Genomic DNA, 461,373 nt, shown 5'->3' with positions numbered 1-461,373 from the left:
GGTACCTTCCGCTTGACCGGCGTGGTGGAAAACATGCGCCAGCAAATCATCGCCCTGGGCGGTGAAGTGCGTTTCGAACAGCGCGTCACCGATGTGCTGATCGAAGACGGCCAGTTGAATGGCGTGGTGATCGACGGCGGCGAGCAGATCCTCTCCAAGCACGTGATCCTGGCCCTGGGCCACAGCGCCCGCGACACGTTCCGCATGCTGCACGGGCGTGGCGTGTACATGGAGGCCAAGCCGTTCTCGGTGGGTTTCCGTATCGAACACCCGCAGTCGCTGATCGACGCCGCGCGACTGGGCAAATACGCCGGGCACCCGAAACTCGGCGCGGCCGACTACAAACTGGTGCACCACGCCAAGAATGGCCGCTCGGTCTACAGCTTCTGCATGTGCCCGGGCGGCACGGTGGTGGCGGCCACGTCCGAGCCGAACCGCGTGGTGACCAACGGCATGAGCCAGTACTCGCGTAATGAGCGCAATGCCAACTCCGGCATCGTGGTCGGCATCACGCCTGAAGTGGATTACCCAGGTGGCCCGCTGGCGGGTATCGAGTTGCAGGAGCGCCTGGAGTCCCACGCCTACATCCTCGGTGGCAGCAACTACGAGGCACCGGCGCAACTGGTAGGTGACTTCATTGCTGGCAAGCCGTCCACGGCTATCGGCAGTGTGGAACCGTCCTACAAACCTGGCGTGTCCATGGGTGACTTGGCCTTGGCTCTGCCGGATTTTGCCATCGAAGCGATTCGTGAAGCGTTGCCGGCGTTCGAGAAGCAGATCAAGGGCTACTCGCTGCATGACGCGGTGCTGACCGGTATCGAAACGCGCACTTCGTCGCCGCTGCGGATTACCCGTGACGAATCGATGCAAAGCTTGAACGTGAAAGGCCTGTTCCCAGCCGGTGAAGGCGCCGGTTACGCCGGTGGGATTCTGTCGGCGGGCGTTGACGGGATTCGGATTGCCGAGGCGTTGGCGCGGGATATGCTCGGCATCGAAGCCTGACGCAAAAGCTGAAAATGCCGCAGCTCCAGTGTGGGAGCGGGCTTGCTCGCGAAAGCGCAGTGAAGTGCGCCCCAGAAGTTGTGCCATTCGCGAGCAAGCCCGCTCCCACATTTGTTTTTGTGTTGGGTCAGATATTGGCGCGCAGGATGGTATCCGGCAACGGCTCACCCCGTTCAACACTGGCCGCTACGGCCGCAATCAAACCACCCAGCTCATACCCTTGCCCTGTGAGCCACGCCTGATCGTAGTAAGTGGTGGCATACCGCTCACCGCCGTCACACAAGATCGCCACGATCGAACCCGTCTCCCCCGCCGCTTTCATCTGCTGCGCCGCCACCAGGGCGCCAATCAGGTTAGTCCCGCTGGAACCCCCAACCTTGCGCCCCAACCGCTCGGCGAGGTAATGCATGGCCGCCAATGACAGCGCATCCGGCACCTTGACCATCGCATCAATGACCTTGGGCAAAAACGACGCCTCGACCCGTGGCCGACCGATCCCTTCGATTCTCGAGCCGCAATCGAGGCGCAGACTGGCGTCGCCGCTCTGGTAATAGTCAAAGAACACCGAGCGCTCGGCATCAGCACACAGCACGCGGGTGCAATGCTGGCGATAGCGCACGTAGCGCCCCAGAGTCGCGGTGGTACCGCCGGTGCCGGGGCTGGAAATCAACCAGCTCGGCTCGGGGTAATGCTCAAAACGCATTTGCTGGAAGATCGACTCGGCGATGTTGTTGTTCGCCCGCCAGTCCGTGGCGCGCTCGGCATAGGTGAATTGGTCCATGAAGTGGCCGCCACTTTCCTTCGCCAAGCGTTCGGACTCGGCGTAGATCTGCGTCGGATCCTTCACCAGATGGCTCTTGCCACCGTAGAAGGCGATCTGGGCGATCTTCTCCTGGGACGTGGTCGCCGGCATCACCGCAATAAACGGCAGGCCGAGCAAACGCGCAAAGTACGCTTCCGAAATCGCCGTGGAACCGCTGGACGCCTCGATCACCGGCGCGCCGGGCTTGAGCCAGCCATTACACAGCGCATACAGGAACAGCGAACGGGCCAGGCGATGCTTGAGGCTGCCGGTGGGGTGGCTGGACTCATCCTTGAAATACAACTCGATACCCGGCAACCCCGGCAATGGCAGAGGGATCAGGTGCGTGTCGGCGCTGCGTTGAAAGTCCGCTTCAATAATACGGATGGCTTCGCGGGCCCAGGTACGGTGGTCACTCATAGGGTGCGTCTCTAAAGATTTCAGCCCTGATTTTAGGGGGTTTCCTACACTGCACACAGATACAGTGACGTCTCAATTAGTCACACAATTGCTAGGCTTTGACGCAACATCAACTCTGTCCGCCCCTTATAACAAATAAGAATATAACTTTTGTTTTAACAACTAACCGTACGGGTTAGGGTACCCACCTATTGAACCTTGATTGGAGAGCATCCCTTGCCTCTGCGTAGCACTTTCACCCGTTTCTTCCAGCTGGAAGCCGCCAGCGGTCTGTTGTTGATCGCCGCTGCCGCCTTGGCGCTGATCATCAACAACTCACCGTTGTCGCACCTGTACAGCGCCTTCCTTGACGTACCGGTGGTGGCACAAATTGGCGCGCTGAAAATCGCTAAGCCCGCTCTGCTGTGGATTAACGACGGCCTGATGGCTCTGTTCTTCCTGCTGATCGGCCTGGAGGTGAAGCGCGAGTTGCTCGACGGCCACCTGTCCAAGCCATCGCAAGTGGTCTTGCCCGGCGCTGCGGCCATTGGCGGCATGGTGGTGCCGGCACTGATCTACTGGGCAATCAACAAGGACTACCCTGCCGCGCTTTCCGGCTGGGCGATCCCGATGGCCACCGATATTGCCTTCGCACTCGGCGTGCTGGCCCTGCTGGGCAAGCGTGTGCCGGTGTCGCTGAAACTGTTCCTGATGACCCTGGCCATCATTGATGACCTCGGTGCGATCATCGTCATCGCCGTGTTCTATTCCGCCGACCTGTCGGGTGCTGCCTTGGCGGGTGCAGGCGCCTGTTTGATTGCCTTGATTGCGATGAACCGCCTGGGCGTGATCAAACTTGGGCCGTACTTGATCATCGGTCTGATCCTGTGGGTGTGTGTGCTCAAAAGTGGTGTACACGCCACCTTGGCCGGTGTGACCTTGGCGTTCTGTATTCCGCTGCGCACCAAGAACGCCGAAACGTCGCCATTGCTGACCCTGGAACACGCCCTGCACCCGTGGGTGGCTTACGCCATCCTGCCGCTGTTCGCGTTTGCCAATGCTGGCGTGTCCCTCACCGGGGTCAGCGTGGAGAGCTTCACCCATCACGTGCCTCTGGGCATCGCGGCCGGCCTGCTGATCGGCAAGACCGTCGGCGTGTTCGGCCTCACCTGGCTCGCCATCAAGACCGGCCTTGCGGCCCTGCCCAGCGGCGCGAACTGGGGCCAGGTGTTTGGGGTGGCGATCCTGTGCGGTATCGGCTTTACCATGAGCCTATTTGTCGGCTCCCTGGCGTTTGTGCCGGGCGCCAGTGAATTCGCCGGGGAGGATCGAATGGGGATTCTGACCGGGTCGATCCTGGCAGCGTGTGTAGGTTATGCGGTGACGGCGATGGCGAGTCGCAAGAAAGCCTGAGCGTTCTGAAAGCACTACCAAAAACCCCAACCGGTCACCCGGTTGGGGTTTTTCTTTTTCCGCAGATGACACTTTTCTCAAACGCCTAAAGACTTCGCGCTCGCCGCCGACTAGTGATTGTGGCGCTCCAACTGTCCCCGCCCGGGACACACGCCCGAGAATGCTCCCCAACGCGTTTCCAGCCCGAGCGAAAACCCCATGTTCCTGAGAAATATGAGAATCGCCGCCAGAGCCTTTATCGGCTTCGCGGCTATTGCGTCGCTGAGTGTGTTTCTCGGTCTGTTCGCCCTCAAGCAGATAGGCGAAGTCCAGTCACAGGCTGCCGACATTCAGAACAATTGGATGCAGCGCGTCAGGCTCCTGGCCCTGGCCAATGCCTCGCTCGACCGTTTTCGCCTGGGAGAAATGGCGCACATCCTGTCGTCTGGCGATGCGGACATGCAGACCTATGAAGACAAATCCGCCGGCCGCCTGAAAAGCGTCAAGGAACAGCTCGCGCAATATGCAGCGCTGCTGCGCACGCCTGAGGAACAATCACGGCTGGAGGTGTTCAACCAAAGCCTTGATGCCTACGCGAAGAACCACACCGAAATGCTCAAACGCTCACGCTCAGGCGATAAGGCCGGCGCCCGCGACTTTCTCAACAGCATTCGAGAAAGCTATGAGCAGATGACCAAGAACTTCGATCAACTGATAGACCTCGCCAACAAAGGCGCCGAACAAGCCGGGCAGACCTCTGTAGGCGCCTACCAGCATGCGGTGAGCGGCATCACGATCGTCATTCTGCTGGTGAGTGGCGGCACAGTGCTGGTCGCCTGGCTGCTGACCCGAAGCATAACCGGGCCGATCATTGAAGCCGTGCAGGTGGCCGAAACCATCGCCAAGGGCGATCTCACCCAGCCCATCAACCCGACAGGCAACGATGAGGCCACTCGCCTGCTCAGGGCTCAAGAGACCATGCGTAACAACCTGGTGCAGACCCTGCGGCAAATCACCGGCTCATCCAGCCAACTGGCCGCTGCAGCCGAGGAGCTTAACGCCGTGACGGCCGAGGGCAGCCGCGACCTACAGCAGCAACATGGGGAGATCGAGCAAGCGGCCACGGCCGTCACCGAGATGACCACCGCGATTGAAGAGGTGGCGCGCAATGCCGCCTCGACCTCCGACCTTTCCCAAGAGTCGCGAAGCATCGCCTTGAAAGGCCAGCAGCGCATGGTCGAGGCGTTGAATGCTATCCAGGCGCTGACCCGTGGTGTTGAGGTCAGCTCCGGGCAAGTCGGTGGCCTGGCTGAGCAAGCCAAAGGTATCGGCAAAGTACTTGATGTGATCCGCACCATTGCCGAGCAAACCAACCTGTTGGCCCTGAACGCGGCCATCGAAGCGGCGCGTGCCGGTGAGGCCGGGCGTGGTTTTGCGGTGGTCGCCGATGAAGTGCGCGCCCTAGCCCACCGAACGGCCCAATCGACCCAGGAAATCGAACAAATGATCGGCAGTATTCAGACCAATACCGCCAGCACCGTCCACACCATGCTCGACAGCAGCACCATGACCCAGCAGACCCTGGCGTTGGCCGAGCTGGCTCAGCAAGCGCTGGCGGATATCCTGGCGGCTAACGATGAGATCAACGACCGTAACCTGGTGATTACCACGGCGGCGGCAGAGCAGGCCGACGTTGCACGGGCGGTTGATCGCAACTTGCTGAATATTCAACAGCTGTCGATTCAGTCGGCGCAAGGCTCGACCCAAACGACGGCCGCCTCGCAATCCCTCGCCAGCCTGGCGCATGAATTGAACACGATGGTGAAGCACTTTCAGGTTTGAAGTGAGGCTTTAAAACTCACTGCCGCGGCGTCGCGGCCTGTTAACTTGATGCATAATTGCCATCGTTTTTCGTCAGCCACTCCTATGGCTGACGCTTCGTGTTATGGCAGCTGTGCGCGGGATACCTTCGGGTATGCCGAGTTCCAAGTTCTCGGTCCGCGAACCTGCGTACAGTTGCCACCTTCCATCGCGTCGCGGCGATCAGGGGCGGCTCCACCCATGTACAAGGTCACACCGACCCCCGCGAACCACTGTTTTCGATTAACTCAGCCGCCGACACAGAGGCCTTATTGGTAAATGCATACGAAACCCTGATAGGCGCAGGCGGGCTGACCTCTGATTTAGCAGAAACAACGGACGGAAAACTACGCAGCCAATTGTTAGCAATTGGGCAGCTACTCGGACTGGCGGGACTGTTAGTAGATCGTGCAATGGAGCAGCGGTGCCCGACATAACAGAGCTAGAAATGTTATCGGCAATCCCAGCCCACAAAACCAAAAAACCCCAACCGGTTACCCGGTTGGGGTTTTGTGTTGCTACGGCCGACGCTTAACGCGTAACGCGGCTGGTACCGTCAACGGTCATGATGCGTACGCGATCGCCGATGCGGAAGATTTCATTTTCCTGCACGGCCTGTACGTAGGCGCGCATGCTGCCGTCGTCTTCGCGAACAGTGATTTCCACGCCCTGGGTACGGGTCAGGCCTTCTTCGGTGGCCGAGCCCAGCAGGCCGCCGGCTACGGCGCCGATCACCGCGGTGACGATACTGCCACGGCCGCCGCCAATGGCGCTGCCGCCAACGCCGCCGATGACTGCGCCAGCAGCGCCGCCGATTGGGGTCTTGGTGCCTTCGATTTTCACCGGACGCAGGGATTCAATGGTGCCCATGCGAACGGTTTGTACACGGCGCGCCTCGTCACGGGAGTACGAGTCGCCGGTCAGACTCGAGGCGCAGCCACCCAACAACAACGACAGGGTGGTAAAGCAGGCAACTAGTAAAACGGACTTACGCATAGCTTCAACTCCAAAGGACAGGTATTCATTAGACGCCGCAGCTTGGCGCCTGTCACGGCAAGCACGTCAGAAAATTGCTTTCATTCAGCCTCAGTACAGACTGCCAGTACCAGAAAAATAGACGAACGGTAGCTCTCACCCTTGTTCCAAAGACGGCCATGGGCCCGTTCATTGTAGTCGTGCAGCAGCACACGCGAAGCCTCTAGGAGAGAGACTTCGGTGTGGTAGGCAACATTCGGGGGATGTGACGAGAGGTGCAGCTCAGGGCGCCAGGCGCTCGCGCGTCCACTCGCCGGCTTGCAGACGATAGTTCAGGCGGTCATGCAGGCGGCTGGCGCGGCCCTGCCAGAACTCGATGCGCTCGGGCAGCAGGCGATAGCCACCCCAATGCTCAGGACAGTCGGGTTGGGTGTCGCTGAAACGCTGCTCGGTAGCCTTGAGCAAATCCTGCAGCTCTTCACGGTCACGAATGACTTGGCTCTGCGGCGAGGCCCAAGCACCAAGTCGGCTGCCCAACGGGCGGACCTGATAATAAGCATCCGACTCTTCAGGCGTGACCTTGACCACCCGCCCTTCGATACGCACCTGGCGCTCCAAGGTGGGCCAGAAGAACGTCATGGCCGCAAAAGGCCGCGCCGCAAGCTGTTCGCCCTTGGCGCTCTGATAATTGGTGAAGAAGGTAAAGCCCTGTGCATCCAACCCCTTGAGCAACAGGATGCGACAGTGCGGGCGACCGTCCTGGTCGACCGTGGCCAGGGTCATGGCATTGGCCTCCACCGGTGGCTGCTCGGTTTTCACCGCGTCGCCAAACCACTGGTGGAACAACGCAAACGGCTCGCCCGGGGCCTGGGCCTCGCTCAAACCATCGCGTGTGTAGTCACGGCGCATATCGGCCAGTGCCTGGGTCATGCGGCTTTATCCTTATGGTTCAGCAGATCAGTTTTTCGCCTGGTCGTTGGCAGCCGGTGTCGCGGCCTTGGCTTTGGCTGGGGCTGGCTTCTTGGCAGCTGGCTTAGCCGGGGCTTTTTTAGCGGCGGGCTTGGCAGCGGCTTTCTTCGCTGGAGCCTTTTTCGCCGGAGCTTTTGCAGCAGGCGCCGGAGCAGGCACATTCTGCACAGCCACCATTTCGGCTACAGGCGGTGTCTTGCCCGAGTTGTACTTGCTCAGCAGGGCCAACATAGTTGTACGCTGAGTGAACATGATTTCCATGCGACGGTTCAGCGCACGCCCCTGATTGCTGTCGTTGGCAGCACGCGGCATAAGGTCGCCCATGCCGCGCAGCATCAGGCGGTCTTGCTTGAGGCCGCTGAGGCTGAAAATCGAGGCGATCGATTGCGCGCGCTCTTTGGTCAAGGCCTGGCTCGCCGGGGCGGCGCCGGTGGCATCAACGTGGCCCAGGACCAGTACGGCGGTCTTTGGGTCAGCTTCAACAGCCTTGGCAACACGGGTGAACGGGCCCAGGGTAACCGGCAGCAGCATCGCCGGGCGTTTCGGGTTGTAGGAACCGTCTACCGGGGCAATCACCACCAGTACGTTGTCGCGACGTTCCAATTGCAGGTTGCTGTCCTTGATAGCAGCGCGCAAGCGCGGCTCATAGTCATCCAGCCAGGCTTGGGTGATTTTCGGGTCGGGCATCGGCACGTTGGTCACGTCGACCTTGGCCAGTGGCTTTGGCTTGCTCTCGAACGGCCACCACCAGCGTGGCTCGCTGTCAGTCTTGGCGACTGCAGGCGTCGCCGGGTCGGCGGCCTTAAGGTCGGCTTTCAGGTCAGCCTTGGCATCGGCGGCCTTTTCGTCGGCGCTTTTGGAAGAGAACGGCCACCAGCTAGAGCCGTCGGCATCAGCCTTGGCTACCGGGGCAGCAGCGGGCGCAGGAGCAGCAGCAGCCACCGGCGCGGCAGGCTTGGCGCCAGCGGCTGGTTTTGCATCCGGCTTGGCGTCGGTCTGGGTTACTGCGTCCTTGGTAGCAGCCTTGTCAGATCCAAATGACCACCAATGCCCGCCTTCGGCATCATTTTGTGGAGTTTGTGCGCAGCCAGTAATAGTGAGGCACAGCGCCAGTGCCAAGGACTTGTTCGATAACATGAGATATCCACAAAATGAGAAAAAACCGGGGGGTCTGGTTGACCCGTTAAACAGACGCTTACAGAACATTAAAGTTACAAAATTTCGTTCAGCGCCTTCTTATAGTTGCCTTTGTAACAAAAAAACGTGAAACAGCAAGCTCTTTACAGACAACCGGCCAATATTCCGACCAACTTCTGTGCACGCGGGTCCATAAGTACGTAAGGCCCCAGTGTATTAGTCACGAAACCGAACGCTACATCATGTTCCGGGTCGGCAAACCCCACCGAACCCCCAGCCCCAGGATGGCCAAACGCACGTGGGCCAAGGCCGAACGTGGCATTGGGCAAGTGCGGTTGATCCAACATGCAACCCAAACCGAAACGGGTTTGGGTCAATAAGGTTTTATCCGGCCCGACACTGTGTTCGCGGGTCAATTGTTCGAGCATGTCGCTTTCCAGCAAACTACCGTCCAACAATCCGCTATAAAAACCCGCCAGGCTGCGCGCATTACCGTGACCATTTGCCGCTGGCTGCTGCATGCGCCGCCATTCGGGCTTATTAGTGCTGGTCAGAATAGACGGTGGGTTGGCAAATGCACGCGTAGTCATGGCCGCAGGTTCGCGCATCATTACTTGCAGTAATCGTTGCGCGGCCTCATCGCCCATATTGCCTTTGCTGCGCGCTATATGGGCAACACGATAAAACTCTTCATCCGCCAAACCCACGTGGAAGTCCAGGCCCAATGGCCGCGCAACCCGCGCGACGATCGACTCACCCGGCCCACGCCCGTCGGCACGGCGCAGCAATTCACCGACCAGCCAGCCGTAAGTGATGGCCTCATAGCCATGCCCTTCGCCCGGCGTCCACCACGGAGCTTCGGCCGCCAGGGTGTCGACCATCAGTTGCCAGTCGTACAAGGCTTGGGCCGGCAGCATCTCGCGGATCGCCGGCAGCCCGGCCTGATGGCAGAGCAGCTGGCGCAGCGTGATGGTTTCTTTACCGGCCGCCGCAAACTCGGGCCAATAGTCAGCCACGGGCGCATCGAGTTTCAACTTGCCCTCGGCCACCAATTGCAGGGCGGTGACGGCGGTGAAGGTCTTGGTGCAGGAGAACAGGTTGACCAGGGTGTCGCTGTGCCAGGCTTCAGCACCGTCTTTGTCGGCGGTGCCGGCCCACAGGTCGACGACGGTTTCGCCGCCGATCTGGATACACAGCCCAGCACCACGCTCCTGCGGGTCATCGAACAACGCGGCGAACGCTTCACGTACCGCTTCGAACTGAAGTTCGTAATGACCCTGAATCTGCACCTGACCCGCCTCGGAAAACCGTGTAAGAAGTGGCCGTCATTGTTCCAGTCATTAGGGGTTTTGTGAACCCGTCATCGATGAATCAATGGCCGTTTCCAGAGTGACCGCCGGCGTGCCCGGCGCCCTGCCCCGCGCCTTTGCCTGCACTCCCCGACCTGCCGCCTTCGCTCTCACGAACCGCGCTGGCGGCCTTGGCCTTTTGCGCCTCTTTACCCAACTGGTCGACCGCCGCCAGGTTGCTTTTACGCACGCTGTCGACAAAGCCCTGGAACGGCACATCGGTGATGCCGACAAGACCGAAGTGGCCGTTTTCACCGTCCAGCAGACGCCCGGTCACCGGTTGGTCCAAGTACTGGAACCAGTGCACACCGACAATCGACGGCTCAGCCATGGCCTGCTTGAGGAAGTTGTTGTAGGCCACGCCACGGTCTTCTTCCTTGGCCAACTGCGTCACGCCGCCCCAGAACGGGCCACGGTCCGCCGAGCCGAAGTTGAACTCGGTGATCAGCACCGGCTTATCCAAGGCTCGCAGAGCGGCAAAGTCATAACCATCCTGCGGCTTGAGGGTGTACATGTTGAAGCTCAGCACATCGCAATACTGCGCGCAGGACGCCACGGCCTCCGGGGTGCTCACGGCATAACGGCCGCCCAGCAGCAACTGGTTGGGCGCGTGCCATTTCAGCGAATCGGAGATGGTCTTGAAATACGCATCGGCGAAGGTCTTCTGGAAGTATTTAAAGTCAGCTTCGATCTCCGGATGCTCAGGGTTTGGCATCGGCGGCTCGAAGCCTGGGTCTTCCATCAGCTCCCAGCCCGCCAGGTGAATGCCCCAAGCCTTCGACAGGCCGTCTTCATTGCGGTACTTGTCGCGCAGTTGCTTGAGGAATGCGCGCTTGGCCGGTACGTCGGTGGTCATGCGCAGCGTGCCGTAGGCCAAGGCGTACCGGGATTTTGCATCGTCGCCGGGGCCGGCCCAGGCCAGCTCGTTGTCGGCAAAGAAGCCGATCAGCCACGGGTCGTCGCGGTGATCGCGAGCAGCAATGGCCACCGCACGTTCAGTGGCCATGGCAAAACGCGGGTCGAACGGGTCGGGCATGCCGCCCCACCAGTCGGTGCCGGTGCTGATGCTGGCGTAGTCACCGACAATCGACAGCGGCAAGGTGTACGGCACGCGGTCGGCGCGGGCCAAATCCTCGTCGCTCCAGTTGCCCACAGTATTGAAACCCCAGGCTTGCAGGCGGTCTAGGGTGTGCGTGACCCAGCGCTTCTGATCAAAACCGTCGGTGCCGTAAGCACGCTGCAGGTTGGCGCCGTAGAAATCGTACCAACGCCCCACATTGAAGCCCCGGCCTTGGTCGGCGCCGTTGCCGCCGCGGTTATCACCACTGCCGTAGTACGTGTCGAACGGCTCGCCGGCCTTGGGCAGCGCGGCAAACATCCACTCGCGACCGGCCACATAGGTCTGGTTGTTGTCCGGCGCCACGGTGTTGACGCCCAAGGAGTAGAACGGATGGCCTTCCGGCGTCACCAAGAACCAGCGACCGTCGCGTTTCTCGGTGCGGAAAAAACCGCTGGCTTCAAACGCCGGGCCTTTGTTCCAGCCGCCGTATTGGTCCAGGAAAGACTTGTCGCGCTCAGCCAGCCAGCCCTTGAGTTGTAGCTGCTCTTTGGCTGCTGCGGCCTTGAGTTGTTCATCGTTGCTGACCTTTTCGGGCCAGCGCGCGCGGGTGGACTGGCCATACGCATCCACCAGTTCGCTGTAGGCCACCTTCAGCACCGGCTCGCTGTCCTGAACCCCGAAGCGTTCCAACAGGATGCTTTGCGCGGCGTTGGGCTTGACCATCGACAGGGTGACCGACGCCACCTGGCTGCGGTCGATTTCCCCGGCGCTGCCCGCCAGCAATACACGCTGGCCGTCCACGGTGATCGGCATCGGCGGGCCGGCTTTCATGCCTTGGCTCAGCGGGGTGTTGGCTTGCAGCGGTATCAGCAGGGTCTGCGCTGGCCCGGCTGGCAGGTCGATGCGGCTGACCAAGGTTTTACCGTCGGTGCTTTGCACTTTGACGTAGAGGGTCAGCGCCCAGTCCATCGCGCTCTGGATACGCAGGCTCATGGCGCCGGACTGCGACCAGTCCCACACGCCGGTCTGCGGGCTGAGCACCAGGCTCGGCTCAGCCGCTGGGTTGAAGGTGATGCGGCGCAGCACTTCACCTTCAGCAGTTTGTTCGGCGTTGTATTGCGGCAGGCTGGCGTCCAGGGTCGCCACCTTGACCACATCGGCAGGCCGGACGAAATTGAACAGCGTTTGTTGCCCGGCAGGCGCGGCCATCAGGGGCGCAGCGAACAACAAGGCAAAAAGAGCGGGCAGCGTGCGAATCATACGAACAAGGTTCTCCCAAACGGCCGGTGACTGGCCTGATGACATACATCGATAGCAGTGAGATAGACCACGAAGTGGGCGAATTCGCCCACGGCGGCTTAAGAAATTTCGCGCCTGAACGGCGGCAAAGCATTGAGGATGGCTTTGCCATAGCGCTGCGTGACCAAACGGCGGTCGAGCAAGGTGATGGTGCCCCGGTCTTCCTCGGTACGCAGCAAGCGCCCGCAGGCCTGAACCAGCTTCAAGGAAGCATCCGGCACCGAGATCTCCATGAACGGGTTACCGCCACGGGCTTCGATCCATTCGGCCAAAGCCGCCTCGACCGGATCATCCGGCACCGAGAACGGGATCTTGGCGATCACCACGTGCTCACAGTAGGCACCGGGCAAGTCCACGCCTTCGGCGAAACTGGCCAGGCCGAACAGCACGCTGGAATCGCCACCATCGACGCGCGCCTTGTGCTTGTTCAGGGTTTCCTGCTTGGACAGGTTGCCCTGGATAAACACCTGCTTGCGCCAGTCGCGGTCGAGGCCGTCGAACACGTCCTGCATCTGTTTGCGCGAGGAGAACAGCACCAGGGTGCCCCGCGAGCCTTCAACCAACGCCGGCAGGTCGCGGATGATCGCCGCCGTGTGCGCCGGCGCGTCCCGTGGGTCGGCCTTGAGGTCCGGCACCCGCAGCACACCCGCATCGGCGTGGTGGAACGGGCTCGGCACCACGGCGGTGACGGCTTTTTTCGGCAGGCCGGCACGCATGCGGAAGCGGTCGAAGGTGCCCAGGGCCGTCAGCGTGGCCGAGGTCACCAGGCAACCGTAGGCCACGTTCCACAAGTTGCGGCGCAACATTTCGGCGGCAAGGATCGGGCTGGCGTTAACCTCGATATCAAACAGCGCGCCGCTTTCTGACAAGGTCAGCCAACGCGCCATTGGCGGGTTGTCTTCCGGGTCTTCGACGGTGAAGGCGGTCCACAACTCCCAGTTGCCCTGGGAACGCGACAACAGGCTACCGAACAGCGGATACCATTCTTCAGCCTGGTTGCTGGCGATGCCGATGTTGACCTCGCCGTCCATGCCTTCCTTGAGCAAGTCGGTCAGGCGGGTGAACAGGTCGGTCAGGCGCGAAAAGCCCTTCTTCAGCTCGATGCCCATTTCACGCATGTGCTCGGGGATCAACCCGCCGACAAAGCGGTGACGCGGCCGCTCGCGGCCCTCCACGTCTTCGCCGGGCTTGAAGTCGGCGACCTGTTCGCAGGCGCTGAACATGAACTGCTGCTGGGTCTTGATCTCGCGCGCCAGCTCCGGCACCTGCTCGATCAGCTTGCCCAGGTCGCCGGGCAGCGGGTGCTGGGCCAGCAACTTGGTGAGATTCTTGGCGGTGGTTTCCAGCCAGTCGGCAGTGGAGCGCAAGCGCGTGTAGTGGGCGAAGTGGCCGATAGCCTTGTCGGGCAGGTGATGGCCTTCGTCGAATACGTAAAGGGTGTCGCGCGGGTCCGGCAGCACGGCGCCGCCGCCCAGGGCCAGGTCAGCCAGGACCATGTCGTGGTTGGTGACGATCACGTCGACCTTGCCCATGCCTTCGCGGGCCTTGTAGAAGGCGCACTGGCCGAAGTTGGGGCAATGGCGGTTGGTGCACTGACTGTGGTCGGTGGTCAGGCGTGCCCAGTCGGCATCTTCCAGGGCGGTGGGCCAACTGTCGCGGTCGCCGTCCCATTTATTGCCGGCGAGCTTTTCGATCATGCTGGTAAACAGCTTCTGGCTGACTTCATCAACCTCGATCTTGAAGCCTTCTTCTTCGAACAGCGACGCCGTGGCGGTTTGCGCGTGACCTTCCTGCAGCAATACATCGAGCTTGGACAGGCACATGTAGCGGCCACGCCCCTTGGCCAGGGCGAAGGTGAAATTCAAGCCGCTGTTGCGCATCAGGTCAGGCAGGTCTTTGTAGACAATCTGCTCTTGCAGGGCGACGGTGGCGGTGGCGATCACCAGGCGCTTGCCGGCGGCCTTGGCAGTCGGGATCGCGGCCAAGCTGTAGGCCACGGTCTTGCCGGTGCCGGTGCCGGCCTCGACGGCCACGATCGCGGGGTCGCCACTGCGCCGACCTTCGTCGTCGGTGTCGATATCCCCGAGGACTTTGGCGACTTCGGCGATCATCAGGCGTTGGCCGTAGCGCGGTTTCAAGCTCTTGGCTTCGAGAAAACGCGAATAGGCGCCCTGGATCGTGGTTTTAAGTTCAGTGCTGATCATGGATAGTCGGGCGCAAAAAACGCTGGATAAATTTTCAGTGGTTCGGATCGGCCGCTATCATACCCCGCTAATTAATCCCGCGCAGAACGGAGTACCACAATGACCGCGTTTAGCCTCGCTTACACCCTGCATGTATTGGCCGCCCTGGTTTGGGTCGGCGGTATGTTTTTTGCCTGGATGATCCTGCGCCCCGCCGCCATGGCGGCACTTGAGGGCCCTGCCCGGCTCAAGCTGTGGGCGAATGTGTTTCAACGTTTTTTCGTGTGGGTCTGGGTCGCGGTGGCGGTTTTGCCGATCAGCGGCATCGGCCTGCTGCAACTGCGCTTCAGCGGGTTTGAGACCGCGCCGCGCTATGTGCAAGTGATGATGGGCTTGTATCTGGTGATGACGGCGCTGTTTATCCGTATCCAGGCGTTGAAGTTCCCGGAACTGCGCAAGGCGGTGGCGGCTGAGGATTGGCCGACAGGTGCGGCTGTGCTGGGGCAGATTCGCAAGTTGGTGGGGATTAATCTGATTGTTGGGTTGGTGGTGGTGGCGATTGCTTCGGCTCGGCCGATGTTCTGAGGCGATCTTTATTCCGCCATTGCGGGCAAGCCCGGCTCCCACAGGTAATCGCATTTCAATGTGGGAGTCGGGCTTGCCCGCGATGGCGTCAGACCAGGCGACTCAGAGCCGCTGAATAGTCACAGCCCCCGCAGGCCCTGCCGGCCCCGGTTGCCCTTCCAAGCCAGGTCGGCCCTTGTCGCCACCATCGGCGCGATACACCACGCAGCCTTTGGATTGCCCACCTTTACCCGGCTTACCCGCCGTGCCGGCCAAACCGCCGGCCCCGCCATCCACCCAGACTTTGATCTGCTCCGCCGGGAAGCTCTGCGGCAGCTCGACACGCACGGTCGCGCCCGCCGCGCCTGGCAGGCCATCGCCACCGTTATCGCCATTGGCGCCGCGCCCGGCCGAACCCCAGGTGCAACCCGGGTCCACGCCGTTGGCGCCATCCAGGCCCGCATAACCTTGGGCACCGGCGCCGCCACGGGCATCCACCGACAGCTCTTCGGCGCTCAGGGCATTGATGCGCAAGACCAAATCACGCCCGGCCTTGGCCGGCCGTTCGTGGGTCCCGGGAGCGCCGCGCGAGGTGATCTGGCTGCCATGTTCCAGCTGCGCATTGCGCACCTGCAATTGCAGCGCGGTATTGCCGGGGGCGATGGCGATACGCGCCTCACGCCCCAAATGCAGCTCATCCACCGTGACTTGGCTGATGGTGGCCGGCACCAGCAACGTGCCGTAGTCCGCCACATCCAGGCGTTCGAGCTGCAACACGCTGGTACTGCTGGGCAGGCGCATCAGCGAGTTGGTTTCGACACTGACGCTCTGGGCCAGGGCAATGGGGCTGACCAACAGGGCCAACAGAAAAACCTTACGCATGATTGGCCTCCTTGTTCGTTTCATCAATTGCGGCAGGCGCCGACAGGCCCCGCACATGGAACATCCCCACCAGCAGAATCTGCAAGCGGTCACGCCAAGGGTGGGCACGGTGTTTCAAGCTGCTGTTGAACAACAGCAGTTCCAACAGATGGGTCAGGAACAACAGACTGCCGGCCAGGCTGACCAACAGGTGGAACGGATTGGCGAGCGGCCGGAACAGATTGACCACTACCACGACCCAGAACAGCAACGTCAGAAACTTTCCCAACCCCCAAAACACCTTCATCCCGCATGCCCCTGCCTATTATTCTTTGGGCGCACAGTACCGACTTCTGCAGGCGATTTGCCAGTGAAGGTTGTGAAGCGCCAGCAATGCCCCTGTGGCTCCCACAGGGGCAAAGGCCGTCAGCGGCTGATTTTGATTTCCACACGGCGGTTCAACGCGCGCCCGTCAGCGGCATTGTTATCGGCTACCGGCTGGCTTTCGCCCGCACCGACCACCGATACAAAGTTGCTGCGCGGCACGCCCGCGCTAACCAGGTAATCCGTCACCGAGTGCGCGCGTTTTTCCGAGAGTTTCTGGTTATAGGCGTCTTTGCCGACGCTGTCGGTGTGCCCACTGACCCGCAGCTGCGCACTCGGGGCTTCCTGTTTCAGGCGCGTGGCGATGGTGTCGAGCTTGGTTTTGTCCGCCGCCGTGAGCTTGGCCGAGTCGAACTGGAAGTGCACATCGCGGATCACGATGGTTTCTTCCTTGACTACCACCACCTCCTCAACCACGGCCGCCACCGGCACCGGAGGGCAACCGTTCACATCCACCTGCATGCCTTTCGGTGTGCCCGGGCACTTGTCACGGCTGTCCGGTACGCCATCGCCATCTTCGTCGCCATCGCCGTGCACCCAGCAATAGGCGCCAGCCATGCCGCCGATCAGCAGCGCGCCAGCGCCGGCGTACGCCGAACTTTCAGTGGCGCCAATCGCAGCGCCCGTCACACCACCGACTGCGGCACAGGTGGGCCAATCGGTTTTTTGCAAACCTGCGCAACCTGTCAATACTCCGGTTAGCAGAACCAAGGGTAGAGCTGTCCGCATGATGCTCATTTGATTTCTCCTGAGGGGGTCGGCGAGGGCCGACAGGTGGAGTAAAGACGGCTCTTTTCATCTGCGCCACTGCGCCGCACCCCCGTATTTATTGAGGTTGGCCGTTCACGCAGGACTTTTCGCCGCCGCCCGCTCTAGGCCCGCAGGCTCAGCCGCGCTAGTCTCTAGGGTCCTGATGTGAGGATCTCTGATGATCGCTGGTATTTCTTCCCGTACGCCACAGCAAGCGCTGGCCGCTTTGCTGGATCTGCACCAGCCCAAACGCCTGTTGCTGTTGGGCGCCAGCCAGTTTCCGGCGCTGGAGGCGTTTCAAGCCGAGCACCCGGGCACCGTTGTCGCCATCGCTGCGCCCGGGCCATTGCCGGCAGAGCTGGCGGCGCAGCGTTTTGACTTGGCGCTGGTGGTCGATTGCCTGGAGCACCTGTCAAAACCGCAAGGCCTGACCTTGCTCGGCGGCATTCGCAACCTCAATGCCAGCCGCATTGCGGTGCTGGCCGATCTGGGCGCCTGCGGCTGGAAGGACACCGACTTCTTCTCCCTGGCCCTGCAGGCCGGCGAACGGTTCCAGCGCGATGATCAGGTTCTGACGCTGTTTACCTATGATCTGCTTGACTATAAACAGGTGCCGGACTGGCTCAACGCCCGCTTTTGGGCCAACCCGGAAAACTTCGGAAAGTATTGGTGGTAACCATGAGTACATCCATTTGCCCCTGTGGCAGCGGCAATCTGCTGGAGGCCTGCTGCGGCCATTATCACGCCGGCCACCCGGCGCCCTGCGCCACCGCGCTGATGCGCTCGCGCTACAGTGCCTATGTGCTGGGGCTGGTGGACTATCTGGTCGCCACCACGTTGCCCGCGCAACAAGCCGGCCTGGACCGCGTCGCCATCGGCACCTGGAGTGCCCAGAGCACCTGGCTCGGCCTTGAAGTGGAAAGCTCCGAGGTGTTTGGCGGCCAGCCGGAGCATGCCTTTGTGACCTTTACCGCGCGCTGGCACGACAGCACCGGCGAACACAGCCACCGTGAGCAGTCGTCTTTCGTACAGAATGAGGGGCGCTGGTACTTCATCGACCCGACGGTGGAGGTGAAGGCCGGGCGCAATGATGTATGTTTGTGTGGCAGTGGGCAGAAATTCAAGAAGTGCTGCTCCAGCTACCTCTAACCACCAGAGGACTCACGCCATGCTTCGGATTTACAGCTTGATGCTGGCGTTAACCCTGGGCCTGAGCGGTTGCGCCTCGTGGTTCGCAGACGATGCGCCCGCGCCCCATGTATCGCTGGTGAAAGTCGAAGTGGTGCGGGCCAAGTTACTGGAGCAGAAATTCAAGCTGTACTTTCGCGTCGACAACCGCGACGACGCCGACCTCACAGTGCGCGGCCTGATCTACAAGGTCAGCCTGGACGATTTTGTGCTGACCGAAGGCGAGTCCAACGAATGGCTGACCGTGCCACCGCGCGGCCACGCTTTTTTCAGGGTGACGGTGCGCACCAACCTTTGGCCGCAGATACGCGATGTAGTGCAGATGCTGAAGAATCCGAGCAAGCCCGTGCCCTATCGCCTGGAGGGCGAGCTGAAAACCGGATTATTCATCGGTAATGACGTGCAGGTGGCCCACAATGGCGAGATAATCCCCGGCGATTTTATTCCGGAGCGACATCGATGACTCAGCAACCCCATGTCCATGGTCCTGACTGCAACCACGATCACGATCATCATGATCACGACCACGGCCATGTCCACGGCCCGAACTGCGGCCACGCTCACCAAGAGCCGGTGCGCAATGCGTTGAAGGACGTTGGCCGCAACGATCCTTGCCCGTGCGGCAGTGAAAAGAAATTCAAGAAGTGCCACGGGGCATAAGCCGCGCTGAAGATCCAAATGTGGGAGCGCCGCTCCCACATTGATTTGCGCAAGACTTAAGTTCTCACGCTTAACCCAAAACTCCTGCTTGCGTCGTTTCGCCGCCCGTGCGGCAGTGAAAAGAAATTCAAGAAGTGCCACGGGGCATAAGCCGCGCTGAAGATCCAAATGTGGGAGCGCCGCTCCCACATTGATTTGCGCAAGACTTAAGTTCTCACGCTTAACCCAAAACTCCTGCTTGCGTCGTTTCGCCGCGCTCACTAACGTAGCGCCTTTAATGACGCTACCCCCCGCAGGAGCTTTGCCATGGCCTCGCCAGCCCTCTCACATTTTCTTCCCCGGTTCGGCGTTGCCGCGGCAGTGGCCAGTGCATTAAGCCTGGCCGGTTGCCAGCTCCAGAGCACCCAGGACACCCTGCCGCCCGTTGCCGGCGTGCAGCCGATCAAAGGCCTGGCCCAGAATGTATCGGTACGCCGCAATGCCCAGGGCATGCCACTGATCGAAAGCAACACCTTCCATGACGCGCTGTTCAGCCTCGGTTATGTACACGCCAGCGACCGCATCACGCAGATGGTCACCTTGCGCCTCTTGGCCCAGGGCCGTCTGGCGGAAATGTCCGGGCCGCAAGTGCTGGACGTCGACCGCTTCATGCGTGCCGTCAACCTGAAAAAAAGCGCCGGCGAGCTGTATAACGCCTCGTCGCCGCGCCTCAAGCGCTTCTTTGAAGTGTATGCCCGTGGCGTCAACGCCTACCTGTTCCGCTACCGCGACAAGCTGCCGCCGGACCTGGCCCAGACCGGCTACAAGCCTGAGTACTGGAAGCCGGAAGATTCGGCGCTGTTGTTCTGCCTGCTGAATTTCAGCGAGTCGAGCAACCTGCAGGAAGAACTCTCGTCGCTGGTGCTGGCGCAGAAAGTCGGGGTCGACAAGCTCGCCTGGCTCACCCCTAGCGCGCCGGATGAGCCGATCCCACTGGCCGAAACCGACAAGCTCAAGGGCGTGAACCTGGGGCAGATCACCGGCCTCGCCGGGTTGGACGCCGTCGGCCAGCAACTCAACAGCCTTAATGCACTGGCGGTGACTACCTCGAGTAACTGGGCGATCGGCCCACAACGCAGCCGCAGCGGCAAAAGCCTGCTGGCCAGCGACCTTGCCGCCCAGCCGCAAGCGCCGTCGCCGTGGAGCTACGTGCAGATTCGCGCACCGAAATACCAAGCGGTCGGCGCCTCGATTGCCGGCCTGCCGACCCTGTTGTCCGGCTTCAACGGCAAAGTGGCGTGGAGCATGAGTGCGGTCAAAGGCGACACCCAGGACCTGTTCCTGGAAAAGGTCAAACGCCAAGGCAGCGCGTTGTACTACGAGAACAACGGCAAATGGCTACCGGCCACCGTGCGTAACGAAACCTTCTTCGCCAAGGGCCAGCGGCCACTGCGCGAAGTGGTATACGAAACCCGCCACGGCGCCCTGCTCAACAGCAGCCAGGCCCTGAACACCGGTTTCGGCCTGGCCCTGCAAACCGCCGATTTCAAAGACGACAAGAGCCTGGATGCGTTCTTCGACCTGTCCCGTGCGCAAAACGCCGGCAAGGCCTCGGACGCAACCCGGGAAATCCGCGCGATTGCCCTGAACATGATCTTCGCCGACGCCAGCAACATCGGCTGGCAAGTCACCGGCCGCTTCCCCAACCGCCGCGAAGGCGAAGGCCTGCTGCCCTCGCCGGGCTGGGACACACGCTTTGACTGGGACGGTTACGCCGACGCGATGCTGCACCCGTATGATCAGGACCCGGCCCAAGGCTGGATCGGCACCGCCAACCAGCGCACCGCGCCGCGCGGCTATGGCATGCAGTTGTCCAACTCCTGGGATGCGCCGGAGCGCAGCGAGCGCCTGGCGCAACTGGCCAATGCCGGCAAGCATGACAGCCGCAGCATGATCGCCATGCAATACGACCAGACCACCACGTTCGCCGCCAAGCTCAAGACTATGTTCCAGGCGCCGGGTATGGCTCAGCCGTTGAAACAGGCGATTGATGCACTGCCGGCGGCCGACGCGACCAAGGCCCGCGAGGCGCTGAACCGCCTGATGGCGTTTGATGGGCGCCTGGCGCCGACTTCCGCCGACGCGGCGATCTACGAGCTGTTCCTACAGGAAAGCACGAAGCAGATCTTCCTCGACGAACTCGGCCCGGAAAACAGCGCCAGCTGGAAAGCCTTTATCAGCAACGCCAACCTGTCCTACTCCGCCAACGCCGACCACCTGCTGGGCCGCGAAGACAGCCCGTTCTGGGACGACGCGCGCACCGCGCAGAAAGAAGACAAACCGGCGATCCTGGCCCGCAGCCTGGCTGCCGCAATCACAGCTGGCGGCAGTCAGTTAGGTGGCGACCACAAGGCCTGGCAGTGGGGCAAACTGCACAGCACCACCTGGAAAAACACCAACGGCCAGGTGATTCGCGGCCCGCTGGCCAGTGGCGGCGACCACAACACCTTGAACCCGGCGCCGTACAGTTGGGGCCAGGACTTCAACACCACCCAGGTGCCGGCGCTGCGCATGATTGTCGACTTCGGCCAGGTGGAACCGATGATAGGCCAGGGCGGCATCGGCCAATCCGGCAACCCGGCCAGCCCGAACTATGCGAACGGCATCGATGCGTCGCTCAAGGCGCAATACCTGAGCTTCCCGATGCAGCCGCAGAACTTTGAGAAGGTGTATGGGAAGACTCGGTTGACCCTCACTCCCGGCAAGTAATGATCGTTCCCACGCTCTGCGTGGCAATGCCTCCTGTGACGCTCCGCGTCACGCCATAAAAAAGCGGACGCAGAGCGTCCAGGGCTGCATTCCCACGCTCTGCGTGGGAACGATCCCACTGCATGCATTCCGATAGAACTTCTGCGCTGCGCCTCTCCTCCTATTTGATAAGCCCATTGCCCCGGCACGCCCATGGACCTTGTCATTGCCCGGCCCGAAGGCCTCTACTGCCCCGCGGGAGATTTTTACATCGACCCCTGGCGCCCGGTGGAACGCTCAGTCATTACCCACGCCCACGGCGACCACGCCCGCACCGGCAACCAGCATTACCTGGCCGCCGCGCCCGGCGAAGGCATCCTGCGCTCGCGCCTGGGCCAGGACATCAACCTGCAAACCCTGGCCTATGGCGAAAAACTCGTGCACCACGGCGTGACCCTGAGTTTTCACCCTGCCGGGCATGTACTGGGCTCAGCCCAGGTGCGCCTGGAATATCAGGGCGAAGTCTGGGTCGCGTCCGGCGACTACAAGGTCGAACCCGACGGCACCTGCGCGCCGTTCGAACCCGTGCGTTGCCACACCTTTATCACCGAATCCACCTTTGGCCTGCCGATCTACCGCTGGCAGCCCCAAGCGCAGATCTTCGCCGGGATCAATGACTGGTGGCAGGCCAATAGTGCCGCCGGCAAGGCCAGCGTGTTGTTCTGTTATTCGTTCGGCAAAGCCCAGCGCATCCTGCATGGTATCGACGCCAGCATCGGCCCGATCCTCAGCCATGGCGCGGTCGAACCCTTGAACCGTGTGTACCGCGAGGCCGGGGTGTATATCCCCGAAACTCTCTACGCCGGCGACTTCAAAAAGACCGACCCGTTACTGCGCCAAGCGCTGATCATCGCCCCGCCGTCCGCGGGCGGAAGCAGTTGGATCAAGCGCTTCGGCGACTACAGCGACGCCTTCGCCAGTGGCTGGATGCGCCTGCGCGGCACACGGCGGCGGCGCGGTGTGGACCGCGGCTTTGTGCTATCGGACCACGCCGACTGGCCGGGGCTACTGTGGGCCATCGAACACACCGGCGCCGAACGGGTGATGGTCACCCACGGGTCTGTCGGCGTATTGGTGCGCCACCTGCGGGAAAAAGGCCTGGATGCCCAGGGCTTCAGCACCGAATACGGCGATGACGAAGAAGAGGCCACGGCATGAAAGCCTTCGCCGAGTTGTATGCCAACCTCGACGCCACCACGTCCAGCAATGCCAAGCTCGCGGCGCTGCAAGCCTACTTTCGCCAAGCCCCGCCTGAGGATGCCGCATGGGCGGTGTACTTTCTGTCCGGCGGGCGGCCTCGGCAACTGGTGCCCACGCGCCTGCTTCGGGACATGGCCACCGAAGCATCGGGCATCGAACCGTGGTTGTTCGAAGAGAGCTACCAGTCGGTGGGTGACCTGGCCGAAACCATTTCCTTGCTGCTGCCGGAATCCACTTACACCTCGCAGGACGGCCTGGCGGTGTGGCTGGAAGAAAAACTCCTGCCCCTGCGTGGTTTGCCGCCGCTGGAATTGGCCGAGCGCCTACCCGCGTTATGGGCACAATTGGATCAGCCGAGCCTGATGGTGTGCATCAAGTTGATCACCGGCAGCTTTCGCGTGGGCGTGTCCAAACTGCTGGTGACCCGCGCCCTCGCGGCCATGGCTGACCTGGACAGTAAACGCGTTGCCCAGCGGCTGGTGGGCTACACCGACTTGTCCAATCGTCCTACGGCAGAGGGCTACCTCAAGCTGATCGCCGCCGAATCGTCCGACGAGCATGCGCAACGCGGCGGGCAGCCTTATCCGTTTTTTCTCGCCCATGGCCTGTCGCAACCGGTGGAGCAATTCGACGCCCTGCTCGGTTCGCCCGCCGACTGGCAGGTGGAATGGAAGTGGGATGGCATTCGCGCGCAACTGGTCAAGCGTGAGGGCCGGCTGTGGGTTTGGTCCCGGGGTGAAGAGCTGGTTACTGAACGTTTCCCGGAACTGCACAGCCTGGTCAGCGGCTTGCCGGACGGCACAGTCATCGACGGCGAAATCGTGGTGTGGAAGGCGTCGGTGCAACCCTTCGCCCTGCTACAGCAGCGGATTGGCCGTAAGACCCTGAGCAAAAAAATCCTCGAGGACGCGCCCGTCGCCGTCCTGGCCTACGACCTGTTGGAACATCAGGGCGCCGACTGGCGCAACCGCACCCAGGCCGAGCGCCGCGCCCAGCTTGAGCAGGTGATTGCTCAGTGCAAGCAGCCGGTGCTGCTGCCATCACCGTTGCTGACGGGCACGAGTTGGGCCGACCTGGCCCAGCAACGTGAAGACTCTCGCCGCCTCGGCGTGGAAGGCATGATGCTCAAGGCCAAGGATGGCCTGTACGGCGTGGGCCGCACCAAGGACATGGGCGTGTGGTGGAAATGGAAAGTCGAGCCGTTCAGCGTCGATGCGGTGTTGATCTACGCCCAGCGCGGCCATGGTCGCCGCGCCAGCTTATATAGCGACTACACCTTTGCGGTGTGGGACGGCCCGCCAGGCACGGAGCGCACGTTAGTGCCATTCGCCAAGGCCTATTCAGGGCTGACCGACGAGGAAATGCGCAAGGTTGACGCTATCGTGCGCAAAACCACGGTAGAGAAATTCGGCCCGGTCAGCAGCGTGACGCCGAGCATGGTGTTTGAACTGGGGTTTGAAGGGATTGCCCTGTCCAAGCGGCATAAGAGCGGAATTGCGGTGCGGTTTCCCAGGATGTTGCGGTGGCGGCAGGATAAGGCGGTGGATGACGCTGACAACCTAGGAACTTTGCAAGATCTATTGGCCTGACTGGTCACTTACAAACCATGCAAAACCATGTGGGAGCCGGGCTTGCCCGCGATGGCGGTGGGTCAGGTAAATAGATTGGGCCTGACCCACCACCATCGCAGGCAAGCCAGCTCCCACATTTTGAGCTGCGTCAGATCCAAAATGGTGCACTGAAAAATCAACGCCCATTTTCGGGCATCTCCTACACTCAGATCTCCCTTATCCCACCTTTTAAAAAGCTCATTCGGAACTAAATTCGGAACTATGGTGCAGAAATTGCTACTTGTGATCCGTCTGACACCGTTCAGTAACAGTCCTAAACGCGCCACAAGCGCTTATCTTGGTTTCCAGGGATTACATAATGAAAAAAGCATTGCTGACCCTTTCTGCACTGGCTCTGTGCATGGCTGCTGGTGTTGCGACAGCCAAGGAATACAAGGAGTTGCGTTTTGGTGTCGATCCTTCCTACGCGCCGTTCGAATCCAAGGCCGCCGATGGCAGCCTGGTGGGCTTCGATATCGACCTGGGCAATGCGATCTGCGCCGAGCTGAAGGTTAAGTGCAAGTGGGTTGAAAGTGACTTCGACGGCATGATTCCAGGCCTCAACGCCAACAAGTTCGACGGCGTGATTTCCTCGATGACAGTGACCGAAGCCCGTGAAAAGGCGATCGACTTCTCCAGCGAGCTGTTCTCCGGCCCAACTTCCCTGGTGTTCAAAAAAGGCGCGAACTACTCCACGCCTGAGTCCCTCAAGGGCAAATCGGTAGGCTACGAGCAAGGCACTATTCAGGAAGCCTACGCCAAGGCGGTACTGGACAAGGCCGGTGTGACCACCAAGGCCTACGCCAACCAGGATCAGGTGTATGCCGATCTGACGTCCGGCCGTCTCGACGCTTCGGTGCAGGACATGCTGCAAGCCGAACTGGGCTTTTTGAAGTCGCCGGCAGGCGCTGACTACGAAGTCAGCAAGGCCATCGACGACCCATTGCTGCCGTCCAAAACGGCGGTCGGTATCAAACAAGGTAACAAAGACCTCAAGGCCTTACTCGATAAAGGTATCAAAGCGTTACACGATGATGGCACCTACGCCACTATCCAGAAGAAACACTTCGGCGATCTGAACCTGTACAGCGGTAAATAACACCCTGGCGCCCACCTGTTTCAGGTGGGCGCTTTTTTATCGCCATAGGTCCTGAATTCATGTTTGAAGATCTTTTGCAAACCCTGGGGCTGAGTGCCTTCAGTTTGAAGGGGTTCGGCCCGCTGTTGCTGCAAGGTACGTGGATGACCGTGAAACTGTCGGTCGCCTCCCTGGCCGTCAGCGTCCTGCTGGGCCTGATCGGCGCCAGCGCGAAACTGTCCAGCGTCAGCCTGATCCGCATCCCCGCCCAGCTCTACACCACCTTGATTCGCGGCGTGCCCGACCTGGTGCTGATGTTGCTGATTTTCTACAGCCTGCAAATCTGGTTGACCGGTTTTACCGACTTTATGGAATGGGACTACATCGAGATCGACCCATTCAGCGCCGGGGTCATCACCCTGGGCTTCATTTACGGTGCCTACTTCACCGAGACCTTTCGCGGCGCGATCCTCGCGGTGCCGCGTGGCCAGTTGGAAGCGGCGACCGCCTACGGGCTCAAGCGCGGGCAACGGTTTCGCTACGTGACCTTCCCGCAGATGATGCGCTTTGCCCTGCCGGGCATCGGCAATAACTGGATGGTGATGCTCAAGGCCACGGCGCTGGTGTCGATCATCGGTCTCGCGGACCTGGTCAAGGCGGCTCAGGATGCCGGCAAGAGCACCTATCAACTGTTCTATTTCCTGGTCATCGCAGCGTTTATCTACCTGCTGATCACCAGCGCCTCCAACTTCGTCCTGCGTCGGCTTGAACGTCGCTACTCCGCTGGGTCCCGGGAGGCCGTGCGATGATCGTACTTGTGCAGCAATACTGGCGCCCCTTCCTTTATAGCGACGGCCAAAACATCACCGGGCTGGCGATGACCCTGTGGCTGCTCAGCGCCTCGCTGGTGATTGGTTTTCTGGTGTCGATCCCGCTGTCCATCGCCCGCGTTTCGCGCAAGCGCTACATACGCTGGCCGGTGCAGTTTTACACCTACCTGTTTCGGGGTACGCCGCTGTATATCCAACTGCTGATCTGCTACACCGGGATCTACAGCATTGCGGCCGTGCGTGCGCAACCGGTGCTGGATACGTTCTTTCGTGATGCGATGAACTGCACCATCCTCGCCTTCGCCCTGAACACCTGCGCCTACACCACCGAGATTTTTGCCGGCTCGATCCGCAGCATGGCCCACGGTGAAGTCGAAGCGGCCAAGGCCTACGGCTTAAGCGGCTGGAAGCTGTACGCCTATGTGATCATGCCGTCGGCCCTGCGCCGCTCGTTGCCGTACTACAGCAATGAAGTGATCCTGATGCTGCACTCGACCACCGTGGCGTTTACCGCGACGGTGCCGGACATTCTCAAGGTAGCGCGGGATGCTAACTCGGCTACCTACATGACCTTTCAATCATTCGGCATCGCTGCGCTGATCTACCTGACTGTGACCTTTGCCCTGGTGGGGCTGTTTCGTCTGGCGGAGCGCCGTTGGCTGGCCTTTCTCGGGCCGAGCCACTAAGGAGTCGTTATGCGTCATCAGGTACATGAGCTGATCGCGCCGGTGCCCGGCACGGCGCGGCAGATTCACAGTTTCCACTTCGGCCCGGAACAGGCTGAAGGCAAGATCTACATCCAGTCATCGCTGCATGCCGACGAACTGCCGGGCATGCTGGTGGCCTGGCACCTCAAGGTGCGCCTGGCTGAGTTGGCGGCGGCCGGAAGGCTGCTGAGCGAAATCGTGTTGGTGCCCATTGCCAACCCGGTGGGCTTGGAACAGGTGTTGATGGACATTGCGCTGGGCCGCTACGAGCTGGAAAGCGGGCAGAACTTCAATCGCCTGTTTGTCGACCTCAGTGAGCAAGTCGGTGACCAAGTCGAATATTTGCTGGGCAATGATCCCCAGCACAACGCGCGTCTGATTCGCGCCGCCTTGGCCACGGCCTTGGCCGCGCAAACCGCCGACACCCAGCTGCAATCCCAGCGCCTGGTACTGCAACGCCTGGCCTGCGACGCCGACATGGTGCTGGACCTGCATTGCGACTTCGAAGCCGTGGCGCACCTGTACACCACGCCCCAGGCGTGGCCACAGGTGGAGCCGCTGGCGCGCTATATCGGCTCGGAAGCCAACTTGCTCGCCACCGATTCCGGCGGGCAGTCCTTCGATGAGTGTTTCACCCTGGTGTGGTGGCAGTTGCAGCAACGCTTCGGCGAGCGCTTCCCGATTCCCCTGGGCAGCTTTTCGGTGACCGTCGAACTGCGTGGCCAGGGCGACGTCAATCACGGCCTCGCCAGCCTCGACTGCCAGGCGATCATCGACTACCTGATCCACTTCGGCGCGATTGCCGGCGACGTCGCGCCACTGCCCGAGCTGCCCTACCCGGCCACCCCGTTGGCAGGCGTGGAACCTGTGACCACGCCAGTCGGCGGTTTGCTGGTGTTCAGCGCCCTGCCGGGGGAATACTTGGAAGCCGGGCAATTGATCGCCGAAATCATCGACCCCATTACCGACCGCGTAACGCCCGTGCACTGTAAAAACGCCGGCCTACTTTACGCCCGTTCGCTGCGCCGCATGGCCACTGCCGGGATGGTCATCAGCCATGTCGCCGGTACTGAAGCCTACCGCAGCGGCTACCTACTTTCGCCTTGAGGATGCACGCCCCATGTACAAATTGACCGTTGAAGGCCTGCATAAAAGCTATGGCGACAATGAAGTGCTCAAAGGTGTCTCGCTCAAGGCCAAGACCGGCGACGTGATCAGCCTGATCGGCGCCAGCGGCTCGGGCAAAAGCACCTTTTTGCGCTGCATCAACTTCCTGGAAACCCCCAACGACGGCGCAATGACCCTCGACGGCCAGCAGATCCGTATGGTCAGCGACCGCCACGGCATGCGCGTGGCCGACGACGCCGAGTTGCAACGCCTGCGCACACGGTTGGCGATGGTGTTCCAGCATTTCAACCTGTGGAGCCACATGAACGTGCTGGAAAACATCACCATGGCCCCGCGCCGGGTGCTGGGTTGCAGCAAGAAAGACGCCGAAGACCGCGCCCGTCGCTACCTGGACAAGGTAGGTTTGCCGGCACGCGTGGCCGATCAGTACCCGGCATTCCTCTCCGGTGGCCAGCAGCAACGGGTGGCTATCGCCCGCGCCCTGGCCATGGAACCGGAGGTGATGCTGTTCGACGAACCGACCTCGGCCCTCGACCCGGAGCTGGTCGGTGAGGTGTTGAAGGTGATCCAGGGGCTGGCCGAGGAAGGCCGCACCATGATCATGGTCACCCACGAAATGAGCTTTGCGCGCAAGGTGTCGAGCCAGGTGCTGTTCCTGCACAAAGGCCTGGTGGAAGAGCAAGGTGCGCCTGCCGATGTGCTGGGCAATCCAAAGAGCGAGCGCCTGCAGCAGTTCTTGAGCGGCAATTTGAAGTAAACCTTTGCGGCGCCTGGAGGGTCTCTGGAAGAGAGCCTCCAGAGCGTCAGACTCCGCATGGCAAAACCCTTCGACTTCGCCAAACACTGGTTTGCCGCCAAAGGCTGGAAACCGTTCGCCTTTCAGAAAGACGTGTGGGCGGCGGTCAAGCAGGGCCAGTCAGGCTTGCTGCATGCCAGCACTGGCGCGGGTAAAACCTATGCACTGTGGTTTGCTGCCCTCAATCGCTTCGCCATCACCCGCCCACCCACCACCGGTAAACGTAAAGCGCCGGCTGCGCCGCTGACGGTGTTGTGGATCACGCCGATGCGTGCGCTGGCCGCCGACACCGCACGCGCCCTTGAAGCGCCGCTGGCGGCCTTGCAGATTCCCTGGAGCGTCGGCCTGCGCACCGGCGACACCAGCAGCAGCGAACGCGCACGCCAAACCCGCCGCCAGCCCACTGCGCTGGTCACCACGCCGGAAAGTCTTACGTTGATGCTGGCGCGGGCCGACAGCGAGACGAGCCTGGCGCACCTGCGCATGGTGATCGTGGATGAATGGCATGAACTGATCGGCAATAAACGTGGCGTCCAACTGCAGCTGGCGCTGGCGCGACTGCGGCGTTGGCATCCGGAGCTGATGGTGTGGGGGATTTCCGCGACGCTGGGCAATCAATCCCACGCCTTGGAGGTTTTGGTCCCACAAGGCGGCGGGATCAATGTGCAGGGGCAAACAGCCAAAAAGTTGCAAGTAGATACGTTGTTGCCGCCCGCCACCGAGCGCTTTCCTTGGGCCGGGCACATCGGTTTAAAAATGTTGCCGCAGGTGGTGGCCGAAGTGGATGCCAGCAGCAGTTGCCTGGTGTTTACCAATACGCGGGCGCAGTCGGAGATTTGGTATCAGGCGTTGCTCGAAGCCCGTCCGGACTGGGCGGGGTTGATTGCTTTGCATCATGGCTCACTCTCGCGGGAGACGCGCGACTGGGTGGAGCGGGCCCTGAAAGACGGTCAGCTAAAAGCCGTGGTGTGCACCTCCAGCCTGGATCTGGGTGTGGACTTCCTGCCGGTGGAGCGCGTCTTGCAGATTGGCTCGGCGAAAGGTGTGGCGCGCCTGATGCAGCGCGCCGGGCGCTCCGGCCATGCGCCGGGGCGGCCGTCGCGGGTGACGCTGGTGCCCACCCACAGTCTGGAGTTGGTGGAGGCCGCCGCCGCCCAGGATGCGATTGCGCAGCGACGCATCGAAACCCGTGAATCGCCTTACAAACCGCTGGATGTGCTCGTACAGCACTTGGTGAGCATGGCGCTGGGCGGCGGTTTCACGCCGGATGCGCTGCTGGCGGAAGTGCGCGGCGCCTGGGCGTATCGCGACCTCACACAGGCGGATTGGGCCTGGGCGCTAGGGTTTGTGCGCCATGGCGGGCTGTCGCTGACGGCTTACCCGGATTATCGCCGGGTAGAGCCCGATGAGCAGGGCATCTGGCGCGTGCCGGATGCGCGGTTGGCCCGCCGCCATCGCATGAGCGTGGGCACTATCGTCAGTGATGCGAGTATTGCGCTGAAATTCTGGAGCAAGGGCGGCGGCGGCAAGAACTTGGGCAGCGTCGAGGAAGGCTTTATCGCACGGCTCAAACCCGGCGATGGCTTCCTGTTTGCCGGGCGTTTGCTGGAGCTGGTGCGCGTGGAAAACATGACCGCTTATGTGCGCCGCAGCACCGCGAAGAAAGCCGCTGTGCCGCGCTGGAATGGCGGGCGCATGCCGCTTTCCAACGAGCTGGCCCAGGCCGTAGTCGAGCGCTTTGACGCGGCGGCACACGGGCACTTCGATGGCCCGGAGATGCGGGCGGTGCAACCCTTGCTGCAAACCCAGCTGCGCTGGTCCGGCTTGCCGACGCGTGCGCATCTGCTGGCCGAAGCCCTCAAGTCGCGGGAGGGCTGGCACCTGTTTCTTTACCCGTTCGCCGGGCGCCAGGTGCATCTGGGGTTGGCGAGCCTGCTGGCGTGGCGGGTCAGCCAACAGCAGCCGGTGACCTTTTCAATTGCCGTGAATGATTACGGGCTGGAACTGTTGAGCGCCACGCCGGTGGATTGGCCACTGTTGCTGAACGCGGCGTTGCTGAGCCCGCAAAATTTGCTGACCGACGTCGCGGCCAGCCTGAACGCCGGAGAACTGGCCCTGCGCCGCTTTCGCGAAATCGCCCGCATCGCCGGGTTGGTGTTCGCCGGCTACCCCGGCGCGCCGAAAAGCACGCGGCAGGTGCAGGCTTCCAGCGGTTTGTTCTTCGAAGTGTTCAAACAATATGACCCGCAGAACCTGTTGCTGACCCAAGCCGGGGAAGAAGTCCTGCGTGATGAGTTGGACATTCGTCGGCTGGAACAGACATTGCACCATCTGGCGGTGCTGCAATTGGACCTGCATGTGATCGAACGGCCTACACCGCTGGCCTTCCCGCTGCTGGTCGAGCGGATGCGCGAGAGCATGAGTTCGGAAAAACTCTCGGAGCGCATTGCGCGGATGGTCAAGGACCTGGAAAAAGTCGCGGATAACGGGAAACGCTGATGCATTGTTCAGTGACGCTTGAGGGAGAAGAGCTTTGGCTGCTGGCGGATAAGGCTATGTTCTGGCCCGCTCGCCAGTGCCTGCTGATTGCCGACGCGCACTTTGGCAAAGCGTCTGCCTATCGCAGCCTGGGGCAACCGGTGCCACAAGGCACCACCACTGAAAACCTGCTGCGCCTGGACCGGCTGTTATCGGCCTTACCGTGCGCGCAGGTGATTTTTCTCGGCGACTTCCTGCATGGCCCGGGATCGCACGCCAGCGGCACCCTGAGCGCCTTGAGGGGCTGGCGTGAGCGCAATCCCAAGGTAGCCATGACGTTGATTCGCGGCAATCACGATAAACGCGCAGGCGACCCGCCTGCCGACTTGAGGATTGAGGTGCTCCCCGAGCCGCTGCTGATGGGGCCGTTTGCCCTGCAGCACGAACCGGATGCCCATGCCAGCCACCACGTGCTGGCGGGGCATGTGCACCCGGTGTTTCGCTTGCGCGGCAAGGGCCGCCAGAGTTTGCGCCTGCCGTGCTTTCAGCTGGGTCGCGGATCAGCCTGTTGCCGGCATTTGGCGCGTTTACCGGGGGGTATTCAGTGGAGCAGAGCGACGATCGGCGGATCTTTGTGATCGGCGACGAGCAAGTATGGCCGGTGCGCTGAAAAGCCGGCCATGTCTCTTGCCCTGACTGATCAGGCGACAGGCGCGGGTGGCGGCTCATCCGGAAGGGTTGGCTCACCGGGCTCGGTGGGCTGTTGGGGCCAATCTTCGTCAGGCTGGCCGGGAATGCCACCTGCAAAGGCCGGATCAGCCATCAGGGACCAGGCCAGAACACCAATCTGGTTGGGTTCAAGCCGGGCGAGTTCGGCGCTGATTCGCGGGTCGATCTTCATAAAGTACTCCTCAAGCGTGGCTCGGTGCGTTTTGCACGCACCGAGGCAGTACACCCAATAGAGTCACTTCCCGCAGACTAATTCCCTTTACGTGTAAGACCTTTCGATCAAGCGCGTGGGAGTGTGACGCCGCGCTGGCCCTGGTACTTGCCGGCGCGGTCTTTATAGGACACTTCACAGGCCTCGTCGGACTGCAGGAACAGCATCTGTGCCACGCCTTCGTTGGCGTAGATCTTCGCCGGCAACGTGGTGGTGTTGGAGAACTCCAGGGTCACGTGGCCTTCCCACTCCGGCTCAAGCGGCGTCACGTTGACGATGATGCCGCAGCGCGCGTAGGTGCTTTTACCCAGGCAGATGGTCAGCACATCGCGGGGAATGCGGAAGAACTCCACGGTGCGCGCCAGGGCGAAGGAGTTTGGCGGAATAATGCACACGTCGCTCTTAACGTCGACGAAGCTCTTTTCGTCAAAGTTTTTAGGATCGACGATCGCCGAATTTATGTTGGTGAACACCTTGAATTCATCGGCGCAACGCACGTCGTAGCCGTAGCTGGAAACGCCGTAGGAAATCACGCGCTCATCGCCTTCGCCACGAATCTGGCGTTCAACGAACGGTTCGATCATGCCGTGCTCTTGCGCCATGCGGCGAATCCACTTGTCCGATTTGATGCTCATGGCGGGTGTCCTGAATAGCGAGGTGGAAAAATTCTGTTGGGCATCTTACCGGGGCCGGCGTTGGGGTTCAAAGGGCGCCGGGGTTTTCTTGACGAATGCACTGCCTGCTATAGGCCGTAGCCAGTGGGGCCGGGGCTCACATAGCAGCCATCAGGGACTGTAAATACCACCGCCAGTCACGAATTTAGAGAAACCTTGGGAAATACCATTGGCACGTTCCGGAAAAAGGGTTAAGGTGGCGCCACTGTGCTGCTTGTGTCACTGAGAATCTCTACACGATATGTTGAATTTCGATCCAACCATCTCCAAGAATTTTTCCTGCTCTTTGCACTCAGTCTCGGCCAGGGCTTTTCCTGAGTCGCAGTTAACTTTGTCCAAGGAGATACACCATGTCTAATCGCCAAACTGGTACCGTTAAGTGGTTCAACGATGAAAAAGGCTTCGGCTTCATCACTCCACAATCCGGTGACGACCTGTTCGTTCACTTCAAAGCTATCCAATCCGACGGCTTCAAAAGCCTGAAAGAAGGCCAACAGGTTTCTTTCATCGCTACCCGCGGTCAGAAAGGCATGCAAGCTGAAGAAGTTCAAGTTATCTAACTTGTACTGACTTAGTCGAAAAAACCCCGCCCTTAAAAGCGGGGTTTTTTTATGCCTGGGATTTAGCGCTACGCCAAGGGAATAGGCGATCGCTCCTACGCTCTGCGTGGGAACTCAGCCAAGGACGCTCTACGCCCCAAAGCGTGACGCAGAGCGTCACAGCCACGCAACGCCCGGTGCATTCCCATGCACCGGGCGTTTTGTCGTAACGGCCTTATTAATCGTTACTGGAACAACGACTCACTCGACAAGCCGTTCTTCTCGAGGATCTCACGCAAGCGCTTGAGGCCCTCTACCTGGATCTGCCGCACACGCTCACGGGTCAGGCCGATCTCCAGGCCTACGTCCTCCAAGGTGCTGCTCTCATGGCCACGCAGACCGAAGCGGCGAATCACCACTTCACGCTGCTTGTCCGTAAGCTCTGACAGCCACTGGTCAATGCTTTGGGAAAGATCATCGTCCTGCAACAGCTCGCAAGGATCCGTCGGACGATCATCCGTCAGGGTGTCCAGCAGGGTTTTATCCGAATCCGGACCCAGCGAGACATCGACTGAAGACACGCGCTCGTTCAGGCCGAGCATGCGTTTAACCTCGCCTACCGGTTTCTCCAACAGGTTGGCGATTTCTTCAGGCGAGGGTTCATGATCGAGTTTTTGTGTCAGCTCACGCGCCGCCCGCAGGTAGACGTTAAGCTCCTTGACCACGTGGATCGGCAACCGGATCGTGCGGGTTTGATTCATGATCGCCCGTTCGATGGTCTGGCGGATCCACCAGGTGGCATAGGTTGAAAAGCGGAAGCCTCGCTCAGGGTCGAACTTCTCCACCGCCCGGATCAAGCCCAGGTTACCTTCCTCGATCAGGTCCAACAGGGACAGCCCACGATTGACGTAGCGTCGGGCGATTTTCACCACCAGCCGCAGGTTGCTTTCAATCATGCGCTTGCGCCCAGCCGGATCGCCTTTTTGCGACAAGCGCGCAAAATGGACTTCTTCTTCGGGAGTGAGCAGAGGGGAAAAGCCGATTTCATTGAGATACAGCTGCGTTGCGTCGAGCGCCCGCGTGTAGTCAATGTACTTGTGCTGCTTTAACGCAGTGGAGTTCTTGGATTTGGTGCGAACTGAAGGCGTTGCAGGCCCTTCATCATTTGACATCGAATCCGTAGCGATGCCGGTCTCCATAAGGAGAACCTCATCGTCGATGTCAAACTCCGGCGCTTCTTTACTGAGAGCCATTGTTATAGTCCTTTGGTGAGTTCGACCTCAAGCTCAAGCGACGCCTTTATCCTTGGCAACGCTGGAGCCTGTTCCTTCTACGTGAGGGAACAGGCTGTGCAACCTATCAACGACGGGGTAGGAATTGCAGCGGATCTACAGGCTTCCCTTGACGGCGAATCTCAAAGTGCAGTTTCACCCGGTCTGTGCCAGTTGATCCCATTTCGGCAATTGTCTGTCCGACTTTGACCTGCTGCCCCTCCCGAACCAACAGCCTACGGTTGTGGCCGTAAGCACTGACGTAGGTATCGCTGTGTTTGATGATGACCAGTTCGCCGTAGCCCCGCAAACCACTCCCGGCGTACACCACTGTCCCATCAGACGCAGCTAAAACAGGCCGTCCCAAATCCCCGGCGATATCAATGCCTTTATTCAAACTACCGTTTGAAGAGAATTTTCCAATTAATACCCCGTTGGAAGGCCATCCCCAACCGGTCGGTGCAGGCCCTGCAGGCGGCAACGGCGCGGCTGCCGGCTTGCTCGCAGCCGTAGACGCGGCGGTGCCTGCAGGCCGGGTGATGATGGTGGTTCTGCTCGAAGACGAGGGCGAAGATCCGGACTTTGTCACAACTGCCGTAGGCGCCGAACCGCTGCGCCCATCGAAACGAATGGTCTGCCCCGGATGTATCGTATAGGGCACAGGAATGTTGTTACGCGCTGCGAGTGCCTTGTAATCCCAGCCGTAACGGAAGGCGATCGAGAACATCGTGTCCCCCTTTCGCACTACATACTGCCCGGTGGTGACCGTCGGTTTTTGCGGCACTGCATTATTACGGTCAACTACCCGCGCCCCCCCGGAAGGCGTGCTCGAACAAGCAGCCAATAAGGAACTCAAGACAAGGCCAAGCACCAGTCGCTGAAAGCTTGTTTTACTCATACGCTGCGCAAGACCTGTGAGACTCACCCGCCGCTCCCTTTGTGGTGGCTGAACATGAACGCCTGTATCAGGCTTGAAATATGACGCAAGTATAACTGGGCATTGAATTTTTACCGGCACACGACTGAAACGAAAAATTCATCATGTTTAAACCCGGCTTCCAATCATGTTGACTCTACAAGCCCCGCCGTAAGACACATCCCCACTCACAGAATTCACTGCTAGCGAATAAATGATCAAGCCAGCGGGCCGTTGAGCAACGGCACGAAGCGCACAGCCCCCAGCACGTGCCGGGAAAAGCCTTCGTCCTCGCGGATAATGAGCATCAATTGTTGCACTTCGCCGGAGCCCACGGGGATCACCAATCGGCCACCAGGCGCCAACTGATCGAGCAACGCCTGCGGCACATCGGTGGCAACAGCCGTGACAATGATGCCGTTATACGGCGCCAGCGCCGGCCAACCTTCCCAACCATCGCCCCAGCGGAACACCACGTTGCGCAGGTTCAGTTCCACCAGGCGCTCCTTGGCACGGTCCTGCAGGACCTTGATGCGCTCCACCGAGAACACACGCTCCACCAGTTGTGACAGCACGGCGGTCTGGTAACCCGAACCGGTGCCGATTTCCAGCACCTTGTCCAACGGCCCCGCCGCCAGCAACAGCTCACTCATGCGCGCAACCATATAAGGCTGCGAGATGGTCTGGTTGTGGCCGATGGGCAATGCGGTGTCTTCATAGGCGCGGTGCGCCAGCGCTTCATCGACAAACAGGTGGCGTGGTGTACGCCGGATCACTTCCAGCACCTGAGCGTTTGACAGCCCCTCTTCGTACAGACGTTGGATCAAACGCTCGCGAGTACGCTGGGAGGTCATCCCGATGCCACGGCGCAACAGGTCGTCTTGTTCACGCGCCATCAACGCAGCCCCTCGAGCCAGCCATCGAGACTACTGAAGGCATCACTGAAGGTGCGATCAAGCTGCAACGGGGTAATCGAAACATAACCTTGCATCACCGCATGAAAGTCCGTGCCCGGGCCACCGTCCTCGGCGTCGCCCGCTGCCGCGATCCAATAACCTTCCTTGCCACGCGGGTCGACCACCTTCAATGGCGCCGCCGCGCGGGCGCGATGGCCCAGGCGCGTCAGCTGGATGCCGCGAATATGGTCGAGGGGCAAGTTGGGGATATTGACGTTGAGCACGGTGCGCGGCGGCAAGTCCAGGGAGCCGTGGGCTTGCACCAGCTTGCGCGCGAAATACGCCGCCGTCGCCAGGTTATCCAGTTGCCGTGAGGCAAACGAAAAAGCGAACGAAGTTCGCCCCAGGAAACGCCCTTCAAGGGCCGCCGCCACGGTGCCGGAATACAACACGTCGTCGCCCAGGTTGGCGCCGAGGTTGATGCCCGACACCACCAGGTCCGGCTCATGGTCCAACAAGCTGTTGATCGCCAGGTGCACGCAGTCGGTGGGGGTACCGTTTACGCTGATAAAGCCATTGGCCAGAACCTGCGGGTGCAACGGACGGTCGAGCGTCAGCGAACTGCTGGCGCCGCTCTTGTCCTGGTCCGGGGCAACCACCACACACTCGGCATAATCTTGCAGCGCAGCATAAAGCGCGGCAAGGCCAGGTGCGGTGGCACCGTCATCGTTTGATATCAGAATACGCATGGGCTGTCCGTCTGCCCCACCGGCACCAGATCAACAAGCTCGCGCACCAACACAGTGGCGAAGCATCCGGCCGGCAGGACGAATTCCAATTGCAGAATGTCAGGACCGGGATAATGCCACGTCAACCCGCCAATGGGCAGTCGAAGAATGCGCCGTTCCTGGCTCATGCCGGCATTCACCAGCCAATCGCGCAGGTCGGCTTCGCTGGCGGCAATCGTTTGCTCAAGCTCATGGGTGATGCCGCTGGCCGGCGAATCGCCCTCGCCCCACTGCGGCCCGGTCGGGTGCAGGTCCAGGATCGCCAGGCGCGGGTCGCTGCATTCCGCTTCCCCGGCCGGGAAAAAACTGCGGCTGTCGGTAAAGGCCAGCAGGTCGCCGACTTGGGCGCGCTGCCAGGAACCGTCTGCGACACGTGCCGCCAAGACTTTGTTGAACAGGAAACTGCGCGCCGTGGACAACAGCCGCGAACGCACATTGCGCTGCTCCGGCAAAGCCTTGCGCGCCGCCCATTCACGCGCATCCACTACGTTGCCGCCGTTGTGGCCAAAGCGTTGGGCGCCGAAGTAGTTGGGGATGCCGTGCTGGGCAATCAGTTGCAGACGCGCATCGATGGCGGCGGTATCGCCGGCCAACTGGGTCAGGCGCAAGGTAAAACCGTTGGCCGCATGCGCACCGCGCTGCAGCTTGCGCTTGTGGCGGGTCATTTTAAGGATCTTGAGGGTGTCGTTTTCCGCACCGCTCATGTCCGGGTCGGCCTTGCCCGGCAGTTGCACGCTGAACCACTGGCGGGTCAACGCCTGGCGGTCCTTGAGCCCGGCATAGCTGACGGTGCGCAACGGCACGCCGGCAGCCTTGGCGATACGCCGCGCAGCCTCTTCAGTATTCAGACCACGCTTTTCGACCCACAGCCACAGGTGCTCACCGTCGCCGGTCAGCGGGATATCCAGGACTTCGTCGACCTGAAAATCTTCAGCCGTCGCCTTCAGGACCGCGCTGCCCAAGGCCTCGCCATAGGCACGCGGGCCCAGCAATTCCAAGTCATTCATGCGCGCAGCAACAAGGCAACGGAGTGCACCGCGATGCCTTCTTCCCGGCCGGTAAACCCGAGCTTTTCGGTGGTGGTGGCTTTCACGTTGACTTGATCCAATTCAATTTGCAGGTCCGCGGCAATCAATGCGCGCATCGATTCGATATGCGGGGCCATTTTCGGGGCCTGGGCGACGATGGTGTTGTCGACGTTGCCAACCTTCCAGCCTTTGGCGTGGATCAGGCCGACCACGTGGCGCAACAGCGCGCGGCTGTCCGCGCCCTTGAAGGTTGGGTCGGTGTCCGGAAAGTGTTTGCCGATATCGCCCAACGCCGCCGCGCCGAGCAAGGCATCGCTCAAGGCATGCAACACAACGTCGCCGTCAGAATGAGCCAGCAACCCATGGTGGTGTGCAATGCGCACGCCGCCCAAGGTGATGAAATCGCCTTCAGCGAAACGGTGCACATCATAGCCGTGGCCAATACGCATAAAAAAACGCCCCGATTTAATTCAGGGCGTGATTCTACCTACTTTTGCCTCACATTAACCGAGCAAAGCACGACCATGATGTCGCAAATGATCTTCGATGAAGCTGGCGATAAAGAAGTAGCTGTGGTCGTAGCCAGGTTGCAGGCGCAGTTCGAGCGGATGGTTGGCCGCCTTGGCTGCTTGCTGCAGCGCCTCTGGCTTGAGCTGCACGGCGAGAAAATCGTCGCGGTCGCCTTGGTCCACCAGCAATGGCAGTTTTTCCGAGGCTTCGCTGATCAGCACGCAGGCATCCCATTCACGCCACTTCGAGCGTTCTTCACCCAAGTAACGGGAGAAGGCTTTCTGGCCCCACGGGCAATCCATCGGGTTGTTGATCGGCGAAAACGCCGACACTGACTGGTAACGCCCCGGGTTGCGCAAGGCACACACCAACGCACCGTGGCCGCCCATGGAGTGGCCGCTGATGCCGCGTTTATCCGAGGCCGGGAAGTGCGCTTCAACCAACGCTGGCAATTCCTGCACCACGTAGTCATGCATCCGATAGTGCTTGGCCCAAGGTTCCTGGGTGGCATTCAGATAAAAGCCCGCGCCGAGGCCGAAATCCCAGGCGTTGTCCGGGTCGCCCGGCACACCCGGCCCACGCGGGCTGGTGTCCGGTGCGACGATGATCAGCCCCAGCTCAGCGGCCATGCGCTGGGCGCCGGCTTTTTGCATGAAGTTCTCGTCGGTGCAGGTCAGGCCGGACAGCCAGTACAACACCGGCAACTTGCCACCCTGCTCCGCTTGCGGCGGCAGGTACACGGCAAAGGTCATGTCGCAACCGAGCACATCGGAATGATGCTTGTAGCGTTTATGCCAGCCGCCGAAGCTCTTCTGGCAGGACAGGTTTTCCAGACTCATGGCCGACCTCAGAAGTGGATGACGGTACGAATGTTGCCCGCCGAAGCTCTTCTGGCAGGACAGGTTTTCCAGACTCATGGCCGACCTCAGAAGTGGATGACGGTACGAATGCTCTTGCCTTCATGCATCAGGTCAAATGCTTTGTTGATGTCTTCCAGGCCCATGGTATGGGTGATAAACGTGTCTAACGGGATCTCGCCGGTCTGGGCCATTTCCACGTAGCTTGGCAATTCGGTACGACCACGCACGCCGCCGAACGCCGAACCGCGCCAGACGCGACCGGTGACCAGTTGGAACGGACGGGTGGCGATTTCCTGGCCGGCACCGGCCACGCCGATGATCACCGACTCGCCCCAGCCTTTATGGCAGCACTCAAGGGCGGCGCGCATCAGTTGTACATTGCCGATGCATTCGAAGGAAAAGTCCACGCCGCCGTCGGTCAGGTCGACGATCACGTCCTGGATTGGGCGGTCGTAGTCTTTCGGGTTGATGCAGTCGGTAGCACCTAGTTGTTTGGCGATTTCGAACTTGGCCGGGTTAATGTCGATGGCAATGATGCGACCGGCCTTGGCCTTGACCGCGCCGATGATGGCCGACAGGCCAATACCGCCGAGGCCGAAGATCGCCACGGTGTCGCCCGGTTTGACCTTGGCCGTGTTGATCACCGCACCGATGCCGGTGGTAACGCCACAACCCAGCAAGCAGACTTTTTCCAGCGGTGCTTCTTTAGGAATCTTGGCTACGGAGATTTCCGGCAGCACGGTGTACTCGGAGAACGTCGAAGTACCCATGTAGTGGAAAATCGGCTGGCCTTTGTAGGAGAAACGCGTGGTGCCATCGGGCATCAGGCCTTTGCCCTGGGTGGCGCGAATGGCCTGGCACAGGTTGGTCTTGCCCGACAGGCAGAATTTGCACTTGCCGCATTCCGGGGTGTACAGCGGGATCACGTGGTCGCCAACGGCCACCGAGGTCACGCCCTCGCCGATCGCTTCAACCACCGCGCCGCCTTCATGGCCGAGGATCGACGGGAAGATGCCTTCTGGGTCGGCGCCCGACAAGGTGTAGGCGTCGGTATGGCACACGCCGGATGCGACCACCCGCAACAGCACCTCGCCGGCCTTGGGCATGGCGACATCCACTTCAACGATCTCAAGGGGCTTTTTCGCTTCGAAGGCTACGGCGGCGCGGGACTTGATCATCCGGGTTTCTCCATGGAATTAAAAACTGAGGCGGTGAGTGTAAAACATGGCCCAGTGATTAATAATCAGGGCGAAAGCAAAACTTTATTGCTGTACAGGGATAATCGACATGCTGGAGAACCGCTGGGAAGGCATCGATGAGTTTGTTGCGGTGGCCGAATGCAGCCAATTCACGGCAGCGGCCGAGCGGCTTGGGGTGTCGTCGTCACATATCAGCCGGCAGGTGGCACGCCTGGAGGAGCGCCTGCAAACGCGGTTGCTGTACCGCAGTACGCGCAAGGTGACCCTGACCGAAGCCGGCCAGACCTTCCTGCAACACTGCCAGCGTCTGCAGGACGGTCGCGAAGAAGCGCTGCGCGCCGTCGGCGACCTCACCAGCGAACCCAAGGGCATGTTGCGCATGACCTGCGCGGTGGCGTACGGCGAGCGCTTTATCGTGCCGCTGGTCACGCGGTTTATGGGGCTCTACCCGCAATTGCGTGTGGATATCGAGTTGAGCAATCGCCAGTTGGACCTGGTGCATGAAGGCCTCGACCTGGCAATCCGCCTGGGCCGTTTGCAGGATTCGCGCATGGTCGCCAGCCGCTTGGCCCCTCGGCGCATGTACCTGTGCGCGTCGCCGTCCTACCTGGCACGGTATGGCCGACCACATAGTTTGTCGGAGTTGAGTCGGCATAACTGCCTGATCGGCAGCTCGGATATTTGGCAACTGGCCCAGGACGGGCGCGAATTTTCTCAACGGGTGCAGGGAAACTGGCGCTGCAACAGTGGGCAAGCGGTATTGGATGCGGCGTTGCAAGGGGTTGGGTTGTGCCAGTTGCCGGACTATTACGTGCTGGAACACCTTCACACTGGCGCGTTGGTGTCGCTGCTGGAAGCGCATCAGCCGCCGAACACGGCGGTGTGGGCGCTGTATCCGCAGCAGCGGCATTTATCGCCCAAGGTCAGGAAACTGGTGGATTTTCTCAAACAGGGCTTGGGTGAACATCCGGTCTATCGGCAATAAACAGCTACCACTTGTTCATGGCCTGGTTGCCGGTAAATAGCCGCACCCAGCGCTGAAAACCCAGCCCGGGTTGGAGGAAGTCAGTGCTTGAAGGTCAGGACGCTTGATAAGCCCGGCGCTGGCGCAGCCACTCGAGGTCTTCGGGGCGGGTGACCTTGATATTGTCCGCGCGCCCTTCGATCAGGCGTGGCGCCTGGCCGGCCCATTCCATGGCCGAGGCTTCGTCGGTGATCACGGCGTCAGCCACCAGGCTGTCGGCCAAGGCCCGGTGCAAGGCGCCCAGGCGGAACATCTGCGGTGTATAGGCTTGCCAGATCAGGCTGCGGTCCACGGTTTCGACCACGCGCCCGTGCTTGTCGGCGCGCTTGAGGGTGTCGCGTGCGGGGACGGCCAGCAAGCCGCCAACTGGGTCGTGCGCCAGTTCAGCCAGGAGTTTGTCCAAGTCATCACGGCCCAGGTTCGGCCGCGCCGCATCGTGCACCAACACCCAGTCGTCGTCATCGGCGCCCAGGGCATTCAGGTGCAGCAGCGCATTGAGTACCGAACCCGAGCGCTCTGACCCACCGTCGGCACGTTGGATACGTGGGTCGGTGGCGCACGCCAGCGTGGGCCAATAAGGGTCATCAGACGCCAGACTGACCACCAGACCCTTAAGCGCTGGATGGTCGAGGAAACAGCCGAGGCTGTGTTCGAGAATAGTGCGCCCGCCCAGTTGCAGGTACTGCTTGGGACGGTCCGCGGCCATACGGGCACCGACGCCCGCGGCAGGAATCACGGCCCAGAAGGCCGGCAAAGGGTGATTCATTGGGCCAACTGGTAGAGGGTTTCGCCCTCCTTGACCATGCCCAATTCATGACGGGCCCGCTCTTCAACGGTCTCCGTACCTTTTTTCAGCTCAAGCACTTCGGCATCGAGGACGCGGTTGCGCTCCAGCAGACGTTCGTTTTCGGCGTGCTGGTCGGCAATTTGCTGGGTCAACTCTTCCACCTGCGCAAAGCTGCCATTACCCACCCATAGGCGGTACTGCAAGCCAGCCAGCAACAAGAGCAAGACGAGGAACAACCAATTGGGACTGCGCATCGAAATCCGGGTATCCAGTAAAAAAAGACAGCCATGCAAAACTTGTTAAGCAACTGATAGCACGAAGCCTGGAAGAACCAGGCTTGTGCTTGGTAGCCATGAGATTAGCGCCGAAAACTACTCTATCGAGATTTTTCGGCTGCGACCTGTCGACTTTTTACCACTTAACAATCAGCCGCGAAACTCGCTGCGACCGTTGTACTTGGCTTTACCTGCCAGTTGCTCTTCGATACGCAGCAATTGGTTGTACTTGGAAACGCGGTCGGAACGGCACAGGGAACCGGTCTTGATCTGCCCAGCCGAAGTGCCCACGGCCAGGTCGGCGATGGTCGAATCTTCGGTTTCGCCGGAGCGGTGGGAGATCACGGCGGTGTAGCCCGCAGCCTTGGCCATCTGGATGGCTTCCAGGGTTTCGGTCAGGGTGCCGATCTGGTTGAACTTGATCAGGATCGAGTTGGCGATCTTCTTGTCGATGCCTTCTTTCAGGATCTTGGTGTTGGTCACGAACAAGTCGTCGCCAACCAGTTGGATTTTCTCGCCGATCTTGTCGGTGAGAACTTTCCAGCCCGCCCAGTCGGACTCGTCCAGGCCATCTTCGATCGAGATGATCGGGTAGCGCTCGGTCAGGCCTTTGAGGTAGTCGGCAAAACCTTCGGAGGTGAACACGTGGCCTTCGCCGGCCAGGTTGTACTTGCCATCTTCGTAGAACTCGCTGGCAGCGCAGTCCAGAGCCAGGGTCACGTCGGTACCCAGCGTGTAGCCAGCATTGGCAACAGCTTCGGAGATCACTTTCAGTGCATCTTCGTTGGACGCCAGGTTCGGTGCGAAACCACCTTCGTCACCCACGGCGGTGCTCAGGCCACGAGCCTTCAGCACAGCTTTGAGGTGATGGAAAATCTCGGTGCCCATGCGCAGGCCTTCGGAGAAGGTCTTGGCGCCAACCGGCTGCACCATGAATTCCTGGATGTCGACGTTGTTATCGGCGTGCTCGCCACCGTTGATGATGTTCATCATCGGCACCGGCATCGAGTAAACACCCGGAGTGCCGTTCAGGTTGGCGATGTGTGCGTACAACGGCAGGTCCTGGTCCTGGGCAGCGGCCTTGGCAGCAGCCAGGGACACAGCGAGGATGGCGTTGGCGCCCAAGCTGCCTTTGTTTTCGGTGTTGTCGAGCTTGATCATCGCGTGGTCCAGGGCTTTCTGGTCCAGCGGGTCCTTGCCCAGCAACAGGTCACGGATCGGGCCGTTAATGTTGGCTACAGCCTTGAGTACACCTTTGCCCAGGTAACGGCTCTTGTCGCCATCACGCAGTTCCAGCGCTTCGCGCGAACCCGTGGAAGCACCGGACGGCGCGCACGCGCTGCCGATGATGCCGTTATCGAGAAGCACGTCGGCTTCGACGGTGGGGTTGCCACGGGAGTCGAGAACTTCACGACCTTTGATGTCGACGATTTTTGCCATTGTTGTAAACACTCCAAAGTTGACGAAAACGACGCAGCTGAAGGAAATCTTTTGACCGACCGCAAGGGTGGAACAACGGGCAGGCTTGCAGGCGACAAGGCTCAGGCCCGCAGGCCCGCAGGCCTGAGCGTAAAGCGAGGGAAAGTCTACCGGAGAAATGGCGCTTACGCGGTCTCTACTGTCGGAAAACTCTTGACCAGTTCGTCCAACTGCTTGAGCTGGGCCAGAAACGGCTCCAGCTTGTCCAGGCGCAGAGCGCATGGGCCGTCGCATTTGGCATTGTCCGGGTCCGGGTGGGCTTCCAGGAACAGGCCCGCCAGCGACTGGCTGATGCCTGCCTTGGCCAGGTCCAGCACTTGGGCACGCCGCCCGCCGGCGGAGTCGGCGCGACCACCGGGCATTTGCAGCGCGTGGGTCACGTCGAAGAAAACCGGATATTCGAACTGTTTCATGATGCCGAAACCGAGCATGTCCACCACGAGGTTGTTGTAGCCGAAGCTCGAACCACGCTCGCAGAGGATCAACTGGTCGTTACCCGCTTCCACGCATTTGCTCAGGATGTGCTTCATTTCCTGGGGCGCGAGGAACTGGGCTTTCTTGATATTGATCACAGCGCCGGTCTTGGCCATGGCGACCACGAGGTCGGTCTGGCGCGACAGGAAGGCTGGCAGCTGGATGATGTCGCACACCTCGGCGACCACGGCAGCCTGCTCAGGCTCGTGGACGTCGGTGATGATCGGCACGCCGAAGGCTTGCTTGATGTCCTGGAAGATCCGCATGCCTTCTTCAAGGCCCGGGCCGCGATAAGAGGTCACGGACGAACGGTTGGCCTTGTCAAAGCTGGCCTTGAACACGTAAGGGATACCGAGTTTCTCGGTCACCTTTACGTACTCTTCACAGACCTGCATCGCCATGTCGCGGCTTTCCAGCACGTTCATGCCGCCGAACAGCACCATGGGCTTGTCGTTGGCAATCTCGATGTCGCCTACGCGAATGATCTTCTGGGCCATCAGGTTTACGCCTTCTTCTGATGTTGCGTCAGTGCAGCTTTAACGAAACCGCTGAACAATGGGTGACCGTCGCGCGGGGTCGAGGTGAACTCAGGGTGGAACTGGCAGGCCACGAACCACGGATGATCCGGAGCCTCGACCACTTCAACCAGCTTGCCATCACCGGAGCGACCGGAGACTTTCAGGCCGGCTTCTTTGATTTGCGGCAGCAGGTTGTTGTTCACTTCGTAACGGTGACGGTGACGCTCGACGATCACGTCCTTGCCATAGCAATCGTGAACCAGCGAGCCAGACTCCAGCAGGCAATCCTGCGCGCCAAGGCGCATGGTGCCGCCCAGGTCGGAGCTTTCGGTGCGGGTTTCAACGGCGCCGGTAGCGTCTTCCCACTCGGTGATCAAGCCCACGACCGGGTGGCCGCTGGTGTGATCGAACTCGGTGGAGTTGGCGTCTTTCCAGCCCAGCACGTTACGGGCAAACTCGATAACGGCCACTTGCATGCCCAGGCAGATACCCAGGTACGGCACTTTGTTTTCACGGGCGAACTGCACGGCGGTGATCTTGCCTTCCACGCCACGCAGGCCGAAACCGCCGGGCACGAGGATCGCGTCAACACCTTCGAGCAGCGCGGTGCCCTGGTTCTCGATGTCTTCGGAGTCGATGTAGCGCAGGTTGACCTTGGTGCGGTTGCTGATACCGGCGTGGCTCATCGCTTCGATCAGCGACTTGTACGCATCCAGCAGCTCCATGTACTTGCCGACCATGGCGATGGTGACTTCATGCTCAGGGTTGAGCTTGGCGTCGACCACGGCTTCCCACTCGGACAGGTCCGCACCGTTGCACTGCAGGCCGAAACGCTCGACCACAAAATCATCCAGGCCTTGCGAGTGCAGGATGCCCGGGATCTTGTAGATGGTGTCGGCGTCTTCCAGGGCAATCACCGCACGCTCTTCAACGTTGGTGAATTGCGCGATCTTGCGACGCGAGGAAATGTCGATCGGGTGATCGGAGCGGCACACCAGCACGTCCGGCTGCAGGCCGATGGAACGCAGTTCCTTGACCGAGTGCTGGGTAGGCTTGGTTTTGGTTTCGCCAGCGGTGGCGATGTACGGTACCAGTGTCAGGTGCATCAGCATCGCGCGCTTGGCGCCGACTTCGAAACGCAACTGGCGGATAGCTTCGAGGAACGGTTGGGATTCGATGTCACCCACGGTGCCACCGATCTCGACCATCGCCACGTCAGCATCGCCTGCACCCTTGATGATGCGGCGCTTGATTTCGTCGGTGATGTGCGGGATCACCTGAATGGTTGCACCCAGGTAGTCACCACGGCGCTCTTTGCGCAGCACGTGCTCGTAGACGCGGCCGGTGGTGAAGTTGTTGTTCTGGGTCATGGTCGTGCGGATGAACCGCTCGTAGTGGCCCAGGTCCAGGTCGGTTTCGGCGCCGTCGTGTGTGACGAACACTTCACCGTGCTGGAACGGGCTCATGGTGCCCGGGTCAACGTTGATGTACGGGTCCAGCTTGAGCATGGTGACCTTAAGTCCCCGCGCCTCCAGGATGGCCGCCAATGAAGCGGAGGCAATGCCTTTCCCCAATGAAGAAACAACACCGCCCGTGACGAATATGTAGCGCGTCATGAAAAACCCTAGAAGTCTGCGTTAAAGCGGTCCGAGCCGCCGGGGAAAGCGAAGGAAGGCCGAAGCCCCCGATCACCTGCATTAATCACAGTGCACCTTTCAAAAAAACCGCCGCGTTGTGACAGACCAGCAATGAAACACCGGTACGTTGATCGCTACACATTTTTTGGAATCGCCCAGCAAAGACTGCTTGGTAATCGGCAACTGCTGCGATTCAGTCGAATCCACAGAAGTTGTATCAAGAAGGGAGCGTAGTCTACCGGAAAGGCTCTATCAGCTCAAACCTTGATCGCAAGTCTGTGGCATCCAATCCAATTGCCAGTCACGCGGCGGCATGGCCCATAGCCCCGCAAGGCTTGGGACAGCCAGCAATTGCTCACCCTGATAGAGCAGCGGCAATCTGCCACGCACGAAGCCCGGCAACCCACATTCGTTAAGCAGACGCTTCAAGTCACGCCGGCCCCGACCTGGCACTTCAATGATTTCGCCGCCCTGGCGGTAACGGACCGCAAACGGGCCTTCGGGGGCCTTGCCGATAAATTTCAGCTGGCCATTGCCGGGTAACTCTAGTGGGTTTTGCGGGCAGGGCCAGCTCACCGATGCGTCGGAAAATTCCGACCAAGTGGTGGGCAACCACCAAAGGCGTTCGCCGCAACGATGCAACTGACCATCGGCCAGGCGCCACAGCGGCTGTGCGTCGCCCTTGGCGTCACGCAAGGAATACCAGCCGGCCCAGTGGTCGCTGTCGGGTAAACGGGTCAGCGGTATCAGCCAGTGGCGCAGGACGTTGCGTTGACGGGCGTCGGAAAGCTCGCGCAATGGCGCAAGCACCAGCGACGGCAAAGCCAGCCAGGGAAACGGCGAAGGTTGATCGGCGGCTTGCAGGTCCATGCGCGCCAACTCGTCGAGCAGGCCTTGGGCTTCGCTCAGATGCTCAGCAGTGCGAGCCAGGCTGGAAACTGCTTGGGGCCAACGCTGCGTCAGCGCGGGGAAAACACGGTGACGCAGGTAATTACGCGAGAAGCGTGGATCAGCATTGGAGGGATCTTCGATCCAGGCCAACTGATGCTCACGGGCGTAGGCTTCCAATTCAGCACGCGAGGCTTTCAGCAGCGGCCGCACCAAGTGGCCACCCGCCAAAGGGCGATGTGCGGGCATTGCCGCCAACCCGCGCACGCCGGCCCCACGCAGCAGGCGAAACAACAAGGTTTCAGCCTGATCGTCGCGATGCTGCCCGGTGAGCAACACCTCCCCTGCCCCGGTGGCCTCACTAAACGCCTGATAACGCGCGTCACGCGCTGCACGCTCAAGGCTGGCGCCGGGCTGGACGTGCACGCGCATCACCCGCAAGGGCACGCCCAGGCGGTCACATACTGCTTGGCAATGACTGGGCCAGGCGTCGGCGGCAGCTTGCAGGCCATGGTGGACATGGATTGCGCTGAGTGGTGGAAGAGTGTCGGTGTTTGCCAGGGTGGCCAGGAGGTGCAGCAGAACGGTGGAGTCCAGACCACCCGAGAATGCGATATGCCAGGCCGAGGCGCTGCGCCAGGGAGCCAGGGTTTGCAGAAGTTTGGCAGATAGGACCGATGTCATCGAAGCACCCCGAGCATGATCGTCCGGCCCTGTAAACCCAATCAAAAATGTGAGAGCTGGCTTGTGTGGCAGCCGGCGGTTCGGCGCTTCGACTTGCCCGCGATGCAGGCACCTCGGTGCATCAGTGAGACCGAGGCGATGCTATCGCAGGCAAGCCAGCGCCCACACAAGCCTGCCCCCACATAGAGGGGTGTGGTAGCGTCGACTTTAGAGACCGTAGCTCATCAGGCGCTCGTAACGACGGGCCAGCAGCGCCTCGTTATCGAACTTCTTGAGCATCGCCAGTTGCGAGCCCAGCTCCGCGCGGATGGTCGCGGCCGCGGCGGCCGGGTCGCGGTGGGCGCCGCCCAATGGCTCGGCGATGACTTTATCAACGATACCCAAGCCCTTGAGGCGATCAGCCGTGATGCCCATGGCTTCAGCAGCGTCCGGCGCTTTTTCGGCGGTTTTCCACAGGATCGAGGCGCAACCTTCCGGCGAGATCACCGCGTAGGTCGAATATTGCAGCATGTTCAGTTGATCGCAGACGCCAATGGCCAGTGCACCGCCGGAACCACCCTCACCAATCACGGTGGCGATGATCGGGGTTTTCAGGCGCGCCATGACACGCAGGTTCCAGGCAATCGCTTCGCTCTGGTTGCGCTCTTCGGCGTCGATGCCTGGGTAAGCACCCGGGGTGTCGATGAAGGTCAGGATCGGCATCTTGAAGCGCTCGGCCATTTCCATCAGGCGGCACGCCTTACGGTAGCCTTCAGGGCGCGGCATGCCGAAGTTGCGACGAACTTTCTCGCGCACTTCACGGCCTTTCTGGTGACCGATCACCATCACCGGCTGGTCGTCCAGGCGAGCGATACCGCCCACGATGGCCGCGTCGTCGGAGAAGTGGCGGTCGCCGTGCAGCTCGTCGAACTCGGTGAAGATGTGCTGAATGTAGTCCAGGGTGTACGGACGGCGCGGGTGGCGAGCCAGGCGCGCGATCTGCCAACTGGTCAGCTTGCCGAAGATGTCTTCGGTGAGCGTGCTGCTCTTGTCTTGCAGGCGAGCGATCTCATCGCCGATATTCAGCGAATTGTCATTGCCGACCAGGCGCAATTCTTCAATCTTGGCTTGCAGGTCAGCGATCGGCTGTTCGAAATCAAGAAAATTCGGGTTCATAAGCGTCCGTCTTGGGTCGACGGCCAAGGAGTGCCTGGCCAGCCGGTTGTCTATTCGCGCCCTACCTTAAGGGAGAGGCGTGTTTAGGTCGAGATTAAATGTTCAGTCGAGATCAGACATATCTGACCGTCAACGGTATTGGAGGAAGACGTTGTCTCGCCCGAACTGGTCACGCAAAGCTTGAATCAAGCCATCAGCGGGATCAATTCGCCACGTCTCCCCGAACTGCAACATCGCCTTGGCGTCATTGCCGGTGTACTCCATGGTCACCGGGCACGCGCCACGGTGGCGCTTGAGCAGGTCACCCAACCAGCGTAGCTGATCGCCCTTAAGGGCTTCGGTCTTGACCTTCAAACGCAGGCTTTCGGCGAGGTTGGTGCGCGCATCTTCCATGCTCATCACCCGCTTGATTCGCAGGCGCAGGCCGCCGGAGAAGTCGTCGTTGCTGACCTCCCCTTCCACCACCACCATCGCATCAGTCTGCAGCAACGACTGTGCGGAATGGAAGGCGTCGGCAAACAGCGAGGCCTCGATCCGGCCCGAGCGGTCGTCGAGGGTGATAAAGCCCATCTTGTCGCCCTTCTTATTTTTCATCACCCGCAGGGCGATGATCATGCCAGCGACGGTCTGAGTGTCTCGCGCCGGTTTCAGGTCGATGATGCGCTGACGGGCGAAACGGCGGATTTCGCCTTCATATTCGTCAATCGGGTGACCGGTAAGGTACAGGCCCAGGGTGTCTTTCTCGCCCTTGAGCCGTTCCTTGAGGGTCAGCTCCTTGGCCTTGCGGTGGTTGGCGTACACATCCGCGTCTTCTTCAACGAATAACCCGCCAAACAGGTCGGCGTGACCGCTGTCGTGGGTGCGGGCAGTCTGCTCGGCGGCCTTGATCGCTTCTTCCATGGCGGTCAGCAGCACTGCACGGTTGCGGTCGATATTCGCTTGGTAAGCCTTCGGCTCATCATGGAAATACGGGCCGAGACGGTCGAGTGCGCCGCTGCGGATCAAACCATCGAGGGTGCGTTTGTTGATGCGTTTAAGGTCAACCCGCGCACAGAAGTCGAACAGGTCCGTGAACGGCCCATTCTGGCGCGCTTCGGTAATGGCTTCCACTGGGCCTTCGCCCACCCCTTTGATCGCGCCCAGGCCATAAATGATGCGGCCTTCGTCGTTCACCGTGAACTTGAACTCAGAGGCGTTCACGTCCGGCGCGTCGAGGCGCAGCTTCATGGTGCGCACTTCCTCGATCAAGGTCACGACCTTGTCGGTGTTGTGCATATCCGCCGAGAGTACCGCGGCCATGAACGGCGCCGGGTAGTGGGCTTTCAGCCAAGCGGTCTGGTACGACACCAGGCCGTAGGCGGCGGAGTGAGATTTGTTGAAGCCATAACCGGCGAATTTTTCTACCAGGTCGAAGATGTTACCGGCCAGGTCCGCGTCGATATTGTTGGTGGCGCAACCTTCAATGAAACCGCCGCGCTGCTTGGCCATTTCCTCGGGCTTTTTCTTACCCATGGCGCGACGCAGCATGTCTGCACCGCCGAGGGTGTAACCGGCCATGACCTGGGCGATCTGCATCACCTGTTCTTGATACAGGATGATGCCGTAAGTCGGCGCCAGTACCGGCTTGAGGCCTTCGTATTGGTAGTCGGAGTGCGGGTACGCCAGTTCGGCGCGACCGTGCTTACGGTTGATGAAGTCATCCACCATGCCCGATTGCAGCGGGCCGGGACGAAACAGTGCCACCAGTGCGATCAAGTCTTCCAGGCAGTCGGGCTTGAGCTTTTTGATCAGCTCCTTCATGCCGCGCGACTCGAGCTGGAACACCGCCGTGGTTTCGGCTTTTTGCAGCAACTGGTAGGTCGGTTTGTCGTCCAGCGGGATAAAGGCGATATCCAGCGGCTCTTCGTTGACCTTAGCGCGCTCGCGGTTAATCGTCTTCAGCGCCCAGTCGATGATGGTCAGGGTCCGCAGGCCGAGGAAGTCGAACTTCACCAGGCCGGCGGCCTCAACGTCGTCTTTGTCGAACTGGGTAACCAGGCCGCCGCCTTCTTCATCGCAATAAATCGGCGAGAAGTCGGTGAGCTTGGTCGGCGCAATAACTACACCGCCGGCGTGTTTACCGACGTTACGCACCACACCTTCGAGCTTACGCGCCATGTCCCAGATTTCGGCAGCTTCTTCATCAACCTTGATGAAGTCACGCAGGATTTCTTCCTGCTCATAGGCCTTTTCCAGGGTCATGCCGACTTCGAACGGGATCATCTTCGACAAGCGGTCCGCCAGGCCGTAGGACTTGCCCTGCACCCGCGCCACGTCACGAATTACCGCCTTGGCCGCCATGGAACCGAACGTGATGATCTGGCTGACCGCGTTGCGGCCGTATTTCTCGGCCACGTACTCAATCACGCGGTCGCGACCGTCCATGCAGAAGTCGACGTCGAAGTCGGGCATGGAAACCCGTTCCGGGTTCAGGAACCGTTCGAACAGCAGGTCATATTCCAGCGGGTCGAGGTCGGTGATCTTCTGCACGTAGGCCACCAGCGAACCGGCACCTGACCCCCGGCCCGGACCTACCGGCACGCCGTTGCTCTTGGCCCACTGGATAAAGTCCATCACGATCAGGAAGTAACCGGGGAACCCCATCTGGATAATGATATCCAGCTCGAAATTCAGCCGGTCAACGTAGACCTGGCGTTTGGCCTCGTAATCTTCAGTGGTGTCCTTGGGCAGCAGAACGCTGAGGCGATCTTCCAGACCATCGAAGGACACTTTGCGGAAATACTCGTCGATGGTCATGCCATCGGGAATCGGGAAGTTGGGCAGGAAGTGCTTGCCCAGCTTCACTTCGATGTTGCAGCGCTTGGCGATTTCGACGGAGTTTTCCAGGGCCTCGGGCAGGTCGCTGAACAGCTCGGCCATCTCGTCGGCGCTTTTGAGGTACTGCTCTTCGCTGTAGTTCTTCGAGCGGCGCGGGTCATCCAGGGCCCGGCCTTCGCCGATGCACACGCGGGTTTCGTGGGCCTCGAAATCTTCCTTCTTGATAAAGCGCACATCGTTGGTCGCGACCAGCGGCGCACCCAGCTTGTCAGCCAGGCCCACGGCGGCGTGCAGATGCTCTTCATCATTGGGGCGGTTGGTACGTTGGACTTCCAGGTAGAAACGGTCGGGGAAAACCGCCATCCACTCGCGGGCCAGCACTTCGGCTTCCTGCGGGTTGCCGCCGAGCAGCGCGATACCGATCTCGCCCTCTTTGGCCGCCGAGAGCATGATCAAGCCCTCGCTCGCTTCGGCCACCCACTCGCGCTCGATGATGATCGAGCCGTTACGCTGGCCGTCGATAAAACCGCGGGAAATCAGTTCGGTGAGGTTGCGATAACCCACGCCGTTCATCGCCAACAGGCTGATGCGGCTCAGGGGGTTATCCGGGTCTTTGTTGGACAGCCACAGGTCGGCGCCACAAATCGGCTTGATGCCGGCGCCCATGGCGTTCTTGTAGAACTTGACCAGGGAACACATGTTGTTCTGATCGGTCACCGCTACCGCAGGCATGTTCATGCCCACCAGGGTTTTGACCAGCGGTTTGATCCGTACCAGGCCGTCGACCAGGGAGTATTCAGTGTGCAGGCGCAGGTGAACGAATGAAGCCGGCATAGTGATCCTGTCTTAAACTTAGAAACAACAAAACCCGGAAATCCGGCATTTAAAGCTACTGCGCTTGGAAGCGTTGACGGGCCTTGAGCAAAACATCAGCCTCGCGACTAAACCTCGCCGAGGCTCTCACGCAACTCGTAAGCCTGACGCACCGGGGCGAACGAACGGCGGTGGATCGGTGTAGGGCCGAGGCGAGCCAAGGCTTCCAGATGAACGGGCGTCGGGTAGCCTTTATGGCCGCCGATGCCATAGCCGGGGTAGATCAATTCGAACGCGGCCATTTCACGATCACGGCTGACCTTGGCCAAGATCGAGGCCGCGGCAATGGCTGGAACCTTGCTATCGCCCTTGACTACCGCCTCTGAGGGCATTGCCAATTTCGGGCAACGGTTGCCGTCGATCATTGCCATTTTTGGCGTGATGTGCAGGCCTTCCACCGCGCGCTGCATGGCCAGCATGGTGGCGTGGAGAATATTCAGCTCGTCGATTTCTTCGACTTCGGCCCGAGCGATATGCCAGCTCAGGGCTTTTTCGCAGATCTCGTCGTACAGTTTTTCACGACGGGCTTCGGTGAGTTTTTTCGAATCGTTGAGGCCGAGGATCGGGCGGTTCGGATCAAGAATCACCGCCGCCGTAACGACTGCGCCACACAACGGGCCACGCCCTACTTCGTCAACACCCGCCACCAGTTCGTGGGCTTGGGCAACCAGGCTGAAATCCAGGCCCATTTGCTTCGTCATAAGGCTTCCTGTTTATGGCCGATCAAGGTCAGCACAGCATCTGCCGCCTGGTTCGACGCATCACGGCGCAGGGTACGGTGAATGTCGTCGAAACCACGGGTCTGCTCTTCGCCGCCATCGATCAAGGGTAGTAGAGTTTGCGCAAGCGCCTCAGGCGTTGCATCGTCCTGCAACAACTCCGGCACCAGCAGACGCTGAGCCAGCAGGTTGGGCAAGGAGATGTAAGGACTTTTGACCATACGCTTGAGAATCCAGAAGGTCAGCGGCGCCAGGCGATAAGCCACAACCATTGGGCGCTTGTAGAGCAAGGCCTCCAGTGTGGCGGTGCCCGATGCGATCAGTACCGCATCGCAAGCCGCCAGGGCCAGGTGCGATTGACCCTCCAGCAAGGTCACCGGCAGGTTGCGTGCTTCAAGCAGCGTTTCGATTTGTGCACGGCGTTGCGGGCTGGCACACGGCAACACGAAACGTATGCCAGGCTTCAACGTCTGCAGGCGCTCGGCGGCATCAAAAAACAGCGCCCCCAGACGGCCCACTTCACCACCACGACTGCCCGGCATCAGCGCGACGAGAGGACCGTCGGCCAGGCCTAGCTCAGCACGGGCGGCGGCGCGGTCGGCCTGCAAGGGAATGGTGTCGGCCAGGGTGTGGCCGACAAATCGGACCGGCACGCCCTTCTCTTCGTAAAACTTGGCTTCGAACGGCAGCAAAGTCAGCATCAAGTCGCAGCCTTCACGGATCTTCAGCACCCGCTTCTGACGCCACGCCCATACCGATGGGCTGACGTAGTGCACGGTCTTGATCCCGGCCTGACGCAACTTGAGTTCGATATTGAGGGTGAAATCCGGCGCATCGATTCCGATAAAAACGTCAGGCTTTTCTTCGATCAGGGTCTGAATCAGCAGCTTGCGGCGAGCCAGAAGCTCACGCAGACGGCCCAACACTTCGACCAGCCCCATGACCGACAGACGCTCCATGGGAAAGTAAGACGTGAGACCTTCGGCCTGCATGAGCGGGCCACCCACGCCGATAAACTCCACCGCAGGGTGCTGGGCCTTGAGGGCCCGCATCAAACCGGCGCCCAGAATATCGCCTGAAGCTTCTCCGGCGACCAGCGCGATACGCAGACTAGCCATGATTAGCGAGTGATGCCGCGAGTCGAAGCCTGGATCGAGTCACGGAATATCGCGACTTCCGGGAACAACGCGGCAGGCTCGGTCAGTTCGGTCAGCGCTTGGTCAACCGTCAGCCCCTGGCGGTAAACCACTTTATAGGCCCGACGCAGCGCGTGAATCGCCTCTTCGCTGAAACCGCGACGGCGCATGCCTTCGAAGTTCATGCTGCGCGCCTCGGCCGGGTTGCCGAACACGGTGACGAATGCAGGAACGTCCTTGCCGATCGCAGTGCCCATGCCGGAAAAGCTGTGGGCGCCGATATGGCAATACTGGTGCACCAGGGTGAAGCCGGACAGGATCGCCCAGTCGTCAACGTGCACATGGCCTGCCAGCGCAGTGTTGTTGACCAGGATGCAATGGTTGCCGATCACGCTGTCATGGCCGATGTGCGCATAGGCCATGATCAGGTTGTGATCACCCAAGGTAGTTTCTGCACGATCCTGCACCGTGCCACGGTGAATGGTCACGCCTTCTCGGATGATGTTGTGGTCACCGATTACCAGGCGCGTTTCTTCACCTTTGTACTTCATGTCCGGAGTGTCTTCACCTACCGAGGAAAACTGGTAGATGCGATTGTGTTTGCCAATCCGGGTCGGACCTTTAAGGATCACGTGTGGCCCGATGACAGTCCCCTCGCCGATTTCAACACCTGCGCCGACGATCGACCAAGGGCCGACCTCAACGTCGGCGGCCAGAACGGCCGACGGATCGATGATTGCGCGAGGGTCAATCAAACTCATAGTTTGCGTTCCGCACAGATGATCTCAGCGGAGCACACCGGCTTGCCGTCCACCGAGGCCTGGCATTCGAACTTCCAGATCTGGCGCTTGCAGCTGATGAACTTGGCTTCCAGGATCAACTGGTCACCCGGGGTGACCGGGTTGCGAAAGCGCAATTTGTCGGAGCCCACGAAATAGTAAAGCGTGCCATCGGCAGGCTTGAGGTCGAGCATTTTAAAACCAAGGATGCCGGCAGCCTGGGCCATCGCTTCGATGATCAACACGCCCGGCATGATTGGATGCGCAGGGAAGTGACCGTTGAAGAATGGTTCGTTGATGCTGACATTCTTGTAGGCACGAATGCGCTTTTCCTCGACGTTGAGGTCCACTACACGGTCCACCAGCAGGAACGGGTAACGGTGAGGCAGGTATTCGCGAATCTCGTTGATGTCCATCATTTCGGGGGGAAGCCTGTAATAAAGATTGGGGGCGGGCGGACTAAACGCACGCCCCGCTAGCAAATCAAGGAGGCAGTCTAGCGGCTGTGCACACTTGATATGGAAATGGTATCAGCCTTCTGATGAAGCATTACCGCCAGGGGTCACGTCCCCAACACGCTTTTCCAGCTGTTTAAGGCGTCTAGCCATGTCGTCAAGCTGCCTCAAGCGCGCTGCACTCTTGCGCCATTCAGCCGCAGGCTGCATGGCGGTACCGGATGAGTAGGCGCCTGGCTCGGTAATCGAGTGGGTCACCATGGTCATGCCGGTAATGAAGACGTTGTCGCAAATATCGATATGCCCCACCAGCCCAACGCCACCGGCGAGCATGCAATGCTTGCCGATTTTGGTGCTGCCGGAGATCCCTACGCAGGCGGCCATGGCGGTGTGATCGCCAATCTGCACGTTATGGGCGATCTGGATCTGGTTGTCGAGCTTCACACCGTTACCGATCACGGTATCGGCCAAGGCCCCGCGATCCACAGCAGTGTTGACGCCGATTTCCACGTCATCGCCGATCAATACGCCGCCGACCTGAGCAATCTTGTGCCAGACACCTTTGGAGTTGGCAAAGCCAAAACCTTCGCCACCGATCACAGCGCCGGACTGAATGACCACCCGCTCACCGATACGCACGTCGTGGTACAGGGTGACGCGAGGCGCCAGCCAACCATCAGCACCGATTTCGCAGCGCGCGCCGATAAAGCAATGCGCACCCACGGTGACGCCGGCAGCAATGCGGGCACCACTCTCGATCACCGCAAATGCGCCAATGCTGGCCGCAGGGTCAACCTCGGCATCATCGGCGATGACGGCCGATGGATGAATACCACCCGCGGCTTTGGGCTTTGGATCGAACAGGTGCGACGCCCGGGCGTAAGCCAGGTAAGGATCGGCCACCACCAGCGCATCCCCGGTAAACCCTTCAGCATCGGCGGCCTTCAGCAAAACGGCTGCGGCTTGGCTGTCGACCAGGTATTTACGGTATTGGGGATTTGCGAGGAAGCTCAACTGAGCTGGGCCAGCCTCCTGCAAGGTGGCTAGCCCAGTGATTTCTTTCTCCGGGGAGCCATTCAAGGTGGCCCCCAGGAACTCGGCCAACTCGCCGAGTTTGATAGTCGCGGTCATGGCTTACTTCAGCTGGTTCATGCGCTCGATCACCTGGCGGGTGATGTCGTATTGAGGCTTGACGTCAATGACGGCGCCGCGCTCGAACACCAAGTCAAAGGCACCTTTCTTGATGACTTCTTCCACAGCGCTGTCGAGTTTCGGCTTGAGCTGCTTGAGCATTTCACGGTCAGCAACGGCTTTGGCTTCGTTCAGCTCCTTGGACTGGAACTGATAGTCACGGGCCTTTTGCTTGAATTCAAGCTCCAGACGCTCACGCTCGCCTTGCTGCATTTTGTCGCCACCGGCTACCAGACGGTCCTGAATGCCTTTGGCGCTGCTTTCCAGCGTCTTGAGCTTGGTCAGTTGCGGACCAAACTTCTTCTCGGCATCCACGGCGTATTTCTTGGCCGCGTCAGATTCCAGCAGAGCCATCTGATAGTTCAGGACGGCGATTTTCATTTCGGCGAAGGCCGGGGTGGTTACCAGCACGGTGGCCAGCAGAACCAATTGAGTCAACTTACGCACGATGTACTCCTACAGAATCCGTTGTCGTTATCTTGGGTCAGACGCTTAGAACGTCTGGCCGAGGGAGAATTGGAAAATCTGGGTTTCAGCGTTATCCGGTTTCTTGATCGGCATGGCCAGAGCAAAGCTCAGCGGGCCAAGCGCGGTCACCCAGGTCACACCAACACCCACAGAGCTGGCCAAGTTACTCAGGCTGACGTCGTTGCACTGAGTCTGGGACTTCACGCCGCTCGGGTTGGTGACCTGCTGACACTTGGAATCGAACACGTTACCCACGTCCCAGAACAGCGAAGTCCGCAACGAACGCTGATCCTTGACGAATGGCAGTGGGAACAGAAGCTCCGCACCACCCTGGATCAACACGTTACCACCGAACGCCAGAGGGTCATTGTTGGAGTCAACGGTGGTGCCCTGGTTACCGGTTACAGCCTGACCACGGCTTGGGGTACCACGTGGGCCCAAGGTGCTGTCTTTGAAGCCACGCACCGAGTTGAAGCCACCGGCATAGTAGTTCTCGTAGAACGGCAGCCCATTGGTCGAACCATAACCGTCGCCATAACCCAGCTCAGTGTGCAGGCGCATGGTGTAGTTATCGCTCAGCGGCTGGAACAACTGGCCACGGTAGTCGAGTTTGAAGAACGACAGGTCGCTGCCCGGCGTAGTGGCTTCCGCAGTCAAGCTTTGGGAATGACCACGGGTTGCCAGCACACCTTTGTTCAGGGTGGATTCCGACCAACCGACCGAAGCCTTGAAGTTCAGGAACTGATCACCCTCGCGACGCGTGAAGTCGAAAATCTCGTCCGTGGTGTAAACACCAGTCTTGATTTTGTCCTGCTGTGCAGTAAAGCCGAAGGTCAGGCGCGAAGTTTCGCTGATCGGGTAACCGATGTTGACACCGGCACCAAGACTGTCGATCGCATAGCTCGCAACGTCAACGTTAAGGTCTTTGTAGTCAGTGGTTCGGTAAAAGGCGTTGTAGCCCAGGCTCACACCGTCAGCAGTCCAGTAGGGGTCCACATAACCGAAGTTATAGCGGCTCTGGTATTCGCTTCGGGTCAGGCCGATGGAAACTTTGTTACCGGTACCGAGGAAGTTGTTCTGGGTGATCGAGCCACCGAGGATCAGGCCGGCACTCTGTGCGAAGCCGACGCTGGCGGTGATCGAGCCCGACGCTTGTTCTTCAACGGCGTAGTTCACGTCGACCTGGTCATCCACACCCGGTACGGCCGGGGTTTCAACGTTGACTTCTTTAAAGAAGCCCAGGCGTTCAAGACGGGTCTTGGACTGGTCGATCAGGTAAGTCGACGCCCAGCCACCTTCCATCTGGCGCATTTCACGACGCAGCACTTCGTCCGCAGACTTGGTGTTGCCACGGAAGTTGATGCGGTTCACGTAGGCACGCTTGCCTGGGTCGACGACGAAGGTGATGTCCACAGTGTGGTCATCATCGTGCGGAGTCGGAACGCCGTTGACGTTGGCGAAGGTATAGCCTTCGTTACCCAGACGACGGGTGATCAGCTCGGAAGTAGTGGTCATCAGCTTGCGCGAGAACACTTGGTTCTTCTGCACCAGCAACAGCGCCTTGACCTGGTCTTCAGGTACTTTCAGGTCGCCGCTGAGCTTCACGTCACGAACGGTGTATTTCTCGCCTTCGTTGACGTTCACAGTAATGTAGACGTGCTTCTTGTCCGGGGTGATGGACACCTGGGTCGAAGCGATATCCATGTTGATATAGCCACGGTCCAGGTAGTACGAACGCAGACGCTCCAAGTCACCAGAGAGCTTTTCACGGGCGTACTTGTCATCGTTCTTGAAGAACGACAGCCAGTTGGTGGTCTTGAGCTCGAACAGGTCGATCAGGTCGTCATCAGCGAACTTGGTGTTGCCCACCACGTTGATGTGCTGAATTGCCGCCACGGTGCCTTCGTTGATGTTGACCTTCAGGCCGACACGGTTACGAGGCTGGGGGACCACTTCAGTTTCCACGGACGCTGAGTAGCGACCCTGGGCAACGTACTGACGTTGCAGTTCGTTACGCACACCTTCAAGGGTGGCGCGCTGGAAGATCTCACCCTCGGCAAGGCCGGATTGCTTGAGACCCTTCATCAAGTCTTCAGTGGAGATCGCCTTGTTACCCTCGATCTCGATACTGGCGACGGAAGGTCGCTCGACGACAGTGATGACCAGGACGTTGCCTTCGCGACCCAGTTGGATATCTTGAAAGAACCCGGTTTTGAACAGCGCACGAGTGGATTCCACCAGGCGACGATCATCCGCCTGTTCCCCGACGTTCAACGGCAAGGCACCAAACACGCTACCGGCGGAAACCCGCTGGAGGCCGTTGACGCGAATATCGGAGATAGTGAAGGACTCGGCGTGAACTTCGGCGATCATCAATACGGTGAGAACCGCAGTTAGCAGCAGACGTTTCATGAAGTCCTTTCTTATTCCAACTGGCAATAAACAAACTGCCGCAAAATGCGGCAGATTCGCAATTCAGCGAAGCGTTACAGTCGTCCCAGATCGTTGACCAGAGCTAACAACATCACTCCGACCACCAAACTGATACCGATCTGTATCCCCCAACCCTGCACCCGATCCGACAAGGGGCGCCCACGCACCCACTCGACCAGATAAAACAACAGATGCCCCCCATCCAATACTGGGATGGGCAGCAAATTCAGAACTCCAAGGCTAATACTCAGATAAGCCAGGAAATTCAGGAAATCCGCGACACCCGACTGGGCAGAAGCGCCCGCCACTTTAGCAATGGTTATCGGTCCACTCAAGTTTTTTACCGAGAGCTCGCCGAACAACATTTTCTTGAGCGATTCGAGGGTCAGCACACTCATTGTCCAAGTGCGCTTTGCACCCTCACCAATCGCCGCCAAAGGCCCGAAACTGACCTCGCGCACCATCGACGGTGGCCACTCGACACCTTTCACCCCTGCACCGAGATACCCCCCGGCTGCCTTGGCTTCCCCACGAACCGACAAGGTCACGGGGACGTCGATTTGAGCACCATCGCGCTCAACTTTCAGCACAATTTTGGTATCAGGGCGTACACGCACCAGATCGACCACTTGCTGCCAGTCACCCAGCGCCTGACCATCAAGGGCCAACAGACGGTCGCCGGTTTTCAGGCCGGCAGCCTGCGCCGGGCCCTTCGGATCCAGCTCGGCGAGCACCGGCGGCAACGCCGGGCGCCAAGGACGAATACCCAGGGACTTGATCGGATCAGGTTCGTCCGCCCCTTTAAGCCAATGGTCCAGAGCCAATTCGCGCGGCGTCTCGGCAGTGGAATCCTGTTCGCGCACCACTACATTGATGGTGCCGCTTTCACCCATGCGGCGCACCAACTGCAAATTGACAGCGCCCCACCCGGTGGTCGGCTCGCCATCAATAGAAACAATTTCTTGCCCGGCGACCAGGCCAGCCTTGGCCGCCATGCTGTCCGACTCGACTGCGCCGATGACCGGGCGCACCTGCTGGCTGCCCATCATGGCCAAGACCCAGAAAAACACTATCGCCAACAAGAAGTTGGCGATCGGGCCGGCCGCAACAATAGCGATACGCTGACGAACGGTCTTGCGGTTGAAGGATTGGTCCAGCTGATCAGCAGGCACTTCGCCTTCGCGCTCATCGAGCATCTTGACGTAGCCACCCAACGGGATGGCCGCAATCACGAACTCAGTACCACGCCGGTCGTGCCAACGTAGCAACGGCATGCCGAAACCGACGGAAAAGCGCAGTACCTTGACGCCGCAACGACGCGCCACCCAAAAGTGGCCGAATTCGTGGAAGGTAACCAGCACACCCAGAGCAACCAGGGTGCCGACGATCATGTAGAGCGCACTCATCTAATTTCTCCGCATTCCAATCCAATGCCTGAGGGCTCAAACCTGCCCACAGACTAACGCGCGTTGCGGTTCAACCACTGCTCAGCCAGCGCACGGGCCTTGGTATCCGCCTCGAACACTGCGCCCAAATCATCCACTGCTACCACCGGCTCAAGACTCAGAACGTCCTCGATGATACTCGCGATCTGCGGAAAGCGAATACGCTGCTCGAGAAACGCCGCCACCGCTACCTCATTGGCCGCATTGAGCATCGCCGGCGCGCTGTTACCCGCCTCGGCCGCCTGACGCGCCAGGCGCAGGCATGGAAAGCGCTGCTCGTCCGGCGCTTCGAAGTCCAGGCGTGCAATGGCGAACAAATCCAACGGTGCCACGCCGGAGTCAATCCGTTCCGGCCACGCCAGGGCGTTGGCGATTGGCGTACGCATGTCGGGGTTGCCCAACTGAGCCAACACCGAACCATCCACGTAGTCGACCAGGGAATGAATCACACTTTGTGGATGGATTACCACCTCGACCTGATCAGGCCGCGCGTCGAACAGCCAGCACGCCTCGATCAACTCCAGGCCTTTGTTCATCATGCTCGCCGAATCCACGGAGATTTTTCGCCCCATGGACCAGTTCGGGTGTGCACAGGCTTGATCTGGCGACACATGTTCAAGATCAGCCAGCGGAGTCTGCCGGAACGGGCCACCGGAAGCCGTAAGAAGAATCCGCCGCACACCCACCTGGCTCAGACCACGGGCAAAATCACCGGGCATGCATTGGAAGATCGCGTTGTGCTCGCTATCCAGAGGCAGCAGAACGGCACCGCTTTTGCGTACCGCCTGCATAAAGAGTGTGCCGGACATGACCAGCGCTTCTTTATTCGCCAGCAGGATCTTCTTGCCCGCGTCGACTGCCGCCAGCGTCGGGCGCAAACCTGCCGCCCCGACAATGGCCGCCACAACGGTGTCGACTTCGGAGTCCGCCGAGACCTGGCACAAGCCCTCCTCGCCCACCAACACCTGCGTGGCAAGGCCGGCGGCGCGCAGATCATCCTGCAAACCACGTGCGCCAGCTGCTTGCGGCACGACCGCAAAGCGTGGCGCATGGCGCACGCACAGAGCCAGCAACTCACTTAAACGCGTGAAGCCGGTCAGGGCGAACACTTGGTAACGATCCGGATGACGAGCAATCACATCCAGCGTGCTCAGCCCGACCGAGCCGGTCGCACCTAGCACGGTTACCTGCTGCAGGCGGCTCACGAAGCGGTCATCCACAACAGCACGGCAAAGACCGGGATCGCCGCGGTAAGGCTGTCGATACGATCCAGCACGCCGCCATGGCCCGGCAGCAGGTTGCTGCTGTCCTTGATCCCGGCCTGGCGCTTGAACATGCTTTCAGTGAGGTCGCCCACCACCGAGATAAACACCACGACAGCCGTACCCAACAGGGCCAGGAGTATTTCCTTCACCGACCAGTCGCGCACAACCCCCACAACCAGCGTGATCACCAATGTGAATGCCAGGCCGCCGTAAACACCTTCCCAGCTCTTGCCCGGACTGACTGACGGCGCCAGCTTGCGCTTGCCGAAAGCCCGGCCCGAGAAATAGGCACCGATATCAGCCCCCCAGACCAGCACCATCACCGCCATGATCAGCCAGTTACCCATTGGCGAATTCTTGATTTCCACCAACCCTTGCCAGGCCGGCAGCAGAATCAACAAACCAATCACTAACTTGCTGGCCACACTCGACCATTGGCTACTCGTACGCGGGTAGGTCAGCACCAGGAAGGTCGCCAGCGCCCACCACAGTACCGCCGCGCCCAACACCCAAGGCACGACAATGCTTGAGAGCGTATGCATGAGAAACAGCAGCAGCGCCACCACAGCGGCGTACACCACACGCGGCAACTGCTCGCTGAAGCCCGCCAGGCGCGCCCATTCCCAGGCACCCAGGGTCACGACCAGGCCGATAAACAGCGCAAAGCCGGAACCGTCGAGCAGAAAAAAACCGCACAAGGCAATCGGCAGCAGGATCAGTGCTGTGATGATTCGTTGTTTAAGCATTTAAACCCGGGCTCCAGCTTCGATCTGCTCGCTCGTTTTACCGAAGCGACGCTGACGGGAAGCGAAATCGGCCAGCGCATTGCGCATGGCATCGTGTTTGAAGTCCGGCCAGAACAGGTCGGAGAAGTACAGCTCGGTGTAGGCCAGTTGCCACAACAGGAAGTTGCTGATGCGGTGCTCGCCACCGGTACGGATGCACAAGTCCGGCAACGGCAGGTCGCCGGTTACCAGGCAGGTTTGCAACAGTTCGGGCGTGATGTCGTCGGGCCGCAGGTGCCCGGCCTGCACTTCGCGGGCAAGCCGCTGCGCTGCCTGGGCGATATCCCACTGGCCACCGTAGTTGGCTGCAATCTGCAGCACAAAACGGTTGGCACCCGCGGTAATGGCCTCGGCTTCGCGCATGGCCGCTTGCAGCTCCGGATGGAACCGCGAGCGATCACCAATGATGCGCAGGCTGATGTTGTTGTCGTTGAGGCGCTTGGCCTCACGACGCAGCGCCTTGAAGAACAGGTCCATCAAGGCACTGACTTCTTCGGCGGGCCGCTGCCAGTTCTCGCTGGAGAAGGCAAACAGGGTCAACACTTCAACCTTGGCCTCGGCGCACACCTCAATCACGGCGCGCACCGCATCGACACCCGCTTTATGCCCGGCAACGCCCGGCATAAAGCGTTTCTTCGCCCAGCGATTATTCCCATCCATGATGATCGCGACATGGCGCGGCACCACGGAGGGCACAGTCTGCTTGGTCTTTTCCATGAAGGCGTCCTGACCCCTTATACGGCCATCAGGTCCTTTTCTTTTTCTTCCGTGGCCTTGGTGATCTGGGCCTCAGCGTCTTTGGTCAGCTTGTCGATATCAGCGACGGCACGACGCTCTTCGTCTTCGCTGATTTCTTTATCCTTGACCAGTTTCTTCAGGTCACCCAACGCATCGCGGCGGATGTTACGCACAGCAACACGAGCATCTTCGGCTGCGCTGCGCGCCTGCTTGGTGAAGCCCTTACGGGTTTCTTCGGTCAAGGCTGGCATGGAGATCAGCAACAACTCGCCCAGGTTGGTCGGGTTGAGGTTCAGACCGGCGCTCTGGATCGCTTTGTCGACAGCGCCGAGCATGTTGCGCTCGAAGGCGACGACTTGCAGGGTGCGCGAGTCTTTTACGGTGATGTTGGCCACTTGGGTGATCGAAGTGTCTGCGCCGTAGTACGGCACCATCACGCTACCCAGGATGCTTGGGTGGGCCTTGCCGGTACGAATCTGACCAAATGCGTGGTTCAGAGAGTCCAGGGATTTCTGCATACGCTCTTGAGCGTCTTTCTTGATTTCGTTGATCATTGTTGGCCTTCCTCGATCAGAGTCCCTTCCGCGCCGCCGTGTACGATGTTCAGCAGGGCGCCGGACTTGTTCATGTTAAATACGCGCAGCGGCATCTTGTGGTCGCGGCACAGGCAGATAGCCGTCAGGTCCATCACGCCCAGCTTGCGATCCAGCACTTCATCATAAGTCAGATGATCGAACTTCTCGGCATGCGGGTCTTTGAATGGGTCTGCAGTGTAAACACCGTCAACCTTGGTGGCCTTGAGCACCACGTCCGCGTTGATCTCGATACCACGCAGGCACGCAGCCGAGTCGGTGGTGAAGAACGGGTTGCCGGTACCGGCAGCAAAAATCACCACCTCTTTGGCATCCAGGTGACGCATGGCTTTGCGCCGATCATAGTGATCCGTTACGCCAACCATGGAAATAGCCGACATGACGATAGCGGTGATATTGGCGCGCTCGAGGGCGTCACGCATGGCCAGGGCGTTCATCACAGTGGCCAGCATGCCCATGTGGTCGCCTGTTACCCGATCCATCCCGGCAGCGCTCAGCGCCGCACCGCGGAACAGGTTGCCGCCGCCGATCACCAGGCCCACCTGAACACCGATACCGACCAACTGGCCGACTTCCAGTGCCATGCGGTCGAGTACCTTGGGATCGATCCCGAACTCTTCCGAGCCCATCAGGGCCTCGCCGCTAAGCTTGAGTAGAATGCGTTTATAGCGAGCCTGATAACCACTGCCCTGCTGAGCCATTGCGAATCTCTCCTGCGGCGTATTTTTTAAAAATTCTTGGCGAGCCGTTTACGGCTTGCGTTCACTCTAGCTGGACGCTATCACAGCGCCATCGGAACACGGCTTTGTAAGCCAGTTCCGAAAGGAAACCAAATAAAAATTGGCCTTCCCATTTGAAAAGAGGCTGCGCGCGTGAGCGGGCAGCCTCTTTCGGCGACAGTTAAAAACTGTCTTATTGCTTGGCGGCAGCCAGCTGGGCAGCAACTTCTTCAGCGAAGTTGTCGACCGGCTTCTCGATGCCGTCGCCTACTTTGTAGTAGGTGAAGGAAACGATTTCAGCACCGGCTTTCTTAGCCAGCTCGCCAACCTTGATTTCAGGGTTCTTGACGAACGCCTGCTCAACCAGGCTCGCTTCAGCCAGGAACTTGCTGATACGGCCTTTGATCATGTTTTCAACGATGTTTTCTGGCTTGCCGGCGATCTTGTCGGCGTTCAGGCTCAGGAACACAGCTTTTTCGCGCTCGATTGCGTCAGCAGACACTTCCGATGGCAGCAGGAACTCAGGGTTGCTGGCTGCTACGTGCATAGCGATGTCTTTAGCCAGCTCAACGTCGCCGCCTTTGAGGGCAACCACAACGCCGATTTTGTTGCCGTGCAGGTAGCCACCAACCACATCACCTTCGATGCGCGCCAGACGACGGATGTTGACGTTTTCGCCAACCTTGCCGACCAGTACCAGGCGAGCAGCTTCTTGAGCTTCGATCAACGGCTCGACGGTGGTCAGCTTGTCGTCGAATGCTTTCTTGACGCTGGCAGCAACGAACGCTTTGAAGTCGTCCTGCAGAGCCAGGAAGTCGGTCTGCGAGTTCACTTCCAGCAGAACTGCGGCTTTACCGTCTTCAACCAGAGCGATAGCGCCTTCAGCAGCTACGTTGCCTGCTTTTTTGGCAGCCTTGATGGCGCCGGAAGCACGCATGTCATCAATGGCTTTTTCGATGTCGCCGCCGGCCTTGGTCAAGGCCTTTTTGCAATCCATCATGCCTTCGCCGGTACGCTCACGCAGTTCTTTAACCAACGCTGCAGTAATCTCTGCCATTTCAAAATCCTCTTGGATAGGTTTTCAACCATTCCACCCGATCAAACGGGCGATCAATTCTTCCCGAATCACCCTTGTAGGCCGCTGCACGTTACAGAAGTTGTAGCTGCGCTGCCGACAAATGGTTTTCGAGGTGGCAAAAAGGGGGCCAAGCCCCCTTTTTGCTTACTGAGTCAACGCCAGGGCGTCAGTTACTCAGCGGCAGCTACCGGAGCTTCTTCAACGAACTGCTCGGTACCACCAGCAACGTGGTTGCGACCACGGATTACAGCGTCAGCCATCGAACCCATGTACAGCTGGATAGCGCGGATTGCGTCATCGTTGCCTGGGATGATGTAGTCAACGCCTTCCGGGCTGCTGTTGGTATCGACTACGCCGATAACCGGGATGCCCAGCTTGTTGGCTTCGGTGATCGCGATGCGCTCGTGATCAACGTCGATAACGAACAGTGCGTCAGGCAGACCGCCCATGTCCTTGATACCACCCAGGGAACGATCGAGCTTTTCCAGGTCGCGAGTGCGCATCAGCGCCTCTTTCTTGGTCAGCTTGGCGAAAGTACCGTCTTCGGCTTGCACTTCAAGGTCACGCAGACGCTTGATGGAAGCACGGATGGTTTTGAAGTTGGTCAGCATGCCGCCCAACCAGCGGTGATCGACGTACGGCGAACCGCAACGTGCTGCTTCTTCAGCAACGATCTTGCCAGCGGAACGCTTGGTGCCGACGAACAGAATCTTGTTTTTGCCCTGGGCCAGACGCTCTACGAAAGTCAGAGCTTCGTTGAACATTGGCAGGGTTTTTTCAAGGTTGATGATGTGGATCTTGTTACGCGCGCCGAAAATGTATTTACCCATTTTCGGGTTCCAGTAACGGGTCTGGTGACCGAAGTGCACACCGGCCTTCAGCATATCGCGCATATTGACTTGGGACATGATAGTTCCTTAATAAGTCGGGTTTGGCCTCCACGTATCCCAATGACCAACCAGCGGCATTCGCCTCCGGCACCCAGGTCATCGTGTCGACACGTGTGTGGATTTAAGCTCTGCGGGGCATCCCCGGAAAGCGGCGCATTTTATACCACACGAAGGACAAAAACGAAACCCGCAATCACATTTGCCGTGTTCGGCTTTTGTGTAAGCCTTTGAATAGAGCCAACATGCCCCCATCTTATAGAGAGAAGCGATCGTCAGACGCTCATGATTTGCCGCCAGCGTCTGGTAGAATCACGTTTTTTTGGGGCTTGTGCGAATTCTGCAACCTTTTGTCGCACACCCGTAAACCGTATTGATTTCAGCGCCTCGCGCTAGAGAGAGTCTGTATGACCGTTACTTTGAAAACCGCCGAAGACATCGCCGGCATGCGCGTTGCCGGCAAACTGGCTGCCGACGTGCTGGAAATGATTGCCGAACACGTCAAGCCAGGCGTCACCACCGAAGCCCTGGACCGCATCTGCCACGACTATATAGTCGACGTGCAAAAGGCCATCCCTGCGCCGCTGAACTACAAAGGCTTCCCCAAGTCGATCTGCACCTCGATCAACCACGTGGTCTGCCACGGCATTCCGGGCGACAAGCCGTTGAAAGACGGTGACACCCTGAACATCGACGTCACCGTGATCAAAGATGGCTACCACGGCGACACCAGCCGCATGTTCCACGTCGGCAGCGTGCCGGTCTGGGCTGAGCGCCTGTCCCAGGTCACCCAGGAATGCATGTACAAGGCCATCGAGATCGTAAAACCCGGCTGCCGCCTGGGCGATATCGGTGAAGTGATCCAGAAGCACGCTGAAAAGAACGGCTTCTCGGTAGTCCGCGAATTCTGCGGCCACGGCATCGGCAAGGTGTTCCACGAAGAGCCGCAGATCCTGCACTACGGCCGCGCCGGCACCGGCATGGAACTCAAAGCCGGTATGACCTTCACTATCGAGCCGATGATCAACCAGGGCAAGGCTGACACCAAGGTGCTGGGCGACGGTTGGACTGCTATCACCAAGGACCGCAAGTTGTCGGCCCAGTGGGAACACACCTTGCTGGTCACCGAGACCGGCTACGAGATCTTCACATTGCGCGCCGACGACACGATCCCACGTATTTCGGCCTAATGTTTGCCTCGGTTTTCCCCCGTAACCCTGTGACCGCTTATAGATAGAAAGGAAAGCCGATCAATGCCCCAGGTGGATCCCGAACTCTTCGACCGTGGCCAGTTCCAGGCTGAACTGGCATTGAAGGCAAGCCCCATCGGCGCCTTCAAGAAGGCTATCCGCCAGGCCCGCGAGGTGCTCGATGCGCGCTTTCGCAGTGGCCGGGACATTCGTCGGCTGATCGAAGACCGTGCCTGGTTCGTCGACAACATCCTGCAAAAGGCCTGGGAACAGTTCAGCTGGAGCGAAGATGCCGATATCGCCTTGGTGGCGGTCGGCGGCTACGGCCGCGGCGAACTGCACCCCTACTCCGACATCGACCTGCTGATCCTGCTGGACAGCGCCGATCATGAGATCTTTCGCGATTCCATCGAGCGTTTTCTGACGCTGTTGTGGGACATCGGCCTGGAAGTCGGCCAAAGCGTACGCTCGGTGGACGAATGCGCCCAAGAAGCCCGCGCCGATCTCACCGTGATCACCAACTTGATGGAAAGCCGCACCATCGCCGGCCCCGAACGCCTGCGTCAGCGCATGCTGGAAGTCACCAGCACCGCACACATGTGGCCAAGCAAGGATTTCTTCCTGGCCAAGCGCGCCGAGCAGAAAGCTCGGCACCACAAGTACAACGACACCGAATACAACCTGGAGCCCAACGTCAAAGGTTCCCCGGGCGGGCTGCGGGATATCCAGACGATCCTGTGGGTCGCGCGTCGCCAATACGGCACCCTGAACCTGCGCGCCCTGGCCGGCGAAGGCTTTCTGGTAGAAAGCGAAAACGCTCTGCTGGCCTCGTCCCAGGAGTTTCTGTGGAAGGTACGTTACGCCCTGCACATGCTCGCCGGGCGCTCCGAAGACCGCCTGCTGTTCGACCATCAGCGCTCCATCGCCACCCTATTGGGGTTTGAAGGCGAGGATGCGAAGACCAGTATCGAAAGCTTCATGCAGCAGTACTACCGGGTGGTCATGAGCATTGCCCAGCTCAGCGACCTGATCATCCAGCATTTCGAAGAAGTGATCCTGGCCCCCGAAGACGAAGCGCCACCACAGCCGATCAACTCGCGCTTTCAACTGCACGACGGCTACATCGAAGCGCGCAACGACAACGTGTTCCACCGCACGCCGTTCGCCATGCTGGAAATCTTTGTGCTGATGGCCCAGCAGCCGGAAATCAAAGGCGTACGCGCCGATACCATCCGCCTGCTGCGCGAATACCGTCACCTGATCGACGATGACTTTCGCAACGACATCCGCAACACCAGCCTGTTTATCGAGCTGTTCAAGTGCAAGATCGGCATCCACCGCAACCTGCGGCGCATGAACCGTTACGGCATCCTCGGGCGTTACCTGCCCGAGTTCGGCTTTATCGTCGGCCAGATGCAGCACGACCTGTTCCACATCTACACCGTGGACGCCCACACCCTGAACTTAATCAAACACCTGCGTAAGTTGCAGTACACCCAGGTGTCAGAGAAATTCCCGCTGGCCAGCAAGCTCATGGCCAAGCTGCCCAAGCCGGAGTTGATCTACCTGGCTGGCCTGTACCACGACATCGGCAAGGGCCGGCATGGCGATCACTCGGAAATCGGCGCGGTCGATGCCGAGGCCTTCTGCCAGCGCCATCAACTGCCGTTGTGGGACAGCCGCCTGATTGTGTGGCTGGTGCAGAACCACCTGGTGATGTCGACCACCGCCCAGCGCAAGGACTTGTCCGACCCGCAGGTGATCCACGACTTCGCCGGGATCGTCGGTGATGAGACACGCCTGGACTACCTCTACGTGCTCACCGTCTCCGACATCAACGCCACCAACCCGACGTTGTGGAACTCGTGGCGCGCCAGCCTGCTGCGCCAGCTCTATACCGAGACCAAGCGCGCGCTGCGCCGTGGCCTGGAAAACCCGGTGGACCGCGAAGAGCAGATCCGCCGCACTCAAAGCGCGGCCCTGGATATCCTGGTGCGTGGCGGCAATGACCCGGACGATGTCGAGCAATTGTGGTCGCAACTGGGTGACGATTACTTCCTGCGCCACACCGCCGGCGATGTGGCCTGGCACAGTGACGCGATCCTGCAGCAGCCGGCCGATGGCGGCCCACTGGTACTGATCAAGGAAACCACCCAGCGCGAGTTCGAGGGCGGCACGCAGATCTTCATCTACGCGCCCGACCAGCACGACTTCTTCGCCGTGACCGTGGCCGCCATGGACCAGCTCAACCTGAACATTCATGACGCGCGGGTCATCACCTCGAGCAGCCAGTTCACCCTCGACACCTACATCGTGCTCGATACCGAAGGCGACTCCATCGGCGATAACCCGGTGCGCGTGAAAAAGATCCGCGAAGGCCTGACTGAAGCCCTGCGCAACCCGGACGACTACCCGACGATCATCCAGCGTCGGGTACCGCGCCAGCTCAAGCATTTTGCCTTTGCGCCCCAGGTGACCATTTCCAATGACGCCCAGCGCCCGGTGACCGTGCTGGAACTCAGCGCCCCGGATCGTCCGGGTTTGCTCGCGCGCATCGGTGGGATCTTCCTGGAGTTCGACCTGTCGTTGCAGAATGCGAAGATTGCGACCCTCGGCGAGCGCGTGGAAGACGTGTTCTTCATTACCGACGCCGACAACCAGCCGCTGTCCGACCCGGAACTGTGCCGACGCTTGCAGGATGCCATCGTGCAGCAATTGAGCGTGAGCCAGGAGCCCGGCGTCGAGCTGTCCAGACTGACTATATGAATTGATTTAACTTCCCAGTGCGCACGACCCCTGTGGGAGCTGGCTTGCCTGCCATAGCGTCGACCCGGCATGGCTTATACACCGAGGTGCCCGCGTCGCAGACCGCGTCGCAGGCAAGCCAGCGCCCACAAAAAGGCCGTACTCATCTTGATCGAGGCTTACATGAACAACGCCCTGAACCAGCTGCAGCCCTACCCGTTCGAGAAACTCCGTGCCCTGCTCGGCAGCGTCACGCCGAACCCGGACAAACGCCCGATCGCGCTGTCCATCGGCGAGCCCAAGCACAAGTCACCGGCCTTCGTGGCCCAAGCGCTGAGCAACAACCTCGACCAGATGGCCGTGTACCCGACCACCCTGGGCATCCCGGCATTGCGCGAGGCCATCGGCGCTTGGTGTGAACGCCGTTTCAACGTGCCCAAGGGGTGGCTGGACCCGGCGCGCAATATCCTGCCGGTCAACGGCACCCGCGAGGCACTGTTCGCCTTCACCCAGACCGTGGTCAACCGCAGTGACGATGCACTGGTAGTCAGCCCGAACCCGTTCTACCAGATCTACGAAGGCGCCGCGTTCCTGGCTGGGGCCACGCCGCATTACCTGCCGTGCCTGGACGCCAACGGCTTCAACCCAGACTTCGACGCTGTGTCGCCAGACACCTGGAAACGCTGCCAGATCCTGTTCCTGTGTTCCCCAGGCAACCCGACCGGCGCGCTGATCCCGGTCGACACCCTGAAAAAACTCATCGCCTTGGCCGACGAATACGATTTCGTCATTGCCGCTGACGAGTGCTACAGCGAGCTGTACTTCGACGAACAAACCCCGCCGCCGGGCCTGCTCAGCGCCTGCGTCGAACTCGGCCGCCAGGATTTCAAACGTTGCGTGGTGTTCCACAGCCTGTCCAAGCGTTCCAACCTGCCAGGCCTGCGCTCCGGTTTCGTCGCCGGCGATGCCGATATCCTCAAGGCCTTCCTGCTGTACCGCACCTACCACGGCTGCGCGATGCCGGTGCAAACCCAACTAGCAAGCATCGCAGCCTGGCAGGACGAAGCCCACGTGCTGGCCAACCGTGACCTGTACCGCGAGAAATTCGACGCTGTGCTGGCGATTCTCAAGCCGGTATTAGACGTGCAAAGCCCGGACGGCGGATTTTACTTATGGCCGAATGTGAACGGCGACGATGCCGCATTCTGCCGGGACTTGTTCGTGGAAGAACACGTAACCGTGGTGCCGGGCTCATACCTGTCGCGGGAAGTGGATGGCGTGAACCCGGGGGCCGGGCGTGTGCGCATGGCACTGGTTGCGCCGTTGGCGGAGTGTGTGGAAGCGGCTGAGCGGATTCGGGATTTTATCCAGCGCAAGCGCTAACTCAGTGCCCGCTCCTGACTGGCAGGAGTGGGCCCCACCTGGCAAACCCAGGTACATATTTCATGGAACGCCTCTGCATAAGTTCCCACCAAGGATTACTGATTCTTCCTTGGTGAAAATATGACTATCAGCAACCTCTCCACTCTCTCGCCGCCTCTCGACCCACACTTATATACGGGTAGCCCTTCTGATGCTGTAACACCCCACGAAAACCGCTCGAGCCACCAAGCACACCTTTGCCAAGGCGCTAGGTTTCACCAACATTATCCTTCCCAAAAAAGCTGCCTAACAATTCAACTCTGTGTATCCGTACAAGAATGCCATAACGCTCGTTACCCTTGGCAGGGTGTCATCTTGGGCATGAGCATTAAAACCCCATCATTAATGGACTGAGCCCAAATTCGCTTCGCTCATGTCCAAGTCCGCCAGCACCTCGCGCAACACGTCATCACCAATCTGGTGATGACGGCTCAAGCTGTACAACTCCAAGCGTTGCGCGCGCAGGGCTTTGAGCCGAAGTTTGCGTTCAAGTGTCCATCTGCCCGCCTGGGCTTCGGCCGAGTCATTAAACACTTCCAAACCCCATCATTAATGGACTGAGCCCAAATTCGCTTCGCTCATGTCCAAGTCCGCCAGCACCTCGCGCAACACGTCATCACCAATCTGGTGATGACGGCTCAAGCTGTACAACTCCAAGCGTTGCGCGCGCAGGGCTTTGAGCCGAAGTTTGCGTTCAAGCTGGTCCATCTGCTGCGCCAACGCCTGGGCTTCGGCCGAGTCATTAAACACTTCCAATTGATGGCGATATTCCGACATCAGCCGCGCCTTGAGCTCAGCGGCCAGGGCCGCTTGGGCGGCGTCCGGGGTTTCGCTTCCTGCGGGTTCTTCCGCCTCAAGGGCATGGATGGCAGCCACGGCGGTTTTCTTCCAGGCCTCGCGCACTTCGTTATGACGCTTTTCGTCCGGACTCTTTTCGATGCCGCGCAATAGCAACGGCAAGGCGATGCAGGCGGCGATCAATGACAGCAGGATCACGCCCGCAGCGATAAAGATCAGCAGGTCTCGCTCTGGAAAGTCCTGCCCCGGCGCCAACAGCAACGGCACCGACATCACGCCCGCCAGGGTCACCGCGCCGCGCACGCCCCCGACGGTCAGCAGCCAGCAGGAACGGGCCGTCGGCACCAGAGTCAGTTCGCTTTTCCCGCGCAGCCGTCGCAGCAGGCCTGACAGCCGCCAGATGCTCTGCACCCAGATAAACCGCAACACCACCAGCACCAGAAAGATCGCGATCACATCCAGGCAGCGATACAACAGGGTTGGCCACAGTGTCGTCTCATGGCTCACCACCGCCTTGATGATGTCCGGCAGTTGCAGGCCCAACAGCAAAAAGATCAAGCCATTGAACGCGAACTCCAGCAGCGACCAGACACTGCGATTGAGCAGCCGGGTGCTGGTCTGGCGCGGCAACAGGTCGAGCCAGCTTTGCATCATGCCCGCCGCGACCGCCGAGAGAATGCCCGATGCGCCCAGGCGTTCAGCCAGCACATACGCGGCAAACGGCAGCAGCAACATGAACACCACGTGGGTGGCCGGGTCGTCCCAGCCCCGTGCGATCATCCAGGCACGCAAACGCCCGACCAGCCAGCTCAGCGCCACGCCCACCGCCAGGCCACCCACGGCCACCAGCACAAAGGTCAGGCTGGCGTCCGCCAGGGAAAACACCCCGGTCAACGCCGCCGCCAGGGCGAACTTGAAGGTCACCAGGCCCGAGGCATCATTCATCAACGCTTCGCCCTGAAGCATGTGCATCAGCGGCTTGGGCAACCGATTTTGGGAAATGGCCGACACCGCCACGGCATCCGTCGGTGATAAAACAGCCGCCAGGGCGAAGGCCACCGGCAACGGGATCGTAGGCAGTAGCCAATGAATGAAGTAGCCGGCCCCGACCACGGTGAACAACACCAGGCCCACCGCCAACGTCAGGATGGGCCCGCGCAGGCGCCACAACTCACGCTTGGGCATGCGCCAGCCATCGGAGAACAGCAGCGGCGGCAGGAACAGAAACAGGAACAACTCAGGGTCCAGGGCCACGTGCAGCCCCAGCGTCGGCCACGCCAGCAAGGCGCCGGCGGCGATCTGCACCAAGGGTAACGGCAGAGGAATGATGCGCCCGACCAGGCGCGAAACGCTGACCAACATCAGCAGGATAAGAACGGTGTAGGCGGTTTGCATAACACGGGTTTCCCGGACAAGCGACTTGCAACGACACATATCAGGCAACAACTGGCCGTTGAAGTGCCATATTACCCGTCTATGTTACTCGCCTATGCTGTGCGATGGCTTTTGCACAAAAGTCGCACTGAGCCATAAGCAGGCATGACGAGCGGCACCCAAACCCGCTGGTCGTGGCATAATCCGTGACCTTTAGTTTCTATTTGTCCAAAGGGGGGCAATTCCTTGACCGCTTCAAGCAAAACGTTGCACCTTTTCGGCATCAAAGCCTGCGACACCATGAAAAAAGCCCGTACCTGGCTCGATGAGCACGGCGTGAGCTATGAATTCCACGACTAGAGCCGCCAGCTTCTTGAACTTGAAGCCGAGTATCTTGCGTCTGAAAGCAATTAGTCCGCCGCTCGTTTTTAGCTTATTCATCAAACCCATCAACGGGTGACAGCCCTGACGTATGCCTGACACGCCCGCAGCGCTATTACGGCGTTATCCCCATCGTCGGTGATGGCGACAATTCATTGCGCATGCGCTGGGTCAAGTTGGGCTCGACGGGCTGCATGAACCACACCGACGGCGCCGGAGCGGAAGGCACACTGCAGCCACTGGTTGTATCGGTTGCGGCGAGAAGGACTGACAGCCGCACATCATCAGTGGCAAGGTCATCGCACAGAGCAGCCTGCGCTTCATACACCTGGTCATCCGGTGCTTTGTGGATCGTCGAGCGCCACCGGTACCGGGTGGATTCCGGTTTGCCGTCGTTATCCCAATTGGTGATGTCGTACCAGCGAGACACCTGGCGGTCGAACATCAAGTTGCCGGTGTTGGTGATCATGACGGCAGCCTCGCAATCAGATCAGCCAGTAGCTGGGCGTTGGAGTTGCCGCCGCCCTTCTCTATTAGTTTGAGCTCAGCCTTACGCTTCTCGATCTCAAGCCGCTTCAGCTCGCCATCCAGATCGATATGGTCTTTCTCGTTGAACTTGTTTCTGCCCTTTCACACTTGGGCTCCTCTGGTCATCCCAGTTCCTGGTAAACCCGCTTAACCCGCCCTCCGCAGCCGACCCCATCACGGCATATCTTGTTAGGCCCGGCAAAGATGCAGGCATCTTTCGGTGTAAAAATAGAATGGCTGCAGCATGCATCTGGTGATGGTCCCGACTCATCAGTCAGCCCAGCATCCCCTGAGCGTACGTCCACTTCCTCCGACAAAGTCCGCGAAATGCTTGCTGGTAAAGGGCTGCCTGACGAACTTCGGCGAAAGCTTTTGGCAGTCGCAGAGGGCGACGAGGTTGAAGCCGTTGGCGGCATTCTAGTGAATGACGCCTACAGACCTGGAAAGGTCGGCGACGAAGTATGGATTGCTCACTATGACGTGCGCGGAGCCTTGGGCGGCGGCGAAATCGCTCATGACTTCCCTGAGATGCTCCAAGACGTGCGCGTTAGTCCTTCCCAACTCCGCGCCATGGGCGTCGAATTCAAAGAGCACTTCCATCTGAAGATGATCACCGGCTGGGGGCAGTCCATGACGCCAACCATCAAGCATGGCGATCCGCTGCTGGTCGATGTCAGCATTAAAGAGTTTATTGGCGACGGGATCTACTTCTTCTCGTACCAGGGCTTTCAGTACATCAAGCGCCTGCAAATGAAGGGCAAAGATAAATTCAAGATGCTGTCAGACAATCGGAAGCACAAGGCCGAGGACATCTTCCTTGATGAGACCTACATCCAGGCCCGCGTGCTGCTCGTCTGGAACGCCAACTTGGTGTAGCCCATGTCCCTAACGAAGCCCAACCAGCAACTGCGCCGCGACCTGAAAGAGGCTGCGGCCCTGCTCAAATGGTCAGGTGTCGATCTGATGCAGGCTGCCGTGAAGCTTTCAGAAGCCGGGCATGAGGATGATGCCCAAGAGCTGATCAAGATAGCGACCAGGTTTCAGGCGGTCGAGGATCTGATGGCTGTGGTTAAGGCGGGAAGGATTGTTCGGGGTTCTGGAATGGGGTCACCGATCATCTGCGGCTACTTTGAATCAAGACCTGATGCTGACGCGCTATGCAAGCGACTGTATGCCGAGTGCGAAATAGAATCCCAGACCAAGTATATTTCCGCGCCCAGCAGTCCTGCTGATTAGCATTAGCGCGCATTAGGTATCAATCGGCCCGCCACTGAGCGGGCTTTTTTATGTCCGTCAGAACGGCGCCGGTTCCTCTTCTGGCTCAAACTCAAGCTCTCCCCTTCCCGCCGCCTCCACTTCCTGCTGCTCCCACCTCACGGTCACGCTGCCGTCGTCATTGAGCGTCAACTCAAGCTCGTCCGTCTCCGCGATCACGCCCAGCACCTCTTCCCACTCCCGGTCCCCGTCCGTGTCCAGGCGATGAATTGTCACCTCGCGCCGCTCCTGAGCGATCGGGTGATTGATCATCGATGATACGCGCAGCCCCAGGCGCGCCATGCCGCTCATTTCCTGCCGTGCTGCCGGTACCGCCTGCTTCTTCGCCATGAAATCCCCCCCAGCCAATTACTGTACATACATCCAGCATATAAGGGGTGAATATAGCGAACCTTTGGTTCGTCGTAAATCCCCTTCAGGGCAACGTTGTATGAGCTCGAAATTGAACCAGCAAAAAATTATGTACTTTTGGTACTTGACTAAATGTGAACCTGTAGTTCATATTTGCCCCGTCGAGTAACCCAACATGGGCTCGCCGGGGCCTCACCGCCCGCTGCTCTTTAACAGCTAGCGCAACAAACAACAGACCGCATTGCCTCTACCGGGCGACCAATGGCCGCCCTGGCTCGGGCCAATGACCCGTGGCGCGCCGAGCAACGCCAATCACGCGCAGCGTAACTCCCCCACTCCACCGCCCGGGCATGGCCCGGCAAGGAAATAACTGTGTCCGAAGTAAAGCGCTACCACGTAACCGAGGCCGGCCTCGTTGAGGGCCAATCCCTGGGCCGAATCAACGTAGTTCTGGGCGCCGATCACGACCGCGTAACCGCCGAGCGTGACGCCCTGCAACTGCTGCTCAACCAGCGCGACGAACAGGTCGAAAGCCTGGAGCAGCAGCGCGAGGCAGAATTGCGCAACGGGCAGGATATGCAACAGCGCCTGACCGCAGCGGATGAGCTGGTTTGTGAGCGCACAGCCAGCCTTTTGGAATGTGGAACTCGTCGCAAGGCCTTGGAGCGGCGGGTGGATGTGCTGGAGGGGTTGTTGCGTGAAGTTAAGCAACTGAGCCACATGCGGGAACATGCGAATAAGAACGCCCCATCCTGTTCTCGGCGCCGATGGTGCGCGCCATTCTGGAAGGCCGGAAGACGTCACGCGGCGGGTAATGAAGTCGCAGCCCGATGTCGATGCCACCATCACTGCCGAGTCGTACAACGTAGCTGTAACGAATCGTCAGGGATACCAAGAGGCCGGCCCAGAGATCTTTGGCGCCTGGTGGCGCGATGGCGAGGCTGGGTGCAAGTGTCCTTTCGGCCAGCCCGGCGACCGGCTTTGGGTGCGCGAGACCTTCATTGATCTGCGCGGCACCGGTGTTGAGCATCGCCCAGACCCGGACGGCCCGCTCCAGCGTACGCCTACGCTGCTGACTGCCGCCCTGGGTCACACAGCGACGAGGCAAGGAAAGACTTCGGCCTGAAGTACAAACCCAGCATTCAATGCCCGTGCCGCCTGCCGCATCCTGCTGGAGATCACCGACGTGCGCGTCGAGCGGTTGCAGGACATCAGCGAAGAACAGGCCAAGGCCGAGGGTGTGCGGCTCTACACCGATCATGCTGAACTGGGTGACTGGTGGCACGCCGAGGGGATCGAGACCTACAGGCTGATCCTCGAAAGTCTTTCGAACTGCTCTGGTCATCCGTCGGTGGCAACTGGAACGCCAACCCGTGGGTCTGGGTGGTCGAGTTCAAGCGGGTGACACCATTACCCCAGTAGCCCCCCTCTTATTCACAAACCAAACTCAAACCTTCCCTGCCCTAATGCTGCCGCTTGAACTCTTCTACAGGCATCTCTATCACGCGCATGCATGTTGTCGATGCTTGGATTGCCAGTTTTTTCCATATCGCGCAGGCGGTCTGCCAGGGTGATTGAGCGCCTCTAGGCCTTCGAGGCATGACGAGCGGCACCCAAACCCGCTGGTCGTGGCATAATCCGTGACCTTTAGTTTCTATTTGTCCAAAGGGGGGCAATTCCTTGACCGCTTCAAGCAAAACGTTGCACCTTTTCGGCATCAAAGCCTGCGACACCATGAAAAAAGCCCGTACCTGGCTCGATGAGCACGGCGTGAGCTATGAATTCCACGACTACAAAACGGCCGGTATCGACCGCGAACACTTGACCCAATGGTGCAACGAGCACGGTTGGCAGGTGGTTTTGAACCGTGCGGGCACCACCTTTCGCAAACTCGAAGACGAACGCAAAGCCGATCTCGATCAGTCGAAAGCCATTGAATTGATGCTCGCACAACCCTCGATGATCAAGCGCCCCGTGCTCGATCTCGGTGACAGAACCCTGATTGGCTTCAAGCCAGATAGTTATTCGGCGGCCCTCAAGTAGGCCAGCCCTTTCCATTTTTGTAGAGGTAACAGCATGTCCAATTCCCTGTTCAGCCTGGGCTTCGGCGTCGGCACTCAGAACCGCCAAGGTGCTTGGCTGGAAGTGTTTTACGCACAACCCTTGCTCAACCCGTCGGATGAAATCATTGCCGCCATTGCACCGATCCTCGGTTACACCGAAGGCAACCAGGCCATCACCTTCACCGTCTCCCAGGCCCTGCAACTGGCTGACGCGCTCAAAGGCGTCGACGCAACCCAAGCCGCCCTGCTGAGCCGCCTGGCTGAAAGCCACACCCCGCTGGTCGCCACCCTGCTGGCCGAAGACGCTGCACTGACCTCCACGCCTGAGGCCTACCTCAAGCTGCACCTGCTGTCCCATCGCCTGGTTAAGCCGCATGGCCTGAGCCTGGCCGGTGTGTTCCCACAGCTGCCGAACGTGGCCTGGACCAGCCAGGGCGCGATCGACATCAGCGAACTGGCTGAACGCCAACTGGAAGCGCGCCTGCGTGGCGATCTGCTGGAAGTGTTCTCGGTGGACAAGTTCCCGAAAATGACCGACTACGTGGTCCCAGCCGGCGTGCGCATCGCGGACGCCGCGCGTATCCGCCTGGGCGCCTACGTGGGCGAAGGCACCACCGTGATGCACGAAGGTTTCATCAACTTCAACGCCGGCACTGAAGGTCCGGGCATGATCGAAGGCCGCGTGTCGGCTGGCGTGTTCGTGGGCAAGAATTCGGACCTGGGCGGCGGTTGCTCCACCATGGGCACCCTGTCGGGCGGCGGCAACATCGTGATCAAAGTCGGCGAAGAGTGCCTGATCGGCGCCAACGCCGGTATCGGCATCCCGTTGGGCGACCGTAACAAGGTGGAATCGGGCCTGTACGTCACCGCTGGGACCAAGGTTGCGCTGCTCGACGAGCAGAACCAACTGGTCAAAGTGGTCAAGGCGCGCGAGCTGGCCGGCCAGCCGGACCTGCTGTTCCGCCGTAACTCCGAGACCGGTGCCGTGGAGTGCAAAACCCACAAATCGGCCATCGAACTGAACGAAGCGCTGCACGCTCACAACTAAGCAGCCACTCGATGCCACTAGCGGGCCCCGCTCCTGGGGCTCGCTTATACGAGTCTTGAACACCATGCTTGTGCCCTCTCCCTGGCGCGCCGATTTCCCGGCCATCGCCACCCTGCAACGGCAAGACCAGACCTACCTGGACAACGCCGCCACCACGCAAAAACCCCAAGCCCTGTTGGATGCCATCAGCCATTACTACGCCAATGGCGCAGCCAATGTGCACCGTGCCCAGCATTTGCCGGGCGCCCATGCGACCCAGGCCTTTGAAGACAGTCGCAGCAAGGTCGCGCAGTGGTTGAACGCGGGGGACAGCGGGCAAATCATCTTTACCCACGGCGCAACCTCTGCGCTGAACCTCCTGGCCTATGGCCTGGAGCACTTATTCAATGCGGGCGATGAGATTGTCATCAGCGCCCTGGAACACCACGCCAACCTGCTGCCTTGGCAGCAACTGGCCAAGCGTCGCGCGCTCACGCTGGTGGTAGTGCCGCTGAGCGATGACGGCGTGATTGACCTGCGCGCCGCCGCCGAACTGATCGGGCCGCGCACGCGCCTGCTGGCGGTGAGCCAGTTATCCAACGTGCTCGGCGCCTGGCAGCCACTGGAGGCCTTACTGGCGATGGCCAAGGCTCACGGCGCGCTGACCGTGGTCGATGGCGCCCAGGGCATCGTGCACGGCCGCCACGACGTGCAGGCGCTGGGTTGCGACTTTTACGTATTTTCCAGCCACAAACTCTACGGCCCGGATGGCGTTGGCGTGCTGTATGGCCGCAACGAAGCCCTGCATCACCTGCGTCACTGGCAGTTTGGTGGCGAGATGGTGCAACTGGCGGACTACCACAGCGCCAGCTTTCGCCCCGCGCCATTGGGTTTTGAAGCGGGCACACCGCCGATTGCCAGCGTGATCGGCCTGGGCGCCAGCCTGGATTACCTCAGCTCGCTGGATCAAACCGCCGTGGTCGCCCATGAAGCGGCGCTGCATGACTACCTGCTACGCGGGTTGACCGCGCGCAAAGGCGTTCGCGTATTGGGCTCGCCGCAGGTGGCGCTGGCAAGCTTTGTGGTGGAAGGCGTGCACAACGCCGACCTTGCGCACCTGCTGACCGAGCAAGGCATCGCCGTGCGTGCCGGCCATCACTGTGCAATGCCATTGCTCAAGGCGATGCATTTGACCGGGGCGATCCGTGTGTCCCTGGCGCTGTACAACGACTCCGATGACCTGGAACGCTTCTTTGAAGCGCTGGACCAGGCGTTGGATATGTTGCGATGAGCCTGCCGGTGGAAGCAGTGGCCGCGCTGGAGGCTTTTCAGGCGGTAGGCAGCTGGGAGCAACGTGCGCGCATGCTGATGCAATGGGGCGAGCGGCTGCCGGCTTTGGCGGATGAGGACAAGGTTGAAGCCAACCTGGTGCAGGGCTGCGAAAGCCTGGTGTGGTTGGTGGGCCGTTTGCAGGACGGCCATTGGCAGTTCGCAGCGAGCAGCGATGCGCGCATGATTCGAGGGCTGGTGGCGTTGTTGCTGGCGCGGGTTAATGGGCTGTCGGCGGCCGAGTTGCAGGCGGTCGATTTGCCGGGTTGGTTCACTCAGTTGGGGCTTTCCCGCCAGTTGTCACCTTCGCGCAGCAATGGCCTCAATGCAGTCCTGCTGCGCATGCGCGAATTAAGCCTCATATAAAACTAAATGTGGGAGCTGGCTTGCCTGCTCCCACATTTAAGTGAAATTAGCTAAAACTAAATGTGGGAGCTGGCTTGCCTGCTCCCACATTTAAGTGAAATTCAGGCGGGCTTGACCCGCTCTGAAGGCCTGCGCACCCCCGCCACGATCTTGTCCACCGCCTTGGTCGCCGCCACCATGCCGAAGGTGGCTGTCACCATCATCACCGCGCCAAACCCACCGGCGCAGTCCAGCTTCACCCCATCGCCGACAAAACTCTTCTGCAAACAGATGCTGCCGTCCGGCTTCGGGTAGCGCAGTTGCTCGGTGGAAAACACACACGGCACGCTGTAATGGCGGGTCACGGTGCGCGAGAAACCGTAGTCACGGCGCAGCGTAGAACGCACTTTCGAGGCCAATGGGTCGTTGAAGGTGCGGTTCAGGTCGCAGACCTGGATCAGCGTCGGGTCGATCTGCCCGCCCGCGCCGCCGGTGGTGATGATCTGGATCTTGCGGCGCTTGCACCAGGCAATCAGCGCGGCCTTGGCGTTGACGGCGTCGATGCAGTCGATCACGCAATCAATGTTCGGGGTGATGTACTCGGCCATGGTGTCTCGCGTGACGAAGTCCGCCACCGCATGCACGGTGCAATCCGGGTTGATGCTGCGCAGGCGTTCGGCCATCACTTCGACCTTGGGCTTGCCCACCGTGCTGTCCAGGGCGTGCAACTGGCGGTTGCTGTTGCTGACGCACACATCGTCCAGGTCAAACAGCGAAATCTCGCCTACCCCGCAACGGGCCATGGCTTCCGCCGCCCACGAGCCCACGCCGCCGACGCCGACGATCGCCACATGGGCCGCCTTCAAGCGTTCCAGGCCTTCAATGCCATATAAGCGGGCAACGCCTGCAAACCGCGGATCTTCTGTGCTCATGACCATTACCCCAAAAACCGGCGCGCATTATGGACTACACGGCGACAAGATCGAAGCGACAAGCTACAAGTAAAGAACTTCGATGGTCTTTCGCTGACTAACGTCCGGCTTTTCTCTGTCTGCTGTACGCTCAGGGAAAGGCCGGTGTAGGATGCGCGCCGTTCGGTGTAGGCCGACACCTCTTTTCGTTCCACACCTTTTGGAACCCGAAATAGCCATGTCATCGCGTAAATTTGGACTCAACCTGGTAGTGGTGCTGGCAATTGCCGCGCTGTTCACCGGCTTCTGGGCGCTGATCAACCGCCCGGTCACTGCCCCCAACTGGCCTGAACAAATCTCCGGGTTCTCCTACTCGCCGTTCCAGCAAGGCCAGTTCCCGCAGAAAGACCAGTACCCAAGCGACGAAGAAATGCGTCGCGACCTCGAAATCATGAGCAAGCTGACGGACAACATCCGTACCTACTCGGTCGACGGCACCCTGGGGGACATCCCTAAGCTGGCGGAAGAGTTCGGCCTGCGCGTGACCCTCGGTATCTGGATCAGCCCGGACCTGGAACGTAACGAGCGCGAGATCCAACGCGCCATCGAACTGGCCAACAGCTCGCGCAGCGTGGTGCGGGTGGTAGTCGGTAACGAAGCCTTGTTCCGTGAAGAAATCACCCCTGAAGCGCTGATTGTGCTGCTGGACCGCGTGCGCGGCGCCGTGAAAGTGCCGGTGACGACGTCCGAGCAATGGCACATCTGGGAAAAGAACCCACAGCTGGCCAAGCATGTCGACCTGATCGCCGCGCACATCCTGCCGTTCTGGGAATTTATTCCGATGGACAAGGCCGGCCAGTACGTACTCGACCGCGCCCGGGATCTGAAGAAATTGTTCCCGAAAAAGCCGCTGCTGCTGTCGGAAGTTGGCTGGCCGAGTAACGGCCGTATGCGCGGGGGTAATGAAACGTCCCCGGCAGACCAGGCGATTTACCTGCGTACGCTGGTCAACAAGCTGAACCGCCAGGGCTACAACTACTTCGTGATCGAAGCATTCGACCAGCCGTGGAAAGTCAGCGACGAAGGCTCGGCGGGCGCTTATTGGGGCGTGTACAACGCCGCGCGCCAGCAGAAATTCAACTTTGAAGGCCCAGTAGTCGCTATCCCGCAGTGGCGGGTGCTGGCCATCGGCTCGGTGGTGCTTGCGCTGCTGTCGCTGACCCTGCTGATGATCGACGGCTCGTCGCTGCGCCAGCGTGGCCGTACGTTCCTGACTTTTATCGCGTTCCTGTGTGGATCGGTACTGGTGTGGATCGGCTACGACTACAGCCAGCAATACAGCACCTGGTTCAGCGTGACCGTCGGTATCTTGCTGGCACTCGGCGCCCTCGGCGTGTTTATCGTGTTGCTGACCGAGGCCCACGAACTGGCAGAAGCCGTGTGGACCCACAAACGCCGGCGTGAATTTCTGCCGGTGGAAGGCGATTCGGACTACCGTCCGAAAGTGTCGATCCATGTGCCGTGCTACAACGAGCCGCCGGAGATGGTCAAACAGACCCTCGACGCCCTGGCTGCCCTTGATTACCCGGACTACGAAGTCCTGATCATCGACAACAACACCAAGGACCCTGCGGTGTGGGAACCGGTGCGCGACTACTGCGAAACCCTCGGCCCGCGCTTCAAGTTCTTCCACGTCTCGCCCCTGGCCGGTTTCAAGGGCGGCGCACTGAACTACCTGATCCCGCACACCGCCAAGGATGCCGAAGTGATCGCGGTGATCGACTCGGACTACTGCGTGTCGCCAAACTGGCTCAAGCACATGGTGCCGCACTTCGCCGACCCGAAAATCGCCGTGGTGCAGTCGCCGCAGGATTACCGCGACCAGAACGAAAGTACCTTCAAGAAGCTCTGCTACGCGGAATACAAAGGCTTCTTCCATATCGGCATGGTCACCCGTAACGACCGCGACGCGATCATCCAGCACGGCACCATGACCATGACCCGGCGCTCGGTGCTCGAAGAACTCGGCTGGGCCGACTGGTGCATCTGTGAAGACGCCGAACTGGGCCTGCGTGTGTTCGAGAAAGGCCTGTCGGCGGCGTATTACCACGACAGCTACGGCAAAGGCTTAATGCCGGATACCTTTATCGACTTCAAGAAACAGCGTTTCCGCTGGGCCTACGGTGCGATCCAGATCATCAAGCGCCACACCGCCAGCCTATTGCGCGGCAAAGACACCGAGCTGACCCGTGGCCAGCGCTACCACTTCCTCGCGGGCTGGTTGCCGTGGGTGGCGGACGGCATGAACATCTTCTTCACCGTCGGCGCGCTGTTGTGGTCGGCGGCGATGATCATCGTGCCGACCCGTGTCGACCCGCCGTTGCTGATTTTCGCGATCCCGCCATTGGCGCTGTTCGTGTTCAAGGTTGGCAAGATCGTTTTCCTCTACCGCCGTGCGGTGGGTGTGAACTTGAAAGATGCGTTCTGCGCGGCGCTGGCCGGTTTGGCGTTGTCCCACACCATCGCCAAGGCGGTGCTGTATGGCTTCTTCACCACCAGCATTCCGTTCTTTCGTACACCGAAAAACGCGGATAACCACGGCTTCTGGGTAGCGATCTCCGAAGCCCGCGAAGAAATGTTCATCATGCTGCTGTTGTGGGGCGCGGCGCTGGGGATCTACCTGGTGCAGGGCCTGCCGAGCAATGACATACGCTTCTGGGTGGTGATGCTGCTGGTGCAATCGCTGCCGTACGTCGCGGCGCTGATCATGGCGTTCCTGTCGTCGCTGCCAAAACCTGCGCCAGCGGGTGAGCCGGCAACGGCTGAGTAAAAACTTGCGCAATGCACTAAACGGCGGCCTCTGGCCGCCGTTTTGCTATAAGATAACGGCCGTTTTGTGAGACTTGGCCTAGCCCTGCTTTCTACGGGAACTGGCTTGCCTGCGATGCAGACGCCGCGGTCTAGCAGGTACGCCGCGGCGATGCTATCGCAGGCAAGCCAGCTCCCACATTGAACCTGCGCCGATTCAGGTTCTGTATTCCACATTCGCCCAGCGCCCATTACACGCTTCCCGGAGTTTTCCCATGACGGCCCACGCCGACCTTTCGCCGACCCTTCAACTCGCTATCGACCTGATCCGTCGCCCCTCGGTGACGCCGATCGACGCCGACTGCCAGAAGCTGATGATGCAGCGCCTGGGCGACGCCGGCTTTGCGCTGGAGCCGATGCGCATCGAAGATGTGGACAACTTCTGGGCCACCCATGGCAAGCATGACGGCCCGGTGCTGTGCTTTGCCGGCCACACCGACGTGGTGCCGACGGGCCCGGTGCAGGCCTGGCAAAACGACCCGTTCGACGCGTTGATCGATGAAAATGGCATGCTCTGCGGCCGTGGCGCGGCGGACATGAAAGGCAGCCTGGCCGCCATGCTGGTGGCGGCCGAGCGTTTCGTCAGCGACTACCCGGACCACAAAGGCTCGGTGGCCTTTTTGATCACCAGCGATGAAGAAGGCCCGGCGCACCACGGCACCAAAGCCGTGATCGAGCGCCTGGCCACCCGCAAGGAGCGCCTGGACTGGTGCATCGTCGGCGAGCCGTCGAGCACCACGCTGGTGGGCGATGTGGTCAAGAACGGCCGTCGCGGCTCCCTCGGCGCGACCCTGACCGTTCGCGGCGTGCAAGGCCATGTGGCCTACCCACATCTGGCGAAGAATCCGATCCACCTGGCCGCCCCGGCCTTGGCGGAACTCGCCGCCGAGCATTGGGATGACGGCAACACCTTCTTCCCGCCGACCAGCTTCCAGATTTCCAACCTCAATTCCGGCACCGGCGCCACCAACGTGATCCCCGGTGACCTGACGGCGGTGTTCAACTTCCGCTTCTCCACCGAATCCACCGTCGAAGGCCTGCAACAGCGCGTTGCGGCGATTCTCGACAAACATGGCCTGGACTGGCACGTGGAGTGGGCGCTGTCGGGCCTGCCGTTCCTCACCGAACCGGGCGCTCTGCTGGATGCGGTTTCCGCCAGCATCAAGGCGATTACCGGTCGTGAGACCAAGGCATCCACCAGCGGCGGCACGTCCGATGGGCGCTTCATTGCCACCCTCGGCACTCAGGTCGTTGAACTGGGCCCGGTCAACGCGACGATTCACCAGGTCAACGAACGTATCCTGGCCAGTGACCTTGATGTGCTGACCGAAATCTACTACCAGACCCTGATCAAGTTGCTCGCCTGATGCTCGCTTGCCCCATTTGCAGCGCACCGCTCAACGCGGTGGACAATGGCGTGGCCTGCCCGGTCGGGCACCGTTTCGACCGTGCGCGCCAGGGTTACCTGAACCTGTTGCCGGTGCAGCACAAGAACAGCCGCGACCCCGGCGATAACCTGGCCATGGTCGAGGCGCGCCGCGACTTCCTCAACGCCGGGCACTACGCGCCGGTGGCCAAGCGCCTTGCGGAACTGGCCGCCGAACGCGCGCCGCAGCGCTGGGTCGACATCGGTTGTGGCGAGGGTTACTACACCGCGCAGATCGCCGAGGCCCTGCCCCATGCCGACGGCTATGCGCTGGATATCTCCAAGGAAGCGGTCAAACGTGCCTGCAAGCGCAACCCGGCGCTGACCTGGTTGATCGCCAGCATGGCGCGTGTGCCACTGGCCTCGGGCAGTTGCCAATTTCTCGCCAGCGTTTTCAGCCCCCTGGATTGGGAAGAGGCCAAGCGCCTGCTCAGCCCCGGCGGCGGCCTGATGAAGGTCGGCCCGACCGCCGGCCACCTGATGGAGTTGCGCGAGCGTTTGTACGACGAGGTACGCGAATACACCGACGACAAGCATTTGGCCCTGGTGCCGGACGGCATGAGCCTGGCGCATAGCGAAACCCTTGAGTTCACCCTGAGCCTGGCCGAACCCAAGGACCGCGCCAACCTGCTGGCGATGACGCCCCACGGCTGGCGCGCAAGTGCCGAGCGCCGCACCGAAGTGATCGAGGCTGCCGAGCCGCTGCAGGTCACGGTGTCGATGCGCTACGATTATTTCGTGCTTCAATAACCCACTTTTAAGTATCCGCGAATGGATTTTCGAATCCCGCAACGAGGAACATCCATGCGCCAACCTGATATCGAGATTTACCTGAAGGACGCCGACGTCGACCACAAGGCCATCGCCGCCTGGCTGGGCGCCGCCCTGGGCCCGTGCACCGACTGGGTCCAGAAAGGCCAAACCTACAAGTGTATAGCCGGCAGCGTGCCGGTTACCTGGCTGCCTAAGGCAGTAGGCAAGTGGAACAGCCTGTACCTGGAAAGCGACCAGACCCCGTGGGACGACGACATCGCCTGCGCCCGCGCTGCGTTTGCCGCGCTGAACGTAGAAGTGCGCTGCGCGCCGGGTACGTGGGTTGAGGAAGAAGGTGAAGAAAGCGCCGATCGCTGGATGCGTATCAGCGTGGACGGTGAAGAAGAGATCACCTGGAAAACCGCCTGATCTAAACCTGCAAACCCAATCAATGTGGGGGGTTATCAAGGCAGGATGTGGTCTGCCTTACAGCCCCACTACATCCTCCGCCTGCAACCCCTTCTCGCCGGTCACCACGGCGTATTCCACCTGCTGGCCTTCGGCCAACGAGCGGTGGCCGTCACCGCGAATGGCGCGGTAGTGTACAAACACATCCTTGCCGTCCTCACGCTGAATAAAGCCGTAGCCTTTTGCATCGTTGAACCACTTCACATTGCCGGTTTCGCGCGTTGCCATCTGTTTTACTCCCACATGCTTTTATTGTTGAGTCGCTCGCATTGAACTGCCGAGTATAAGACAGGCTCAAAAACGATCAACTCAAGTTTACATCGCTGCTTTTTTGCCGATTTTCGGCGAATACGGCACACTACCCGCCCGAGCACCTGCTCGGTTTTTTCCACTTGAAGCAGCACGCCTATGACCCGCTCCCCGTTCCGCCGTCTAGTGTTTGGCACCTTGCGCCGACTGTTGTACCTCTGGGTTCGCTCCGAGACGATCAACCAGTCGTCCCTAACCCTTAACCTGGACCGCAGCCGGCCGGTGTTCTACGTCCTGCAATCGCCCTCCCTCACCGAATTGGCCGTGGTCGATACCGAGTGCACCAAGGCCGGCCTGCCGCGCCCGGTGCTGCCGGTATCGGTAGGCCCGCTGATCGAACCGGCGGCGTTCTTCTACCTCACGCCGGAGCCCGACTGGCTCGGCCGTCAGGACAAGCGCGGCGCGCCGCCGACCCTGAACCGGCTGGTCAACACCCTGAGCGAACACGCCGAAGAGAATGCACAAATCATTCCCGTCAGCGTGTTCTGGGGGCAGTCGCCCGAGAGCGAGTCCAGCCCGTGGAAACTGCTGTTTGCCGACAGCTGGGCCGTCACCGGGCGCCTGCGCCGGTTGTTGAGCATCCTGATCCTGGGGCGCAAGACTCGTGTGCAATTCTCCGCGCCTATCAACCTGCGTGAATTGATCGAGCACAATAAAGGTCACGAACGCACCGTGCGGATGGCCCAACGCATCCTGCGGGTGCACTTTCGTAACCTGAAAACTGCGGTAATCGGCCCGGACCTGTCGCACCGCCGCAATCTGGTGAAAGGCCTGGTGAACATGCCACTGGTGCGCCAAGCCATCCTGGATGAAGCCGAACGCGAAAAGATTTCCCCGGAAAAAGCCAAGGCCCTGGCACTGCGATACGGCAACGAGATCGCCTCGGACTACACCTACACCGCGATTCGCTTCCTCGAAGTGGTGCTGAGCTGGTTCTGGAACAAGATCTACGACGGCATCAAGGTTAATAACATCGAAGGTGTGCAAAAGGTTGCCCAAGGTTATGAGGTGATCTACGTGCCTTGCCACCGCAGCCATATCGACTACCTGCTGCTCTCCTACCTGCTGTTCAAAAACGGTTTGACCCCGCCGCACATCGCCGCGGGTATCAACTTGAACATGCCGGTGATCGGCAGCCTGCTGCGTCGTGGCGGCGCGTTTTTCATGCGCCGCACCTTCAAGGGCAACCCGCTGTACACCTCGGTGTTCAACGAATACCTGCACACCCTGTTCACCAAGGGGTTCCCGGTGGAGTACTTCGTGGAAGGCGGGCGCTCGCGCACCGGGCGCATGCTGCAACCGAAAACCGGGATGCTGGCGATCACCCTGCGCAGTTTCTTGCGCTCCTCGCGCATGCCGATCGTGTTTGTGCCGGTGTATATCGGTTATGAACGTGTGCTGGAAGGCCGCACCTACCTTGGCGAGCTGCGCGGCGCGAGCAAGAAGAAAGAGTCGATCTTCGATATTTTCAAGGTGGTCGGCGCGCTCAAGCAGCGCTTTGGCCAGGTCGCGGTCAACTTCGGCGAGCCGATCAAACTGGCCGAGTTCCTCGACGCCGAGCAACCCGACTGGCGCGCCCAGGAGCTGGGCCCGAACTACAAACCGGCATGGCTCAACGAAACCACCAACCGCCTCGGCGAACAGGTGGCCCGCCACTTGAACGAAGCCGCTGCGGTGAACCCGGTGAACCTGGTGGCCTTGGCGCTGCTCTCCACCACGCGCCTGGCCTTGGATGAACAGGCCATGGCGCGCCAGTTGGACCTGTACCTGGCGCTGCTGCGCCGCGTGCCCTACTCGCCCCATACCACCTTGCCGGAAGGCGATGGCCTGGCCCTGATCAAGCACGTCAAGGACATGGACCTGCTGTCGGAACAGAGCGACGCACTGGGTAAGATTTTGTACTTGGACGAGCAGAACGCCGTCCTGATGACCTATTACCGCAACAATGTGCTGCACATCTTCGCCCTGCCGGCGTTGCTGGCGAGCTTCTTCCAGAGCAGCTCGCGCATGAGCCGCGAACAGATCCTGCGCTACACCCGCGCGCTCTACCCGTACCTGCAATCGGAGCTGTTTATCCGCTGGTCACTGGACGAGTTGGACGCGGTGGTCGACCAATGGCTTGAGGCATTCGTTGAACAAGGCCTGCTGCGCTTCGAGAATGACGTGTACCTTCGCCCAGCCCCGAGCTCACGGCATTTTGTGCTGCTGACGCTGCTGTCCAAGAGCATCGCCCAAACGCTGCAACGCTTCTACATGGCGATCTCGCTGCTGCTCAACAGCGGCCAGAACAGCATCAGCGCCGAAGAGCTGGAAGACCTGTGCACGATCATGGCCCAGCGCCTGTCGATCCTGCACGGTCTCAACGCCCCAGAGTTCTTCGACAAGAGCCTTTTCCGACATTTTATCCAGACGTTGCTGGAGCAAGATGTGTTGCGCCGCGATGAGGCGGGCAAGTTGAGCTACCACGACCTGCTCGGTGAATTGGCCGAAGGTGCTGCCAAACGCGTGCTGCCGGCCGATATTCGCCTGTCGATCCGCCAAGTGGCCTTGCATCGCGTGGATGGCGCCAGCCGAAGCTCAAGCTGTCAAACCTGAAGAAAGCCGCTAGATTGAATGAGGCGTCGGGCGGTTTCCGGCGCCGTTGAAAAGGAGCTGTACCATGAAAAAGATCATCCTCCTGGGCCTGACCGCCCTGCTCGGAGCCTGCCAATCTATGACCCCAGCCCCAAAGGCCAGTCTCGACGGCGAAGTGTTTTACCTGCAACGCATCGCGCTGCCGCCCGCCGCCACCCTGAGCGTCAGCCTGCAAGACGTGTCCTTGATGGACGCCCCGGCCGTGACCCTCGCCGAACAGAAAGGCCCGGTCAAAGGCCAAGTGCCGCTGGCGTTTCACCTGAGCTACGACCCGGCCCAGATCAAGCCCGGCCACACTTACTCGGTGAGCGCTCGCATCGAGCTGGATGGCAAGCTACTGTTTATCACCACCGAACGGCACGCGGTGCAGCTCAACGGCCAAGACCCACAACCGCTGCGCCTGCGGGTTGATGCGGTCGCACACTGATCAGTCCATTTTTAAAGGAAGCGCTCATGCTCCGTAACTCCCTTCGCCTCACTGCCCTGTGCGCCGGCCTGTTGTTCGGTGCCAACGCCATGGCCCTGGACCTTGGCAGCCTGTCCCAAGGTGACGCCAGCGGCGGCCTCAAGGATGCACTGACCCAAGGCGCACAGATCGCCGTGAAACAACTGGGCAAACCCGGTGGATTCAGCAGCAACCCCGAAGTGAAGATCGGCCTGCCCGGCAAGCTGGGCAAAGTCGCCGACAAACTGAAAATGTTCGGCATGGGTGATCAGGTCACGCAACTGGAAACCAGCATGAACAAAGCGGCAGAAACCGCCGTGACCCAGGCTCAACCGATCCTGGTCAATGCTGTGAAGAACATGAGCGTGACCGACGCCAAGGGCATTCTCACTGGAGGTCAGGACTCGGCCACGCAATACCTGAACAAAAGCAGCCGTGAAGAGATCCGGGCCAAGTTCCTGCCGATCGTCAAGGCCGCCACCGACAAGGTCGGCGTCGCCCAGCAGTACAACGCTTTGGCCGGCAAGGCGGCAGCGTTTGGCGCAGTTGATGCCAAAAGTGCCAACGTCGAAAGCTACGTGACCGAACAGGCGCTGGACGGCTTGTTCAAGATGATCGCGCAGCAGGAAGAAACCATTCGCAAGAACCCGGCGGCGGCGGCCACCAGCCTGGCGAAGAAGGTGTTTGGCGCGCTGTAAACCTCAACACTGTGCATCAATCACTGCGCCAAGGCCGCTTATCACGGGCCTTGGCGCAGTTGTTTCAGGCTAAGCCTCTTAGCGGTTCAGCGAAAAAAGCGGGGACAAAGGCTGGTAGGGCAACTGATGCTCACTGACCGCAAACGGGTGCAGGTGCGGCGTGTGGTGATGCGGTTTGGCAGGGTGGGTATGACCGACGGCTGGCTGGGATGGATGAGTGTGGCCAATGTTGGGTTGCCCAGACACTGGCGTGCGCGGCCTTGCCGGCTCAGACCCTCGAGGGGACACAGTATTGCCCAACAAAGCCCCAAGAAACGCACCTTTGAAAGCAGCAATCGCATTAAAAAAAGACATGTAACACTCCATTAACTCATTGAAATAGCCTCGACCGCCAACAGGCAAAGTCGAAACCTGTGCCTGTCCATCAGGCATTTCTGAGTGGAGTAAAAAAGGTGAGCGTTCCACATGACTCGATGCCGCTTTGCATCGGCATGTAAATCAATGAATAACCGAGTCCGCCAACCGCCCCATCATGAGCGTGGCAAAACAGCCGATCGCCACGGACGTCGCGCGGTTGATCTTCAACGGCGTCAGCCACGCCTGCTGCCCCCCTTCGAAGCGACTGCCCAGCACGATCCAGGCAGACCCTACGGGTATCACCACCAGCGCGAGCGTGGCCATGAACCCGACATAGCCTTGCAACGAGATAAAGGCGCTAAGCGGTGCGATAAACGAAACGATCAGCAAGCCTTTTGGGTTCATCACGGTGAGCCAGAAGAAGTACAGGCCGGAGAAACGGTCACGGCTCGAATCGACGGCGCTGTTGTGACGTTGCCACAACGTGTAAGAAAGCTTGAGCAAGTAGCAGACAGCCACTAATTGCGTGGCTTTTACGGCCCATGGAGACCAGGCCGAAAGGTAGAACAACGCCGCCCCCCAGGCAGAGACCTGAAGCAGATAAGCCAGGCATTCGATAAATGCAATGCGCCAACGGAACTTCAGGCATTAACGGCAGCTATCGGATTTCAGGCTTTTCCCACGCCCCTCCTCCTCAACCGAAAAGCCTTCACGCCTCCCCCCAGGAAACTAGTGTGCGTCCTTCTTGACGCGGAACCATGCCGCGTAAAGTGCCGGCAGGAACAATAGCGTCAACGCCGTCGCCACAATCAACCCGCCCATGATCGCCACGGCCATTGGCCCGAAGAACACGCTGCGTGACAACGGAATCATCGCCAGCACCGCCGCCAGGGCCGTCAGCACAATCGGGCGGAAGCGTCGCACGGTGGCTTCGATGATCGCTTGCCACGGCGCCAGGCCAGCCTTGATGTCTTGTTCGATCTGGTCGACCAGGATCACCGAGTTACGCATGATCATCCCCGACAAGGCGATGGTCCCGAGCATGGCGACAAAGCCGAAGGGTTGGCGGAATACCAGCAGGAACAACGTCACGCCGATCAAGCCCAGCGGCGCCGTCAGAAACACCATGGCGGTGCGTGAGAAACTGCGCAGCTGCAGCATCAGCAACGTCAGTACCACCACGATAAACAGCGGCACCCCGGCCTTGACCGAGTTCTGGCCACGGGCAGAGTCTTCGACGGTACCGCCGACTTGCAGCAGATAGCCATCCGGCAGTTCGGCGCGCACACCTTCAAGGGTCGGCAGGATTTGCTGGACCAGGGTTGCCGGTTGCTCCTTGCCATAGATATCGGCGCGCACGGTCACCGTCGGCAGGCGATTGCGGTGCCAGATAACGCCTTCTTCGAAGCCATATTCGAGGGTGGCGATCTGCGACAGCGCCACGCTTTTGCCGTTGTCGGTCGGCACGGCCAGGCTCGGCAACAACGACAGCTCGGTGCGCTCGTGCACGGTGCCGCGCAGGAGGATCTCGATCAACTCGTTGTCCTCGCGGTACTGGCTAACGCTGGAACCGGTGAGTGAACTCTGCAGGAATTTCGACAGGTTGGCGGTGCTCACACCCAGTGCGCGCGCACGGTCCTGGTCGATATTGAGGTAGACGATCTTGCTCGGTTCTTCCCAATCCAGGTGCACGTTGACCACGTGGGTATTTTCGCGAACTTTGGCCGCGACTTTGCGCGCCAGGGCGCGGACTTCTTCAATGTGTTCGCCGGTCACACGGAACTGCACCGGGTAACCCACGGGCGGGCCGTTCTCCAGGCGTGTGACCCGCGAACGCAGCTCGGGGAATTGTTCGTTGAGGGTTTCGATCAACCAGGTGCGCAGGCTTTCGCGCTCCTCGATGGTCTTCGCCAGCACCACAAATTGCGCGAAGCTGGCGGCTGGCAGCTGCTGGTCCAATGGCAGGTAAAAGCGCGGTGAACCAGTGCCGACATAGGCCACATAGTTGTCGATGCCGGCGTGTTCCTTGAGCAAGGCTTCCAAGCGTTTGACCTGGTCAGCGGTGTTGCTCAGGGAGGCGCCTTCAGCCAGTTTGAGGTCGACCATCAACTCCAGGCGACCAGAGGCGGGGAAGAACTGTTGCGGCACAAAACGGAACAGCGCGACCGAGCCGATAAACAGCAGCAGGGTCAGCACGATCACGGTTTTGCGCCGACGCACACACCATTCAACCAGACGTCTTACACGCTGATAGAACGGTGTGCCGTAGGGATCTGGCCCATCGGTGCCGTGTTTGGCGGCATGAATTTTTGCCAAATCCGGTAAGAGCTTTTCTCCGAGGTAGGGCACAAACACCACGGCGGCAACCCATGAAGCCAGCAACGCAATGGTCACCACTTGGAAGATCGAGCGTGTGTATTCACCGGTGCTCGATTGCGCAGTGGCAATCGGTAGGAAGCCCGCCGCGGTGATCAACGTACCGGTGAGCATCGGGAACGCGGTGCTGGTCCAGGCGAAGCTCGCGGCCTTGAGCCGGTCGTAACCCTGTTCCATTTTGATCGCCATCATTTCAACGGCGATGATCGCGTCGTCGACCAGCAAGCCCAGGGCCAATACCAATGCGCCAAGGGAGATCTTGTGCAAGCCGATGCCGAGGTAATACATGCTCGCAAAGGTCATCGCCAACACCAGCGGAATCGCCAGAGCCACGACCATGCCGGTGCGCACGCCAAGGGAGAAGAAGCTCACCAGCAAGACGATGGCCAATGCTTCAGCCAGCACTTGGACGAACTCGCCGACGCTGGTTTTCACCGCTGCCGGTTGGTCCGACACCTTGCGCAGCTCCATACCTGCCGGAAGGTTCTTTTGCAGGCGTGCGAATTCGCCTTCGAGGGCTTTGCCCAATACCAGGATGTCGCCGCCGTCACGCATGGCCACGGCCAGGCCGATGGCGTCCGCGCCCATGTAGCGCATGCGCGGTGCCGGTGGGTCGTTGAAGCCACGGTGGATGTCGGCCACGTCGCCGATACGGAAGGTGCGGTCACCCACACGAATCGGGAAATTGCGAATCTCCTCCACCGTCTTGAAGTTGCCCGACACGCGCAGTTGCACGCGCTCGGTCGGGGTTTCGAAGAAGCCGGCGGTCGAGACCGCGTTCTGCTCCTGCAGGGCCTGCTGCACGGCGGCCAACGGCAGGCCGAGGGTGGCGAGCTTGAGGTTGGACAGCTCGATCCAGATCTTCTCATCCTGCAGGCCAAGCAACTCGACCTTGCCCACATCCGGCACGCGTTGCAGTTGAATCTGGATGCGGTCGGCGTAGTCCTTGAGCACGGCGTAGTCGAAGCCGTCGCCGGTCAACGCGTAGATATTGCCGAAGGTAGTGCCGAATTCATCGTTGAAAAACGGCCCTTGGATGTCCGGCGGCAAGGTCTGGCGAATGTCGCTGATCTTCTTGCGCACCTGGTACCACAAGTCAGGAATCTGCGCCGAATGCATCGAGTCGCGGGCGATAAAGGTGACCTGGGATTCACCGGGCCGCGAGAAGGAGACGATGCGCTCATATTCGCCGGTCTCCATGAGTTTTTTCTCGATGCGCTCGGTAACCTGGCGCGAGACTTCCTGAGCCGTGGCCCCGGGCCAGTTGGTCTTGATCACCATGGCCTTGAAGGTGAACGGCGGGTCTTCGCTTTGCCCAAGCTTGGTGTAGGACAGCGTGCCGACCACCGCCAGCAGGATCATCAGGAACAGTACGATCTGGCGATTACGCAACGCCCATTCGGAAAGATTGAAACCCATCGGGGACTACTCCTTGTTGGCCGCCAGATTCACCACACGGTTGGAGCGATCCACCGGGCGCACTTGCTGGCCCTCATGGAGCACATGCACGCCCGCTGCGATCACCCAATCAGTGGCGGTCAGGCCTTCCAATACCGGCACAGTTTTTTCACCGAAAGCACCGATGCGCACCGGGGTGCGTTTGAGCGTGTTGTCCGGTTGCACCAACCAGACGTAGGACGCGCCGTTCTCCGCACTCAGGGCCGACAGCGGCACCGACAGCGCAATCACGCCATCGGCCTGTATGAATACGCGGGCACTCTGGCCCAGTTCGGCCGGGACTTTACCGCCGGTGAACGCGACGCGGGCGGCAAAGGTGCGCGATTTCGGATCGGCAGCGGGTGACAGCTCACGAATGCGCCCGGCAAAACGTTGGTCGGGCTGGCTCCACAATTCCACCGACACCGGCTGGCCGATCTTGAACCGGCCAAAGCCTTGTTCCGGCAGGCTGATCAGGACTTCACGCTCGCCATCGGTGGCCAGGGTGAACACGGTCTGGCCGGCCGCTACCACTTGGCCGACTTCCACCGCGCGCTTGGCAACCACGCCGTCCTGGGGCGCACGCAACACAGCGTAACCGGCCTGGTTGCTGGACACGTCGAACTCGGCCTTGATCTGCTTCAGGCGTGCTTCGCCTGCCCGGTAGAGGTTTTCGGAATTGTCGTACTGGGAACGGCTGACCATCTGACGGTCCATCAGGGTCTTGTAGCGATCGCGCTCGGCGCGCACCAGGCTCAGGTTGGCCTCGGCGGCAGCGACCTGGGCACGGGTGGCTTCCAGTTGCAGGCGCACGTCCTGTGGGTCGAGTTCGGCCAGCGGTTGGTTGGCCTTGACCCGCTCACCCTCCTCCACCAGGCGTTTGCTGACTTTGCCGCCAATGCGAAAGGCCAGGTCCGGCTCATAACGGGCACGCACCTCGCCAGGGAAACTGTCCATCGCCTGCGCCGAGGGCTGCGGCTGCACCACCATAGCGGGGCGGATGGTGGTTTGGGCCGCTTCTTCATGGCCGCAAGCGGCCAACAGGAAGACCAGGCTGACAGGCAACGCAAGGGGCAGGAAAGTGCTGCGCATGCTGAAGGACCTTTCGCAAATGGAGCTAGGAATAATTATACTTGCCGGTATGTTATTAATACCAAACTCGCCAGTCCAGTATTAAAGGTGAAAATGTCCGACAATCCTGTAAACACCAATAGCCCCGGGCGTCCCAAGGACATGGCAAAACGCCAGGCAATTCTCGAAGCAGCGAAAATCCTGTTTTTGAGCAATGGCTACGCCAGCACCAGCATGGATGCCGTGGCCCTTGAGGCCGGCGTGTCAAAACTGACCGTCTACAGCCACTTCACCGACAAAGAGACCTTGTTCACCGCCGCCGTTGTGGCGAAATGCGAGGAACAGTTGCCGGTGATGTATTTCGAGCTGCCCGCAGGCATGCCCGTGGACACCGTGCTGCTGAACATCGCACGCGGCTTTCATCGGCTGATCAACAGCGAGGAGTCGGTAAACCTGCACCGCCTGATGATGACCACCGGCAATCAGGACGTGAAACTCTCACAGATCTTCTTTGAAGCCGGCCCCATGCGCATGCTGCAAGGCATGGAGCGCCTGCTCAGCCGCATCGACCAGAGCGGCGCCCTGAGCATCGATAAACCGTTTACGGCGGCCGAGCACTTCTTTTGCCTGCTCAAGGGCACGGCGAATTTCTGTTTGCTGTATGGCTGTGGTGGGCAACTGAGTGAAGAAGCCGCCGAAGCGCATGTGCAGGAGGTGGTGGGGTTGTTTATGCGGGCCTATAGGGCCTGACGCCGGGTTGTTGAGGGGCTGCTGGGTGAATATCCGTTATTTCGATAACGGCTGATATGGCGCTCGCCTGCCCTGCTTTTGCTTCAACCACTCAGGTCGGCTACTAGGCCGCCGTGCTCTTGCTTTTGATCTTGATCTTGATCTTGATCTGAGGCGCCCCGTTAACCACGTGGCCGAACGCAGGCTTGAATCCGTGGGTAACCCGGCAGGACGCCGGGTTAGCCGCGCTGGGCCAAGGATGGCCCATCGCGGCGGCCCACGGATTCAAGCCGGTGAGGGCACACCGAGCCTAAGCGAGGTGCCGAGTGGTGGGGCGAGGACTTTTGGTTACTTTTGGGTCCTTCCAAAAGTGACCCGCTGTAAGAGCGGAACCCTAGAGCCGTTACCGCAGCAACGGATATGTACTCATATCTACCTAAAAACCCCGTCAAAAGCTTAGCGCAACACAAAAAGTTGCGTAGATACCCATTCATCGGCTTGAGCGCTTTCTTCGGATAAATGTCATACCGGCTCGACTTCCCATCCAACGCATGGCTCGGCTTGGGCCCCTCAATGCACGGCGCCTTGCGCGGGCGCTTGACCACCACACGGTGGCTGGCCAACGCCAAGGCAGCAGCGAGCAACGCCGGCGCATCCGGATCATCGCCAACCAGTGGCCGGAACAGCCGCATCTCCTTCTTCACCAACGCAGTTTTCTCACGATGAGGGAACATCGGGTCCAGGTAGATCACCTGCGGCGGCTCACCTTCCCAGTTGAGCATCACCTCGATGGAGTTGCCCTTGAGCAGCTTCATGCGCGCCACAATGGGTGCCACCTCAAAGTCATCCGCACCCCGGGCCAGGCCGTCTTCAAGCAAGGCGCCAATCAACGGCTGACGCTCGATCAGGCTCATCTCACACCCCAGACTGGCCAGCACAAACGCGTCCTTACCCAAACCCGCCGTGGCATCCAGCACCCGTGGACGCACGCCTTGAGCAATACCCACAGCCTTGGCGATCATCTGCCCACTGCCACCACCGTACAAACGCCGGTGCGCCGCGCCACCCTCGACAAAATCCACACGCACCGGCCCCGGCGCATCAGGCCCGAGCTGTTGCAACTGCAGGCCGTGCTCGCCGACTTGCAGGGAAAAATCCGCCTTTTCCAGCTGCAAAGGCAGGCCAAGCTGCGACGCCCAGTGCTCGGCACGCGCCTGGAAACCTTCGGCCAAAGCCTCGACCCGAATGCGGCTGGCCGCTGGTTGTTCGCTCATCAATCGCTACGCTCAAAAATATTAAGGATCGGCAAACAGCGGCCGATAAAAACAACAGTCAGGTATTTTGCCAGAGCTGAGCGTCGACCGAGAAAAATGTCAGACATTCTTCCCCTAACCATCGGTGTACTGCCGACCCACAACCACTACGGCCTGCGCAATACTCAAGCGCTGGCCGGGGTGAGTCATGTGTGGCAGGACTTCTTTGCCCGTGCGTTGGCCGAACAGCTCGGCGATACGCCGGATGCGCTCGCCGCCAAAGCACCGGCGCCGAAGGACCCGGCGGTAGAGCCCAGCGAAGGCGCCGACCTGCTGTCGCAGATCCTCACCCAGCGTGAATGCGACGTGAAAGACACCGAAATCGCCCCGCCGGAGCCGTTGTTCCTGCCAATCGCCGAATTTGAAACCGAATTACTGCCGCCGCCCGCCACGCCATTCCCAGATGAAGAAATTGTCGCCCAACAGCGCCAGCAGAACTTCGACAGTGGCTGGGTACGCCCGATCGTACTGAGCGCCGGTCAACCGCTGCCTAAGCCGGGCCCCGCGCCAGAACCCCAGCCGTTGCACCTGCCGATTGCCGAGTTCGAACTGGACCTGTTGCCACCGCCTGCCACGCCGTACCCGACCGAAGCACTGGTGGCGCAACAGAAAGCGTTGGACTTCGACTACCACTGGGCGCGCCCTCTGATCCTCAACAACCTGCGCCTGGCCGCCTGAGCCTCAGCGACACACCCACCAACGGCCCATGTCCAGATGGAAATGGTTGCGATGGGCGGCGTTGTAGTCCGGGCTCAACACCACATTGAAATCATCGCAGGCACCGTCGCGTACCTGTCGCAAAAAGCGCGCGCTGTCGCCCTCCCCCGGCCAATCCTTAAGCACACTGATGCTGCGCCCATCCGCCAGACGAAAGCCGGCGATGTCCAGGGCATTGGCCGAAGCATGTTGACTGAGCCGCCCGCCTGCGCGGTTATACATGTTGCGACAGGCAAAGCTGCCGAGGTGGTCGACCCGCGTCACCGCCTGGCCAAACACCGCCTGGGCCGCCGGTTGCAGGCTATGGCGCTCGAACAGGGCAAACGCCACGGCCAGCGGGCAACTGGCGAGAAAGCTGCTGCTCAAGGCCACGTCGGCGCCCTGCACGCGCAAGACGTTGCGCAATGGGCACGCAGCGTCAGCAGGACTATCTGCCTGATGGCTGACGCGCAAGCCGGAGGTGTTCAGCACGTGGTCGCACAGCGCCGGATCATCCTGCAGCCGGCCGAGCTTGAAGCGCGTCAGCAGGTTCGGGTTGGCGCGCACATCCAGCGGCGCCCAGGGGTTCCACTCAGCAGGCAACGGCACCCAGCCTCGCCACACACCCACTGCGAACACACCCGCCAGCAACAGCAGCGCACCGATCACGTTGAAAAAGCGCACGGCTTAGCCCTTGAAGAATTGGTTGGCCTGACTGAACGGCATCTTGCGCTCGGTGAAGGTAAAGGTGCCCAACTCATACACTTCCTGTGCGGCGCGGTAGAACTCGCCATACGCGGCCAGCGCCATAGCCGAGCCGACACTGATACGGCGTACGCCCAGCTCGCTCAACTGCGCGACGCTGAGGTTCAAGCCACCGGACATCAACACGTTGACCGGTTTGGGCGCGACGGCCTTGACCACTGCCAGTATTTCCTCGGCGCTGCGTAGCGCTGGGGCATACAGCACGTCGGCACCGGCTTCGGCGTAGGCCTGCAAGCGGCGGATGGTGTCAGGCAAATCCAGGCGGCCATGCAGGAGGTTTTCTGCGCGGGCCGTCAGGGTGAAAGGGAATGGCAGACTGCGGGCAGCGGCAACCGCCGCTTCTACGCGCTCAACAGACAAATCAAAAGGGTAGATGGGGTCGACGGCGATACCCGTGGCGTCTTCGATGGAGCCGCCGACGATGCCCGTGGCCGCCGCGCGCAGGATGGTTTGGGCGCAGCCCTCAGGGGTATCACTGAAGCCGTTTTCCAGATCAGCCGCCACCGGCAGCGCGGTCGCCCGAACAATCGCTGAAGCATTGCCCAATGTGTCCTCCAGCGACAACGCACCTTCTGCATCCGGCCGCCCCAGGCTGAACGCATAACCTGCACTGGTGGTGGCCAAGGCTTCAAAGCCGAGGCTGGCAAGCATGATGGCTGAGCCTGCATCCCACGGGTTGGGCATCACGAACGCGCGATCACGCGCGTGCAAGGCTTTGAAGGTTTCGGCGCGAAGGGTTTGGGCATCCATGTCTGACTCCTGGCGGAAAAAGGAGCCTTAGAGTAACCCCAGTTGCTCCGCTGCGGGTTCTCGATGCAAGGTCGGCAGCGGCGGCAGGCCCGGCAAACGCGCCATCAGTTTTTCATGAAAGCGCAGCGCCAGTTGCGCAGCCAGGCGGTTATCCGAGGTGTGCAGGAACACGTAGGGCGTGCGGCCTTCCTCGATCCAGCCGGCGACTTTTTCTACCCACGGCAGCAGAAACGGGTCGTTGGCTTCCAGTTCCGGATGACCGATAAAGCGCACTTGGGGAAACAGCGTCAGCGCGGCCGGGCGCGGCGGCACCTTGGGCTTTTTCGATTGGGCGTGCAGCACGGCGGCTGAGGTTGAGGTGCAACTGAACAGCGCGCGCGGGTCCAGGCAGATTCGCTCGACACCACGGTCACGCAGCAAGCGGTTGAGCATGCGCTCGGCATCGCCCTTGGCGAAGAATTCCGGGTGGCGCACTTCCACGGCCAGCGGGCGCTCCAGGCCATCAATAAAACCTGCCAGCTCACCGAGGCGTTGTGGCGAAAAGCTCGCCGGCAGTTGCAGCCACAGCGGCGTAACACGCTCACCCAATGGGCTCATCAAACCGACAAAACTTTCTGCCGCCGGCAACTGCTCGCGCAAGTCGCCACCGTGGCTGATGTCGCCTGGGAATTTGGCGGTGAAGCGAAAATCCTCAGGCATGATTTCGGCCCAGCGCTGCACGGTGGCGGCCGAGGGTCGGGCATAAAACGTGGTGTTGCCTTCAACGGCGTTGAAGACCTGGGAATACAAGGCGAGGTAATCGCCGGAGCGCGCATCAGCCGGGTACAGGTACTCGCGCCAGGCGTTTTCACTCCAGGACGGGCAACCAATAAAGTAAGGCAGACGCATCAGATATGGATGTCGAGACCCAGCACTTCCATATCCCATTCGACAAAGCCGGCGGTGGTCAGGTAGCTGGCCAGGGCGGTGGCGACGCTTTTGCTCATGGAGCGGGGGAAGACCATGTCTTGCTGACGGGCGGGAAGACCACTGATACGTGCACCGGCGGAACCTTGGGCGCTGGAATGCGTGTTGGCATGCGACTCGGACTGGACTTCGATGAAGTCCGGCGAATCCTCGACGGAATCGTCTACCGTCACGTTAGCCTTACGCGGCTTACGCTTGAGTGGGTAGGACTGTGAGGAAAAGCCGTCTATGCGCATACATGCAGACTCGGTATCAATGATGGCAATTTAGCGGCACTTTCCGTAGTGCGCAAATGCTCTGGTGATAACTAGAACACATAATTTGTAAAAGGTTTAGAAACAGGGGCAAATTCTGACGATTGGAGATTTTTGCCTCAAAATGCCAGCATTTTTGACGTCAAATAATCCCGCGTTCAGCCTTGGTTTGCGCAACTTTATCGCGCAGGTAAACCGGTGCAGCCTGGTCAGCCGGAATCGCTTCGCCGCGTTCAAAAGCGAAGCGCGCCAAGGTCAGTAAATCTTCAGCATGGGGCAACATCGCGGCGTCCTGGCCGACCAGCTTCACACCGATGCGTTCGGCATAACCCCAGCCGGTGCCGGCGCCGAACCAATCACCGCTGGCATCTGCGGGCAATACAGACGCCTGCGGCGGCTGCACCGCTTCCACGCCTACCAGGCGCATCTCGCCGGCGGTCTCGCGGTAGCAACCCCAATACACTTCATCCATACGCGCATCGATAGCCGCTGCGACTTGCGAGGCACCGTGCTCGCGCAGGGCGCGCTGGGCCAGCACTGCCAGGTTGGAAACCGGCAACACCGGGCGTTCCAACGCAAACGCCAGGCCCTGCACCACGCCGATGGCAATACGCACACCGGTAAACGCACCGGGGCCGCGGCCAAAGGCAATGGCGTCGACAGCAGAAAGCGTGGTGCCCGCGTCTTCAAGCAGTTGCTTGATCATCGGCAACAGCTTCTGCGCATGCAGGCGCGGGATCACCTCGTAGTGGCTCGTTACCTTGCCATCGTGCAGCAAGGCAACGGAGCAAGCTTCAGTCGCGGTGTCCAGGGCCAGCAGGGTGCTCATGGGTGCAGGTGTCCAAATCGAAAAAAAGTGCGCCAGTATAAACAACAACGGCCCGCAAGCGGGCCGTTGTGCGTGCAGCTAATCGTTTGATCAGCTCAGCACTTGCAACACCTTGGCGGTGATGGCTTCTACCGAACCAACGCCTGGGATGTGGCTGTACTTCGGCTTGCCATGGGCAGCGGACAGCTTCTGGTAGAAATCCACCAGTGGCTTGGTCTGCGAATGGTAGACCGACAGGCGATGACGTACGGTTTCTTCGGTGTCGTCTTTACGCTGCACCAGGTCGTCGCCGGTGACATCGTCTTTGCCGGCCACTTTAGGCGGGTTGTAGACGATGTGGTAAACGCGGCCCGACGCTTCGTGAACGCGACGGCCAGCGATACGCTGGACGATTTCTTCGTCTTCAACCGCGATTTCAACCACCGCATCCAGCTCTACGCCGGCTTTCACCAGGGCTTCAGCCTGGGGAATGGTGCGTGGGAAACCGTCAAACAGAAAACCGTTCTTGCAGTCGTCCTGGCTGATGCGTTCCTTGACCAGGTTGATGATCAGGTCATCAGAGACCAGACCGCCGCTGTCCATCACGCTTTTTGCGATCAGGCCCAGCTCGGTGCCGGCCTTGACCGCAGCGCGCAGCATGTCACCGGTGGAGATTTGTGGAATGCCGAATTTTTCAGTGATGAACTTTGCCTGAGTACCTTTACCGGCCCCGGGAGCTCCCAGCAGAATGACGCGCATCGATGTGCTCCTCAATTTTTTATAGAGATGACGCTCGGATTCGCCGCGTGGGGCCAATCTCGTAGAAATGTGGGTCTAGCCGATCAAACGGCCAAAGGCTGATCAAGATACACAGCAGGCTCTATCCATACAAGCCGCCGAAAGTCGCAAGAACCCGCGCCGCGCATGCGTCACAGGTCGGGTGTGACTGAGTGCAACCCTACCCCTTGAACGCCGACCGCCCGTTTCAGGGCGGCCGTCATGGTTTATCTGCAAGCCGTTGAGAACACGCAAGAAACCTTAGCCGGTATTGCGCAAACCGGCGGCAATACCGGCCACGGACACCAGCAGCGCCTGTTCCAGAGGGCTGTCCTGCGCCGCCTCTTGCTGACGCGAGCGCGCCAGCAACTCGGCCTGCAGCAAGTGCAAAGGGTCGAGGTAGGTGTTGCGCAAGCGGATGAACTCAAGTGTGTCTGGGCTATGGGCCAACAGTTGCGACTGGCCAGTCAGGCCAAGCACCACGCTGCACGCCTGCGACAATAGGTCGCGTAAGTGCGCGCCCAATGGCAGCAGGTCAGGCTGCACCAGACGCTCGTCATACAGGCGCGCGATATCGGCATCCGCCTTGGCCAGCACCATTTCCAGCATGTCGATGCGGGTGCGGAAGAACGGCCACTGCTCACGCATCTGCCCCAGCAGCTCGCCTTCACCGCGCTCCAGCGCCTTGCTTAATGCCGCTTCCCAGCCGAGCCAGGCGGGCAGCATCAGGCGGGTCTGGGTCCAGCCGAAGATCCACGGGATCGCCCGCAGGCTTTCGATACCGCCAGCGCGGCGCTTGGCCGGGCGGCTGCCCAGGGGCAAGCGACCCAGCTCCTGCTCTGGGGTGGACTGGCGGAAGTACTCGACGAACTGCGGATTTTCCCGCACCACGGCGCGGTAAGCGCTGACACCGTCTGCTGCCAATTCGTCCATCAAATGGCGCCAGGCAGGTTCGGGTGGTGGCGGTGGCAACAGCGTGGCTTCCAGCACTGCGGCCAGGTAGAGGTTGAGGTTCTGCTCGGCGATGTCCGGCAGGCCGAACTTGAAGCGGATCATCTCGCCTTGTTCGGTGGTGCGAAAACGCCCCGCCACCGAGCCCGGTGGCTGCGACAGGATCGCCGCGTGCGCCGGGCCGCCGCCACGGCCGACAGTGCCGCCACGACCGTGGAACAACAGCAATTGCACCTGTTGTTCGCGGCAGATGTCCACCAACCGCTCTTGCGCCCGGTACTGCGCCCAGGCGGCGGCGGTGGTGCCGGCATCCTTGGCCGAGTCCGAGTAACCAATCATCACTTCCTGCGGGCCTTGCAAGCGTGCGCGGTAGCCTGGCAATTGCAGCAGGGTTTCCATGACCGGCCCGGCGTTATCCAGGTCGGCCAGGGTTTCGAACAGCGGCACCACCCGCATCGGCCGTTGCACGCCCGACTCTTTAAGCAGCAGTTGCACGGCCAGCACGTCCGAGGCGGCGCCGGCCATCGAGATGACATACGAGCCAAGCGACGCGGCGGGCGCAGCGGCGATTTCCTTGCAGGTGTTCAACACCTCGGCAGTCTCCGCCGACGGCTTGAAATAACCCGGCAGCAGCGGCCGGCGATTGGCCAACTCCTTGGTCAGGAAGCTGATGCGTGCCTCTTCGTCCCAGTCTTCATAACGACCCAGGCCCAGGTAATCGGTGATTTCGGTCATGGCCGATGAATGCCGGCTGGAATCCTGGCGCACATCCAGGCGCACTAGGAACAGGCCAAAGGTCACGGCACGGCGCAAGCAATCGAGCAGCGGGCCATCGGCGATCACGCCCATGCCGCACTCGTGCAGCGACTGGTAGCACAGCTCCAGCGGGTCGAGCAGGTCGCGGTTGTTCTGCAACACGTCAGCCGGCGCCGGGGTGTTGGCGGTCAACGCTGTGTGCGCCCATTGGCGCGTAGCACGCAGGCGTTCACGCAGTTGCTTGAGCAAGGCGCGATACGGCTCGACGCTGTCGCCGACCTTGGCTTGCAACGCCGGGCTGGCCTGCTGCATCGACAGCTCGGATGCCAGGTGGTCGATATCGCGCAGGTACAAATCCGCCGCCATCCAGCGCGCCAGCAGCAGCACTTCGCGGGTCACCGGCGCGGTCACATTCGGGTTGCCGTCACGGTCGCCACCCATCCACGAGGCAAAGCGAATCGGCGCTGCCTCCAGGGGCAAATGCAGGCCGGTGGCCGCGTGCAAGGCCTGGTCGGCCTTGCGCAGGTAATTGGGGATGGCATGCCACAACGAATGCTCGATCACCGCAAAGCCCCATTTGGCTTCGTCGACAGGCGTCGGGCGCACGCGGCGGATTTCTTCAGTGTGCCAGGCTTCGGCGATCAGCCGTTGCAGGCGCTCGCGGATCTGCTCGCGTTCAGCGGTGGTGAGGTCACGGTGATCCTGCAGCGCCAGTTGCGCGGCAATCGCATCGTATTTCTGGATCAGGGTGCGACGCGCCACTTCGGTGGGGTGCGCGGTGAGGACCAGTTCAATCTCCAGCCGCGCCAACTGGCGAGCCAGGGATTCGTTGCTGTGGCCTTCGCGTTGCAGGCGGGCGAGCAACTCCGGCAATACGCGGGCTTCGAAAGGTGCCGGTTGCGACTCATCGCGCCGGTGGATCAACTGGTATTGCTCGGCGATGTTGGCCAGGTTGAGGAACTGGTTGAAGGCCCGCGCCACAGGCAGCAGTTCACTTTCCTGCAACTGGTTCAAGCTGGCGCTGAGTTCCTCGCCGGCGGCTTGCTCGGCTACGGCACCCCGGCGGTCAGCCTTGGCGCCTTTGCGGATCTGCTCGATCTTGTCGAGAAAATCATCGCCGTACTGCTCTCGAATGGTGTTGCCCAACAGCTCACCCAGCAGGTGAACATCCTCACGCAAGCGTGCATCGATATCACTCATCAGCCAATCTCCAGCCAGAAATCCGGGACGCGCAGGGGTTCCAGAGTGCCGCCCGCGCCGGTTTCTGACAAGACACTTTAAACCTTGTGACTTGCAGCTAGTCTCAACTGTGAGTCACCGCGTTATCCACGCAGCTGACTGGACACTCATCACCGCCTGCCATCGCGGGCCTACTGAGGTTGCCATGAAAATCCGAGAACTGGCCCAGCATTGGGAAGAGAACGCCAAGGGTCGCTTGACCAAAACCGAGTACGCGATCCATCTGGACGTGGAGTCGGCCGCAAGGCTGGCCGCCATCGCCGAGATGTACCCCAAGCGCCACACCGAAGAACTGCTCGGCGAGCTGATCGGCGCCGCCCTCGAAGAGCTGGAAGCCAGCTTTCCTTACATCAAGGGCCAGCATGTGATCGCCACCGATGAAGAGGGTGACCCGCTGTATGAAGACGTCGGCCCTACGCCACGCTTTCTGACGCTGTCACGCCGCTATCTGCATGATTTGTCGGCCAGTGCTGACGAACAGAAGCACTGATAAACATCCGTAAAAACCGACATAACCCCTTTATTCCGGGCCTCCTAGAGGCCCGGAATACCTCTACGCGTTGCAAAAGTTCCAACTATTAGGCGCTGACCACTCAGTCAGATATTTTTTAGGCAAATCGCCATCTTCTCTGAACTTTTGAAAAAAGCCTCCGGTCACAGCCAGTAAGCCATCACTTGGAACGGCCGTTTGAAAAGGTAGTTCGAGCTTTACCCGCCCGACCTAAAACCGCTGACCAGTGACATGGATTTTGATGTTTTTCAGGAGTTACCCAATGGAGTTGAAGACGATGAAGACCAGCACTGCCAAATCCTCGTTTAACCACCTGCGCGGGCTGAAATTGGCCGCGCTGGCAATCGGCACCAGCTTCGTTCTGGCGGGCTGCGCCGGTAACCCGCCGACCGAGCAATACGCTGTGACCCAATCTGCGGTGAACAGCGCGGTCAGCGCCGGCGGCACCGAGTTCGCAGCAGTGGAAATGAAGTCGGCTCAGGACAAGCTCAAAGAAGCCGAAATCGCCATGCACGACAAGAACTACGACAAGGCTCGCCAACTGGCTGAACAAGCCGAGTGGGACGCTCGCGTCGCTGAGCGTAAGTCCCAGGCTGCCAAGGCTCAACAGGCAGTGAAGGATTCCCAGAAGGCCGTTGACGAGCTGCGCAAGGAAGGCATGCGCCCTGCTCTTATCCAGCAGAAGTAAGCCACTGCCTCTTGACTGCATCGCACCTGATATCGAATTGAAAGGACGACACGACTATGCGTAAACAATTGATGATCCCTGCTCTGCTGGCGATGAGCGTTGCCCTGGCGGCCTGCTCCACCCCGCCGAACGCGAACCTGGAAAACGCACGGACCAACTTCTCGGCCCTGCAAACCAACCCACAAGCCACCAAGCTTGCGGCGCTGGAAACCAAAGACGCCAGCGAGTGGCTGGACAAGGCTGACAAAGCCTACCGTGACAAGGAAGACGAGAAGAAGGTCGACCAACTGGCCTACCTGACCAACCAGCGCGTTGAAGTGGCTAAAGACACCATCTCCCTGCGCGAATCCGAAGCCAAGCTGAAAAACGCTGGCGACGAACGTGCCCGTGCCCTGCTGGACGCCCGTGACGCGCAGATCAAGCAACTGCAAAACAGCTTGAACGCCAAGCAGACCGAGCGCGGTACTCTGGTGACATTCGGTGATGTGCTGTTTGCCACCAACAAGTCCGACCTGAAATCCAGCGGCCTGGTTAACATCACCAAGCTGGCGCAGTTCCTGCGTGATAACCCGGACCGTAAAGTGATCGTCGAAGGCTACACCGACAGCACCGGTTCCGACTCGTACAACCAGAGCCTGTCCGAGCGTCGTGCAGCTTCGGTACAACGTGCACTGGCGCAACAGGGCGTGGATATCTCGCGCATCGTGACCCAGGGTTACGGCAAGGAATACCCGGTTGCCGACAACGGCAGCGTTTCGGGCCGTGCCATGAACCGCCGCGTTGAAGTGACCATCTCCAACGACAACCAGCCGGTCAAGCCACGGTCTTCCGTTGCTAACTGATTGATTGGCGCTGCATAAAAAAACCCACCTTACGGTGGGTTTTTTTATCTATCAGACTTCTATTTTACGGTTGGTGTCATCGGCAGGCATCCTAGCTTCCATGCCTTGGCGACCCCTCATCATTTTCTCAAGTTGCTCTGGATCCATCTGCTCATCAGCGCCCCCAGAGCCTGAGGAACCCCCGCCCTGGGCACCACCCGCCGCCTCGTAAGTTAACTATCAGCAACACTGACAAACCAATCAGTGGCGTCTTACGCAATACGGTTCCAGATATTTCCGTAATCAGGCGATTTAATAACCAGCGAGCTACTCTTGCAGCTGCGGCGTCTCTTGGCCCATGCAGCGCACCGCCTGCTTCTTGTTGTTCACCAGCACACCGCTCAAGCCTTTCTGTTCGGTATCAAACATCACCAGCACGCCATCGACGCACTGCGCCACTTGCGCAGCCGGGGTCAGGGAGATCTTGTAGTCCTCACCCGGAACGGTCTTGAGCATGGTGAAATCACTGAGCAGCAACGCATCCTCCGGCTTGGCGAAGTGCAGGTAGCCGTAAAACCACAGGCAGCCGACGGTGCCGATGATGGTGCCGATGCCGGTGAGGATCAGTGGGATCATGTTGCGTTCTTGGCTCATTGCGGGCTCTCTGATGAATCAACTGTAGGGTTGGGGTAGTTGGGGATTTCCCCCAGTCGGCGCAGACCATTGAAGTGCTGCGGGTCGTCCAGATAACGCAGCATCACGGTTTGCCAGGTCTTGTCGGCAAAGGTCTGCACATGGCCGCCACGGATCAACTGCAGCACCCTGGGCGGCGGCGCGGCCTGGTACAGGCGAATGCCATTGGCCAGCGGCACGATCGGGTCATCCAGGCTATGAAACAGCAGTTTCGGCACGCCGGTCAGCTGAGGCATGGCATTGATCGCACTGTCGCCGTCGGGCACCAGCCAAGACAGGGGCACTTGAAACGGCCATGTTAACCAGGAGGTGCTGAGGGCGAATTGTCCCACGTCACGATAACTGGCGGGCACGCCGTCCAGTACCAGGGCCTTGAGCTTCGGCTGACGCTGCGGGTGCGCCGCCAGGTAATGCACCGCCAGTGCGCCACCCAGGCTTTGGCCCAAAACAACCAGCGGTTGGCCCTGGGTTTCGGGCGCCGTGTCGATCCAGTTGAAGGCCGCATCGATGTCTTGATAGACCGCCGGCAATGACGGTTTGCCTTCCGACAGGCCATAACCGCGATAGTCCAGCAGCAGCACTTGATAGCCCTGTTCCGGCAGCCACCAACTGCCGCCCAGGTGCCACGCCAGGTTGCCGCCGTTGCCATGCAGGTGCAGCACCGTGCCTTTGACGGGCACGCCGGGTTTGGCCGGCAGCCACCAGGCGTGAAGTTTTACCCCGTCAGCGGTGGTGATCGTCACGTCACGGTATTGCAGGTGGGCTTTTTCCGGTGTGAACGGCAGGCCGGGCTCGGGGTAGAACAGCAATGAGCTGCAGCCGTTCAATGTGAGTAGCAGGCAAAGAATGCCGAGGATTCTCATCCGTTGAAGCCTCGTGAGCAGGTTGGAAAACAGTTCTTGAAACCCACATTTTTGATTCGGTTGTGCCGGTCATATCCTCTACAGGATATTCGAGTAATCCGCCTCGATCCGGTCCAGGCTCAAGTGGTTGAGGAAGTTGGAGAAGCACATCCACGCCGCCAACGCGTTCATGTCGCGAAACTGCTCGGGCAGGTATTTGGGCGGCACCACCAGGCCTTCATCCACCAATTGGCGCAGGGTACGCATGTCTTCCAGGGTGGTCTTGCCGCAAAACAGCAGCGGCACTTGTTCCAGCTTGCCTTTACGCACAGCCAGCTGGATGTAGTTGTAGACCATGATGAAGCCCTTGAGGTAGGACAAATCTTTGGTAAACGGCAGACCGGTCGGTGTTGAGCCACGGAAAACCCGGCTGGCGTTGCCGTAGCTTTCGGCCATTTCAAAGCCTTGCTCACGGAAGAACTCGAACACCTGCAAGAAGTCAGCGCCCTCCTCCACCATATGGATGGCGCGGGTGCGGTTGGTCAACTTGCGCAAGCGGCTGGGGTAGGAGGCAAAGGTGATGATCTCCATCAGAATCGCCAGGCCTTCCTGGGTCACGGTCGACGACGGCGGCCCCTTGGACAGGAAGGTGCAGATCGGCTGGTTCTGGCCATTGAGCGTGGTGCCGACGTGCACCAGGCCTTCATGCACTTCCAGCGCGCGCACATCCCGGTCGTTGAACATCGCGTCGGCGCGGATCTTGATGTAGTCGGCGCCCGCCGCCGCATCGGCGACGATACCGTCGGACTCAAATACCCGAATGGTTTCTTCCGCCTCGCCAAACACTTTGTTCAGACGGGTTTGCAGCAACGCAACGGCATCCTTGGCGGTCAGGGTCTTGGCTTCGTCTTTGAGGTCGCCACGGCCGTCGATGTTGTTGAGGTAGTCGGACAGCATTAGGCCGAGGTCAGCCAGGGTCGGGTCGCCGGCGTGAAACGCATCGGAGGCGGCGCCGTAGAGTTCCTGGGAGATCAGGCCGAAGTCCTCGGTGCCGCGCGCCTCAAGCATGCGCACCACCATGCGGTACTCCTTGCACATCCGCCGCATGATCTGCCCGACCGGGTTGAATTGGCCAAGCTGGCGGGTGATGTCGCGCTCGATGTTCTGGAACTCCAGCTTAACCGCGCTGGAGTCGAACGACAGTGGCCGGCTCAGGTAATAATCACGGTCTACGGCGGGCATGGCCTTGCCCTTGGCCTTGAGGAAACCCTGACGAATGTTCTCGTCCCATTTCACGGCGTCGAGGACGCGAATCGGTGTTTGCGCCAGCACAATGCGATCAGACAAGGTGCGTATCGTCTGCTGGTAATCGTCCACCCGGTGCTTCCTCTTTAAACGTTATTTGCCCGCGCGCTGGTAGCGCACGGCTTCAACGAACACGTCGGCATTGGCCGGGTCATCCAGGTAGGCAAACACCTGGTCCATAGGGCTGTCCACCAAAACACCGGCGCCTTCGACGGTGTCCACGGTGCTGCCGTGTAAAAGCTTTTGGCCGATGGCTTGATGGATCTGCTCAACGTCGAGGTTGTAGACCACCAATTCAGGCGTTTTGTCGCTCTCACCTTCAAAGTCAAAGCCTGTGAGGATGAAATGCCCGCCGAGCGTGTCCGGCAACGGCGCCGACAAATACCAACGGCTACCATGGCGAGAGACAGTAAACAGGTACTCATCGCGCTGGCCCGGCTTGGCTTTAGGGTAGCTCACGGCTTTATAACGGTGCTCACCCGCGCGAGTGATCTGCAAGTTGAGCGGCTCGCCCCAGGCATTCTTGCTCGACCAGTGGCCGAGCAAGGCATCCGGCGCTGATTCGCGCGCCGGCAACGGGTCCTTGAAGGTCACCAGGCAACCGCTGAGCAATAGGAACGACAAGGCGATTAGCGCGACACGCCAGGCTTTCATTGCGTACTCCATCAAGTGTGGGAGCTGGCTCCTGCGGCTTGCCAGCGATAGCATCACCTCGGATTACCTGTTGCACCGAGGCGCCTGTATCGCAGGCAAGCCAGCTCCCACATAAAGCGGATCGCACATTGGGCTAGACCGAGGCCAACACCAAATGCATATAACGCTTGAGAATCTCAAGCATCTCTTCACCGGTCAGAGGCTCTGGGCCGCCAAGCAGGCCCTGATATTCCATCCGACTGATAATCGCCGTCAACACTTTGGCATCCTGTTGCGGCTCCCGGGAGCCCAGCACCTGGAAAAACTGCTCGGTGCCCTGCAACAGAATCTGCTGATGGGAACGCACCAGCTCAGCCAGGCGCGGGTTGAGCAAGGCCTCCTGGTGAAAAGCTTGTTCGGCCATCAAGTGTTCGCGGCGGTTGGTCAGTTGGCGCAATACATAGTCGGCGGTCAGCCGTGCGATGTCATCGGCCAATTGCGCGCGCGACTGCGGGCTGCCATCACCATAGGCGACCATCTCGCGCAGCAGGCTTTCGTTGCGCACCCACAGTTTGCCCATGAAGGCGGCGCTGCGTTCGACGTATTGGGCAAAGGTATCGGTAAGCAGGTCATCGATATCCTTGAAGTAGTAAGTGGTGGCCGACAACGGCACGCCGGCCTCTGCCGCCACCGCGCGATGGCGCACACCACGTACGCCATCGCGCACCACGATGCGCATGGCTGCATCAAGAATGTCTTGCCGGCGCTGCTAGCTGCCCCGGCGGCTGGCCTTGCGGCCCTGGTACTGGACGCTTTCAGCCACGGCAGCAGCAATGCCGGCGGCACCTTCTTGAGCCATTACGCGGTTCACGGTCCTTACTTGTGACGCAGAGCGTCACGGGATGCCTTCCCACGCAGAGCGTGGGAACGATCACCGATTACCTGGCGCCGTTCTCTTGACGGCTGAATACGCCACATAAAAAAGCCGCCTTATAAAAGGCGGCTTCGGGTTTCGCTACGGTTACGCTTGTGGCCGCATGTGCGGGAACAAGATCACGTCGCGGATCGACGGCGAGTTGGTCAAGAGCATCACCAACCGGTCGATGCCGATCCCTTCACCGGCAGTCGGCGGCATGCCGTATTCCAAGGCGCGAACGAAGTCGGCGTCGTAGTGCATGGCTTCGTCGTCGCCGGCATCCTTGTCGGCCACCTGGGCCATGAAGCGCTCGGCCTGATCTTCCGCGTCGTTAAGCTCGGAGTAAGCGTTGGCGATTTCGCGCCCGCCGATGAACAGCTCGAAACGGTCAGTGACGTTCGGGTTGTCGTCGTTGCGACGGGCCAGCGGCGACACTTCGAACGGGTACTGGGTAATGAAGTGCGGCTGTTCCAGCTTATGCTCCACCAGTTCTTCGAAAATCATCACCTGCAGTTTGCCCAGGCCTTCGAAGCCCAGCACCTTGGCGCCGGCTTTCTTGGCGATGGCGCGGGCCTTGTCGATGTCGGTCAGGTCGTCAGCGGTCAACTCAGGGTTGTACTTGAGGATCGAATCAAACACCGACAGACGCACGAACGGCTCGCCGAAGTGGAACACCTTGTCGCCGTACGGCACGTCGGTGCTGCCCAGAACCAGCTGCGCCAGTTCGCGGAACAGTTCTTCGGTCAGGTCCATGTTGTCTTCGTAGTCGGCGTAAGCCTGGTAGAACTCCAACATGGTGAATTCTGGGTTGTGACGGGTCGAGACGCCTTCGTTACGGAAGTTGCGGTTGATCTCGAAGACCTTTTCGAAGCCGCCAACAACGAGGCGCTTGAGATATAGCTCAGGCGCGATACGCAGGAACATTTCCATGTCCAGCGCGTTATGGTGGGTTTCGAATGGCTTGGCTGCGGCACCACCGGGGATGGTTTGCAGCATCGGGGTTTCCACTTCCAGGAAGTCACGCTGCATCAGGAAGCTGCGGATGTGCGCGATAACCTGCGAACGCACACGGAAGGTCTGACGCACTTCTTCGTTGACGATCAGGTCAACGTAGCGCTGGCGATAGCGCTGTTCGGTGTCGGTCAGGCCGTGGTGCTTGTCCGGCAGCGGGCGCAGCGACTTGGTCAGCAAGCGTACGGTGGTCATTTCAACATACAGGTCGCCCTTGCCGGAACGCGCCAGGGTGCCTTCGGCTGCAATGATGTCGCCCATGTCCCAGGTTTTCACCGAGGCCAGGGTTTCTTCAGACAGGGTTTTACGGTTGACGTAAACCTGAATGCGACCGGTCATGTCCTGGATCACCATGAACGAGCCACGGTTGAGCATGATGCGACCTGCCACCTTGACCGGGATTGCAGCCTCTGCCAGCTCTTCCTTGGTCTTGTCCGCGTACTGTTTCTGCAAGGCATCGCAGTAGTTGTCACGGCGGAAGTCGTTCGGGAAGGCATTGCCCTTGGCGCGCTCGGCGGCAAGCTTTTCCTTGCGCAGGGCGATCAGGGAGTTTTCTTCCTGTTGCAGGGCTTGCGGGTCGAGTTGTTGGTCGCTCATGTCTTTTGAAATTCCATCACAGGTTCGTTGCCCCAGGCGTAGGCCGGGGATCGCCGGCAAGCCGGCTCTACACAGTCTTTAAAGCCCCGATTTCAGGCTGGCTTCCAGGTATTCGTCGATATCACCGTCGAGCACCTTGTCGCAGTCGCTGCGTTCGATGTTAGTGCGCAGATCCTTGATCCGCGACGCATCGAGCACATACGAACGGATCTGGTGACCCCAGCCGATATCCGACTTGGTGTCTTCCAGCGCCTGGGAAGCGGCATTGCGCTTCTGCATTTCCTGCTCGTACAACTTGGCCCGCAGCATTTTCATGGCGGTGTCCTTGTTCGCGTGCTGGGAACGTTCGTTCTGGCAGCTGACCACGGTGTTGGTCGGTACGTGGGTAATACGTACGGCCGAGTCGGTGGTGTTTACGTGCTGGCCACCGGCACCGGAGGAGCGGTAGGTGTCGATCCGCAGGTCAGCCGGGTTGATCTCGATTTCCACCTTATCGTCGATCTCGGGCGAGACGAACACGGCGCAGAATGAGGTGTGGCGACGGTTGCCGGAGTCGAACGGGCTCTTGCGCACCAGGCGGTGCACGCCGATCTCGGTCCGCAACCAACCAAAGGCGTATTCACCCTTGATGTGCACGGTGGCGCCTTTGATACCGGCGACTTCACCGGCCGACAGCTCCATGATGGTAGCGTCAAAGCCGCGTTTGTCAGCCCAGCGCAGGTACATGCGCAACAGAATGTTGGCCCAGTCCTGGGCTTCGGTACCGCCGGAGCCGGCCTGGATGTCCAGGTAGGCGTTGTTCGGGTCCATTTCGTGGCTGAACATGCGGCGGAATTCAAGCTTGGCGAGGTTTTCCTCGAGACGGGCCAGCTCGGCGACGACATCGCCCACTGCGCCTTCGTCATCTTCTTCGACGGCCATGTCCAGCAGGTCGCGGCAATCGCCCAGACCGGTGTTCAACTCGTCGAGGGTATCGACGATCTGCGCCAGCGCAGCGCGCTCGCGGCCCAGTTCCTGGGCGTATTCAGGTTTGTTCCAGACAGCCGGATCTTCAAGCTCGCGATTGACTTCGGTCAGACGCTCATGCTTTTGATCGTAGTCAAAGATACCCCCGAATAGTTTCGGAGCGCTCGGACAGGTCCTTGATGGTGTTAAGGATCGGGTTGATTTCCATGGCGGGCAGCACTCGTTGGCGAACTTTTGAAAGCCGACGAGTATAACGACAAACCGGGGCTAACGGCAGCCCGCTTGGCGAAAAGGCGGGTATATGCCCGATCTCAAGAACGATTGCGATCAAATGTGGGAGCTGGCTTGCCTGCGATTGCGGTGTATCAGATACGGAGGTGATAACTGACAGGCCGCTATCGCAGGCAAGCCAGCTCCCACAGAGGATCAGCGTCGTTCTGAATCACTCGATACCGACCTGATTGCGCCCATTATGCTTAGCCGTGTACAAGCCCTTATCTGCCGCCATGATCAACAGCCGGCAATCGCTGCTCTGCTGCGGCGTCATCGTCGACAAACCGATGCTGATGGTCAGGCTCGCGCCTTCTGCCGGGGCAATGTGCGGGATTTTCAGCGCCGCCACCGCCATGCGCAGCTTTTCGGCCACCAGCCGCGCACCGCCCGGCGAGGTATTGGGCAACACCAGCGCAAACTCTTCACCGCCGTAACGCGCCGGTAAATCCGAGGGGCGACTGCTGGCTTCGCGAATGGTCGCCGCGACTTTACGCAGGGCTTCATCGCCCTCGACATGGCCGAAGCTGTCGTTGTAGGTCTTGAAGAAGTCCACATCGATCATCAGCAACGACAGTTGGGTCTGGTCACGCATGGCACGGCGCCATTCCAGCTCCAGGTATTCGTCGAAGTGGCGGCGGTTGGACAACCCAGTAAGGCCGTCGGAGTTCATCAACCGTTGCAGCACCAAGTTGGTGTCCAACAGCTGCTGCTGGCTGACCCGCAGCGCCCGATACGCCGCGTCCCGCTGCAACAGGGTCATGTAGGAGCGCGAGTGATAGCGAATGCGCGCGACCAGCTCGATGTTGTCCGGCAGTTTGACCAAGTAATCATTGGCGCCCGCCGAGAACGCCGCGCTCTTGATCAGCGGGTCCTCCTTGGTCGAAAGCACGATGATTGGGATATTCGCCGTGGCCGGATGGTTGCGGTATTCACGCACCAGCGTCAGGCCGTCGAGCCCGGGCATGACCAAGTCTTGCAGGATCACCGTGGGCTTGATGCGAATCGCCTGGGCAATCGCCTGATGGGGGTCGGCGCAGAAGTGGAAGTCGATGTTTTCTTCATGGGCCAGGCCACGCCGCACGGCTTCACCGATCATGGCTTGGTCGTCGACCAGCAACACCATGGCGGCATTTTCGTCGGTTTTGATGCCGTCGATCTGTAAATCACTCATGTGCAGTCACCTGAATTACTTTCCTGCAAGCCGGCACTGCGGGAGGTTTTGATCATTTTGCAAAGACCTCCAGCAATCGGGGCGCAATTCTGTCCAGTGGGCGAATTTCAACAGCGGCATCAATTGCCGCCGCCGCTTTGGGCATGCCATACACCGCCGAGCTCTGCTGATCTTGGGCGATGGTCAAATATCCTTGTTCACGCAGCAATTTGAGCCCCTGGGCACCGTCGCGCCCCATGCCGGTCAGCAATACGCCGACAGCATCGCCGTTCCAATGGCTGGCGACGCTTTCAAAAAATACATCAATGGAAGGCCGGTAAATCTCGTTCACCGGCTCTGCGGTATAGGCTAGCGTGCCGTTTTTCAACAAGCGAATGTGGTGGTTGGTGCCGGCCAGCAGGACCACGCCACTTTGTGGCGGTTCGCCCTCCCGCGCCAGGCGCACCGGCAGGCCTGACGCGCTGCTCAGCCATTCAGCCATGCCGGCGGCGAACACCTGGTCCACATGTTGCACCAGCACGATGGCCGCGCAAAAGTCCCGGGGCAACCCCTTGAGCAGGGTTTCCAGGGCAGCCGGCCCGCCGGCCGACGAACCAATCGCCACCAGGCTTTGGCGCTTGCCGGTGCTGCGCTGCGGCGCGGTTTCGGTGCGTACCCGGCTGCCACGCTGGCCGACCAGCCAGCCAATATTGAGGATCTTGCGCAGCAACGGCGCCGCCGCATCCTTGGCATTGCCCACGCCCAGCGCCGGCGTATCCACCACGTCCAGGGCGCCATGGCCCATGGCTTCGAACACCCGGCTGACATTGGCCTGGCGGTCCACGGTGACGATCACAATCGGGCACGGGGTCTGCGCCATGATCTGCCGGGTGGCTTCCACGCCATCCATCACCGGCATGATCAGGTCCATCAGGATCAAGTCCGGGGTCAGCTCGGCGCAACGCTGCACCGCTTCCTGGCCATTGCCGGCCACCCACACCACTTGGTGCGCGGGCTCGAAACTCAAGGCACGGCGCAACGCCTCCACCGCCATGGGCATGTCATTGACGATCGCAATCCTCATGCCCGGGCGCCTCCGATCAGTTCCACCACGGCGTCCAGCAAGGCGTCGTCATGGAAACTGGCTTTAGCTAAATAATAGTCGGCCCCAGCGTCCAGTCCACGACGTCGGTCTTCTTCGCGATCCTTGTACGACACCACCATCACCGGCAACGATTGCAGGCGACTATCACGACGCAAGAGTGTGACCAATTCAATACCGTCCATACGAGGCATATCAATGTCAGTGATGAGCAGGTCGAAGTCTTCGGAGCGCAAGGCGTTCCAGCCATCCATGCCATCGACAGCGACGGCCACTTCGTAACCACGGTTAAGTAACAATTTGCGCTGCAACTCACGCACGGTGAGCGAATCATCCACCACCAACACGCGTTTGCGCGGCGCTTCGGCGGCCTGCTGGCTGCGCCGGGCGATGCGCTCAAGGCGGCCGGTATTGAGTAGTTTGTCCACCGAGCGCAGCATGTCTTCGACATCGACGATCAATACCACCGAGCCGTCGTCGAGCAACGCACCGGCGGAAATATCCTGGACCTTGCCCAGGCGATCATCCAGCGGCAACACCACCAAGGTGCGCTCGCCGATAAACCGCTCCACCGCAATGCCATAGATCGCATCGCGCTCGCGGATCACCACAACTTTCAGGGTTTCTTCGTTGCTCTGCCCGGCCGGGCGCTGCAACAACTGGCTGGCGGCGACCAGGCCGACGTGGCGGCCTTCGTGCCAGAAATGCTGGCGCCCCTCCAACTGCACAATGTCATCGGGCGCCAGGTCGCACATGCGTTCGATGTGCGCCAACGGGAACGCGTAGGCTTCTTCGCCGACTTCCACCACCAGGCTGCGCACCACCGAGAGGGTCAACGGCACCTCGAGGTGGAAGCGGCTGCCCTGCCCCGCCGTCTGCTCCAGCACCACCGCGCCGCGCAGTTGGCGGACCATATGTTGCACCGCGTCCAGGCCAACACCACGGCCGGACACTTCGGTGACCTTGTCGCGCAGGCTGAAACCCGGCAGGAACAGGAACGTCAGCAGCTCCTCTTCGCTCAGGCGCAGGGCGGTTTCCAGCGGTGACAAATGCCGGTCGACGATGGTGCCGCGCAGGCGCTCCAGGTCGACGCCATTGCCGTCATCGCTCAATTCCAGCACCAGCAAACCCGCCTGGTGCGAGGCGCGCAGGCGGATCAAGCCTTCGGCCGGCTTGCCCGCCAGCAGGCGCTGCTCAGGCATTTCGATGCCGTGGTCGACGGCATTACGCAGCAAGTGGGTGAGCGGCGCTTCGAGTTTTTCCAGCACATCGCGGTCGACCTGGGTCTTTTCGCCCTCGATCTCCAGGCGCACCCGCTTGCCCAGGCTGCGGCCCAGATCGCGGACCATACGCACCTGCCCGGCCAACACATCGGCAAACGGGCGCATGCGGCAGGCCAGCGCGGTGTCGTACAGCACTTGGGCGCGCTGCCCGGCCTGCCAGCCGAACTCGTCCAGCTCGGCGGTTTTTTCCGCCAGCAACGCCTGGGCTTCGCTGAGCAGGCGACGGGTGTCAGCCAGGGCTTCCTGGGCTTCGAGGTTCAACACCACAGCCTTGAGGTGGCCATCGAGGGTGTCCAAGGCGCGGGCGCTGTTGTTTTGAATACGCTTGAGGCGCTGCATGCTCGCCAGGTACGGCTTGAGCCGCTGGGTTTCGACCAGGGATTTACTCGACAGGTCGAGCAGGCTGTTCAAGCGCTCGGCGGTGACGCGCAGCACGCGCTCGCCGCCTTCGGTCATGTGTTTGTTCTGGCGCGGCGGCTCGCTGGTGACCGGCGGCTCGGGCTCGGGCGGCAGCGCTTCGACCATAGGCGCCGCAGCCGGCGGGGGCAGCGCAGGTGAAGCGACGGTGGCGGACGGATCGAGCAGGCGCTCCATCAGCGCTACATACGCCTCGATATTCGCCGGGCCCACGTCATTGCCCGGCGTGGCGATGCGCATCAGCAGGTCGGTGCCTTGCAGCAAGGCGTCGATATGTTCGGGTTGCAGGTACAGGCGGCCTTCCTGGGCAGTGACCAGGCAGTCCTCCATGACGTGGGCCACGCTGACCCCGGCATCCACCCCGACGATCCGCGCCGCGCCCTTGAGCGAGTGCGCGGCGCGCATGCACGCCTCCAACTGGTCGGCCTGGGTCGGGTTGCGTTCCAAGGCCAGCAAACCGGCGCTCAATACCTGGGTCTGCGCATCGGCTTCCAGGCTGAACAGTTCCAGCAGCGAGGCATCGCGCATCTGGTCGGGGGTCATGTGAGGCTCCGGGTCACGGCGGACAACAATTGCGCCTCGTCCAGCCAGCGCAGGCTGCGGCCCTTCCACTGCAAAACGCCCTGGGTAAAGCGCGCACTGGCCTGGGTGCCGGAGGCCGATGCCGCCTTCAAGGTGCGCTCATCAATGGCATGGATGCCGTCGACTTCATCGACCGGCACCACCACCGGGCCGTCCTGCGCGGCGATGATCAACATGCGCGGCATGACGCGCCCACCACTGGCCCCGCCGGTGGTGGCGTCCAGCCCCAGCAACTCGACCAGCGACAGGCACGCCACCAGCGCGCCCCGCACATTGGCCACGCCGAGCAGCGCGCGCGAGCGTTGGTGCGGCAGCGAGTGAATCGGTTGCAATGGCGCCACTTCCACCAGGCAGCGGGTGGCAATGCCCAGCCATTCCTCGCCCAGACGAAACATCAACAGGGAGCGCGTGACCACATCGCCGTGGTCCTCGGTTGCCGCCTGTGGCCGCCGGTCGTCTTGCTGCAAGGCATAGCGGTCGAGCAAACGCGTGGCGGCGGCGGAATACACCGAGCAGTTACGGCAATGGATATGCTCCGCCAGTAACGGGCAGGACTTGTCGCCATGGATGCCGATGCGGTTCCAGCAGTCGTCGATGGCTTGGGTGTCGGTCAGGGTCAGGTCCAGGCCCGCAGTATCGAGCGCGTCGTTGCTACTCATCGTTTGGACTCACTGTCAGCTCGCTCGCTACGCGCGGCCCGCGCTTGCAAGCGGCGCGCCCCCGCACTGTCGCCCTGGGATTGGAGCAACGCGGCCAAATGCATCAAGGCCTGCGGGTGCTGCGGTTCCAGGTACAAGGCTTTTCGATAATAACCCTGGGCTTCCAGGGCGCTGCCGGCCACATCGCTGAGCAGCCCCAGCCAGTAAAACACCTGGGCGGCCGGCGGGTGGTTACTCAAATACTGCTCACACGCGGCACGGGCTTCAGCACTTTTGCCTTCGTTGGCAAGCGTGGCGATGCGGCTGAGCAGGTCGCCTGCATCGGTCTGCGTCACCTTGATCGGCGTCACGTGGCTGCTGAGCGTGCTGAACGGGCGTGGCTTGAGAGGCATCGGCACCGCACTGCGCGGCACGGGAATCGATACAGGCATCAGTACAGGCACCGGCTCGGGCTTGACCGGTTCTACATACCGGCTGAAGGCAAAGGACTGCGGCACACCAATCGAACGCATGCCATGGCGCCCCAGCAGGCTGCCCTCGGCCGGGCCGATAAACAGCACGCCATCCTCGTGGGTCAGGCCCTTGAGCACGTCGAACACTTGCTTCTGGGTCGGCTGGTCAAAGTAGATCAGCAGGTTGCGGCAGAACACAAAGTCGTAGCTTGGCTCATTCGCCAACAGGCCTGGGTCGAGCAGGTTGCCGACTTGCAGGCGCACTTGCTCGCGCACGCGGTCGGCGATGCGATAACCCTCCACCTCTTCGGTGAAGTGGCGCTCGCGAAACTCGATATCACTGCCGCGAAACGAATTCTTGCCATACACCCCGCGCCGCGCGCGTTCCACCGACAGCGGGCTGACATCCAGGCCCAGCACCTTGAATTGGTGCGGCGCCAACCCGGCATCAAGCAAGGCCATGGCAATCGAGTAGGGCTCTTCGCCGGTGGAACACGGCAGGCTGAGGATACGCAGCGCGCGCATCTGCTTGATCTCGGCCAGGCGCGCCTTGGCTAGGCGCGCCAGGGTCGCAAAGGATTCGGGGTAACGAAAAAACCAAGTTTCGGGGACGATGACAGCTTCGATCAACGCTTGCTGCTCATCCTGGGAGCTTTGCAAGTGCTGCCAGTAAGCCTCTGGCGTCTGCGCCTGCGTGGCCTGGCTGCGTTGGCGTACCGCGCGCTCAATGATCGCCTCGCCCACCGAGGCGACGTCCAGACCAATGCGTTCCTTTAAGAAGGCAAAGAAGCGCGGATCATTACTCATAGGTTCAGCTCGGCGCAAAACAGCAAGGCGCGCACGGGCTCGGTGAGCAACTCGTTGACGCCAATCCACTGCATCAAGCCCAAGGCATCTTCACGCACCAGCCCCAAGTACGGCGCCTCGCGATTGTCCAGCCCATACGGCTGGAACTCCTCAAGGCTGCACCGCAGGGTGTCGGTGGCTTGTTCCAGGATCAGCCCCAGCCAGCGTGCTTCAACCCAGGGTTGCGGCTGGTAATTGACCAACACCAGCCTCGTGCTGGTGCGGGCCTGGGCCGGCGTGCCAAAGGTCAGCGCGCTCAGGTCGATCACCGGCACCAGCGCGCCACGGTGGGCAAAGATCCCCGCCACCCAGACCGGTGCATGGGCGATGGGCTTGAGCGGCAGGCGCGGCAGCACCTCAGCCACTTCCGTGGCCCTGAGGGCATACCGTTCGCCGCCGATGTGAAACACCAGGAACAACGCCTTTTTCGCTGCCGGGACGGCGCCGCGTTTAGCGGCAAGCTCGCTCATCAGACTTTGAAACGCGAGACGCCGCTGCGCAGGCCGACCGCAACCTGGCTCAGCTCATCAATGGCAAAGCTGGCCTGGCGCAGGGATTCCACGGTCTGGCTGCTGGCATCACCCAGTTGCACCAGCGCGTGGTTGATCTGCTCGGCGCCAGTGGCCTGAGCCTGCATGCCTTCGTTGACCATCAACACACGCGGCGCCAACGCCTGCACTTGGTGGATGATCTGCGACAGTTGCTCGCCCACTTGCTGCACTTCAAACATGCCGCGGCGCACTTCTTCGGAGAACTTGTCCATGCCCATCACGCCCGCCGACACCGCCGACTGAATCTCACGCACCATCTGCTCGATGTCGTAGGTGGCCACGGCGGTCTGGTCCGCCAAACGCCGCACTTCTGTGGCGACCACGGCAAAACCGCGCCCGTATTCACCGGCCTTTTCAGCTTCGATGGCGGCGTTGAGCGACAACAGGTTGGTCTGGTCGGCGACCTTGACGATGGTCACCACCACTTGGTTGATGTTGCCAGCTTTCTCATTGAGGATCGCAAGCTTAGCGTTGACCAAGTCGGCGGCGCCCATCACCGAGTGCATGGTTTCTTCCATGCGCGCCAAGCCTTGCTGGCCAGAACCGGCGGCGACCGATGCCTGGTCAGCGGCGGTGGACACTTCGGTCATGGTGCGGACCAAATCCTTGGAAGTGGCGGCGATCTCCCGCGAAGTGGCGCCGATCTCAGTGGTGGTCGCGGCAGTTTCGGTGGCCGTGGCCTGTTGCTGCTTGGAGGTGGCGGCAATCTCGGTGACCGAGGTGGTGACCTGTACCGAAGAACGTTGGGCCTGGGATACCAGGGCCGTCAGCTCGGTCATCATGTCGTTGAAGCCGGTTTCGACGGCGCCGAACTCATCCTTGCGTTCCAGGTTCAGGCGCTTGCTCAAGTCACCCGTTCGCATGATGTCGAGGATCTCGACGATGCGATTCATCGGCGCCATGATCGCGCGCATCAGCAAAAGGCCGCAGAGGCCCGCGGCAAGAATGGCCAGCAGCAGCGAAACGCCCATGCTGATTTTGGCAGCCGAGACGGCTTCGTCGATAGCGGCGGTGGCGTTATCGGCAACCTGCTTGTTCTCATTGATGATGTCATTGAGCTTCGCGCGGCCTGCGGTCCAGGCGGGCGTCAGTTGCTCGTCGAAGAGCTTTTGCGCCTCGACGGGGTTGTTGGCCTGATGGGCGTCCAGGACTTGGGCGAGAATCTTGTTGTAGTTCTGATGGAGTTTTTCGAAGGCATCGAATTCGCTGCGATTCTGGCCAATATTGATGGTGCTGGCGTAACTGGCCATGTGCTGTTCAAGACGCGCCTCGAAGGACTTGTAGTCCTGCTTGTCGGCCTCTGAGATGCCCTGGCTTTGGTGCGCGCCGACCAATTCCTGGGTTTGCAAATAGCTGTCGACCCAGGCGCTGCGAATCATCGAACTGAAAAACACCCCGGGCACGGCGTCGTCGCGAACGGAGGTTTCGCTGACTTCGATTTTCAGCAAGCGCGAATACGAGACCACGACCATCAGCAGCATGATCGCGATAATTACCGCAAAGCTCGCCAAAATCCTTTGGCGCAAGGTCCAGTTCTTCACAGTAATTCCTCGAAGGGCCATTCAAATGGAGGGGAGTATAGCTGAGCAGATGGCCTCACTTATCAATGGCTTTTGATGCAGTGCACACAGAATGCAAAAACACCTGTGGGAGGGCTGGCTGGGGCGGTCAGGTCAGAGGGTGGCTTGGCGTACTTGTTTTTCCAGTTCGAGCTTCAAGCCAGGCTCCAGTTTGAGCTGGCGGGCCAATTCGTCCAGATAGGCCTTTTCCATGAAGTTCTCTTCATCCACCAGCATCACGCTGGCGATGTACATTTCGGCGGCCATTTCCGGAGTGCCGGCTGCGCGGGCCACGTCGGCAGGGTCGAGGGGTTTGTTCAGTTCGGCGTGCAGCCAGCCTTGCAGCTCGCGGTCGTTGTCGAGCTTGGTGAACTCGCCTTCGATCAGCGCGCGTTCGCGTTCGTCCACATGCCCATCGGCTTTGGCGGCCGCGACCAGCGCTTTAAGAATGCCCTGGCTGTGCTGCTCGACCTGGGCCGGCGGCAAGCGGTCGATGGTCTGCGGCTCGCCCTGGGGTGCATTGGCCTGTTGCGCCTGCCAATTGCCATAAGCCTTGTAGGCAATCACGCCCAAGGCCGCCAAGCCACCGTAGGTCAGGGCTTTACCGCCAAATTTGCGCGCCTTCTTGTTGCCCAGCAGCAAGCCCATGGCACCTGCCGCTAGGGCTCCACCGCCCGCACCGCCAAGCAAACTGCCGAGCCCGCCACCGCCGAGCAGCCCGCCGAGGGCGCCTTTATCATTCGGTTTGCGCGGGTCGCCGGCCTTCTTCTGCAACATGTCCTGGCCAGACTTGAGTAACTGATCGAGCAATCCACGGGTATTCATATATAGCCTCCAGACACTTGGGTTCGTAGGACCAATAGGCCCCCAGCGTAAAACTAAGTGCCAAAAAACCCAGATCTAGAGTGCTTCGAGTTGTAACGTCACCTGCTAATCATTTCACCTGCTAATACCGGAAACGTCTTGTTTCATATGCGACGCCATCATCCCGCTATCAATCAATTTTCCTTCCTCATCGAACCGCTTAAGCTAACCGGCGTCTGTTTATAGTCCGTTGCGTTTGGCCGAAGGCATGTCCGAACCGTTATTTCTGATCCAGCACGTGCCAGGAACGGCGCGGGATTTGCTCACGACAGGTTGTCTCTATGCACCGCAGGAATTTGCTCAAAGCGTCCATGGCCATTGCGGCTTACACCGGTTTGTCGGCCAGCGGCCTACTCGCCGCGCAGGCCTGGGCTGGGAACCGTGCCGCCGATGGCAAGGCCGTGGCGTTTGATTTTGAAACGCTTAAAGCCCAGGCCAAACAGCTCGCCGGCACCGCCTATAAAGACACCAAACAGGTGCTGCCGCCGACCCTGGCGACCATGACGCCGCAGAATTTCAATGCCATCGGCTACGACGGCAACCACTCGCTGTGGAAGGAATTGAACGGCCAGCTCGACGTGCAATTCTTCCACGTCGGCATGGGTTTCAAGACGCCGGTGCGCATGCACAGCGTCGACCCCAAGACCCGCGAAGCACGCGAGGTGCATTTCCGCCCCTCGCTGTTCAACTATGAAAAGACCACAGTCGACACCAAGCAGCTGACCGGCGACCTGGGTTTCTCCGGCTTCAAGCTGTTCAAGGCGCCGGAACTGGATCGCCATGACGTGCTGTCATTCCTCGGCGCGAGCTACTTTCGCGCGGTGGATTCCACCGGCCAGTACGGCCTGTCCGCACGCGGCCTGGCGATTGATACCTACGCAAAAAAACGCGAAGAATTCCCCGACTTCACACAGTTCTGGTTCGAAACCCCGACCAAGGACGCCACGCGTTTTGTGGTCTACGCCCTGCTCGACTCGCCGAGCGCCACCGGCGCCTACCGCTTCGACATCGACTGCCAGGCCAACCAGGTGGTGATGGCCATCGACGCGAATATCAACGCACGCACCACCATCGAGCAACTCGGCATCGCGCCGATGACCAGTATGTTCAGCTGCGGCACCCATGAGCGCCGTATGTGCGACACCATCCACCCGCAAATCCATGACTCGGACCGCCTGGCGATGTGGCGCGGCAACGGCGAGTGGATCTGCCGCCCGCTGAACAACCCGGCCAAGCTGCAATTCAACGCATTCGCCGACACCGACCCGAAAGGCTTCGGCCTGGTGCAGACCGACCATGAGTTTGCTAGCTACCAGGACACCGTGGACTGGTACAGCAAGCGCCCAAGCCTATGGGTCGAACCCACCACGGCATGGGGCGAAGGCTCGATCGACCTGCTGGAAATCCCCACGACCGGCGAAACCCTGGACAACATCGTGGCCTTCTGGACCCCGAAAAAGCCCGTGGCCGCCGGCGATTCGCTCAACTACGGCTACAAGCTGTACTGGAGCGCGCTACCACCGGTGAGCACACCGCTGGCGCAAGTCGACGCCACCCGCTCCGGCATGGGCGGCTTTACCGAAGGTTGGGCACCGGGCGAGCACTACCCCGAAGTATGGGCACGCCGCTTTGCGGTGGACTTCAAAGGGGGCGGCCTCGATCGCCTGCCCGCGGGCACCGGCATTGAGCCGGTGGTGACCTGTTCCCACGGTGAAGTGAAAGATTTCAGCGTGCTGGTGCTCGACAACATCAAGGGCTATCGCATTCTGTTCGATTGGTACCCGACCAGCGACAGCGTGGAGCCGGTGGAACTGCGTCTGTTTATCCGCACCCAGGACCGCACCTTGAGTGAAACCTGGCTGTACCAGTACTTCCCGCCGGCGCCGGACAAGCGCAAGTACACCTGATACCCATTGTGGGAGCGGGCTTGCCCGCGATAGCGTGGGGTCAGTCCCTGGACACCTTTTCATCGCCCCAATCAAGTACCGCATCGCCACCTGATCGTTCTCGGTCAGCGCGCGGTACTGCTCCAGTAATTGCACCTCATCCGAGCTCAACCTTCGACCACGCAAAGACATTTTGCCGGTCAGAAAACTCACCACCGCACCCGCAACATCATAGGACTTGGCCATGGACTGTTTCTCCTGATATCAAACTAAGACGCTTGGCGCCCATCACCTGCCTTCCCTGAGACGCGATGCCTTCACGAACAAGCTGACTGACTCCCTGGGCCAGAAATCAGACTTACCCTAAGCGTAGAAACAATCGGCTCCCGTGTGGGATTTTTTTAGAGTATTAACTTAAATAAATCGCCAAAGTAACAAAGACCTACAGCACTTTCCCACGCAGCGGCCGGCCCAGGTGAGGCCGCAAAAAACAACAGCAAGAAAAAACCCACCGGGTCAGGGTGGGTTTTGGTGGATCAGGTTTAACTTAAATAAATCGCCAAAGTAACAAAGACCTACAGCACTTTCCCACGCAGCGGCCGGCCCAGGTGAGGCCGCAAAAAACAACAGCAAGAAAAAACCCACCGGGTCAGGGTGGGTTTTGGTGGATCAGGTGTGGGATCAATCCCTCAGATCAGACTCATGGATCGGCTGATCGCGATGGGTCGCCCGTTGGTACTGCGCCGGCCAGATCGCCTTGCGCCCACCCAAGTCATCATCGGCATGCAGCGGCCAGTACGGGTCACGCAACAGCTCACGGGCCAGGAAGATGATGTCGGCCTGGCACGTGCGCAGGATGTGCTCGGCTTGGGCCGGCTCGGTAATCATGCCGACGGTGCCGGTGGCGATGCCCGACTCTTTGCGTACACGCTCGGCAAAGCGCGTCTGGTAACCGGGGCCGGTGGGGATCTCGGCGTTGGCGGCGGTGCCGCCGGAGGACACGTCGACCAGGTCCACGCCCAAGTCTTTGAGGCGGCGTGCCAGCTCCACGGTTTCATCCGGGTTCCAGCCGTCTTCCACCCAGTCGGTGGCCGATACCCGTACAAACAGCGGCAGCTCCTGAGGCCAGACTTCACGCACAGCCTTAGTGACTTCGAGCACCAGGCGGATACGGTTTTCAAACGAGCCACCGTAGTGGTCCTGACGCTGGTTGCTGATGGGCGAGAGGAATTGATGCAGCAGGTAACCGTGAGCAGCGTGGATTTCCACCACTTCAAAACCGGCAGTCAGCGCGCGTTTGGCGGCGGCCACAAAGTCGGCGATCACGTGTTGGATCTGCGCTTCGTCCAGTTGCTGGGGTTGCGTGTGATTGGGGTCGAAAGCAATCGGCGATGGGCCTACCGGCACCCAGCCGCCCTCTTGCGGCTTGACGCTGCCGTGCTTGCCGATCCACGGCCGATGCGTGCTGGCCTTACGCCCGGCATGTGCCAGTTGAATGCCCGCCACCGCGCCTTGGGCGGCAATAAACCGCGTGATGCGTTGCAGCGGTTCGATCTGTTCATCCTTCCACAGGCCCAGGTCCTGGGCGGTGATGCGGCCATCGGCGGTCACGGCGGTGGCTTCGGTGAAAATCAGCCCGGCGCCGCCGACGGCGCGGCTGCCAAGGTGCACCAGGTGCCAGTCATTGGCCAAGCCGTCCTCGGAGGAGTACTGGCACATTGGCGAGACGGCGATCCGGTTGAGCAGGGTCAATTGACGGAGGGTGTAGGGTTCGAGCAGCTGACTCATGGCGCACCTCTTCAGGGTTCTGTGGGCACTATTCAAACAGTGCTTAGAGCCTAGTCGACAACGGTGGCTTGCATAGGGTTCAGAAGGAAAACGGGAGCCGATTGCCGGCCCCCGTGTCGCAGCAGCTTACATTTCGACCTGGGTGCCCAGTTCGATCACGCGGTTTACCGGGAGCTTGAAGAAGCGCAGGTTGCCGTTGGCGTTCTTCAACATGAACGCAAACAGGCTTTCACGCCAACGGGCCATGCCCTTGATGCGCGAGGCGATCACCGTTTCGCGGCTGAGGAAGTAAGTGGTGCGCATCGGGCTGAAATCCAGGTCGTCCAGATGGCACAACTTCAGTGCCTCGGGCACGTCCGGCTCATCGGTAAACCCGAAGTGCAGGATCACCCGGAAGAAGCCTTCCCCGTAGGCGTCCACCTCAAAGCGTCGTGAGGCAGGCACGCGCGGAATGTCTTCGTAGACCACCGTCAGCATCACCACCTGCTCATGCAACACCTGGTTATGCAGCAGGTTGTGCAACAGCGCGTGAGGCACGGCGTCGGGCCGCGCGGTGAGGAACACGGCGGTGCCCTGCACGCGATGCGGCGGCTGCACGCGGATGCTGCTGATAAAGATCGGCAAGGGCAGCCCGCCCTCGTCGAGGCGGTCCATCAACAGTTCTTTGCCGCGCTTCCAGGTGGTCATCAGTATAAACAGCACAATCCCCGCCAACACCGGGAAGGCACCGCCCTGCACGATCTTCGGCACGTTGGCGGCGAAGAACAGGCCGTCCACCAACAGGAAGCCGATCAACACCGGAATCGCCAACACCGGTGGCCATTTCCATAGCAGCAACATCACCGCCGACACCAGGATGCTGGTGATCAGCATGGTGCCGGTCACTGCCACGCCGTACGCCGAGGCCAAGGCGTTCGAAGATTCGAAGCCCAGCACCAGCAGGATCACGCCGACCATCAGCGCCCAGTTCACCGCACCGATGTAGATCTGGCCTTGCTCGGCGCTGGAGGTGTGCTGGATATGCATGCGCGGGATGTAACCCAACTGGATCGCCTGGCGGGTCAGGGAGAACGCACCAGAAATCACCGCCTGGGAGGCAATCACCGTGGCCAGCGTCGACAGTGCCACCAGCGGGATCAACGCCCACTCCGGCGCCAGCAAGTAGAACGGGTTACGCGCCGCTTCCGGGTTTTCCAGCAGCAAGGCGCCCTGGCCGAAGTAGTTGAGCACCAGCGCCGGCAGCACCAGGGCGAACCATGCGCGAGCAATCGGCTTGCGGCCGAAGTGGCCCATGTCGGCATACAGCGCTTCGGCACCGGTCAACGCCAGCACCACCGCGCCGAGAATCGCCACGCCCATGCCGGGGTGGACGATAAAGAAACGCACGCCCCACACGGGGTTCAGCGCGTTGAGCACCTCGGGGTGTCGCAGGATGCCGTGCACGCCGAGGCCGCCCAGCACCAGGAACCACACCACCATCACCGGCCCGAACAGCTTGCCGATGCGATCGGTGCCGTGTTTCTGGATCAGAAACAGGCCCACCAGCACCACCAGCGACAGCGGCACCACCCAGCGCTCCAGGCCATCAAAGGCCAGTTCCAGGCCCTCGACCGCCGACAACACCGAGATCGCCGGGGTGATCATGCTGTCGCCGTAGAACAGCGCGGCACCGATCAGGCCGAGGATCACCAGCACCGAACGTAATTTGGGGTACGGCGCCGCCGCCCGCCGTGCCAGTGCCGTCAGGGCCATGATGCCGCCCTCGCCCTGGTTGTCCGCACGCAGGATAAACAGCACGTACTTGATCGACACGACCCACACCAGCGACCAGAAAATCAGCGCCAGAATGCCGAAGACCCCGTCATGGTTGACCTGAACCCCGTAACCACCAGAAAACACTTCTTTAAGGGTATAGAGCGGGCTGGTACCGATATCGCCGTACACCACCCCGACTGCTGCCACTAGCATGCCAATCGGCTTTGCATTGGAATGCTCGGCACCTGCCGCCTGACTATTTGCCTGACCCATCAACCACTCCTGCCCTTTGACCCAAGGTCTTTTATAAACAACGCGTCTAAGCTGACCGTAGCATGCGCTGTTTTACTTCTCGTAACAGACGTTTTATTGACCCAAGGGTTTTACCCGTGCGCAACGGCGCGAAGCATAGCGCAGCACTCGTCGCATTTCCCTGCATAAAGCTGGTCAAGTGCGTTGCCCGTCGCTAGAATTGGGCACTTTTTGATCAGAGGCACACCAAGTGCCCCATCCGCTGCCCTGCTTTACCCGTGCGCAACGGCGCGAAGCATAGCGCAGCACTCGTCGCATTTCCCTGCATAAAGCTGGTCAAGTGCGTTGCCCGTCGCTAGAATTGGGCACTTTTTGATCAGAGGCACACCAAGTGCCCATCCGCTGCCCTGCCCTTCTAGCCGGCGGCGTCATTCAATACCGAGGTTAGACATGTCCACCACCATCGCAAAAGCCAACCCCAAGGTCGGCTTTGTATCTCTGGGTTGCCCTATTGATACTCAAAATAAACAGAACACGTAACTGGTAATTTTTTGGCAAAAAAAAGCCCACCGATTGGCGGGCTTTCGTGTAAGCAAAGCTCAAGCAAAAACGACTTCAACTCGCCCTTCTCGGCGGGACCGAGGGGCTGCCTTTACGACGATCTGCACGTCGCGACCTAGTCGCGAAAGACAGTCCATCATCTTGGCTTGAGTATCTACGGCACTTCACGAGACTCTATAAAAGACGCAAGGCAAAACTATCGCTAACTTACTGACTCTACCAACATTAGCGTAATAGGCTTTAATTTGGCGTTCAATTGATGCGCTGTTGTCGCTCTCGCGGCGAACACCGCAGCATCAGCAGGTGCTGGCACCGGCCCTGGCTGATGTGTATGCGCGGCTAGTTGCGTGTTCATCTGCTGCACCAGGTCAGCAAATCGCAAGCACCTGAGCACGTTACCCTTCGATCCCAACCAAGTCTTGGGCGCGACCAGTCGCTGGCTGACCGCCGCCACGCTCTTCGCAGCCCCTGAATCCTTTCCTCCATATCGCCACCCACCGTGGCGTTGTGCTTCTGCCCCACCACCAGGTTCAAGTCCCGCCCGGTCGCCTGGTGCAGATCATCCACCGCCGCCAGGCTCGCAGATCCGCCTGAAGCAGCTTGAGCGCGCCCAGGGCTTCAAGCGTCTTGATGCCCCCTACCGACTCGTTGAATGGTCGTCCACGGTCCTGGTGTGGCTCTGGAACCGCTCGGTGTTGCCCATCGCCTCCACTTCCCGCTCGATCGCCTTGTCCAGGATCTTGCCGTCAGTTGGCGCAGCCAGTTGCCGTCGCGTCACACGCTGCTGACAGGCCTCGCTGTGCTGCCACACCTGGTCGCCCTTCGGGACGCTGGGCATGCTCAGGCCGTGGGGCAGAATGGTTTGGATATAGGGCTTGTGCGGCAGGCCGTAGGCAAAGCACACCACACTTGGGTGCCTTCCTCGGGGAACGCATAGATGCCCATTTCCTCGCCACCGGTGGGCAGCGGCAAAGGCACGCCGGCCAGGATCGGCAGCTTGGTATCTGGCTCGCCGTCCGGCCCCATGACCTCGATGTCGACCGCATAGCGCGGGCGGAAGTCGTCGCAGATCCCGGCGCCGGCGGGCGCATCGGCCACGGCGACAACCCGGGCAAAGCGTGGCAGGTGGTAACCACCGGTAGTTCGGGAAATTGTCGTTCTACGCTGCGGCGGATTGCGTCGTCCATCGGATGGCCATCTGGTTGTCGATGAGCGCCACACTGGTGATGCGCTCGCCGTGGTTGATCGTTGCACCTGGTCGCAACCCGGGAAGGGCTGCAATCATCGCGCTTTGGTTGCCCTGGTAATCGTCGAACAGTTCCACCGGCAGCTGCAGCGGCGAGCGAACGCCAAAGAAGCTGTCAGCCCAACTGCCCACGAACACTTCACCGTCACCCTGCTGCTGCCAGATGAAGTCGGGATATTGAAAACCCGGGCCAGGCTGTCCATGGCTTGATAGCCGGCGGCCAGGCTGTAGAAAAATGGCGCCTTAACGCTGGCATACGGCTGCTCCGGGACGCGAAAGCGCAAGCCGGTGTGCTGGCCGATCTCGACCAGGACGGCGCGCAGGTCGACGTGACGCAGGTTCAGCGGCAGCGGGTTGGCCAGGATCGCGGCCAGCTCGCGAAACTGCTGGGGGCGAAGCATAGCGCAGCACTCGTCGCATTTCCCTGCATAAAGCTGGTCAAGTGCGTTGCCCGTCGCTAGAATTGGGCACTTTTTGATCAGAGGCACACCAAGTGCCCATCCGCTGCCCTGCCCTTCTAGCCGGCGGCGTCATTCAATAAGGGCGAACCCTGCAGGCTGTGAGTATATGAGTAATAATCCGCGTGTAGGGTTTGTATCGCTAGGGTGCCCAAAGGCTCTGGTCGACTCCGAGCGCATCCTCACGCAATTGCGTATGGAAGGCTATGACGTCGTGTCCACGTACCAGGACGCCGACGTGGTGGTGGTCAACACCTGTGGCTTCATCGACTCGGCCAAGGCTGAGTCGCTGGAAGTGATTGGCGAAGCCATCAAGGAAAACGGCAAGGTCATCGTCACCGGCTGCATGGGCGTGGAAGAAGGCGCTATCCGCAACGTGCACCCAAGCGTACTGGCCGTGACCGGCCCGCAGCAGTACGAGCAGGTGGTCAATGCCGTGCATCAAGTGGTGCCGCCGCGCCAGGACCACAACCCGCTGATCGACCTGGTGCCGCCGCAAGGCATCAAGCTGACGCCGCGCCACTACGCGTACCTGAAAATTTCCGAAGGCTGCAACCACAGCTGCAGCTTCTGCATCATCCCGTCGATGCGCGGCAAGCTGGTCAGCCGCCCGGTGGGTGATGTGCTGGACGAGGCTCAGCGCCTGGTTAAATCCGGCGTGAAAGAGCTGTTGGTGATCTCCCAGGACACCAGCGCCTATGGCGTCGACGTGAAGTACCGCACCGGTTTCTGGAACGGCGCGCCGGTGAAAACCCGCATGACCGAACTCTGCGAAGCCTTGAGCAGCCTGGGCGTGTGGGTGCGCCTGCACTACGTTTACCCGTACCCGCACGTGGACGAGCTGATCCCGTTGATGGCCGCCGGCAAGATCCTGCCGTACTTGGACATCCCGTTCCAGCACGCTAGCCCGAAAATCCTCAAGGCCATGAAACGCCCGGCCTTCGAAGACAAGACCCTGGCGCGTATCAAGAACTGGCGCGAGATCTGCCCGGACCTGATCATCCGCTCCACCTTCATCGTCGGCTTCCCTGGCGAGACCGAAGAAGACTTCCAGTACCTGCTGGACTGGCTGACCGAAGCGCAACTGGACCGTGTCGGTTGCTTCCAGTACTCGCCGGTGGAAGGCGCTCCGGCTAACCTGCTGGACGCTGCCGTCGTTGCGGACGACGTCAAGCAAGACCGTTGGGAGCGTTTCATGGCGCACCAACAGGCCATCAGCTCGGCACGCCTGCAACTGCGCATTGGTCGGGAGATCGAAGTGCTGATCGACGAAGTCGACGAGCAAGGCGCCGTAGGCCGCTGCTTCTTCGATGCGCCGGAGATCGACGGTAACGTGTTTATCGACGATGCCAGTGGTCTGAAGCCGGGCGACAAGGTCTGGTGCACGGTAACTGACGCCGACGAATACGACCTGTGGGCGCAAAAGCGCGACTGATCGTCACTGGCGTGTAAAAAAAATACAAAAGCCCCGCCTCTGGACAAGATGCGGGGCTTTTTTAGGTCTATCGTTTGCCCATTGGCGAAGATCTAGGCAAGGGGCAGCGGGCATGCGTCAGCTTTCGGTCATCCACACACCCAAAATCAGCGACTTCGCGCACTTGGCGCAACTCTGGGAAGACTCGGTGCGGGCAACCCACGATTTCTTGCCGGACAGCTACATCGTCCTGCTCAAAGAGCTGGTGCTGACGCGTTACCTGGATTCGGTGATGCTGATCTGCACCAAGGACGCACGCCAACGCATCACCGGGTTTGCCGGGGTGGCAGCGGGCAAAGTCGAAATGCTGTTTATCGACCCGCAGCACCGCGGCCAGGGCCTGGGCCAGCAACTGCTGCGTTATGCGATCGAGCACATGAACGCCGACCAGCTGGACGTTAATGAACAGAACCCGCAGGCCCTGGGCTTTTACTTCAAGCAGGGCTTCGAGGTAATCGGCCGCGCGGAGCATGACGGCCTGGGCCAGCCGTACCCGCTGCTGCATATGCGTTTGCGCACATCTGTGGGAGCTGGCTTGCCTGCGATGCGGGCGACGCGGTAGCTCAGGTAGACCGAGGTGATGCCATCGCGGCGGCGTGCGGGCGACGCGGTAGCTCAGGTAGACCGAGGTGATGCCATCGCAGGCAAGCCAGCGCCCACAAAAAGCCACCCTGCTGAAATAGGGCCGGGATTAACCGGCGCCAGGCAGGTACAATAGCCGCCCCCTTTTGTTACGGCCCTTGTCATGACTGACCCCATACGCCTCTCCAAACGCCTTATCGAACTGGTCGGTTGCTCCCGTCGGGAGGCTGAGCTGTTTATCGAAGGCGGCTGGGTCTCGGTGGACGGAGAAGTGATCGACGAGCCGCAGTTCAAGGTCACCACCCAGAAGGTCGAGCTGGACCCAGAGGCGAAAGCCACTGCGCCGGAGTCGGTAACCATTCTGCTGCACGCGCCGGTGGGTGTGGATGCCGAAACGGCGATGGCCTCGATCAGCGCAGAAACCTTGTCCGAAGAACACCGCTTCAGCAAACGCCCGCTTAAAGGCCACTTCCTGCGCCTGACCGCCAGTGCCGACCTGCAAGCCAAGGCCAGCGGCCTGCTGGTGTTCACCCAGGACTGGAAGATTCTGCGCAAGTTGACCGCCGATGCCGCCAAGATCGAGCAGGAATACGTGGTGGAGGTTGAAGGCGACATGGTTGCCCACGGCCTCAATCGCCTGAACCACGGCCTGACCTACAAAGGTAAGGAGCTGCCGGCCGTAAAGGCTAGCTGGCAGAACGAAAACCGCCTGCGCTTTGCGATGAAGAACCCGCAACCGGGCGTGATTGCCCTGTTCTGCGAAGCCGTCGGCTTGAAAGTCATCGCCATCCGCCGCATCCGCATTGGCGGGGTGTCCATCGGCAAAGTGCCGGTCGGCCAATGGCGTTACCTGTCCGGCAAAGAGAAGTTCTAAGCCGTTCCCCTTTTCTCGACACCGCCTGATTAGGCGGTGTCTTCAGTTGAATACCAGGATTGCCCACCATGATTCACAACGACGTACTGCGTAGCGTGCGCTACATGCTCGACATCAGCGACAACAAGATGGTCGAGATCATCAAGCTCGGCGGCATGGACGTGACCAAGGAAGACCTGCTGACTTACCTCAAGAAAGACGAGGAAGAAGGCTTTGTGTTCTGCCCGGATGACGTCATGGCCCACTTCCTCGATGGCCTGGTGATCTTCAAGCGCGGCAAAGACGAAAGCCGTGCGCCACAGCCGATCGAAACCCCGGTGACCAACAACATCATCCTCAAGAAGCTGCGCGTGGCCTTCGAACTGAAGGAAGACGACATGCACGCGATCCTCAAGGCTGCCGAGTTCCCAGTGTCCAAGCCTGAGCTGAGCGCACTGTTCCGCAAGTTCGGCCACACCAACTACCGCACCTGTGGCGACCAGTTGCTGCGTAACTTCCTCAAGGGCCTGACCCTGCGGGTTCGTGCGTAAGCCATGAGTTACCACGTCTCGCCCGTCGGTTTCGTGCGCTCCTGCTTCAAGGAGAAGTTCGCCATCCCACGCCAGCCCCAACTGGCACCGGCCGCCCGTGGCGTGCTGGAACTGGTGGCGCCGTTCGACCAAGGTGAGGCGGTGCAGGGCCTGGAGCAGGTCAGCCATGTGTGGTTGCTGTTTCTGTTCCACCAGGCCTTGGAAGACAAACCACGCTTGAAAGTGCGGCCGCCACGGTTAGGCGGCAACACGTCCATGGGCGTGTTTGCCACCCGCGCCACTCATCGGCCCAACGGCATTGGCCAGTCAGTGGTCAAGCTGGACAAGGTCGAACCGGGGCGGCTGTGGATTTCCGGGATTGACCTGCTGGATGGCACGCCAGTGCTGGATATCAAGCCGTATGTGCCGTACGCAGACATCATTGACACCGCCACCAACAGCATCGCCAACAGTGCGCCACAGCTGATTCCTGTGCAGTGGCTGAAGACCGCCCTGCAACAGGCACAGGGCCATGCGCAGCGCCTTGACGAACCATTGGTGGCGTTGATCGAACAGTGTCTGGCGCAGGATCCACGGCCGGCGTATCAAACGCCGGGGCCGGAGCGTGAATATGGTGCGCAGTTCTGGGATGTGGATGTGCGGTGGCACTATCCGGAAGCCGGGATGATTTGCGTGCTGGAAGTCATTCCGGCCAAGTAAACGTCGAAAACAAATGTGGGAGCTGCTTGTCTGGGAGCTGGCTTGCCTACGATGCAGACACCTCGGTCATTCAGTAGAACCGAGGTGACGCTATCGCAGGCAAGCCAGCTCCCACACAAGCCAGCTCCCACATTCATTTGGATCGGCGGTTATTTCTCGACGAACGCACGCTCGATCAGATAATCACCCGGCTCACGCATACGGGGCGAAACTTTCAGGCCGAAGCTGTTCAACACTTCGCTGGTTTCGTCCAACATGCTTGGGCTGCCGCACAGCATGGCGCGGTCGTCCTCGGGGTTGATCGGTGGCAGGCCAATGTCGCTGAACAGCTTGCCGCTGCGCATCAGGTCGGTCAGGCGGCCTTCGTTTTCGAACGGCTCGCGGGTCACGGTCGGGTAGTAGATCAACTTGTCACGCAGGGCCTCGCCGAAGAACTCGTTCTGCGGCAGGTGCTCGGTGATGAATTCGCGGTAGGCGACTTCGTTGACGTAACGCACGCCATGGCACAGGATCACTTTTTCGAAACGCTCGTAGGTTTCCGGGTCCTGGATCACGCTCATGAATGGAGCGAGGCCAGTACCCGTGCTGAGCAGGTACAGGTGTTTGCCCGGCTTCAAATCGTCAAGCACCAAGGTGCCTGTCGGTTTTTTGCTGATGATGATCTCGTCGCCTTCCTTCAAGTGCTGCAATTGGGAAGTCAGCGGGCCATCGGGCACCTTGATGCTGAAGAACTCCAGATGCTCTTCCCAGTTCGGGCTGGCAATGGAGTAAGCGCGCATGAGAGGGCGGCCATTAGGCTGTTGCAGGCCGATCATCACGAACTGACCGTTCTCGAAGCGCAAGCCCGGGTCGCGGGTGCACTTGAAGCTGAACAGAGTGTCGTTCCAGTGATGAACACTGAGGACACGCTCGTGGTTCATGTTGCTCATGTACGGGGAACTCCTGGAAATGGGTCTGCGCCAAAATTGAAGTGCGCAATTGCACAGCATTCTAATGGCGGCGACAATATCTGTTAACTGGATTATTAAGATAAGGGTTATCGGTTATATCGATATGCGATTTACTCTCCGTCAACTGCAAGTCTTCGTCGCCGTCGCCCAGCAGGAAAGCGTCTCCCGCGCTGCTGGCCTTCTGGCCTTATCTCAATCCGCCGCCAGCACCTCGATTACCGAGCTGGAGCGTCAATCCAGCTGCCAATTATTCGACCGCGCGGGCAAACGCCTTAGCCTCAACGCCCTCGGCCATCAGCTGTTGCCCCAGGCCGTGGCGCTGCTGGACCAGGCCAAGGAGATCGAAGACCTGCTTAACGGCAAGTCCGGCTTCGGTTCCCTGGCGGTCGGCGCCACCCTGACCATCGGCAATTACTTGGCGACGCTGCTGATCGGCAGCTTTATGCAGCAGCACCCCGAAAGCCAGGTGAAGCTGCATGTGCAGAACACTGCACATATCGTGCACCAAGTGGCGCACTACGAAATTGACTTGGGTCTAATCGAAGGCGACTGCAGCCACCCGGACATCGAGGTGCAAACCTGGGTGGAAGACGAACTGGTGGTGTTTTGCGCACCGCAGCATCACTTGGCCAAGCGCGGCGTGGCGACCATGGAAGAGCTGACCCACGAAGCGTGGATCCTGCGCGAGCAAGGTTCCGGCACGCGCCTGACCTTTGACCAGGCCATGCGGCATCACCGCAGCGCGCTGAATATCCGCCTCGAGCTGGAGCACACCGAGGCGATCAAACGTGCCGTGGAATCGGGGTTGGGGATTGGCTGTATTTCCAGGCTAGCGCTGCGCGATGCGTTCCGCCGTGGCAGCTTGGTACCGGTGGAAACCCCGGACCTGGACCTGGCGCGACAGTTCTACTTCATCTGGCATAAGCAGAAGTACCAGACCTCGGCGATGCGCGAGTTTCTGGAGCTGTGCCGCGCCTTCACCGCCGGGGTTCAGCGCAGCGACGAGATCGTGCTGCCGAGCATCGCCTGATCCTCAGATCAGAATCACGGCCCACACCAGGGTGATCATGGTCAGCGCGACGAATTGCGCGGCGCTGCCCATGTCCTTGGCGTTTTTCGACAGTGGGTGCAGGTCGAGGGAAATCCGGTCGATGGCCGCTTCCACCGCCGAATTGAGCAACTCGACGATCAAGGCCAACAGGCACACCGCGATCAGCAAAGCGCGCTCGACCCGGCTGACGTGCAGGAAAAAGCTCAGCGGGATCAGGATCACGTTGAGCAACACCAACTGACGGAAAGCCGCCTCGCCAGTGAAAGCCGCACGCAGGCCATCCAGGGAATAGCCCCCTGCATTGAAGATACGTTTGATACCGGTTTGACCCTTGAAAGGCGACATAGATGTAGGCAACTGAACCAAAGGAGTGGGGAAACTAGATCACGCAAAGTCAAAAAAGCGTGAATCAGTAACAACTTAATGCTGCGAAATTGACTCAAGTTGTTGCAAGAGCAGCGCCGCCTGAGTGCGCGTCCGTACGCCCAGCTTGCGGAAGATCGCTGTTACGTGGGCCTTGATGGTCGCTTCTGACACGCTCAGTTCGTAGGCAATCTGCTTGTTCAGCAAGCCTTCGCAGACCATGGTCAGCACCCGAAACTGCTGGGGCGTCAGGCTGGCGAGGCCATCACGGGCGGCCTTGGCTTCGTCGGACACGTTGATTTCTTCAAACGCCTGCGGCGGCCAGGACACGTCGCCATCCAGCACGGTACGCACGGCGTTCTGGATCGCTTCCATTGAGCTGGACTTGGGAATAAACCCGCTGGCGCCAAACTCCTTGGAGCGCACCACCACGTCAGCGTCTTCCTGGGCCGAGACCATCACCACCGGGATCTGCGGGTATTGCCCGCGCAACAGCACCAGCCCGGAAAAACCGTAGGCGCCGGGCATGTTCAGGTCGAGCAGCACCAGGTCCCAGTCGGATTTTTCGGTGAGGCGGGTTTCCAGCTCGGCAATGCTGGCCACTTCGACCAGGCGCACGTCCGGCCCAAGGCCCAGGGTTACGGCCTGATGCAGCGCGCTGCGAAACAGCGGGTGGTCATCGGCTATCAGGATTTCGTATGTGGCCATTGATTAAATGATCCTGTTTTTTATGGCAGCCCTGATGGGTTCAGGGTTCGCCAGTACACAAGGTAACGGCCAGGCAGCCATCACCACAGGGCATGCTCAACGTCAAAAACACCTGCAACGACGCTGAAAATTCACGGTTACGCCCCAATCGGCGCCCAGCATGCCCAGCGTAGCCTAGAGGGTCAAGCACTACGCCCGTGGGCATTTTAGCGGCGCGCGGGTTTACGGTGCCATCATGCAAACGTCGTGTGGTTATAGCACCGGGATATAGGGTGCAAGGCGAGTATGGACGACGTCCGTCGGGTCCAGCGGTAACTGGAACTTAGCAGCCAGGTAATGGGTGCTGAAGACGTCGAGGTAGGCATCCAGCACTTCACTGGCGGCTTGGTCACTGGCCAGCTCCAGGCACAGCGCCGCGACTTCGGCGGTGCAGAAATGGTCATCACGTTTGGAGCGGCGCAGCTTATAGCGCGACAGCTGCTCGGGCGCCAGGCTCAACACCGGCAAGTGTTCCAGGTAGGGGCTTTTGCGGAACATCTTGCGCGCTTCGCTCCAAGTGCCGTCCAGCAGGATAAACAGTGGGCGCTTGCCCGCCGCCACCGTGACTTCGCCGACGACCCGCTCAGGCGCGACGAATTCGCCGGGGAACACGATATAGGGCTGCCATTGCGGGTCGGCCAGCAAGGTCAACAGTTCGGGGTCGACCTCGGTGCGCGACCAGGCGAACGCGGTGGTGTCTTCGATCACATCGGCGATCAGCCAGCCGGTATTGCTCGGTTTCATCGGCTCAACATCGTGCATCAGCAGGCACATGGCCGAGCGCGCCTCTACCTTCGGCCGCCAGGCACACAGGCAGTACTCGGGAATCACCCGACAGCCGGGGCAGCGTTCGGCGCGCGAACCACGGTTGAGAAAAGGCCGCACGGCCCGCGCCAGGCGCTGAGTACGCAAACGGGAGACGGCGTGGCTCATCGGGTGCAACCCGTGAAAGGGGAAATCGACACTGAGGAAACTCGAGGCAGGCTTTAAGTGGCCGCAGTTTACCAGAGCCATCCGCACTTCCGAGCGATACGCCTGGCTGTAGTGGCAACGGCTCACCTATAATTGCGCGCCACTGAACGCACAGCGCAGTGGCTGGTCTATGCACCAGTAACCGAATCAGGAGAGTTTCATGCTGCGTTCCATGCTGCGCGTTGTTGCCCCATCCGTCGCCCTTGCGTTGGTATTGCCTATGGGCGCCCACGCGGCCTCGCTGCTGGAGGCCCAAATGAACCGCAAGCTGCAAAGCGTCGCGGCTGAAAGCAACAAGGACCTGCCCCGGGAAATCGACGAAAAAACCCTGGAAGTGGCCTACACCGTTGAAGGCATGCAACTGATCGACCACCTCAGCGTACAGCCCGACCGCGCTGAACAGATGCGCGCCAACCCCAAGGCCGTGTACTTCCAACTGGGTCAAAGCGTGTGCCTGAACAAGGGTTACCGCGAATTGATGGCCAAGGGCGCAGTGATGCGCTACGAAATCACCGAGAACAAGACCAACCGCCCGGTGGCGTCGGTCAAGTTTGTAGAAGCGGATTGCCCGGCACCTGCGGCAGCCAAGAAGAAAAAGTAACGTTTGCTCGACCGTCGCGCGCTGCTGTCCAGTGGCGCGCACTTCCCTCGCTGCCTCTGCCTGCCAACAACTAAACTGCCTGATGTGTTGCCAATAACCGGTTGCCAGCCAAGGGTTTTTCGGCTCATGATCACGTTATCTCGGCAGCCCTTCCACCGCGTTTTCCACGCCGTTCTGTAACATTTTCAGGGCAAAAGAGGGTTGCCCTCCTGCGACTTGCAGTGCAAAGGTTTCCAAATCACAAGGAACATACAGAGCCCGCTTTGCCGCTCGGCGAACACCGTGCAAGCCTTCGGCATGCAGCGACACACGCAGTGTCGCGGCCGCAGACGAATTCTCGTCGATGGCCCTGGCTCTGTGAAGAAGGAGAAGTTGAATGCCTTACGAATCGAATGACCACCTGCTCCGTCATTTTGAAGAACACGGGGCCGACCTCACACAGCAGGTCGATGCGCAACTCCAGCTGATCGCTCCCAACAGCTCGAATATCCCCCTTTATCGCGACATGATCCTCACCGTTCTGCGCATGGCCCAGGACGACCGCAACCGCTGGAACGCGAAAATCACCTTGCAGGCGATCCGCGAACTGGACAATGCCTTCCGCGTACTGGAACAGTTCAAGGACCGCCGCAAGGTGACGGTATTCGGCTCGGCGCGAACGCCGGTCGAAAGCCCGCTGTACGCCCTGGCCCGGGAAGTCGGCGCCAAGTTGGCGCAATCAGAGCTGATGGTGATCACCGGCGGTGGCGGCGGCATCATGGCGGCAGCCCACGAAGGCGCAGGCCTGGAACACAGCCTGGGGTTCAACATCACCCTGCCGTTTGAACAGCACGCCAACCCGACCATTGATGGCACTGAGAACCTGCTGTCCTTCCACTTCTTCTTCACCCGCAAGCTGTTCTTCGTCAAGGAAGCCGATGCATTGGTGCTGTGCCCGGGCGGTTTTGGCACGCTGGATGAAGCGCTGGAAGTCCTCACCTTGATCCAGACCGGCAAAAGCCCGCTGGTGCCGGTGGTACTGCTGGATGCTCCGGGCGGCGGTTTCTGGCAAGGCGCTTTGGACTTTATCCGCAGCCAGCTGGAAGCCAATCGCTACATCCTGCCCACCGACCTCAAGCTGGTCCGCCTGGTGTACAGCGCTGAAGAGGCGGTGGACGAGATCAACCAGTTCTACGCCAACTTCCACTCCACCCGCTGGTTGAAGCGCGAGTTTGTGGTGCGCATGAATCACCCGCTCAGCGAGCGTGCCCTGGCCCACTTGCAGAGCGAGTTTGCCAGCCTGCGCCTGAGTGGGGAGTTCCAACAGCAGGCGTATACGGGCGAAGAACATGATGAGCCGAGGTTCGGCCATTTGACGCGCTTGGTGTTCAACTTCAATGGGCGTGATCAGGGCCGTCTGCGGGAATTGGTGGATTACATCAACTTGCCGGAGAACTGGGCGCAGGCTCAAGGGAAGACCCAGCAGCGAGTGACGCCCGAGCCAGCGTGACTTTTTGAAGGCAAAAAAAAAGGCCCACTATTTTCATAGTGGGCCTTTTTTGTGGTGTTTCAGGTGACCTTACAGTGAAGCGAATGGGGCTGCTACGCAGCCCAGCGGGAGCAGCGAAATGGGGCTGCTACGCAGCCCAGCGGGAGCAAGCTCCCTCGCCACAAAAGCTCGCCTATCGTCCCGGTCAGTCGTCCATGTCTCGGCCACTTAATAGGCGGCTGATCATCTCCATCGAAAACCCGCGATAACTCAGAAAGCGACCTTGCTTCGCACGCTCCCTGGCATCAATCGGCAGATGGCCGGCAAACTTGCGGCGCCAAGTGTCTTCGAGCTGCGACTGCCAACTGATACCGCACTCACGCAGGGCGAGATCAATATCGACGCGTTGCAGGCCGCGCTGGCTCAGCTCTTCGCGAATTCGCGCCGGGCCATAGCCGGAGCGCGCTCGGTAGGAAACAAAGCTTTCGAGGTAACGGGCTTCCGACAGCAGCCCTTCTTCCGTCAAGCGGTCGAGGGCAGTGTCGATCATCTCGGGCTCTGCGCCGCGCTGACACAGTTTACGCGTCAGCTCGACTCGACCATGCTCGCGTCGAGCGAGCAGGTCCATTGCAGTGCGCCGGACGGCGACGAGTGTATCCAGTACAACAGTCATCGTTTGCTTCAGATGTCAGTGTCGGCTTCTGCTACTTCTTCAACCGGCTCGCGGTTGGCTGCAGCTTTCACGTCAGGCGCTGGGGTCAACAGCTTGTCGCGGATCTGCTTCTCAAGCGTGGCAGCGATATCCGGGTTATCCGCCAGGAACTTGGCCGAGTTGGCCTTGCCCTGACCGATCTTGCTACCGTTGTAGGCATACCAGGCACCGGACTTCTCGACGAAACCGTGCAGCACGCCAAGGTCGATCATCTCGCCGTTCAGGTAAATACCCTTGCCGTAGAGAATCTGGAACTCAGCCTGACGGAATGGCGGGGCCACTTTGTTCTTCACGACTTTAACGCGGGTTTCGCTACCAACAACCTCGTCACCTTCTTTAACCGCGCCAGTACGGCGGATGTCCAGACGGACCGAAGCGTAGAACTTCAGCGCGTTACCACCGGTGGTGGTTTCCGGGCTGCCGAACATCACGCCGATCTTCATACGGATCTGGTTAATGAAGATCACCAGGCAGTTGGCGTTCTTGATGTTACCGGTGATTTTACGCAGCGCTTGGGACATCAGACGGGCTTGCAGGCCCACGTGCATGTCACCCATTTCGCCTTCGATTTCAGCCTTGGGTACCAGGGCGGCCACGGAGTCGACCACGATCACGTCGATGGCGTTGGAGCGCACCAGCATGTCGGTGATTTCCAGGGCTTGCTCGCCGGTGTCCGGCTGGGAAACCAGCAGGTCGTCAACGTTGACGCCCAGCTTGCCGGCGTATTCAGGGTCGAGGGCGTGCTCGGCGTCGACGAACGCGCAGGTGGCGCCCATTTTTTGAGCCTGGGCAATCACCGACAGGGTCAGGGTGGTTTTACCGGAAGATTCAGGGCCGTAGATTTCAACGATACGGCCTTTTGGCAGGCCGCCAATGCCGAGCGCAATGTCCAGACCCAGAGAGCCAGTGGAAATAGCCGGGATCGCCTGACGGTCGTGATCGCCCATACGCATTACGGCACCCTTGCCGAATTGACGTTCGATCTGACCCAGGGCCGCAGCCAAGGCTTTCTTCTTGTTGTCGTCCATTAAAGTCCTCACGTAATCAATAAGGCCTGACGGCCAACACCTGTATAAGTAGACAGTATTGTTCCACAAAGATCGAAGATCGCCTACCCCTGATTTTCTATTTCTGCTGCAGCTCGTCGCAACAAGCCCTCTAACGCGGCTTTTACCGTTTGTCGGCGGACCTCGTCACGGTTGCCGGGGAAGTGCGCCAGCTCCGCCGTCACTTCCTCGCCCACACCAAAGGCCAGCCACACGGTGCCGACCGGTTTGTCCGGCGAACCCCCATCGGGCCCCGCCACGCCGCTGACCGCCACGGCATAGCGCGACAGGCTTTTTTCCTGCGCGCCCCGCACCATCGCCTCGACCACTTCCTGGCTGACGGCGCCGACTTTGGGGAATAACGCCTCCGGCACATTCAATTGCCGGGTCTTCTGCCGATTGGAGTAAGTGACATACCCCGCCTCGAACCAGGCCGAACTGCCCGGTATCCGCGTGATGGCTTCAGCGATACCGCCCCCGGTGCAAGACTCGGCGGTGGTGACGTGGGCATTGAGCACCTGCAAGCGGCGCCCCAATTCAGCGGCCAGTTGAGTGATTTCCTTCACAGTCGTCTCCAGAAGTCGGCGGGGGATTTGCCTACCCTACAGGAGCAAATCGCGCGCGCAAGCCACAGACTGGATCAAGATGCTAACGCCCGACGGCGCGTACATACGCCTGGCAGGCACGCAAGGCGATCAGGGCGCTATCACCGTCGTCGGTGATGGCGAGAATTTGCGTTGCAGGCTGAGTGCCTGGGCATGTTCAACCGATTGCAGCTCAAGCTGCGCGCCATAACGCCAAGCCTGCACCTCTAGGACGCGCATACTCGTTGCAGGCTGAGTGCCTGGGCATGTTCAACCGATTGCAGCTCAAGCTGCGCGCCATAACGCCAAGCCTGCACCTCTAGGACGCGCATAACACCGCTTTCACACGTGCACACAATTGCAAACGATCCTCCAGGCCATTGAGCCCGCCGTTGATGCGCCGGGTAATGGTGGTGAACTCGTCTTGGTCAGCGAGTTCATTCAAACCATTGCTCTGCCAGAACCACGCGGCCGACTCACACGCCCACTGCGGTTGCTCCAGCAGCTCGGGCTGGCGCAGCAAACGATCATCACCAAACAGCGCTTGGCTGCAGGCCAGGTAGTTACGCCGCCCGGTGATTTGGATAAGCCCCCTGCCCCGATACTTCGCGCCATCGCCATCCGCCTCGGGGGTGTTACCGAGGCGCTCGGCCAAGGCGCCGGTGTCGTATTTACTCAGGTATTGATCGCTGCCCAGTTCGCGAACGTAGCGCAGTTCGCCGGATTCGTGACCGACCTGGGCAAGGAAGGCAGCAGTGCGTTGAGGCGTGTTAATTTGCCGGTTCAGCATGGCTGCATTGAGCGCAGATAGGAAAACGCCCGCTAAGGAGCGGGCGTGCGGGAACACTTGCTGAAGCTGCTCAAGCGTCACGGGATGACCTTTGCGCGAGCCGTCGCCCGCGCCGCAAGAACCGCTTCGGGCACCGGCGTCTGCTCCTCGATGAACCGCACGTTGAGCGCCACTTGGCCGTCGGTTTGGGTTTGCAGGGCGGCGATCAAACGGTTGATCGCGGCCAATTCTTCGTCAGTCATAGGCATCTGGGTTCCTGTGTAAAGCCTTCATACAAGCGGCGATCACGCCGTATCATTTTTTGCGAGTGCTCACTGTTTATCCGAGCGCGAGGCTTCCTCGACGCCGATGCGCTTGGCCGCCCACCGCTCATAAAGGCCGATGGCTACATCCGCACCGGCCATGGCGGTCAGGCAACCAATGGCGCCGGCCGTCCAGATCGACATGCCGGCGGCGTAACACAGCATCAGGGCTGACACCCCGCAGACCATGCACGCCCCGGACCTCAAGGCCAGGCGCCGAATCAGCGACCAACCCCGCGCGCCCTCCTTGTCGGCGCGCCACATTTCGCCGGATACACCGCCGATCACGGCCAGTGCGATCACCAGCCAGATAGGCATTTCCGCTAACGCTTGCTGCTCGTTTGTCATGTCACGCCTCCTGGCTGAGCATTACCGGCGCGGTGCCGGCTTTGTTGGGGTAAATCCATTTATCGGTAGGCATTCCAAAAAGCCCGGTTGCCCGGGCTTTTCAGTAATGATGTCCTCGAACCTTCGGCGCTACTGGCGCGGTACGGTTCTTTCCTCAATGTTTTTCCGACCACGATCCCTGTCTGCCGGATAACTGCTTCTGGTGCTTTACGCTGCACACCCGGGTCAGTTGCCAACCCTCTGAACCGTTAAGGCCGGTTCATCGCTGCCTGTTTTTTGAAGCGGTGAAACTAAAGAGCGTCGGCATCCTTGCCGGTGTTGCCTGGCATCCCTGCCATCGCTTCGATGGCGTCCTTGCCGATGTTGCGTGCCTTCCTTGTCTTCCTTGGCAGCATCCTTGCCGCCGCCACCAAGCCTTGTTGGCTGGCTTGAGATGAAGAATATGCATGTATGCATATACAGTCAATGCACAAATGCATTTATTTTTCCCAGTCAAATGCATCAATGCATTTACAGCCTTGTGGGGTAAGGGTTTGACGGTTTTCTACAGGCGAAAAAAAGCCCGCTCGTTGGCGGGCTTGGTCTTACGGCAGAAGGTTAACGAGCGTACATGCCCCACCAGAACACATGACCGAGGATGCTGATCTGCTCATCCTGGATATCCTGGAAGCTGTAGTCCTCGTCCGGGTGCTCATCGCGATTAAAACTGCGCAGGCGAATCCCGGAAGGCAGACGGTAGAGCTGTTTCACCCGCAACTGGCCATTGTGGTTAATGGCATACAAGTCGCCATCAACGATGTCGCCAATGCCGCTTTTGCCGGCATTCACGCCCACCGTGGCGCCGTCGCGCAGTACCGGCAACATACTGTTGCCGCGCACCGTCACACACTTGGCCTGGTCGAACTGCACACCGTTATGCCGCAGGCTGCGCTTGCCGAAACGCAGGCTAGCCTTCTCGCTTTCCTCGATGACGAATCTTCCTGATCCAGCAGCCAATTCAACCTCGCGCAGAAAGGGGATCGACACCTCGTCATCATTAACGGGCGTGTCGTCGTCCCACAGGCTTATGTCCTTGAGTTCCGAATGCATCGGGTCGCGCCCGTCATCGCGCAAAGCGCCCACCGCCGCGCGCCCGCGCAAGTGGTCGGTGCTGACGCGGAAGTACTCGGCGATGCGTGAGATGTGCTTGTCCGACGGGTCAACGATCTTGCCGCTGAGGATCCGCGAGAGTGTGGATTGAGGCACGCCGGTACGCCGGTGAAGCTCCGTGGGGGAGATCCGGTCGCGGTCGAGGAGTTCTCTTAAGACGGTTGAAACGTTGCGTTTTTGCATAAAGGGGATGATGACGGGGGATTTTGGGGTTGGCAAATGCTAATTTGCATAATTTATGCAAATTTAGAAACCGTTAACCAACGCGTCAGTAAGCTATGGGGGCCTGGGCACTCGTCAATTTCAAAATCTGAGAGGCTGCTATCGACCAGAAGTACTCATTCAATGTGTCTATGAAAACTCAGGTCAATTCACCGGACGAGTCAAGTGCGTACCAACTCTGGGTCAAGCTTCCCTGAATACGCTGACCCAATATATACCCATTTAGGTATACATTCAACGCTTAGAAACCCATGAGATTACTCGACCTAAGCCTTAATTTGCGTGACTCGTCGTGATCAGAACAACCCGCCCAAAGCCGCTGGCTCCCAGTTCATTACCACAAGCTCACCGCTGACCTCAGCCTTCCCCTGCCGCTGGTTGGAAGTGCTGTACCTAATGTCTATGGTTTCAAAATGGAAGCCCTCAAACACCCGGCGAATGTCAGGGTGGTCGTTGATACTGACCATGACCTTCCCTTGCAGCGCCGCAAATCGCCATGCGCTCGTAGTTCTCAAATGGAAGTCCACTCCGTAACCTGCGGTCTGCCAGTAAGGTGGGTCCATGTAATGAAAGGTGTGGGCTCGGTCGTAGCGCTCAGCACAATCCAACCAGGACAGGTTCTCCACGTAGGTGCCAGATAGGCGTTGCCACGCGGCGGATAGGTTCTCCTCGATCCGCAGCAGGTTAATCGCTGGGGCTGTGGTGGCGGTGCCGAACGACTGACCGGAAACCTTGCCCGCAAAGGCGTGATGTTGCAGGTAGAAAAAACGGGCGGCACGCTGGATGTCAGTGAGGGTTTCGGGGCGGGTCATCTTTTGCCACTCAAACACCTGACGCGAGCTGATCGCCCACTTGAACTGGCGCACGAACTCTTCCAGGTGGTTCTGAACAACTCGGTACAGCGTGACCAGATCACCGTTTATGTCGTTGAGAACTTCAACCGGCGCGGCTTGCGGACGCATGAAGTAGAGCGCGGCACCGCCGGCAAAAACTTGCAATAGGAGGAGGGAATATACTTTGGGGTTCCGGCCAAGCGCATAAAGAACAGGAGCCGCCAGCTTCTTGAACTTGAAGCCGAGTATCTTGCGTCTGAAAGCAATTAGTCCGCCGCTCGTTTTTAGCTTATTCATCAAACCCATCAACGGGTGACAGCCCTGACGTATGCCTGACACGCCCGCAGCGCTATTACGGCGTTATCCCCATCGTCGGTGATGGCGACAATTCATTGCGCATGCGCTGGGTCAAGTTGGGCTCGACGGGCTGCATGAACCACACCGACGGCGCCGGAGCGGAAGGCACACTGCAGCCACTGGTTGTATCGGTTGCGGCGAGAAGGACTGACAGCCGCACATCATCAGTGGCAAGGTCATCGCACAGAGCAGCCTGCTTACGTTTTTCATCCGAAAGCTCCAGGGAGTGTTTTTGATCAGCGGAGGACGCTCTCTGCTCGGCGGCTAGGCGCTTATCCTGCTCGGCTATCTGTTGTAATTGAATCCAGAGCTTTCTGGTGTGCAATGCCCCGCTCCGAGAGCTGCTCTGCGAGCTGCTTGCCCATTCGCCAGTCTTGAACCTGACAAGCGCCGCCAAAGCCGATAGCAACTGCCAGCAGGATGGCGACCAGGATCTGCCCGGGTGTCATGCCAGCGCCCGCGACACGCCTTCGGACCACACCATCGGGGTAGGCATAACGATGTTGAGCTTTCGAACTTCAGCGATGCAGGGGCTGCGGTCTGCCAGGCTCGACAGCTCCCACATCCAACCTGCGTCGTTTGGAAGCCCGCGCTGCGCAACTGATCGACACTGGACCACGCGCCCCCTTTGCCCCATCACTTTCAACGAATTTGCCTACTATCCAATGAGTAAAAACACCTCCGATCTGTCCTCCCACACGCCGATGATGCAGCAGTACTGGCGCCTGAAAAACCAGCACCCTGATCAGTTGATGTTCTATCGCATGGGCGACTTCTACGAGATCTTCTACGAAGACGCGAAGAAGGCCGCCAAGTTGCTGGACATCACCTTGACCGCGCGCGGGCAGTCGGCGGGGCAGTCGATTCCGATGTGTGGGATTCCTTACCATTCGTTGGAAGGCTACTTGGTCAAGCTGGTGAAGCTGGGCGAGTCGGTGGTGATCTGTGAGCAGATCGGCGACCCGGCGACCAGCAAGGGGCCGGTGGAACGTCAGGTGGTGCGCATTATTACGCCGGGCACGGTGAGTGATGAGGCGTTGCTGGATGAGCGTCGTGACAACTTGATCGCGGCGGTGTTGGGCGATGAGCGTTTGTTCGGCCTGTCGGTGCTGGACATCACCAGTGGCAATTTCAGCGTGCTGGAGATCAAGGGCTGGGAGAACTTGCTGGCGGAGCTGGAGCGCATCAACCCGGTGGAGTTGTTGATTCCGGATGATTGGCCTAAGGACTTGCCAGCGGAGAAGCGTCGTGGGACCAAGCGTCGTGCGCCGTGGGACTTTGAGCGTGATTCGGCACTGAAGAGTCTGTGCCAGCAATTCTCGGTGCAAGACCTTAAAGGTTTCGGTTGCGAAAACCTGACCCTGGCCATCGGCGCCGCCGGTTGTTTGCTCGGCTATGCCAAGGAAACCCAGCGCACCGCCCTGCCGCATTTGCGCAGCCTGCGCCATGAGCGCCTGGACGATACCGTGGTGCTCGATGGCGCCAGCCGTCGCAACCTGGAGTTGGACACCAACCTGGCCGGTGGCCGCGATAACACGCTGCAATCGGTGGTCGACCGTTGCCAGACCGCCATGGGCAGCCGCTTGCTGACCCGTTGGTTGAACCGCCCACTGCGCGACCTGACTGTGCTGCAAGCGCGCCAGACGTCTATTACCTGCCTGCTGGATGGCTATCGCTTTGAAATGCTGCAGCCGCAGCTGAAAGAAATCGGTGATATCGAGCGCATCCTGGCGCGGATCGGTCTGCGTAATGCGCGGCCGCGTGACTTGGCACGCCTGCGCGATGCCTTGAGCGCGCTGCCGCAACTGCAAGTGGCGATGACTGAACTGGACACGCCGCACCTGCAACAACTCGCCGTGACGGCCGGCACTTACCCGGACCTCGCGGCGCTGTTGGAAAAAGCCATTATCGACAACCCGCCGGCGATCATCCGTGACGGCGGCGTGCTGAAAACCGGTTACGACACCGAACTGGATGAGCTGCAATCGCTGAGCGAGAACGCCGGGCAGTTCCTGATTGACCTGGAAGCCCGCGAAAAAGCTCGCACGGGCTTGGCCAACTTGAAAGTCGGTTACAACCGCGTGCACGGCTACTTTATTGAGTTGCCGAGCAAGCAGGCCGAGTCGGCGCCGATCGACTATCAGCGGCGTCAAACCCTTAAAGGTGCCGAGCGCTTCATCACGCCTGAGCTCAAAGAGTTTGAAGACAAGGCACTGTCGGCCAAGAGCCGCGCTCTGGCGCGGGAAAAGATGCTGTATGAAGCCTTGCTCGAAGACTTGATCAGCCGTTTGGCGCCACTGCAAGACACCGCCGCCGCCCTGGCGGAACTGGATGTGTTGAGCAACCTCGCTGAGCGCGCGCTGAACCTCGACCTGAACTGCCCGCGCTTTGTCAGTGAGCCGTGCATGCGCATCGTGCAGGGGCGCCACCCGGTGGTGGAGCAGGTGTTGACTACGCCATTCGTTGCCAACGACCTGTCGCTGGATGACGATACCCGCATGCTGGTGATCACCGGTCCCAACATGGGCGGTAAATCCACCTACATGCGCCAGACCGCGCTGATCGTGTTGCTGGCGCATATCGGCAGCTTTGTACCGGCGGCCAGTTGCGAGCTGTCGCTGGTGGACCGCATTTTCACCCGGATCGGTTCCAGCGATGACCTGGCTGGTGGCCGTTCGACCTTTATGGTGGAAATGAGCGAAACCGCCAACATCCTGCACAACGCCACCGAACGCAGCTTGGTGTTGATGGATGAAGTGGGGCGCGGCACCAGCACCTTTGATGGTCTGTCCCTGGCATGGGCGGCGGCCGAGCGCTTGGCGCATCTGCGCGCTTATACGCTGTTTGCCACGCACTATTTCGAGCTGACCGTACTGCCGGAAAACGAGCCGCTGGTGGCTAACGTGCATCTCAATGCCACCGAGCACAACGAGCGCATCGTGTTCCTGCACCACGTGCTGCCGGGGCCGGCGAGCCAGAGCTACGGCCTGGCCGTGGCGCAACTGGCCGGTGTGCCGAGCGAGGTGATCACCCGTGCCCGCGAGCACCTGAGCCGCCTGGAAGAAACCGCCTTGCCCCACGAGATGCCCGTGGCAAGCCCAGCTAAAGCCAGCAATAAACCGAGCGCGCCGCACCAGAGCGACATGTTCGCCAGTTTGCCGCATCCGGTGCTGGATGAGTTGGCTAAGCTTGACTTGGACGGCTTGACGCCGCGCAAAGCGCTAGAAATGTTATATGCACTGCAGACTCGGATATAACGCAGACGCTTGCAAGCTGGTAGACTCTCGCGCGGTTTGGGATGCTGCAGGCTTTTAGCCTGGTCTGCAGACTATCGCTCCCGAACCTCGCGAACCCCACCACAAGGGGTTTCGCTGCCGCCGCCTGAGGAGAGAATTAGAAATGACCTTCGTCGTTACCGACAACTGCATCAAGTGCAAGTACACCGACTGCGTCGAAGTGTGTCCGGTGGACTGCTTCTACGAAGGCCCGAACTTCCTGGTTATCCACCCGGATGAGTGCATCGACTGCGCCCTGTGTGAACCAGAGTGCCCGGCCGTCGCTATTTTCTCCGAGGACGAAGTCCCGGCAGAGATGCAGGAATTTATTCAGTTGAACGTTGATTTGGCGGAAATCTGGCCGAATATCACTGAGCGTAAAGATCCGATGCCTGATGCAGCGGAGTGGGATGGCAAGAAAGGTAAGATTGCAAACCTCGAGCGCTAAACGCGCCGCCGCCCAATAAAAAGGCCCTTTGCGGGCCTTTTTGCGTTTCTGCAGGGTGAGTTTCACTTTTCTACAGGCAAAAAAAAGGGGCGGTATGACCCGCCCACATTTTTTCCCTAGTCCCTGTATTCCTTTTCATCGTCCTGATGAATCGCATCCTGCGACGTTCCTTCAACCATCGTTCCTTGATGGCTGTGTCAATCCGTGGACACAGGGCTGATGTTAGAGACTTCCAAGGGAAGTTCAACGGGATCCAACCGCTGAGCTGACAGACTTCAGCACTCGAATTGAAATAAATAATTGTTTAATTTCAATAAGATAGAAAAGTCTTTCGCCGATTCAAGACGTACACGCGCGGTAAAAAAACCAAACACTTACCCAAAAGTAGGCGAATGCTTACACGCGCCATTGCGTAAATGCGTATTTGGAAACCGTTGACGAATCCTCAGGCATGAAAAAGCCCCGACACAGTCGAGGCTTGTTTTCCTTCAAACCGATCAGTCGTCGCTGACCGTAATCGTCGGCATTGCCGGCGCTGCTGCTTCTTGCAAGACGATCCGCGCGCCCACATGACGGGCCAACTCTTGGTAGATCATTGCAAGCTGCCCGTCGGGCTCGGCCGCCACAGTGGGCTTGCCGCCGTCAGCCTGCTCACGAATTTCCATCGCCAGCGGCAACGAGGCCAGCAGTTCGACGCCGTATTGGGTTGCCAGCTTCTCGCCGCCGCCCTCGCCAAACAGATGCTCGGCATGCCCGCAGTTGGAGCAGATGTGTACCGCCATGTTTTCCACAACACCCAGCACCGGGATGTTGACCTTGCGGAACATCTCCACGCCTTTTCTGGCGTCGAGCAGCGCCAGGTCCTGGGGCGTGGTCACGATCACCGAGCCGGCCACCGGGACTTTCTGCGCCAGGGTCAGCTGGATATCGCCGGTGCCTGGCGGCATGTCGATCACCAAGTAATCCAGGTCGCCCCAGGCGGTCTGGGTGACCAGTTGCAGCAGCGCGCCGGAGACCATCGGCCCGCGCCAGACCATCGGCGTGTTGTCATCGGTGAGAAAAGCCATGGACATGACCTCAACGCCCATCGACTCAATCGGTACGAACCACTTCTGGTCCTTGACCTTGGGTCGGGTGCCTTCGGCAATGCCGAACATCACGCCTTGGCTGGGGCCGTAGATGTCGGCGTCGAGAATACCCACGCGGGCACCTTCGCGGGCCAGCGCCAGCGCCAGGTTGGCGGCCGTGGTGGATTTACCCACGCCGCCCTTGCCGGACGCCACGGCGACCACGTTCTTGACGTTGGCCAGGCCTGGGATCTGCGCCTGGGCCTTGTGCGCGGCGATCACGCACTGGATGTCGACCTTGGCCGAACGCACGCCGTCCAAGCCCTCAATGGCCATTTGCAGCATCTGCGCCCAACCGCTCTTGAACAGACCGGCGGCATAACCCAGTTCCAACTGGACTGAAACCTGGTCGCCCTGGACCTCGATGGCGCGTACACAGCCGGCGCTGACCGGGTCCTGGTTCAAATAGGGGTCGGTGTATTGGCGAAGAACGGCTTCCACCGCTGCGCGATTGACGGCGCTCATGGGCTACTCCCGAAAAAAGACTGACTGAAACAGGCGGCTATCCTAACCGTTCCAGGCGCCCAACGGCATGCTTTCCAGACTTGGGAATATTCAGAAACCGCGTCACGGGGTGAAATATATTTCCCGGCGCTTTATAGTGGCCGACCTCCGTTTCATCAAGTAGCCGAGCCCCATGTCAGAGCCACGCAAGATCCTCGTCACCAGCGCCCTGCCCTATGCCAATGGTTCTATCCATCTTGGCCATATGCTTGAGTACATCCAGACCGATATGTGGGTGCGCTTCCAGAAGCATCGCGGCAATCAATGCATTTATGTCTGCGCAGACGACGCCCACGGATCGGCCATCATGTTGCGCGCCGAAAAGGAAGGGATCACCCCGGAACAACTGATCGCCAATGTGCAGGCTGAACACAGCGCCGACTTTGCCGAGTTCCTGGTGGATTTCGACAATTTCCACTCGACCCACTCCGACGAAAACCGCGAGCTGTCGAGCCAGATCTACACGCGCCTGCGCGACGCCGGGCACATTGCCACGCGCTCGATCACGCAGTATTTCGACCCGGAAAAGAAAATGTTCCTGGCCGACCGCTTCATCAAGGGCACCTGCCCGAAATGCGGCACCGAAGACCAATACGGCGACAACTGCGAGAAGTGCGGTGCCACTTACGCACCTACCGACCTGAAAAACCCAAGGTCGGCCATCTCCGGCGCCATTCCGGTGCTCAAGGACTCCCAGCACTTCTTCTTCAAGCTCCCGGATTTCCAGCAGATGCTGCAAACCTGGACCCGCAGCGGCACCCTGCAGGACGCCGTGGCCAACAAGATCGCCGAGTGGCTGGATGCCGGCCTGCAACAGTGGGACATCTCCCGCGATGCGCCGTACTTCGGTTTCGAGATCCCGGACGAGCCGGGCAAGTACTTCTATGTGTGGCTGGACGCGCCGATCGGCTACATGGCCAGCTTCAAGAACCTCTGCGACCGCACTCCGGAGCTGGATTTCGACGCGTTCTGGGCCAAGGACTCCACCGCCGAGCTGTACCACTTCATCGGCAAGGACATCGTCAACTTCCACGCGCTGTTCTGGCCGGCGATGCTCGAAGGTTCGGGTTACCGCAAGCCAACCGGCATTGCCGTGCACGGCTACCTGACGGTCAACGGCCAGAAGATGTCCAAGTCGCGTGGCACCTTTATCAAGGCGCGCACCTACCTCGACCATCTGTCGCCGGAATACCTGCGCTACTACTACGCGTCCAAGCTGGGCCGTGGCGTCGACGACCTCGACCTGAACCTGGAAGACTTCGTACAAAAGGTCAACTCGGACCTGGTGGGCAAAGTCGTCAACATCGCCAGCCGTTGCGCCGGGTTTATCCACAAGGGCAATGCCGGCCTGCTGGTGGCCGAAAACGCTGCGCCGGAACTGACCGAAGCGTTCCTGGCCGCCGCGCCAAACATTGCCGACGCCTATGAAGCCCGCGACTTCGCCCGTGCCATGCGCGAGATCATGGGCCTGGCCGACCGTGCCAACGCCTGGATCGCCGACAAGGCACCATGGTCGCTGAACAAGCAGGAAGGCAAGCAGGCTGAAGTCCAGGCGATCTGCGCCACGGGCGTCAACCTGTTCCGCCAGTTGGTGATCTTCCTCAAGCCGGTGCTGCCATTGCTGGCTGCCGACGCCGAGGCGTTCCTCAACGTCGCGCCGCTGACTTGGAACGACCACACCACCTTGCTCAGCAACCACCCGTTGAATGAGTTCAAGCCGCTGATGACCCGTATCGACCCGATCAAGGTGCAGGCGATGACCGATGCTTCGAAAGAAGACCTGGTCGCCAGCCAGACCGACACCGGCGAATCTGCACCTGCCGGCAACGGCGAACTGGCCAAAGACCCGCTCTCCCCGGAAATCGACTTCGACGCCTTTGCCGCCGTGGACCTGCGCGTCGCGCTGATCATCAAGGCCGAAGCCGTGGAGGGTGCCGACAAGCTGCTGCGCCTGACACTGGACATCGGTGATGAGCAACGCAACGTGTTCTCCGGGATCAAGAGCGCTTACCCGGACCCGTCCAAGCTCGATGGTCGGCTGACCATGATGATCGCCAACCTCAAGCCACGGAAAATGAAGTTCGGCATTTCCGAAGGCATGGTGATGGCGGCTGGCCCTGGTGGTGAAGAAATCTACCTGCTGAGCCCGGACAGCGGCGCGAAGCCGGGGCAACGGATCAAGTAAAACTAGGTGGCGAGCGGGCTTGCCCCGTATTGGGCTGCGCAGCGGCCCTAAACCAGGCACCTTGTTCCTGCAGATAGAACGCCCGCTCCCACGACAGCCCCGCTCGCCACAGTAAGCGGGCTCGCCACAACAAGCCCATCTGCCACAACCAGCGGGCTCACCCCAACCGGCCCTGTTTGTTCAACCGGCATGCCAATGATCACCCCATGACGCTGATTCAACGTATCGACGCGCTGCTGCCGCAGACCCAATGCGGCAAGTGCGGGCACCCTGGCTGCAAGCCTTACGCCGAGGGCATCGCGCTTGGCGAGGCGATCAACAAGTGCCCGCCCGGTGGGCAGGAAACCATCGCGGGCCTTGCGCAATTACTGCGTGTGCCAGTGCTGGAACTGGACACCAGCCGAGGTGAAGCCCCAGCCCTGGTCGCCTATATCCGCGAGGCCGAGTGCATCGGCTGCACCAAATGCATCCAGGCCTGCCCGGTGGATGCGATTGTTGGCGCCGCCAAATTGATGCACACCGTCATCATGGATGAGTGCACCGGTTGCGACCTGTGCGTCGCGCCCTGCCCTGTCGATTGCATTGAGATGCGCCCAGCGGCCAGCGTGCTGCCGATTGTGGGCGACCTGGCGGCCAGTGATCACCAGCGCCACGAGCGTGGCCTCAAGCGCGATCGTGCGCGGCGACGCTTTGAGCAACGCAATACGCGGCTGCAACGGGAAGAAGCACACAGGCTCGCCGAACGCCTTGCACGCGCCAAGCGCTCACTGCCTGTTGCGCCCGTGCACGCTGACACCGCTCAGGCGGCCAGGGATGCAGCCGTCAAGAAAGCCAAAATCACGGTCGCGATGAGTCGGGCCCAACTGCATAAGTCACTGAAGGCGTTTGGTCACCCGCCGACCTCTGAGCAACAGTCGCAGCTGATTGTTCTGCAGCAACAGTTCGAAGCAGCGGAGCAGGCGCTCAGTGCACTGGAGGTGGGCAATCCGCCGCCACCGCCAACCCTGAAAGACCCTGAACTCAAGCGTGCGAAAATCCAGCTAGCCATGCGCCGCGCCGCGTTAAAAAAGGCTCAGGACCAGAACGCTGACGAACAGCAACTGGCCACCTTGAATGCTGCACTGGCCACTGCCGAGCAAACCTTGCATGACGCAGAAGCTGCCAGCGAGCAGCCACGACCCGACTTGCAGCGTGTTGAAAAGCGCCCCATCGACGCCAGACTGCGCCAACTCAAAACCGCCCTGGCTTATGCACGGGCCGATGTGAGCAAGTTGCAACGCCAACCGGGCGCCAGCGTGGATGAGCTGAATGCCGCACAACACAAGCTGGATGAAGCGCAGCGCCAAGTGGACGCCCACACCGGCGGTTGATCCACCACAGGCGCTGCCGGGCGTGGTGGCGATGGTTTATCCTGCCAAGCCTGCACTCACTTTTGAAACCACGTTGACCGTCTGCAAGGAAATGCCTGCCCCATGAACGCCGCAAAACGCCTGGAAATTTTCCGCAGGTTTCACGAAGACAATCCAGAACCCAAGACCGAGCTGGCTTACTCCTCGCCGTTCGAGTTGCTGATTGCGGTGATTCTGTCGGCCCAATCCACGGACGTTGGCGTCAACAAGGCCACGGCCAAACTGTATCCAGTAGCCAATACGCCAGAGGCCATCTATGCCTTGGGCGTGGCCGGGTTGTCCGAATACATCAAGACCATCGGCCTATACAACAGCAAGGCCAAGAATGTCATCGAGACCTGCCGCCTGCTCGTGGAGTTGCACGGCAGCGAGGTGCCACAAACCCGCGAAGCCCTGGAAGCCCTCCCCGGCGTAGGCCGTAAAACCGCTAACGTGGTGCTCAACACCGCGTTTCGGCAGCTGACCATGGCGGTGGACACGCATATTTTCCGCGTCAGCAACCGAACCGGTATTGCTCGCGGCAAAAACGTGGTGGAGGTGGAAAAGCAGCTGATGAAATTCGTGCCCAAGCCGTATTTGCTCGATTCCCACCATTGGCTGATTCTTCACGGGCGCTACGTTTGCCAGGCGCGCAAACCTCGCTGCGGGAGCTGCCGCATCGAAGACCTGTGCGAATACAAGGACAAGACATCCGACGATTGAGGGTTCATTGGTTTTCTCGATCAGTCGATTGAAAAAATCTTTTTTACCCTTTCATGGATTATCGTTATAAGGAGCGCCAACGGCAGTCTTAGCCTGGAGTTAACCTTATGAGCACTGGCAAAGAACAACTGGATGTAGAAGACGACCTCGTTGAAGCGGATGACGACGGGGAAGCCCCCGTTGCAGAGGTGGCCAAGACCAATTTAAGCAAACGCCGCACCATCGATAACCTTCTGGAAGAGCGACGCTTGCAAAAACAGCTGGCCGATTACGACTTCGATCTCTGATCGAGCCGTTGGCGACCGGAAGCCTCCCTGACGGAGGCTTTTTTTTGCCGGTTGTACGAGCTCGTCTGGGACGACGCCCTCCTTATACGAGGCCGTTGCGCTGGGCCAGCTCGATAAGATCCACGAGCGAACGTGCATTGAGCTTGAGTAGCAGACGCGTCTTATAGGTACTGACCGTCTTGTTGCTCAGGAACATGCCGTCGGCGATCTCCTTGTTGGTTTTGCCACGCGCCAGTTGCTGCAACACCATCATCTCTCGACCCGACAAGCGCTCGACCATATCCGCTTCACTGGCGTTACCCATGGTGGAGCGCACGGAGTTGAGTGCCTGGTTAGGGAAATAGCTGTAGCCGGAGAGCACCGCCTTGATGGCGCTCAACAACTCAGTCAGGTCCTGCTGCTTGCACACGTACCCAGCCGCCCCCGCCTGCATGCAGCGCATGGAAAAATGCCCGGGCGCCTGCGACGTCAGCACCAACACCTTGACAGGCGTGGCCTGCTTGGTAGAGGCCAGGCGGCAAATAACTTCCAGGCCATCGAGTTTGGGGATACCGATATCCAGTATGACAATATCAGGCACATGCTCGCGCGCAAGTTGCAACGCATCGACGCCGTTATCAGTCTCGGCAACGACTTCATAACCATGACGCTCCATTAGCATGCGCACAGCAAGACGAATGACGGGATGATCATCCACGATCAGCACTTTATTCATGAGAAAGTCCAATTTCGCTGTTCGAATTATTTAGAGTAAGCACAATAGCCTAGTCGTTTCCTAGTTGGCATACCGTTCCACCCCAAGCAACAGCAAGCAGAGACCCAACCCACAACGATATAGGAATTGGCCTACAAAAAAACACTAACTCAGACGTGTCCGCTTTTACGGAGACTTTCAGACCTTTCCGGCGGCATACATATTCTGAGTGAAATATCCGCAGCCGTTGAGACGCAAGGTAAACGTAACGCACATGACTTTCAGGAAATACCCATTGCGTGCCGCTGCCAGGCGAATGAACAGGTGAGAAAACTCCTACTCTTTTAGTTCCATCCAACATATTTTCTAACATCCTTAATTCCTACAGAATTTTCATCATCTTGCATACCATTCTCAGGTACATAGTGAATCTTCTGTAAGACATAGTTCCTATGTCAGGTGTTAAAAATTCATTCATGCACGTAAAACAAAATTCCAAAACAAAAATACAATCCAATAACTTCCAATCTGAACTCCGATAAACATTTGCCAAACAACTTTTAAACACTGCGTTGTAGTGCGGCTAGCGCGTTGAATATGCAGGCAAAAAAAATGGCCCCTTAAACAAGGGGCCACTTTTTACAACGAGAGGTCACTCAGAACAGCTTACGACCCTTGTTGGCAGCGATGCGCATACGCAAGGCATTCAACTTGATGAAGCCTGCTGCGTCCGCCTGATTGTAAGCGCCGCCATCTTCTTCGAAGGTGGCGATGTTGGCGTCGAACAGCGACTCATCGGACTTGCGACCGGTAACGATCACGTTACCCTTGTACAGTTTCAGGCGCACAACGCCGTTCACGTGGGCCTGGGAGGCATCGATCATCTGTTGCAGCATCAGACGCTCAGGGCTCCACCAGTAGCCGGTGTAGATCAGGCTGGCGTACTTAGGCATCAGCTCGTCTTTGAGGTGAGCCACTTCGCGGTCCAGGGTGATGGACTCGATGGCGCGGTGAGCGCGCAGCATGATGGTGCCGCCCGGGGTTTCGTAGCAGCCACGGGACTTCATGCCCACGTAACGGTTCTCAACGATGTCGAGACGGCCGATACCGTGTTCACCACCGATGCGGTTCAGGGTCGCCAGCACGGTGGCCGGGGTCATTTCGACGCCGTCCAGCGCGACGATGTCGCCGTTGCGGTAGGTCAGTTCCAGGTACTGTGGTTTGTCGGGCGCGTTCTCCGGGGAGACGGTCCATTTCCACATGTCTTCTTCGTGCTCGGTCCAGGTGTCTTCCAGCACGCCGCCTTCATAGGAGATGTGCAGCAAGTTGGCGTCCATCGAGTACGGGGACTTCTTCTTGCCGTGACGCTCGATCGGGATTGCGTGCTTTTCAGCGTAATCCATCAGCTTTTCACGGGACAGCAGGTCCCATTCGCGCCAAGGGGCAATCACTTTCACGCCGGGTTTGAGTGCGTAGGCACCCAGCTCGAAACGCACCTGGTCGTTACCCTTGCCGGTAGCGCCATGGGAAATGGCGTCGGCGCCGGTTTCGTTGGCGATTTCGATCAAGCGTTTGGCGATCAGCGGACGCGCGATGGAAGTACCCAGCAGGTACTCGCCTTCGTAGACGGTGTTGGCGCGAAACATCGGGAAGACGAAATCGCGGACGAATTCTTCGCGCAGGTCGTCAATGTAGATCTCTTTCACGCCCATGGCTTGCGCCTTGGCACGTGCAGGTTCGACCTCTTCGCCCTGACCCAGGTCAGCGGTGAAGGTCACCACTTCACAGTTATAAGTATCCTGCAGCCACTTGAGGATCACCGAAGTGTCCAGGCCGCCGGAATACGCGAGAACGACCTTGTTTACGTCGGCCATGCCATCACTCCACGGGGTTGTACGGAAAGCCGTCGATTCTACCGACCAAAACCGTGAATTTACAGAGGCGCGACAGCAAATGAAGATAAAGCGACAGATTATGTCGAACGGGCGACCGATGGTCGCACCTTATGGCTGCACTTTATGACGTGTGTGCGGGGTTACTCGGGCCTGTGGCCTGCGGCGCCGGTTTCTCGGGGGCTGCCACGCGTTCGAGCTGAATATTCACGCGACGGTTGCGCGCGCGGTTGGCGGCATTGGTGTTGGGCGCCAGTGGGTAACTTTCACCGTGGAACCGCATCGTGATCTGCGATTCCTGGATGCCGTTGGCCTTGAAGTAGTCCATGACCGCCAGCGCACGACGCCTTGAAACATCACGGTTAGTCAGGCGGTTGCCGCTGTTGTCCGAATGGCCATTCAACTCGACGTGGTTGACCGTGGGGTCGGCTTTCATGAACGCAAGAATCACGTCCAGCCTCTTTTTGGCGGCCGCGTCCAGCTCAATTCCACCGCCGGGGAAGCCGACTTCGGTCTGTTTGACCTGGTCGTAATTCATCGGCAACAGCTTGGTGGTACACACTTGATAGTCGTTGTAAGCCTTGTTGAATTTTACCGGCAACAGACGGATTTCCGAGTAGCCGCCTTCACGCCCGTAATGCCGCACGGTGGGGCTGCGCCCTTCCAGCAACCCCGTGAACAACCGCCCGGCCTGGGCCTGGGAGCTGTTGAAGAGTACATCGCCACTGCCGGCACGCACGGCGCCGAGGTTGATATCACCGCGGCCCGGCTGCCAGGGCGCAGCGGCAGCCAATAAGGTTGCCGAGCCCGCGCCCAGGGAGCCGTTGTAGGCTTTCAGGCGAAAGGTCGCCTGCTCGCCGGCCCGACGCACGAACTCACCCGAGCCGAAATCGGTGATCGGCTGGGTCAGGCGGCACTCGAATTGGTCACCTTCCACCTTCCACTCAATGTTCTCCAGGCGTGTCTGGAATGTGAGTGCCATCGCAGGCAGGCTGGCGAACACACTGAGCAGGGCTAGATAATGCTGGCGCACGGGCGGCTCCACTGGTTTCTACAACACTTCAAAGCGTCATACGTCGTTAAGGCATACCCAGGGATATCGGACACCTGCTGCAAAACTTGATAGCGAGTGCCTGCAAGAGTCTTTTCCGGTAGCATTCCCACCAGATTGACCCGCCTGGAATCCCCAATGTCCGACCGCCTGACCCTGCTGCGTCCCGACGACTGGCATATTCATCTTCGCGATGGTGCTGCGTTACCCCAAACCGTGGCCGATGTAGCGCGCACGTTTGGCCGCGCGATTATCATGCCTAACCTGGTACCTCCGGTGCGTAATGCCGCTGAGGCCGACGCCTATCGCCAGCGCATCCTCGCTGCACGGCCGGCCGGCAGCCGCTTCGAACCGTTGATGGTGCTCTACCTCACCGACCGCACCCAGCCTGAAGAAATTCGCCAGGCCAAGGCCACCGGTTTCGTGCACGCCGCCAAGCTGTACCCGGCGGGCGCGACCACCAACTCCGACTCCGGCGTGACCAGTATCGACAAGATCCTGCCGGCGATCGAAGCCATGGCTGAAGTCGGCATGCCGCTGCTGATCCACGGGGAAGTCACCCGTGGCGATGTGGACGTGTTTGATCGCGAAAAAATCTTCATCGACGAGCACATGCGCCGTGTGGTCGAACTGTTCCCGACGCTCAAAGTGGTGTTCGAACACATCACCACCGCTGACGCCGTGCAGTTTGTCACCGAGGCTTCGGCCAACGTCGGTGCGACCATCACCGCGCATCATTTGCTCTACAACCGCAACCACATGCTGGTGGGCGGGATTCGGCCGCACTTCTATTGCCTGCCGATCCTCAAGCGCAACACCCACCAAGTGGCCTTGCTGGATGCCGCCACCAGCGGCAGCCCGAAATTCTTCCTCGGCACCGATTCCGCGCCCCACGCCCAACACGCCAAAGAAGCCGCGTGTGGCTGTGCCGGTTGCTACACCGCTTATGCGGCGATCGAGCTGTACGCCGAAGCGTTCGAGGCGCGCAATGCCCTGGACAAACTCGAAGGCTTCGCCAGCCTCAATGGCCCGCGTTTCTACGGCCTGCCGGCGAATACCGACCGCATTACCCTGGTTCGTGAAGACTGGACCGCCCCTGCCAGCCTGCCGTTTGGCGAGCTGACTGTTATCCCGCTGCGCGCCGGTGAAACACTGCGCTGGCGCCTGCTGGAGGAAAGCAAGTGAGTGAAGACCATTACGATGACGAACACGAGCACAGTGGTGGCGGTTCCCGTCACCCAATGGCCGAGCGGTTTCGCGGCTATCTGCCGGTTGTCATCGACGTAGAAACCGGTGGTTTCAACTGCGCCACCGACGCCTTGCTGGAAATTGCCGCGACCACCATCGGCATGGATGAACAGGGTTTTGTGTTCCCGGAGCACACCCACTTCTTCCGCGTCGAGCCGTTTGAAGGCGCGAACATCGAAGCAGCCGCTTTGGAATTCACCGGTATCAAGCTCGATCACCCGCTGCGTATGGCGGTGAGTGAAGAAGCGGCGCTGACCGATATCTTCCGTGGCGTGCGCAAGGCGTTGAAGGCCAATGGCTGCAAACGCGCGATCCTGGTCGGCCACAACAGCAGCTTCGACCTGGGCTTCCTGAATGCCGCCGTGACGCGGCTGGACATGAAGCGTAACCCGTTTCACCCGTTCTCCAGCTTCGACACGGCGACCCTCGCAGGCTTGGCGTATGGCCAGACCGTGTTGGCGAAAGCCTGCCAGGCAGCCGGTATCGACTTTGACGGCCGTGAGGCTCACTCGGCTCGCTACGACACCGAGAAGACTGCCGAGCTGTTCTGCGGCATCGTCAACCGGTGGAAGCAGATGGGCGGCTGGGAAGATTTCCACGGGTTCCCACGCAAAAAAAAACCGGCCATTTCAGGCCGGTTTTTTTTGCTTCGAACGTGGCTTACAGCTTGCCAGCGTTCTCGGTCAGGTAAGCCGCAACGCCTTCTGGCGAAGCGTTCATGCCTTTGTCGCCTTTTTTCCAGTTGGCAGGGCAGACTTCGCCGTGCTCTTCGTGGAATTGCAGGGCGTCAACCAGACGGATCAGCTCTTCCATGTTACGGCCCAGCGGCAGGTCGTTGATGATCTGCGAGCGCACAACGCCCTTGTCGTCGATCAGGAACGCGCCACGGAAGGCCACGCCGCCTTCGGACTCAACGTCGTAGGCCTTGGCGATGTCGTGCTTCATGTCGGCAGCCATGGTGTATTTGACTTTGCCGATGCCGCCATCATTGATGGCGGTGTTGCGCCAGGCGTTGTGGGTGAAATGGGAGTCGATAGAAACGGCTACCACTTCAACGTTGCGCGCCTTGAAATCGTCCATGCGGTGGTCCAGAGCGATCAGCTCCGAAGGGCAGACGAAGGTGAAGTCCAGCGGGTAGAAAAACACCAGGCCGTATTTGCCTTTGATGGCTTCAGACAGTTTGAAGCTGTCTACGATTTCGCCATTGCCAAGGACAGCTGGTACGTCGAAATCCGGGGCTTGTTTGCCGACGAGTACGCTCATTGGTTATCTCCTGATGTAGGGGGTGACGATTGAAGTAAAAGGACCGGCCCAAGTCTGGCGCAGATAAGCGACAGCCCTGTGACGCAGTCACGCTTCGTGAAGACCGACCATCATACACTGAAAAAACCGTTCGTCAGCGCGCCGGCAGCACCCAGCAATACCCTACGAATCTACTTTGACAATCATTCTCGTTAACATTAAGATCCATCGCACTTAAGCCTTAAACCCGCGATGGTTCTCCCTTATGTATGTCTGCCTCTGCACTGGCGTCACCGACGGACAAATCCGCGAAGCAATCTATGAAGGTTGCTGCAGCTACAAGGAAGTACGTGAAACCACCGGCGTTGCCAGCCAGTGTGGTAAATGTGCTTGCCTCGCCAAGCAAGTGGTACGGGAAACCCTGACGCAGCTGCAAACAGCCCAGGCCGCGCTCCCCTACTCAGCAGAATTTACGCACGCTTAAATAGGCGTGTTTTGAAGAACCGGACTTAGCGTCCGGTTTTTTTATGCCTGCAATTCAATTAGTTAGCGCCAAGACGCGGAACACAAACATTCTTATTCCGATTAATTTTCATTTATTATTCAATAACTTAGGTTTGACACTAGCGTTTTCGCCGCTCAAACTCCGCCCTATACGCAGCTATTACAGGGCAGGACCCCAGTCATGAAAGGCGACATCTCAGTCATCCAGCAACTCAACAAAATCCTTGCCAATGAACTGGTCGCGATCAATCAGTACTTTCTGCATGCACGCATGTATGACGATTGGGGCCTGGAAAAGCTCGGTAAGCGTGAGTACAAAGAATCGATCAAGGCGATGAAGGACGCAGACGCGCTGATCAAGCGCATCCTGTTCCTGGAAGGCCTGCCGAACGTGCAGGACCTGGGCAAGCTGAACATCGGCGAGCACACCCAGGAAATGATCAGCAGCGACCTGAAGTTCGAACAGAAGAGCCACAGCGACCTCAAGGCCGCCATTGCTCACTGCGAAACCAAGGGCGACTTCGGCAGCCGTGAACTGCTGGAAGATATCCTGGAAGACCAGGAAGAACACATCGACTGGCTGGAAACCCAGCTGGGCCTGATCGACAAAGTCAGCCTGGAAAACTACCTGCAATCGCAGATGGGTGAATAACCCGTAGTTCTACCGGCTACAAAAAAGCCCCGCTCTCTTTCGAGAAGCGGGGCTTTTTATTGCAGGCCGACTCTACACAGGATCAAGCGTCAGTCTTAGCTGCCGCGTTTACCGCTGCTTCTTTGATCAACGCTTGCAACGAACCATCCGCAGCCATCTCAGTGATGATGTCGCTGCCGCCGACCAGCTCACCCGCTACCCACAGTTGTGGGAAGGTTGGCCAGTTGGCGTACTTCGGCAGGTTGGCGCGGATTTCAGGGTTTTGCAGGATATCCACGTAAGCGAACTTCTCGCCACACGCCATGATGGCCTGGGAAGCCTTCGCGGAGAAACCGCACTGAGGAGCGTTTGGCGCGCCCTTCATGTAAAGCAGAATGGTGTTGTTGGCAATCTGCTCTTTGATCGTTTCGATGATATCCATGGAACACCTCGGCTGGAACTTTGCGACTCACAGGTCGGCACGGTGGCGCATTGTAACGCAAAATTCCAGCCCGGTGGTCGGGCTCCTTAGGCAGCGGCTACCTGCACCGGCACGCCGTTCAACGCGGCGTTGCCGGATAACTCGTCCAACTGCCGCTCGTCGGTGAGGTCATTGGCACTCGCCCCCGGCTGCCCGCTGGCAATCGTCATCTGCACGCCCGGGCGCCCGTGGCCCCAGCCATGAGGCAGGCTGACCACGCCGCGCATCATGTCCAGGCTGGCCACCACTTCCACTTCGATCATGCCGATGCGCGAGCTCACGCGCACGCGCTGCCCATCACTCAACTGCCGGCTGGCCAGGTCATCGGGGTGCATATGCAGCTGATGGCGCGGCTTGCCCTTCACCAGGCGGTGATAGTTATGCATCCACGAGTTGTTGCTGCGCACATGGCGGCGGCCGATCAGCAGCAGCTCATCCACCTCAGGCCCAGGTTGCGAGGCGAAGCGCGCCAAGTCAGCGAGTATGACTGCAGGCGCCGCCTGCACCTGGCCGCTGACGGTTTTCATGCGCGCGGCAAGGTTGGGCTTAAGCGGGCCCAAGTCCACGCCATGGGGATGATCCGCCAGCATTGCCACCGACAATTTGTGATCAGAGGCATCACCGTAAGCCCCCGCGCGCAACCCGAAGTCGATCATCTGCGCCGGTGCCATGGTCGGTTTAAGCGCCACGCCCGTCTGCGCCGCAAAGGCCTTGGCCAGGCCGACAAAGATCTCCCAGTCGTGCAGCGCGCCCGCAGGCTTAGGCAGGATCGCGCGGTTGAAGCGGGTGACGTTACGCACGGCGAACATATTGAAGGTGGTGTCGTAGTGGTCGTTTTCCAGCGCCGACGTGGACGGCAGGATCAGGTCGGCGTAGCGCGTGGTCTCGTTGATATAGAGGTCGATGCTGACCATGAACTCCAATCCGTCCAAGGCTTGTTCCAACTGCCGACCATTAGGCGTCGACAACACCGGGTTGCCGGCCACAGTCACCAAGGCGCGGATCTGCCCTTCGCCTTCGGTGAGCATTTCTTCCGCCAAGGCTGACACCGGCAACTCGCCGCCATATTCCGGGCGCCCGGACACACGACTCTGCCAGCGATTGAAATGCCCGCCTCCGGTGGAGGCCACCAGATCCACCGCCGGGCTGGTGCACAGTGCACCGCCCACTCGGTCGAGGTTACCCGTCACCAGGTTGATCAGTTGCACCAGCCAATGACACAAGGTGCCAAACGCCTGGGTCGATACGCCCATGCGCCCGTAACACACGGCCTTGTCCGCCGCAGCAAAGTCCCGCGCCAACTGGCGGATCTGCTCGGCAGGCACTGCACATTGGCGGCTCATGGCCTCAGCGGTGAACCCGGCGATCGCGCGGCGCACGTCCTCAAGGCCTTCAACCGGCAAATGGCTCTCACGCGTCAGGTTCTCGGTAAACAAGGTGTTGAGCAGCCCGAACAGCAGCGCCGCATCGCCACCGGGCCGCACGAACAGATGCTGATCAGCTATCGCCGCCGTTTCGCTGCGCCGTGGATCGACCACCACCACTTTGCCGCCCCGCGCCTGGATGGCCTTGAGGCGCTTCTCCACATCGGGCACGGTCATGATGCTGCCGTTGGACGCCAGCGGGTTGCCGCCCAGGATCAGCATGAAGTCGGTGTGATCGATATCCGGGATCGGCAGCAACAGGCCGTGGCCGTACATCAAGTGGCTGGTGAGGTGATGGGGCAACTGGTCCACCGAGGTCGCGGAAAACCGATTGCGTGTCTTGAGCTGGCCAAGGAAGTAATTGCTGTGGGTCATCAGCCCATAGTTGTGCACACTGGGATTGCCTTGGTACACCGCCACCGCGTTTTGCCCATGGCGGGCCTGAATGCCCGCCAGCCGCTCGGCGACCAGCGTGAAAGCCTCATCCCACGGGATCGGCTGCCATTCACTGCCCACCCGCAACATGGGCTGGTGCAGGCGGTCCGGGTCATTCTGGATATCCTGCAGCGCCACGGCCTTGGGGCAGATGTGCCCACGGCTGAAGGTATCCAATGGGTCGCCCTTGATCGAGGTGATCGCCAGGCTGCCGTCGTCGGCCTGAGTGGTTTCCAGGGTCAGGCCGCAGATGGCTTCACACAGATGGCAGGCACGGTGGTGGAGAGTCTTGGTCATGGCCAGTCTCTTTATTGGGCTTTGGCATCACTATGGGCCGCGACCGATGCGGGTGCCAGCAACGTCAGTGCTGTGAATCGACAAGCATCAGGCCAGGACATGGCTAAGCGTGAGCAAATGTTTCAGAAACCTTCGAACAGCCGCTGAAACCGACGTAGCCTGGCCTGAGCCCGCCTCCACAGATTGCAAAAGGTCTCGGCGCCAGTGTACAAATGGGCCGCTGCTGTCAGGAATCAGTCTTCAAAAGCGCTCTCGCGCCCTGCATGAACACCCTTAAAAACCGTAGCCCTATTGGTAAGACGCGACATTTAATTATAAGATCGCGCCTTCCCCTATTTCGTCGCCCCGTGCGGCTTTCGCCGCAGGTCTCGCCCGTTGTCACAATAAACAAGGCTTTGAGTATCTGCGGTCTGTTGCAAAAAGGTAGTTAATGATGAGCGCAAGGCACTTTCTCTCCCTGATGGATTGCACGCCCGAAGAGCTGGTCAGCGTGATCCGTCGAGGCATTGAGCTTAAAGACCTGCGTAACCGCGGCGTACTGTTTGAGCCTTTGAAAAACCGTGTACTCGGGATGATTTTCGAGAAGTCGTCGACGCGCACCCGCGTGTCGTTCGAAGCCGGCATGATCCAGCTGGGTGGCCAAGCCATCTTCCTGTCCTCGCGCGACACCCAACTGGGCCGTGGCGAGCCGATCGCAGACAGCGCCCGCGTAATGTCGCGCATGCTCGATGCGGTCATGATCCGTACCTTTGCCCACAGCACCGTGACCGAATTTTCCGAGAACTCCCGGGTTCCGGTGATCAACGGCCTGTCCGATGACCTGCACCCCTGCCAGTTGCTGGCCGACATGCAAACCTTTCTTGAGCACCGTGGCTCGATCCAAGGCAAGACCGTGGCCTGGATCGGCGACGGCAACAACATGTGCAACAGCTATATAGAAGCGGCGATCCAGTTCGACTTCCACCTGCGCGTTGCGTGCCCGGAAGGCTACGAGCCTGATGCGCGCTTCCTGGAACAGGCCGGCGACCGAGTCACCGTGGTGCGCGACCCGCGTGACGCGGTGGTCGGCGCGCACCTGGTGAGCACCGACGTCTGGACCTCCATGGGCCAGGAAGAAGAAACCGCCAAGCGCCTGGCCTTGTTCGCGCCATTCCAAGTGACCCGCACCCTGCTCGACCTGGCCGCGCCGGACGTGCTGTTCATGCACTGCCTGCCCGCACACCGTGGCGAGGAAATCAGCCTCGACCTGCTCGACGATAAGCGCTCGGTGGCCTGGGACCAAGCCGAAAACCGCCTGCACGCGCAAAAGGCACTGCTCGAATTCCTCGTCCCGCCGTCGTACCACCACGCATGAGCCAGCCATTACTGCTGAACCTGCGCAATCTGGCATGCGGCTATCAAGATCAACGCGTGGTGCAGAACCTCAACCTGCACCTCAACGCTGGCGACATCGGCTGCCTGCTCGGCTCCTCAGGTTGCGGTAAAACCACCACTTTGCGCGCGATTGCCGGGTTTGAACCGGTGCACGAAGGTGAAATCAGCCTGGCCGGGGAAGTGATCTCCAGCGCTGGGTTCACGCTCGCGCCGGAGAAACGCCGGATCGGCATGGTGTTCCAGGACTACGCGCTGTTCCCGCACCTGAGCGTGGCCGACAACATCGCTTTCGGCATTCGCAAGCACCCGCAAAAAGACCGCGTGGTCGCCGAGTTGCTGGAGTTGGTCAACCTGAAGAACCTGGGCAAGCGTTTCCCCCACGAGCTTTCCGGTGGTCAGCAACAACGCGTCGCCCTCGCCCGCGCCCTGGCGCCGGAGCCGCAACTGTTGTTGCTGGATGAGCCGTTCTCCAACCTCGACGGTGAACTGCGGCGCAAACTCAGCCACGAGGTGCGCGACATTCTCAAGGCGCGCGGCACCAGTGCGATTCTGGTCACCCACGACCAGGAAGAAGCCTTCGCTGTGAGTGACCACGTAGGGGTGTTCAAAGAAGGCCGTCTTGAGCAATGGGACACGCCCTACAACCTCTATCACGAACCGCAAACGCCGTACGTCGCCAGCTTTATCGGCCAGGGTTATTTCATCCGTGGCCAACTGAGTTCGCCGGAGTCGGTCAGCACCGAACTGGGCGACCTGCGCGGCAATCGTGCCTACACCTGGCCCACCGGTGGCGCGGTGGATGTGCTGCTGCGCCCGGATGACATCGTGTATGCGCCGGACAGCGCACTGAAAGCGCGGATCGTCGGCAAGACCTTCCTCGGCGCCTCGACCTTGTACCGCCTGCAACTGCCGACCGGTGCACAGCTGGAGTCGATTTTCCCCAGCCATGCTGATCATCAGGTCGGTGCCGATGTGGGGATTCGTGTGGCGGCTGAACACTTGGTGTTGTTTCAGGCCTCGGGCAGCGTTGCGGCGCAGGTTTCTAAATCCGACTCCGGCGTACGCCGTTACAGCCCCGCTAGCTGAGTCACTGACGAAACCAGATCAAAATGTGGGAGCGGGCTTGCGCGAATGCGGCGGTGTATCAGGCATAACCAGGTGATGCCATCGCAGGCAAGCCAGCTCCCACATTAGATCTCGTCGCATTCAAAATGCGAGTTTCACACCCGACCAATCGGCGCAAATTTAGCCTGCGTATGCTCAGCCAGCACCGCCGCCGGCAGTTCAACTTCCAACCCCCTCCTCCCGGCACTCACAAAAATGGTCGCGAACGGTTGCGCCGTCTCGTCGATAAACGTGCGCAAACGCTTCTTTTGCCCCAGCGGGCTGATACCGCCCAACAGGTAACCGGTGGAGCGCTGCGCCGCTGCGGGATCAGCCATCTCGACTTTTTTCACCCCGGCCGCATGGGCCAGCGCTTTTAAATCCAGACTTCCGACGACCGGCACCACTGCCACCAACAATTCGCCCTTCTCACTGCTGGCCAGCAAGGTCTTGAACACCTGCGCTGGGTCGAGCCCCAACTTTTCCGCGGCCTCCAAGCCATAGGACGCTGCCTTGGGGTCATGTTCGTAACTGTGGATATGATGTTCGGCGCGAACTTTTTTCAACAGGTCCAGTGCGGGGGTCATGGCTACTCCGGGCGTGGCAAACAGAGGGCCAATTCTAGGCCAAGCCCAAGCAAAACGCTCTAGTGCGCGCCTCGCGCAACGCGTGCAGGTTGAGGCAAGCGTGATCATTCATGAGACTAATAGTTTGAAAATGACCGCCGGTTCACTTTCGACCTTTGACAGCCGTCATTCTTGTCTATATTTTTTCGTTTCCGAATACTGTAGGAATAGCACCTGCGGTACTCCAGCAGTAAGCCGTGTCTTGGATGGGGATCCACGCCACGGTGAAAATCGCGCAACAGCCCGTTGAGGCTGCGCGCCAAACAAGAACAACAATCGAGGTTTTCCATGACAACTGCTCTTCAACAGCCTTCACTTTCGAGCCAATGCATGGCCGAATTCCTGGGGACTGCGCTTCTGATCTTCTTCGGTACAGGATGTGTCGCTGCGCTCAAGGTCGCGGGTGCCAGCTTTGGGCTGTGGGAAATCAGTATCATCTGGGGGATCGGCGTGAGCATGGCGATCTACCTGAGCGCCGGTATTTCCGGGGCTCACCTCAACCCGGCGGTGAGTATCGCCCTGTGCATCTTTGCCGATTTCGACAAGCGCAAACTGCCGTTCTATATCCTCGCCCAAGTCGCCGGCGCTTTCTGCTCCGCCGCGTTGGTGTACACGCTGTACAGCAACCTCTTTTTCGATTACGAACAAACCCACCATATGGTGCGCGGCTCCCAGGCCAGCCTGGAGTTAGCGTCGGTGTTCTCCACCTACCCCCATGCCCTGCTGAGCACAGCCCAGGCGTTCTTGGTGGAAATGGTCATCACCGCCATCTTGATGGGCGTGATCATGGCCCTCACCGACGATAACAATGGCCTGCCACGCGGCCCGTTGGCCCCGCTGCTGATTGGCCTGTTGATCGCCGTGATCGGCAGCGCCATGGGCCCGCTGACCGGCTTTGCGATGAACCCGGCACGGGATTTTGGACCCAAGCTGATGACCTTTTTCGCTGGCTGGGGTGAAATGGCCTTTACCGGCGGTCGCGATATTCCTTACTTCCTGATTCCGATTTTCGCGCCGATTGTCGGTGCGTGCCTTGGTGCCGCGGCCTATCGCGGGCTGATTGCCCGTCATCTGCCGAGCGCAGCACCTGCTATAGATGAAACACCTGACACGGCTGTCAACGGCAAGACGCGTATTTCCTGATAGCGCCGGCCTGGTCCGCACTGCCCCTTTGCGGCCCAGGCTGATTCCTTACTTCCTTATTTTTCGTCTAAGGCAATCGACATGACCGACATTCAGAATAAGAACTACATCATTGCCCTTGATCAGGGCACCACCAGTTCGCGGGCGATCATTTTTGACCGTGACGCCAACGTGGTCTGCACCGCGCAGCGCGAATTCACCCAGCATTACCCGCAAGCCGGCTGGGTCGAACATGACCCGATGGAAATTTTCGCCACCCAGAGCGCGGTGATGGTCGAGGCCCTGGCACAAGCCGGCCTGCACCATGACCAGGTCGCCGCCATCGGTATCACCAACCAGCGTGAAACCACCGTGGTTTGGGACAAAATCACCGGCCGCCCGATCTACAACGCGATCGTCTGGCAGTGCCGCCGCAGCACCGAGATCTGCCAGCAGCTCAAGCGCGACGGCCACGAGCAATACATCAACGACACCACCGGCCTGGTCACCGACCCGTACTTCTCTGGCACCAAGCTCAAGTGGATCCTCGACAACGTCGAAGGCAGCCGCGAGCGTGCACGCAATGGCGAGCTGCTGTTCGGCACCATCGACAGCTGGCTGATCTGGAAATTTACCGGCGGCAAAACCCACGTCACCGACTACACCAATGCCTCGCGCACCATGCTCTTCAACATCCACACGCTGGAGTGGGATGCGAAGATGCTGGAGATTCTCGACGTACCGCGCGAAATGCTGCCAGAAGTGAAGTCCTCCTCGGAAATCTACGGCCGCACCAAAAGCGGCATCGCTATCGGCGGCATCGCCGGTGACCAGCAGGCGGCGCTGTTCGGCCAAATGTGCGTAGAAGCCGGTCAGGCCAAGAACACTTACGGCACCGGCTGCTTCCTGCTGATGAACACCGGCGACAAAGCGGTCAAATCCAAACACGGCATGCTGACGACCATCGCTTGCGGCCCACGCGGCGAAGTGGCCTACGCCCTGGAAGGCGCCGTGTTCAACGGTGGCTCCACTGTGCAGTGGCTGCGTGACGAGCTGAAGATCATCGCCGACGCCACCGACACTGAATACTTCGCCGGCAAGGTCAAGGACAGCAACGGTGTGTACCTGGTGCCCGCCTTCACCGGCCTGGGCGCTCCGTATTGGGACCCGTATGCCCGTGGCGCGCTGTTCGGCCTGACCCGTGGCGTACGAGTGGATCACATTATTCGTGCAGCCCTGGAGTCGATTGCCTTCCAGACTCGCGACGTATTGGACGCCATGCAACAGGACTCGGGCGAACGCCTCAAAGCCCTGCGCGTGGACGGCGGCGCGGTCGCCAACAACTTCCTGATGCAGTTCCAGGCCGACATCCTCGGCACCCAGGTCGAGCGCCCGCAAATGCGCGAGACCACCGCACTCGGCGCGGCTTACCTGGCAGGCCTGGCCTGTGGTTTCTGGGGCAGCCTGGACGAATTGCGCGGCAAGGCGGTGATCGAGCGCGAATTCGAACCTACGCTGGATGAAGCCACCAAAGAGAAACTCTATGCCGGCTGGCAGAAAGCGGTGAGCCGCACCCGAGATTGGGAACCGCACGAAGGCGCTGAATAAGCCAAGCGCCGGACCCACATAGGGTTGTAACTGGCGGGGAGCCGCTTGCTGCGTCATCATGGGCCACTTTTGTACGGCAGCCCAAAGGACGCCCCATGAATCTGCCTCCCCGCCAGCAACAAATCCTCGAACTGGTCCGCGAACGCGGCTACGTCAGTATCGAGGAGATGGCGCAGCTATTCGTTGTCACCCCGCAAACCATCCGCCGCGATATCAATCAGCTGGCGGACGCCAATCTGCTGCGCCGCTACCACGGCGGCGCGGCCTATGACTCCAGTGTCGAGAACACCGCGTACGCCATGCGTGCCGACCAGATGCGCGATGAGAAACAACGCATCGGCGAAGCCATTGCCGCGCAAATCCCTGATCACGCCTCGCTGTTTATCAATATCGGCACCACCACTGAGTCCATCGCGCGCGCGCTGCTGAACCACAATCACCTGAAAATCATCACCAACAACCTCAACGTCGCCACCATGCTCAGTGCCAAGGACGACTTCGATGTGCTGTTGACCGGCGGTAACGTGCGCCGTGATGGCGGTGTGGTCGGCCAGGCGAGTGTCGACTTTATCAACCAGTTCAAGGTCGACTTTGCGCTGGTGGGCATCAGCGGTATCGATGAAGACGGCAGTTTGCTCGACTTTGATTATCAGGAAGTGCGGGTTTCCCAGGCGATTATTGCCAATGCGCGCAAAGTGATCCTGGCGGCGGACTCAAGCAAATTCGGGCGCAATGCCATGATTCGCTTGGGGCCGATCAGTCTGGTGGACTGTTTAGTGACGGATCAGCAGCCGGTGCCGGCGCTGGTGCAGTTGTTGAATGAGCATAAGGTCAGGCTGGAAGTAGTTTAGCGCCTGCTCCGCCGCCATCGCGGGCAAGCCCGCTCCCACATTTTACCGAGTTCCCACATTGGAATGGTTTCAACTGTGGGAGCCGGGCTTGCCCGCGATGGCGATGGACCCGACACCACATTTCTAGCGCCTTCCCCAGGCTCATGTTCACAAATTTTCCTTTTCCCGCCCTTCGATGAGTTTTTTCAATCGAAGTCGGGTGGCTGTGCGCGCGTTTATCAGCTACCATTTTCGCAAATGAACATTAATGTTCGAATTCCAAGACGAAAAATTCGCGAGGCCTGCCGATGAACCCTTCCACCTTGCCTGCCCCACCGCTTGCCGAAGTCTATGACGTTGCCGTAATCGGTGGCGGGATCAATGGCGTCGGCATTGCAGCAGACGCAGCCGGGCGCGGTTTGTCGGTATTCCTTTGCGAAAAGGACGATCTGGCCAGCCACACCTCTTCCGCCAGCAGCAAGCTGATCCACGGCGGCCTGCGTTACCTCGAACATTACGAATTCCGCCTGGTGCGCGAAGCCCTGGCCGAACGTGAAGTGCTGCTGGCCAAGGCCCCGCACATCGTCAAGCAGATGCGCTTCGTGTTGCCACACCGCCCGCACCTGCGCCCGGCGTGGATGATCCGCGCCGGCTTGTTCCTGTATGACCACTTGGGCAAGCGCGAAAAACTCGCCGGCTCCAAAAGCCTCAAGTTCGGCCCCGACAGCCCGCTGAAAAGCGAAATCACCAAAGGCTTCGAATACTCCGACTGCTGGGTCGACGACGCCCGCCTGGTGGTACTCAACGCCATGGCCGCCCGCGAAAAAGGCGCGCATATCCACACCCAGACCCGTTGCGTCAGCGCGCACCGCAGCAACGGCATGTGGGAAATGAACATGGAACGCGCCGATGGCAGTCTGTTCTCGATCCGCGCCCGGGCACTGGTGAATGCGGCCGGCCCATGGGTCGCCAAGTTCATCAAGGAAGACCTGAAGCTGGATTCGCCTTACGGCATCCGCCTGATCCAGGGCAGCCACCTGATCGTGCCGAAACTGTACGAAGGCGCCCACGCGCACATCCTGCAGAACGAAGACCAGCGCATCGTCTTCACCATTCCGTACCTGAACCACCTGACCATCATCGGCACCACCGACCGCGAATACACCGGCGACCCGGCCAAAGTGGCGATTACCCAGGGTGAAACCGACTACATGCTCCAAGTGGTCAATGCCCACTTCAAGAAGCAACTGAGCCGTGACGACATCGTCCACACCTATTCCGGCGTGCGCCCACTGTGCAACGACGAATCGGACAACCCGTCGGCCATCACTCGCGATTACACCCTGTCGCTGTCGGGTGGCACGGGCGAGGCGCCAATCCTGTCGGTGTTCGGCGGCAAGCTGACCACCTACCGCAAACTCGCCGAGTCGGCGATGGCCCAACTGGCCCCGTACTTCACGCAGATGCGCCCAAGCTGGACGGCAAAAGCCAGCCTGCCTGGCGGTGAAAACATGACCACGCCAGAAGCATTGGCCGAAGCCATCCGCGCCAAGTTCGACTGGGTGCCAAGCGAGATCGCCCGCCGCTGGTCCACCACCTACGGCAGCCGCACCTGGCGCCTGCTGGAAGGCGTGCAATCGCTGGCTGATTTGGGCGACCACCTCGGTGGCGGCCTGTACACCCGCGAAGTCGATTACCTGTGTGCCGAAGAGTGGGCGACGCAACCGCAGGACGTGCTGTGGCGCCGTACCAAACTTGGCCTGTTCACCACCCCAGAGGAACAGGACAACGTGCAGCGTTACCTGTCCAAGGTGGAGCAGAACCGCGCAAAGATTGAAGCGGCCTGACAGTCAAGCCTCACAAAAAGCCCCTGCACCGTAAGGTTCAGGGGCTTTTTTTATAGCGCTCCCGCTATTCGGTTTTCCGAACGGCATACCCCGCCCTATTCGGTTTGCCGGACCTTCTAGTCACAACTCCTCCACAACAAAAAGTTAATCTCTTTATAAATCAAATAGATAACCTTTTATTTCAGGTATGGCACGACTCATGCTCTACACTCCCTGACGATTGCTTGCGACGCTTCAGGAGCCGTCACGGGCATTCGCTGTACAAAAGAGAGCCGTTTAGCCGGCTTCATAAAAAAAACAAATGTCGAGGAAGTATTGATGCGCATCGTTCCCCATATCTTGGGCGCAGCTATCGCTGCTGCTCTGATCAGCACTCCAGTTTTCGCCGCCGAACTCACCGGCACACTGAAGAAAATCAACGACTCCGGCACCATCACTCTCGCTCACCGCGACAGCTCCATTCCGTTTTCCTACATCGCGGATGCCTCGGGCAAACCCGTGGGCTACTCCCACGACGTTCAGTTGGCTGTCATTGAAGCCCTGAAAAAAGACCTGAACAAACCCGACCTGAAGACCAAGTACAACCTGGTCACCTCGCAAACCCGTATCCCGCTGATCCAGAACGGCACCGCGGACCTCGAGTGCGGCTCCACCACCAACAACGCCGAACGCGCCCAGCAAGTTGATTTCACCGTCAACATCTTCGAAATCGGCACCCGTCTGCTGGTCAAGAAAGACAAGGATGGCAAGCCGTCCTACGCTGACTTCGCCGACCTGAAAGGCAAAAACGTCGTGACCACCGCCGGCACCACGTCCGAGCGCATCATCAAAGCGATGAACGCCGACAAGCAGATGGGCATGAACGTCATCTCCGCCAAAGACCACGGCGAATCCTTCCAGATGCTGGAAAGCGGCCGCGCCGTCGCCTTCATGATGGACGACGCCCTGCTGGCCGGTGAAGAAGCCAAGGCCAAGAAGCCGGACGACTGGGTCATCACCGGTACTCCACAGTCCTTCGAAGCCTACGCGTGCATGGTTCGCAAAGGCGACCCAGACTTCAAGAAAGCCGTGGATGACGCCATCGTCGCCCTGTACAAGTCCGGCGAGATCAACAAGATCTACAGCAAATGGTTTGAGAGCCCGATTCCACCAAAAGGCCTGAACCTGAACTTCCCGATGAGCGAAAAGGTTAAGGAGCTGATCGCTAACCCAAGCGACAAACCAGCGCCTGATGTAAAAATCTGATACCTGACTAAGCTTATGTCCTGAGGGAGCCAACCCTCCCTCAGGCGTCTGTTACTACCTGCTGGCTTTAATTTTGGAACACTCGACCTGGCGGTTTTCGAGCCGATCGCGTGTGCCCGGCGTTCAACGCCAGGCGGGAAAGGATCTCCCCAGGCAGGTGCTTGTACATTGATCGATCTTGAGGGGAGACCCTAATGAATTACAACTGGGACTGGGGCGTGTTCTTCAAGTCCACTGGCGTGGGCAGCGAGACTTATCTCGACTGGTACATCGCCGGTTTGGGCTGGACCATTGCCATCGCTGTCGTGGCATGGATTATCGCCTTGTTGCTGGGGTCCATTCTGGGCGTCATGCGCACCGTGCCAAACCGCATCGTATCGGGCATCGCGACCTGCTATGTGGAACTGTTTCGTAACGTGCCGCTGCTGGTTCAGCTGTTTATCTGGTACTTCCTGATACCCGATCTGCTGCCGCAAAACCTGCAGGACTGGTACAAACAAGACCTCAACCCCACCACTTCGGCCTACCTGAGCGTTGTCGTGTGCCTGGGCCTGTTCACCGCCGCCCGTGTGTGCGAACAAGTGCGTACCGGTATCCAGGCGCTGCCACGTGGCCAGGAATCGGCGGCGCGCGCCATGGGTTTCAAGCTGCCGCAGATCTACTGGAATGTGCTGCTGCCCCAGGCCTACCGCATCATTATTCCGCCGCTTACCTCGGAATTCCTCAACGTGTTCAAGAACTCCTCCGTGGCGTCCTTGATCGGCTTGATGGAGTTGCTGGCGCAAACCAAACAGACCGCCGAGTTCTCGGCCAACCTGTTTGAAGCCTTCACCCTGGCCACACTGATCTATTTCACCCTGAACATGAGCCTGATGTTGCTGATGCGCGTGGTCGAGAAGAAAGTTGCCGTGCCCGGCCTGATCTCTGTGGGGGGTAAATAATGGAACTCGATTTCAGCGGTATCATCCCCGCCATTCCCGGCCTGTGGAACGGCATGGTCATGACCTTGCAGTTAATGGTCATGGGCGTGGTCGGCGGCATCGCGCTGGGTACGATCCTCGCGCTGATGCGCCTGTCGTCCAGCAAACTCATGTCGCGCCTGGCCGGCGCTTATGTGAACTACTTCCGTTCGATCCCGCTGCTGCTGGTGATCACCTGGTTCTACCTGGCGGTGCCGTTCGTGCTGCGCTGGATCACCGGCGAAGACACTCCGATCGGTGCGTTCGCATCCTGCGTCGTGGCCTTCATGATGTTCGAAGCCGCGTACTTCTGTGAGATCGTGCGGGCCGGCGTGCAGTCGATCCCCAAAGGCCAGATGGCCGCCGCACAAGCGATGGGCATGACCTATAGCCAGACCATGCGTCTGATCATCCTGCCCCAGGCGTTCCGCAAGATGACCCCGTTGCTGCTGCAACAGTCGATCATCCTGTTCCAGGACACCTCGCTGGTTTACACCGTGGGCCTCGTGGACTTCCTCAACTCCGCCCGCTCCAACGGCGACATCATTGGCCGCTCCAATGAGTTCCTGATCTTCGCCGGTGTCGTCTACTTCATCATCAGCTTTTCCGCCTCGCTGCTGGTCAAGCGTATGCAAAAAAGGTTTGCCGTATGATCTCTATCAAGAATATCAACAAGTGGTATGGCGACTTCCAGGTGCTGACCGATTGCAGCACCGAGGTTAAAAAAGGCGAAGTGATCGTGGTGTGCGGGCCGTCTGGCTCGGGTAAATCCACCTTGATCAAGTGCGTCAACGCGCTGGAACCGTTCCAGAAAGGCGACGTGGTGGTGGATGGCACGTCCATCGCCGACCCGAAGACCAACCTGCCGAAACTGCGCTCGCGCGTGGGCATGGTGTTCCAGCACTTCGAACTGTTTCCGCACCTGACTATCACCGAAAACCTGACCATCGCGCAGATCAAGGTGCTCGGCCGCAGCAAGGAAGAAGCCACCAAGAAAGGCCTGCAACTGCTTGAGCGCGTGGGCCTGTCGGCGCATGCCCACAAGCACCCGGGCCAGCTGTCCGGCGGCCAGCAACAACGGGTGGCGATTGCCCGCGCCCTGGCCATGGACCCGATCGTCATGCTGTTCGACGAACCGACCTCGGCGCTCGACCCGGAAATGGTCAACGAAGTGCTCGACGTGATGGTGCAACTGGCCCAGGAAGGCATGACCATGATGTGCGTGACCCACGAAATGGGCTTCGCCCGCAAAGTGGCCGACCGCGTGATCTTCATGGACGCCGGCAAGATCATCGAAGACTGCCCGAAAGAGGAGTTCTTCGGCGACATCAGCGCCCGCTCCGAACGCGCGCAGCACTTCCTTGAGAAAATCCTGCAGCACTAAGCCCTATATAGCTTCCACTGTGGAAACCGCGCCCATATGGGAGCGGGCCTGTGTGGGAGCTGGCTTGCCTGCGATGGCATCACCTCGGTGCCCCTAAAAGCCAGGCTCCCACACAAACAGGTCCGTGCCAGGGCTGGCAAGCTCTGGTTGACCCAAGGCATCTGTGATGAAATGCGACCCCAACCAATTTCGCGCCGCACCGCCATCACTTGCCGTGAAACCTCGTCTGATTCGCCAACTGTTCCTGCCGCCGTTGATCATCGCCCTGATGATCGGCTTGGGTTATATCGGCTTCTGGGTCAGTGAGTACTATGGCATCCGCACCCTCAGCGACAACGGCGAACGCCAGTTGGAGCTGCACGCGCGCACCGTCGAAAGCGAACTGAGCAAATACACCTACCTGCCCAGCCTCCTGGAATTGGAGTCCAGCGTCTCCACGCTGCTGGCCGACCCGAGCCAGGAAACCCGCAAAACCGTCAACGGTTACCTCGAAGGCCTGAACCGACGCAGTCGCAGCCGGGCTATCTATGTGATGGACACCACCGGCCGGGTGCTGGCCACCAGTAACTGGCGCGATGCCGACAGTTACCAGGGTGAAGACCTGTCCTTCCGCGCCTATTTCCAAAATGCCGTACGCGGCCAGCCGGGGCGCTTCTATGGCATTGGCAGCACCAACGGCGAACCCGGCTACTACCTGGCCCACGGCCTGGAAGAACACGGCAAGATCATCGGCGTTGCCGTGGTCAAGGTGCGCCTCGAAGCCCTTGAGGAACGCTGGCAGCGTGCGCGCCTCGAAGCCTTTGTGAGCGACGAGAACGGCATCATCATCCTCTCCAGCGACCCGGCGCGCCGGCTCAAGGCCGTACGCCCACTGAGCGATGACACCAAGGAACGCCTGGCCCACAGCCTGCAATATTACTGGGCGACGCTGAACGAGCTGGAGCCCCTGGCCCGTGAACGTCTGAATGAAGGCACCGAGAAGCTGACCTTCCTGGCCAACAGTGAAGTGGTCAACGATGAGCACGAGGTCAGCTACCTCGCACAAACCCGCCCGCTCTACGACACACCGTGGAATTTCACCCTGCTGACCCCGCTCAATGACCTGCGCCGAGCGGCGATCAACCAGGGCATTCTGGTGGCCGTCGCATTTGGCCTGGTCGCGTTTTTGCTGATCGCTTGGAACGAGCGGCGCAAGGTCATCGCCACCCGCCTCGCCGCACGGGAAGCCTTGCAGGAAGCCAACAGCCAGCTGGAACGCAGAATTGCCGAACGCACCAGCGACCTGCGCGCCAGCAACGAACGACTCAAGGGCCAGATCCGTGAACGGCGCCAGGCCGAAGAAACCCTGCGCCGCGCCCAGGATGAGCTGGTGCAGGCCGGTAAGCTGGCAGCCATCGGCCAGATGTCGACCAGCATCGCCCATGAATTGAACCAGCCACTGGCGGCGCTGCGCACGCTGTCGGGCAACACCGTACGTTTCCTCGAACGTGGCGCCCTCGACACCGCCAGCGCTAACCTCAAGACCATCAACGAACTGATCGACCGCATGGGCCGCATCACCGCCAGCCTGCGCTCCTTTGCCCGGCGCGGCGATGACCAGGGCGAAGCCAACCTCGGTAAAGCCGTGGACGCGACGTTCCAGGTGCTCAGTGCCCGCCTCGACAGCCTGCCGCTGACCGTGCACCGCGACTTCGCCAACGCCCACTTGCAGATCGACCAGACGCGCCTGGAACAGATCCTGGTCAACCTGATCGGCAATGCGCTAGACGCGATGCAGGCCCAACCTGCGCCCGAACTGTGGTTGGATGGCCACGTGTTTGAGGGCAAATACCGCCTGCGCGTGCGTGACAACGGCCATGGTATCGACCCCGAAACGCGCAAACATTTATTCGAACCGTTCTTCACCACCAAACCCGGCGAACAAGGCCTGGGGCTGGGCCTGACCCTTTCCGCCAGCCTCGCGGCGGCCACCGGCGGCAACCTTGCCGTGGAACACCCAGCCAGTGGTGGTACTGCCTTTGTCTTGTGCCTGCCGTTGGTGGGCGCTCAAAAAAGCTGAGTCGACATGAATACAGACACGACAGCCGCAAAAGACGACCTCACCGTTCTAATCGTCGAAGACGACCCCCATGTGCTGCTCGGCTGCCAACAGGCGCTGGCGCTGGAAGACATTCCCAGCGTGGGCGTGGGCAGTGCCGAAGAAGCGCTCAAGCGCATCGGCGAGAACTTCGCCGGCATCGTCATCAGCGATATTCGCCTGCCGGGCATCGATGGCCTGGAACTGCTGACACGCCTCAAGGCCTTGGATAAAAGCCTGCCGGTGGTGCTGATCACCGGGCATGGCGATATCTCGATGGCCGTCGGCGCCATGCGTAACGGTGCCTACGATTTCATGGAGAAACCCTTCTCCCCCGAGCGCCTGGTCGACGTGGCGCGCCGCGCCCTGGAGCAACGCGGGTTGGCGAGAGAAGTGTGGTCTTTACGCCGCCAATTGGCCGAACGCGATTCCTTGGAAGGCCGCATCATCGGCCGCTCGCCGGCCATGCAGAACCTGCGCGAACTGATCGCCAACGTCGCCGACACATCGGCCAACGTGCTGATCGAAGGCGAAACCGGCACCGGCAAGGAATTGGTTGCGCGCTGCCTGCATGACTTCAGCCGGCGCCATTCCCACCAGTTCGTCGCCTTGAACTGCGGCGGCCTGCCGGAGAACCTATTCGAAAGCGAGATATTCGGCCACGAAGCCAACGCCTTTACCGGCGCCGGCAAGCGGCGCATCGGCAAAATAGAGCATGCCCACGAGGGCACGCTGTTTCTCGATGAAGTGGAAAGCATGCCGATCAACCTGCAGATCAAATTGCTGCGGGTGTTGCAGGAGCGCACCCTCGAACGCCTGGGCTCGAACCAGAGCGTGGCGGTGGATTGCCGGGTGATCGCCGCCACCAAATCCGACCTCGACGAGCTGAGCCGCGCCAGCCAATTTCGCAGCGACCTTTACTACCGCCTCAACGTGGTAACCCTGGAACTGCCGCCCCTGCGCGAGCGCCGCGAAGACATCCTGCAATTATTCGAACACTTCCTGCAGCAGTCCTCTTTGCGTTTCGACCGCACCGCACCGGAGCTGGACAACCAGACCGTTTCAACGCTGATGAGCCATGACTGGCCAGGCAACGTGCGTGAACTGCGCAACGTGGCCGAGCGCTTCGCCTTGGGCTTGCCGGCCTTCAAGAAAACCGGCAACGGCACCGTCAACCATGGCCTGGCCTTTACTGAAGCCGTGGAAGCCTTCGAGCGCAACCTGCTGGTGGATGCCCTGCAACGCAGCGGTGGCAACCTGACCCAGGCCAGCCAGGAACTGGGCATGGCCAAGACCACCCTGTTCGACAAGGTCAAAAAATATGGGTTGAGTCACTGATGGATCTACTCCTGAAGGCCGCCATTGGCGCGGCAGTGGTGTTGATCTTGGCGGCGTTGGCCAAGACCAAAAACTATTACATCGCAGGGTTAGTACCGTTGTTTCCGACCTTTGCGTTGATTGCGCATTACATCGTCGGTAAGGGCCGTTCGGTGGAGGATTTGAAGACCACCATCGTGTTTGGGATGTGGTCGATCATTCCGTATTTTGTGTATTTGGCGACGTTGTATGTGATGGTCGACCGGATGCGCTTGGAAGCCTCACTCGCCGTGGCGGCGGTGGCGTGGTTGATGGCGGCGACGGTGTTGGTGAGTGTGTGGGTGCGCTTCCATACCTGATGTGGTTATCGCGGGGTCGCTGGGTACATATCCGTTATTTGGGTGATGGCAGGTTCGTAGAAACCTATGGCTATCGCAGGCAAGCCAGCTCCCACATTTAGAACAATGATGGGACGCCTGGAAAATCAGCGCACGATCTTGTCGACCTGAATCCCCAACTTCTTCAACCGATACCAAAAGCTCCTCTCGGAAATCCCGATCTTCGCCGCAGCCGCCGCCTGCACGCCGTTGCTCTCATTCAACGCCGCCAGAATGTAGGTTTTCTCGACTTCTGCCAGCGCCGCGTCCAGGTCCGCAGGCACGCTCGGGTTGTCACCCAGCAGCGCCGTAACGCCATCTCCAGCAGGCCTGGACGCAAACAGATACGCCGGCAGGTCAATGTCTTCGATCACAGGCGATGCCGCCACAATGGTCGCGCGCTCCACACAGTTCTGCAGTTCACGAATGTTCCCCGGCCAGCTGTAGGCCGCCATGGCCTGCAACGCCTCAGGGCTGAAGCCAGTGACGCGTTTGCCGGCGGTGGCGCTCAGGGTCTGGGCAAAGTGTCGGGCCAGCGGCACGATGTCCTCGGCGCGTTCGCGCAGGGCCGGCAGCGGGATCGGGAACACGTTGAGGCGGTAATACAGGTCTTCGCGAAATTCTTTATTGGCCACCGCGTCCAGCAGGTTTTTATTGGTGGCGGCGATCACTCGCACATCCACCTTACGCTCGCGTGGGTCGCCCACCGGTTCGATCACCCGCTCCTGCAAGGCGCGCAGAATCTTGGCCTGCAAGGCCAGGGGCATATCCCCCACTTCATCAAGGAACAGCGTGCCCTTGTCGGCCTGCATAAAGCGCCCGACCCGGTCCGCCACGGCGCCGGTGAACGCGCCTTTGCGATGGCCGAACATCTCGCTTTCCAGTAAACCGTCGGGGATGGCCGCGCAATTAACCGCCACGAACGGCTTGTCGGCGCGGCTGCCGTGCTTGTGGATAGCGCGGGCGACCATTTCCTTGCCGGTGCCGCTTTCGCCAGTCAGCAGGATGGTCGCGTTGCTGTCACGCACCGAGTCGATTGCGTGCAGCACCTGGCGAAACGCCGGGCTGTCGCCCACCAGGCTGTCGAACTGCGCATGGTGGTCAAGCTCGGCACGCAGCCGCGCGTTGTCGCGCATGATGTCGCGAAACTGCAAGGCCTTGGCCACGGTGATGTCCAGCTCGTCGATGTCGAACGGCTTGGCGATGTAGTCATAGGCGCCGTTGCGCATGGACTGCACAGCGTTCTTTACCGTGCTATAGGCGGTCATCACGATCACCGGCAGTTCTGGGAAACGCACCTTGATCTCAGCCAGCAGCGCCGGCCCGTCCATGCCCGGCATGCGCCAGTCACTGATCACCAGGTCGATGTCTTCCTGCTCCAGCACCTTGAGTGCGTGCAGGCCGTTGCTCGCGGTGAATACCTGAATGCCGTTCTGGCTCAAGGCCGAGGACAGCAAGTCGCAGAGCTTGGGCTCGTCGTCGACTACCAATACGTTATGCGTCATGACCTTCCTCATCGTCGCCGTCGTCTTCACCGTGGGCCGGAATGTACAGGCTGAAGGTGGCGCCGGCATCTTTCTCACTGGCACATTCAATGCTGCCGTCGTGACTCTCCATGATCGAATAGACTTTTGCCAGGCCTAAGCCTGTGCCCGAGGCCTTGGTGGTGACGAATGGCGTGAAGATCCGCTCGACCATATCCGCCGGGATGCCTTGGCCGGTGTCGGCGATGCTGATCACCGTGTTGCCGCCCACGCTGCGAATGCCCAGGGTCAGGCGCCCGCCTTCGGGCATCGCATCGATGGCGTTGAGAATCAGGTTGAGGCACGCCTGCTTGAGCTGCTTGGCATCGGCATAGATGGTCGCACCGGGCGCCTGATCATCGATGTGCGCGTCGATGTTATGGGTGGCCAGTTCCGGGCCGCAAAAGCCGAGTATTTCCTCCACCAGCGGGCGCACTGCCTGCAACACGCGCAACGGCGGGTTGGGCTTGGCAAAGTCGAGGAATTCGGTGATCAGGTCGTTGATGCGGCTGACCTCGCTGATCACGTATTCCAAGTGGCGCTTGTCGGTTTCCGGCAAGTCAGCGCGGCGGTGCAACAACTGGGTGGCGGTCTTGATAATGCCCAGCGGGTTGCGGATTTCGTGGGCCAGGCCCATGGCAACTTCGCCCAGGGCGTGCAGCCGGTCGCGGCGGCGCAACTGGGCTTCAAGGTGATGCAACTCGCCCAGGCGCTCGGTCATGTGGTTGAAGGTGCTGCTCAGTTGGGCCAGCTCATCGCCGCCGGTGACCAACACGCGGTGCTCGTAATTGCCCGAGATCACTGCCCCCACGCCTTGAGACAAATCGCGCAGCGGCTTGGTCAGGCGCCGTGACACCAGCACACCGGCGCCCAGGGACAGCGCCGAGCTGAGCAGGAAAATCAGCACGAACAGGTTGCTCTGGTTCACCAGCCCCACCAGGCTGGTGTGACGCAGCAGGCCGCTGAAGATCACGCCTTGCAGTTCGCCGGCGTCATTGAAGATCGGCCAGTACAAACCGCTGTAATTGTTGGTGAACTGCTCGCTCGGCTGCTTGGTGCTGCGCATCGCCGTCTCGACATCCTTGGGGATGCGCGAGGGGTGATTTTCGAACCGTTGGGTCGAGAAGATTTCATTAAAGCCCGACGGGTTGGCCAGGTACAGGCGCAGGTCGAGGGAGTGCACATCGGCCACGCTGGTGAGGAAGCTGCTGTCCAGGTAAGTGGCCACCAACAATACGTAGTCGACGCCTTCCTGGTTGCTTTCGAACGTCGAGACCACCAGGCCCGTATTCACGCCGGCTACCTGGATGGTTTGCAGCACCGCATTGCTGGTCAGGCTGATCTGCTTGACGACATCGTCAGGCGCCGTGCTGAACACGATCTTGTGGTCACTCACGCGAATCAGCGAGACCACGTCTATATCCGTGGCCTGGGCGATATCGGCCGTGAGTCGGTCATGCTTGGCAGCCTGCCGGCTCGAAGGCGGGCTGGTGTAGCGCATGAACAGCTTGGCCATGCGCGCGTTGTCATGAAGGATATCGCCAATCTCGTCCTTGACGATCTTGGTCGACTCTTGCAGCCAGATGCGCACGTTGCTGTCGAAAATCTGCGACAGCGTGGTCGCGGCCAGCTCGGCGGCGATCATGGTGGGAATGACGCTGACCAGCCAGAACGCCAGCACCAGCTTGCGCTGGACGCTCCAGCGCGAAATGGCAAAGGGGCGGGCTTTCTGGCGGGTTTTGGTGATCATCAGGTTTCGCTTATCGCAGCAGCCATGGCAGGGTCGGAACGATCCGGTCTTATGTACATTTTCACGAGTTTGAGCAGGCCATTGACCAGCCGGTTACGGTGACGGAAGAACATACTGTTGCCCCGGAACTCGCAACCCAGGCGCAGCTTGCTCGCGTACCCGTCCTGACCGCACTCGTACACGGGAATATTGTGCGCAATACAATAGCCGACATTGGTCAGCCAGTATCTGAAGTACAAGCTGTATTCGCGACTGAATTGCATGTCATGCCCGAAAAACTTGTCGATCAAACGGTGCTGGTCCAACAGGATCAGGTTGAACGCCACCAGACGCTCGTCCACCCAATACAAAACACAGACCGCACGCCCTTCAAGCCGTTCGAGGACGCCGGTGAAGTAAGTGGCCGGCAGGCGTTCGAATTGCAAATCGGCGCGGCTGAGCGTGGCCTCGTATAGGCGCATCACCTCAGGCAGCACGTCATCGATATTGTGCCGCCACTCCACGCGCGGTCCCGGCGCACGCAGTTTACGGCGCAGGTCCTTGCGGGTCGATTTGCACAACGAGCCCAGGTAGGCGTCCACCGAACCGTAAGGCACCGTCAGCAAACCGCTGGGCAAGCTGGGCATAGTTTGAAATCCCGCAGCGCGGCAGCTCGCCGCCCAGTGCGGGTCTTTGGTCGGCACGTCCTTGACCGCTACCAGGCCAATCCCGAATGCGTGGGCATCCTGGCGTGCAGCCTCAAGCAAGTGCTTGATCAACAGCGGGCGCTGCCCCTCAGGAACGCTACTGGCAATTCCCGCATCGCAACGCTCGGCCACCGGAGAGCCGATGGCATACAACTGCAAACGCAAAACACCCGGCCACAGTCGCTCCAGGCGCTCGGTAAAGCGCTTGCCGGCGCCCGACACCGTGGTGTCGAGGCGATAATGGGTGATGAACGCGGCGGCGACGGCCACCAGCGTTTCATCTTCGTATACAGCCAGGTAACGCCATTTGAATTCATCGATGGCGGCGTTTTCCACGGCGACGTAAAAATCCCAATCCTCCAGAGCTCCGGGAAAACAGTCGTTCCAGGCACTGCGCTGGATGGCCCGGATGGTTGAAAAGGCTTGGGCGGTGATCACGTCGCGTCCTTAGGCTTATGCCCGCTGCCGATAGTCTACGGGTGCCTGGATAGCCTCGGCGTGTTGCTCGACAAACTCAGCGCTCAACTCAATCACCCGGCGGTATTGCAGGTCGACGGTGATCATGTGGTAGCAGTTGTCCAACAAAATCTTGGTCACGGGGCCGCCCAAGTGGCGTTCCACGTAGTCGGCGTTCCAGCGGCTGGTGATGTCGTCCTCGATGGAGTGCAACACCAGGGCCGGCACCTTGATCTCGGGCATGCGCTTCTTGACCACGGCGTTCATGCGGTGCAACTCGCGCACCGTGATGCCCTCCATGGTCAGCAAGCCGGCCTCGCTGCTCTCGCCTTCCTTCATCTGGCGCTCGACGATGGCCCGCAGGCGCTCGTTCTTGATGCCGTAAGGCGGCTTTTCTTCAAAGCGGCAGATGTGCACGCCGAAGGGAATCTTCATCAGCAACGGCGTCAGGAACGCCAGCTTGTGAATGCTCCAACCGTCGTACTTCAAGGTGGTGGAATACATCAACAGCCCGGCGACTTGGCCAGGGTGCTCGGCGGCCACGTACATCGACATCACCGCGCCCATGGACAAGCCACCGACAAACACCTGCTCGTGGCGTTGCTTGACCTGTACGAAGGTCTTGCGCACGCCTTCGTACCAGTCCAGCCAGCCGGTGGCCTGCAGGTCGCTGTTGTCACCGCAATGCCCGGCCAGGGTAGGCACGTACACCGTGCAGTTACCCGCCTTGGCCAGCCCTTTTGCCACCTGACGCAATTCCGTCGGGGTGCCGGTCAGGCCGTGGATCAACAGGATCCCGACCGGACCTTCACCGAGAACGAAGCCGGCATCACCTTCGCCGAGGTCGAACCCGGAAGTACTCACCGTTTTGTCGCTCGCACCAGCAGTTGCTCGAGCAGCTTCAAGCCCAGGTCGATTTCCGGGTAGCTGATTTCCAGCGACGGTGCCAGGGTGATGACGTTTTTGTAGTAGCCGCCCACGTCGAGGATCAAGCCGAGTTTCTGGCCATCCACGACCATGTCGCCCTTCATGCCTTCCTCGACCATGTAGTCCAGGGTCGCCTTGTCCGGGGTGAAACCATCCGGGCCACAGATTTCGCAGCGCAGGGCCAGGCCCAGGCCGTCGACATCGCCGATGATCGGGAAACGTTTCTGCAGGTCTTGCAGACCTTCCAGGAAGTATTTGCCCTTGGCCATGACCATTGCGCCGTAGTCGACTTCGCTGGTCATCTTGAACATTTCCAAACCGACCGCCGTACCCAGTGGGTTGGAGGCGAAGGTGGAGTGGGTCGAACCTGGTGGGAAGATCTTCGGGTTGATCAACTCTTCACGCGCCCAGATGCCGCCCAGCGGGTTCAGGCCGTTGGTCAGCGCCTTGCCGAAGACGATCACGTCCGGCTGCACGTCGAAGTGCTCGATCGACCACAGCTTGCCGGTACGGTAGAAGCCCATCTGGATTTCGTCCGACACCATCAAGATGCCGTGCTGGTCCAGCACGTGCTTGAGTTCGCGGTAGAAGTTCATCGGCGGAATCACGTAGCCACCGGTGCCCTGGATCGGCTCGACGTAGAAGGCTGCGTACTCGCACTGGTTGGTTTTCGGGTCCCACACGCCGTTGTATTCAGTCTCGAACAAACGGGCGAACTGCTGCACGCAGTGGCTGCCGTATTCTTCCTTAGTCATGCCTTTGGGGCCACGGAAGTGGTACGGGAACGGGATGAAGTTGGCGCGCTCGCCGAAGTGGCCATAGCGGCGACGGTAGCGGAAGCTCGAGGTGATCGACGAGGCGCCGAGGGTACGGCCGTGGTAGCCGCCTTCGAAGGCGAACATCAGGCTCTTGCCGTTGGAGGCGTTACGCACCACTTTCAACGAGTCTTCGATGGACTGCGAACCGCCAACGTTGAAGTGCACACGACCGTCGAGGCCGAATTTTTTCTTGGCGTCGACCGCGATCATTTCCGACAGCTCGATCTTGCCTTTGTGCAGGTACTGGCTGGCGATTTGCGGGAGGGTGTCGATCTGCTGTTTCAGTGCGTTGTTCAGGCGCGGGTTGGCGTAACCGAAGTTAACCGCCGAGTACCACATTTGCAGGTCGAGGTAGGCCTGGTCTTCGGTGTCCCACACGTAGGAGCCTTCGCAACGGCTGAAAATACGCGGCGGCTCGATGTAGTGAACGGTGTCGCCGTAGGAGCAGTACTTGGCTTCTTTATCCAGAAGGATCTGGTCTTCGGCAGTGGCGATACGGATATCAGACATGGTGGAAGAGTTCCTGATTTTCAATAGAGAGGTCGGCAGTAAAGCTGCCAGCGTTGGCGGCGATGCCCTGAGGCAGCTTGGCCAGCAATGCGGTCACTTCGGCGAAAGTGTCGAAGCGCGCGTGAGGAATGTTGTTGGTTTCGCAGTAGTCGGCCAGGCTGCCTTTGGCAAAGACGAAGTCAGCGGTGGAGGCCACGCACATGTCGGACTTGCCGTCGCCGATCACCAGCACGCGCTTGTTGCGCGGGGTGGATTTGCACTTGCAGTTGCCGGAAGCGGCACGGCAGGCATCGCTGGAATACGGGAAGTCGATGCGCCAGCTGTTCTGGTCGACCTGGCGCAAGCGGTTGGCGAGGATCGGCAGCAAGGTCACGTAGTTGCGCGACAAGATGCGCGCGATGCCTTGTTCGATGCCGTCGCTGACCACTTCGATGGTCGCGCCCAGGCCCATGACGTGATCGACGAAGTCCGGGAAGTCCGGGTCGATCTCAACGCTGTCGAAGTACGCCAGCAGTTCAGCCGGGGTCGCCTTGATCAGCGCCAGTTGGCGGCTCAGGCATTCGCGTGAACCGATATGCCCATCCAGCCATTCCTGTTCGATGGTTTCCCACTCTTCGCCTGCGAAGCGTTGGAGGACGTTGTCGATGACGTCGGTGGGGGTGATGGTCCCGTCGAAGTCGCACACGATATGCCACTGGATCATTGCCTGTCCTTGAGTTGGAGGGCTTGAAGAGGAGCGCGCTAAATGCGCTTGCTACAGGGATATAGCAGGGACTGTGCCAACTGGTTAAAGCCCAGCGGGGCTGGGGCTTTGGCCGTTACTGCGGGTAAAACGTGTCGCAGGAGCTACAATTTTTGTAGCTTGCTACAAACAAGATGAGTGCTTGCGTCAGGGATGCCCTTCGCGCGTGAATGCGCGCAAGTTCAGATAAGGAAACGCTCCATGGTCAAGGTTACTTCTGCTGTATTCGCCGGCTTGCTTGGGCTGTGGAGCTTTTCCAGCTCGGCAGCCGCCGAAGGCATTACCGGCGAAGTGGGCGCAGGCGTCAGCTACCAACCCCACGACCCCACTGGCAGCCGCTACGAAACCCAGCCGATTCCCTACTTCGACCTGGACTGGGGCAATGTCAGCCTGGGTACCGACGACGGCCTGACCTGGAGCGCGCTCAATACCAATGGCATCACTGCCGGCCCGTACATCAACTACCTGCCGGGCCGCACGGCCAATGGCTCACTGCGCGGGTTGCGCGATGTACCGGATATGGCGGAGGTCGGGGGTTTCATTCAATACGCACCGGCTGAGTTCTGGCGTGTGTATGCGCAGGTCGGCCAAGCGGTGGGCGGCAGCCGTGATCACACTGGTGTGCTGGGCAAACTCGGCGGCGAGCTGGGCTACCCGCTCGGTGGCGGCATCATCGGCAGCACCGGGCTGATGGCGCACTTTGCCGATGCTCGTCAGACGCAGGCCTTTTTTGGTGTTGATGACAAGGAGTCTGCGGCTTCGGGTATTCGGGCCTATAACGCCAGTGCGGGGTTCCAGAACCTGACGTTGACCCAGAGTTTTGAATTTCCGCTGGCGACGCATTGGTCGTTGTTGGCCAGCGCCAGTTGGACGCACTTGGTGGGGTCGGCGGCCAACAGCACCATCGTCAAAGAGACGGGTAATGTGAATCAGGGACAGGTGCAGACGGCGATCAGTTACAAGTTTGATTGAAGGGCTGGATGTTGGTGGCTGGTGGCTGGTGGCTGGGTACATATCCGTTATTTAGGTAACGGCTGATATGGGTTCCGCTCTTACAGCGGCTCACTTTTGAAAAGCGCAAAAGGAAAGCCAGCTCCCACACTGGGTTCAAATGTGGGAGCCGGGTTGGTTACTTTTGGGTCCTTCCAAAAGTGACCCGCTTAAGAGCGGAACCCTAGGTGGCCGTTACCGCAGCAACGGATATGTACTCAAACCACCAAACGAAACCATCAGCCCTTAGCCTCACTGATAATCTGCCGAATCGCCCCAACAAAAGCCTCAGCCGGCTGCCCCCCACTCACCGCATACTGATCGTTAAACACAATCGTCGGCACCGAAGTCACCCCCCGAGAAATCCACAGCTGCTCCTGCTCACGCACTTCTGCCGCATATTCATCGCTGGCCAAAATCTCAGCAGCACGCTTGACATCCAACCCAACACCTTCAGCAATAATCGCCAAAGTCGCATGGTCGGACGGATCCTGCCCATCAGTGAAGTAAGCCTTGAACAGCGCTTCCTTAAGGTTGTACTGCAACCCCTCCAACCCCGCCCAATGCAGCAGACGATGCGCATCAAAGGTGTTGTAGATACGGCTCTGACCGTCATTGCGAAAAGCAAAGCCCAACGCCGCCCCCATGTCACGAATACGCGCACGGTTAGCCTGCGATTCCTCAGCAGTGGAGCCGTATTTTTCAGTAATGTGCTCAACAATGTTCTGCCCAATCGCAGGCATATTCGGATTCAGCTCAAACGGCTGAAAATGAATCTCAGCCTGCACCTCAGCGCCCAACTGGTCCAACGCCTCGGTCAACCCACGCAGGCCGATAATGCACCAGGGGCAAGACACGTCGCTGACGAAATCGATTTTCAGGGGAGTACTCATGGTAGGCAACCTCGCTGGCATTAATGTGCCGCAAAAGTTGCACGATACACCAACTTCACAACACCTTCGAAGGCTGCCCCAAGTCAATCTGCGCCCAATGCGCGGCATCTTCGCGGTGGGCTTGCAGGTACGGCAACACCGCCGCCAGCAACGGCGCCTTGAACGCCTCCTGAAAACGATGCGCCAAGCCGGGAATCAACTTCAACTGGCTGCCCTGGATATGCGCAGCCAAGTGCACGCCGTGCATCACCGGCAGCAACGGGTCGGCGGTGCCATGCACCACCAACGTCGGCACGCGCAACTGGTTGAGCAACGGCACGCGGCTGGGCTCGGCGAGGATCGCCATGATCTGGCGCTTGACCCCCTCCGGGTTGAAAGCGCGGTCGTAGGACAGCGCCGCCTGATGCAGCAACACCTGGCGATCATCTTTCACATTCGGGCTGCCCAACGCCGCCAGCAGGTCGGCCTGTTGCTCCAGCGCCACCTCACGGTTGGGTGCACTGCGCCGCGACAACAACTGCACCAACGCCGCATTGGGCGCCGGCAGGCCTTCGGCGCCGGAGCTGGTCATGATCAGGGTCAGGCTCTCGACCCGTTGCGGCGCCATGGCCGCCAGGTGCTGGGCGATCATGCCGCCCATACTCGCGCCCAGCACGTGGAATTGGCGGATCTGCAAGGCGTCCATCAGCCCCAAGGCATCGTCGGCCATGTCGGTCAGCGTATACGGCGCCGCTACCGGCAGGCCGAGCTTGTAGCGCAGCACTTCAAAGGTCAGGTTGGCGCTGGCCGGTGCCTGACGCCAAGTCGATAGGCCAACGTCACGGTTGTCGTAGCGAATCACCCGAAAACCTTGTTCGCACAAGGCCACCACGACTTCATCCGGCCAGTGGATCAACTGCCCGCCCAGGCCCATCACCAGCAACAAGGCAGGGTCGGACGCACGGCCGATGCTCTGGTAAGCGATGCTCACCTGAGCCAGGTCGACCGTTTGGGTCGGAACATTGACATCACATCGAGACGCCGCAAAAGACGGCAGGCCGACTAATAGAGCGGCCAGTAAAAGCAACACGCGCATGAAAAACACCGAAACGCAGAACCCCAGTAGAGCGCGAGTCTGATGAAGTTTGTTCAAGCGCGCTGCCACGGTTACGTGACAGTTTGATGAAGGCCGCTCAACGGTCGTCCGATAGTTACATCCCACCCTGGGTCATGTATGCTTTATCATTGAGCACAAAATTTATTCATGGAGGCCGCCGTGCTGGAAATCCGCCACCTCAAGACCCTGCATGCCCTGCGCGAAGCCGACAGCCTGGTGGAAGCCGCCGAGCGCCTGCACCTGACGCAGTCGGCGCTGTCCCACCAGTTCAAGGAACTGGAAGAACGCCTGGGCATGCAATTGTTCGTGCGCAAGACCAAACCGCTGCGTTTCACCAGCGCCGGTTTGCGGCTGCTGCAATTGGCCGACGCCACCCTGCCGCTGCTACGGGGCGCCGAGCGTGACATTGCACGCTTGGCCGGCGGTACCGCTGGGCGCCTGCACATGGCGATCGAATGCCACAGCTGCTTCCAGTGGCTGATGCCGACCATCGACCAGTTCCGCGATGCCTGGCCGGAAGTCGAGCTGGACCTGGCGTCCGGTTTCGCCTTCGCCCCACTGCCGGCGCTGGCGCGGGGCGACCTGGACCTGGTGGTGACCTCCGACCCGCTGGAACTGCCGGGCATCACCTATGTGCCGTTGTTCACCTACGAAGCCATGCTGGCCGTGGCCAACCAGCACGCGCTGGCGAACAAGTCGTACATCGTGCCCGAAGACCTGCTCACCGAAACCCTGATTACCTACCCGGTGGAGCGCGACCGCCTGGACATTTTCACCCGCTTCCTGGAACCGGCCGATGTGGAACCGGCCCAGGTTCGCACCTCGGAACTCACGGTGATGATGATGCAACTGGTGGCCAGCGGCCGTGGCGTATGCGGCATGCCACATTGGGCGCTGCATGAATACAGCTCGCGCGGGTACGTGAAGGCCAAGCGGTTGGGCGAGAAAGGCTTGTTTGCGACGTTGTATGCGGGGATTCGTGCGGACATGCTGGACGCGCCGTACATGCGCGACTTTTTGCTGACGGCCAAGGACACGTCGTTTTCGACGTTGGACGGCGTCAGCGCCGTGCGTTAGACAACACCGATCAACCTGTGGGAGCTGGCTTGCCTGCGATAGCCATAGGTTGAACGCAGAATCTAGCGGCGTCTGCATCGCAGGCAAGCCAACGCCCACATTGGCTTGAGTGGGCACCGGGGATTTCAGTCAGCGTTGAGTTCACGCCACATGTGGATCTTGTCGAAATACTCCTCACCCACCCGCACCGCCAGCGGCTCCAGGTCGTACTGGATAAAGCCGCAGCGCTGGTACAACGCAAAGGCGGCGTCGTTACCGGCAGTGACGGTCAGCTGAATCACTTGAAGGCGCGGATGTTTGCGCGCCTCGGCCAGTGCCGCCTCCACCAACTGGCGGCCCAGGCCTTTTTGCTGGTAAGCCCCATTCACGTACATGCCGAACAAGGTCACCTTGTGGCGCGCCTTCTCACGCGGCTCGAAGGCCAGGCCGACAATACCGGCCAACACTTCACCTTCAAAAGCGCCGAGCAATTGATCCAGCGGGTTGTCCAGGCGCTTTTCCCACCAGCTCAACGGCATCCGGGCGCGCTCCGCCACGCTGGAGGTGAACGCCTCGGGATAAGCACCGTAGGCTTCAAGCATCGAACTGGCTTCAAGCATCAACGCCCGATAAGCCTCGGCGTTACTGGCCCCAAGCGCGCGAATAATCATGCGTCGCAGGTCAGCGATTGGCGATAGAACGGCAGGATCAAATCGCGCGTCAACGGCGCCAGTTGCAGGCCGCCATCACCGGCTGGGTCGATCCAGCGCACTTCTTCGATTTCAGCAGCGGGCATCACCGCCACGTCGATGTGCACCTGGAACAGCTCGGCTTGCACGGTAAACCCCGGCTCATTGGCAGCCGGTGCCGAGAAGTGGCCCAGGTACACGGCGTCGCTCGGCTCAATGCGCAGGTTCAACTCCTCAAACAGCTCACGGGCCAAGGCTTGGGCGGGTTGTTCGCCGGCGTCGATCTTACCGCCCGGCTGCATGAACGCCTGGGTGCCGCGCTTGCGCACCAGCAGAGTTTGACCGTCGCTGCCAATCAGCAGGGCAGCGGCGATGCGGATAGTCATGGGCATGGAATAAACGCCTCGGATTGAAAAGAACACACGCCGCTACGTCAGTAGCGGCGCATCATCCGGCTCCTTGATAAACACGGAATACTTGGCCCCTTCCATCGCCTCAAACGCGATCAACTTGTCCACCAGCGGCAGGTTCAACACCTTGCCAGCGTTGAGCAGCAGCATGCCGTTATCGGCGTTGAGGTTGCGCGCCAGCACCATGCCCTCGGCCAGTTCGCGGGTGGTCAAGACCTTCACGCTCGGGTCACCCAAGGTCACGTCACTTAAAAACGCGGCGCAGGCCTGCACGAAGTCTTCGACCATGTCCGGGTCGTAGAGCTTGCCGGCGTACTTACGGATGTACAGCAGCGCTTCATCGCTGTTCATATGGCGCTCGAGGATCAAGCCCTTTTGCAGCTCGATAAAGTCGACGGCCAGCTTCAATAAGCGCGCGCCCGAGGGGATCAGCTCGCCCTTGAGGTGGTCCGGAAAACCCGTGCCGTCCCAGCGCTCCTGGTGATGACGAATCAGGCGGGCGGCGTCCTTCATCGGCTCCAGGGTCATCAGCAACGACTCACTCTGGGCCGGGTAAGCCCGATAACGCTCGCGGTCGGTGCTGTGCAGCAGGTCCGAGGGCGCGACCATCATGCTGTCGCTCCAACTCAACTTGCCGATGTTATACAGCGCGGCGGCCATGGTCAGGTCGCGGGCGCTGGCTTCGTCCATCACCTGGGCTTTGCAATACACGCGTATCAGCTCGATCAACTGGCGGTTGGTCTGCTTCTGCTTGGGCAGGCGCAGGTTGGCCAGCAGTGAAAACACTTCGGTGCCGGTCACGTAGCTGCGCTTGAGCTCATCGTAGGCCAGGTCGAGCATGTCGGCGGTTTGCTGCAGCTCGCTGGTGCGGGCGTCGACACGTTTTTCCAGGGTGGCGTTGAGGGCCTTCAACTGGTCGTTCTGCTCGCGGGTCAACTGTTCAAGACGCAGGCGTTCGCGCTCGGAATGCTGGTGCTCCAGGGACTGGCGCAACGTCAGGAGCATTTCCTCATCGTTCCAGGGTTTGCTGATGTAGCGGTGAATCTGCCCCTCGTTGATCGCCTTGATCATCATGCTCATGTCGGCATAGCCGGTCAGCAGGATGCGGGTGGTGGACGGGTACAGGCGATGGGTCTCGGCCAGCAGCATCGCACCGTCCATGGCCGGCATGCGCGCGTCGGTCATCACCAGGTCGATGGGCTGGGCGGCCATGATCTCCAGGGCCTGGGCACCGCTGCCGGCCAGCAGCACGTCGTAGGGTTGGCCACGCAGCAGGCGGCGCAGGCTGTTGAGGATCGACTCTTCGTCATCGACCAGCAAAATAGTGGGGGTGTAGGGGGACGTAGTAGCAGTTTTTTCATCCATGGCGACACCTCCTGACAATGACACATAATTGCTTCATTGCGCCCCGACATGATCAATCGCTGTACTTGCGCAAGCATTGAGCGCTAGATGAATGCCGGGGTAATTGGTGTTGATTTGACGCCAACTGGCCGACTTATTCAAGGGAGCCAACTATGCTTGTGCCATGAAGCCCGTGACCCGCCCTGTTTACTGAAGCATTCACGGTAAGGAAGCCCTATGCGCCAGAAATCGCCGTCACGCGCCTCTCGGAACCAGCCATGAACCCGCGCTCGGGACGCGCCAATCGACGGGTTCTGATCGTCGACGACACGGCTTCGATCCACGCGGACTTCCGCAAGATCCTGTGCGCCGACGCTAACGACCACGCGTCCCTGGCCAGCATCGAAGAAACCCTGTTCGGCACCGCCCCGGCCGTGCGCCAGACCTTTGTGCTGGATTCCGCCTATCAAGGCCAGGAAGCCCTGGCACTGGTGATCCAAGCCCTGGCCGACAACGCCCCGTATGCCCTGGTGTTCATCGACATGCGCATGCCGCCGGGCTGGGACGGCCTGGAAACCATCGAACAGCTGTGGAACGTCGACCCTCACCTGCAAATTGCCCTGTGCACGGCCTACTCTTTCGAAGCCATCGAGGCGCGCCTCAAATACGACGACCAACTGCTGATCCTGAAAAAGCCCTTCGACGACCTGGAAATCCGCCAGATGGCCACCGCCCTGACCTGGAAATGGCAGCTGGCGCAGGACGCGGCACTTAAACTGCAGGGGCTTGAGCGCACAATTGAGGAACGCGTGCAGGAACTGCTCAAAGTTTCGCACCTGCTGCAATACGACGCCCTGACCGAACTGCCCAACAGCACACTGCTGGGCGACCGCCTGAGCCAGGCGATTGCCGTGTGCAGGCGCCATGACACCCAGTTGGCCGTGATGTTTATCGGCCTGGACCGCTTCAAACGCATCAACAACGCCCTGGGCCACCCGGTCGGCGATGAAATGCTCAAGCACGTCAGCCAAAGCCTGGTGGCCACAGTGCGCGAATCGGATTCAGTGTTTCGCTACGGCTCCGACGAATTTGTGCTGATCCTCAACGACATCAAGCACCCCCAGCAAACCCAGTACATTGCCGAAAAACTCCTCGCCGCCGTCAGCACCAGCCGCTATGTGGCCGGCCACGACCTGAGTGTTACGGCAAGCCTGGGCATCAGTGTGTACCCCGATGACAGCAGCAGCGCCGTGGAGCTGATCAAAAAAGCCGAAACCGCCATGCACGCCATCAAAGACCACGGCCCCAACGATTTCAGTTTTTTCATCGACGAGATGAACCTGCGCGCCCAGGAACAGCAAAGCCTGGAAAGCGCCATTCGGCAGGCCCTGCAGCGAGATGAATTTATCTTGCACTACCAGCCGAAACTGGACCTGAACAGCGGGCAGATCGTCGGCGCCGAAGCGTTGATCCGCTGGCACCAGCCCGACCATGGCTGGATCTACCCGTCGGCGTTCATTCCCGTGGCCGAAGACAGCGGCCTGATCGTACCGTTGAGCCAATGGGTGTTGCGCCAGGCCTGCGAGCAGGCCCGCGCCTGGCAAGCCGCCGGCCTACCGCCCATCTGCATTTCGGTGAACATCTCAGCGATTGATTTTCGCCAGCGTAACTTTGTCGCCAACCTGGCGACGATCCTTGAGCGCACGGGCCTGGAGCCGCGCTTGCTGGAGCTGGAAATCACTGAAAGCGTGCTGATGCAAAACGTCGAGGACACCCTCATCACCCTGCGCGGCATCAAGACCCTGGGCGTGCGCCTGTCCGTCGACGATTTCGGCACCGGGTATTCCAGCCTCAGTTACTTGCGACGCTTTCCGATTGATGTGCTGAAGATTGATCAATCGTTCATCCGCGGCTTGAGCGACAACAGCCAAGACGCGCAACTGATCAGTGCAATCATCAGCCTGGGTAAAAGCCTGGACATGAACATCGTCGCCGAGGGCGTGGAGACGCTTGAACAACTGGCATTCCTCAAAGCCCACCAGTGCGAGGAAGGCCAGGGTTTCCTGTTCAGCAAAGCCGTGGCGGCCGATGAGTTCGCCCAATTATTGCAAACCGGGCACCACAGCCTGATGCCCGGCCACTGACCTTTTGCCCCAAGGAGCGAGCGCTTGAGCCGCACCCCGCCACGTTCTCTGCGCCTGTCGCCACAGGTGCTCGGCATTGCCATTGCCCTGGGCTATGGCGCCTGCTTGCCTGCCACCGCTGCGCCGCTGGATGAACCGCTTAAACCGTTGCCGCCGGTGCCGACGCTGGATGCCGCCACCGTGGAACTGGGACGCCAGCTGTTCAATGAGACACGCCTGTCGGTGAATAACACCCAGTCCTGTGCCAGTTGCCATAACCTGCAAGCGGGGGGTGACGACAACCAGGCGTTTTCCCTGGGCTTCGATGGCAAACCGGTCGGGCTCAACACCCCGACGGTGTTCAATGCCAGCCTGAACTTCAAACAATTCTGGAACGCCCGGGTCGACACCCTGGAGGCGCAGGTTGAGCAGGTGGTCACCAGCCCCATGGAAATGGGCAACGACTGGAAAACCGTGGTCCAGACCTTGTCGGCACTGCCCACTTACCAGGCCGCCTTCCAGCGGATCTACCCCGACGGCGTGACGGCCGCCAACGTTCAAAACGCCCTGGCCACCTATGAGCGCACCCTGCTCACTCCCAACTCACGCTTCGACCAGTACCTGCAAGGCAACACCGAGATCCTCACCGTTCAAGAGAAATACGGCTACCAGCGTTTCAAGGACTATGGCTGCATCGCCTGCCACCAAGGCGCCAATATCGGCGGCAACATGTACCAGAAGTTCGGCGTGATGGGCGATTACTTCAAGGCCCGTGGCAACCCGACCGAAGCCGACCTGGGCCGCTACCTGCTGACCCAGGACGAAGATGACCGCAACGTGTTCAAAGTACCGAGCCTGCGCAACGTGGCGGTCACCGCCCCGTACTTTCACGATGGCTCGGCCAAGACCCTCGAGGAGGCTGTCGACGTCATGTTCACGTACCAGCTGGGGCGAATCCCCACGGCTGAAGACAAGACACTGATCATCCAATTCCTCAAGACACTGACCGGCGAATGGGCGGGCAAGCCCTTATGAAATCATCCCGCCTCGCCAGCCTGCTCACGCTCAGCGGTATCGCCCTGATACTGGCCTCGGTGCTGGTGTTTCTGTACCTCAAGTCGATCGGCGACCAGTCCACCACCTACACCGAGTCCCGCGACCTGATCAGCCAGATCAAGCAACTCAACTCCCAATGGGACGTTGAAGTGCTCAAGGCCCGGATCGCCCTCACCCACAACTATGACCCGCTGGTGGTCCCGTTCAAAGAGATGAGCGCGCTGTGGGCCACCCTGGAAAGTCGCGAGGGGCAACACCGCCACGCAAACCTGGCCGAATGGCAGGCCGAGCAGAATGCGTATCGCCAGTCGTTCCAGGAAAATGCGCGGCAGGTGGAACAATTCAAGTCGCACAACGCGGTGCTGCGCAATTCCCTGGCCTTTTTGCCGACGGCCGAGGACGACATTCAGGCGCATTTCCTGCAACTGGACGACGCCGAGAAACTGCAACAACAAAGCATCGCCACCGACACCTACGACTTGCTGCTCAGCGCCCTGGAGTTTGCCCAGGTGACGAGCGATGACAAAGCCGCAGACATCCTCGTGGGCCTGAACAAGCTGGCGGTCAACAAACAAAGCCTGCCGCCAGAGTTTCAGGTGCCGGTGGAGATTCTCAGTAACCACATTGCACTGATCCTGCGCGAGCAACCCCTCGTCAATGACCTGCTTGATCGCATTGCCGCGATCCCGTTGTCCGATCAACTCGACGCCATGACCACCCAACTCAATCAGGACCAGGCCGCCGCCGACCTGATTGATCAGAAGTACCACCGCTACCTGCTGGTGTTTTCCGCACTGCTGGTGGTGGTGCTGTTGTACTTGGCGATTCGCTTGTTGCGCAGCTTTGCCGAGATCAACCGGGTCAACCGCGCCTTGCAAGCGGTCAATGAAAGCCTTGAACAGCGTGTAGAGGCGCGCACGCGCGAACTCAAAGACGCCCAGAGCGAACTGCTCGACAGTGCGCGCCAGGCCGGCATGGCGGAAATCGCGACCAATGTGCTGCACAACGTCGGCAACGTGCTTAATAGCGTGAACATCTCCGCCGAGCTGGTCACGCGCAAGCTGCGCACCAGCAAGGCCTTGGGGTTGGGCAAAGCCATGCAACTGATCAACGAGCACCCGGATGACCTGGGCACCTACCTGCGCGAAGACGAGAAAGGCAAATTGCTGCCCGGCTACCTCAACCAACTGGTGGAGGCCATCGCCATTGAGCAGCAGGGCCTGACCGACGAACTGGCGCAGTTGAGCAAAAGCGTGGACCACATCAAGGACATCGTTTCCACCCAGCAATCCTACGCCGGCGTGTCCACCCTGCTGGAGCCGGTGCAGATCAGTGCGTTGATGGACGACGCCCTGCGCATGAATTCCGGGGCGCTGAATCGTCACCATGTGACGGTGGTCAAGGAGTACGCCGAGGTGCCGGAACTGATGGCGGACAAACACCGGCTGTTGCTGATCATGGTCAACCTGATCAGCAACGCCAAGTACGCCATGTCGAACCTCACCGACCGCTCGCGGCAGATCACCTTATCGATCAGCACGGTGGAGGACAGCCTCTTGCAGATCAGCGTCAAAGACGAAGGCGAAGGCATCCCGGCCGAGAACATGACGCGGATCTTCACCCACGGGTTCACCACGCGTAAGGAAGGCCACGGTTTCGGCCTGCACAGCTGCGCCCTCGCGGCCATTGAAATGAATGGCCGCCTTACCGCCCACAGCGATGGGCCGGGCAAAGGCGCCGTGTTCACGTTGCAAATCCCCCTCAACGATGCCGCAGGCCAAGCATGAACCGCCCCCCCAATCGACGCATTCTGCTGATCGACGACACGCCGTCAATTCACGACGACTTCCGTAAAATCCTCATGCCACCCATGGAGCAGAACCAGGCACTGGACGATATGGAAGCCGCACTATTCGGTGCCAGCGAGCCCCAGCACGGACCCGTTTTTGAGCTGGACTCGGCCTACGGTGGCCAGGAAGGGTTGAAGTTGCTGGAGGTCGCCATGGCCGAGCAAAAACCCTATGCCCTGGCGTTTGTCGACATGCGCATGCCCCAAGGCTGGGACGGCGCGCAGACCATTGAAGAACTGTGGAAAGTCGACCCAAGCCTGCAAGTGGTGGTGTGCACGGCCTACTCGGATTATTCGTGGGAAGAGCTGCTGTTCCGCCTGCACGCCCACGATCGGCTGCTGATCCTGAAAAAACCATTCGACAACATTGAAGTGCAGCAAATGGCCAATACCCTGGCCGCGAAATGGGACATGGCGCGACACGCGTCCTTGCAAACCAGCCACCTGGAACACTTGGTGGAACAGCGCACCCTGGCACTGACCCAGGCAAGCCAGGCGTTACAGCTGGAGATCGACGAGCGCAAACAACTGGAAAGCCAGCTGGTGCAATCGGAAAAACTCGCGTCCCTGGGCCAACTCGCGGCCGGCGTGGCCCACGAAATCAATAACCCGGTAGGGTTTATTTCTTCTAACCTCGGCACCTTGGGCGGCTACTTCAACCAACTGCAAGAGATGCTCGATGCCTATCGACAGGCAGAAACCGCACTGGGCAGCGACCAGTTCGAAGCCCTGCGTCGGCGCCTGGACCTGGATTTTCTCAAGGAAGACATTCCCACGCTGCTGCGCGAATCCAAGGAAGGCATTGGCCGCGTGGTGCAGATCGTCAAGGATTTGAAAGATTTTTCCCGGGTGGACAACGACCAGACCTGGCAATGGGCAAACCTGCAACAGGGCATCGATTCGACCTTGAACATCGTCGCCAGCGAACTCAAGTACAAGGCCGACGTGATCAAGCACTACACACCGCTGCCGGACATCGAATGCCTGGCATCGCAGCTTAACCAAGTGGTGATGAACCTAGTGATCAACGCCGCGCAGGCCATGGGCCCGGAACGCGGCACCATCACGATCAGCACCGGAGTGGAAAGCGAGAATATCTGGTTGGAAGTCGCCGACAACGGCTGCGGGATTGCCCCGGACAGCGTGCAGAAAATCTTCGACCCCTTCTTTACCACCAAGCCGGTGGGTGAAGGAACGGGGTTGGGCTTGTCACTCTCCTACGGCATCGTCAAAAAACACCGTGGCACTATCTCCGTGAGCAGCGAAGTGGGCAAAGGCACCACCTTTAGGGTGGTGCTGCCCATTCGCCAAACAGTTTAACCGCCCTCACGCCTCGGCGTTTTTCGGGCTCGAACCAAACGAAGCGAAACGCTTGTTGAACCCGGCAATCCGGCCTTCGGCCTGGGTCTTGCGCTGCTGGCCGGTGTAGACCGGGTGCGAGGCGCTGGAGACGTCCAGCGGGATGTATGGGTAGGTGTTGCCGTCGCTGTGTTTTTGGGTGCGGTCGCTGTCGGCGGTGGAACCGATGAGGAAGAACACGTCGGCGGCGGTGTCGTGGAACAGCACGGTGCGGTAGTCAGGATGGATACCAGCTTTCATAAGGCCTCCGGGGCGTCTGGGTGCATTTGATGTGTTATACAGTAACACAAATCATGCACCCAAACGAGAACGGATTGCAATAAGAATAGACCTCGGGCTTCTATGCGGCTTCCTGGAAGTCCATTTCCGGCGGCTGTTGCGAGAAGCCGCGGGTGAGCAAACCCAGGTAAACCAGGCCGATCGCCAGCCACGCCACGCCCAGGTAAATCGCCAGATGATCCAGGCTGACCATCAACCAAAGGTCCGCGAGCAGGCCGATGGCCGGGAACAGCAGAAACAGGATCAGCTCGCGCACACCACGCGCTTTCGCGCCGACCCAGTAGTGAAAGATCACCGACAGGTTCACCAGGCTGAAGGCCAGGAATGCACCAAAGTTGATGAACGAAGTGGAGGTGGTCACATCCAGCTTCAGCGCCAGCAACGCCACAACCGCACACAACAAGATGCTGTTAACCGGCGTGCCGAAGCGCGCATGCAAGGTGCCGAAGAACGACTTGGGCAACACACCGTCACGGCCCATCGCGAACAACAGGCGCGAACCACTGGCCTGGGCCGATAGCCCCGAGGCGAACTGGCCGACAATCAGGCCGATCAAGAAGATCGACACGAACAGGTCACCGCCGATATTGCGCGCGATTTCATACGCGGCCGAATCCACGTTGGCGAACTCGAACGACGGATGGGCGATCTGCACAAAGTAGGACACCGCCACGAAGATCAGCCCGCCGATCAAAGTGATCAGCATGATCGCCCGTGGGATGGTGCGGCGCGGGTCGCGGGTTTCTTCGGTGAGAGTACTCACTGCGTCAAAGCCCAGGAACGAATAGCAGGCGATAGCCGCACCGCTCATGATCAACGGCATGTGCATCTGGCCGTTGAAGAACGGGGCGAGGGTCCACAGCGGTTTGCTGGCGTCACCGCCGATGTAGTGGATGCACAGCACGACAAACGCGCTCAGCACCAGAAACTGCACGAGCATCAGCAAGGCATTGATGCCGTTGGCCAACTTGAGGCCGACAATATTGATAGCGCTGGTGACGCCGATAAACGCCAATACCCAGACCCACTGCGGCACCGAAGGGAATGCCGAGTTGAGGTACGCCGCACCAATCAGCCAGATGGCCATGGGCAAGAACAGGTAGTCGAGCAGCACCGCCCAGCCGGCGATAAAACCCAGCTTGGGGCTGATGGCCTTGCGCACATAGCTGTAGGCGGAACCGGCCACCGGGAAGGCAGACGCCATGCGCCCGTAACTCATGGCGGTAAAGAACATCGCCACCAGCGCCGCCAGGTACGCGGCGGGGACCATGCCCGCAGTGGATTGCGCCAGGATGCCGAAGGTGCCGAGCACAATGATCGGCGTCATATAGGCGATGCCAAACAGCACCACCGACCCTAACGACAGGGTGCGTTGCAAACGAGCCATGAGCGATTCTCCGCTGATTTATTAGATTTATGGCAGAACTGAAGTCGGTGAAGCGGATGTCATTTTTCTTATGGTTAAGCCTGTTTATGTGGCGAGCGGGGCTTGTTGTGGCGAGCGCCCTCGCCACATGGGGGTCAGCGTTAAACGTGTGGAATCAGCAGTTCGCGCGTCCCGTCTGCGCGCTCAATCACCTCACCCGGCAATTTCAAGCGCTGGTCATCCAGGTAGCGGTAGTCCTTGCGAGCCGCTACCAGTTGGTCGAGGTCCAGCTCGACCGCGAACTGCCCTTCCTCGCGCCCTGCTTCAAACAGCAGCGTGCCAATCGGGTCGACCAAGGCGCTGCCGCCGGCAAACAGCAGGCCGCCATCGCCCTCTTCCACCCGGTTGACCATCAGCGCAAACGCCTGGTTTTCCTGGGCGCGGGCCATGATCGCGGTGCGGTGCGTGGGGCCATAGGGGTCCATGTTGCCGTTGGTCACGATCAACAGTTCGGCGCCCAGTTGCGCCAAGGCGCGGGCGGTTTCCGGGAACTCGATGTCGTAGCAGATCAACAGGCCGACGCGCACACCGTTCCACAGGCACGTGGCGTAGCGATCCCCGGGCGTGAACACGCCGCGATCCGAGGCCCACAAATGGGTCTTGCGATAACGTAGGGCGATGCCTTCGGGCGTGATCAACAAAGTGGTGTTGTAGAATTGGCCGCCATCGCTTTCGGCTATACCGATCACCACGGCGATAGTGCGCGCACGGGCGGCCCGGATAACGGCCTGTACGGTGGGCCCATCCACCGGCTCGGCGATGTCGGCGACGGTCTCGGCCGACGGGAAGCCCATCAAGTGGGTTTCCGGGAAAACGATCAGTTGTGTATCGGCGGCGCAGGCCGCAATTGCCGCCAAGGCGCGCTCAAGGTTATAAGCTGTACCGTTATCACGACCTGCCAACTGGGCAAATTCGACCTTCATGGGTATTCCTTGTTCTCAATCTGTGCCGCAGTATGCGCAGCCACACCCCGCCAGGGAATTACGCGGCAGGGGTAACCCGATAGGGGTAGATCAATGACCATGTCGCTGCAAGACATCGCCTGGCACCGTTCGGTGGGGCAAATGATAGACGCCTTGGACCAGGCCAACTTCTGGACCCAGCTGGTGCGCTTATTGGACCAATACGTGCCGTTCGATAGCTGGGTGGTGTTGCTGTTCAGCAGCGCACACCGCCCGCTGGTGTTCGCCGAATGCCCAGGCGCGGACGGCACGCCAGACCAACTGTTCCAGGATTACCTCAACGGCCTGTACCTGCTCGACCCCTTCTACATCGCCAGCCGCGAGCACTCACGCACCGGGCTGTTTCGCCTGGCGGACGTCGCGCCCGAGCATTTCGAACTCACCGAGTACTACCAGCGTTATTTCCGCCTGAACGTGGTGGCGGATGAAATCCAATTTAATTGCCACCTGCCGGATGGGCGTACCCTGTGCCTGTCCCTGGGCTCGAAACAGCGTTTTGACCCGCAGCAGATTGCTTTGCTGTCGCTGATCCAGCCCTGGGTGCTGAGCCTGCTGCGCCAGCGCCTGCCCTATGAGCTCCATCAGGTCAGCGCCCCACAGCCGCCGATGCACAATGATGATTGGGGCGCGCAACTCACCGCCCGAGAGCTGGATGTAGGCCGCTTGATGCTCAGTGGTTGCTCCAGCAAGGAAATCGCTCGTAAGCTGCAAATCTCTGTTGAAACCGTGAAAGTCCATAAGAAACACATCTACAGCAAGCTAGGGATCAAATCCCAGTCGGAGCTGTTCTCGATCTTTCTTCAGGCGCAAAGCGCCTAGCCGATGAGTGAACCAAGGAAAACCGTATGAGCCTGTCGTTACTAAGCCGTTACGCCTTCTTTGCCGTGTGCGTCATTTTCACCCTGGTAAGCCTCCCTTTTATTGAACATGAATGGCTGTGGCCGATCACCATGGTCACCGGCATTCTCAGCCTGATCGGCCTGTTCGACCTGCTGCAAAGCCCCCACGCGGTGCGCCGCAACTACCCGATCCTGGGCAATATTCGTTACCTGGTGGAAGCCATACGCCCGGAAATCCGCCAGTACCTGCTGGAGTCCGACAGCGATGCACTGCCCTTCTCGCGCTCGCAGCGCTCGCTGGTTTACTCGCGCGCCAAGAACGAAACCGCCGACAAGCCGTTCGGCACCTTGATCGACGTCTACCAGTCGGGTTTTGAGTTTATCGGCCACTCCATGCGCCCCGCGCCGTTGAGCGACCCGAGCGCGTTTCGCGTAATGGTCGGCGGCCCGCAGTGCAAGCAGCCGTACTCGGCGTCAGTGTTCAATATCTCGGCGATGAGCTTCGGCTCGCTGAGCGCCAACGCGATTCGCGCGCTCAACCAAGGCGCCAAGCTCGGCAACTTTGCCCACGATACCGGCGAAGGCAGCATCAGCCCCTACCACCGTGAAAACGGCGGTGACCTGACCTGGGAACTGGGCAGCGGCTACTTTGGCTGCCGTACCAGCGACGGCCGTTTCGACCCGGAACGCTTTGCCGTGCAGGCGCAGAACCCGCAAGTGCGCATGATCGAAATCAAGATGAGCCAGGGCGCCAAGCCCGGCCATGGCGGGATCTTGCCCAAGCACAAAGTCACCAAGGAAATCGCCGAAACCCGCGGCATCATGATGGGCGAAGACTGCATCTCGCCGTCGCGTCACAGCGCGTTTTCCACGCCGATTGAAATGATGCAGTTCATCGCCCAACTGCGCGAACTGTCCGGCGGCAAACCCGTGGGCTTCAAGTTCTGCCTGGGCCACCCGTGGGAATTCATGGGCATTGCCAAGGCCATGCTCGAAACCGGCATCCTCCCGGACTTTATCGTGGTCGACGGCAAGGAAGGCGGCACCGGCGCCGCACCTGTGGAGTTCACCGACCATATCGGCGTACCGCTGCGTGAAGGCCTGCTGTTTGTGCACAACACCCTGGTCGGCCTGAACCTGCGCGACAAGATCAAGCTGGGCGCCAGCGGCAAGATCGTCAGCGCGTTCGATATCGCCAGCGTCCTGGCCATCGGCGCCGACTGGGCCAACTCCGCGCGCGGCTTCATGTTCGCCATCGGCTGCATTCAGTCGCAAAGCTGCCACACCAACAAATGCCCGACCGGCGTCGCCACTCAAGACCCGTTGCGCCAGCGCGCCCTGGTAGTGCCGGACAAAGCCCAGCGCGTGTTCAACTTCCACCGCAACACCCTCAAGGCCCTGGCGGAAATGCTCGCAGCGGCCGGCCTGGATCATCCGTCGCAGCTGTCGGCCAAGCACTTGGTGCGGCGTATGTCGGCGACTGAGATCAAGCTGTTCTCGCAGCTGCATGTGTTCCTCAAGCCGGGTGAATTGCTCACCGGTGAAGTCAGCGGCGAGTTCTATTCGCGCATGTGGCAGATGGCGCGGGCGGACAGTTTTGAGCCCAATGAAATCGCGGCGGCGTGAGGGCACCAHACCCATCTGCTGAACCGGACCACCGACGGCATCGTTGAAACCAGGAGATTCACATGCCGTTACTCGACTTCGCCGCCATCGCCGGGCAACTGCCCAGCAGTTGGACATCCACCCGCCTGGGCCAGGTAGGCCCGGCGCGGATCAAGGTGCTGCGCATGGATGAGCAGGCGTATGAGGAAGAAACCCATGATTACAACGAAGGGTTATTGGTGGTCAGCGGCCTGTTGCGCTTGAGCGTCGGCGCAGAGGAAATCCGTGTGGAAGCCGGCCAGATGTACCTCGTTGAAGCCGGTACCGCCCATGGTGTGCTTGCAGGCAGCTACGGCACGTTGGTGATCATTGATGTCTAGAGACATTCAGTAATACCCAGCTTTTGCAATTGCTTACAAATACCGCCACCCTGCGCCCGCCCGACGTTCGGCGTGCGAAAACCTTCCGTTCGCCGGTCATTACTAAACCATTTGTTCAAGAGCCCGCTGCCATGCTGAACGGACGCGACCCGCGCATCGATTTTTTTCGGGGCCTGGCGTTGATCTTCATTTTTTGGGACCACGTCCCCCACAATCCCCTCGGTTTGATCACCCTGCGAAACTTCGGCTTCAGCGATGCGGCGGAAGTCTTCGTGTTCCTCGCCGGGTTTGCCTCGGTGCTGGCCTACGGCAAAGTCATGCAACGCGAAGGCTACTGGATGGCCTGCCTGAAAATCCTGCGCCGCACCTGGGTGCTGTACGTGGTGCATATCTTCTTGCTGGCGCTGCTGATGGGCATCGTGTTTTATGCCAACAACCATGTGCAAACCCGCGACCTGGTGGCGGAGATGGGCCTGACGCACTTCATCACCCACCCACAGCAGGCGCTGACCGATGAGCTGCTGTTGCGCTTCAAACCCAACTTGATGGACCCCTTGCCGTTGTACATCGTGTTGCTGGCAGGCTTGTCGGTGGTGCTGCCACTGATGGTGCGCGCCACGTGGGCGGTGGTCGGCGTCTCGCTGGCGGTGTACCTGATGGCGCCGTGGATGGGCTGGAACCTGCGGGCCATCGCCGATGGCGTGTGGTACTTCAACCCCGTCACCTGGCAGTTGCTGTTTGTACTGGGCGGCGCTGCGGCGATCTACAGCCAGCGGCCAACCGTGCCCGACACGCGCCCCTTGCAACGCCAGCCGCTGTTTGTCGCGGCGGCGGTGTATGTGGTGGTCGCCGGGGTAATTACAGTGTCGTGGCTGTGGCCGCACCTGCATGACGCGGTAATGCCAGAGGTGCTCAGCAATTGGCTGTACCCCATCAGCAAAACCGACCTGTCACCGGTGCGCCTCATCCATTTCCTGGCGCTGGCCTATGTGACAGCCAAGCTCCTGCCCGGCCGGGAATGGACGCAAAACCGCCTGGCCGAACGGGTCTGTCAAATGGGCCGATATTCCCTGGAAGTGTTCTGCCTGGGCGTGGTGCTGGCGCCCCTGGCGGACATGCTCAATGCACTGGCGGATGACGCCGTGGCCATGCAATTGCTGACCGCCGTGGTCGGTGCGAAGCAGTCAGCCTAAAGAATGAATAACCGATGGGAGGGATAGATAAGTAGGCAAGCAGGGAGAAAGGCAATAACGCGGGGAGCCCGCGTTATTCTCAAGCGCATCCGAGCACTCTCGCTCAGTGGCTCATATCTGCCTGAGCGTCGCACCTTCGCCAGCCTGACTCGGCTGCAACTTGAACACGTAGAACAGCACCGTCAGCAACACCAGGAACACCGGGCCGACGTACAGCGCAATACGCGTTTGCGGGAAGTACGCCATCAGGCCCACCACCAGCACCAGGAACGCCAGCGCCAGGTAGGAGCTGACCGGGTACAGCCACATGCGGTACTTGAGGCCAGCCACCTCGGCTGGGCTCAGGCTTTTGCGGAATTTGAGCTGGGCCAGCAGGATCATCAGCCAGGTCCAGATCGCACCGAAGGTGGCGATGGAGGTGACCCACACAAAGACTTTTTCCGGAACCATGTAGTTGAGCAACACGCCCAGCAGCAGCACGAAAATCGACAGCAGCAGCGCCCGGCGCGGTACGCCGTTGCTTGAGGTCGTGCCGAACGTGGCCGGCGCCTGGCCATTCTGCGCCAGGCTGTAGAGCATGCGCCCGGTGCTGAAGATGCCGCCGTTGCAGGAGGACAGCGCCGCCGTGATCACCACGAAGTTGATGATGCCGGCGGCCGTCTTGATACCCAGGCGCTCGAAGGTCATCACGAACGGGCTGCCTTGGGTGCCGATTTCGTTCCATGGGTAGATCGACAGAATTACGAACAGCGCCCCCACGTAGAACAGCAGGATGCGCCAGAACACCGAGCCGATGGCACTGGGGATGGTCTTCTGCGGGTTCTTCGCTTCACCGGCGGTGAGGCCGATCATCTCGACGCCCAGATAGGCGAACATCACCATTTGCAGGGACATCAGCACACCGGTGACGCCATTGGGCATAAAGCCGCCGTGGGCCCACAGGTTGGAAATGCCCAGCGCCACGCCGTCATTGCCGAAGCCGAACGCGATGATGCCGACGCCGCCGATGACCATGGCAATGATCGTGACGATCTTGATCAGCGCGAACCAGAACTCGAATTCACCGAACGCCTTGACCGCGATCAGGTTGATGGTGCCCATGCTGACCAGGGCCGCCAAGGCCCAGATCCAGCGCGGCACGTCGGGGAACCACACGCCCATGTACACGGCGACGGCGGTGATTTCCGCCACGCAGGTCACCAGCCACAGGAACCAGTAGTTCCAACCGGTGAGAAAGCCCGCCAACGGGCCGAGGTAGTCCTGGGCGTAACGGCTGAACGAGCCGGCGACGGGGTTGTGCACCGCCATTTCGCCCAGGGCGCGCATGATCACCAGGATCGCCAGGCCGCCAATGATGTAGGACAACATGATCGCCGGGCCGGCCATTTCAATGGCCTTGGCCGAGCCCAGGAACAGGCCGACACCGATACAGGCGCCAAGGGCCATCAGGCGAATATGCCGTTCACCGAGTTCGCGTTTGAGCGGGCCGCCTTGAGCGGTCTCGCCATGGGGCAGTGGGTTGCCGACTGGCATAGGGGTACAACCTCATTTTGTTATTGGAGTGTCCGTCGAGTTTCCGGGGTGAAGGCCGGTAAGCCTGTGCCCTTATTGAAACGGGACCGCCTCATGGACGGGCCCTTCTTGCCAGGCAAGATCAGCGGGGCGTCAGTATAAAAAGCCCAGAGCAGGGTCTTTCACTATAAAAATTGGCCAATTTAGGGGAAGCGCCGGTCAAAATGCCATTTTACAGGAGCATCTTACCTGCATTGAGCGACAAAACGTCGCGCAGCACCACGCTGACAAATGGTTTGCCACTGCAAGCCCGCTCACCATAAGAACCACCGCTCACCATAAGAACCCGCGCACCACACACAAATCCCTCACAACCAGCCCTCAGCGACTACGCTTCAAGCAGGTCCGATCTATCTGCGTGAAGGGATCAATCGACTATGGGCGCACTCTGGCAAACCGAATCGAGCAAGGCTGCGAAACTACAAGGCAGTTCGGACCCAGCGCCCTTACCCAAAAATAAACCCAGGCCCCGCCATGGGCGGCGCCTGTTCTGGTTGATCGTGTTGATGGCACTGGTAGCGCTGGGGTTTGCCGCCGCCAAAGAGCTGCGCACCTCCCGCCTGCAAGCCCAGGAGCTCAGCCGCCTGGCCCGCAGCCTCACCTACCAGGTTGAGCCCGGCCCCAGCCAGGCCATGGTTTATCCGGGGGCCGGCCCCTTCGACCGGCGCCTGGGTTACAGCAACCTCGGCAGCTTCCTGCCGCGCCTGCTCAAGCGCGGTTATGTGATTGAGGCCCAGGCGCGCTTTTCGCCCACGTTGATGGACTACACCGCCAAGGGCCTGTTCGTGCCCTACGCAGAGAAGATCCAGGCCGGGCTGACCATCAGCGACTGCCGCGCCGTGCCGCTTTACCAGTACAACTACCCGCAACAGCTGTACGAAAGCTTCGCCGCAATCCCGCCCGTGGTGGTCAACAGCCTGCTGTTTATCGAAAACCGCGACCTGCTCGACCCCAGCCAGCCCCAGGCCAACCCCGCCGTCGACTGGCCGCGCTTTGCCAAGGCCGCGTGGTCACAAGTCGCCAAGGTGCTGCACCTGCCGGGCCAAAGTGCCGGCGGCAGCACCTTGGCCACCCAGCTGGAAAAATACCGCCACTCCCCGGACGGCCTGACCGTGTCGGGCGAGGAAAAACTGCGGCAGATGTTTTCCGCCGCTGTACGCGCCTATCGAGATGGGCCGCAGACCTTGCCGGCGCGGCAGAATATCCTGCGTGACTACCTCAACAGCGTGCCGCTGTCGGCGGTGCCCGGCCACGGCGAAGTGCATGGCCTGGCCGAGGGTTTGCGGGTGTGGTACGGCGCCGACTTCAACCACGTCAACCTGGCGCTGGTGGGCTCGGTAAACGCCGAACAAGGCCTGGCACTGCGCCAGGTGTTGTCGTTGATCATTGCCCAGCGCCGGCCTTCGCACTATCTGGCCAAGGGTCGCGAAGAGCTCGCCGAACTCACCGACAGCCACCTGCGCCTAATGGCGCAAAACAGTGTCATCACCCCTGCTCTGCTCCAAGCGGCACTGGCGGCCAAGGTCAGCTATCGCGACTGGTTGCAACAACCGACGCTGCAACCGGTGGAGACCAACAAAGGCATCAGCATGGCCCGCGCGCGCCTGGCCACCCTACTCGACCGGCCGCTGTATGACCTGGACCGCCTCGACCTTGCGGCGACCACCACCCTGCAAGCCCCGTTGCAGGGCCAAGTCAGCGAATACCTCAAGCACCTGGCCGACCCCGACTTTGCGCGCCAGGTCGGCCTGCTCGGCGAACGCCTGCTGAGCGAGGCCAACACCGCGCAAGTGCGCTACAGCTTCACCCTGTTCGAGCTGACCCCGGACGGCTCACGGGTGCGCGTGCAAACCGACAACACCGACCAACCCTTCGATATCAACGAAGGCAGCAAACTGGAACTGGGCTCCACCGCCAAGCTGCGGGTACTGACCACCTACCTGCAAATCATCACCGAACTGCACGATAAGTACGCCGCCCAAGCCCCCGCTGCGCTGAAAAAAATCACGGTCGACGACCAGGACCGCTTGAGCCGCTGGGCCCTTGATTACCTGATCCAGACCCCGGACAAATCCCTGGCAAAAATGCTCGAAGCCGCCCTTGATCGCACCTACTCGGCCAGCCCCGGCGAAAGCTTTTTCACCGGCGGCGGCCTGCATCACTTCCATAACTTTCGCAACGAAGACAACGGCCGCAGCCCCAGCTTGCGCGACGCCCTGCGCGAGTCGATCAACCTGCCGTTCATTCGCCTGATGCGTGATGTGGTGCGCTACACCACCTATTCCGGCGCCAATAACAGCGCCCAATTGCTCAAGGACGACAATGACCCGCGCCGCCAGGAATACCTCGCCGATTTTGCCGACCGCGAGGGCACGACCTTCCTGCGCAAGTTCTGGAAGAAGTACCAGAAAAAAGACACCCAGGCGCGCCTCGACACCTTTCTGGACGGCCTGCGTCCCACGCCAATGCGCCTGGCCGCCGTGCACCGCTATTTGTTGCCCAACGCTAACCAGGAAAGCTTCAACCTGTTCGTGCGCGCGCACCTGACCGGGGTGAAAACCAACGAGAAGCTCAGCGACGAACGCCTGCAAAAACTCTACACCGCGTATGGCCCCGGCACCTATGACCTGCCCGACCAAGGCTACATCGCCAAGGTTCACCCGCTGGACCTGTGGCTGATGGGCTACCTGCTCAACCACCCCGAGGCGACCTTCAGCGAAGTGGTCAAAGCCGGCCAGTTCGAGCGTCAGGAGGTCTACAGCTGGCTGTTCAAAAGCCGCCATCAGAGCGCGCGCGACAGTCGCATCCGGACCATGCTCGAAGTGGAAGCCTTCCTCGATATTCACCAGCGCTGGCAGGCGGTCGGTTACCCGTTTGACCACTTGGTGCCGTCACTGGCCACGGCCATCGGCAGCTCCGGCGATCGCCCGGCGGCGCTGGCGGAATTGATGGGGATCATCCTCAACGATGGCGTACGCGCCAAAGTGGTACGCATCGACAGCCTGCACTTTGCCGCCGATACGCCGTATGAAACCCGGGTGATCAACGACCCCGCCACCGGCAAACGAGTGTTGCCGATGGAAGTGGCGCAGGCGCTGCGCGGGGCCTTGTCCCAAGTGGTGGACGCCGGCACGGCCAAACGCGTGGCCGGCAGCTTCAAGCTGGATGACGGCACACCGCTGGCCATGGGCGGCAAGACCGGCACCGGCGACAACCGCATCGAAGCCATCGGCGCCGGGGGGCGGGTGCTCAGTTCCAAGGCGATCAACCGCACCGCCACCTTTGTGTTCTATATCGGCGAGCGCCACTTTGGCACCCTCACCGCGTTTGTTCCGGGCAGCTCGGCGCAAGGCTTCAAGTTCACCTCGGCGCTGCCCGTGCAGGTGCTCAAAGGCATGGCGCCGATTCTTATGCCGTACTTGAAGCCGGGGAGCCAAACGCTGTGCCTGCCGGTAGAGGGCCCGCACGGAAAAACAGCCGCCGGGCAAAAGGCCGGGTAATCGTTGCCCGGTCAATGTCCAGGGTCTGGCGCACACGCCCGGTTTGGCCGGTGCGCATACGGGCGAACGCCTCGGCCTCGACCCGGGCTTGGGCCTGGCGCCCCACCTCCGCACTGATGGCGCCAGGCGTCGGCAAGGACCCCGCTCGCCGAACCAGAGAAAACGTCACATCGTCCCCACCCACACTGTTGGTGATGCGCGTCAGGAACGAGCCGCCGACTTGAACGGCACTGCCCCCACGGACCATGGCCGTGCCCACGTCAGCATTGGTCATCCGCAGTAGGCGGTTGTCGAACGACGATGGGGTGCCTTTGTAAGTGATGGTGATCGGCGTAGTAATCCCGCCGTCCGGGCAGGCATAGGTAAGCCTGCGGTCGCTGCGGATGGAGGTTGTCAGCGGATCGCTGCCGATGGCTCGCTGGTGTACGTCACCGAAGTTGATCTCGATGGGGTTGTTGTTATTGATCGTGCAGGTTGATGGCGAGACGGTGAAGTTGTTGGCGGCAGTGTACGTCACCGTAAGATCCGCCGAGGCTCCGTTGTAGTTGTTGGTGGCGGTGAGGCGCAACAGCCCGAGGGTGTCGCCGATTCGAACATCGATCGGAGTGGACGGATTGTTACGCATCAGAATATAGGGCGTGATATTGATCGGGTAAGCGGCCCCATTGTTGGGAATCGTGACCACCCGTATACCCGTCTGAACCGGGGTGTTGAGGAAAGCACCATTGATTCGCAAACCGGTCCTTTCGCTGCCAAATTTTGGCCCGGCCGTCCAAGGGGCGCCTGCGCGACTCCCCGTCGCCCAATAGTCCTGGCCCCCAACGGGGCCCTGGTTAAGGCTGTATCGACATTCCAGCCTTGCCCCTTCCAGCATGATCCGAGTGCGATCTGCGGTCAGGGTAACCGTGACAGGCACCCGCTGGTTGGGATTGCCCGTCTCCCAGGGGCCGCCATTAACTCGACAATCAACACCAGAAGCACAGTGGCTCCATAGAGTCGTTTCATTTTGATCTCTCGTTGCTCACCCACCCAGACACCGCCCCACGAACATTCGGTTCGTGCCTTGAGGCTGCCCAGAAGAGAGTTGAGGTTTAGGGATAGTCCAGCGTAAAAGTAGAAGTCACCGTGAACGTCCCATGCCCGATGGTTTCATCCCGGATGGCCTGCGGCTCACCCTGCACATAAGCCTTGAGGTCGATCACATTGTTGCCGTCAATCAATACCTGTTCGTCACTGACGGCATTCAAGGGCAACGGCTTGTTGGCGACGGTCTCCAGGCCCACGCCAATGCCTGAGGCGCCACTGCCACCATCGAGCGCGAACAAGCCGGGCAGCGCGGTGTTTTCCGTGCCGCCAAAGAGGATGGTGACCGTCTTGCCGATGGTGGTGTCGCAGTCCTCCAGGTGCAGCTTGAAACCCTTACCTTGCGTGCGCGTGTTGATGTAGAGGTGCTTGCTGGTCACGTCCCACAGTTCCAGCGTGATGGCTTCGTCGCCCGGCCGGATAGTGCAGGCCTCTTCCACCAGGTTGCCCTTGAAACTCAGATTGTCCGCTGCTTGCCCCTGGGGGGTCAGGCCAACGCTGAGCAGTACGGCCAGCCCGACGCGTGGCCACCCCTTATGAACCCATTGATATCGCATAGATGTGACTCCTACTCGTATTCCGCCAGCAGCGTGGCCACCGCTGTAAACCTTGCGGGGGTCAGGTTTGCACCGGGTTGTTTGACGGGGACGGCTTCCAATACCGGCGGTGACGACACGGTGATATCCAGTGGCGTATTGAGTAAAAACGGCACGTTGTTCTGAAACAGCCGAATGCCCAGCGCAGGCACGCTGCTCTGCACCGCTGCGCCGTCAAACGTCGTGGCGGTACCGTTGACACTCAACTTCAGTTCCCACGGCAGCGTGGCGGCGCTACAGTTGATGGTGTAGGCAACCGCCCTGCGGTATCGCTCACCGTCGACACGCTTGACCCCCACATCGCCAAAATCCACTTCAATCGTGTTGCCCGCATCAATCGTGCACGGCGGGGGCTCGTTCAACGTACCGCTGAACGTCAGGTTGGCCGACGCACCGCTGCAAAGGCCGATGGAACACAAGGCGAGCAACGCTCGCTGCTGCCAACAGGTCATGGGTCATCTTCATGGTAATCGACTTCATTGGTAATCGACCACAAGGGTGGCGGCGGCATCAAAAGCCCCGCCCGTCAGCGTGCTGCCAGCCCGCTTGACGGGCACCGCCTGCACGGTTGGGAAGTTTGGGTGAGTAAAATTCACCGCAGTGTTCAGCGGCCAATCGGCACCGTTCACGAACAGCTTCACCCCAAGGTCCGGCTTGCGCGTCAACAGCACGTTGCGGTCAAACGAAGCCGCTGTGCCCTTGAGTTCCAGGGTCATCGCGTTGTTGAAGGGCGAATCACAGACGACGGTGTAAGGCACCGCTCGACGGTAATTGACCCCGTCAATCCGTGACGTCAGCAGGTCATTGCCAAACGGCACATCCAGCGTACCGCCGCTGTTAATGACACACGGCGGAGCCGCGATGATGACCGCGCGGATGGTCAGGTTGGTGTCGGCCTGCACACCTTGGCTGGCCGCCCACAGCAGGCCGCCCGCGACAAGAATGGCCCACGAGCCGGTTGACTTAGCCATTGTTCTGCCCTCACTCATAATTGAGCCTGAAATCCACCACGGTCCGAAATGCCCCGCTGGTCAACGGCGCGGAGGTGCGCGTGGGTTGGACATTCCAGGTCTGGGTGCTGCCGCCCAAGGGCAAAAACAGCGGTTGGCCCCTTGAGCCCAGCTGTACATCCCGGCCTAGGGAATCGGTCAAGCGCAGGCCCATCCCGGTGATGCCTTGCACTTTGACCAGCCGTGAGTCATCGGCATCGGCGGGCGCAAAAAACATCACCGACACCACGGGTTGATGGGCACTCCACGTCAGGTTCCCCGTGCGTTCATTACGGATGCCGCCCGCGCTGCGTTGGCAATCGGCAAACCGCAGTTGAAAGACCACCGTTGCGGCCTGATCACCGGGCCGCTGCAGGCGGCTGGTTGATAGAGCGCCCAGGTCAATCGTTTGATGCTGCGAGGTCATCTCCAGGCTGCACGGCATTTCGTGCATGGACCCGCTCACGTTGAGCATTCCATTCATGCCTTCGACATCCTCGGCGTAGGCGCGCCCTGCCAAGGCCAGTAACACACCGCCCAAGAGCTTCACGTTATGCGACTTCATGATTTTCTCCGGCAGCAGGCGCTACTCATTAGGCGCGGATACTTGCGTGTTCACCGTGCACGTACTGTCGGTGCAGGTGAAGGCCATCAACGGGCGTCCGCCGTAGTCATTCACGTAGGCCAGATAAGGTTTGGCGCCGAGAGCCTTGGCCGTTGGGCCCATGGGCAGCGAGCCTTTGGGCGGGATCATCAGCGGCTCAAAGCCGGCCACGGTCTTGCCGTCCTTGGTGCTGCGCGCATCCACCAGGGTCACGTAGTAAGGCGTCGGGTTGTTCACCTGATAACGCTCGCCTTGCAGGGTGAGGGTCAGCTTTTCTTGCCACGGGTTGGACAAGTCTTGCTGGCTGGGCGTAATAGCTTGCGGGCGGTAGAACAACTTGATGCGGGTTTGCAGCGCAATCTGCAGGGTATTGGCCTTATCGCTGCGTGGCGGAATTTCCCTCAGGTTGAAGTAGAAGACCGTCTCTCGGTCCTGCGGTAGCGATTTGGCGGCCGGCAGCGCCTGCACTTTCACCTGGCTTTGTTTGCCCGGCTCCAAGCGTTGCACCGGTGGCAGCACGATCAAGGGTGAGGTAATTTTTTTACCCGCTTCATCCTCAATCCAGCCCTGAGCCAGATACGGCAACTGGGTGTTGTTGTTGGTGATGTTCACGCTGGTGGCGTCTTTGCCACCGTCAAAAATCACCCGGGTGCGGTCCAGGCCAACGGCGGCGTAAGCGCCCTGGCTCAAGCCTAGAACCAGCAGCGCAAAAGCCTGTGCGGTAAGGCGTGTGTTGAGCATCATGAGGATGTGTTCTCCGTGTCGATAGAGTTGCCAGTCAGCGCGGCTGGTTGGGGCAAGGTGGGTTCGGGCAAGGACGGCTCAGCAACGACTCTTTGGCAGTGCAGTTGCAAGGCGTCGGTCAAGCCATCAGCGGGCAAAATGACCGGAAGCGTGAGCCTGCATTGCTCGGCACCGCCCCAACTGACAACCATCTGATCGCCGGCCTGAATGCCGCTGAGGTAGACGTTGCCGCCGTCATTCACAATCCCGGTGTCCTGCTGCTTCAGGTTTTTCACCGTGGCGCCGAAGGGTGGTGAACTGCCATCGCTCAGGCGCAGAACCGCCATGGCCTTCGCACCGGAAATCACCTCCAGCGAGCGGTAACCAATAGCCCCTTCAGTGAGAGTCAGTTGAGTGACGGATTGCGTGGCTTCGACGTTGCTCGGCAGGCTCGCCAAATCAACACTGGCCGCCGTGCGTTGATAGCTGCTGACATCGGCAATGACGGCCTTGCCGAAGGCGTTACTGCGGGTCGGTGTGCCGTAACCGCGCACCGGTACATCGGCCACACCTGCGGTGTCGACCATCAGGCGGGTGCCGCCGGTACTGGTGGAACGATGCAACGCGCCCCCGTCAGCCGTGAGCGTGCCGCCGCCGCGAGCCGACATACTCAGGCTGCTGTAATTGCCTTCTTGCTGGCTGACGCTGAGATTGACGTCGGCCTGTTCGCCAACATGGCTCAGATAACCACTGGCGGAGTTGTTGGCGGCTGTGAGTTGGTAGCTGTTGCGCTCATCGATTCGATCGCTGTAGCGCGTTGAAAAACGGTTAGTGCCTGCGCCTCGGTTGGCATCCAGCGACAGTGTGCCGGTAGGCCCCAACGGCAGGCTGACCGTCAGCGACACGCCGTTGTCCTTGTAGTTGTAATCCCGGGTGCGGTACGTGTTCAGGGACAGGCTCATGTTTTTGACCGTGCCCAGATTGAAGTAGCGCGACACCGACAGGTTCCAGCGATGAGTGTCCGGCCGATCCCAATACGTCTGCTTGTTGTAACTGGCGTAGACGGTGGCGCCCAGGTCACGAAACTGCTTGTTGACCGTCACCGTATACTGCGCCTTGCTGCCGCCAATCGGCCTCCAGTTCTCGATGTAGTTACCGTACTGGTCGTACACGCCCTCCCCACGGCGTTCACCGTTCATCCCGTAATGCCGGGCGTCCAGGTACTCACTCATACTCAAGTAGTTTTTTTCGGAGAACCGGTAACCGGCGAAGGTCACTTGGCTGTCGTACTCTTCAAAGTTCTTGGAGTATTGAAGGCGGTAGGATTTACCCGACAGCGTCTGGTTCCACACCTCGGCGCGGGACTGTGTGGCATCCAACGAAATGGCCCCGAACGCCAACAAGTCTCGACCCACCCCAACGGAAAGCGCTCGATAGTTGTTATCGGTGATGCCCCCGCCAAACAGCGACCAGCCATTACTCACGCCCCAGGAGAATTCACCCGTGCCGAAAAAGTCGCCCTCGGCGCCGTACTGGAGATTGGACGGCCGCCCCGTCGCCAGTTTGTAGCGAACGCGACCCGGGCGTGTCAGGTAGGGAACACCGGCCGTATCGACCTGAGAGGTGTGCACCGAACCATCCTGCTCTTCCACCCGCACATCCAGCCTGCCGCTGACGGCGTCATTGAGGTCTTGAATGCGAAAAGGGCCTGCTGCCACCAGGGTTTCATACAACACACGTCCCTGTTGGCTGATAACGACCTTGGCATTGGTCTTGGCCACGCCGACCACTTCCGGGGCGTAGCCGCGCAGGTTAGGTGGCAGCTGGCTTTCATCCGAATTGAGCGCGGCACCGGTAAAGCGGAAGCTGTCGAACAGGTCCGAATACAGGTAATCCTCGCCCACCACCAAGCGCGCTTTGAGCGCTGGAATGGCGCGATAAGCGTAGTAGCGACTCCACTCCAGCCGTTGCGGCCTAGACCCGCCATCGCGTGTTTTTTCGACACGCCCCTGCCAATCGGCACGCAGGCGCCAAGCCCCGGCATTGGCGCCAATTGTGCCGTTACCTGAGAGATTATTACGGTTGCCGTTGTCCCTGCGGTAGCTGGTCAGCGCCGTCAGGTTGTAGTCAACCAACAGCCCCGGCACGCCTTCATCCCAACGCGAGGGCGGGTCCCAATTAATGTCGCTGTATTCAAGGTAGGCTTGGGGCAGGCTGATGCTCAGTGTGGAGGTGGCCAGGTCGCCACTGACCTCCATGCCCGGCAAGCCTTCTGTGTCCAGGCACTCCCCGCCTTTCCACCACGTCAGTTTGTCTGCGTCGGACTCTTTAAGCCCCAACTGCTGCACGAGCGCGGGCGATATACAGGCCTGACTGCCTTTGGGATCATTATCGGGAGGGTAGAACGCCACCGACTGCTCAGAGAGCGCCTGTGAATTAATCTGCACCACCATCGAGTAAGTACCCGGCAGAATAAAACCACTGCGCGCGAACTGGGACAAGTCAATATTGGAGCGATCACTCAGATCAAGAACGTCGGTATTAAACTCGATATCCCCGGCACCCAATGCCGTTCCCGCCAGTGATATCAACCCGCCAAACAAGCTTGGGCGCAGCGTATTTTTAACTTTCGACGTATTCAACATGAAAGCAGTCCATCAATGTTCAAAAGTATTCCAACTTGAACCGCACTGCGGCGCTGTGAGGCCCGGCCGTCAGTGGTGATCCGTTGCCGACCAACCACATCGTGTAGCTAAGCGTCATGTCGCCATCCACCAATGGAACCAACGCCATTGGCACGCCCGGCACACTCTCCTGGCCCAAAGCGTCGGCAATATGCAGCGCCACCCCCTCTGAGTTGCCAAACAGCGCAAAGGATTGCCCGGCTCGGTCCGTCGGTGCGTCAAACGTCACGCGCATATGCTGCCAATCCGGCAGGCTTGCACCGGGGCGCGACGGGTCGGGACGACTCAGTGAGCAATTGACCAAACGCAGCTCGAAGGGATGTACCTCGCCCCTCGCGTTGCGCAACAGCCGGCCGATCGGTTCAGGGGTCATATCGATGGCTTGATCGACACTGGCCAATTCCAGCCCGCAGGCTGAGTCAACGACCTCGCCTCCGAGCGTGACCACACCCTCGCCTTGCGCAGGCGCCTGGGCGAAAGCGCAAGGGCTGAGGAGCAACATCAAGGAAGAGGCAATAGCGAGACTTATGAATGTGTTCACCTTTATCTCCCGCCAAGTTGCCCCCCACCACCGAAGTGGCGGGGGCAAAACTTACTGATAAGCCAAGGTGAAGTTGGTGACTGCGCTGAAACCACCTGGGACGATTGCGCCGGTTGCCGCGCCTTGTACATAGGCACCGAATTCCAACGTGTTATTACCGGTGGAAATGGCCTGCGGGGTGGTCGGTACGCCCAGTTCAATGGCTTTACCGCCATGGCTCATCATGATGCCCACGCCGCCCGCGCCACCCACGGTGCCAATCGCACCCGGAACAGCGCTGGAAGGTGCAGCGGTGAAGGTGGTCGTCACCGTGTTATCGGTGAGGCCAGTCAGGTCGCAGCCTTCAAGTTCGATCAGCACGCGCCGGGCTTCAGACTTGCCGCCCGATTCCAGCTGATGCTTGGCGATCGCACCCAAGTTAACTGTCTGGTCAACAGAGTCAGGCTTGATAGAGCAAGCACCGGAGTGGACCGAACCCAAAAACGTAACCGTTCCATCGGCCGCAAGAGCAACGGAAGTCGAACCCATCAGCAGCCCGATAGACAACAGCGCAGTTTTCATTTTGGTTTTCATTAGCAAGTACTCACACATTGATAAATGTCATAAAAAACCCTGCCGCAATGGTGCGTAGGACTTATTCAGCAAGCGCCGAGCGGTGGTAGTGCCTGATATCAACTCAGCAAACGTTTGGATCACGCTGTGGTGCGTGAAGCGTTTTTCCAACTATTTGTATTGCTAATCAGGACCCGTTCGAGGCGAGGCAAGTTTCTATTTCAAACCAGCGGATGTAAGCCGGGTAATTCGCTGAATGGCGTAGCCGGGTTACATCAAGACACATAGGAAAATTATGGCAATGTGCCAAAACTTTAAAACCAGCTGTAAGAATTGAACTACATGAGGATTAATGAGAATTCTTTAGCGTAAGACCCGTATGTAAGAACAGGATTACATGAACTAAAAAACAATAACATTTACTTGGGCAAAGCAACTAACGAAGCACGAGCATGCATGAGCAGCAGCAGACCGTCTGTCAGGAGCCCTTGCGTAGCTCGTAAGATATATCTTACGTTATATCTAGACACACATAGAGGCGCCTACCATGCGAGACCATCCTCACCAGCGCGACGGTTTTGACCCCCGCGCCGGCCGCGGTCGCGGCCCCCGGGTGTTTGCACCCGGTGATTTGAAACTGCTGCTGCCAGCCCTCATCGCCGAACAGCCGTGCCATGGCTATGACTTGATCCGCCAGATCGAAAGCTTGTTCGACGGCGCCTACACCCCAAGCCCCGGCGTGATCTACCCGACCCTGACCTTTCTGGAAGAGAGCGATTTGATCCAGGGCGACGCCGATGGTGGAAAAAAACGTTACACAATCACCGACGCCGGTCGTCTCTTCTTAAGCGAGCAAGCCGTTGCGCTGGACGGTGTGCGCATGCGCATCGACGTGAGCAAGCGCGCGCTGCGGGGCCAGGACCGCCCACCCGAGATCCACGAAGCGGTGCACAACCTGCGCCACGCCTTGCATTCGCACCACGGGCAATGGAGCCCGGAAGAAATCGTTCGTGTCGCGGCGCTGCTCAACGGCACCGCTCAAGCTATTGCCGACGGGAAAAACCAATGAATACGCAAGCTATCCACCGCGTTACCCACGAAATCAAACGGCGTCGCCTGCACGTGCTGCGGGTGGTCGACATCACCCCGCGCATGCGCCGCATCACCTTGGGCGGGCCGGAACTGGCAGGGTTTATCAGCCTGGGCAGCGACGACCACATCAAGCTGCTGTTCCCGCAGAACGCCGCCGAACAGGCCGCACTGCAAAGCCCGACCTTCAACATCAAGGGCGAGGGCCCGCAACCGGCCATGCGCGACTACACGCCACGGCGCTTCGACCTGAGCCTTGGCGAGTTGGACATCGACTTCGTGCTGCACGGCGATGGCCCTGCCTCAACCTGGGCCGAGCAGGTGCAGGTCGGCCAGCACCTGTACATCGGCGGGCCACGCGGCTCGATGATCGTGCCGGATATTTTTGACAGCTACCTGCTGATCGGCGACGAAACCGCCCTGCCCGCCATTGCGCGGCGCCTGGAAGAATTACCGGCGGGCCGTAAGGTGCTGGCAGTGATTGAAATCGCCAATGCGGCGGAACAGCAATCGCTGAAAAGTGCTGCGGATGTGGAGGTGATCTGGGTGATACGCGGCCAGGGCGACCTGCTCGAGACCGTTCGCACACTGACACTGCCGAGCGGTTCGCTGTACAGCTTCGTGGCGACGGAAACCAAGCTGTCGCGCCAAGTGCGGCGTGTGCTGCTGGACACGCATCAGGTCAATGAAGCGTTCCTCAAGGCCGTGGGTTACTGGCGTGCGGAAGGTAGCGAAGAAGAGTAAAGCCGGACTCAAATCAACTGTGGGAGCCGGGCTTGCCCGCGATGCCGACAACTCGGTTTATCTGTTACACCGAGTTGATGCTATCGCAGGCAAGTGAAGTGCGCCCCAGAAGTTGGACACTCGTCCAACTCCTGTTTGCCTTGCTTTTGCTTCTACCACTCAGGTCGGCTACTAGGCCGCCGTGCTCTTGCTTTTGATCTTGCTTTTGATCTTGATCTTGATCTTAGGCGCCCCGTTAAACCACGCTGGCCGAACGCAGGCACGGTGGAGCGGGTAAACCGGCAGGGATGCCGGTTTAGCCGCGCTGGGCCAGGGATGGCCCAGCGCGGCGACCCGCGGAACCGGGCCGGAGTGCGGGCATGCCGAGCCTTAGCGAGGCACCGAGTGGTGGGGCAAAGACCTTTTGGTTACTTTTGGGGCGTTTGCCAAAAGTGACCCGCTGTAAGAGCCAGCCCTTTCAAGGTCTTAAAATCAAAACGAAGCTTGGCGGACTGAGCCCTGTGGCTTACAGAACCCGGTCCGCGGTAGCCTAACCATTAGCTGTCCAACTTTTGGGGCGCACTTCAAAGCCAGCTCCCACACAAGCTTGCTCCCACATTTAATGTCGGGTTGGCTTCAAGATTTTATCCAGCCCCACCACTGCCAATGCGATCACGATAAACCCCACCAGAATCCCCCCGGCATTCACAAACACTTGTGGATAACCGAGCGTGTCCACGTCAATGAACGGGTACTGATACTGCCCAAGCAAATGCCCACGCAGCAGCACATAGGCGAAATACACCACGGGGTAAATCACCCAGGCGCCGATGTGCTTGAGGCGCAAAAACCCCTTGGGCACGCACCGCCACCAGTACACGACAAACAGCACCGGCATCACGTCATGGAGCAATTCGTCGGCAATAAATTGAAAGCCTTGGGGGCTCCACAAATGCCGCAGCAGCAGGTTGTAGGCCAGGCTCACCACGATGATGCTTGCGGCGATTGCGCTGCTGACCGGGGGCGCCAGGAAAAAGCGTTTTGCCGCTGAATCCCGACTGACCAGCGCATAGCTCAACACCACCACCACCAAGGTGTTGGTCAGCACAGTGAAGAAACTGAAGAAGCTGATCAGCCCGCCCAGCAGGCTGGCGCCTGCGTCCCAGCGCGAATACAGAATCAGGTATTGCTGGATCGCCAACCCCACCCAACCGGCCAGCGCCGACGCCGCGATAAAGCGCTTCATTGGCTCAGTCCAACGGGCGTTTGGTGCGCATCAGCTTGACGTACAGCCCTTCGACTTTCTCCCGCGCCCACGGGGTTTTGCGCAGAAACGTGAGGCTCGACTTGATGCTCGGGTCGCTCTTGAAACAGCGCACATCAATGCGCTCGGCCAGGCCTGCCCATTCGTAATGTTCCACCAGGGTGGTGAGGACGTGCTGCAGGGTCACACCGTGGAGCGGGTCGTTGCTTGTCGCGGTCATGCCGGGCCTTTTGCAAAAAGAGGAAACACAGCCGCGCACCTTAGCCGACGGGGCGTACCGGTGGAAGCACTGCATTAACTGTAGGATGATCATACTCCGCTTCACGGCCAAAAAGAGATGTTATATTGTAACCATACCTATCAAAAGTAACGTGCCCGATACCGTTTTAAGCCTTCTCTTTTCTGCCGTTTTGCCAAGGAATGTACCGATGTCCCTCTCTTCCCTGTGGCGCTTGACCCCGCTCGCTGCCGCTCTGCTGATCTGCTCTGAAGCCCACGCCCTTGAGCTGCAACCCCAAGTCATCACCGGCAACCCGCTGGGCAGCGAACAACTCGCCTCGCCCACCACGGTGCTGGAAGGCGATGACCTGACCCTGCAACAAAAAGGCAGCCTCGGCGAAACCTTGAACAAGCAGCCGGGTGTGTCGTCTTCGTACTTTGGCCCAGGCGCCAGCCGGCCGATCATTCGTGGCCAGGACGGCGACCGCATTCGCATCCTGCGCAACGGCGTGGGCGCGTTGGATGCGTCGTCGCTGTCCTACGACCACGCGGTGCCGTTGGACCCGGTCAACGTCGAGCGCATTGAGATCGTGCGCGGCCCGGCCGCCCTGCTGTACGGCGGCAGCGCCATCGGCGGCGTGGTCAACACCTTCGATAACCGCATCCCCACCGAAGCCATCGAAGGCATCCACGGTGCCGGTGAATTGCGCTACGGCGGCGCCGACACCACCCGCAGCAGCGCGGGCAAACTGGAGGCCGGCAACGGCACCTTCGCCCTGCACCTGGACGCGAATGCGCGGGAATTCAACGACCTGAAAATCCCTGGCCAGGCGCGTAGCCGCCACGCCCCGCCAACCGACGACGGCCCCGGCAAGAACGGCCGTCTGGGCAACAGCGACGGCCGTCAGGACGGCGGCGCAGTCGGCGGTTCCTACACCTGGGACGACGGTTACGCCGGGCTGTCCTACAGCAACTACGACGCCAACTACGGCTCACCCGCCGAGCAGGATGTGCGCATCCGCATGAAGCAGGATCACTACGCCTTTGCGTCCGAGATCCGCAACCTGCAAGGCCCGTTTACCTCGGTGAAACTCGACGCGGGCTACACCGACTACGAACACCGCGAAATCGAAGGCGGCGAAACCGGCACCGTCTTCAAGAACAAAGGTTATGAGGCCCGCGTTGAAGCGCGCCACCAGCCGATCGGCCCGTTTGACGGCGTGGTCGGCGCACAGGTAACCCGTAACGAGTTCTCGGCTCTGGGCGAAGAAGCCTTCGTACCGCAGACCGACACCAACGCCGGTGCGCTGTTTATCCTCGAAGAAATGCAAGCCACCGAACGCCTGAAACTCAGCCTCGGTGGGCGCCTGGAACACACCAACGTCGACCCGAACGCCAAGGGCAACGAACGGTTCGCCGGTGCCGACAAGTCCAATGACTTCACGGCCGGCAGCCTGTCATCGGGCGCGGTCTACACCCTCACGCCGATCTGGTCCCTGGCCGCGACCCTGGGCTACACCGAGCGCGCACCGACCTTCTACGAGCTGTATGCCAACGGTGCCCACGTTGCCACCGGCACCTACGAGCTGGGCGACGCCAACCTGAAGAAAGAAAAAGCCGTGTCCAGCGACCTGGCGCTGCGCTTTGACAATGGCACCCACAAGGGCAGCTTCGGCGTGTTCTACAGCCGCTTCTCCAATTACATCGGTCTGTTGGGCACCGGTCGTACGCTGAACGACGAAGGTGAGCAAGACGCAGGCGGCATCCCTGAGTACACATACTCCGGCGTGCGTGCACGTTTCGCAGGCTTCGAAGCACAAGATCACTGGAAACTCGGCGAAGGTGCCTACGGCAAGTTCGCCCTTGAGCTGTCGGGCGATTACACCCGCGCCACCAACCTCGATACCGGCGAAGCCTTGCCACGCATTGCACCGCTGCGCTTGAACAGCGGCTTGCTGTGGGAACTGGACCGCTGGCAGGCGCGGATCGACGTGGAACACGCGGCGGGCCAAGGGCGTGTGCCGGCTAACGAAAGCGGCACCGATGGCTACACCACCTTGGGCGCGAGCGCGGGTTATCGCTTCAATGTCGGCGGCAGCCAGTGGCTGGCATTCGTCAACGGCGAAAACCTGACCAACCAGACCGTGCGCTATGCCAGCTCGATCCTGCGCGACATCGCCCCGGCACCGGGCAGAAGCGTGCAAGTGGGTCTGCGCACCACCTTCTAAGCCCTTGTGAAAGCGGCTTCCGCTGGCAAGTGCAGTTTGTCGTGGCCCGCGGGGCTGTCGTAAGCGGCTGCGGCATTCCCACGCAGAGCGCAGGAACGATCTGTCGCGCGACGTTCTGTCACTGTTACCAAATCTGAAATGATGCATCTTGCGATTTGTGCTTTCTCTTGGTGCACCAGCCCTTTATCCTTGCGGCAACAAACTGAAACGTTCACTTCCGCGGTCGACCCCATCTTGCTGAAATTCTCTCTCTTCGAAGACAGCGCTGTCTCTTACCAGCCTGCACCCGGGGATAAATCGCCCGCCTGTGGATAACCCTCTTATCCCCAGAAAAACCGAATTAACGCTGAACCAAGCCCGCGCTGAATCGTCATCTACAGTGAAGCACGGGGTTACATAATTCCAACGTCACGGAGAAACACACTATGAGCACTGATGGTGCTTCAAGTCCAAGCCGCCTGCTGCCCAGGCTGCTAGGCGTCTTGCTGCTGATCATGGGGCTGGCCTTGCTGGCCGGCGGCGTCAAGCTGAGCATGCTTGGCGGTTCGCTGTACTACCTGCTGGCCGGTATCGGCATCGCCCTCACCGGCGTCCTGCTGCTGGCTAACCGCCGCGCTGCGCTGGGCTTGTACGCATTGGTGTTGTTCGCCAGTACCGTGTGGGCACTGTGGGAAGTCGGCCTGGATTGGTGGCAGTTGGTGCCGCGCCTGGCGCTGCTGTTTGCCTTGGGCATCGTCCTGCTGCTGCCGTGGTTTCGCCGTCCGTTGCTGCGTGGCCAACCCGCGCCGCTGGGCACTGGCGCCCTGAGCGTCGCCGTGGTGCTCGCCGGTGCTGCCGCCCTGGCCAGCCAATTCACCAACCCGGGTGAAATGGTCAAGACCGGCCAACTGGACCGCGACGCCGTGCCTGGCATGGCCAGCGCTGCGCCGACCCAGGCCGATGGCGACTGGAACTCCTATGGCCGCTCGGCCTTTGGTGATCGCTACTCACCATTGGCGCAGATCACTCCGCAAAACGCCCACACGCTGGTACCAGCGTGGACCTATCGCACCGGCGACATTCCTGGCCCAGGCGACCCCGGTGAAACCACCGCGGAAAACACCCCGCTGAAAGTCAACGGCATGCTCTACGTGTGCACCCCGCACAGCCAGGTGATTGCCCTGGACCCGGACACTGGTAAAGAAATCTGGCGTTTCGACCCGAAGATCAGCAGCGAAGGCGCCGCGAACTTCAAGGGTTGGGCACACATGACCTGCCGTGGCGTGTCGTATCACGATGACGCTGTGTACGCTTCCGAGCAAAGCCCTACCGGCAGCGCCAGCGCTGCTCCGGTTAGCGCTGTATGCCCAAAACGCATTTTCGTACCGACTGCCGACACCCGTCTGATCGCCCTGGACGCCGACACCGGCAAAATGTGCGAAGACTTCGGTGACAAAGGCCAGGTCGACCTGCGTGCCAACATCGGCAGCTTCGCACCCGGCGGTTACTACTCCACCTCGCCACCGGCCGTGACCAAGAACCTGGTCGTGATCGGCGGTCACGTGACCGACAACGTCTCCACCGACGAGCCTAGCGGCGTGATCCGTGCGTTCGACGTGCACACCGGCAAGCTGGTGTGGAACTGGGACAGCGGCAACCCGGACGACACCACCCCGTTGGCCGAAGGCAAAACCTACACCCGCAACTCGCCGAACATGTGGTCCATGTTCAGCGTTGATGAAAAACTCGGCATGCTCTACCTGCCGATGGGCAACCAAATGCCCGACCAATACGGCGGCGACCGTACCGAAGATTCGGAAAAATACAGCGCCGGCCTGACCGCCCTGGACATCGACAGCGGCCACGTGAAGTGGACCTTCCAGTTCACCCATCACGACCTGTGGGACATGGACGTGGGCGGCCAGCCTTCGCTGATCGACATCAAGACCGCTGACGGCGTCAAGCCAGCCGTCATGGCGTCGACCAAGCAAGGCAGCATCTACGTGCTGGATCGCAGCAACGGCAAGCCGGTGGTGCCGATCAACGAAATCCCTGTACCGCAAGGCGCAGTGGCCGGTGATCACACCTCGCCGACTCAACCGAAGTCTGACCTGAACTTCATGCCGCCGCCGTTGAAAGAACGCGACATGTGGGGCGTAACCCCGTTCGACCAGATGCTGTGCCGGATCGATTTCAAATCCATGCGCTACGACGGTCCGTTCACCCCGCCATCGCTGCAAGGCTCGATCGTTTACCCAGGTAACTTCGGTGTGTTCGACTGGGGCGGCATTTCCGTCGACCCGGTTCGCCAGATTGCTTTCGTGAACCCGAGCTACATGGCGTTCAAATCGAAACTGATCCCGGCCGCCGACATTGCCAAGCAAGGCCCACGCGTCAGCGAAACCGAAGGCGTACAGCCGAACAAAGGCGCGCCGTACGGCGTGATCCTCGAAGCACTGCTGTCGCCTCTGGGCCTGCCGTGCCAGGCACCGGCGTGGGGTTATGTGGCCGCGGTCGATTTGACCAACCACCAAACCATCTGGATGCACAAGAACGGCACCGTGCGTGACAGCTCGCCGGTTCCAATCCCGCTGACCATGGGTGTGCCTAGCCTGGGCGGTACGTTCACCACTGCCGGTGGCGTGGCCTTCCTCAGCGGCACCCTCGACCAGTACCTGCGTGCCTATGACGTGAAAAACGGCAAGCAATTGTGGGAAGGCCGCCTGCCTGCAGGCGCGCAAACCACACCGATGACCTACACCGGCAAGGACGGCAAGCAGTACGTGCTGGTCATGGCCGGCGGTCACGGCTCGCTGGGCACCAAGCAGGGTGACTATGTGATGGCGTTCAAACTGCCGGATTAAGTAGAACCGGCGGTAAAACAAAGGCGGCTACCTGATGGGTAGCCGCCTTTTTTTCGCCCTGAAAAAATAAAAACACATTAACGAGCGGGTCACTGGCCCGCAAAAACTGGCAGTTGAAGAAACCCCCGTCGAAAGGCTATGGGCGTTATTGCAAACCCTGGTGGTTTAAACCGCGGTTAAGTCGGTACGCGCTCACGCCGCATCCACATCTCAAACGCCATGGCAGTCAACGGCCGGCTGATCAGGTAACCCTGGGCCGTGTCGCACTTCCACTGTTTGAGCAGCTTCAGGCTGGGCTCAAATTCCACGCCTTCGGCCACCACCTTGAGCCCCAGGTTGTGGCTCATTTCGATGGTCGAACGCACGATCACGCCGTCACCGCTGGCGCTGTCGAGGTTGCGGATGAAGGACTGGTCGATCTTCAATTCCTGCACCGGCAAACGCTGCAATTGCGCCAGGGATGAATAGCCGGTACCGAAGTCATCCACCGACAGGCTGATGCCACAGCCGCGCAGTTGCTCCAGCACGCTGAGGGCCTGCTGCGGGTTGTGCATGATCGCACTTTCGGTGATCTCGAAGATCAACTGCTCAGCCAATACGTTGTATTGCACCAGCAACGCGGTGACGCGAATGGCCAAGTCATCATCGCCCAGGTCGTCCACCGAAATATTCACCGAGAGCTGCATGTGCAAACCACGCTGTGCCCAATCAGCGATTTGCCGGATCGCCTCCTCGATCACCCACAAGGTCAAGCCACCCATGCTGCCGGTGCGCTCGGCCAAGGGAATGAATTCGGTAGGGGACACCTGGCCCAGGGTTGGGTGCTGCCAACGCAGCAAGGCTTCGGCCTGGTGCACATGGCCATGGTTGAGGTCGAGTTTGGGCTGGTAGCACAGGAACAATTCGCCTTCGATGGCGGCGCGGCGCAGGTCGCGGATCAAGGTGATCTGGCGTTGGTGCGCCAGGTCGCGGTCCTGCTGGTAGATCTGCAGATGCCCGGGCAGGCTCGCCGCATCATGCCGGGCGATCGCGGCGCGGCTGATCAGCTCTTCCACCTGCTGGCCGTCGGTGGGGTATGCGGCAATGCCGATGCTGACTTCATGACGCACTTCGTCATGCCCGATGCGCTGGGGTTCGGTGAGCAGCCCATACAAGCGGTCGGCGCGGGCCACGGCACGGTCGATCTCGGTATTTTCCAGCAACAGCAGAAACTCACTGCCAGCAATGCGCGCGGCGGTGTCGCTGGCCAGCAGGCTCATAGACAGGCATCGGCTGGCTTCACGGAGCATTTCCTCTACACCCTGGGGGCCGAAGCCTTCATTGATCACCCGGTAGTTTTCAATCCCCAGGTACAGCAACACCACGGGCCGCCGCGCACTGATCGCACTGCCCAGGCGTTCCATGGCCAGGGCGCGATTGGGCAAGCCGGTGAGCGGGTCATGCAGGGCGTTATGCGCCAGTTGGCGCTCGCGCACGGCAATGCCGCTTTGCATGGCATTGAAGGCGCGGGCGAGCAAACCGAATTCATCGTGGCTGCGCACCCGCACCGGCGTGCGGTAGTCACCGGCGCCAATGCGTTCGGCGGCCTCGACCAAGGCGTTGAGCGGGCGCGATACGCGGCGCGCGAGCAGCAACGCCGCCGCCAGCGACACCAACAGCACCGCCAGGGCGATCCCGAGGAACTGCCGGTCCAGCGGCGCAAAGGACTCCAGCGCATGGTCGAGCGGGCTTTGCAGCAACACGCGTACCTCATCACCATCGCCGGTGTTGGCCAACGGCAGCACCTGGCTGAGCACACGCTGCCCATAAAACACGGATATCTGGGCTTCAGGGTTCAGGTGTGCTTCGCGCAGCGTACTGATGACGGTGGTCTGGTAGGCCTCGGGCTGGGTACTGAACAGCTCGCCCGCGCGGCCGTCCTGCACGCTGAGGAACGACACTTCAAGGTTGCTCATGGAGCGCAGCTCATTGGCGAACAACTTGCCCATGGGGAAACCCATGACCACGCGAGCGATGGGCTCGGGGTCGAGCACTTCATCCTGCACCAGCAAATACGGTTGCCCGTCCAAGGCGACGATGAGCATCTGCTGGCCACTGCGCCGCGCATGGCGCAAAGCCTCCTCATAGGGAAACGACTGGCCGTAGGTCAGTACGGGTAAGGTGCTGACGATCACCTTGCCATCCAGGCTCAACACAAATACCTCACTGGAGTGCAGGCCCGTGCCATGGCGACGCAGCGCCGCCTGAATCGATTCGGTCTTGCCCTCGATCACCGCTTGCTTGAAGGGCCCGTCGACAGTCAGCCAGTCCAACCCGTATTGCAGGCGCCGCCCGCGCAGGTCCAGCAGGCGCTCGAACACTTGGCTGCCGGTCGTGAGTTGCACCTGTGCCTGGTTTTCTACCGCGCGAGTAGTGGCGGCCTTGACCGCAAAATAGGTGGCGGCCATAACCACCAGCAGCAATAGCGCCAACACCCCGGCTATGCGGGTTTGGAAGGTGTGGCGCCACTGCATTGCCGTGCCCTCCGGCAGCGTTCGCCGTTCTTTGCCAATCCGTCCCTTTGTCATACGTGTTCCTGGCGACTGCTGCCCTGGCGTCAAAAAAACATCTATTTTTATTGGATATTTTGTTTTAGCAGATTAGCTGGGACTTGGGATAAGTACACCCAACAAAGACAGGAACATCATCGTCAGTCTATTGACGCCATGGCACTCATTGATCTAAGCGGTGCGCGCCCGCATGAAGTCCCCCCACCGGCGCACCAGATAATTGTGCTCATCCATCACCGAGTTCCACACCGCAATGTGCCCCATGCGTTGCGCATAGGAACCCCCATCGCGCACATCGCCGACATCAATCAACGGCAAACCATCACTGCCCAACAACTCCTCCCGGGCAGGCTTGCCAGCATACCAATAATCCCACTCGGCACTGCTCAAATGATCGCGCGTACGCGCCGGGTTGCCGATGTAATAGCCCTGGCGCGCCATGACCGCCCCAGGCCAGCCGGACAACCACCAATTCAGATAAGCGTAAGCCGCATCCAACACCGAGCCCTGGGCATGGCGTGACAACGACAACCCGCCAAACCAAGCCCGATAGCCTTCGCGGGGCACCGCCAGCCGGTACTTCACCCCGGCACGGTGCAAACGCATCAAGGTCGGCGACCACAGGCTCTGGATATCGATGCTGGGGCTGAGCATCAACTGCGCCGCCTCTTCATCGTCCGACCAGAACGCCGCAAAGTGCCCTCCCTTCTGCTTGCGCACCAGGATGTCGGCGAGCACATCGATCTCTTCGATGCTCATATTGCCGATGTCCTTGAACTGCGCCAGCCCCGCGCCTTGCACTGCCAACGCGGCGTCCAGGGCGCCAATCGCGGCATCACTTTGCAACGCGGTGCGTGCACGCCAGGCCGGGTCAAGCAGCCAGCCCCAGCTTTCATTGCCGTGGCTGAAGCCTTCGGGCAAACGTTCGGGGCGGTAGGCAAAACTGTCAGCGTTGTGGGTCAGCGGCAGCATGCTGATGCGATCGGTCACGGTGCTGCCGAGGCTGCCGTCGTGCTGCACGAACAGGCGCTCACTGGGCACGCTGCCGCTGCCCAAGCGATCGTTGGCCGACAAGCGACCGCGCTTGGGCAGGTCGTTGATCTCATGCCACAGCGCGATTCGCCGCGTGTCGATAGGCTGGATCGCGCGCGCCGGCCACACGAAGTCGACGTTGTGGAACCACTGGTCGTACAGGTCGTAGCTGTCGGGCTGCATCACCGCGATGCGCTGGGCCTGCGCAACGTCGTGTACCTGGTACACCAGGCGAATACCCAATTCCTGTTCGGCGCGCACGCGCAAACATTCCAGCAAGGTTACGGAGGTACCGAGCACGCGTAACGTGATCATGCGGCAAACCGTCGGGAGAACACTTCAAAGGAACGCCGCAACAGCGCCGGGTCGAGGCCACGCAGGATAAACACCAGCCGCGATTGGCGGTCGGTGCCCGGCCACGCGGGCAAGTGCACCGGGGCATGCAGGCAATGCTGCACGCCATGAATGACGATAGGGGCCGAGCTTGCGTTCACGTTGAGCAGTCCTTTGACGCGAAGGATTCGTTCGCCGTGGCATCTTAGCAGCATCGACAACCACACCCCGAAGCCAACCCAGTCCAGCGGCTGGTCGAAGCTCAGGCAGCACACTTGCGCCGCGCCGTGGGTGGCGGTGGTGGTTTGGTGCAATTGCCAACGGCTGACTTCAACAGCCGGTTCGGCGCTGCGCAACCCTTCGCCGAGCAGCAGTTGGTCGCCGCTGTGAACCTCATGGGTATTGAGGATCGGCGTACCGGCGTTGAGTGCCTGCAAGTGCGCGCGCAGTGCGTCACAGTCGCCGGCCAGGTCGGTCTTGCTCAGCAACAGGCGGTCTGCAGCGGCGACCTGGGCCAGCCATTCCGGGTGCAGGCGTTCTTGCAGGGTAGCGTGGCTGGCGTCGACCAACGTAATCACCAGGCCAATATGGAAACGCCCACGCAGCTGCACGTCGTTGTTCAGCGTGGCGAGGATTGGCGCCGGATCAGCCAGGCCGGTGGTCTCAAGAATCACCCGCTTGAACGCTGGGATTTCGCCGCGCTCACGCCGTTGTAGCAAGCCGAGCAACGCGTCTTTCAGCTCGCCACGGATCGAGCAACAGACACAGCCGCTGGGCAGCAGCACGGTGTCCGGCGCCACTTCTTCCACCAGCAGATGGTCGATGCCGACATCGCCGAATTCGTTGATCAGCAACGCGGTGTCGCCAAGGCTTTCGCCTTGTAGCAGACGCTTGAGCAAGGTGGTTTTGCCGCTGCCGAGGAAACCGGTGATGACATTGAGGGCGATGCTCATGATGACTCCAAGTGATCAAGCAAGCGCGGATCCAGCGGGTCCAGCGGGCGCCCGAGCATGTTTTCAGCCGCCTGCCACAGTTGATCCAGGCCACTCGCCAGTTCTTGCTTGCCGGTGGCGCCCAACAGCAGGTACGACGCGCCCTGGAAGTCTTCGACCTTGAGCCGGAACACCGCCAGCACTTGGTTGATCGCAGCGATCCGGCGCAAGCGTTCGCGGCGCCGTGGCAGTTCATCGCCTAAGGGGTCGCTCCAGTGCAGGTCTTCACCGAGCAAGCCGCAGAGTCCGCACATGGCTACACCTCGCTCATGGCATGACATCGCCGGAGTTCGGGCCCAGGGTCTGGCCGACGAACAGGTTGCCGCCCGGCTCACTGGCGAGCAGCACGGCGGTGGGCGCCACTTCATCAGCCAGGCCGAAACGGCCCAGGGGCAACTCGGCGGCCTTGGCGCGCTTCCAGTCGGCGCTGATGCCGCCCACCAGCGGCGTTTCGATAGGGCCCGGCGCAATGGCGTTGACCAGCACGTTGTCCTTGGCCACTTCCAGCGCCAGGGATTTGGTGAAACCGATCACGCCAGCCTTGGCGGCGGCGTAGTGGGTCAGCTCGGCGCCGCCCTTGATGCCCAGTTGCGAGGCCACATTGATGATCCGCCCCCAGCGCTGCGCAAGCATGTGCGGCAAGGCGCGCTGGCTGGCCACGAACACACTGGTGAGGTCGACTCGCAGCATGTCGTTCCACATCTCGATAGAGAGGTCGACGCAACGCGCCTGGGTAAGCATGCCAGCATTATTGACCAAAATATCGATGCCGCCGAAGTGCTCGACACAGCGGTCGACGCTGGCCTGGGCGCCTTCGACAGTGCCGACGTCAGCCAGGCATTCGAACACTTCGGCACCGAGGTTGCGGCAGGAAATGGCGGTTTCGGCAAGGCTGGCGGCATTGCGGTCGGCCAGCAACAGCCGCGCGCCTTCGGCGGCGTAGGCGCGGGCGATAGCAGCGCCGATGCCGCTGCCGGCACCGGTGATGACGGCGCGGCGGTGGGTGAGTTGATGCATGCAGAATCTCCTAAGGCAAACACGGTCCACTGTGGGAGCTGGCTTGCCTGCGATAGCGGCGGGTCAGCTACAAATATTTCAACTGACCCACCGCCATCGCAGGCAAGCCAGCTCCCACCTTTTTTGCAGAGCGTGGAGTCAGTCCGGCCAGCGCACAGTCAAGCCACCGTCGATGACGATGCTTTGCCCGGTCAAATAACTCGACGCATCGCTGGTCAAGAATTGCACCAACGAGGCCACCTCATCCGCCCGCCCAACCCGGCCCAACGGAATCGCCCGCGCCGCCTTCGCCAACCCCTCAGGCCCCAACGAGTTCTTCGCATCCAACGACTGCGGCGTCTCGATCAACCCCGGAATCACCGCATTACAACGGATCCCCAACGGCGCCAACTCCACCGCCAGCGACCGGCACAACCCCGGCACGCCGGCCTTGGCCGCGGCGTAATGGCTGTGCTCCTGCCAGCCATACACACCGCCGGCAATCGACGAAATCGCCACCAGCGCCCCGCCCTCGCCCATATGCCGGGTGGCCGCGCGGAAGGTGCGCATCACCCCCGTCAGGTCGACATTGAGCATCTCGTTCCACAACGCATCGGTCATCTCCAACAACGGCGCGCGGCGCAATAAACCGGCATTGGCCACCGCGTAATCGAGGCGGCCAAAATGCTGCACGGCTTGCGCGGCCAGCGCGTCTACCGAGGCGGTATCGCCCACGTCCAGCGGCAACATCAGGCATTCACCACCGGCTTCTTCTACCTGGGCCACGGTGGTGTGCGGGTCATGCGGGTCAGCCGGGTAATACCCGCCCACCACCGCCACGCCGCTGCGCGCATAGGCGACGGCGAGGGCTTGGCCGATGCCGCTGGCGGCACCGGTAATCAAGGCAACTTTACGGCTCATCAAACACTCCTTACTGAACGGTTTCCGGGCGCACATGGCGGGCGGCAAACATCAAGGCGCCGGACAAAAAGCACGGCAGCGCGCCGAACCACAGCGCGGCGGTCTGCCAGTCACTGCCGGCGGACAACACTTGGGTGGCGCCGAAGCCGGCGACCACCGCACCAATCGGGCCCATGGCATGGATGATCGCGCCGCCGGTAGCGCGGATGCTGGTAGGGAAACTCTCGCTGATAAAGAACAGCGCCGCCGAGTACGGCCCGATCAGGAAGAACAGGCCCAGGCTGTACAGCCCGACCACCATGGGCATATTGCTGGGGCCAAACAGCATCCCGGCAAACGCCAGGCCGCCGAGCATCCAGCCCAAGCCGATAACATTGCGACGGCCGATCTTGTCGCCCATCCAGCCGTGGGTCAGGTAGCCGCAGTAACCCACCAGGTTCGACAGCACAAGGATGATCAGCGAGTTCTCGAACGAGAGGTGGTGCACACTGACGATCACCGAAGTCCCCAGCACGCTGAACACCTGGATCGCCGCCCAGTTGAGCAACAGCGCGGCGCCGATCACCAGCGTGGCGCGGCGAGCCGGGCCACGGAAGGCGGCTTTGAGGCCGGCCTTGCTGTGTTCGTCATAGTCCACGCCGTAGGTCACGGCGACGTTTTGCGCTTCTTTCACCGCGCCGCTTTTACGCAGCTCGCTGATGCGCTGGTGTATCTGGAACTGCGGGCTTTCCTTGAGCTTGCGCGCCATGATCGCAATCACGATGGCCGGGATAGCGGCAAAGATGAAGCAACCCTGCCAACCGATAATCGGCAGCAGCAGCGCGGTCAAACCGGCGGCGATCAATGCACCGACCGGCCAGCCGCCCTGCACCAGGCTGTAGATAAACCCGCGACGTTTGGTCAGGCGCGGGTCTTCAGAAGCACCATACAGCTCGCTCAAATACGTGGCGTTGACGGTTTCCTCGGCATAGCCCAGGCCGCCCAGCGAACGGATCAGAATCAGCGGCGACTTGCCCCACGCCCCGCCAATCGCCGTCAGCGCCGAGCACAGCGCGGAACCGGCCACGGTGACAATAATGCCTGTGCGCCGCCCCAACTTATCGACGACAGGGCCAATCGCAAAGGCGACCACCGCCGTGCCCACCGCCACCCAGGTCGCGATCTCAGCTTGCTCCACTTCACCCCAGCCAAAGTGTCGGCCGATCTCCGGCAGCAAGGTGCCGAACAGAATGAAGTCGTACACCGCAAACACCCAGGCGAAAAACGCGATCCAGGTGGCGAAGCCCACCTCCTTGGACGTCAGTTGCCGGGGTTTCCAGCCAGTCAGGTCAAGCTTGTTGTAGATGGACATAGATCGCGCCTCGGGGTGTGGGCTAAGGGTCAGGAACGCGGTTGGCGGCGGATAAAGTCGTCGGCGATTTCGTCGAAGGTGACGAAGCGCACGCCGGCATGGCTCTGGATGTGTTCGATCAAACGCTCGAGCATCAGCAGCACTTGCGGGCGGCCGGACACGTCGGGGTGGATGGTCATGGTGAACACCGCGTGTTCGTGCTCGCGGTAGACCCAGTCGAACTGGTCGCGCCACATTTCTTCCAGGTGGCGCGGGTTGACGAAGCCGTGGCTGTTGGGGGCTTTTTTGATGAACATCATTGGCGGCAGGTCGTCGAGGTACCAGTTGGCCGGGATCTCCACCAGGTCGGTTTCTTCGCCGCGCACCAAGGGTTTCATCCAGGTGTCGGGGTGCTGGCTGTAGTCAATCTTGGTCCAGCTGTCACCCTTGCGCACGTAGTAGGGGTGGAAGTCGTTGTGCATCAGGCTGTGGTCGTACTTGATGCCTTTTTTCAGCAGCAGCTCGTTGGTGACCTTGCTGAATTCCCACCAGGGCGCGACGTAGCCGGTCGGGCGTTTGCCGGTGACTTGGGTGATCAGTTCGATGGACTTATCCAGGACGATTTCTTCCTGCTCGGCCGTCATCGCGATGGGGTTTTCGTGGCTGTAGCCGTGCACGCCGATTTCGTGACCGGCATCGGCCACCGCCTTCATCTGCTCCGGGAAGGTTTCCATCGAGTGGCCAGGGATAAACCAGGTGGTGCGCAGGCCGTAGCGTTCGAACAATTTGAGCAGGCGCGGCGCGCCGATTTCACCGGCGAACAGGCCACGGGAGATGTCGTCCGGCGAGTCTTCGCCGCCGTAGGAACCGAGCCAGCCGGCGACTGCGTCTACGTCGACGCCAAATGCACAGAGGATGTCTTTAGCCATGGTGTGTCTCCTTAAATAGTCATTACGGATTCGACGGACAATGCCGCGCGCAACAGCCGCGCGTCTTCCCCCGTCGGGGCACTGAGCAGCAGCCCGGTGGGCAAGCCCAGGGCATCACGGCCGCTGGGCAGGGCAACGCCCGGCATGTCGAGCAAGCTGCCGGGCATGGTCAGGCGCAGGGTGGCGAGGTTGGTTTTCACGAACAAGTCATCGTCTGCCTCCAGGGCGGCCAACGGCGGTGCGACATGAGCGACGGTGGGGGTAATCAGGAAGGCGCCGTCGAGCTCGTCGACCAGTTGGTATTGCAAGCGGCAGCGCGCGTCGATCAGGTGCAGCAATTGGCTGGCGGGCAGTGCACGCGCGGCTTCAAGGCGGCGGCGTACGCGCGGGTCGAGTTGCTCGGCGTCGCGGCTGTCGAGCAAGGCTTCGTGCAGGGCGAAGGCTTCGAATGAGCCGAGCCAGCCGTCCTGCTTGATCAGGTTGAGGGTGGCCTGGAAGGTGGCGGACGCACGCACCTCGATCAGCGCGCCCGCGGCCTTGAGTTGGTCCACCGCGCGCAGCAGGTTATTGCGTACGGCCGGCTCGATGTCTTCCAGCGTGCCCTGCTCAAGCACAAAGCGCTGGCCCTTGAGGCTGCGGGCGGTGTGGGTTTGCGCACGGCCGTTGAGCAGGTCGTCGATCGTCAGCGCATCGCGCACGCTGCGGGTCAGCGGGCCGAGGCTGTCGAGGGTGTGCGCCAGCGGGAAGACGCCGTCGCGGCTGTAGCGCCGGCTGCTGCTGCGGTAGCCCACTACGCCATTGAATGCTGCGGGGATGCGGATCGAACCGGCGGTGTCAGTGCCCATGGCGATCGGCACGATACCGGCGGCCACGGCAACGGCCGAACCCGAGGATGAACCGCCGGGAATGCGCGGTTGATCGCTGCCGCTCGGGTTGTAGGGCGTGCCGAAATGCGGATTCAGGCCCAGGCCGGAATACGCCAGTTCACTGAGGTTGGTCTTGCCGATACTGACCATCCCGGCGCGACACAGTAGCCCCACGCTCGGCGCGTCGAGCAACGCGGCTGGCGCCTCGCGACGGTAGTTGGCGCCGGCGGTGGTAATGCTGCCGGCGACGTCAAACAGGTCTTTCCAGGCCAGCGGCACACCATCGAACACGCTCAACGGCTGGCCGGCACGCCAACGAGCGGCGCTGGCTTCAGCTTCTCGGCGGGCACGCTCGGCCGTCAGGGAGATAAACACGCTGGGGGCCAGGCTCGCGTGAACCAGTGCCTGTTCGAGGACCTGCACCGGGTCGCTGCGACCACTGGCAAAAGCTTCGGCCATTGAGGTGGCGTCTGACATCAAGATGATCCTCTTAAAACGTACATATTATTAAAATATACGTTTTACAAAGGCAGCTTTCGTGCCAGTCTCTCAACACGCATTTTTCGCGAGTGCGCTTTATTGCCTGGAGCTACGGACTAGATGGTTTTGTAGGCGGCAAAAATATCGGATGAAGGTGCTGGAACAGACCTTGAATGAAATAATGTATCTTTTATTAATCAATACATTTTGGTGCAGAAAAGTAACAACGTGACGGGTAAGGCCCCAAAAAAGTGCCACCACCGTGGCGCAGAGTGACAGCGGCAACTATGAGAGAATCCGTAGCCACTTTCCTACAAACCCATCCACTCTTTACCTAGAGAAGCAGATGAAAGCAGCGTCCGCCTCCGCTTCCCGTTACGCGATGATTCACACCGTGTTGCGTGACGCCATCGTCAACGGCACCGCCCGCCACGGGCTGGTCTTGCTGGAAGCGCCGCTGGCCGAGCTGTTCGGCACCAGCCGCGTGCCGGTGCGTAAGGCGCTGGACCTGCTGCACGATGAAGGCCTGATCTGCCGCTTCAACGGACGCGGTTACCTGATCAACCCCGAAGGCCTGGTCATGGAGCCGCTGCGCCTGCCGCTGAGCCATGCACACCTGGGCCTTAATGGCGACGACGAGCTGGTAGACACCCGGCCGCTGGGCGAGCGGATTGTTGAGGAAATCGGCGCGGCGCTGTCCACGTGCATCGCCTTCGGCCATTACCGCCTGGACGAGCAAGCCGCCGCCGACCACTACGGTGTCAGCCGCGCCGTGGTGCGTGAAGCGCTGATGCGCCTGCGCGACCGTGGCCTGGTGGAAAAAGAGCCTTACTCCCAATGGCTGGCGGGGCCGCTGACCGCGCGCGAAGTCACCGAAGACTATGAACTGCGCGCCTGCCTGGAACCCGAAGCCCTGCGCCAGAGCGCGCCGAACCTGGACCGCGAGATGCTTGAGGCCATGTTGCAGCGCGTGCTGGAGGCCCAGCAAAGCCCGCAGTGCAGCCTGCAAGCCATCGAGCAGATCGAGGAGGACTTGCACCAGCGCTGCCTGGCCGGCCTGCAGAACCGCAAGATCGCCGCGCTGATTCGCCAGGGCCAGAGCCCGATGATCATCAGTCGAATCTTCTACCGTTTACTGGGGATAGGCGCAGATCCCGCCATGCTCGCCGAACATCGCTTGATTCTGGAGCTATTGCTGCACGGCGCCTTCGATGCGGCGGCGCTGAATTTGCGTGAGCATTTGCAACGGGCCAGTCAGCGTATGTTGCAGCGTTTGAAGGTGTTGTCGGTGCTACCGGAACAGCCGATTCCCGCCTACCTCCACAAGATCAGCTGACCCCACGTGCTCTGAAATGTGGGAGTCGGATATGTACCCAATCTACCTAAACCCAGGCAAACCAGCTCCCACAGGCGTAAAGCGCCGCTGTCGAAAATATTATGCAATATGTTGCTAACTGCGCCCGGCCATTGAAACCACCGCTGCACCGCCCCATCTAACTTGCATACTTCCTTATGCAGGTGCCCCATGAGCGACCAGCAAGAATTCCCGGACATCGACCTGAACGATTACGCCGATCCGGAAAACGCTGAACACGAAACATCGTCCAACACCGGCCTGGCCCTGCCCGGGCAAAATCTGCCGGACAAGGTTTACATCATCCCGATCCACAATCGTCCGTTCTTCCCGGCGCAAGTGCTGCCGGTGATCGTCAATGAAGAACCGTGGGCCGAGACCCTGGAGCTGGTGAGCAAATCCGACCACCATTCCCTGGCGCTGTTCTTCATGGACACCCCGCCAGAAGATCCACGCCACTTCGACACCTCCAGCCTGCCGCTGTACGGCACGCTGGTGAAGGTGCACCACGCCAGCCGCGAGAACGGTAAGCTGCAATTCGTCGCCCAGGGCCTGACCCGTGTGCGCATCAAGACCTGGCTCAAGCACCACCGCCCACCGTACCTGGTGGAGGTCGAATACCCGCACCAGCCGACCGAGCCGACCGACGAGGTCAAGGCCTACGGCATGGCGCTGATCAATGCGATCAAGGAACTGCTGCCGCTCAACCCGCTGTACAGCGAAGAGTTGAAGAACTACCTCAACCGCTTCAGCCCCAACGACCCGTCGCCGCTTACCGACTTCGCCGCCGCGCTGACCTCGGCCACCGGTAACGAGTTGCAGGAAGTGCTGGACTGCGTGCCCATGCTCAAGCGCATGGAAAAAGTGCTGCCGATGCTGCGCAAGGAAGTCGAAGTCGCGCGCCTGCAAAAGGAAATCTCTGCCGAGGTGAACCGCAAGATCGGCGAGCACCAGCGCGAGTTCTTCCTCAAGGAGCAGCTCAAGGTCATCCAGCAAGAGCTGGGCCTGACCAAGGACGACCGCAGCGCAGACGTCGAGCAGTTCGAACAACGCCTGGTGGGCAAAGTGCTGCCGACCCAGGCGCAAAAGCGCATCAGCGAAGAAATGAACAAACTGTCGATCCTGGAAACGGGTTCGCCGGAATACGCCGTAACCCGCAACTACTTGGACTGGGCCACCTCAGTGCCGTGGGGCGTGTATGGCGAAGACAAGCTCGACCTGAAACACGCGCGCAAGGTGCTGGATAAACACCATGCGGGCCTGGATGACATTAAGAGCCGCATCCTCGAGTTCCTCGCGGTGGGCGCCTATAAAGGCGAAGTCGCCGGCTCCATCGTGTTGCTGGTAGGCCCGCCGGGCGTGGGCAAGACCAGCGTCGGTAAATCCATCGCCGAGTCCCTGGGCCGGCCGTTCTACCGCTTCAGCGTCGGCGGCATGCGCGACGAGGCCGAGATCAAGGGCCATCGCCGTACCTACATCGGCGCCCTGCCGGGCAAGCTGGTGCAGGCGCTCAAAGATGTGGAAGTGATGAACCCGGTGATCATGCTCGACGAGATCGACAAGATGGGCCAGAGCTACCAGGGCGACCCGGCGTCGGCGCTGCTGGAGACCCTCGACCCGGAACAGAACGTCGAATTCCTCGACCACTACCTGGACCTGCGCCTGGACCTGTCCAAAGTGCTGTTCGTGTGCACGGCGAACACCTTGGACTCAATCCCCGGCCCGCTGCTCGACCGGATGGAAGTGATTCGCCTGTCGGGCTACATCACTGAAGAAAAAGTTGCCATCGCCAAGCGCCACCTATGGCCCAAACAGCTGGAAAAAGCCGGCGTGTCGAAAAAGAGCCTGAGCATCAGCGACGGCGCCCTGCGCGCGTTGATTGACGGCTATGCACGCGAAGCCGGGGTGCGCCAGCTGGAGAAACAGCTGGGCAAACTGGTGCGTAAAGCCGTGGTCAAGCTACTGGATGAGCCGGACTCGGTGATCAAGATCGGCAACAAAGACCTGGAAAGCTCCTTGGGCATGCCGGTGTTCCGCAATGAACAAGTGTTGTCCGGCACTGGCGTGATCACAGGCCTGGCCTGGACCAGCATGGGCGGCGCGACCCTGCCGATCGAGGCGACGCGCATCCATACGCTCAATCGCGGCTTCAAGCTCACCGGGCAGTTGGGTGAGGTGATGAAGGAGTCCGCCGAGATTGCCTACAGCTACATCAGCTCGAATCTGAAGTCGTTTGGCGGTGACCCGAAGTTCTTCGACGAAGCCTTCGTGCACTTGCACGTGCCGGAAGGTGCCACACCGAAAGACGGCCCGAGCGCGGGCGTGACCATGGCCAGTGCGCTGCTGTCGCTGGCGCGTAACCAGCCACCGAAAAAAGGCGTGGCCATGACCGGCGAGCTGACGCTGACCGGGCATGTACTGCCGATTGGCGGGGTGCGTGAGAAAGTCATCGCGGCGCGGCGCCAGAAGATTCATGAGCTAATCTTGCCGGAGCCGAACCGCGGTAGTTTTGAAGAACTGCCGGAGTACCTGAAAGAAGGCATGACCGTGCACTTTGCCAAGCGCTTTGCGGATGTGGCGAAGGTGCTCTTCTGATCGATCATTCCCACGCTCTGCGTGGGAATGCCTCTCTGGGCGCTCTGCCCCTCTGGCGCTCTGCGTCCGCTCTTATGACGCGGAACGTCCCGGGCTGCATTCCCACGCAGAGCGTGGGAACAATCAAATCCCCTGCTGTCACACCTTGTCTCATCTTCGGTTATGCTCGCCCTTCGTCGCCAAACAACGGAGCCCCTATGACCGCTGCCCGCCTGCTTCTCCCCTTGAGCCTTACCCTGCTGGCCGCGTGCGCCAGCGCACCGAAGCAAAACGTCACAGTGGAAAACCAGAGCGCCTGCCCGCTCCAGCTTAAAACAGGGCAAAACCTGACTCTCACCTTGCCAAGTAACCCCACCACCGGCTACCGCTGGGCCATCCAGGATTCCGCCGGCGGCGTGCTGCGCGCGCTCAGCCCTGAGGTTTACAGCAGCACAGAATCCGGTGTGATCGGTGGCGGTGGCCAGTCGACCTGGCGCTTCCAGGCGTTTGCTGCCGGCCAAGGCCGTCTGCGCCTGACCTCCCAGCAACCCTGGGAACCGGAAGCCGAACCCGCCGAAACCTTCGACTGCGCCATTACGGTGAACTGATATGCCTTGGTTGATTCTTGCGTTAATGGGCGCTGGCACCTTTTTCTACGGCTTGGCCACTCACGCAGCGCTGTTGTGCCTGCTGGTTAAACCGCTGCCGGTATTGGCGCTGCTGGGCTGGCTGCATGATGCGCCGCCCACCGACTATCGACGCTGGATCAGCCTGGGGCTGATTTTTTCCCTGGTGGGCGATGTGTTGCTCGCATGGCCGGGCGACCTGTTTATCTTTGGCCTCGGCGCCTTTCTGTTTGCGCACTTGGCGTACTTGAAAGCCTACTTCAGCGATTGCCGCCGCCTAGCGGTGTTGCCACTGGTATTGGCGCTGGGCGTGGGCGCTATCTTGCTGGGCATCCTGATTTCCCATGGCCTGGGCGATTTGCTGATACCCGTCGTGGTTTATGCACTGGTGATCAGCGCCATGCTCTGGCGTGCATTGGCACGGCTGGGCAGTAACGTACCCAAGCAATCGGCCCTGCTGGCGGCGGCGGGTGCGGTGTCGTTTGTGTTTTCCGACACACTCATCGGCATCAATCGGTTTGTGGTCGCCTTTGAAGCGGCACCGTATTTGTTGATTACCACGTATTGGCTCGGTCAGTGGGGCATCACCGCCTCGGCTTTCCATCAGACAACCCGCGCATCCGAGGGCCAATTTGGCTAAAATGCCGGCCTTTCCCCCTTCGTCGCCGGAACAGCCGTGAGCAAAGAACCCGATCGCCTATTCGCCCAGCCCCTGCCCCAGGTGCCAGACTTCGCCTTTAACGAGGACGTGGTGCGGGTGTTCCCGGACATGATCAAGCGCTCGGTGCCCGGTTATCCGACCATCGTCGAGAACCTCGGCGTGCTGGCGGCGCAATTTGCCCAACCCAACAGCGTGCTCTACGACCTGGGCTCGTCTCTGGGCGCAGTCACTCAAGCGCTGCGCCGCCATGTGCGTACCGACGGCTGCCGGGTGATCGCGGTGGATAACTCGGCGGCGATGGTCGAGCGTTGCCGCCAATACCTCAATGGCCAGGACTCGATGTTCCAGGAGCTGTTGCCGGTGGAGGTGATTGAGGGCGATATTCTCGCGTTGCAGTTCCAGCCGGCCTCGGTGGTGGCGCTGAACTTTACCCTGCAATTTATCGCCCCCGATGAGCGCCTGGCGTTGCTCGGGCGCATCCGCCAGTCACTGTTGCCGGGCGGTGCGTTGATCCTCTCGGAAAAGCTGCGTTTCAATGACCCACAAGAGCATGCGCTGCTCACCGATTTGCACATCGCGTTCAAACGCGCCAACGGCTACAGCGAACTGGAAATCGCCCAGAAGCGCAGCGCCATCGAAAACGTCATGAAGCCCGACAGCCTCGAAGAACACCGCGAACGCCTGCTGGCCGCCGGGTTCTCGAAAGTCGTGCCGTGGTTCCAGTGTCTTAACTTTGCCTCGTTGATTGCCTTGCCATGATTGATTTGTCTCCCCTCGCCCGCCACTTGGTCGGCACTCCTTTGGCCGTTTGGGCCCAGGGCCTGCAAGCGCAACTCGATAGCAAGATGGAAAAGGGTCACGGCGACCTGGAGCGTTGGCAGAGTGCGCTGGATGCGTTGCCGAACATCCAGCCCAGCGAAGTCGACTTGCTCAACGGCTTGACGCTGGATACCGATTGCGACGACGCCACCCGTGCACAAATGCACACCGCGTTGATGGGCTTGAGCCCGTGGCGCAAAGGCCCGTTCCACCTGTTCGGCGTGCATGTGGACACCGAATGGCGTTCGGACTGGAAGTGGTCGCGCGTTGCGCCGCACCTGGATTTGAACGGCAAGCGCATCCTCGATGTGGGCTGCGGCAACGGCTACTACATGTGGCGCATGCTCGGCGCCGGGGCTGACAGCGTGATTGGCGTAGACCCGAACTGGCTGTTCTTTTGCCAGTTCCAGGCCGTGCAGCGCTACCTGTCGGCGCCGAACGCCTGGCACCTGCCGTTCCCGTTTGAAGACTTGCCGCCAAACATGGAAGGCTTCGACACGGTGTTTTCCATGGGCGTGTTCTATCACCGTCGCTCACCCATCGAGCACTTGCTGGCACTGAAAGATTGCTTGGTCAAAGGCGGCGAGCTGGTCCTGGAAACCTTGGTGGTGGAAGGCGATCAGCAGCAAGTACTGGTGCCGGAAGACCGCTACGCGCAGATGCGCAACGTGTGGTTCCTGCCATCGGTGCCGGCGCTGATGCTGTGGCTGCGACGTGCGGGGTTCAGTGATGTGCGCTGCGTGGATGTGAGCGTGACCACGGTCGAGGAACAGCGCGGGACGCCGTGGATGAAGTTCCAGTCGCTGAGTGATTTCCTGGATCCGGAGGATCACAGCAAGACCATTGAAGGGCTGCCGGCGCCGATGCGGGCAGTGATCATCGCGAAGAAGTAACCCGAATCTCCCTGAAAAAAATAGAGATCAACATGTGGGAGCTGGCTTGCCTGCTCCCACATTGGTTTTCAGTACTAATAGATCAACATGTGGGAGCTGGCTTGCCTGCTCCCACATTGGTTTTCAGTACTCTTTAGAGTGCGGGTTTGGCTCGGCGAGCCTTAAAGAACTCACTCAACACCGTCCCACATTCCTCGGCCAACACCCCACCTTCAAACAGCACCCGATGGTTAAGAAACCCTTGGGTAAAAAACTGCCCCTGGCTTTGCACGATCCCAGCCTTGGGCTCCAGCGCACCGTACACCACCCGCGCGATGCGCGAATGCACGATCAGGCCCGCGCACATGCTGCAGGGCTCCAGGGTCACATACAGCGTGCTGCCGACCAGACGATAGTTGCTGATGGCGTGCGCGGCGGCGCGGATGGCGACCATTTCGGCATGGGCGCTGGGGTCGTTGCCGCTGATCGGGCAGTTGAAGCCACGGCCGATGATTTCACCGTCCTGCACCAGCACTGCACCCACGGGCACTTCGCCCAGTGCCGCGCCTTGGGCGGCGAGGGCCAGGGCCTCACGCATGAAGTCCTGGTCGCGGCTGCGGTCGATGATCGCTGTAGGGCGAACCTGGCGCATCACGCCACCTCGATGGCGGCCATCAGGCCGGTTTCCATGTGGTCGATCACGTGGCAGTGGAACATCCACACCCCTGGGTTATCCGCCACCAACGCCACGCGAGCGCGCTCGTTCTTGCCCAGCAGGTAGGTGTCGGTGAAGTACGGGATCACCTTGTGGCGGTTCGAGGCGATCACCTTGAAGCTCATGCCGTGCAGGTGGATCGGGTGTTGGTACTGGGTCATGTTCTTCAATTCAAAAATGTAGCTCTTGCCCTTCTCAAGCTTGGCAATCGGGCGGTCGGCGCAGGTCTTGTCGGTGATGTCCCAGGCCTGGCCGTTGATCTGCCATAGGCTTGGCGGCTTGCCGTTGTCCACTGATACAGTGCCGACCCACTCGAAATTGAAGTTGAGTTTCTCGGCATTGGCCAGGTCCGGCTCGGCAATCGGGTTGGCCGGCAGCGCCGGTGGCCATTCGTTGGGCGCGTCGGTGTTGACCACAGAGCGAAAGGTGCCCAGGCGCACCGGGCCATTGCGGATCGACAGTTCTTCACCGGCCGGCGGCGCTTTGATCGCCAGGCAAATGCGCATGCCCGGGCCCAGCCAGTATTCCTTGCCCATTGGGCGCGGCTCGATGGGGTTGCCGTCCAGCGCATAGATCTGCGCTTCGACGCCGGGAATGTTGATGCGATAAGTCAGCGTGTTGTCGAGGTTGAGCAGGCGCACGCGGGTGATCTGCCCGGCAGGCAAATCGACGACCGCCTGGGACACGCCATTGATCGTCGACAGCCGCCCCGCCGTGCCGCCACGCGCGGCTTCTCGGGGCACGCTGAAGGCGACAAAGGCGCCCTCTTCGTCCACATGCCAGCTTTTCAGGCTCAGGGTGCGTTCGTGTTTGAAACCGGTGGGTTCACGCTCTTCGATGATCAACGGGCCGACCAGGCCACGGCCGAGTTCTTCGCTGCTGTTCACATGCGGGTGATACCAGTAGCTGCCGGCGTCCGGCACGCGGAATTTGTAGTCGAAGTATTCGCCAGGCAGCACCGGCAATTGCGAGACGTAAGGCACGCCGTCCATTTCCAGCGGCAGGCGGATGCCGTGCCAGTGGATGGTGGTGGCGACCGGCAGGTGGTTGATAAAGCGCACCCGCAGCCATTCTCCCTGACGCACACGCAACTCGGTGCCCGGCGCCGATGGGCCGAACGCCCAGGCTTGGGTTTTATGCCCCGGCACCAGTTCCACGTCGAGCGGCGCGGCGATCAGCTCGTAATCGTGACCCGCTTCGGCCTCGGCGACTTTTCCCAGCCAGTAGCGGTAGGCGCCACCGGCACCGACGCCCACTACGGCCAGGCCTGCAAGACCACCCAGGATTTGTCGACGGGAAAAAGTTTGGGACACAACAACCTCACGTATCTGCCGCGAGCCATAGGCCCGCAAAGGGCAGATACGATACACCTGACCCGGCTAAACAGTAAGGCTTCGCATTGCCGCACTTGCGATTTCATTGGGTCTTGTGGCAAGCCCGCTGACCATAAGTTGTGGTATCAGGCCTTGCCCGACTTGCGATTTCATTGGGTCTTGTGGCAAGCCCGCTGACCATAAGTTGTGGTATCAGGCCTTGGCGGCAGCCAGAATCAGGGCTTTCATCTCGGCGACCGCGCCTTTGAAACCGACGAACAGCGCATGCGCCACCAGCGCGTGGCCGATGTTCAGTTCGTTGATGCCTTTGATCGCCGCCACGGCTTCGACGTTGTGGTAGTGCAGGCCATGGCCGGCGTTGACGATCAGGCCTTCATTCAGGCCGCACTTTACGCCGTCGATGATGCGTTGCAGCTCGTCAGCCACTTCGGTGGGCGTGGTGGCATCGGCGTAACGGCCGGTGTGCAGTTCGATGGCCGGCGCGCCTACGCGACGCGAGGCTTCGATCTGGCGCTCGTCGGCGTCGATGAACAGCGAGACTTCGCTGCCGATCTTCGACAGGCGTTCCACGGCAGCTTTGATCCGCGCTTCCTGGCCGGCCACGTCGAGGCCGCCTTCGGTGGTCAGTTCCTGGCGGGTTTCCGGCACCAGGCAGATATGCGCCGGGCGGATGCGCTCGGCGAACGCCATCATTTCTTCGGTGACGCCCATTTCGAAGTTCATGCGGGTTTGCAGCACGTCCTTGAGCAGCAACACGTCGCGCTCCTGGATGTGGCGGCGGTCTTCGCGCAGGTGCACGGTGATGCCGTCGGCACCCGCTTCTTCGGCGTCCAGCGCGGCCTTGACCGGGTCAGGGTAACGGGTGCCCCGGGCCTGGCGCAGGGTAGCGACGTGGTCGATGTTCACGCCAAGAAGAATGCGATTGCTGGTGGTCACGGAAGCGCTCCTGAAAAGGGAAAGAAACGCTGCACAGCATACACGGGGTTGTCAGGGCTTTCGAAACAACTCGCGACTGACCAGCGGCCGGCCACCCAAGTGCACGGCCAGCGCCTGGCGCATCAAGCGCTTGGCGGCAGACAAAGCGCCCGGAGCGGTCCAGTCGGCTTCGCTCATGGCCAGCAACTCAGTGCCGCGGAACAGGCCCGGTTGCAGCAGGTACACACGCTCAAGGCCGGCGTCGACTTGCAGGCGGTACATGCCGTCTGCGGCGATGGGATCGCCGTGCAGGTCGTTGCTCAGTTCAAAGCCGTAGCCCAAGTCGTCGAGCAGGCGCCATTCGAAAGCGCGCAGCAGCGGCTCCAGGGGGCGGCCTTCGGCCAGGGCTAACAACGTGGCGGCGTAGTGATCGAACACCGCCGGGTGCGGGTCTTCGGCGGGCAGCAGGCGAATCAGCAGTTCATTGAGGTAGAGGCCGCTGAAGAGTGCTTCGCCATTGAGCCAAGCGGAGGTGCCGACGCTTTCCAGGCGACCGACGTTCTTCAGCTCGCCCTTGCCACGAAACTCCACATCCAAGGCCACGAATGGCCGGGCCAGCGTGCCGGCCTTGCCTCGGGCGCTACGCAAGACTGCGCGCAGGCGGCCTTGGGGCGTGAGGAAGTCCACCAAGGCGCTGGTCTCGCGGTAGGCGCGGCTGTGCAGCACGTAGGCGAGTTGACTGGGAGGTGGGGTTTGGGACATGGGGTTCTCGCTGACAAGCACGGCCTTGAAAACTGCGACTATCCAATGTGGGAGCGGGCTTGTGTGGGAGCCGGGTGCGCGAGAGCTCGCAGGCAAGCCAGCTCCCACACAAGCCCGCTCCCACATTTGTCTTGCGGTGTTACTGGAGGCCTATTACAGGTCGCCGTAGCCGAGGGAGCGCAGCGCGCGCTCGTCATCGGACCAACCACCCTTAACCTTCACCCACAGGTTAAGCATGATCTTGGAATCAAACAGCAATTCCATGTCCTTGCGCGCTTCGGTGCCGATGCGCTTGATGCGCTCGCCCTTGTCGCCAATGATGATTTTCTTCTGGCCGTCACGTTCAACGAGGATCAGCGCATGAATATGCAGGGTTTTGCCCTGCTGCTTGAACTCTTCGATTTCAACGGTGATCTGGTACGGCAGCTCGGCGCCCATCTGGCGCATGATTTTCTCGCGTACCAGTTCGGCGGCGAGGAAACGGCTGCTGCGGTCGGTGATCTGGTCTTCCGGGAAGAAGTGCTCGTTCTCCGGCAGGTAACCGGCGATCACGCGTTCCAGCGCCTCAAGGTTGTGACCGTGCTGGGCCGAGATCGGCATGATCTGGGCGTTCGGCAGTTGTTCCTGCAACCACGTCAGGTGCGGCATCAGCTCGGCTTTGTCTTCGATGCGGTCGGTCTTGTTCAGCGCAACGATCAACGGGCCGGTGACGTACTGCACACGCTCGAGAACCATCTGGTCTTCGTCGGTCCACTTGGTGCGGTCGACCACGAAGATCACCACGTCGACGTCTTTCAACGCCGCCGAAGCGGTCTTGTTCATGTAGCGGTTAAGCGCCTTCTCGCCACCTTTGTGCATGCCCGGGGTGTCGACGTAGGCCGCTTGCACGGCGCCTTCGGTCTTGATGCCCAGCATGTTGTGACGGGTGGTCTGCGGCTTGCGCGAGGTGATCGCCAGCTTCTGGCCCAAGATGTGGTTCAGCAGCGTGGACTTGCCCACGTTCGGGCGGCCGACGATGGCAACATAGCCACAGCGTGTTGCGGTTGAATCAGTCATGGCCATTCTCCACGCCCAGGGCAATCAGTGCTGCAGCCGCCGCTACCTGTTCGGCAATACGACGGCTCACACCCTGACCTCGGCTTTTTTCATTCAATAAGGTGATTTCACATTCCACGAAGAACACGCGGCAATGCGGCTCTCCCTGGATATCCACCACTTCGTAGCGTGGCAGTTCGCAACCGCGCGACTGCAGGAATTCCTGCAGGCGGGTCTTGGGATCTTTGTTGGTGTCGACCAGCGTCAGGCTTTCGATCTCCGAAGCCAGCCAGGCGACCACGCGCTCCTTGGCCGTCTCCATGCCGGCATCCAGGTAGATCGCACCGATCAATGCTTCGAGCGCATCGGCCAGGATCGACTCACGACGGAAACCGCCGCTTTTCAACTCACCGGAACCCAGGCGCAAGTATTCGCCCAGGCCGAAACCACGGGCCAGCACGGCCAGGGTCTCGCCTTTCACCAGGCGTGCACGCAGGCGCGACAGCTGGCCTTCGCGCGCTTGAGGGAAACGCTCGAACAGCGCCTCACCGGCGGCAAAGTTGAGAATGGCATCACCGAGGAATTCGAGGCGTTCGTTATTACGCCCCGCGAAACTGCGGTGTGTGAGGGCAAGGACCATCAATTCCTGATCCTTGAAGGTGTAGCCGAGCTGGCGCTCGAGACGACTGAGAGAAACGGTCACGGTTTATCCATATCTAGTTGGTGGCACCGGCGGCCATCGAAGATTGACGCAGTGTTCAAATTCAAATCCTGGTGGGTGCCGCATGAGGCCGGACGATGCATTGTCCCAACCCCAGAAAAGCATTCGGCGCTGTGTTCACAGCGCCGCCTGTATTACTTGATCAGCCCGACCCGCGAGAAGTTCGGCAGGTGGCTGAGTTTGGGTTCCGGCCAACTCATCCAAACCGCAAAGGCCTTGCCGACAATGTTCTCGTCGGGAACCATGCCCAGCAGGTCCTTGGGAATATTAGGGTCATCCCAGTAACGGCTGTCGTTGGAGTTGTCGCGGTTGTCGCCCATCATGAAGTAGTGCCCGGCAGGCACTTTCCACTCGCCATCAGGCATCGCGCGGTAGCGGCTCATTTCCTTGCGGATTTCGTGCTCTACCGTACCGAGTTTTTCCTGGTACAGCTCAGCGCTGCCCAAGGTGTTCGGCTCAGCGCCAATCAGCTTCTCGGCCACCGACTCACCGTTGATGAGCAGGCGCTTGTCGCTGGTGTAGCGAACCACATCACCCGGCAGGCCCACGACGCGCTTGATGTAATTGACGTTCGGGTCGCTTGGGTAGCGGAACACCATCACATCGCCGCGCTGCGGGTCACCGACCGGTATGACTTTCTTGTCGATTACCGGCAAGCGGATCCCGTAGGAAAACTTGTTCACCAGGATGAAGTCGCCCACGTCCAAGGTAGGTTTCATCGACCCCGAAGGGATCTGAAACGGCTCCACCAGGAACGAACGCAGTACCAGCACGATGAACAACACCGGGAAGAACGACTTGCCGTATTCAACCAGCAAAGGCTCTTTGTTCAGCTTCTCGACCACCACCGCATCAGGCTGGCTGACGCTGCCCTGATAGGAAGCGATAGCCGCCCGACGACGCGGGGCGAAGAACACCAGATCGAGCAACGCCAGGAGACCGCAAACGGCAACGGCGATGACCAGCAACAGCGGGAAATTTAGCGACATAGGACCTAACTATCCAACCTGAGCACCGCAAGGAAGGCTTCTTGTGGAATTTCCACGTTACCCACTTGCTTCATGCGTTTTTTACCGGCCTTTTGCTTCTCAAGCAGCTTGCGCTTACGGCTTACGTCACCGCCGTAGCATTTGGCCAGTACGTTCTTTCTGAGTGCCTTGACGGAGGTCCGTGCAATGATCTGCCCGCCAATGGCGGCCTGGATCGCGACGTCGAACATCTGGCGCGGAATCAGTTCTTTCATCTTTTCGGTCAACTGCCGACCTTTGTAGTGGGCGTTGTCCTTGTGCACGATCAGTGCCAGGGCATCGACCTTGTCGCCATTGATCAGCACGTCCAGTTTCACCAGATTAGCCGATTGGTAGCGATCGAAATGGTAATCCAGCGAAGCATAGCCGCGACTGGTGGATTTGAGACGGTCGAAGAAGTCCAGGACCACTTCGTTCATCGGCAAATCGTAGGTCACTTGCACTTGGGTACCGAGGAACAACATGTCGTGTTGTACGCCACGTTTTTCGATACACAGGGTAATCACGTTGCCCAGGTGTTCCTGCGGTACCAGGATATTGGCCCGCACGATCGGCTCGCGCATGTCTTCAATGGAGGACAGATCTGGAAGCTTGGACGGGTTGTCGACGTAAATCGTTTCACCGGTTTTCAGCAACAGTTCAAAAATAACCGTTGGCGCGGTGGTGATCAGGTCCAGGTCGTATTCGCGCTCCAGGCGCTCCTGGATGATCTCCATGTGCAGCATGCCCAGGAACCCGCAACGGAAGCCGAAGCCCAGCGCGTCGGAGCTTTCCGGGGTGTACTGCAACGACGAGTCGTTGAGGGTCAGCTTTTGCAGGGCTTCGCGGAAGTCCTCGAAGTCGTCGGAGCTGACCGGGAACAGGCCGGCGTAAACCTGCGGCTGGATGCGTTTGAAGCCCGGCAGCACGTCGACGTCAGGGGTGGAGCTCAAGGTCAGGGTGTCACCAACCGGTGCACCGTGAATGTCCTTGATACCGGCGATGATGAAGCCTACTTCACCGGCCTTAAGGTCGGTGGTGGCGGTGTGCTTGGGGTTGAATACGCCGACGCTGTCCACCAGGTGGATCTTGCCGGTGGATTTAACCAGGATCTTGTCGCCCTTCTTCACCCGACCGTGGCGTACACGTACCAGGGAAACAACGCCCAGGTAGTTGTCGAACCAGGAGTCGATGATCAACGCTTGCAGCGGATCTTCGTAGTTGCCGGTTGGCGCAGGAATGGTCTTGACCAGGCGCTCGAGCACTTCGTCAACGCCCAGGCCGGTCTTGGCGCTGCACTCGACGGCGTCGGTGGCGTCAATGCCGATGATTTTTTCGATTTCTTCTTTGACGCGGTCCGGATCGGCCTGAGGCAGGTCGATCTTGTTCAGTACCGGCATGACCTCAAGGCCCTGCTCGATCGCGGTGTAGCAGTTGGCTACGGACTGGGCTTCAACGCCCTGGCCCGCGTCGACCACCAGCAAGGCGCCTTCACAGGCTGCCAGCGAGCGGCTGACTTCGTAGGTGAAGTCAACGTGGCCGGGGGTGTCAATGAAGTTCAGCTGGTACCTGATACCGTCTTTGGCGGTGTAGTACAGGGTAACGCTGTGGGCCTTGATGGTGATGCCGCGTTCACGCTCGAGGTCCATGGAGTCCAGTACCTGGGCTTCCATTTCACGCTCGGCAAGGCCACCGCACATCTGGATGAATCGATCGGCCAGCGTCGACTTGCCATGGTCAATGTGGGCGATGATGGAGAAATTGCGGATATGACTCAAATCACTCACGGATCAACACTCAAAAAGGCTGCAGGCAGATTGCCCGCTGAAAAATAGCCGGGAATTGTACCTGATGCTCAGGCCAAACGTCATCTTTGCTGACCAGAACAAAAATGCCCCGCTCTCTCGAACGGGGCATTTTTTGTTCATAAGCGCGGTATCAACCGGCTCGGCGCAACAGCCAGAACCCGGCCAGGGCGCAGATAGCCGTCGGTACCAGCACCGCAAACAGCGGCGAGAAACCGAATACCAGGCTAGACGGGCCGAGCAGGTCCTGGGCGATGCGGAAGGTGAAGCCCACCAGCACGCCGGTAAACACCCGCTGGCCAAGGGTCACGGAACGCAGCGGGCCGAAGATGAACGAGATCGCCATCAACACCAGCGCAGCAGTCACAACCGGCTGTAACACCTTGACCCAAAATGCCAACCAATAGCGGCCGTTATTCAGGCCCTGATCCTTAAGGTAGTGGATATAGCTCCACAAACCGGAGATAGGCAGGCTTTCCGGGATCATCACCACGGTATTGAGCAGTTCCGGCTTCAGGGCGATATCCCATGGCTCGGTCGGCACATTGATCACTTCGGTGCTGGCATTGTTGCCTTGGCCGACATTGCGGAAGTGAGTGGTGCTGACGTCGCTGAGCGTCCACTTCTCGGCATCATACTGCGCGCGCTTGGCGAAACTGGAGGTCAGCATGTGGCGTTCTTTGTCGAACGTGTAGCGCGTCACACCAATCAACAGGCCGCCCGGCTGCACGGCGTTGATGTGGATGAATTCATCACCTTGGCGGTGCCACAGGCCGTGCTTGGCGCTTTGCGCATCGCCCGAACCCTGGGCCAGGGCACGATTGGCCTGGGCCGTGGCTTCGGACGGCGGCGCCACGTACTCGCCGATCAGCACGCTGCAGGCCATCAGCAGCAGCATGGGCTTCATGACCGCCCAAACGATGCGACCGATGGAAACACCGGCGGCGCGCATGATGGTCAGTTCACTGTTGCTGGCCAGGCTGCCCAGGCCGATCAGGCAGCCGATCAAGCCGGCCATCGGCATCATGTCGTACAGACGACGTGGCGCGGTCAGCGCCACGTAGCTCAGCACGTCGGTGACCGTGTAGGTGTCGGTGACGTTGCTCACTTCATCAATAAAGGCGAACAACGAGGCCAAGCCGAGAATGATGCCCAATACCGCCAGGATGGCGATCAGTACGCTGCTACCAATGTAGCGGTCGAGCTTAGTCACGAGCCAACTCCTTCAGGCCACGACGGCTCTTCATTTTCAAACGGATAGGTTCCCAGTAGAGCAGCCCCAGGCCGATCATCAGGAAAATCCCGTGTACCCACCACAGCCCCAGGACCGGCGACAACTTGCCTTTTTCCAGGGAGCCACGGGCGGAAATCAGGATGGTCAGGTAGGCCATGTACAGCAGGATCGCCGGCAACAGCTTGAGGAAACGGCCCTGACGCGGGTTTACCCGGGACAGCGGCACGGCCATCAAGGTCACGATAAACACCAACAGCGGCAGGGAAATGCGCCATTGCAGCTCGGCGATGGAGCGCAGTTCCTGGCTGCCGAACAGTGACGCCGTCGGGAGCGCGTCGCGGTCGGTAACTTCTTCACTGATCTCAGGCTTGGCGAGCATGACGCCATAGAGGTCGTACTTGATCGCTCGATAATCCGCGAAGCCGGGGCTGCCGTCGTAGCGATAGCCATTTTCCAGGATCAGGTAGCGGGAACCGTCAGGGCGTACTTCCTGGCGCCCACTGTTGGCCACCAGAATCGAAATACCGCGATCTTTCTGGTTCTCCCCGAGGTTTTTCTGCGAAATAAACACACCACCGAGGTTGGCACGGTCATTGGTCATGGTTTCGGTGTAGGTCACCCGCGAACCATCGTTGAGCGCCTGAAAGCGCCCTGGCTCGAGGGTGTCGAACTCGGTCATCGCATCCTGCTTGTTCAGAAGCAGCTGGAACTGCATGGCCCCCTGAGGCGCCAGGCTCATGCTCAACCACGCCACCACCAGGGCGACGCCGGTGGCCGGCACCATGGTCATGGCAAGCAAACGCTGCTGGCTCATGCCGGTGGCGGAAAGCACGGTCATTTCACTTTCAAGGTACAACCGGCCATAGGCCAGCAGAATGCCGAGAAACAGGCCAAGTGGCAGGATCAGCTGCAAAAAGCCCGGCAGACGAAAGCCCATGATCAGGAATAACGAGCCCGGATCCAGGGCGCCGGAAGCGGCCTGGGCGAGAAATTTGACGAAACGACCACTCATGGTGATGACCAACAGCACCGCACTCACGGCACTCAGGGTCAACAGGACTTCGCGGGATAGATAACGGAAGACGATCAAACCAGACACTCCAGGGTTGTCAGGCTAAGGCGGCCAAACAAGCAAGCATACCGAGTCGACCCGTTTACACAGGCCGGCTAAAAAGATGGCGCATTATCCTGTGATTGACCGCGCCTGTCACTGCGCAACCTCATGCGCGCGCACAAAGCGTGCGCCAAGGGTTGTCAGGTTCCGCCGGCGAGGTTCAAACTGCGGCCTTTGTCGCGGGCGGTTTACAGAGCTGCCACGCTTGAAAGCCTGCGTACAGACTCAGGCTCACAGACCTTTATAAGGGACCCGAAAATGGAATTGGTTGTAAAAAGCGTTAGCCCCGAAACGTTGAAAACCGCCACCCTCGTGGTCGCCGTCGGCGAAGGCCGCAAGCTCAGCGTCGCCGCCAAGCAACTGGATGAACTGAGCGGTGGCGCCATCAGCGCCGTGCTCAAGCGCGGCGACCTGGCCGGCAAAGTCGGCCAGAGCCTGCTGCTGCAAAGCCTGCCTAACCTCAAAGCCGACCGCGTGTTGCTGGTGGGCGTGGGCAAGGAAGCCGAACTGGGCGACCGCCCGTTCCGCAAGATCATCAGCGGTATCCTCACCACCCTCAAGGGCTTGGGCGGCAGCGATGCAGCATTGGCACTTGATGAAATCGTCGTAAAAGGCCGCGACAGCTACGGCAAGACCCGCCTGCTGGCCGAAACCCTGGTGGATGGCGGTTACATTTTCGACCAGTTCAAGAGCCAGAAAGCCGAACCGCGCGCCCTGAAGAAAATCACCCTGCTGACTATCAAGGCCGCCCAGGCTGAAGTCGAGCGCGCCGTGACCCACGCTCAGGCCATCGCTGCAGGCATGTCGTTCACCCGCGACCTGGGCAACCTGCCACCAAACATCTGCCACCCAACCTACCTGGGCGAGCAAGCCAAGGCACTGGGCAAAGAGTTCAAGGGCCTGAAGGTTGAAGTGCTGGACGAGAAGAAGATCAAAGAACTGGGCATGGGCTCGTTCTATGCCGTAGGCCAGGGCAGCGACCAGCCACCCCGCCTGATTGTGATGCAATATAACGGCGGCAAGAAGTCCGAGAAGCCTTACGCCCTGGTCGGCAAAGGCATCACCTTCGACACCGGCGGCATCAGCCTCAAGCCGGGCGCAGGCATGGATGAGATGAAATACGACATGGGCGGCGCCGCCAGCGTGTTCGGTACCCTGCGTGCCGTGCTGGAACTCAAGCTGCCGATCAACCTGGTGTGCATCCTGGCGTGTGCCGAGAACATGCCGAGCGGCGGCGCAGCCCGTCCGGGCGATATCGTCACCACCATGAGCGGCCAGACGGTGGAAATCCTCAACACCGACGCCGAAGGCCGTCTGGTGCTGTGTGATGCGCTGACCTACGCCGAGCGCTTCAAGCCGCAAGCCGTGATCGACATCGCCACCCTGACCGGTGCCTGCGTGGTTGCCTTGGGCGCCCACACCTCGGGCCTGCTGGGTAACAACGATGAGCTGATCGAGCAACTGCTCAGCGCCGGCAAGGCTGCCGACGACCGCGCCTGGCAATTGCCGCTGTTCGATGAGTACCAGGAACAGCTGGACAGCCCGTTCGCTGACATCGCCAACATCGGTGGGCCGAAAGCCGGCACCATCACCGCTGCCTGCTTCTTGTCGCGCTTTGCCAAGAACTTCAACTGGGCGCACTTGGACATTGCCGGCACGGCCTGGACCAGCGGCGGCAAGGACAAGGGCGCCACTGGCCGTCCGGTGCCACTGCTGACCCAATACCTGCTGGATCGCGCCAAAGCCTGAAACTGAAGATTCCGGGGCGGCCCCCGTGGCGCCCCGGTCTCAGGAACCGCAATGACCCAAGTCGACTTCTATATATTGCCCAGCGCCGATCCCTCTGCGCGCCTGGACTTTGCCTGCAAACTCACCGAAAAAGCCTGGCGCATGGGCCACCGCATCTACCTGCATTGCAGCGATGCCGCCCAACGTGACGACCTCGACGCCCGCCTGTGGCGCTTCAAGGGCGAAAGTTTCGTGCCCCACGGCCCTGCCGAGTCCGAACCCGAAGGCCTGATTGTGTTGGGTTTAGGCGACAGCTGCGGCGATCACCATGACCTGCTGGTCAACCTGGACCTGAAAGTACCGGCTTTTGCCAAAGCGTTTGCCCGTGTGGCGGAAGTGGTGGTGGAAGACCCGGCTATTCGTCAAGCCGCGCGGGAGAGTTTCCGTTTCTACCGCGAACAGGGCTATTCTCTGCAAGATCACCGACTACAACGACTTTGAGTACATGATGGACACGCCAAAACCTACAAAAAAAGACGACCACCTGCTGGACGACCTTGAGTCGATCCGACAGTTGCTCGGTGATGATGGCTTGCAACCGCCGCTGCTGACCGAAACGGTCGACGGTGAGGTACAGATTCCGCTGTTGTTCGACATGGTCGGTGGCAAGCCCGCCGTACCGCAGCCTGTCGCCAAAGCCCCGATTGTAGAGCCCGCGCCGGCTGCGACGGCTACCGAAAAGGCGCCAGACGCCCTGCTGCTGCACCTGGACAACGAGCTGCGCGCCGCTGCGCAACTGATCATGCAGGATGTGATCGACGACTTTGCGCCGCATATCGAAACCGAGATCAAACGCAGGTTGGATGCGCGGATGGAACGGTTGCTCAGCCAATACCAGTCCTGAGCCACACCTGGATCTACTGTGGGAGGGGGCTTGCCCCCGATAGCGCTGGGTCAGCCAGCTTATCAGTCACTGACCCACTGCTATCGGGGGCAAGCCCCCTCCCACATTTGCACTGCGTACATCTCAAGCCTGTCTTCACCTCGCCCTGCGCCCTATCCCCCGTTATACTTGCCGGCTTTCCTGAATAAATGCCAATAGGGTCCCGCCGCGCATGGATAAGACCTACCAGCCGCACGCCATTGAAACTTCCTGGTACAACACCTGGGAGTCCGAGAATTATTTCGCCCCACAAGGTGCCGGCGATTCCTACACCATCATGATTCCGCCACCGAACGTCACTGGCAGCCTGCACATGGGCCATGGCTTCAACAATGCGATCATGGATGCGTTGATCCGCTTCCGCCGCATGCAGGGCCGTAACACCCTGTGGCAACCGGGCACCGACCACGCTGGCATTGCCACCCAGATGCTGGTGGAACGCCAACTCGAAGCCACCGGCCAGAGCCGTCACGACCTGGGCCGCGAGAAATTCCTGGAAAAGATCTGGGAATGGAAGGATCAGTCCGGCGGCAACATCAGCCGTCAGATCCGTCGCCTGGGTTCGTCCGTCGACTGGAGCCGCGAGCGCTTCACCATGGACGACGGTCTGTCGGAATCGGTGAAAGAAGCCTTCGTGCGCCTGCATGAAGACGGCCTGATCTACCGCGGCAAGCGCCTGGTCAACTGGGACACCAAGTTGCACACGGCGATTTCCGACCTCGAAGTGGAAAACCACGACGAGAAAGGTTTCCTGTGGAACCTCAAGTACCCGTTGGCCGACGGCGCCAAGACCGCCGAGGGCAACGACTACCTGATCGTCGCCACCACCCGTCCGGAAACCATGCTTGGCGATGCTGCCGTCGCGGTTAACCCGAACGACGAGCGCTACCAGGCGCTGATCGGCAAGTTCGTTGAGCTGCCGTTGGTGGGTCGTCGCATCCCGATCATCGCGGACGACTACTGCGACCCTGAATTCGGCACCGGCTGCGTGAAAATCACCCCGGCCCACGATTTCAACGACTACGAAGTCGGCAAGCGCCACAACCTGCCGCTGCTGAACATCTTCGACAAGAACGCCGCCGTACTGTCAGCCTGCCAGGTGTTCAACCTGGACGGCACGCTGAACGAGAGCATCGACGGCAAAATCCCGGCCGAATACGCCGGCCTCGACCGTTTTGAAGCACGTAAGCAGATCGTTGCAGCCTTCGACGCCGCCGGCTTGCTGGTGAGCGTCGACGACCACGGCCTGAAAGTGCCGAAGGGCGACCGTTCTGGCACCATCATTGAGCCTTGGCTGACCGACCAGTGGTACGTGTCGACCAAGCCGTTGGCTGAACCTGCGATTGCTGCCGTGGAAGATGGCCGTATCCAGTTCGTGCCTAAACAGTACGAAAACATGTACTTCTCGTGGATGCGTGACATCCAGGACTGGTGCATCAGCCGTCAGCTGTGGTGGGGCCACCGTATTCCAGCCTGGTACGACGAGTCGGGCAAGGTCTATGTGGGCCGCGATGAGGCCGAAGTACGTGCCAAGCACAACCTCGGCCCGGACGTTGCGCTGCAACAGGATAACGACGTACTCGACACCTGGTTCAGCTCGGGCCTGTGGACGTTCTCTACCCTGGGCTGGCCGCAGCAGACCGAGTTCCTGAAAAAATTCCACTCCACCGACGTGCTGGTCACCGGCTTCGACATCATCTTCTTCTGGGTTGCCCGGATGATCATGCTGACCATGCACTTGGTGAAAAACGAAGACGGCACGCCGCAGGTGCCGTTCAAGACCGTTTACGTGCACGGCCTGGTACGTGATGGCCAAGGCCAGAAGATGTCCAAGTCCAAGGGCAACGTCCTCGACCCGCTGGACATCATTGACGGTATCGACCTGGAAACCCTGGTGCAGAAACGCACCTCGGGCCTGATGCAGCCGAAACTGGCGAAGAAGATCGAGAAGCAGACCCGCGACGAGTTCGCCGACGGCATCGCCAGCTATGGCACCGACGCCCTGCGCTTCACCTTCTGCTCGCTGGCCTCCACCGGTCGCGACATCAAGTTCGACATGGGCCGCGTCGAAGGCTATCGCAACTTCTGCAACAAGATCTGGAACGCCGCGCGCTACGTGCTGGACAAAGGCGAAGACTGCGGCCAGAACGGCGAAGCCTATGAGCTGTCCCTGGCCGACCGCTGGATCATCTCGCAACTGCAGCGCACCGAAGCCGAAGTGACCCGCCAACTCGATCAGTTCCGTTTCGACCTGGCCGCACAAGCCCTGTACGAGTTCATCTGGAACCAGTATTGCGACTGGTACCTGGAACTGTCCAAGCCAGTGCTGTGGGACGAAAACGCGCCGGTCGAACGCCAGCGTGGCACACGTCGCACCTTGGTACGCGTGCTCGAAGTGGCGCTGCGCCTGGCGCACCCGTTCATGCCGTTCATCACCGAAGAAATCTGGCAGCGCCTCGCGCCGCTGGCCGGTATCGAAGGCAAGACCATCATGCTGCAACCTTGGCCGGTGGCCAACGAAGCACGCATTGATGAGGCCGCCGAAAGCGATATCGAATGGCTCAAGACCCTGATGCTCGGCACGCGCAACATCCGCGCCGAGATGAACATCGGGCCGGGCAAGCCACTGGCCGTGTTTGTGAAGAACGCCAGTAGCGAAGATCAGCGCCGCCTCACCGAGAACGATGCGCTGCTCAAAAAGCTGGCGAAGCTGGAGTCGATCACCGTATTGGCTGACGGCGCTGAAGCACCATTGTCCGCGACCGCGCTGGTCGGCGACATGGAAGTGCTGGTGCCGATGGCCGGCCTGATCGACAAGGGTGCGGAACTGGCCCGTCTCGATAAGGAAATCCTGCGCCTGCAAGGCGAAGTGCAGCGGGTTGGCGGCAAGCTGTCCAACGCGGCGTTCGTCGACAAGGCACCGGCTGAGGTGATCGATAAGGAGCGCGCCAAGTTGGCCGAGGCTGAACAGGCGCTGGGCAAGTTGGCGGAGCAACATGCACGGATTTCCAGTTTGTAAATAAATACTGGATTAAAAAGAGAGACCTTCGGGTCTCTTTTTTTGCTCAAAATTAACGGTATCAAAGCACAAACAAGCCAAATAACTAGGCTTTCTATTATTTCGAATAGGCTGCCCACTCTGGTTTTGCTCCACCGGTAGATATTCCTGTTTTCCCTCATGAATGTGGGATAATACCCGCCATTTTTGAGCCTACTCCAGAGTCAACATGACCGCCCCCAGCACACCTAAACCACCGCGCAAGAAGCCTAAAACCGCAGCCACGGCCAAACCCGTCGCGCCGCGCAAAGAGGCCACCTTGCACCCGCGCAACCGCCACACGGGCCGTTACGACTTCCCGGCGCTGATCAAGACCACGCCGGAACTGGCGAAATTCGTGATCATCAACCCTTATGGCAAGGAAAGTATCGACTTCGCCAGCCCGGACGCGGTGCGGGTGTTCAACCGGGCATTGCTGAAGTCCTTTTATGGCATCCAGCATTGGGATATCCCGGCGGATTACCTGTGCCCACCGGTGCCGGGGCGTGCGGATTACGTGCATTTCCTCGCCGACCTGCTGGCCAGCGTCAACGACGGCAAGATTCCGCGCGGCTCCATCGTCAAGGTGCTGGACATCGGCATGGGCGCCAACTGCGTCTATCCGCTGATTGGCTACATGGAATACCGCTGGAACTTCCTCGGCTCGGAGGTCGACCCTATTGCCGTGGCTGCCGCCAAGGCCATCGTGCAGTCCAATGACCTGAGCAAGGTTATTCAACTGCGTCAGCAATCCAATCCCAAGCAGATCTTGCTGGGCCTGCTGGAGCCAGGTGAGCGTTTTGACCTGACCATGTGCAACCCGCCGTTCCATGCGTCCATGGACGAAGCCACCAAGGGCAGCGAGCGTAAGTGGCGCGCCTTGGGCAAGGCCGATCCCAAGCGCAAGCTGCCGGTACTGAACTTCGGTGGCCAATCGGCGGAGTTGTGGTGTGAAGGCGGTGAAGCGCGCTTTGTAACGCAGCTTATCGCTGAGAGTGCGCACTTTGCCCACAAGGTGCTGTGGTTCAGCACCCTGGTGTCAAAAGCGTCGAACTTGCCCGCGATCGAGACCGCCCTGAGAAAAGCCGGCGTGCTGGAAAGCCAGGTGGTGGAGATGTCCCAGGGCCAGAAGCAAAGCCGTTTTGTGGCCTGGACCTTCCAGACCAAGAACGAACAGCAGTTGTGGCGCCAGCGCTCCAAACCCTACCGCCAAATCGCAGGCAACAAAAAACCGTGCCCGGATCTCTCCGGAGCACGGTTTTTTTTGCTGCGTCTTACTTGTTAACAGCGTCGGTCAGGCCTTTGGCCACAACCAGCTTGATAACTTTCTTGGCAGCGATTTCGATGGCAGCGCCAGTCGAAGGGTTACGGCCAGTACGGGCTGGACGCTCGGTCACTTTCAGTTTGCCAACGCCTGGCAGAGTGATTTCGCCGCCGTTTTCCAGCTGATCAGCAACAACTTGGCTCAGTTGGTCCAGCAGAGCGCGCACGGTAGTTTTCGGTGCGTCTACTGCTTCAGCCAGGTCAGCGATCAGTTGGTCTTTAGTAATAGCCATTGTGGTGTTCCTTCCCTATCAAATTCATATGGATTGCAGAGTGCAGTGTCAGCCGTCGAGCCCGACCGTCATGGCCTGGCACCCCCGGCCATAACCACGGAGATCGGGGTTATAGATGCTTGAAACGGGGATTGGTTCGACCTGACAGATGCTGAATGCACGCTTAACGCCGAGTCTTGGCGTAAGACGGGGCAAAACTAGCACAGAGACGGGGAAATATCCGCTTCAACATACCCATTTGGTCAGCTTTATCGCTCTAAACCGTGAAAAAAGGGCATATAGGGCGTCGGAGGGTAGCCAAAACACCCTTCGGAGCGCGTCATGCCCAACGGGTGCGGTACACTGGGCGACTTTTCGGGGAGGCCAACCGCTCCCCTTCAACCAGCCGAGAAGCCCATGCCGATCCGTCATTGCATCGTCCACCTGATCGACAAAAAACCCGACGGCACACCTGCAGTTCTCCACGCCCGCGACTCCGAACTTGCCGAGTCGGCCGCCATCGAGAACATGCTTGCCGACCTCAACGAGAGCTACAACGCCAAACAAGGCAAGGCCTGGGGTTTCTTCCATGCCGAGTCCGGCGCGCACCCGTTCAGCGGCTGGTTGAAGGAATATTTCGACGGTGGCCAGGATTTCACCACCTTCAGCCGCACGGCGGTCGAGCACCTGCAAAAGCTGATGGAGGAGTCCAACCTCTCCACCGGCGGCCATGTGCTGTTTGCCCACTATCAACAAGGCATGACCGACTACCTGGCCATCGCCCTGCTGCACCACAGTGAAGGCGTGGCAGTGACCGAGGACCTGGATGTGACCGCCTCGCGCCACCTGGACCTGGGCCAACTGCACTTGGCGGCGCGCATCAACGTCTCCGAGTGGCAGAACAACAAACAGTCCAAGCAGTACATCTCCTTTATCAAGGGCAAGAACGGCAAGAAAGTCTCGGAGTACTTCCGCGACTTCATTGGCTGCCAGGAAGGCGTCGACGGCCCGGGCGAGACCCGCACCTTGCTCAAGGCGTTCAGCGACTTCGTCGAAAGCGAAGACCTGCCCGACGAATCCGCCCGCGAAAAAACCAAAACCCTGGTGGATTACGCCAGCAGCCAGGCCAAGCTCGGCGAGCCGATGGGCCTGGAAGAACTCTCAGGCCTGATCGATGAAGATCGACCAAAAGCGTTCTACGACCACATCCGCAACAAAGATTACGGCCTGTCACCGGAAATCCCGGCCGACAAACGCACCCTCAACCAGTTCCGCCGCTTCACCGGCCGCGCCGAAGGCTTGTCCATCAGCTTTGAAGCGCACCTGTTGGGCGACAAGATCGAATACGACGAAGCCGCCGGCACCTTGATCATCAAGGGCCTGCCAACCCAACTGACCGACCAGCTCAAGCGCCGTAACTGATGCTCGGCGGGGTTCTCAAGAAAGTCCTGTTGGTGTTGCTGGTCGTGGTGGTGATCCAGAACTGGGGCAAGATCGAGCGGCTGTTCAACCCCTCACAGGTGGTTTCGGAGCAGGTACGCGCCTCGGCGCGCGTGGTGCTCTATTCCACCGAGTGGTGTGGCTACTGCAAGCAGATCCGGCGCTTTCTGGACCAGAAAGGCATTCCGTACCAGGCCCTGGATATCGAGAAGGACGCCCAGGCGCGCAAGGCGTATGAGGCGTTGGGCGGAGGCGGAATTCCGTTTGTGGACGTGAATGGCACGCTGATTCGCGAGTTCAACCCTGAAGCAATCATGGCCGCGTTGAAGTAACCCAATCGGTATGAGAGCCAACTGATGTGGGAGCTGGCTTGCCTGCTCCCACATTTAGCCCAGCTCGTATGAGAGCCAACTGATGTGGGAGCTGGCTTGCCTGCTCCCACATTTAGCCCAGCGGTGGCCTTATTAGAAGTTAGCTTCCAACGACACCATCGCCGTACGCTCTTCCCCCACGTTGTAATACGCCGTACTCGGCGCCAAGCCATTCACCGGTGCCGAGTTGAACGCCACGGTGCGTGCCGAGCTCAAGTATTCTTTATCGAACACGTTAAGCATTGAAAACCGCAAGGTCGCTGACTTGATGACCTTCTTGTCCACCGGCAAGTAAATACCCGCGTTCAAATCAAACACCGTACGGCCGTCGATTTTTTCTTTGTTGGTCAAATCACCATAAAAGCTGCCGACGTACTTGCCCGCGATGTTGCCGTAGAAGCGCGAGTCGTCATACCCGAACACCAGGTTGAACATGTTTTCCGGCACGTTAGCCAGCTGCTTGCCCGCCGTTGGCAACAACACGTTCTTGCTGAGCAAATTGTCTTGCTGCTCCGACTTCGTATAGGTGTACGAGGCGTAGTAGTTGAAGTTGTGCGGCAACAAACCGCTCCACTCCAATTCCAGGCCTTTGTTCTCGACGCTGCCGACGTTAAGCACCATGTAGTCACCGGCGGAGTCGGTGGTCGACACTTGGCGATCCTTGAAGCTGATGTAGAACAAGGTTGCGCTCAACGCCATGTCGTCTTCGCTGTAGCGCCAGCCGAGTTCCTGGTTCCAGCTCAACTCGGACTTCAGGCTCACCGAGTCGCCCTTGTTGTACAGCACGTAGTTCGGCGGCGTGCGCATGTTGCGGGTGACGTTGTAGAACGTCTGGTTGCTTTCGTCGACCTGGTACTTGGCGCTGAAGCTGGGCAGGAACTGGTGGTAGCGGGTGTTACGTTTTTCCGCTTTGTCGTACAGGCTGCCGAGGTTGTTGCCGTCACGCTCGACGTATTGGTAGGCCAGGGTACCGACGAAACTCAGGTCCGGCGTGGCTTGCCAGCTGTCCTGCACCCAGAGTTTCTGCGACGGGGTGACCGTGTAGTAGTGGCGGCCTTGGACGGTGGCGCCGTTCTTGTCGACCACCTGACCGCCGCCGTTGTAGTCGCCCCACACATCACTGGGCGCGCCTTCACTGTTGATCCCGATAAAGGGCTGGGTCTGGCGCTGGCGTGCGCGTTCATACCAGTAGCCGTAGTCCAGGCTGTGTTCTTCGTTGATGTCCCACTTCATTTTCGCGGTGACGCCAGGGCGCCAGGTTTCGGTCCACGAAGGGCGGTAGTAGTTGGCCGATTTCAGGTTGCTCAGGTCGTAATTGCCGGCCTTGTCGGATTTGGGCCCCAGGTTCGACGCGGTCTGGCCGCTGAAGCTGCCACCGTTGGCCCAGTAGTAATACGGGGTGACCGTCAGCGCCAGGTTGTCTTGCAACTGCCAGCGCTGCGTGAGCGTGGCGTTGACGCTTTCGAACGGGTTGCGGTTGAGCTTGTAGGACGACGACAGCAAACCCGACTTGTACACCGGCGTTTGCGCGTAGTCCTTGCGTCGCCCTTCGTTCTCAAATTGCGCTTTGTTCAGGGTGTTGTAGTTGTAGTTTTCCTGGTTGTTGTACTTGACTGTCGCCTGCGTGGAGTTGCCGTTGCCGTCTTCAAACAGGCTGCTCCACTCGACTTTGTCGCTACGCAGCGTGCCTTTGCCGCGCCACTTGTCACCTTCCAGGTGCGATGCCGACACCCAGGTCCTTAGGCCGCCGAAATCGCCAGTGTTCAAACGCACGAAAGTCTTGCGCAAGTCATTGGACCCGACGGTCTGTTTGGCAAACAACCCGGACTCTTTGGTTGGCCGAATCGTGATCATGCCGATGTTGCCGCCGCTGGAGCCGATGTGCGGGCCGTCGGCCTCGGAGGAGCCTTGGGTGGCAAACACTTCGGCGAGGTTTTCCGGGTCGCCCAGCTGGTTTGAATAGACGCTGTAGTTGCCCGAGTCGTTGATTGGCACGCCGTCGACGGACACCCCGACCTGGTCGGAGCTCATGCCACGCATGGTGAAGTTGGTGCCACTGGTGCCGCTGGCGTCATCGCTGGAAACGTTGATGCCTGGCGTGTATTTGAGCTTGTCGATGGCGTTGGCGGTCGCCGACATTTGGTCCATGGCTTCCTTGGTCACCGTCGACCGCGCCTTGGCACTTTCTTCGCGAATCATGTGCCCGTTGCCCAGGGTTTGTTTGCCGGCGATATTCACCGAACCCACATCCTGCGCGTCGTCCGCCAAAACCAGCGGCGCAAAGCCACCCAGGCCCGAGGCTAAAAGTAGGGCATAAAGATTGTTGTAGTTCACCTGTAGATCCCTTACTGACGTTGCTCTGTGGTATGGGGCAGTCGCGCCGGAACTTGGTTGGCTGACGACGCCGAGGTTCCTGACCACTCACTCAGGAACCCGGCGATGATCCGCGCCACGTGTAACGGTTTGGTGACAGGTTGGGGTGATTGCGATGAAGGTTCGGTGAAAGGTCCGCAGGCACCGCGAGGCGCGGCCTGCGGCGCGAGGCGCGGCCTGCGCAGACCTGGCGGAGAATTGCGAAAGGGAAATTGAAGCCTGATGTATCGCTAACGCAACACAATCATCCGGCCCAACAGGCTGTGCTGCTCAAACCCCAACACCGCCTGCAAGGCATTCAACACCGCCTGCGGGTCGTTGCTCGGAAAGCTGCCACTGACGCGTTTGGCGGCCATCTCGTCGTTAAGCAGCAGGATGCGGCCCGGGTAATAACGGCCCAGGTCCTGGACCACTTCGGCGAGCGGCGCCTTGTAGTAATTGAGCCAGCCGTCACGCCAGGCCAGGCGTGATTCGCTGTCGACGGCATGCAAGGGCTCAGCCACACCTTCGGCGTAGGCCACTTGCTGGCCTGCCGTCAGAACTTGCTGCGAGCCCTGCTTGGACGGCGTCACACCCACTCGACCGGACAGCACCGTCACCTGGGCGCCCGCCGGTTGCAGGCGCACTTCGAACTGGGTACCCAGCACTCGCGCTTCACCGCTGCCGGCCTCGACCACAAACGGTTGGCCGGTGTGGGTCACATTGAAAAAGCCCGCCCCGCGACGCAACTGAATGTGACGCTCGCCCTGGCTGAAATCCACGGCGATCGCGCTGTCGGCATCCAGGGTGACTTGGGATTGATCGGTCAAGGTCACGGTCTTCACCTGCCCCGGCGCCGTCACATAATCGGCGCCGAAGTCATCGACCCAGCGTGACGGCTGCCAACCGGCGCCCATCGCGACCATCACCAGCAGGCACGCAGCCATGGCCAAGGCGCTGCACCTGCGCACAACACGTGAGCGCTTGGAGGTGTTCATCGCATTGAGGTAGCCCTGCAAGGCCAAGGCGTCCTCGTCCGCCAGTGCGCGCGCCGGCACCTCGCTCAACTCCCACAACACCTGGGCCTGGGCATAGGCCTCGACGTGCGCAGGGTCGGCACGCAGCCAGCGGCTGAAGGTGGCTTGGTCGCCACTGCTGGGCTGATCGTGCAGCAGGCTCAGCCAGTCAAGTGCGGCCTGCTCCTGGGCGGGCGTGGGGGTGACGGTCACGGTGCTTTCCCTGGCGTACGTGGGCAAGAGGGTTCGCGAAGGCTGGCTTTGCAGGCTTCGAGGGCACGCATCATATGTTTTTCCACGGCACTTTGGGACAGCCCCATGGCCTTGGCGATTTGCGCGTATTTGCGCCCGTGAATGCGGTTGAGCAGGAAAATCTGCCGAGTGCGTTCCGGCAAGCTGCGCAAGGCGGCCTCGACATGGCGCAGGTCATTGCCCGCTTCGAGGGCGGCCTGGGGTTCGGAGCCCTGATTGTCCTGCTGTTCCGGCAACCAGCCTTCGCTGCTGCGTGCGCGTGCACCTTCGCTGCGCAGGTGGTCGATGGCGATGTTGCCGGCGCAGCGCAACAGGTAAGTGCTGAGCTCTTCGACCTGCACCAGTGGCCGGCGCCAGAAGCGCAGGAACAGGTCTTGCACCAGGTCGGCCGCGGTGGCGCGGCAGCCCACGCGTCGGCTGACCAGCGCTTCCATTTGCGAGCGCTGGGACAAAAACACCTGCAGGAAATGCGCACGTCCACCGGCCGCATCGGTGTGCGGGCTGTCTTGGGATTCCGGCGGAGTGCTGATCATCATGGAAGGCTCAGAATAAGGCGAACGCCGCAACCGGGCTGGCCAGCAGGCCGACGCCCGCCAGGGTCAAGGCCAGCCTTGGCCGATACGGCAGCAGCAACACCAGCAGCAGTGCACTGAGCATCAAGACGGCGCACCACTGCACCAAACCCTGGGCCCAACCCGAGCCAGCGACGGCCGGCCAGATCGCCAGCATCAGCAGCAGCCAACCGCATGCGCGCAGGCTCAAGCGCCGACTGGGCGATGGTTTGCTGTGCAGCAATTCACCGTGATGGCGATCGGTAGACAGGCACAACGCGGCAAACCCGGCGTAGCACATCAACAGGGCGAGCAGCATTCAGTTCGCCTCCTGCTTGAGCGTCAATGCCTGCGCGCGTTCGGCCTTGGGCTGCGGCGCCATGCGGCGCTGCATCTTCCAGGCCGCCCAGGCCAGGAACAGGCCGCTGGCCAGGCACGTCAGGTCGAAGCCGGCCATGGCCCAGTCACCGCTGAACAGTGACACACCCAAATGCTGCGAGGTGGTCAGCGCGTTGAGTAGGGGAATCGCCACAAACAGCAACGCGCCGACGCTCAGTTGCTCAACCCAGCCTTGGCGGCCTCGACGCAGCACGGCGTGCAACAGGCTCAAGCCCCAGGCGATAAAGAAGGCCTGCACTTCCCAGTCGGAGCGCTCGGCGAAGCTCATCGGCAACAAACGGTTGGCCCAGAAAAACGCCGCAATAGCGATCATCAGCCCAGACATGCTGGCGATATTCAGCACTTCCACCAGCCGCAGCTCAAACGGCATCACACCGGTTTTGGCGTGCTTGAGCTGGCGCTTGCCGAGCCAGATCACCAGGCCGGTGCCGATCATGGCTGTACCCGCCAAGCCGCAGATAAAGTACAACCAGCGCAGCACCGGGCCGGCGAAATGGCCCATGTGCAGGCCGTAGAAACTGCCACTAATCGCCGCCGGCAGCGACTGCTCGCCACTGACCCGCAACAACTCGCCGGTGGTGCCGTTGAACGACACACTGCTGCCAAAATCATGCACCACGCGGTCGGAACCGGACCGAACCACATTGACCGAGGCGTTCACATCGCCCGGGTTGTTGACCACTAAACGGCCAACATGCCCGCCTGCCCATTGCTCGCGCGCTAGCTGGTACATCGGCAATAACGGCAGCAATTTACCCGGCTGGCCGAGCGCCGGCGCATTGTTGGTGTTGGGGAACACTTCATTGAAAAACCCACGGCTGTCGTCGCCGTAGGAAGCCACGATCGGCGCGGGCATCACCATGCTCATGAAGATCACCAGGCTGCTGTAGGTGATCATCAAATGAAACGGCAGTACCAGCACGCCCACCGCATTGTGCCCGTCGAGCCAGGAACGCTGGCCTTTGCGCGGGCGAAAGGTGAAGAAGTCCTTGAAGATTTTCTTGTGGGTGATGATGCCGGTGATCAACGCGACAAACATCACCATCGCGGCGATGGTCGACAGCCAGCGGCCCCACGGGTAGGGCATTTGCAGTTGGAAGTGAAAGCGGTAGAAGAACTCGCCGCCCATAGTTTCACGGGCCTGCACGGGCTGGCTGGTGACTGGGTCGAGGACTTTCTGGATGAAGTTGCCGCGCTTGCCGGGGTCGACTTTGTCTTGCCACATCACCGACAGGCCGGGGTCGCGGCTGCCAGGCAGGGTGATAAACCAGCGCGCGGCGTTGGGCGCCTGGTGCTGCAGATAGGTTTGCGCGGCGGCCAGGCTGCGCGCATCGTCCAGTGGGTGGGCCTGCACTTCAGGCTGCATCCAATGGGTAATTTCGTCTTTGAAATAGGCCAAGGTGCCGGTCAGGAAAATCGCAAACAGCAGCCAGCCAAAAATCAATCCGGCCCAGGTGTGCAACCAGGCCATCGCCTGGCGAAAGCCCTCTTTCATGTGCGTGCCATCCAGAAACCCACGCCGGCCAGGGTCGCAAACAGCGCGCTCGGCAGCATCACACCCGCCCAGGCGCGCCACGCCGTGCGGCAGGCAAAACACCAGAGCACCGCCAACAGGTAGAACACAAACGAACTCATCATCCCGGTGATCACCGCGTCGGCGCGCGACGTCGGCATCCACAGCGCCAGGCAGACGGCTGCCAGGGACGCCATCAGATAACCGCCCACCACGGCAGCCAGCACCCGCGAGGTGACGGCTAGACGGTAGGTAACGGGAAGTGTGCGTTTGCTTTTCATGCAGGAGGCGCCAGGTTCATCAGCGCGCAATATTAATGATAAATATTCTCATAAGCAAAAGAGAACGGATGAATCACCGGCCTTACCGGATTGCCGAACCTTGTCACGCACCCTACAATGCGAACAATTCTTGTTCTCTAAAGCATGCCGATGCTTGTGGAGTGATTGCGTTGCAGCCGTCCAATACCGTCGAAGTTCTGTACAACGACCATCATCACTGGCTCACCGGCTGGTTGCGACGCAAGCTCGGCTGCCCGCAAAGCGCCGCCGACCTGGCCCAGGACACTTTTATCCGCGTGCTCACCGCGCGGGAAATACCGACGCTGATCGAACCCCGCGCCTTTCTCACCACCGTGGCCAAGCGCGTGCTGTTCAACTTCTACCGACGCCAGGACCTGGAGCGCGCCTACCTCGACGCCTTGGCGCAAATGCCCGAACACGTGGCGCCGTCGGAAGAAGAACGCGCAATCATCCTGCAGACGCTGCTGGAGCTGGACCAACTGCTCGACGGCCTGCCCGTGCAGGCCAAACGCGCCTTCCTGCTGGCCCAGCTCGACGGCCTGACCTACGCGCAAGTCGGCGCCGAACTGGGCATCTCCATCGCCACCGTCAAACGCCACCTGAACAAAGCCGCCATGCGCTGCTACTTCGCCCTATGAACTTCTCCACGCAAGTCGCAGAGCAAGCCGTGCACTGGCTGATGGAAATGCAGCAAGGCGCGCTCAACCCGCGCCAGCAAGCTGCGTGGCAGCAATGGCTCCAGGCCCACAGCGAACATCAACGCGCCTGGGACCATATCCAGCGCGTCAACCAACGCCTGCGCGGCATGCCCTCGCCGCTGGCGCACGCGGCGTTGAACGCACCGAAATCCAGCAGCCGGCGCCAGGCCCTCAAGCTGCTGCTGATCCTCGTCGCCGGTTCGGCTGCGGCCTGGAGCCTGCGCCAACAGCATATTCTGCCGCCGCTGAGCGCCGACTACCGCAGCCCCGTCGGCCAGCGTCGCAAGGTGCAATTGGCCGATGGCAGCCAATTGCAGCTCAACACCGGCAGCGCGGTGGATGTGCATTTTGATGGCCGCCAACGGTTGGTCCGCCTGCTTGAAGGCGAAATCCTGCTGACCGCCCGCCCCGGCGATACGCCGCTGCACGTGATGACCGGGCAAGGCCTGCTGAGCAGCCAGGCTGCACGGCTGAACGTGCGCCAGTTCAACGACCATACCCAACTGGCGGTCTTCGATGGCCATGTCGACGTGATGCCCAACCGCTACAGCGGCCTAGCTCTGACGGTCGAGGCCTCGCGCCAAGTCAACGTCACCCGCAAAGGCTGGGACACCCCGCGCCCTACCGATGCCAACAGCGGCGCCTGGGCAGACGGCATGCTGGTGGCTGCGCACATGCGCCTGGAAGAATTCCTCGCCGAGCTGGGCCGTTATCGCCGCGGCCAGGTTAATTGCGACCCGCAAGTGGCTAACTTGCTGCTGTCCGGCAGTTACCCATTGGATGACAGCGAACGCATCCTCGACCTGTTAGAAGTCAGCCTGCCAGTGAAAGTGCGGCGATTTACCCGCTACTGGGTGACCGTCCAGGCACGCGCGTAAATTATTTTTAAAAAATATGAGCCGTTTTCCACACCTCGCGTGACAGAGAAGGAAAGCCACCTTGATCCTTCCTTCTCAGGACCGCCCTTCATGCCCCAGCAACCGACGCTCCTCGCCCGTACCTTGCGCCAACTCCTACTGGGCGCCAGCCTCAGTCTTACCGCGCTGGCACCTGTCATGGCCGCCGACGCCAAGCCGTATCACATTGCGCCGGCGAGCCTGGAAGCGGCGCTTAATCAATTCGGCCGTGAGGCCGGCGTGCTGATTTCCTTTGGCTCCGAGGTTACGGCGGGTATGCAAAGCCGTGGTTTGTCGGGCAACTACAGCGCCGACGAAGGCCTGCAAAAACTGCTCGAAGGCACCGGCCTGCAAGCCCGCGCCGAGGGCGAAAACGCCTACAGCCTGCAACCGGCGAGCGCCCCTGCCACGCTCCAATTGCAAACCTCCAACGTAGTCGGCGACTGGCTCGGCGACGCGGCGCAAACTAACGTGTTCGAACACCCCGGCGCGCGTGATGTGATCCGCCGCGAGGAATTCGAGCGCCAGGGCGCGACCCAGGCGCGTGACGTGCTCAACCGCATCCCCGGCGTCAACGCACCGGAAAACAACGGCACCGGCAGCCATGACATGGCGCTCAACTTCGGCATTCGCGGGCTCAACCCACGCCTGGCTTCGCGCTCTACGGTGCTGATGGACGGCATCCCGGTGCCCTTCGCGCCGTATGGCCAGCCACAACTGTCCTTCGCGCCGATCAGCATGGGCAATATGGATGCGGTGGACGTGGTTCGCGGCGGCGGCGCGGTGCGCTACGGCCCGCAGAACGTCGGCGGCATCGTCAACTTCGTCACCCGCGCAATCCCGGATGCACCGACCGTCAAAGGCGGTTTACAGACCGAGACCAGTCCGTCTTCCAGCCACGATGGCTTCAAGACCACCGGTAACCTGCTGGCCGGCGGCACGGCCGATAACGGCCTGGGCGGCGCGATTCTGTACTCCGGCACCCGTGGCGGCGACTGGCGCGAAAACAGCAACACGCGCATCGACGACTTGATCCTCAAGGGCAAATACCAGCTCGACGATGCCAACAGCTTCAACGCCATGGCGCAGTACTACGAAGGCCAGGCCGATATGCCCGGCGGTTTGAACGTCAAGGACTACAAGGCCGACCCGTACCAATCCACGCGCCCCTACGACAAATTCTGGGGCCGCCGTACGATGTTCAACGCCGGTTACCGCTACCAGGAAGACCGTCGCGAATTCACCGCCAATACCTTCTTCACCACCACGTTGCGTAATGGCTACCTGGATCAGGGCAACTTCCTCTCGCTGTCGCCGCGCGAGTACTGGGTACGCGGCCTGGAAACCCGCTTCGCCCAAGGCTTCGACCTCGGCCCGACCAGCCACGAAGTCGGCGTCGGCTACCGCTACATCAACGAAGCCGGCCACGAGTTGCGCTACCGCACGCCGATCAGCGCCAACCAGCAACTGCCCGACACCAACAGCCGCAACGACCGCGATACGCGTGGCGCCACTGAAGCCAATGCATTTTTCCTCGATGACCGCATTGATATCGGCAAGTGGACCATCACCCCGGGCATTCGCTACGAGATGATCGAGTCCCAGCAGACCAACAACCTGACCAACGTGAAATACAAGGGCGACTACAACACCGCGTTGCCGGCGTTGAACGTGCTTTACCACCTCACCGAAGACTGGAACCTCTACGCCAACACCGAAGGCTCGTTCGGCAGCGTGCAGTACAGCCAGATGCCCAACCGCGTGACCAGCGGCGAAGTGAAACCGGAAAAAGCCCGCACCTGGGAACTCGGCACGCGCTACGACAACGGCACCCTGCGTGCGGAAATCGGCGCGTTCCTGATCAACTTCGACAACCAGTACGACAGCAACCAAACCAACGATTCGGTAATCGCCCGTGGGGAGACCCGCCATCAGGGCATCGAGTCGAGCATCAACTACGCCCTCGACGGCTTGAGCCCGGCGCTGGCCGGTTTTGATGTGTACGCCACTTACGCCTACGTCGATGCAACCATCCGCGAGGACGGCTCGAACAAAGGCAACCGTGTGCCCTTCTCGTCCAAGCACAAAGGCACCTTGGGCGTCGGTTACACCGAAGGCCGCTGGAAGCTCAACCTGGACAGCAGCTACCAGAGCAGCCAGTTCGCCGACAACGCCAACACCCAGGCCGAAACGGCCGACGGTGCCAATGGACGCATCCCCGGCTACATGCTGTTCAGCAGCCGCGCGGCGTATGACTTCGGCCCACAGCTGTCGGATTTGAACGTGGCAGTCGGGGTGAAAAACATCCTCAACAAGCAGTACTACACACGCTCGTTCGACGATAACAACAAGGGCAAATACGTCGGCGAGCCGCGCACGGTGTACGTGCAGACGTCTATCGCGTTCTGATTGCCTGAGTCATAGAGCTCCAGTTAAGGAGTGGGACCTTACAAACGGTGCAAAACCTGGGGGAGCTGTCGAGCCCCAGCGAGGCTGCAAAGGCGGCGGCACAGGCTCTATCTAAGGTGCCTGACCCACCGCTTTCGCAGCCTCGCAAGCTAGCCCCACAGGGGATCGGCTGACCTGATGGCAACGGGGTCTAACTACCTGCCAAACAACTCGGCGTGCCGGCGACCAAGGCATCGATGGCGCAGCGAGTCTTGGCCGGCATGTGTGCGGCCGTGGGCCAAATCACATGGATCGGCGCAGGCTGGTCGCGGTAGCTCGGCAGGACCGCTTCCAGTTGGCCGCGCAGTACATAGTGCGCAATCAGCCAGCTCGGCAACCAGGCCAGGCCCACGCCCGCAATGGCGGCGTCGGCCACTGCCTGGAGGTCGTCCAGCACCAAGGGCGACGGCACACCCGAGCGATGCGAGGTATTGCAACGGTAGGCAATGCCTCGGTGTGCGGCGAGGTCATCGATGCACTCAATCCGCCCGACACGCTGCAAGTACGCCGGTGAAGCGGCCAGGCACACGGACTGCTCGCCCAGGCGGCGTGCGCTCAGGCGGTCGGTGTCCGGTAGCGGGCCGATGCGCACGGCAACGTCGAAACCTTCCTGAGCCAGGTCTATCAGCCGGTCAGAGAACGAAATCTCGATCTCCAGCTCCGGGTAACGGTCCATCAAGCCCCACAAAGCAGGCGCCGCATAGTGATGACCGAACGCCAACGGCAGGCTCGCCCTCAACCTTCCACGCGGCTGTTGCCGGCCACTCTCCAGCACCGATTCGGCGGCTTCAAGTTCGGCCAGCGCACGCAGGCAATGTTCGTAGTAGGCCTGCCCGTCCTCGGTCAGCCGTTGGCGGCGCGTGGAGCGCTGCAACAAGCACGTGCCCAGGCGAGCCTCCAGTCGCGCCAACCCTTTACCCACGGCCGAACGCGTGAGGTTCAGCCGTTCGGCGGCCTCGGTCAGGTTGCCGCTTTCGACGATTTGCAGAAAGAGTTCAACGCCATCAAAACGCGGTGTGGCCATGATTTCATTGTCGCTCTTGATTCCCTTATCAACGGAAAACTTATCACGAATAAAGAATCTTGTTCCCGTGAGAATAGTGCGCTCACCTAATCGAAAGGAATATCCCATGCCGCCCGCCGCCGCCGTATCGGCCGTCAGCGCACCGCGCACCGCCAAAGATGGCCTGGCCCTCACCGCCGTCTGCCTCGTAGCCCTGATGTTCGGCCTGGAAATTTCCAGCGTGCCGATCATCCTGCCAACCCTGGAACAGCAACTGGGCACGGGCTTCCAAGACGCGCAATGGATCATGAATGCCTACACCCTGGCCTGCACCAGCGTACTGATGGCAGCCGGCACACTGGCCGATCGCTTTGGGCGGCGGCGCATGCTGGTGTTGTGCCTGTGGCTGTTTGGCTTGGCCTCGCTGGCGTGTGGCTTGGCGAACGATGCGCCCACGCTGATCGCGGCGCGGTTTGTCCAGGGCGTGGGGGCCGGGGCAATGATGATCTGCCAGTTCGCGATTCTGTCGCACCAGTTCCGTGAGCCGGCAGCGCGGGCTCGGGCCTTTGCGATATGGGGCGTGATCGCAGGTGTGGGCCTGGGCTTTGGGCCGATGGTGGGGGCGTTGATCCTGGCGGTCGCGGACTGGCGCTGGGTGTTCCTGGTGCATGTGCCGCTGACCTTGCTGACACTCGTGCTGCTACGCATCAGCGTGCAAGAGTCCCGTGACCCGGCCGGCCATCGCCTCGACATCGCCGGCATGCTGACCCTGACGCTGTCGGTGTTCGCGCTGGTTTACTTCATCACCCAGGGCAGCGAGAACGGCTTTGGCACGCCGGCCATGCTTGGCTGGGCAGGCTTGTCGTTGGCCGGGCTGCTGTTGTTCATCACTGTCGAGCGACGCAGCGCGCACCCGATGTTCGATTTCTCGGTGTTCCGCATCCAGCGCTTCAACGGCGCGCTGATGGGCTCGATCGGCATGAATTTCAGCTTCTGGCCGTTCATGATCTACCTGCCGCTCTACTTCCAGGCGGGCCTGGGCTACGACACGCTGACCACCGGCGGCGCCCTACTCGCCTACACCTTGCCGACCTTATTGGTGCCGCCGCTGGCCGAGCGCCTGGCCCTGCGCTACGGCGCCGAGCGCATCATTCCTTTGGGCCTGGGCATGATGGGCGCGGGGTTTATCGTCATGGCGGCGATCAATACGGCCGAGCAGCCAACCATCGTATGGGTACTGCTCAGTTGCGTGATAACCGGCGTCGGGTTGGCGCTGACCAACTCACCGACCACCAACACCACCACCGGCTCCGTCTCGGCCGACCGCGCGGGCATGGCCTCAGGCATTGACCTCAGCGCGCGGCTGATCACCTTGGCGCTCAACATCGCGCTGATGGGCCTGGTGTTGTTGCTGGGCATCAGCCATCACCTTTCCAGCCTGCTGCCCCAAACTTCGGCGCTGGACTGGCCCGCGATCAGCCAGAACATTGCGGCAGGCAAGCTGGACGCGTTGGTGCTGCCCCCCGCAGATGCCCGGGCGGCGCTGCGCCAGGGTGCCGGTTGGGCCATGCTCTTTGCAGGCCTTGGCGCGGGCGGGTTGGCGATGTTGAGTGGGTATTTCTTCCGACGCGGGCGGTAAACGAAAACGGGCCTGCAGATGCAGGCCCGTTTGATTGGGGTTGAAAAAACACTCAGCTATCAGCTGTTAAGCGCAGCCTGTTCGTTTTCCAGAAATTCCTCTTCGAGCTCGGCCTCGTCGACCTTGGTATTAGGCAATGCTTGCCCGGCGGCGCGTGGTTTGCCGCGTAATTTGCCGTAAAGATGTTCCAGCGCATGCTCAAGCTTGGTAGCTGCGCCATCAATCGCCTGTTCCAGGGTATCGGCCTTATGCAGGACCGACAGTGGTTGATGGCCTTTTGGCCGCGCTTCCAGGCGGCAACTTAGATCGTGGGGACCGGGCTTGTCGCCATTCTCATCCTTCAGGTAGACCTCGACGCGGGTCAGGTCTTCTTCATAACGTTCGAGCGTGCTCTCAATGGTAGTACGTACCCACTCCTCCAGTCGGATGCTGCTTTCAATATGGTTATCGCTATTGACTTGGATTTGCATAGTTCTTCCCTTATTTCAGCTAGCTCGCGGGAGGTCACAAACTGCAACACCGGGGTGGTGAAACCATGACCTCTTGACTACACAATTGAGCAGTCAGAAGAACATTTCAAGCCCTTTGCAAAGATAAATCCCACATTACAAATTAAGTCTGACGAAGAGCAAAAACGCTGTTAGGGTGGGGAGTTAGTTACATCTTCTTACGCCCTGCGAACCTCATAATTGCCCCTCTCCCAACGGGTGCAATCCGCGAAAAATCCCCGCTTCCTCCACCAGCCAGTCATGTACCGCGCGTACGCCCGGATGGCTCAGTGCGCCCGGCGCATACAGCAGCACGTAGCGTTTGTGATTGGGCACGGCCAGGCCGAACGGCACGATCAAGGTGCCACGCTCCAACTCATCATTGAGCAAAGTGCGCCGCGCGATGGCCACGCCCATGCCGGCGATGGCGGCTTCGATGGTCAGGTGGTTGCGGTTGAAGGTGTGGCCGCGCCGTACGTCGGCCTGGTGGTAGCCGATGGCATTCAGGTAAAACTCCCACTCGGCGTATTCATAACTCCCACGCCAGGCGGTGATGTCGTGCAGCAGCGGAAAATGCACCAGGTCGGCCGGGCCATGCAGTGGCGGGCGGCCGCGCAACAGGCTGGGGGCGCACACCGGAAAAATCTGCTCATCGAGCAGGGCTGTGGATAACAGGCCGGGGTAGCTGCCGTCGTTCAAGTCGATGGCCAAGTCGAAGTCGCCTTCGTGCAGCGCGATGCTGCTGTCTTCGGCGACCATGCGCAGCTGGATATCCGGAAAGCGTTGCTGCAAACGCGGCAAACGCGGGGTCAGCCATTTGCCGAGAAACGACGGGATTGAGCGCAGGCGCAAGGTACCGCTGATCATCCCCGCGTCCAGCCGCTGCAACTCCGCATCGATGCTGCCGTAAGCCTCCCCCACCGTCGCCGCCAGCCGTTGCCCCTCGGCACTCAACTCCACACCGCGCGCACGCCGATGGAACAGCCGGAAACCCAAACGCTCCTCCAGCTGGCGGATTTGCTGGCTCACCGCCCCCGGCGTGATGTGCAGTTCTTCGGCGCAGCGGGTGAACGACAAATGCCGCGCAGCGCAGGAAAAAACGTGCAGCCAGACGTAGGTCTGACCATGAAGGGGCCGGGTCATAGAGTTTAGTCCTGCTAAAGGGTGTCTTAGGATAATTCGTTGGTCAGTGCCGATCCAGAGGCTCAGTATCGCGCCAATTCCGCCTGCTCTACAAAACATGGCAGCGATTTCTACTCCATTGCTTGTAAGGCTTTAGCATGGCTATCAGTGTTTTCGATCTATTCAAGGTGGGCATCGGCCCTTCCAGCTCCCATACCGTCGGCCCGATGCGGGCGGCGGCGACCTTTGCCCAGGCACTCACCGACCAAGATTTACTGAGTGACACGCGCCGTGTCGAGGTGCGCCTGTACGGCTCGCTGTCCGCCACCGGCGTGGGCCATGCCACCGACCGCGCCTGCGTGATGGGCCTGATGGGTGAATGGCCAGACAAAGTCGACCCCACCTCGATCAACGCACGTATCCAGCAATTGCGCGAATCCGGCCAACTGTTGCTCGCGGGCACACAGGAAATTGCCTTCAACTGGCACACCGACCTCCTGCTGCTGGACGAAAGCCTGCCCTACCACCCCAACGCCATGTCCCTGCACGCCTATGGCGACAATGGGTTGCTGAGCGAACAAACCTATTACTCGGTAGGCGGCGGTTTCATCATCGAGGCGGCCGAAGCAGCTTCCGGTATCGCGCCGACCAGCGATGTTGAATTGCCCTACGACTTTTCCAGCGCCGTCGAACTGCTGGCCTTGTGCAACAAGCACGGCTTGCGGGTTTCCGAGCTGATGATGGCCAACGAACGCGCGTGGCGCAGCGACGAAGACATCCGCAGCGGTTTGCTGCATATCTGGTCGGTGATGCGCGAATGCGTGGAGCAAGGCCTGCGCGATGAAGGCATCTTGCCCGGAGGCCTGGATGTGCCACGCCGAGCGGCGAAATTGCACCGCAGCCTGTTGGAAATCGGCAAGCCCAACGTAATCACCTCGACCTTGTCGGCGATGGAATGGGTCAACCTGTTCGCCCTCGCCGTCAACGAAGAAAACGCCGCCGGCGGGCGCATGGTCACCGCACCCACCAATGGTGCGGCAGGCATCATCCCGGCGGTGCTGCATTACTACATGAAGTTCAACCCGGACGCGTCTGACGACGACGTGGTCAATTTCTTCCTGGCAGCCGCCGCTGTCGGCATCCTCTGCAAGAAAAACGCCTCGATCTCCGGCGCCGAAGTCGGCTGCCAGGGCGAAGTGGGTTCAGCCTGCGCCATGGCCGCCGCCGGCCTGGCCGATATCCTCGGCGCCACCCCGGAACAACTGGAAAACGCCGCCGAAATCGGCCTGGAACACAACCTCGGCCTGACCTGTGACCCGGTCGGCGGCTTGGTGCAAGTGCCGTGCATCGAGCGCAACGCCATCGCTGCGGTCAAGGCGATCAACGCCACGCAAATGGCCCTGCGCGGTGACGGCAAACACTTCATTTCCCTCGACCGGGTGATCCGCACCATGCGCGATACCGGCGCCGATATGCATGACAAATACAAAGAAACTTCACGGGGCGGCCTGGCGGTCAGCTGGGTGGAGTGCTGATCGGAGCACCTCTACCCGCCCCAACGTGAGCCCGCGCAAAAATAATAACGAGGCAATATCGATGACCGATGTACGTACACCTGCTGCCGAAAATCCTGCTATAGCAACAACCGTGACCAAAGGCTGGACCAAACACGACACCACCTGGATGCTCGGCCTCTACGGCACGGCCATCGGCGCAGGCACCTTGTTCCTGCCGATCAATGCCGGCGTCGGCGGCTTCTGGCCACTGATCGTGCTGGCACTGCTGGCCTTCCCTATGACCTTCTTCGCTCACCGTGGGCTGACGCGCTTTGTGCTGTCAGGCAAATCCGGCGACATCACCGACGTGGTCGAAGAACACTTCGGCGTCGGCGCCGGCAAGCTGATCACCCTGCTGTACTTCTTCGCCATCTTCCCGATTCTGCTGGTGTACAGCGTGGCGCTGACCAACACCTTGAGCAGCTTCATGGAACACCAACTGCACATGGCCCCGCCGCCGCGGGCGATCCTGTCGCTGGTGCTGATCCTCGGCCTGATGGCCATTGTGCGCTGCGGCCAGGGCGTGATCGTCAAAGCCATGAGCGTGCTGGTGTACCCGTTCGTCGCCGCCCTGCTGTTGCTGGCCGTGAGCCTGATCCCCAACTGGAACGGCGCGTTCTTCGCCTCCGCCAGCGAAGGCATGCCGCTGCCGGCTTTCTTCAAGACCTTGTGGCTGGCGATCCCGGTGATGGTGTTTTCGTTCAACCACTCGCCGATCATCTCCGCCTTCGCCGTCGACCAGAAGCGCGTATACGGCGCCCAGGCCGAGCGCAAAAGCACCGGCATCCTCGCCACCGCCCACGGCATGATGGTGCTGACGGTGATGTTCTTCTGCTTCAGCTGCGTGCTGGCCCTGTCGCCAGCTGACTTGGCGGCTGCCAAGGCGCAGAACATTTCGATCCTGTCGTACCTGGCCAACCACTTCCAGACCCCGGTGATCGCCTACGCCGCGCCGTTGATTGCGCTGGTGGCAATCACCAAATCCTTCCTCGGCCACTACATCGGTGCCAGCGAAGGCTTCCAGGGTTTGATCGTCAAATCCCTGCGTGGGCGTAACCGCTCAATGTCGTCCAAAGGGCTGGAACGCTGCACCGCGTTGTTCATGGTGCTGACCTGCTGGGCCGTGGCCACTTTCAACCCAAGCATCCTGGGCATGATCGAAACCCTGGGCGGGCCGATCATTGCGTGCCTGTTGTTCCTGATGCCGATGTATGCGATTCGCCGCGTGCCCTCTCTGCGCCAGTACTCGGGCCAGGTGTCGAATGTATTTGTGGTGGTGATCGGGCTAATTGCGCTGTCTGCGATCGTTTTCTCTGTGTTGCCCTGAAATAGCCCACAACACCAATCCAATGTGGAAGCGGGCTTGCCCGCGATAGTGGTCTGTCAGCCAGAAATTATTAAGCTGATCCACCGCAATCGCGGGCAAGCCCGCCCCCACAGGGGTTAGAAACAGTCAGATAGGTCGCCATACGGCACGCCCTTTGCTGTACAGCCTATGAGGCAAACGGACTTTGTGAACCCTCAGCGACGGAGTGGCCGGTGGTCAGGCAATGCGAACTATTCCAGACACCGGTCGTCAATGAATGCATGTTCTTATCAGGCGGTAACGCACCATGGACAATCCTTTTCAGATCATCACCGACACCTTCACGCCTAAATACCGCGTCAACCTAAGCATCCAACGGCTGGATGGCAGCATCATGCTCACCCTCTCGAATGAGGACGGCGTGGTTGCCAAACGCATGATCAGCGCCGAACAACGCAACGACCCGCAACGGCTCAAACGGCTGGTGCAAAGTATTCAGTTCGGCATCGCCATCGAGCAGGGCCACAGCGCCATGGAAATCCTGGCGGTGATGACGGACGGCGACCACAAGCTCCTGCAGCGACCGCCCGCCCACACCCTGCCCTTCAGCGTCGGGCTTTAAAGCTCGCCCTTCTCGGTCTCCAGGCTCGCCTCGCCTTTGCGACGCGGGCCTTCGACTTTCACCGAGGGGAACGCCGACGAAGCGTAGCGCACGACCAGAATCGCAAACGCCAACAGCAGAATGCCGCCGCACAGGTAGATGATGCCGATGTCCGGCGGGTTGTGGTGGGACACGTTGGAGATCAGCAGGCGCGTCAGCGCAGTGATCGCCACGTAGATCAGGAAGCGCACCGGCATGTGGTTGGTCTTGAAATAAATCCCGACCATTGCGCCCAGTTCCAAGTAGATGAACAGCAGCAAGATGTCATCGATCTTGATGTGCCCGGTTTCCAGCATTCCCAAAAATTCCATCACCGCCGCCCAGGCGGTCACCGCACCAATGGCGAACAACGCCAGGTAGTGGAACGTCTCGACAAACAGATTGCCCAGCGACTCAGCCAGCCCATGGACATTTTGACGCAGCTTTTCGGCCCAGTTGAATTTCACGATGATGCTTCCTTAGGTCGGCTCGACCGGATAATGCGGGTTGGACGTAACGGGTGTTCTGCATGCAGAAAAAAGGCCAGAGGCAGGTATAAGATGATGGCGACGTGACGTGAGGCACAGGGTGACAACACAACTTGCTCCCGTTGGGCCGGGCTGACGCTCCAGCGCGTAGCGCCCCTAAAACCTGCAAATGGGTTTTAACTGGAAGAATACCTTCGCCTGAATTGGGGCTGCCTCGCAGCCCAACGCGAGCAAGCTCGCTCGCCACAGTTGACAACACTTGCTCCCGTTGGGCCGGGCTGACGCTCCAGCGCGTAGCGCCCCTAAAACCTGCAAATGGGTTTTAACTGGAAGAATACCTTCGCCTGAATTGGGGCTGCCTCGCAGCCCAACGCGAGCAAGCTCGCTCGCCACAGTTACGCGCTTTGCCTCAGGCGGGTGCGACTTGCTCCAGCGCTCGGTCGACTAATAAGCCGCCCATTTCGACCAGTTGGTGAATCGCCAAGACCAGGCTTCGCTGTGGGCCTTCAAGGTCGAATGCCAGCATATTGGCCATTTCACGGCGCTGCTTAGGGTTTCGCTGGCGTTTGCCAGAAGGGTTTCTGTGTCCACTGTAGGTGTGACGCTGAATAGCGTGACGGGCGGCTCGGAATTCAAAGCATCGGCGGTACGGTGAGTATTGTTTTCCATGTTGCGGCTCCGGTATTAATCAAGAAAGTTCTCTTTTTCGTGTTCGAGCCGCCAAGCTCGGCCCCGCGATGCAAGGCCCGGAGAAGGTAAGCCACCGTAGGATTACTCGGCAACCTCAGCGTGTTGTCAGAAATTTCCGTTCTAGCAAACCCCTATTTCCCAACTACATTAAAAAACTGCTACCCAAACCCCGTGGTTTGGCTTACCCTTTTAGCTGTATATAAATACAGTAGTCGCAAAAGACAACTATCGTGAAGGCATGTGAGGTGGTGAATGGCCGTCGAAGTGGTATACCGCAGCAGCCGAGATCTGGAGCGTTTGTTCATGGATAAAGCCGAAGCTGACCGTCATGACAAGATGCTTGAGCTCGCTGAGTTGCTGGCTGAAGTGTTGCAAAAAGCCGTGCCGTCCCTGAGCGAGCAACAGGTGGAGGAAGCCGGGATCTACATGGCGAAGAACCGCGATGTATTTGCCAAGGCGTTCAAGAGCCAGCCGGACGCGCTGTCCGAGTTGCTGAACCCGGCAGCGGAATAAAGCCCGAATTGAACAGGCCCTGAATCATTGATTCAGGGCCTTTTTAATGCCTGGCTTATGGGTAGAGCAGGCGTTCGGCCAGCTCATCCGCCACCCGTGCGGGGGAGCGTTTTTCGGCTTGGGCGTGGGCGAAGATTTCCGTCAGGCGTGTGCCGATGTTGGACAGATGGGCGGTGATACCTGCCAACTCCGCGCCGCTGTGTTTGAGGGCGACGTAGATCAGGCCGCCGGAGTTGATCACGTAGTCCGGGGCGTAAAGGATGCCGCGCCCCTCCAACTGGTCGGCGATGTCCAGGTTGGTCAGTTGCGCGCTGGCGGAACCGGCCACGGCGGCGCAGCGCAGTTGGCCGACGCTGTGGCGATTGAACACGGCGCCGACGCCGCAAGGCGCGAGGATGTCGCACGGGGTGCTGAGCAAGGCGTCGTTGGCGATGGGGTGCGCGCCGAATTGCTCCATGGCCAATTGCACTTTGCCGTGGTCAATGTCGCTGACCAGCAGTTCGGCGCCAGCGGCGTGCAGTTGCTCGGCCAGGGCGTAACCGACATTGCCCAGGCCCTGGACGGCCACGCGCAAGCCTTCGAGGTTGTCACTGCCCAGGCGCGCCATGGCAGCGGCGCGGATGCCGGTGAACACGCCCATGGCGGCATGGGGCGCCGGGTCGCCGGCGGCGGTGGTGCTGGTGACGAAGCGGGTGTGCTGGGCGATGCAGTCCATGTCGGCGACCGAGGTGCCACTGTCGATGGCAGTGATGAAACGGCCGTCGAGTTTTTCGATGCAGCGGCCAAACGCTTCAAACAGTGCCGCACGGCTCTCCACATGCACGGGGCGGATGATCACTGCCGTGCCGCCGCCCACCGGCAAACCGGCCAGGGCGGCTTTGTAGCTCATGCCTTGGGCCAGGCGCGCGGCATCGGCCACGGCACTTTCATCGTCGGGGTAGGCGAGGTAACGGCAACCGCCCAAGGCAGGTCCCAGGCGGCTGTTGTGGATGGCGATGACCGCCTTCAGCCCGGTCGCCGGGTCGATGCTCAGGTGCAGCGATTCAAGGCGGGTGCTGTGCATGAGAGCAAACATCGTCGGGCTCCCGAATCACTTCTGGTAGAGGCCCAAGTATAGGCTTACGCCAGGAAACTGCCGAAGTGCACTGGAATAAGCCGCCCGATTTCACAGCCCCAGCGACATAAGCAGGTCGGATATTGCTTAAGTCACTGGACGAAAATTCACCGCAAGGCTAAAACAGGGGCATCCGTCGGAGAATGCAATGAATCCCCGCACAGCCTTTTTCGCCTGCCTGGACCGTTCCCCCCCTGCGCTGTTTGAAGCGGCGCTGTGGATTGCTGCCGAGCATGACCCGGCCGTGCAGCCGCAGGTGATCCTGCAAGACCTCACCGTGCTGCAGCAACAGGTCAGCGTGGGCATGCCCATGTTGCCGGCGGATGAACTCGGCCAGCCGCTGCTGCGGCGCCTGAATGACCTGGGGTTCGCCCAGGACGACTTCACCCCCCTGCGCCCCGCCGCCGCCCTGCTCGACAAGGTGCTGCAGCGCAAACGCGGGCAGCCGCTGGCGATGGGGCTGATCGCGCTGGAGATGGCGCGGCGCCTGGATATCCCGATGGCGGGCGTGAACTTCCCGGGGCATTTCCTGCTGCGGGTGCCCGGTGCCGATCACCTGCTGGACCCGTGCGGTGGGCGGCGTTTGTACCCCAATGACTGCCGCGAGTTGCTGCACCGTCAGTACGGGCCGAATCTGAAGTTGCAGGCCGACCATCTGCTCAGCGCCGAACCACGCTCGATCCTGCAACGCTTGTCACGCAACCTGCGCCAGTTGCACCTCTCCAACGATAACCCATTGGCCGCTCTGGTCGATGCCGAACGTGTGTTGGAGCTGGGCAATGCCAGCGCCGCCGACTACCTGGCGCGGGCCAGTCTGTACCAGCGCCTGGATTGCCCAAGCGCCGAGCGCTTTGACCTGGAACACGCCTTGTTGCTCAGCGAAGACCCGATCCAGCGCCTGCGCCTGACCGAGCGGCTGGGGCACCTGCCGCCCAACTCAGTGGTGCATTAATGGGGTGGGAGCTGGCTTGCCTGCTAGCCATTTGATTCGCGTTGAATCAGTGATTGGCCGGCGCTTTGAGAATATCGCTGTGCAGCGGGTCCTTCGGCGCATTTGAGCCAGGCGAACGCACTTGAATGATCAACAACGCGGCGATCACCGCCGGAATCGCGCAGAAGAAGAAAATCTGCTCCACCGGAATATGCATTGCCAGCAACAGGCTGCCAAACAGCGGCCCCAGGATTGAACCAAATCGCCCCACTCCGAGCGCCCAGCCGGTACCGGTGGCGCGCACGTGCGCCGGGTAGAAATTACTGGCGAACGCATTGAGGGTCAGCTGGCCGCCGATAATGCAGAACCCGGCGGCGAACACACAGGCCACCAGATAGCGCGGATTATCGTGGTTCAAGCCGAGCAGAACGGTGCACACCGCAGCCGCCGCCAACACACCGGACAGTAGCCGCACTTTGCTTTTCAGGCGGTCGGCAAACCAGGCCATGCCAATGGCGCCCAAGGTGCCGGCAAACAGGAACATTGAGGTCACCAGATTGGCTTCCTTCAATTCCAGGCCGCTTTCCAGCAGCAGCGACGGCAACCAGCTGATCATGAAATACAGCAGGATCAGGCTGACAAAAAACGTCGCCCAGATCAGCAGGGTCGGGCGCGCGTAGCCGTTGCGGAACAGCTCCACCACCGTGAGTTTGCTGCCTTGTTCCTGGCGGTTTTCGGCCTCGCTCGCCGGCGGCGGTTGCCAGTCGGGCAGCATGCGCGCCGTGACTGTGCGCAACCGCGTATATGGCGATGCATCGCGCAGCAGGCGCGGCAGCGACTCAGGCAGCCGCCACACCAGGAAAGGAAACAGCAGCAACGGCGTCACACCACCGGCCAGGAAGACCGCCTGCCACCCGTAGCCTTCGATAAACCCCGCCGCCACGAAACCGCCCGCTGCGCCGCCGAATGAGAAACCACAGGCTGCCAACGTCACCATCAAGGTGCGCATGCGGGGCGGCGAATAGTCCGACATCAGCGCCATGGCGCTCGGCATCGCGCCGCCCATGCCGATGCCGCAGATAAACCGCGCGGCCATCAGGCTGGTCAGGGAATTGGCGAACACCATCAGTACCGTGAGGCTTGCGTAGATCAACACGCAGCCGAGCAAAATACGTCGCACGCCGAACCGGTCGGCCAGCGGCGTTACCAGCAATGAGCCCAACGTCAGGCCCAGCAGGTTGGCGCTGAACACGGGGCCGAACGCAGCTTTTTCCAGGCTCCAATCCTTGGCCAATGCCGGCACCACATAACCCAGCACCTGGGCATCATAGCCATCGGTTACCAGCAGCAACGCCAGCAACAGGAGGATCAACCACTGGTAGCGCGACACCGGACGGGCGTCGAGTGCCGCGCGAAAGCTGGCAATCTGATTGTGCATCGCAAGGTACCTGTTATTTTTATAAGGATGACGCCGATCAACTGTGGGCGCTGGCTTGCCAGCTCCCACATTGATTTAGGGTGTGAGATCTGGCGCTGGCTTGCCAGCTCCCACATTGATTTAGGGTGTGGCAGGGGTATCGGGTTGATTAGCCGGATGCGCCTGCACAAATGCCGGATGCTGCGCCGCCAACGCCGCTACCCGCCCGATGCGCGGGTACGCCGCCAGCGGCACTTTGAAGCGCTCCGCCGCGTACAGCTGCGGAATCAGAAACGCATCCGCCAGCCCCGGCTGTTCGCCAAAGCAATAACCCTTATCCCCGATCAACTGCTCCACGGCGCCCAAGCCCTGGCTGATCCAGTGCCCGATCCATTCGACCACGTGCGCCTCATCGTGCCCCCACTGGCGCAGCAGGTTCTGGGTGCTGGAGTTGTGCAGCGGATGGATATCGCAGCCGATAATCGACGCCACCGCACGCTCATGGGCGCGGGTCGCCAGGTCTTTGGACAGCAGCGGCGCCTGTGGATAACGCTCCTCCAGGTACTCGATGATTGCCGGCGACTGAATCAACAGTTCGCCGTCATCCGTACGCAAGGCCGGCACCCGACCTTGGGGGTTAATCGCCAGGTATTCAGGCTGGTGGTTGGCACCGCCCGGTGGCACCAGCAGGTTGACTGGCACTGCGGTGAAATCCAGCCCCTTGAGCGCCAGCGCGATACGCACCCGGTAGGACGAGGTAGAGCGGTAGTACGTGTAGAGTTCCATCGCCCTGCCCTCTTAGCGTGCCGCGACCACGGTGCCACGGCATTCGCCGAAGCCGATGGAGGCAAACCCTTCGCGGCTGCAACGCGCACGCAGGATGATTTCGTCGCCGTCTTCGAGGAACTTACGCACCTCGCCGGAGGCCAATTCAATCGGCTTTTTACCGCCTTCGGTGATCTCCAGCAGGCTGCCGAACTGCCCCGGCTGCGGCCCGGACAAGGTGCCCGAACCGAACAAGTCACCGGCCTGCAATTGGCAACCGTTGACGCTGTGGTGCGCAACCATTTGCGCCACGGTCCAGTACATGTGCTGGGTATTGCTCAGGGTCAGGCGATGTTCCGGCAGGTTTTGCTCACGCATCGCGGCGGTGCTCAGCAACACTTCCAGTTCGATATCAAAGCCGCCGGCCGCCTGGTCACGCGTGTCCAGCAGGTACGGCAGCGGTTGTGGATCGCCCTGCGGACGCGCCGGTTGCGCTTTACGGAACGGTTCCAGCGCTTCGGCCGTCACCACCCATGGCGAGACGCTGGTGATGAAGCTTTTCGACAGGAACGGCCCCAACGGCTGGTATTCCCAAGCCTGGATATCCCGCGCCGACCAGTCGTTGAGCAGGCAGAAACCGGCGATGTGCTCGGCGGCGTCGCCAATCGCAATCGAGTCGCCCATGGCATTGCCCTGGCCGATCCAGATGCCCAGTTCCAATTCGTAATCCAGGCGCGCGCAGGGGCCGAAGGTTGGCTCGGTCTGGCCGGCCGGCAGGGTCTGGCCTTTAGGGCGACGTACCTCGGTGCCCGAGGGGCGAATGGTTGAGGCGCGGCCGTGATAGCCAATCGGCACGTATTTGTAGTTGGGCAGCAAGGGGTTGTCGGGGCGGAACAGTTTGCCGACGTTTTGCGCATGTTCGATGCCGACGTAGAAGTCGGTGTAGTCGCTGATTTTTGCCGGCAGGTGCATCTGGCAATCAACGGCGCGGTGCAGCACCTGCGCGTCACGGGTTTGCAGCTTGCTGCCTTCGGCGAGCAACTCCAGCAGGCGTTCGCGCAAGGCCACACGCGGGCCACGGCCGAGTTCGAAAAAGGCGTTCAGTTGGCCGCCAACGGTGGCTTCGACAGCGCGACGCGCCTCACCGTCAAACTCGTCCAGGGCAGCATGCAGGTCGAGGATCGCGTCGCCAATCGCTACGCCGCTGCGCGGTGCCGAGCCGTTGATGCTGAACACGCCCAGCGGCAGGTTCTGCAGGGGAAAATCGCGGTGACCGTTGGCGGAGGTCACCCAGCTGCGGGTTGGCATGGGTTGAGTCATCGGTTATCTCCGGTTCGGGTTGAAGGTGGCGGGCAGCGAGGCCCAGCACGCGTCGTAAGAGGGTTGCAGTTGCGGGCATTCCAGGGCGAACTGAGTCGGGCGCAGCACTTGGCTGGTCTCGAACATGAAGGCCATGGTGTTATCGATCTTGTGCGGCGCCAGTTCCACGTTGATGGCCTTGGTGCACGTCTCACCGTCCGGGCCGTGGGCGCTCATGCAGCTGTGCAGCGACGCGCCGCCAGGCAGGAAGCCTTCGGCCTTGGCATCGTAGGCGCCCAGGATCAGGCCCATGTATTCGTTCATCAGGTTGCGGTGAAACCACGGCGGACGGAAGGTGTTTTCGGCGACCATCCAGCGCGGCGGGAAAATCACAAAGTCGAGGTTGGCCAAGCCGTGCACGCTGGTGGGCGAGGTCAATACGGTGAAGATCGACGGGTCCGGGTGATCGAAACTCACCGTACCGAGGGTGTTGAAACGGCGCAGGTCGTATTTGTACGGCACGTTATTGCCGTGCCAGGCGACCACGTTCAGCGGGGAATGGTCCAGCTCGCAGGCCCACAGTTCGCCGAGGAACTTCTGCACCAGCGTTGTCGGTTTTTTGTGGTCTTCATAGTGGGCCACCGGGGTGAGGAAGTCGCGCGGGTTGGCCAGGCCGTTGCTGCCGATCGGCCCCAGGTCCGGCAGGCGCAGTGGCGCGCCGTGGTTTTCCGCGACGTAGCCGCGCGCTTGGGCGTCCAGCAGTTCGACGCGGAATTTCAGGCCACGCGGCAGCACCACGATTTCCAGCGGCGCCACTTCCAGCACACCCAACTCGGTGGCGATGCGCAGCCGGCCCTGCTCCGGCACGATCAACAGTTCGCCATCGGCGTTGAAGAACACGCGCTCCATCGAGCGGTTGGCGCGGTAGTTGTAAATGCTGATACCTGAGGGGTTTTCCGACCCCGAGTTGGCGACCATGCCTACGAGCCCGTCGATAAAGTCCGTTGCCTCGGCGGGAATATCCAATGGGTTCCAGCGCAACCGATTCGGCGTCACCGCGCCCAACGGCCCACCGGCCAACTGCCGCTCAAGCTTGACGAACGCCGGGTGATTGGCCGACGGCTGAATGCGGTACAGCCAGGTGCGGCGGGCTTCGCTGCGCACCATGGTGAAGGCAGTGCCGGAGAACAGCTCGGTGTACAGGCCGTAAGGGGCTTTTTGCGGGGAGTTCTGGCCGACGGGCAGCGCGCCAGGCAGGGCTTCACTGGCGAATTCATTGCCGAAGCCCGATTGGTATTCGAGGTGCATGGATCATCCTCTGAGCGGAAGTTGTTTTTATCGTAATCCAGTTACGCATAACGTAATTTGATCACTATCGACCGTCAAGCTATAAAGACGCCCATTCATCTCTCGGATTCTCGCCCTTCCATGGAAAAGCCCCGCGACACCGGTAAACAGAAAGTCCGCTCGGCCGAAGTCGGCACCGACATCCTCAAGGCCCTTGCGCAACTGTCCCCGGCCACTTCGCTGTCGCGCCTGGCCGAGCATGTGCAGATGCCAGCCAGCAAGGTCCACCGCTATTTGCAGGCGCTGATTGCCTCAGGCTTTGCTGAACAGAATACCGCCACCAACCACTATGGCCTGGGCCGCGAAGCATTGCGTGTGGGCCTGGCCGCGCTGGGCAGCATGGATGTGTTGAAGGTCGGTGCCCTGCCCCTGGCGGAGTTGCGCGATGAACTGAATGAAACCTGCTTTTTGGCGGTGTGGGGCAACCAGGGCGCGACCGTGGTGCACATCGAGCCTGCGGTGCGCGCGATCACCGTGGTCACACAATTGGGCTCGGTGTTGCCGCTGCTCAGCTCGTCCACCGGGCTGGTGTTCAGTGCTTACCTGCCATCGCGGGAAACCGTGGAATTGCGCGAGCGTGAGATTCAGGCCGGTATCGCCCATGCGCTGGCGGACGATCAGGCGTATGCCACCGCCTGTGAACAGATCCGCAGCCGTGGCCTGCACTTTGTGCATGGTTTGCTGATGCCCGGCGTCGATGCGTTGTCGGCGCCGGTGTTCAACGCGGTCGGGCACGTGGCGGCGGTGATGACCGTGGTCGGCCCCACTTCACTGTTCCATGCCGACGAGGATGGCCCGGCGGCGCAGCGCTTGCTGGCGGCGACCCGGGCCGTGAGTTGGCGCATGGGCTATCAGCCCTGAATCAATCGCCCCAGCGTGACAGGGCCACCGCCACGCGGTTCTCCAAGGCCTTCACCTGCGCGCCGGCGACCACGTAGTTGTTGCTGAGCATCGAGAACACCAGCTGGCGCCCATGGGCGTCGGTGATGTAGCCGCTCAAGGACGACACGCCGCCCATGGAGCCGGTCTTGGCGTGCAGGTTGTTTTCAGCCGGCGTGCCGCGCAGGCGATAACTCAGGCTGCCGCCGGTCATGCGGTCGGTGTTGCCGGCAATCGGCAGCGCGTTGTACCAGGCGTTGAACCACGGCTGTTTGCTCACGGCCAGCAGCAGGTCGGTGAGGGTTTGCGCCGACACCAGGTTCTGCCGCGACAGGCCGGAACCGTCGACCTGCTTCAGCGTCGCGGTATCCACACCCTGGCGCTTGAGAAACCCGGCCACTGCCATCGCCCCCGCCGTCGCTGTGCCGCTATTCGCGGTCTGGCGGCCCATGGCCTTGAGCAACGCTTCGGACATGTTGTTGTTCGAGAGTTTAAGCAGCGGCGTGATCAGTTCCTGCAACGGCGCCGATTGATGCTCGGCCAGCACGGTCACGCCGGCCGGGCTGGTAGCCCCCATCACTCGACGGCCCAGCACGGTGATGCCCTGCTGCTTGAGGGCTTGTTCAAACAGATTGGCCACCAGTTGCGTCGGTTCCCAGACGCTGACCAGTTGTGGGCTCTGCCGGCCCGGTGCCACGGCGCCGCTGAGCTGCAGCAGGTTGGTGCCGTGGCGGCGGTTGATGCCATAGGTGTTACCCGGCCCACTGACGGCGCGGTTGCTCAATTGCAGGTAGTCGGTGGGCGGGAAGATCTCGACGTTCACAGGCACGCCGACGCGCACCGGCGCCTTGGCCGTGACCAGCACACTGCCTGCATCAAAATCCGAATTGGGGGACACGGTCAGCGCTGAAATCTGCGCGCCGTAGTAGGTGGTTTCATCGTCATGGGACCAATCGACGCCCAGCCGCTCGGCGTCAAACCAGGTGTCGTCGAATACCAGATCGCCTTGCACCTGGCGAACGCCTTGGCTGGCCAGTTGCGCCGCCAGGGCCTGGTAGTCGGCGAACTGAATGGTCGGGTCGCCCAGGCCGCGCAGGTAGAGGTTGCCGGTCAGGCGATCGCCCTGGCGTATGCCGTTGCTCAGCAGTTGCGTGGCGAACCGGTATTGCGGCCCCAATACGTCCATCGCTGCGGCGGTGGTCAGTAGTTTGAGGTTGGAGGCGGGCACCAGCCGGGTGCGTGGGTTGTGTTGGTAAAGCGTGTTGCCGCTGCGCGCGTCACGCACCATTAGCGACACCGTGGCGCCCTGCAGCGCCGGGTCGGCCAGCAATTGATCAAGGGCGTTGGAGGTCGGCGAAACACTCGCGCAGCCGCCCAGTAAAAAGCTCAAGCCCACCAACAGGGTGCTGGTGTGTATCCATCTGCCCAACTGCATCAGTACCGTTTTCCCGCAAAGTCTTCAGTGGCGGCAACGCTACCAGCTCCTTACCTTTGTGGCGAGCGGGGGCTGTCGTGGCGAGCGGGCTTGCCACAACAAGCCCCGCTTTACACATTAAAACTGAAGGCHATGGGCGTGTGGCGAGCGGGCTTGCCCTAATGCCGTTCAGTTAAGCGCAGATCCCCTGTGGGAGCGGCGGTGCGACGATTCGACTTGCCCGCGAAAGCGGTGGGTCAGTCAACATCCATGTTTGCTGGGCCGACGTCATCGCGGGCAAGCCCGCTCCCACATTTATTTTTCAGCAACGCTACCAGCTCCTTACCTTTGTGGCGAGCGGGGGCTGTCGTGGCGAGCGGGCTTGCCACAACAAGCCCCGCTTTACACATTAAAACTGAAGCGTACTGGACACCGACACCTGCCGCGCATCACCCAGCGACACAAACACCCGGCTCGCGGCGGAGGCGTAGTAAGTGCGATCAAACAGGTTCTTCACATTGAGCTGGAACTTGACCTTCTGGCCTTCGATCTTGGTGTCATAGGTGGCAAACGCGTCTGCAACGGTATAGCCGGGCAGGTTGAAGTCGTTGGCGGCATCGCCAGCGCGTTCGCCGACATAACGGGCGCCCGCGCCAACCCGCAGTTGATCACCCCCGAACACATTGCCGAAGTCGTAGACCGCCGAGAGAGAGCCGGTGTGTTTGGCCACGTTTTGCAGGCGGTTACCCTCAAGTGTCGGGTCTTTGTCCTTGATGTCTTCGGCATCGGTGAAGGCGTAGCTGCCGATCACGCTCCATTGGTCGGTCAACTGGCCGGTGGCGTCCAACTCCAGGCCACGGGAACGCACTTGGCCAGCAATGCTGTAAATGGTGTTCGCCCCCGAACCCACCGACACCAACACGTTGCGTTTATCGATATTGAACAACGCCGCGCTGGCGGTAATCCGCCCAGGAATGTCGAGTTTGGCCCCCAATTCCCAAGACTTGGATTCCTCCGGTGTGAGGTCGCCGGTCAAGGTGCTGCCATCGGCCAACGCGGCAATGGTGGAGTTGGGTTTGAACGACTCGGTGTAGCTGCCGTAGAACGACAACTCATCCGTGTAGCGGTACACCAGGCCGGCACGCGGCACCCAGGCTTGGCCATTGCCGTTGGTGTTGGCCTTGAATGGCACACCTTTACCGGCGTATTGGTCGTACATCTGATAGCGCACGCCGCCCACCAGGATCCACTGATCGGTCAGGTGAATGGCGTCCTGGAAGAACAGTGAGTCGCTGCGCAGCAGGTCGGTCTGAGCGCTGTCCTTGGCGCTGACGGTGGTGCCTTGCACATCCTTGCCGTAGACCGGGTTGAGGTAGCTAAAGGCACTGCGTTGCGACTGGCGGATCAGGTCGGCGCGATAGATCTTGCGGTACTCATCGTCCAGGCCGAATACCAGATCATGCTGCATGCCACCGACGTTCACCTTGCCCTCCAGGCTCATCGTGGTGAAGCGGTCGGTGGTCAACGCGCCCCGGGTGCCGTCCATACTGCGGGTCAGGGTGCCGTTGGGGTTCACCGAAACAATGCGCACTTGGCTGGCGTCGTAGGTCTCGCGGTTCCAGCTGTAGCCGAAATGCGCCTTCCAGTCGTCGTTCAGGTCGTGGTCGACTTCCAGGCGGTACAGGTCGGAGCGGCCCTCCATGTTGTTGAAGGGTTCATCCAAGCGACGGGTCGTGGGGATGTTCAGCGGGCGGTTGGTCTTGGGGTCGATGGCGGTACCACGGTCGAACGGCGAGAGGAATTCGCGGTGTTCATAGGCGAACACCACCTGGGTGGTGTCGCCGTACCAGGCCAGGGACGGTGCCACCAGCGTTTCGCGGTGGGTGCCGAAATTGCGCCAGTAATCTTCGTCTTCATGGTCAACGATCAGGCGATACGCCAAGCCGCTGTCGCCAATCGGGCCCGTGGTATCAAGGTTGCCGCCGCTGCCGTTCTTGCCACCACCAAAGGTCGAGCCGCGCGCGGTCAGGGAAGTGGACTGCACCAGCTCGGGCTTTTTGCTGACGATATTGACCACGCCACCTGGGTCCTGAATACCGTAAAGCAGTGAGGACGGGCCTTTGAGCACTTCGACGCGCTCGGCGGTGGCGTTCAAGGCACGGCCCTGCACCACCGGCATGCCGTCTTTCATAATCGAGCCGTTACGGTTATCGCCAAAGCCGCGCAGCATCACCGCGTCCTGGGTGCTGGCCAAGGTGTTGGCCTGGGTGATGCCGCTGATATTGGCGAGGGCGTCATCCAGGTTGCGCGGGGTCTGGTCGCGCAGCACTTGGGCGGGCACTACGTTGACGGTTTGCGGGGTTTCCAGCAGCAGGCCATGGGAGCGCATCACCGAGCTGGTGGGCGGTGGCTGGTAGCTGGTGCTGTCCTGGGTCTGGCCGGCGCCGCTGATGGTGGTGGCGCCGAGGTTGACCGCGCCGTCGGTGGGCACGGGCTCCAGGGCCAGGGTGCGGGCGTCGATCTGGCGGAAGGTAAAGCCTGAGTGACCGAGCAGGCGTTGCAGGGCCTGGGTCGCGCTCATCTGCCCGCTGACCGCCGGGGCGCTGAGGCCGTAGGGCGCTTCGTCGGTGTAGATCACGCTGATGCCGGTGACCCGGCTGAAATCACTCAGGGCCTGGGGCAGCGGTTTGGCCGCCAGGGCAAAGTTGAACTGGGCGCTTTGCTGCTCCTGCGCGCGCGCCACGCCAAGGGGCAGCAACGCCAGCCCCGACACCGCCAATACCGAGGCTCCCAGCCACTGTTTTACCCAACCGCCCGCCGTCGATTTCATGCTGTGAGAACCCGTGTAGAAAACGCTGTTAATGCGAATAGATCGCAGTTTCAAGCACTACACGGATGGGCGGTGGATTTACCTCACCTTTGTTTGCAAATATTTTTATCACGCTGAATGCGGAAACCCAGGCGCGGAAAGTGCACATGCACGGCGCCGCCGCGCTCGTCGGTGCGCCGCAGGATCAGCTCTTCGTGCCCGGCAAACAGCAGCTCGCCGGCCACCAGGTCGGTGCCGTAGTCGGTGGCGCAAATGCTGACTTGCTGGCCGGGCTTGAAGCCGTTCAAGTCTTCGAACTGTTCATCCGGCAAGGCCGCAGGTGTCGCGTTACGCGCCACTTCCAGGGCTTGCTCGGCGCTCATCTCACTGGCGGTGCCATGGCCGAAGCTCAGCACCCGGTTCAGCCAGGTGGCGACGGCCGGATAGGCATCCACCCACGGCGCCGTCACCGACGAGCCTTTGAGGAACCACAACGGGTGCGCCAGGGCAAAGTCGGCAATCGACGGCTCCCCGAACAGGAAGTCGCCCGCCTGGTGCTGCAATTGCTGATCGATGCGGCTGATGATCGTCGGCCATTGATGCTTGGCGAGGTCCAATTGCACGCGGGCGGCAGTGCCGCCGCTGAACAATTTGGCGCGGTCAGCCACCAGCACTTCCAGCATCTGCGGCGGCACCTTGGCGAACTTGACGGCCAGGGATTCGGGTTGGAACACCAGTGCGACGGCATGCGAGAACACCAACGAATCGGCCCAGGCGGCGAAGCTTTGGGTGACCAGCTCCAGGCCTTGAGGAAACAGCGCCGGTGTGGACTTTTCCTGCTCCAGGCGGCGGGCGATCAAGGCGGTGTCGCAGTAGATATCGGCGCCGACTTGCAGCACCGGCGTCTTGCGGTAGCCGCCGGTCAGCGCGATCAGGTTCGGTTTAGGCATTACCGGCGAGATAAATACCGAGCGCCAGGACAAGCCTTTGAAACCCAGCAGCAGGCGGGCTTTTTCAGCGAAGGGGGACTGCGGGTAGTGGTGCAGGATCAACTCAGACATGCTTGGCTCCGCTCAAGTCAGTGAGCCGCTAGCTTAGCCCGCAACACTCAGCGCGGGGGCGATGGGAACCCATCAGTCAAATCAATGAGCCACTCGCCGCCAGGCACTCCTTGGCGCTTTTCTTCAACTTTTTGATCAGCCGTTCCTGGCGCAGCGCCTCGCCCTTGCTCGCGCATTGCTCGGTGTATACCAACGCCACGGCCGGGCTGGACAGGAAGAACCGCGCACCCTTGCCGCTCTGGTGCGAGGCAAAACGGCGCACCGGGTCATTGCTGATGCCGCAATACAGCGAGCCATTGGCGGCGCGCACCAGGTAGACGAACCAGGGTTTGGGTTCAGGAAGATCAGTCACAGGTCATTTCGGCAAACCAGAGGAGCGCCAATCTTATCAACGACTGGCCTGGAATGCCTTCAAGCCTTTGAGCGCCTGGGCGCGTACGGCGTTTTTCAGCGCCGGCGACCAGCCCAGCAGCAGCCCCTTGAGGCCCAACGCCTGGCGCGACCAGCGCCACAGGTCGAAGTGGTCGTGGTGCTCGCAGATCTTGCCGTCGCGAAACACGAACCGCGCACCGATATCGTTGACCACGGTATTGCCGGTGGCGCTGAACAAGTAGGTCGCCACCCAGTGCGCGCTGCCGGTGGCTTCATCGCTGCGCACATGGTCGAACGTCAGGGAAAAGTCCTTGGCGCGGGTGGTCAGCATGCGCCACATGTCCCCGGCATCGCGCCCGCGCAGCTCGCCGAACGCCGGGTCGCTGAACAGCACATCGTCGGTGTAACAGGCTGCCATCGCTTCAGCATCCAGCCGCTGGAAGGCACTGTAAAACTCGGTGATCAGGGCGTTGTGGGCATCACTCATGGGCAGGTTTCGCACGATGGTCAGGGGTGCTGAACGATAGTCCGCGCCACGCCGGAAAGCCATGGCTATTCGCCACGGGAATGAGTGATGCCCGGCGGGGTTACAGGTACTTGACCTCCAGGGTGGCGCTGCCGTCTATCTTTGTTTCTTCAGCCGATGGCAGATACTGCTTACGCGTGAGGGTTGTGCTCACGACGACATCGACTTTGAAGGCCGTCATTGTCAAGGGCGTAAGCCCTGCGCTACTCGGGTCTCTGACGGTGCGCCTGAACCCCGGCTGCCAGACCGCATTGTTGGCCTCCAACCACGTATCACTGCCCTCCCAGGATTCGATCAGGCTACCGACTTGACCATCGGCGGTAGCATTGGCCATTTTCAATTGGTACCGACCGATCTTTTGACCGTTGCTCGCCAAGTTCAAACCAAAACTTGACGTATCCCCTCCCCCATTCGTAGACGTCGCGGTACCGGGGCGGTTATCCGTAATTTTAACGGCCATCATCATCGGCCCATTACAGCTAACCTCCAACTGCAGCGTTGCGTCTGGCAGTTCTTTCTCGTTCGCAGGGAACTCCTGAAGCGAGATTTTTCCGTAATCCACCACCCCGTTATTGGACAAGATTGGCGTACAGGCCGAGGGTGTGATCACACCGACGACACCGAGATCCACGCTGGACGCGGCCATCACATTTGAAACACCGGCCAGCAATAATGCGGCGGAAATAAGTACACGAGACGCTTGCATTCACTGCTCACTTTCGGTCGATTATTCACAGGAGATTTTTCCGTAATCCACCACCCCGTTATTGGACAAGATTGGCGTACAGGCCGAGGGTGTGATCACACCGACGACACCGAGATCCACGCTGGACGCGGCCATCACATTTGAAACACCGGCCAGCAATAATGCGGCGGAAATAAGTACACGAGACGCTTGCATTCACTGCTCACTTTCGGTCGATTATTCACAGGTTGAACAGGCACAAAAAGGCGCGTCGCCAACCTGAAAGTTCGACTCATCTAATAGACTAGGAATGGATGCCGCCCACACGACTTGCGGCGGAAATAAGTACACGAGACGCTTGCATTCACTGCTCACTTTCGGTCGATTATTCACAGGTTGAACAGGCACAAAAAGGCGCGTCGCCAACCTGAAAGTTCGACTCATCTAATAGACTAGGAATGGATGCCGCCCACACGACTGGCAGGGCAACGGCGTCAAGTTAAAGGATGGTTTGTTCACGCTGAATACACGTAATACGAATCCCACCGGCGCGCGCGGTTAGTTAACGGTCGTGATCTATCTGCAACGTTCTACGGCACCATCCCAGCGGCACGCGCATAGGCGAACAAGTCCACATCCGTCGAGATACACAGCCGGTGCATGGCCGTGCTTTTCTGCTTGCTGATCGTGGAAATGCTGCGGTTGACCCGCGCCGCAATCTGGCTGACGGTCATGCCGCTGGCGAGCATGCGCACCACCTCGCGCTCCTTGCTGGACAACTGCGGCGTTTGCGATTGATCCCCCGTACCGGCCTCGATCAACTGCTCGCGCAAGCACTCACTGGCGTAGGTCTGGCCTTTGGCAACCGCCTTGATTGCCAAGGGCAGCTCCTTGGCCGAGGCTTTTTTAGCGACGATGGCCCGCGCGCCATGGGCGAAAGAGGCACGCAAGGTGGCGACGTTGGCGAACATGGTGACCAGAATCACCGGCAGCGTCGGGTACTGGCGCCGTAGCAGGCTCAGCAACACATAGCCGTCGGCTTGAAGCCCGCCGGGCATGGCGAAATCGGTCACCAGCAAGTCACAGGGTGTGGTGCTCAGCAGTACCAGCAATTCATCAGGGCCGCTGGCTTCACCGACGACTTTGCACTGGCCGCTCACTTCAATCACCACCCGTTGCCCGATGCGGACAATGGGGTGATCGTCGGCAATGATTACTCGAAGCATAGATACTCACGGATGATGGCAACTTGAATCCGGGCAAAATACCCCCGCCGGCGATCTTCAACAACCGCCGGTCGCACGCACTTTTCAGCCGCGCCCAATGCCCTGTAGCGACTACCTATAAACCTACAAAATAAAAAGAAAGCGCCCACATACAAAAGCCACAACAGAAGGAATGAATTCCTACAAAAAGTACGTCATAGCGCACTGACGTACGCGAAATAGCGTTCGAGGTCGCGCTCAAACACCTCCAGGCTCAACAGGTGCACCGCCACGCCATCGGTGCGGACCTGCTCAATCAGCACACTGCCCCGCACCTCCAGATCATCGCAGCCTAAGAACGCCAAGCCGCCCAACAGACGGTGCAGCCGATCCAACACGACTTGGGTGTTCGAGGTGATGCGCGCATGCGCAAGGTCCGCACAGTCGTTGCGGGCTTCGTACAACAGGCTGGCGAGCATCTGGTCCACCACCTGTTCGCTGCCAAAGGTTTGGACCATGCCCGCGCGAGTTGGCCAGCCCATGGCGGCCTCAGACTCCGGTGCCGACATTTCGCACGGAGGGCCAGGCAGCCACCGCGCAAGCACCTCGCACAGCTGTGCAAACGTGAGTGGTTTGAGCAGCCAGGCATCCATTCCGGCATCGCGGCAGCGCTGGGGGTCATCAGGCAGCAGGTTGGCGGTGAGCGCGATAATCGGTACCCGTCGCTGGCCGTTTTCCAGCTCGTGAAGGCGTATTGCACGGGCCAGGGCATAACCATCCATGCGCGGCATATGGCAGTCGCTGATCACCAGGTCGAAGCGTCTGCGGGTGATGCAAGCCAAACCTTCACAGCCATCACCGACCACCTCGTGACCCAGCCCGAGCTTTTGCATGAACCAGCCCAGCAGCAGCCGATAGGCCGAATGATCCTCCGCCACCAATACCACCAGGTGTCGCCAGTGTTCTGGGGGGACGAAACGCGATGGACCCTGCTGCGAAGAGACATCGCTCGAAAGCACTCTCGCTCACCTCGTAGTTGTTGTCGGTGGTGCAGCGCCCGTGGTTCAGCGATAAGCCTGGAACTGGATGAGGAGCGCTGACGCGACAGTTGAAGGCTGAGCACGCTGTGGCGTCTCAAAAGCACTCAAGTGACTGTCATCGCGCAGCGAAGCTAGCCTTTCGAATGCCAGCTTGGCGATACAACAACTACGAAACTGATCTTTTGCCTACATTAAGCCGTTAACTATTCTGACACGGAACAGGCTGTTTTCCCTCCTCAGCGTCATTGTCGTAATAGTTGTATGTCCCCCATACCCCCCCTCGCTAGATTACCGCCCACTCTTGCCGGGGACGGTGCGCCGCCCCCGGCAACTCTTAAAAAGTGAACAGCCGCCTAGCAACCGTTGACCCCGTTCCACCAGCAGCGAGTGTCCCCACGGCGTGGCTCAACATATCGCCCTACTTGGGGCACGAAGCACTGACCTCGTTCGCGGCAACGGGCGGCCCGAACACGCCCATCGCCATTAAAGACCTCAGGGCGCGGCTGCGCGCCTTCACCGTCATCGTGCCGTCCCGCGACCTGACCCTGCTCGATGAAGTGCCCATCGACGGCCAGGCCACGCTGCAACTCAAGTACTGGTAATTGAGCTTCTCCTCAGTTCCTCATTTAGGAGCAACACCATGAGCAAGTCCCTCAATACCCTGCTCGGCGGCCTGATGCTCGCGGCTGCTGGAACTGCCTTTGCCGCCTCCAGCGTCGACCTGACGGTCAAAGGTCTGATTACCCCAAGTGCCTGCGTCCCGGCGCTGTCCAACGGGGGCGCGGTGGACTACGGCAAAATTTCGGCCAAGGATTTGAACGCCGACAAACAGACCGCTCTGCCCCTAAACATCCTGCAATTCACCGTCACCTGTGACGCCGCCACCCTGATGGCCATGGAGGCCAAGGACAACCGCGAAGGGTCTGACAGCAACAACGATTTGATGGAGTTTGGCCTGGGCCTCATCAACGGCACGGAAAAACTCGGCAACATGACCCTGCAGCTGTTGAATTCGGTCGCCGATGGCGTGCCGATCAACAGCGTCGGTTCCTACGACGGTGGCGTCACTTGGAGCTCCGAGCGCAACCTGATGCGCGACAACCTCCTCGCACCCGCCGTGGCCGGCGTCAATTCGCCGATCCCAGTCCAACTGTGGGCCGCGGACTTGTACGTTCAGCCCCAGATCGCCAAAACCAGTGAGCTGACCCTCACCAACGAAGTCGCCATCGACGGTTCGGTGACCCTCACCGTGCGCTACTTGTAACGGCATCCGAGTCGAGCAAAGGCAGGCCTTAAAACGTCTGCCCTTGCCCTGTACACACACGATGAATCAGGCAGCCGGCCCCCATCCCATGAAGCATATTTATTCACGCTTTATCGCCACGTTTTGCCTGCTCGGTGCCAGCTCGCTGGTGCTGGCGTCGTCCAGCATTGAGCTCAACGTTACCGGTCTGATCACACCCAGCGCCTGCATCCCCACGTTGTCTGCCAATGGCATCGTCGACCACGGCAAGCTGCCGGCACGCAACCTCAACCAGCACGAATTCAGCCCCTTGCCCACTCAAACGCTGGACCTGAGTGTGAGCTGCAACGAGCCGGTGCTGTACGTATTGGTGGGTGTGGACAATCGCGCCGACTCCTCGCTGGGGCCGGGCTTTTATTACGGCCTGGGTACCAATATCCATGTGCCTTCCGAGCGGCTGGGCACGGTTTCCCTGGGATTTCGCGAGGCCATGGGCGACGGCGAGCGCCTACTCGTGCTGGCCTCCAGCAACAAAGGGGAGACCTGGTTTCCAGAATCCAATGCCTTCCCGAACATCTACATGGGGTTCGCCCGCCCGGGCACGCTGGTGCCCGAACCCCACCGCCTGGTGAACGCCAGCCTGCAAATCAACACGTCCATCAATGCCGCCGCCTATTTGACTCTCAAACAGGAAGTGCCGTTGGACGGTTCCATCGTGCTTGACCTGAGGTACTTGTAGCCATGCCTGCCCTACCCTTTTTCACCCGCGCCTTCATCTTCGCTCGCGTGAGCGGTCTTTACTTCGCTGCGCTCACGCTGGCAATCGGCGGCCCTGCCTTGGCGCTGGCCGACGGCATGGTGCCCGACACCTCGGTGGTGATCGTTAACGAGGCCGATGGCGAAGCGTCGGTGACCGTGACCAACACCGACGATAAGCTGGCCCTGCTGCACGTCACCCTTGAAGACATTCCCGAAGACAAGGCGACGCTGCTGTTTGTCACCCCGCCCCTGGCCCGGGTCGAACCGGGCAAGAGCCAGCTCATCCGCTTCATCCTGCAATCGCCCGAGCCCTTGGCCACCCAACGCTTGAAACGGGTGATCTTCGAAGGCATGCCACAAGGTCGTTCGGCGGCCCAGGCCGGCCACGCCCAAGTCGGTGTGACGGTGCGCCAGAACCTGCCGGTGATTGTGCATCCCAAGGGCCTGGCCCCCAACCGCACGCCCTGGACCGGGTTGGAGTGGCGCCTGAACCGTGACCAATTGAGCGTGCACAACCCGAGCCCTTACGTGGTGCGCCTGGCCCAGGAACTGCGACTGCTGCCCGGCAGCGGCTCGGCCCTGCTGCCGCGCACCTATGTGCTGCCGGGTGAAACCCTGAACGTAACAGCCAGCGGCACCGGCGCAAACCGCGTGCAACTGCAGCCGGCCACGGTGTATGGCTTTGCCGTGGCACCTTACGAAGCACCCCTCACCCTTAAAAATGCTTGCCAAAGCCACCCAACACTTGAGTACGACCTTGTGAGCACAGTAATAACTGACCGCGACGGCAGCGCCGTGCCTGGCGTTTCACCGCACCGCGCACGCACCCTACTCACCGGGCTGGCACTGACCCTGGGCGGCGCACTGCCGTGCGAAGCAGTGCTGGCGGGTGACGCGCTGATCGCCGGTTCCTTCGACCCCCAGACCTTGTCCCGGCGCGGCATCGACCCGGAACTGGCCAACCTGCTGCTGCAAGCCCCGCGTTTCACGGCAGGCCGGCATGCCGTCAATTTGAGTGTCAACGGCCTGCGTCGCGGCCGAGTGGATGTGGAGTTCGACCGCCAGGGCAGCCTCTGTTTCAACCGCGCCCTGCTGGATGCGGGCAACCTGACAGTGCCCGATGAGAACGGGGTGCCCACCTGCCAGCGGTTTATCGAACGCTACCCGCAAACCGTGATCGAGCAAGACCCCGCCGCCCTGAGCCTGGCCCTGGTGGTGTCAACCGACGCCCTGCGCCCTGCCCAGCAAGACATCTCCGGCTACCAGACCGGTGGCCAGGCCTTGCTGCTCAACTACGACTTGACCGGCCTCTACAACGAGTTCGGCGACACCACCAGCCGCTTCGGCTCAGCCAACACCGAAGTCGGCTTCAACGCCGGCGACTGGATCGTGCGCAGCCGCCAGGTGAAAACCTGGCAGGACCGCCGCTCGCGCACCACCCACTTGGATGCCTACGCCCAGCGCACCTTCGCCGAGCAGCAGGCAGTGTTGCAGGCCGGGCAAATCAGCCTCTACAACCCGGTGCTGGCCGGCACGCAGATTACCGGCGCCCAAGTGCTGACCGAAACTGCGCTGCAAGACCAGAACCAGGGCGCGACTATCACCGGTATCGCCAACAGCCCGGCCCAGGTGGAAATCCGTCAGAACGGCGCGTTGATCCACTCCACCGTGGTACCCGCCGGGCCGTTTGCCCTGCCCGATGTGCGCCGCTTGAACAGCCGTTCCGACGTGGAAGTCACGGTCAAGGAAACCACCGGCGAAGAACGCCGCTTTACCGTGCCCGCCGCTATGCTCGGGCTGGGCCTGCCGGCGCCGGGCTATTCGGTGGCGGCCGGGCGTGTGCGTCAGATCGGCGACAGCGATGGCCGCGAGCCCTGGGTGGTCAGCGCGGGCTGGAGCGGCCCGCTGCACCCGCAACTGAGCCTCAGCGCAGGCGGGCTGGTGGCGGACGCCTATCGCTCAGCAGGCGCAAGCCTTGGCTGGTTGCCCTGGCAGGACAGCCAACTGCAGTTCTCCGCACAGGCAGCCCAAGCCAGCCCCAAGCGCGAGGGCACAGAGCGCGGGGTGCAAAGCGATGTGTCCTGGTCGCAGCGCTTGAATGACAGCTGGTCGGTGAGCACCGCAGCTTCCTGGCGTTCCCAGGGTTACCGCGACCTTGAGGATTCAACCTACGTCGGCAATAGCGACGATCAACAGCGCTCGCGCTACCGCGACCAGCAGAGCGCTACTGCGTCGTGGGCGCATCCGGCCTTGGGTGCGTTCAGCGCCGGGGTCTCACGCACGGCGTCTTACAACGGTGAAAGCAGCAGCCGCGCGCTGGCGTCCTGGGGCACCAGTTTTGGCCGGGTATCGGTGTCGGCCAGCGCCGAATGGCAGGTAGGCGGCCGCCAGCAGAACGACGACAGCATTTACCTGAACATCAGCGTGCCGCTGGGTGAAACCCGCCGTGGTCGCGCGTGGGCACGCAACGCCGGCGGCGAGCACCGCCTGGGTGTGGGCGTGAACGAGCAACTCAACGATCAACTGAGTTACCGAGTGGGCGTGGAGCGTGACAGCCGTGACCGTGAAGTCGAGTCGTCGGTCGGCGTGTCGGCACTGCCGTGGTACAGCCAGCTGGACTTCAACTACACCCGCAGCGACGACGAACGAGCCAGCTACCAAGGTGGCGCGCGCGGCGGGGTGGTGTTGCATGGGGACGGCGTGACCTTCTCGCCGTACCCGGTGCGCGACACGTTTGCACTGGTGTCGGTGGGCGAAATGGCCGGCATCAAGGTCACCACCCCAAGCGGCCCGGTATGGACCGACTGGCAAGGCCAGGCCGTGGTGCCGCAAGTCAGCGCTTATGGGCGCAGCCCGGTGGAAGTGCAGACCCGTTCGCTGCCGCGCAACGCCGATATCCACAACGGCCTGGCAGTGATCGCCGCCGGCCGTGGTGCCGTGGACAAAGTCCAATTCGGTGTGGCCCTCACCCGGCGTGCGCTGTTGAACGTGACCACCGATAACGGCCAGCCGCTGCCACGCGGCGCAACCGTGAGCACCACTGAAGGCGAGTTCATCACCCTGATGCAGGAAGGCAGCCAAGTGTTCCTGCCCGACGTGCTTGACCCGCGCCCGCTGTGGGTCAAGGCACCGGGGCAGCCACGTTGCCGACTCACCTTTGAACTGCCGGAAGACGCCGACCCTGAGGTGTATTTCGAAACCGCACCGGCCCGGTGCCACCAGCCATGAGGACTCACACCATGGGCCTGAAATACACGTTTTACCCCCTGAGCCTGGTGCTGCTGAGCGCCAGTGCCTGGGGCGCCGAAGAATGCCAGCTCAACCTTAGCCTGGCGCAACTGGACTTCGGCCTGATGAACCGCGCCGTGGCGTTGGCCCCCGCGCCCGAACGCTTGCTGGGCGAGCGGCGTATCAGCCTGACGCTGAACTGCCCGCAGCCCACCGACCTGGGCGTGTTTTATCGCGGGCTGGGCGCGGGGCCGGAGCGCTTTCTCTTTACCGAGCGCGGCAGCTACGGCCTGCGTGTCAGCGAAGCCGTGCTGGACGGCCAGGCGGTGGAGTTGGGTTTGATTGCGGGCCAGGGGCAACCGCCCTCCGCTGTCAGCGCCCAACTGCACTGGCAACCGGACCACGGCCTCGTGCCGATGCGCGGCGGCGTGGCAGTGACCGGGCGCAACTTGTCGATGCAAATCAACGCCAGTGCCTGGGCCCGCGAAGACGCCGCGCGGGTGCGCGATGCCGTGACCTGGGATGTCGCCGGGTTGTTCGACGCCGTCGCTGCCGGGCGCTCGCGGGAACTGCGCCTGCAAGCGCGCTTTGCCCCGGCGGCGTGTACACCCGTGCTGTCCAACGGCGGCCATGTGGAGCTGGGAAAGCTGTCGGTCAGCGACCTGAATCTGGACAAGGACACCGTCCTGGCCCCACGCCCCTTGTCACTGAGTGTGACGTGCGACGGGCCGACCGCCTTCGCGTTGCGCATGCAAGACAATCGCCTGGGCTCAGCCACCGGCGGCGCCGATGAAAGCGCTTATGGGCTGGGCCTGGACGCGCGCCGACAGAAGATCGGCCGCTACCGGCTGTTGTTCGACCCTGCGCGCATCACCGCCGACAACTTCGCTCGAGTATTCCAAACCGACTCCGCCACCGGCACGCAGCCCTGGAGCAGCGCCAGTGCAAGCGTCGCTGCCGTGGGCGCCAATCGCTACCTGGGTTTTAGCGCTGCATCCGGCAGCACCGGCGGCCCCAGCGCCATTCAAAACCTCAACGCCACGTTGAGCCTGGAAGCGGTCATAGCGCCCTTGGGCTCACTGGATCTGAGCAGTGAGGTGCGGCTGGACGGTGCGGGCACTCTCGAAATTCACTATTTATAGGCACACGATGAAACCGATTCTGATCTTACTGACCGCCTTTTCATGCCTGGCCACCGGCTTGGCGGCACAGGCGGCCTCCAGCGTTGACCTGAGCGTCACTGGCCTGATAACCCCTAGCGCCTGCGAACCGAGCCTGTCCAATGGTGGCGTGTATGACCTGGGCAAGATTGCTGCCAGCGACCTGAACCTCGATCAACCTACCAAGCTGCCCCCTCACAGCCTGCAACTGTCGATCAACTGCGCAGCATCGACCTTGTTGGCCCTGGAGCCACGGGACAACCGCCTTGGCTCCAGTTACGCCGGCGATGAAAGCTTTAAGTTCGGCTTGGGGTTGATCAACGGCACCCAAAGGCTGGGCTCAGTGATATTAGAAGTCGATTCGATCATGGCCGACGGCGTCCAGATGTACCCCATCGGCTCGAGTGGCCCCTCTAGCTGGGCTCCGACGACCATCCTGTCGCCGCACTTCCTGAGCGCATTCACCCCCAACAAAACAGTGACAGCACCGGCGCCGATACAACGGTTGACCGCGGTGGTGTCGATCGAGCCCAGCATCGCCCCGGCCAACACGCTGTCGTTGACGCAAGAAGTCCCCATCGACGGCTCCATGACGCTGACCGTGAAGTACTTATAGGAGCTTAACCATGAAAACGTTGTTGATGGCGTTAACTGCCTGTGCGTGGTTGACCAACGCATCCACGGCCCAAGCCGCCTCCACCGCCGAACTGACTGTCGGCGGCCTGATCACGCCCATGGCCTGCACCCCCGTGCTGTCCGCCGGCGGTGTGATCGACTTCGGCAAGATCTCCCAGAAGGACCTCAACCAGGCCACGGGCACTCGGCTGCCGCTCAAGTCGCTGACCTTGACTATCAGTTGCAACGCCCCCGGCCGTTTCGCCCTGCGCATGCGCGATAACCGCGACGGCAGCGCCCACGTCAGCAGCGAGATCTATTACGGGCTGGGGCTGGACAGCGCGGGCAACAAACTCGGCGTGTACTCGGTGAGCTTCGATCCCAAACAGACAGTGGCCGATGCCCTGCCGGTGACCTACGGCACCGAATCCACCACCGGTGGCCTGGCGTGGCGCACGTCCAACAGCAACCCCATCGATATCGGCTCCAAGAGCTTGCTCGGCTTTACCGATGTGGCCGGCAGCACCGCCGGGCCTTCGGCTATCCAGAACCTGACCAGCACCTTGACGCTGGAAGCGGTGATCAACGCCAAGCAGAACTTGGACTTGAGTGTGGAGACGCTCATGGACGGCTCCGCCACGCTGGAAGTGGTTTACCTGTAGTACCCACCTCTTTCAACCCCGACACCGTGCGCGTCCGGCGCCAAGCCCGGCGATGATTGCGCCCAAACCGAGCACCGCGAAAATCCAGCCGACCGCCGACCAACCACCGGTCCAATCGTGCACCAGGCCAACCGCCAGCGGCCCGAGGGACGCCAGCGTGTAGCCGATGCCCTGGGCCATGCTCGACAGGTTGGCGGCCACGTGGGCGTCCCGCGAGCGCAACACGATCAAGGTCAGCGCCAGGCTGAAGGTGCCGCCCTGGCCCAGGCCCAGCAAGATCGCCCAACCCCACAGGCCGTCGAGCGGTGCATACAAGCACCCGAACAGGCCGCCGAGGGTCAGCAGCATCACCACCACGATCGCCAGCCGCTGGTCCTTACCCCGCGTAGCCAACCACGGCGCGGCGAGGGAACTGGCCAGTTGCACGATGACCGAGCCCGACAGCACCAGCCCCGCTTGAGTCGGCGTGAGCCCACGGCCGATCAGGATCGACGGCAACCAGCCGAACACGATGTAGGCCAGCGACGATTGCAGGCCCATGTACAAGGTCACCTGCCAGGCCAGCGGGTCGCGCAGCAAACCCTTCACGCGATAGGCGACTTGATGCGCGCCGTGTTTCTGCCCGACTTGCGGCAACCAGAACAGCGCCGCCACCAGCGCCGGCAGAATCCAGAAGCCCAGGCCGATGCTCCAGCTGTCGCCGAAATACCGGCTCAGCGGCACCGTCGAGCCGGCCGCCAACGCGGCGCCCAGGCACAGCGCCATGGTGTACACGCCGGTCATGGTGCCGGCCTGTTTGGCGAAGTCACGCTTGACGATACCCGGCAGCAACACGCCGATGATGCCGATGCTCGCACCGGCAATCAGGCTGCCGGCGAACAGGCCGACCTCACCGAACGAACTGCGCAGAATAATGCCGGCAGCCAACGTCAGCAGAATCCCCAGCACCACCCGCTCGGCGCCAAAACGCCGGGCCAGGATCGGCGCCATGGGCGCAAACAGCCCCAGGCACAACACCGGCAAGGTGGTCAGCAAGCCGGCTTTGGCCGCCGACAATCCGAGACTGTGCGAGACGTCAGCCAGTAGCGGCGACAGGCTCGACAGCGCCGGGCGCAGGTTCAACGCCACCAGTATCAGGCCCAACAGCAACAGCCATGGCCGCGCGACCACCGGCGGGGTGTGCTGCACCACGTCGTCGTCGGCTTCGGCGTCGATCAGCAGCGTTTTGAGTTCGGTAGTGCGTTTGGCTTCAAGGTTCATTGATCAACTGCCGGCAGAGGGATTTGGCGCGTTCCGGGTCTTGGTGCTCCACGGCGTCGAGCAGGGCGATATGCAGGTCGAACACGGCCTGGCGACGCGGTGAGATATTCAGGGTCTGGCGCAACTGGGCGCCGACAATGGCGGAGAAATACTGGTACAGCTCGCTCAAGGCCGGGTTGTGCGCGGCATCGACCAAGTGTTTGTGGAACACCAGGTCTGCGCTGATGTAGGCCTCCAGGTCACCGTGGTACAGCTCGGCGCTGACGCTTAAGGCTTGGCGTAAATGTTTCAGATCGTCTTCAGTACGGCGCAGTGCCGCGAGCCCGATGGCCTCCACTTCCAGAATCTGCCGCGTCTCCTGCGCCTGCTCCAAGGTGCAGTGGGACAATGCGCGCATCGCGCCCAGCGGGTCGGTCATCGAGCGTAAATAACTGCCGTCGCCCTGGCGGATTTCGATCAAGCCGCAGAACGCCAACACACGCATGGCTTCGCGCACGGTGTTGCGGCTGATGCCTAACTCGGCAGACAGCTCAGGCTCGGTGGGCAGGCGCTCGCCGATGGCCCACTTGCCTTCGGTGATGCGCCGACGCAACTGCTCCAGGGCCTGGTCAACGAGGGAGCGTTTGATCAGAGGGGCGATGTCTGTCATGGGTTTTTCGCTTTCGTCCAATCATAGGATGAATTTTCCTACAGCCTATTCGGACTTGCCTACAAAGGCAACGCACTAGGGTTCGGAGGCAACAAAAGGAACTGAATTTTCGATTGGTAAAATTACCCTCTGAGGGTAATTATTGGACTCAGGTGTCTTATGGAAAAGTACACACCTCATTACGATCTGGCAGTGGTCAAGGCAGATGTGAGGCGGCTTGGTGCCAAGGCTTTCACACGTGCGGCAAAGAAAACCGGCGAGGCTCTCGACCTTGATCTCACTGAGATGCAAGCGGTCGTCTTCGAACTGCAAAACAGGATGTTGTACCAGTCGATGACCACTTATGCCGATCACCGCGTCTGGCATGACGTCTACCACATCCATTCACACGGTCTGGAGATTTACATCAAGGTCACTTACTGCTCCGGTAGTAACCCACCGGTGATCTCCTTCAAAGGGATGAACCCATGAACACCCAACACTGCTATATCTGTGGCGCCCCCGACGCCATGACACGCTTTGAAGGCCGCAGCGAAACCCTGTGCATCAAAGGTATGGAGCGGCGCATTGATGATCTGTCGGGCTGGGAATGCCAGGTGTGCGAGGACGGCATGTATGACCCCGATAGCTGCGAACGCCATGCCAAGGCAGGTGATGATCTGCTCCACGCCGCACGACGGATGATGGGCGCCGAACTGAAGCGCATCCGCCGCAAACTGCACCTCACGCAAAAACAAACCGTGGAGTTGCTATCCGGTGGCGGGCACAACGCATTCTCACGCTACGAACGCGGCGAAATAGCACCGCCCAAGCCGTTGATGGTGCTGATGCGCCTGCTGGATCGTTACCCCTACTTGCTCACCGATGCCAAAGAACTGGCCGAAGGCGCAGACCTGCGCAACGCCTTCACCTACACCCTCAACAACGAAACGCAAGACGCCCTCAAAGCGTCCTAGACAAGCAAAAATAAACCCGGCACCAGGCCGGGTTTATCGCTTCAAACGTCGATCAATGCAAAATCTGGCTCAAGAACAACTTGGTCCGATCATTCTGCGGGTTGTCGAAGAAGTCATTCGGCGCCGCCTGCTCGACGATTTCGCCCTTGTCCATGAAGATCACGCGGTTGGCCACGGTGCGGGCAAAGCCCATTTCGTGGGTCACGCACAACATGGTCATGCCGTCTTCGGCCAGGCCGATCATGGTGTCGAGTACTTCCTTGACCATTTCCGGGTCCAGCGCCGAGGTCGGTTCGTCGAACAGCATGATTTTCGGCTTCATGCACAGGGCACGCGCGATGGCCACGCGCTGTTGCTGGCCGCCGGACAGTTGCCCCGGGAACTTGTGGGCCTGCTCCGGGATGCGCACACGCTCCAAGTAATGCATGGCGATTTCTTCGGCCTTGCGCTTGGGCATCTTGCGCACCCACATCGGCGCCAGCGTGCAGTTTTGCAGGATGGTCAGGTGCGGGAACAAGTTGAAGTGCTGGAACACCATGCCGACTTCACGGCGGATCGCTTCGATCTGCTTGAGGTCGTTGGTCAGTTCCACGCCATCGACCACGATGCGGCCTTGCTGGTGCTCTTCCAAGCGGTTGAGGCAGCGGATGGTGGTGGACTTGCCCGAACCCGACGGGCCGCACAGCACGATACGCTCGCCCTGCTTGACGTTGAGGTTGATGTCTTTCAACACGTGGAACTGGCCGTACCACTTGTTGACGCCCTGCATCTGGATAATGCCTTCAGGGCTCACAGGCTGTTTGATCGCTTCGCTCATAACAACAACTCCTAACGCTTGTGGCCTGTGTCGAGCTTGTGTTCCAAATGAATGGAATAGCGCGACATACCAAAACAGAAAATCCAGAACACCAGGGCGGCGAACACGTAGCCTTCAGTGGCCATGCCCAACCATTTCGGGTCGGCGGCGGCTTGTTTGACGCTGTTGAGCAGGTCGAACAGGCCGATGATGATCACAAGGCTGGTGTCCTTGAACAGCGCAATAAACGTGTTGACGATGCCCGGGATCACCAGCTTCAAGGCTTGCGGCAGAATCACCAGGCCCATGCTGCGCCAGTAACCCAAGCCCATCGCCGCGGCCGCTTCGTACTGCCCCTTGGGAATCGCCTGCAAGCCACCGCGCACCACTTCAGCCACGTAGGCCGACTGGAACAGGATCACGCCGATCAATGCCCGCAGCAGTTTGTCGATGCCCATGCCTTCGGGCAGGAACAACGGCAGCATCACCGACGACATGAACAGCACGGTGATCAACGGCACGCCGCGCCAGAATTCGATGAAGGTCACGCAGACCACTCGAATCGCCGGCATGTTCGAGCGCCGCCCCAACGCCAGCACAATGCCCAACGGCAACGCGCCGGCAATGCCGACCGTGGCGATGACCAGGGTCAGCATCAGGCCGCCCCATTGGCTGGTGGCCACGTTGGTCAGGCCGAAGATGCCGCCGTGCAGCAGGAAGTAGGCAATGATCGGGTACAGCACCAGAAAGCTCAGGCCGTAGATCGCCTTGCGTTGAAAACGCGAGATGAACAACGGCGCCACGCCGACGATGGCCAGCCACACGGTCAGGTCCACGCGCCAGCGCAGATCGCCCGGGTAGTAGCCGTACATGAACTGCCCGAAGCGCTGTTGGATAAACACCCAGCAGGCACCCTCTTTGGTGCAATCAGCGCGTGTGGTCCCGACCCAGTTGGCGTCGAGGATGGCCCAGTGCAGGATCGGCGGCACAATCAGGTAGATCAGGTAAAACGCCAACAGCGTCAGCAGGGTGTTGAGCCAGCTGGAAAACAGGTTGGCGCGCATCCATGCGATCGGCCCGAAGACTTTGCTCGGTGGTGGCATATCAGGTTTGAACGTATGCGAACTCATGTGTGTTTCCTCACCGCTCGATCAGCGCAATGCGCTTGTTGTACCAATTCATCAGCAGGGAAATGCTGATGCTGATCGCCAGGTACACGCTCATGGTGATGGCAATAACCTCGATCGCCTGCCCGGTCTGGTTGAGCACCGTACCGGCAAACAGCGACACCATTTCCGGGTAACCGATACCGGCGGCCAACGACGAGTTTTTCGCCAGGTTCAGGTATTGGCTGGTCAGCGGCGGAATGATCACCCGCAGGGCCTGCGGGATGATGACCTTGCGCAGCGTCGGCCCAGGGCGCAGGCCCAGGGAGCGCGCGGCTTCGGTCTGGCCGTGGCTGACGGACTTGATGCCCGAACGCACGATCTCGGCAATAAACGCTGCCGTATAGACAGTAAGCGCGAGGGTCAACGCCAGCAGTTCAGGGATCAATACCCAGCCGCCGACAAAGTTGAAACCTTGCAGCTTGGGCATTTCCCAGTGCAGCGGCGCGCCGAACATCAAGGCGCACAACGCCGGGATCACGATGAGCAATGCCAGGCCAGCCCAGAACTTGTGGAACGGCACCCCGGTCGCTTCAAAGCGCTTGTTGGCCCAACGCGTCATCAGCACGATTGCCACGATGGCGATGACCACACTGACCACAAACGGCCAGAAGCCGTCAGCCGCCAATGCAGCCGGCATGTTCAGGCCACGGCTGCTGACAAAGAACGTGTCACCGAAATTATGGCTGGCACGCGGCCCCGGCATGGTCAGGAACACCGCGAAATACCAGAACAGAATCTGCAGCAGCGGCGGAATGTTGCGGAACACCTCCACATACACCGTCGCCAGTTTGTTGATCATCCAGTTCGGCGACAGACGCGCCACACCGATGACGAAACCCAGCAACGTCGCCAGGACCACGCCGATCACGGTCACCAGCAAGGTGTTGAGCAGGCCGATCACAAAGACGCGGGCGTAGGTGTCCGATTCGGTGTAGTCGATCAGGTGCTGAGCAATGCCGAAGCCGGCACTGCGTTCAAGAAAGTCGAAACCCGAGGTAATGCCCCGGTGCTGAAGGTTGGTTTGCGTATTGTTGAAGAGGTACCAGCCCAGCGAGACCACCGCCACAATCGTGATGATCTGGAAAAGCCACGCACGCACTTTGGGATCGCTGAAGCTGAGCTTCTGCTTTGGTGCGCCGATTTGATTTTGCATGAAGTGCCCCGGAAATAATGGAACAGAACATCACCCGGCGGTTGGCCCACCGGGTGATAGAACCATCAGCGATCAGCGCACAGGTGGTGCGTATTGAATGCCGCCGTTGTTCCACAGCGCGTTCAGGCCACGGTCGATTTCCAGCGGGGTGCTCTTGCCCAGGTTGCGCTCGAACACTTCACCGTAGTTACCGACTTGCTTGACGATCTGTACAACCCAGTCTTTTTTCACTTTCAGGTCTTTGCCGTACTCGCCGTCAGCACCGAGCAGACGCGCAACGTCCGGGTTTTTGGTGGACTTGGCTTCAGCTTCAACGTTTTTCGAGGTGATACCGGCTTCTTCAGCGTTGAGCATGGCGTAGCCAACCCAGCGCACGATGGCCAGCCACTCGTCGTCGCCGTTACGCACGACTGGGCCCAGTGGTTCTTTGGAAATGGTTTCCGGCAGCACCACGTAGTCTTTCGGCGAGGCCAACTTGCTGCGCTGGGCGAACAGTTGGGACTTGTCGGAGGTCAGCACGTCGCAACGGCCCGACTCCAGCGACTTGGCGCTTTCATCAGAGGTGTCGAAGGTGATCGGGGTGTATTTGAGGTTGTTGGCGCGGAAGAAGTCAGAGACGTTCAACTCAGTGGTGGTACCGGCCTGGATGCAGATGGTTGCACCGTCCAGTTCCTTAGCACTTTTTACGCCCAGTTTGTTGTTAACCAGGAAGCCAATGCCGTCGTAGTAGGTAATGAAGCCTGGGAATTTCAGGCCCATGCCCGAATCGCGAGAGCTGGTCATGGTGGTGTTACGCGACAGGATGTCGACTTCGCCGGATTGAAGCGCGGTGAAACGCTCCTTGGCATTCAACTGGCTGAACTTGACCTTGGTCGCATCACCGAAAACGGCAGCGGCCACAGCGCGGCAAACGTCAGCATCGATCCCAAGGATCTTGCCGCTGGCATCCGGCACCGAGAAACCCGGCAGGCCGTCACTCACGCCACATTGCACGAAGCCTTTCTTCTGCACGGCGTCCAGGGTGGCGCCGGCTTGGGCAAAACCACTGACACCCAGTACAGCGGCCGCGGTCACAATGGCCAGGGTGGATTTCAATACCTTCATTCAAACCTCCAGTTTTGCTCTTGTTGTGTCGGAGCTCCAACCTCAGCGCACCCTTATGAGGCGATATCAACCCGTGTTGGCTTTTTTTGGGGTCAAGCGGCATGAAGTTGTCGCGGTAATTCCAGTGGCTATCCCACAAGCGGCAGTCACTGATAGTGTTACCGTCATGGGATAGTTCTGACATCGACCTACACATAGCAAGGCCCGTACCAGAGTGATGGCTGAGCCGTTTCAGCCCATGGTCAATAGAAAAACTTTCACCCTTGCGACATTCTCTTAACAGATCAACCTGTCGCGCACCGTTCCGACGCACCCTATCGGAGCGCACGCACATATATGGAGCAGACATGACCGAACCCTTGATTCTTCAGCCCGCCAAGCCCGCAGACGCCTGCGTCATCTGGTTGCATGGCCTGGGTGCCGATCGCTACGACTTCCTGCCGGTGGCCGAGGCGCTACAGGAAACCTTGCAGTCCACACGCTTTGTATTGCCCCAGGCGCCGACGCGTCCGGTGACCATCAATGGCGGTTACGAGATGCCCAGCTGGTACGACATCAAGGCCATGAGCCCGGCCCGCTCGATCAGCCTGGAAGAGCTGGAAGTGTCCGCCAAAATGCTCACGGACTTGATCGAAGAGCAGAAGAGGACCGGAATAGACGCCTCGCGAATTTTCCTCGCTGGATTTTCCCAAGGTGGCGCCGTGGTCTTCCACACCGCCTTCCTGAAATGGCAGGGACCACTGGGTGGCGTTATCGCCCTCTCCACCTATGCGCCGACCTTCGGTGACGAGCTGGAAATTTCCGCCAGCCAGCAGCGTATTCCGACCTTGTGCCTGCACGGCCAGTACGATGACGTGGTGCAGAACGCCATGGGCCGCAGCGCCTACGAGCATTTGAAGAGCCGTGGTGTCACCGTGACATGGCAGGAATACCCAATGGGCCACGAAGTGTTACCTGAAGAGATACGCGATATCGGCACCTGGTTGAGCGCCCGGCTGGGCTGAAATCCATACATTATGTAGCCGTATGACCAACGCACTACGCCGCGCCCGATTCTTGCATTACACTGGCCGGCGTACATTCCTTAACCAATTAATGAGATCACCGTGCTCAAAGCACTTAAGAAGATGTTCGGCAAAAGCGAGGCTGAGCCGCTCGCGCCTGTTCCCAGTGCTCCTGCCCCCAAGCCCGGCAACCGCAACGACGGTCAACAGCCAGAACGGACCGCACCTGTCGCCGCGCCGAAGAAGCCACCGGTGACACCGACTGAACCGGTAAAAGCCGCTGAAGCCGAGCCTGCACCTGCGCCCAAAGCACCGCGCCGCGAACGTGCACCCAAACCGCCCGTGACGCCATGGAAGCTCGAAGACTTCGCCGTCGAGCCCCTGGAAGGTAAAACCCGCTTCCACGATTTCAAGCTGGCCCCGGAACTGATGCACGCCATCCAGGACCTGGGTTTCCCGTACTGCACACCGATCCAGGCGCAAGTGCTGGGCTTCACCCTGGCGGGCAAAGACGCCATTGGCCGCGCCCAAACCGGCACCGGCAAGACCGCCGCGTTCCTGATCTCGATCATCACCCAGTTGCTGCAGACGCCGCCGCCCAAAGAGCGCTACATGGGTGAGCCGCGCGCACTGATCATCGCCCCGACCCGCGAACTGGTGGTGCAGATCGCCAAGGACGCCGCCGACCTGACCAAGTACACCGGCCTCAACGTCATGACGTTCGTGGGCGGCATGGACTTCGACAAGCAGCTCAAGCACCTTGAAGCCCGTCACTGCGACATCCTGGTCGCCACCCCTGGCCGCCTGCTCGACTTCAACCAGCGCGGCGACGTGCACCTGGACATGGTCGAAGTGATGGTGCTGGACGAAGCCGACCGCATGCTCGACATGGGCTTCATCCCGCAAGTACGCCAGATCATTCGCCAGACCCCGCCGAAAAACGAGCGCCAGACCCTGCTGTTCTCCGCGACCTTTACCGAAGACGTGATGAACCTCGCCAAGCAGTGGACCACCGACCCGTCCATCGTCGAGATCGAAGCGCTGAACGTCGCCAGCGAAAACGTCGAACAGCACATCTACGCCGTGGCCGGTGCCGACAAGTACAAGCTGCTTTACAACCTGATCAACGACAACGGTTGGGAGCGCGTCATGGTGTTTGCCAACCGCAAGGACGAAGTGCGCCGCATCGAAGAACGCCTGGTGCGTGATGGCGTCAACGCCGCGCAACTGTCGGGCGATGTGCCGCAGCACAAGCGCATCAAGACCCTGGAAGGCTTTCGCGAAGGCAAGATTCGCGTGCTGGTGGCCACCGACGTGGCCGGGCGCGGGATTCACATCGACGGCATCAGCCACGTGATCAACTTCACCCTGCCGGAAGTGCCGGACGACTACGTGCACCGCATTGGCCGTACCGGCCGTGCAGGCGCTGCGGGTGTGTCGATCAGCTTTGCCGGTGAAGATGACTCGTACCAGTTACCGTCCATCGAGACGTTGCTGGGCCGCAAGATCAGCTGCGAAACGCCGCCGACGCACTTGCTGCGGGCTGTGGAGCGCAAGCGCCCTTAAGGCTCACATGCGGTAAAAAATGTGGGAGCTGGCCAGCGCCCACATTTGCTTTTGCATCAGGCTACAAGGCTCACATGCGGTAAAAAATGTGGGAGCTGGCCAGCGCCCACATTTGCTTTTGCATCAGGCTTATTTCCAGCGATCCGCCGCCGCGTGATCGCTGCCCCGCCCTTCCACCCAGCGCGGGCCTTCCGGGGTGTTTTCTTTCTTCCAGAACGGCGCGCGGGTCTTCAGGTAGTCCATCACAAATGCGCAGGCATCAAACGCGGCCTGGCGATGCGCACTGGCGGCGGCCACGAACACAATCGGCTCGCCCGGCTCAAGTGCGCCGATACGGTGCAGCACTTCCAGCTTGAGCAACGGCCAGCGTTGCTCGGCCTCCACGGCGATCTTGGCCAGGGCTTTTTCGGTCATGCCGGGGTAGTGCTCAAGGAACATCCCCGACACATCGCGCCCATCATTGAAGTCGCGCACATAGCCGACAAAACTCACCACCGCGCCCACGCCAACATTCGCCGCGTGCATCGCGTTGACCTCGAAGCCTGGATCAAATGCCTCGGCCTGTACGCGAATCGCCATGATCATCCTCCGGTCACGGGCGGAAAAAACGCGACTTCATCGCCTGCTTGCACCGGTTCATCGAGGCCACACAGCTCCTCGTTGCGCGCGCACATCAAGCTGGGTTCGTTGAGCACTGCAAACTCAGGGTCTGCCGCCAGCGCCTGGCGCACCGCATCAACCGTGGCGAAATCACCTTCCATCTCCAGCGAGTCAAAGCCCACCGCCTCGGCGTAGCTCGCAAAAAACAATACGTTGATGCTCATGCCTGGTCCGCCTTGAAATGCCCGCTTTTACCGCCGAGCTTTTCCAGCAGGCGAATACTTTCGATGGTCATGCCACGGTCCACGGCCTTGCACATGTCGTAGATCGTCAGCGCCGCGACGCTGGCGGCGGTGAGGGCTTCCATCTCCACGCCGGTCTGGCCGCTGAGTTTGCAGCGCGCGAGGATATGCACAGCGTCCACACCATCGGCGCGCAGCTCGACCTTGACGCCGGTGAGCATCAGCGGGTGGCACAGCGGGATCAGGTCACCGGTTTTTTTTGCCGCTTGGATCCCGGCAATACGGGCCACGGCAAATACGTCGCCCTTGGGGTGGGCGCCGTCGACAATCATTTTCAGGGTGTCGGGCAGCATGCGCACCCGCGCTTCGGCCACGGCTTCGCGGAACGTCACGGCTTTGTCGGTGACGTCGACCATATGGGCGCGACCTTGGGAATCGAGATGAGTCAGCACAGGGATACTCCTGATCAGGAGCGGCAATTGTAAACCCGTGGGTCAATTTTGCGCAGGCTGTTTATCCCATGAATAAAGGGGCGTAGTGCGTTACTTATAACAACAGCGCCAGGATTAGAAGCGGAAGGTAAACCCGGCATTGATCCCGTTGTTGTTACCCCGGTTGGAGAGCAAACCGCTGTAGCTCAAGGACACCAGCGTGTCTTTGGTCAAGGCCATTTCCGCGCTGGCCTTGATCACCGCACCGTCACGCGCCACGGGCACGCTGTTGACGGCAAAGGCGGTGTCGCTACCGGCGAACTTCAGCGAAGCGTCACGATCGGTGTCGCCAAACTGATGCTCCCAGCCCAGCTCACCGCGCAACGTGACCGCCGAGGTCGAGCTGACCGGCACTTGGGTATGCGCGCGCAAGCCCAAGGTCGAGAGCGTGGCGTCCTGGCTTTGCTTGCTGGCATGCAAGGCGGCGGCGCCGCCTTTCTCCTTGAACGAATCGCTCTGGTAGTTCAGGTACGTGAGGTTGGCGAAGGGTTCGAACAGGTTCCACTGGGTGTAACCGATCTCGGCAAACACTTGATCGGTGCGCGCGCTGTAGTCGGCTTTGTCGTAGTCCGACTGGTTGGCGTAAGCCACGCGCCGCGAGCTGTCGATGCGGTGCCAAGTGGTGGCGCCGCCCAGGCGCAAGGCAATCGCGTCGAAACGCTTACCGCCGTAAACAGACAGATGATAGTTGTCGCTATCGGCCGAGGCGCAAGCGTCTCCGTTGAGGTGGCTTTGGGTGTAACCGGTAGCCGCGCCCACACGCCAACCGTCGCCGACCTCGGTGTCCAGGCCCAGCAGCACACCGCTGGTGGACGAGGAATAACCGCTGGCGTTGTTGTCACCACTGACGTTATTGCGACCGCCCAGTAACTGCACCCAACCACCGTTGTCGCGGGTCTCGATTTGCGCGCTGGAATCCAGCGCCTGTGCCTGTTGCAGGCGGCTGTTGACCGCTTCACGGATGTAGCGACTGTCAGCCATTTGCGCCGCCGCCACGTCCGAGTGCAATTGCCCCGAGAGTTGCTTGAACGCCTCCCGCGCCTGGACGGCCGAGTCCGACGCCAGAAGGCTTTCATACACCGGGCTGCCGCTGCCTAACGCCTCGGCGGCCGTCGCCACGGCACGTTCGTTGCGGGTTTGCGCAATGCTGGCAAAGGTCGTCTGGTTGCGCTCCACCGCCAGGCTCAGTTGATTCGGCTGGTAGTTCAGTTGGGCGCCGATAAACAGGTAGTTGGGCGTGATCGCCGTAAACTGCCCATTGATGCCCTGGCTGGCGCTGAGGATATTGAACGGCTGACCCAGCAAGCTACGGGCTTCAGTGGCGGACAACAGGTTGGGGCTGTTTTCCAGGGAAACGGTCACTACACCGCCGTTGAGGGTGGCGACGCCGCTGCTCTGGATCTGGTCGCTTTGCCCGTTGGGGCCAACTTCCACGGCATACACCGAGCCCGGGTTGAAGGTCACGTCGCCGGTGTGCAGAGTGCCGATCGAGTGCCCCGGTGCCACGCGGCCACCGGTGTTGACCGTCAACGCACCCACCGTGCCGTTGCCGGCCAGCGTGCCGCCCAGCGTGGTCATCACGCCGTTGTCGGCATTGCGTGTGCCTACGGCGCTGCCATCCACGGTCACGGCAGAGGTCAGCGAACCATCTACCGACAGCTTGCCGCCGCGCACCCAAGTGCTGCCCGAGTAGGTGTTCTGGCCTTCCAGCACCAGTTCGCCGTCGCCGGACTTGGCCAGGCTGCCGACGTAGGTGGTGCCGGTGAGCAAATCCTTGCCGCGTGCCAGCGTCGCCTGTTCCCGGGCGTGGCCGATGTCGTATTCAAACTGATCATCCGCCGAAGCATTGGCCGGCAAGCCGTTCAGCCAGCCTTTTTGCTGCTGGGTGGCCGCCCAGGTGGCCTGCTCGGTGGCGTCCTCTACACGGCGGGCGCGAATGGCTTCGTCGGAAATCGGGTTGACCCAAATATCGCGTGTGGCGGAGGGCAAAGCCACTGCCACCGAGCCGAGAAACTGCCCTGGCCCCTGCATGGCTTTTTGCAGGTTGGGCAAGCCCCAACCGCTGACCACGCCCGGCACTTGCGGCGTGCCTGGCGCGGCATCGTGCACCGGTTGCAGGTTGTCGTAGGTGCGGCCACCGGTCAGGGTGCCCACCGGCGTGTCCGGCCCATCCGGCGTTTGCAGGCTGGAGGTGGTCAGCAACACATCCCGAGCCTGGCTGGCGGTCATGTAGGGGAAGCGCTGAATCACCAGCGCCAAGGCCCCGGACACGCTCGGCGCGGCCGCGGAGGTGCCGTTGGCATTCGGGATGATTTCGCCTTCAGGCCCGGTCGACGGAATGCCCGAAACGCCCATCACACACCACCACTTCGAGGTGCCACAGCGGTTGTAGACCTGGGCGCTGGTCTCGTCGTAGCCGGTGATCGAGAGGAATTTGCCTTCGATATCCGGCTTGAAAAACGGCAGGTTGGCGTTGGTGTCCGGGTTGGCACCGTGGCTGTCGTTGCCCGCCGAAATGATCTGGATAAAGGTGTTTTGCCGTGCGGCGTCGGCCATGGCGTCCATCCAGGTTTTCTGCCCGGCGTGGGCCTTGTCCCAGAACGGGCGATAGGCCGCCTTCATATCGCGCACGTTGTCCGCCGCGCTGTCGCCGACATTGCCGAAGTGGTTTTCCACCTCGTTACGCGAGTTCTGCCCCCAACTCTGGTTGACGATCGACACGTTCTTCGCCGCCAGGGCGTTGTAGCTGGCCATGAACGCGTTGTAGTCCAGATCGTTGGAGCCTTGGAAGCGGTTGTCGTCGGTGCCGCCGGTATTGGCGACAAAAATATTCGCGTCAAACGCGATGCCGTGCATGCCGGTGCCATTGCGGCTGGCGCCCAGCACGCCGGACATTTCCGTACCGTGACCGTCGTTGATGGTCGGGTCGTACTCACCGGAAATACTGAAATGCTCGCCTTTTTGAAACTCCCCGTCCGGCGTGTCGTGGATGTAACGCGGATGGGTGGCGTAGTACTCGCCGGTGGACGTCACCGCCTGCACGCGATCCTGGCCCTGGGCATTTTTGCCCTGGAACTCGAAGTGTTCGGTGAGGATGCCCGAGTCCAGCACGCCCACGTTCACGCCCTTGCCGGTCATGCCCAAGGCATAGGCGTAATACGCGTTGGTGCGGTCCAGGCCGGAGTTGACCTGGGCTTCGGGGGTTTTCCAGGTTTGCGCGTTGGCGCTCCAGTCACGGGTGGCGGCGGCCCAGGACTGGCCGGCGTTGAGTTGCCCGTTGAGGTTGCTGCTGACGCCCGGCTCTACGTAGGTGTAGGGCTTGGCAGCCGGCAGGTTGGCGATGATGGCTTTGGAGAAGTCGAGAATATTAGTGGTGTAGCGGCCGTTGTTGCTGAAGAGCCGGCTGCGGTAGTAATCCAGCCGCGAGGCATAGTCCAGCGGCCGTTTGGTATCGCCAAGCATGGCGCCGATGGTCAGGTTTTCCGGCTGCAGCTCGTAGTTTTGCTTGAGGGCTGAATCGAACTTGCCCGATTGGGCGGCAAAGTCCTTGGCGGCGAGGTCGACGATATCGGCGTAGGCAAACCGCAGGTTCTTGTAGACATCGGTGTCGGGGCCAAACGATGCAACGGCTTTCCTGAACGCCGCATCCAACACTTGAGAGGTGTAGGGGCTGGCGTCATCGGCCATGGCCATCGGCCCCTGGCTTAGCCATAAAGCCAGCCCGAGTGCGATGGGCGTGAGGGGTATCGATTTGAAACCTGTAGCGCGCTTGCTTTTTTGAGACAAAGTGAAGCCATTACCTGCTACGTCCATTATTCCTTTCCCTTTGGATATGTGCGTCGTCAATGAGCGATGTATCGGGCTTTTTGTAATAGGCAGGGTCACGCGAAAACCCATAGGTTTTTTAAAACATCGTCGAATCAATGAGGTGGTGTTCCGACGGGGTCACACAGCGTTCTTATTGTTTTTGCGGCGCGAAAAAATGTAACAAAATAATTACAAACCCCACAAGCACCCACGGCGCATTAACGAAGACAAATGTCGCGCACAACAAAAACCCCGGATTTCGCGAGAAATCCGGGGCGGTTCGTGGCATTTAGCCACCAACTGCGACATCAGTGTGTTTTACAGATGGGACTCGGCGTACTCGGCGAGTATCGAACGAGGTACCCCTTGCAGCGCGATATGCACGCCGTTGGGGAAGTCTTTGAAGCGTTCCGTCAGGTAAGTCAGCCCGGAGCTGGTCGCGGACAGGTAAGGGGTGTCGATCTGTGCCAGGTTGCCCAGGCACACCACTTTGGAACCGGCGCCGGCACGGGTGATGATGGTTTTCATCTGGTGCGGCGTGAGGTTCTGGCATTCATCGATCAAAATCAGGCTTTGCTGGAAGCTGCGACCTCGGATGTAGTTGAGGGATTTGAACTGCAACGGCACTTTGCTGAGGATGTAATCGACGCTGCCATGGGTGTTTTCATCATCCATGTGCAAGGCTTCGAGGTTGTCGGTGATCGCCCCCAGCCACGGCTCCATTTTTTCCGCTTCGGTGCCGGGCAGGAAGCCGATCTCCTGGTCCAGGCCCTGCACGCTGCGGGTGGCGATGATGCGGCGATAGCGCTTGGTCACCATGGTCTGTTCGATGGCAGCAGCCAGGGCGAGGATGGTTTTCCCTGAGCCTGCGGCGCCGGTCAGGTTAACCAAGTGAATATCCGGGTCGAGCAGCGCGTACAGAGCCAGGCTCTGATAGATGTCGCGCGGTTTCAGGCCCCAGGCTTCCTGGTGCAACAGGGGTTCCTGATGCAGGTCGAGGATCAGCAATTTGTCGACCTGGATCTCTTTGATCCACCCCACAAACCCCTGTTCGTCGATGATGAATTCATTGATGTGCACGGCCGGCAGGTTGTCGATCAGTTGTACCTGGTGCCAGGTGCGGCCATGGTCCTGACGGGTTTCGACCTTGCTGACGAGGTCCCAGAAGGAACCGGTCACGGTGTGATAACCCCGCGACAGCATCGACACGTCGTCGACCAGTTGGTCGGTACTGTAGTCCTCGGCAGCGATCCCACACGCTCGTGCCTTGAGGCGCATATTGATGTCTTTGGTCACCAGCACCAGGCGCAGGTCCTTGTCACGCGCGTGCAGGTCGATCAATTGGTTGATGATTTTGTTGTCGTTCAGGTTTTCCGGCAGCAGGCTGTTGGGCTCGCTGCGCTTGCTCATCAGAATCGACAGCAAGCCCTTGGGCCCGCTTTTGCCACGCTGGATCGGCACGCCGACTTCAACGTCCTCAGGTGAAGCTTCACCCAGGGTCTTGTCGATCAGGCGGATGGCCTGGCGGCATTCGGCGGCAACGCTGTGGTGGCCGCTTTTGAGCTTATCGAGCTCCTCAAGCACGATCATCGGGATGGCGACGTGGTGTTCTTCGAAATTAAGCAGTGCGTTTGGATCGTGGATCAATACGTTGGTATCAAGCACATAAAGGATTGGCTGGTCGGAAGAAGGGTTACGTCCATGATCATCCATACTCGGTCACCTTTGTGGGAGCCAGTCGACGCAATACCTGGGCGGTGCTGCGCCTCGATTCGACCACCGACTGCACCGCAGTGACGTCAAGTGCAGTGCCCACATGAGGAGTCTTGGAAGACGCCACCTGTGTTGCAGGTTTCGGCGATCTGACTTCGTAATACCGCAAAAACCATGACAGGAAAAAGCACTTTGACGCTTTTTTGAAGTTTATTTTTCAGGATGACGAATAGCACTAGCCGAGTGCCAGCCACCCCGTTAAAGTCGGAAGTCCGCCTGCATCGAAATGTCGCACAAAATCACCCCCGAAACGCCTCATCCCCAACAGGGCCGGGCATTTGCGCTTTTTCAGCGAAACGCCTCCCGGCAGTCCTGCCAACCCAGCCCACTTTGCGCCGTTGCCTGCAGCAACATCGGTAATGCGACCCGCGCCTTGTCCTGGGTGTCGTGAAACACAATCACACCTTTGCGCCACAACAGCATCAGTGTCAGCACCCGCTGCGCCGACTCATCAGCCTTGAGTTTGCCGGGCTCGTCCTGGGAGTCGATGTCCCATAGCGCTACCTGCAAACCTTGCGACTGGAAGAAGCCCTGGCTGTCGGCGCGACGCTGGCCGTATGGCGGGCGAAACAGCGGCACGTAGTTTTCCGGCATCAGGTTCTGCGCCAGCGCGGCACTGCGGGTGATCGAGCTTTGCCAGTCGACCCAATGGCTGTGGGAACGGTATTGCCAACCTTGGGTGCCCACGCACTGGCCTTGGTAGAGCGCCTGCACATCGGCGGCGGAACTTCGTTCTACGCGGGTTTGCAGGCTGCTGCCGAGGGCGAAGAAGGTGGCGTTCATCTTCTGCTTGCGCAGGTAGTCGGTGAGCCAGTCGGTATGGCCGCTGACCGGCGCGGGGCCGCCGTCGAACGTGAGCAGGAACAGGCGGTCGTTGAATTCGTCGCCATTGCGTTCGTGGTCGCCGAAACGGGCGATTTCGCTGCTGATCTGTGGGAACAGTGCGGCTTTGCGCAGGAGTTCGTCCAAGTAGCGTTCGTGGAAGTTATGGCTGGGGCCAGCCCAGCCTATGTAGAAAGAGTTGTCGCTGACCTGGAATTTGCCGGCTTGCTCGCGCAGGTCGTCCATGCTTTCGACCAGGTAGCAGAATGAGGCGTCTTCTTCGCAGCTTTGCTGGGCGAAGGTGTAGTTTTCCAGCAGGCGCTGCCAGAGCTGGCGACGCAGGTCGTCGATGGCCGCCAGGTTGATGATCTTCAGGCCCAGGCGTTGCTTGAGTGCGGCTTCGTCCTGGGCTTCGCTGGCGATCAAGCTGTGGGCGAACATCAGGATTTCGGCGCGTGAGGCGACGTCGAACAGCGCGGGGCTGCTGAGTTTTTCTGGCCAGGTGGTGCGGTCCAGGCTGGCTACATCAACCGGCGCCGCGTTGGCGGTCAGGCATAACAGGCAAGCAGATAATAAAAGCGCGATTCGCACCTAGGGTCTCCCTCTCCAGAGTCACCGCCCATCATAGCGGATCGCGCCTATCGCCATCATAGGTGGAGTCAAACCGCCCCAACCCCTAGAATCCCGCCCACGCTACACGCCACGATTACAGGAGCCAACCTCATGCTGATGGTGAACGAGCAAGCCCGCTCCCACATTTTGAGCTCAGTACATCAGGTAGATGTGTGTACTCGGACAAATGTGGGAGCTGGCTTGCCTGCGAGGCATCACTGGTTCTGATACCGAGGTGTCTGCATCGCAGGCAAGCCAGCTCCCACAGAAAAGCAGATCTGCTTCTGCTGTGCTTTTGCTGTGCTTTTGCCCTGCTTTTGCTTCAACCACTCAGGTCGGCTACTAGGCCGCCGTGCTTTGCTTTTGATCTTGATCTTGATCTGACAGGCCCCGTTAACCACGATGGCCGCACGCAGGCTTGAATCCGTGGGTAACCCGGCAGGACGCCGGGTTAGCCGCGCTGGGCCAAGGATGGCCCATCGCGGCGGCCCACGGATTCAAGCCTGCGTGCGGGCATGCCGAGCCTAAGCGAGGCACCGAGTGGTGGGGCAAAGCGTTTTTTGGTTACTTTTTTAGGCGTTTGTAAAAAAGTGACTCGCTGTAAGAGCGAAACCCTAAGACCTAGGGTCTCCCTCTCCAGAGTCACCGCCCATCATAGCGGATCGCGCCTATCGCCATCATAGGTGGAGTCAAACCGCCCCAACCCCTAGAATCCCGCCCACGCTACACGCCACGATTACAGGAGCCAACCTCATGCTGATGGTGATTTCCCCCGCCAAAACCCTCGACTTCGAGTCCAAGCCGGTAACCCCGCGCTTCACCCAGCCGCAGTACCTCGACCACTCCCAGGAGCTGATCGAACAACTGCGTGAACTGAGCCCAGCCCAAATCAGCGACCTGATGCACGTCTCCGACAAGATCGGCGGCCTCAACGCCGCGCGCTTCGGCAGCTGGAACCCCGCTTTCACACCGGAGAACGCCAAGCAGGCCCTGCTGGCCTTCAAGGGTGACGTCTACACCGGCCTCAACGCCGAAACCTTCAGTGACGCCGACTTCACCTACGCCCAGGACCACCTGCGCATGCTCTCCGGCCTGTACGGCCTGCTGCGCCCGCTGGACCTGATGATGCCGTACCGCCTCGAGATGGGCACCAAACTGCCCAATGCCCGTGGCAAAGACCTCTACGCCTTCTGGGGCACTCGCATCAGCGAGTGGCTCAACGAAGCCCTCGCCGAACAAGGCGATGACGTACTGCTCAACCTGGCCTCCAACGAGTACTTCTCGGCAGTCAAACGCACGGCCCTGAACGCGCGGATCATCAACACCGAGTTCAAAGACCTGAAGAACGGCCAGTACAAGATCATCAGCTTCTACGCCAAGAAAGCGCGGGGCATGATGAGCCGCTTTGTGATCGAAGAGCGCATCAACGACCCAGCCAAGCTCAAGCAGTTCGATGTGCAGGGTTATCGCTTCAATGCCGAGCAGTCCAAGCCGGATAACCTGGTGTTCCTACGCGATCACGCGCCGGAATAAGGCCCTGCACCCGCCTCACAGACGCTAAAAAACCAATGTGGGAGCTAGCTTGCCTGCGATTACGGTGTTTCAGTCAGAGATAAGTCGACTGATACTCCGTCATCGCAGGCAAGCCAGCTCCCACATTTTCGTTCGCATTCGATAACTGTAATCGTCATTTATTTGGCGCCAAAAAAACATACTGGCGAATTCCTAACGAATCTTTCACTCGACATTTCTCTTTTTTTTTCGTAGTGGCACCCATTTTTTAAAACACTGGTGGCACAAAACTATCCCGTCGCACCAACTCCCTATAACTACTGGCCCAAATAGCAAGTGCTATCAGTATAGTACCAGTGCCATCTTTTCTAATATTTCAAGAAATTTCCGGAAACAGGATGAGCGGCTAGGAACTTCACCCCAAAGCACTGCTCATACCACCGGTAACGAAATTCTCTGTTGCTGTAAGAGATGACTTACATGACCGACCAACGGAAGTAGCAAAGTTGTCATATTGAACTTTGACTCAGGAGTCATATTACCAACCGATTAGTTAATAGCGGCGATAAGGATGAATCGCCAGCAACTACAAGGCCAAGGCTCAGCTTCCCCTAATGGGTCAGCGATATAACCCAAGGCATTGATATTTAAAGGCTAATTGCCTCAATCTATGCCCTGCGGCGCTGGCGCCAAGCCCTTCCCCCAGGAAGGCTGGCTGCATTTCAGGGCAAGTGCCAATAACAAGGCCACGTTTCGCACAACTTGAGTGCACTCGTTAGTCACTCGTTATTTAACATGCCTGCACACGGTAAGTCGGCGTCTATTCGCCCAACTTTCGCGGCATCAGTGACGCTTGCAAACATGAACTCCAGCCATCTAATTGGCATGATTAATATCGTCTTCAATGACAAAGAGGTAAATGCGATGCGCATCAGCATATTTGGTCTCGGTTACGTTGGCGCAGTCTGTGCCGGTTGCCTGTCTGCCCGTGGCCATGAAGTGGTCGGCGTAGACATCTCCAAGGAAAAGATTGACCTGATCAATGCGGGCAAATCGCCAATCGTTGAACCGGGTCTGGGTGAACTGTTGAGCCAGGGTATTGAAACCGGCCGACTGCGCGGCACGACCAACTTCGCCGAGGCCATCCGCGACACCGACCTGTCGATGATTTGCGTCGGTACGCCGAGCAAGAAAAACGGCGACCTGGAACTCAACTATATCGAATCGGTATGCCGCGAGATCGGTTTTGTCCTGCGTGACAAAGCCACCCGCCACACCATCGTAGTGCGCAGCACCGTGTTGCCAGGCACCGTGGCCAATGTGGTGATCCCGATCCTCGAAGACTGCTCCGGCAAGAAAGCCGGCGTCGACTTCGGCGTCGCGGTCAACCCGGAATTCCTGCGTGAATCCACCGCCATCGCCGACTACGACCTGCCACCGATGACCGTCATCGGCGAGTTCGACAAAGCCTCCGGTGATGTCTTGCAGTCGCTGTACGAAGAACTCGACGCACCGATCATCCGCAAGGACATCGCCGTTGCCGAAATGATCAAGTACACCTGCAACGTGTGGCACGCCACCAAAGTCACCTTCGCCAACGAAATCGGCAACATCGCCAAGGCCGTCGGCGTCGATGGTCGCGAAGTGATGGAAGTGGTCTGCCAGGATAAAACCCTCAACCTGTCGCAGTACTACATGCGCCCAGGCTTCGCGTTCGGCGGCTCGTGCCTGCCCAAAGACGTGCGTGCCCTGACCTACCGCGCAAGCACCTTGGACGTGGAAGCGCCGCTGCTCAACTCGCTGATGCGCAGCAACGAGTCCCAGGTGCAAAACGCCTTCGACATCGTCGCCGGCCACGACAAACGCAAAGTCGCCCTGTTGGGCCTGAGCTTCAAGGCCGGCACCGACGACCTGCGCGAAAGCCCATTGGTGGAGCTGGCGGAAATGCTGATCGGCAAGGGTTTCGACCTGAGCATCTACGACAGCAACGTCGAGTACGCCCGTGTCCACGGCGCGAACAAAGACTACATCGAAGGCAAGATCCCGCATGTGTCGTCCCTGCTCAACTCGGACTTCGATGATGTGATCAACAACTCCGACGTGATCATCCTCGGCAACCGCGATGAGAAGTTCCGTGCCCTGGCGCAGAACGCGCCGCACGGCAAGCAAGTCATCGACCTGGTGGGCTTCATGTCCAAGGCCACCAGTACGACAGGCCGCACCGAAGGCATTTGCTGGTAACAGCAACGGCAAGTTTCAGGCTGCAAGCGTACCCATCCCCAGCGCTTGCAGCCTGGAGCCTTCTTCACCTTCGGATGACGCTTATGTCCAAGTTAAAACACGTACTGCTCCAATCCGCCGGCTGGCTGTTCTTTCTGAGCCTGCTGATGGGACTCGCCCTGCTGTTACCGGCGAGTACGTTCGACTCCGAGTCGAAGAATTTTATTTTCCTGATTGGCGCCGTCGGTATCTGGCGCTACTCGATGGGTGCTACGCATTTCTTTCGCGGCATGCTGTTCCTGTACGTGGTCTACCCGCACCTGCGCCGTAAAGTGCGCAAGCTGGGCAAGTCGGCGGACCCCTCCCATGTGTTCCTGATGGTGACCAGTTTTCGTATTGACGCGCTGACCACCGCGCAGGTCTACAGCTCAGTGATCCGCGAGGCCATCGAATGCGGCTTCCCCACCACCGTGGTCTGCTCGCTGGTGGAAATGTCCGATGAGCTGCTGGTGAAAAGCCTGTGGGAACGCATGAACCCACCGGAACACGTGAAGCTCGATTTCGTGCGCATTGCCGGCACCGGTAAGCGCGACGGCCTGGCCTTTGGTTTCCGCGCCATCTCCCGCCACCTGCCGGATGACCGTGCCGTGGTTGCGGTGATCGATGGCGACACCGTGCTCGCCGAAGGCGTGGTGCGCAAGACCGTGCCGTGGTTCCAACTGTTCGGCAATGTCGGCGGCCTGACCACTAACGAGTTCTGCGAAGTGCGCGGCGGCTACATCATGAGCGAATGGCACAAGCTGCGCTTCGCCCAGCGTCACATCAACATGTGCTCCATGGCCCTGTCCAAACGCGTGCTGACCATGACCGGGCGCATGTCGGTGTTCCGTGCCAGCGTGGTCACCGACCCGGGCTTTATCGCCGATGTGGAAAGCGACTCGCTGCAACACTGGCGCCTGGGCCGCTTCAAGTTCTTGACCGGTGATGACAAGTCCAGCTGGTTCAGCCTGATGCGCCTGGGTTACGACACCTTCTACGTGCCGGATGCCGCGATCAATACCGTGGAACACCCACCGGAAAAGAGCTTTATAAAGGCAAGCCGCAAGCTGATGTTCCGCTGGTACGGCAACAACCTGCGTCAGAACTCCCGTGCCCTGGGCCTGGGTGTGCGCCGGCTCGGCCTGTTCACCAGCGTGGTGCTGTTCGATCAGCGCGTGTCGATGTGGACCTCGCTGCTCGGCCTGACCGTGGCCGTCATCGCCACCTTCAAATACGGCGGCGCGTTCATCCTCGCGTACCTGCTGTGGATCGGCATCACTCGCCTGATCCTGACCCTGCTGCTGTCGTGCTCCGGTCACAAGATCGGCCCGGCTTACCCGGTGATTCTCTATTACAACCAGATCATGGGCGCGCTGGTGAAGATCTACGTGTTCTTCCGCCTTGATCAACAGTCCTGGACTCGCCAGGACACCAAACTGACCCGCGATTTGGCCAGCTTTCAACGTTGGTTCAACACCTGGTCGTCTCGGACCATGACCTTCTCCGCCGGCAGCATTTTCGTCGCCGTGTTGCTGATGATGGTCTGACCCTGCCAAGCCTGAATTAACTAGGAACTAAAGCACCATGAATAGCCAAGTAAACGCCAACGTTGTCCACGAATCCGAAGCCCAGCGCCAACATGCCCGGGTCAAAATCCCGGCCAAGCTGCGCTTTTTCAACACCGACCGCACCCAGACCGAAGCACGGGTGATCGACCTGTCTGCCGGCGGCCTGGCGTTCACCGCCACCCAGCCGTTGACCGTCGGTGAAGTGCACAAAGGCCGCCTGCAATTCGTCATCGATAACCTCGGCCTGGCGATGGATGTCGAGCTGCAGATTCGCTCCTACGACCGCCAGACTGGCCGTACCGGTTGCCAGTTCCAGAACCTCGACGCCCAGGATATTTCCACCCTGCGCCACTTGATCACCTCGCACTTGTCCGGCGACATCGTGACCATGGGCGACGTGCTGGCGACCCTGCAACGTGACAACTTCACCAAGGCGCGCAAGGTTAAGGACGGCGGCAGCAACATGAGCGCCGCGGGCCGCTTGCGCGCCGTGGTGTTCAGCGCAGGTATCTTCATCGTCGGCCTGGCAGCCTTCGGTTTCATCTTCAAATCGGTGTACGGCATGTACTTCGTCAGCCATGCCCAGGCTGGCCTCGTCAGCGTACCCGGCATGAACGTGACCATGCCGCGCGACGGCACCGTGCAAAGCCTGCTCAAAGGTGACGCGGTCGCCGCCAAAGGCGCACCACTGGCGACCTTCAGCACCAGCATGCTCGATGTGCTCAAGGGCCACCTGGACGAAGAGCAGCTGCAACCGGCCAAGGTGGAAGAGCTGTTCGGCAAGCAAATGACCGGCACCCTAACCTCCCCATGCGATTGCATCGTCGCCCAGCAACTGGTCGCCGACGGCCAGTACGCCAGCAAGGGCGATGTGATTTTCCAACTGGTGCCACGCGGCAGCCTGGCCAACGTGGAAGCGCGCTTCACCTACCGCCAGTTCGCCGACGTTCGCCCAGGTACACAGGTGAACTTCCAGATCGCCGACGAAGAACAGATCCGCACCGGCACCATCGTCAGCAGCACCAGCCTGAACAGCGCAGACCTGTCCTCCGACATCCGCGTGCAAATCAAGCCGGATGCCCCGCTGGACAGCACCTACGCCGGCCGCCCGGTAGAAGTGACCAGCGACCGTGGCCCATCGCTGAACTGGCTGATCGATAAAGCCATGGCTCACGGTCTGTAAGCGAGGACATGCCTGTGAACCCTATTTCAAAAACAGCACTGACCCATGTGGGAGCCGGGCTTGCCCGCGATGCAGGCGACTCGGTTTTTCAGATGCACCGAGGTGAGCCCATCGCAGGCAAGCCAGCTCCCACACAGAGCAGATCGCACTTCGCCGCAGCCTACTGCGCGCTGGCACTGGCAGTTTCTTTGGCCGGTTGCGCCGGCCTGCCCGACCAGCGCCTGGCCAACGAAGCCCTCAAGCGTGGCGACACCGTCACCGCCCAGCAGAACTACCAGCAGCTGGCGGACCTGGGTTACAGCGAGGCCCAAGTAGGCCTGGCCGATATCCAGGTGACCACCCGCGACCCCGAGCAAATCCGCCAAGCCGAAGCCACTTACCGCGCGGCCGCCGATACCTCGCCACGGGCCCAAGCCCGCCTGGGTCGCCTGTTGGTGGCCAAGCCGGGTGCCACCGAGGCCGAGCAGCACGAGGCTGAAGGTTTGCTGAAAAAAGCCTTTGCCAATGGCGAAGGCAACACCCTGATCCCGCTGGCCATGCTGTACCTGCAATACCCGCACAGCTTCCCCAACGTGAATGCCCAGCAGCAGATCACCAAATGGCAAGCAGCGGGTTACCCGGAAGCAGGTCTAGCCCAGGTGCTGCTGTATCGCACCCAGGACACCTACGACCAGCACTTGGATGATGTAGAGCGCATCTGCAAGGCCGCGCTGAACACCACCGACATCTGCTACGTCGAGCTGGCCACGGTCTACCAGAAAAAAGCCGAGCCGGAAAAACAGGCCGAACTGCTCAAGCAAATGGAAGCAGGCTACAGCCGTGGCACCGTCACCGCCCAGCGTGTTGATAGCGTTGCGCGTGTCTTGGGCGATGCGACCCTGGGCAAGACCGATGAAAAAACCGCGCAAGCCCTGCTGGAAAAAATCGCCCCCGGCTACCCCGCTTCCTGGGTCAGCCTGGCGCAACTGCTCTACGACTTCCCCGAACTGGGCGACGTCGACCAGATGATGAAATACCTGGACAACGGCCGCGCCGCCGACCAGCCGCGCGCCGAGCTATTGCTGGGCAAGCTCTACTACGAAGGCAAGTGGGTGCCGGCAGACGCCAAGGCCGCCGAAGCGCATTTCGAAAAAGCCGTGGGCAAGGAAGTCGCCGCCGATTACTACCTCGGCCAGATCTACCGCCGTGGCTACCTGGGCAAGGTCTACTCGCAAAAAGCCCTCGACCACTTGCTGACCGCTGCGCGCAACGGCCAGAACAGCGCCGACTTCGCCATCGCGCAATTGTTTTCCCAAGGCAAGGGCACCAAGCCCGACCCATTGAACGCCTACGTCTTCAGCCAGTTGGCGAAAGCCCAGGACACGCCAGAGGCCAATGACTTGGCCACGCAGCTCGAAGCCCCGCTCACGCCAGAGCAACGCGCCGAAGGCCAACGCCTGGTGCAACAGGAGCTGGCGACACGCGGCACCCTGGCCCAGAGCACGCTGCAACTGCACGCCCTGCAAGAAGAAGACGGCGAGGAATCCCTATGAAGCTCAACCCATTCGTCAAGGCCGGCATCGGCCTGACCTTCGCCCTGCTGTGGTCGTGCCCGACCCTGGCCGCGCTGACCGAAGCCAAGAACTTCGGCCTGGAAGTCAAAGCCACCGCGCAGTCCGAAGATGACCGCGACCTCGGTACCCAGAAAGGCGGCGACGTCAACGGTATCGGCCTCGACCTGCGCCCGTGGGTCTACGGCGAAAGTGGCGCGTGGAGCGCCTACGCCATGGGCCAGGCGGTCGTGTCGAGCGACATCATCGAGACCGACCCCCTGCAACAATCGGCCGATGACGAAAATCAGCAAACCACCAACAACGACCGCAAGTCCAAGAAAAACTACCTGGCCATGCGCGAGTTCTGGGTCGGCTACAGCGGTTTCACGCCTTACCCGGGCGAGCTGCTCAAGCTGGGTCGCCAACGCCTGCGCAATGACGACGGCCAATGGCGCGACACCAATATCGAAGCGCTGAACTGGACCTTCGACACCACCCTGCTCAAGGCCAATGTCGGCGTTGCCGAACGCTTCAGCGAATACCGCACCGACCTCAAGGAGCTGTCGCCCAAGGACAAGGACCGCCAGCACCTCTACGCCGACGCCGCCTACCAGTGGACGCCCGGCCAGTGGATCGGCCTGCGCGCCCACCACACCCATGACGACGGCAAGCTCGACTACCCGGAACCGGGCGTGGCCACCGACTCGTTGGACAAACGCGAAAACGGCGACCTGACCTGGCTCGGCATCGAAGCCAACAGCGACGCCTACAACTGGCGCAACACCAACACGGTCAATTACTGGGCCAGCGTCACCGGCATGAGAGGCGACCGCAACACGGTCAACGCCTTGAACGCCGACGGCTCACGTCCGACAGAAGCCAAGCGCAGCGATGACGTGAGTGGCTGGGCTACCGACCTGGGTATCCGCCTGCGTCTGGATCCGCAGTGGCAAGTCGGCGCGGCTTATTCGCGTGCGAGTGCCAACTACGAGCAGAACGGCCTGCAGAGCAACCGTTCGAACTGGACCGGCACCCAGTCCCGCGTGCACCGCTTCGGCGAAGCGTTTCGCGGCGAGATGAACAACGTGCAGTCCATGAGCCTGTTCGGTTCCTGGCAACTGCGCGAGGACTATGACGCCAGCCTGGTCTATCACAAGTTCTGGCGCGTCGACGGCAACAAGCCGGTGGGCAGCAACGGTATCGATGCCGTGCAGAACAACACCGACGACGTGACCGGCGCGATCCTGTCCAGCACTTCCCTGCCGCTTGAAGACGGCAAGAAAGACTTGGGCCAGGAGATGGACGTGGTAGTCACCAAGTACTTCAAGAAAGGCCTGCTGCCGGCCGCGCTGAGCCAGTCGATCGACGAACCGTCGGCCCTGGTGCGCTTCCGGGCGGGTGTGTTCAAGCCGGGTGATGCCTATGGCAGCCAGGTCGACTCGTACATGCACCGCGCGTTTGTCGACGTGATCTGGAAATTCTGATGGGAGCCTGCGCAATGAACCCTCAAGCCCTCAAAGGCTCGGTCAGCCTGCTGGTCGCAGCCATGCTGCTGGCCAGCACTTCGGCCTTTGCCGACGGTGCGGCGGTGAAGGCGCCGACCATCGCCAAAGAACTGCAACAGGCCAAGACCTACACCATTTCCAGCCCGCCAACCGCGCCGCTGGAAATGGCTAAACCGGCCCTGCCGGACCTGTCGGGCTACACCGCCGCAGCGATGGAAAAGAAGATCGTCAGAAGCAAGACGGGCAAAGTCAGCATCCGACGCATGATGCAGGAAGACGCCCTCAAGGACTTCATCGGCGGCGACAACAAGATGGCCGAATGGGTGGTTCGCCAGCACGGCATTCCCCAGGCGATCTTTGTCGACGACGGCTACATGAACCTCAAGGACCTGCTCGGCAAAGTGCCCAAGCAGTACCTCAGCGAAACCTCGCCGGGTGTGTTCCTGGCCAAGTTGCCGATCGTGGTCGGGCGCAAGGGCATCCTCGAAATCGACAAGAAGACTCAGGAGTTGCGCCTGTCACAACAAGCCGGCTCGTTCCTGATCAACGACGGCCAGCTGTTTGTGCGTGACACCAAGATCACCGGCTGGAACGAAAAAACCAATGGCCCGGCGCTGTTCCAGTCGCCCAAGGAATTCCGCCCGTTCCTGCTGGCCTGGGGCGGTACCGAGACCTACGTCGCCAACAGCAAGATGGCCAGCTTCGGCTATGCCAACAGTAAGTCGTACGGGGTGAGTATTTCCCAGTACACGCCGAACATGGCCAAGGTGCTCAAGCGCCCTGAGCCGACCGGTTGGATCATCGATTCCGAGTTCTCGGACATGTGGTACGGCTTCTACTGCTACGAAACCACAGGTTTTGTGCTCAAGGGCAATACCTACAAAGACAACATCGTCTACGGCATTGACCCGCACGACCGTTCCCACGGCCTGATCATCGCCGACAACACCGTCTACGGCACCAAGAAGAAGCACGGCATCATCATTTCCCGGGAAGTGAACGACAGCTTTATCTTCAACAACCGCAGCTACGACAACAAGCTCTCGGGCCTAGTGATCGACCGTAACAGCGTGAACAACCTGATCGCCGACAACGAGATTTACCGCAACCACACCGACGGCATCACGCTCTATGAGAGCGGCGACAACCTGCTGTGGGGCAACAAAGTGATCGCCAACCGTCGCCACGGCATTCGCATCCGTAACAGCGTGAACATTCGCCTGTACGAAAACACCTCGATGGCCAACGGCCTGACCGGCGTGTACGGCCACATCAAGGATTTGACCGACACCGACCGCGACATCGCCCTCGACCCGTTCGACGCCAAGGTCTCGCTGATCGTGGTTGGCGGTGAGCTTGCCGGTAACGGCAGCGGGCCGCTGTCGATCGATTCGCCATTGAGTGTCGAACTGTATCGCGTGTCGATGCTGGCGCCGACCAAATCCAGCGGCATCAGCTTCAACGGTGTGCTGGGTGATCGGCAGGAAGAAATTCTCGACCTGTTGGTGCGCCAACAGAAAGCCGTGCTGATCGACCCTGTCGAACGCCAGACCGAAATGCAGGACTGAGGATGACCCTTATGCACCCACACATGATCAAACTGCTGAGCCTCTCGGGTCTGACCCTCGGCCTGCTGGCGGCCAGCCAAGGCGTACGCGCCGACGAAATCAAGGCGCCGACCTTCACTGCCGAACCGTGCTGCAGCCTGTGCCCGGCTGCCCACGACGCGAAAAACTACACCACGCGTTACCAGCAGAACTTCACCACTCTGGTGCAAGCCCAGGGCGACTGGCTGTTCCGTACCCAGGAAGACCTGCGCACCGAATTCGACACCAGCCCCGCCGGCTACAAACGCATGCAACAGCTGCACGATGCGTTCAAGGCCAAGGGCGTGGAGCTGGTGGTGGTGTACCAGCCGACCCGTGGCCTGGTAAACCGCAACAAGCTCAACCCCGACGAGAAAGCCAAGTTCGATTTCGACAAGGCGCTGGGCAACTACAAGACCATGCTCGGCCGTTTCGCCAAGATGGGTTACGTGGTGCCGGACCTGTCGCCGCTCACCAATGAGCAACTGCCGGATGAACTGCCGGCCCACGATTTCTACTTCCGTGGCGACCAACACTGGACGCCATACGGTGCCCAGCGCACGGCGAAAATCGTCGGTGCCAAAGTGCGTGCCATGCCCGAGTACGCCGAGATTCCCAAGCGCGAATTCGAGACCAAGCGCTCGGGCCGCATGGGCAAGACCGGCACCCTGCACAACATGGCCGGGCAACTGTGCGGCACCAGCTACGCGATCCAGTACATGGACCAGTTCACCACCGAGCCCAAGGGCGAAGCGGGCGACGGCGACCTGTTCAGCGATTCGGGCAACCCGCAGATCACCCTGGTGGGCACCAGCCACAGTGGCAAGAACTACAACTTCGCCGGTTTCCTCGAACAGGAAATCGGTGCCGACATCCTCAACGTCGCCTTTCCTGGCGGTGGCCTCGAAGGTTCGATGATCCAGTACCTGGGCAGCGAAGAATTCCAGAAAACCCCGCCAAAGATTCTGATCTGGGAGTTCTCGCCGCTGTATCGCCTCGACCAGGAGACCATCTACCGCCAGATGATGTCGCTGCTCGACAACGGCTGCGAAGGCAAGACTGCGCAGATGACCGCCAGCACGACGTTGAAACCCGGCAAGAACGAATTGCTGGTTAACAGTTCGAACAAAGACCTGCGCAACGCCAACCATCAGGTTGATATCCGCTTCGCCGACCCGTCGGTGAAAACCCTGCAAGCCACCCTCTGGTACATGAACGGGCGCCACGAGGACATCAAGATCGAGAAACCCGAAACATCCGACACAGACGGGCGTTTCGCCTTTGAACTGCGCACCGATGAAGACTGGGCCTCGCAGAACTTGCTGGCCGTGGAAGTACAAGGCCCCGAAGCGGGCGCTGCCGCGCAGAAAGTCGAAGCGAAAATTTGCACACGCAACGTATTCCCGGCCAGCGGTCAACAGACCGCTTCAAGGCCGTGAAATAAGCGCGCAATGAGGTTACCTATGCAGAAGTTATTGATTCCATCGTTGCTGGGCCTGGCGATCTTCGCCGGCGCAGCCAACGCCGCCGCCCCGCTGCGTCCGCCTCAGGGCTACTTCGCACCGATCGAAGCGTTCAAGACCGGCGACTTCAAAAATGACTGCGACGCCATGCCGGCGCCGTACACCGGCTCGCTGCAATTTCGCAGCAAGTACGAAGGTTCGGACAAAGCCCGTTCCACCCTGAATGTGCAATCCGAAAAAGCCTTTCGCGACAGCACCGCCGACATCACCAAGCTGGAAAAAGACACCAGCAAGCGCGTGATGCAGTTCATGCGCGACGGTCGCCCGCAGCAGCTGGAATGCACGCTCAATTGGCTTACGAGCTGGGCCAAGGCGGATGCGTTGATGTCCAAGGACTTCAACCACACCGGTAAGTCCATGCGCAAATGGGCGCTGGGCAGCATGGCTTCGGCCTATGTGCGACTGAAGTTCTCCGACTCGCACCCGCTGGCCAACCACCAGCAGGAATCGCAGTTGATCGAAGCCTGGTTCAGCAAAATGGCCGATCAGGTCGTCAGCGATTGGGACAACCTGCCGCTGGAAAAAACCAACAACCACTCCTACTGGGCCGCCTGGTCGGTGATGGCCACGTCCGTCGCCGTCAACCGCCGTGACCTGTTTGATTGGGCGGTGAAGGAATACAAGGTCGGCGCCAACCAGGTCGATGACCAGGGCTTTTTGCCGAATGAATTGAAGCGCCAGCAACGGGCTTTGTCGTACCACAACTACGCACTGCCGCCGCTGTCGATGATCGCCAGTTTTGCCTTGGTCAACGGTGTGGATCTGCGCCAGGAAAACAACGGCGCGTTGAAACGCCTGGGCGACAAAGTGCTGGCCGGGGTCAAAGACCCGGAGATCTTCGAGAAGAAGAACGGTAAAGAGCAGGACATGAAGGACCTCAAGGAGGACATGAAATTCGCCTGGCTTGAGCCCTTCTGCACCCTCTACACCTGCGCCCCGGATGTGATCGAGCGCAAGCACGGCATGCAGCCGTTCAAGACCTTCCGGCTGGGCGGTGACCTGACCAAGGTCTACGACCCGACGCATGAAAAAGGCAACAAAGGCAACTGATACACAGCTCCCACACCTGGACTCGGTCCAAAAGTGGGCGCTGGCTTTATGTGGGAGCTGGCTTCGGTGCATCGCGGGCAAGCCCGGCTCCCACACAAGCCAGCTCCCACACTGAAACGTGTACACCCTCCCGAATTTGATGGGGGGTTTGGGGGGGCCGTTGGCCCTTGACTGTCTGTTAAACATGGAGAGATCGGGATGGTTTTCTCGTCCAATGTGTTCCTGTTTCTGTTCTTGCCGATCTTTCTCGGTTTGTATTACTGGAGCGGGCAACGCTATCGCAACCTGCTGCTGCTACTGGCCAGCTATGTGTTCTACGCCTGGTGGCGAGTGGACTTCCTGGCGCTGTTCGCCGCCGTCACGCTGTGGAATTACTGGATCGGCCTCAAGGTCGGTGCGGCCGGCGTGCGCACCAAGCCGGCTCAACGCTGGCTGCTGCTCGGCGTGGCAGTCGACCTGTGCATCCTCGGCTACTTCAAGTACGCCAACTTCGGCGTCGACAGCATCAACGTGATGATGAAGTCGGCGGGCCTGGAGCCGTTCATTCTCACTCACGTGCTGTTGCCGATCGGGATCTCGTTCTACATCTTCGAGTCCATCAGCTACATCATCGACGTGTACCGCGGCGACACCCCGGCCACCCGTAACCTCATCGACTTTGCGGCGTTCGTGGCGATCTTCCCGCACTTGATTGCCGGCCCCGTGTTGCGCTTTCGCGACCTGGCCGACCAGTTCAACAACCGCACGCACACCCTCGACAAATTCTCCGAGGGCTGCACGCGGTTCATGCAGGGTTTCATCAAGAAAGTCTTCATCGCCGACACCCTGGCGGTGGTGGCCGACCATTGCTTTGCCCTGCAAAATCCGACCACGGGCGATGCGTGGCTCGGCGCGCTGGCCTACACCGCGCAGCTGTACTTCGACTTCTCCGGCTACAGCGACATGGCCATTGGTTTGGGCTTGATGATGGGTTTCCGCTTCATGGAAAACTTCAAACAGCCGTACATCAGCCAGTCGATCACCGAGTTCTGGCGCCGCTGGCACATCAGCTTGTCGACCTGGCTGCGTGACTACCTGTACATCACCCTGGGCGGCAACCGTAAAGGCACGCTGACCACCTACCGCAACCTGTTCCTGACCATGCTGCTCGGTGGCCTGTGGCACGGTGCGAACATCACCTACATCGTGTGGGGCGCCTGGCACGGCATGTGGCTGGCGATTGAAAAAGCCATCGGCCTCAACACCGCGCCGCGCAGTTTCAACGTGGTGCGCTGGGCCTTCACCTTCCTGCTGGTGGTGATGGGCTGGGTGATCTTCCGCTCGGAGAACCTGCACGTCGCCGGCCGTATGTACGGTGCGATGTTCAGCTTTGGCGAGTGGTCACTGTCGGAGCTCAACCGCGCCAACCTCACTGGCCTGCAAGTGGCAACCCTGGTGGTGGCGTACGCAACGCTGGCGTTCTTCGGCCTGCGCGACTTCTACACCAACCGCCCTGCCGAGAAAGCCAAGCCGGCCGACCCGAGCCTGATCAAGGCCGTGCCGGGTGACAACCCGGACAGCATCCACCAGCCAGGTTTCACCGTCGGCCAGGACGCCGCCGTGCAACCGGCCTACTGGACCGCTGACTGGCCACGCTACGCCATGCGCGCTGCGGTACTGCTGCTGTTTGTGGCATCGATCTTGAAACTGTCGGCGCAGAGTTTCTCGCCGTTCCTTTACTTCCAATTCTGAGGGAGCCGACCATGACCCGTTCATTCCGCGTCCTCTATATCGCGCTGTTCCTACTGGTGCTGCTGGCCCTGGGCGCCTGGTCGATGCGCAGCTTCTTCGGCTTCAGCACCAATGCCGACGCGACGGTGCTCAACGGCCGCTGGACCAAGGCCGTCGAGACCCACTACGACGACCAGTTCCCGATCAAGCGCATCGGCACCAACCTGTGGGCGGCGCTGGACTACAAGCTGTTCAACGAAGGCCGCCCTGGCGTGGTGCTGGGCCGCGATCACTGGCTGTACAGCGACCAGGAGTTCAACCCCGCCGTCAATGAAGACCAGAACCTTGAGGGCAACTACGCGCTGGTCGAAGGCGTACGCCAGAAACTCAAGGCCCAGGGCATTCAATTGGTGATGGCGATTGTGCCGGCCAAGGTGCGCTTGTACCCAGAACACTTGGGCGAAGTGAAACCAGCGAGCATCCACGCCAACCTGTACCAGGACTTCCATGCCCGTGTCGCCGCCGACAAGATCATCGCCCCTGACCTGCTTGGGCCCCTGCAACAGGCCAAGCTGGGCGGCCAGCAAGTGTTCCTGCGTACCGACACCCACTGGACGCCGGACGGCGCCGAAATCGCTGCCAAGCAATTGGCCAAGGTGATTAGCGAAAAGACCCCGCTCAGTGGCGAGCCACAGCGCTTTGTCACCGAAGCTGAAAAGACCGAACCGCACAAAGGCGACCTGCGTCTGTTCCTGCCGCTGGACCCGCTGTTTGAAAACCTGATGCCGCCCAAAGAACCGCTGCAAAAACGCTTGACGCATTTGGCTGAAAACAAAGGCGACGACGCGCTGTTCAGCAACAGCGAAACCCCGGTGGCACTGGTCGGCACCAGCTACAGCGCCAACCCTAACTGGAACTTCGTCGGCGCGCTCAAGCAAGCCTTGCACAGCGATGTCATCAACTACTCCGAAGACGGCCACGGCCCGATTCTGCCGATGCTCAGCTACCTGAAAAGCGACGACTTCAAGAACAGCCCGCCACAGGTGCTGATCTGGGAGTTTCCTGAACGTTATCTGCCCGTCAACAACGAAATCGGTGACGCCGACCCGCAGTGGGTTGCGCAGCTTAAAAAAGCCGGTTCGCGCCAACAGAACATGGCACTGAATACACCCGCTAAACACCAAAAATCCGAGACGCCCGACCGGGCGCAAAACTGAAAGAGAGGTAACTCACATGACTTTCACTACTACTGCGCGTCATCTCGCTAAGACTCTGGCCCTGGCTGCCGGTATGAGCTTGGTATCCCTGTCCGCCTTCGCCGGTGACGCTGCCTTGTACGGCCCTGTCGCACCGAAAGGCTCAAGCTTCGTACGTGTCTACAACGCATCCAACCAAGAAGTGAGCGCCACCGTCGGCGCGACCAACCTGAGCGACGTTGCGCCACTGGCCAGCAGTGACTTCAGCTTCATGCCCGGCGGCGACTACAGCGCCAAGGTCGGCAGCCAGACCGTGCCGGTCAAACTCGCCGCCGACCACTACTACACCCTGGTCAACAGTGGCAGCGGCCAGCCGCAACTGATCGAAGAACCGCCGTTCAAGAACAAGCAGAAATCCCTGGTACGCGTGCAGAACCTCAGCGACAAGGCCCTGACCCTGAAAACCGCCGACGGCAAGACCGACGTGGTCAAGTCGGTGGCCGCCAAAGGCCGTGGAGAGCGTGAAATCAACCCGGTGAAGGTGAGCCTGGCGTTGTATGACGGCGACAAGAAAGTCGGTGATGTGAAGCCGGTTGCGTTGGAACGTGGTGAAGCGGCGGTGCTGTATGTGACCGGTTCTGGTTCGAGCATTTCGCCAGTCTGGGTCAAGCGCCCAGTGTCGACCCGCTGATTAGCTTTTGAAATTGACGCTCCCCCTGTAGGAGCCGGGCTTGCCCTACCGGGCTTGCCCGCGATGCTGACACCTCAGTGCATCAGTGACACCGAGGTGATGCCTTCGCGAGCAAGCCCGCTCCCACAGGCTCTGACCCAAATCGATTCAAGGAGAAACATCCATGATCCCAGTAATCCTTTCCGGTGGTAGCGGCTCACGTCTTTGGCCGCTTTCCCGTAAACAGTTCCCGAAGCAATTCCTGGCCCTGACCGGTGAGCACACGCTGTTCCAGCAAACCCTGGAGCGCCTGGTGTTCGAAGGCATGGACTCCCCAATCGTGGTCTGCAACAAGGACCACCGTTTTATCGTTAATGAGCAACTGAGCACGCGTAAGCTTGAGTGCCAGCGCATCCTGATGGAACCGTTCGGGCGCAATACCGCACCGGCTGTGGCCCTGACCGCGATGATGCTGGTCAACGAAGGCCGCGACGAACTGATGCTGGTGCTGCCGGCCGACCACGTGCTCGACGACCAGAAAGCCCTGCAGCGCGCCCTGGCCCTGGCCACCGTGGCGGCCGAGCGTGGCGAGATGGTGCTGTTCGGCGTGCCAGCAACCCGTCCGGAAACCGGTTATGGCTACATCAAGTCCACCAACGATTCGCTGCTGCCCGAAGGCGTGAGCCGCGTACAGCAGTTCGTGGAAAAACCCGATGAAAAACGCGCCGTCGAGTTCGTTAAAAGCGGCGGTTACTTCTGGAACAGCGGCATGTTCCTGTTCCGTGCCAGCCGCTTCCTCGAAGAGCTGAAAAAGCACGATCCGGACATCTACGACACGTGCCTGCTGACCCTGGAACGCAGCGAGCAAACCGCCGACACCGTGACCTTCGACGAAGCCACCTTCGCTTGCTGCCCGGACAATTCCATCGACTACGCCGTGATGGAAAAAACCCAGCGCGCCTGCGTGGTGCCGCTGAGTGCGGGTTGGAGCGACGTGGGTTGCTGGGCTTCGTTGTGGGCGGTTAACGACAAAGACGCCAACGGCAACGTCAGCAAAGGCGACGTGGTGATCCAGGACAGCCGCAACTGCATGATCCACGGCAACGGCAAGCTGGTCTCGGTGATCGGCCTGGACAACATCGTGGTGGTGGAAACCAAGGACGCGATGATGATTGCCCACAAGGACAAGGTCCAGGGCGTCAAGCAGATGGTCAGCACCCTCAACGAGCAGGGCCGCAGCGAAACCCAGAACCACTGCGAAGTCTATCGCCCATGGGGTTCCTACGACTCGGTGGACATGGGCGGGCGGTTCCAGGTCAAGCACATCTCGGTAAAACCGGGCGCGTGCCTGTCACTGCAAATGCACCACCACCGCGCCGAACACTGGATCGTGGTCAGCGGCACGGCCGAAGTCACCTGTGACGAAAACGTGTTCCTGCTCTGCGAGAACCAGTCCACCTACATCCCGATCGCCTCGGTGCACCGCCTGCGCAACCCAGGCAAGATCCCGTTGGAGATCATCGAAGTGCAATCGGGCAGCTACTTGGGCGAAGACGATATCGAGCGGTTCGAAGATATCTACGGGCGCTCCACACCAGTTGAGCGTGGCGTGTCGGTGAAAACTATCGCGCAGTAAAACAGTCGTAAAAGAAGCCCTCACCCAGCCCATTGCGTCCCCTATCCGCAGTGGGTTGGGTGGGGGCTTTTTCTTTCTGTTTACGCTGACTGCGAGGCCATGATTGGCCCCACCCAATACCGGCCAGTGCTATAGGCTCATATTTTTAAGCGCGTTAGACCACTACTAATAATGCGACTGACGGGGTCACGATCAGGACCGCCCCTGTACTTCAAAGGGATGGAGTGCGGTACATCCACATAGAAAATATGCTGTAGGTCGCCAGATAAGTGACGGTTCAATGCGTGACGGTTCCCTCACAAATGTAAGACGAAGTACCCTGGCACTATCAGCCAGCACCTGATGCCCTTGTAGGCACACTTGCGTAAAGTCCGTTCACTCCCCTTCCTCCTGGGACATGTACATAGGCAACCGCGCCCGACGACGGGTAGGATGGTTCATCCATTCGCGAGGCTGCCCCCATGTTCTTCGGCGTTCTTCTGATCATCACCTGGCTGATCCTGCTGCTGCGCTACCCCGCCAAGGCCTTGCCGGTATCCCTTGCCGCCGCCGTCGGCCTGGGCTTTGTGGCGATTTGGGTGGTGTGGCTGGACAACCGCGAAGCCTCACAACTGTCGCGCCTGGAACTGCGCATCAGCTATGCACCGCAGGAATGCCCGGCTGATCGCCCACTTAAACTGATCCTGAGTAACGGCAACGACGTACCGCTGACCGAGCTGCGCTGGCGCGTCGCGGCTTATGCGCCAGGCGACTCGGTCAACCTGGCCGACAACGTCTACGCTGCACCACGCTACCGCGGCCCAGGCGAGCTGCAGGCCGGCGCTACTTGGGACGACTGCCTGCCGACGCCACCGCTGCGCCCTGGCTACCGCCCGCAAACCCTGGAATTTCGCGCCGAGCACCTGCAAGGCAGCTTCTCGGACTGACAAAGGATTGATCCATGCCCAACGTACTGATCACTGGTTGCTCCAGCGGCATTGGCCGCGCCCTGGCTGATGCGTTCAAGTCAGCAGGCTTCGACGTGTGGGCCAGCGCGCGCCGCGAAGACGACGTCGCCGCCCTCGCCGCCGCCGGCTTCAACGCGGTGAAGCTGGACGTCAACGACAGCGCCGCCTTGCAGCACCTGGCCGAGCAGTGGGGCGAGCTGGATGTGTTGATCAACAACGCCGGCTACGGCGCCATGGGCCCGCTGCTCGACGGCGGCACCGAGGCGATGCAGCGCCAGTTCGAGACCAATGTGTTTTCCATCGTCGGCGTCACCCAGGCGCTGTTTGCGGCGCTGCGGCGCAGCAAAGGCCTGGTGGTGAATATCGGCAGCGTTTCCGGGGTGCTGGTCACGCCGTTTGCCGGGGCTTATTGCGCGTCGAAAGCGGCGGTGCACGCATTGAGCGATGCCTTGCGCATGGAGCTGGCACCGTTTAGTGTGCGGGTATTGGAAGTACAGCCGGGGGCCATCGATACGCGTTTCGCGAAAAACGCCGGAGCCCAGGCTGAGCTGTTGATCAACGAAAAATCGCCCTGGTGGCCGTTGCGCGAAGGCATTCGCGCGCGCTCCCAGGCCTCGCAGAACAACCCGACCTCAGCCGAGCAATTCGCGGCGCAGGTGTTGAAGGCTGTGCAACAGCCCACGCCGCCACGGCTGCTGCGTGCGGGCAATGGCAGCCGCGCGCTGCCGTTGATGGCAGCCTTGTTGCCCAAGGCATTGCTGGAGACGGTGTTGAAGAAGCGCTTTGGGCTGACGGGTTCACTCTAACCCTTCATAAAATCAATAAACGCCCGCACCTTCAGCGGTAAATGCCGGGTGTCCGGGTACATCGCGTAGATCCCCTGCGGCGCAAAGCGATGGTCGGCCAGTAACCGCACCAGCCGCCCCGCGTCCAGATCCTCCTGCACCAGCCACTGCGGCAGCACTGCCACGCCGTGGCCGCGCACGGCGAACGCTTGAAGCACGGCGGCGCTGTCGGCCACCAGCGCCGTAGGGCCGGGGCGGTATTGATGCTCGCCACCGGCCGGGTCGGTCACGCTCAGTTCGGTTAAACGGCCATGGCCCAGTTTGGGCACCTGCTCCAACTCATCCAACGTTTGCACCCCGGCAAACTCGGGCGCCGACACCGCAAACACTTCGAAGGTCGACAACTGCACTGCGCGGTGGTTGGAGTCCAGCAGGCGGCCCAACCGAATCGCCACGTCAAAGCGTTCCGAGATCAAATCGGCGTGGGTGGAGGATGTGGATAAGTGAATGTTCAGATCCGGGTGCAAGCGGCGGAAGGCTTCCACCGCCGGGGCGACCACGGCCAGCGCGTACTCCACGGTGGTGGTGATGCGCAGCGTGCCTTTGAGCTGGGCGTGTTCGGAGCGCGCTTCTTCTACCGCCAGTCGCGCTTCTTCGAGCATGCGCGTGCAACGCAGGTAGAAGCGTTCGCCGGCATCGGTCAGCGCCAGTTGGCGGGTGTTGCGGGTCAGCAAAGTGACACCCAGTTCCGCTTCCAGGCGCTTGAGGTTGAAGCTGACTACGGCGCGGGTCTGGCCCAGCATATCCGCCGCAGCGGTGAGCGAACCGGCTTCTACTACAGCCTTGAAGGTGTCGAATCGGTCCAGGCTGACCATCGGCCGCGCCCTCCTTTGTCAAAATATTTTTGACAAACTAACAGGCAAACCGGCGTATCCCAAACCCTGCAGGCGGCCTACCCTGCCCGCTTCACTCGCAGGATCGCGTTCATGACCTACCGCTCGAAAGTCGCCTGGATCTTCTTACTCGGCTTCGCCCTGGACCTGGTGAACATGTTTGTCGCCACGGTCGCCTACCCGGACATCGCCCGCGAGCTGCATGCCTCAGTGACGCAACTGGCCTGGATCAGCAACGCCTACATGCTGGGGCTGACCGTGATCATCCCTTTGAGTGTGTGGCTGGCGGCGATACTGGGTGAACGCACGCTGATCGCGGCGAGCCTGCTGTTATTCGCGGGGGCTTCGGTGATGGTCGGCCAGGCGGGTTCAATCGAAACGTTGATTGGCTGGCGCGCGCTGCAAGGCTTGGGCGGTGGTTTGCTGATTCCCGTGGGGCAAGCCATGGCTTACCGGCATTACCCGGCGGCAGAACGCAGCCAACTCACGGCGCGGGTGATGTCGGTAGCCCTGCTGGTACCGGCGCTGTCCCCGGCGTTGGGCGGGCTGATCGTCGACACCGTGTCATGGCGCCGGATCTTCTACGCCAACCTACCACTGGCGTTGCTCACGCTGCTGCTGGCACTGCTGTGGATAAAACCTGACGCGCCGGCAACGGTGCGCCCGGCCTTGGCCCTGGACAGTATTTTCAAACAGATCCGCAGCCCGATGCTGCGCGTGGCGATGCTGGTCTATCTGTTCATCCCCGGCGTATTTATCGGCACCAGCCTGATCGCCATCCTCTACCTGCGCGGCCTGGGCTACGACGCCACACGCACCGGCGCGCTGATGTTGCCGTGGGCGCTGGCGTCGGCGCTGGCGATTTTCCTGAGCAAAAAACTGTTCAACCGCAGCGGCCCCAAACCCTTGCTACTGGCGGGCATGGCCCTGCAATGTGTCGGCATTCTGCTGCTGACAAAACCCGAACCGGCCTTGATTATTCTGGCCTATACGTTGATGGGCCTGGGCGGCAGCCTGTGCAGCAGCACCGCACAGACCCTGGCGTTTCTCGACATACCCGCCGAGCGCATGGGCCATGCCAGCGCCCTGTGGAACATCAATCGGCAAGTCAGCTTCTGCCTGGGCGCTGCCGCCCTCAGTGCGTTGTTGTCGGCCTTGGATTCCTTTGCCATAACCTTCACGATGGCCGCAGCCCTGACATTGTTGCCCCTTTTTGCCGTGTTGCGCCTGGATGCGTCCAGGGTACGCACACTGCTTCACCCTGCCAGCGAGTCCCAGCAATGATTGATTACAGCGATTTTTTTGAGGAAGTGATCCAGACCCACGTCGAGATCGAACAATGGTTTGCCGGCGTTGCGCCCCAGGAAACTCTGGAAACCTTGCTTGCGCGGTTCTCACCTGAATTCAGCATGGTCGCGCCCGCCACGGGGACGAGGGTGAATGCAGCCGGCGTTAAAGCGCTGTTCACACGTTTGGGCGGCATGCGCCCGGGGTTGAAGATCACCTTGAGCGAAATGGCCGGTATTGACCGGCATGCACGCGGCGCGACGGTGACTTACCGCGAACATCAGGTTGACGACAGCGGCACGCAAACCGATCGCCGCGCCACCGTGGTGTTTGAAAAACAGGCCAGCGGCGCGCTGTTGTGGCGCCATTTGCACGAAACCTTCATCAAGGCCTGACGCGGTCAAAAAAATGTGGGAGCTGGCTTGCCTGCGATAGCGGTGGGTCAACTGCACATCCTTCAACTGACATGCGAGATACCCATGACTATCGCAGGCAAGCCAGCTCCCACATTCAGTTTTGCGTCGGGTTGACGATGACGGTGCAAGTAATCCCCGCCGCCAGCAGCACGCCTTCAGGCACTTCATCAATGTGAATCCGCACCGGCACGCGCTGGGCCAGGCGCACCCAGTTGAAGGTCGGGTTCACATCGGCGATCAGTTCGCGACTCTCCGGGTTGTCACGGTCGTAGATGCCGCGCGAGATGCTTTCCACGTGGCCCTTGAGCGTCTCGCCACTCATCAGTTGCATATCGGCCTTGTCACCAACTTTGACGTGGGGCAACTTGGTCTCTTCAAAGAAGCCATATACCCAGAACGAGTTCATATCGACCACGGCCATCTTGGCTTCGCCGATGCGCGCGTAATCGCCGCGGTGCACGTTGAGGTTGGTGACGTAGCCGTCCACCGCCGCCACCACCTGGGTGCGCTTGAGGTTGAGTTCGGCCGCTTCCAGTTGCGCCAGCGCATGCTGGTAATCAGCCAGGGCCGAGTCGGCGATGTTGCTGGCATCGTCGCGGTTTTCCTTGGAAATCACCAGGGCGTCGAGGTCGGCGCGGCGGTGGGCGTTGACCTTGCGCATCTCCCAGGTGGCTTTGCGCGAAGCGACCAGCGATTGCGCCTGCTTGACCGCGATGCGGTAGTGCTCGGGGTCGATCTGCATCAGCAGGTCGCCCCTTTTCACCAACTGGTTATCACGCACCGGCACATCCACCACTTCGCCGGTGACGTCGGCCGCCACGTTGATGATGTCGGCGCGCACGCGGCCGTCGCGGGTCCACGGCGTTTCCATGTAGTGCACCCACAACGTGCGGCCAATCCAGATCGCCAAAGCCAATACCAGCAAGGTCGCGAGCAGGCTGAAAAACTTTTTCATCGGGGCATTCTCAACGGTAGACGGTCAGCGCCAGGGCGCCGAACAAGCAAACGAACAGGCTCAGGCGCAGCAACGCCGGGTGCCAGAAAAACCGGTACAGGTCCAACCCGGCCAGGAAGCGGTCCAAGGCCCAGGCCAGCCCTGCGGCGATAAAAAACATCAGGGTCATGGTCGGCATGTAGACGCCGTGGAATGCGATTTCACGAGGCATGCGGGGCTCCTTTAAGGGCCGCCAGGGGTGATTGCGGGTCCAGCAACGAGGTGCGGATAAAGTGCAGGTAGCTTTTCACCCGGCGCAGGGCCGAGGTGTCGAAGTGCGGGGCGAAGGGTTCATCGGTGGCCTGCACGCGGCTAATCGCATGGTCGACGGCAATCAGGCCGCGCTCCAGGTTGCTCGCGCTCGGTTGCAGGAACAGCCGCACCAGCGAGCGGCCCATCACGCGGATCGCCTGGCGCCAGGGTTGGGACTCGGCATACGCCGGGTGCACCGGCAAAATCGCCTGCTCCTTGCGCAACTCGATAATCGCGTGGCCGACTTCCAGCACCACGAACATCCAGCGCAGCAGGTCGCGCTGCACGTGCGGCTGGCCGACGGCGAGGCCGTAGGCCTGGTGCAGCAGGTCGCGGGTGCGGCTTTCGAAACTTGACGCCAGGCCCTTGAGCTTGCCGCTGATCGCGTACACCACTTGCTCACGCAGGTCCTGTTCCAGGCGGCGCCATAACCAGCGGCTGTTCGGCGGCAGGATAATCGCGCCCGCCGCCGCACACACCAACATGCCGATAACCATGGCGATGTAGTCGTTGATAAAGGTGTAGGGGTTGTAGACCGTGAGGTTGTCCGGCACCGAACCGGTGCTGAAGAAAATCAACAGGCCCACACCGACGCCGGCGTACTGCGGACGTGAGGCGAGGAAGGCGCCGAAGATGATCACCGGCGCAAGCATTACGCACAGCAGCGGGAAGCCGTCGATCCAGGGGAACACGAAGAACATTTCGACGAAGCCCACCAGCGCACCGATCAACGTGCCGCAGGCCATCTGGAAGGCCATGCGTTTGGGGTTGGGCGTGGCGGCGGACAAGCCAACGGTGGCGGCGGCGATCAGGGTCATGGTCGCGCCGCTGGGCCAGGCGGTGGCGACCCAGTAACTGCCCAGCACAATCAGAATAAACGACGCGCGAATCCCCGAAGCGGCGCAGGCCAGCCAGTTGGTTTTCGGCGTGTAGGCTTCGTCCCACTGCTCGCGCGCGTGGGTGTGATCGGCCAGCGATGCGTGGGTTTGCGCGTAGTTGTGCAGGTCGTCGACGAAGCGGTACAGCAGCTCGTAGGCGGTATGGAAATCCAGCTGCTCGGCCTCGCTCGGGTTACCCTCCTGGAAGGTCGCACGCAGGCTGCGCACCTTGGCGGGCAGGCCATCTTTATAGGCACTCAGTTGATTGACCAAGCGCCCAGCGTCGGGGCTGGTCAGGGCGCGGCCGGAGAAACCATCAAGCACTTCGGCCAGGTCTTGCAGGCCCGGTTTGATCGCGGCGACCACGTGATCCGCCGCATCCGTGCGCAGCCGCTCAAGCAACTGGTGCAAGGCGTTGAAGCGCGTGGTGATGCTCATGAATTCGCTGTTGAGGCGACTGAGCCGGCCATTCCTTCGGCGCATATGCGGGTCTTCAAACACGGTGACGCTGCGCAGCCCTTCCAGGCCCACGGCTTCGGCGATAAAGCGCACGTTGCTGGCCTCGAACCCTTCGCGCTGGCTACGCCCACGCAAGCCGTCGGTGACGAACAATGCGAACACGCCAAAGCGTTGATACAAGGCATTGCGCATGGCGGCGCTGCTGGTTTGCGGCAGGATCGCGGCGCTGACCACGGTGGAGCAGAGAATCCCCAGTGAAATTTCCAGCACCCGCCACACCGCCGCCATAAAGGCGCCGTCCGGGTGCGCCAGGGCGGGCAAACCGACCATCGCCGCCGTGTAGCCGGCCAACACAAACCCATAGGCGCGAAAGTTGCGATTCCGCGTCGCGCCTGCGGTGCAAATGCCCACCCAGATCGCCAGTGCGCCGAGGAACAGTTCGGTGTTCTGCGCAAACAAGGCGATCAACAAGACCATCACCGCCGACCCCGCCAAGGTGCCGAGGAAGCGGTAAAAACTCTTGGCGAACACCTGGCCGCTCTGCGGTTGCATCACGATAAACACGGTGATCATCGCGGTGCGCGGTTGCGGCAGTTCCAGGCGCATCGCTAGCCACAGCGTGAGGAACGCGGCGATCAGCACCTTGAAGATGTACACCCAGGTCACGCCATCGCTGCGTGCCCAGTCGAAAAAACCACGGCGCCACTCCAAGGAGTGCAACCAGCGCAGCGGTGCAAGCAAGGGCGTCATTAAAGGCTACTCAGTGATCAAACACGGCCAGTGCCGCCGGGGTTTTGCTCGGGAGGGTCTTGGCGTGTTGCGGTACATCGTCGCCGGCACCGAGTCCGCCGCCGAGGGCGGTGACCAGCTCGGCATGCGCACTCAAGCGCGCGGCCTGCACCTGTTGCTCGACCTGTTGCTGGCGAAACAGCAGGGTCTGGGCGTTCAACACGTTCACGTAATCGGTGAGGCCGCGCTGGTAGGCGATCATCGCGATGTCGTAGGTTTTCTGCGCCGAGGCCACCGATTGCGCGGCGAAGCTCGACTGCTTGTCCATGGATTCGCGGCGGATCAACTGGTCGCTGATGCCCTTGAGCGCGTTGACCAGGGTCTGGTTGTACTTGGCCACAGCGATGTCATAACCGGCGCTGGCTTCGCCCAATTCTCCACGCAAACGGCCGCCGTCGAAGATCGGCAAGGTGATCGCCGGGCCGACGTTGTAGTTGAATTTCTTGCCCGCCAGAAACGCCAGCATGCCGCCGCCGGTGGCCATATAGCCAAGGCTGCCGACCAGGTCGACGTTGGGGTAGAAACCGGCGTAGGCCACATCGATGCCTCGGGCCTGTGCGGCGACCTGCCAACGGCTGGCAACCACGTCCGGGCGTTGGCCGAGCAATTGCGCCGGCAAGCTCGACGGCAATTTCAACGGGGCGGCCAGGGACAAACTCGGGCGTTGCAGTTGCGCGCCTTCACCCGGGCCCTTGCCCGCTAAAGCAGCCAGCTGGTTACGGCTCAGGGCGATTTCTTCGTCCAAGGCGTCGAGCTGGCGATGGGTCTCCGGCAACGGCGTTTCGGCCTGGCTCACGTCGAAGTGGGTGCCGATCCCGGCGTCCAGGCGTTTGTTGGCCAAGTCGAGAATCTGCTGTTGCTGGGCCAAGGTCGCGGCGGCGATATCACGGTTGGCGTAATGCAGCGACAGCTGGATATAGGCGCGCACCACGTTGTTTTGCAGTTCGAGCTGGGCCTGGCGCGCTTCGGCGGTGCTCATATGCGCCAGGTCGACGGCGCGTTCGGTGGCATTGCTTTCGCGGCCCCAGAGGTCGAGGGCGTAGCTCAGGCCCAGGGACGAATTATTGTCCCAGGTATTGGCGCCACTCAGTTCGCCCGGGCCGTAGAACTGATCTTTGGGCCAGTTGTGGCGCTTGAGGGTGGTGTCACTGTTGATCTGCAACGACTCGGCCGACTCGGCAATCCCGGCCATGGCCCGCGCCTCACGCACCCGCGCGGCGGCCATGGCCAGGCTCGGGCTGTTTTGCGTGGCGAGTTGGACCCAACGATTGAGTTGCGGGTCACCGTAGGCTTGCCACCATTGCGTGGTGGACCAGTGGGCGTCTTGGGCGGCGCTTTGGATGGCTTCGTCGGTGGCCAGGTTATTGGCGTTTAGGGCCTGGCCTTGGGGGGCGATTCCTCCGGTTCCGATGCAGCCGCTGATTGCTAACGATAAGGCGCAAACACTGAGAGCTCGCCTCTGTGATGGACGCGGCACGGCAAGCGTATTCCTGAGGTGGTGTTGCGGGAGAGGTGGCGCAATTCTAGGGGGCGCGATGGAAGACGATAAGCTGGCATTCCTGTGAATCTTTATTACCGTTCAGGCGATAATCCGTTGGTAGGGATCACTGAACGGCGTAACTTTCTGTCACAATTTGTTATCTCCCCTGAGAACACTCCATGGACACTTTGCAAAACATGCGCGCTTTCAGTTGCGTGGCCGAAGCTGGCAGCTTCACCGCCGCCGCCGGGCAACTGGACACCACCACTGCCAACGTCTCGCGCGCGGTCTCCAACCTTGAGGCCCATCTGCAAACCCGCTTGCTCAACCGCACCACCCGACGCATCGCGCTGACCGAAGCCGGCAAACGTTATTTGCTGCGCTGCGAGCAGATCCTCGCCTATGTCGAGGAAGCAGAGGCCGAAGCCAGCGATGCACACGCACGCCCCGCCGGGCAGTTGAAAGTGCACACCATGACCGGCATCGGCCAGCATTTCGTCATCGACGCGATTGCCCGCTACCGCCGTACCCACCCCGACGTGACTTTCGACCTAACCCTGGCCAACCGCGTGCCGGACCTGCTCGATGAGGGTTATGACGTGTCCATCGTGCTAGCCAGCGAACTGCCCGACTCGGGTTTCGTGTCTCAGCGCCTAGGTATCACCTACAGCATCGCCTGTGCCTCGCCGGATTACGTCAAGGCCAAGGGGTGTGCGCAGCGGCCGCAGGACTTGCTCAACCACGCCTGCCTGCGGTTGGTGAGCCCGGTGATCCAGTTGGATAAATGGACCTTCAACGGGCCTGAAGGCCAGGAAAGTGTGGCGATCAACACTTCACCGTTTCTGGTGAATTCGGCCGACGCGATGAAAACCGCGATTACCAGTGGTATGGGCGTCGGCCTGTTGCCGGTGTATGCCGCCATCGAAGGCCTGCGCAATGGCACTTTGGTGCGGGTGATGCCGACCTATCGCTCGCAAGAGCTGAACCTGTACGCCATATACCCGTCGCGCCAGTATCTGGATGCGAAGATCAAGACGTGGGTGGAATACCTGCGTGGGTCGTTGCCGGAGATTCTGGCGGCGCATCAGGCCGAGTTGGTGGCGTATGAATTGAGCGGCAGCCTGAGTGGGGCGCGGTTGGCGAACTGATTTTGGATTGCTACCCCACAACCACCATCAATTTACTGTGAGAGCGGCTCCAAGCGGCAGTGTGGCAGTAAACTCGGTCAAGTGCTCTGGCGCACTCAGTGGGTCAGTCAGCTATGTGTAACTGACCCACCGCCTTCGCGAGCAAGCCCGCTCCCACAGTTGGATCTCGGTACATCAGACAGAGAGTGTGCTGCTGTGCTTTTGCCCTGCTTTTGCTTCAACCACTCAGGTCGGCTACTAGGCCGCCGTGCTCTTGCTTCCGTAGCGGTGGGCCAACTGCAGATGTATCACTGACAGATTGCTATCGCAGGCAAGCCAGCCACCCGTTAAAGGGTCGCCCTGACAATTGTCGGCAGGAATGTTAGCGTGCTTACCATTCTTCCGTAGTCGATGAGCCCGCCTGCAATGAAAAAGACCGTCCTCGCCTTCAGCCGCATCACCCCGCACATGATCGAGCGCCTGCAACAGGATTTCGAGGTGATCGCCCCCAACCCCAAGCTGGGCGATATCAACGCTCAATTCAGTGAAGCCCTGCCCCACGCGCACGGCCTGATCGGCGTAGGCCGCAAGCTCGGCCGCGCACAGCTCGAAGGCGCAAGCAAACTGGAAGTGGTCTCCAGCGTGTCGGTAGGCTACGACAACTACGACGTGCCGTACTTCAACGAGCGCGGGATCATGCTCACCAACACTCCCGATGTGCTCACCGAAAGCACCGCCGACCTGGCCTTCGCCCTGCTGATGAGCAGCGCACGTCGCGTAGCCGAACTGGACGCCTGGACCAAGGCCGGCCAGTGGAAAGCCAGCGTTGGCGCACCATTGTTTGGTTGCGATGTACACGGCAAAACCCTCGGCATCGTTGGCATGGGCAACATCGGCGCGGCCATCGCCCGTCGCGGGCGCCTGGGTTTCAATATGCCGATCCTCTACAGCGGCAACAGCCGCAAGACCGTGCTGGAACAGGAACTGGGCGCGCAATTTCGCAGCCTCGACCAGTTGCTGGCCGAGTCGGACTTCGTCTGCCTGGTGGTGCCATTGAGCGACAAGACCCGCCACTTGATCAGCACCCGCGAGCTGGGCCTGATGAAATCCAGCGCGATCCTGATCAATATCTCCCGTGGCCCGGTGGTGGACGAGCCGGCGCTGATCGAAGCCCTGCAAACCCAGAAAATTCGTGGCGCCGGGCTGGACGTGTATGAGCAGGAACCGCTGGCTGAATCGCCGTTGTTCCAGCTGAGCAACGCCGTGACCCTGCCGCACATCGGCTCGGCCACCCACGAAACCCGAGAAGCCATGGCCAACCGCGCCCTGGACAACCTGCGCAGTGCCTTGCTGGGTCAGCGCCCGCAGGACTTGGTGAACCCACAGGTATGGAAGGGCTGACACACTCCCCCACACAAATCCGGTTAAAGCCTGGCGCGCCCAAGTCGATAACCCTCTATAGACACCTGCGCAGTGCCTTGCTGGGTCAGCGCCCGCAGGACTTGGTGAACCCACAGGTATGGAAGGGCTGACACACTCCCCCACACAAATCCGGTTAAAGCCTGGCGCGCCCAAGTCGATAACCCTCTATAGATCGTCATCCCTGATCCACAGAAGGTTTTTATGTCCACCACCAAAGCCCGCGCAGATTCACTCTCGCTTCTGCTCTTTACCTTGCGCAGCGGCAAGCTGATGGCGATCAACCTGCTGAAAGTCAGTGAAATCATCCCCTGCCCGCCGCTGACCAAGCTGCCCGAGTCTCACCCTCACGTTAAGGGCATCGCCACGCTGCGCGGTGCTTCGCTGTCGGTGATCGACCTGAGCCGAGCCCTGGGCGAAATGCCCCTGGCAGACCCGAATGGCGGCTGCCTAATCGTCACCGACGTCAGCCGCTCCAAGCAGGGCCTGCATGTGCAGGCGGTGAGCAAGATCGTGCACTGCCTGACCACCGATATACGCCCGCCACCGTATGGCTCCGGCGGCAATCGCTCGTTCATCACTGGGGTCACCCAAGTCGAAGGCGGGCTGGTGCAGGTGCTGGATATCGAAAAGGTCATCCACGGCATCGCCCCGGCACCGGCTGAAGCGGCGCCGACCGACCTGACCATGGAAGAGGCCGAAGTACTCGGCAATGCGCGGATTCTGGTGGTGGACGACAGCCAGGTCGCCCTGCAGCAGTCGGTACACACCTTGCGCAACCTCGGCCTGACCTGCCACACCGCCCGCAGCGCCAAGGAAGCCATCGATGTGCTGCTCGAGCTGCAAGGCACGGCCCGGCAGATCAACGTAGTGGTGTCGGACATCGAAATGTCCGAAATGGACGGTTACGCCCTCACCCGCACTTTGCGCGAAACCCCGGACTTCCAGGAGCTTTACGTGCTGCTGCACACCTCCCTGGACAGTGCGATGAACAGTGAAAAGGCGCGGCTGGCAGGTGCCGACGCAGTGCTGACCAAATTCTCGTCGCCTGAACTGACCAAGTGCCTGGTCGTCGCTGCAAAACACGTGGCGCAAAAGGGCCTGTAGCCGGTGGCGGAATACTTCCAACTGCTACGCCGCGACCTCACCACCCGCCTGCCCGCGCCGCAGTGGCCGGTGGGCACGCAGCTGGATCATTACCGCGCAGAGCTGGCCCCAGCGATTCATGCCGTGTTGCGCATGGCCCAAGACCAAGGCGGCGGCCGCGTCGACAGCCTGGAGCAATGGCAACACCGGTTCGTCACCGATGCCGAATTCGACCCGACGCTGTGCCTGGTGGTCAGTAATGGCGACGGCATTCTCGGCGTGGCCCAATGCTGGACCAGTGCGTTTATCAAAAACCTCTGCGTACATCCCTGCGCCCAAGGCCAGGGGCTGGGCCGCGCCTTGTTGCTGCACACCTTTGAGGTATTCAAGCAGCGCGGCGAACCCTACGTCGACCTCAAGGTGCGCGAGAGCAACCTGCGCGCCCGGCAACTCTATGAAAGCGCCGGCATGGTCTTTGTGTTGCGCGACCGGGTACCCGAGGGCTGACCGGCACTGGCGCATAACTTGCTTCGCAAGAGCCTGAACAGTGCATAGAGGCAAAAACCCGTCACTGTTCAAGAGTGCCCTCTGACCTAGCCTGGTGACAGATCCTCCATGAACACTCACTTTTCCTGCGTGGGTTGCGGCAAATGCTGCACCGACCACCATGTGCCCCTGACCCTCGAAGAGGCCCGCAGCTGGGCGGCTGACGGCGGTAACGTCATCGTGCTGGTGGAGGGTTTTCTCGGCAATGGCCTGGGTTTGCCCCCGCAACAACGCGAGCACGCCGAGCGCCGTTCGGTGGTGGTGCCCAGCGGTACTACCGAGGCGTTCGTGGCAATCACCTTTGCCGCTTACAACGCCGGGCGCTGCCGGAATCTTGACGAAGACAACCGCTGCGGCATTTATGAACGTCGCCCGCTGGTGTGTCGCATCTATCCGATGGAAATCAACCCGCATATCCCGCTCAACCCTGGCGCCAAAGACTGCCCGCCGGAGTCCTGGGAGCAAGGCCCCGCGTTGATCGTCGGTGGCGAGTTGATGGATCAGGAGCTGGCTGAGCTGATCCGCCGCTCGCGCCAGGCCGACCGCGATGACGTGCAGACCAAGGAGGCGGTGTGCGCTTTGCTGGGCATTTGCACCACCGCGCTCAAGGGCGACGGGTTTACCGCGTACTTGCCGGACATGAACGCCTTTGCCCAAGCGATCGAATTGGCGCTTGAACAACCGTCCGTGGCCAATGAGTGGGTGTTTCATGTGTCCGGCATGGACATCGCCGAACAACTGCTGGATGCCGGCGCCCAGATTGCCACCCAGGTGCCGGCCAACTACGCGTTTATTTCGTTGCGGGCTTAAAGGCTGGCCAGGCACTCGATTTCGATCCGCGCGCCCGCCAACAGCTTGCCGGCAGCGAAGGTCGTGCGGGTCGGAAGGCGGTCCGCCGGGAAGTAGCCGGCATAGACGCTGTTCATCGCAGCAAACTCCTTAATGTCGGCCAGACTGCATTTGGCGACTCCCCCGCGTTTTCGAGACTTCGGGGCCCAGGAAGGCAAAATCGCGACCGTGGGAGGTGTCGAGCAGTGACTCACGCAATTCCACGGGGCCTTGCAGGGTAGCGTCGATTTCGCCTGCCACCAGGCTGCGGATCACCTCGTCAATCAGCCAGAAGCTCTTGATGATGACCCCCTTGGGCGCCCACTGCGAACGGGCGAAAGCTTCACGATTACTTCCCAGTAACACTCCGACACGCTTGCCCTTGAGCGAGCGTACGGTAGGCGTCAGGCCTGACGCCCTGCGGCCAACCAGCCGCGTGGTGAACGCATAGAGTTCATCGGTAAAGCTCACCCATCGCCGCCGATTGGACGTAGGCGCTATGCCCATGATCGCGTCAAATTGCCTGGCTTCAAGGGCGGAGAAATTCTCGACAAGGACCTGGTCGACCCAGGTACAACGCACATTCAACTGCCTGCAAAGGGCATTGCCCAATTCGATGTTCACACCGACCAGTTGCCCTTGCGGGCTGCGGCTCTGGAAGGGGGGGAAGTGCGCAACAACCGCGAAGCGGATTTCGCGCCGCGGGGGGTCACTGGCCGCAACGGTATCGACCGACAGCAATAGCGCAAGCGCTGCATAGAGGCAAATCAGAGCCACGGGAAACGTCCTTTTCCGGAAAGACCAACCTCCTTCCCCTGTAAAAACGTGGGGGTGGTAAAGAGGCAGTGCAAACTTTCAAGAAACGGTCGTGGACCTACAATCAGAAACGTCAGCGAACCACGTAGGCAAAAGCCGATACAGCGTCCGACACATTACTCTCAGCGTTTACCCATCGAACGGCGAGTGCCTGGCGGGGCCATGCCTGGGGACTTGGTATGGCCGTTTTTGGCGCCATTCTTGTACCAAGGCTGGGCGGCATTCTTGGCTCCAGCCAACTCACCCGGTTTAAACGGGAACTTGAACGCCGGGATCTCGGCTTGTTCAACGCTTTGAGCGTCGGCCGGATCGACGAGGTCGGCCGCTTCAACAGGGGATTGTGTCGGGGAAGTCATGGAAGCTCCGGAGCGTGCAAAAAATGAGGCGGGGCCGGCTTGCGGGCCACACTGGCGCGCAGTATACCTGCGCGCTTCGGATCTTTAACCACCGCTGGTACGAATGGTTGGACTTTACTGACAGCGCTGTCAGTTAGCAGTCACCGTGCTGACCGGGTTGGCGGGCTATAAAGACCTTTCATTCTCCCAACCCTTTGCCCCGGCGCCCCATCCCCATGCACATTCAACGAAAAACCGTCCTGATCGTGGGCGTCCTCGTGGTAGTGGCGATTGCAGCCTGGGCCCTGACCCGGCCGGCCAAGACCAAACTGGCGGCGCCGACCGCCATCCCGGTACGCGTGGTCAGCGTTGTACAGCAGGACATCCCCCGCTTTGTCAGCGGGATCGGCTCGGTGCTGTCGTTGCACAGCGTGATGATTCGCCCGCAAATCGACGGCATCCTCACCCAATTGCTGGTCAAGGAAGGTCAACTGGTCAAAACCGGCGACCTGCTGGCCACCATTGATGATCGCTCGATCCGCGCCAGCCTCGACCAGGCCAGGGCGCAACTGGGGGAAAGCCAGGCGCAGCTGCAAGTGGCGCAGGTCAACCTCAAGCGTTACAAGGAACTGAGCATCGACGACGGCGTGTCGAAACAGACCTACGACCAGCAACAAGCCTTGGTCAACCAACTGAAAGCCACAGCGCAAGGTAATCAGGCCGCGATTGACTCGGCCCTGGTACAGCTTTCCTACACCCAGATTCGCTCTCCCGTCACCGGCCGAGTCGGCATTCGCACCGTGGATGAAGGCAACTTCCTGCGCATGAGTGATACCCAGGGCCTGTTCTCCGTCACGCAAATCGACCCGATTGCCGTGGAGTTCTCATTGCCGCAACAAATGCTGCCAACCCTGCAAGGCCTGATCGCAGCGCCTACCCCGGCCAGCGTCGATGCCTACATGGGGGCCGACACCGACGGCCAGACCGGCGACTTGCTCGGCGAAGGCCACTTGAGCCTGATCGACAACCAGATCAGCTCCACCACCGGCACCCTGCGCGCCAAGGCCGAATTCAAGAATGCCTCGCAGCGCCTGTGGCCGGGCCAGTTGGTAACCATCAAGATCCAGACCGCCCTCGACAAAAATGCCCTGGTGGTCCCACCCACCGTGGTGCAACGCGGCCTGGACTCGCACTTTGTGTACCGGGTCAAGGGTGACAAGGTCGAGAGTGTGCCGGTGCAAGTCACTTATCAGAACAGCGATGTGAACATCATCAAGGGCGTACAGGCCGGTGATGTGCTGGTCAGCGATGGCCAGTCGCGGCTCAAAGCCGGTGCCCAGGTAGAAGTACTCAAGGAACCGCCGCAAGTGATCCAGACCGTCGACGCCAAGGTGCAGCCATGAGCGCCAACCGCTCGCCGTCCGCCTGGTGCGTTGATCACCCGGTCGCCACCCTGCTGCTGACCTTTGCCCTGGTACTGTTGGGCATCATTGCCTTCCCGCGCCTGGCCGTTGCGCCACTGCCGGAAGCGGAATTCCCGACGATCCAGGTCACCGCGCAACTGCCCGGCGCCAGCCCGGACACCATGGCCTCGTCGGTGGCAACGCCCCTGGAGGTGCAATTCAGTGCCATCCCTGGCATGACCCAAATGACTTCCAGCAGCGCCTTGGGCTCAAGCCTGCTGACCCTGCAATTCACCCTGAACAAGAGCATCGACACCGCCGCGCAAGAAGTGCAGGCGGCGATCAACACCGCCTCCGGCAAGTTGCCCAGCGACATGCCGAGCCTGCCGACCTGGAAGAAGGTCAACCCGGCAGACAGCCCGGTGCTGATCCTCAGCGTCAGCTCCGACAGCATGCCCAGCACCGAGCTGAGTGACTACGTAGAAACCTTGCTGGCCCGCCAGATCAGCCAGATCGACGGCGTCGGCCAGATCAACATCACCGGCCAACAACGCCCGGCGATTCGCGTACAGGCCTCGCCCGACAAACTCGCGGCGATTGGCCTGACCCTCGCCGACGTGCGCGTGGCGATCCAGCAATCCAGCTTGAACCTGGCCAAGGGCGCGATCTACGGCGAGAACAGCGTGTCGACCCTGTCCACCAACGACCAGCTGTTTCACCCGGATGAATACGGCCAGTTGATCGTTTCCTACAAGAACGGCGCGCCGGTTCAACTGCGTGACGTCGCAAAAGTCATCAAGGGTTCGGAAAACGCCTACGTGCAGGCCTGGTCCGGCGACACACCTGGGGTCAACCTGGTGATTTCGCGCCAGCCCGGCGCCAACATCGTAGAGACCGTGGACCGCATTCAAGCCGAACTGCCGCGCCTGGAAGGCATGCTGCCCGCTTCGGTGCAGGTCAGCGTGTTAACCGACCGTACTAAGACCATCCGCGCGTCCCTGCATGAAGTGGAAGTCACCTTGCTGATCGCCATCTTGCTGGTGGTGGCGGTGATGGCGCTGTTCCTGCGCCAATTGTCGGCGACGCTGATTGTGTCCAGCGTGCTCGGCGTGTCGCTGATCGCCAGTTTCGCCTTGATGTACCTGATGGGTTTCAGCCTGAACAACCTGACCTTGGTGGCGATCGTGATTTCCGTGGGTTTTGTGGTGGACGACGCCATCGTGGTGGTGGAGAACATTCACCGGCACCTGGAAGCGGGCCTGAGCAAACGCGAGGCGGCGATCAAAGGTTCCGGCGAGATTGGCTTTACCGTGGTGTCCATCAGTTTCTCACTGGTGGCGGCGTTTATTCCGCTGCTGTTCATGGGCGGCGTGGTCGGGCGGTTGTTCAAGGAGTTCGCGCTGACGGCGACCTCGACCATCCTGATTTCAGTCGTGGTTTCGTTGACCCTGGCGCCCACCCTCGCCGCGCTGTTCATGCGCGCCCCCACCCATCACGCCCACGACAAACCCGGTTTCAGCGAACGCCTGCTCGCCGCCTACGCCCGCAACCTGCGCCGTGCGCTGGCCCATCAACGCACCATGGCGGCGATCTTCATGGTCACCCTGGCGTTGGCGGTGGTCGGCTACGTGTTTATCCCCAAGGGTTTCTTTCCGGTGCAAGACACCGGTTTTGTACTCGGCACCAGCGAGGCGGCGGCCGACGTGTCGTACCCGGACATGGTCGCCAAGCACAAGGCCCTGGCCGAGATCGTCAAGGCCGACCCAGCCGTGGAGGCGTTTTCCCATTCGGTGGGCGTCACCGGCAGTAACCAGACCATCGCCAACGGCCGCTTCTGGATCGCCTTGAAAGACCGCGGTGATCGTGACGTGTCAGCCAGCCAGTTCATCGACCGTATCCGCCCGAAACTGGCCGCGGTGCCGGGCATTGTGCTGTACCTGCGCGCAGGCCAGGACATCAACCTCAGCTCCGGCCCCAGCCGCGCCCAGTACCAATATGTGCTCAAGAGTAACGACGGCCCGACGTTGAACACCTGGACCCAGCGCCTGACTGAAAAACTGCGCGCCAACCCGGCGTTCCGCGACCTGTCCAACGACCTGCAGCTGGGCGGCAGCATCACCCACATCAGCATCGACCGCCAGGCCGCCGCGCGTTTCGGCCTGACCGCCACCGATGTCGACCAGGCGCTGTATGACGCGTTCGGCCAGCGCCAGATCAACGAGTTCCAGACCGAGATCAACCAGTACCAAGTGGTGCTGGAACTCGACAGCCAACAGCGCGGCAAGGCCGAAAGCCTGAACTACTTCTACCTGCGCTCGCCGTTGACCAACGAGATGGTGCCGCTGTCGGCAGTGGCTAAAGTCGATCCACCCACCGTGGGGCCGTTGTCGATCAGCCATGACGGCATGTTCCCGGCGGCCAACCTGTCGTTCAACCTGGCGCCCGGCGTGGCGTTGGGCGATGCGGTGATCATGCTCAACCAGGCCAAGAACGAAATCGGCATGCCGGCGACCATGATCGGCACCTTCCAGGGCGCCGCCCAGGCGTTCCAGAGTTCGTTGGCCAGCCAGCCCTGGCTGATCCTTGCGGCGCTGGTGGCGGTCTACATTATCCTGGGTGTGCTGTATGAGAGCTTTGTGCACCCGCTGACGATCATCTCCACCCTGCCCTCAGCGGGCTTGGGTGCGCTGATCATGCTGTGGCTGCTGGGCCAGGATTTTTCGATCATGGCCTTGATCGGCCTGGTGTTGCTGATCGGTATCGTGAAGAAGAATGGCATCCTGATGATCGACTTCGCCCTGGACGCCCAGCGTGTGCGTGGGCTGCCGCCCGAGGAGGCGATTTATGAAGCCTGCGTCACGCGGTTCCGGCCGATCATCATGACCACCCTCGCCGCCTTGCTCGGCGCGGTGCCGTTGATGCTGGGCTCCGGCCCGGGTGCGGAACTGCGCCAGCCGCTGGGGATCGCCGTAGTAGGCGGCTTGCTGGTGAGCCAGGCGCTGACGCTGTTCACCACACCGGTCATATACTTGTACCTTGAGAAGTTTTTCCACAGGCCCAAACCAGCCAACGAGCTGGCGACCACACACTGAGGCTGAAGCCCCGCCTTGGAGCAAAAGGCTTATGCGCGTCCTGATTATTGAAGATGAAGAAAAAACCGCGGATTACCTGCACCGCGGCCTGACGGAACAAGGCTACACCGTCGATGTGGCACGCGAAGGCATCGAGGGCCTGCACCTGGCGCTGGAGAACGATTACGCAGTGATCGTGCTCGACGTGATGCTGCCCGGCCTCGACGGCTTCGGCGTGCTGCGTGCGCTGCGTGCGCGCAAGCAGACGCCGGTGATCATGCTCACCGCCCGCGAGCGCGTGGAAGACCGTATTCGTGGCCTGCGTGAAGGCGCCGATGACTATTTGGGCAAACCGTTTTCATTCCTGGAACTGGTGGCACGCCTGCAAGCGCTGACCCGGCGCAGTGGCGGGCATGAACCGGTGCAGGTCACCGTCGCCGACCTGTGGATCGACTTGATCAGCCGCAAAGCCAGCCGCAACGGCCTGCGCCTGGACCTGACCGCCAAGGAGTTCTCGCTGCTCAGCGTGTTGGCGCGGCGCCAGGGTGAAATCCTCTCCAAGACCGCGATTGCCGAGATGGTCTGGGACATCAATTTCGACAGCGATGCCAACGTCGTGGAAGTGGCGATCAAGCGCCTGCGCGCCAAGCTCGACGGGCCGTTCGATACCAAGCTGCTGCACACCATTCGCGGCATGGGCTATGTGCTGGAGAACCGCAGTGTCGGCTAACTCCATCGCCCTGCGCCTGAGCGGCATGTTCACGTTGGTGGCGTTGCTGATCTTCGTGTTGATCGGCGGCGCGTTGTACCAGCAAGTGGACCGGGGCCTGGGGTTGTTGCCGGGCGCCGAGCTGGATGCGCGCTACAGCGTGCTTGAATCCTCGGTGAACCGCTTCGGCACGCCGGACCACTGGGCGAAAATCACCGCCAAACTGAAATTGCTCGGTGAGGAAGACCAGCGCATCCGCTTCTGGGTGGTGAGCAGCGATCCAAACTACGAGTACGGCAACCCGGATGCGCAGATCCGCGCGTTCGCTGCAGGGCCGACCGGTAAGCGCGACTTGCGTCTGCCGGAGCGTGAGTACCCGTTCAAGGTACTGGTGAGCCAGTTCGCGGCGAAAGAACAGCGCCCGCCGCTGCGTTTTATGATCGCCATCGACACCGAAAACTTCCGCACGACCCAACACCAATTGCTGGTGGCGCTGATCAGCCTGGCATTTGTCGGCGTGGTGCTGGCGGCGCTGTTGGGGTTTTGGGTTTCGCGTATCGGCCTCAAGCCGTTGAGCAAACTCTCGGATGAAGCGCAGAAACTTGCACCGCCCAAGCTCTCGGGGCGCTTGCAACTGTCGCCGTTACCGCCGGAATTGAGCCAGTTCGTCAATTCGTTCAACTCCACGCTGGACCGGGTGGAACAGGCTTATTCGCGCTTGGAGTCTTTCAATGCCGACGTGGCGCATGAATTGCGTTCACCGCTGACCAACCTGATTGGCCAGACCCAGGTAGCGCTGACGCGCGGGCGTTCGGCCGAGCATTATTTCGAGGTGCTGCAATCTAATCTTGAAGAGCTGGAACGCTTGCGTTCGATCATCAATGACATGTTGTTTCTTGCCAGTGCTGACCAGGGTAGCAAGGCGACCAAGCTGATCGAAAGTTCGCTGGCGGATGAGGTGGCTACCACGCTCGACTACCTGGACTTCATCCTCGAAGACGCCCAGGTCCAAGTGCGAGTGCGCGGTGACGCTTTGGTGCAGATTGAAAAAGCGCACTTGCGCCGTGCGCTGATTAATCTGCTGAGCAATGCGGTGCAGCACACCGCGCCGGGGCAGGTGATTGAGGTGGCTATCGAGGCGCAGGCGCATCAGGTGGCGATTGCGGTGACCAACCCTGGGGATGAGATTGCCAGTGAGCACTTGCCACGGTTGTTCGAGCGGTTTTATCGGGTGGATGCGTCGCGCAGTAACAGCGGGGCGAATCATGGGTTGGGGCTGGCGATCGTCAAGGCGATTGCGTTGATGCATGGCGGGGATGTGTTTGTGCGCAGTGATGGCAGCGGCAATACCTTTGGCATCACGTTGCCGGTTTAACACCGAGCTCCCACAGTGGATCTCTGCCACCTTGACTATTGCGGTTTGGGCAACAGTTTGTGCGCAGTGATGGCAGCGGCAATACCTTTGGCATCACGTTGCCGGTTTAACACCGAGCTCCCACAGTGGATCTCTGCCACCTTGACTATTGCGGTTTGGGCAACAGTCATTATCTTGTTACACTCTGTATCACACCGCTCACCTGCGTTAATTTGACGCACCGATGAGCGCAATGGCAAAGACAGCTCCCCGCTCACCCCAATTCCCCTCGACTTTTTTCCAGGGCTCTACACTGGGAATCTGTCTTAAAGCCGCTGACTTCAGCGGCTTTTTTTTGCCGTAAAAAAAGGCCAGGCACACCCCCACGACATTGGCCGTTTACGACTGACCAAAGGAGCTCCACCGGTGAAGAACTCGCTGACGTTTACCCCGCTATTCCTCGCAATTACAGCAACGATTGTCCCTTTCGCCCAAGCAGCAGACACCACCCCCGCCGATGGTTTCGTCGAAGGCGCAAGCCTCAAGATCAACACCCGCAACTACTACATGAACCGCGACCGTCGCGACATTCACACCGATGACAGCAAGGAATGGGGCCAAGGCTTCATCGGCACATTTGAATCCGGCTACACCCAAGGCACCGTCGGCTTCGGCCTGGACCTCAACGCCATGCTCGGCCTCAAGCTCGACGGCGGTGGCGGCACCGACGGTTCCAGCATCCTGCCGGTGGGTTCCGGCAACGGCAAAGCGCCCGGCTCATTCTCCACCGCAGGCGGCACCTTGAAAATGCGCGCCTTCGACACCGAGCTGAAGGCCGGGGACCTGTTCCTCAATAACCCGGTGATCGCCGGCGGTATGACCCGCATGTTGCCGCAGGATTTCCGTGGTGTAAGCCTGACCAACCACAGCTTCGACGGCTGGATGCTCGAAGGCGGTCAGGCCAGTTTCACCAAGCTTTACAACCAGAGCGGCCACCGGCGCATCGGCACCAGCTATGGCGCGCTGCCGGAGCATGCCGACAGCCAGCACCTGAACTGGGCCGGCGTGTCCTTCAGCTGCATTGCGGGCTTGACCAGTAACCTGTACGCCTCCGAACTCAAGGATGTGTGGCACCAGTACTACTACGACCTGGACTACACCTACGCGCTGAACGACTTGGTCAGCCTCAACCCAGGCCTGCACTACTACCACACCCAGGACACCGGCCAATCGCTGCTGGGCAACATCGACAACAATACCTACAGCCTGCATTTCACCGTAGGCGTGGGCAACCACAGCGTCACCGCCGCTTATCAGCGGGTCAACGGCAACACGCCGTTCGACTACATCAGCCAGGGCGACAGCATCTACCTGGATAACTCCCAGCAATACTCGGACTTCAACGGCCCTAACGAGCGCTCTTGGAAACTCAAGTATGCCTATGACTTTGCAGGCCTCGGCATGCCTGGGCTGACGTCCGCCGTGTCCTACATCAGCGGCAAGACCGACCTGACCAAGGTCGACCCGCAAAGCCGTGGCTACAGCGCCTGGTACAGCGCCGACGGCAAGGACGCGAAACATTGGGAGCGCGATATCGACCTGAAATACGTGGTGCAAGGCGGCAAAGCCAAAGACCTGGCCGTGCGCCTGCAGTGGGCGACCAACCGCGGCGGCAACGGCTACGCGGCGGTGGATCGGGACGTGGACGAATACCGGGTGATCGTGGACTACCCGATCAACGTGTTCTAACCCGCTGATCTTTCTTTTTTAGCCCATGCTCTAATTTTCATCGCGTAGAACTAAACTGCCAGTATCTTCCTGTTGAAGCCTGCGCGATGAGTCAACTCCGCCCTCCTTCTTTACCTGCACGCTCGGAGCTTCTGCTGATTCTGGGCAGTGGCCTGACCGTCATCCTGATCGTGGTTATCGTCGCAGCCTTGCTCACCCGCGAACACGCCAGCACCCTGCAGGCGGCCAAGCGCGAGACCACCAATATCACCCAACTGATCAATGCCGATGTGCTGCGCAACGCCGAACTCTACGACCTGGCGCTGCAGGGCTTGATCACGGCCACCACACGCAATGACCTGTCGCGGACGCCGCCGGACATCCGGCACATGGTGCAGTTTGATCAATCCACCGCAGCGCCGTTCAAGGGCGAAGTGCTGTTGCTGGATGCCAATGGTGCGGTGGTTGCCGATTCTTCGACGTTGCAGCCGACGCCGCGCAATTTCGCCAACCGTGACTATTTCCAGGTGCATAAACAAAATGCGCAGGCAGGGCTATTTATCAGCCGCCCGTTCAAGATCCGCTGCGATTGCGATCAAGTGTGGCGCATGGCATTCAGTCGCCGAGTGGAGGGCCCCAACGGCGAGTTCGCCGGCGTGGCCGTGGCGACGATGCGCCTGGCGTATTTCGATCAACTGTTCAACCGCCTCACCATCGGCAACGGCAGCTCCGTCAACCTGCTGAACACCCGTGGCATTCTTCTGGCCCAGCAGCCGCTGCTGGAGCGCGACATGATTGATAAGGACCTCAGCGACCGGCCCAATTTCAAACGCATACTGCGCGAAGGCGAAGGCAGCTTTCAGGCCATCTCCGCCCTCTCTGGCACAGAGCGTTTATATACGTTCACCAAGGTCGGTGAGCTGCCGTTGATTGTGGTGGTGGCACTGGCCAGCGAAAACGTGTTCGCCCCCTGGCAACGTGCCGCGCTGCTGACCAGTGGCGCTACCGGCGTGCTGTGTATCGGCCTGTTGTGGCTGACCTGGATGTTGCGCCGCGAACTGCGCCGTCGCCATCGTGCCGAACAGGTGCTGTCAGAACTGGCAGCCACCGATGCGCTCACCGGCCTGGCGAACCGCCGCACCCTGGACCAGCGCCTACGCCTGGAATGGGACCGCGCGCAGCGCTCGACCGAGCCGCTGACACTGTTGATGATCGATGTGGACAACTTCAAGGCCTTCAACGACCGTCATGGCCACCATAGCGGCGACGAGGCATTGCGCGCGGTCTCGCAGGTGATCGGTGGCAACATCCGACGCCCGGCCGACCTGGCCGCGCGGTATGGCGGGGAAGAGTTTGCCGTGGTGCTGCCGAATACCGACGCCAAGGGTGCGTGGGTGATCGCCGAGCACATCCGCAGCAGCGTCGAGCATTTGCCACGGGTGGCCGGTGCCGAGCGGCCGATTACCGTGACCGTTGATTGTGGTGGTGGCACTGGCCAGCGAAAACGTGTTCGCCCCCTGGCAACGTGCCGCGCTGCTGACCAGTGGCGCTACCGGCGTGCTGTGTATCGGCCTGTTGTGGCTGACCTGGATGTTGCGCCGCGAACTGCGCCGTCGCCATCGTGCCGAACAGGTGCTGTCAGAACTGGCAGCCACCGATGCGCTCACCGGCCTGGCGAACCGCCGCACCCTGGACCAGCGCCTACGCCTGGAATGGGACCGCGCGCAGCGCTCGACCGAGCCGCTGACACTGTTGATGATCGATGTGGACAACTTCAAGGCCTTCAACGACCGTCATGGCCACCATAGCGGCGACGAGGCATTGCGCGCGGTCTCGCAGGTGATCGGTGGCAACATCCGACGCCCGGCCGACCTGGCCGCGCGGTATGGCGGGGAAGAGTTTGCCGTGGTGCTGCCGAATACCGACGCCAAGGGTGCGTGGGTGATCGCCGAGCACATCCGCAGCAGCGTCGAGCATTTGCCACGGGTGGCCGGTGCCGAGCGGCCGATTACCGTGAGTATCGGCATGAGCACTTGGGATAAACGCAGCCGCACTTCGTTGGAGGCGTTGTTGCTGAGTGCGGACCAGGCGCTGTATGAGGCCAAGCACAGCGGACGCAATCGGATTGTCGATGCCAAAGCCCGTTCCTGAAAGGGTAACGCCTGCTCCAATGGAGTCAGGCGTGAAGGAACGCTATACCGTGTAACTCCCGCGCGGTGTGCCGGTGTATCAGTTCCTACAGGCAAACCATTGATAACCCACATTAGTATCATGGTGTGTTAGACACAAAAAAAAAGGCCACCCGAAGGTGGCCTTTCAAAACTAAAGAAAGAGAGTTGTTACTTACACCGCCGCAACGGGACGCATGTAAGAGATCGGTGCGGTGCTGGCATCTTCGAAGGTCACGACTTCCCAAGCGTCTGTCTGCTCAATCAACTTGCGCAGCAGCTGGTTGTTAAGGGCGTGGCCCGACTTGAAGCCTTTGAACTCGCCTATCAGGCTATTGCCCAGCAGGTAGAGGTCACCGATTGCATCGAGGATCTTGTGCTTCACGAATTCGTCTTCATAGCGAAGGCCGTCTTCGTTCAGTACACCATCCGCGTCGACCACAATGGCGTTTTCAACGCTGCCGCCGAGTGCGAGGTTGTGCTTGCGCAGGTACTCGATGTCACTCATGAAACCAAAGGTACGGGCGCGGCTGACTTCTTTTACGAACGAAGTGCTGGAAAAATCCACGCTTGCACTTTGGGTGCGGTCACGGAATACCGGGTGATCGAAATCGATCTCAAAGCTCACTTTAAAGCCTTCGAACGGGACGAAGGTGGCGCGCTTGTCGCCGTCTTCTACTGTCACTTCCCGCAGAATGCGAATGAACTTCTTGGCTGCGTCCTGTTCTTCCAGGCCGGCAGATTGAATCAAGAATACGAAGGGTCCGGCGCTGCCATCCATGATTGGGACTTCGGACGCGGAGAGCTCGACGTAGGCGTTATCGATGCCCAGGCCAGCCATGGCCGAGAGCAAGTGCTCCACCGTGTCCACTTTGACGTCACCGTTGACCAACGTGGTCGACATAGTGGTTTCGCCAACGTTTTCCGCGCGAGCAGGAATCTGCACCACAGGGTCCAGGTCGGCACGAACAAACACGATGCCGGTGTCGACAGGTGCGGGCTTGAGGGTCAGGTATACCTTCTCCCCGGAGTGCAGACCTACACCTGTGGCACGAATAATATTCTTCAGGGTGCGTTGTTTAATCATGGCTTGGACCGCTTCAGCGCAAATTGCGAACTGGTATCAACAAAGGCTGGCGATAATAACAGACCAGACCTTTGCTGAACACCAATCACCTTCATAGCCCTGATACATTCCATTAATCGGCCTGACGACGCAGGAATGCCGGGATGTCCAGGTAGTCCAGATCATCTTGCGGATTCGGGCTACGGGACGCCGCAGCACCGGCCTGAGCCTGGTTGCGCATCACGGTCGGACGGTCCAGGTCACGGTAGTTAACAGACGGCAGTTCCTGGCGCGAAGGCGCTGGGCTGCTGGCTGCGTGGCTGTTGTGACCGGTGTGAACGGTATTGTCGATGACCTTCACAGGCTTCTCGATTTTTGCGCCCAGGCCGGTAGCAACGACGGTCACGTGCAGCTCGTCGCGCATGTCCGGGTCGATAACGGTACCGACTTTGACCATCGCGTGCTCGGAAGCGAAGGCTTCGATGATGCTACCCACGTCGGAGTACTCACCCAGGGACAGGTCAGGGCCGGCGGTGATGTTCACCAGGATGCCGCGTGCACCTTGCAGGTTCACGTCTTCCAGCAATGGGTTGCGGATCGCCGCTTCAGTCGCTTCACGTGCACGGTTCGGACCGCTGGCGCAGCCAGTGCCCATCATCGCCATGCCCATTTCGCTCATCACGGTACGTACGTCGGCAAAGTCGACGTTGATCATGCCTGGGCGCTTGATGATGTCGGAGATACCGCGAACGGCACCGGCGAGTACATCGTCAGCCTTGGCAAATGCGGACAGCAGGCTTGCGTCCTTGCCCAGGATGGTCAGCAGCTTCTCGTTGGGAATAGTGATCAACGAGTCGACGCTTTCAGACAGCAGACGGATACCTTCGTCGGCGATCTGCATGCGCTTGCGGCCTTCGAACGGGAACGGACGCGTCACAACAGCAACGGTCAGAATCCCCATTTCCTTGGCCACTTCGGCAATGATCGGCGCAGCACCGGTACCGGTACCGCCGCCCATGCCCGTGGTGATGAACACCATGTTGGTGCCTTGCAGCACTTCAGCAATACGCTCGCGGTCTTCCAGGGCGGCTTGACGGCCGACTTCCGGATTGGCGCCAGCGCCGAGGCCCTTGGTCACGGCTGTGCCCAATTGCAGGATGGTCCGCGCGCCGATGCTTTTCAGCGCTTGGGCATCAGTGTTGGCGCAGATGAATTCAACGCCTTCAATGTTGCTCTTGACCATATGGTTGACAGCGTTGCCGCCGCCACCGCCGACACCGATTACTTTGATAACCGGGCTTGCGGGGATGTTGTCTACGAGTTCGAACATGTTCCCTCTCCTTTCGTTTTCTCTAGTTTTTTCGCCTACTGCTTGTTGCGGTGTTGCGGTGTCACGGTAAATCTTTAGAAATTGCCTTTCCAGCTTGTGCGGTGTTGCGGTGTCACGGTAAATCTTTAGAAATTGCCTTTTACCCAAGCCTGCAACCGCTCGAACAACGGCGCTTTGGCCTCGTCATCGCTGCGGTAGCTGTCACGGATGCTCGGGCCCGACAAGGAAATGCCGTCGGTCTGCTTTTGCAGCCCGTACAACAGCAAGCCCACACCGGTGGAATAAATCGGGTTGCGCACCACGTCGCCCAGGCCTTTGACGCCATGGGGCACGCCCAGGCGAACCGGCATGTGGAAGATTTCCTCGGCCAGTTCGACCGCGCCTTCCATCTTCGAGGTGCCACCGGTCAGCACGATGCCGGCCGGGATCAAATCTTCGTAGCCGCTGCGGCGCAGTTCAGCCTGGATCAGGGTGAACAGCTCGTCGTAACGTGGCTCGACCACTTCGGCCAGGGCCTGGCGCGACAGCTCACGCGGTGGGCGATCGCCCACGCTTGGTACCTTGATGGTTTCACCGGCGCCGGCCAGTTTGGCCAGGGCGCAGGCGTAACGGATCTTGATTTCTTCGGCGTACTGGGTCGGTGTACGCAGCGCCATGGCGATGTCGTTGGTGACTTGGTCGCCAGCAATCGGGATCACGGCGGTGTGACGGATCGCACCCTCGGTGAAGATCGCGATGTCGGTGGTGCCGCCGCCGATGTCCACCAGGCACACGCCCAGTTCTTTTTCGTCGTCGGTCAGTACCGAGTAGGCCGAAGCCAACTGCTCGAGAATGATGTCGTCGATTTCCAGGCCGCAGCGGCGCACGCATTTTTCAATGTTCTGTGCCGCGTTGACCGCGCAGGTCACCACGTGAACCTTGGCTTCCAGACGCACGCCCGACATGCCCAGCGGCTCGCGAACGCCTTCCTGGTTGTCGATCACGTAGTCCTGCGGCAGGGTGTGCAGCACGCGCTGGTCAGCCGGAATTGCCACAGCCTGGGCCGCGTCGAGTACACGCTCAAGGTCAGCCGCGCTGACTTCACGGTCGCGGATCGCCACGATGCCGTGGGAGTTCAGGCTGCGGATATGGTTGCCGGCCACGCCGACGAACGCCGAGTGAATCCGGCAGCCAGCCATCAACTGCGCTTCTTCGATAGCGCGCTGGATCGATTGCACGGTGGACTCGATGTTGACCACCACGCCCTTCTTCAGGCCCCGGGACGGATGCGTGCCGATACCGACGATTTCGATAACACCGTCTTCCCCGACCTCGCCGACCAGGGCCACCACTTTGGAGGTGCCGATATCGAGACCGACGATCATTTTTCCGCTTTGCACGTTTGCCATGGGTCCTGCCTCTTCTTAATTCTTCGCGACAGCGGGTTTGGCTGTCGTCGGCGCAGCTGGTTCACGCCAGCCGACGGCCAGGCCGTTGGCGTAACGCAGGTCGACGCTCGCAATGTTCGTAATCTGTTCTTTCAAGGTCTTGTCATAGATGGCAATAAAGCGGCGCATCTTTTCCACCAAGCGGTCGCGTCCCAGCAACAACTCGATGCCCGGGCCGGAACTGCCGGCCCCGGTGGTCAAAAACCAGCTGCCCCGCTCACGCAATTCCAGGCGCGCGATGGAGAAACCCAGTGGCCGCAGCATCTGGCTCAAGGCCTGGTACTGCTGCATCACTTGCTGTTGCGCCCGCTGCGGCCCGAACAACTGCGGCAGGTGCTCGTAGTTGGCCAGCTCACGCGGGGTGAATGCCTGGCCCTGGTTGTTCAACAGCGCGCCATCGCCCCAACGGGCCACGGGCAGTTGCTCTTCCAGGCGGATCGTCACCTGGTCCGGCCAGACGCGGCGGACTTCGGCGTGAGCGATCCACGGCATCTGTTCCAACTCCGAGCGCATACCGGCCAGGTCGATGGTGAAGAAGCTCGCCGCCAAGTACGGGCCAATGCGCTGCTGCACCGCTTGCTGGCTGATGTAGCTCAAGTCGCCCTGCACGCTGATCTTGGTGATCGGACGGTCGGCATACGGCAACAAGCGCTGTGCACCTTCGTAAGTACCGAAGCCCAACGCCACCAGCAGTACCGGCCAGAACAGCGCTTTGATAAAACCAAAGTTGGCTTTCGGCAGGCGCGCCGACATCGGCTCTTTAGCCACCATACGGCTGGCACCCCGTGGCACCGGCTTGCGGCTCGGTGCTTGTGGGGGCTGATGACGAAGCGATGCGCCGTTCATGTGTTTAGCCTCTTGGCTCAATGCTGTCGGCCAGGATCGCCAGCACCAACTGCTGGAAATCCAAACCGGCGGCACGGGCTGCCATAGGTACCAAGCTGTGATCGGTCATGCCGGGAGCGGTGTTGACTTCCAGGAACCAGAAATTCCCTTGGTCATCCTGCATCACGTCTGCCCGCGCCCAACCGGCGATACCCAGCGCCTCACAGGCTTTCGCCGTGAGGTCCATCAATTCCTGTTCCTTGGTTGCGTCGAGGCCACACGGGATGCGGTACTGAGTATCGCAAGCCACATACTTGGCGTCGTAGTCGTAAAAGGTGTGGGGCGTGCCCAATGCGATAGGCGGCAATACCTGGCCACGCAGGGTGGCGATGGTGTACTCAGGGCCTTGAATCCACTGTTCCACCAACACTTGCGAATCGTAGGTACTTGCCGCTTTCCATGCGTCGATCAATTCGGCGGCCGAGTTCACTTTAGCCATGCCGATACTGGAGCCTTCATGGGCTGGTTTGACGATCAAAGGCAGGCCCAGTTCCTTGGCTGCAGAAATACAATCGTCTTCGCTGCACAGCACGCTGTGACGCGGGGTTGGAATACCCAGGCTGTGCCACACCTGCTTGGTGCGCAACTTGTCCATCGCCAGTGCCGAAGCGAGAATGCCGCTGCCGGTGTAAGGGATGCCGGCGCACTCGAGCAAGCCTTGCATGCTGCCGTCTTCACCGCCACGGCCGTGCAGGATGATGAAGGCACGGTCGATCTTCTCGGCCAACAGGCGGGCGAGGAAATCATCGCCCACGTCGATACCGAACGCGTTCACACCGGCGCTTTGCAGTGCTTCAAGCACGGCATTGCCGGACTTGAGCGAGACTTCGCGCTCAGCGCTCTTGCCGCCGAACAGCACGGCCACGCGGCCGAAGTCCGCAGGCGCGAGGGTGGAAAACAGGGCGTCGTAATTCGTGGTCATTTCGACTTCCCCTGCGCAGCGGCAAACAACGGGCTCGCCAGCAATTTAGGCGCAAGGCCACCGATGTCACCGGCACCCTGGCACAGCAGGATGTCACCGGCACGCAGCAGCGGCTTGACGATCGGGGCCAGGTCCACACCGCGCTCGATGTAGATCGGGTCCAACTGGCCACGCTGACGGATGCTATTGCACAGCTTGCGGCTGTCGGCGCCCGGGATCGGTTCCTCACCGGCAGGGTACACTTCCATCAGCAGCAGCACGTTGGCATCGGCCAATACATTGACGAAATCGTCGTACAAATCACGCGTGCGGCTGTAGCGGTGCGGCTGGTAAACCATCACCAGGCGGCGCTCCGGCCAGCCACCGCGCACAGCTTTGATCACGGCCGCGACTTCGGTTGGGTGGTGACCGTAGTCATCGACCAGCATCACGTCGCCGCCTTCAACCGGCAGTTGGCCGTAGACCTGGAAGCGACGGCCAACACCGGCAAAGCGCGACAGGCCTTCAACGATGGCTTCATCGCTGACGCCCTCATCGGAGGCGATGCAGATGGTCGCCAAGGAGTTGAGCACGTTGTGATTGCCCGGCATGTTCACCGAAACGTCCAGCGGCTCGCGGTCAGGGCGCAGTACGGTGAAGTAGGTTTGCATGCCTTCCTGGCGCACATTGATCGCGCGCACGTCGGCGTCTTCGCTGAAGCCGTAGGTCACGGTCGGACGCTTGACCTGCGGCAGGATTTCACGCACCACCGGATCGTCCAGGCACACCACGGCCAAACCATAGAACGGCAGGTTGTGCAGGAACTCGACGAAGGTTTTCTTCAATTTGTTGAAGTCACCACCGTAGGTCGCCATGTGGTCTTCGTCGATGTTGGTGACCACCGCGACCAGCGGTTGCAGGTGCAGGAAGCTGGCATCACTTTCATCGGCTTCGGCAATCAGGTAACGGCTGGTGCCGAGCTGAGCATTGGTGCCCGCTGCATTCAGACGGCCACCGATGACGAACGTCGGGTCCAGGCCACCGGCGGCGAACACCGAGGCGATCAGGCTGGTGGTGGTGGTTTTACCGTGCGTACCGGCCACGGCGATGCCGTGGCGATAGCGCATCAGCTCGGCGAGCATCTCGGCGCGCGGCACCACAGGAATTCGGCGCTCAAGGGCTGTGGCCACTTCAGGGTTGGAAGTGTTCACGGCACTGGAGACCACCAGTACATCAGCCTCGGCAGCGTTCTCGGCGCGGTGGCCGATAAAGATCTGTGCACCGAAGGACTTCAGGCGGTCAGTGACCGGCGACTCTTTCAAGTCGGAGCCGGACACTTGGTAGCCCAAGTTCAGCAGGACTTCGGCAATCCCGCACATGCCCACGCCGCCGATACCGACGAAGTGGATACGACGGATGCGGCGCATTTCCGGTTGCGGCATGGCTTTCTGATTCTCAACCATGGGCCACCTCCAGGCAGATATCGACCACGGTGCGGGTTGCGTCAGGTTTGGCCAGGCGGCTTGCGGTGCTCGCCATGCTATTGAGTCGTTCCGGTTGCATCAAAACCTCGGTCAGGCGTGCGGCCAAATCGGCGGCGCCAGTCGTTCTTTGCGGCAGCAGGAAGGCAGCGCCCTCCCCGGCCAAATATTCGGCGTTGCGGGTCTGGTGATCGTCAATCGCGTGGGGCAAAGGCACCAGCAAGGACGGCAGACCGGCGGCGGCCAGTTCACTGACGGTCAACGCACCAGCGCGACAGACCACCAGGTCGGCCCAGCCATAGGCTTGGGCCATGTCTTTGATGAACGGCTGTACATCCGCCTCGACACCGGCCTCGCGATAGCGGGTAGCGGTGATTTCATCGTGGTTCTTGCCAGCCTGGTGGAAGATCTCCGGGCGCAACTCCACAGGGAGTTGTGCCAGCGCTTGCGGCAGCAATTTATTCAGTGGCTCGGCGCCCAGGCTTCCGCCGAGGATCAGCAGATGCGCCTTACGCCCGGCCAGTGCCTCACGGGCAATGTCCATAAACAGTTCAGTGCGCACCGGGTTGCCGGTGGTACGGCGCTTATCCGAGGCGCTGAAGGTATTCGGGAACGCTTCACACACCCGCGCGGCCAATGGCACCAGCAAGCGGTTCGCGGTACCGGCGACGGCGTTCTGTTCGTGCACGATCACCGGCACGCCAGCGAGCTTGGCGGCGACACCGCCAGGGCCGGTCACATACCCACCGAAACCAAGCACACATACCGGCTTCAATTCGCGGATGACTTTGCGCGCCTGCCACACGGCCTTGAGCAACACGAACGGCGCCTTGAGCAGGGACAATTTGCCCTTGCCACGCAGGCCGGTGACGTTGATCAAATGCAGCGGCAAGCCGGCATTCGGGACCAATTCATTTTCAATGCCACGCGGCGTACCGAGCCAATGCACGGTGTAGCCACGGTTCTGGAATTCGCGGGCGCACGCCAGGGCCGGGAACACGTGGCCCCCGGTGCCGCCCGCCATGATCAGCACGTTAGCGCCCATGGTTCGGCTCCTCGGCAAAATCGCTCTCGCTGAATTCCATCTCTTCGCTGCCCAGGTGGGTTCGACTCTCCCACTCGATGCGCAGCAACAAGCCGAGGCACACGCAGCAGATGACCAACGAACTGCCGCCGTAGCTGAGAAACGGCAAGGTCAAACCCTTGGTCGGCAGACGACCGATGTTTACCCCGATGTTGATCAGCACCTGGCCAATCCACAAAAACGCCAACCCGTACGCGACATAGGCGGCGAAAAACTGTTTGGCTTTCTCGGCCCAAAGACCGATGTAAAGGGCGCGTACGCAGACGAATACGAACAGCGCAACGGTGCACAGCGAGCCCACGGCGCCGAGCTCTTCGGCAAGCACGGAGAACACGAAGTCGGTGTGCGCTTCCGGCAGGTAGAACTGCTTCTGCACGCTGTTCCCCAAGCCGACGCCCAGCCACCCACCGCGACCAAAGGCGATCAGCGCCTGGGTCAACTGGTAGCCGGAACCGAACTGATCGGACCAAGGGTCGGTAAAGGTAATCAGGCGCGCCATCCGATACGGTTGTGCCTCGACCAGCAGGTAAACGGCAACCACCGCCAGCACCACCATCAAGGCGAACCGGAACAAGCCCACGCCGCCGAGAAACAGCATCGCCGCCGCCGCGCCCATCATCACCACGGTGGCACCGAAGTCGGGCTCCATCAGCAACAGGCCGGCCATCGGCAGCAACACGATGAATGGCTTAAAGAAGCCCATCCAGCTTTCGCGCACTTCTTTCTGGCGACGTACGAGGTAGCCGGCGAGGTAGATCACCACGAACACCTTGGCGATTTCCGACGGCTGCACGTTGAACGCACCGAAGCCGATCCAGCGCATCGAACCGTTCACCTCACGACCGATGCCGGGGAGGATCACCATGATCAGCAGGCCGAACGCACCGATCAGCATCAGCCAACCCAGGCGCTGCCAGGTGGCGATGGGGATCATCATGGTAACGAAGCACGCGCCGAGGCCGATCACCAGGTACACCAAGTGACGGATCATCATGTACAGCGTGTTGCCCGACTGCACGGCGGCCACTTCGGAAGAAGCCGACGTGATCATCACCAGGCCCAGGCCCAGCAGCGCGAGGCAACCGGCGAGCATCGGAAAGTCGAGGTCGACGCCACGGCCAGTGATGATCGGCGACGGGTACGGCTTGATGATATCTCGCAAATTCATGCCAAGGCCTCCACGCCGCGGGCGAACAGTTGGCCGCGCTCTTCGTAGTTCTTGAACATGTCGAAACTGGCGCACGCCGGTGACAGCAGCACTGCGTCACCCGGCTGGGCCAGGGCTTGGCATTGGGCAATGGCGTCGTCCAGGGACGTGGCGCGCACTTGCGGCACGCCGTCACCGAGAGCGGCGGCGATCAAGTCGCTGTCACGGCCCATCAGCACCACGGCGCGGCAATGCGCAGCCACCGGGCTTTTGAGGTCCTTGAAGTCAGCGCCTTTGCCGTCGCCGCCGGCGATCAGCACCAGCTTGCCTTCGATGTCGGCGCCAAGGCCTTCAATAGCAGCCAATGCAGCACCGACGTTGGTGGCCTTGGAATCGTTGTAATAGCCGACGCCATTGAGGTCGCGGACCCACTGGCAGCGGTGCTCAAGGCCGGCGAAAGTGCGCAGGCTGGAAAGCATCGCATCGAAGGGCAGGCCTACAGCATGGCCCAGCGCCAAGGCCGCCAGGGCATTGGACTGGTTATGCGCACCACGGATTTTCAGTTCGCGCACCGGCATCAGGTTCTGGAATTCGAAGGCCAGGTATTTCTCGCCGTTCTCTTCGCGAATGCCGAAGGCTTTAAAATCAGGTTTACCCAGGCCGAAGGTCCAGCATGGCAAGCCCTCGCCCATCAGCGGACGGCTCAAGGCATCCTGGCGGTTGACCACCACTTGCTTGGCACCCCGGAAGATCCGGTGCTTGGCCAAGTGGTACGCCGGCAGGCCGCTGTAACGGTCCATGTGGTCTTCGCTGACGTTCAACACGGTGGCGACTTCGGCGCCCAGGTCGTGGGTGGTTTCGAGCTGGAAGCTCGACAGTTCCATCACGTACAGCTCGACGTCATCGCTGAGCAGGTCCAGCGCCGGTGTGCCGAGGTTACCGCCCACGGCCACGCGCTTACCGGCGGCAACGGCCATCTCACCGACCAGCGTGGTCACGGTGCTTTTCGCGTTGGAGCCACTGATCGCCACGATTGGCGCCTTCGCGTTACGTGCGAACAGATCGATGTCGCCGGACAGCTTCACGCCACGCGCCGCAGCCGCTTGCAGGGCCGGTGTCGCCAAGGCCAGGCCCGGGCTCACGTAGAGCTCATCAGCGCGGCACAGAAACTCGACATCCAACTCGCCACAACGCACTTCCACGTGCGGGTAGTCACGGCGCAGCGTGACCAGCTCCGGTGGATTTTCCCGCGTATCAGCCACGGCAAACGACGTGCCCCGGTTCGCCAGGAAGCGAACCAGGGACATGCCGCTCTTGCCGAGGCCGACAACGATGCGGAAGTGGTCTGAAGCGATCAGGGACACTCGTTTCTACCTCAGTTTCAGGGTGGCAAGGCCGACCAGTACCAGAATCACGGTGATGATCCAGAAGCGGACGATCACGCGTGGCTCGGGCCAGCCCTTGAGTTCAAAGTGGTGGTGAATCGGCGCCATGCGAAATACGCGGCGCCCGGTCAATTTGAAGGAAGCCACCTGGATGACCACCGACAGGGTTTCCATCACGAACACACCGCCCATGATGAACAGCACGATTTCCTGGCGAACGATCACCGCGATGGTGCCCAAGGCCGCGCCCAGCGCCAGTGCGCCGACGTCGCCCATAAAGACTTGTGCCGGGTAGGTGTTGAACCATAGGAAGCCCAGGCCGGCACCGATCAGCGCGCCGCAGAACACAATCAGCTCACCTGCGCCCGGTACATACGGAATCAGCAGGTATTCAGCGAATTTCACGTTACCCGACAGGTAGCAGAAGATGCCCAGCGCACCGCCAACCATCACCGTCGGCATGATCGCCAGGCCGTCGAGGCCGTCGGTCAGGTTCACCGCGTTACTGGAGCCGACGATCACGAAGTAGGTCAGCACCACGAAGCCGATGCCCAATGGGATGCTGGCGTCCTTGAGCATCGGGATGATCAAGGTGGTCTCGACCGCGCTTGGCGCTGTCGTGTAAAGGAAGATCGCAGCGCCGAGGCCGAACACCGACTGCCAGAAATACTTCCAGCGGCTTGGCAGCCCCTTGGAGTTTTTCTCGATCACTTTGCGGTAGTCATCGACCCAGCCGATGGCGCCGAACAACAGGGTCACCAGCAGCACCGTCCAGACGTAGCGGTTATGCAGGTCAGCCCAGAGCAAGGTGCTGATGCCGATGGACGACAGGATCAGCGCGCCGCCCATGGTCGGGGTGCCGGATTTTGACAGGTGCGACTGCGGGCCGTCATTGCGAACCGATTGACCAATTTGCAGGCTCTGCAGGGTGCGGATCATCCACGGCCCCAAGAACAGCGACAAAGACAGCGCAGTCAGCACACCCAGGATCCCGCGCAGGGTCAGGTACTGAAAGACCGCGAAGCCTTTGTGGAACTGTTGCAGATACTCAGCCAGCAGCAGCAGCATTAATGTCTCTCCGTACTTGAGCCACACAAGGCCGCGACGACGTTTTCCATCACCGCGCTGCGCGATCCCTTGATCAAAATGGTTGTGTTTTTGTGTTGTTCAGTCGCAGCCAGTGCCTGGATCAGCTCGGCCTGGGTTGCGAAATGCCGTGCACCAAGACCGAAGGCGTCAACGGCGTAAGCCATGTTCGGGCCGACGGCGTAGAACGCGTCGACTTTGCCGCTAGCGTAAGCGCCGACTTCACGATGGGATTGTTCGGCCCAGTCGCCCAGTTCGGCGATATCGCCCAGCACCAGCACCTTGCGCCCGTCGAAGCTTTTGAGCAGATCGATGGCCGCGCAAACCGAGGACTGGTTGGCGTTGTAGGTGTCGTCAATCACGCGCATGCCGTTGGTCGCCAGTTGCGCAACCGTGCGGCCTTTGACCGGCTGCACCGCGCCTAGACCGGTGGCGATACCAAACAGCGACACACCCAAGGCATGCGCGGCAGCGGCAGCGGCCAAGGCATTGGCGACGTTGTGGTTGCCCAGCAGATTTAGTTGCACGTGCTCGCTACCTTGCGGGGTGTGCAAGGTGAAGGACGGGCAGCCACGGGCGTCGACGATGATGTTGGAAGCGTGGAAGTCAGCTGCCGCGTTCAACACGGCAAACGTCAGTACCTTGCGACCGGCGGCGCGTATACGCCAGGTCTCGAAGGCTTTGTCGTCGAGGTTCAATACAGCTGTGCCGGACGCATCGAGGCCTTCAAGGATTTCGCCCTTGGCTTCAACGATTTTCTCCGGGCCACCGAACTCACCCACGTGGGCGGTGCCGGCGTTGTTGATAATCGCAACGTGGGGCTTGGTCAGCGCCACGGTGTAGGCGATTTCGCCGACGCGCGAAGCACCCAGTTCGATCACCGCCGCCGTGTGTTCCGGGGCTAGTTCGAGCAGGGTCAGCGGGGCGCCGAAATCATTGTTCAGGTTGCCACGGGTGGCAAGCACCGGCCCGCGCGTGCGCAGGACACCGGCGAGCAATTCCTTAACCGTGGTTTTGCCGCTGGAGCCGGTGATGGCTGCAACCGGCTTATTAAAGGCGGCGCGGTTCAGTGCACCCAGCTGGCCGAGGGCCAGGCGTGTGTCAGCGACCAGCAATTGCGCCAAGGTGGAGTCCGCCACTTCGCGCTGCACCAAGGCACCCACGGCACCTTTGGCGGCGACGTCGTTCAGGTAGTCGTGACCATCAAAACGCGGGCCCGCCAAGGCTACAAACAGTTGCCCAGGCTTGATGTTGCGGCTGTCGATACTGACGCCGTCGAAACTGCAGTCGCTCGACACTACGCGGGCCGACAAGGCCTGGGTCAGTTCGCTGAACGTCATCGCTTTAAGCATGGGCGACCTCCCAGGCGGTCAGGGCGTGATCGGCCTCGACCAGATCGGAGAAGGCATGGCGTTCGCCGTTGATTTCCTGATAGTCCTCGTGACCTTTACCGGCCAGCACCACCACGTCGTCAGCACTGGCGCTGGCGATCAGTTGGGCAATGGCAGCGCCACGGCCGGCGACGAAAGTAGCCTTCGACGCATCTTTGAAGCCAACGCGGATATCGTCGAAAATCTGGCTCGGCGCTTCGCTGCGTGGGTTGTCGTCGGTGACGAGTACGCCATCGGCCAGGCGCTCGACGATCTCGGCCATCAACGGACGCTTGCCGCGATCACGATCACCGCCGCAGCCGAACAGGCACAGCAGCTTGCCCTTGGCGTGTGGGCGCAGGGCTTCGAGAACTTTTTCCAGGGCGTCCGGGGTGTGGGCGTAATCGACCACTACCAGCGGCTGCGAGCCGCCACCCAAACGCTGCATGCGACCGACCGGGCCTTCCAGCTTGGGCAGCACACGCAGGATTTCATCCAGCGCGTAATCCAGGCCAAGCAGTGCGCCAATGGCGGCCAGCACGTTGCTCAGGTTGAAACGCCCCAGCAAGGTGCTGCGCAAGTGGTGTTCGCCCTGAGGCGTGACCAACGTGGCGAGCACGCCTTCGTCATTAAATTGGGCATCGCGGCAGTACAGGTACGCGCTGGAATCTTCCAGGCTGTAGCTGATCAGGCGCGCTTCGCTGTCTTGCGCAGCCAACTGGCGACCGAATGCGTCATCCAGGTTAACCACCCGGCACCTCAGATCATTCCAGGCAAACAGCTTGGCCTTGGCGGCGGCGTAGGCCTCCATGGTGCCGTGGTAGTCGAGGTGATCGCGGGACAGGTTGGTCATCACCGCCACGTCAAAGGCCAGTGCCGTCACGCGGCCCTGGTCCAGGCCATGGGAGGACACTTCCATAGCAACCGCCTTGGCGCCGGCCTTTTTCAGGTCGGCCAAGGTGGCTTGCACGGCAATCGGGTTCGGCGTGGTGTGCAGGCCGCTTTGCAGCGCGCCATAAAAGCCGGTGCCCAAGGTGCCGACAATGCCGCAATGCTGGCCCAGCAGGTCAAGGGCTTGCGCGACAAGCTGGGTCACGCTGGTCTTGCCGTTGGTGCCGGTCACGCCGATCAGGTTCAGTTGACGGCTCGGGTCACCATAGAAGCGCCCGGCGATATCCGACAGCTGCGCAGCCAGGCCCTTGACTGGAATCAAAGGCACGTCAGTGATCGGCAGCACGGTGGCGCCTTCCACTTCGTACGCCACGGCGGCAGCGCCGCGTTGCAGGGCATCGGCGATGTGCGCACGGCCGTCGAACTTGCCGCCAGGCACGGCCAGGAACAGGTCACCGGCGCGCACATTACGGCTGTCCAGGCTCAACTCGCGAATTAGCAGATCGCGTCCGGCGTGGGCAAAAATCTTGTTCAAGCTAAGAGACATCAGCCGCGCCCTCCATTGGCTTTGGCAGCGGCGGCCGGTGGTCCGGCGTTCGCTTGTTGGGTGGGCGGCAGGTTGTCCGGCGTGATGTTCATCAGGCGCAACGTCCCGGACATCACTTTGCTGAACACCGGCGCCGACACCAGGCCACCGAAGTAACCGGCCTTGCTCGGTTCATCAATCACGACAACGATGGCGTAGCGCGGGTCGCTCATCGGGCCGAAGCCGGCGAACAGCGAGCGGTACGAGTTTTCGGCGTAGCCCTTGGTGCCCACCGACGTTTTACGCGCGGTACCCGACTTGCCTGCCACGTGATAGGCCGGCACCTGGGCACGGAATACACCGCGCGGCGCTTCGATCACTTGTTGCAGCATGCCTTGGATGGTCTTGGCGACGTTTTCCGGAATCACCTGGGTGGCTTTCGGCGCTTCGTCGACGTGAATAAGGCTCAGTGGAACCATGCGGCCATTATTGGCCAATACAGAGAAAGCATGGGCCAGCTGGATCGCGGTTACCGATAGGCCGTAGCCATAGGAAAGCGTGGCGGTCTCAGCTTTTTTCCACTCGCGGTAGTTCGGCAGGTTGCCCACGCGCTCGCCGGGAAAATCCAGGCCGGTAGGCTGGCCCAAGCCGATTTTTTGCGCCAAGTGGTAAATGGTTTCGCCGCCGATATCAAAGGCAACTTTACTCATGCCCACGTTACTGGAGTTGATCAGGATACCTGTCAAATCCAGCACCGGACCTTCGGTGCGGGACACGTCACGAATGGTGTATTTACCCAGTTGCAGGGTGCCCGGGTATACCTCGACTTTGTCGCTCGGCTTCCAGCGCCCGGTCTCCAGGGCGGCACTCATGGAGATGGCTTTCATGGTCGAACCGGGTTCGAACACGTCGATCATCGCGCGGTTGCGCATCATCGCCGGTTGCAGGTTGCGACGGTTGTTCGGGTTGTAGGTCGGCTGGTTGACCATGGCGAGGATCTCGCCGGTCTTCACGTCCATGATCACCAGGCTGCCGGCCTTGGCGCCGTTCTCGATGATTGCGTTACGCAGCTCGCGGTTGGCCAGGTATTGCAGGCGCAGGTCAATCGACAACGCCAAGGGCTTACCGGCCTTGGCGTTTTTGGTGACTTGGACATCCTTGATCAGTCTGCCGCGCCGATCCTTGATGACCTGCCGCTTGCCGGGCACTCCGGCCAGCCATTCATCGTAGGCGAGCTCCACCCCTTCACGGCCGTGGTCATCGATGTCGGTAAAGCCAACCATATGGGCGGTGGTTTCACCGGCCGGGTAGAAACGACGAAATTCCTCGATGCCATAAACACCGGGGACTTTAAGGTCGAGCACTTGCTGACCTTGTTCAGGGGTGAGCCCGCGAACCAGGTAGATGAATTCTTTATTGGCCTGGGCTTCCAGGCGTTCAGACAAGGCTTTTGGGTCCTGGCCCAGGGCGGCGGCGAGCGCCGGCCACTTGTCCTTGGCCACCTGCAGTTCTTTGGCGTTGGCCCACAGGGTGGTCACCGGCGTACTCACGGCCAGAGGCTCACCGTTACGGTCGGTGATGAGGCCGCGGTGCGCAGGGATCGGGATATGCCGCATGCTACGGGCATTGCCCTCGCCGATCAGGAAGTCACGGTCGATCACCTGCAGGTCGATGATCCGCCAGGCAATCGCGCCCACCATCAATGCCAGCAAGCCCAGCATGAGACGGAAGCGCCATGGGTAGAGTGCGCCCTCAAGTTTCATCATGGCGCCACCATGCGAACTTCGGCCGCGCCCGGAATGTGCATTTTCAGCTGCTCGGTGGCCAGCACTTCGATGCGGCTGTGCGCGGTCCAGGTGCTTTGCTCGAGGATCAGCCGGCCCCACTCCGCCTGCGCTTTATCACGCACGCTCAATTCCCCGTACAGGGTATTGAGCAATTGGCGGTTGTAGTGGGCGCTGTAGGACACCGCAATCGCGGACACCAGCACGCCGACAAACAGCAGCAACATAAAGAAGCTGCCGCCCGGGAGGGGCTTGGCGAAAAGCTTGCTCACCGCAGCTTCTCCGCGACGCGCATAACGGCGCTACGGGAACGTGGGTTGGCCTTGAGTTCCGCTTCGGAAGCGAACTGCGCTTTGCCATGGATTTTGATTTTCGGCACAAAGGCTTCGAAACGTACCGGCAGGTTACGCGGCAGGTTATCGGATTCGCCCTTGACCAGACGACGCATGAACAACTTGACGATGCGGTCTTCCAGGGAGTGGAAGCTGATCACAACCAGGCGACCGCCCACTTCCAAGGCTTCCAGTGCGGCTTCGAGGCCGGCTTCCAGATCGCCCAATTCGTTGTTGACGTGAATGCGCAGGCCTTGGAACGCGCGGGTCGCCGGGTTCTTGCCCTTTTCCCAGGCAGGGTTGGCGACTTTCAGCACTTCGGCCAAGTCGGCGGTGCGTTCGAACGGCTGGATTTCGCGACGCTCGACCACGGCACGGGCCATGCGACCGGCGAAGCGTTCTTCGCCGTATTCCTTGAATACACGGGTAATTTCTTCATGGGGCGCGGTGGCGATGAACTCCGCCGCACTGACCCCACGGGTAGGGTCCATGCGCATGTCGAGCGGGCCGTCGTTCATGAAACTGAAGCCGCGCTCCGGGTCATCGAGCTGCGGCGAAGACACGCCCAAGTCGAGCAAAACCCCGGCCACCTTGCCTGCCATACCGCGCTCGGCGACTTCGGCACCCAGCTCGGCAAAGCTGCGCTGCACAACGACAAAGCGGCCGTCTTCGGCCGCTAGCGCTTGCCCGGTGGCAATCGCTTGGGGGTCTTTGTCAAACCCGAGGAGTTTACCGTCGGGCCCGAGCTGACTGAGGATCAACCGACTGTGCCCGCCCCTGCCGAAGGTGCCATCCAAATAGCAGCCATCCGCGCGTACGGCGAGAGCCTCAACGGCTTCGTCAAGCAGTACGGTGATGTGGTTAAAGCCGCTATCAATAGTCACAGGATCAAATCACGCAGTTCATCAGGCATAGCGCCCGGTTGTTGAATAGCAGCCAGGTCAGCTGCAGAAACAGCATCCCAGGCATCTTCGTCCCACAATTGGAACTTGTTCAGTTGGCCGACCAGCATTGCGCGCTTATCCAGCTTGGCGTACTCGCGCAGACGCGGGGGCACCAGGAAGCGCCCACTGCCATCGAGTTCGAGGTCGACGGCATTACCAATCAGCAAACGCTGCAGGCGGCGGTTTTCTTCACGCAATGAAGGCAGAGCGCGCAATTTGGTTTCGATCAACTCCCACTCATCGAGCGGGTAAACACATAAACAAGGGCCAACGGCATCGATCGTGATGATCAACTGCCCGGAACTTCGCGAAATCAGCTCGTCGCGATACCGGCTCGGCATAGCGAGACGGCCTTTTGCATCGAGACTGATAGCGTTAGCTCCGCGAAACACAGATGCGTTTCTCCAAATTTTAGCGTTTTACGTTCAAAAAACCCACTTTGTGCCACTTTCCGCCACTTGCGCACACTATAGGAATGCGCCCACCACACCGTCAAGGCACGGATTCAAGGAAAAGCCTTACAGAACGGAGATTTAGGAACGCAAAAGGAGGAGAAACGCGAGTTCTGCGATGTTTTTGACTCAACAATCGCAAATAGCTCATAGAGCTACGGCTTGAAGTTAAAGTAATTTATTAAGAGTAAGATTTTTTTGGTATTACGAAGACGCATCTGCCAATGATTTGGCAGGGAGGGATTCTTGCGTTACTACCGGGTTTCTGCCCGAGATTCGGACAAAAGGAAAAAAGGTGGAGAGTCGATCTGTAAGCCGGGTTCTGTCTTGAACAGTCATTCGTCTACGATGGCCATCACTGGACATCTTTAGCAACCTACCCGGTCCCAGCGCGGGCCACGCCTTGGGACCCTATTTGGTCTTGCTCCAAGTGGGGTTTACCTAGCCACGAACTGTTGCCAGTCGTGCGGTGCGCTCTTACCGCACCTTTTCACCCTTACCGGCACCGAAGTGCTTAGGCGGTTATTTTCTGTGGCACTTTCCGTAGGCTCACGCCTCCCAGGCATTACCTGGCACTTCGCCCTATGGAGCCCGGACTTTCCTCCCCCCCCTAATTTTCATAGAGGGCAGCGACTGTCCAATCGACTCTCCGCCGCGAAGGTTAACGGCACGGCGGGCTGAGGACAAGTATTAAAAGTGCGCCAATGCCATCACGTTCAGACGGAATACCGCTTTGCCCCCGGAACTATTCGGCCTTCTGTTTATCCAGCGCGGCTTGATACAACACATTCTTGCGTACGCCGGTAATTTCGGCCGCCAAGGCTGCAGCCCGCTTGAGCGGCATTTCCTTGAGCAGCAAATCGAGAATACGCATGGCCTCGCTGCCCACCGCATCTTCGTCTTCCGGAGCCGTCCAGCCGGCCACCAGCACCACGCACTCGCCGCGCTGCTGGTTGCTGTCGCCCTCGACGAAGGCACGTAGCTCCTCCAGCGGCAGGCCTTTGAGGGTTTCGAAGGTTTTAGTCAGCTCACGCGCCAACAGCGCAAGGCGCTCGCCGCCGAAGACCAGTTCCATGTCTTGCAGGCATTCAAGGATGCGGTGCGGGGCTTCATAGAAGATCAGCGTGCGCGGCTCTTCCTTCAAGGCCTGCAGACGCGCGCGGCGCCCAACGGTCTTGGCCGGCAGAAAACCCTCGAAGATAAAGCGATCCGACGGCAAACCGGCTGCTGATAATGCAGCAATCAGCGCGCACGCCCCCGGAACAGGCACTACATTGATACCAGCAGCACGCGCCTGTCGGACCAAGTGGTAGCCAGGATCGGAAATCAGCGGAGTACCGGCATCGGAGATCAGCGCCACATCGTCACCGGCCAGCAAGCGCGTGATAAAACGGCTGCCCTCTTCGCGCTCGTTATGCTCGTGGCAGGCGGCAAGTGGCGTGCTGATACCAAAGTGCTGCATCAAACGCTGGGAGTGTCGCGTATCTTCCGCCGCGATCAGTTTTACCTCGCGCAACACTTTCAGCGCCCGAGCACTGATATCGTCCAGGTTGCCAATGGGCGTCGCCACGACAAAAAGCGAGCCTGCAGTGGAATTCAAAGGACCTGGAGCAGTCAAAACGCACACCTCGATGGTTGGGAAAAGTCGCATTGTAGCGCGTAGGCGCCTCGATACTATGCCCCCGAGGTCGGCCGTCTATACCTGCTGGCAACATTTGTACGACCTAAATTGACGGTTTCACGCCAGTAACATCGCGCCTGGGCCAGTGCTTGGGTACAATTCCACGCTAACTTGATCGGTATCAGGAACACTTACATGATCGCTTGCCTGCGGCTGCTCTCCGCCCTCTGCCTCGCTGCCTTATTGGCCGCTTGCGCCAGCTCGCCCTCGTCCAGCCTTGGCGAACTCCCCCGGACCCCGGATGCCAGTATCGAGCAACTGCTCGAACAGGCGACCTCCGCCAATACGCCAGAAAAGGCCGCGATGCTGCGTCTGAGTGCGGCAGACCTGGCCTACCACCAGAACAACCCAGGCCGTTCGTCGCAGATTCTTGCGCAAGTGCCCCTGGATGTACTGAAGCCTGCCGCGCAAGTATTTGCCAGTACGCTGGCTGCCGAACTGGCGATGACTCGCAACCAGCCCAAGGCTGCGTTGACGGCGCTGAACCATCCCAGCCTGCAAAGCCTGAAGGAGCTGCCGACCGACCAGCAGATCCGTACGGGCACCGTGCATGCCCGCGCCTATGAAGCCGATGGCCAGACCCTGGCTGCCGCGCGTGAGCGTGTCGCCATGGCCCCGCTGCTGACGGGCGACGCCGCGGCCAGCAACCACGACGCCATCTGGTCGCTGATTGCGGCGCTGCCGGCTGAACAACTGCAAGCCAGTGGCAACCCGACGCTCGACGGCTGGATCAGCTTGGCCAAGGCGGTCAAGGGCGCCGGAACCCTGGAGCAACAACAAGCCGCCATCGATACCTGGCGCGCGCAGAACCCAGGGCATCCAGCGGCCGTCAATCTGCCAACCCCGCTGACCAAGCTCAAGGAACTGGCCAGCCAACCGCTGAACAAGATCGCTTTGCTGCTGCCGCAAGAAGGTCCGCTGGCAGGTGTCGCCAAGGCGCTGCGCGAGGGCTTCATGGCCGCTCACTACCAGGCCGAACAAGCCGGGCAGAAGCCGCCGGTCATCGAGTTCTATGACAGCTCGCGCATGTCCTCCATTGACGACTTCTATGCCAAGGCCCAGGCCGCTGGCGTGCAACTGGTGGTCGGCCCGCTGGAAAAACCGCTGGTCAGACAACTCGCCTCGCGTGGGCAATTGCCGATCACAACCCTGGGGCTGAATTACAGCGAACTGAATGAAAACCCGCCGCAACTGTTCCAGTTCGGCCTGGCCGCTGAAGACGAAGCCCGTGAAGTCTCGCGTCGCGCCCGCGCCGACGGCCTTCACCGCGCCGCCGCCATGGTGCCCAAAGGCGAATGGGGCGAGCGTGTCTACAAGGCCTTCCGCCAGGACTGGGAAGCCAATGGCGGCACCGTCGTCGGCGTCGAGTACGTCGACCAGCCAGTGGCCCTCGCCCAGCAGATTGCCGAGCTGTTCCAACTGCGTAAAAGCGAAGGCCGCGCCAAGAGCCTGCAAAACACTGTTGGCACCGACGTAGCGGCCCAACCATCGCGCCGCCAGGACATCGAGTTCATCTTCCTGGCTGTGACGCCGCAACTGGCCCAGCAGATCAAGCCGACCCTGAACTTCCAATACGCCGGTGACGTGCCTGTGTATGCGACGTCCCACGTGTTCAGTGCCAGCGGCGACAAGAACCAGTACCTGGACATGACCAACGTCATGTTCTGTGAAACCCCTTGGTTGCTCAACACCACTGACCCGCTGCGCAACCAGGTTGCCGCGCAATGGCCACAGGCCAATGGCAGCCTCGGCCGTTTGTACGCGATGGGCGCTGACGCCTACCGCCTGGCACCTCGCCTGGGCCAACTCAAGGCGCTGCCGGATACGCGCGTTGACGGCCTCTCAGGCAGCCTGGGCATCGGCGCCTACCAGCGCGTTGACCGCCAGATGCCGTGGGCGAAGTTCGTCGGCGGCGACATTCAACGCCTGCCGGACACCCCGCGCTGATGCCCGAGCGGTCCAGTGCACAAAGCGGCAAGGATGCCGAACTTCAAGCTCTCCAGTATCTGCAACAACAGGGCCTGCGCCTCCTGGCGCAGAACTGGTTGTGTAAACGCGGTGAGCTTGATCTGGTCATGCTTGACGGCGATACAGTAGTATTCGTCGAAGTCCGCTACAGAAAACACGCACAATGGGGTGGCGCGCTCGCCAGTATCGACGGGCGCAAGCGTCAGAAGCTGATACTCGCCGCGCAGTTTTTCCTGCAAAAAGAGCATCGCTGGGCTGACTCCCCCTGCCGTTTCGATGTGGTTGCCATAGAAAGCACACCGTCTGGCCACGCTGATCTGAACTGGCTGAAAGATGCCTTCGACAGCTGATTCACCGGACATTTTCACCACACACTTTTGCTCTTTGCTTTGCGGGCTGCACACACCTGTGCCAAACAGCCGCGCTACTTAAGGTCACACAGATGGACATGCAATCCCGAATTCGCCAGCTTTTCCAGGCCAGCATCGACACCAAGCAACAGGCGATGGACGTACTTGCACCGCACATCGAGCAAGCCAGTCAGGTCATGGTCAATGCCTTGCTCAACGAGGGCAAAATGCTTTCGTGCGGCAACGGCGGTTCGGCCGGTGATGCCCAGCATTTCTCCTCCGAGCTGCTCAACCGCTTCGAGCGCGAGCGCCCGAGCCTGCCGGCCATCGCCTTGACCACCGACACGTCGACGATTACCTCGATCGCCAACGACTACAGCTACAACGAAATTTTCTCCAAGCAGATCCGCGCCCTGGGCCAACCGGGTGACGTGTTGCTGGCGATTTCCACCAGCGGCAACTCGGCCAATATTATTCAAGCGATCCAGGCCGCACATGATCGCGAAATGATTGTCGTAGCATTGACCGGACGCGATGGCGGCGGCATGGCCTCGCTGCTGTTGCCGGAAGACGTGGAGATTCGCGTCCCGGCCAATGTCACCGCACGCATTCAGGAAGTCCACCTGCTGGCGATCCACTGCCTGTGCGATCTGATCGACAGCCAACTGTTCGGGAGTGAAGAATGACCGTTAACCGCCTCAGCCTTTTGGCCATTACGCTGTGCCTCGCCATTAGCGGCTGCAGCACGGCAATCACCGCGACACGCGACACACCCATTCAGGATGACCGGGGCACACGCACTTTCGGCAGCAAGATTGATGACTCGCTGATCGAAACCAAGGTAGAAGTCAACGTCGCCAAGGCTGCTACAGACCTGGGCAACGGCGCATCGCGCATCGTCGTGACCAGCTTCAACGGCGTGGTGCTGCTCGCTGGCCAAACCCCGCGTGCCGACCTCAAGGCCCAGGCTGAACAAGCAGCATCGACCGTGCAACGGGTGAAGAAGGTCCACAACGAACTGCAAGTCATGGACCCGATCACGCTGCTGGCGATCAGCAACGATGCCTTGCTGACCACCAAGATCAAGGCACAGATGCTCACCGACAACGCCATTCCGGGCTCGCGCATCAAGATCGTCACCGACAACGGCATCGTCTACATGATGGGCCTGCTGACCCAGGCGGAAGCCACTCGGGCGTCCAACTTGGTACAGGGCGTGTCAGGCGTGCAGAAGATCGTGAAAGTGTTCGAATACATCGATTGATGTAAACGACAGCCACAAAAAAGGGCGCCGTGCATTGACTGCACGGCGCCCTTTTTAGTGGCCTGCGTTTATTGGTACTGCTGGTACGGGTTGCCTTGGAACTGGTTGTTCTGCGCAGGCGCCTGCTGTTGCTGCTGGCCAGGCTGGCCGTACTGCTGGCCTGGGATCGGGCCGAGGTTAACCTCGACGCGACGGTTCTGGGCGCGGCCATTCACGTCGGCGTTGCTGGCAATCGGGTTATCCGGGCCGGCACCGCGTGCGCTCAGGTTGGTCGGGCTAACGCCTTGGGACGTCAGGTAGTTGGCCACGCTCTGCGCACGGCGCTGGGACAGGTCCATATTCAGCTGGCGGCTGCCAGTGCTGTCGGTGTAGCCGACGATCTGGATAGTGTTCTGGTTGAACTGCTTGAGCGAGTTGGCCAGGTTGTTCAGCGGGGTGTAGAAACTGCCGGCAATATCCGCCGAGTTGGTAGCAAACGTGATGTTGCCCGGCATGATCAGCTTGATCTGGTCACCTTGGCGCTGCACTTCAACCCCAGTGTTGGCCATGCTTTCACGCAGTTTCTTTTCCTGCTGGTCAGCGTAGTAGCCGTAGCCGGCAGCACCGAGGCCGGCGAGGGCACCCCCTATCAGCGCGCCCTTGCCGCGGTTGTTATGGTCGATGGCTGCACCGGCTAATGCACCGGCGAGGGCACCCAGGCCGCCGTACTTGGCGGTTTTGCTGATACCGCCTTGCGAACCGTTATTAGCCTGCCCCTGGCTGCCGTCATAAGGATTGGGTGAGGCGCAGCCGGACAACAGGGCTACAGCGGTAGCAACAACAAGAAGACGACGCGGAGTAAACATGAAGGGAGCTCCTACTTTTTCATTCTGTGGTGCAAAGGACATTGGCAATGGGCCTGTGCCGAGTTTTGAACGCGACAAACGGTAAAAATTCCGTGGCGGTTTCCAGAGCTGTGACAAAAGGCCGGCCACGTTTGCTGCTTTGGAAAACGTAGCAGACGTAGGCTGAACGCGGGCTGTGTTTTCGCAAGCGGGGTGTATTTACGTGATGGCGGATATGGGCTGAGCCCTTACGGCGGGTCACTTTTGGAAAAGAGCCCGATTCGAAGCTCAGTACATCCGGTAAAGTACGCCGACGAAGGGCATCGGCTGCGCAATCCGAGCAACGCCGCCGATGCCGCACGGCGCATCGTCGACTGGTTCGATCACTACATGCCCTGCCCGGACTGCTGACGCTATCGCCGAGTGGTCACCGGGCGCCCGCCCTCTGTTTCAACTGCCCCGACGCCAGGAGGTGCTCAAGGTGCGCGTGAGTATGGATAATACTCACCACCTTCAACCCCAACGCATTAAGGCGCGCCAGGATCAGCTCATGATGACCGCCCGGGTCAACCACAATGGCTTTTTTTGGTAACCGGGTCACCGATGATCGTGCAGTTGCACTGCAAAGGCCCGACGGGAAAGGTTTCACGGATCAGCGCGCCTTTTTTCGATATTCATGGGCGTTTCTGCAAGCGCTATGGCACATTCCAGGCGCAGTATGGTTGACCTTACCCCCGCCCCGCTCCGGAAGGGATCAAACCTGCGGCATCTCAACTGCTAAGCTGTTCAAGCGCCATTGAATCAGTAGCACTGTCCAAGACCGCAGCGCATCGCGTTTGGAGCAAGACATATGGCGAATCAACGGGTCATCTGCGAACACTGCGACTGCGTGTACGAAAAAGTTACGCTCGCCAAGCATCAAAAAGCCCTGTGCACACGCTGCGAAGGCGTATTGCAGCGCTACAACGGCCTGTCGGTGCAACAGCGCCTCGCCCTGAGCGTCACCGCCGCCGTCCTGTGGACGTTTGCTAACTTCTACCCAGTGATGAGCATCAGCCTGCAAGGTTTGAAAAACAGCGCGACCCTTTGGGATTCAGTGGTTGCGTTGAGCCTGGGGCCGATCACTTTTATTGCGTTGGTGGCAGCAATTTCCATCGTCATCGCGCCGGTGTTCCAGCTGCTGTTGCTGATCTGGGTCTTGAGTTTCGCCCTGTCCGGCAGGCGCTCACCGGCGTTCAAGCTGTGCATGCGCTGGCTGGAAGCGCTGAGGCCGTGGAGCATGCTTGAAGTCTGCCTGCTCGGCGCCATGGTGGCGGTGTTCAAGCTGGCAGGCATGCTCGACGTGATACCCGGCACCGGCCTGTTTGCGTTAGCGGCCCTCAGCCTGTTGCTGATCCGCATCGCCGGGCGGGATGTGCGCGACCTGTGGGACACCTTATGAACTCACCGCCGACCGCCCGCGAGCTCAACCTGTGCCTGTGCCACACCTGCGGCCAGCCCTGCGACATGAGCGCCGCGCCCACCGAATGCGACCGCTGCGGCGCGGCCCTGCACTGGCGCAAAGAGCACTCGCTGACCCGCACCTGGGCCTACCTGCTCACGGCCCTTGCGTTTTATGTGCCGGCGAACTTATTGCCGGTGATGAAAACAACGATGCTCGGCTCGGGCGCAGACAGCACTATCATGAGCGGCGTGCTGGAGTTCTGGCAGCATGGCGCCTGGGACATTGCCCTGATCATTTTCATCGCCAGTATTGCGGTGCCGGGCATCAAGTTCGTGTCGCTGGCCCTGCTGCTGATCACCGTGCAGCGCAACAGCCTGTGGGCGCGCAAGGAGCGCTCGAAGCTGTTCCGGTTTGTCGAGCTCATCGGCTACTGGTCGATGCTCGATGTGATCGTGGTTGCGCTGGTGGCCGCACTCGTCCAGTTCCAGGCGCTGGGCACCATCGAGCCGCGCCTGGGTATTTTGTTTTTTGGCCTGGTGGTGGTGTTTACGATGCTGGCGGCCATGAGTTTCGACCCCCGGTTGATCTGGGAAAACCCACACAACGAGGAGCGCTTGGATGACGCCACACAACACTGACACGCATACAAGCACATCTGCTGGCACGCCCGCGATCAAGACGCGGCGCTTCAGCGTTTCGCTGGTGTGGATCGTGCCGATTGTCGCGGTGCTGGTGGGCATCTCGCTGGTGGTTCACAACGTCCTGCAACAAGGCCCGACCATCACCCTCAACTTCAAGACCGGCAGCGGCCTGGTCGCCAACAAAACCGAGGTCAAATACCGCAACGTGGTGATCGGCCAGGTGTCCGACGTTGCCTTGAGCGATGACCAGAAAAGCGTCAACGCCACCATCAAGCTGGCCAAGCAGGCGGAAAGCTTCACCCGCGAAGACTCGAAGTTCTGGGTGGTGCGCCCGCGCATCGGCGCCGGTGGCGTGTCCGGCATCGATACCTTGCTGTCCGGCGACTACATCGGTGCCGACATCGGCCAGTCCGATACCCGCGCCAAACAGTTCAAGGGCCTGGAAAACCCGCCCCCCATCACCTACGGCGAGCCGGGCAAACGCTTCACCCTGCACACCCAAGGCCTGGGGTCGCTGGATATCGGCTCGCCGGTGTATTACCGCAAAATCCCCGTGGGCCAGGTCGTGGCCTATGAGCTGGATGCCGAAGGCAAAGGGGTGAATATCGAGGTGTTCGTGCATGCGCCCAACGATGTGTATGTCACCGAAAACACGCGGTTCTGGAATGCCAGCGGCATTGACCTGAGCGTCGGCGCCAATGGTTTCGCGCTGAAAACCGAATCCTTGTCGTCGATGCTGGCCGGCGGCATCGCGTTCCAAGCGCCGCCCTACAGCCCCAATGACAAACCCGCCGACGAAGACCATGCCTATGAGCTATTCGACGACCAGCAAAGCGCCCTCGCCCCTCCCAACGGCAAAGGGCAATACATGGTCTTGCGCTTTGATCAGGCACTGCGTGGCCTTAAAGTCGGCGCGCCGGTTGAGTTCCTCGGCGTTGAATTTGGCAAAGTGGTGTCGATCAACCTGGATTACGACGCTAAGAAACGCAGCTTTCCGATCAACGTCGGCATCGTGATTTATCCACAATTGCTCGGGGAGGCCAATACCAAGCTGCTCCAGGCCACCAACCATGACCCCAACGATGAGGCCGGCGGCGTGCGCTTGATCGGCACGTTCATCGAAAATGGCCTGCGCGCCCAGGCTCGCAGCGGCAGCCTGCTGACCGGTCAGTTGTACATCGCCCTGGATTTCTTCCCGAAAGCCGAGAAAGTCGCGTTTGACCCGAGCCTGCGCCCGATCAACATCCCGACAATCCCTGGCAACCTGGAGCAACTGCAGGAAAAACTCGAAGGCATCGTCAACAAGATCAACCAACTGCCCATCGAGCGCATTGCCGGTAACCTCGACAGTAACCTGGTCGAGCTGCGCAAGGGCCTGACCCAGTTCAATGCCAAGACCCTGCCGAGTGTGCAGAACACGCTGTCTGACGTGAGCAAAACCTTGCAATCAGCCAACTCAACCCTGGCCGAAGACTCGCCGCAACGTGAACAACTGACCCAAACCCTGGATGAACTGGGCCGCATGTCGCGCTCCTTGCGCGAGCTGTCGGATTACCTCGGCCGGCACCCCGAATCGCTGATTCGCGGGCGCCCCGACAACGCCGCGCCGACCGGCCTGCAAGGCCCACCCCGCAAATGAGCATTGGAGCAGCCATGACGTTTCCGTTGAAAATCACCTGGGTCACCGCCTTGCTGTTACTGGCGGCCTGCAGCAGTGAGCCGATTGCGTTCCACACCCTGACCCCGGCGCACTGGAACAACAGCACGCGCGCCGAAGCCGCGGGTATCCGTATCGAAAGCATCAGCGTGCCGCCGCAGGTCGACCGGCCGCAGATCGTGATTCGCCAAGGCGACAGCGGCGTGGCGATTCTTGAAACCCAATGGTGGGCCGCCAGCCTGGCGGATGAGCTCAAAAGTGCGCTGGTGGATCAACTGGCCAACAGCAACGCCCGGCAAGCCCTGTCGTTGCGCGTTGAAGTGCAGCGCTTCGACTCGGTGCCCGGGCAGTACGCGTTGTTCGACGTGAGGTGGCGGCTAAGGCCGACCGGCGGCGGTGATCGCCCTGCCCTGAGCTGCCGCACCACCTTGCAGTCACCCGCAGGCCCGAGCATCGACGACGTGGTGGTTGCGCACCAGAACAACGTCAAACGCTTCGCTGCGCTGATCAGCCAAACGGTCGACAAGTCCCTGCAAGCGTAGGGCTATCAGACCAGCAAGCCCATCGACTTGGCCCGCGCCACCGCCTGGGTGCGGCGCTCCACGCCCAGCTTGCTGTTGATGTGGCTGGCGTGGGTTTTCACCGTGTGCAGGGAGATGAACAACTGATTGCTGATCTCCTGGTTTGAGCAGCCTTGGGCGATCAGTTGCAGCACCGCCAACTCGCGGGTGCTGAGGGTTTCGTGAGTGGGCGAGGTCTCGACAGCAGCCACCACCGGCAGCAGCGCCAACAGGCTCTGGCTCAACAAACCGTGCGGGTCTTTGCGCAGTTGTTCGCGCATCCAGTCCGGGTAGCCTTCCAGCAGGCGCTGGAACGGTTGCAGCGCGCCACCGGCGCCCGCCTCAAGCGCCTGGGCCACGATCGGCCGCGCCTTGGCTTCCTGCCCACACTCCAGCAGTAAATGCGCCTGTTGGGTCAGGGCCATCAAGGCAATCATCTGGCGCCCGCTGTTGTGCGCCTGCTGCGCCAGCTCTTCGAGGCGTTGCAGGGCCGCCGCCGGTTGATGACGAATCGCATCCAACGCCGCCTGTTGCAGCCCGATGTGTTGCGGCAAATGTGGATGAAACTCAGGCGCGGCAGCGGCGTGCTCGCCGTTGTAGGTCTGCCCCAGGCGGGTCAGCCAGGCGTCGGCAAGGTCGGTACGGCCTTGGGCCAGCCACAATTCGCATTTGATCAGCGTGATCATCGCCAGGTAGTAGATCGGCGGCACGTCCCAGATATGCATCAAGCGCTCGGCTTCGGCGAGTTCGGCGAAGGCTTTGGGGAAATCACCGCGCCGCCCTTCAAAGCTGGCGATCACGCAGTGCCCGATCAACACGCTGATATCCCGACAGGCGCGGGCCTCGCTCAAACCGGCACGCAAACGCGCCAGGCCGGCTTCGGGCTGATAGCGCACCAGCAGCAAGTAGCCTTCGTAGAGCGACAACCGCGCGCGCACGGCGTAGAGCCGCTGAGGCGCAAGGCCGTGCAGGCGTTGCAGGCCTTGGCGCACTTCGTCCAGGGAACGTAGGATTTCGCCGCGCGCCTGCAACACTCGCGCGCGGTCGTAATGGGCCAGGGCTTCAAATAACGGGTTGCCGACGCGTTGCGCCAGCTCCAAGGATTCGCGATTCAAACCACGGGCGCGCCACAGGTCGGCATCGACGATGGCCAGGTTGGACAGGGTCGACAGGCACATCAGGCGCTGGCCGTAGCGTTTGTGCGGCAGGCTTTCCAAGGCCTCGCTGCAATAACGCTGGGTCAGCTCGCGGTCGCCACGCCCACGGGCGATGATCCCGCTCAGCGCCAGCCATTGGGCCAGCATCGACTTTTGCGCGGTGGCCGACGGCGCCGGCAGGAAGCGGCTGAGGTAGCCGGACAACTCTTCGGCCGCATCCAACTGGCAGGCCAGCCCCAAGGCCCAGCTGTACAGCACGATCAAGCGCGGCGTGCTGATCAGCAGGCTGTCGGGCAAGTCCATCTTCCAGCGCAGCAGCATGCCGACATTCTGCTCGGCGAGCAGTTGCTCCTCCGACAGGTTCTGCACCAAGTTGGCGGCCACATCGAGGTGACCGGCGCGCAACGCCTGCTCCACCGCTTCGTCGATCAAGCCCTGGGCGTTGAACCAGCGGCAAGCCCGCAGGTGCAGGCTGGCAATCGGCAAGGTGGCATTGCTCGCTCGGCGGGTGCGCAGCAAATCGGAAAACAGGTGGTGATAACGGTACCAGTGGCCTTGTTCGTCCAGCGGCACCAGAAACACTTGGTGGGCCTGCAAGTAGCGCAGGATCTCAGCGCTGTCGTGGGCTTCGCGCACGGCGTCGCACAATTCGCTGCAAAAACGATCCTGAGGCGCGGTGTCGTACAGGAAGGCTTGAACCTCAACCGGTAGGCAGTCGATGACTTCTTCGAGCAGGTAATCACGAATCAGCCCTTCGCCACCGTGCAGGCTTTGCGGCAGCGCGCTTTCATTGCCGGCTTCGGCGATGGCCAACAACCAGAAACGCAGGCCGGCCACCCAACCTTCACTGCGCCGGATCAAGTTGTCCAGCGCCTCGCCGCGCAACGAGCTGCTGTGCCGATCCAGCACGGCCAGCGATTCGTCATGGGTCAGGCGCAGGTCTTGTTCGTGCAGCTCCAGCAGGTGCCGCGACAGCCGCAGCCGTGCCAGGTGCCAGTCGGGGCGCTGGCGGCTGGTGACCATGACCACCAGCCCATCGGGCAAGTGATTGAGGAAAAACTGCAGGCAGCGATCCAGCACCGGGCCCTGGGCCAGATGGTAGTCATCCAGCACCAGCAATAATGGCGCGCGCGTGGACAGGTGCAACGTCAGCTCATCGAGCAGGCCGTCGAGCCATTCTTCAAAGGCAAAGGGTTGGTGACGCTGGCGCATTTTCAGCAGGCCCAAGGATTGGGCACCGAGTTGCGGGAAGTACTGTTGCAAGCCGTCGAGCAAGCGTTCGAGGAAACGGCCCGGGTCGTTGTCCCGTGGGCTCAGACCCAGCCACAGGCTTTGCCAATGCGCCGGCAAGCTCTGGCAGAACTCCACCGCCAACGAACTCTTGCCGAACCCGGCCGGGGCACTGACCAATAACAATCGCCCCGCAAGCCCCGCACTCAGCCGTTCGCACAGGCGCGGGCGCAGCACATAGCCGTCAGGCAAAGGTGGCCTGTAGAAGCGCGCTTCCAGGGTCGGAATTACCGCGCTTGCAGGCCCTTGGATTCGGGACAGATCAGTCATCGCCGGGCTCTTGTAGAAGGCTGTTGTCGGCATTGCAGATGTCCGCAGACTAGCGGTAAAAGCGGCGGGTTTGTAGATCTTTGCAACATTTGACTGAAAAAGAACTGCGACAAAAAATGTGGGAGCTGCCTTGCACAAGGCTGGCTTGTGTGGGAGCTGTCGGCGCATCGCGGGCAAGCCCGACTCCCACACAAGCCAGCTTTACACAAGCCAGCTCCCACATTGTCGAGCGAGTGCTGCTTAGCGAACACCATCCTGGCGCAAGGCCGCTGGGGTGAAGTCGCTGGTGCTGGCGGTGAAGCCGAAGTCATACGCCTGTTTCTCTTCGTTCTTCATGCCCAGGGCCAGGTAGCGGCCGGACTGCAGGTCGTAGAGGGTTTCGATGGCGTACCACGGCACTTGCTTGTCGTAGTAGTTCTCGGCATGCGCTTCAGCAACGCGCCACAATTGGCCACGGCCGTCGTAGTGGTCGATCACCGCCGCTTGCCAGGTGTCTTCGTCGATGAAGAAGTCACGCTTGGCGTAGATGTGGCGCTGGCCTTCCTTCAGGGTGGCGACCACGTGCCAGACGCGGCGCAGCTCGTAGCGAGCCAAGTCCTGGTTGATGTGGCCGGCCTTGATGATGTCGGCGTACTTGAGCTTTGGATCGTCGATCTTGTAACTGTTGGAGGCGATGTAGATTTCTTTCTTGCCTTCCAGCTTCCAGTCGTAGCGGTCCGGTGCACCGTTGTACATGTCGAGGTTGTCGGACGTACGCAGGCCGTCGGCCGCAGTACCCGGCCCGTCATAGGACACTTGCGGCGCCCGACGCACACGGCGCTGGCCGGCGTTGTAGACCCACGCCGAACGCGGCTCTTTCACCTGGTCCAGGGTTTCGTGCACCAACAGCACACCACCGGCCAGACGTGCCGGCGCGGTCACTTGCTGCTTGAAGTAGAACAGCACGTTGCCCGGGTTTTTCGGGTCGTAGTCCTTCATTTTGTCGCGGAACACGAACTGGTCGCGGAAGTACACCAGGCTGTACGAGCCGTTGGTTTGCGGGGTGGCTTGGGTGACCAGACGGGTCACGCTGCCGCCGCGATAGCGGGTGATGTGGTTCCAGATGACTTCCACGCCGCTTTTCGGGATCGGGAACGGAATCGCGGTTTCGAAGTTTTCCAGGCCGTTACCGCCGGACACCAGGTTGGTGTTGGTGGCGTTCTTCTTGATGGCGGCGAACACATCAGCCGGCACCGTGGCGCCGCGATGGGTCGGGTAGACCGGCATCTTGAAGGTGTCCGGGTAACGCTTGAACATCGCGTACTGCCCCGGCGCCAGCTTGTCTTTGTACTGCTCGACGTTCTGCGCGGTGATGGTGAACTGCGGTTGTTCGCTGGCATACGGGTTGGCCAGGAAACCCCGGGCATCCACGGCACCGGCATTGGTGGGCAGTGGCGACCATTTCGGGATGGTGCCGGCTGCGTTACCGGCCATTTCAGCGCCCATCGGGGTCAGGCTCGTGCCCAGCTTGGCGGCTTCATCCGCCGAGACTGCCGCCATGACGCTACCCGCCAGGATCGACAGCCCAAGCACACCCACGTGCAACAGACTTTTAGTTATTTTCATGTTCTGGTTCTTCCTGAAAACAGACTGCTTAAAGAGAGTGTGCTTAGAAGTTCATGCCTGCGCTCAAGGCGATAAAGTCACGATCGTCCACGGTGCTGAACTTGCCACCAAAGAAGTTGGTGTAGTTCAGGCCAACGGTATAGGTGTTTTGATACTCGGCATCGACACCCAGGCTGACAGCCTTGCGGCCTTCTTCGAAGTTGCCGCCAGGGCCCGGCGAGTAACCTTTGACGTCGTGGGACCAGGCCACGCTAGGCTTGAGGTTTACACCGGCAAACGTGTCCGGGTATTCCCAGATCGCCCGGGCGCGGTAACCCCAGGACGTAGCCGTGGTATAGCCATCGTTGTTGCAGTTGGTGTTCAGGCCGGACGCATTGGGCAGGCCTGCACCTTGACCGGTCGAATTGTTCAGCCCGTTACAGAAGCCGCCAGGCAGGCTGCCGGGACCGAAGACCGGATCACGCCCGTAGCGCGCCTTGTCTCTGCTCTCCAAGCCGCCTACATGAGTCACGCCGATTTCACCCACGGTGGTCAGGCGGGTGGCGCCCATAACCTGGTCGAAGAAGTGCGTGAAGGTGGTCTGGAACTGGGTGACTTCCTTACGGTTGTAGCCGTGCAGGTCCTGCCCCGGCCTGCCCTTGAGCACCGAAGCATTGCCAAAGCCCGGAATCGGCGTGACGCCCGCATACAGAATATCGGTGGTGCTCAGCTGTACCGGCGCGTTTGGCCGGTAGCTCAATTCACCACTCCAGGCGGTGCCGGTCGGCAACGTGGTGGAGAAGCTCAAGCCATACAAGCGGATATCTTCCGGGTACTCGACGAAGTACTGGGAGCTGCCCGCCACAATCAACGGACGCAATGCCGCCAGTGGTCCCAGCGGACGGGTGTAGGCCGAGTTTGGCGCACCTGTCGCGCTGAAGATCGGCGCACGGCTGTGGTAGTTCATGAAGTACGCGCCGAACTCAGTGTCCAGCGGCTCGAAGTTGTAGTGCATGGCCACGCCGAACTGGCCGCTGTCGCGTGCATCACGGTCACCGCCGCGACGTACCAGCACGCCTTCGTTGTTCACATCGACGCCGAGCGCGTTAAGGGTTGGCAAGGCCGCGCCAGGAATGGTGGAACGTTTGTTCAAGACCCGCAGGTTGTTACTGCAACCGTCGGCAATCACGTCCGGCTGGGAGAAGAACGTACCGCAGTTATCCACCACGGTCTGGTCCCACTCCAACTGGTAGAACGCCTCTGCGGAGAGGTTGTCGGTCAGGGTCTGGGACACGTAGAACATATTGACCGGAATCAAGCCTTCCTTGATCTCGGCGCCCGGGCGACGGAACGCAGACACGTCGATCGGGTTGATCGAGTTGATACCGCCGCCAATAAAGGTACTTTCGCCCCAGCTCACTACCTGCTTGCCAAGACGCACGTTACCCGGCTGATCGGCGATGGTGTAGTTGTGGTAGACGAAAGCATCGAGAATCTGCCCGCCAGAGGACTTGGCGCCCTCTTTACGGTTGTCGTTGCTGACGTTTTTGAAGTCGAGGTCTTCGTTCTGCAGCGCAAAGTCATACCAGTACTTGCCACGCACAAAGATGCCGGTATCGCCGTATTTCAACTCAAGGTCATGGATACCCTTGAAGATCTTCGAAAAGGCATCACCCTTGTCGAAGTTCAGGCGGCCGTCGTCGGAGGTTTGCGAAAGCCCCTTGCCACCGTTGTTGGCACCGATCAGGTCTTTATTGCGACCGGCAGTCGACCAACTCGCCCCCACCGACAGGGATGAGTCAAAGCTACCTTCGATTTCACCGATGTTGAAACTGACGCCGAATGCGGGCCCGGCGAGCGTAGAAGCGAGACTGACGGCCAGGGGCAGTCTTGCCCGGCGCCAGAACTGGTTTACTGAGGTCATCGACGCTACTCCATGTGCATTATTGTTATGGCAGTGAGTTCTGTCTTCTGGATGCATGTACCGGCCGGAATACAAAGATTCCAATGCCGAACGGCAACCGAGCCCCCTTGGCTCGAAGCGCAACATCCTTGAAAAACTCTGAGAGGGACTATAGCCAGCAGGGGGTACCGCTTGATCCCTCTAAAGTGTGATTTGCATCACCAACCCGTCTGCCACAGTCCTTTCGCCACGCCGACGAAGGCCGGCGAGGCAAGGATGGCTGATAATTGGCAAATCACAAGTGAAGGCGCGAGATAGAGCATTGCCGCGCCCGAACGGGCGCGGCGAGGTGCATCACAGGGTCGAGAGGAAGGTGCTGTTGTTGGCCTGCCATTCAATGATGTCGATGCGGATACGTTTTTTGTCGAGTTTTCCTACGCTGGTCTTGGGAATTTCAGTAACAACGGCGATCTGGCTCGGAATCGCCCACTTGCTCAAATGGCCCAGCTCGACAAAAGGCTTGAGGTGTTCCTTGAGCTCGCGAGCACCTATCACATGGCCATCACGCACCACCAGCAGCGCAAACGGGCGCTCGCCCCACTGCGGGTCGGCGATGCCCACCACCGCTACTTCGCGTACCGCCGGGTGACGGCTGACCAGGTCCTCGAGGGCCAGGGAGGAGATCCACTCGCCGCCCGTCTTGATCACGTCCTTGATGCGGTCACGAATATCGATCACGCCAAACGCGTCGAGGGTGGCCACGTCGCCGGTGTGCATCCAGCCGCCTTCCCACAGCTCGGCGCCCTTTTGCGGCTCGTTGTAATAGCCCTCGGTCAGCCACGGTGCACGCAGCACCAGCTCCCCCTGGGACTCGCCGTCGGCGGGCAGGAAGTGCCCCTCGGCGTCGACAATCGCCGCTTCTACCAACGGCCCAGGCACGCCGGCCTTGATGCGGTAGGTGGTGCGCTCGTCTTCGGTGCCGGCCATCAGTTCTTCGTTGAGGTGGGCGCAGGACACCAGCGGCCCGGTCTCGGACATGCCGTACGCGGCGGTCAGTTGAATGCCGCGCGCCTTGGACGCTTCGTACAACGTGCGATTCAGCGCGCTGCCGCCGATGACGATTTTCCAGCCGCCAAAATCCACGTCTTGGGCAGCCTTGGCATTGAGCACCATTTGCAGGATGGTCGGCACGCAGTGGGAGAAGGTGACCTTTTCCTTGCGCCACAACTCCACCAGGTATTCCGGGTCGTAGCGGCCGGGGTAGACCTGTTTCAAACCGAGCATGGTCGCCACGTACGGCAGGCCCCAGGCGTGTACGTGGAACATCGGCGTGATCGGCATGTATACGTCGTTGGTGCCTAGCAGGCGCACGCTGTCGACGCTGCCCATGATGGTCGCCACGCCCATGGTGTGCAGCACCAGCTGGCGGTGGGTGAAGTACACGCCCTTGGGGTTACCGGTGGTGCCGGTGGTGTAGAAGGTGGTGGCGACGGAATGTTCGTCGAAGTCCTGGAAGTCGTACTTGGGGCTGGCGGCCGCCAGCAGGGTTTCGTACTCGCCGACCAAGTTGGGCAGCTCGGCGGTCTTGGCGTCGCCGTCGGTGAGCAGCAAAGTCTTGTCGACGGTGGTGAGTTGCCCGGCAATGGCCTGGTAGAGCCCCACGAACTCACTGTTGACCAACACAAAGCGGTCCTCGGCGTGGTTCATGGTGTAGAGAATCTGTTCCGGCGAGAGGCGCACGTTGATGGTGTGGATCACCGCGCCGATCATCGGGATGGCGAACATGCACTCCAGGTAACGGTGGCTGTCCCAGTCCATCACGGCGACAGTGTCGCCGGCCTTGACCCCGGCTTCGGTCAGCACATTGGCCAAGCGCGCAACGCGCTCGATCAGGGTCGGGTAGGTGTAACGCAGTTTGTCGCGGTAGATGATTTCCCGGGTCTTCTCGTAGCGCGCCCCGGACATCAGCAGGCGTTTGATCAACAGTGGGTATTGGTAAGCGCCTTCGGCGGGTGGGATAACACGGGTCTGCAACATACTAATCCCTTATCTGACTGCACGGTCGTGGCTTGAAGACCAGCACTGTAGAGCGCTTATGTGTCAGCTAAATCAGCCAAAGGAATGATTTGTAGACCCCAATGAATGCTAGCTTTGCGCCATTACTTGAGCCTAGCCGAGATCCAATGTGGGAGCGGGCTTGCTCGCGAAGGCGGTGTATCAGCCTAGGTATTCGGTGACTGACACTCTGAAGTGCGCCCCAAAAGTTGGACAGCTAATGGTTAGGCTACCGCGGACCGGGTTCTGTAAGCAGACAAAACGCTCTTGCCCCACCACTCGGCACCTCGCTAGGCTCGGTGTGCCCTCACTCCGGCTTTGGACCGTGGGCCGCCGCCATGGGCCATCCTTGGCCCATCGCGGCTAAACCGGCGTCCTGCCGGTTTACCCCGCTCCAAAGCCTGCGTTCGGCCAGCGTGGTTTAACGGGGCGCCTAAGATCAAGATCAAGATCAAAAGCAAGAGCACGGCGGCCTAGTAGCCGACCTGAGTGGTTAGATCAAAAGCAAAGCAAAGGCGGCCTGACAGCCGACCTGATATTTGAAACTGAACTCAATTTAATGTGGGAACGCTCTTGCCCCCTTCCCCCAGGCGTCGGCCATCGTGGTTAACGGGGCGCCTCAGATCAAGATCAAAAGCAAGCCAGGCGGCCTGACAGCCGACCTGATCTTGAACTGAACTCAATCAATGTGGGAGCTGGCTTGCCTGCGATGGCATCAACTGTTCCTGATACCGAGGTGTCTGCATCGCAGCGGTGCGGCGATCCGACAAGCCAGCTCCCACAGAAAAGCAGATCTGCTTCTGCTGTGCTTTGCTGCTTTTGCTTCACCACTCAGGTCGGCTACTAGGCCGCCGTGCTCTTGCTTTTGATCTTGATCTTGATCTGAGGCGCCCCGTTAACCACGATGGCCGAACGCAGGCTTGAATCCGTGGGTAACCCGGCAGGACGCCGGGTTAGCCGCGATGGGCCAAGGATGGCCCATGGCGGCGGCCCACGGATTCAAGCCGGAGTGAGGGCACACCGAGCCTAAGCGAGGTGCCGAGTGGTGGGGCGAAGACTTTTGGTTACTTTAGCCTCAGGAGTTGGACGAGTGTCCAACTTCTGGGGCGCACTTCACTCCGTATTCGCGAGCAAGCCCGCTCCCACATTTTGAGCCGTGGTCACTCAAGAAATTCGTTTACTTCATGCTGGTGAAGGCCAGCTTCACGCCAATCGCAATCAGCACCGCGCCCATCGTCCGATCGAACCAATGCCCCATCCGCGCAAAACCAGCACGCACCCGCTGCTGGCTGAACAACATCGCCACCATGCAAAACCACAATGCCGTCGCCACCGCCAGGTACAGGCCGTAACCGGCCTGGATCGCCAGCGGCGTGTGCGGGTTGATCACCACGGTAAACAGCGACAGGAAGAACAGCGTGGCCTTGGGGTTCAAGCCATTGGTCACAAACCCTGCGGTAAATGCCCCGCGCGGGGTGCGTTCGCCCACTTCACGGTGCAACTCGCCCTCGGCAACAGGCTTGGCCGGCTGCGCGCGCAAGGCCTTGAAGCCGATGTACAGCAGGTAGGCCGCTGCCGCCCATTTCAGCGCATTGAACAGCACGATGGACTGCGACACGATCAAGCCAATGCCCAGCAACGAGTAACCCACGTGCAGGAAAATCGCCGAACCGACGCCGAGCGCCGTCCAAGTCCCGGCGCGGCGGCCATGGGTAACACTCTCGCGCACCACCACGGCGAAATCCGGGCCAGGGCTGGCCACCGCCAACAAGTGAATCAAGGCTACGGTCAAAAACTCGGCGGCGTACATACTCACTCCATTAAGTAACGGATTATTTCATCTGATAGGCTCGGCAGATTACGCCTTCGAACCCTGTCGCAAAAGGTACAGTTGATGACGAACAATCGCCGCGCCGTCTTCCTTGATCACCCGTCCCTGGACCTGGGGGACCTCGACCTCAGCGCATTGCGCAACAGCTTCAGCGACCTGCAACTGTACGCGCACACCACGGCGCAGAACGTGATCGAACGCCTGCAAGGCGCCCAGGTGGCGATCAGCAACAAGATCGCGCTCAACGCCGAGACCCTGCAGGCCTGCCCCGAACTCAAGCTGATCCTGGTGTCGGCCACCGGCACCAACAACATCGACCTCGCGGCCGCCCGCGCCCTGGGCATCACCGTGAGCAACTGCCAGGGCTACGGCACGCCGTCGGTGGCGCAGCACACGATCATGCTGTTGCTCAACCTGGCGACACGCTTGAACGACTATCAACGAGAGGTCGCCGCCGGCAAATGGCAAGAGGCCAAGCAGTTCTGCCTTCTGGACTACCCGATTGTCGAGCTGCAAGGTAAAACCCTTGGCCTGCTCGGCCACGGCGAACTGGGCAGCGCCGTCGCACGCCTGGCCGAAGCCTTTGGCATGCGCGTGGTGCTCGGCGCGATTCCAGGGCGCCCTGCCCGCGCCGACCGCGTGCCGCTGGATGAACTGCTCGCGCAGGTCGATGCGCTGACCCTGCACTGCCCGCTCAATGAACACACCCGCGACTTTATCGGCGCTCGCGAATTGGCACTGCTCAAACCCGGCGCATTTATCGTCAACACCGCGCGCGGCGGTTTGATCAACGAACAGGCGCTGGCAGACGCCCTGCGCAGCGGCCATCTGGGCGGCGCGGCCACCGATGTGCTGAGCGTGGAACCGCCAGTGAATGGCAACCCACTGCTGGCCGGCGACATTCCTCGCTTGATCGTCACGCCGCACAACGCGTGGGGCAGTCGCGAAGCGCGGCAGCGCATCGTCGGCCAATTGGCAGAAAACGCCCGGACCTTTTTCAGCGGCGCCCCGCTGCGCGTCGTCAGTTGATAAACTGCGCCCCTTTTCAAGGAGCAGACCATGGATCCGCGCAGTGAAGTACTGCTTCGTCAGGCCGAACTTTTTCAAGGCAACCTGCTGCTGGTAGGGTTGCCCGCCGACGACTTGCTCGGCCGCCTGCCCAATGCCCACGGCTGGAGCTGGCATGCCGGCGACCAGGCGGCGCTCGATGCGCGCTTCCCTGAGCGCAGCCAGTTCGGCGTGAACGTGCCCGAGCGTGGGTTTGATGCGGCGGTGATTTTCCTGCCCAAGTCCAAGGACCTCACCGACTACCTGCTCAATGCCGTGGCCGCGCGCCTGCCCGGCGCCGAGCTGTATCTGGTCGGCGAGAAAAAAGGCGGTATCGAAAGCGCCGCCAAGCAGATGATCCCGTTCGGCAAGCCACGCAAGCTCGATAACGCGCGGCATTGCCAGCTGTGGCAAGTCACCGTGGCCAACGCCCCGCAAGCGGTCGAGCTGGAAAGCCTGGCGCAAGTGTTCGACGTGCCATTGGCCGAAGGGCCGCTCAAGGTGGTGAGCCTGCCAGGCGTGTTCAGCCATGGTCGCCTGGATCGCGGCACCGAGCTGTTGCTTGAGCATCTGGACAAGCTGCCCAGTGGGCATTTGTTGGACTTTGGCTGCGGCGCCGGCGTGCTGGGAGCTGCGGTCAAGCGTCGCTACCCGCATAACACGGTGACCCTGCTGGACGTGGATGCCTTTGCTGCCGCCAGCAGTCGCCTGACCTTGGCAGCCAATGGCCTGGAAGCCGAGGTGTTGACCGGTGACGGCATCGACGCCGCGCCGATGGGTTTGAACGCGATTTTGAGCAACCCACCGTTCCATGTCGGCGTGCATACGGATTATTTCGCCACGGAAAACTTGCTGCGAAAAGCGGCGAAACACCTGGCAAAAGGCGGCGAACTGCGCTTGGTCGCCAACAGTTTCCTCAAGTACCAACCCCTGATCGAAGAGCACTTGGGCGTGTGCGCAATCAAGGCCGAAGGCAATGGTTTTCGCATTTATCGTGCCAAACGCGCCTGATGGTTTTTTGAAAAAGAAGGCTTGCCGAATGGGTTTTGCCTAGGCAAAATCCGCTCCGTCCTAGGGGAGTAGTCTCCCACGAGCGCCATGCTCGTCCGGCATACGTCAACATACTTGGTCAACAGACCATGGCGTATGCGACCCAGGAGTCCGCACAGACGGACCGGGGTTTGACAAGACCTATGACACGCACACCTTACCCGGGGCGGGAAGGCTGTACGTGTCATAGCCGTGTCGACCCGCCCCTGGAAACTTACCTGATGCTGGATTCATTACTCGTACCTACCGCAATCGTTGCCTTGGCCGAAATCGGCGACAAGACGCAGCTGCTCGCGCTCATCCTTGCCGCACGCTTTCGCAAACCTTGGCCGATCATCGCCGGCATCGTCGCCGCGACCCTGGCCAACCATGCGGCTGCCGGTGCCGTGGGGGCCTGGTTCGGCAGTTTCTTCTCGGATGCGGTGTTGCACTGGATCCTCGCGGCAAGCTTCTGTGCCACGGCGCTATGGACCTTGGTGCCGGACAAACTCGACGATGACGAAGCCAGTACCACGCGCAAGTTCGGCCCGTTCCTGACCACGCTGATTGCGTTCTTCCTCGCAGAAATCGGTGACAAAACGCAAATCGCCACGGTGATGCTGGCGGCGCAATACCCTGAGCTGTGGCTGGTGATTATCGGCACCACCTTGGGCATGCTGATTGCCAACGTGCCGGTGGTTCTGGCGGGGAATTTCGCGGCGGAAAAACTGCCGTTGACCTTGATTCGTCGACTGGCGGCTACGGCGTTCTTCATCCTGGCGATTGTTGCGGTGTACAAAGCCATGCAAAGCAGCGGCTGGATCTAGCCCGACCTGATCACTCCCACGCTCCGCGTGGGAATGCATTCTGTGACGCTCTGCGTCACGCTTTTAAGAGCGGACGCAGAGCGTTCAGAGCGGCATTCCCACGCAGAGCGTGAGAACGATCAATCAGGACTTTTTGGCCTGCTGGTAAAGCGGCATCACCTTCGGAATCGCCGCCTGCAACGAGGCGATTCGGCTGTCGGAAGCCGGGTGTGTGCTCATGAACTCCGGTGGCGCACCTTCCGAAGCCTTGGCCATCTTGTTCCACAACGTGATGGCCGCGTTCGGGTTATAACCAGCCCGGGCCGACAGCTCCAAGCCGATCAGGTCCGCTTCGTTTTCATTGGCGCGACTGTTGGGCAAGGTCATGCCGTAGTTGGCCACGGTATCGGCCAACGCCAGGCTGTCCTGACCCAAACCGAACAAGGCACCGGCGCCCTGCTTGGCCATCTGGATGCCGTAGGCCTTGGACATGGCCTCACGCCCGTGCTCGCGCAAGGCGTGGGCGATTTCATGGCCCATCACCGCAGCCAGTTCGTCATCGGTGAGCTTGAGGTTGTCGATCAACGCGCTGTACACAAAGATCTTGCCGCCAGGCCCGCAATTGGCGTTCATCTCATCGCTTTTGATCAGATTCACTTCCCACTTCCACTGCGCCGCATCCGGGCGGAACGTCGGTGCCTGGGCGATCAGACGCTTGGCAATCGCCTGCACGCGCTTGGCGTTGGCGCTGGTCTTGTCGAGCATGCCTTTGCCGCTCGCCTCACCCAGCGTTTGCTGGTAGGACTGGGCATACATCTGGTCGACTTCTTGGCTCGACAGCATGCTGAACATGTACTGCTTGCGCTCTACCCCAACGGCACCGCCGCTGGTGGTATTGACCGACTGACAACCGGCCAGCAGCATCGCTGCACTGAGTACGCTTACTGCCAATGATTTTTTCATGACGCTCTCCCTAGAATCCTGGCGCGTATCGTAGGCGGTCAAATGTATCTGCGCCAGATACACAAGACGTGTAACCGCAGATTTTCAGATACGCCCCACACGCCCACTGCGGCGGCGAACAGCCCATTTGCGACATCCGGCGCTCTTTTACCGGCCCACCCTTAAGCCTCGCCCGGCAACCTCAGCCTGGGGTCAGGCATTCAGGCCCATTGAGCTTCGGATCATTGACCATATTGGCCAGAACCCGCTCGCGCAGCGCAGCCGGCTCACCGGCCAACAACCCCTGCAACACATGCAACGGCGTCTGCGGATTCAGCCAGGCCTCTTGCCCCGCAGCATCGAGGATCAACGGCCGCCGCTGGCTCTGCGCCGCCTGGGTCACCACCGCCGTACTCAGCCACACCTGTTCCTGCACCGGATACGCTTCCCAGATTGCCGCAAAAAACAGCGTCGACCCCTCCCCCGGCGTCAGCCAGTAGGGTCGCTTGCGCTGGGTGCCGCGCCATTCGTAAAAACCGTTGGCCGGCAGCAAGCAGCGGCGCTGGCGGAAGGCTTCGCGGAACATCGGTTGCTCGGCCAGGGTTTCGGCGCGGGCGTGGGCTGGGGTGCGGGAAAGGTCGGTCAGCCAGGGCGGCGTCAGGCCCCAGCGGGCGCGCGCCAGGGTGTGCTGGCCTTCGCTCAAGCGCTGGATCAGCACCGAATCATTCGGGGAGATGTTCCACTGGGCCTGCTGGTCGGCCGGAAAGCCCGGCAAGGCAGCAAACGTAGGGTTCCAGCGAAACAGGGCATAACGTCCACACATGGGGTAACACGACTCTTGGGTAAACCGACCGACAGCCTAACAGACCAATACGTCGGGGAAGCTGTCGGGTTCATCGCCGGGCAGCGGTTGCGCACCGTTGTAAGCGGTAATCAGCTCACGGGCGTAGGCGGCCTGGTCGTTGTCCACTTCCAGCCCGAGCAGGCCGAAAATCGGCAATTCGCCGGTGCCACCGAGCAAATGGCGCCCCACCAGGTGCGCCTCGATGCCTTCGCTGGCGAGCATCTGTTGCAGCAGCTCGCCCTCCATCAGGTTTTCCGGTTCATAGATTCGCTGCATGGGCGTACCTGTCACTCGTTCTCGCTGCGGACCGTGAGCATCCATTCTTCATCGTGTACCTGCAGATCAAAGATAATTGGCCGGCAACACACCGGGCAGTCTTCAATGTATGACTGATCGCCGCCGGAAAGGTCCAGCACGGCCTCGGCCGGTTCACCACAATAAGGACAATCGTACGACTCGGTTTCCAGCATCGCGGTCTCCCAGGTGACTTGTGCGTATAATCGCCGGTCTATTTACAGGGCTATTCACGGCAGAGCCAATATTGCGGCCGCACCCTGATACTTCCTTTACTTACCCTAGCCGTTTCTAACAAGAGAGCATGATGGGCGAATTCGATACCATCCGACCTTACAACGACAGCGAAGTCCCGGCAGTGCTGGCACGTCTGTTCAGTGACAAGGCCTTTCTGGACATCCTGACCCACTTCCGCTTTCCGCGCTTTGCCGGCGCCTTGGGCTGGTTGCTCAAGCCGATGATCGCCCGCAAGCTGCGCCGTGAGTTCGCCGGCGTCACCACCGTGGCAACGCTGCAGGACAAAGTCGAATATTACGTCGACCACACCATTGATCGCGCGACCGACGGCGTCACTTATACCGGCGTCGAGCAGCTCAAGTCCGGCACCGCCTACCTGTTTCTGGCCAACCACCGCGACATCGTGATGGACCCAGCCTTCGTCAACTATGCCGTGTACCACGCCGGTCTGCCGACGCCGCGTATCGCTATCGGCGACAACCTGCTGCAAAAGCCGTTCGTCAGCGACCTGATGCGCCTGAACAAGAGCTTTATCGTGCACCGCTCGATCACCGGGCGAAAGGAAAAGATGGCGGCGTATAACCTGCTGTCGGCCTACATCAACCATTCGATCCGCAACGACTGCCAGTCGATCTGGATCGCCCAGGCCGAAGGCCGTGCCAAGGACGGGGATGATCGCACCGAGTCGGCGATCCTCAAGATGTTCCACGTCAGCCGCAAGGACGAGCCGTTTGCCGAGGTGATCCAGTCGTTGAACCTGACGCCGGTGTCGATCAGCTATGAATACGACCCGTGCGACACGGCCAAGGCCCGCGAGCTGTATATCCGCGCCACCACTGGCACCTACAGCAAGGCGCCGGGCGAGGATGATGTGAGCATTGCCTTGGGCATCACCGGCTACAAGGGCCGTGTGCATGTGAACTTTGCGCCGCCGATTACCGAGCGTTTTGAAGACACCAAACTGCTGGCGGTGGAAATGGACCGGCAGATTCTCGGCGGCTATCGCTTGTTCCCGGTGCACTACCTGGCGTACGCGCAGTGGAGCGACGCCGACCCGCAATTGCAGGTGCCGACAGCGGCCGAGGTGTTCCCGGCTGATGAGTTGGCCAAGGCGAAGGCGGAGTGGGAGCGGCGTTTGAACGAGTGCCCGGCTGAGCACCGGCCGTTTCTGGTGGTGCAGTATGCGACGCCAGTGCGTAATCAATATCGGGTTAAAGCGGGCATCCCGCTGTAAACACCGGGACAAAATGTGGGAGCCGGGCTTGCCCGCGATGACGGTGTGTCAGAATCGAATCTATCGACTGACACACTGCTATCGCGGGCAAGCCCGCTCCCACATTTAGTTTTGCAGTGTTTTTACAAACGGGTGCTGAGCCAAGAAGCGACCAGCGCCAGCCCGAGGCAGGCAAACCCGACGCGGTAAGCCAGGCGATGCGCCCGTTCGGTGCGCACATCCAGAAACAACATCGGTTGATCGATCGCGCGCTCTTCGCTTTGCGCGCTCAGGTCAGCCAGTGCGCGTTGCTCGCGCAGGCGGGTAATGAACAGCAGCGCTGCACCCGGGCAGGCTACCAATAAAGCCACAGCATTGATCAGCAGTGCGGGCAGCGCCATCGCAAACCTCAGTGGTACAGTGTTCTGGTATCCATTCAGATACAAACCTGAACGATATTGGCCTCCTGCCGCAGAAACGTTCCATCCCCCATGTACGATCAATGTATCCAGTAATTTACAGCGTCACCTGAACGTCACCTTAACAGGCCACTCTGTTGCCCTTCGAACGTTCGGGAGCTTGTCATGTTGCATGCGCAGAACCAGGATCGGCTGTATCTGATCGCCCAGACCGATGAGCAAGAGGCGCTGGTCGGCGGCTTGGCGTTTAACGTTCAGGATCGCCACTGGCTGGTGTATTGCGCGCTGGGCGGGCACCAGCATGCCGACTTGCCGGAGCTGGACTTGCTCACTGGCGTGAGTGTGCTGGACTTTTATGTCGAAACAGCTGCATGAACGCAACAAGCATAAAAAAGCCGGGCTCATCGCTGAGCCCGGCTTTTTGTTGAACGGTATTACTGCGAGCTGAGCAGTTGACCGATGCTTGGGTCTTTGAACAGGCGCGTCAGGGCGTCGCTCAGGACATCGCTGACCAACTTGGTGTTGGTTTCCTGGTTCGGCGACATACCGAAGCGTTGGTTCAGCGAAGCGCCGTAGCGGCCACTGTAGCGACGGGTACCGGCACTGACGTCGGACTTGAACGTTGCGCCGATGGAGGCTTCAGTCACATACAGGCCATCTTTGGGCGACTGGTATTTCAGCTCGGCCAGGGTGATGGTCAACTGAGGCGCGCCCGGCGAGTTGGCCGGGGTGAAGCCCAGCAGGCGCACGGCGGCTTCAGCCTGGGCTTGCAGCTTGGGCAGCACGTCTTGACCGGTGACCGAAATGAGCGCGGTCTCCGGGTACAGGCCACCGCGCGAACCCAGGGTCGGCGACGGGCGACCATCCACTACACGCACCGACACCGGCTGGCCATGGCCGACAGGCGCCAACTGCGCGGTGACTTTAGGTTGCGGGCTGAGTTGTTGCGGGCTGTTGGCGCAGCCAACCAGGGTCAAACTGGTCACAGTGATCAAACCGAACAACAGGCGTTGCAACATACTCATTTCTCCAGGACTAGATGCAAACAGGCCGCCAGTATAACGGTGCGCACGCGCCACCCACCAGCCATCCTGAACGGCAGCTGAAGGCATGCTGAAATTACAATTTCACATAAATCCGTCATTCCAGTGTCATGGCACACTGGCAACCTTCAAGCATGTAACGTAACAGGTACAAAGCCATGCGCCTTCTCAAGTCATTGTTCATGCCCCGCGCCCGTCATCGCCACTATGCCCTGCTGGACGCCCGCGGCCATTGCCAGGCCTTCAAGCAGTGCAGCTTGCCGCCCGTCGGTGAAGGCTGGGTGGAGGTCGCAGAGACCCACCTGGGCTGGATGCACCGCCCGCTGCCAGCGAGCGCCCGGGTCAGCCCGAAAGTTACGCACGCGCAAACCCGGCATGCGTTGGCCTCCTGACCGAGACACGAATTAAAGTCATAAAACACGCCCATTTCCCTGGCGTTCTTCGCTACAATCTCCCCCCGATTATAAGGACGTCTCCTGATCGGGCCTCGCAGCATCGTTAATGCCTCGGTATTAACCCCCAAATCGCCCACAGAGAGCCGCCCACACAGATCGAGTGAAGCTGGCGCGCTTGCTGTTTTCTTTGCAAACCCACCCGCCTTACCGAATCTGCCAGAGCTGCCATTGCGCTCGGCCACTTGAGTTGTTTGCCCGTTTTGCCGCGTGTCGGCAGAGGTTTGCGGGCCAGGTGCCAGGCTGGGGCAGCCCTTTTTTGAGGTTCACGTCTTCAAAAGAGCGTGAAAAAACGGGTTTTCACAACTTCACAAGAGTGTGGCGAGCAAATGAATAGTTTTGCGTTTGTACAAGCACCATCAGCGTCTGTAACAGCCCAACCACACAGGACCGAGTACTCCTCAAACACCGGAGCTTGAGCCTGTCCGCTACGGATTGGTTGCACAAATTGCACGCGTTGACCATAAGTCGAATTGCCACAGGCGCCCATGAATGCGTTCATAGGCAGATTAGCCCGGCAGGAAGCGTGCGCTGAAGTTGCAAAGAATTGCGAAACGGACATGGCGATCCTGGCCATGGGTAACCTGGGGCAACACGTGAACCGCCCCGTCACTCCTGGCAGCCATGCCGTCAATTTGGTGCTGCAGATTTTGGAGACGCGTTAAATGGCGCATAACGAAGCAGTCGACGTAGTTCTGGTAGGGGCCGGCATCATGAGTGCCACCCTGGCCGTACTGCTCAAAGAGCTCGACCCCGGCCTCAAGCTGGAAGTCGTTGAGCTGATGGATTCGGGTGCCGCGGAAAGTTCCAACCCGTGGAACAACGCCGGTACCGGCCACGCCGGGCTGTGTGAGCTGAACTACACACCGCAGGCCGCCGATGGCTCCATCGACATCAAGAAAGCCGTGCACATCAACACCCAGTTCGAGGTGTCGAAGCAGTTCTGGGCGTACCTGACCAAAAAAGGCACCTTTGGCTCGTCCAAATCCTTTATCAGCCCGGTGCCGCACCTGAGCTTCGTGCAGGGCGACAAAGGCGTGTCCTTCCTCAAGAAGCGCTTTGAAACCCTCAGCCAGCACCACGCGTTCTCGGACATGCACTACACCGAAGACCGCAGCGAAATGGCCGAGTGGATGCCGCTGATGATGCCGGGCCGCCCGCTCGACGAAAAAATCGCTGCCACCCGCGTGATGAACGGCACCGACGTCAACTTCGGCGCCCTGACCAACCAACTGCTGTCGCACCTGACCAGCGCACCGGATGCCCAGGTCAAGTACAGCAAGCGCGTCACTGGCCTCAAGCGTAACGGCGCGGGCTGGACCGTGAGCATCAAGGACGTCAACAGCGGCAACAGCCGTGAAGTGGACGCCAAGTTCGTGTTCCTCGGCGCCGGTGGCGCGGCCCTGCCGTTGCTGCAAGCCTCGGGCATCGAAGAAAGCAAAGGTTTCGGCGGCTTCCCAGTCAGCGGCCAGTGGCTGCGTTGCGACAACCCAGAAGTGGTCAAGCACCACCAGGCCAAGGTCTACAGCCAGGCCGCCGTGGGTTCGCCGCCGATGTCCGTGCCGCACTTGGACACGCGCGTGGTGGATGGCAAGAAGTCCCTGCTGTTCGGGCCATACGCCGGCTTCACCACCAAGTTCCTCAAGCACGGCTCGTTCCTGGACCTGCCACTGTCAATTCGTGCCGGCAACATCGGCCCGATGCTAGCCGTGGCCCGCGACAACATGGACCTGACCAAATACCTGGTCAGCGAAGTGCGCCAGTCGATGGAGCAACGCCTGGAATCCCTGCGCCGTTTCTACCCCGAGGCGAAAGCCGAAGACTGGCGCCTGGAAGTGGCTGGCCAACGGGTGCAGATCATCAAGAAAGACCCGAAAAAAGGCGGTGTGCTGCAATTCGGCACCGAGCTGGTTGCGGCCAAAGACGGCTCGCTGGCGGCGTTGTTGGGCGCATCCCCGGGCGCTTCGGTGACCGTCTCGATCATGTTGGAACTGATCGAGCGTTGCTTCCCAGAGAAGACGGCCGGTGAGTGGGCAGCCAAGCTGCACGAGATCTTCCCGGCCCGGGAGAAAATCCTCGAGACTGACGCCGAGCTGTACCGCAAGATCAATACGCAGAACAACATCAGCCTGGAACTGGTTGAGCAAAGCAACGAAGCCGAAAGCTACGCTTGAGGACCTGACGCAGAGACCGGGGCGTTTTTTTATGTCTCGGATAATCAGCTGCGAGCGTTGTCGATCAGCGCGATGTACTCGGCAGCGTTACGCTGGTCCTTGATCAACTCGACGAACGTCTGGCCATGCTCGTCCTTGCCGTCCAGATCCAGGCCTGCTTGCTTGAAAAAGCCCAGGAAGCGCTCGAAGTCGTCGATACGCAGGCCGCGGTAGGCCTTGATCAGTTTGTGCAGGGACGGTGAAGTCGCATCAACCGGCTCGAAGTCCAGGAACAACTTGATCTGATCGTCGCCGATCTCGTCACCAATCACCTGTTTCTTATCTTTACGCATTACCGACTCCAGCCTGCAGACATTTACACGGGAGAGGAAGTCTACCTGCCAGACACCACCTTCGAAAACAACCAAACACTCATGTGGGCGCTGGCTGCCACGCAGGCAACCACCCCCACCTGGGGCGCTGGCTTGCCATCGCAGGCAAGCCAGCGCCCACATTGACTGCATTCACATGGATGTGCGTGTGCCGGCTTAATTACTTTGCGCGAACGGCGCCGGTGTGCAGGTCCGCCCAGATATGCCCGTTGGCATAACTGAGGAACTGCACATACACCGTGTCATTGCGCAGCAGGTCGACAATCACGCGGTACTGCGCCAGTGGGTAGGACAAGGTCAGGGTTTTGCTGGTGTCATCGAACACCGGTTTTTTCAGGCTTTTGCTTTCAGCATCAAAATTGAGCACCACCTGGCTGATGGTCGCGCCTTTGTTCAAGGACTTGCCCTTGAGGCGGATCATCAACGGCGACGTCACCGGGATCGGCTGCTGGGTCGATTGCCGCTGGTTGCCCACCACCACCGCGTACTCGGTGACTTGCAGCAGTTGCTGCTGGTCAGGGATGTCGGCGCGCAGGGTGAGGTCGTCCGGCGGCAGGAATTGGCTGTGCATCGGCGCGGGGGCCGCCGCAAGGGGCAGGCTGAGGGTCAACGCCAGGGCGGCGCAGCTGCAAATCAACGCTCTCATTTACACCTCCAAAGGGGCAACCATGCTGACATCAAATTGTGAGCGCATCCATGCCTGATAGCGTTCCACCTCGGCATCGCCTTCGCGGGGTGCCCAGTCAGCCAACTCGCCCTCGCCTACCGGGCGATACGGCCCGGCTTTGCACTCGAACATCACGCTGTCGGGCTCCAGCACCACCAAGCCATGAAACACGCCGGGGGGCAGGTCAACGCCCGAGCATTCACCGCCCGCCTGCATCACGCGCTTGGCGATGACCTCGCCGGTGTCGCTGAACACCAACACGCCCAGGCTGCCCTTGAGCACCAGCAGGGTTTCCGCCTTGTCCGCGCTCAGGTGCCGATGCGGCGGCACATAGGTGTCAAGTTGCAGGCCAACGGCCAGGCGATGGCACGGCTCTTCCATCTGATGAAAGTTGTGGTGGTGCCGACCACGGGGGCTGGCGGCCGCTTTCTCGGCCAATTCGGTGAACAGGGACTGATCAAGAAAGCGGGCCATGGGTTACATCCCTTTAACGGCGAAGATCCCATTGGCGTTACGCCAGTAGCCTTTGTAGTCCATGCCGTAACCGAAGATGTAGCGGTCGATGCACGGCAGGCCGACGTAATCAGCTTTCAGGTCCGGGCGAGCCTTGCGGTCGTGGTCTTTGTCGATCAGCACGGCGGTGTGCACTTTGCGCGCGCCGGCGTGTTTGCAGAAGTCGATGATCGCGCCCAGGGTGTGACCTTCATCGAGGATGTCGTCGATGATCAGCACGTCGCGGTCGATGAACGAGACTTCCGGCTTGGCTTTCCAGAACAGGTCGCCGCCGGTGGTTTCGTTGCGATAACGGGTGGCGTGCAGGTAGGAGGCTTCCAGCGGGAACTGCAGGTGAGTCAGCAATTTACCGGCGAAGATCAGGCCACCGTTCATCACGCAAAAGACCACCGGGTTGGTGTCGGCCATTTCGCGTGTGATGTGAGCGCCGACCTTGGCGATTGCCTCTTCGACTTGCGCTTCGGTGTACAGGCAGTCAGCCTCGCGCATGATTTGACGGATATGCTCGAGATCAGCAGACATGGCGCTCTCCAAGGGGGTGCTGTGGCAAGAAAAGCGGGCAAAGGTACGCATGTGAGGCGCAACGATCAAGCCTTAATGGACTAACGTACTAGATGTCTATAGGACAACACCCTCGGATAGATTAATCTAGGCCGGTTTTTTTGCCCGCCGCCGGAGCTTTTCCCATGCCCACTCGCGAGATCCGCCACCCGCTGATCAGACACAAACTCGGCCTTATGCGCCGTGCCGACATTAGCACGAAGAACTTCCGTGAGCTTGCTCAGGAAGTCGGAGCGCTGCTCACTTACGAAGCTACCAAAGATTTGCCTCTGGAAACCTACGAGATCCCCGGTTGGGCCGGTCCCGTCCAGGTGGAGAAAATCGCCGGTAAGAAAATCACGGTGGTGCCGATCCTGCGCGCCGGCATCGGCATGCTCGAAGGCGTACTCAGCCTGATCCCGGGCGCCAAAGTCAGCGCCGTCGGCGTGGCCCGCAACGAGGAAACATTGCAGGCGCACACCTACCTGGAAAAACTCGTCCCGGAAATCAACGAGCGCTTGGCGATGATCATCGACCCGATGCTCGCCACCGGCAGCTCCATGGTTGCCACCATTGACTTGCTGAAAAAGGCCGGTTGCAAGGACATCCGCGCCATGGTGTTGGTGGCTGCGCCCGAAGGCATTGCTGCCGTCGAGAAGGCCCACCCGGACGTGCAGATCTACACCGCGTCGATTGATGAGCGCCTGAACGAACACGGCTACATCATCCCAGGCCTGGGCGATGCCGGTGACAAGATCTTCGGCACCAAGCAGAAGGACGCGTGAGCATGCAGGATGAATTCAACGACCCGCTTTGGCGCCAGATCCTGTCTGGCGCACAGATGCTCTTCGTAGCATTTGGTGCGCTGGTGTTGATGCCGCTGATCACAGGCCTCGATCCAAACGTCGCCCTGTTTACCGCAGGCTTGGGGACCTTGTTGTTCCAAGTGGTCACCGGCCGCCAAGTGCCGGTGTTCCTGGCGTCGAGCTTTGCGTTTATCACCCCGATCATTCTCGCCAAGCAGCAGTTTGGCCTGGCGGCGACGATGGGCGGGGTGATGGCGGCCGGTTTCGTTTATACGTTCCTGGGCGCTGCGGTGAAGATCAAGGGCACCGGTTTCATCGACCGGCTGCTGCCACCTGTGGTGATCGGGCCGGTGATTATTTCCATCGGCCTGGCCATGGCGCCGATCGCCGCGAACATGGCGATGGGTAAAGGTGGCGACGGTGCCGAACTGATCCCCTACAAGACAGCCATGCTGATCTCGATGCCGGCGCTGCTCACCACGTTGATCGTGGCGGTATTCGGCAGAGGCATTTTCCGCCTGGTGCCGATTATCTCCGGCGTACTGGTGGGTTTCGCCATGGCGTTCTACTTCGGCGTGGTGGACACCGCGAAGATCGCCGCCGCACCGTGGTTCGCCCTGCCCCACTTTACCGCGCCGGAATTCAACTGGCAGGCGATCCTGTTTATCCTCCCGGTGGCCCTGGCCCCGGCGATCGAACACATCGGCGGTGTAATTGCGGTGGGTAGCGTGACTGGTCGCGACTACCTGAAGAAGCCCGGCCTGCATCGCACCCTGCTCGGTGACGGCATTGCCACCACGGCTGCTGGGCTGTTTGGCGGCCCGCCGAACACCACCTACGCCGAAGTGACCGGCGCGGTGATGCTGACCAAGAACTACAACCCGAAAATCATGACCTGGGCGGCAGTGTTTGCCATCAGCCTGGCGTTTATCGGCAAGTTCGGGGCGCTGCTGCAGAGCATCCCGGTGCCGGTGATGGGCGGGATTCTGTGCTTGCTGTTCGGCTCGATTGCCGCTGTGGGCATGAACACGCTGATCCGCCACAAGATCGACCTGGGGGAGGCGCGCAATCTGGTGATTGTGTCGGTGACGTTGGTGTTCGGGATTGGCGGTGTGCTGGTGGGTACGGGCACCGGCCCGGATGATTTCGGCCTCAAGGGCATCGCCCTGTGCGCGGTGGTAGCGATTGGTTTGAACCTGCTGCTGCCGGGTAATGATGGTTGGAAAAACAAGAAGCCGGATGAGCCGCTGCTCTAACTGACCCAACGCAAATAAGTGTGGGAGCTGGCCTGCCAGCTCCCACACTTGAAAAGCCTCAGGAGTTGGACGAGTGTCCAACTTCTGGGGCGCACTTCACTTGTTTTTCAGCGCAGGTTAAAGCTCCCCGAGCCCATCAATCAGCGCCTGGTTCTGCTCTGGCGTACCAATGCTGATCCGCAAGAACTGGGCAATCCGCGCCTGCTTGAAGTGCCGCACGATCACACCCTGCTCACGCAACTTGGCTGCCAACCCGGCGGCATCGTGCTGCGGGTGACGGGCAAAGATGAAGTTGGCCGCCGACGGCAACACTTCGAAGCCTTTACCCTCCAGCTGTGCGACCAGCTTGTTACGGCTGTCGATCACCAGCTTGCACGTCTTCTCGAAATATTCACGGTCCTCGAACGCCGCTGCCGCGCCGACAATCGCCAGACGGTCCAACGGATAGGAGTTAAAGCTGTTCTTGACCCGCTCCAGCGCCTCGATCAGGTCTGGGTGACCCACCGCCAGGCCCACACGCAAACCGGCCAGTGAGCGCGATTTGGACAGGGTCTGAGTCACCAGCAGGTTCGGGTAACGGTCCACCAGGCTGATAGCGGTTTCACCACCGAAGTCGATATAGGCTTCATCGACCACCACCACTGAATCCGGGCTGGCCTTGAGGATCTGCTCCACGGCGTCCAACGCCAGCACACAGCCGGTGGGCGCGTTCGGGTTGGGGAGGATGATCCCGCCGTTAGGCTTGGCGTAGTCCGCCACACGGATCTGGAACTGCTCATCCAGCGGCACCGGGTCGGACGTGATGCCGTAGAGGCCGCAATAAACCGGGTAGAAGCTGTAGCTGATGTCCGGAAACAGCAGCGGCAAGTCGTGCTGGAACAGGCCGTGGAAAATGTGCGCCAGGACCTCATCGGAACCGTTGCCGAGGAAGACCTTGCCAGCGTCGATAGCGTAATACTTGGCCACGGCCTGCTTGAGCAGGTCACTGTTGGGGTCCGGGTACAGGCGCAAGTTGTCGTTTAACTCGGCCTGCATCGCCGCGAGCGCCTTGGGCGACGGGCCGTAGGGGTTCTCGTTGGTGTTGAGCTTGACCAACTTGGTCAGCTTCGGCTGCTCGCCGGGCACGTAAGGCACGAGGTCCTTGACGAAGGGGCTCCAGAATTTGCTCATGTCTTATTTCCCCTCTTCAAGGATGCGGTATTCGGCGCTGCGAGCGTGGGCGCTCAGCGATTCACCACGGGCCAGCACCGAAGCGGTCTTGCCCAGTTCGGAAGCGCCTTGTGGCGAGCAGAAGATGATCGACGAACGCTTCTGGAAGTCATACACCCCCAGTGGCGACGAGAACCGCGCGGTGCCGGAGGTCGGCAACACGTGGTTGGGGCCGGCGCAGTAGTCGCCCAGGGCTTCGCTGGTGTGGCGGCCCATGAAGATCGCACCCGCGTGGCGAATCGACGGCAGCCAGGCTTGTGGGTCGGCAACGGACAATTCCAAGTGCTCCGGCGCGATACGGTTGGCCACTTCGATGGCCTGTTCCATGTCACGCACCAGAATCAGTGCACCACGGCCATTGATCGACTTTTCGATGATCTCGGCGCGGTCCATGGTCGGCAGCAACTTGTTGATGCTGGCGGCGACCTTGTCGAGGAACGCGGCGTCAGGGCTGACCAGGATTGCCTGGGCGTCTTCGTCGTGCTCGGCCTGGGAGAACAGGTCCATGGCGATCCAGTCCGGGTCGGTCTGGCCGTCACACACCACGAGGATTTCCGAGGGGCCGGCGATCATGTCGATACCGACCTGGCCAAACACGTGGCGCTTGGCGGTGGCCACATAGATATTGCCGGGGCCAACCACTTTGTCGACCTTCGGCACGCTCTCGGTGCCATAGGCCAGCGCGGCAACGGCTTGAGCGCCGCCGATGGTGAACACGCGGTCCACACCGGCAATGCACGCGGCCGCCAGCACCAGCTCGTTGATTTCACCGCGCGGGGTTGGCACCACCATGACCACTTCGGTCACGCCCGCCACCTTGGCCGGGATCGCGTTCATCAGCACCGACGATGGGTACGAGGCTTTACCGCCGGGCACGTACAGCCCAGCGCGGTCCAGCGGCGTAACCTTCTGGCCCAGCACCGTGCCGTCGGCCTCGGTGTAGCTCCAGGAATCCTGCTTCTGTTTTTCGTGGTAGCTGCGCACCCGTGCTGCCGCGACTTCAAGGGCTTCACGCTGTGGCGCAGTGATGCGCGTCAAAGCCAGCTCCAGACGCTCGCGCGGCAGGATCAGGTCGGACATCGACGCCACGTCGAGGCCATCGAACTGGCGAGTGAAATCCACCAGCGCCGCATCGCCGCGCTCGCGCACGGCCTTGATGATGTCGAGCACCCGCTGGTTGACCGAGTCGTCGGACACGCTTTCCCAGCTCAGCAGATGATCCAGATGATGGGCGAAATCCGGGTCGGCAGCGTTGAGTCGGGCAATTGCAGTGGACGTGGTCATAGCGAGGGCCTCATAGGATTGGCAAAAATACTCAGGCGCCGAAAGTTAGCAGTCGATCCGCTTGGGCACCTGAGAATTCTGGCTATGAGGCGGATAGACGGGCGCGGCCTAGGGCCGCGCAGGTGAGTCATTGCAGTGGACGTGGTCATAGCGAGGGCCTCATAGGATTGGCAAAAATACTCAGGCGCCGAAAGTTAGCAGTCGATCCGCTTGGGCACCTGAGAATTCTGGCTATGAGGCGGATAGACGGGCGCGGCCTAGGGCCGCGCAGGTGAGTCAACCGCGGTGTCGAGACTCCACTGCCTTGCGCAGGGTGTCGATCAACGCCTGGATTCGGGCGTGTTGCATCTTCATTGAAGCTTTGTTGACGACCAGACGGGAGCTGATGTCGGCAATAAAATCCTGGGGTTCGAGACCGTTGGCACGCAGGGTGTTGCCGGTGTCGACCACGTCGATGATCTTGTCGGCCAAGCCGATCAGCGGGGCCAGTTCCATCGAGCCGTAGAGTTTGATGATGTCGACCTGACGGCCCTGCTCGGCGTAGTAACGTTTGGCGACGTTGACGAACTTGGTTGCCACGCGCAGGCGGCCCTTAGGTTCGACGTCACCGACGCGGCCGGCGGTCATCAACTTGCACAGGGCGATACGCAGGTCCAGCGGCTCGTACAGGCCCTGGCCGCCGTATTCCATCAGCACGTCTTTACCGGCCACACCGAGGTCGGCCGCGCCATGTTCAACGTAGGTCGGCACGTCGGTAGCCCGAACGATCAGCAGGCGAACGTCGTCCTGGGTCGTAGGGATGATCAGCTTGCGGCTCTTGTCCGGATTCTCGGTCGGCACGATGCCCGCTTCAGCCAGAAGCGGCAAAGTGTCGTCAAGGATGCGGCCCTTGGACAGTGCGATGGTCAACATGGGAAACGTCAGTCCTTCATCAGGCTATTGCTGTCCGGTCGCAAACGGCGCCAGACACAGATCGAGGCCATTACAGCCTCGATTTGAAACAAACCATTTAACAACAAACACCTTCCTGTGGCGGGGAGCTCCTCACCACAGTAAAGGTATTTGCAGTTCCGGGGACTAGCCCGGTACGCGGCGGATCTTGGCGCCGAGCATCTGCAGTTTTTCTTCGATGCACTCGTAACCACGGTCGATGTGGTAGATGCGGTCGATCAGGGTATCGCCGTCAGCGCACAGCGCCGAGATCACCAGGCTGGCCGAGGCACGCAGGTCGGTGGCCATGACTGGCGCGCCCTTGAGCTTCTCGATGCCGGTAACGATGGCCGTGTTGCCTTCGACCTGGATCTTGGCGCCCATGCGGTGCAGTTCATACACGTGCATGAAGCGGTTTTCGAAGATGGTCTCGATCACGGCACCGGTGCCTTCGGCAATCGCGTTCAAGGAGATGAACTGCGCTTGCATGTCGGTCGGGAACGCCGGGTACGGAGCAGTACGCACGTTGACAGCTTTTGGCCGCTTGCCGTGCATGTTCAGCTCGATCCAGTCGGAACCGGTGGTGATTTCAGCACCCGCTTCCTTGAGTTTTTCCAAGACGGCTTCAAGGATGGTCGGATCGGTGTCCTTAACCTTGACGCGACCACCGGTCACGGCGGCAGCCACCAGGTAGGTGCCGGTCTCGATACGGTCGGGCATCACTTTGTAGGTGGCCGAGTGCAGGCGTTTAACACCCTCGATGGTGATGGTGTCGGTGCCGGCGCCGGTGATGTTGGCACCCATGGCGATCAAGAAGTTGGCCAGGTCGACCACTTCAGGCTCGCGCGCGGCGTTTTGCAGCACGCTGCGACCGTTGGCCAGGGCAGCGGCCATCATGATGTTCTCGGTACCGGTCACGCTGACGGTATCAAAGAAGAAATTGGCACCGCGCAAGCCGCCTTCTGGCGCCTTGGCCTTGATGTAGCCGCCTTCGACGTCGATGGTGGCGCCCATGGCTTCAAGGCCACGGATGTGCAGGTCGACCGGACGCGAACCGATGGCGCAACCGCCAGGCAACGCCACTTCGGCTTCACCAAAACGGGCAACCATCGGGCCCAGCACCAGGATCGACGCACGCATGGTTTTCACCAATTCGTACGGAGCGATCAGGGTCTTGATAGTGCGCGGGTCGATTTCGACAGACAGCTTCTCGTCGATCACCGGCTCAATGCCCATGCGACCGAACAGTTCGATCATGGTGGTGATGTCGTGCAGGTGCGGCAGGTTGGCCACAGTCACCGGGCCATCGCACAGCAGGGTCGCTGCCAGGATCGGCAAGGCGGAGTTTTTCGCACCGGAAATGCGGATCTCGCCATCAAGGCGGACACCGCCGGTAATAATCAATTTATCCATAAGAATCTCGACGCCTTGGGGGCTCAGGTGCGCTCGGCCCAGGCCGCGCGGCTGAAAAATTTCATAGTGACCGCGTGGATGCTGCCATCGGTGATCCACGGGTTCAAATGGGCATAGATCTGCTGTTGACGCTTGACCGGGCTCAGTGCCGCCAGTTCATCGCTAATCACATTCAGCTGGAAGTTGCAGCCTTCGCCTTCAACTTCAACCTGCACTTGTGAAGGAAGGCTATTCGACAGCTTTTCTTCAAGGAAGCTCTTAACTTCGTAGGCCTGCATGCTCAACCTCTATCGGCGCCAAGTGCGCACGGGTCGCACATCATACAAAAAAGCCCCGCGCCTGCGAACCCCGCATAGCAGGACTCTGACGGGGGGCCTCTTTAATAATGTGTATTAAGGATGCGCCAACAGTTCGGTAATACCGGAAACCTCGGCAATTTCGCGCATGTGCTCGGGCAACGCACGGATGCTGAACGGCTTCTTGACCGCTTCAGCATCGCGCATGAAACACAGCAACAACGACAGACCGACGCTGCTGGACTTGGTCACCGCCGAGCAATCAAGCACCAACGCAGGCGCGTTGCTGCTGTTGATCAGCGCCTGGCCCTGCTTGCGCAGGTCAGGCCCGGAGCGGTAATCGAGCACGCCACTGAGAAACAACTCACCGGCGTCGCCAAGACGAACAGCCGACTCGGTCATTGCGCAGGCTTCCCAGCTTGTTTGTCGGTTTCTTCCTTGGCCTTGGCGACTTCACCGGCCCAACCATTGATGGTTTTGTCCAGGTTGTTGCCATTGCGCTGCATCGCGTCAGCGAACTGATCGCGGAACAGCTTGCCAATGTTGATGCCGTTGATGATCACGTTACGCAGTTTCCACTCGCCGCTGATCTTCTCCAGTGTGTACTGCACAGGATAAACGGCGCCGTTGGTGCCCTTAACGGTCATGTTAACGCTGGTGCGGTCACCCGACTCATCCCCGGCCGGAGCAACGGTAATGCCCTGGTTGTTGTACTCCAGCAGGGCGTTGCCATAGAACTGGAACAGGCCCTTCTTGAAGTTTTCCTGGAATGTTTGCATCTGCGCAGGCGTAGCTTTGCGTGAATACTTGACCGTCATGATGCTGCGGGAAATGCCTTCGGCATCGACCACTGGGCCCACAATGGTATTCAGCGCATCGTAGAACTTCGTTGGGTCTTGCTTGTACTGCTCTTTGTTGGCAGTCAGGTCAGCCAACATTTTGTTGGTCGTGTCCTGCACCAGATCGTGCGCAGAACCCGCCGCGTTGGCCATCATCGGCAGTGCTGCAAGCAGCACCAGCAGGCCACGTCGCAAGGTAGAGATCATGAACAGATTCCTCATTTGGCGTCTTTATTGACCGTATTGAGCAGGAATTTACCGATCAAGTCTTCAAGCACCAACGACGACTGTGTGTCGTGGATTGTCGAACCATCCTTGAGCAAGGCTGTTTCCCCGCCCACGCTGATACCGATGTACTTCTCGCCCAGCAAACCAGCAGTGAGGATAGATGCAGTGGAGTCAGTCGGCAGATTATCTACCTTCTTATCGACTTGCATGGTCACTCGGCCGGTGAAGCTGTCGCGATCCAGATCGATTGCCGTGACCTTGCCGACGGTTACACCGGCCATGGTCACTTTGGCTCTGACAGTCAAACCGGCGATATTATCGAAGTACGCGTAAAGTTTATAAGTGTCGGCGGTGGGGCTGGCCGACAGGCCGCTGACTCGCAGGGCCAACAACAGTAAAGCCAGGATGCCAGCCAGCAAGAAAAGGCCGACACCGATTTCCACAGTGCGGTTTTGCATCAGAAATCTCCAAACATCAAGGCGGTCAAAATGAAGTCAAGGCCCAGTACCGCCAGCGAGGCGTACACAACGGTCTTGGTGGTGGCGCGACTGATCCCTTCTGAAGTGGGCTCACAGTCATAGCCTTGGAATACGGCGATCCAGGTCACTACAAAGGCGAAGACGATGCTCTTTATGATGCCGTTGAGCACGTCGCCGCTGAAAGTCACGCTGTTTTGCATGTTGCCCCAGTACGAGCCGTCATAGACGCCCAACCAGTCAACCGCCACCCACGAGCCGCCCCAGATACCGACCACACTGAAGATCATCGCCAGCAGAGGCAGGGAAATGAAGCCGGCCCACAGGCGCGGGGCAACAATGTATTTGAGCGGGTCCACGCCGATCATTTCCAGGCTGGACAACTGCTCGGTGGACTTCATGTTGCCGATCTCGGCGGTCAATGCAGACCCTGCGCGCCCGGCAAACAGCAAGGCGGTGACAACCGGGCCGAGTTCACGCAACAGCGTCAGGGCGACCATCTGCCCCACCGCCTGCTCCGAACCGTAGCTGGAGAGGATATTGAACCCCTGCAACGCCAGCACCATGCCGATGAAAATCCCGGACACCACGATAATGACCAGGGACATCACGCCGATCGAGTGCAATTGCTTGAGCAGCAGGCCAAAACCGCCGCCGATGCCGCCGCGACCGAGCAGTGCGTGAAACAGAAAAATGGTCGAACGCCCCAGCACTTCGACCAGATCGATGCCGGAGCGACCGAAAAGGCGAACCTTCTCGAGTAAAGATGTCTTGCGCATCAGCGCTTCCCCAGAAGATCTGAGCGGTAGTCCGCTGCCGGAAAATGAAAAGGCACCGGGCCATCGGGATCGCCGGTCATGAATTGGCGAATACGCGGGTTATCAGCGTTCATCAGTTCTTCAGGCGTGCCCTGCCCCAACACCTGACCATCGCCTACTACATAGAGGTAGTCGGCAATGCTCGCGGTTTCGGCCAGGTCGTGGGACACCACGATACTGGTAATACCCAACGCGTCGTTGAGCAGGCGGATCAGGCGTACCAGCACGCCCATGGCGATCGGGTCCTGGCCTACAAAAGGCTCGTCATACATGAGGATTTGCGGATCCAGCGCGATGGCACGCGCCAACGCGACACGACGCTTCATGCCGCCGGACAATTCGTCAGGCATCAGGTCGATGGCGCCGCGAAGGCCGACGGCCTGCAGCTTCAGCAACACAATGTCACGAATCATCTCATCGGACAGTTGCGTGTGCACCCGCAGCGGAAACGCCACGTTTTCGAACACATCGAGGTCAGTGAACAGCGCGCCACTCTGGAACAGCACGCCCATATGCTTGCGCGCATCGAACAGATCGCTGCGCGACAGGGTCGGCAGGTTCTGGCCGTTGACCCACACTTCGCCGGCGCTAGGGCGCAATTGCATACCCATCAGGCGCAACAGGGTGGTCTTGCCGCAACCGGAAGGCCCCATGATGCCCGTGACTTTTCCGCGGGGAATGCGAATATCGACGTTATTGAAGATGCTGCGCGTCCCGCGCTTGAAGGTAAGGCCCTTCAGCTCGACCGCGTAGGCGTTATCGGCACTCATCTAATCTCCTTGGGATGCAGCCTTTCACTCAGACACCATGTTTGCGACATTCGTTTGCGACAGATGCGCAATAAATAGTTAGCCACATGGGTTGGGCGGACCGAACTGGCGGCGAACTATATCACTGCTGGTACAGCGCCCCCAAGGCCGGAACAGCGCTCGTTCAGATTCGGGACAGGGAAAAAACGTTGCTGTGCACTAATCTTAGGCACTTGCAGAATAAACCCTGACGAACTTGCGTGAGGGAATTGATCATTACCGCTATAATCGCCGACTTTTCGTCAGGCTATACGATTTCAGACATGAGCCAATCCAGCGACCTTATTCAATCCGCACAACGCACCATCCGCCTCGAGCTTGAAGCCGTAGAAGGTTTGCTGGCCCATATCGACGCGGATTTCGTACGCGCCTGCGAAATGATTCTGGCCAGCAAAGGCCGCGTTGTCGTGGTCGGCATGGGCAAATCAGGCCATGTCGGCAACAAAATCGCCGCCACCTTGGCAAGCACCGGGACCACGGCTTTTTTCGTGCACCCGGCCGAGGCCAGCCACGGCGACATGGGCATGATCACCAAGGATGACATTATCCTGGCGCTGTCGAACTCCGGCAGCACTAATGAAATCGTGACCCTGCTGCCACTGATCAAACGCCTGGGCATCCAGATGATCAGCATTACCGGCAACCCGGACTCGACGCTGGCCAAGGCCGCCGAGGTCAACCTGAATGTTCACGTGGACCACGAAGCCTGCCCGCTGAACCTGGCACCGACCTCCTCCACCACCGCAGCGCTGGTGATGGGCGATGCCTTGGCAGTGGCGCTGCTGGAGTCACGCGGGTTTACCGCCGAGGATTTCGCATTTTCCCACCCGGGTGGCGCCTTGGGCCGCCGCCTGCTGCTGAAAGTCGAAAACGTCATGCACTCCGGTGATGAATTGCCTCACGTCCCGCGCGGTACCCTGCTTAAGGACGCCCTGATGGAAATGACCCTCAAGCGCCTGGGCATGACAGTCATCCTGGAATCCGATGGCCGCCTGGCCGGGGTGTTCACTGACGGCGACTTGCGCCGTACCCTGGACCGTAACCTCGACATTCAAACGGCTACGATCGACGAAGTCATGACCCCACGCGGCAAGACCGCACGCCCTGAAATGCTGGCGGCCGAAGCGCTGAAGATCATGGAAGACCACAAGATTCTTGCGCTGGTGGTCGTCGACGGTGACGATCACGCGGTCGGCGCCCTGAACATGCACGACTTGCTGCGTGCGGGAGTGATGTAAATGTCCAGCGACCTGTTGCAACGCGGTAAAAACATCAAACTGGCGATTTTCGACGTCGACGGCGTACTGACCGATGGCCGCCTGTACTTTCTCGAAGACGGCAGCGAGTTCAAGACGTTCAATACCCTCGATGGCCAAGGCATCAAGATGTTGATGGCTGCGGGCGTGCAAACGGCGATTATCAGCGGTCGAAAAACACCGGTTGTGGAACGCCGCGCACAAAACCTGGGGATTCCTTACCTGTATCAGGGCCGCGAGGATAAACTGGTGGTTCTGGACGAGCTTCTTGGACAGCTCAACCTAAGCTATGAGCAGGTCGCCTACCTGGGCGATGATCTGCCTGACCTGCCGGTCATTCGCCGGGTAGGCCTGGGCATGGCCGTCGCGAACGCCGCGGCATTTGTGCGCGAACACGCCCATGGCATCACTACCGCACGTGGCGGTGAAGGTGCTGCCCGCGAGTTCTGCGAGTTGATCCTGCGTGCCCAGGGCAGTCTTGAAGCGGCCCACGCCGCCTACCTATAGAGCTTTTTATGCTGAGCAAAAAGATTCGCAAATTTCTGTTATTCGGGGTGATCGCCGCGCTGTTCCTGGCGGTGGGTTACTGGAATATCAGCCCGGAGCGCTTTCTCGACAAGCCTGTAGTGGCCGTCGACGAGAGCGCTATCGCCTATTACGCCATCAACGCCCACACCATAAAGTTCCTGCCTGACGGCAAGGTTCAGTACGAAATGACCGCCGATAAAGTCGAAAACCTCAAGGCCACGGACGTCAGCCTACTGACCAACCCCGACCTGAACCTCTACCGCGGTACCGAGTTCCCATGGCATGTCACCAGCAAGCGCGGTGAGGTGAACAAGGGTGGCACCCAGGTAGAACTGATCGACTCGGTCCGCGTTGCACGCACCGACGATAAGAACCGCGACACCATCATTACCAGCAGTCGCATGACCGTTTTCCCACAACAGCAATATGCGCAGACCGAGCAAGACGTTAGAATCGACGGCGCTGGCGGTGTATCGACTGGCAAGGGAATGAAAGCGTATTTGAAAGAAAGCAGGATACACCTGCTATCGAACGTAAGAGGACAGTATGAGGCTCGTTAAAACCCTCCCTATTTTGCTCGGTCTGGGCGCAGCACTGGGAAGCGTGAGCGCCTGGGCTCTGCCGAACGATAGCCAGCAACCGATCCACATTCAGGCTGACGATGCGCAGCTGGATGACAAACAAGGTGTGGCCACCTACACCGGCGGCGTGATCATCACCCAAGGCTCGATGAAAATCACCGGCAACACGGTGACGCTCACGCGTACCCCGGCCGGCGATATTGACGTGGTGACATCGGTGGGCAACCTGGCCTATTTCGAACAGAAGCAGGCGCCCGCCGATACCGCCCCGATGAAGGGCTACGGCAAGACCATCCAGTACCACGCCCAGCAGAACCGCATTGTCCTGATCGATCAGGCCAAAGTGGTCAGCACCGATGGCAACACCACGGAAGGTGAAAAAATCACCTATGACACCGTGAAGCAGATCGCTCAGGCCGGCCGCGCCAATGGCAGCAAGGTCACCGCACCTCGCCCGCGTATCGACATGGTTATCCAGCCGAAGCAGAAGGAAGCGAAGCAGAAAGCTGACGCGAAGAAGGCGAACTAACGAATGGCAACCCTGAAAGCCCAGCATCTGGCCAAGGCCTATAAAAGCCGTCAGGTCGTACGCGACGTGAGCCTGTCGATCGACAGTGGCCAGATCGTCGGCTTGCTTGGCCCGAACGGTGCCGGCAAGACCACATGCTTCTATATGATCGTCGGGCTGGTTCAGGCGGATCAAGGGCGTGTACTGATCGACGACTTGGACGTCAGCCATCAGCCCATGCACGGTCGTGCACGTGCAGGTATCGGCTATCTTCCCCAGGAAGCGTCGATCTTCCGCAAACTGTCAGTGGCCGACAACATCATGGCGATCCTTGAGACCCGCAAGGAACTCGACCGTGATGGCCGCCGCAAGGAGCTGGAAAGCCTGCTGCAGGAGTTCCATATCAACCACATTCGCGACAACCTCGGCATGAGCTTGTCCGGTGGTGAGCGTCGCCGTGTGGAAATCGCCCGCGCCCTGGCCACTGCGCCTAAGTTCATCCTGCTGGACGAGCCGTTTGCCGGCGTCGACCCGATCTCGGTCGGCGACATCAAACAGATCATCTATCACCTCAAGGCCAAGGGTATCGGCGTATTGATCACCGACCACAACGTCCGTGAGACCCTCGATATCTGTGAAACAGCTTATATCGTCAACGATGGCCAGCTGATCGCCGAAGGCGATTCCGCCACTATCCTGGCCAACGAACTGGTCAAGGAAGTGTACCTGGGCCATGAGTTCCGCCTGTAAGCACTGTGGTGTCTGGCCATTCGCCAAGGCGCGCGGGAGTCAATAAAAACCTCGTTTTTTTTATTGTTACCGCGCTCTAGGCAAAGCCCCCGATATCAGGCATATAATTTGCTTATGTTTGGCGCTCACGCGCCCTGTCGTGGATGGCGCATTGCGCCGGCGAATAAGGTGTTAAGCCCCTGCCATGAAACCATCGCTAGTCCTGAGAATGGGCCAGCAGCTGACGATGACACCGCAGCTGCAACAGGCCATCCGCCTGCTCCAATTGTCGACCCTGGACCTGCAACAGGAAATCCAGGAGGCCCTGGAGTCCAATCCGATGCTCGAACGCCAGGAAGAAGGCGACGACTTCGATAATGCAGACCCGCTGGCCGACAACATCGAGCAAAAACCCAACGCCGACGTGCAGGAACCCTCTTATCAGGAAACCGCCCCGACGGTGGATAACCTTGAGGAAGGCGAATGGAACGAGCGCATTCCCAACGAGCTTCCCGTGGACACCGCGTGGGAAGACGTCTACCAGACCAGCGCCAGCAGCCTGCCGAGCAATGATGATGACGAGTGGGATTTCACCACCCGTACGTCCGTCGGCGAGAGCCTGCAAAGCCATTTGTTGTGGCAACTGAACCTCGCGCCGATGTCGGACACCGATCGCCTGATCGCCGTCACCCTGATCGACTGCATCAATAACCAGGGCTACCTGGACGAAACCCTTGATGAAATCCTCGAGGCCTTCGACCCGGAACTGGACATTGAACTGGACGAAATCGAAGCCGTCCTCCACCGCATCCAACAATTCGAGCCCGCCGGTATCGGCGCTCGCACGCTCAGCGAGTGCCTGCTGCTGCAACTGCGCCAACTGCCGGCCAAGACCCCTTGGCTCGCTGAGGCCCAGCGCCTGGTCACCGACTACATCGACCTGCTGGGCAGCCGCGACTACAGCCAGCTGATGCGCCGCATGAAGCTCAAGGAAGACGACCTGCGCCAGGTCATTGAGCTGGTACAGAGCCTCAACCCTCGCCCGGGCTCGCAGATCGAGTCCAGCGAAGCCGAATACGTGGTTCCCGACGTGATCGTGCGCAAGGACAACGAGCGCTGGCTGGTGGAATTGAACCAGGAATCGGTGCCGCGCCTGCGCGTCAACCCGCAATACGCAGGCTTTGTGCGCCGCGCCGACACCAGCGCCGACAACACCTTCATGCGCAACCAGTTGCAGGAAGCGCGCTGGTTCATCAAGAGCCTGCAGAGCCGCAACGAAACCCTGATGAAAGTGGCCACCCAGATCGTCGAGCACCAGCGCGGCTTCCTGGAATATGGCGACGAGGCCATGAAACCGCTGGTGCTGCACGACATCGCCGAAGCGGTGGGCATGCACGAATCGACGATTTCCCGGGTGACCACGCAAAAATTCATGCATACCCCACGGGGTATTTATGAGTTGAAATACTTTTTCTCCAGCCACGTCAGCACCTCCGAAGGCGGCGAATGCTCGTCCACGGCGATCCGCGCGATCATCAAAAAACTGGTTGCCGCGGAAAATCAGAAAAAGCCGTTGAGTGACAGCAAGATCGCTGGTTTACTGGAGGCACAAGGCATTCAGGTCGCCCGTCGAACCGTCGCCAAGTACCGCGAGTCCCTCGGGATCGCGCCTTCCAGCGAGCGTAAGCGTTTGATGTGACGGGCGGGCCATAGCGTTCCAGTGGCGGGTATTCCTACCCGCCGCTTTATGCACTGGCAACGAAGGAGAAGCTGTATGCAAGTCAATATCAGTGGACACCAACTGGAAGTGACCGAACCGCTGCGCGCCTACATAGGCGAAAAGCTCAAAAGAATTGAGGGGCATTTCGACAAGATCACCAATGTGCAAGTCATCATGACTGTCGAAAAGCTGAAGCAGAAAATCGAAGCCACCTTGCGTATACCCGGCGGGGAAGTCGTCGCCAATGCTGAGCATTCAGATATGTATGCCGCCATTGACGACCTGACCGACAAGCTGGATCGCCAAATCAAAAAGCATAAGGAAAAGCAGCAGAGCCTTCTTCAGGGCACAGGCCGCTAACACTCCCCACCCATGATCCGACTTGAAACCATCCTGACCCCCGGCCGTTCTCTCGTGAACGTGCCGGGCGGCAGTAAAAAGCGCGCCCTAGAACAAATTGCCAACCTGATCGGCCGCGAAGTGCCCGAACTGGATACGCAAGCTGTGTATGAGGCACTTATCGCCCGTGAAAAACTCGGTTCAACCGGTTTTGGCAACGGTATCGCGATTCCTCACTGCCGCCTGCAAGGCTGTGAAGCCCCAGTGAGTGCTCTGCTGCACCTCGATGCACCAATTGATTTCGACGCCATCGACGGCGCACCGGTCGACCTGCTGTTCGTTCTGCTGGTCCCGCAAGCCGCCACCGATGCACACCTGGAACTGCTCCGGCAGATCGCCAGCATGCTCGACCGCAAGGAAGTACGCGACAAACTGCGCAGTGCCAGCACCAACGAGGCGCTCTATCAGGTTGTCCTGGATGAACAAAGCGGGCAGTAATCATGCGTTTGATCATCGTCAGCGGCCGTTCCGGCTCGGGTAAAAGCACTGCCCTCAACGTTCTTGAGGACAACGGCTTCTATTGCATCGACAACCTGCCTGCGGGCCTGCTGCCTGAACTGGCAGAGCGCGCGCTGATCCACACTGAATTGGCACAACCCCTGGTTGCCGTTTCGATTGACGCCCGCAACCTGCCCAGCCACCTTGAGCGATTCCCGCAATTGCTCGAGGAAGTGCGCGCCAAGCACATTCATTGCGATGTGCTCTACTTGGATGCGGACGAAGAAACGCTGCTCAAGCGCTTTTCCGAGACCCGCCGACGCCACCCCCTCAGCAGCCCGCATCGCTCCCTGGCCGAAGCCATTGAGGACGAGACCACGCTGCTCGGCCCGATCATTGACCTCGCCGACCTCAAGATCAACACCACCAGCCTGAACCTGTATCAATTGCGGGATGCCATCAAGCTGCGCCTGCTGAACCAGCCAGAGCCCGGTACCGCTTTTCTGGTCGAGTCGTTTGGCTTCAAGCGCGGCATGCCGGTGGACGCCGACCTGGTCTTTGATGTGCGTTGCCTGCCTAACCCTTATTGGAAGCCAGAACTGCGCGAACAGTCGGGGCTGGATCAGCCTGTGGCCGAATACCTGGCCGCGCAGCCGGATGTAGAGGAGATGTTCCAAGACATCTCCAGCTATCTGCTCAAATGGTTGCCGCGCTTTGCTGCGAGCAATCGGGCCTATGTCACCATTGCCATTGGCTGTACCGGCGGCCACCATCGCTCCGTCTACCTGACCGAACGCCTGGGCCAGGTGCTGCAGCAAACCCTCAAGAACGTCCAGGTTCGCCACCGCGACCTTAGCTGAAAGGACCACCCCGCGATGCCCGCTCTGGAAATTGAAATCATCAACAAGCTGGGCCTGCACGCTCGCGCTTCCGCTAAATTCGTCGGCGTTGCCGGACAATTTCCTTGCGAGATCTACGCCGGGCGCACGCCGGAGTCCATGGTCAACGGCAAGAGCATCATGTCGATGATGATGCTGGCCGCCGGCAAGGGCACCAAAATTCACCTGAAGACGCAAGGCGAGCAGGAACAGGAAGCGATGGATGCCTTGGTGGCGCTGATCAATAACTACTTCGACGAAGGTGAGTAAGCCCACCCTTTGAGAGGGATGTGAGGCTGCAACAGCCTCACCCCAGAGCTGTATCCATCACCATCATTAAACAGAACCCGATGCACAACCCCAAGCTGGCAAGCTTTTCGTGACCATTGCGGCGCGATTCGGGGATCACTTCGTGAGTCACCACCAGCAACATCGCACCAGCCGCAAGCGCGAGGCCCAGCGGTAACAAAACTTCTGCCAGGCTCACCAGCCACGCGCACAACACAGCGAATACCGGCTCTACCAACCCTGACGCGGCGCCGATCAGGAACGCTTTGACCCGCGACATCCCGGCCCCGGCCAAGACCAGCGCAATCACCAAACCTTCCGGCACGTCCTGCAGGGCAATGCCCATGGCCAGGCTATCGGCATCCGGCATCCCGCCACCGGCAGAGACACCCACCGCCATGCCTTCCGGAATGTTGTGGGCAATGATGGCGAACACAAACAGCCAGATGCGGGGTGGTATCACCGGTTTATCCGGCGTGCCCACCAGCATTTCCGGGCTGGCGCCGGAGACCTTGCGGTCGACCAGGTACAGCCCGAACGCTCCCAGCATGATCCCAAAGCTGATCAAGCCACTGGCGCCCCAGGGCGAAAGCCCCAGGCCTTCAGCGGCAGCGATACCCGGCACGATCAGCGAAAAGGCAGTTGCTGCCAACATCACTCCAGCACCAAAGCCCAACAATGTATCGCTGAGCGCTACCGGCATCCGACGAATCACCAGCACCGGCACCGCGCCCAGCGCCGTGCCGAGCGCGCAGATCGACCCGCCCTGCAAGGCACGCAGGATGCGCGGTTCAAGGTCCAGCCAGGCCAGCCCGTGGGCCACCAGCAATGCAGTACCTGCCAATAGCAGCAGTGAGCCAAACGCATAACGAAACATTCGTCCGCTGCTGATCGCCAGTATTTCAGTGCCCATAGTCGGCCTTAGGTCGTGTTATAGGGTCAATATCATGCCAAGGCGGCCTGGTAGCGTGCGGCGACTTCCGGCCAATTGATCACGCTGTAGAAGGCGTTGATGTATTCCGGACGACGGTTCTGGTAGAGCAGGTAGTAGGCGTGCTCCCAGACGTCCAGACCGAGGATCGGCGTATTGCCGTTCATCAGCGGGCTGTCCTGGTTGCCGCTGCTTTCGACCACCAGGGTCTTTTGTGGGGTAACGCTCAGCCAGGACCAACCACTGCCGAAACGCGTCAGGGCAGCCTTGGTGAAGGCTTCCTTGAAACTGTCGAAACCACCCAACTGTTCCTCGATCGCTTTGCCCAGCACGCCCTCAGGTTTACCGCCGCCTTTGGGCGACATCACCGCCCAGAACAGCGAGTGGTTAGCGTGGCCGCCACCTTGGTTGATCACTGCGGCACGCAGTTTTTCCGGCAACTGCTGGACGCTGGACACCAACTTCTCAACCGGCCAGGCCGCAAACTCAGTGCCTTCAACCGCCGCATTCAGGTTGTTGATGTAGGTCTGGTGATGCTTGGTGTAGTGGATTTCCATGGTTTGCGCATCGATGTGCGGCTCCAGGGCATCGTAGGCGTAAGGCAGGGCAGGCAAGGTGTAGGACATATCAATGTGCTCCGTAATAAGGACTGTTGCGGATCGACGCATCCGTTTGCACCGCAGCGCCACCCAACAAGCGATGGGTTCGCGGGTACTCGCCGTGATCGCTGATGAAGTTCAACAGTTCGACGTAGGTCTTGCTGCTCTGGCGCAGCGCCGCCTCGCGCAATTGCCGGCTCAGGCGCGGGTCCTGCAGGGTCTGCAGCAGGCGCTGGTGGATAGCACACAGGTACTCCGCGCTTTCCTCAGGCTGGTTCAGGCGCAGGTGCAGGTCCGCCAGGTTGTGATGGGAAATGACGCAAGCCGCCACTGCTTCGTCGGCATCCGCCCAACGCTCGAATAACACTTGAGCCAGGGCCAGGGCTTGCAAATAGGCCTCGCGAGCGTCGACCAGTTCGCCCTGCATAAAGCAGCGATTGGCCCGTTCGATCGTGCGTTTCCAGTGCTCCATGGTGAGCCTCCAAAGCAGAGTCGGTGATTACACGCCGCCCGCCGTAAGCTTTTCCGGATCCAGCAGGATCTCCAGTTGGCTACGTGACAAGTCAGTGTGCTCGAGAGCGACATCAATTACCGGACGGCCTTGCTGATAGGCCTTCTTGGCGATTTCAGCGGCTTTTTGGTAACCAATGATCGGGTTGAGTGCGGTGACCAGGATCGGGTTGCGCGACAGCGCTTCCTTGAGCTTGGCTTCGTTGACCTTGAAGCTGGCGATGGCCTTGTCGGCCAGCAAGCGGCTCGAATTGGCCAGCAGTTCAAGGCTGCTGAGCAGGTTTTGGGCGATGATCGGCAGCATCACGTTCAGCTCGAAGTTGCCGGATTGCCCCGCGACAGTAATCACCGTGTCATTGCCGATCACTTGGGCCGCGACCATGGCAGTGGCTTCCGGGATCACCGGGTTGACCTTGCCCGGCATGATCGAAGAGCCCGGTTGCAGGCCTTCCAGCTCGATTTCACCCAGGCCTGCGAGCGGTCCGGAGTTCATCCAGCGCAGGTCATTGGCGATTTTCATCAGCGAGACGGCGGTGGCTTTCAACTGGCCGGACACGGCAACGGCTGTGTCCTGGGAGCCGATCAATGCGAACAGGTTCCTGCCCGGGGTGAATTTCACGCCAGTCAGGTTGCTCAGTTGCTGGCTGAAACGCGCGGCGAATTCCGGGTGTGCGTTGATCCCGGTGCCGACCGCCGTGCCGCCCTGAGCCAGGGCCTGCAAGCTCGGCAGCAAGTCCTGCAAGTGACCGATATTGGCCTTGAGCTGCTGCGCCCAGCCGTTGAGCACCTGGCTCATGCGCACCGGCATGGCGTCCATCAAGTGGGTGCGGCCGGTCTTGATGAACGGATGCACTTGCTCGGCCTTTTGCTCGATCACCTGCACCAAGTGCAACAGCGCCGGCAGCGTTTGCTCATGCAGCACCAAGGCGGCACTGACGTGGATGGTGGTGGGAATGATGTCGTTGCTGCTTTGGCCGCAGTTCACGTGGTCGTTAGGGTTGACCGCCTCGCCCAACAAACGTGTGGCCAGGGTCGCAATCACTTCGTTGGCGTTCATGTTGGAGCTGGTGCCGGAGCCGGTCTGGAAGATATCCACCGGGAAGTGCGGCATGTAATCGCCCTCCAGCAAGCCCTGGGCGGCATCGACAATGGCTTTGCCCTGCCCTTCGCTGATCTGCTTTAGGTCGACGTTGGCCTTGGCCGCAGCGGCTTTGGCCAGGATCAGGGCGCGGATGAATTGCGCCGGCATGCGTTGGTTGCTGATCGGAAAGTTGTTCACCGCGCGCTGGGTTTGTGCGCCATACAAGGCCTCGGCCGGTACTTGCAGTTCGCCCATGCTGTCGCGTTCGATACGGGTGTTACTCATCGGAAGATCCTTGCACCAGGTCAGAAACAGAAATGGAAGGCAGCAATTCGCAGGTCGCCAATTGCCAGGCAAAGGCCTGCCAGCGCTTAAGGCGGCAGGCACAGCGGGAGAGGTTTTCCAGGTCGCGCAGCGGGCGCCACGCCTGGTCCAGGCACATGGAGCGCCAATGCCAGGGCAAGGCGATATCGCGGGCGGTGTCGATCAGCAGGCGCAATGAGGTTTCGGCGATCGTCCACGGATGGGTCGCGGTGCAACACGCCAGGTACCGACCCTCATTGAGGTAATGTTCGATCAGGCGAGGTTCATTGGGATCGAGGCCGCAGCGAATCTGACGACTCATCCAGCGCCAGCTTTCCAGGTACGGATCCTCATGCAGGACAGAACTCATGATCCACACTCATTCGATAATGATATTTATTATTAAATGATATTGAGAATCAAAACAAGTACAGCACGTTAATCCACCTGTGACTCGGCCATAAAAAAAGGCACGCCATCTGTACGATGGCGTGCCTTTTTTTGAGCGCGAGAGTGATTAGCTGCCGGCGACAGTCATCCGCTCGATCAACACCGAACCGGTGCGAATGTTGCTGCGCAGTTCCAGGTCGTTACCCACGGCAACGATCTGCTTGAACATGTCGCGCATGTTGCCGGCGATGGTGACTTCCTGCACGGCGAATTGAATTTCGCCGTTTTCTACCCAGAAACCCGCCGCGCCGCGGGAATAATCACCGGTGACCATATTCAGGCCACTGCCCATCAGTTCGGTCACCAGCAGGCCACGGCCCATACGACGCAGCAACGCCGCCTGGTCTTCGTCGCCATGGGTCACGAACAGGTTGTGCACGCCACCGGCGTTGGCGGTGCTTGGCAGGCCAAGCTTGCGGCCAGCGTAAGTACCGAGAACGTAGGAGACCAACTCGCCCTTTTCGACAAACGGTTTGGCATAAGTGGCCAGGCCATCACCGTCGAACGCCGAACTGCCCATGGCGCGCATCAGGTGCGGGCGCTCATCAATGGTCAGCCACTCAGGAAACAGTTTCTGGCCGATTGCGCCCTCAAGGAACGAAGACTTGCGGTAGAGGTTGCCGCCGGAAATCGCGCCCAGGAAGCTGCCGAACAACCCGCCGGCCAGCTCTGCCGAAAACAGCACCGGCACTTCACAGGTCGGTACCGGGCGCGCGCCCAGGCGGCTCGCCGCGCGCTGGGCTGCGCGCTGGCCAATGCTGACCGGGTCAGCCAGCAATTCGCCTTGGCGGCTCACGTCATACCAGTAATCACGCTGCATCTGGCCATCGGCCTCGGCAATCATCACGCAGCTCAGGCTATGGCGAGTGGAGGCGTAACCACCGATAAACCCGTGGCTGTTGCCATACACGCGGCAGCCCTGATGGGTACTCAAGGTGGTGCCGTCAGCATTCTTGATGCGAGGATCAGCATCAAACGCTGCAGCTTCGCAGATCAGCGCCTGCTCGATAGCCTGTTCAGGCGTGATGTCCCAAGTGTGAAACAGATCGAAATCCTTCAAGTCCTTGGCCATCAGTGCCTTGTCAGCCAAGCCTGAGCTTTCATCTTCGGAGGTGTGCTTGGCAATCGCCAACGCAGCGGCGACCGTCTCGCGAATCGCTTCGGGCCCGCTGGCCGACGTACTCGCCGAGCCCTTGCGCTGCCCTACATACAAGGTGATACCAAAACCCTGGTCGCGATTGAATTCGACGGTTTCCACTTCCCGCTGGCGCACCGACGTCGACAGCCCCTGCTCCAGCGACACCGCCACTTCACAGGCGCTGGCCCCCTGGCGCTTGGCCTCGGCAAGGATCTGCTCGACTTGTTCCTGCAGTGCCGGTAACGCTTGCGGACCGACGCTTTGGGCTGCACTCATGGTTTTCTCCACTCAAATTCTGCTTTCGGTTAAGGCCATCGAGCGACCGGGCCGGACAAGCGGCCCCCGACTGGTTATCATGGCGGCGTTTCTTTGCGGACTGCCACCATGGTTGATTCTTACGACGACTCCCTCGATGGGGAGAAAAGCAAAACCCAGGTCAAACGCGAGCTGCATGCTCTGGTTGACCTTGGCGAGCGCCTTACAACGCTCAAGCCTGACTTGGTTGCAAAACTGCCACTGACCGACGAAATGCGCCGGGCCCTGGCTGATGCACCTAAGCACACCGCGAATATCGCGCGTAAACGGCACATCATGTTTATCGGCAAACTGATGCGCGATCAGGACACTGACGCCATTCTGACCCTGCTCGATCAACTCGATGCCTCCACTCGCCAATACAACGAACGTTTCCACAACCTGGAACGTTGGCGTGACCGCCTGATTTCGGGCGATGACGCTGTATTGGAGAAGTTCGTGTTGGACTACCCGGACGCGGACCGCCAGCAACTGCGCTCCCTGATCCGTCAGGCCCAGCACGAACTGGCGCAAAACAAGGCTCCGGCCACCAGCCGTAAAATTTTCAAGTACATCCGTGAGCTGGACGAGACTCAACGCGGCCTGCGCTGATCCTCTTCCCCGGGTGGCGTTCTGCGCCACCCGAAGCTCCACCTTTTACGACCCCGTGCCACCCACGGTGATCGCATCAATCTTCAAGGTTGGCTGACCAACGCCGACCGGCACCGACTGCCCATCTTTACCGCACGTGCCCACGCCGCTGTCCAGCGACAGGTCGTTACCGACCATCGACACCTTGCTCATGGCTTCTGGCCCGTTACCAATCAACGTTGCCCCTTTGACCGGCGCGGTAATCTTGCCGTCTTCGATCAGGTACGCCTCGCTGGTGGAGAACACAAATTTGCCGCTGGTGATGTCCACTTGGCCGCCGCCGAGGTTGGCGCAGTAGATCCCGCGTTTTACCGAGGCGATGATTTCCGCCGGGTCGCTTTCGCCACCGAGCATGTAGGTGTTGGTCATACGCGGCATCGGCAGGTGAGCGTAGGACTCGCGGCGGCCGTTACCAGTACGCGCCACGCCCATCAGGCGGGCGTTGAGCTTGTCTTGCATGTAACCCTTGAGCACACCGTTTTCAATCAGCGTGGTGCACTCGGTCGGCGTGCCTTCGTCGTCGATGCTCAGCGAACCACGACGACCGGCCAGGGTGCCGTCATCGACAATGGTGCACAGCTTGGACGCGACCATCTCGCCCATGCGCCCGCTGTAGGCGGAACTGCCCTTGCGGTTGAAGTCGCCTTCCAGGCCGTGGCCCACCGCTTCGTGCAGCAAAACCCCAGACCAGCCCGAGCCCAGTACCACCGGCAAGGTACCGGCTGGCGCCGGAATGGCTTCAAGGTTGACCAGTGCCTGGCGCAGCGCTTCGCGGGCGTAGCCCATGGCGCGGTCTTCAGTGAGGAAATAACGGTAGTCGGTGCGCCCGCCGCCGCCATGGCCACCGCGCTCGCGGCGACCGTTCTGCTCGACGATCACACTGACATTGAACCGCACCAGCGGCCGTACATCCGCCGCCAACCCGCCGTCGGTGGACGCCACAAGAATGCGCTCCCACACACCGGCCATGCTCACGGTGACTTGCTGGATACGCGGGTCGAGGGCACGGGTGGCCGCATCAATACGCTTGAGCAAGTCGACCTTTTCCGCACGGCTGATCACTTCCAGAGGGTTATCCGGCGCGTACAACTGAGCCACATCCTGGGTGCTGAATGCCTGCACCGTGCCGTTCTGGCCGGCGCGGGAGATCGAGCGTGCCGCACGCGCCGCCAGGCCCAGGGCTTCAAGGGTAATGGCGTTGCTGTAGGCAAACCCGGTCTTCTCACCAGATTGCGCGCGCACGCCCACACCTTGATCAAGGTTGAAGCTGCCTTCCTTGACGATGCCGTCTTCGAGGGCCCAAGACTCGGAAATCTGCCCTTGGAAATACAGGTCGGCCGCGTCGATACCTGGCCCGGCCAGATCGCCGAGCACGGTTTGCAAGCTTTCGATGGTCACGCCACCGGGTGCCAGGAGGTGTTCACTGACTGAGGACAACAACTCGCTCATAGGTTTGGCCTTAAATTCATCGTTCCGAAGCAGGCCGCTGCGCGCCCTGCGAGAAAAAGCGCCGATGGTTGACCACCGGCATGCGCGCCCGTATCGACGCCTGTTCACTGCTATCGCGTTCGGCCAACAACACCGCTTCGCCTTGATCCTGTTGTGTCAGCACGCGCCCCCAAGGGTCGACAATTGCTGCGTGGCCAAAGGTTTCCCGTGGGCCTGGGTGTACGCCGCCTTGGGCGGCTGCCAGCAGGTAGCACTGGGTTTCGATGGCTCGCGCACGAATCAGCACATCCCAATGTGCAGCGCCGGTCACCGCCGTAAAGGCCGAGGGCGCGGTAATCAATTCAGCCCCCGCCGCACGCAATTCGCTGTACAACTCGGGGAACCGCAAGTCGTAGCATACCGTCAGGCCCAAGCGCCCCACCGGCGTGTCCGCCACGACAACATTGCCACCGAAAGCATAGTCGTCGGATTCGCGATAACGACCTCGAGCATCCGCCACGTCGACATCGAACAGGTGCAGTTTGTCGTAACGGGCGACGATTTCACCCCGATCATCGATCAAGAGCGAGCAGGCGTTGGATTTGGCGTTCGGTTGGTCCTTAGGCGGCAACGGCAATGTGCCGGCCACTATCCATAAGGTGAGGTCGCGGGCGGCCTGTTTCAACCACGGCAGGATCGGGCCTTCGCCCAAGGCTTCGGCGCGACCAATGTCGGCGACGTCACGACGGCCCATGGCGGCGAAGTTTTCCGGCAGTACCGCCAGCTTCGCACCGCCCGCCGCCGCTTGCTCCAGCAAGCGCCGGGCCTGAGCCAGGTTGGCCAGGACGTCACTCTGGCTGACCATTTGAATTACCGCAAAGGACATAGGCCAACACTCCGTAAAGGGCATGCGGCCATGCTACTCCACAGGCTCTCAGTTTGGTTTTTCAAATGGCTTGTCGAAGGTGATTTTTGGATCCTTCCATGGACCTTGCACCTTGTATTGCACACTGGCGAAGCGCGACACACGGTCGCCGATCAACTTGTCGATCAGGAACAGCGCGCCACCAATGGCCGGCGCACCGACAATCAATGCGGCAATCGGCAGGTTGTTGGTCACCGGCAATGTGACCAGCAACTTGGCGTCGACCCGGTCGGCCACCAGGTCCAGCGTGCCATTGAGCTCAAGGTTAGTGGATGGCCCGGTCATGGTGATCGGCTCACGGGTCACGAACACGCCATTACTGGCCGCCAGCAAGCCTTTGACCCGGTCATAGCTCAAGCCTTTGCCGAGCAAGTCCGAGAAGTCCAGGCGCAAACGGCGACCGATGGAGTTGAAGTTGAGCAAACCAAATACCCGCAGGGCCTGGGCGCCGCCTTCCACTTCAACGAACTGGCCTTTGCGGAATGCAGCGTCCAGGCTACCGGAGAAACGCTTGGGCCCGACCCAGGCTGGCGAACCCGGCCAGCGACCGTCCACGTCCAGATGGAAGTCTTCACTCGTCACGGTCGGCGCAAAGCCCCAGCCCTTGAGCACATCGGCGATGTTCTTGCCATCCAGGCGGCCTTTGTACCAACTGCTGCTGTCACCCGGCGCGCCTTCCCAACCACCGGCACCCTTGAGCTGCATGCCTTTGAGGCCCAGGTCCAGGTTGTTGAAGGCCAGGCCCTTGGCGGTTGGGCGGATCTTCAGCGACCAGGCACCTATCAGATCAGGCCCCTGGAACAATTGATCGATGGCGATATCCAGTGCCGGAATGTCTTTGGGATCAATATCAGCCAACGGGTCCGGCGCGTTCTCATTCGCCTGCACCGTCGGGTCCACCGCCGGCAATTTCACGTACTGCAAGTTGATCGCAATAGGCGCACCCTTGGCATCCGGCAGGTTTACCGCGCCTTTGGCTTGCTGGCTGTCAAACTGCAAACCCCACGCAGCCGGCTTGCGACCCAGTTGCAAGTTGACCCGATCAAACTGGGTACCGAAGCCAGTCAACTTGCCCACCTTGAAATCAGCGCCACTGAGCAGTTGCTTGGCACTGCCGCCCGGATCATTGCCGGCGTAGCGGTTTACCAGTTTTTTCCACGGGTCGATGTCCAGCTCCGACAGCACGCCGCGAATACGTAGGCCTTTGCTAGCCGGCAACAAGGCAGCGCCATCGCCAAGGAACAATTCCCCACGACCGTCATTGAACTTGTCTGGAGGCGAGGCAAAGGTAAAGCTCGCCAGCTCGCCGTAATCAAACCAGTAGCGCCGCTCGGCGCCCTGCAAGGTCATACGGAACACGCTGTCACGGCCCTGACTGGCAGGCATGCCAAACGGTGCCGGCAGATCCACTGCTACGCCCTTCATGGTGGAGCTGACCATCAGTTGGCTGTCGGCGCCGTCCAGGGTCAGTTGCAATTGGTAAGGGATATCACCGGACACCGGCAGCGGCTGGCTGACTTTTAACCAATCCGTCAGGCGCTTGACCGTGACCTGGCCCTTGGCGCTGACGCGCGTACTGATTTTGCCCGGTTTGCCATCGGCAAAAATCTGCGCAGTGATCGGCCGGTCGAACGCCTGGGCCGAGATGTTCTGGCCACTCAGGCCTTTGGCGCTGTCGAAGCGGAAATTGCCTTTGAGCTGGGTCAGGTCCAGGGTCGGCTCGGCCAATTGCAGGCGGGACTTGTCGGTCTGGAAGTCCACCACGATCTTCGGATCGGCGCCTTTGACCAGCGCAATGTCCAGGTCCAGTTTGCCTTGCAGGTCGCCCTCGCCCTTCCAACCGGCGAAGGTCGAACCGGTGCCTATCGGCGCTTCCTGGAGGATCTTCAAGCCATCGCCCAAGCCGCCAGCAAACCCACCGGTAATCAGCAGGTGGCTGTCTTGGCCGGCAGGCGCATGAGGAATATTGACGTAGATGTCCTTGACCTTGGTGTCGAGTAACTGGCCCTTGCTCGCCAGGATACGCACACCGCTCTCCTCGACAAACACTTCGCCATTGACCTTACTTACGTGCGGCCAACCCGGCTGGAACGCCAGTTCGGCATCATGCACCTTGAAGAACAAGCTGATATTGCGTGCAGCCGGCAGCGCGTCGTGGTTCAGCGAGCCTTGGTACTGGAAGAAACCTTCGTCAACCGCGCCTTTGAGAATCGCCGTGCGCAGCCACTCATCCAAGGACGGGCTTAACACGGCCGGCAAATACTTGGCCGTGAAGCGCCCGTCGCCATCGACCATGCCGACCCGCAGGTCCATGTAGTCTTCCTGGCTGTGGTCGAAATGCAGGCGAATCAGGAAGTCCGCAGCGACCTTGCCCTCTTCGCCCAGCACTTTGATGTACGGTGCGATCAGGGTGAAACCTTCCTTATCCAGCTTCCATGTCAGGCGCGCATTGGCCTGGATGTACTGCCATGGCTTGGCGAAGATCGGGTCCAAGTGCAAGGAAAAGTCCTTGCTGTCCATGCGCAACTCGCCGTGGCCCAAGTCGCCGCTGATGCTGCCGGACACGTTCCGCGCAGCCGGTGCGCCGAAGTAGGCATTAAAGCCGATACGCTCAAGGTTGGCGGCAAAGCTGACCTTTTGGTCAGTGGTGTCCTGGGGACGCAAATCCACCAGCACGTTACGCAGCACGCCAGTGGCCTTCAGGTGTTCAATGGTCTTGGCAACGCCTTCCGGCAAGGGTGCCAAGGCATTTAGCAGCGGCGTGATCGGGGTCAGGTCGAGGCGGTCGGCCTGCAGCTTCCAGACTTCCAGAGCGGTATCGGTGGCCAGGCTCTGTTGCAATTGCAGGCGTGATTCCCAGCGCGTCTCACCGATGTTCATCGCCAGCGAATCAAACAGCACTTTAAGGCCGGTATCACTGCGTTGCAGGTAAGCCGTGAGGGCAAGGTTTTCGATATGCACCGGTTTGCGGTCAGCGTAGCTGCCCTTCACCTGAGGCGAGTTGAGGCGCACCACGGCGTTTTGCACGGTACCCTTGGCCCAGTCGAGCCAGAACTCACCGCCCGCCTTGAATTGCGAAAGCTTCCATTGCTGGGTCAGCTTGGCCGGGATCCATTTGGCCCAGTCGCTCTGGGGAAGGCTCAGGTAGGCCTGGACCTGCGCGTCTTTCCATTCGCTCGCGCGGATACGCGTGCGCAGGCTCACGGCCAGTGGCTGGCCGTCCGGCAAGGTCAGGCGGGCGTCGAGGCGTTGGCGCGTGGCGCCGGTGTGCAGGCTAAGGCCCACGTATGTCAGGGTCAGCGGCGCCTGAGCGAACGGTTGCAGCGTGACCTGGCTATCGAGCACCGACACGCGCTTGACCATCTGCATGCGTGTCAGCAACTGCTCCGGGTCCAGCGGCTGATCATCTTGTACCGGCAGGCCTTGCAGCGCCCAGTGGCCGTCCTTGTCTTCCTTGAAGCTCAACTGCAACCCGCTGACTTCCAAGTGGGCAATGCGCACCTCGCGCGCCATCAGGCTGGCCCAGATAGCCGGTACCACTTCAACCTGGTCCAGGCGCAAGGCACTGCTGCCCTCGCCGACCATCACATCGTGGGCCAGCAATATCGGTGCGAAACCGCTCCAGCGCCCTTCCAGGCTACCGATGCGCACAGGCATATCCACCGCGGCCTGGGCCTTGGCTTCGATTTCGGCGCGGTATTCGGCCACCAACGGGGTGAGTTCACGACCCAGGCTCACGTACACCGCCGCCAGTACCAGCAGCAAGGCGCACAAGCCAAGGCCCCAGCGGGTCAAAGCGGCAAAAAAGCGTTTCAGACGCTCCATGTCAGGCGACCCTCAAGGCAATTAGCGGACGGCAGATCAAGGTCTGCCGGTCTCGAAGAAAGAAAGCGATTGGGGATCAGAGCAGCACCACGTCGTA

The 461,373-nt window shown here is 60.5% G+C and carries 417 protein-coding genes, 1 other RNA gene, 17 pseudogenes and 1 riboswitch (2 of these 436 only partly in view); of the genes and pseudogenes, 185 read left to right on the top strand and 250 right to left on the bottom strand.

Translation table 11 applies throughout. The features are described from left to right. Positions 1–1,002, top strand: the 3' portion of a protein-coding gene (locus tag GJU48_RS06310; RefSeq protein ID WP_094952964.1) for an NAD(P)/FAD-dependent oxidoreductase. 612 nt of this gene lie to the left of the window's left edge; only the last 1,002 of its 1,614 coding nucleotides appear in the window; its start codon lies off the left edge, out of view; the stop codon is at positions 1,000–1,002. A gap of 127 nt (positions 1,003–1,129) precedes the next feature. Here GJU48_RS06310 and GJU48_RS06305 read toward each other — a convergent pair whose 3' ends face one another. After that, positions 1,130–2,224: a PLP-dependent cysteine synthase family protein gene (locus GJU48_RS06305; protein ID WP_094950008.1), complete on the bottom strand. Its 1,095-nt coding sequence runs from the start codon at positions 2,222–2,224 to the stop codon at positions 1,130–1,132. Positions 2,225–2,440: 216 nt separating this feature from the next. On the opposite strand from GJU48_RS06305, the gene nhaA reads away from it, so the two are divergent. From nhaA to GJU48_RS25075, 4 genes and pseudogenes are all read left to right on the top strand, one after another. After that, positions 2,441–3,616 carry a Na+/H+ antiporter NhaA gene (nhaA, locus tag GJU48_RS06300; RefSeq protein ID WP_094950009.1) on the top strand — a complete coding sequence of 392 codons (1,176 nt, stop codon included), beginning with the start codon at positions 2,441–2,443 and terminating at the stop codon, positions 3,614–3,616. Between the two features lie 198 nt (positions 3,617–3,814). Then, positions 3,815–4,579 (top strand): annotated as a pseudogene (locus GJU48_RS25610) (MCP four helix bundle domain-containing protein); the annotation flags it as partial. Beyond that, positions 4,574–5,437 carry a methyl-accepting chemotaxis protein gene (locus GJU48_RS25605; RefSeq protein ID WP_371917660.1) on the top strand — a complete coding sequence of 288 codons (864 nt, stop codon included), beginning with the start codon at positions 4,574–4,576 and terminating at the stop codon, positions 5,435–5,437. The pseudogene GJU48_RS25610 and the gene GJU48_RS25605, both read left to right, overlap by 6 nt. A 98-nt stretch (positions 5,438–5,535) precedes the next feature. Continuing rightward, entirely contained in the window at positions 5,536–5,892 is a 357-nt protein-coding gene (locus tag GJU48_RS25075) for a DUF6124 family protein (protein WP_256671208.1), read from the top strand. A 94-nt stretch (positions 5,893–5,986) separates the two neighbouring features. Here GJU48_RS25075 and GJU48_RS06290 read toward each other — a convergent pair whose 3' ends face one another. The 6 genes from GJU48_RS06290 to dinG form a co-directional block, all read right to left on the bottom strand. After that, positions 5,987–6,451 carry an outer membrane lipoprotein gene (locus tag GJU48_RS06290; RefSeq protein ID WP_003189251.1) on the bottom strand — a complete coding sequence of 155 codons (465 nt, stop codon included), beginning with the start codon at positions 6,449–6,451 and terminating at the stop codon, positions 5,987–5,989. A 261-nt stretch (positions 6,452–6,712) separates the two neighbouring features. Beyond that, entirely contained in the window at positions 6,713–7,360 is a 648-nt protein-coding gene (gene pdxH / locus GJU48_RS06285; RefSeq protein ID WP_094950011.1) for a pyridoxamine 5'-phosphate oxidase, read from the bottom strand. Between the two features lie 27 nt (positions 7,361–7,387). Continuing rightward, the gene (locus tag GJU48_RS06280; protein WP_094950012.1) at positions 7,388–8,536 is read right to left on the bottom strand and encodes an OmpA family protein; all 1,149 of its coding nucleotides are present in this window, start codon (positions 8,534–8,536) and stop codon (positions 7,388–7,390) included. Positions 8,537–8,679: 143 nt separating this feature from the next. Then, entirely contained in the window at positions 8,680–9,825 is a 1,146-nt protein-coding gene (locus GJU48_RS06275; protein ID WP_094950013.1) for a serine hydrolase domain-containing protein, read from the bottom strand. Between the two features lie 82 nt (positions 9,826–9,907). Continuing rightward, on the bottom strand, positions 9,908–12,205 hold the full coding sequence (locus tag GJU48_RS06270) for a beta-galactosidase (RefSeq protein ID WP_094950014.1): 2,298 nt from the start codon (positions 12,203–12,205) through the stop codon (positions 9,908–9,910). Positions 12,206–12,303: 98 nt separating this feature from the next. Continuing rightward, a complete protein-coding gene (gene dinG, locus GJU48_RS06265; RefSeq protein WP_094950015.1) occupies positions 12,304–14,448 on the bottom strand; it encodes an ATP-dependent DNA helicase DinG in 2,145 nt (714 codons plus the stop codon). Between the two features lie 99 nt (positions 14,449–14,547). Here dinG and GJU48_RS06260 point away from each other — a divergent pair, with 99 nt between their 5' ends. Next, the gene (locus GJU48_RS06260; protein WP_094950016.1) at positions 14,548–15,012 is read left to right on the top strand and encodes a CopD family protein; all 465 of its coding nucleotides are present in this window, start codon (positions 14,548–14,550) and stop codon (positions 15,010–15,012) included. A 102-nt stretch (positions 15,013–15,114) separates the two neighbouring features. Here GJU48_RS06260 and GJU48_RS06255 read toward each other — a convergent pair whose 3' ends face one another. From GJU48_RS06255 to GJU48_RS06245, 3 genes are all read right to left on the bottom strand, one after another. After that, a complete protein-coding gene (locus GJU48_RS06255; protein WP_094950017.1) occupies positions 15,115–15,873 on the bottom strand; it encodes a hypothetical protein in 759 nt (252 codons plus the stop codon). Beyond that, complete coding sequence (locus tag GJU48_RS06250) at positions 15,866–16,159, bottom strand: DUF1145 domain-containing protein (protein ID WP_094950018.1); 294 nt, start codon at positions 16,157–16,159, stop codon at positions 15,866–15,868. The genes GJU48_RS06255 and GJU48_RS06250 overlap by 8 nt, the downstream gene beginning before the upstream one ends. Positions 16,160–16,278: 119 nt before the next feature. Next, positions 16,279–16,974, bottom strand: coding sequence for an OmpA family protein (locus tag GJU48_RS06245; protein WP_094950019.1), 696 nt, complete (start codon positions 16,972–16,974; stop codon positions 16,279–16,281). 190 nt (positions 16,975–17,164) lie between these two features. Here GJU48_RS06245 and GJU48_RS06240 point away from each other — a divergent pair, with 190 nt between their 5' ends. From GJU48_RS06240 to pdeM, 15 genes and pseudogenes are all read left to right on the top strand, one after another. After that, the gene (locus GJU48_RS06240; protein WP_094950020.1) at positions 17,165–17,662 is read left to right on the top strand and encodes a DUF6231 family protein; all 498 of its coding nucleotides are present in this window, start codon (positions 17,165–17,167) and stop codon (positions 17,660–17,662) included. A 2-nt stretch (positions 17,663–17,664) separates the two neighbouring features. Further along, on the top strand, positions 17,665–18,135 hold the full coding sequence (locus GJU48_RS06235; RefSeq protein ID WP_094950021.1) for a YchJ family protein: 471 nt from the start codon (positions 17,665–17,667) through the stop codon (positions 18,133–18,135). Between the two features lie 19 nt (positions 18,136–18,154). Beyond that, entirely contained in the window at positions 18,155–18,637 is a 483-nt protein-coding gene (locus tag GJU48_RS06230; RefSeq protein ID WP_094950022.1) for an LEA type 2 family protein, read from the top strand. Beyond that, complete coding sequence (locus GJU48_RS06225; RefSeq protein ID WP_003189235.1) at positions 18,634–18,834, top strand: SEC-C metal-binding domain-containing protein; 201 nt, start codon at positions 18,634–18,636, stop codon at positions 18,832–18,834. Before GJU48_RS06230 ends, GJU48_RS06225 begins: the two co-directional genes overlap by 4 nt. Positions 18,835–18,918: 84 nt before the next feature. Further along, entirely contained in the window at positions 18,919–18,984 is a 66-nt protein-coding gene (locus GJU48_RS25600) for an SEC-C metal-binding domain-containing protein (protein WP_155296091.1), read from the top strand. Positions 18,985–19,140: 156 nt separating this feature from the next. Further along, entirely contained in the window at positions 19,141–21,582 is a 2,442-nt protein-coding gene (locus GJU48_RS06215) for a penicillin acylase family protein (protein WP_094950023.1), read from the top strand. Positions 21,583–21,774: 192 nt separating this feature from the next. Continuing rightward, positions 21,775–22,779 carry a ligase-associated DNA damage response exonuclease gene (locus GJU48_RS06210; RefSeq protein ID WP_094950024.1) on the top strand — a complete coding sequence of 335 codons (1,005 nt, stop codon included), beginning with the start codon at positions 21,775–21,777 and terminating at the stop codon, positions 22,777–22,779. Further along, the gene (locus tag GJU48_RS06205) at positions 22,776–24,410 is read left to right on the top strand and encodes an ATP-dependent DNA ligase (RefSeq protein ID WP_094950025.1); all 1,635 of its coding nucleotides are present in this window, start codon (positions 22,776–22,778) and stop codon (positions 24,408–24,410) included. Before GJU48_RS06210 ends, GJU48_RS06205 begins: the two co-directional genes overlap by 4 nt. 340 nt (positions 24,411–24,750) lie before the next feature. Then, positions 24,751–25,530 (top strand): transporter substrate-binding domain-containing protein, encoded by a 780-nt coding sequence (locus tag GJU48_RS06200; RefSeq protein WP_094950026.1) that lies wholly within the window; start codon positions 24,751–24,753, stop codon positions 25,528–25,530. A gap of 59 nt (positions 25,531–25,589) precedes the next feature. Next, positions 25,590–26,318 (top strand): ABC transporter permease, encoded by a 729-nt coding sequence (locus GJU48_RS06195; protein ID WP_094950027.1) that lies wholly within the window; start codon positions 25,590–25,592, stop codon positions 26,316–26,318. Then, positions 26,315–27,025 carry an ABC transporter permease gene (locus GJU48_RS06190; RefSeq protein WP_094950028.1) on the top strand — a complete coding sequence of 237 codons (711 nt, stop codon included), beginning with the start codon at positions 26,315–26,317 and terminating at the stop codon, positions 27,023–27,025. The genes GJU48_RS06195 and GJU48_RS06190 overlap by 4 nt, the downstream gene beginning before the upstream one ends. A gap of 9 nt (positions 27,026–27,034) precedes the next feature. Beyond that, the gene (locus GJU48_RS06185; protein WP_094950029.1) at positions 27,035–28,153 is read left to right on the top strand and encodes a succinylglutamate desuccinylase/aspartoacylase family protein; all 1,119 of its coding nucleotides are present in this window, start codon (positions 27,035–27,037) and stop codon (positions 28,151–28,153) included. Positions 28,154–28,166: 13 nt separating this feature from the next. Beyond that, positions 28,167–28,931, top strand: a complete 765-nt coding sequence (locus tag GJU48_RS06180; RefSeq protein WP_094950030.1) for an ABC transporter ATP-binding protein — start codon at positions 28,167–28,169, stop codon at positions 28,929–28,931. Between the two features lie 57 nt (positions 28,932–28,988). Then, positions 28,989–31,469 (top strand): ligase-associated DNA damage response DEXH box helicase, encoded by a 2,481-nt coding sequence (locus GJU48_RS06175; RefSeq protein WP_094950031.1) that lies wholly within the window; start codon positions 28,989–28,991, stop codon positions 31,467–31,469. Then, a pseudogene (gene pdeM / locus GJU48_RS06170) lies at positions 31,469–32,118 on the top strand (ligase-associated DNA damage response endonuclease PdeM). The gene GJU48_RS06175 and the pseudogene pdeM overlap by 1 nt, the downstream one beginning before the upstream one ends. 30 nt (positions 32,119–32,148) lie before the next feature. Here pdeM and GJU48_RS06165 read toward each other — a convergent pair. Together GJU48_RS06165 and dcd are read right to left on the bottom strand one after the other, a co-directional pair. Continuing rightward, positions 32,149–32,349: a hypothetical protein gene (locus tag GJU48_RS06165; RefSeq protein WP_094950032.1), complete on the bottom strand. Its 201-nt coding sequence runs from the start codon at positions 32,347–32,349 to the stop codon at positions 32,149–32,151. 107 nt (positions 32,350–32,456) lie between these two features. Further along, on the bottom strand, positions 32,457–33,023 hold the full coding sequence (gene dcd, locus GJU48_RS06160) for a dCTP deaminase (RefSeq protein WP_003189215.1): 567 nt from the start codon (positions 33,021–33,023) through the stop codon (positions 32,457–32,459). Between the two features lie 389 nt (positions 33,024–33,412). Between dcd and GJU48_RS06155 the strand changes: the two genes are divergently transcribed. Beyond that, positions 33,413–33,622 (top strand): cold-shock protein, encoded by a 210-nt coding sequence (locus GJU48_RS06155; RefSeq protein ID WP_002554837.1) that lies wholly within the window; start codon positions 33,413–33,415, stop codon positions 33,620–33,622. A gap of 224 nt (positions 33,623–33,846) precedes the next feature. Here GJU48_RS06155 and rpoS read toward each other — a convergent pair whose 3' ends face one another. The 8 genes from rpoS to GJU48_RS06115 all read right to left on the bottom strand — a co-directional run bounded on the left by rpoS (position 33,847) and on the right by GJU48_RS06115 (position 41,048). Further along, positions 33,847–34,854: an RNA polymerase sigma factor RpoS gene (gene rpoS, locus GJU48_RS06150; RefSeq protein WP_094950033.1), complete on the bottom strand. Its 1,008-nt coding sequence runs from the start codon at positions 34,852–34,854 to the stop codon at positions 33,847–33,849. Between the two features lie 106 nt (positions 34,855–34,960). Beyond that, positions 34,961–35,797: a peptidoglycan DD-metalloendopeptidase family protein gene (locus GJU48_RS06145; protein WP_094950034.1), complete on the bottom strand. Its 837-nt coding sequence runs from the start codon at positions 35,795–35,797 to the stop codon at positions 34,961–34,963. 209 nt (positions 35,798–36,006) lie between these two features. Further along, positions 36,007–36,642 (bottom strand): protein-L-isoaspartate(D-aspartate) O-methyltransferase, encoded by a 636-nt coding sequence (locus GJU48_RS06140; RefSeq protein ID WP_169850588.1) that lies wholly within the window; start codon positions 36,640–36,642, stop codon positions 36,007–36,009. Between the two features lie 41 nt (positions 36,643–36,683). Next, complete coding sequence (gene surE / locus GJU48_RS06135) at positions 36,684–37,433, bottom strand: 5'/3'-nucleotidase SurE (protein ID WP_094950035.1); 750 nt, start codon at positions 37,431–37,433, stop codon at positions 36,684–36,686. Beyond that, entirely contained in the window at positions 37,421–38,479 is a 1,059-nt protein-coding gene (gene truD, locus GJU48_RS06130) for a tRNA pseudouridine(13) synthase TruD (RefSeq protein ID WP_094950036.1), read from the bottom strand. Before truD ends, surE begins: the two co-directional genes overlap by 13 nt. Next, positions 38,476–38,949 (bottom strand): 2-C-methyl-D-erythritol 2,4-cyclodiphosphate synthase, encoded by a 474-nt coding sequence (gene ispF, locus GJU48_RS06125; protein WP_092487654.1) that lies wholly within the window; start codon positions 38,947–38,949, stop codon positions 38,476–38,478. The genes truD and ispF overlap by 4 nt, the downstream gene beginning before the upstream one ends. Before the next feature lie 54 nt (positions 38,950–39,003). Next, positions 39,004–39,849, bottom strand: coding sequence for an S-formylglutathione hydrolase (gene fghA / locus GJU48_RS06120; protein WP_078047218.1), 846 nt, complete (start codon positions 39,847–39,849; stop codon positions 39,004–39,006). A gap of 86 nt (positions 39,850–39,935) precedes the next feature. After that, complete coding sequence (locus GJU48_RS06115; protein WP_012722612.1) at positions 39,936–41,048, bottom strand: S-(hydroxymethyl)glutathione dehydrogenase/class III alcohol dehydrogenase; 1,113 nt, start codon at positions 41,046–41,048, stop codon at positions 39,936–39,938. Positions 41,049–41,157: 109 nt separating this feature from the next. Between GJU48_RS06115 and GJU48_RS06110 the strand changes: the two genes are divergently transcribed. Continuing rightward, positions 41,158–42,054, top strand: a complete 897-nt coding sequence (locus tag GJU48_RS06110) for a LysR substrate-binding domain-containing protein (protein WP_094950037.1) — start codon at positions 41,158–41,160, stop codon at positions 42,052–42,054. Between the two features lie 94 nt (positions 42,055–42,148). Here GJU48_RS06110 and ispD read toward each other — a convergent pair whose 3' ends face one another. From ispD to rpsB, 23 genes are all read right to left on the bottom strand, one after another. Beyond that, positions 42,149–42,859, bottom strand: a complete 711-nt coding sequence (gene ispD, locus GJU48_RS06105; protein WP_094950039.1) for a 2-C-methyl-D-erythritol 4-phosphate cytidylyltransferase — start codon at positions 42,857–42,859, stop codon at positions 42,149–42,151. Next, the gene (gene ftsB, locus GJU48_RS06100) at positions 42,856–43,134 is read right to left on the bottom strand and encodes a cell division protein FtsB (RefSeq protein WP_057723188.1); all 279 of its coding nucleotides are present in this window, start codon (positions 43,132–43,134) and stop codon (positions 42,856–42,858) included. Before ftsB ends, ispD begins: the two co-directional genes overlap by 4 nt. 171 nt (positions 43,135–43,305) lie before the next feature. Beyond that, positions 43,306–44,595, bottom strand: a complete 1,290-nt coding sequence (gene eno, locus GJU48_RS06095; protein ID WP_094950040.1) for a phosphopyruvate hydratase — start codon at positions 44,593–44,595, stop codon at positions 43,306–43,308. Between the two features lie 164 nt (positions 44,596–44,759). Beyond that, complete coding sequence (kdsA, locus tag GJU48_RS06090; RefSeq protein WP_064451165.1) at positions 44,760–45,605, bottom strand: 3-deoxy-8-phosphooctulonate synthase; 846 nt, start codon at positions 45,603–45,605, stop codon at positions 44,760–44,762. A 5-nt stretch (positions 45,606–45,610) separates the two neighbouring features. Continuing rightward, positions 45,611–47,242, bottom strand: a complete 1,632-nt coding sequence (locus tag GJU48_RS06085; RefSeq protein ID WP_094950041.1) for a CTP synthase — start codon at positions 47,240–47,242, stop codon at positions 45,611–45,613. A 273-nt stretch (positions 47,243–47,515) separates the two neighbouring features. Next, a complete protein-coding gene (gene tilS, locus GJU48_RS06080) occupies positions 47,516–48,835 on the bottom strand; it encodes a tRNA lysidine(34) synthetase TilS (RefSeq protein WP_094950042.1) in 1,320 nt (439 codons plus the stop codon). A 207-nt stretch (positions 48,836–49,042) separates the two neighbouring features. Next, on the bottom strand, positions 49,043–49,990 hold the full coding sequence (locus GJU48_RS06075; RefSeq protein WP_064451162.1) for an acetyl-CoA carboxylase carboxyltransferase subunit alpha: 948 nt from the start codon (positions 49,988–49,990) through the stop codon (positions 49,043–49,045). Positions 49,991–50,119: 129 nt separating this feature from the next. Further along, on the bottom strand, positions 50,120–53,641 hold the full coding sequence (gene dnaE, locus GJU48_RS06070; protein WP_094950043.1) for a DNA polymerase III subunit alpha: 3,522 nt from the start codon (positions 53,639–53,641) through the stop codon (positions 50,120–50,122). A 107-nt stretch (positions 53,642–53,748) separates the two neighbouring features. Then, on the bottom strand, positions 53,749–54,381 hold the full coding sequence (gene rnhB / locus GJU48_RS06065; RefSeq protein WP_094950044.1) for a ribonuclease HII: 633 nt from the start codon (positions 54,379–54,381) through the stop codon (positions 53,749–53,751). Continuing rightward, positions 54,378–55,517 carry a lipid-A-disaccharide synthase gene (lpxB, locus tag GJU48_RS06060; protein ID WP_094950045.1) on the bottom strand — a complete coding sequence of 380 codons (1,140 nt, stop codon included), beginning with the start codon at positions 55,515–55,517 and terminating at the stop codon, positions 54,378–54,380. The genes rnhB and lpxB overlap by 4 nt, the downstream gene beginning before the upstream one ends. Positions 55,518–55,519: 2 nt before the next feature. Then, positions 55,520–56,296 carry an acyl-ACP--UDP-N-acetylglucosamine O-acyltransferase gene (lpxA, locus tag GJU48_RS06055; RefSeq protein WP_094950046.1) on the bottom strand — a complete coding sequence of 259 codons (777 nt, stop codon included), beginning with the start codon at positions 56,294–56,296 and terminating at the stop codon, positions 55,520–55,522. Continuing rightward, on the bottom strand, positions 56,293–56,733 hold the full coding sequence (gene fabZ, locus GJU48_RS06050) for a 3-hydroxyacyl-ACP dehydratase FabZ (protein WP_003172281.1): 441 nt from the start codon (positions 56,731–56,733) through the stop codon (positions 56,293–56,295). Before fabZ ends, lpxA begins: the two co-directional genes overlap by 4 nt. Before the next feature lie 111 nt (positions 56,734–56,844). Beyond that, positions 56,845–57,900: a UDP-3-O-(3-hydroxymyristoyl)glucosamine N-acyltransferase gene (gene lpxD / locus GJU48_RS06045; protein ID WP_094950047.1), complete on the bottom strand. Its 1,056-nt coding sequence runs from the start codon at positions 57,898–57,900 to the stop codon at positions 56,845–56,847. Positions 57,901–57,903: 3 nt separating this feature from the next. After that, positions 57,904–58,407, bottom strand: coding sequence for an OmpH family outer membrane protein (locus GJU48_RS06040; protein ID WP_003172279.1), 504 nt, complete (start codon positions 58,405–58,407; stop codon positions 57,904–57,906). Between the two features lie 45 nt (positions 58,408–58,452). Further along, positions 58,453–60,840: an outer membrane protein assembly factor BamA gene (bamA, locus tag GJU48_RS06035; RefSeq protein ID WP_094950048.1), complete on the bottom strand. Its 2,388-nt coding sequence runs from the start codon at positions 60,838–60,840 to the stop codon at positions 58,453–58,455. 74 nt (positions 60,841–60,914) lie between these two features. Continuing rightward, positions 60,915–62,267: a sigma E protease regulator RseP gene (rseP, locus tag GJU48_RS06030; RefSeq protein ID WP_094950049.1), complete on the bottom strand. Its 1,353-nt coding sequence runs from the start codon at positions 62,265–62,267 to the stop codon at positions 60,915–60,917. A gap of 53 nt (positions 62,268–62,320) precedes the next feature. Beyond that, positions 62,321–63,511 carry a 1-deoxy-D-xylulose-5-phosphate reductoisomerase gene (gene ispC / locus GJU48_RS06025; RefSeq protein WP_094950050.1) on the bottom strand — a complete coding sequence of 397 codons (1,191 nt, stop codon included), beginning with the start codon at positions 63,509–63,511 and terminating at the stop codon, positions 62,321–62,323. After that, positions 63,508–64,317 carry a phosphatidate cytidylyltransferase gene (locus GJU48_RS06020; protein WP_094950051.1) on the bottom strand — a complete coding sequence of 270 codons (810 nt, stop codon included), beginning with the start codon at positions 64,315–64,317 and terminating at the stop codon, positions 63,508–63,510. Before GJU48_RS06020 ends, ispC begins: the two co-directional genes overlap by 4 nt. Beyond that, on the bottom strand, positions 64,318–65,073 hold the full coding sequence (gene uppS, locus GJU48_RS06015; protein ID WP_016974405.1) for a polyprenyl diphosphate synthase: 756 nt from the start codon (positions 65,071–65,073) through the stop codon (positions 64,318–64,320). Positions 65,074–65,090: 17 nt separating this feature from the next. Next, on the bottom strand, positions 65,091–65,648 hold the full coding sequence (frr, locus tag GJU48_RS06010; RefSeq protein ID WP_049709667.1) for a ribosome recycling factor: 558 nt from the start codon (positions 65,646–65,648) through the stop codon (positions 65,091–65,093). Continuing rightward, positions 65,645–66,388, bottom strand: a complete 744-nt coding sequence (pyrH, locus tag GJU48_RS06005; protein ID WP_094950052.1) for a UMP kinase — start codon at positions 66,386–66,388, stop codon at positions 65,645–65,647. The genes frr and pyrH overlap by 4 nt, the downstream gene beginning before the upstream one ends. 211 nt (positions 66,389–66,599) lie before the next feature. Next, the gene (gene tsf / locus GJU48_RS06000; RefSeq protein ID WP_094950053.1) at positions 66,600–67,463 is read right to left on the bottom strand and encodes a translation elongation factor Ts; all 864 of its coding nucleotides are present in this window, start codon (positions 67,461–67,463) and stop codon (positions 66,600–66,602) included. A gap of 191 nt (positions 67,464–67,654) precedes the next feature. Then, on the bottom strand, positions 67,655–68,392 hold the full coding sequence (rpsB, locus tag GJU48_RS05995) for a 30S ribosomal protein S2 (RefSeq protein WP_003219330.1): 738 nt from the start codon (positions 68,390–68,392) through the stop codon (positions 67,655–67,657). Positions 68,393–68,778: 386 nt separating this feature from the next. Between rpsB and map the strand changes: the two genes are divergently transcribed. From map to dapC, 3 genes are all read left to right on the top strand, one after another. Beyond that, complete coding sequence (gene map, locus GJU48_RS05990) at positions 68,779–69,561, top strand: type I methionyl aminopeptidase (protein WP_094950054.1); 783 nt, start codon at positions 68,779–68,781, stop codon at positions 69,559–69,561. 63 nt (positions 69,562–69,624) lie between these two features. After that, positions 69,625–72,327, top strand: a complete 2,703-nt coding sequence (locus GJU48_RS05985) for a [protein-PII] uridylyltransferase (protein WP_094950055.1) — start codon at positions 69,625–69,627, stop codon at positions 72,325–72,327. Between the two features lie 162 nt (positions 72,328–72,489). After that, the gene (dapC, locus tag GJU48_RS05980; protein ID WP_094950056.1) at positions 72,490–73,689 is read left to right on the top strand and encodes a succinyldiaminopimelate transaminase; all 1,200 of its coding nucleotides are present in this window, start codon (positions 72,490–72,492) and stop codon (positions 73,687–73,689) included. A gap of 381 nt (positions 73,690–74,070) precedes the next feature. On the opposite strand, the gene GJU48_RS05975 is transcribed toward dapC, so the two are convergent. Together GJU48_RS05975 and GJU48_RS05970 are read right to left on the bottom strand one after the other, a co-directional pair. Beyond that, positions 74,071–74,268 carry a hypothetical protein gene (locus tag GJU48_RS05975; RefSeq protein WP_371923434.1) on the bottom strand — a complete coding sequence of 66 codons (198 nt, stop codon included), beginning with the start codon at positions 74,266–74,268 and terminating at the stop codon, positions 74,071–74,073. 9 nt (positions 74,269–74,277) lie between these two features. Then, the gene (locus GJU48_RS05970; protein WP_094950058.1) at positions 74,278–75,921 is read right to left on the bottom strand and encodes a Na+/H+ antiporter; all 1,644 of its coding nucleotides are present in this window, start codon (positions 75,919–75,921) and stop codon (positions 74,278–74,280) included. Positions 75,922–76,146: 225 nt separating this feature from the next. Between GJU48_RS05970 and GJU48_RS25070 the strand changes: the two are divergent. Continuing rightward, positions 76,147–76,257, top strand: a pseudogene (locus tag GJU48_RS25070) (ArsC family reductase); the annotation flags it as partial. A gap of 92 nt (positions 76,258–76,349) precedes the next feature. Here GJU48_RS25070 and GJU48_RS05960 read toward each other — a convergent pair. Continuing rightward, a pseudogene (locus GJU48_RS05960) lies at positions 76,350–76,597 on the bottom strand (lysis protein); the annotation flags it as partial. Positions 76,598–77,013: 416 nt separating this feature from the next. On the opposite strand from GJU48_RS05960, the gene GJU48_RS05955 reads away from it, so the two are divergent. Together GJU48_RS05955 and GJU48_RS25595 are read left to right on the top strand one after the other, a co-directional pair. Next, on the top strand, positions 77,014–77,685 hold the full coding sequence (locus tag GJU48_RS05955) for a S24 family peptidase (protein WP_155295946.1): 672 nt from the start codon (positions 77,014–77,016) through the stop codon (positions 77,683–77,685). Between the two features lie 3 nt (positions 77,686–77,688). Beyond that, positions 77,689–78,045 carry a hypothetical protein gene (locus tag GJU48_RS25595; protein WP_371923433.1) on the top strand — a complete coding sequence of 119 codons (357 nt, stop codon included), beginning with the start codon at positions 77,689–77,691 and terminating at the stop codon, positions 78,043–78,045. Positions 78,046–78,102: 57 nt separating this feature from the next. Here GJU48_RS25595 and GJU48_RS05945 read toward each other — a convergent pair whose 3' ends face one another. Then, complete coding sequence (locus GJU48_RS05945; RefSeq protein ID WP_094952273.1) at positions 78,103–78,414, bottom strand: DUF1654 domain-containing protein; 312 nt, start codon at positions 78,412–78,414, stop codon at positions 78,103–78,105. Positions 78,415–78,747: 333 nt separating this feature from the next. Continuing rightward, on the bottom strand, positions 78,748–79,167 hold the full coding sequence (locus GJU48_RS05940; RefSeq protein WP_155295945.1) for a hypothetical protein: 420 nt from the start codon (positions 79,165–79,167) through the stop codon (positions 78,748–78,750). 35 nt (positions 79,168–79,202) lie between these two features. On the opposite strand from GJU48_RS05940, the pseudogene GJU48_RS25065 reads away from it, so the two are divergent. The 5 genes and pseudogenes from GJU48_RS25065 to GJU48_RS05915 all read left to right on the top strand — a co-directional run bounded on the left by GJU48_RS25065 (position 79,203) and on the right by GJU48_RS05915 (position 83,220). Beyond that, positions 79,203–79,857 (top strand): annotated as a pseudogene (locus GJU48_RS25065) (hypothetical protein). Between the two features lie 258 nt (positions 79,858–80,115). Beyond that, positions 80,116–80,478, top strand: coding sequence for an ArsC family reductase (locus GJU48_RS05930; protein ID WP_003189147.1), 363 nt, complete (start codon positions 80,116–80,118; stop codon positions 80,476–80,478). A gap of 33 nt (positions 80,479–80,511) precedes the next feature. Then, complete coding sequence (gene dapD, locus GJU48_RS05925) at positions 80,512–81,546, top strand: 2,3,4,5-tetrahydropyridine-2,6-dicarboxylate N-succinyltransferase (RefSeq protein ID WP_094950059.1); 1,035 nt, start codon at positions 80,512–80,514, stop codon at positions 81,544–81,546. A 64-nt stretch (positions 81,547–81,610) separates the two neighbouring features. Further along, positions 81,611–82,816 (top strand): aminotransferase class V-fold PLP-dependent enzyme, encoded by a 1,206-nt coding sequence (locus tag GJU48_RS05920; RefSeq protein ID WP_094950060.1) that lies wholly within the window; start codon positions 81,611–81,613, stop codon positions 82,814–82,816. Continuing rightward, positions 82,813–83,220: a SufE family protein gene (locus tag GJU48_RS05915; RefSeq protein WP_094950061.1), complete on the top strand. Its 408-nt coding sequence runs from the start codon at positions 82,813–82,815 to the stop codon at positions 83,218–83,220. The genes GJU48_RS05920 and GJU48_RS05915 overlap by 4 nt, the downstream gene beginning before the upstream one ends. A gap of 101 nt (positions 83,221–83,321) precedes the next feature. On the opposite strand, the gene tcdA is transcribed toward GJU48_RS05915, so the two are convergent. Continuing rightward, entirely contained in the window at positions 83,322–84,131 is an 810-nt protein-coding gene (gene tcdA, locus GJU48_RS05910) for a tRNA cyclic N6-threonylcarbamoyladenosine(37) synthase TcdA (RefSeq protein ID WP_371917659.1), read from the bottom strand. Between the two features lie 217 nt (positions 84,132–84,348). Here tcdA and GJU48_RS05905 point away from each other — a divergent pair, with 217 nt between their 5' ends. From GJU48_RS05905 to GJU48_RS05890, 4 genes are all read left to right on the top strand, one after another. Beyond that, positions 84,349–86,940, top strand: a complete 2,592-nt coding sequence (locus GJU48_RS05905) for a glycosyltransferase (RefSeq protein WP_094950063.1) — start codon at positions 84,349–84,351, stop codon at positions 86,938–86,940. Between the two features lie 253 nt (positions 86,941–87,193). Beyond that, positions 87,194–88,345: a succinyl-diaminopimelate desuccinylase gene (gene dapE, locus GJU48_RS05900; RefSeq protein WP_094950064.1), complete on the top strand. Its 1,152-nt coding sequence runs from the start codon at positions 87,194–87,196 to the stop codon at positions 88,343–88,345. Beyond that, on the top strand, positions 88,345–89,154 hold the full coding sequence (locus GJU48_RS05895; RefSeq protein ID WP_094950065.1) for a putative RNA methyltransferase: 810 nt from the start codon (positions 88,345–88,347) through the stop codon (positions 89,152–89,154). Before dapE ends, GJU48_RS05895 begins: the two co-directional genes overlap by 1 nt. 54 nt (positions 89,155–89,208) lie before the next feature. Continuing rightward, positions 89,209–89,586 (top strand): hypothetical protein, encoded by a 378-nt coding sequence (locus tag GJU48_RS05890; protein ID WP_094950066.1) that lies wholly within the window; start codon positions 89,209–89,211, stop codon positions 89,584–89,586. A 57-nt stretch (positions 89,587–89,643) separates the two neighbouring features. Here the strand turns inward: GJU48_RS05890 and GJU48_RS05885 are convergent, their stop codons facing one another. After that, positions 89,644–89,853 carry a cold-shock protein gene (locus tag GJU48_RS05885; RefSeq protein WP_032891681.1) on the bottom strand — a complete coding sequence of 70 codons (210 nt, stop codon included), beginning with the start codon at positions 89,851–89,853 and terminating at the stop codon, positions 89,644–89,646. Positions 89,854–90,033: 180 nt separating this feature from the next. On the opposite strand from GJU48_RS05885, the gene plsB reads away from it, so the two are divergent. The 3 genes from plsB to GJU48_RS05870 all read left to right on the top strand — a co-directional run bounded on the left by plsB (position 90,034) and on the right by GJU48_RS05870 (position 93,711). After that, complete coding sequence (plsB, locus tag GJU48_RS05880; RefSeq protein WP_094950067.1) at positions 90,034–92,529, top strand: glycerol-3-phosphate 1-O-acyltransferase PlsB; 2,496 nt, start codon at positions 90,034–90,036, stop codon at positions 92,527–92,529. 64 nt (positions 92,530–92,593) lie between these two features. After that, positions 92,594–92,995 carry a YbaY family lipoprotein gene (locus GJU48_RS05875; RefSeq protein WP_094950068.1) on the top strand — a complete coding sequence of 134 codons (402 nt, stop codon included), beginning with the start codon at positions 92,594–92,596 and terminating at the stop codon, positions 92,993–92,995. Positions 92,996–93,021: 26 nt separating this feature from the next. Beyond that, positions 93,022–93,711: a DUF4197 domain-containing protein gene (locus GJU48_RS05870; RefSeq protein WP_094950069.1), complete on the top strand. Its 690-nt coding sequence runs from the start codon at positions 93,022–93,024 to the stop codon at positions 93,709–93,711. A 498-nt stretch (positions 93,712–94,209) separates the two neighbouring features. Here GJU48_RS05870 and GJU48_RS05865 read toward each other — a convergent pair whose 3' ends face one another. The 3 genes from GJU48_RS05865 to GJU48_RS05855 form a co-directional block, all read right to left on the bottom strand. Next, on the bottom strand, positions 94,210–94,572 hold the full coding sequence (locus GJU48_RS05865) for a hypothetical protein (protein WP_256671206.1): 363 nt from the start codon (positions 94,570–94,572) through the stop codon (positions 94,210–94,212). Between the two features lie 225 nt (positions 94,573–94,797). After that, the gene (locus GJU48_RS05860; RefSeq protein ID WP_094950074.1) at positions 94,798–97,863 is read right to left on the bottom strand and encodes an efflux RND transporter permease subunit; all 3,066 of its coding nucleotides are present in this window, start codon (positions 97,861–97,863) and stop codon (positions 94,798–94,800) included. Positions 97,864–97,869: 6 nt separating this feature from the next. Continuing rightward, on the bottom strand, positions 97,870–98,973 hold the full coding sequence (locus tag GJU48_RS05855; protein ID WP_094950075.1) for an efflux RND transporter periplasmic adaptor subunit: 1,104 nt from the start codon (positions 98,971–98,973) through the stop codon (positions 97,870–97,872). Between the two features lie 93 nt (positions 98,974–99,066). On the opposite strand from GJU48_RS05855, the gene GJU48_RS05850 reads away from it, so the two are divergent. Beyond that, entirely contained in the window at positions 99,067–99,702 is a 636-nt protein-coding gene (locus tag GJU48_RS05850; protein WP_094950076.1) for a TetR/AcrR family transcriptional regulator, read from the top strand. 473 nt (positions 99,703–100,175) lie between these two features. Here the strand turns inward: GJU48_RS05850 and GJU48_RS05845 are convergent. Beyond that, positions 100,176–100,955, bottom strand: a pseudogene (locus tag GJU48_RS05845) (class I SAM-dependent methyltransferase); the annotation flags it as partial. A 96-nt stretch (positions 100,956–101,051) separates the two neighbouring features. On the opposite strand from GJU48_RS05845, the gene GJU48_RS05840 reads away from it, so the two are divergent. Further along, the gene (locus tag GJU48_RS05840) at positions 101,052–101,672 is read left to right on the top strand and encodes an energy transducer TonB (protein WP_094949997.1); all 621 of its coding nucleotides are present in this window, start codon (positions 101,052–101,054) and stop codon (positions 101,670–101,672) included. Between the two features lie 3 nt (positions 101,673–101,675). Here GJU48_RS05840 and GJU48_RS05835 read toward each other — a convergent pair whose 3' ends face one another. The 7 genes from GJU48_RS05835 to ppc form a co-directional block, all read right to left on the bottom strand. Then, a complete protein-coding gene (locus GJU48_RS05835) occupies positions 101,676–102,374 on the bottom strand; it encodes an extensin-like domain-containing protein (RefSeq protein ID WP_094949996.1) in 699 nt (232 codons plus the stop codon). Positions 102,375–102,377: 3 nt separating this feature from the next. Continuing rightward, positions 102,378–103,205, bottom strand: a complete 828-nt coding sequence (locus GJU48_RS05830) for an isocitrate lyase/PEP mutase family protein (RefSeq protein WP_094949995.1) — start codon at positions 103,203–103,205, stop codon at positions 102,378–102,380. Between the two features lie 27 nt (positions 103,206–103,232). Continuing rightward, entirely contained in the window at positions 103,233–104,093 is an 861-nt protein-coding gene (locus GJU48_RS05825) for a DUF72 domain-containing protein (RefSeq protein ID WP_094949994.1), read from the bottom strand. Continuing rightward, entirely contained in the window at positions 104,093–104,407 is a 315-nt protein-coding gene (locus tag GJU48_RS05820; protein ID WP_094949993.1) for a hypothetical protein, read from the bottom strand. The genes GJU48_RS05825 and GJU48_RS05820 overlap by 1 nt, the downstream gene beginning before the upstream one ends. Before the next feature lie 160 nt (positions 104,408–104,567). Continuing rightward, positions 104,568–105,254: a tRNA (adenosine(37)-N6)-threonylcarbamoyltransferase complex dimerization subunit type 1 TsaB gene (gene tsaB, locus GJU48_RS05815; RefSeq protein ID WP_094949992.1), complete on the bottom strand. Its 687-nt coding sequence runs from the start codon at positions 105,252–105,254 to the stop codon at positions 104,568–104,570. A 90-nt stretch (positions 105,255–105,344) separates the two neighbouring features. After that, the gene (adk, locus tag GJU48_RS05810; protein WP_094949991.1) at positions 105,345–105,992 is read right to left on the bottom strand and encodes an adenylate kinase; all 648 of its coding nucleotides are present in this window, start codon (positions 105,990–105,992) and stop codon (positions 105,345–105,347) included. A gap of 279 nt (positions 105,993–106,271) precedes the next feature. Beyond that, a complete protein-coding gene (gene ppc, locus GJU48_RS05805) occupies positions 106,272–108,917 on the bottom strand; it encodes a phosphoenolpyruvate carboxylase (protein WP_094949990.1) in 2,646 nt (881 codons plus the stop codon). A 184-nt stretch (positions 108,918–109,101) separates the two neighbouring features. Between ppc and GJU48_RS05800 the strand changes: the two genes are divergently transcribed. From GJU48_RS05800 to GJU48_RS05790, 3 genes are all read left to right on the top strand, one after another. Then, on the top strand, positions 109,102–109,446 hold the full coding sequence (locus GJU48_RS05800) for a pilin assembly protein (protein WP_094949989.1): 345 nt from the start codon (positions 109,102–109,104) through the stop codon (positions 109,444–109,446). Between the two features lie 283 nt (positions 109,447–109,729). Further along, the gene (locus GJU48_RS05795) at positions 109,730–110,155 is read left to right on the top strand and encodes a DUF4398 domain-containing protein (RefSeq protein WP_094949988.1); all 426 of its coding nucleotides are present in this window, start codon (positions 109,730–109,732) and stop codon (positions 110,153–110,155) included. A gap of 56 nt (positions 110,156–110,211) precedes the next feature. Beyond that, on the top strand, positions 110,212–110,997 hold the full coding sequence (locus tag GJU48_RS05790; protein ID WP_094949987.1) for an OmpA family protein: 786 nt from the start codon (positions 110,212–110,214) through the stop codon (positions 110,995–110,997). A 306-nt stretch (positions 110,998–111,303) separates the two neighbouring features. Here GJU48_RS05790 and GJU48_RS05785 read toward each other — a convergent pair whose 3' ends face one another. The 15 genes and pseudogenes from GJU48_RS05785 to GJU48_RS05715 form a co-directional block, all read right to left on the bottom strand. Then, positions 111,304–111,630, bottom strand: coding sequence for a hypothetical protein (locus tag GJU48_RS05785; RefSeq protein ID WP_094949985.1), 327 nt, complete (start codon positions 111,628–111,630; stop codon positions 111,304–111,306). Beyond that, entirely contained in the window at positions 111,627–112,532 is a 906-nt protein-coding gene (locus tag GJU48_RS05780) for an alpha/beta hydrolase (protein ID WP_094949984.1), read from the bottom strand. The genes GJU48_RS05785 and GJU48_RS05780 overlap by 4 nt, the downstream gene beginning before the upstream one ends. 78 nt (positions 112,533–112,610) lie before the next feature. After that, positions 112,611–113,888: a flavohemoglobin expression-modulating QEGLA motif protein gene (locus tag GJU48_RS05775; RefSeq protein ID WP_094949983.1), complete on the bottom strand. Its 1,278-nt coding sequence runs from the start codon at positions 113,886–113,888 to the stop codon at positions 112,611–112,613. 21 nt (positions 113,889–113,909) lie between these two features. Then, positions 113,910–114,470 carry a hypothetical protein gene (locus GJU48_RS05770; RefSeq protein ID WP_094949982.1) on the bottom strand — a complete coding sequence of 187 codons (561 nt, stop codon included), beginning with the start codon at positions 114,468–114,470 and terminating at the stop codon, positions 113,910–113,912. A gap of 133 nt (positions 114,471–114,603) precedes the next feature. Continuing rightward, positions 114,604–115,320 (bottom strand): annotated as a pseudogene (locus GJU48_RS05765) (TetR/AcrR family transcriptional regulator). A gap of 150 nt (positions 115,321–115,470) precedes the next feature. After that, positions 115,471–116,973 (bottom strand): lysine--tRNA ligase, encoded by a 1,503-nt coding sequence (gene lysS, locus GJU48_RS05760; RefSeq protein ID WP_094949981.1) that lies wholly within the window; start codon positions 116,971–116,973, stop codon positions 115,471–115,473. Positions 116,974–117,051: 78 nt separating this feature from the next. Next, a protein-coding gene (gene prfB / locus GJU48_RS05755; RefSeq protein WP_141240520.1) for a peptide chain release factor 2 occupies positions 117,052–118,147 on the bottom strand; the annotation gives its coding sequence in 2 pieces (ribosomal slippage) (positions 117,052–118,074 and positions 118,076–118,147; 1,095 coding nt in all). 234 nt (positions 118,148–118,381) lie between these two features. Then, entirely contained in the window at positions 118,382–119,383 is a 1,002-nt protein-coding gene (locus GJU48_RS05750) for a diguanylate cyclase (RefSeq protein WP_094949980.1), read from the bottom strand. Positions 119,384–119,435: 52 nt separating this feature from the next. Beyond that, positions 119,436–120,446: a chemotaxis response regulator protein-glutamate methylesterase gene (cheB, locus tag GJU48_RS05745; RefSeq protein ID WP_094949979.1), complete on the bottom strand. Its 1,011-nt coding sequence runs from the start codon at positions 120,444–120,446 to the stop codon at positions 119,436–119,438. Continuing rightward, a complete protein-coding gene (locus GJU48_RS05740; RefSeq protein WP_094949978.1) occupies positions 120,443–122,707 on the bottom strand; it encodes a hybrid sensor histidine kinase/response regulator in 2,265 nt (754 codons plus the stop codon). Before GJU48_RS05740 ends, cheB begins: the two co-directional genes overlap by 4 nt. Continuing rightward, positions 122,704–123,405 (bottom strand): chemotaxis protein CheW, encoded by a 702-nt coding sequence (locus GJU48_RS05735; protein WP_094949977.1) that lies wholly within the window; start codon positions 123,403–123,405, stop codon positions 122,704–122,706. The genes GJU48_RS05740 and GJU48_RS05735 overlap by 4 nt, the downstream gene beginning before the upstream one ends. After that, positions 123,402–124,664, bottom strand: coding sequence for a CheR family methyltransferase (locus GJU48_RS05730; protein WP_094949976.1), 1,263 nt, complete (start codon positions 124,662–124,664; stop codon positions 123,402–123,404). The genes GJU48_RS05735 and GJU48_RS05730 overlap by 4 nt, the downstream gene beginning before the upstream one ends. Beyond that, positions 124,661–125,173: a chemotaxis protein CheW gene (locus tag GJU48_RS05725; RefSeq protein WP_094949975.1), complete on the bottom strand. Its 513-nt coding sequence runs from the start codon at positions 125,171–125,173 to the stop codon at positions 124,661–124,663. Before GJU48_RS05725 ends, GJU48_RS05730 begins: the two co-directional genes overlap by 4 nt. Then, positions 125,173–126,795 carry a methyl-accepting chemotaxis protein gene (locus tag GJU48_RS05720; protein ID WP_094949974.1) on the bottom strand — a complete coding sequence of 541 codons (1,623 nt, stop codon included), beginning with the start codon at positions 126,793–126,795 and terminating at the stop codon, positions 125,173–125,175. The genes GJU48_RS05725 and GJU48_RS05720 overlap by 1 nt, the downstream gene beginning before the upstream one ends. A 132-nt stretch (positions 126,796–126,927) precedes the next feature. Beyond that, positions 126,928–127,638, bottom strand: coding sequence for a tellurite resistance TerB family protein (locus GJU48_RS05715; protein WP_094949973.1), 711 nt, complete (start codon positions 127,636–127,638; stop codon positions 126,928–126,930). Positions 127,639–127,958: 320 nt separating this feature from the next. Here GJU48_RS05715 and GJU48_RS05710 point away from each other — a divergent pair, with 320 nt between their 5' ends. After that, on the top strand, positions 127,959–129,584 hold the full coding sequence (locus GJU48_RS05710; protein ID WP_094949972.1) for a glucan biosynthesis protein D: 1,626 nt from the start codon (positions 127,959–127,961) through the stop codon (positions 129,582–129,584). A 660-nt stretch (positions 129,585–130,244) separates the two neighbouring features. Here the strand turns inward: GJU48_RS05710 and GJU48_RS05705 are convergent. From GJU48_RS05705 to GJU48_RS05685, 5 genes and pseudogenes are all read right to left on the bottom strand, one after another. Then, positions 130,245–131,351 (bottom strand): NADH:flavin oxidoreductase/NADH oxidase, encoded by a 1,107-nt coding sequence (locus GJU48_RS05705; protein WP_094949970.1) that lies wholly within the window; start codon positions 131,349–131,351, stop codon positions 130,245–130,247. A gap of 126 nt (positions 131,352–131,477) precedes the next feature. Further along, positions 131,478–133,379: a potassium transporter Kup gene (locus GJU48_RS05700; RefSeq protein ID WP_094949969.1), complete on the bottom strand. Its 1,902-nt coding sequence runs from the start codon at positions 133,377–133,379 to the stop codon at positions 131,478–131,480. Between the two features lie 578 nt (positions 133,380–133,957). Continuing rightward, positions 133,958–134,071 (bottom strand): annotated as a pseudogene (locus GJU48_RS05695) (transcriptional regulator); the annotation flags it as partial. A gap of 50 nt (positions 134,072–134,121) precedes the next feature. Next, a pseudogene (locus tag GJU48_RS05690) lies at positions 134,122–135,106 on the bottom strand (hypothetical protein). After that, positions 135,079–135,545 (bottom strand): annotated as a pseudogene (locus GJU48_RS05685) (hypothetical protein); the annotation flags it as partial. The pseudogenes GJU48_RS05690 and GJU48_RS05685, both read right to left, overlap by 28 nt. A gap of 187 nt (positions 135,546–135,732) precedes the next feature. Here GJU48_RS05685 and rimO point away from each other — a divergent pair. The 5 genes from rimO to tsaA all read left to right on the top strand — a co-directional run bounded on the left by rimO (position 135,733) and on the right by tsaA (position 139,782). After that, on the top strand, positions 135,733–137,058 hold the full coding sequence (rimO, locus tag GJU48_RS05680; RefSeq protein ID WP_094949932.1) for a 30S ribosomal protein S12 methylthiotransferase RimO: 1,326 nt from the start codon (positions 135,733–135,735) through the stop codon (positions 137,056–137,058). Positions 137,059–137,170: 112 nt separating this feature from the next. Continuing rightward, entirely contained in the window at positions 137,171–137,659 is a 489-nt protein-coding gene (locus GJU48_RS05675; RefSeq protein WP_094949931.1) for a GNAT family N-acetyltransferase, read from the top strand. 183 nt (positions 137,660–137,842) lie between these two features. Continuing rightward, positions 137,843–138,553, top strand: coding sequence for an rRNA pseudouridine synthase (locus tag GJU48_RS05670; RefSeq protein ID WP_094949930.1), 711 nt, complete (start codon positions 137,843–137,845; stop codon positions 138,551–138,553). Between the two features lie 68 nt (positions 138,554–138,621). Further along, the gene (locus tag GJU48_RS05665; protein WP_083359865.1) at positions 138,622–139,083 is read left to right on the top strand and encodes a YehS family protein; all 462 of its coding nucleotides are present in this window, start codon (positions 138,622–138,624) and stop codon (positions 139,081–139,083) included. A gap of 3 nt (positions 139,084–139,086) precedes the next feature. Further along, positions 139,087–139,782: a tRNA (N6-threonylcarbamoyladenosine(37)-N6)-methyltransferase TrmO gene (gene tsaA / locus GJU48_RS05660; RefSeq protein ID WP_094949929.1), complete on the top strand. Its 696-nt coding sequence runs from the start codon at positions 139,087–139,089 to the stop codon at positions 139,780–139,782. Positions 139,783–139,931: 149 nt separating this feature from the next. Here the strand turns inward: tsaA and fpr are convergent, their stop codons facing one another. Beyond that, complete coding sequence (gene fpr / locus GJU48_RS05655) at positions 139,932–140,711, bottom strand: ferredoxin-NADP reductase (RefSeq protein ID WP_003189055.1); 780 nt, start codon at positions 140,709–140,711, stop codon at positions 139,932–139,934. Between the two features lie 124 nt (positions 140,712–140,835). Between fpr and GJU48_RS05650 the strand changes: the two genes are divergently transcribed. Then, a complete protein-coding gene (locus tag GJU48_RS05650) occupies positions 140,836–141,762 on the top strand; it encodes a LysR family transcriptional regulator (protein WP_169368331.1) in 927 nt (308 codons plus the stop codon). A 3-nt stretch (positions 141,763–141,765) separates the two neighbouring features. Here the strand turns inward: GJU48_RS05650 and GJU48_RS05645 are convergent, their stop codons facing one another. The 3 genes from GJU48_RS05645 to GJU48_RS05635 form a co-directional block, all read right to left on the bottom strand. After that, the gene (locus GJU48_RS05645) at positions 141,766–142,128 is read right to left on the bottom strand and encodes a diacylglycerol kinase (RefSeq protein ID WP_094949927.1); all 363 of its coding nucleotides are present in this window, start codon (positions 142,126–142,128) and stop codon (positions 141,766–141,768) included. A 75-nt stretch (positions 142,129–142,203) separates the two neighbouring features. Beyond that, complete coding sequence (erdR, locus tag GJU48_RS05640) at positions 142,204–142,854, bottom strand: response regulator transcription factor ErdR (protein WP_094949926.1); 651 nt, start codon at positions 142,852–142,854, stop codon at positions 142,204–142,206. Between the two features lie 252 nt (positions 142,855–143,106). After that, the gene (locus GJU48_RS05635) at positions 143,107–143,826 is read right to left on the bottom strand and encodes a tRNA-uridine aminocarboxypropyltransferase (RefSeq protein WP_094950002.1); all 720 of its coding nucleotides are present in this window, start codon (positions 143,824–143,826) and stop codon (positions 143,107–143,109) included. 199 nt (positions 143,827–144,025) lie between these two features. Here GJU48_RS05635 and GJU48_RS05630 point away from each other — a divergent pair, with 199 nt between their 5' ends. Further along, entirely contained in the window at positions 144,026–144,466 is a 441-nt protein-coding gene (locus tag GJU48_RS05630; protein ID WP_094949925.1) for a PA3611 family quorum-sensing-regulated virulence factor, read from the top strand. A gap of 376 nt (positions 144,467–144,842) precedes the next feature. After that, positions 144,843–145,955 carry an LOG family protein gene (locus GJU48_RS05625; RefSeq protein WP_094949924.1) on the top strand — a complete coding sequence of 371 codons (1,113 nt, stop codon included), beginning with the start codon at positions 144,843–144,845 and terminating at the stop codon, positions 145,953–145,955. Positions 145,956–146,139: 184 nt separating this feature from the next. Here the strand turns inward: GJU48_RS05625 and recX are convergent, their stop codons facing one another. The 11 genes and pseudogenes from recX to GJU48_RS05580 form a co-directional block, all read right to left on the bottom strand. Further along, positions 146,140–146,607, bottom strand: coding sequence for a recombination regulator RecX (gene recX / locus GJU48_RS05620; RefSeq protein ID WP_094949923.1), 468 nt, complete (start codon positions 146,605–146,607; stop codon positions 146,140–146,142). Positions 146,608–146,615: 8 nt separating this feature from the next. After that, positions 146,616–147,674, bottom strand: coding sequence for a recombinase RecA (gene recA / locus GJU48_RS05615; protein ID WP_094949922.1), 1,059 nt, complete (start codon positions 147,672–147,674; stop codon positions 146,616–146,618). Between the two features lie 83 nt (positions 147,675–147,757). Further along, a complete protein-coding gene (locus GJU48_RS05610) occupies positions 147,758–148,258 on the bottom strand; it encodes a CinA family protein (protein ID WP_094949921.1) in 501 nt (166 codons plus the stop codon). An 82-nt stretch (positions 148,259–148,340) separates the two neighbouring features. Then, positions 148,341–148,433: pseudogene (locus GJU48_RS25060) on the bottom strand (lysis protein); the annotation flags it as partial. Then, positions 148,388–148,516, bottom strand: coding sequence for a hypothetical protein (locus tag GJU48_RS25055; protein WP_256589235.1), 129 nt, complete (start codon positions 148,514–148,516; stop codon positions 148,388–148,390). The gene GJU48_RS25055 and the pseudogene GJU48_RS25060, both read right to left, overlap by 46 nt. 79 nt (positions 148,517–148,595) lie before the next feature. Next, positions 148,596–149,066, bottom strand: coding sequence for a glycoside hydrolase family 19 protein (locus GJU48_RS05605; protein ID WP_371917656.1), 471 nt, complete (start codon positions 149,064–149,066; stop codon positions 148,596–148,598). Between the two features lie 77 nt (positions 149,067–149,143). Further along, positions 149,144–149,314, bottom strand: coding sequence for a hypothetical protein (locus GJU48_RS05600; RefSeq protein WP_155295943.1), 171 nt, complete (start codon positions 149,312–149,314; stop codon positions 149,144–149,146). A gap of 63 nt (positions 149,315–149,377) precedes the next feature. After that, on the bottom strand, positions 149,378–149,716 hold the full coding sequence (locus GJU48_RS05595; RefSeq protein WP_094949895.1) for a phage holin family protein: 339 nt from the start codon (positions 149,714–149,716) through the stop codon (positions 149,378–149,380). A gap of 597 nt (positions 149,717–150,313) precedes the next feature. Next, positions 150,314–151,048 carry a LexA family transcriptional regulator gene (locus GJU48_RS05590; protein WP_094949894.1) on the bottom strand — a complete coding sequence of 245 codons (735 nt, stop codon included), beginning with the start codon at positions 151,046–151,048 and terminating at the stop codon, positions 150,314–150,316. A gap of 335 nt (positions 151,049–151,383) precedes the next feature. Continuing rightward, positions 151,384–152,217 (bottom strand): DNA adenine methylase, encoded by an 834-nt coding sequence (locus GJU48_RS05585; protein ID WP_155295942.1) that lies wholly within the window; start codon positions 152,215–152,217, stop codon positions 151,384–151,386. Between the two features lie 8 nt (positions 152,218–152,225). Next, a pseudogene (locus GJU48_RS05580) lies at positions 152,226–152,726 on the bottom strand (lysis system i-spanin subunit Rz). Between the two features lie 216 nt (positions 152,727–152,942). On the opposite strand from GJU48_RS05580, the gene mutS reads away from it, so the two are divergent. Both mutS and fdxA read left to right on the top strand, forming a co-directional pair. Next, a complete protein-coding gene (gene mutS, locus GJU48_RS05575; RefSeq protein ID WP_094952855.1) occupies positions 152,943–155,534 on the top strand; it encodes a DNA mismatch repair protein MutS in 2,592 nt (863 codons plus the stop codon). Between the two features lie 142 nt (positions 155,535–155,676). Beyond that, on the top strand, positions 155,677–156,000 hold the full coding sequence (fdxA, locus tag GJU48_RS05570; protein WP_094952854.1) for a ferredoxin FdxA: 324 nt from the start codon (positions 155,677–155,679) through the stop codon (positions 155,998–156,000). Positions 156,001–156,497: 497 nt separating this feature from the next. Here the strand turns inward: fdxA and apbC are convergent, their stop codons facing one another. After that, complete coding sequence (gene apbC / locus GJU48_RS05565; RefSeq protein WP_094952853.1) at positions 156,498–157,592, bottom strand: iron-sulfur cluster carrier protein ApbC; 1,095 nt, start codon at positions 157,590–157,592, stop codon at positions 156,498–156,500. A gap of 172 nt (positions 157,593–157,764) precedes the next feature. On the opposite strand from apbC, the gene metG reads away from it, so the two are divergent. The 4 genes from metG to GJU48_RS05545 all read left to right on the top strand — a co-directional run bounded on the left by metG (position 157,765) and on the right by GJU48_RS05545 (position 162,214). After that, on the top strand, positions 157,765–159,816 hold the full coding sequence (gene metG / locus GJU48_RS05560; protein ID WP_094952852.1) for a methionine--tRNA ligase: 2,052 nt from the start codon (positions 157,765–157,767) through the stop codon (positions 159,814–159,816). Between the two features lie 206 nt (positions 159,817–160,022). Continuing rightward, positions 160,023–161,186 (top strand): electron transport complex subunit RsxB, encoded by a 1,164-nt coding sequence (rsxB, locus tag GJU48_RS05555; protein WP_094952851.1) that lies wholly within the window; start codon positions 160,023–160,025, stop codon positions 161,184–161,186. A 102-nt stretch (positions 161,187–161,288) separates the two neighbouring features. Then, positions 161,289–161,927 (top strand): endonuclease III, encoded by a 639-nt coding sequence (gene nth, locus GJU48_RS05550; protein WP_094952850.1) that lies wholly within the window; start codon positions 161,289–161,291, stop codon positions 161,925–161,927. Between the two features lie 107 nt (positions 161,928–162,034). Further along, the gene (locus GJU48_RS05545; RefSeq protein ID WP_083359900.1) at positions 162,035–162,214 is read left to right on the top strand and encodes a PA3496 family putative envelope integrity protein; all 180 of its coding nucleotides are present in this window, start codon (positions 162,035–162,037) and stop codon (positions 162,212–162,214) included. Between the two features lie 82 nt (positions 162,215–162,296). Here the strand turns inward: GJU48_RS05545 and GJU48_RS05540 are convergent, their stop codons facing one another. The 3 genes from GJU48_RS05540 to GJU48_RS05530 form a co-directional block, all read right to left on the bottom strand. After that, entirely contained in the window at positions 162,297–162,929 is a 633-nt protein-coding gene (locus GJU48_RS05540; protein WP_094952849.1) for a response regulator transcription factor, read from the bottom strand. A 635-nt stretch (positions 162,930–163,564) separates the two neighbouring features. Then, the gene (locus tag GJU48_RS05535) at positions 163,565–164,782 is read right to left on the bottom strand and encodes an argininosuccinate synthase (protein WP_017738284.1); all 1,218 of its coding nucleotides are present in this window, start codon (positions 164,780–164,782) and stop codon (positions 163,565–163,567) included. 142 nt (positions 164,783–164,924) lie between these two features. After that, the gene (locus tag GJU48_RS05530; protein ID WP_094952848.1) at positions 164,925–165,833 is read right to left on the bottom strand and encodes a flagellar protein MotY; all 909 of its coding nucleotides are present in this window, start codon (positions 165,831–165,833) and stop codon (positions 164,925–164,927) included. 156 nt (positions 165,834–165,989) lie between these two features. On the opposite strand from GJU48_RS05530, the gene pyrC reads away from it, so the two are divergent. Beyond that, on the top strand, positions 165,990–167,036 hold the full coding sequence (gene pyrC, locus GJU48_RS05525) for a dihydroorotase (RefSeq protein WP_094952847.1): 1,047 nt from the start codon (positions 165,990–165,992) through the stop codon (positions 167,034–167,036). Further along, positions 167,033–167,692: pseudogene (gene rnt, locus GJU48_RS05520) on the top strand (ribonuclease T); the annotation flags it as partial. The gene pyrC and the pseudogene rnt, both read left to right, overlap by 4 nt. Before the next feature lie 67 nt (positions 167,693–167,759). Here rnt and GJU48_RS05515 read toward each other — a convergent pair. Continuing rightward, complete coding sequence (locus tag GJU48_RS05515; protein ID WP_003172097.1) at positions 167,760–168,362, bottom strand: peroxiredoxin; 603 nt, start codon at positions 168,360–168,362, stop codon at positions 167,760–167,762. Between the two features lie 244 nt (positions 168,363–168,606). On the opposite strand from GJU48_RS05515, the gene GJU48_RS05510 reads away from it, so the two are divergent. Next, positions 168,607–168,825 (top strand): bacterioferritin-associated ferredoxin, encoded by a 219-nt coding sequence (locus GJU48_RS05510; RefSeq protein WP_010564137.1) that lies wholly within the window; start codon positions 168,607–168,609, stop codon positions 168,823–168,825. 201 nt (positions 168,826–169,026) lie between these two features. Further along, a complete protein-coding gene (gene bfr / locus GJU48_RS05505; RefSeq protein WP_017738288.1) occupies positions 169,027–169,497 on the top strand; it encodes a bacterioferritin in 471 nt (156 codons plus the stop codon). 82 nt (positions 169,498–169,579) lie between these two features. On the opposite strand, the gene grxD is transcribed toward bfr, so the two are convergent. Continuing rightward, positions 169,580–169,918 (bottom strand): Grx4 family monothiol glutaredoxin, encoded by a 339-nt coding sequence (gene grxD / locus GJU48_RS05500; RefSeq protein ID WP_058421605.1) that lies wholly within the window; start codon positions 169,916–169,918, stop codon positions 169,580–169,582. Between the two features lie 86 nt (positions 169,919–170,004). Beyond that, positions 170,005–172,113, bottom strand: a complete 2,109-nt coding sequence (locus GJU48_RS05495) for a molybdopterin oxidoreductase family protein (protein WP_094952846.1) — start codon at positions 172,111–172,113, stop codon at positions 170,005–170,007. 433 nt (positions 172,114–172,546) lie between these two features. Here GJU48_RS05495 and argF point away from each other — a divergent pair, with 433 nt between their 5' ends. Next, on the top strand, positions 172,547–173,467 hold the full coding sequence (gene argF / locus GJU48_RS05490; RefSeq protein WP_094952845.1) for an ornithine carbamoyltransferase: 921 nt from the start codon (positions 172,547–172,549) through the stop codon (positions 173,465–173,467). Further along, entirely contained in the window at positions 173,464–174,573 is a 1,110-nt protein-coding gene (locus tag GJU48_RS05485) for an ABC transporter ATP-binding protein (protein ID WP_094952844.1), read from the top strand. The genes argF and GJU48_RS05485 overlap by 4 nt, the downstream gene beginning before the upstream one ends. A gap of 134 nt (positions 174,574–174,707) precedes the next feature. On the opposite strand, the gene ybaK is transcribed toward GJU48_RS05485, so the two are convergent. Further along, positions 174,708–175,178 (bottom strand): Cys-tRNA(Pro) deacylase, encoded by a 471-nt coding sequence (gene ybaK, locus GJU48_RS05480; RefSeq protein ID WP_094953447.1) that lies wholly within the window; start codon positions 175,176–175,178, stop codon positions 174,708–174,710. Between the two features lie 327 nt (positions 175,179–175,505). Between ybaK and GJU48_RS05475 the strand changes: the two genes are divergently transcribed. The 11 genes from GJU48_RS05475 (at position 175,506) to GJU48_RS05425 (ending at position 187,965) form a co-directional block, all read left to right on the top strand. Next, positions 175,506–176,360: an MIP/aquaporin family protein gene (locus GJU48_RS05475; RefSeq protein ID WP_094953448.1), complete on the top strand. Its 855-nt coding sequence runs from the start codon at positions 175,506–175,508 to the stop codon at positions 176,358–176,360. An 81-nt stretch (positions 176,361–176,441) separates the two neighbouring features. Next, positions 176,442–177,947, top strand: coding sequence for a glycerol kinase GlpK (gene glpK, locus GJU48_RS05470; RefSeq protein WP_094953449.1), 1,506 nt, complete (start codon positions 176,442–176,444; stop codon positions 177,945–177,947). Positions 177,948–178,042: 95 nt separating this feature from the next. Then, complete coding sequence (locus tag GJU48_RS05465) at positions 178,043–178,798, top strand: DeoR/GlpR family transcriptional regulator (RefSeq protein ID WP_049709759.1); 756 nt, start codon at positions 178,043–178,045, stop codon at positions 178,796–178,798. Between the two features lie 287 nt (positions 178,799–179,085). Further along, positions 179,086–180,624, top strand: coding sequence for a glycerol-3-phosphate dehydrogenase (glpD, locus tag GJU48_RS05460; protein WP_094953450.1), 1,539 nt, complete (start codon positions 179,086–179,088; stop codon positions 180,622–180,624). A gap of 318 nt (positions 180,625–180,942) precedes the next feature. Continuing rightward, a complete protein-coding gene (locus GJU48_RS05455) occupies positions 180,943–181,869 on the top strand; it encodes a glutamate/aspartate ABC transporter substrate-binding protein (protein WP_094953451.1) in 927 nt (308 codons plus the stop codon). A 194-nt stretch (positions 181,870–182,063) separates the two neighbouring features. Further along, positions 182,064–182,810 carry an amino acid ABC transporter permease gene (locus GJU48_RS05450; RefSeq protein WP_003208731.1) on the top strand — a complete coding sequence of 249 codons (747 nt, stop codon included), beginning with the start codon at positions 182,064–182,066 and terminating at the stop codon, positions 182,808–182,810. Beyond that, on the top strand, positions 182,810–183,481 hold the full coding sequence (locus GJU48_RS05445; RefSeq protein WP_094953452.1) for an amino acid ABC transporter permease: 672 nt from the start codon (positions 182,810–182,812) through the stop codon (positions 183,479–183,481). Before GJU48_RS05450 ends, GJU48_RS05445 begins: the two co-directional genes overlap by 1 nt. Continuing rightward, entirely contained in the window at positions 183,478–184,212 is a 735-nt protein-coding gene (locus GJU48_RS05440; protein ID WP_003208734.1) for an amino acid ABC transporter ATP-binding protein, read from the top strand. The genes GJU48_RS05445 and GJU48_RS05440 overlap by 4 nt, the downstream gene beginning before the upstream one ends. 166 nt (positions 184,213–184,378) lie before the next feature. Next, positions 184,379–186,271, top strand: coding sequence for a two-component sensor histidine kinase AauS (locus tag GJU48_RS05435; protein ID WP_094953453.1), 1,893 nt, complete (start codon positions 184,379–184,381; stop codon positions 186,269–186,271). Positions 186,272–186,277: 6 nt separating this feature from the next. Next, positions 186,278–187,627: a two-component response regulator AauR gene (locus tag GJU48_RS05430; RefSeq protein WP_094953454.1), complete on the top strand. Its 1,350-nt coding sequence runs from the start codon at positions 186,278–186,280 to the stop codon at positions 187,625–187,627. Then, positions 187,627–187,965: a GlpM family protein gene (locus tag GJU48_RS05425; RefSeq protein ID WP_094953455.1), complete on the top strand. Its 339-nt coding sequence runs from the start codon at positions 187,627–187,629 to the stop codon at positions 187,963–187,965. The genes GJU48_RS05430 and GJU48_RS05425 overlap by 1 nt, the downstream gene beginning before the upstream one ends. Positions 187,966–188,090: 125 nt before the next feature. Here GJU48_RS05425 and GJU48_RS05420 read toward each other — a convergent pair whose 3' ends face one another. From GJU48_RS05420 to GJU48_RS05395, 6 genes are read right to left on the bottom strand one after another with little or no spacing between them, the layout of a single operon-like run. After that, positions 188,091–189,488, bottom strand: coding sequence for a sigma-54-dependent transcriptional regulator (locus GJU48_RS05420; protein WP_094953704.1), 1,398 nt, complete (start codon positions 189,486–189,488; stop codon positions 188,091–188,093). Continuing rightward, complete coding sequence (locus GJU48_RS05415) at positions 189,478–191,256, bottom strand: sensor histidine kinase (protein WP_094953703.1); 1,779 nt, start codon at positions 191,254–191,256, stop codon at positions 189,478–189,480. Before GJU48_RS05415 ends, GJU48_RS05420 begins: the two co-directional genes overlap by 11 nt. After that, complete coding sequence (locus tag GJU48_RS05410) at positions 191,256–192,380, bottom strand: GNAT family N-acetyltransferase (RefSeq protein ID WP_094953702.1); 1,125 nt, start codon at positions 192,378–192,380, stop codon at positions 191,256–191,258. The genes GJU48_RS05415 and GJU48_RS05410 overlap by 1 nt, the downstream gene beginning before the upstream one ends. A gap of 15 nt (positions 192,381–192,395) precedes the next feature. After that, a complete protein-coding gene (locus GJU48_RS05405; protein ID WP_094953701.1) occupies positions 192,396–193,262 on the bottom strand; it encodes an alpha/beta hydrolase in 867 nt (288 codons plus the stop codon). Next, complete coding sequence (locus GJU48_RS05400; protein ID WP_083359925.1) at positions 193,259–194,653, bottom strand: aspartate aminotransferase family protein; 1,395 nt, start codon at positions 194,651–194,653, stop codon at positions 193,259–193,261. The genes GJU48_RS05405 and GJU48_RS05400 overlap by 4 nt, the downstream gene beginning before the upstream one ends. Then, positions 194,646–195,356 (bottom strand): MtnX-like HAD-IB family phosphatase, encoded by a 711-nt coding sequence (locus tag GJU48_RS05395; protein ID WP_094953700.1) that lies wholly within the window; start codon positions 195,354–195,356, stop codon positions 194,646–194,648. Before GJU48_RS05395 ends, GJU48_RS05400 begins: the two co-directional genes overlap by 8 nt. Before the next feature lie 240 nt (positions 195,357–195,596). Here GJU48_RS05395 and GJU48_RS05390 point away from each other — a divergent pair, with 240 nt between their 5' ends. Further along, on the top strand, positions 195,597–196,367 hold the full coding sequence (locus GJU48_RS05390; protein ID WP_094953699.1) for a MipA/OmpV family protein: 771 nt from the start codon (positions 195,597–195,599) through the stop codon (positions 196,365–196,367). Positions 196,368–196,624: 257 nt separating this feature from the next. Here GJU48_RS05390 and GJU48_RS05385 read toward each other — a convergent pair whose 3' ends face one another. Continuing rightward, the gene (locus GJU48_RS05385) at positions 196,625–197,278 is read right to left on the bottom strand and encodes a DsbA family oxidoreductase (RefSeq protein ID WP_094950908.1); all 654 of its coding nucleotides are present in this window, start codon (positions 197,276–197,278) and stop codon (positions 196,625–196,627) included. A gap of 55 nt (positions 197,279–197,333) precedes the next feature. Continuing rightward, positions 197,334–198,353: an alpha/beta fold hydrolase gene (locus GJU48_RS05380; RefSeq protein WP_094950909.1), complete on the bottom strand. Its 1,020-nt coding sequence runs from the start codon at positions 198,351–198,353 to the stop codon at positions 197,334–197,336. A gap of 180 nt (positions 198,354–198,533) precedes the next feature. Between GJU48_RS05380 and metR the strand changes: the two genes are divergently transcribed. Next, complete coding sequence (gene metR / locus GJU48_RS05375; RefSeq protein ID WP_057012200.1) at positions 198,534–199,451, top strand: transcriptional regulator MetR; 918 nt, start codon at positions 198,534–198,536, stop codon at positions 199,449–199,451. A 125-nt stretch (positions 199,452–199,576) separates the two neighbouring features. Here metR and GJU48_RS05370 read toward each other — a convergent pair whose 3' ends face one another. From GJU48_RS05370 to GJU48_RS05360, 3 genes are read right to left on the bottom strand one after another with little or no spacing between them, the layout of a single operon-like run. Further along, complete coding sequence (locus GJU48_RS05370) at positions 199,577–200,101, bottom strand: GNAT family N-acetyltransferase (protein WP_155295941.1); 525 nt, start codon at positions 200,099–200,101, stop codon at positions 199,577–199,579. Then, complete coding sequence (locus GJU48_RS05365) at positions 200,098–200,511, bottom strand: NUDIX hydrolase (protein WP_094950912.1); 414 nt, start codon at positions 200,509–200,511, stop codon at positions 200,098–200,100. The genes GJU48_RS05370 and GJU48_RS05365 overlap by 4 nt, the downstream gene beginning before the upstream one ends. 36 nt (positions 200,512–200,547) lie before the next feature. Beyond that, complete coding sequence (locus GJU48_RS05360) at positions 200,548–201,894, bottom strand: HD domain-containing phosphohydrolase (protein WP_094950914.1); 1,347 nt, start codon at positions 201,892–201,894, stop codon at positions 200,548–200,550. A gap of 257 nt (positions 201,895–202,151) precedes the next feature. Here GJU48_RS05360 and GJU48_RS05355 point away from each other — a divergent pair, with 257 nt between their 5' ends. The 4 genes from GJU48_RS05355 to GJU48_RS05340 all read left to right on the top strand — a co-directional run bounded on the left by GJU48_RS05355 (position 202,152) and on the right by GJU48_RS05340 (position 208,221). Further along, complete coding sequence (locus tag GJU48_RS05355) at positions 202,152–204,017, top strand: putative bifunctional diguanylate cyclase/phosphodiesterase (RefSeq protein ID WP_094950915.1); 1,866 nt, start codon at positions 202,152–202,154, stop codon at positions 204,015–204,017. A gap of 66 nt (positions 204,018–204,083) precedes the next feature. Next, positions 204,084–205,031 carry a cytochrome-c peroxidase gene (locus tag GJU48_RS05350; protein ID WP_242156005.1) on the top strand — a complete coding sequence of 316 codons (948 nt, stop codon included), beginning with the start codon at positions 204,084–204,086 and terminating at the stop codon, positions 205,029–205,031. Further along, positions 205,028–206,839, top strand: coding sequence for a DAHL domain-containing protein (locus tag GJU48_RS05345; protein ID WP_094950916.1), 1,812 nt, complete (start codon positions 205,028–205,030; stop codon positions 206,837–206,839). The genes GJU48_RS05350 and GJU48_RS05345 overlap by 4 nt, the downstream gene beginning before the upstream one ends. Then, entirely contained in the window at positions 206,836–208,221 is a 1,386-nt protein-coding gene (locus tag GJU48_RS05340) for an ATP-binding protein (RefSeq protein ID WP_094950917.1), read from the top strand. Before GJU48_RS05345 ends, GJU48_RS05340 begins: the two co-directional genes overlap by 4 nt. Positions 208,222–208,227: 6 nt before the next feature. Here GJU48_RS05340 and GJU48_RS05335 read toward each other — a convergent pair whose 3' ends face one another. From GJU48_RS05335 to GJU48_RS05325, 3 genes are all read right to left on the bottom strand, one after another. Then, positions 208,228–208,500 (bottom strand): type B 50S ribosomal protein L31, encoded by a 273-nt coding sequence (locus GJU48_RS05335; RefSeq protein ID WP_094950918.1) that lies wholly within the window; start codon positions 208,498–208,500, stop codon positions 208,228–208,230. Positions 208,501–208,600: 100 nt separating this feature from the next. After that, positions 208,601–209,926 carry an APC family permease gene (locus GJU48_RS05330; protein WP_094950919.1) on the bottom strand — a complete coding sequence of 442 codons (1,326 nt, stop codon included), beginning with the start codon at positions 209,924–209,926 and terminating at the stop codon, positions 208,601–208,603. A 140-nt stretch (positions 209,927–210,066) separates the two neighbouring features. Next, positions 210,067–210,888 carry a carbon-nitrogen hydrolase family protein gene (locus tag GJU48_RS05325; protein WP_094950920.1) on the bottom strand — a complete coding sequence of 274 codons (822 nt, stop codon included), beginning with the start codon at positions 210,886–210,888 and terminating at the stop codon, positions 210,067–210,069. Positions 210,889–210,981: 93 nt separating this feature from the next. Here GJU48_RS05325 and GJU48_RS05320 point away from each other — a divergent pair, with 93 nt between their 5' ends. From GJU48_RS05320 to GJU48_RS05305, 4 genes are all read left to right on the top strand, one after another. Beyond that, a complete protein-coding gene (locus GJU48_RS05320) occupies positions 210,982–211,746 on the top strand; it encodes a helix-turn-helix transcriptional regulator (RefSeq protein ID WP_094950921.1) in 765 nt (254 codons plus the stop codon). A gap of 26 nt (positions 211,747–211,772) precedes the next feature. After that, complete coding sequence (locus tag GJU48_RS05315) at positions 211,773–213,392, top strand: FMN-binding glutamate synthase family protein (protein WP_094950922.1); 1,620 nt, start codon at positions 211,773–211,775, stop codon at positions 213,390–213,392. A gap of 62 nt (positions 213,393–213,454) precedes the next feature. Continuing rightward, positions 213,455–213,751 carry a cupin domain-containing protein gene (locus GJU48_RS05310; protein WP_094950924.1) on the top strand — a complete coding sequence of 99 codons (297 nt, stop codon included), beginning with the start codon at positions 213,455–213,457 and terminating at the stop codon, positions 213,749–213,751. A 131-nt stretch (positions 213,752–213,882) separates the two neighbouring features. After that, entirely contained in the window at positions 213,883–214,944 is a 1,062-nt protein-coding gene (locus tag GJU48_RS05305) for an OpgC family protein (protein WP_155295940.1), read from the top strand. 111 nt (positions 214,945–215,055) lie between these two features. Here the strand turns inward: GJU48_RS05305 and GJU48_RS05300 are convergent, their stop codons facing one another. Beyond that, the gene (locus GJU48_RS05300; protein WP_094950929.1) at positions 215,056–216,477 is read right to left on the bottom strand and encodes an amino acid permease; all 1,422 of its coding nucleotides are present in this window, start codon (positions 216,475–216,477) and stop codon (positions 215,056–215,058) included. A 416-nt stretch (positions 216,478–216,893) separates the two neighbouring features. Between GJU48_RS05300 and GJU48_RS05295 the strand changes: the two genes are divergently transcribed. After that, positions 216,894–220,016, top strand: coding sequence for a transglycosylase domain-containing protein (locus tag GJU48_RS05295; RefSeq protein ID WP_094950930.1), 3,123 nt, complete (start codon positions 216,894–216,896; stop codon positions 220,014–220,016). Here the strand turns inward: GJU48_RS05295 and GJU48_RS05290 are convergent. The 9 genes from GJU48_RS05290 to GJU48_RS05250 form a co-directional block, all read right to left on the bottom strand. Then, the gene (locus GJU48_RS05290) at positions 219,925–220,752 is read right to left on the bottom strand and encodes a fimbrial protein (RefSeq protein WP_371923431.1); all 828 of its coding nucleotides are present in this window, start codon (positions 220,750–220,752) and stop codon (positions 219,925–219,927) included. The genes GJU48_RS05295 and GJU48_RS05290 overlap by 92 nt on opposite strands. Before the next feature lie 355 nt (positions 220,753–221,107). Next, positions 221,108–221,656, bottom strand: coding sequence for a fimbrial protein (locus GJU48_RS05285; protein WP_094950937.1), 549 nt, complete (start codon positions 221,654–221,656; stop codon positions 221,108–221,110). Positions 221,657–221,667: 11 nt separating this feature from the next. After that, complete coding sequence (locus GJU48_RS05280) at positions 221,668–222,147, bottom strand: fimbrial protein (RefSeq protein WP_094950938.1); 480 nt, start codon at positions 222,145–222,147, stop codon at positions 221,668–221,670. A gap of 24 nt (positions 222,148–222,171) precedes the next feature. Next, on the bottom strand, positions 222,172–222,666 hold the full coding sequence (locus tag GJU48_RS05275; protein ID WP_094950939.1) for a fimbrial protein: 495 nt from the start codon (positions 222,664–222,666) through the stop codon (positions 222,172–222,174). Between the two features lie 10 nt (positions 222,667–222,676). Then, the gene (locus GJU48_RS05270; RefSeq protein WP_094950940.1) at positions 222,677–223,249 is read right to left on the bottom strand and encodes a fimbrial protein; all 573 of its coding nucleotides are present in this window, start codon (positions 223,247–223,249) and stop codon (positions 222,677–222,679) included. Between the two features lie 21 nt (positions 223,250–223,270). Then, positions 223,271–224,032 carry a fimbria/pilus periplasmic chaperone gene (locus GJU48_RS05265; protein WP_094950941.1) on the bottom strand — a complete coding sequence of 254 codons (762 nt, stop codon included), beginning with the start codon at positions 224,030–224,032 and terminating at the stop codon, positions 223,271–223,273. Next, positions 224,029–226,656, bottom strand: coding sequence for an outer membrane usher protein (locus GJU48_RS05260; RefSeq protein ID WP_155295938.1), 2,628 nt, complete (start codon positions 226,654–226,656; stop codon positions 224,029–224,031). The genes GJU48_RS05265 and GJU48_RS05260 overlap by 4 nt, the downstream gene beginning before the upstream one ends. A gap of 19 nt (positions 226,657–226,675) precedes the next feature. Further along, positions 226,676–227,236: a fimbrial protein gene (locus GJU48_RS05255; protein WP_094950942.1), complete on the bottom strand. Its 561-nt coding sequence runs from the start codon at positions 227,234–227,236 to the stop codon at positions 226,676–226,678. A 51-nt stretch (positions 227,237–227,287) separates the two neighbouring features. Next, positions 227,288–227,797: a fimbrial protein gene (locus GJU48_RS05250; RefSeq protein WP_256589255.1), complete on the bottom strand. Its 510-nt coding sequence runs from the start codon at positions 227,795–227,797 to the stop codon at positions 227,288–227,290. Positions 227,798–228,335: 538 nt separating this feature from the next. Between GJU48_RS05250 and GJU48_RS05245 the strand changes: the two genes are divergently transcribed. Together GJU48_RS05245 and GJU48_RS05240 are read left to right on the top strand one after the other, a co-directional pair. Further along, positions 228,336–228,857 carry a PadR family transcriptional regulator gene (locus GJU48_RS05245; RefSeq protein ID WP_094950944.1) on the top strand — a complete coding sequence of 174 codons (522 nt, stop codon included), beginning with the start codon at positions 228,336–228,338 and terminating at the stop codon, positions 228,855–228,857. After that, positions 228,854–229,621 (top strand): siderophore-interacting protein, encoded by a 768-nt coding sequence (locus tag GJU48_RS05240; RefSeq protein WP_094950945.1) that lies wholly within the window; start codon positions 228,854–228,856, stop codon positions 229,619–229,621. Before GJU48_RS05245 ends, GJU48_RS05240 begins: the two co-directional genes overlap by 4 nt. Before the next feature lie 598 nt (positions 229,622–230,219). On the opposite strand, the gene GJU48_RS05235 is transcribed toward GJU48_RS05240, so the two are convergent. Together GJU48_RS05235 and GJU48_RS05230 are read right to left on the bottom strand one after the other, a co-directional pair. Then, positions 230,220–230,846 carry a Pr6Pr family membrane protein gene (locus GJU48_RS05235; RefSeq protein ID WP_094952984.1) on the bottom strand — a complete coding sequence of 209 codons (627 nt, stop codon included), beginning with the start codon at positions 230,844–230,846 and terminating at the stop codon, positions 230,220–230,222. Between the two features lie 4 nt (positions 230,847–230,850). Next, positions 230,851–231,084: a VF530 family protein gene (locus tag GJU48_RS05230; RefSeq protein ID WP_048720273.1), complete on the bottom strand. Its 234-nt coding sequence runs from the start codon at positions 231,082–231,084 to the stop codon at positions 230,851–230,853. Positions 231,085–231,292: 208 nt separating this feature from the next. On the opposite strand from GJU48_RS05230, the gene GJU48_RS05225 reads away from it, so the two are divergent. Next, entirely contained in the window at positions 231,293–233,311 is a 2,019-nt protein-coding gene (locus GJU48_RS05225) for a TonB-dependent receptor (protein WP_094952985.1), read from the top strand. Positions 233,312–233,736: 425 nt separating this feature from the next. Beyond that, the gene (locus tag GJU48_RS05220) at positions 233,737–236,154 is read left to right on the top strand and encodes a glucose/quinate/shikimate family membrane-bound PQQ-dependent dehydrogenase (protein ID WP_094952987.1); all 2,418 of its coding nucleotides are present in this window, start codon (positions 233,737–233,739) and stop codon (positions 236,152–236,154) included. A 176-nt stretch (positions 236,155–236,330) separates the two neighbouring features. Here GJU48_RS05220 and GJU48_RS05215 read toward each other — a convergent pair whose 3' ends face one another. The 9 genes from GJU48_RS05215 to GJU48_RS05175 form a co-directional block, all read right to left on the bottom strand. Beyond that, on the bottom strand, positions 236,331–238,667 hold the full coding sequence (locus GJU48_RS05215) for a putative bifunctional diguanylate cyclase/phosphodiesterase (protein WP_094952990.1): 2,337 nt from the start codon (positions 238,665–238,667) through the stop codon (positions 236,331–236,333). 207 nt (positions 238,668–238,874) lie between these two features. Further along, positions 238,875–240,050, bottom strand: a complete 1,176-nt coding sequence (locus tag GJU48_RS05210) for an ABC transporter substrate-binding protein (RefSeq protein ID WP_094952991.1) — start codon at positions 240,048–240,050, stop codon at positions 238,875–238,877. Beyond that, positions 240,047–241,021: a CobW family GTP-binding protein gene (locus tag GJU48_RS05205; RefSeq protein ID WP_094952992.1), complete on the bottom strand. Its 975-nt coding sequence runs from the start codon at positions 241,019–241,021 to the stop codon at positions 240,047–240,049. Before GJU48_RS05205 ends, GJU48_RS05210 begins: the two co-directional genes overlap by 4 nt. Next, positions 241,018–241,314 carry a hypothetical protein gene (locus GJU48_RS05200; protein ID WP_094952993.1) on the bottom strand — a complete coding sequence of 99 codons (297 nt, stop codon included), beginning with the start codon at positions 241,312–241,314 and terminating at the stop codon, positions 241,018–241,020. The genes GJU48_RS05205 and GJU48_RS05200 overlap by 4 nt, the downstream gene beginning before the upstream one ends. Positions 241,315–241,327: 13 nt before the next feature. Beyond that, entirely contained in the window at positions 241,328–242,077 is a 750-nt protein-coding gene (locus GJU48_RS05195; RefSeq protein WP_094952994.1) for an SDR family NAD(P)-dependent oxidoreductase, read from the bottom strand. 138 nt (positions 242,078–242,215) lie between these two features. Beyond that, positions 242,216–242,977, bottom strand: coding sequence for an SDR family NAD(P)-dependent oxidoreductase (locus tag GJU48_RS05190; protein ID WP_094952995.1), 762 nt, complete (start codon positions 242,975–242,977; stop codon positions 242,216–242,218). 10 nt (positions 242,978–242,987) lie between these two features. Beyond that, positions 242,988–244,328 carry an MFS transporter gene (locus GJU48_RS05185; RefSeq protein WP_094952996.1) on the bottom strand — a complete coding sequence of 447 codons (1,341 nt, stop codon included), beginning with the start codon at positions 244,326–244,328 and terminating at the stop codon, positions 242,988–242,990. A 29-nt stretch (positions 244,329–244,357) separates the two neighbouring features. Further along, a complete protein-coding gene (locus GJU48_RS05180) occupies positions 244,358–245,236 on the bottom strand; it encodes a polysaccharide deacetylase family protein (RefSeq protein WP_053254585.1) in 879 nt (292 codons plus the stop codon). A gap of 11 nt (positions 245,237–245,247) precedes the next feature. After that, positions 245,248–246,579: an amidase gene (locus tag GJU48_RS05175; protein WP_094952997.1), complete on the bottom strand. Its 1,332-nt coding sequence runs from the start codon at positions 246,577–246,579 to the stop codon at positions 245,248–245,250. A gap of 349 nt (positions 246,580–246,928) precedes the next feature. Between GJU48_RS05175 and GJU48_RS05170 the strand changes: the two genes are divergently transcribed. The 6 genes from GJU48_RS05170 to cmoB all read left to right on the top strand — a co-directional run bounded on the left by GJU48_RS05170 (position 246,929) and on the right by cmoB (position 253,509). Further along, positions 246,929–247,918, top strand: a complete 990-nt coding sequence (locus GJU48_RS05170; RefSeq protein ID WP_094952998.1) for a GntR family transcriptional regulator — start codon at positions 246,929–246,931, stop codon at positions 247,916–247,918. 189 nt (positions 247,919–248,107) lie between these two features. Next, positions 248,108–250,531, top strand: coding sequence for an endopeptidase La (gene lon / locus GJU48_RS05165; protein ID WP_094951358.1), 2,424 nt, complete (start codon positions 248,108–248,110; stop codon positions 250,529–250,531). A gap of 197 nt (positions 250,532–250,728) precedes the next feature. Further along, positions 250,729–251,118, top strand: a complete 390-nt coding sequence (locus GJU48_RS05160; protein ID WP_094951359.1) for a protease inhibitor I42 family protein — start codon at positions 250,729–250,731, stop codon at positions 251,116–251,118. A gap of 1 nt (position 251,119) precedes the next feature. Further along, complete coding sequence (locus GJU48_RS05155; RefSeq protein ID WP_094951360.1) at positions 251,120–251,776, top strand: lysoplasmalogenase; 657 nt, start codon at positions 251,120–251,122, stop codon at positions 251,774–251,776. Between the two features lie 36 nt (positions 251,777–251,812). Continuing rightward, positions 251,813–252,556, top strand: coding sequence for a carboxy-S-adenosyl-L-methionine synthase CmoA (gene cmoA, locus GJU48_RS05150; protein ID WP_094951361.1), 744 nt, complete (start codon positions 251,813–251,815; stop codon positions 252,554–252,556). Further along, positions 252,553–253,509 (top strand): tRNA 5-methoxyuridine(34)/uridine 5-oxyacetic acid(34) synthase CmoB, encoded by a 957-nt coding sequence (gene cmoB / locus GJU48_RS05145; protein ID WP_094951362.1) that lies wholly within the window; start codon positions 252,553–252,555, stop codon positions 253,507–253,509. The genes cmoA and cmoB overlap by 4 nt, the downstream gene beginning before the upstream one ends. Positions 253,510–253,642: 133 nt before the next feature. On the opposite strand, the gene tadA is transcribed toward cmoB, so the two are convergent. The 10 genes from tadA to lptF all read right to left on the bottom strand — a co-directional run bounded on the left by tadA (position 253,643) and on the right by lptF (position 264,106). Further along, positions 253,643–254,140, bottom strand: coding sequence for a tRNA adenosine(34) deaminase TadA (gene tadA / locus GJU48_RS05140; protein ID WP_094951363.1), 498 nt, complete (start codon positions 254,138–254,140; stop codon positions 253,643–253,645). Beyond that, on the bottom strand, positions 254,140–255,516 hold the full coding sequence (locus GJU48_RS05135; RefSeq protein ID WP_094951364.1) for a multicopper oxidase family protein: 1,377 nt from the start codon (positions 255,514–255,516) through the stop codon (positions 254,140–254,142). The genes tadA and GJU48_RS05135 overlap by 1 nt, the downstream gene beginning before the upstream one ends. Positions 255,517–255,729: 213 nt before the next feature. Beyond that, positions 255,730–256,473 (bottom strand): pyridoxine 5'-phosphate synthase, encoded by a 744-nt coding sequence (gene pdxJ, locus GJU48_RS05130; RefSeq protein ID WP_094951365.1) that lies wholly within the window; start codon positions 256,471–256,473, stop codon positions 255,730–255,732. A 51-nt stretch (positions 256,474–256,524) separates the two neighbouring features. Further along, positions 256,525–257,214, bottom strand: a complete 690-nt coding sequence (gene recO, locus GJU48_RS05125) for a DNA repair protein RecO (protein ID WP_094951366.1) — start codon at positions 257,212–257,214, stop codon at positions 256,525–256,527. 153 nt (positions 257,215–257,367) lie between these two features. Continuing rightward, entirely contained in the window at positions 257,368–258,270 is a 903-nt protein-coding gene (gene era, locus GJU48_RS05120; protein WP_094951368.1) for a GTPase Era, read from the bottom strand. After that, positions 258,263–258,952, bottom strand: coding sequence for a ribonuclease III (gene rnc, locus GJU48_RS05115; protein WP_094951369.1), 690 nt, complete (start codon positions 258,950–258,952; stop codon positions 258,263–258,265). The genes era and rnc overlap by 8 nt, the downstream gene beginning before the upstream one ends. 152 nt (positions 258,953–259,104) lie before the next feature. Next, positions 259,105–259,959 carry a signal peptidase I gene (gene lepB, locus GJU48_RS05110; RefSeq protein ID WP_094951370.1) on the bottom strand — a complete coding sequence of 285 codons (855 nt, stop codon included), beginning with the start codon at positions 259,957–259,959 and terminating at the stop codon, positions 259,105–259,107. 5 nt (positions 259,960–259,964) lie between these two features. Then, a complete protein-coding gene (gene lepA, locus GJU48_RS05105) occupies positions 259,965–261,764 on the bottom strand; it encodes a translation elongation factor 4 (RefSeq protein WP_094951371.1) in 1,800 nt (599 codons plus the stop codon). A gap of 151 nt (positions 261,765–261,915) precedes the next feature. After that, entirely contained in the window at positions 261,916–262,995 is a 1,080-nt protein-coding gene (gene lptG, locus GJU48_RS05100) for an LPS export ABC transporter permease LptG (RefSeq protein WP_094951372.1), read from the bottom strand. Beyond that, positions 262,988–264,106, bottom strand: coding sequence for an LPS export ABC transporter permease LptF (gene lptF, locus GJU48_RS05095; protein ID WP_094951373.1), 1,119 nt, complete (start codon positions 264,104–264,106; stop codon positions 262,988–262,990). The genes lptG and lptF overlap by 8 nt, the downstream gene beginning before the upstream one ends. Before the next feature lie 282 nt (positions 264,107–264,388). Between lptF and GJU48_RS05090 the strand changes: the two genes are divergently transcribed. The 5 genes from GJU48_RS05090 (at position 264,389) to rlmF (ending at position 271,123) form a co-directional block, all read left to right on the top strand. After that, on the top strand, positions 264,389–265,879 hold the full coding sequence (locus GJU48_RS05090; RefSeq protein ID WP_094951374.1) for a leucyl aminopeptidase: 1,491 nt from the start codon (positions 264,389–264,391) through the stop codon (positions 265,877–265,879). Between the two features lie 51 nt (positions 265,880–265,930). Then, entirely contained in the window at positions 265,931–266,359 is a 429-nt protein-coding gene (locus GJU48_RS05085; RefSeq protein WP_094951375.1) for a DNA polymerase III subunit chi, read from the top strand. A gap of 7 nt (positions 266,360–266,366) precedes the next feature. Next, the gene (locus GJU48_RS05080) at positions 266,367–266,762 is read left to right on the top strand and encodes a DNA polymerase III subunit chi (RefSeq protein WP_094951376.1); all 396 of its coding nucleotides are present in this window, start codon (positions 266,367–266,369) and stop codon (positions 266,760–266,762) included. Positions 266,763–266,973: 211 nt separating this feature from the next. Continuing rightward, a complete protein-coding gene (locus GJU48_RS05075) occupies positions 266,974–269,820 on the top strand; it encodes a valine--tRNA ligase (protein WP_094951377.1) in 2,847 nt (948 codons plus the stop codon). A 208-nt stretch (positions 269,821–270,028) separates the two neighbouring features. Then, a complete protein-coding gene (gene rlmF / locus GJU48_RS05070) occupies positions 270,029–271,123 on the top strand; it encodes a 23S rRNA (adenine(1618)-N(6))-methyltransferase RlmF (RefSeq protein ID WP_371923430.1) in 1,095 nt (364 codons plus the stop codon). On the opposite strand, the gene GJU48_RS05065 is transcribed toward rlmF, so the two are convergent. Beyond that, positions 271,113–271,394, bottom strand: a complete 282-nt coding sequence (locus GJU48_RS05065; RefSeq protein ID WP_003188840.1) for an HU family DNA-binding protein — start codon at positions 271,392–271,394, stop codon at positions 271,113–271,115. The genes rlmF and GJU48_RS05065 overlap by 11 nt on opposite strands. 396 nt (positions 271,395–271,790) lie before the next feature. Here GJU48_RS05065 and yejK point away from each other — a divergent pair, with 396 nt between their 5' ends. Then, entirely contained in the window at positions 271,791–272,795 is a 1,005-nt protein-coding gene (yejK, locus tag GJU48_RS05060; protein WP_048720332.1) for a nucleoid-associated protein YejK, read from the top strand. After that, on the top strand, positions 272,795–273,145 hold the full coding sequence (locus tag GJU48_RS05055; protein WP_064450852.1) for a glutaredoxin family protein: 351 nt from the start codon (positions 272,795–272,797) through the stop codon (positions 273,143–273,145). The genes yejK and GJU48_RS05055 overlap by 1 nt, the downstream gene beginning before the upstream one ends. A 132-nt stretch (positions 273,146–273,277) precedes the next feature. Here GJU48_RS05055 and GJU48_RS05050 read toward each other — a convergent pair whose 3' ends face one another. The 6 genes from GJU48_RS05050 to GJU48_RS05025 all read right to left on the bottom strand — a co-directional run bounded on the left by GJU48_RS05050 (position 273,278) and on the right by GJU48_RS05025 (position 279,548). After that, positions 273,278–275,518 carry a TonB-dependent receptor gene (locus GJU48_RS05050; RefSeq protein WP_094951379.1) on the bottom strand — a complete coding sequence of 747 codons (2,241 nt, stop codon included), beginning with the start codon at positions 275,516–275,518 and terminating at the stop codon, positions 273,278–273,280. Positions 275,519–275,787: 269 nt separating this feature from the next. Further along, the gene (locus GJU48_RS05045; RefSeq protein ID WP_094951380.1) at positions 275,788–276,765 is read right to left on the bottom strand and encodes a FecR family protein; all 978 of its coding nucleotides are present in this window, start codon (positions 276,763–276,765) and stop codon (positions 275,788–275,790) included. Continuing rightward, positions 276,762–277,340 carry an RNA polymerase sigma factor gene (locus GJU48_RS05040; protein WP_094951381.1) on the bottom strand — a complete coding sequence of 193 codons (579 nt, stop codon included), beginning with the start codon at positions 277,338–277,340 and terminating at the stop codon, positions 276,762–276,764. Before GJU48_RS05040 ends, GJU48_RS05045 begins: the two co-directional genes overlap by 4 nt. 7 nt (positions 277,341–277,347) lie before the next feature. Further along, complete coding sequence (locus tag GJU48_RS05035) at positions 277,348–277,674, bottom strand: DUF3325 domain-containing protein (RefSeq protein ID WP_094951382.1); 327 nt, start codon at positions 277,672–277,674, stop codon at positions 277,348–277,350. Then, the gene (locus GJU48_RS05030; RefSeq protein ID WP_094951383.1) at positions 277,675–279,249 is read right to left on the bottom strand and encodes a PepSY-associated TM helix domain-containing protein; all 1,575 of its coding nucleotides are present in this window, start codon (positions 279,247–279,249) and stop codon (positions 277,675–277,677) included. Continuing rightward, complete coding sequence (locus tag GJU48_RS05025; RefSeq protein WP_094951384.1) at positions 279,246–279,548, bottom strand: DUF3649 domain-containing protein; 303 nt, start codon at positions 279,546–279,548, stop codon at positions 279,246–279,248. Before GJU48_RS05025 ends, GJU48_RS05030 begins: the two co-directional genes overlap by 4 nt. Positions 279,549–279,718: 170 nt before the next feature. On the opposite strand from GJU48_RS05025, the gene GJU48_RS05020 reads away from it, so the two are divergent. The 3 genes from GJU48_RS05020 to fecA all read left to right on the top strand — a co-directional run bounded on the left by GJU48_RS05020 (position 279,719) and on the right by fecA (position 283,572). Continuing rightward, positions 279,719–280,207 (top strand): sigma-70 family RNA polymerase sigma factor, encoded by a 489-nt coding sequence (locus GJU48_RS05020; RefSeq protein ID WP_094951385.1) that lies wholly within the window; start codon positions 279,719–279,721, stop codon positions 280,205–280,207. Beyond that, on the top strand, positions 280,204–281,145 hold the full coding sequence (locus GJU48_RS05015; protein WP_094951386.1) for a FecR domain-containing protein: 942 nt from the start codon (positions 280,204–280,206) through the stop codon (positions 281,143–281,145). Before GJU48_RS05020 ends, GJU48_RS05015 begins: the two co-directional genes overlap by 4 nt. 90 nt (positions 281,146–281,235) lie before the next feature. Next, complete coding sequence (fecA, locus tag GJU48_RS05010; RefSeq protein WP_094951387.1) at positions 281,236–283,572, top strand: TonB-dependent Fe(3+) dicitrate receptor FecA; 2,337 nt, start codon at positions 281,236–281,238, stop codon at positions 283,570–283,572. 190 nt (positions 283,573–283,762) lie between these two features. Here the strand turns inward: fecA and GJU48_RS05005 are convergent, their stop codons facing one another. Continuing rightward, positions 283,763–284,635 carry a LysR family transcriptional regulator gene (locus GJU48_RS05005; protein WP_094951388.1) on the bottom strand — a complete coding sequence of 291 codons (873 nt, stop codon included), beginning with the start codon at positions 284,633–284,635 and terminating at the stop codon, positions 283,763–283,765. 106 nt (positions 284,636–284,741) lie between these two features. Between GJU48_RS05005 and GJU48_RS05000 the strand changes: the two genes are divergently transcribed. After that, positions 284,742–286,253: an MFS transporter gene (locus GJU48_RS05000; RefSeq protein WP_094951389.1), complete on the top strand. Its 1,512-nt coding sequence runs from the start codon at positions 284,742–284,744 to the stop codon at positions 286,251–286,253. Positions 286,254–286,312: 59 nt separating this feature from the next. Here GJU48_RS05000 and GJU48_RS04995 read toward each other — a convergent pair whose 3' ends face one another. Both GJU48_RS04995 and GJU48_RS04990 read right to left on the bottom strand, forming a co-directional pair. Continuing rightward, a complete protein-coding gene (locus GJU48_RS04995) occupies positions 286,313–286,723 on the bottom strand; it encodes an HPF/RaiA family ribosome-associated protein (RefSeq protein ID WP_094951390.1) in 411 nt (136 codons plus the stop codon). A gap of 213 nt (positions 286,724–286,936) precedes the next feature. Further along, positions 286,937–287,884, bottom strand: a complete 948-nt coding sequence (locus GJU48_RS04990; protein ID WP_094951391.1) for a LysR substrate-binding domain-containing protein — start codon at positions 287,882–287,884, stop codon at positions 286,937–286,939. A 137-nt stretch (positions 287,885–288,021) separates the two neighbouring features. Here GJU48_RS04990 and GJU48_RS04985 point away from each other — a divergent pair, with 137 nt between their 5' ends. The 3 genes from GJU48_RS04985 to GJU48_RS04975 all read left to right on the top strand — a co-directional run bounded on the left by GJU48_RS04985 (position 288,022) and on the right by GJU48_RS04975 (position 291,347). Further along, positions 288,022–289,398, top strand: coding sequence for an L-serine ammonia-lyase (locus GJU48_RS04985; protein ID WP_094951392.1), 1,377 nt, complete (start codon positions 288,022–288,024; stop codon positions 289,396–289,398). 61 nt (positions 289,399–289,459) lie between these two features. Continuing rightward, the gene (locus tag GJU48_RS04980) at positions 289,460–290,746 is read left to right on the top strand and encodes a serine/threonine transporter (protein ID WP_094951393.1); all 1,287 of its coding nucleotides are present in this window, start codon (positions 289,460–289,462) and stop codon (positions 290,744–290,746) included. A gap of 286 nt (positions 290,747–291,032) precedes the next feature. Further along, positions 291,033–291,347 (top strand): DUF3509 domain-containing protein, encoded by a 315-nt coding sequence (locus tag GJU48_RS04975; protein WP_094951394.1) that lies wholly within the window; start codon positions 291,033–291,035, stop codon positions 291,345–291,347. Here GJU48_RS04975 and GJU48_RS04970 read toward each other — a convergent pair. Next, a complete protein-coding gene (locus GJU48_RS04970) occupies positions 291,344–291,832 on the bottom strand; it encodes a phosphate-starvation-inducible protein PsiE (RefSeq protein ID WP_094951395.1) in 489 nt (162 codons plus the stop codon). The two genes, GJU48_RS04975 and GJU48_RS04970, sit on opposite strands and share 4 nt — an antisense overlap. Positions 291,833–292,262: 430 nt before the next feature. Further along, a pseudogene (locus GJU48_RS04965) lies at positions 292,263–292,522 on the bottom strand (DUF6124 family protein). A gap of 273 nt (positions 292,523–292,795) precedes the next feature. On the opposite strand from GJU48_RS04965, the gene GJU48_RS04960 reads away from it, so the two are divergent. Then, on the top strand, positions 292,796–293,056 hold the full coding sequence (locus tag GJU48_RS04960) for a YebG family protein (RefSeq protein ID WP_003188807.1): 261 nt from the start codon (positions 292,796–292,798) through the stop codon (positions 293,054–293,056). Between the two features lie 55 nt (positions 293,057–293,111). On the opposite strand, the gene GJU48_RS04955 is transcribed toward GJU48_RS04960, so the two are convergent. Further along, the gene (locus GJU48_RS04955; protein ID WP_094951396.1) at positions 293,112–294,131 is read right to left on the bottom strand and encodes a Leu/Phe/Val dehydrogenase; all 1,020 of its coding nucleotides are present in this window, start codon (positions 294,129–294,131) and stop codon (positions 293,112–293,114) included. A 187-nt stretch (positions 294,132–294,318) separates the two neighbouring features. Here GJU48_RS04955 and GJU48_RS04950 point away from each other — a divergent pair, with 187 nt between their 5' ends. Beyond that, complete coding sequence (locus GJU48_RS04950; RefSeq protein ID WP_094951397.1) at positions 294,319–295,122, top strand: SirB1 family protein; 804 nt, start codon at positions 294,319–294,321, stop codon at positions 295,120–295,122. A 46-nt stretch (positions 295,123–295,168) separates the two neighbouring features. Here GJU48_RS04950 and GJU48_RS04945 read toward each other — a convergent pair whose 3' ends face one another. The 4 genes from GJU48_RS04945 to hmgA form a co-directional block, all read right to left on the bottom strand. Continuing rightward, positions 295,169–296,539 (bottom strand): MFS transporter, encoded by a 1,371-nt coding sequence (locus GJU48_RS04945; RefSeq protein WP_094951895.1) that lies wholly within the window; start codon positions 296,537–296,539, stop codon positions 295,169–295,171. A 120-nt stretch (positions 296,540–296,659) separates the two neighbouring features. Continuing rightward, positions 296,660–297,304 carry a maleylacetoacetate isomerase gene (gene maiA, locus GJU48_RS04940; RefSeq protein WP_094951896.1) on the bottom strand — a complete coding sequence of 215 codons (645 nt, stop codon included), beginning with the start codon at positions 297,302–297,304 and terminating at the stop codon, positions 296,660–296,662. A gap of 12 nt (positions 297,305–297,316) precedes the next feature. Then, positions 297,317–298,603, bottom strand: coding sequence for a fumarylacetoacetase (gene fahA / locus GJU48_RS04935; protein WP_094951897.1), 1,287 nt, complete (start codon positions 298,601–298,603; stop codon positions 297,317–297,319). Positions 298,604–298,606: 3 nt separating this feature from the next. Then, complete coding sequence (hmgA, locus tag GJU48_RS04930; protein ID WP_094951898.1) at positions 298,607–299,890, bottom strand: homogentisate 1,2-dioxygenase; 1,284 nt, start codon at positions 299,888–299,890, stop codon at positions 298,607–298,609. Between the two features lie 120 nt (positions 299,891–300,010). Here hmgA and GJU48_RS04925 point away from each other — a divergent pair, with 120 nt between their 5' ends. After that, the gene (locus GJU48_RS04925; RefSeq protein ID WP_094951899.1) at positions 300,011–300,790 is read left to right on the top strand and encodes an IclR family transcriptional regulator; all 780 of its coding nucleotides are present in this window, start codon (positions 300,011–300,013) and stop codon (positions 300,788–300,790) included. A 1-nt stretch (position 300,791) separates the two neighbouring features. Here the strand turns inward: GJU48_RS04925 and dacB are convergent, their stop codons facing one another. The 9 genes from dacB to GJU48_RS04880 form a co-directional block, all read right to left on the bottom strand. Then, positions 300,792–302,243, bottom strand: coding sequence for a D-alanyl-D-alanine carboxypeptidase/D-alanyl-D-alanine endopeptidase (dacB, locus tag GJU48_RS04920; RefSeq protein ID WP_094951900.1), 1,452 nt, complete (start codon positions 302,241–302,243; stop codon positions 300,792–300,794). 388 nt (positions 302,244–302,631) lie between these two features. Further along, on the bottom strand, positions 302,632–305,052 hold the full coding sequence (locus tag GJU48_RS04915; RefSeq protein WP_094951901.1) for a TonB-dependent siderophore receptor: 2,421 nt from the start codon (positions 305,050–305,052) through the stop codon (positions 302,632–302,634). Between the two features lie 83 nt (positions 305,053–305,135). After that, positions 305,136–306,092, bottom strand: coding sequence for a glutathione S-transferase family protein (locus GJU48_RS04910; RefSeq protein ID WP_155295937.1), 957 nt, complete (start codon positions 306,090–306,092; stop codon positions 305,136–305,138). Between the two features lie 76 nt (positions 306,093–306,168). Further along, positions 306,169–306,444 carry a GIY-YIG nuclease family protein gene (locus GJU48_RS04905; protein ID WP_025855645.1) on the bottom strand — a complete coding sequence of 92 codons (276 nt, stop codon included), beginning with the start codon at positions 306,442–306,444 and terminating at the stop codon, positions 306,169–306,171. A 36-nt stretch (positions 306,445–306,480) separates the two neighbouring features. Then, complete coding sequence (locus GJU48_RS04900; RefSeq protein WP_094951929.1) at positions 306,481–306,951, bottom strand: nuclear transport factor 2 family protein; 471 nt, start codon at positions 306,949–306,951, stop codon at positions 306,481–306,483. Between the two features lie 100 nt (positions 306,952–307,051). Then, the gene (locus GJU48_RS04895; protein ID WP_094951903.1) at positions 307,052–307,696 is read right to left on the bottom strand and encodes a DUF1120 domain-containing protein; all 645 of its coding nucleotides are present in this window, start codon (positions 307,694–307,696) and stop codon (positions 307,052–307,054) included. A gap of 21 nt (positions 307,697–307,717) precedes the next feature. Then, positions 307,718–307,891, bottom strand: a complete 174-nt coding sequence (locus tag GJU48_RS04890; protein ID WP_256671205.1) for a DUF1120 domain-containing protein — start codon at positions 307,889–307,891, stop codon at positions 307,718–307,720. 374 nt (positions 307,892–308,265) lie between these two features. Continuing rightward, positions 308,266–308,901 (bottom strand): response regulator transcription factor, encoded by a 636-nt coding sequence (locus GJU48_RS04885; RefSeq protein WP_094951904.1) that lies wholly within the window; start codon positions 308,899–308,901, stop codon positions 308,266–308,268. A gap of 194 nt (positions 308,902–309,095) precedes the next feature. Continuing rightward, positions 309,096–309,899 carry a response regulator gene (locus GJU48_RS04880; RefSeq protein ID WP_094951905.1) on the bottom strand — a complete coding sequence of 268 codons (804 nt, stop codon included), beginning with the start codon at positions 309,897–309,899 and terminating at the stop codon, positions 309,096–309,098. Between the two features lie 434 nt (positions 309,900–310,333). On the opposite strand from GJU48_RS04880, the pseudogene GJU48_RS04875 reads away from it, so the two are divergent. The 8 genes and pseudogenes from GJU48_RS04875 to GJU48_RS04845 form a co-directional block, all read left to right on the top strand. Next, positions 310,334–310,522, top strand: a pseudogene (locus GJU48_RS04875) (DUF1120 domain-containing protein); the annotation flags it as partial. A 38-nt stretch (positions 310,523–310,560) separates the two neighbouring features. Next, positions 310,561–311,184 (top strand): DUF1120 domain-containing protein, encoded by a 624-nt coding sequence (locus GJU48_RS04870; RefSeq protein WP_094951910.1) that lies wholly within the window; start codon positions 310,561–310,563, stop codon positions 311,182–311,184. An 88-nt stretch (positions 311,185–311,272) separates the two neighbouring features. Beyond that, entirely contained in the window at positions 311,273–311,902 is a 630-nt protein-coding gene (locus tag GJU48_RS04865; RefSeq protein ID WP_094951911.1) for a DUF1120 domain-containing protein, read from the top strand. Positions 311,903–311,904: 2 nt separating this feature from the next. Then, positions 311,905–312,639 (top strand): annotated as a pseudogene (locus GJU48_RS24985) (fimbria/pilus chaperone family protein); the annotation flags it as partial. Positions 312,640–312,681: 42 nt separating this feature from the next. Beyond that, on the top strand, positions 312,682–315,150 hold the full coding sequence (locus GJU48_RS04860; protein ID WP_094951913.1) for a fimbria/pilus outer membrane usher protein: 2,469 nt from the start codon (positions 312,682–312,684) through the stop codon (positions 315,148–315,150). Positions 315,151–315,161: 11 nt separating this feature from the next. Continuing rightward, positions 315,162–316,292 (top strand): DUF1120 domain-containing protein, encoded by a 1,131-nt coding sequence (locus GJU48_RS04855; protein ID WP_094951914.1) that lies wholly within the window; start codon positions 315,162–315,164, stop codon positions 316,290–316,292. 7 nt (positions 316,293–316,299) lie between these two features. Then, the gene (locus GJU48_RS04850) at positions 316,300–316,926 is read left to right on the top strand and encodes a DUF1120 domain-containing protein (protein ID WP_094951915.1); all 627 of its coding nucleotides are present in this window, start codon (positions 316,300–316,302) and stop codon (positions 316,924–316,926) included. Positions 316,927–316,936: 10 nt separating this feature from the next. Further along, on the top strand, positions 316,937–317,587 hold the full coding sequence (locus GJU48_RS04845; RefSeq protein WP_094951916.1) for a DUF1120 domain-containing protein: 651 nt from the start codon (positions 316,937–316,939) through the stop codon (positions 317,585–317,587). Positions 317,588–317,599: 12 nt separating this feature from the next. Here GJU48_RS04845 and GJU48_RS04840 read toward each other — a convergent pair whose 3' ends face one another. Both GJU48_RS04840 and GJU48_RS04835 read right to left on the bottom strand, forming a co-directional pair. Beyond that, the gene (locus GJU48_RS04840; protein WP_155295935.1) at positions 317,600–318,847 is read right to left on the bottom strand and encodes a CynX/NimT family MFS transporter; all 1,248 of its coding nucleotides are present in this window, start codon (positions 318,845–318,847) and stop codon (positions 317,600–317,602) included. Further along, on the bottom strand, positions 318,837–319,496 hold the full coding sequence (locus GJU48_RS04835; protein ID WP_094951930.1) for a FadR/GntR family transcriptional regulator: 660 nt from the start codon (positions 319,494–319,496) through the stop codon (positions 318,837–318,839). The genes GJU48_RS04840 and GJU48_RS04835 overlap by 11 nt, the downstream gene beginning before the upstream one ends. Positions 319,497–319,655: 159 nt before the next feature. Between GJU48_RS04835 and GJU48_RS04830 the strand changes: the two genes are divergently transcribed. Further along, positions 319,656–319,967, top strand: coding sequence for a type II toxin-antitoxin system MqsR family toxin (locus GJU48_RS04830; protein WP_094951919.1), 312 nt, complete (start codon positions 319,656–319,658; stop codon positions 319,965–319,967). Then, the gene (locus GJU48_RS04825) at positions 319,964–320,452 is read left to right on the top strand and encodes a type II toxin-antitoxin system MqsA family antitoxin (RefSeq protein ID WP_094951920.1); all 489 of its coding nucleotides are present in this window, start codon (positions 319,964–319,966) and stop codon (positions 320,450–320,452) included. Before GJU48_RS04830 ends, GJU48_RS04825 begins: the two co-directional genes overlap by 4 nt. 52 nt (positions 320,453–320,504) lie before the next feature. Here GJU48_RS04825 and GJU48_RS04820 read toward each other — a convergent pair whose 3' ends face one another. The 4 genes from GJU48_RS04820 to GJU48_RS04805 all read right to left on the bottom strand — a co-directional run bounded on the left by GJU48_RS04820 (position 320,505) and on the right by GJU48_RS04805 (position 324,674). Continuing rightward, positions 320,505–321,269 carry an amino acid ABC transporter ATP-binding protein gene (locus GJU48_RS04820; RefSeq protein ID WP_003171943.1) on the bottom strand — a complete coding sequence of 255 codons (765 nt, stop codon included), beginning with the start codon at positions 321,267–321,269 and terminating at the stop codon, positions 320,505–320,507. Positions 321,270–321,280: 11 nt separating this feature from the next. Then, positions 321,281–322,378, bottom strand: a complete 1,098-nt coding sequence (locus tag GJU48_RS04815; protein ID WP_094951921.1) for an amino acid ABC transporter permease — start codon at positions 322,376–322,378, stop codon at positions 321,281–321,283. A 10-nt stretch (positions 322,379–322,388) separates the two neighbouring features. Continuing rightward, positions 322,389–323,570, bottom strand: coding sequence for an amino acid ABC transporter permease (locus GJU48_RS04810; protein WP_094951922.1), 1,182 nt, complete (start codon positions 323,568–323,570; stop codon positions 322,389–322,391). 72 nt (positions 323,571–323,642) lie between these two features. Next, positions 323,643–324,674 (bottom strand): amino acid ABC transporter substrate-binding protein, encoded by a 1,032-nt coding sequence (locus GJU48_RS04805; RefSeq protein WP_094951923.1) that lies wholly within the window; start codon positions 324,672–324,674, stop codon positions 323,643–323,645. Between the two features lie 347 nt (positions 324,675–325,021). Between GJU48_RS04805 and GJU48_RS04800 the strand changes: the two genes are divergently transcribed. Then, positions 325,022–325,678 (top strand): alpha/beta hydrolase, encoded by a 657-nt coding sequence (locus GJU48_RS04800; protein WP_094951924.1) that lies wholly within the window; start codon positions 325,022–325,024, stop codon positions 325,676–325,678. A gap of 96 nt (positions 325,679–325,774) precedes the next feature. After that, the gene (rhlB, locus tag GJU48_RS04795; RefSeq protein ID WP_094951925.1) at positions 325,775–327,244 is read left to right on the top strand and encodes an ATP-dependent RNA helicase RhlB; all 1,470 of its coding nucleotides are present in this window, start codon (positions 325,775–325,777) and stop codon (positions 327,242–327,244) included. Positions 327,245–327,373: 129 nt separating this feature from the next. On the opposite strand, the gene moaE is transcribed toward rhlB, so the two are convergent. The 6 genes from moaE to GJU48_RS04765 form a co-directional block, all read right to left on the bottom strand. Next, positions 327,374–327,823, bottom strand: coding sequence for a molybdopterin synthase catalytic subunit MoaE (moaE, locus tag GJU48_RS04790; protein ID WP_094951926.1), 450 nt, complete (start codon positions 327,821–327,823; stop codon positions 327,374–327,376). A gap of 2 nt (positions 327,824–327,825) precedes the next feature. Then, a complete protein-coding gene (moaD, locus tag GJU48_RS04785) occupies positions 327,826–328,068 on the bottom strand; it encodes a molybdopterin converting factor subunit 1 (protein WP_094951927.1) in 243 nt (80 codons plus the stop codon). Then, complete coding sequence (gene moaC, locus GJU48_RS04780) at positions 328,065–328,538, bottom strand: cyclic pyranopterin monophosphate synthase MoaC (RefSeq protein ID WP_094951928.1); 474 nt, start codon at positions 328,536–328,538, stop codon at positions 328,065–328,067. The genes moaD and moaC overlap by 4 nt, the downstream gene beginning before the upstream one ends. A gap of 114 nt (positions 328,539–328,652) precedes the next feature. Next, a complete protein-coding gene (locus tag GJU48_RS04775; protein ID WP_094952166.1) occupies positions 328,653–332,390 on the bottom strand; it encodes an autotransporter domain-containing protein in 3,738 nt (1,245 codons plus the stop codon). 312 nt (positions 332,391–332,702) lie between these two features. Beyond that, entirely contained in the window at positions 332,703–334,097 is a 1,395-nt protein-coding gene (locus tag GJU48_RS04770; protein ID WP_012722339.1) for a PhoH family protein, read from the bottom strand. 348 nt (positions 334,098–334,445) lie between these two features. Further along, entirely contained in the window at positions 334,446–335,570 is a 1,125-nt protein-coding gene (locus tag GJU48_RS04765; protein ID WP_094952165.1) for a polysaccharide deacetylase family protein, read from the bottom strand. Between the two features lie 774 nt (positions 335,571–336,344). Here GJU48_RS04765 and yaaA point away from each other — a divergent pair. The 15 genes from yaaA to GJU48_RS04690 all read left to right on the top strand — a co-directional run bounded on the left by yaaA (position 336,345) and on the right by GJU48_RS04690 (position 356,274). Further along, complete coding sequence (gene yaaA / locus GJU48_RS04760) at positions 336,345–337,124, top strand: peroxide stress protein YaaA (RefSeq protein ID WP_094952164.1); 780 nt, start codon at positions 336,345–336,347, stop codon at positions 337,122–337,124. A 903-nt stretch (positions 337,125–338,027) separates the two neighbouring features. Further along, entirely contained in the window at positions 338,028–339,344 is a 1,317-nt protein-coding gene (locus GJU48_RS04755; RefSeq protein WP_094952169.1) for a nucleotide sugar dehydrogenase, read from the top strand. 83 nt (positions 339,345–339,427) lie between these two features. Further along, positions 339,428–340,909 (top strand): mannuronan synthase, encoded by a 1,482-nt coding sequence (alg8, locus tag GJU48_RS04750; protein WP_176462977.1) that lies wholly within the window; start codon positions 339,428–339,430, stop codon positions 340,907–340,909. Positions 340,910–340,946: 37 nt separating this feature from the next. Continuing rightward, the gene (locus GJU48_RS04745; RefSeq protein ID WP_094952162.1) at positions 340,947–342,113 is read left to right on the top strand and encodes an alginate biosynthesis protein Alg44; all 1,167 of its coding nucleotides are present in this window, start codon (positions 340,947–340,949) and stop codon (positions 342,111–342,113) included. Between the two features lie 92 nt (positions 342,114–342,205). Further along, complete coding sequence (algK, locus tag GJU48_RS04740) at positions 342,206–343,645, top strand: alginate biosynthesis TPR repeat lipoprotein AlgK (RefSeq protein ID WP_371917698.1); 1,440 nt, start codon at positions 342,206–342,208, stop codon at positions 343,643–343,645. Continuing rightward, positions 343,642–345,129, top strand: coding sequence for an alginate export family protein (locus GJU48_RS04735; RefSeq protein ID WP_094952161.1), 1,488 nt, complete (start codon positions 343,642–343,644; stop codon positions 345,127–345,129). Before algK ends, GJU48_RS04735 begins: the two co-directional genes overlap by 4 nt. Continuing rightward, the gene (algG, locus tag GJU48_RS04730) at positions 345,129–346,718 is read left to right on the top strand and encodes a mannuronan 5-epimerase AlgG (RefSeq protein WP_094952160.1); all 1,590 of its coding nucleotides are present in this window, start codon (positions 345,129–345,131) and stop codon (positions 346,716–346,718) included. Before GJU48_RS04735 ends, algG begins: the two co-directional genes overlap by 1 nt. An 11-nt stretch (positions 346,719–346,729) precedes the next feature. Continuing rightward, positions 346,730–348,175, top strand: a complete 1,446-nt coding sequence (locus tag GJU48_RS04725) for an alginate O-acetyltransferase (protein WP_094952167.1) — start codon at positions 346,730–346,732, stop codon at positions 348,173–348,175. A gap of 24 nt (positions 348,176–348,199) precedes the next feature. Further along, positions 348,200–349,309 carry a mannuronate-specific alginate lyase gene (locus GJU48_RS04720; RefSeq protein WP_094952159.1) on the top strand — a complete coding sequence of 370 codons (1,110 nt, stop codon included), beginning with the start codon at positions 348,200–348,202 and terminating at the stop codon, positions 349,307–349,309. Positions 349,310–349,507: 198 nt separating this feature from the next. Continuing rightward, positions 349,508–351,040 carry an MBOAT family O-acyltransferase gene (locus GJU48_RS04715; protein ID WP_094952158.1) on the top strand — a complete coding sequence of 511 codons (1,533 nt, stop codon included), beginning with the start codon at positions 349,508–349,510 and terminating at the stop codon, positions 351,038–351,040. A gap of 11 nt (positions 351,041–351,051) precedes the next feature. After that, entirely contained in the window at positions 351,052–352,236 is a 1,185-nt protein-coding gene (locus tag GJU48_RS04710; RefSeq protein WP_094952157.1) for an alginate O-acetyltransferase, read from the top strand. 16 nt (positions 352,237–352,252) lie between these two features. Beyond that, entirely contained in the window at positions 352,253–352,906 is a 654-nt protein-coding gene (locus GJU48_RS04705; protein ID WP_094952156.1) for an alginate O-acetyltransferase AlgF, read from the top strand. 163 nt (positions 352,907–353,069) lie between these two features. After that, positions 353,070–354,521 (top strand): mannose-1-phosphate guanylyltransferase/mannose-6-phosphate isomerase, encoded by a 1,452-nt coding sequence (locus GJU48_RS04700; RefSeq protein WP_094952155.1) that lies wholly within the window; start codon positions 353,070–353,072, stop codon positions 354,519–354,521. 461 nt (positions 354,522–354,982) lie between these two features. Continuing rightward, positions 354,983–355,447: a multidrug transporter gene (locus tag GJU48_RS04695; RefSeq protein ID WP_094952153.1), complete on the top strand. Its 465-nt coding sequence runs from the start codon at positions 354,983–354,985 to the stop codon at positions 355,445–355,447. Positions 355,448–355,461: 14 nt separating this feature from the next. Further along, entirely contained in the window at positions 355,462–356,274 is an 813-nt protein-coding gene (locus tag GJU48_RS04690) for an SDR family oxidoreductase (protein ID WP_094952152.1), read from the top strand. Here GJU48_RS04690 and GJU48_RS04685 read toward each other — a convergent pair. After that, positions 356,271–357,128 (bottom strand): LysR family transcriptional regulator, encoded by an 858-nt coding sequence (locus GJU48_RS04685; RefSeq protein ID WP_094952151.1) that lies wholly within the window; start codon positions 357,126–357,128, stop codon positions 356,271–356,273. The genes GJU48_RS04690 and GJU48_RS04685 overlap by 4 nt on opposite strands. Positions 357,129–357,239: 111 nt before the next feature. Between GJU48_RS04685 and GJU48_RS04680 the strand changes: the two genes are divergently transcribed. Then, the gene (locus GJU48_RS04680) at positions 357,240–358,430 is read left to right on the top strand and encodes an MFS transporter (RefSeq protein WP_094952150.1); all 1,191 of its coding nucleotides are present in this window, start codon (positions 357,240–357,242) and stop codon (positions 358,428–358,430) included. Next, positions 358,427–358,828: a DUF4440 domain-containing protein gene (locus tag GJU48_RS04675; protein ID WP_094952149.1), complete on the top strand. Its 402-nt coding sequence runs from the start codon at positions 358,427–358,429 to the stop codon at positions 358,826–358,828. The genes GJU48_RS04680 and GJU48_RS04675 overlap by 4 nt, the downstream gene beginning before the upstream one ends. Before the next feature lie 115 nt (positions 358,829–358,943). Here the strand turns inward: GJU48_RS04675 and GJU48_RS04670 are convergent, their stop codons facing one another. The 4 genes from GJU48_RS04670 to GJU48_RS04655 are packed head-to-tail and all read right to left on the bottom strand — an operon-like array spanning position 358,944 to position 363,698. After that, a complete protein-coding gene (locus tag GJU48_RS04670) occupies positions 358,944–359,804 on the bottom strand; it encodes an efflux RND transporter periplasmic adaptor subunit (RefSeq protein ID WP_094951313.1) in 861 nt (286 codons plus the stop codon). Between the two features lie 10 nt (positions 359,805–359,814). Beyond that, positions 359,815–360,015, bottom strand: coding sequence for a DUF1656 domain-containing protein (locus tag GJU48_RS04665; RefSeq protein WP_094951312.1), 201 nt, complete (start codon positions 360,013–360,015; stop codon positions 359,815–359,817). After that, positions 360,005–362,182, bottom strand: a complete 2,178-nt coding sequence (locus tag GJU48_RS04660; protein WP_094951311.1) for an FUSC family protein — start codon at positions 362,180–362,182, stop codon at positions 360,005–360,007. Before GJU48_RS04660 ends, GJU48_RS04665 begins: the two co-directional genes overlap by 11 nt. Before the next feature lie 10 nt (positions 362,183–362,192). Then, positions 362,193–363,698: an efflux transporter outer membrane subunit gene (locus GJU48_RS04655; RefSeq protein WP_155295934.1), complete on the bottom strand. Its 1,506-nt coding sequence runs from the start codon at positions 363,696–363,698 to the stop codon at positions 362,193–362,195. A 182-nt stretch (positions 363,699–363,880) separates the two neighbouring features. On the opposite strand from GJU48_RS04655, the gene GJU48_RS04650 reads away from it, so the two are divergent. The 5 genes from GJU48_RS04650 (at position 363,881) to GJU48_RS04630 (ending at position 368,689) form a co-directional block, all read left to right on the top strand. After that, positions 363,881–364,849 carry a LysR family transcriptional regulator gene (locus tag GJU48_RS04650; RefSeq protein WP_094951310.1) on the top strand — a complete coding sequence of 323 codons (969 nt, stop codon included), beginning with the start codon at positions 363,881–363,883 and terminating at the stop codon, positions 364,847–364,849. 405 nt (positions 364,850–365,254) lie between these two features. Then, complete coding sequence (locus GJU48_RS04645; protein ID WP_094951309.1) at positions 365,255–366,229, top strand: 2-hydroxyacid dehydrogenase; 975 nt, start codon at positions 365,255–365,257, stop codon at positions 366,227–366,229. A 222-nt stretch (positions 366,230–366,451) separates the two neighbouring features. Continuing rightward, positions 366,452–367,354 (top strand): chemotaxis protein CheV, encoded by a 903-nt coding sequence (locus tag GJU48_RS04640; protein WP_094951308.1) that lies wholly within the window; start codon positions 366,452–366,454, stop codon positions 367,352–367,354. Positions 367,355–367,357: 3 nt separating this feature from the next. Further along, a complete protein-coding gene (locus tag GJU48_RS04635; RefSeq protein WP_094951307.1) occupies positions 367,358–367,840 on the top strand; it encodes a GNAT family N-acetyltransferase in 483 nt (160 codons plus the stop codon). A gap of 108 nt (positions 367,841–367,948) precedes the next feature. Next, a complete protein-coding gene (locus GJU48_RS04630) occupies positions 367,949–368,689 on the top strand; it encodes a YkgJ family cysteine cluster protein (protein WP_094951306.1) in 741 nt (246 codons plus the stop codon). Here the strand turns inward: GJU48_RS04630 and GJU48_RS04625 are convergent. From GJU48_RS04625 to GJU48_RS04615, 3 genes are all read right to left on the bottom strand, one after another. Next, positions 368,686–368,805, bottom strand: a complete 120-nt coding sequence (locus GJU48_RS04625; protein WP_155295933.1) for a RidA family protein — start codon at positions 368,803–368,805, stop codon at positions 368,686–368,688. The two genes, GJU48_RS04630 and GJU48_RS04625, sit on opposite strands and share 4 nt — an antisense overlap. Before the next feature lie 13 nt (positions 368,806–368,818). After that, entirely contained in the window at positions 368,819–369,484 is a 666-nt protein-coding gene (locus GJU48_RS04620) for a transporter substrate-binding domain-containing protein (RefSeq protein WP_155295932.1), read from the bottom strand. 161 nt (positions 369,485–369,645) lie between these two features. After that, a complete protein-coding gene (locus GJU48_RS04615; protein ID WP_094951304.1) occupies positions 369,646–369,879 on the bottom strand; it encodes a hypothetical protein in 234 nt (77 codons plus the stop codon). A 215-nt stretch (positions 369,880–370,094) separates the two neighbouring features. Between GJU48_RS04615 and GJU48_RS04610 the strand changes: the two genes are divergently transcribed. The 7 genes from GJU48_RS04610 (at position 370,095) to GJU48_RS04580 (ending at position 380,274) form a co-directional block, all read left to right on the top strand. Then, positions 370,095–371,261, top strand: a complete 1,167-nt coding sequence (locus GJU48_RS04610) for an efflux RND transporter periplasmic adaptor subunit (protein WP_094951303.1) — start codon at positions 370,095–370,097, stop codon at positions 371,259–371,261. Next, positions 371,258–374,353, top strand: coding sequence for a multidrug efflux RND transporter permease subunit (locus GJU48_RS04605; protein ID WP_094951302.1), 3,096 nt, complete (start codon positions 371,258–371,260; stop codon positions 374,351–374,353). Before GJU48_RS04610 ends, GJU48_RS04605 begins: the two co-directional genes overlap by 4 nt. Positions 374,354–374,384: 31 nt before the next feature. After that, positions 374,385–375,062, top strand: a complete 678-nt coding sequence (locus GJU48_RS04600; protein WP_094951301.1) for a heavy metal response regulator transcription factor — start codon at positions 374,385–374,387, stop codon at positions 375,060–375,062. Further along, complete coding sequence (locus GJU48_RS04595) at positions 375,052–376,416, top strand: heavy metal sensor histidine kinase (protein WP_094951300.1); 1,365 nt, start codon at positions 375,052–375,054, stop codon at positions 376,414–376,416. Before GJU48_RS04600 ends, GJU48_RS04595 begins: the two co-directional genes overlap by 11 nt. A gap of 405 nt (positions 376,417–376,821) precedes the next feature. Further along, the gene (locus GJU48_RS04590; protein WP_094951299.1) at positions 376,822–378,144 is read left to right on the top strand and encodes an OprD family porin; all 1,323 of its coding nucleotides are present in this window, start codon (positions 376,822–376,824) and stop codon (positions 378,142–378,144) included. 86 nt (positions 378,145–378,230) lie between these two features. Beyond that, positions 378,231–379,931, top strand: a complete 1,701-nt coding sequence (locus tag GJU48_RS04585) for a sensor domain-containing diguanylate cyclase (protein ID WP_256671204.1) — start codon at positions 378,231–378,233, stop codon at positions 379,929–379,931. Beyond that, complete coding sequence (locus GJU48_RS04580) at positions 379,813–380,274, top strand: GGDEF domain-containing protein (protein ID WP_256671238.1); 462 nt, start codon at positions 379,813–379,815, stop codon at positions 380,272–380,274. Before GJU48_RS04585 ends, GJU48_RS04580 begins: the two co-directional genes overlap by 119 nt. A 192-nt stretch (positions 380,275–380,466) precedes the next feature. On the opposite strand, the gene lpxC is transcribed toward GJU48_RS04580, so the two are convergent. The 18 genes from lpxC to rsmI all read right to left on the bottom strand — a co-directional run bounded on the left by lpxC (position 380,467) and on the right by rsmI (position 400,033). After that, positions 380,467–381,378 (bottom strand): UDP-3-O-acyl-N-acetylglucosamine deacetylase, encoded by a 912-nt coding sequence (lpxC, locus tag GJU48_RS04575; protein ID WP_003171886.1) that lies wholly within the window; start codon positions 381,376–381,378, stop codon positions 380,467–380,469. Positions 381,379–381,490: 112 nt separating this feature from the next. Next, on the bottom strand, positions 381,491–382,687 hold the full coding sequence (gene ftsZ / locus GJU48_RS04570; RefSeq protein WP_155295930.1) for a cell division protein FtsZ: 1,197 nt from the start codon (positions 382,685–382,687) through the stop codon (positions 381,491–381,493). A 125-nt stretch (positions 382,688–382,812) separates the two neighbouring features. Continuing rightward, positions 382,813–384,075 carry a cell division protein FtsA gene (gene ftsA, locus GJU48_RS04565; RefSeq protein WP_017738691.1) on the bottom strand — a complete coding sequence of 421 codons (1,263 nt, stop codon included), beginning with the start codon at positions 384,073–384,075 and terminating at the stop codon, positions 382,813–382,815. A gap of 15 nt (positions 384,076–384,090) precedes the next feature. After that, a complete protein-coding gene (locus GJU48_RS04560; RefSeq protein WP_094951295.1) occupies positions 384,091–384,960 on the bottom strand; it encodes a cell division protein FtsQ/DivIB in 870 nt (289 codons plus the stop codon). 4 nt (positions 384,961–384,964) lie between these two features. Beyond that, entirely contained in the window at positions 384,965–385,921 is a 957-nt protein-coding gene (locus GJU48_RS04555) for a D-alanine--D-alanine ligase (RefSeq protein ID WP_094951294.1), read from the bottom strand. Beyond that, positions 385,918–387,363: a UDP-N-acetylmuramate--L-alanine ligase gene (gene murC, locus GJU48_RS04550; RefSeq protein WP_094951293.1), complete on the bottom strand. Its 1,446-nt coding sequence runs from the start codon at positions 387,361–387,363 to the stop codon at positions 385,918–385,920. Before murC ends, GJU48_RS04555 begins: the two co-directional genes overlap by 4 nt. Then, positions 387,356–388,426 (bottom strand): undecaprenyldiphospho-muramoylpentapeptide beta-N-acetylglucosaminyltransferase, encoded by a 1,071-nt coding sequence (gene murG, locus GJU48_RS04545; protein WP_094951292.1) that lies wholly within the window; start codon positions 388,424–388,426, stop codon positions 387,356–387,358. The genes murC and murG overlap by 8 nt, the downstream gene beginning before the upstream one ends. Continuing rightward, positions 388,416–389,633: a putative lipid II flippase FtsW gene (gene ftsW / locus GJU48_RS04540; protein WP_094951291.1), complete on the bottom strand. Its 1,218-nt coding sequence runs from the start codon at positions 389,631–389,633 to the stop codon at positions 388,416–388,418. Before ftsW ends, murG begins: the two co-directional genes overlap by 11 nt. Further along, complete coding sequence (gene murD, locus GJU48_RS04535) at positions 389,630–390,976, bottom strand: UDP-N-acetylmuramoyl-L-alanine--D-glutamate ligase (RefSeq protein ID WP_094951290.1); 1,347 nt, start codon at positions 390,974–390,976, stop codon at positions 389,630–389,632. Before murD ends, ftsW begins: the two co-directional genes overlap by 4 nt. Positions 390,977–390,982: 6 nt before the next feature. Beyond that, positions 390,983–392,065: a phospho-N-acetylmuramoyl-pentapeptide-transferase gene (gene mraY, locus GJU48_RS04530; protein ID WP_094951289.1), complete on the bottom strand. Its 1,083-nt coding sequence runs from the start codon at positions 392,063–392,065 to the stop codon at positions 390,983–390,985. Further along, entirely contained in the window at positions 392,065–393,435 is a 1,371-nt protein-coding gene (locus tag GJU48_RS04525) for a UDP-N-acetylmuramoyl-tripeptide--D-alanyl-D-alanine ligase (protein ID WP_094951288.1), read from the bottom strand. Before GJU48_RS04525 ends, mraY begins: the two co-directional genes overlap by 1 nt. Next, on the bottom strand, positions 393,428–394,891 hold the full coding sequence (locus GJU48_RS04520) for a UDP-N-acetylmuramoyl-L-alanyl-D-glutamate--2,6-diaminopimelate ligase (protein WP_094951287.1): 1,464 nt from the start codon (positions 394,889–394,891) through the stop codon (positions 393,428–393,430). Before GJU48_RS04520 ends, GJU48_RS04525 begins: the two co-directional genes overlap by 8 nt. Further along, the gene (locus tag GJU48_RS04515; RefSeq protein ID WP_176462945.1) at positions 394,891–396,633 is read right to left on the bottom strand and encodes a peptidoglycan D,D-transpeptidase FtsI family protein; all 1,743 of its coding nucleotides are present in this window, start codon (positions 396,631–396,633) and stop codon (positions 394,891–394,893) included. Before GJU48_RS04515 ends, GJU48_RS04520 begins: the two co-directional genes overlap by 1 nt. Next, a complete protein-coding gene (ftsL, locus tag GJU48_RS04510; protein WP_003216203.1) occupies positions 396,633–396,926 on the bottom strand; it encodes a cell division protein FtsL in 294 nt (97 codons plus the stop codon). Before ftsL ends, GJU48_RS04515 begins: the two co-directional genes overlap by 1 nt. After that, the gene (gene rsmH / locus GJU48_RS04505) at positions 396,923–397,870 is read right to left on the bottom strand and encodes a 16S rRNA (cytosine(1402)-N(4))-methyltransferase RsmH (protein WP_371917681.1); all 948 of its coding nucleotides are present in this window, start codon (positions 397,868–397,870) and stop codon (positions 396,923–396,925) included. Before rsmH ends, ftsL begins: the two co-directional genes overlap by 4 nt. Next, on the bottom strand, positions 397,867–398,322 hold the full coding sequence (mraZ, locus tag GJU48_RS04500) for a division/cell wall cluster transcriptional repressor MraZ (RefSeq protein WP_094951285.1): 456 nt from the start codon (positions 398,320–398,322) through the stop codon (positions 397,867–397,869). Before mraZ ends, rsmH begins: the two co-directional genes overlap by 4 nt. Before the next feature lie 355 nt (positions 398,323–398,677). Continuing rightward, positions 398,678–399,031, bottom strand: an RNA gene (gene rnpB, locus GJU48_RS04495) — RNase P RNA component class A. Between the two features lie 96 nt (positions 399,032–399,127). Next, positions 399,128–400,033: a 16S rRNA (cytidine(1402)-2'-O)-methyltransferase gene (gene rsmI / locus GJU48_RS04490; protein ID WP_176462944.1), complete on the bottom strand. Its 906-nt coding sequence runs from the start codon at positions 400,031–400,033 to the stop codon at positions 399,128–399,130. A 165-nt stretch (positions 400,034–400,198) separates the two neighbouring features. On the opposite strand from rsmI, the gene GJU48_RS04485 reads away from it, so the two are divergent. The 4 genes from GJU48_RS04485 (at position 400,199) to GJU48_RS04470 (ending at position 403,645) form a co-directional block, all read left to right on the top strand. Continuing rightward, positions 400,199–402,010: a penicillin-binding protein activator gene (locus tag GJU48_RS04485; RefSeq protein ID WP_094951283.1), complete on the top strand. Its 1,812-nt coding sequence runs from the start codon at positions 400,199–400,201 to the stop codon at positions 402,008–402,010. Continuing rightward, on the top strand, positions 402,010–402,381 hold the full coding sequence (locus GJU48_RS04480) for a YraN family protein (protein ID WP_094951282.1): 372 nt from the start codon (positions 402,010–402,012) through the stop codon (positions 402,379–402,381). Before GJU48_RS04485 ends, GJU48_RS04480 begins: the two co-directional genes overlap by 1 nt. 92 nt (positions 402,382–402,473) lie before the next feature. Next, a complete protein-coding gene (locus GJU48_RS04475; RefSeq protein ID WP_003216190.1) occupies positions 402,474–403,067 on the top strand; it encodes a phosphoheptose isomerase in 594 nt (197 codons plus the stop codon). Next, positions 403,064–403,645, top strand: coding sequence for a BON domain-containing protein (locus GJU48_RS04470; protein WP_094951281.1), 582 nt, complete (start codon positions 403,064–403,066; stop codon positions 403,643–403,645). The genes GJU48_RS04475 and GJU48_RS04470 overlap by 4 nt, the downstream gene beginning before the upstream one ends. A gap of 68 nt (positions 403,646–403,713) precedes the next feature. Here GJU48_RS04470 and GJU48_RS04465 read toward each other — a convergent pair whose 3' ends face one another. Further along, a complete protein-coding gene (locus GJU48_RS04465; RefSeq protein WP_094951280.1) occupies positions 403,714–404,490 on the bottom strand; it encodes an OmpA family protein in 777 nt (258 codons plus the stop codon). Between the two features lie 412 nt (positions 404,491–404,902). Continuing rightward, positions 404,903–405,143, bottom strand: a pseudogene (locus tag GJU48_RS04460) (MBL fold metallo-hydrolase); the annotation flags it as partial. A 176-nt stretch (positions 405,144–405,319) separates the two neighbouring features. Here GJU48_RS04460 and GJU48_RS04455 point away from each other — a divergent pair. Genes GJU48_RS04455 through GJU48_RS04440 form a run of 4 tightly spaced genes read left to right on the top strand, consistent with a single transcriptional unit; the run spans position 405,320 to position 408,753 of the window. Beyond that, the gene (locus GJU48_RS04455; protein WP_094953763.1) at positions 405,320–405,910 is read left to right on the top strand and encodes a paraquat-inducible protein A; all 591 of its coding nucleotides are present in this window, start codon (positions 405,320–405,322) and stop codon (positions 405,908–405,910) included. Next, a complete protein-coding gene (locus GJU48_RS04450; RefSeq protein ID WP_094953764.1) occupies positions 405,907–406,551 on the top strand; it encodes a paraquat-inducible protein A in 645 nt (214 codons plus the stop codon). The genes GJU48_RS04455 and GJU48_RS04450 overlap by 4 nt, the downstream gene beginning before the upstream one ends. After that, positions 406,532–408,193 carry a PqiB family protein gene (locus GJU48_RS04445; protein ID WP_094953765.1) on the top strand — a complete coding sequence of 554 codons (1,662 nt, stop codon included), beginning with the start codon at positions 406,532–406,534 and terminating at the stop codon, positions 408,191–408,193. The genes GJU48_RS04450 and GJU48_RS04445 overlap by 20 nt, the downstream gene beginning before the upstream one ends. A 14-nt stretch (positions 408,194–408,207) precedes the next feature. Then, positions 408,208–408,753, top strand: coding sequence for a PqiC family protein (locus GJU48_RS04440; protein WP_155295929.1), 546 nt, complete (start codon positions 408,208–408,210; stop codon positions 408,751–408,753). Positions 408,754–408,758: 5 nt separating this feature from the next. Here GJU48_RS04440 and GJU48_RS04435 read toward each other — a convergent pair whose 3' ends face one another. The 5 genes from GJU48_RS04435 to GJU48_RS04415 form a co-directional block, all read right to left on the bottom strand. After that, positions 408,759–411,488, bottom strand: a complete 2,730-nt coding sequence (locus GJU48_RS04435; protein WP_094953689.1) for a LuxR C-terminal-related transcriptional regulator — start codon at positions 411,486–411,488, stop codon at positions 408,759–408,761. A 240-nt stretch (positions 411,489–411,728) separates the two neighbouring features. Then, positions 411,729–413,093 (bottom strand): DUF1329 domain-containing protein, encoded by a 1,365-nt coding sequence (locus GJU48_RS04430; RefSeq protein WP_094953688.1) that lies wholly within the window; start codon positions 413,091–413,093, stop codon positions 411,729–411,731. A 43-nt stretch (positions 413,094–413,136) separates the two neighbouring features. After that, the gene (locus GJU48_RS04425) at positions 413,137–414,996 is read right to left on the bottom strand and encodes a DUF1302 domain-containing protein (protein WP_094953687.1); all 1,860 of its coding nucleotides are present in this window, start codon (positions 414,994–414,996) and stop codon (positions 413,137–413,139) included. A 333-nt stretch (positions 414,997–415,329) separates the two neighbouring features. Continuing rightward, a complete protein-coding gene (locus GJU48_RS04420; RefSeq protein WP_094953686.1) occupies positions 415,330–417,012 on the bottom strand; it encodes a fatty acid--CoA ligase in 1,683 nt (560 codons plus the stop codon). A gap of 1,195 nt (positions 417,013–418,207) precedes the next feature. Further along, positions 418,208–418,840 (bottom strand): LysE family translocator, encoded by a 633-nt coding sequence (locus GJU48_RS04415; RefSeq protein WP_083360097.1) that lies wholly within the window; start codon positions 418,838–418,840, stop codon positions 418,208–418,210. Positions 418,841–418,924: 84 nt separating this feature from the next. Here GJU48_RS04415 and GJU48_RS04410 point away from each other — a divergent pair, with 84 nt between their 5' ends. From GJU48_RS04410 to GJU48_RS04400, 3 genes are all read left to right on the top strand, one after another. After that, positions 418,925–419,890, top strand: a complete 966-nt coding sequence (locus GJU48_RS04410) for a 2-hydroxyacid dehydrogenase (RefSeq protein ID WP_094953015.1) — start codon at positions 418,925–418,927, stop codon at positions 419,888–419,890. Between the two features lie 30 nt (positions 419,891–419,920). Beyond that, positions 419,921–420,919: a class I SAM-dependent methyltransferase gene (locus GJU48_RS04405; protein ID WP_094953016.1), complete on the top strand. Its 999-nt coding sequence runs from the start codon at positions 419,921–419,923 to the stop codon at positions 420,917–420,919. Between the two features lie 50 nt (positions 420,920–420,969). Further along, positions 420,970–421,091: riboswitch (yybP-ykoY riboswitch) on the top strand. A gap of 88 nt (positions 421,092–421,179) precedes the next feature. Then, positions 421,180–421,764 carry a TMEM165/GDT1 family protein gene (locus tag GJU48_RS04400; RefSeq protein WP_004372026.1) on the top strand — a complete coding sequence of 195 codons (585 nt, stop codon included), beginning with the start codon at positions 421,180–421,182 and terminating at the stop codon, positions 421,762–421,764. Positions 421,765–421,887: 123 nt separating this feature from the next. On the opposite strand, the gene GJU48_RS04395 is transcribed toward GJU48_RS04400, so the two are convergent. The 4 genes from GJU48_RS04395 to GJU48_RS04380 form a co-directional block, all read right to left on the bottom strand. After that, the gene (locus GJU48_RS04395) at positions 421,888–422,706 is read right to left on the bottom strand and encodes a M48 family metallopeptidase (RefSeq protein ID WP_094953017.1); all 819 of its coding nucleotides are present in this window, start codon (positions 422,704–422,706) and stop codon (positions 421,888–421,890) included. Between the two features lie 181 nt (positions 422,707–422,887). Further along, entirely contained in the window at positions 422,888–423,508 is a 621-nt protein-coding gene (locus GJU48_RS04390) for an SOS response-associated peptidase (RefSeq protein WP_094953019.1), read from the bottom strand. Positions 423,509–423,544: 36 nt separating this feature from the next. Continuing rightward, positions 423,545–423,805, bottom strand: a complete 261-nt coding sequence (locus tag GJU48_RS04385) for a putative signal transducing protein (protein ID WP_094953020.1) — start codon at positions 423,803–423,805, stop codon at positions 423,545–423,547. Between the two features lie 11 nt (positions 423,806–423,816). Then, positions 423,817–423,999 carry a CPXCG motif-containing cysteine-rich protein gene (locus GJU48_RS04380; protein ID WP_094953021.1) on the bottom strand — a complete coding sequence of 61 codons (183 nt, stop codon included), beginning with the start codon at positions 423,997–423,999 and terminating at the stop codon, positions 423,817–423,819. A 131-nt stretch (positions 424,000–424,130) separates the two neighbouring features. On the opposite strand from GJU48_RS04380, the gene GJU48_RS04375 reads away from it, so the two are divergent. Further along, positions 424,131–425,294 carry a 1-acyl-sn-glycerol-3-phosphate acyltransferase gene (locus tag GJU48_RS04375; RefSeq protein ID WP_176462995.1) on the top strand — a complete coding sequence of 388 codons (1,164 nt, stop codon included), beginning with the start codon at positions 424,131–424,133 and terminating at the stop codon, positions 425,292–425,294. 122 nt (positions 425,295–425,416) lie between these two features. Here GJU48_RS04375 and GJU48_RS04370 read toward each other — a convergent pair whose 3' ends face one another. Then, a complete protein-coding gene (locus tag GJU48_RS04370) occupies positions 425,417–425,674 on the bottom strand; it encodes a hypothetical protein (protein ID WP_094953023.1) in 258 nt (85 codons plus the stop codon). Positions 425,675–425,857: 183 nt separating this feature from the next. Here GJU48_RS04370 and GJU48_RS04365 point away from each other — a divergent pair, with 183 nt between their 5' ends. Beyond that, positions 425,858–426,067 carry a hypothetical protein gene (locus GJU48_RS04365; protein WP_083360107.1) on the top strand — a complete coding sequence of 70 codons (210 nt, stop codon included), beginning with the start codon at positions 425,858–425,860 and terminating at the stop codon, positions 426,065–426,067. A gap of 59 nt (positions 426,068–426,126) precedes the next feature. Here GJU48_RS04365 and GJU48_RS04360 read toward each other — a convergent pair whose 3' ends face one another. Beyond that, positions 426,127–426,711: a YajG family lipoprotein gene (locus GJU48_RS04360; RefSeq protein WP_094953024.1), complete on the bottom strand. Its 585-nt coding sequence runs from the start codon at positions 426,709–426,711 to the stop codon at positions 426,127–426,129. A gap of 182 nt (positions 426,712–426,893) precedes the next feature. Here GJU48_RS04360 and GJU48_RS04355 point away from each other — a divergent pair, with 182 nt between their 5' ends. Both GJU48_RS04355 and mqo read left to right on the top strand, forming a co-directional pair. Continuing rightward, complete coding sequence (locus tag GJU48_RS04355; RefSeq protein ID WP_094953025.1) at positions 426,894–427,127, top strand: hypothetical protein; 234 nt, start codon at positions 426,894–426,896, stop codon at positions 427,125–427,127. A gap of 725 nt (positions 427,128–427,852) precedes the next feature. After that, positions 427,853–429,361, top strand: a complete 1,509-nt coding sequence (gene mqo / locus GJU48_RS04345; RefSeq protein ID WP_094953026.1) for a malate dehydrogenase (quinone) — start codon at positions 427,853–427,855, stop codon at positions 429,359–429,361. A gap of 44 nt (positions 429,362–429,405) precedes the next feature. Here mqo and GJU48_RS04340 read toward each other — a convergent pair whose 3' ends face one another. From GJU48_RS04340 to GJU48_RS04325, 4 genes are all read right to left on the bottom strand, one after another. Continuing rightward, a complete protein-coding gene (locus GJU48_RS04340; RefSeq protein ID WP_094953027.1) occupies positions 429,406–429,693 on the bottom strand; it encodes a PA4642 family protein in 288 nt (95 codons plus the stop codon). 199 nt (positions 429,694–429,892) lie between these two features. Further along, positions 429,893–430,378: a hypothetical protein gene (locus tag GJU48_RS04335; protein WP_094953028.1), complete on the bottom strand. Its 486-nt coding sequence runs from the start codon at positions 430,376–430,378 to the stop codon at positions 429,893–429,895. Next, positions 430,379–430,873, bottom strand: a complete 495-nt coding sequence (locus GJU48_RS04330; protein WP_155295928.1) for a WbuC family cupin fold metalloprotein — start codon at positions 430,871–430,873, stop codon at positions 430,379–430,381. A gap of 3 nt (positions 430,874–430,876) precedes the next feature. Then, a complete protein-coding gene (locus GJU48_RS04325; protein WP_034102221.1) occupies positions 430,877–431,434 on the bottom strand; it encodes a hypoxanthine-guanine phosphoribosyltransferase in 558 nt (185 codons plus the stop codon). Between the two features lie 164 nt (positions 431,435–431,598). On the opposite strand from GJU48_RS04325, the gene upp reads away from it, so the two are divergent. Together upp and GJU48_RS04315 are read left to right on the top strand one after the other, a co-directional pair. Beyond that, positions 431,599–432,237, top strand: a complete 639-nt coding sequence (gene upp / locus GJU48_RS04320) for a uracil phosphoribosyltransferase (protein WP_017138223.1) — start codon at positions 431,599–431,601, stop codon at positions 432,235–432,237. A 2-nt stretch (positions 432,238–432,239) separates the two neighbouring features. After that, positions 432,240–433,514 carry a uracil-xanthine permease family protein gene (locus tag GJU48_RS04315; RefSeq protein WP_094953031.1) on the top strand — a complete coding sequence of 425 codons (1,275 nt, stop codon included), beginning with the start codon at positions 432,240–432,242 and terminating at the stop codon, positions 433,512–433,514. A gap of 117 nt (positions 433,515–433,631) precedes the next feature. Here the strand turns inward: GJU48_RS04315 and hisC are convergent, their stop codons facing one another. The 10 genes from hisC to GJU48_RS04265 form a co-directional block, all read right to left on the bottom strand. After that, a complete protein-coding gene (gene hisC, locus GJU48_RS04310) occupies positions 433,632–434,684 on the bottom strand; it encodes a histidinol-phosphate transaminase (protein ID WP_094950442.1) in 1,053 nt (350 codons plus the stop codon). Positions 434,685–434,687: 3 nt separating this feature from the next. Beyond that, positions 434,688–436,007 (bottom strand): histidinol dehydrogenase, encoded by a 1,320-nt coding sequence (gene hisD / locus GJU48_RS04305; RefSeq protein WP_094950441.1) that lies wholly within the window; start codon positions 436,005–436,007, stop codon positions 434,688–434,690. Positions 436,008–436,283: 276 nt separating this feature from the next. After that, positions 436,284–436,919, bottom strand: a complete 636-nt coding sequence (hisG, locus tag GJU48_RS04300; RefSeq protein ID WP_083360118.1) for an ATP phosphoribosyltransferase — start codon at positions 436,917–436,919, stop codon at positions 436,284–436,286. A gap of 165 nt (positions 436,920–437,084) precedes the next feature. Then, positions 437,085–438,350, bottom strand: coding sequence for a UDP-N-acetylglucosamine 1-carboxyvinyltransferase (gene murA, locus GJU48_RS04295; protein ID WP_094950440.1), 1,266 nt, complete (start codon positions 438,348–438,350; stop codon positions 437,085–437,087). 23 nt (positions 438,351–438,373) lie between these two features. Next, the gene (locus GJU48_RS04290; protein WP_094950439.1) at positions 438,374–438,628 is read right to left on the bottom strand and encodes a BolA family protein; all 255 of its coding nucleotides are present in this window, start codon (positions 438,626–438,628) and stop codon (positions 438,374–438,376) included. 114 nt (positions 438,629–438,742) lie between these two features. Beyond that, positions 438,743–439,048 (bottom strand): STAS domain-containing protein, encoded by a 306-nt coding sequence (locus tag GJU48_RS04285; protein WP_094950438.1) that lies wholly within the window; start codon positions 439,046–439,048, stop codon positions 438,743–438,745. Beyond that, entirely contained in the window at positions 439,045–439,692 is a 648-nt protein-coding gene (locus GJU48_RS04280) for an MlaC/ttg2D family ABC transporter substrate-binding protein (protein ID WP_094950437.1), read from the bottom strand. The genes GJU48_RS04285 and GJU48_RS04280 overlap by 4 nt, the downstream gene beginning before the upstream one ends. Positions 439,693–439,703: 11 nt before the next feature. Then, complete coding sequence (gene mlaD / locus GJU48_RS04275) at positions 439,704–440,171, bottom strand: outer membrane lipid asymmetry maintenance protein MlaD (RefSeq protein WP_094950436.1); 468 nt, start codon at positions 440,169–440,171, stop codon at positions 439,704–439,706. Then, positions 440,171–440,968: a lipid asymmetry maintenance ABC transporter permease subunit MlaE gene (gene mlaE, locus GJU48_RS04270; protein ID WP_094950435.1), complete on the bottom strand. Its 798-nt coding sequence runs from the start codon at positions 440,966–440,968 to the stop codon at positions 440,171–440,173. Before mlaE ends, mlaD begins: the two co-directional genes overlap by 1 nt. Beyond that, positions 440,968–441,777: an ATP-binding cassette domain-containing protein gene (locus tag GJU48_RS04265; RefSeq protein ID WP_003171811.1), complete on the bottom strand. Its 810-nt coding sequence runs from the start codon at positions 441,775–441,777 to the stop codon at positions 440,968–440,970. The genes mlaE and GJU48_RS04265 overlap by 1 nt, the downstream gene beginning before the upstream one ends. A gap of 302 nt (positions 441,778–442,079) precedes the next feature. Here GJU48_RS04265 and GJU48_RS04260 point away from each other — a divergent pair, with 302 nt between their 5' ends. The 10 genes from GJU48_RS04260 (at position 442,080) to GJU48_RS04215 (ending at position 449,123) form a co-directional block, all read left to right on the top strand. Continuing rightward, positions 442,080–443,054, top strand: a complete 975-nt coding sequence (locus GJU48_RS04260) for a KpsF/GutQ family sugar-phosphate isomerase (RefSeq protein ID WP_094950434.1) — start codon at positions 442,080–442,082, stop codon at positions 443,052–443,054. Continuing rightward, positions 443,055–443,579 (top strand): KdsC family phosphatase, encoded by a 525-nt coding sequence (locus GJU48_RS04255; protein WP_094950433.1) that lies wholly within the window; start codon positions 443,055–443,057, stop codon positions 443,577–443,579. A gap of 8 nt (positions 443,580–443,587) precedes the next feature. Further along, the gene (gene lptC / locus GJU48_RS04250) at positions 443,588–444,160 is read left to right on the top strand and encodes an LPS export ABC transporter periplasmic protein LptC (RefSeq protein WP_094950432.1); all 573 of its coding nucleotides are present in this window, start codon (positions 443,588–443,590) and stop codon (positions 444,158–444,160) included. Beyond that, positions 444,147–444,710, top strand: coding sequence for a lipopolysaccharide transport periplasmic protein LptA (lptA, locus tag GJU48_RS04245; RefSeq protein ID WP_155295927.1), 564 nt, complete (start codon positions 444,147–444,149; stop codon positions 444,708–444,710). The genes lptC and lptA overlap by 14 nt, the downstream gene beginning before the upstream one ends. A 3-nt stretch (positions 444,711–444,713) precedes the next feature. Beyond that, positions 444,714–445,439: an LPS export ABC transporter ATP-binding protein gene (gene lptB / locus GJU48_RS04240; RefSeq protein WP_094950430.1), complete on the top strand. Its 726-nt coding sequence runs from the start codon at positions 444,714–444,716 to the stop codon at positions 445,437–445,439. A gap of 184 nt (positions 445,440–445,623) precedes the next feature. Then, positions 445,624–447,117 (top strand): RNA polymerase factor sigma-54, encoded by a 1,494-nt coding sequence (locus GJU48_RS04235; RefSeq protein WP_094950429.1) that lies wholly within the window; start codon positions 445,624–445,626, stop codon positions 447,115–447,117. A 75-nt stretch (positions 447,118–447,192) separates the two neighbouring features. Beyond that, entirely contained in the window at positions 447,193–447,498 is a 306-nt protein-coding gene (hpf, locus tag GJU48_RS04230) for a ribosome hibernation-promoting factor, HPF/YfiA family (RefSeq protein ID WP_010170586.1), read from the top strand. A 12-nt stretch (positions 447,499–447,510) separates the two neighbouring features. Next, positions 447,511–447,975, top strand: a complete 465-nt coding sequence (gene ptsN / locus GJU48_RS04225) for a PTS IIA-like nitrogen regulatory protein PtsN (protein WP_094950428.1) — start codon at positions 447,511–447,513, stop codon at positions 447,973–447,975. Between the two features lie 2 nt (positions 447,976–447,977). Beyond that, a complete protein-coding gene (gene rapZ / locus GJU48_RS04220; protein ID WP_083360130.1) occupies positions 447,978–448,835 on the top strand; it encodes an RNase adapter RapZ in 858 nt (285 codons plus the stop codon). 15 nt (positions 448,836–448,850) lie between these two features. Then, positions 448,851–449,123 carry an HPr family phosphocarrier protein gene (locus GJU48_RS04215; protein ID WP_094950427.1) on the top strand — a complete coding sequence of 91 codons (273 nt, stop codon included), beginning with the start codon at positions 448,851–448,853 and terminating at the stop codon, positions 449,121–449,123. 37 nt (positions 449,124–449,160) lie between these two features. Here the strand turns inward: GJU48_RS04215 and GJU48_RS04210 are convergent, their stop codons facing one another. The 6 genes from GJU48_RS04210 to pmbA form a co-directional block, all read right to left on the bottom strand. Continuing rightward, complete coding sequence (locus GJU48_RS04210; RefSeq protein ID WP_094950426.1) at positions 449,161–450,054, bottom strand: ZIP family metal transporter; 894 nt, start codon at positions 450,052–450,054, stop codon at positions 449,161–449,163. 32 nt (positions 450,055–450,086) lie between these two features. Then, the gene (locus tag GJU48_RS04205; protein WP_094950425.1) at positions 450,087–450,698 is read right to left on the bottom strand and encodes a superoxide dismutase; all 612 of its coding nucleotides are present in this window, start codon (positions 450,696–450,698) and stop codon (positions 450,087–450,089) included. Between the two features lies 1 nt (position 450,699). Beyond that, positions 450,700–451,143, bottom strand: coding sequence for a hypothetical protein (locus tag GJU48_RS04200; protein ID WP_094950424.1), 444 nt, complete (start codon positions 451,141–451,143; stop codon positions 450,700–450,702). A 27-nt stretch (positions 451,144–451,170) separates the two neighbouring features. Then, positions 451,171–452,547 (bottom strand): class II fumarate hydratase, encoded by a 1,377-nt coding sequence (locus tag GJU48_RS04195; RefSeq protein WP_094950423.1) that lies wholly within the window; start codon positions 452,545–452,547, stop codon positions 451,171–451,173. Continuing rightward, positions 452,540–452,935 carry a FagA protein gene (locus GJU48_RS04190; protein WP_094950422.1) on the bottom strand — a complete coding sequence of 132 codons (396 nt, stop codon included), beginning with the start codon at positions 452,933–452,935 and terminating at the stop codon, positions 452,540–452,542. The genes GJU48_RS04195 and GJU48_RS04190 overlap by 8 nt, the downstream gene beginning before the upstream one ends. 147 nt (positions 452,936–453,082) lie before the next feature. Further along, positions 453,083–454,429 carry a metalloprotease PmbA gene (gene pmbA, locus GJU48_RS04185; RefSeq protein WP_094950421.1) on the bottom strand — a complete coding sequence of 449 codons (1,347 nt, stop codon included), beginning with the start codon at positions 454,427–454,429 and terminating at the stop codon, positions 453,083–453,085. A gap of 108 nt (positions 454,430–454,537) precedes the next feature. Between pmbA and yjgA the strand changes: the two genes are divergently transcribed. After that, entirely contained in the window at positions 454,538–455,059 is a 522-nt protein-coding gene (yjgA, locus tag GJU48_RS04180; RefSeq protein WP_064450713.1) for a ribosome biogenesis factor YjgA, read from the top strand. 45 nt (positions 455,060–455,104) lie between these two features. Here yjgA and tldD read toward each other — a convergent pair whose 3' ends face one another. The 4 genes from tldD to rng all read right to left on the bottom strand — a co-directional run. Continuing rightward, the gene (tldD, locus tag GJU48_RS04175; protein WP_094950420.1) at positions 455,105–456,547 is read right to left on the bottom strand and encodes a metalloprotease TldD; all 1,443 of its coding nucleotides are present in this window, start codon (positions 456,545–456,547) and stop codon (positions 455,105–455,107) included. A gap of 16 nt (positions 456,548–456,563) precedes the next feature. Further along, a complete protein-coding gene (locus GJU48_RS04170; protein ID WP_094950419.1) occupies positions 456,564–457,412 on the bottom strand; it encodes a carbon-nitrogen hydrolase family protein in 849 nt (282 codons plus the stop codon). 48 nt (positions 457,413–457,460) lie between these two features. Then, complete coding sequence (locus tag GJU48_RS04165) at positions 457,461–461,276, bottom strand: YhdP family protein (RefSeq protein WP_094950418.1); 3,816 nt, start codon at positions 461,274–461,276, stop codon at positions 457,461–457,463. Between the two features lie 76 nt (positions 461,277–461,352). After that, positions 461,353–461,373, bottom strand: the end of a protein-coding gene (rng, locus tag GJU48_RS04160) for a ribonuclease G (RefSeq protein ID WP_053254407.1). It continues 1,437 nt past the right edge of the window; 21 of the gene's 1,458 nt are visible here — the last part of the coding sequence; the start codon falls outside the window, past its right edge — the gene reads right to left on this strand; the stop codon is at positions 461,353–461,355.

Source organism: Pseudomonas sp. IB20 (assembly GCF_009707325.1).
In the GTDB taxonomy this organism is placed as follows: Bacteria; Pseudomonadota; Gammaproteobacteria; order Pseudomonadales; family Pseudomonadaceae; genus Aquipseudomonas.
Note: the sequence above shows the minus strand (reverse complement) of the source record. Positions and strands in the feature narration are given on the sequence as shown.

Excerpts from the sequence above, each read along its gene's own strand:
- GJU48_RS04710 (WP_094952157.1), top strand. The coding sequence starts at position 351,052 with ATGACCCGTTCATTCCGCGTCCTCTATATCGCGCTGTTCCTACTGGTG.
- GJU48_RS05905 (WP_094950063.1), top strand. The coding sequence starts at position 84,349 with ATGTCATCGCGTAAATTTGGACTCAACCTGGTAGTGGTGCTGGCAATT.
- GJU48_RS04650 (WP_094951310.1), top strand. The coding sequence starts at position 363,881 with ATGGACACTTTGCAAAACATGCGCGCTTTCAGTTGCGTGGCCGAAGCT.
- GJU48_RS05670 (WP_094949930.1), top strand. The coding sequence starts at position 137,843 with ATGACTGACCCCATACGCCTCTCCAAACGCCTTATCGAACTGGTCGGT.
- GJU48_RS05850 (WP_094950076.1), top strand. The coding sequence starts at position 99,067 with ATGTCCGACAATCCTGTAAACACCAATAGCCCCGGGCGTCCCAAGGAC.
- GJU48_RS05855 (WP_094950075.1), bottom strand. The coding sequence starts at position 98,973 with ATGCGCAGCACTTTCCTGCCCCTTGCGTTGCCTGTCAGCCTGGTCTTC.
- GJU48_RS06075 (WP_064451162.1), bottom strand. The coding sequence starts at position 49,990 with ATGAACCCGAATTTTCTTGATTTCGAACAGCCGATCGCTGACCTGCAA.
- GJU48_RS05355 (WP_094950915.1), top strand. The coding sequence starts at position 202,152 with ATGAACCCGCGCTCGGGACGCGCCAATCGACGGGTTCTGATCGTCGAC.
- GJU48_RS05415 (WP_094953703.1), bottom strand. The coding sequence starts at position 191,256 with ATGATCACCAAAACCCGCCAGAAAGCCCGCCCCTTTGCCATTTCGCGC.
- GJU48_RS04515 (WP_176462945.1), bottom strand. The coding sequence starts at position 396,633 with ATGAAACTTGAGGGCGCACTCTACCCATGGCGCTTCCGTCTCATGCTG.
- dcd (WP_003189215.1), bottom strand. The coding sequence starts at position 33,023 with ATGAGCATCAAATCGGACAAGTGGATTCGCCGCATGGCGCAAGAGCAC.
- dnaE (WP_094950043.1), bottom strand. The coding sequence starts at position 53,641 with ATGCCGGCTTCATTCGTTCACCTGCGCCTGCACACTGAATACTCCCTG.
- algK (WP_371917698.1), top strand. The coding sequence starts at position 342,206 with ATGCACCGAGGTGAGCCCATCGCAGGCAAGCCAGCTCCCACACAGAGC.
- pyrH (WP_094950052.1), bottom strand. The coding sequence starts at position 66,388 with ATGGCTCAGCAGGGCAGTGGTTATCAGGCTCGCTATAAACGCATTCTA.
- dapE (WP_094950064.1), top strand. The coding sequence starts at position 87,194 with ATGACGGCCCACGCCGACCTTTCGCCGACCCTTCAACTCGCTATCGAC.
- recA (WP_094949922.1), bottom strand. The coding sequence starts at position 147,674 with ATGGACGACAACAAGAAGAAAGCCTTGGCTGCGGCCCTGGGTCAGATC.
- GJU48_RS04670 (WP_094951313.1), bottom strand. The coding sequence starts at position 359,804 with ATGAAAAAGTTTTTCAGCCTGCTCGCGACCTTGCTGGTATTGGCTTTG.
- GJU48_RS04855 (WP_094951914.1), top strand. The coding sequence starts at position 315,162 with ATGGGCCTGAAATACACGTTTTACCCCCTGAGCCTGGTGCTGCTGAGC.
- ptsN (WP_094950428.1), top strand. The coding sequence starts at position 447,511 with ATGATCCGACTTGAAACCATCCTGACCCCCGGCCGTTCTCTCGTGAAC.
- lptC (WP_094950432.1), top strand. The coding sequence starts at position 443,588 with ATGCTGAGCAAAAAGATTCGCAAATTTCTGTTATTCGGGGTGATCGCC.
- ftsZ (WP_155295930.1), bottom strand. The coding sequence starts at position 382,687 with ATGTTCGAACTCGTAGACAACATCCCCGCAAGCCCGGTTATCAAAGTA.
- GJU48_RS05040 (WP_094951381.1), bottom strand. The coding sequence starts at position 277,340 with ATGATGATCAGCACTCCGCCGGAATCCCAAGACAGCCCGCACACCGAT.
- GJU48_RS05465 (WP_049709759.1), top strand. The coding sequence starts at position 178,043 with ATGAATCTGCCTCCCCGCCAGCAACAAATCCTCGAACTGGTCCGCGAA.
- GJU48_RS05155 (WP_094951360.1), top strand. The coding sequence starts at position 251,120 with ATGCCTTGGTTGATTCTTGCGTTAATGGGCGCTGGCACCTTTTTCTAC.
- GJU48_RS04605 (WP_094951302.1), top strand. The coding sequence starts at position 371,258 with ATGAGCGCCAACCGCTCGCCGTCCGCCTGGTGCGTTGATCACCCGGTC.
- GJU48_RS05000 (WP_094951389.1), top strand. The coding sequence starts at position 284,742 with ATGCCGCCCGCCGCCGCCGTATCGGCCGTCAGCGCACCGCGCACCGCC.
- GJU48_RS05970 (WP_094950058.1), bottom strand. The coding sequence starts at position 75,921 with ATGCAAACCGCCTACACCGTTCTTATCCTGCTGATGTTGGTCAGCGTT.
- GJU48_RS05590 (WP_094949894.1), bottom strand. The coding sequence starts at position 151,048 with ATGCAAAAACGCAACGTTTCAACCGTCTTAAGAGAACTCCTCGACCGC.
- GJU48_RS05065 (WP_003188840.1), bottom strand. The coding sequence starts at position 271,394 with ATGGCTATTACTAAAGACCAACTGATCGCTGACCTGGCTGAAGCAGTA.
- glpD (WP_094953450.1), top strand. The coding sequence starts at position 179,086 with ATGAACCCTTCCACCTTGCCTGCCCCACCGCTTGCCGAAGTCTATGAC.
- apbC (WP_094952853.1), bottom strand. The coding sequence starts at position 157,592 with ATGAGCGCCGTCAATCGCGCAGCGGTGGAAGCCGTTCTTCGCCAATAC.
- GJU48_RS06225 (WP_003189235.1), top strand. The coding sequence starts at position 18,634 with ATGACTCAGCAACCCCATGTCCATGGTCCTGACTGCAACCACGATCAC.
- GJU48_RS04850 (WP_094951915.1), top strand. The coding sequence starts at position 316,300 with ATGAAACCGATTCTGATCTTACTGACCGCCTTTTCATGCCTGGCCACC.
- tilS (WP_094950042.1), bottom strand. The coding sequence starts at position 48,835 with ATGACATCGGTCCTATCTGCCAAACTTCTGCAAACCCTGGCTCCCTGG.
- GJU48_RS05730 (WP_094949976.1), bottom strand. The coding sequence starts at position 124,664 with ATGAGTAATGATCCGCGCTTCTTTGCCTTCTTAAAGGAACGCATTGGT.
- lpxC (WP_003171886.1), bottom strand. The coding sequence starts at position 381,378 with ATGATTAAACAACGCACCCTGAAGAATATTATTCGTGCCACAGGTGTA.
- GJU48_RS04265 (WP_003171811.1), bottom strand. The coding sequence starts at position 441,777 with ATGAGTGCCGATAACGCCTACGCGGTCGAGCTGAAGGGCCTTACCTTC.
- GJU48_RS05795 (WP_094949988.1), top strand. The coding sequence starts at position 109,730 with ATGGAGTTGAAGACGATGAAGACCAGCACTGCCAAATCCTCGTTTAAC.
- GJU48_RS04520 (WP_094951287.1), bottom strand. The coding sequence starts at position 394,891 with ATGTCTCTTAGCTTGAACAAGATTTTTGCCCACGCCGGACGCGATCTG.
- GJU48_RS06270 (WP_094950014.1), bottom strand. The coding sequence starts at position 12,205 with ATGATTCGCACGCTGCCCGCTCTTTTTGCCTTGTTGTTCGCTGCGCCC.
- GJU48_RS04910 (WP_155295937.1), bottom strand. The coding sequence starts at position 306,092 with ATGTCTGAGTTGATCCTGCACCACTACCCGCAGTCCCCCTTCGCTGAA.
- frr (WP_049709667.1), bottom strand. The coding sequence starts at position 65,648 with ATGATCAACGAAATCAAGAAAGACGCTCAAGAGCGTATGCAGAAATCC.
- GJU48_RS05725 (WP_094949975.1), bottom strand. The coding sequence starts at position 125,173 with ATGAGCGAGCTTGCCGCTAAACGCGGCGCCGTCCCGGCAGCGAAAAAG.
- GJU48_RS05915 (WP_094950061.1), top strand. The coding sequence starts at position 82,813 with ATGAGCCTGCCGGTGGAAGCAGTGGCCGCGCTGGAGGCTTTTCAGGCG.
- GJU48_RS05635 (WP_094950002.1), bottom strand. The coding sequence starts at position 143,826 with ATGAGCCACGCCGTCTCCCGTTTGCGTACTCAGCGCCTGGCGCGGGCC.
- GJU48_RS05475 (WP_094953448.1), top strand. The coding sequence starts at position 175,506 with ATGACAACTGCTCTTCAACAGCCTTCACTTTCGAGCCAATGCATGGCC.
- GJU48_RS04925 (WP_094951899.1), top strand. The coding sequence starts at position 300,011 with ATGGAAAAGCCCCGCGACACCGGTAAACAGAAAGTCCGCTCGGCCGAA.
- GJU48_RS04215 (WP_094950427.1), top strand. The coding sequence starts at position 448,851 with ATGCCCGCTCTGGAAATTGAAATCATCAACAAGCTGGGCCTGCACGCT.
- GJU48_RS06280 (WP_094950012.1), bottom strand. The coding sequence starts at position 8,536 with ATGTTATCGAACAAGTCCTTGGCACTGGCGCTGTGCCTCACTATTACT.
- GJU48_RS25605 (WP_371917660.1), top strand. The coding sequence starts at position 4,574 with ATGCGTAACAACCTGGTGCAGACCCTGCGGCAAATCACCGGCTCATCC.
- GJU48_RS04625 (WP_155295933.1), bottom strand. The coding sequence starts at position 368,805 with ATGAACAGCGTCTATGCCGGCTACTTCCCGGCGGACCGCCTTCCGACC.
- GJU48_RS05215 (WP_094952990.1), bottom strand. The coding sequence starts at position 238,667 with ATGCAGTGGCGCCACACCTTCCAAACCCGCATAGCCGGGGTGTTGGCG.
- GJU48_RS04950 (WP_094951397.1), top strand. The coding sequence starts at position 294,319 with ATGAATCCCCGCACAGCCTTTTTCGCCTGCCTGGACCGTTCCCCCCCT.
- lpxD (WP_094950047.1), bottom strand. The coding sequence starts at position 57,900 with ATGACCGCGACTATCAAACTCGGCGAGTTGGCCGAGTTCCTGGGGGCC.
- uppS (WP_016974405.1), bottom strand. The coding sequence starts at position 65,073 with ATGGAAAAGACCAAGCAGACTGTGCCCTCCGTGGTGCCGCGCCATGTC.
- GJU48_RS05830 (WP_094949995.1), bottom strand. The coding sequence starts at position 103,205 with ATGGATGCCCAAACCCTTCGCGCCGAAACCTTCAAAGCCTTGCACGCG.
- rsxB (WP_094952851.1), top strand. The coding sequence starts at position 160,023 with ATGACGCTGATTCAACGTATCGACGCGCTGCTGCCGCAGACCCAATGC.
- GJU48_RS05170 (WP_094952998.1), top strand. The coding sequence starts at position 246,929 with ATGAAAGCAGCGTCCGCCTCCGCTTCCCGTTACGCGATGATTCACACC.
- GJU48_RS05340 (WP_094950917.1), top strand. The coding sequence starts at position 206,836 with ATGAACCGCCCCCCCAATCGACGCATTCTGCTGATCGACGACACGCCG.
- GJU48_RS05225 (WP_094952985.1), top strand. The coding sequence starts at position 231,293 with ATGTCCCTCTCTTCCCTGTGGCGCTTGACCCCGCTCGCTGCCGCTCTG.
- GJU48_RS05535 (WP_017738284.1), bottom strand. The coding sequence starts at position 164,782 with ATGGCCGACGTAAACAAGGTCGTTCTCGCGTATTCCGGCGGCCTGGAC.
- GJU48_RS06235 (WP_094950021.1), top strand. The coding sequence starts at position 17,665 with ATGAGTACATCCATTTGCCCCTGTGGCAGCGGCAATCTGCTGGAGGCC.
- GJU48_RS05235 (WP_094952984.1), bottom strand. The coding sequence starts at position 230,846 with ATGAAGCGCTTTATCGCGGCGTCGGCGCTGGCCGGTTGGGTGGGGTTG.
- murC (WP_094951293.1), bottom strand. The coding sequence starts at position 387,363 with ATGGTTGAGAATCAGAAAGCCATGCCGCAACCGGAAATGCGCCGCATC.
- GJU48_RS04825 (WP_094951920.1), top strand. The coding sequence starts at position 319,964 with ATGAACACCCAACACTGCTATATCTGTGGCGCCCCCGACGCCATGACA.
- hisD (WP_094950441.1), bottom strand. The coding sequence starts at position 436,007 with ATGACCACGTCCACTGCAATTGCCCGACTCAACGCTGCCGACCCGGAT.
- GJU48_RS04690 (WP_094952152.1), top strand. The coding sequence starts at position 355,462 with ATGCCCAACGTACTGATCACTGGTTGCTCCAGCGGCATTGGCCGCGCC.
- GJU48_RS05315 (WP_094950922.1), top strand. The coding sequence starts at position 211,773 with ATGAGCCTGTCGTTACTAAGCCGTTACGCCTTCTTTGCCGTGTGCGTC.
- rlmF (WP_371923430.1), top strand. The coding sequence starts at position 270,029 with ATGACCGCCCCCAGCACACCTAAACCACCGCGCAAGAAGCCTAAAACC.
- surE (WP_094950035.1), bottom strand. The coding sequence starts at position 37,433 with ATGCGTATTCTGATATCAAACGATGACGGTGCCACCGCACCTGGCCTT.
- lpxB (WP_094950045.1), bottom strand. The coding sequence starts at position 55,517 with ATGGCTAGTCTGCGTATCGCGCTGGTCGCCGGAGAAGCTTCAGGCGAT.
- fecA (WP_094951387.1), top strand. The coding sequence starts at position 281,236 with ATGCCCCAGCAACCGACGCTCCTCGCCCGTACCTTGCGCCAACTCCTA.
- GJU48_RS05325 (WP_094950920.1), bottom strand. The coding sequence starts at position 210,888 with ATGAAGGTCGAATTTGCCCAGTTGGCAGGTCGTGATAACGGTACAGCT.
- GJU48_RS04820 (WP_003171943.1), bottom strand. The coding sequence starts at position 321,269 with ATGAGCGAAGCGATCAAACAGCCTGTGAGCCCTGAAGGCATTATCCAG.
- GJU48_RS05030 (WP_094951383.1), bottom strand. The coding sequence starts at position 279,249 with ATGAAAGAGGGCTTTCGCCAGGCGATGGCCTGGTTGCACACCTGGGCC.
- dinG (WP_094950015.1), bottom strand. The coding sequence starts at position 14,448 with ATGATCAGCACTGAACTTAAAACCACGATCCAGGGCGCCTATTCGCGT.
- GJU48_RS05675 (WP_094949931.1), top strand. The coding sequence starts at position 137,171 with ATGCGTCAGCTTTCGGTCATCCACACACCCAAAATCAGCGACTTCGCG.
- GJU48_RS04330 (WP_155295928.1), bottom strand. The coding sequence starts at position 430,873 with ATGGCCCGCTTTCTTGATCAGTCCCTGTTCACCGAATTGGCCGAGAAA.
- GJU48_RS05275 (WP_094950939.1), bottom strand. The coding sequence starts at position 222,666 with ATGGCTAAGTCAACCGGCTCGTGGGCCATTCTTGTCGCGGGCGGCCTG.
- kdsA (WP_064451165.1), bottom strand. The coding sequence starts at position 45,605 with ATGGCCCAGAAGATCATTCGCGTAGGCGACATCGAGATTGCCAACGAC.
- GJU48_RS05435 (WP_094953453.1), top strand. The coding sequence starts at position 184,379 with ATGAAATGCGACCCCAACCAATTTCGCGCCGCACCGCCATCACTTGCC.
- lpxA (WP_094950046.1), bottom strand. The coding sequence starts at position 56,296 with ATGAGTTTGATTGACCCTCGCGCAATCATCGATCCGTCGGCCGTTCTG.
- lon (WP_094951358.1), top strand. The coding sequence starts at position 248,108 with ATGAGCGACCAGCAAGAATTCCCGGACATCGACCTGAACGATTACGCC.
- GJU48_RS05370 (WP_155295941.1), bottom strand. The coding sequence starts at position 200,101 with ATGATTATTCGCGCGCTTGGGGCCAGTAACGCCGAGGCTTATCGGGCG.
- GJU48_RS04395 (WP_094953017.1), bottom strand. The coding sequence starts at position 422,706 with ATGAAAAAATCATTGGCAGTAAGCGTACTCAGTGCAGCGATGCTGCTG.
- GJU48_RS04715 (WP_094952158.1), top strand. The coding sequence starts at position 349,508 with ATGGTTTTCTCGTCCAATGTGTTCCTGTTTCTGTTCTTGCCGATCTTT.
- GJU48_RS05800 (WP_094949989.1), top strand. The coding sequence starts at position 109,102 with ATGAAAATCCGAGAACTGGCCCAGCATTGGGAAGAGAACGCCAAGGGT.
- pdxH (WP_094950011.1), bottom strand. The coding sequence starts at position 7,360 with ATGACCCAGGCACTGGCCGATATGCGCCGTGACTACACACGCGATGGT.
- GJU48_RS04325 (WP_034102221.1), bottom strand. The coding sequence starts at position 431,434 with ATGTCTGCTGATCTCGAGCATATCCGTCAAATCATGCGCGAGGCTGAC.
- lepB (WP_094951370.1), bottom strand. The coding sequence starts at position 259,959 with ATGTCGCTAAATTTCCCGCTGTTGCTGGTCATCGCCGTTGCCGTTTGC.
- GJU48_RS05940 (WP_155295945.1), bottom strand. The coding sequence starts at position 79,167 with ATGTTCCCGCATGTGGCTCAGTTGCTTAACTTCACGCAACAACCCCTC.
- GJU48_RS04700 (WP_094952155.1), top strand. The coding sequence starts at position 353,070 with ATGATCCCAGTAATCCTTTCCGGTGGTAGCGGCTCACGTCTTTGGCCG.
- GJU48_RS04190 (WP_094950422.1), bottom strand. The coding sequence starts at position 452,935 with ATGAGTTCTGTCCTGCATGAGGATCCGTACCTGGAAAGCTGGCGCTGG.
- GJU48_RS04255 (WP_094950433.1), top strand. The coding sequence starts at position 443,055 with ATGTCCAGCGACCTGTTGCAACGCGGTAAAAACATCAAACTGGCGATT.
- GJU48_RS04385 (WP_094953020.1), bottom strand. The coding sequence starts at position 423,805 with ATGCAGCGAATCTATGAACCGGAAAACCTGATGGAGGGCGAGCTGCTG.
- lptA (WP_155295927.1), top strand. The coding sequence starts at position 444,147 with ATGAGGCTCGTTAAAACCCTCCCTATTTTGCTCGGTCTGGGCGCAGCA.
- GJU48_RS06155 (WP_002554837.1), top strand. The coding sequence starts at position 33,413 with ATGTCTAATCGCCAAACTGGTACCGTTAAGTGGTTCAACGATGAAAAA.
- murA (WP_094950440.1), bottom strand. The coding sequence starts at position 438,350 with ATGGATAAATTGATTATTACCGGCGGTGTCCGCCTTGATGGCGAGATC.
- GJU48_RS04235 (WP_094950429.1), top strand. The coding sequence starts at position 445,624 with ATGAAACCATCGCTAGTCCTGAGAATGGGCCAGCAGCTGACGATGACA.
- GJU48_RS04995 (WP_094951390.1), bottom strand. The coding sequence starts at position 286,723 with ATGCAAATCCAAGTCAATAGCGATAACCATATTGAAAGCAGCATCCGA.
- upp (WP_017138223.1), top strand. The coding sequence starts at position 431,599 with ATGCCCACTCGCGAGATCCGCCACCCGCTGATCAGACACAAACTCGGC.
- GJU48_RS04375 (WP_176462995.1), top strand. The coding sequence starts at position 424,131 with ATGGGCGAATTCGATACCATCCGACCTTACAACGACAGCGAAGTCCCG.
- GJU48_RS04525 (WP_094951288.1), bottom strand. The coding sequence starts at position 393,435 with ATGCTTAAAGCGATGACGTTCAGCGAACTGACCCAGGCCTTGTCGGCC.
- GJU48_RS05330 (WP_094950919.1), bottom strand. The coding sequence starts at position 209,926 with ATGGCTCGTTTGCAACGCACCCTGTCGTTAGGGTCGGTGGTGCTGTTT.
- GJU48_RS04415 (WP_083360097.1), bottom strand. The coding sequence starts at position 418,840 with ATGTACGCCGCCGAGTTTTTGACCGTAGCCTTGATTCACTTGTTGGCG.
- fdxA (WP_094952854.1), top strand. The coding sequence starts at position 155,677 with ATGACCTTCGTCGTTACCGACAACTGCATCAAGTGCAAGTACACCGAC.
- fahA (WP_094951897.1), bottom strand. The coding sequence starts at position 298,603 with ATGACTCAACCCATGCCAACCCGCAGCTGGGTGACCTCCGCCAACGGT.
- GJU48_RS05515 (WP_003172097.1), bottom strand. The coding sequence starts at position 168,362 with ATGAGCGTACTCGTCGGCAAACAAGCCCCGGATTTCGACGTACCAGCT.
- GJU48_RS05540 (WP_094952849.1), bottom strand. The coding sequence starts at position 162,929 with ATGAATAAAGTGCTGATCGTGGATGATCATCCCGTCATTCGTCTTGCT.
- mqo (WP_094953026.1), top strand. The coding sequence starts at position 427,853 with ATGGCGCATAACGAAGCAGTCGACGTAGTTCTGGTAGGGGCCGGCATC.
- GJU48_RS05420 (WP_094953704.1), bottom strand. The coding sequence starts at position 189,488 with ATGACGCATAACGTATTGGTAGTCGACGACGAGCCCAAGCTCTGCGAC.
- GJU48_RS05740 (WP_094949978.1), bottom strand. The coding sequence starts at position 122,707 with ATGACCCCCGACCAGATGCGCGATGCCTCGCTGCTGGAACTGTTCAGC.
- yejK (WP_048720332.1), top strand. The coding sequence starts at position 271,791 with ATGCCGATCCGTCATTGCATCGTCCACCTGATCGACAAAAAACCCGAC.
- GJU48_RS04610 (WP_094951303.1), top strand. The coding sequence starts at position 370,095 with ATGCACATTCAACGAAAAACCGTCCTGATCGTGGGCGTCCTCGTGGTA.
- GJU48_RS05230 (WP_048720273.1), bottom strand. The coding sequence starts at position 231,084 with ATGACCGCGACAAGCAACGACCCGCTCCACGGTGTGACCCTGCAGCAC.
- GJU48_RS04380 (WP_094953021.1), bottom strand. The coding sequence starts at position 423,999 with ATGCTGGAAACCGAGTCGTACGATTGTCCTTATTGTGGTGAACCGGCC.
- GJU48_RS05875 (WP_094950068.1), top strand. The coding sequence starts at position 92,594 with ATGAAAAAGATCATCCTCCTGGGCCTGACCGCCCTGCTCGGAGCCTGC.
- GJU48_RS04885 (WP_094951904.1), bottom strand. The coding sequence starts at position 308,901 with ATGCTTCGAGTAATCATTGCCGACGATCACCCCATTGTCCGCATCGGG.
- GJU48_RS06200 (WP_094950026.1), top strand. The coding sequence starts at position 24,751 with ATGAAAAAAGCATTGCTGACCCTTTCTGCACTGGCTCTGTGCATGGCT.
- GJU48_RS04480 (WP_094951282.1), top strand. The coding sequence starts at position 402,010 with ATGCCCGAGCGGTCCAGTGCACAAAGCGGCAAGGATGCCGAACTTCAA.
- GJU48_RS04170 (WP_094950419.1), bottom strand. The coding sequence starts at position 457,412 with ATGTCCTTTGCGGTAATTCAAATGGTCAGCCAGAGTGACGTCCTGGCC.
- GJU48_RS05305 (WP_155295940.1), top strand. The coding sequence starts at position 213,883 with ATGCTGAACGGACGCGACCCGCGCATCGATTTTTTTCGGGGCCTGGCG.
- GJU48_RS05210 (WP_094952991.1), bottom strand. The coding sequence starts at position 240,050 with ATGATCACGTTACGCGTGCTCGGTACCTCCGTAACCTTGCTGGAATGT.
- recX (WP_094949923.1), bottom strand. The coding sequence starts at position 146,607 with ATGACTGTTGTACTGGATACACTCGTCGCCGTCCGGCGCACTGCAATG.
- GJU48_RS05945 (WP_094952273.1), bottom strand. The coding sequence starts at position 78,414 with ATGGCGAAGAAGCAGGCGGTACCGGCAGCACGGCAGGAAATGAGCGGC.
- GJU48_RS05495 (WP_094952846.1), bottom strand. The coding sequence starts at position 172,113 with ATGACCAAGACTCTCCACCACCGTGCCTGCCATCTGTGTGAAGCCATC.
- hmgA (WP_094951898.1), bottom strand. The coding sequence starts at position 299,890 with ATGCACCTCGAATACCAATCGGGCTTCGGCAATGAATTCGCCAGTGAA.
- GJU48_RS05400 (WP_083359925.1), bottom strand. The coding sequence starts at position 194,653 with ATGTCTGATATCCGTATCGCCACTGCCGAAGACCAGATCCTTCTGGAT.
- GJU48_RS05055 (WP_064450852.1), top strand. The coding sequence starts at position 272,795 with ATGCTCGGCGGGGTTCTCAAGAAAGTCCTGTTGGTGTTGCTGGTCGTG.
- GJU48_RS05265 (WP_094950941.1), bottom strand. The coding sequence starts at position 224,032 with ATGATGCTCAACACACGCCTTACCGCACAGGCTTTTGCGCTGCTGGTT.
- GJU48_RS06205 (WP_094950025.1), top strand. The coding sequence starts at position 22,776 with ATGAAAGCCTTCGCCGAGTTGTATGCCAACCTCGACGCCACCACGTCC.
- GJU48_RS06240 (WP_094950020.1), top strand. The coding sequence starts at position 17,165 with ATGATCGCTGGTATTTCTTCCCGTACGCCACAGCAAGCGCTGGCCGCT.
- GJU48_RS05085 (WP_094951375.1), top strand. The coding sequence starts at position 265,931 with ATGACCCAAGTCGACTTCTATATATTGCCCAGCGCCGATCCCTCTGCG.
- ftsW (WP_094951291.1), bottom strand. The coding sequence starts at position 389,633 with ATGAATTTGCGAGATATCATCAAGCCGTACCCGTCGCCGATCATCACT.
- GJU48_RS05270 (WP_094950940.1), bottom strand. The coding sequence starts at position 223,249 with ATGAAGTCGCATAACGTGAAGCTCTTGGGCGGTGTGTTACTGGCCTTG.
- GJU48_RS05385 (WP_094950908.1), bottom strand. The coding sequence starts at position 197,278 with ATGAGTACTCCCCTGAAAATCGATTTCGTCAGCGACGTGTCTTGCCCC.
- truD (WP_094950036.1), bottom strand. The coding sequence starts at position 38,479 with ATGAATGACTTGGAATTGCTGGGCCCGCGTGCCTATGGCGAGGCCTTG.
- GJU48_RS04355 (WP_094953025.1), top strand. The coding sequence starts at position 426,894 with ATGCGCCTTCTCAAGTCATTGTTCATGCCCCGCGCCCGTCATCGCCAC.
- GJU48_RS04585 (WP_256671204.1), top strand. The coding sequence starts at position 378,231 with ATGAGTCAACTCCGCCCTCCTTCTTTACCTGCACGCTCGGAGCTTCTG.
- GJU48_RS05090 (WP_094951374.1), top strand. The coding sequence starts at position 264,389 with ATGGAATTGGTTGTAAAAAGCGTTAGCCCCGAAACGTTGAAAACCGCC.
- GJU48_RS05485 (WP_094952844.1), top strand. The coding sequence starts at position 173,464 with ATGAGCCAGCCATTACTGCTGAACCTGCGCAATCTGGCATGCGGCTAT.
- GJU48_RS05080 (WP_094951376.1), top strand. The coding sequence starts at position 266,367 with ATGGACACGCCAAAACCTACAAAAAAAGACGACCACCTGCTGGACGAC.
- GJU48_RS04835 (WP_094951930.1), bottom strand. The coding sequence starts at position 319,496 with ATGACAGACATCGCCCCTCTGATCAAACGCTCCCTCGTTGACCAGGCC.
- GJU48_RS04365 (WP_083360107.1), top strand. The coding sequence starts at position 425,858 with ATGTTGCATGCGCAGAACCAGGATCGGCTGTATCTGATCGCCCAGACC.
- yjgA (WP_064450713.1), top strand. The coding sequence starts at position 454,538 with ATGGTTGATTCTTACGACGACTCCCTCGATGGGGAGAAAAGCAAAACC.
- murG (WP_094951292.1), bottom strand. The coding sequence starts at position 388,426 with ATGGGCGCTAACGTGCTGATCATGGCGGGCGGCACCGGGGGCCACGTG.
- fghA (WP_078047218.1), bottom strand. The coding sequence starts at position 39,849 with ATGAGTCTGGAAAACCTGTCCTGCCAGAAGAGCTTCGGCGGCTGGCAT.
- GJU48_RS04205 (WP_094950425.1), bottom strand. The coding sequence starts at position 450,698 with ATGTCCTACACCTTGCCTGCCCTGCCTTACGCCTACGATGCCCTGGAG.
- GJU48_RS05715 (WP_094949973.1), bottom strand. The coding sequence starts at position 127,638 with ATGAATACCCGTGGATTGCTCGATCAGTTACTCAAGTCTGGCCAGGAC.
- GJU48_RS05890 (WP_094950066.1), top strand. The coding sequence starts at position 89,209 with ATGCGCCAACCTGATATCGAGATTTACCTGAAGGACGCCGACGTCGAC.
- GJU48_RS04445 (WP_094953765.1), top strand. The coding sequence starts at position 406,532 with ATGACGCCACACAACACTGACACGCATACAAGCACATCTGCTGGCACG.
- GJU48_RS05700 (WP_094949969.1), bottom strand. The coding sequence starts at position 133,379 with ATGGGTCAGGCAAATAGTCAGGCGGCAGGTGCCGAGCATTCCAATGCA.
- GJU48_RS04675 (WP_094952149.1), top strand. The coding sequence starts at position 358,427 with ATGATTGATTACAGCGATTTTTTTGAGGAAGTGATCCAGACCCACGTC.
- GJU48_RS05860 (WP_094950074.1), bottom strand. The coding sequence starts at position 97,863 with ATGGGTTTCAATCTTTCCGAATGGGCGTTGCGTAATCGCCAGATCGTA.
- GJU48_RS04955 (WP_094951396.1), bottom strand. The coding sequence starts at position 294,131 with ATGTTTGCTCTCATGCACAGCACCCGCCTTGAATCGCTGCACCTGAGC.
- tsaA (WP_094949929.1), top strand. The coding sequence starts at position 139,087 with ATGAGTTACCACGTCTCGCCCGTCGGTTTCGTGCGCTCCTGCTTCAAG.
- rsmI (WP_176462944.1), bottom strand. The coding sequence starts at position 400,033 with ATGCGACTTTTCCCAACCATCGAGGTGTGCGTTTTGACTGCTCCAGGT.
- GJU48_RS04735 (WP_094952161.1), top strand. The coding sequence starts at position 343,642 with ATGAAGCTCAACCCATTCGTCAAGGCCGGCATCGGCCTGACCTTCGCC.
- GJU48_RS04420 (WP_094953686.1), bottom strand. The coding sequence starts at position 417,012 with ATGTTGCAGACCCGTGTTATCCCACCCGCCGAAGGCGCTTACCAATAC.
- GJU48_RS06290 (WP_003189251.1), bottom strand. The coding sequence starts at position 6,451 with ATGCGTAAGTCCGTTTTACTAGTTGCCTGCTTTACCACCCTGTCGTTG.
- GJU48_RS05380 (WP_094950909.1), bottom strand. The coding sequence starts at position 198,353 with ATGCGCGTGTTGCTTTTACTGGCCGCTCTATTAGTCGGCCTGCCGTCT.
- erdR (WP_094949926.1), bottom strand. The coding sequence starts at position 142,854 with ATGGCCACATACGAAATCCTGATAGCCGATGACCACCCGCTGTTTCGC.
- GJU48_RS04720 (WP_094952159.1), top strand. The coding sequence starts at position 348,200 with ATGCAGAAGTTATTGATTCCATCGTTGCTGGGCCTGGCGATCTTCGCC.
- GJU48_RS04560 (WP_094951295.1), bottom strand. The coding sequence starts at position 384,960 with ATGAACGGCGCATCGCTTCGTCATCAGCCCCCACAAGCACCGAGCCGC.
- GJU48_RS05005 (WP_094951388.1), bottom strand. The coding sequence starts at position 284,635 with ATGGCCACACCGCGTTTTGATGGCGTTGAACTCTTTCTGCAAATCGTC.
- GJU48_RS04335 (WP_094953028.1), bottom strand. The coding sequence starts at position 430,378 with ATGAGAGCGTTGATTTGCAGCTGCGCCGCCCTGGCGTTGACCCTCAGC.
- GJU48_RS05885 (WP_032891681.1), bottom strand. The coding sequence starts at position 89,853 with ATGGCAACGCGCGAAACCGGCAATGTGAAGTGGTTCAACGATGCAAAA.
- GJU48_RS05780 (WP_094949984.1), bottom strand. The coding sequence starts at position 112,532 with ATGAGAATCCTCGGCATTCTTTGCCTGCTACTCACATTGAACGGCTGC.
- GJU48_RS05335 (WP_094950918.1), bottom strand. The coding sequence starts at position 208,500 with ATGAAAGCTGGTATCCATCCTGACTACCGCACCGTGCTGTTCCACGAC.
- pyrC (WP_094952847.1), top strand. The coding sequence starts at position 165,990 with ATGTCCGACCGCCTGACCCTGCTGCGTCCCGACGACTGGCATATTCAT.
- GJU48_RS04555 (WP_094951294.1), bottom strand. The coding sequence starts at position 385,921 with ATGACCACGAATTACGACGCCCTGTTTTCCACCCTCGCGCCTGCGGAC.
- alg8 (WP_176462977.1), top strand. The coding sequence starts at position 339,428 with ATGTCCAAGTTAAAACACGTACTGCTCCAATCCGCCGGCTGGCTGTTC.
- GJU48_RS05600 (WP_155295943.1), bottom strand. The coding sequence starts at position 149,314 with ATGCCTATGACTGACGAAGAATTGGCCGCGATCAACCGTTTGATCGCC.
- GJU48_RS05785 (WP_094949985.1), bottom strand. The coding sequence starts at position 111,630 with ATGAGCCAAGAACGCAACATGATCCCACTGATCCTCACCGGCATCGGC.
- rpsB (WP_003219330.1), bottom strand. The coding sequence starts at position 68,392 with ATGTCCCAAGTCAATATGCGCGATATGCTGAAGGCCGGTGTGCACTTC.
- GJU48_RS06195 (WP_094950027.1), top strand. The coding sequence starts at position 25,590 with ATGTTTGAAGATCTTTTGCAAACCCTGGGGCTGAGTGCCTTCAGTTTG.
- GJU48_RS04890 (WP_256671205.1), bottom strand. The coding sequence starts at position 307,891 with ATGCAAGCGTCTCGTGTACTTATTTCCGCCGCATTATTGCTGGCCGGT.
- GJU48_RS04405 (WP_094953016.1), top strand. The coding sequence starts at position 419,921 with ATGGATCCGCGCAGTGAAGTACTGCTTCGTCAGGCCGAACTTTTTCAA.
- GJU48_RS04980 (WP_094951393.1), top strand. The coding sequence starts at position 289,460 with ATGACCGATGTACGTACACCTGCTGCCGAAAATCCTGCTATAGCAACA.
- GJU48_RS05595 (WP_094949895.1), bottom strand. The coding sequence starts at position 149,716 with ATGACAAACGAGCAGCAAGCGTTAGCGGAAATGCCTATCTGGCTGGTG.
- GJU48_RS06190 (WP_094950028.1), top strand. The coding sequence starts at position 26,315 with ATGATCGTACTTGTGCAGCAATACTGGCGCCCCTTCCTTTATAGCGAC.
- GJU48_RS04360 (WP_094953024.1), bottom strand. The coding sequence starts at position 426,711 with ATGTTGCAACGCCTGTTGTTCGGTTTGATCACTGTGACCAGTTTGACC.
- tsf (WP_094950053.1), bottom strand. The coding sequence starts at position 67,463 with ATGGCAGAGATTACTGCAGCGTTGGTTAAAGAACTGCGTGAGCGTACC.
- algG (WP_094952160.1), top strand. The coding sequence starts at position 345,129 with ATGGGAGCCTGCGCAATGAACCCTCAAGCCCTCAAAGGCTCGGTCAGC.
- tcdA (WP_371917659.1), bottom strand. The coding sequence starts at position 84,131 with ATGAGCACAGAAGATCCGCGGTTTGCAGGCGTTGCCCGCTTATATGGC.
- GJU48_RS04450 (WP_094953764.1), top strand. The coding sequence starts at position 405,907 with ATGAACTCACCGCCGACCGCCCGCGAGCTCAACCTGTGCCTGTGCCAC.
- GJU48_RS05015 (WP_094951386.1), top strand. The coding sequence starts at position 280,204 with ATGAACTTCTCCACGCAAGTCGCAGAGCAAGCCGTGCACTGGCTGATG.
- GJU48_RS06165 (WP_094950032.1), bottom strand. The coding sequence starts at position 32,349 with ATGAAGATCGACCCGCGAATCAGCGCCGAACTCGCCCGGCTTGAACCC.
- GJU48_RS05295 (WP_094950930.1), top strand. The coding sequence starts at position 216,894 with ATGGGCGCACTCTGGCAAACCGAATCGAGCAAGGCTGCGAAACTACAA.
- GJU48_RS05650 (WP_169368331.1), top strand. The coding sequence starts at position 140,836 with ATGCGATTTACTCTCCGTCAACTGCAAGTCTTCGTCGCCGTCGCCCAG.
- GJU48_RS04830 (WP_094951919.1), top strand. The coding sequence starts at position 319,656 with ATGGAAAAGTACACACCTCATTACGATCTGGCAGTGGTCAAGGCAGAT.
- GJU48_RS05300 (WP_094950929.1), bottom strand. The coding sequence starts at position 216,477 with ATGCCAGTCGGCAACCCACTGCCCCATGGCGAGACCGCTCAAGGCGGC.
- GJU48_RS06180 (WP_094950030.1), top strand. The coding sequence starts at position 28,167 with ATGTACAAATTGACCGTTGAAGGCCTGCATAAAAGCTATGGCGACAAT.
- fabZ (WP_003172281.1), bottom strand. The coding sequence starts at position 56,733 with ATGATGGACATCAACGAGATTCGCGAATACCTGCCTCACCGTTACCCG.
- GJU48_RS05645 (WP_094949927.1), bottom strand. The coding sequence starts at position 142,128 with ATGTCGCCTTTCAAGGGTCAAACCGGTATCAAACGTATCTTCAATGCA.
- mraY (WP_094951289.1), bottom strand. The coding sequence starts at position 392,065 with ATGCTGCTGCTGCTGGCTGAGTATCTGCAACAGTTCCACAAAGGCTTC.
- GJU48_RS04865 (WP_094951911.1), top strand. The coding sequence starts at position 311,273 with ATGAAGCATATTTATTCACGCTTTATCGCCACGTTTTGCCTGCTCGGT.
- GJU48_RS04340 (WP_094953027.1), bottom strand. The coding sequence starts at position 429,693 with ATGCGTAAAGATAAGAAACAGGTGATTGGTGACGAGATCGGCGACGAT.
- GJU48_RS05820 (WP_094949993.1), bottom strand. The coding sequence starts at position 104,407 with ATGCGCATAGACGGCTTTTCCTCACAGTCCTACCCACTCAAGCGTAAG.
- GJU48_RS04315 (WP_094953031.1), top strand. The coding sequence starts at position 432,240 with ATGCAGGATGAATTCAACGACCCGCTTTGGCGCCAGATCCTGTCTGGC.
- GJU48_RS05510 (WP_010564137.1), top strand. The coding sequence starts at position 168,607 with ATGTATGTCTGCCTCTGCACTGGCGTCACCGACGGACAAATCCGCGAA.
- GJU48_RS05310 (WP_094950924.1), top strand. The coding sequence starts at position 213,455 with ATGCCGTTACTCGACTTCGCCGCCATCGCCGGGCAACTGCCCAGCAGT.
- GJU48_RS04945 (WP_094951895.1), bottom strand. The coding sequence starts at position 296,539 with ATGCACAATCAGATTGCCAGCTTTCGCGCGGCACTCGACGCCCGTCCG.
- GJU48_RS04290 (WP_094950439.1), bottom strand. The coding sequence starts at position 438,628 with ATGCAGGCCTACGAAGTTAAGAGCTTCCTTGAAGAAAAGCTGTCGAAT.
- GJU48_RS05360 (WP_094950914.1), bottom strand. The coding sequence starts at position 201,894 with ATGGATGAAAAAACTGCTACTACGTCCCCCTACACCCCCACTATTTTG.
- glpK (WP_094953449.1), top strand. The coding sequence starts at position 176,442 with ATGACCGACATTCAGAATAAGAACTACATCATTGCCCTTGATCAGGGC.
- GJU48_RS06185 (WP_094950029.1), top strand. The coding sequence starts at position 27,035 with ATGCGTCATCAGGTACATGAGCTGATCGCGCCGGTGCCCGGCACGGCG.
- GJU48_RS04725 (WP_094952167.1), top strand. The coding sequence starts at position 346,730 with ATGCACCCACACATGATCAAACTGCTGAGCCTCTCGGGTCTGACCCTC.
- GJU48_RS06245 (WP_094950019.1), bottom strand. The coding sequence starts at position 16,974 with ATGAGCATCATGCGGACAGCTCTACCCTTGGTTCTGCTAACCGGAGTA.
- GJU48_RS06230 (WP_094950022.1), top strand. The coding sequence starts at position 18,155 with ATGCTTCGGATTTACAGCTTGATGCTGGCGTTAACCCTGGGCCTGAGC.
- GJU48_RS06305 (WP_094950008.1), bottom strand. The coding sequence starts at position 2,224 with ATGAGTGACCACCGTACCTGGGCCCGCGAAGCCATCCGTATTATTGAA.
- GJU48_RS06250 (WP_094950018.1), bottom strand. The coding sequence starts at position 16,159 with ATGAAGGTGTTTTGGGGGTTGGGAAAGTTTCTGACGTTGCTGTTCTGG.
- GJU48_RS05035 (WP_094951382.1), bottom strand. The coding sequence starts at position 277,674 with ATGCTGCTCGCCCTGTTGATGTGCTACGCCGGGTTTGCCGCGTTGTGC.
- GJU48_RS06115 (WP_012722612.1), bottom strand. The coding sequence starts at position 41,048 with ATGATCAAGTCCCGCGCCGCCGTAGCCTTCGAAGCGAAAAAGCCCCTT.
- GJU48_RS04985 (WP_094951392.1), top strand. The coding sequence starts at position 288,022 with ATGGCTATCAGTGTTTTCGATCTATTCAAGGTGGGCATCGGCCCTTCC.
- GJU48_RS04810 (WP_094951922.1), bottom strand. The coding sequence starts at position 323,570 with ATGCAAAATCAAATCGGCGCACCAAAGCAGAAGCTCAGCTTCAGCGAT.
- GJU48_RS06110 (WP_094950037.1), top strand. The coding sequence starts at position 41,158 with ATGCTGGAGAACCGCTGGGAAGGCATCGATGAGTTTGTTGCGGTGGCC.
- pmbA (WP_094950421.1), bottom strand. The coding sequence starts at position 454,429 with ATGAGTGCAGCCCAAAGCGTCGGTCCGCAAGCGTTACCGGCACTGCAG.
- nth (WP_094952850.1), top strand. The coding sequence starts at position 161,289 with ATGAACGCCGCAAAACGCCTGGAAATTTTCCGCAGGTTTCACGAAGAC.
- GJU48_RS04755 (WP_094952169.1), top strand. The coding sequence starts at position 338,028 with ATGCGCATCAGCATATTTGGTCTCGGTTACGTTGGCGCAGTCTGTGCC.
- ftsB (WP_057723188.1), bottom strand. The coding sequence starts at position 43,134 with ATGCGCAGTCCCAATTGGTTGTTCCTCGTCTTGCTCTTGTTGCTGGCT.
- mlaE (WP_094950435.1), bottom strand. The coding sequence starts at position 440,968 with ATGCGCAAGACATCTTTACTCGAGAAGGTTCGCCTTTTCGGTCGCTCC.
- GJU48_RS05245 (WP_094950944.1), top strand. The coding sequence starts at position 228,336 with ATGCGAGACCATCCTCACCAGCGCGACGGTTTTGACCCCCGCGCCGGC.
- GJU48_RS05075 (WP_094951377.1), top strand. The coding sequence starts at position 266,974 with ATGGATAAGACCTACCAGCCGCACGCCATTGAAACTTCCTGGTACAAC.
- rpoS (WP_094950033.1), bottom strand. The coding sequence starts at position 34,854 with ATGGCTCTCAGTAAAGAAGCGCCGGAGTTTGACATCGACGATGAGGTT.
- GJU48_RS04915 (WP_094951901.1), bottom strand. The coding sequence starts at position 305,052 with ATGAAATCGACGGCGGGCGGTTGGGTAAAACAGTGGCTGGGAGCCTCG.
- GJU48_RS04870 (WP_094951910.1), top strand. The coding sequence starts at position 310,561 with ATGAGCAAGTCCCTCAATACCCTGCTCGGCGGCCTGATGCTCGCGGCT.
- plsB (WP_094950067.1), top strand. The coding sequence starts at position 90,034 with ATGACCCGCTCCCCGTTCCGCCGTCTAGTGTTTGGCACCTTGCGCCGA.
- GJU48_RS05450 (WP_003208731.1), top strand. The coding sequence starts at position 182,064 with ATGAATTACAACTGGGACTGGGGCGTGTTCTTCAAGTCCACTGGCGTG.
- GJU48_RS04645 (WP_094951309.1), top strand. The coding sequence starts at position 365,255 with ATGAAAAAGACCGTCCTCGCCTTCAGCCGCATCACCCCGCACATGATC.
- GJU48_RS04800 (WP_094951924.1), top strand. The coding sequence starts at position 325,022 with ATGACCGAACCCTTGATTCTTCAGCCCGCCAAGCCCGCAGACGCCTGC.
- GJU48_RS05425 (WP_094953455.1), top strand. The coding sequence starts at position 187,627 with ATGGATCTACTCCTGAAGGCCGCCATTGGCGCGGCAGTGGTGTTGATC.
- GJU48_RS04260 (WP_094950434.1), top strand. The coding sequence starts at position 442,080 with ATGAGCCAATCCAGCGACCTTATTCAATCCGCACAACGCACCATCCGC.
- GJU48_RS04640 (WP_094951308.1), top strand. The coding sequence starts at position 366,452 with ATGTCCACCACCAAAGCCCGCGCAGATTCACTCTCGCTTCTGCTCTTT.
- bfr (WP_017738288.1), top strand. The coding sequence starts at position 169,027 with ATGAAAGGCGACATCTCAGTCATCCAGCAACTCAACAAAATCCTTGCC.
- ispF (WP_092487654.1), bottom strand. The coding sequence starts at position 38,949 with ATGCGTATTGGCCACGGCTATGATGTGCACCGTTTCGCTGAAGGCGAT.
- GJU48_RS05445 (WP_094953452.1), top strand. The coding sequence starts at position 182,810 with ATGGAACTCGATTTCAGCGGTATCATCCCCGCCATTCCCGGCCTGTGG.
- fpr (WP_003189055.1), bottom strand. The coding sequence starts at position 140,711 with ATGAGCAACATGAACCACGAGCGTGTCCTCAGTGTTCATCACTGGAAC.
- GJU48_RS04815 (WP_094951921.1), bottom strand. The coding sequence starts at position 322,378 with ATGAGTTCGCATACGTTCAAACCTGATATGCCACCACCGAGCAAAGTC.
- GJU48_RS04455 (WP_094953763.1), top strand. The coding sequence starts at position 405,320 with ATGGCGAATCAACGGGTCATCTGCGAACACTGCGACTGCGTGTACGAA.
- ppc (WP_094949990.1), bottom strand. The coding sequence starts at position 108,917 with ATGAGTGATATCGATGCACGCTTGCGTGAGGATGTTCACCTGCTGGGT.
- hpf (WP_010170586.1), top strand. The coding sequence starts at position 447,193 with ATGCAAGTCAATATCAGTGGACACCAACTGGAAGTGACCGAACCGCTG.
- GJU48_RS05825 (WP_094949994.1), bottom strand. The coding sequence starts at position 104,093 with ATGCGTCTGCCTTACTTTATTGGTTGCCCGTCCTGGAGTGAAAACGCC.
- GJU48_RS04895 (WP_094951903.1), bottom strand. The coding sequence starts at position 307,696 with ATGCAAGCGTCTCGTGTACTTATTTCCGCCGCATTATTGCTGGCCGGT.
- GJU48_RS04990 (WP_094951391.1), bottom strand. The coding sequence starts at position 287,884 with ATGACCCGGCCCCTTCATGGTCAGACCTACGTCTGGCTGCACGTTTTT.
- dacB (WP_094951900.1), bottom strand. The coding sequence starts at position 302,243 with ATGCAGTTGGGCAGATGGATACACACCAGCACCCTGTTGGTGGGCTTG.
- cheB (WP_094949979.1), bottom strand. The coding sequence starts at position 120,446 with ATGAGGATTGCGATCGTCAATGACATGCCCATGGCGGTGGAGGCGTTG.
- GJU48_RS05390 (WP_094953699.1), top strand. The coding sequence starts at position 195,597 with ATGGTCAAGGTTACTTCTGCTGTATTCGCCGGCTTGCTTGGGCTGTGG.
- metG (WP_094952852.1), top strand. The coding sequence starts at position 157,765 with ATGTCAGAGCCACGCAAGATCCTCGTCACCAGCGCCCTGCCCTATGCC.
- GJU48_RS04805 (WP_094951923.1), bottom strand. The coding sequence starts at position 324,674 with ATGAAGGTATTGAAATCCACCCTGGCCATTGTGACCGCGGCCGCTGTA.
- GJU48_RS06210 (WP_094950024.1), top strand. The coding sequence starts at position 21,775 with ATGGACCTTGTCATTGCCCGGCCCGAAGGCCTCTACTGCCCCGCGGGA.
- rimO (WP_094949932.1), top strand. The coding sequence starts at position 135,733 with ATGAGTAATAATCCGCGTGTAGGGTTTGTATCGCTAGGGTGCCCAAAG.
- GJU48_RS04840 (WP_155295935.1), bottom strand. The coding sequence starts at position 318,847 with ATGAACCTTGAAGCCAAACGCACTACCGAACTCAAAACGCTGCTGATC.
- mlaD (WP_094950436.1), bottom strand. The coding sequence starts at position 440,171 with ATGCAAAACCGCACTGTGGAAATCGGTGTCGGCCTTTTCTTGCTGGCT.
- GJU48_RS04425 (WP_094953687.1), bottom strand. The coding sequence starts at position 414,996 with ATGACCTCAGTAAACCAGTTCTGGCGCCGGGCAAGACTGCCCCTGGCC.
- recO (WP_094951366.1), bottom strand. The coding sequence starts at position 257,214 with ATGTCCCAAACCCCACCTCCCAGTCAACTCGCCTACGTGCTGCACAGC.
- GJU48_RS04660 (WP_094951311.1), bottom strand. The coding sequence starts at position 362,182 with ATGACGCCCTTGCTTGCACCGCTGCGCTGGTTGCACTCCTTGGAGTGG.
- GJU48_RS05705 (WP_094949970.1), bottom strand. The coding sequence starts at position 131,351 with ATGAGTCAGCTGCTCGAACCCTACACCCTCCGTCAATTGACCCTGCTC.
- tsaB (WP_094949992.1), bottom strand. The coding sequence starts at position 105,254 with ATGAGCACCCTGCTGGCCCTGGACACCGCGACTGAAGCTTGCTCCGTT.
- hisG (WP_083360118.1), bottom strand. The coding sequence starts at position 436,919 with ATGTTGACCATCGCACTGTCCAAGGGCCGCATCCTTGACGACACTTTG.
- GJU48_RS05605 (WP_371917656.1), bottom strand. The coding sequence starts at position 149,066 with ATGCTGAACCGGCAAATTAACACGCCTCAACGCACTGCTGCCTTCCTT.
- dapC (WP_094950056.1), top strand. The coding sequence starts at position 72,490 with ATGAACAACGCCCTGAACCAGCTGCAGCCCTACCCGTTCGAGAAACTC.
- GJU48_RS05395 (WP_094953700.1), bottom strand. The coding sequence starts at position 195,356 with ATGATCCAGTGGCATATCGTGTGCGACTTCGACGGGACCATCACCCCC.
- grxD (WP_058421605.1), bottom strand. The coding sequence starts at position 169,918 with ATGGATATCATCGAAACGATCAAAGAGCAGATTGCCAACAACACCATT.
- GJU48_RS05870 (WP_094950069.1), top strand. The coding sequence starts at position 93,022 with ATGCTCCGTAACTCCCTTCGCCTCACTGCCCTGTGCGCCGGCCTGTTG.
- GJU48_RS05630 (WP_094949925.1), top strand. The coding sequence starts at position 144,026 with ATGCTGCGTTCCATGCTGCGCGTTGTTGCCCCATCCGTCGCCCTTGCG.
- GJU48_RS04210 (WP_094950426.1), bottom strand. The coding sequence starts at position 450,054 with ATGGGCACTGAAATACTGGCGATCAGCAGCGGACGAATGTTTCGTTAT.
- GJU48_RS05320 (WP_094950921.1), top strand. The coding sequence starts at position 210,982 with ATGACCATGTCGCTGCAAGACATCGCCTGGCACCGTTCGGTGGGGCAA.
- GJU48_RS06085 (WP_094950041.1), bottom strand. The coding sequence starts at position 47,242 with ATGACGCGCTACATATTCGTCACGGGCGGTGTTGTTTCTTCATTGGGG.
- GJU48_RS05025 (WP_094951384.1), bottom strand. The coding sequence starts at position 279,548 with ATGAAAAGCAAACGCACACTTCCCGTTACCTACCGTCTAGCCGTCACC.
- GJU48_RS05545 (WP_083359900.1), top strand. The coding sequence starts at position 162,035 with ATGAGCACTGGCAAAGAACAACTGGATGTAGAAGACGACCTCGTTGAA.
- GJU48_RS05345 (WP_094950916.1), top strand. The coding sequence starts at position 205,028 with ATGAAATCATCCCGCCTCGCCAGCCTGCTCACGCTCAGCGGTATCGCC.
- GJU48_RS05920 (WP_094950060.1), top strand. The coding sequence starts at position 81,611 with ATGCTTGTGCCCTCTCCCTGGCGCGCCGATTTCCCGGCCATCGCCACC.
- GJU48_RS04695 (WP_094952153.1), top strand. The coding sequence starts at position 354,983 with ATGTTCTTCGGCGTTCTTCTGATCATCACCTGGCTGATCCTGCTGCTG.
- GJU48_RS04370 (WP_094953023.1), bottom strand. The coding sequence starts at position 425,674 with ATGGCGCTGCCCGCACTGCTGATCAATGCTGTGGCTTTATTGGTAGCC.
- GJU48_RS05220 (WP_094952987.1), top strand. The coding sequence starts at position 233,737 with ATGAGCACTGATGGTGCTTCAAGTCCAAGCCGCCTGCTGCCCAGGCTG.
- GJU48_RS04165 (WP_094950418.1), bottom strand. The coding sequence starts at position 461,276 with ATGGAGCGTCTGAAACGCTTTTTTGCCGCTTTGACCCGCTGGGGCCTT.
- GJU48_RS04390 (WP_094953019.1), bottom strand. The coding sequence starts at position 423,508 with ATGTGTGGACGTTATGCCCTGTTTCGCTGGAACCCTACGTTTGCTGCC.
- GJU48_RS05240 (WP_094950945.1), top strand. The coding sequence starts at position 228,854 with ATGAATACGCAAGCTATCCACCGCGTTACCCACGAAATCAAACGGCGT.
- ybaK (WP_094953447.1), bottom strand. The coding sequence starts at position 175,178 with ATGACCCCCGCACTGGACCTGTTGAAAAAAGTTCGCGCCGAACATCAT.
- adk (WP_094949991.1), bottom strand. The coding sequence starts at position 105,992 with ATGCGCGTCATTCTGCTGGGAGCTCCCGGGGCCGGTAAAGGTACTCAG.
- era (WP_094951368.1), bottom strand. The coding sequence starts at position 258,270 with ATGACTGATTCAACCGCAACACGCTGTGGCTATGTTGCCATCGTCGGC.
- GJU48_RS05955 (WP_155295946.1), top strand. The coding sequence starts at position 77,014 with ATGCAGGCATCTTTCGGTGTAAAAATAGAATGGCTGCAGCATGCATCT.
- GJU48_RS04775 (WP_094952166.1), bottom strand. The coding sequence starts at position 332,390 with ATGGACGTAGCAGGTAATGGCTTCACTTTGTCTCAAAAAAGCAAGCGC.
- GJU48_RS25055 (WP_256589235.1), bottom strand. The coding sequence starts at position 148,516 with ATGCGCGTCCTAGAGGTGCAGGCTTGGCGTTATGGCGCGCAGCTTGAG.
- GJU48_RS04400 (WP_004372026.1), top strand. The coding sequence starts at position 421,180 with ATGCTGGATTCATTACTCGTACCTACCGCAATCGTTGCCTTGGCCGAA.
- GJU48_RS04440 (WP_155295929.1), top strand. The coding sequence starts at position 408,208 with ATGACGTTTCCGTTGAAAATCACCTGGGTCACCGCCTTGCTGTTACTG.
- GJU48_RS05895 (WP_094950065.1), top strand. The coding sequence starts at position 88,345 with ATGCTCGCTTGCCCCATTTGCAGCGCACCGCTCAACGCGGTGGACAAT.
- GJU48_RS04470 (WP_094951281.1), top strand. The coding sequence starts at position 403,064 with ATGACCGTTAACCGCCTCAGCCTTTTGGCCATTACGCTGTGCCTCGCC.
- GJU48_RS05195 (WP_094952994.1), bottom strand. The coding sequence starts at position 242,077 with ATGCATCAACTCACCCACCGCCGCGCCGTCATCACCGGTGCCGGCAGC.
- GJU48_RS05790 (WP_094949987.1), top strand. The coding sequence starts at position 110,212 with ATGCGTAAACAATTGATGATCCCTGCTCTGCTGGCGATGAGCGTTGCC.
- GJU48_RS04200 (WP_094950424.1), bottom strand. The coding sequence starts at position 451,143 with ATGGAGCACTGGAAACGCACGATCGAACGGGCCAATCGCTGCTTTATG.
- GJU48_RS04900 (WP_094951929.1), bottom strand. The coding sequence starts at position 306,951 with ATGAGTGATGCCCACAACGCCCTGATCACCGAGTTTTACAGTGCCTTC.
- GJU48_RS05205 (WP_094952992.1), bottom strand. The coding sequence starts at position 241,021 with ATGAGCATCGCCCTCAATGTCATCACCGGTTTCCTCGGCAGCGGCAAA.
- rseP (WP_094950049.1), bottom strand. The coding sequence starts at position 62,267 with ATGAGTGCGCTCTACATGATCGTCGGCACCCTGGTTGCTCTGGGTGTG.
- GJU48_RS05200 (WP_094952993.1), bottom strand. The coding sequence starts at position 241,314 with ATGTGCGGACTCTGCGGCTTGCTCGGTGAAGACCTGCACTGGAGCGAC.
- GJU48_RS05260 (WP_155295938.1), bottom strand. The coding sequence starts at position 226,656 with ATGTTGAATACGTCGAAAGTTAAAAATACGCTGCGCCCAAGCTTGTTT.
- GJU48_RS05160 (WP_094951359.1), top strand. The coding sequence starts at position 250,729 with ATGACCGCTGCCCGCCTGCTTCTCCCCTTGAGCCTTACCCTGCTGGCC.
- GJU48_RS04285 (WP_094950438.1), bottom strand. The coding sequence starts at position 439,048 with ATGACCGAGTCGGCTGTTCGTCTTGGCGACGCCGGTGAGTTGTTTCTC.
- GJU48_RS06175 (WP_094950031.1), top strand. The coding sequence starts at position 28,989 with ATGGCAAAACCCTTCGACTTCGCCAAACACTGGTTTGCCGCCAAAGGC.
- GJU48_RS05185 (WP_094952996.1), bottom strand. The coding sequence starts at position 244,328 with ATGTCCATCTACAACAAGCTTGACCTGACTGGCTGGAAACCCCGGCAA.
- tldD (WP_094950420.1), bottom strand. The coding sequence starts at position 456,547 with ATGAGCGAGTTGTTGTCCTCAGTCAGTGAACACCTCCTGGCACCCGGT.
- GJU48_RS05280 (WP_094950938.1), bottom strand. The coding sequence starts at position 222,147 with ATGACCTGTTGGCAGCAGCGAGCGTTGCTCGCCTTGTGTTCCATCGGC.
- map (WP_094950054.1), top strand. The coding sequence starts at position 68,779 with ATGACCGTTACTTTGAAAACCGCCGAAGACATCGCCGGCATGCGCGTT.
- GJU48_RS05770 (WP_094949982.1), bottom strand. The coding sequence starts at position 114,470 with ATGAAAGCCTGGCGTGTCGCGCTAATCGCCTTGTCGTTCCTATTGCTC.
- cmoB (WP_094951362.1), top strand. The coding sequence starts at position 252,553 with ATGATTGATTTGTCTCCCCTCGCCCGCCACTTGGTCGGCACTCCTTTG.
- GJU48_RS04410 (WP_094953015.1), top strand. The coding sequence starts at position 418,925 with ATGACGAACAATCGCCGCGCCGTCTTCCTTGATCACCCGTCCCTGGAC.
- GJU48_RS04960 (WP_003188807.1), top strand. The coding sequence starts at position 292,796 with ATGGCCGTCGAAGTGGTATACCGCAGCAGCCGAGATCTGGAGCGTTTG.
- GJU48_RS06020 (WP_094950051.1), bottom strand. The coding sequence starts at position 64,317 with ATGCTTAAACAACGAATCATCACAGCACTGATCCTGCTGCCGATTGCC.
- GJU48_RS05985 (WP_094950055.1), top strand. The coding sequence starts at position 69,625 with ATGCCCCAGGTGGATCCCGAACTCTTCGACCGTGGCCAGTTCCAGGCT.
- GJU48_RS05710 (WP_094949972.1), top strand. The coding sequence starts at position 127,959 with ATGCACCGCAGGAATTTGCTCAAAGCGTCCATGGCCATTGCGGCTTAC.
- GJU48_RS04615 (WP_094951304.1), bottom strand. The coding sequence starts at position 369,879 with ATGACTTCCCCGACACAATCCCCTGTTGAAGCGGCCGACCTCGTCGAT.
- GJU48_RS04680 (WP_094952150.1), top strand. The coding sequence starts at position 357,240 with ATGACCTACCGCTCGAAAGTCGCCTGGATCTTCTTACTCGGCTTCGCC.
- rnhB (WP_094950044.1), bottom strand. The coding sequence starts at position 54,381 with ATGACGAAGCAAATGGGCCTGGATTTCAGCCTGGTTGCCCAAGCCCAC.
- dapD (WP_094950059.1), top strand. The coding sequence starts at position 80,512 with ATGTCCAATTCCCTGTTCAGCCTGGGCTTCGGCGTCGGCACTCAGAAC.
- ftsA (WP_017738691.1), bottom strand. The coding sequence starts at position 384,075 with ATGGCAAACGTGCAAAGCGGAAAAATGATCGTCGGTCTCGATATCGGC.
- GJU48_RS05455 (WP_094953451.1), top strand. The coding sequence starts at position 180,943 with ATGCGCATCGTTCCCCATATCTTGGGCGCAGCTATCGCTGCTGCTCTG.
- GJU48_RS04705 (WP_094952156.1), top strand. The coding sequence starts at position 352,253 with ATGACTTTCACTACTACTGCGCGTCATCTCGCTAAGACTCTGGCCCTG.
- GJU48_RS05285 (WP_094950937.1), bottom strand. The coding sequence starts at position 221,656 with ATGCGATATCAATGGGTTCATAAGGGGTGGCCACGCGTCGGGCTGGCC.
- mutS (WP_094952855.1), top strand. The coding sequence starts at position 152,943 with ATGAGTAAAAACACCTCCGATCTGTCCTCCCACACGCCGATGATGCAG.
- GJU48_RS25595 (WP_371923433.1), top strand. The coding sequence starts at position 77,689 with ATGTCCCTAACGAAGCCCAACCAGCAACTGCGCCGCGACCTGAAAGAG.
- GJU48_RS04745 (WP_094952162.1), top strand. The coding sequence starts at position 340,947 with ATGAATAGCCAAGTAAACGCCAACGTTGTCCACGAATCCGAAGCCCAG.
- ispD (WP_094950039.1), bottom strand. The coding sequence starts at position 42,859 with ATGAATCACCCTTTGCCGGCCTTCTGGGCCGTGATTCCTGCCGCGGGC.
- GJU48_RS05190 (WP_094952995.1), bottom strand. The coding sequence starts at position 242,977 with ATGAGCCGTAAAGTTGCCTTGATTACCGGTGCCGCCAGCGGCATCGGC.
- GJU48_RS05175 (WP_094952997.1), bottom strand. The coding sequence starts at position 246,579 with ATGTCAGACGCCACCTCAATGGCCGAAGCTTTTGCCAGTGGTCGCAGC.
- GJU48_RS04975 (WP_094951394.1), top strand. The coding sequence starts at position 291,033 with ATGGACAATCCTTTTCAGATCATCACCGACACCTTCACGCCTAAATAC.
- GJU48_RS04475 (WP_003216190.1), top strand. The coding sequence starts at position 402,474 with ATGGACATGCAATCCCGAATTCGCCAGCTTTTCCAGGCCAGCATCGAC.
- rapZ (WP_083360130.1), top strand. The coding sequence starts at position 447,978 with ATGCGTTTGATCATCGTCAGCGGCCGTTCCGGCTCGGGTAAAAGCACT.
- GJU48_RS05365 (WP_094950912.1), bottom strand. The coding sequence starts at position 200,511 with ATGCCCATGACTATCCGCATCGCCGCTGCCCTGCTGATTGGCAGCGAC.
- GJU48_RS04770 (WP_012722339.1), bottom strand. The coding sequence starts at position 334,097 with ATGGATGATCATGGACGTAACCCTTCTTCCGACCAGCCAATCCTTTAT.
- GJU48_RS06140 (WP_169850588.1), bottom strand. The coding sequence starts at position 36,642 with ATGACCTCCCAGCGTACTCGCGAGCGTTTGATCCAACGTCTGTACGAA.
- GJU48_RS05430 (WP_094953454.1), top strand. The coding sequence starts at position 186,278 with ATGAATACAGACACGACAGCCGCAAAAGACGACCTCACCGTTCTAATC.
- GJU48_RS05625 (WP_094949924.1), top strand. The coding sequence starts at position 144,843 with ATGCCTTACGAATCGAATGACCACCTGCTCCGTCATTTTGAAGAACAC.
- GJU48_RS04485 (WP_094951283.1), top strand. The coding sequence starts at position 400,199 with ATGATCGCTTGCCTGCGGCTGCTCTCCGCCCTCTGCCTCGCTGCCTTA.
- GJU48_RS04465 (WP_094951280.1), bottom strand. The coding sequence starts at position 404,490 with ATGTTTACTCCGCGTCGTCTTCTTGTTGTTGCTACCGCTGTAGCCCTG.
- GJU48_RS04600 (WP_094951301.1), top strand. The coding sequence starts at position 374,385 with ATGCGCGTCCTGATTATTGAAGATGAAGAAAAAACCGCGGATTACCTG.
- hisC (WP_094950442.1), bottom strand. The coding sequence starts at position 434,684 with ATGAGCAAATTCTGGAGCCCCTTCGTCAAGGACCTCGTGCCTTACGTG.
- GJU48_RS04665 (WP_094951312.1), bottom strand. The coding sequence starts at position 360,015 with ATGCCTCGTGAAATCGCATTCCACGGCGTCTACATGCCGACCATGACC.
- GJU48_RS05750 (WP_094949980.1), bottom strand. The coding sequence starts at position 119,383 with ATGAGTGATTTACAGATCGACGGCATCAAAACCGACGAAAATGCCGCC.
- eno (WP_094950040.1), bottom strand. The coding sequence starts at position 44,595 with ATGGCAAAAATCGTCGACATCAAAGGTCGTGAAGTTCTCGACTCCCGT.
- GJU48_RS06260 (WP_094950016.1), top strand. The coding sequence starts at position 14,548 with ATGACCGCGTTTAGCCTCGCTTACACCCTGCATGTATTGGCCGCCCTG.
- GJU48_RS06255 (WP_094950017.1), bottom strand. The coding sequence starts at position 15,873 with ATGCGTAAGGTTTTTCTGTTGGCCCTGTTGGTCAGCCCCATTGCCCTG.
- moaE (WP_094951926.1), bottom strand. The coding sequence starts at position 327,823 with ATGGCGATTCGCGTACAGGCCGAGGCATTTGATCCAGGCTTCGAGGTC.
- GJU48_RS04685 (WP_094952151.1), bottom strand. The coding sequence starts at position 357,128 with ATGGTCAGCCTGGACCGATTCGACACCTTCAAGGCTGTAGTAGAAGCC.
- yaaA (WP_094952164.1), top strand. The coding sequence starts at position 336,345 with ATGCTGATGGTGATTTCCCCCGCCAAAACCCTCGACTTCGAGTCCAAG.
- GJU48_RS04195 (WP_094950423.1), bottom strand. The coding sequence starts at position 452,547 with ATGAGTAACACCCGTATCGAACGCGACAGCATGGGCGAACTGCAAGTA.
- tadA (WP_094951363.1), bottom strand. The coding sequence starts at position 254,140 with ATGCGCCAGGTTCGCCCTACAGCGATCATCGACCGCAGCCGCGACCAG.
- GJU48_RS06215 (WP_094950023.1), top strand. The coding sequence starts at position 19,141 with ATGGCCTCGCCAGCCCTCTCACATTTTCTTCCCCGGTTCGGCGTTGCC.
- GJU48_RS05840 (WP_094949997.1), top strand. The coding sequence starts at position 101,052 with ATGTCAGACATTCTTCCCCTAACCATCGGTGTACTGCCGACCCACAAC.
- lysS (WP_094949981.1), bottom strand. The coding sequence starts at position 116,973 with ATGAGCGACCAACAACTCGACCCGCAAGCCCTGCAACAGGAAGAAAAC.
- GJU48_RS05440 (WP_003208734.1), top strand. The coding sequence starts at position 183,478 with ATGATCTCTATCAAGAATATCAACAAGTGGTATGGCGACTTCCAGGTG.
- bamA (WP_094950048.1), bottom strand. The coding sequence starts at position 60,840 with ATGAAACGTCTGCTGCTAACTGCGGTTCTCACCGTATTGATGATCGCC.
- GJU48_RS05735 (WP_094949977.1), bottom strand. The coding sequence starts at position 123,405 with ATGAGTAGCAACGACGCGCTCGATACTGCGGGCCTGGACCTGACCCTG.
- GJU48_RS05585 (WP_155295942.1), bottom strand. The coding sequence starts at position 152,217 with ATGAATAAGCTAAAAACGAGCGGCGGACTAATTGCTTTCAGACGCAAG.
- GJU48_RS04280 (WP_094950437.1), bottom strand. The coding sequence starts at position 439,692 with ATGATCTCTACCTTGCGACGTGGCCTGCTGGTGCTGCTTGCAGCACTG.
- maiA (WP_094951896.1), bottom strand. The coding sequence starts at position 297,304 with ATGGAACTCTACACGTACTACCGCTCTACCTCGTCCTACCGGGTGCGT.
- GJU48_RS05250 (WP_256589255.1), bottom strand. The coding sequence starts at position 227,797 with ATGAAAACTGCGCTGTTGTCTATCGGGCTGCTGATGGGTTCGACTTCC.
- argF (WP_094952845.1), top strand. The coding sequence starts at position 172,547 with ATGAGCGCAAGGCACTTTCTCTCCCTGATGGATTGCACGCCCGAAGAG.
- GJU48_RS05180 (WP_053254585.1), bottom strand. The coding sequence starts at position 245,236 with ATGGCTAAAGACATCCTCTGTGCATTTGGCGTCGACGTAGACGCAGTC.
- GJU48_RS04630 (WP_094951306.1), top strand. The coding sequence starts at position 367,949 with ATGAACACTCACTTTTCCTGCGTGGGTTGCGGCAAATGCTGCACCGAC.
- GJU48_RS04845 (WP_094951916.1), top strand. The coding sequence starts at position 316,937 with ATGAAAACGTTGTTGATGGCGTTAACTGCCTGTGCGTGGTTGACCAAC.
- moaD (WP_094951927.1), bottom strand. The coding sequence starts at position 328,068 with ATGAGCATCAACGTATTGTTTTTTGCGAGCTACGCCGAGGCGGTGGGC.
- GJU48_RS04430 (WP_094953688.1), bottom strand. The coding sequence starts at position 413,093 with ATGAAAATAACTAAAAGTCTGTTGCACGTGGGTGTGCTTGGGCTGTCG.
- GJU48_RS04435 (WP_094953689.1), bottom strand. The coding sequence starts at position 411,488 with ATGACTGATCTGTCCCGAATCCAAGGGCCTGCAAGCGCGGTAATTCCG.
- lptB (WP_094950430.1), top strand. The coding sequence starts at position 444,714 with ATGGCAACCCTGAAAGCCCAGCATCTGGCCAAGGCCTATAAAAGCCGT.
- GJU48_RS05665 (WP_083359865.1), top strand. The coding sequence starts at position 138,622 with ATGATTCACAACGACGTACTGCGTAGCGTGCGCTACATGCTCGACATC.